The organism is Tomitella gaofuii, assembly GCF_014126825.1.
In the GTDB taxonomy this organism is placed as follows: domain Bacteria; phylum Actinomycetota; class Actinomycetes; order Mycobacteriales; family Mycobacteriaceae; genus Tomitella; species Tomitella gaofuii.
On sequence record NZ_CP059900.1, the window covers coordinates 1,887,782 to 2,349,154 of the forward strand.

The window sequence follows — 461,373 nt, forward strand, 5'->3', positions numbered from 1 at the left end:
GGAGATGCCGGTCCTGTACGCGTCCGGCCGCGAGGGCAAGGCGTCGTCCGTGCGCCCCGCCGACGGCCAGGCGCCGGACGCGGACAACCTCGACGAGCTCTTCGACCTGCTGCTGCACCAGGTGCCGGCGCCCAAGGGCGATCCGGAGGGCACGCTGCAGGCGCACGTGACCAACCTCGACGCGTCGGCCTTCCTGGGCCGGCTCGCCCTCGTGCGCGTCCACGAGGGCACGCTGCACAAGGGCCAGCAGGTGGCCTGGATGCACGACGGCGGCGTGAAGACGGTGAAGATCACCGAGCTGCTGCGCACCGTGGGGGTCGAGCGCGAGCCCGCCGAGTACGTGGAGGCGGGGGACATCTGCGCGGTGGCGGGTATCGCGGACATCATGATCGGCGACACCCTCGCCGACGTGGACGAGCCGGTGGCGCTGCCCCGCATCGAGATCGACGAGCCGGCCATCTCGGTGACGATCGGCACCAACACCTCGCCGCTGGCCGGCCGCGTGCAGGGGCACAAGCTCACCGCGCGGATGGTCAAGTCGCGCCTGGACCAGGAGCTGATCGGCAACGTCTCGCTGCGGGTCCTCGACATCGGACGCCCGGACGCCTGGGAGGTGCAGGGCCGCGGCGAGCTCGCGCTGGCCGTCCTGGTGGAGCAGATGCGCCGTGAGGGCTTCGAGCTCACCGTGGGCAAGCCCCAGGTGGTCACCCGGCAGGTCGACGGCAAGCTGCACGAGCCGTTCGAGGACCTCACCGTGGACAGCCCGGAAGAGCACATGGGCGCCATCACGCAGCTGCTGGCGGCGCGCAAGGGCCGCATGGTGGAGATGAGCAACAACGGCTCCGGATGGATCCGCATCCAGTTCCACGTGCCGTCGCGCGGCCTGATCGGATTCCGCAACGATTTCCTCACCGAGACCCGCGGTGCGGGCATCGCCAACGCGGTGTTCGCCGGCTACGGGCCGTGGGCGGGCGAGATCCGGGCCCGGCACACCGGCTCGCTCGTCTCCGACCGGGCGGGGCAGGTCACCGCCTACGCGATGATCCAGCTGGCGGACCGCGGCACCTTCTTCGTCGAGCCGGGTACCGAGGCGTACGAGGGCATGGTCGTCGGCATCAACCCCCGCGCCGAGGATCTCGACATCAACGTCACCAAGGAGAAGAAGCTCACCAACATGCGCGCCGCCAGCGCGGATTCGACGGAAACCCTTGCGCGTCCGATCACGCTCGACCTGGAGGCGGCGATGGAGTTCTGCGCCGCGGACGAATGCGTCGAGGTCACGCCGGAGATCACCCGGGTGCGTAAGGTCGTGCTGAGCGGCACGGACCGCGCCAGGCAGCGTTCGCGTAACAAGGCGCGGGACAAGGCGGCCGGCTGAACGGTCCCCCGTCGGGCGGCGGGCGGAGCGGACCGAGGGGAGTGGAGTTGTCGGTAGGTGGCGACGCGCGCCGCGGTGGGACGCGGCGCGCGCACCGGGGACGCGCGGCGGACGGTGCACGGGTCCGGCGGCGCGGCCCCTCGGTCGCGGCCGGCGCTGCGGCGCTGGCCGCGTCGGTGACGTTGCTCGCGGGCTGCACCGCGTCGCCGGAGCCCGCGGTGGAGAGCCCCAGCGAGACCGTGCCAGCGCCGATCCAGACCACGGAGCTGTCCGTCACCGTCGCGATGGACGGGATCGGCCACGGGTTCAATCCGCACCTGCTGGCCGACCAGTCTCCCGCCACGGACGCCGTCGCGGACTTGGTGCTGCCGAGCATGTTCCGGCCGGCTCCGGACCCGGCGGACCCGGCCAGGCTGACCTTGCAGCCGGATGCGTCCGTGCTCGATTCGGCCGAGGTGGTGAGCCGGGACCCGTTCACCGTGGAGTACCGGCTGAGTACCGAGGCGCAGTGGTCCGACAGTGCGCCCATCGCCGTCGAAGACTTTCAGTACCTTTGGCAGCAGATGGTCACGGTGCCCGGGGTGGTGGCGCCGGCCGGTTACCGGCAGATCACCGATATCCGTGCCGTCGGGGGCGGCGGCAAGACGGTGCAGGTGGTGTTCGCGCGGCCCTACGACGCGTGGCGCGAACTCTTCCGCTCGCTTGTCCCGGCGCACCTGCTCAAAGACATGCCGGGCGGATTCGAGACCGGGCTGGACGACGGCGTCCCCGTCTCCGGATCGCGTTTCAAGGTGTCCACGGTGGACCGGGGCCGCGGCCAGATCCTGCTGGAGCGCAACGACCGCTTCTGGGGGCAGCCGGCCACGCCCGACCGCGTGGTGATCCGCCGGGCCGGTACCACCGCACAGCTGGCAGAGGCGCTCCGCGGCGGGGACGTGCAGGTGTTCGACGTGCGCGCCGGCGAGGCGGCGCTGAGCCAGCTGTCGGCCGTCGGCGGCGTGCAGGCGCGGCGGGCGGACCGGGCGCGTTCGCTGTCGCTGACGCTCAATGCCCGGGCACCGCATCTACGCGACGTGCGGCTGCGGCGCGCGCTGCTGGACCTGCTCGACCCGCAACGGCTGGCACTGGTCGGCGCGGACAGCGAGGCCGGTGCGCGATGGGTGGGTTCGGCCACCGCGGTGCCCTCGGATCCGGCGTACCGGGTCACGGCCCCACCGCGGATGCCGCGCGAGGCGGCCCAGGACGTCCTCCGGTCCGCGGGCTACGGGCTCGCCGCGCCCGACGGTGAAAGCTCCGGCGAGCCTGTGCTGCAGATCAAGATCGGCGTGCCCCGCGGGGACACCAAGGCGTCGGAGGTGGCCAGCACCGTCGCGGACGTGTGGACCTCGGCCGGAGTGGACGCCTCGGTCGCCGAGATCGACGCGGAGACGCTCTACGGCGATGCTCTGACCACGGGTACCGTCGACGCCGTCGTCGGCTGGGAGGACGTGGACACGGATCTGGCGTCGCGGGTCGCGGCGCGGTACGGGTGCGACGGCGCGGCGGTGTCCGTGCGCGCCCCGGTGCCCCCCGCCCAGGCGCCGGCGGCCCCGAAGACGGTGTCGCCGACCGCCCCGCCTGCGGCGTCCGCCACCGGGACGCCCGACGCTTCGCCCCCGCCCCCCACGGTGACCGACCCCCCGGTGAGCGGCCCCACGGTGAGCGCCGCCCCGGCACCGGACCCGGTGCCGCCGCTGGCGCCGGACGACCCGGCACGCAAGAACTTCGCGCAGCCGCAGACGGCGCCCAGCAACATCGGAGGCGTCTGCGACGAGGAGCTGCAGCCGGTGCTCGCGCAGGCGCTGCAGGGAGAGATCGACGTCGACCGGCTGATCGAGATCGTCGACCCGGTGGCCTGGTCGTTCGCCACAGTCCTGCCGATCCTGCAGGACACGGGCGTGGTGGGTTCGACGAGCGCGATCGAGGGGACCATGCTGGGGGACGGACGGCTGGCGTCGGCGCTCTTCCTCAACGCCGCCGGGTGGCATCGCACACCGGCGCGGGGCGTGCCGCCCACGGCCACGTCGACACCCACGCCCACGTCGACACCCACGCCGATCCCGGACTAGCGCGGCCCGGCAACGGCGGGCCGATGACGAGGAGCTGCTATGACGAGGAGCTGCCATGACGAGGAGCCGCTATGAACGAGGGTGATGTCCCCGCGGCCGTGACGGGTGTGCACACGGGCAAGCGGCTGCTGCTGGTGCACGCGCACCCGGACGACGAGACGATCACCACGGGCGGCACCATCGCCCGGTACGTCGCGGAGGGCGCCGAGGTGACCGTCGTGACGTGCACTCTGGGCGAGCAGGGCGAGGTCATCGGCGACGAGTGGGCGCAGCTCGTGGCGGAGGCGGCCGACCAGTTGGGCGGTTACCGGATCATGGAGCTCTCCTCGGCGCTGGCGGCGCTGGGGGGCCCTGGCCACCGGTTCCTGGGCGGCGCGGGCCGCTGGCGGGATTCGGGGATGGCCGGAACGCCGGCCGCCGAACATCCGCGCGCGTTCGTCCGCGGGGCGGAGGGCGACGCGGTGGGGCAGCTCGCCGCCGTCATCGCCGGAATGCGTCCGCACGTGGTGATCACCTATGGACCCGACGGCGGCTACGGGCACCCCGACCACATCCGTGCCCACACGGTGACGACGGCCGCGGTGGAACAGGCGCGTGCGCGCTGGGACACGCCCAAGTTGTATTGGACGGTGGCGGAGGACGAGGCCGTTGCCGGCGGTCTCGCGGATCTCGGCCCGGTGCCCGATGCGTGGTCGATCCCGGAAGCCGGCGAACTGCCCGCGGTACCGGCGTCGACGGTGACCGCCGAGGTGGACATCTCCGGGTATCTGGACGCCAAGCGGGCGGCGCTCGCCGCCCATGCCACGCAGGTGCGGGTGGCGGACGGCGGACGGGCGTACGCGCTGTCGAACGGGATCGCGCAGCCTGTCGTCGCGCGCGAGTTCTTCGTTCTTGCCCGCGGCGCCGCGGGCCCGACGGGACGCGCAGGGCGCGAGACCGACCTGCTGGCCGGCCTCGGCGCCGGGTGATTCCGTGCGGTCCGGCCGATGTGCCTCGCGCGCGCGCCGGCCGATGCCACTACCATGTGATGCCACGTGGGTCGGGGAGGCGTTTCGGGCCGGTCGGGGCCGGCACGGGGTCGGGGTCCGCACTGAGTCGGGGCCTTCACGGACGATGGGACACAGTCGAGAACCGGAGGTAACCGATGCACACGGCCACATCGCTGGACCTGGTGCCGCCCTGGATGTCGCCCGAGCAGTTGCACGGGTCGTACACGGGCTCCATCCTCAACCTGGCGCAGAGCCAGGCGCATGAGCTGCCGATGCTCGAGCGCGTCATGTCGATCCTCGCGGGGATCGTCGGAGTATGAGCAGTCCGGCCGCAGCGTCGACGCGACCGCAGGACCCCGTCGTTTCGCCGTCGGGCCGGGCGGCGCTGGCGGTCCTGCTGTTCGCCGACGGCCTGGCGGTGGGTCTGATCTCGGTGTTCTTCCTTCCGTTGTGGGTGGGGAGTATCCCGGTGCCGGTGGTGATCCTGGGCGCGGCATTCGCGAACCTGGGCCTGGTGATGCTCGCCGCGCGTTGCACCGGGCAGACCGCGGTCATCGCCGCCCCGCTGATCGGATGGCTGGTGGTGTACCTGCTGGCTGCGGCGGGCGGGCCGGGGGGAGACGGCGTGTTGCCGTCGGATTGGCGTGCGCTGCTCCTCTTGTTCGTCGGGCTCGTCCCCGCGGGGATCCACCTGGCCAACCGCGCTCTGGCACGGTCGTTCGCGAAAGGCGCCGCGCACCGCTGAACCGGCGCTGCCGGCGCGGCGCTGAGCCGCGCCGGACGGGACGGGGGCGCGGAGGGGTCAGAGGTCGGTGAGCGCGCTCTCGCAGCGCGGGCAGGTGCCGGCCGAACGGTCCTCGATGAACAGCCCGCACTCGGGGCACACGCGGTGGAGCCAGCAGGCGGGATCGCCGCCGAGCTCCTCGTCGTCCCCCAGCGGGTCGTCCGCCAGCGGGCCGTGATCCGGGCGCTCGTTCTCGTTGCGCATACCACCATCATGGGCCCCGCGGGCCGGGCGTGCACGGCGCGCGGCGGGGCGCCCTGTCGGCGGGGCGCCCAGAACGCGTGGTGGGAGGGCGTTGGCGGCGGGCGCGGCCGATGGAGCATCATCGGGGAGTGACTTCCACCGGTTCCGGCGATCGCACGAGCACACCCCTTTCCCATCCGACGCCTCCCGCGGCCCCGCCGTCGCCGGCGGCGATGCGGCGGGCGCTGCGGCGCGCCGACGACGGCGTGGCATTGAACGTCGACGAGTCCGCCGTGCTGCTGCAGGCGCGTGGGTCGGACCTCGACCGGCTCTGCGCGGCGGCGGCGCGGGTGCGCGATGCGGGCCTGCGCGCCGAGGGGCGCGTCGACGACGACGGCCGCGGGATCATCACGTACTCCCGCAAGGTGTTCATCCCCCTGACCCGGTTGTGCCGGGACCGCTGCCACTACTGCACGTTCGTCACGGTGCCGGGCAGGTTGCGCGCCGCGGGCCAGGGCGCGTTCCTCGAGCCCGACGAGGTGCTGCGGATCGCGCGTGAAGGCGCCGCTCTCGGCTGCAAGGAAGCACTGTTCACGCTGGGCGACAGGCCGGAGGACCGATGGCCGGAGGCGCGCACATGGCTGGCCGAGCGCGGCTACGAGTCGACGCTGGACTATGTGCGCGCCATGTCGATCCGCGTGCTGGAGGAGACCGGCCTGCTGCCGCACCTCAATCCCGGGGTGATGTCCTGGGCCGAGCTGTCGCGGCTCAAACCGGTCGCACCGTCGATGGGCATGATGCTCGAGACCACCTCCGCACGGCTGTTCACCGACAAGGGCGAGGCGCACTACGGCAGCCCCGACAAGGATCCCGCAGTACGCATCCGGACGCTCACCGACGCGGGGCGGCTGACGATCCCCTTCACCACGGGGATCCTCGTGGGGATCGGCGAGGACGCGCGCGAGCGGGCGGAATCCGTCCACGAACTCCGCCGCCTGCACAAGGCCTTCGGGCACATCCAGGAAGTGATCGTCCAGAACTTCCGCGCCAAGGACGACACCGCGATGCGGCAGGCCGCCGACGCGGACATCGAGACCTACTGTGCCGCCATCGCCGTGGCCCGCCTGGTGCTGGGACCGTCTATGCGGGTGCAGGCGCCGCCGAACCTGGTCTCGCCGCAGGAGTGCGCGATGCTCCTGGAGGCGGGGGTCGACGATTGGGGCGGGGTCTCGCCGCTCACGCCCGACCACGTCAACCCGGAGCGGCCCTGGCCCGAGATCGAGTCGCTCTCCGCCATCACTTCGGCGGCCGGCTTCACGCTGGGGGAGCGGCTCGCCGCGCAGCCCAAGTACATCGCCGCGGGGCAGCCGTGGATCGACCCGCGGATCGCCGCGCACGTCGCCGCCCTGGCCGATCCTGCGACGGCGCTGGCCGGCACGGACGCCGCGCCCCGGGGGCTGCCCTGGCAGGAGCCGGACCCGCAGTGGGAATCGAGCGGGCGGGTGGACCTCGAGACGGCGATCGACTTCGAGGGGCGGCGCAGCGAGACGCGCAGCGACCTCGGCAGCGCGTTCGGCGACTGGGACACGGTGCGCGAACAGGTCCTGGCCCTGGAACACCAGCGCGACGGGGCGCCTGAGCGGTTGGATTCCGACGTGCTCGCCGCGCTGCGGCACGCCGAGACGGACCCGGCCGGCTGCAGCCGCGAGGAGTACACGGCGCTCGCGAGCGCGGACGGCGCCGGCCTGGAAGCCGTCGTGGCGCTGGCTGATTCGCTGCGCCGCGACGCGGTGGGCGACGACGTCACCTACATCGTCAACCGCAACATCAACTTCACCAACATCTGCTACACGGGCTGCCGGTTCTGCGCGTTCGCGCAACGCAAGGGGGACGCGGACGCGTTCGCGCTGTCCGCGGAGGAGGTGGCCGACCGCGCCTGGCAGGCGCACGTCGCCGGCGCCACCGAGGTGTGCATGCAGGGCGGCATCGACCCGGAGCTGCCCGTCACCGGCTACGCGGACCTGGTGCGCGCCGTCAAGGCCCGCGTGCCGTCGATGCACGTGCACGCGTTCAGCCCGATGGAGATCGTCAACGGCGCCTCACGCGGCGGGGAGAGCGTGCGCGAGTGGCTCACCGCGCTCAAGGAGGCGGGGCTCGACACGATTCCGGGCACCGCCGCCGAGATCCTCGACGACGAGGTGCGCTGGGTGCTCACCAAGGGCAAGCTGCCCACTGCGGAGTGGGTGGACGTGATCACCACCGCGCACGAGGTGGGCCTGCCGTCGAGCTCGACGATGATGTACGGCCACGTCGACGCCCCGCACCATTGGGTGGGGCACCTCGAGGTGATCCGCGGGATCCAGGACCGCACCGGCGGGTTCACCGAGTTCGTGCTGCTGCCGTTCGTCCACCAGTCGTCGCCGCTGTACCTGGCGGGGGCGTCGCGGCCGGGGCCCACCATGCGGGAGAACCGGGCGGCGCACGCGCTGGCGCGGATCATGTTGCACGGCCGGATCGACCACATCCAGACCAGCTGGGTCAAGCTGGGCGTCGAGGGCACGCAGGCGATGCTGCAGGGCGGCGCCGACGACCTGGGCGGCACGCTCATGGAGGAGACGATCTCGCGGATGGCGGGCTCCACCAACGGTTCGGAGAAGTCGGTGGCCGAGTTGCACGCGATGGCCGCGGGGATCGACCGGCCGGCGCGGCAGCGGACGACGCTCTACGAGCCTGTCGCCTCGCCGGTGGCCGTGAGTGCACCCTGAGCGGGGGCGCCGGACGCGGCGGCGTCATAATCGACGGTGGCCGCCCACGTTTCTGCGGCGGCCGTTCGATGAAAGGGAGGGCTCACGGCAGTGACCTACGTGATCGCAGAACCATGTGTCGATGTGTTGGATCGTGCGTGCGTCGAGGAATGCCCCGTGGACTGTATCTACGAGGGCAAACGCATGCTGTACATCCAGCCCGACGAGTGTGTCGACTGCGGGGCGTGCGAGCCGGTGTGTCCGGTGGAGGCGATCTTCTACGAGGACGACGTCCCCGACGAGTGGGAGCGCTACACGGCGGCCAATGTCGACTTCTTCGACTCCCTGGGGTCGCCGGGCGGCGCCTCGAAGGTGGGCGTGACCGACCATGACCCGGAGTGGATCATGAAGCTGCCGCCCATGGGCGAGGAATGACCCGATTCCGACGATGACCGGGTGTTGAGCGGACGCGCGCCCCGCCGGCCGGCGGGGCGCGCGTCGTCGGTCGGCACGCATCCGGCACGCATGATGTGAGGACCTTGACTGTGCGTACACCGCTGACGGGCGCCCTGCCCGGATTCCCGTGGGACACGCTCGCGGCCGCCAAGGCGACGGCGAATGCGCATCCGGACGGCATTGCGGACCTGTCCGTGGGCACCCCCGTGGATCCGGTGGCGCCGGCGATCCGCACGGCGCTCGCCTCGGTGGCGGACGTTCCCGGGTACCCCACGACCGCCGGGACACCGGCGCTGCAGGAGGCGGCGGTCGCGGCGCTGGCGCGTCGCTTCGGGATCGGCGCGGGGCCCGGGGCGCCGCGGCTGGGCATGGTCCCCGCCATCGGCACCAAGGAGATGATCGCGTCGCTACCGTCCCACCTGGGGCTGGGCGCGCAGGACACCGTCGTGATCCCCGAGCTGGCCTACCCGACGTATGAGGTGGGGGCGCTGCTCGCCGGGGCGCGGCCCGTGCGCGCGGACGGCACCGCGCAGCTGGGGCCGGCGCCGGTGACCATGCTGTTCCTCAACTCGCCGGCCAATCCCAGCGGCAAGATCCTCGGCGTCGACCACCTGCGCAAGGTGGTCGACTGGGCGCGTCAGCGCGGCACCATCGTCGTCTCCGACGAGTGCTACCTGGGCCTGGCCTGGGATGCGGAGGCGGTGTCGATCCTCGACGGCCGCGTGCACGACGGCGACGTGACGGGGCTCATCGCGGTCCACTCGCTGTCGAAGACGTCGAGCCTGGCGAGCTACCGCGCGGGGTTCGCGGCGGGGGATCCGGCCCTGCTGGGCGAGTTGCTCGAGGTACGCAAGCACGCGGGGCTCATGCTGCCGCTGCCGGTGCAGGCGGCGATGGTCGCCGCGCTCACCGACGACGCGCACGAGGTCGAGCAGCGGGAACGCTACCGCCGCCGGCGCGCAGTCCTGCGTCCCGCGGTGCAACGGGCGGGGTTCCGGGTGGACGACTCCGAGGGCGGCCTGTACCTGTGGGCCACGCGCGACGAGCCGTGCCGGGAGACGGTCGACCGGCTGGCCGCGCTCGGCATCCTCGTCGCCCCCGGGGACTTCTACGGTCCCCGGGGCGGGCGGCACGTGCGGATCGCCCTCACCGCGTCCGACGTCGCCGTCGCCGCCGCCGCCGAGCGCCTCGCGGCCGCCGCATAGGCTGGCGCGTATGGATCTTCAGGAGACCACGCGGCGGGTCCAGGAGGGGCTCGCCGTCGAGACGAAGGTGGTGCGGTTCCGCGACGGGGCCCGCGAGGACGAACCGGACGACGCCGTACCCGCGGAGGTCGCGCTGCTCGTGGCGGACGGCTCCCCGGCCCGCGGTTTCGCCTCCTACTGCACCGTGGACATGGCACGGTTCCCCACCAACGTCGTCGACGGCGCGGGGCGGCGGGTGGCCAGTGAACTGATCACCGTCGGCCGCGCCGGGCAGCGGGAGTTCTCCGACCTCCTCGCCGCGTGCGCCTTCGCGGTGGCGGGCGGCTCGCTGCACGTGACGCCGCTGGCGATGATCCCCGACGCGGTGGAGGCCTCGGCCCCCGGACACGCCACGCGGCATGCACTGCTGGTGCCGCCGTTCATCTGGCCGGAACTGCCGATCGTGGTCGAGGAGGACGCCGACGACGAAGCCGGGCTGCCGGCGCAGGTGACCACGTGGTTGCAGGTCGTGCCGATCTCGGACGGGGAATTCCGGTACGCCACCGACCACGGCGCGCAGTCGCTGTTCGACAGGCTCGAACGCGCCGGGGCGGACGTCTCGGATCTCGACCGCGCGTCGGTGATCTGATCCGGCCGGGTGCCGGTGCGAAGCGATGCGGCATCGACGGCGGGATAGCCTGGTGCGAACGTGTGGCGTGAGAGGAGCTGTGCCGCGGTGGACGCAGTGAGGCAGGGGACGGCGGGCGCAGCCGGGCGGTGGCGCCCGTTGGGGGCGCCCGCGGGCGGCGACGATCCGGACGCCCTCGTCGTCGGGGACGTGGCGATGTCGCGCACGGAGCTCTACGCCGCTGCGACCGCCGTGGCCGAGAGGATCGCCGGCGCCGAGCGGGTGGCGGTGCTCGCCGGGCCCACGGCGCAGACCGCGCTGGCGGTGCTCGGCGGGCTCATCGCCGGGGTCACCGTGGTGCCGGTCCCGCCGGATTCCGGCCCCGGGGAGATCGGGCACATCCTCCGCGATTCCGGCGCGCAGGCGTGGCTCGGCGCCGCGCCGGAACCGGCGGACGGCGTACCGGCGCTGCCCTTCGTGCCGGTGCGGCTGCACGCACGATCGTGGCATGCGTTGCCGGCGCCGGATCCGGCGTCGCCGGCCCTCATCCTGTACACCTCGGGCACCACCGGTGCGCCCAAGGGGGTGGTCCTGAGCCATCGGGCCATCGCGGCCGATCTCGACGGGCTCGCCGAGGCGTGGCAGTGGACCGCCGACGACGTCCTCGTGCACGGGCTGCCGCTGTTCCACTTGCACGGGCTGGTGCTCGGCATCCTCGGCCCGCTGCGCCGGGGCGGCCGCGTCATCCACACCGTGCGCCCCACGCCGGAGCGCTACGCGGAGCACCGCGGCACCATGTACTTCGGGGTGCCCACGGTGTGGAGCCGCATTGCGGCGGCGCCGGAGGCGGCCCGCGCCCTCGCCGGTGCGCGCCTGCTCGTCTCCGGGAGTGCGCCGCTGCCCGTGCCCGTGTTCGACCGGCTGCGCGAGCTCACCGGGCTCGCTCCGATCGAGCGCTACGGGATGTCGGAGACGCTCATCACGCTGTCCACCCGCGCCGACGGCGAACGCCGGCCGGGCTGGGTGGGGAAGCCGGTGGCCGGGGTCGAGACCCGGCTGCGCGACGAGCACGGGGAGCCGGTGCCGCACGACGGCGCGTCGATCGGCGGCCTGCAGGTGCGCGGAGCGACCCTGTTCGACGGCTACCTCAACAAGCCCGACGTCACCGCGGCGGAGCACACCGAGGACGGGTGGTTCCGCACCGGCGACGTCGCCTGCATCGACGGCGGCGGATTCCACCGCATCGTGGGCCGCGCGTCGACCGACCTGATCAAGTCCGGCGGCTATCGTGTCGGCGCGGGCGAGGTGGAGGCGGCCGTGGCGGCGCACCCGGACGTCGCGGAGGTGGCCGTGGTGGGCGTGCCCGACGACGACCTGGGCCAACGGATCGTCGCGTTCGTCGTGGCGCGGGACGGGGAGGGGGCGCGGCGGCTGCGCGCCGATGGCGGCGCGTCGGTGATCGACACGGCGACGGCGTTGCTGTCGGCGCACAAGCGGCCCCGCGCGGTGCGCGTGGTCGACGCGCTGCCCCGCAACGCGATGGGGAAGGTGCAGAAGAAACAGCTGGCCGTGTAGTCGTCGCACTCTTCCTGTGACCGACGGCACACGGGGCTATCCTTGTGGCATGAGTGAGGGAGCCCAGCAGCATCTCGAAGCCTTGTTCTCCGATCACGGCGTGGGGGCGCTCGTCACCCTCAAGGCGGACGGCCGGCCGCAGATCTCCAACGTGATGTACTCCTTCGACCGCGGTCGGCAGATCTTCGAGGTGTCGGTGACCGACACCCGCGCCAAGACCACCAACCTGCGTCGCGATCCGCGGGTGAGCCTGCACGTGAGCGCTCCCGACGGCTGGTCGTACGCGGTGGCGGAGGGGCGCGCCGAGCTGAGCCCGCCGGCGTCGGATCCGCACGACGCGACGGTCACCGGCCTCGCCCTGTTGTATGAGAAGCTGCAGGGCGAGCATCCGGATTGGGACGAGTTCCGCACGGCCATGATCCATGAGCGTCGGCTGCTGCTGACGATCCACGTGGAGCGCGTGTACGGGGTCACCAGGGACTGACCGTCCATGCACGGTGCACAACCGGGAGCCCGCGGGGCCCGCGCTCGTCATGAGCCCGGGCCCCGCGGGTTTCCCGGACCATGGCAGATTCACCGTCCAACGCCCTCCGCGGCCGCGATGGCGGTGCCTGCCGCTCCGACCCTCTCATCACGGGGTCAGGCGACGAGCTTGTCCCTGAGGGTGGCGATGGTGTCGTCGTCGAGTCCGAGGCCCTCGGTCAGGTAGTTGTCGATCGAGCCGTAGTTCTCGTCGACCGCAGCCAGGCCGGCATCGAGGTAGGACTCGTCGACGACGAGCAGCGGCCTGACGGTGTCCGGATCGAGGCCGTAGTTCTCGAGTCCGGCGAGGGTCTTCTGGATCGACGCTGCGGAGTAGTCGTTGGTGGCCAGGTAGTCCTTGAGGATGGTGGCGTCATCGGCACCGGCGATGTGCTGGAGCAGCATCGCGGTCCACCCGGTGCGGTCCTTGCCCGAGGTGCAGTGGAACACCTGCGGGTCGTCGTTCTCGGCGAGGCCGGTCAGCAGGGTGCCGAACTGCGCGCGCGAATCGGCGTTCTCGACGAACTTGACGTACATGGCCTCCATGTAGTTCCGCCCTTCCTCGGGGGTGGTGACCTTCGGCTCGATGCCGAGGTCGGGGTTGCCCGCGATGTCGAGCATGAGGTTGCCGGAATCGATCGGCAGGCGGACGTACCCGGCGCCCTCGGGGACCTCGTCCGCGCCGCCGACCATGGGGAGTGCGATGTCGCCGTCGGTGCGCAGGTCGTAGACCGTGGTGATGCCGAGCGCGTTCAGCTTCGCCATGTCCTCGTCGGATACACCCACGAGCTGGTTGGACCGGTAGAACATCCCCTGCTGCATGCGCTTGCCGCCCGGCAGGGCGTAGCCGTCGCCGCCGTCGCCCGCCACGTCGCGGAAGTTGTCCACCGACGCGAAGCGGCCGGTGGTGGCGGTTTCCGCGGGCTGACTCGAACCCAGCGCGCTGGACGCGGTGGCCAGCGAGCCGGTGAAGGCGTCCATCGGTCCTGCCGCTGCGACGGCGCCACCGCCGAGCAGAAGGGCGCCGGAGGCGGTCAGCGCCGCCGCCGTGCGGACCGGGCGAGGAAACAGGGGGCGTGTCATGGGGATTCTCCTTGATGGTTCTTCTGACGGTGCGCGGCCGAACGCGGTCGTGGGGCTAGGGGGCGACGGCACCGATGTCGTCGAAGCCGTAGCGGGGGTAGGCGCCGATGACGGCCACCTCGAACAGCCCCTCCCCGGTGCTGGTCCGGCCGTCCTCGGTGAGCGTGCAGCGCGCCAGGTTGTCGATCGGGCAGAACATCCGCTTCCAGTCCTCGATGGAACTCGCGGGTTGCCGGAGCTGTTGGACGGCGAGTGCGCCCTGCCACATCCCGTGACGCCAGTCCTGTTCGAGCCCGTATCCGGTGCCCACGCCGATGTAGTTCGCCAGCACCGGTGTGCACTCCACACGCAGTGCCTCCCGCGTCCCGCCCTCGGGCAAGGGGCGGTGGAAGGTGAGCACCGCGCGGGACACTTCGCGCCCGCCCGGGTGGAAGGTCAACGCGTGCTCGGGGCGGCCGAGATGCTCGGGTTCGCGCGCCGGGTCCCGCCACACGCGGGTGGCGTCCTCGACGATCCGGCGCCCGCGGGCGTCCTCCTGCATGATCGTGATGATCACCGCATCGTCGAACTGCAGCACCGCGTAGATCCAGAAGAAGCAGCTCGGCTCCGCGGTCTCGGCGGCGCGGCGCCCGGGCGGCTCGGGTTCGCCGACCGGTCGTACGCCCCAGGAGCGGTCGCGGTTGCCGATCCACATCTCGTCGGTGACGGCGATGGACCCGCCGTCGACAATCAGGTGCCCCCGCCAGGATCCGGCCTGGACGAAGCGCTGCGTGTCGAAGGTGACGCGGCCCAGTGTGCGGTCGAAGTGGCGGGACTCGAGCCGGGCGGGCGCGGCGGCCGTGAAGGTGAGATCGAACGACAGGTCCGGCGTATCCTCCGACGGGGCGAGCACCACCCGCAGCGCGCGCAGTCCCTCGATCACCTCGATGCGGAACGGGCCGACGGAGGTGTCCATGCGGTCGGCGCCCAGGGCCTTCGAGGCGCGGGCCACGAGGTGATCGTCGCCGCGGCGGAGCACGGCGAAAGCGTCGGCCACGCCCAGGTTGGGGTATTGGCCCATGCCGATGATGAGGAACATCGGTCCGGCGGCGCCGTCGAGCCTCGGTGCGCAGTTGAAGTAGTAGCGGTCGTAGAAGTTGCGGTCCGAGGTGCCGACGTGCCGGAGAACCTCGGGGACCTGGTGGATCGGGTAGTCGTCGGACGGGGACAGGTCGGAAGCGTTCACGGCCGGCTCCCTCCGGTGTCGATGCCGGTCCAATACGTGTCCGCGAGCATCTTCTCCAGGCTCGCGCGATGCATGATCATGTCGTCGGGATCGTCCGGCGCCTCGGCCTGGCCGAACGCCACCGTGCGGCACTGGATGCGGAACATGATCACCGCCTGACGCAAGGCGGCATAGGTGACGAACCAGTCCAGGGAGGCGGGAGCGTGCCCGGCGAGGCGGGCGTACTCGTCGGCCACGTCGTCCCGGCGCAGCAGGCCGGGAAGCCCGGAAAGGTCGGCCGCTGCGGCGATGTCCTCGAAGAACCGGTGCAGGAAGATCATCCAGCCGAGGTCCATTTCGCGGGGCCCGAGCGCGGCCATCTCCCAATCGAGTACCGCGGCCGCGCGGAAATCCCGGTAGACGATGTTGCCGATGCGGGCGTCGCCCCAGCACAGCGCCGCCGGCCCGGGGATCTCCGGCAGGGTGTTCGCGAGCTGGTCGAGCGCGCGCTCGATCAGCGGCGAACGGGGACCGTCGGCGCACACCCATTCGTAGTAGGCGCGTTGCGCGGCAAGGTGATCACGCAGGGCGTCGGCGGCTGCGACGGGGCCGGCCCCGTCGGCGAGCCGTGGACAGGCGGACCAGGGCTCGGGGATCGCGTGCAGATCGGCGAGCACCTGAATGGACGAGGTCTGCAGTCGCGCGCGCTGGGGCTCGGTGCCGTCGGCCACCCAGGAGCCGAAATTGTAGGGCATCACGTCCGGGGGGATCTCGCCGTCGATGCGCTCCATCACCAGGAACTCGCGGCCCAGGTGGTCTGCGGAGTCCTCGAACCAGAGCACTTCGGGTACCGGGACCGCGCTCGCCGCGGAGACGGCACGCATGACGTCGGCCTGCAACGCGAGGTCGTAGCGGGGGAAGACGGGCATGGCGTCGTCGTGGGGAGCGAGACGTCCGACGAGGCGGCGGTCGACTGGCCCTTCGGGGCCGTTCCAGTAGGCGGTGAACATGATCGAGTCGCTCGACATGCCCGCCTCCGTGGGCACGCTCAGATCCGTCACGCTCGGTCGGGCCTCGGGTCCGAGGGTGCGTGCCAGCCACTCGCGCAGAGCGACGGTCAGTGTGCCGGTGTCGGTGCGTGATGCGGCGGGCCTGGCGTACTCGCCGAGGTCCGTGTCGCCGGATGTCTGAGGGGGTGTCATGCGGCTCCCGTCTGTGAGTTTCGTCTCGTAGGCTGCATTGCTCCACGTCGCCACCTAGGCAATACAGACCGTAACGGCTACGGCGATGAGAGAATGTAGCCGTTGAAACCGCGATATGCAATGGGTCACAAGGAGGTGTCATGACGCCGGTGGGCCACGAGGTGCCGTCACGATCTGGTGATGGCGTGCATAGACTTGGGCCGCAGCGGAATCCGGAGATCGACGCCTCGGTGCTGAAGGCGACACGTGAACTGCTTGTGGAACGCGGGTACCAGGCGGTGAGTATCGATGCGATCGCCTCGCGTGCGGGCGTAGGTCGCCCGACGGTGTACCGGCGTTGGCGGTCCAAGGCGCACATCGTGCACGACGCGATCTACCCCAGCATCGAGCCGACGCCGCTGGCGGAGGGCACGCTGGAGGATCGCCTGACCGCGCTCGTCACGGGTGCTTTTGCGCTGTTCGGCATGCCGCACGCCCGGGCCGGGGTGCCGGGGCTGATGTCGGAGACCCGCTCGGACCCCGAGCTACGGGCCAAGCTCGTCACCGAGCAGCTCGAGCCGGTGCGGCTGGCAGTGGCGCAGCTGATCGCCGAGGGCGTCGCCGCCGGTCAGGTCCGTGCCGACGCGGACGCGGACACCGTGGTGGACGTGCTCGCCGGAGCCGCCATCTTCGCACTGGGTGTGCGCAACGCCGACGATGCGCCGGTGCTCGCGGCGCGCGTGAGCGAGTTGATCATTCGCGGGATTCGGGTCGACCCGCGCTGATCAGCTCGGGCGGCTGTCAGTGCGATGCCGGCTCCAGCACGAACACGGGGATGCGCCGCGTGGTCTTCTGCTGGTACTCCGCGTACGGGGGGAACGCGGCGACGGCGCGCTCCCACCACACGGCGCGCTCGTCGCCGTGCACCTCGCGGGCGAGGAAGGTGCCCTTGGCCTCGCCGTCGCGCACCTGCACGCGCGGGTTCCTCGTGAGATTCCGGTACCAGACGGGATTCTCGGGGGCGCCGCCCTTCGACGCGACGGCCGCGTACACACCCCCGTGCTCGACGCGCATGACCGGGGTCTTGCGCAGTTTTCCGGACGTGGCGCCGATGTTGTCGACGATGACGACCGGCATCCCGTTCAGCTCCGTGCCGTCGGTGCCGCCGGAACCCTCGTAGAGCGCCACCTGGTCGCGGACCCACTGGGCGGGACTGGGCGCATACTCGGGCGCCCCGTCACCGCCGGCGTGGCCGGCGTCGTCGTGTGCTGTGCCCTCGTGGTTCGTGCCGTGGTCCATGCCCGATCCTCCCTGTCGCGTCGGGCGGCGCTGTGTCGCCCGGGCGTCAGCGCCGCTCCGTGCCGTCCTGGAGCCGGTCCGCCTCACCGGTCCCGGCGTTCCGCACTCCAGAATATGCCTCCCCGGCCCGGTGGTGCGTGCGCCACCACCGCGAGTTCAGCAGCGACAGCACCACCAGCACGACGAAGAACACCCCGGTGGCGATGAGCTGGTTGCGCGCGGCGGTATCGGTGCACATCAGTGCGACCAGGGCGAGGAGTCCGGCGAGGGTGAACCAGGTCAGATAGGGATGCAGCCACATGCGCAGCCGCAGCGTGCCCTCCTGCTCGAAGCGGGGCCGCAGCCGTAGTTGCGAGACTGCGATCATCGCCCACATCACGAGCAGGACGGCGCCGACGGCGTTGAACAGGATCGAGAGCAGCCGGTCCGGCAGCAGCCAGTTGAGCACCACGGTCACGAACGAGAAGAACACCGACAGCAGCACGGCGGCCCGGGGCGCGCCGTTGCCGGCCACGGTGCCGAACACCCGCGGCGCCTCACCGTTGCGCGCGAGCGAGAACACCATGCGTGCGGTGCCGTAGATCTGGGCGTTGAACGACGACAGCAGTGCCACCACCACGACCAGTTCCATGAACCCGGAGGCCAGCGGGATCTTCGCGACGTCGAGCACGGCGACGAAGGGGCTGGAGGCGAGCGCGCCGTCGGTCCACGGCAGCACCAGCACCATGATGGCGATCGAGCCGAGGTAGAACACTCCGATCCGCCAGACGACGTTGCGTACGGCGATGCCGATGGAACGCTCCGGATCCTCCGACTCCGCGGACGCGATGGCCACCAGTTCGATGCCCCCGAAGGCGAACGCCACCACCAGAAGCCCGCTGGCCACGCCGGACCACCCGTTGGGCATGAATCCGCCGTCGCCGAGGAAGTGCGTGAAACCCACCGGGTCGGTGCCCGGCAGCAGACCGAACACCAGCAGCACGCCCAGCACGAGGAAGGCGATGATCACGCCGACCTTGAGCGCGGCGAACCAGAACTCGAACTCGCCGAAGTTGCTCACTTTGCTGAGGTTCACGACCGCGAAGAAGACCACGAACACCAGCGCGATCACCCACTGGGAGACCCCGGGTATCCAGGAGTGCACGATCTCGGAGGCGCCGGTGATCTCGGCGCCGAGCACCATGATGAGCATCGCCCAGTACAGCCAGCCCATGGAGAACCCGGCCCACTGGCCGATGCCGAGGCGGGCGTACTCCGCGAACGATCCGCTGGCGGGCCTGGCGGCGCCCATTTCGCCGAGCATCCGCATGACGAGGACGACGATCACCCCGGCGAACACGTACGACAGCAGCACCGCCGGGCCGGCTGTGGCGATGCCCTCTCCGCTGCCGAGGAACAGGCCGGCGCCGATGGCCGAACCGAGCCCCATCATCGTGATGTGACGGGTCTTCAGCCCGCGGCCCAGGGCGCCGGTGCCGGCGGTGGACGAGGAGTCGGGGGTGCTCATGGTGGGGTGGGACCTCCGCCCGCTCAGTTCTTGTGCAGTGCGCTGTTGAGCGCGATGCCGGAGCCGGTGCGCGAAACCGCCTCGACGCTGCCGGTCTGCGAATTGCGCCGGTACAGCAGGCCGGACGTGCCGGACAGGGCCGCCGCCTTGACGACGGTCGTACCGGAGGAGCCGACGTCCGGGGCGTCGAGGAGGGTCACCTTGGTGCCCGCCGTGAGATAGAGCCCCGCCTCCACCACGCAGTCGTCGCCCAGGGAGATTCCTACCCCGGCGTTGGCGCCCAGCAGGCAGCTGCGGCCGATGGTGATGACCTGTGTGCCGCCGCCGGAGAGCGTGCCCATGATCGACGCGCCGCCCCCCACGTCGCTGCCGTCGCCCACGACCACCCCGGCCGAGATGCGGCCCTCGACCATCGACGCGCCGAGGGTACCCGCGTTGAAGTTGACGAAGCCCTCGTGCATGACGGTCGTGCCCTCGGCGAGGTGGGCTCCCAGGCGGACGCGGTCGGCGTCGGCGATGCGGACCCCGGCGGGCACGACGTAGTCGACCATCCGCGGGAACTTGTCGATCGAATAGACGGTGACGGGGCCGTCCGCGGCGAGCGCGGCCCGGACGGTTTCGAACCCCTGCGGAGCGCACGGGCCGTGGTTGGTCCACACCACGTTGGCGAGCAGGCCGAACAGGCCGTCCAGGTTGAGCCGGTGGGGTGCGACCAGGCGGTGCGACAACAGGTGCAGCCGCAGGTAGGCGTCATGGGCGTCGACGGGAGGGGCGTCCAGCGACGCGATGGTCGTCCGGACGGCGATGCGTTCGGTGCCGCGGCGCCCGTCCTTCCCGGTGAGCCCGGCCAGGTCTGCGGGGACGTCGCCGGCCTCGAGGCGGACGGTGCCCGCCCCGGCGCCGGCCGCGGCCCCCGCTCCGGGCGCATCGGCGCCGGTGTCCAACCGGGGGTCGGGGTACCAGGTGTCCAGTACCGTTCCGTCCCGGGTGATCGTGGCGACTCCGGTGCCGGTGGCGCCGTTTCGGTGCGTCTTCGCTGCAGGGCTCACGGGGGATCAGCCTACAACCGGAGCCCTGCGGTCGCCGGGGCGCGGGGATCGCGCGCGACGACCGTCGATACGCTGGCCGGATGGCGAGCCGAGACGCAACTGACGCTGACGACAGCACCGGGGCCGTCGTGCCGGACCGGCCGCGGCTCGACCTGGCAGGGGACGTCGCGGACCTCGCGGCGGCGCTGGTGGACATCCCCAGCGTCTCGCGCGACGAGGCGCTGATCGCGGACACGGTGGAATCGGCGCTCCGGGGGCAGGCCCCGCACCTGGAGGTGGTGCGCTCGGGCAATGCGGTACTGGCGCGCACCAGTCTCGGGAGGGCGCGCAGGGTGATGCTGGCCGGCCACCTCGACACCGTCCCCATCGCCGGAAACGTGCCGTCGCGCCGTGTGGCAGGGGCCGGCGACGTGGACGGCGTGCGGGGGGAGGCGCGCGGGGCGGACCTGCTCTACGGCTGCGGCACGGTGGACATGAAATCCGGCGACGCGGTCTTCCTGCACCTGGCCGCCACGCTCACCGCGCCGGTGCACGACATCACTCTGGTCCTCTACGACTGCGAGGAGATCGCCGCCGAGTACAACGGCCTCGGCCGGATCGAGCGCGATCTGCCCGGATGGCTGGCGGCCGACGTCGCCGTCCTGGGCGAGCCGTCCGACGGAGTCATCGAGGCGGGCTGTCAGGGCACTCTGCGGGTCCGCCTGACCACCGAGGGCGTGCGGTCGCATTCGGCGCGGTCGTGGCTGGGCGTCAACGCGGTGCACGGGCTCGCCCCCGTGCTGCAGCGGCTGGCCGGTTACGCCCCGCGGCAGGTCGACATCGACGGCTGCGTCTACCGGGAGGGCCTGCAGGCGGTGCGCGTCACCGGGGGCGTCGCGGGCAACGTGGTGCCGGATGCCGCGTCCATCGACGTGAACTTCCGGTTCGCGCCCGACCGCACCGCCGATGAGGCGCTCGAACATGTGCGTGAGGTGTTCGCGGGCATCGACGCGGGCATGGAGGTCACCGACCTGTCGCCGGGGGCGCTGCCCGGACTCGCCGCCCCCGCCGCGGTGGAGCTCGTCGCCGCGGCCGGCGGCAGGTTCCGGGCGAAGTACGGCTGGACCGACGTCGCGCGCTTCGCCGCGCGGGGCATCCCCGCCGTCAACTACGGGCCCGGCGACCCGAACCTCGCGCACACGCGCGGCGAGTTCGTCGACACCGCGCAGATCCACCAGGTTGCGCAAGTGCTGCGCTCCTACCTGACCACCGGCGTTCCGGCGTGACGCGGCGGTGCGGATAGCCTCGACCCCATGAGCGACAGACACCCCGACGGTTCCGCACGTCCGCGCGGCGACTTCGGCCCGCGCGACAGGCGCGCCACCGCGTCGACACCCGAACAGCGCCTGCTGGACCATCGGGGGCCGGGCGACTGGGTGCACACCGACCCGTGGCGGGTGCTGCGGATCCACAGCGAGTTCATCGAGGGCTTCGGGGCGCTCGCGGAGCTCCCCCGGGCGGTGTCGATCTTCGGCTCGGCACGGGTGGGGGAGACGTCGGACGCCTACCGCGACACGCGGCGGCTGGCGGGCAAGTTCGTCGACGCCGGGTACGCGGTGATCACCGGCGGCGGACCGGGGGTGATGGAGGCGGGAAACCGCGGTGCCACGGATGCCGACGGGCTTTCCGTGGGGCTGGGCATCGAACTGCCCCACGAACAGGGCATGAACCGGTGGGTGGAGCTGGGCCTGAACTTCCGGTACTTCTTCACCCGCAAGACCATGTTCGTCAAGTACTCGCAGGCCTTCGTGTGCATGCCGGGAGGTTTCGGCACGCTCGACGAGCTTTCCGAGGCGCTCACGCTGGTGCAGACCGGCAAGATCACCCGGTTCCCCATCGTGCTCGTGGGCACGGCCTTCTGGGACGGGCTGGTGCGCTGGTTGCGTGACGCGCTCGTGGCCGAGGGCATGATCGACGAGTCCGACATGGACCTGATCCACGTCACCGACTCGCTCGACGACGCGGTGCGCTTCGTCGTCGAGGCGCACCGGGAGCTGGATGAGGACGCGCGCCCGACGGTGGACGGGCCCACGGGCCCCGCGGGCGAGGTGGGGCCGCAGTGACGGGGGAGTTCACGGGCGGGCCCGTCGGCACCGGAACACGCGCGGTGTGCGTGTTCTGCGCGTCGGGCCCGGTTCCCGCGCGCTACGAGCGATTGGCGGCGGACGTGGGGGCCGCGCTCGCCGAGCGCGGCTGGACGCTGGTCTCCGGAGGCGGCCGGGTGTCGATGATGGGCGCGGTGGCCAGGGCGGCGCGGGCCGGCGGCGCGCGCACCGTCGGCGTGATCCCCCGTGCGCTCGTCGACATGGAGGTGATGGATTCCGAGTCCGACGAGCTGCTGGTGACCGAGACCATGCGTGAGCGCAAAACGTTGATGGACGCGCACGCGGACGCGTTCCTGGCGCTGCCCGGCGGCCTGGGCACCATCGAGGAGCTCAGCGAGGTGTGGACGGCGTCCACCCTCGGCATGCACGACAAGCCCGTCGTCCTCCTCGACCCGGGCGGGCATTACGGGGGACTGATGGCGTGGCTGCGGGCGATCGCCGGTGAGGGTTTCGTGCGGCACGAGGCGTTGGACCGGCTGCCCGTGGCGACGACGATCGATCAGGCGCTGGACCTGTGCGCGGGGACCGCGCGCACCAGCGGCACCGCGGTCCGTTCGGCCGGACGCGACGGTGCGGCGCCGGCCGGTGCCGCGCGGGACGGGGGACTGGCGTGATCGCCGCGGCGGCCACCGCCGCCGTGCCCGGAACCCTGTGCGGCCGCCCGGTGCGCGCCGACCGCGCACTGATCATGGCGATCGTCAATCGGACGCCCGATTCGTTCTACGACCAGGGCGCGGCATTCGAGGACGGCGACGCGCAGGCTGCGGTGGCGCGCGCGGTGGACGAGGGCGCCGACATCATCGACATCGGCGGTGTCAAGGCGGGCCCGGGCGACGAGGTGGACGAGGCGGAGGAGATCCGGCGCGTGGTGCCGTTCGTCGACTGGGTGCGGCGGCACTTTCCGGACCAGCTGATCAGCATCGACACCTGGCGTGGCACCGTGGCGAGGCATGCGCGCGAGGCAGGCGCCGATCTGATCAACGACACGTGGGCCGGCGCGGATGCGACGCTCGCCGGGGTCGCCGCGGAAACGGGCGCCGGACTGGTCTGCTCGCACACCGGCGGTGCGGTTCCGCGTACCCGCCCGCACCGGGTGCGCTACGACGACGTCGTCGCCGATGTGGTGGCGGAGGTGACGGCGGCGGCGCACCGTGCGGTGGCCGCCGGGGTGCGCCGTGACGGCGTGCTCATCGACCCGACGCACGACTTCGGCAAGAACACCTACCACGGGCTGGCGCTGCTGCGTCACGCAGACGCTCTGGTGGCGACCGGGTTCCCGGTGCTGATGGCGTTGAGCAACAAGGATTTCGTCGGCGAGACGCTCGGCGCCGAGCTGAGCGAGAGGATCGAGGGCACGCTCGCGGCCACGGCCCTGGCCGCGGCCGCGGGCGCCCGGGTCTTCCGGGTGCACGAGGTGGCGGCCACCCGCCGCACCCTGGAGATGGTCGCCTCCATCGCGGGCACCCGCGCGCCCGCCCGCACCGTGCGGGGGCTCGCGTGAGCGCGGACGGCCGGGGGACGGTGCGCACCTGGCACGAACCGGCCTGGACGGTGCCCGAACTCGTCGCGGCGAAGAACGGCCGGACCGTGTCCGTGGTGCTGCCGGCGCTCGACGAGGAGGCCACGGTGGCCGGCGTGGTGGAGTCGATCCTGCCGCTGGTGGGCGGGCTCGTGGACGACCTGGTGGTGCTCGACTCGGGATCCCGGGACCGGACGGCGCAGCGCGCGCGGGAGGCGGGCGCCCGCGTGGTCAGCCGCGAGGAGGCGATCCCGCAGGTGCCGCCGGTGCCGGGCAAGGGCGAGGCGCTGTGGCGCGCGGTGGCGGCGACGAGGGGGGACGTGGTCGTCTTCATCGACTCGGACCTCATCGAACCCGACCCGCGGTACGTGCCGAACCTCGTCGGCCCCCTGCTCACCGCGGAGGGGATCCACCACGTCAAGGGGTTCTACCGGCGGCCGCTGCGGATCAACGAGAGCGAGGACCCGCGCGGCGGCGGGCGCGTGACCGAGCTGGTGGCGCGGCCGATGCTGGCGGCGCTGCGCCCGGACCTCGCCGCAGTCCTGCAGCCGCTGGGCGGGGAGTACGCGGCCACCCGCGAACTTCTCGAAGCCGTCCCGTTCGCCCCCGGGTACGGCGTGGAGATCGGACTGCTTCTGGACACCTACCGCCGCTACGGCGCGGGCGGCCTGGCACAGGTGAACCTGGCCGTACGCAAGCACCGCAACCGCGACCTCATGGAACTGGGAGTGATGAGCCGCCAGATAATCGGAACGATGCTCCGGCGCTGCGGGATCGACGATTCCGGCGTGCCGCTGACGCAGTACTTCGCGCAGGACGGCGCGTTCGTGCCGCGCACGGCGGACCTCGCGCTGGACGACAGGCCGCCGCTGCGAAACCTGACCGCCGCAGGCCGCTCGGGGACCGGCGATGCCGGCGGAGGGGCGGGCGGATGCTGACCGCGATCCTGTACGTGGTGCTCATCGCGCTGGTGGCCGGGCTGCTGTTCGTCGTTGCCGCACTGGTGTTCGGCCGCGGCGAGGAGGCGGCACCACTTCCGCCCGGGGGATCGCCCGCCTGGTTGCCAGACCACGCGATCGACGGCGACGACGTGCGCGCATTGCGGTTCCAGCAGGCGTTCCGGGGATACAAGGCGTCCGAGGTGGATTGGGCATTGCAACGCCTCGCCAACGAGGTCGAGCGGTTGCGGGCCGTCGTCGCTGCGCAGGACGGGGCCCTGGGGGTGCATACGGAGGCCGAGACGGGCACCCGCGGAGGCGGTGCGCAGGCGGTTCCGGCGGTCCCGGCCGACCCGGACGAGGGTCCGGGGCGGTGTGGGGCGGCGGACGGCGATAGGGAAGAATAGTCGCCGTCGGCACTCACCTGCCGCGCAACACACATGCGGTCACGGGCCGGCACATCGGCCCGAGCACATCTGGAGGGAGCACACGATGGCGGCCATGAAGCCCCGGACCGGGGACGGTCCCCTCGAAGCGGCCAAAGAGGGACGCGGAATAGTCATGCGGGTCCCGCTCGAAGGCGGAGGCCGCCTGGTCGTCGAGCTCACCCCGGATGAGGCCGCCGCGCTGGGTGAGGAGCTCCGCGGCGTCACCGGCTGACGGCCGCGTCGTGGCGCGACAGTATTGATCGGTCGTGCGCCATCGATCGATCGTGTTCGTTCCGACAACCCCGCCGGACCCGGTCCGGCGGGGTTGTCTCATGACAGGAGCCGCCGGATGCGCGTGGGCGGCGCGGAGATCCGGACGGCATGAGCGGAGGTGACGGTGCGGATGTCCGAAGCTGATGCGGCGGGGGACGCCGTCGCGGATCCGCTCGCCGGGGTGGCGGACCTGCTCCGGTGCCCGGTGTGCGGCGGCACGGTAGCGGCGGACCGGCTGGCGGTGCGGTGCGGGGCGGCGCACACGTTCGACCGCGCGCGGCAGGGCTACGCGAGTCTGCTCGCCCGCCCCCTCAAGTTCCACGGGGACGACGCGGAGATGGTCGGCGCGCGCGGCGCCGTGCTGGCATCGGGGTTGTACGACCCGCTGCTGCGAGCGGTCGCCGCCGCGGGCGCGGATGTGCTGTCCGCGGTGGCGGCGGCTACGGGTTCGCGCGTCCCCACCGCGGTGGACCTGGGCTGTGGGACGGGGACCTACCTCGCTGGTGTGCTGGAGCAGGCCGGCGCGTCGGTTCGCGCGCGGGGAATCGGAATCGACGCGTCGAAGGCGGCGGTGCGCGCGGCCGCCCGGGCGCATCCGCGCGTCGCGGCGCTCCTCGGTGACGCGTGGGCGGAGCTGCCGATGGCGGATGGCGCCGCCGACCTCATCATGTCGGTGTTCGCCCCGCGCAACGCGGCCGCCTACCGCCGGGTGCTCGCGCCGGGCGGCGCGGTCATGGTGGTGGCGCCCGAGCCCGGTCACCTTGCGGAACTCGTCGACGGCATCGGACTGCTGCGCGTGGACGAACGCAAGAACGAACGACTGGCCGGGGCGTTGAGCGGCTTCGACGAGGTGCGGGCGGACACCGTCCGCTGGGCGATGCGCCCGACGCCCGAACAGATGGCGGCCATCGTCGGAATGGGCCCGTCCGCGCGTCACCTCGACAGTGCCGAGGTGCGATCGCGGATCGCACGGCTGCCCGCGGGGCTGACGGTGTCCGGTGCCGTCGCCGTACGCGTGTTCCGGCGGAGCGCCCCGGGGGCTTGCGTCCCTGCGCCGGGGTAGCGGCGACGGCGCGCCCCGCGCACGGACCCGTCCGGCGCGGGGCCGGCTCACGGAGGCGGGAGCGTCACATGCGGGCGGCGCAGAGCAGGCCGCCGCCCAGCGGCAGCAACGACGGCAGCAGCAGATCGTGCTCCGCCGCGGTGCGCAGCGCCTCGCGGGCGTCGACGGCGGCCGGGCTCCGATTCGCAGTGTCGAGCGCGGCGGGGCTGCCGGCCTCGATGAGACCGTGCATCACGACCACGCCGCCCGGACGCAGGAGGCGGACGGCCTCGGCCAGATACCGGGCGTGGTCTGTGCCGCCGCAGTCGACGAACATCATCTCGTACGCGTCGTCCGCCAGCCGCGGCAACACCTCGAGGCCACGGCCGCCGATCAGCCGCGTGCGCGCGGAGGCGATCCCCGCGGCGGACAGGGCGGTGCGGGCGGTGCGCTGGTGCTCCGGTTCGATGTCGATGGTCGTGAGCACCCCGTCGTGGCGCATGCCGCTGAGCAGCCACTGCGCACTGACACCGGCGCCGGTGCCCACCTCGACCGCGGTGCGGGCGTCGGCCATGCGGGAGAACATCGCCAAGGCCGCGCCGACGGCGTCGGATACCGCGTCCACCCCCAGGTCGGCAGCGCGCTCATGCGCGTCGGCCAGCGCCGCGGGGTCCGGAACCGGTGCGGCGGCGCCGGCGGCGCGGGCGGTCATGCGGTCGCCCGCGAACGCGGCGGCGGAGGAGGATGCGGCGGAGTCCACGGTGCGGTCGTCTTCGGTCACGCCAGTGAGCGTATCGCGGCGCGGGGAGGCGCACGGCGGGGTGCGCATGCCGGGCGCGCCGCGATTCTCAGCAGAACCTCAGGTTGCTCCCAGCGTGGACACACGCCGGGGCGGGAGAGTTGTCTCATACGCGGAGGCATCTCCCGGCGGCCCGGATTCTGGTCGCGGGTGTACGCGTGTCGTTGCTCGGGAACGCCGGAACCGGTGGGACGCCGGAACAAAACGAGGGGCAGGGGTGTTGTGACGGAAGCGAGGACTGCGCTCGACAGTGGTGCGCAACCGCAGGACGCCATGGCGACAGGAGGCGACAGCGTGCAGCGAGCCGCGACGACCGGCACAGTGGAGCCTGCGGCCGTCCCGGACACGGCGGGGACTCCCGCCCCGGAGCCGGAGGCCGATCACGGCACGGCGGTGTTCGACGCGACGGGCGACCCGGCGGCCATGCCGAGCTGGGACGAGCTGGTCCGGCAGCACGCCGACCGGGTCTATCGGCTCGCCTACCGGCTCTCCGGGAATGTGCACGACGCCGAGGATCTCACGCAGGAGACGTTCATTCGCGTCTTCCGTTCGCTGTCGAGCTATCGAGCCGGGACTTTCGAGGGATGGCTGCACCGGATCACGACCAATCTCTTCCTGGACATGGTCCGCCGGCGCAACCGGATCAGGATGGAAGCGCTGCCCGAGGACTACGACCGGGTGCCGTCCGATCGGCCGGATCCGGAGCAGATCTACCACGACTCGCGCCTGGCTCCGGACCTGCAGCGGGCCCTGGCCTCGCTGGCGCCCGAGTTCCGTGCGGCGGTGGTGCTCTGTGATGTGGAGGGGTTGTCCTACGAGGAGATCGCGGCCACGCTCGGCGTCAAATTGGGTACGGTGCGAAGCAGGATCCACCGCGGCCGGCAGGCCATTCGTGAGCACCTCGCCGCGGCCGACGCCGCAGCGCAGCAGGGCGTGGAAGGCGGCGCAGCGCGGTGAGCCGAGGGGCGCATGGAACCGGCACCCGCAGGACCGGTGTCGGCCCCGCGGACGGTGGTGGTCCGGCGGGCGGCGGCGGTATCGACGGCGGAAAGGGACGGCGGATGTTCGACTCGGCATGGCGTGGACGTCCCTCCGGCTCGCAGTTCTCCCTCGGAGCCGGAGCCGGCGACACCGGTCACCTGGCCACGGAGGCGGTGGCGGCCTATGTGGACGGCGAACTGCGGATGAGTGCCCATCTGCGGGCATCGGGGCATATCGCGGAATGTCCGCTGTGCGCGGCGGAAGTGGACGCGCAGGCGCATGCCCGCGCGGCGCTGCAGTCGTCCGCGGTGCCGCGGCTGCCGGAGAATCTCCTGGTGGACCTGCGATCCATCCCGCAGAAGGCCGTACCGTCCTTCGACGATGGGCAGCACGGCCGCCCGCAGCGCGGCGGACCGACGCAGCGCAGGCGTCGCTTCTTCTGAGCCCGCGCCGACGGAGTGGCGGCGGCGGGCCGGGCCGGCTCCCGCTCCGGTGCACGCGCCCGGTGCGGTGCGTCCGCGGGCGATGGCCAATACTGTGGGCTGCAGTCCGCACGGCGGGCGGCGCGCGTCCTGGTAGGGCGTGCCGGCCACTGCCTGCGGCGACGTCGCGGGTGCCGGAAGCGGTACGGACCGGGTTCGAAACGACGGGGACATCGACGGCCGGAGTGCCGGAGGGGACGCAGGTGAACAGCGAATCGGAAGGCGACTCCACGCCGGGGACGGACGATGACGTGCGCACCGGTGAGGGGGTGCAGGCCGGTGGCGCTGCGCGCACAGGGCGATCCGACGGTGCCGCACCGACGGGCTTCGACGTGCCGGCGAACGGCAGGTTGCGACCGTCGCCATTGCGCAAACCCGAGGTGGGACCGGAACAGCAGCAGGCCTTCAGCCGGCCGGACGGCGCCGCCGCGCTGGGGGCGCCGCCGCGCGCCGGAGACGCGCCGCACACGTCCGCACGCCCGGTCGACCCGGTTCTCGCCGAGGCGTACGGCCGTCCGCCCGGCGAGCACGACGGAGTGCAGCGGGATCCCGCCGCCGCAGCGGGGGCGGACGCGCCGGGCGCACCCCCGCGGCGGGCCGACCCGTGGCGCGACCCCGCGTCCGCTGCGCACGCGGAGACGCCGAGCCCCGACGGCCGCGGCACGCCGCAGGCCGCTGCGGACCGGATGGGGGTGCGGGACGTGCTCCTCGGCGGTCGGGTGGCGCCGCGTGCACTGGCCGTCATCGGCGTTATCGCGCTCGCCATCGGGGTGCTCGGCGGGCTCATCGGCCGCTACACGGCCGAAGTGTCGAGTTCGCTCACCAGCTCGTCGGTGCAGCTGGTGCAGCCAGAGGACGAGAACACGGATCCGCCGGCGAACAGGACTGTGGCCATCGCGTCGGCGGTCGTCCCGTCCGTCGTGTCGATCCAGGTGACCTCGCCCCAGGCGGTCGGTTCGGGCTCGGGCGTGGTGATCGACGGCGGCGGCTACATCGTGACCAACAACCACGTGATCTCCAAGGCCGCCACCGAGCCGGAGAACACCGAACTGCAAGTGGTCTTCTCCGACGGGCAGTCCGTTCCGGCCCGCATCGTCGGCCGTGACACGAAGACCGACCTGGCCGTCGTCAAGGTCGACGACGTCGACGATCTGACCGTCGCCCGGCTGGGCGATTCGGACAAGATCCAGGTGGGCGCCGACGTGGTCGCGGTCGGATCGCCGTTGGGGCTCAACAGGACCGTCACCGAAGGCATCGTGAGCGCGTTGGACCGTCCCGTGCCGCTCTCCGGTGACGGCACCGACACCGACGCGGTCATCGACGCCATCCAGACGGATGCGGCGATCAATCCGGGCAACTCCGGCGGTCCCCTGGTGGACGTCGAGGGGAAGGTCATCGGCATCAATACCGCGATCCGCACGCTCGGCGCGGACAGCAGCGGGTCGATCGGGCTCGGGTTCGCGATCCCGGTGAACACGGTGGCGGAGGTGGCGCAGGAGTTGATCCGGAACGGTGTCATGCACCACCCGGAGATCGGCGTCAACGCCCGCACGGTGTCCAACGACCGGGTCACCGGCGCCGAGGTGGCCAACGTGCAGGCCGACAGCCCGGCGCAGAAGGCGGGGATCCTCGAAGGCGATGTGATCGTCAAGGTGGGGGATCGGACCATCGCCGGCTCCGATGAGCTGACGGTGGCCGTGCACGAGCTGACGATCGGCAAGCCGGCCACGGTCACCCTGGTGCGCGACGGTCACTCCGTCACCGTCGATGTCACCCCCCAAAGCGACTGATCGGGCGAAGGGCGGTACCGCCGGCCGCAGAGTCATCGCGGCGGCCAGGGCGCGCCACGGCGGGCCGATCCGGTGTCGACGCGGCGCGCCCGCGCGCGACCACGTACTCTGAGCGTGTGTTCGGCAATATCGGTTGGGCTGAGATGGTGATCATCGTGATCGCCGGTCTCGTCATCCTGGGCCCCGAGCGGCTGCCCGGCGCCATGTCCTGGCTGGCGCGCACGGTCAAGCAGGTCCGCTCGTACGCCACCGGTGCGCAGACCCAGCTCCGTGAAGAGCTGGGGCCGGAGTTCGAGGATCTGCGCAAGCCGCTCTCGGAGCTGCAGCAGCTGCGCGGCATGACGCCGCGCGCCGCCATCACCAAGCACCTGCTCGACGGCGATGACTCGCTGTTCACCGGTGAGTTCAACACCGAGGACGACGGCGCGCGGAGGACACGCAACGGGGCTATGGGCATCAATGGTGCCGCGGGGGCGGATGGCGGTGCTGGGACCGGTGGTGCCGGCGACGGGGCGGCCCCGTCGCACGGCGGGCACGGTGGTGCTGTGCACGGCGGCGGAATCGACGGGGACGGGCATTCCGCACCACGAACGGACTCCCGGGGCGCAACGCCGCCGACGGCGCGGGGCGGGCCCGCCGTCTACGACGTGGACGCCACCTGACCGCACCACGACGGCCGATCAGCCGCAGCTGGCGGCCGCCGAGCGACGACGAGACCCCCACGCGCGGGCGTGGGGGTCTTCGTGTCGCACATCCTGCCGGTCAGCGTCCTGCGGGGTCGATGCTCAACGACATTCCCGCAAGCCCGCGCTTGCGCACGCTCAGTTTCTCCGCGATGGCGTTCAGGGCCGCCCCGGCCGGCGTGTCCGGTCCGGACAGCACGATCGGCGTGCCCTCGTCACCGGCCTCGCGCACCGCAGTATCCAGCGGCACCTGCCCCAGCAGCGGCACGTCGGCGCCCATGGCGCGCGTCAAGTTGGCGGCGACGGCCTTGCCGCCCCCGGCGCCGAAGACCTCCATCCGGGTGCCGTCCGGCAACTCGAGCCACGACATGTTCTCGATGACGCCGGTGATGCGCTGACGCGTCTGCAGGGCGATCGCCCCCGCACGCTCGGCCACCTCGGCGGCAGCCTGCTGCGGCGTGGTCACCACGAGGATCTCCGCACCGGGGATCAGCTGGGCCACCGAGATGGCGATATCGCCGGTGCCCGGGGGGAGGTCCAGCAGGAGCACGTCGAGGTCGCCCCAGAAGACGTCGGCGAGGAACTGCTGCAGCGCACGGTGCAGCATGGGGCCGCGCCAGACCACCGGCGCGTTGTTGTTGGTGAACATCGCGATCGAGATCAGCCGCACATCGTGGGAGATGGGCGGCATGATCATCTTCTCCACCTGGGTGGGGCGGGCGTCGGTGCCCATCATGCGCGGCACGGAATGGCCGTAGATGTCCGCGTCGAGCACGCCGACGGACAGACCGCGGGCGGCCATCGACGCGGCGAGGTTGACGGTGACGCTGGACTTGCCGACGCCGCCCTTGCCGGAGGCGACGGCGTACACGCGCGTCATCGAACCGGGCTGTGCGAACGGGATCACCGGGTCGGCGGAGTCGCCCCGCAGGCTCCGGCGGAGCTCGGTGCGCTGCTCGTCGCTCATCACGTCGAGCTCCACGCGCACCGCGGCCACCCCCGGCACGTCGGCGGCGGCGCGGGTGACGCGGTCGCTGATCTCGCTGCGCATGGGGCATCCGGCAACCGTGAGGTAGATGCCGATGTCGACGGTGCCGTCGTCGGCGATATCGATGTTGCGGACCATCCCCAGTTCGGTGATGGGCTTGCGGATCTCCGGATCGTCGACGCGGGCCAGCGCCGCGCGGACTGCGGATTCGGTGAGCTCGGTCATCGCTTCCGATCATAGGACGAGTGACGCCGCCACGGGCAATCCCGCCGCCCGGTTGCAATCCAGGTCACCTGTCGGGATGCGGCGGAAGGCCCTCGCGCCGTCACTTGAACGAATGTTCCTTTTGCGCGAACATACACCGCGAAAAAGCCGGTGTCGGGCCCCGCGCCGTGTCCGCCGGTGCCGGACTCAGGGAGCCGGCGGGGCGGGGGCGGGCTGCCCTGGCGCGGGTGCGGCGCCGGGCGCCCCCTCGTCGGTGGCCGGAGGTGCAGGCTCCGGGGCGGGGGGAGGCGGCGGGCAGTTGAACAGGCACGGCAGCTCGATCTTGGGCAGTTCGATCTTGGGCAACTGCACCGGAGGCAACCCCGGTACCTCGACCGTCGTGGCGGGGATATCGGTGCCGGGGAGGGTCTCCGGCTCCGGTGCCTCGGCGGGCGCGGGCGGATCCGGGAGAACTTCGGGGGTGGGCGCCGGGTCCGCGCCGTCCGGCGCGTCGATGGCCTTGTCGTCCGGCGAGATCGGCGGCAGTTCGCTGGGCGTGGGGTAGGCGCCGGTGGCGTAGGCATGCGCCCAGGCCTGCACGTTCTTCACGTAGGCCATCGAATGGTTGTAGGTGAGGATGGCGCCCGTCGTCGCTTCGGGGTCGGCGAGGTTCGCCCCGGACGCGCACAGGAGGCGGCCGGCGGCGAAGGTCGCGTCGTAGACGTTGTTGGGGTCCGCGGCGCCGTCGTTGTTCCCGTCGGCGCCGTAGTGGTTCCACGTGCCGGGCATGAACTGCATCGGCCCCACCGCCCGGTCGTAGGAGGCATGGCCGTCGAGTGCCCCGCCGTCCGTGTCCGTGATGACGGCGTTCCCGGCCAGGTGCCCGTCGAGCACCGGCCCGAGGATCTTGGTCGTCGTGTTGCCCCGGGAGTCCGCCGCGCCTCCGGAAGCGTGGCCGGATTCGATCTTGCCGATGCCCGCCAGCAGGTACCACGGCAACCCGCAGGAGGGCTGGACCTGCGCCATGAGATCTGCGGCGTGCTTGTAGGCGTTGAGCATGATGCCGGGGATGCCCAAGGGGCCGGGGGCGTACTGCACCACGTCGCCGACGAGCGCCGCGGGATTGACGGGCGCGTCGCCGCCCGCGGTCGGAACCGACGCGGCCGGCGCGGGGGCGGTGCGGTAGCTCGGAATGGGCCGCAGCGCGGAGTCGACGACCCCCGCGGGCGTGGGCCGGGTGGCCTCTTGCGCGGTGATGCGGACCTGCATCGACCGCTCGGCGGGGGAGGCGTGCGACCCGGGCAGGCCGGTGCCGGGCCCGGCGGCGGCCAGCGCGGCAAGGCCCAGAGGGAGGAGGGCGATGAGCGCGGCTCGTGTCTGCCAGCGATGCGGCATTGCCGACGGTGATGATGCTGTGCGCCGACGGCGTTTCAGTGCCGCCCTCCACGAACCGCTCAACTGCACGACCCCCATCCAGACCGAGACCCGAATGTGACCAAGGCTACAGAACGTCCGGGACGCCCGCAGTGTGAATCGCGAACGCGTGGCGGCGCATCGCGGACGGAGGCGGAGTGCGCGGACGTGTCGATGATCACACTGGTGCCATCGTGCCGTGTACGCGCAGGCGTTACCCGCCCCGTGGACGGTCCAGTGGTGCGTGCTGCACGTGCGATGCGGTGTCCGCACCGGGGTCGTGCGGCCGGCGGGCGGCATCGGACCCGTCGGCCGCGTGCCGGGCGGCGCCGGTCTGCTCGAGGAGCTCACGGATGTCGTCGAGCTCGCGTCGCAGGTAGTCGCGGGTGGCGACCTCGCCGACCGCGATCCGCAGTGCGGCGAGCTCGCGTGCCAGGAACTCGGTGTCCGCCTTCGTCTGCGTCGCGCGGGCCCTGTCCTCCTCCATGGACACGCGGTCGCGGTTCTCCTGCCTGTTCTGCGCCAGCAGGATCAGCGGTGCGGCGTAGGCGGCCTGGGTGGAGAACGCCAGATTGAGCAGGATGAACGGATACGGGTCCCAGCGCAGCTTGACGGCGGCGACGTTGAGGATGATCCACACGACGACCACGATCGTCTGAATGGCCAGATAGCGGACGGTTCCGAAGAACCGCGCGATCTGCTCGCTGACCCTGCCCGCGGCCTCCGGGTCGACGTGCAGGTGGAGCCGCCGCCGGTCTCGCGGCGTGTCGAGGCGCTGCGACCCGGTGGCGCGGCGCGTGCGGGCATCAGGCATCGTCGGCCCCTCCCTCGGGCGGTCGGCCGTCCGGCGCGGCGCCGACGGCGCCACCGCGGAGCCGTGCACGCTCCGGTGCGGGGTCGTCGACCACGATCTCGGCATCGACCAGATCATCGTCGCGTTCACGCCAGTCGTCGGGCAGCAGGTGGTCGAGGAGATCGTCGACGCTGACCGCCCCCAACAGGTGGCCCTCATCGTCCACGACCGGCCCGCAGACGAGATTGTAGGTCGCGAAATAGCGGGTCACCCGGGCGAGGCTGTCGGCGGGATCCAGGCGTGGCAGGTCATTGTCGACGACACCGCCCACCATCGCGGCCGGCGGCTCGCGCAACAACACCTGCATGTGCACGCAGCCCATGTACCTCCCCGTCGGCGTCACCGTGGGCGGGCGGGTGACCAGCACCATGCTGGACAGGGCGGGGGTCAGGTCGGGATGGCGGAGGCGGGCCAGCGCCTCGGCGACGGTGGTGTCCGGCGTCAGCACCACAGGCTTCGGGGTCATGAGCCCGCCCGCGGTGTCCGGCGAATGCTCCAGCAGGCGGCGCACGGGCGCGGAGTCCTCCGGGTCCATCAGCTGCAGGAACGACTCGGCCTCCGGCTCGGCCAGCACGCCCAGCAGGTCCGCCGCATCGTCGGGGTCCATCGCCTCGAGCACGTCCACCGCGCGACTTTCACCCAAGTGGGTGAGCAGATCGGTCTGATCATCGGTGGGCAGCTCCTGGACGACGTCCGCCAGTCGCTCGTCGTCCAGGGCGGCGGCCAGCTCGTGGCGCCGCTTGTCCGGCAGCTCGCGCATCGCGATGGCCAGATCCGCGGGCCGCATGCCCTCGAACTGGGTGAGCAGCTCGGTGGCGCCCTGACCGGGCAGCGTCAGCGCGTACTGGTCGAGGCCGTCGACGTACTTCCAGTCGGTCACCCGGATCGCGGAGCGGCGGCCGAGCCGGGTGCGCCGCTTGCGCACCGCGACGCGGCCCACCACCCAGTCACGCGAGCGGGTGCGCTCCAGCCCCAGATCCACCACCACCGAGTCGCCGTCGGCGAGGTCGTCGAGCTCCGGATCGGTCACGCGCACGCGCGAGTCGAGGACCTCGCCGAAAACGAGCGTCTCGGTGGGGCGTCGGGTGAACCTGCGCAGCGAGACCGTGCCGGTGGTCAAGGTGATCGACGTGGGTTCGACGGCGGTGACGCGGAGCATCGGCACGAAAATGCGGCGCCGGGTGGCGAGCTCGATCACGAGCCCGAGCACACGCGGGGGCTGGCGCCCGAGCCGCAGGGCGATGACGAGGTCGCGCACCCTGCCGATGGACTCGCCGTCCGGGCCCAGGACCAGCAGTCCCGCGAGCCGGGCCGCGTACATCTTGTTCACCGGAGCCATGAGGCAAGGCTAAAGCGTGGGTGCCGGATCCGTCGCTTGCCCACACCGGCCGGGGCTGTAAGGCTTGGAGTATGACCAATTCAATGCCGGGCGGGTCCGTGCCGGGAGGACCGCAGCGCGGCCGCGGGCTGCCGACCCCGCCCACCGGGTGGCCGATCGCCTCCTACACCACTTATGCCGATGCACAACGCGCCGTCGACCACCTCGCCGACAGCCAGTTCCCGGTGGAGAAGGTGACGATCGTCGGCGTCGACCTCATGCAGGTCGAGCGCGTGCTGGGCCGGTTGACGTGGGCGAAGGTGCTCGCCGGCGGCCTGGTCTCCGGGGCGTGGCTGGGCGTGTTCTTCGGGTTGCTGCTCGGGATCGTCACCGGCGGATTCCTGGGCCCGCTGCTGCTCGGCCTCGTCGGCGGCGTCATCTTCGGGCTGATCTCGACGTCGGTGCCGTACGCGGCCTCGCGCGGCCAACGGGACTTCGCCTCCACGATGCAGCTCGTCGCGGGACGGTATGACGTGCTGTGCGATCCCAGCCGCGCCGAGGAGGGACGCGACATCCTGGCACGGCTGGGGCTGTGAGTGCGGCTATGGACTCCGGCGGTGACGATCCGCCTCCGGGACGCGTGATCCGGGTTCTCCCTGAGTACGGACATCCCAGTTCGCTGTGGCCCTCGAAGGAGCTTGTGCTCCGGCAATCGGACCGGCCGTATGTTCTCCCTGGTGACATCGGGATCGACGATGCACTCGGCGACGAGATCCTCGCGTGGACGGACTGCTTTCAGGAGTGCCTGGCCGAGGAGTACGAGGACTTCGAGAGAAGACCACGCTGGGCCCCGGGCATCAGCGCTTTCGATTGGTATGACGAAGGGCGCCGAATCGTCGCGGAGCTTCGTGCGCGTTTTCCCGACGTGCAGGTGCTGGGGCAGTTCGGAAAGTACGTGTTCTCTGCGAACGAAATGCGGGAGAACGTCGGTCGTCTGCCGATCAGCATGCCCGGAGAACGGAGGGCCGGTTACGTGAGCATTCGTGATTTTGTCACTCGGAACCTGTACCGCTGACGGGAATCGCGTTTTCGGGAAACCTCGCATCCGGCGTTGACCAGTAGGTGCTCGCACCTCCGCCCCCGTGTCGCAGTGCGGCGCGGGGGTGTCGCGTATGTGATGGGCGGCGTCGCCGTGCACGGGGTGTGCGGGGAGCGCGCGGCCGGCGTCTCAGCCCCGCCCCAATCTCCGGAGCAGCAGGGCCTCCGCCAGCGCGCACCGTTCGATCTCCCCGGGGTCGACGCTCTCGTCCGGTGCGTGGATGTTGCACAGCGGCTCCTCCACGCCGAACAGCGCGATCTCGGCCTCCGGGTGCTGCTCGGCAAGGGCGGTGCACAGGGGGATCGCGCCGCCCTGCCCGCTGTACTCGGCATCCGCGCCGAAGGCCGCGCGCAGCGCGTCCGCCAGTGCCGCATAGCCGGGGCCGTCGGTGTGCGCGGGGAACGGCCGACCCACAGTCTCGCGTTCGACCCGCACCCGCGCGCCCCAGGGGGCGTGCGCATGCAGGTGCGCCACCAGCGCGTCCTGGGCCGCGCCAGGGTCCATTCCCGGCGGAACCCGCAGATTGATGCGGGCCGACGCGTGCGGCTGCACGGCGGCGGCGGAACCGACGACCGGGGGACAGTCGATCCCGAGCACGGTCGCGGTGGGGCGCGCCCACACCGAATCGGCGATGGCCCCGCTGCCGACGACGGCGACGCCCTCGAGAACGCCGGCATCGCCGCGGAACCGGTCTTCCGGGTAGGCGGCGCCCCGCCAGGTGCCGGAGGTGTCGAGGCCGTCGACGGTCGTGTCGCCGTGCGCGTCGCGGAGGCTCGCGAGCATCGCGATGAGCGCGGCCAGCGCGTCGGGTGCAGGCCCGCCGAACATGCCCGAGTGCACCTCGCCGACGAGCGTCTCCACGTGCACGTCCACGTTGGCATTGCCGCGCAGGCTGGTCGTCAGTGTGGGCCGCCCCGCCGCCACGTTGCCGGAATCGGCGATGATGATCAGGTCGGCCGCGAACAGCTCGGGGCGTTCGACCACGAGCTGCTCCAGGCCACCGGTGCCCATCTCTTCGGAGCCCTCGGCGATCACTCGCACGCCGACGCCCCCGAGGCCGTCGTCGCCGAGCGCCCGCAGCGCCGTGAGGTGCATGACGAGGTTGCCCTTGCAGTCGGCGGCGCCGCGCCCGTACCAGCGGCCGTCGCGCTCGGTCAGGGTGAACGGGTCCGAGCTCCACGCGGCATGATCGCCGGCCGGCTGTATGTCGTAATGGCTGTAGAGGAGCACCGTCGGCATGCCCGGCGCCGGCGGGCGGTGGCCCACGACGGCGACCGAGCCGTCGGCGGTCTCGACGAGGTCGATTTGGGGGATCCCTGCGGCGGCGAACGCGTCCCGTGCCCACTGTGCGCCGCGCAGGCACTCCCGCGGGTCGACCTGGCGGGCGTCGGCCAGGGTGGGTATCGCGACCAGGTCCGCCAGGTCCGTGCGGGCCTGGGGCATGAGCCTGCGCACCCGCGCGCGCAACGCCTCGATGTCTGCGGATGCCGGCTCTGTCATGGTGCGATTCCCCTCGGTGGTGTGCGCGGCTCCCGAACGGAATCAGGCCGCCGTCGACCACTGTGCCATCACCGCCTGCGGTCCGTCCGGTTAGATGGCGGGCGTGGTGGACAACGTGATCGAGCAAGTCGAGGCGCATCTTGTACAGCAGTTCGGCGGGCCGCCCGCGGGGGCCGCGTCGGTGACGTTCCTGGGGCTCGAACCGATCGTCGTGCAGGCCTTCGTGGCGGCCGGTCCCGGACCGGGCAGGCCCGCCGCGGGAGACGGGGACACGCTGCTGCACCTCGTCTCCGTCGGGTGCTCGCGCGCGCCGATGGCGGATCCGACGGAGATGGTTGCAGACCCGCAGCGCGGTCCGCGCGCCGAGATCGTCGTCGCGCTGCGCCCCACGGGCGGCGGCGTTCCCGAAGGACTGCACCGCTCGGTGGCGGTCCTGGCGGCGGCGCCCGCGGTGGAAGGCGTCGTGTTGGCCCCGGACGGGATCATCGACCTGGCCGAGCCGATGTGGCGGGGGTGCGCCTTCAGCGCGGTGCTGCTCGGCGAATCGGATATGCCGGATCTCACTTTGGCGCCGCCGCGCGATCCCGTGCGGTTCCTCGAGGCGGTGCCCATCACCGCCACCGAGGCGGCCTGGGTCCGTGTCCGGGGTGCGGACGAGCTGCGTGCGGCGTGGGCCGAGGCGCAGGTCGATCCGCGCGATCCGGGCCGCCGCGCCGTCGCCCTCTGACCGGGCGTGCGTTCCCGCACGCGGCGCGAGGGCGCCGGCGCTGACAGACTGGACACCGTGCGAATCGACCTGCATGCCCACACCACCGCATCCGACGGCACCACCGCGCCGCGCGCCCTCGTCGACGAGGCCGTGGCCGCCGGGCTGGACGTCGTCGCGATCACCGACCACGACACCACGGCCGGGTGGGCGGACGCGACGGAGGCTGCGCTCTCCGCCCCGCGCCCGCTGTCGCTGGTGCGGGGGATGGAGTGGTCGTGCGAGGCGCGGGCGGAGCCGGCCCGGACCGAAAAGGACGGGCGGGTCTCGGTGCATCTGCTGTGCTACCTGTTCGATCCGGAGGATCCGGCCATCGTCGCGGAAACCGAGCGTCTGCGGGGTGAGCGTGCGCGCCGCCTGCGCGTGATGGCGGAGCGGATGGCGGCGGACGGCCTCCCCGTGGACGTGGACGCACTGTTCGCCGACCCGGGGCGCGTGCCGGGGCGTCCGCACTTGGCGCGGGTTCTGGTCGATCACGGGGCCGCGGAGTCGATGCAGGCGGCGTTCGCCGGCCCGCTGAGCAAGGATTCGCCGTATTACGAGCGCAAGCGTGACACGCCTGTCGAGGACGCGGTGCGTGCGGTGACAGCCGCCGGCGGCGTCACCGTCATCGCCCACCCGCGTGCGCGCAGCCGCGGGGCGCTCATGGACATGGCCCAGATCGTGGAACTCGCGGAGTCCGGCCTGGCAGGCGTCGAGGCCGACCATCTCGACCATGACGCGGATGACCGGGCGTGCCTGCGGGATCTGGCCACGCGCGCGGGTCTGGTGGTGACGGGCTCGTCGGACTTCCACGGCGCGAACAAGACGGTACGGCTGGGCGCGGAGCTCACCGCACCCGATCAGTATGCTGCGCTGGTGCAGCGGGCGAACGGAATCGACGTGGTGGGCACCCGGCGCGCGTCGGCGGACGAGGGGGCGTAGGTGGCGCGGGGGAAGGCGGACTGGGGTACCGGCGGCGCGGTGGAACGCCCCGGTGACGACTACCGGGATCATGGGCTCCGGGAGTGCAGCACTCAGGATCCTGGGGTTCCGGGTAATGGGGCCGACGATCGCGGGTACGCCTACGACGGACGGGCTGATGCCGGATGTGAGGACGGCGCCTATCGCCGGTCGGGCGCGGCGATCGGTGCCACGGTGGAGCCCGGCCGGGCGGTGCGGGCGCTGCGCGCGCTCAGCGGCTCGGTCGTCGCCGGGCTGGTGCTGCTCACCGTCGGGATCATCGTCGTGTCCATCCTGGGCGGCAGGCGCGGCATTCCGGGGCCCGGCGATGAGTCGCTGATCGTGCATCTGGTCTCGAGCGCCGTCGCCCTGTTCGCCCAGCGGTTCGCGGACCGCCGCCGCGGGGTCGCGGCCGCGGCGGGTTCCCTGGTGGTGTTCTGTGTGACGGGTGCCGTCCTGTGGACGCAATGGTGGGGCTGATCCGCGAAAACGGCGGCTGTAGTGTTGTGCGGGTAACAGGCCCGGGTGGGCCGGGTGAACCGGCCTGCAGCGAACACGCAGGAGAGTACGTGTCCACTGAATTCGATGCTGTCCACGCGCACCAGCAGACGCTCTCCGCGTTGACCTCGGAGGAGATCTTCGACGGGCATGTCGGCGGCAAGCTGTCGGTGGAGACCACCACGGCACTCGACAACCAGCGGGCGCTGTCGATCGCCTACACGCCGGGGGTGGCCCAGGTGAGCCGGGCCATCGCGGAAGACGACACGCTGGCGCGGCGGTTCACCTGGACCGAACGCCTGGTGGCGGTGGTCTCGGACGGCACCGCGGTACTGGGGCTGGGGGACATCGGCCCGCGCGCGTCGCTGCCGGTCATGGAGGGCAAGGCCGCGCTGTTCAAGTCATTCGCTGGGCTCGATGCGATCCCGATCGTGCTCGACACGCAGGACCCGGACGAGATCGTCGAGACCCTCGTGCGGATGCGCATGAGCTTCGGCGCAGTCAACCTGGAGGATATTTCGGCGCCGCGCTGCTTCGAGATCGAGCGGCGCGTCATCGAGGCGCTCGATTGCCCTGTGATGCACGACGACCAGCACGGCACCGCCATCGTTGTGCTGGCGGCGCTCACGGCGGCGTCCAAAGCCGTGCAGCGCGACCTGGCCGGTCTGCGCGTGGTCATCTCCGGCGCCGGCGCGGCCGGTGTCGCCTGCGCCAACATCCTGCTCGCCATCGGGGTGCGGGATCTCACCGTGCTCGATTCGCGCGGCATCATCTCCGCGGACCGCACCGACCTGTCCGAGAGCAAGGCGGATCTCGCGGCCCGCACCAATGCCGCGGGGCGCACCGGCGGCGTCGCGGAGGCGCTCGACGGCGCCGACGTCTACCTGGGGGTGTCCACCGGCACCGTTCCCGAGGAGCTTGTCGCCACGATGGCGCCGGAAGCGATCATCTTCGCGCTGTCCAACCCCGACCCGGAGGTGCACCCCGACGTCGCCCACAAGTATGCGGCGGTCGTGGCCACCGGCCGCAGCGACTTCCCCAACCAGATCAACAACGTGCTGGCGTTCCCGGGCGTGTTCCGCGGCGCGCTGGACGTCGGTGCCACCGAGATCACCGAGAACATGAAGGTCGCCGCGGCGCACGCGCTGGTGGACCTCGTCGGCGACGACCTGGCGCCGGAGCACATCGTTCCCTCGGCGTTGGATCCGCGGGTGGCGCCGGCGGTCGCACGCGCCGTGGCGACGGCGGCGGAGGCCGACGGCGTGGCCACCCGGCCGCTGCAGGATCCGGTGGTCGCCGCAGTGCGGAAGGGCGGCGCTGCGGGGTGAGGTATCGCAGGTCCGCTGCGGCCGCCGCGGCGGTGGTGACGGCGGCAGTGGCGTTGACGGGGTGCAGGTCTACCACGGCGTTGGAACAGGAATACTCGTCCACCCAGGTCGTGGTGGGTTCGGGCGTCTCGGCGGAGAGCCGTATCGTCGCCACCATCTATGCGGAGGCCCTGCGCGGCACCGGTATCGGTGTGTCGACCGATCTCGGCGTGGGCGACAGGTTCGACTACGTGCGGGCTCTCGAATCCGGGCGGATCAGCGTCGTCCCGGACGACACCGCCTCGCTGCTCGCGTTCTTCCAGCGCTCGAACATGCAGGACACCCCGGGCACGGCGCCCGACGCGCAGAAGGCCGGCGGCGACACCGCGGCCACGTCGGACGAACCGGGCGCGGTGAGCGCGGTCGAGGAGGCGCTGAGCCGGGCGTTGCCGCAGTACCTCCGCGTATCGGACGCGGCCCTGGCCGAACGCGGTCAGACGTTGATCGTCGACGACGGCACCGCCCGGAAATGGGATCTGCACAACGTGTCCGACCTTGCGGCGCACTGTGCGGACGCGAATGCGAGCTTGGCGGCCGGGCTCGTCTCGGATGCGCAGCTGCGCGCCGCGCTGGCGGAGTCCTACGGGTGCACGTTCGCCGCGGTGGACGTCGTCGGGACCCCCGCCGACGCGGCGGACGCGGTCACGCAGGGGCTGTCGGACGTCGGCGGCGTGACGACGCTGTCGCCGGCGGCGTCGATGGACGGTTTCACCGCCTTGGAGGACGACCGGGACTCGCTGCCCGCCGGGAACATCATTCCGATGTACCGCACGGCGAGCCTGGGCGACCGTCAGGTGGAGGCGCTCAACAATGTCGCCGGCGAGCTGACCACCGACGACCTGGCCGCCATGGTGCGTCGGGTCGAGGTCGACGGACTGTCGGTGGCGGACGTGGTGGGCGAGTGGCGCGCCCAGCACGGCGTGTGAGCGTCCGTCAGACAGGAAGCCGGTCGCGGAGGAACGCGGCGATCGCGTCCACCGATTCGGCGGCCTGACGGACCAGGCCCGACTGCAACTGGGCCACATGCCACAGGACGGGCGAGACGTCGAAGGTGACGTCGACCCCGTTCTCCCGCAGCGACCTGACATACCGCGCGGCATGGTCGTGCAGCATCTCCCGGGCGCCCACCTGCACGTAGGTGGGCGGGAATCCGCGGGTGTCGGCGTGCAGGGGAGCGAACCCCGGGTCGCCCGCCGGTGCCGCGCCGCGGTAGGCGTCGCAGGCGAAACGTATCCAACCGCGTCGCAGCACGGCGTCCTCCGTCATCATCGCCGGGTCGGCCCCGGGGTCCACCGCGGGTGCGATGAGCACGAGCGCGGCGGGGCGATCGCCCCGGTCCAGTAGTCGGCGCGTGAGTGCCGCGGCTATGCCTCCGCCGGCCGAGTCCCCGGCCACCGCGATGGACGCCGTGTCGTCGCCGTACTGCCGTGCCAGGTCGGCGAACGCGGCCTCGGCGTCGTCGACCGCCGCCGGGTACGGGTGCTCCGGTGCCAGGCGGTAGTCGAGGGAGTAAACGGCGGCACCGGTGTCCCGTGCCAGCCGTGCGGTGAGCGGACGGTGCGTCCGCGGTGATCCGGTGACGAAGCCGCCGCCGTGCAGGTAAAGCACGGCGGCGGTGTCGGCCGGGGCTGTGCCGCCGCCGGCCGGAGGGACTGCGGTGAACCGTTCCGCCGGACGGCCTCCGAGGTCCATCGCGTCGCGGCGCACGCCGCGGACCACCGGCTGCACGACGGATGCGAAATCGAGCAGGCGGCGCTGCCCGGCCAGCGGCATGCGGTCGTTGAGGATCGTCCGGTAGACGGGCCGCAGCGCGGTTTCGACCAGGCGCGGCGGCAGCGTGAACGCGGGCACGGTGGTGTCTCGGTCCTTTCCGGTCGGCGTCAGCGGGCCTCGGGCGAGGAGGCGGACCCCTGCGGTTTGGGCATCAGCAGCCCCGTGACCGCGGAGACGACGCGTTGGTAGCCGGGCCCCGTGACCCGGACGAACAGGTCCAGGGCGCGGGCGTCGAGGCCGATGAGGACGCGTCCGCGGTCCGCGTCGACGCCCTTGAGGATGCGGCGCGCGGCGGCTTCGGGGCTGGTGTGGGCCAGGTAGCGGTCGAAGAACTGGGCGAAATCGCGCTGCTGGTAGCCGTCCGCCGTCGTGCTGTTGCGGGCGATCGCGGTCTTGATGCCCCCGGGATGCACGCAGGTGACCCGGACGGGTCTGCCGGCGGAAAGCATTTCCTGGCGCAGTGCTTCGGTGAACCCGCGCACCGCGAACTTGGCCGCGTTGTAGGCGCTCTGGCCGGGGACGGCGAGGAGCCCGAAAAGGCTCGATGTGTTGACGATGTGCCCGTCGCCGGACGCGATGAGATAAGGCAGGAACGCCTTGGTGCCGTTGACGACACCCCAGAAGTCCACGTCCATGACGCGCTCAATGTCTTTGAACTCGGAGATCTCCACCTCGCCGGTGAAGGCGATTCCCGCATTGTTGAACACCAGGTTGACGGTGCCGAAGTGCTCGTCGACCGCCGCGGCGTAGTCGATGACGGCCTCACGCTGGGTGACGTCGAGAGGAGCCGAGTGGACGTCCGCGCCGAGTTGCTCGGCCTGCCGGACGGTTTCGGTCAGGCCCAGGGTGTCCATGTCGGACAGCGCGAGCCGCGCACCGCCCTTCGCCAGCTGGAGTGCGAGTGCCCGCCCGATGCCGGAGCCCGCGCCGGTGACCACTGCCACTTTGCCTGAGATGTCGGTCATGATGCGCTCTCCTCGAGGTTCGCGCCGGCGCGGTCGCGGCCGGTCGGTCGGGTGGTCAGGTGGTAGGCGTCCAGATCGAAGCGCCTGGTGCTGCGGCGGAAATCGAAGGTGAATCCGGGCCACAGGGTGGTGTTGTTGCCGTGGCTGTCCAGGTACCAGCTGGCGCAGCCGCCCGTCATCCACACCGACGGGGCCAGCTGTTCCTGGAGCTTGCGGTTGAAGTGGTCCTGCACGTCGCCGCGCACCTCCACCGTCGCGAGGCCGCGCCGGTGCATCGTGGCCACCGCGTCGACGACGTAGTTGATCTGCGATTCGATCATGTAGACCATCGAGCTGTGGCCGAGGCCGGTATTGGGGCCCACCATGAAGAACATGTTGGGGAAGCCGGCCACCGTGGTGCCCTTGTAGGCCTGCATGCCGATGCGCCGCCACGTCTGCGCCAGCGAGTCGCCGGAACGGCCGCGGATCACCTCGAAGGTGGGCGAGTCGGTGACGTGGAATCCGGTGGCCACGATCAGCGCGTCCACGGGGCGCTCCGTGCCGTCCGCGGTGATGATCGAGTGGGCGGTGACCTCCCTGATGGGATCGGTGACCACGTCGACGTCGTCCCGGTCGAGGGCGGGGTAGTAGTCATTGGAGATGAGCATGCGCTTGCAGCCGATCGTGAAGTCCGGCGTGACCTTCCGGCGCAGCGCGCGGTCCTTGATGCCGCGGCGCAGATGCAGCTGCGCCGCGAGTTGCAGCGGCTTGAGCAGCGCGGGCATGCGTGCGAGGCCCACCACCTGGGTTTCGCGCATGGCGTAGACCCCGGCGCGGGCCAGCCGCTGGAATCCGGGGACGTGCCGGAAGGCGAACCGTTCGGCGGGGGAGTAGCGACGGTCCGCGCGCGGCATGACCCAGGGTGCGGTGCGCTGGTAGACGTCCAGGTGCGCGACGTCGGCGGCGATCGACGGCACGATCTGGATGGCCGATGCGCCGGTGCCGATGATCGCCACGCGCTTGCCGGTGAGGTCCGCGTCGTGGTTCCACTGCGACGAATGGAAGAGCTCTCCCCGGAATCCGGAGATCCCCTTGATGTCCGGGAGTGCGGGTTCGCACAGTGCACCGACCGCTGCGATGACGGCGTCCGCCGTGTAGTCGCCTTCGGTGGTCTGCACACGCCAGCGCGCGGCGTCGCCGTCCCAATCCGCGCCGAGAACTTCGACGCCGAACCGGTGCCGGCCGAGCACGCCGGAGCGCTCCGCGACCGAGCGGATGTAGGCCTGGATCTCTTCCTGGCGCGAGAACGAGCGCGACCAGTCCGGGTTGAGCGCGAACGAGTACGAGTACAGCTGCGACGGCACGTCGCAGGCGGCCCCCGGGTAGGTGTTGTCCCGCCAGGTGCCGCCCACCTCGAGCCCCCGCTCGAGGACGAGGAAGTCCCCCTGTCCCGCCTGGTCGAGCTTGATGGCGGCGCCGAGCCCGGAGAATCCGCTGCCGATGATGAGCGTGCGGACGTGCCGAGGCACGGCGGATCGGTCCGCGCGGCCGTTGGTCGCTGTGGTCATGCCTCGAATGTAGAACGCTATTGAACGTGAGTCAATAGTAGGGGCGCGGCAATTGACTTCGAGTCAGTAGAATGGCTGCCGTGGAAGAGAAGCGCACCAGACTCAGCCCGCAGGCCCGCCGCCGCCAGCTTGTGACCCTCGGCGTCGAGATGCTCAGCGGCCGGTCCATCGACACGGTGTCGGTCGAGGAGCTCGCGGAGAAGGCGGGCGTGTCGCGCGGGCTGATCTTCCACTACTTCGGTTCCAAGCAGGGGTACCTGCTGGCGGTGGTCCGGCACCTGAGCGAGGAGATGATCGCGTTCACCGATCCGGACCCGTCGCTGCCCCCGCTCGAGCAGCTCAGCGCGTCGCTGGCGGCATATCTGGACTACGTCACAGAGAACCGGGACGGGTATGTGTCGCTGCTGCGGGGGAGCACGAGCAACGATCCGGAGATGCGCGCCGTATTCGAGTACACCCGGGGCGTGCTCACACAGCGTGTCCTCGAGCGGGTTCCGCAGATCGGTGTCGAGGTGACGCCGCGTGTGGAGCTGGCGGCGCGCGGGTGGGTGGCGTTCGTCGAGGAGACGGTGATCAGCTGGCTGCGCGAGCCCGGAGTCTCCCGTGAGGAGCTGCTGGGATTGCTCAACTGGGCGCTGCCGGCGGTGGCCATGCGCCCGGAGCAGGCGCTGGCGCTGCTCGCAGCCTCCGATGTGTGAGGCCTCCGATGTTGTGGGGCCTCCGATGTGTGGGACGCGGATGAATGACGGCCCGGGTGCGTGAGGGCCCCGCCCCGGAATCGGTCCGGGGCGGGGCCCTCAGCGTCGTGCACCGTCGGCGGGTGCATGTGGCGGCCGGCTAGGCGAACGCCGCCTCGATCACCTCGTGCTGCTCCACGGCGTGCACCTTGCTGGACCCGGAGGACGGGGCCGACATGGGGCGCCGCGAGATCCGCTGGAGGTTGCCGAGCAGGTCCGGAAGCAGGTCCGGCAGTGCGAGCCCGATCGTCGGCCAGGCGCCCTGGTTGCCGGGCTCCTCCTGCACCCACCGGACCTCGGTGGCATTGGGGTAGGCCTCCAGCGCCTCCCGGATGCGGCGCCGCGGCAGCGGGTACAGCTGCTCGAGCCGGACGATCGCCGTGTCGGTGATGTTCTCCTTGTCACGCTTGGCCGCCAGCTCGTAGTAGAGCTTTCCGCTGACCAGGAGGACCTTGGTCACCGCGTTGCGGTCGCCTCCGCCGGTCGCGAAGTGCGGGTCCTGCATCACCGAACGGAACTTGTTGTCGGTGAAGTCCGAGACCGGGCTGACCGCGGCCTTGTTGCGCAGCATCGACTTGGGCGTGAACACCACCAGGGGCCGGTGGATGCCGTCGTAGGCGTGCCGCCGCAGCAGGTGGAAGTAGTTGGCCGGGGTCGACGGCACGGCCACGGTCATCGAGCCCTCGGCGCACAGCTGCAGGAACCGTTCGATACGCCCGGAGGTGTGGTCGGGCCCCTGGCCCTCGTGCCCGTGCGGCAGCAGCATGATCACGTTGGACCGCTGCCCCCACTTGGCCTCGCCGGACGAGATGAACTCGTCGATGATCGACTGGGCGCCGTTGACGAAGTCGCCGAACTGCGCCTCCCACAGCACCAGCGCATCGGGGTTGCCGACGGAGTACCCGTACTCGAAGCCGAGTCCCGCGAACTCCGTGAGCGCCGAATCGTAGGCGAGGAACTTGCCGCCCTTGTCGCCGCCCAGGTTGGACAGCGGAGTGTATTCGGCTTCGTCCTGACGGTCGATGAGCACGGAATGGCGCTGGCTGAAGGTGCCGCGCCGCGAGTCCTGGCCGGACAGCCGCACCAGGCGGCCCTCGTAGACCAGCGAACCGAAGGCGAGGAGCTCGGCGAAGGCCCAGTCGACGCCGCCCTCACGCGACATCTTGTGCCGGCGCTCGAGCACGGGCTTGACGCGCGGGTGCACGGTGAACGCTTCGGGGAAGCCCAGGTGGGCGTCGCCGATGCGCTGGACGAGCGTCGGGTCGATGGCGGTCACCAGGCTGGTGCGCAGCGTCTGGTCCTCGAGGACCGAGGGGCTGGGCTCGGCGGTGTACTTCTCGAGTTCGCGCACCTCGTTGAAGACCCGCTCCAGCTGGCCCTGGTAGTCGCGCAGCGCGGCCTCGGCCTCGTCCAGCGAGATGTCGCCGCGGCCGATGAGCGCCTCGGTGTAGCTCTTGCGGACGCTGCGCTTGCTGTCGATGACGTCGTACATCTGCGGCTGGGTCATCGACGGGTCGTCGCCCTCGTTGTGCCCGCGGCGCCGGTAGCAGATCATGTCGATGACGACGTCCTTGCCGAACCGCTGCCGGAAGTCGACGGCGAGCTTGGCGACCCGCACGCAGGCCTCCGGATCGTCGCCGTTGACGTGAAAGATCGGCGCATCGATCATCTTCGCGACGTCGGTGCAGTACTCGGACGAGCGCGAGTACTCCGGCGCGGTGGTGAAGCCCACCTGGTTGTTGACGATGATGTGCACGGTGCCGCCGGTGCGGTAGCCGCGCAGCTGGGCGAGGTTGAGCGTCTCCGCGACGACGCCCTGGCCGGCGAAGGCCGCGTCGCCGTGCAGCAGCATGGGCAGCACGGTGAAGCCGTCCTGGCCCTTGTCCAGCAGGTCCTGCTTGGCGCGCACCAGGCCCTCCAGGACCGGGTCGACGGCCTCGAGGTGCGACGGGTTGGCGGTGAGCGACACGGTGATGTCGTTGTCGCCGAACATCTGGATGTACGTGCCGGACGAGCCGAGGTGGTACTTCACGTCACCCGAGCCGTGGGAGGCCTTCGGGTTCATGTTGCCTTCGAACTCGGTGAAGATCTGCTTGTACGGCTTGCCGACGATATTGGCGAGCACGTTGAGGCGGCCGCGGTGCGGCATACCGATGACGACTTCGTCCAACGCGAACTCGGCGGCCTGGTCGATGACGGCGTCCATCATGGGGATCACCGTCTCCGCGCCCTCGAGCGAGAACCTCTTCTGGCCGACGTACTTGGTCTGCAGGAAGGTCTCGAACGCCTCGGCGGCGTTGAGCTTGCTCAGGATGTATTTCTGCTCGGCGACCGCGGGCTTGGTGTGCGGCACCTCTATGCGGTGCTGCAGCCACTCGCGCTGCTCCGGGTCGAGGATGTGGGTGTACTCGATGCCCATGGTGCGGCAGTACGCGTTGCGCAGCACGCCGAGCACGTCGCGCAGCTTCATCCTGTCGTGTCCGGCGAAGCCGCCCACGTTGAACTCGCGGTCGAGGTCCCACAGCGTGAGATGGTGGCTCAGCACGTCGAGGTCGGGGTGGCTGTGGAACCGTGCGGGGTCCAGGCGCAGCGGATCGGTGTCGGCCATGAGGTGGCCGCGGTTGCGGTAGGCCGCGATGAGCTCGAGCACCCGCGTGTTCTTGTCGATCACGCCCTCGGCGATGTCCTGCCGCCAGCGCACCGGCTCGTACGGGACCCGCAGGTCGGTGAACAGCTCGTCCCAGAACTCGTCGGAGAGCAGCAGCGTGTGGATGCGGCGCAGGAAGTCGCCGGACTCCGCGCCCTGGATGATGCGGTGGTCGTAGGTGGAGGTGAGCGTGAGCAGTTTGCCGACGCCCACCTCGGCGAGCCGTTCGTCGCTGGAGCCCTGGAACTCCGCGGGGTACTCCATGGCGCCGACGCCGATGATGGCGCCCTGCCCCTGCATGAGGCGCGGCACCGAGTGCACGGTGCCGATGGTGCCCGGATTGGTCAGCGAGATCGTCACGCCGCTGAAGTCGGCGATCGTGAGCTTGCCGTCGCGGGCGCGGCGGACGATGTCCTCGTAGGCGTTCCAGAAGCGCGAGAAGCTCATCGTCTCGCAATTCTTGATGGCCGCCACCACGAGGGAACGGTTGCCGTCCTTGCCGGGCAGGTCGATGGCCAGGCCAAGGTTGACGTGTTCGGGGGTGACGATGTGGGGCTTGCCGTCGACCTCGGCGAAGTGGCGGTTCATCCCCGGGAAGCTGGCGATGGCGCGGACGAGCGCGTAGCCGAGGATGTGCGTGAACGACACCTTGCCGCCGCGGGTGCGCTGCAGGTGGTTGTTCGCCACCACCCGGTTGTCGATCATCAGCTTGGCGGGGATCGCGCGCACCGACGTCGCCGTGGGGATCGACAGGGAGGAGGTCATGTTCCTGGCGACGGCGGCTGCAGGGCCGCGTAGGACCTTGCTCTCGGTTCCGTCGCCGGAGTCCGCCTTGGCCGGGGCGGCCTTGGCGGCGGGCGCCGACGTGGCGGGCGCGGGCTTCGAGGAGGATGGGCCGGCCTGGGGGGCGGCGGCGTTCTGTCCGGCGGGGGGCTTCTGAGCGGGCGCGGGCTTGGCGGGTGCGGCCTGGGCGGGTTCCTTCCGGGCCGGTGCAGGAGTGGCGGCGGGCTCCGCGGTGCGCTGGCCGGCGGTGGGCGCGGTGGTGGACGTCGTCGCGGCGGGCGCGTGCCCGGGGGAGCGGCCGTTCTCACCGGCACCGGGCTGGTAATCGGCGAGGAAATCATGCCAACTGGCGTCCACGGAGGAGGGGTCCTCCTGGAAGCGCTGGTACATCTCCTCGACCAACCACTGGTTTTGGCCGAACTGCGACGTCGAGCTGCTGGTCACGGCAGAAATTCGCCTCGTTTCGTTCTTCGCTCATCGATCAGCGTGCATGCCTGTACAGGCTATCGTGTCCGCACCGTCGGGGCGCTACGTCATCCTGTTTCGCGCCGCTGCCCGGCGCGGCGGCGGCGGGCAGCGCGCAAAGGCCCCTCGGACGGGGGTGGTTCAGGCACGTGCGGCCTCGGTGCTCGCGGCGGCGGCGAGCAGCCGCGAGTAGTGGCCGCCGGCATGGCGAAGGGCCTGCGGCGCGCCCCGTTCCACGATCCTGCCGCCGTCGACGACCACGATCTCGTCCGCCTGTTCGGCGGTGGCCAGCCGGTGGGCGACGAGGACGGCGGTGCGATCGCGGCGCACCCTGCGCCCCGCCGCGAGTACTGTGAATTCCGTCACGGGGTCCAATGTGGCGGTCGCCTCGTCGAGCAGGAGGATGTCCGGGTCGACGAGCTCCGCGCGCGCCAGGGCGATGAGCTGACGCTGTCCGGCCGACAATCCCTGACCCCGCTCGCCGACGGGATGGAGCATCCCGCCGTCGAGACCGCTGATGGCGGGAAGGGCGCCCACGGACCGGGCCGCGTCCTCGACCTGGCAGCGGGAGGCGTCCGGCCGGCCGAAAGCGATGTTGTCGGCCACGGTCCCGGTGAACAGGTGCGCTTCCTGGGGGACGACGCCCAGCCGTCGGCGGTAGTCGTGCAGGGGATGGCGGCGGATGTCGGTGCTGCCGACCCGCACCTCGCCGGAGGTCGCGTCGTAGAAGCGCGCGATGAGCTTGACGATGGTCGATTTGCCCGCCCCGGTGCGCCCGACCAGTGCCACGGTGGTGCCCGGCGCGATCTCCAGGTCCACTCCGGTCAGGGCGGGCGGGGATTCGGGTGCGTACCGGAAGTCCACGCCGGCCAGGGCGACGGCGCCGTCGAGGCGGCCCACGGGGACGGCGTCGGGAGAACCGGTGGGGTCGACGATGGAGCCGGGGGTCCGCAGCAGCTCGCCGATCCGGCGCAGGCCCACCCGCGCCTGCTGATACCCGTCGAACACTTGCGAGAGTTGCTGGACGGGGCCGAACAGCAGCCCCAGATACAGCACGAAGGCGGCGAGCGTGCCGGCCGAGGTGGTCCCGGCGGCCACCTGCCGCGCGCCGACGAACACGATGGCCGCGAGAACGAGGTCGGAAATCAGCGTGATCAGCGGGAAGTACACCGAGATCGCCACCTGGGCGCGCATGCGTGAGCGCAGGTACGACTCCGCCAGGCCGGTGAACCGGGTCGCGGCAGTCTGCTCGCGCCGGTGGGACTGCGTCGTACGCAGGCCGGTGATGTTCTCCTGGAAGTCCGCGTTGACGGCCGACACCCGCTCGCGTGAGGTCGTGTAGGCGGCCGAGGAGATGCGCCGGAAGACCACGGTGGCGGCGATGAGCGGGGGAAGCGCGCACAGCGCCACCAGCCCCAGGGTCGGGTCCGTTACGAGGAGTGCAGAGAGCACCCCGATGATCGTCAGCACCGCGACGATCGCCGTCGACAGCCCCGTCTGCAGGAAGGACGAGAGGGCGTCGACGTCGGTGGTCATCCGGGTCATGATGCGACCGGACAGCGTTTTCTCGTAGTAGTCGAGGCCCAGGCGCTGCAGGTGGCTGTAGCTGCGCACGCGGAGGCCGTAGAGGAGCCGTTCGCCAGCGCGCGCGGTGAGCACCGTCATCCGGGACACGATGACCCAGTTGACGGCGACGATCGCGGCGGCGCCCGCGGCTGTGAGATAGAGGATATGCGGTCGGTGAGGGAGCACACCGTGGTCGATCGCGTATCGGATGATGATCGGGAAGGACAACCCGACCGCCGTATCGAGGGCCACGAGCAGCGCCACCAGAGCCAGCAAGGGCGCCACCGGTGCGAGCATGCGCCGCAGGCGGAACTCGAGGTCCGGCGCGCGCAGGTCGCGATGGTCCATGTGCGGATCCTCGGCGGCGGGGGGAAGTGCCGCGAGCGCTCTGCGCAGCTCCGGCGTCGCGGCCATCGCGCCCAATGCGCCGTCGTCGTGCTCCTCCGGCGGGGTTTCCCGGGTGGCAGCGGGTTCCCGGGGCCAGAGCCGCGCGGAGTCCGGCTCTCCGCCGGCGACTCCGTCCGCTTCGGCGTCCGTGTCGCCCGCCGACTCGTCGCGGGGGCGGCCGAGCTCGGGGTGGATGAGCTCGCGGAACAAGCCGCTGCGTGCGAGCAGCTCGGTCTCGCTGCCGGAATCGACGATGCGGCCGCGGTCGAGCACGGCGATGCGGTCGGCGAGGGCGAGGGTGGAACGGCGGTGCGCGATGACGATCGTCGTGCGGTCGGCGCGTCCGTCGCGCAGCGCGGCGAAGATCCGCGCCTCGGTCTCCGCGTCCACGGCCGACGTCGCGTCGTCGAGCACGAGCAGGCGTGGGTCCTGCAGGATCGCCCGAGCGAGTGCGATCCGCTGCCGCTGGCCGCCGGACAGGGTGAGTCCGCGTTCGCCCACCTGTGTGGCGTAGCCGGCGGGCAGTGCGGCGATGAACTCGTCGGCGTCCGCGGCCACCGCGGCGGCGCGGATCTCCTCGTCCGAGGCGGACGGCCTGCCCAGTGCGATGTTCGCCGCGATGGAGTCGGAGAACAGGAAGGGCTCGTCGAATACCACGGCCGCCGTTTCGCGCACGCTCTGCAGAGCAAGCTCGCGCAGGTCCACCCGGGCGGCACCGGACGTGAACGCGAGGGTGCCCGCGTCGGGATCGTAGAAGCGGTCCAGGAGCTGGGCCAGTGCCGATTTTCCGGATCCGGTGGGGCCGACGAGCACGAGGGTCTCGCCGGGGACGACGGTGAGGTTCAGGTCGTCGAAGACCGGACGGCCCGGCGTGTATGCGAAGTCGACGTTCCGGACCTGCACGCCCACGGGACCGTCCGGCAGAGTGGACGGGATGTCGGGCTCGCCGATCGTGGGCCGGGTGTCGATCACGCCGAAGACCCGCTCTGCGGCAGCACGGGAGAGCTGCACCATGACGAGCATCCCTGCCATGATCCGGGCGATCGCCGCCAAGCGCGTGATGTAGGTGGCGAAGGCCAGGAACGTGCCGATGGTGAGCGAGCCCTGCAGTGCCAGCCAGCCGCCGAGCGCGATGACGGCGACGAGTCCGAGCTGGGGGAGCGCGGCCAGCGCGGGGGCGAAGCGCGCGTTGACCCGGGCGGCGCGCATCCGGCGGGCGTAGAGGGTGCGGCCCAGCGTCTCGATGCGCGCGATCATGCGCGACTCCTGCCCGAAGCCCTTCACCACACGGACGCCGGTGACCGTCTCCTCGACGTGCTGTGCGAGGTCCGCCGCCCCCTGCTGGGCGGACCACGTGGCGGCGTGCATGGACTTGCGGCTGACATAGGCCACCGCGGTGATGCAGGGCGCCACCGCCAACGCGACGACGGTGAGCAGAGGCGACAAGTACGCCATGATCGCGAGGGCCAGCACGAATTGCAGCGCCGAGCCGACGACCATCGGGAACATCGCCAGCAGGCCCTGCGTCAGCTGCAGGTCGGTGATCGAGCGCGACACCACCTGCCCGGTGCGGATCCGGTCCTGCGCGCGGCCGTCGAGCCGTTGCACGGTGGCCAGCAGATGCAGGCGCAGGTCGTGCTGCACGTCGAGGGAGAGCCGCCCCGCGAGGACCCGGCGCCCGAACATGCACGCCCAGCGGACGCACGCGAGCGCCGCGATGGCCGCCGCGATGCCGGCGATCGTCGCGGTACGGCCGGCGGTGGCATCGTCGAGCGCGCTGCGGGTGAGCAGGGGGAACGTCAGTTCCATGACCGTGGCGCCGGCGGACATCGCCAAGGCGCCGAAGAGCACGCCGCGCCGCGCCATGCACATCGCCCACAACCGGCGCAGCCACCCGGGTGGGGAGGCGGTGCGGGAAGCCGGGTCGGCATCCGTCACCGGGCGGCGCCTGTAGCGGGGCTGCGGCGGCATGCGTGACAGCCGCGCACCGGCCCGTTCGATCCCATGTCAGTGATCGTATGCCCGCCCCGGGACGATGACGACCCGGCTTCCCGCGTCGGTGAATCCCAGGCTGTCCGCGAGGGCCGCGGCGGCGAGGGATTCCACGCGGATCCTCGCCTGGCAGATCAGCCCGCTGTCGAGTGCCTCGCCCACGGCGATGTCGGCGATGGTGCGGGCGTGCCCGCGCCGGCGGAACGTCGCAGCGGTGACCACGCGCAGGTCCGCCAGCAGATGGTGCACAGCGGCGTAGCCCGCGAGTGCCACGCGCGATCCGTCGTCGAGCACGAGCGTGCAGGGCGGCGCAGGGTCCGGCGCCGCCGCTCCCGCCGGGTCGTGTTCTGCTCCCGGGGCGGAGGAGGCGCCCAGGATGCGGACGACGTCCCTCGAGTCGTCGGCCGGCGCGGCGTCGAGTACCCGGGCGGCATCGAGCGGGCTGCGCGAGACCACCGGCACGGCGGCGCCCGGAGGCGCGGCGGGCGCGTAGTGGTCGCGGAACGCGAGTCGCTCACGCGACGCCGTGCGCGTCCCGGCGCCCGGCCGGTCCGCGGCGACGGCGGACACCGCGGTGCCGTCGAGAAAGGCGGAGGACGGCAGCTGCGCCGCCGCGTCGACGAGACGGCCGGGACCTCGGAGCGCCGAGGCGCCGAACAGCTCGACGAACTCGAGCCCGGGGAGCGCGTCATCGCGCACCAGCACGCGCTCACCGGCATGGGAGAAGGCGGCATCATCGTGCAGCGACAGACCGCGCGACCATGCGAGCCCGATGACGGCCGCGGTATGTGCGTCCACGTGCCTCCTCGGGGTCGATCGGGGCCCGCGCGATGATCAGGTGCGGGAATCGCCAGGGCGCATCATGTCATCCGGGCGCGCGGTGCCGGCCGGGCGGGATGCTCATCCCAGAACGCGGGTGAGGTGGTCGTTGCCGAACACGCGGTCGGGGTCGACCTCGTCCCGCACGGCGACGAAGTCGTCGAACCGCGGATAGGCGGGCCGCAGGTCCGCCGCGGTCCGGCCGTGCAGCTTGCCCCAGTGGGGGCGGCCGTCCACCGACCGTGCGATGTCCTCCACCGCGCGGAAATACCGCCGGTGATCCTGCTTCCAGTACATGTGCACGGCCACGTAGGCGGTGTCGCGACCGTGCGCCGTGGACAGCCATACGTCGTCCGCCGCGGCGAAACGCACCTCGACGGGGAATCCGATCCGGTGTCCGCCGTCGGTGAGCAACCGGTCCATCCTTTCGAGTACGCCGGGCAGCTCCGCGACCGGGATCGCGTACTCCATCTCCCGGAACCGCACGCGTCGCGAGGAGGCGAACACGCGGTGCGCGGCGTCGGTGAACTCACGCGGGGACAGCAGGCGTGCCGCCAGCGCGTTGGCGCGCGGGATGATCGCGGGCACGCGGGTGGACACCGCGTTGATCCCGCCGAAGACGGTGTTGGACAACAGCTCGTCGTCGATGTACCCGCGGATGCGGCCGACGGGGCGCAGCGGTGTCGACCCGGGCAGCCGGGTGTTGCGCTTCGTGAGCACGCGGTGCGTGTGCGGCCACCAGTAGAACTCGAAATGGTCGACGGACGTGCGGATGCGGTCCAGGTCGGACAGCACCGCGTCGAGCGGCTCGGGCCTTTCCTCCGCGTGCATGACGTAGGCGTTGCGGCAGTCGATGGTCATCGTGGTGATGACGCCGAGCGCGCCGAGGCCGAGCCTGGCGGCCTCGAAGAGCGTGGGGTTCTGCTCCGCCGAGCACGCCACCACCTCGCCCGCGGCCGTGACGATCTCGAGGCCGACGACCTGGGTGGCCAGGCCGCCGAAGGCCGCGCCGGTGCCGTGGGTGCCGGTGGCGATGGCGCCGGCGAGCGTCTGCACGTCGATGTCGCCCAGGTTGATCATCGACAGTCCCAGCGACCACAGCAACTCGTTGAGGCGTTCCAGGCGGGTGCCGGCGTAGGCGGTGACATGTGCGCCGTCCGCGGTGGGCACGACGGCGGAGATCCCGGTGAGGCGGTCCAGGTGGATCTGCATCCCCGCGGTCACCGCCACCGGTGTGAACGAATGCCCCGCGCCGACCGCCTTGACCGGGGTTCCGGCGGCGGCAGCCTGCTTGATCAGGCCCGCGACCTCCTCCGCGTTCGCGGGGTGCGCGACGACCTGTGGTGCGGCGTGGGCGCAATCCGCCCAGTTACTCCATGTAGTACCGGTCACAATCCCAGTATGGACTGGACGATGGTCCAAGGCAATTCGGGAGAACATGTCGGATTTTAGAGCGGGGAACGGTGCCCGTAAGGTCCGGTGTGGTGAAAAGATCACAGGCAGTGGAATGTGATCCAGTAGAAGTTCGGTCGCGGCGAGCGGCGCGGCACGTGGATCCGGGGCGCCGCCCCCGGTCTGGCAGTCAGGACGGTACACAGGTGACAGGTCGAATGGCGAACACCCGATTGCCCGCGGAAGAGCGTCGTGCGCAGTTGGTGCACGCGGCGTTGACGCTGGCGGAGGCGGAGGGCTTCGGGTCCGTCACGATCCGCCGCGTGGCCGACGAGGCCGGGGTGTCGCTCGGCGTCGTGCACTACTGCTTCGAGAGCAAAGAGGAGCTGATGGCTGCGGCCATCAGCAACATCGTCGCGATGCTCGGTGAGGCGATGGCAGAGGCCTACGCTCCGGACGAGGGCGCGGAGCAGGTTCCACAGGGGCGCGAGGGCCTGCACGAATACCTGCGCCGCGGGGTCGAGAGGATGTGGGGGCTGATCGAGTCCACCCCCAACGTCCAGCTGCTCACCTACGAGATCACCACCTACGCCCTGCGACGGGGGGCGGGGCAGGAAGGGTCCGAGCGGGACGCCGCCGCGCATGCGCTGGCCGCGCGCCAGTACGTGGTCACGGATTCGGTGGCGGTCGAGTTCCTCGAGGAGGCCGCACGCGCGTCCGGTATCGAGTGGGCCAGGCCCGTGGAGTACGTGGCGCGCGTGGCGCTGACGTTCATCGACGGGCTCGTCCTGCGCTGGCTGGTCGACCGCGATACGGAGGCGGTGCACACCCAGCTGGACGATTTCACGGCGTTCGTGGTGGAACTCGCCGTCGAAGCAGGCTGACCACCCGCGACCAGCGGGGCCTCCGCGGGCCGGGTCGGCCCGCGGAGGTGCACTGTCACTTGGAGTACAAGGCCTCGATGTCGTCCGCATAGGTGGACGTGACGACGTTGCGCTTGAGCTTGAGCGTGGGGGTGAGCTCGCCGCCCTCCACCGTGAAATCGGTGGTGAGCACGGAGAACTTCTTGACCTGCTCCGCCCGCGACACGGCCGCGTTGGCCGTCTGCACCGCGGAATCGATCTCCGCCACCAGGTCCGGGTCCTTGGCCAGCGTGGCCATCGACGTGCCGGCGGGCTTTCCGTTGCGCTCGAGCCATCCCGGGGCCGCCTCGGGGTCGAGGGTGATGAGTGCGGCGATGAACGGCTTCGCGTCGCCGACCACCATCGCCTGGCTGATGAGCGGATGCGCCCGCAGGCTGTCCTCGAGGCCGCTCGGCGCCACGTTCTTGCCGGCCGCGGTGACGATGATCTCCTTCTTGCGCCCGGTGATGAACAGATAGCCGTCCTCGTCGAGCTTGCCCAGGTCGCCGGTGTGGAACCACCCGTCGCGTATCGAGTCGTCGGTGGCGGTCGCATTGTTCCAGTAGCCGCCGAACACGACGTTGCCCTTGAGCAGCACCTCCCCGTCGTCGGCGGTCCGGACGGCGCAGCCCTCCACCGGCCTGCCCACCGATCCGATGCGTTGCGCCTGCGGCGTGTTGACGGTGACGGCCGCGGTCGTCTCGGTGAGCCCGTAGCCCTCGTAGATGGTGACGCCGATGCCCCGATAGAAGTGGCCGAGCCGCGCGCCGAGAGGGCCGCCGCCGGACACCGCGGCCTCGCACCTGCCGCCGAGCGCCGCCTTGAGCTTGCTGTAGACGAGCTTGTCGAACAGCGTGTGTTTGAGGTTGAGGAGCAGGCCGGGGCCGCCGGTGTCGAGCGACTTGCTCCATTCGATCGCGGCGGCCTCGGCGGCGGCGAAGATCTTGCCCTTGCCCCCGTCCTCGGCCTTCTGCTTCGCGGTGTTGTACACCTTCTCGAAGACCCGGGGGACGGACAGGACGAAGGTGGGCTGGAACACGGCGAAGTGGTCCACAAGGTTCGCGATGTCGGCGGTGTGGCCCACGGTGATCCTGGACATGAACGCGCCGACCGAGATGGCGCGGGCGAAGATGTGCGCCAGCGGCAGGAACAGCAGCGTGCTCTTGCCCTCGGTCATCATGTCGCCCAGTGCAGCGCTGGCCGCGGCACCCTCGGAGAGCAGGTTGAAGTGGGTGAGCTGCGCGCCCTTGGGGCGGCCGGTGGTTCCGGAGGTGTATACCAGGGTGGCCGCGTCGGCGGCGCGCACGGCCGTGCGGCGAGCCGTGACCTCGTCGTCGGCGACCTGGGCGCCGCGTTCGACGAGCACGTCGATCGCGCCGCGGTCGTCGTCGAGAAGCAGCAGTTCTCCGACGTTGTCGAGACGGTCGACGACGCCCCGTGTGACGGCGGCATGTTCTTTGGACGCGACGATGAGCATGCGGCTGCCCGAGTCCGAGAGGATCCACTCCGCCTGGTCGGCGGAGGAGGTCTCGTAGATCGCGACCGTGCACGCGCCCACCGTCCAGATGGCGAAGTCGAGCGCCACCCACTCGTACCGGGTGGGCGACATCAACGCGACGCGGTCGCCATGCTTGATCCCGGAGGCGATGAGGCCTTTGGCCAATGCCGTCACCTCGTCGGCGAACTGCGTCGCGGTGACGTCCGTCCACGCGCCCGCCACGACCCGCCGGAACGGCACGAAGTGCGGGGCGTCCTGGGCGTATCGGTAGACGGTGGCAGAGAGCGAATCGTCGTCGGCGATCGTGTACGACGCCGGAACCGCCAGTTCGGTCATGGGAACCCCCTTCTGTGGCCGGTGGAACGGTGACCGCCCTCACCTGGTCGCTGTGAGTCAAACCATAGCGGATGGGTTCCGCCGCGGCGAGGGCGGTTACCCGCCGGTAGCCCTCACAGCGCCGCGGTGCCGGACGCGTGGCGCCCCGGCGGTGCGATGATCGCGCAATGCCGTTCTTCGCGGGGGCCGCGGGCCAGGTGTTCTACCGCCGTTGGCGGTGCGTGGACGGGTCCGGCGTGCCGCCCGTGGTGGTGCTGCTGCACGGGCTCGGTCAGCACAGCGGCGATTACGGCGGGTTCGCACGGCTGCTCACCCGGCGCGGAGTGGAAGTGTGGGCGCTGGATCACGTGGGGCACGGGATGACGGAGGGCGCGCCGGGGCGGCTCGGGCCGATGGAGGGGCTCGTCGAGAACGCGCGCCGCTTGACCGCCCTGGCCGGGCAAGGCGGCGGTCCTGGCCCTGTGCTGGTCGGCCACTCGCTCGGCGCAGTCGTGGCCGCCGAACTCGCGATGCACTCGCCGCGGCTTTGTGCCGGATTGGTGCTGTCCGGCGTCCCGTTCGCGGCGCCGGATCGCGGACGGTCCCCGCGGCCGGGGGACGACGCACCCGAGGTGGTGGCACGGCGCGCGGCGATCGACGCGGTGCGCCGACGTTTCGTGCGCGGTGCCGGCACGCCGACTCTGGTCCTGCACGGCGCCGACGACCGGATCGTGCCGGCGGAGGGTGTGGTCCGGGCGCTGCGGGGGCGGTGCGACACCCGTGTCGTCGTGTACGACGGGGCGGGGCACGATCTTCCGCACGAGCACGTCCGCGTCGAGGTGGCGGACGCGATCGCGGGGTTCGCCGTCGGACTCGCGGAACCGCAGGGGTGATCGGAGGCGAACCGTCAGGCGGCGGCGAGCGGTGCGGCGGCCGCGTAGGGGATGGCGGCCGGCGACACGCGGTTGAGCTCCCACCGCCAGACCGCGTGTTCGAGTTCCACCGGCGTGGTGCCGACGGCGTCGGCGGCCGCCGCGACGAGTGCATGGACTTTTCGGGGGCCGGGGACGTCGGACGCATGTGCGATCCCGAGTGCATCCGCGGCGAACGACGTGGTCAGCGAGCCGGGCAGTACGCCGGGCGCACCCGCGAGCATGAGCAGGTAGGCCCAGTTGACCTCGTCGGTGGCGCTGGAGGCGGAAAGCCAGGCACCGCGCAACGCCCGATGGCGTTCCGGGTCGTGCGCGGCGGCCCGCAGGTCTTCCACAGTGTCGACGCCGAAGGCGCGCAGCCTCTCAGCGGCGTCCTGGATCGCCATGGCGCGCACCGCGTTCGCGTCCCCGTAAGGCATCTTGTAGCGGCCGACCTTGCCGCTCCACACCAGCGATCCGCCCACCTGCTCGAAGGTCCGCAGCAGGTCCCTGGCGCCGTCGACGACGTCCTCGACGCCCTGGGCGCGCCGGTACGCCCGGTACCTGTCCACCGTGAGCACCGATTTGTCGTACTGGGCGGCGGTGGACTGCACCGCGTCGATGATGCAGAGCGCCAGGCTGTCGTGGAAGCGGTCGTGGCGCGTCCACGTGCGCGGCTCGCCGAGCCGTACCCGCACCGCTCTGACGAAGGCGTCCGCGGCGTCGGCGGATTCGGCGGTGCTCGTCACGGTCGCCCCTCACATGTCGGCTTCGATGCCCGCCGGTGCCGGGGCCGCGCCGTAGTCGGGCGGGCCCGTGCGCGTGCCGGCGCACCCTCTGCCTGCCACATCGCATGCCGTGATGCGGCTGTTACCTTCCCGTGCGCGGGGCGCGCGTGCCCGTCGAGGCCGTCGGCCGGGTGACGCTGGATCGGCCGGGTGGCGCTGGACACGTCGCTGGGAGGCGGGAGACGCACGGCGCCGCGCCCCGCTTCACGATGGGGACTCGGCGCGGGGGCCGCGGCCCGAATGGTATAAAATCCTGGGCAAATGAATGATGATAACAGCGTCGGCCCCCGCGCGAGCGACCCTCTTCCTGCCGACGAGCCCACTTCCACTGAAGACACCCCCGCAGACGACGTGTCCGCCGGCGACGTGAGTGACGCCGGGCGGCGCCCGGATGCGCGTCCCGCGGGTGACCGGGCCCCGGACGCAGGCGACGCCGAGGGGCCGTCGGCCGCGGGGTCCGCTCCGGCGTCGTCCCCGGACGAGCTGTCCTTCGCTGATCTCGGCATCGCGCCCGAGGTCCTGCGCGCGCTCGGCGACGTGGGCTACGAGACCCCGTCGCCGATCCAGGCCGAGACCATCCCGCTGCTGCTGGCCGGGCGTGACGTGGTGGGGCTGGCGCAGACCGGCACCGGCAAGACCGCCGCCTTCGCGGTGCCCGTGCTGAGCCGGATCGTCCCCGGCGGCAAGAAGCCGCGGGCGCTGGTCCTCGCCCCCACCCGCGAGCTCGCGCTGCAGGTGTCCGAGGCGTTCGGAAGCTACTCGGTCCATCAGTCGGGCGTGCACGTGCTGCCGATCTACGGCGGCCAGAGCTACGGCGTCCAGCTGTCCGGCCTGCGCCGCGGCGTCCAGGTGGTGGTCGGCACGCCCGGTCGCATCATCGACCACCTCGACAAGGGCACGCTGGACCTGAGCGAGCTCGAGTTCCTCGTGCTCGACGAGGCCGACGAAATGCTCAAGATGGGCTTCCAGGAAGACGTCGAGCGGATCCTGGCCGACACGCCGGAGTCCAAGCAGGTCGCGTTGTTCTCGGCCACGATGCCGGCGGGGATCCGGAAACTGTCCAAGCGCTACCTCGACAATCCGGCCGAGGTCACCATCAAGGGCAAGACGGCGACCGCGCGCAACATCACCCAACGGTGGGTGTCCGTGTCCAACCAGCGCAAGCTCGATGCGCTCACGCGCATCCTCGAAGTCGAGGACTTCGACGCGATGATCATCTTCGTGCGCACCAAGCAGGCGACCGAAGACCTCGCGGAGAAGCTGCGCGCACGGGGGCTTGCCGCGGCGGCGATCAACGGCGACATCGTCCAAGCACAGCGTGAGCGCACCATCGGCCAGCTCAAGGACGGCCGCATCGACATCCTGGTGGCGACGGACGTGGCGGCGCGCGGGCTCGACGTCGACCGGATCTCGCATGTCGTCAACTACGACATTCCGCACGACACCGAGGCCTACGTGCACCGCATCGGCCGCACGGGGCGCGCCGGGCGGGCCGGACAGGCGTTGCTTTTCGTCTCCCCGCGGGAGACCCGCCTGCTCAAAGCCATCGAGCGTGCCACACGCCAGCCGCTCGAGGAGATGAGCCTGCCGACAGTCGACGACGTCAACGCCCAGCGGGTGTCGAAGTTCGCCGATTCGATCACCGCGAGCCTCGAGGCGCCGATGGTCGAGCTGTTCCGCCAGCTGATCGAGGAGTACCAGCGCGAGCACGACGTGCCGATGGTCGATATCGCGGCGGCGTTGGCGACGCAGTCGCGGGACGGGGAGTCGTTCCTGCTGGCGCCGGAGCCCGAGCGCCGCGATCACGGCAAGGGCCGCAAGAACGATCGGGATCGCGGCGGGCGCGATCGGCCGCGGGGCCGCAACGGCGCGGGGTTCTCCACGTACAAGATCCAGGTGGGCCGCCGTCACGGCGTGCAGCCGGGCGCGATCGTCGGTGCGCTCGCGAACGAGGGCGGCTTGGGCCGCGCGGATTTCGGCCACATCAGCATCCGCGGCGAGTACTCGCTGGTGGAGCTGCCCGCCGACCTGTCCCGTGAGACGTTCGCGGCCCTGCGTCACACGCGGGTCTGCGGTGAGTTGATCGACCTCAAGCCGGACAGCGGCCCGCCGTCCGGGCGTCCGGGTTCCTTCGCGGGGAAGGGGCGCGGCGGCGGGCACCGCAAAGGCGGCCGGGGCCCGCGTGACGGAGATCACGGTGGCAAGCGCTCGGGCGGCGCGCGGCGGAAGTGGGACGGCCCGCGCGGATAGCGTTCCCACTGGTGGAACTCGTTTCACTTTGAGCGGTGTCCACTGTTCGGACACGCCGTAGAGTTTCTGCGCAGCGCGTCTACCGGCGTGCGGACCGCAGAATGGAACGTGTTCTTGTAGTGCCCTTCACAACTGCTGTCGGACCGTTTATGTTCGAACCACGACGGTGCGCCCTCCCGGGCGTCTCCGAGGTTCGACGAAAGGCCAGACGGGCATGAAGACCAAGGGTGCGATCCTGCGCGGACTCAACCAGCCGTGGAGCGTCGAGGAGATCAAGGTCGGCGAGCCGCATGCCGGCGAGGTGATGGTGGAGCTGCACGCGTCCGGGATGTGCCACTCGGACCATCACATCGTCACCGGGGACACGCCGATGCCGGCGTTCCCGGTGATGGGCGGGCACGAGGGCGCCGGCAAGGTCGTCCAGGTGGGCGAGGGCGTCACGGACGTCAAAGTCGGGGACCACGTGGTCTTCTCGTTCATCCCGTCCTGCGGCAAGTGCGAGCCGTGCGTGACCGGTCATTCGAACCTGTGCGATCTGGGGATGTACCTGCTCACAGGTGAGTCGATCAGCGACGGCACCCGGCGCATCCAGACTGCGGCAGGCGAGGACGTCATCCCGATGTGCCTTCTGGGCACGTTCTCGCCGTACGCCACCGTCCACATGTCCTCGGTGGTGAAGATCGACGAGGAGATCCCCTTCGAGGTGGCCTGTCTCGTCGGGTGCGGAGTGACGACGGGCTGGGGTTCGGCGACGAACGTCGCGGAGGTCGCGCCGGGGGAGACCGTGATCGTGGTCGGGGCCGGCGGCGTCGGCATGAACTCGGTCCAGGGCGCGGCGGTCTCCGGCGCCAAGCGCGTGATCGTCGTCGATCCGTCCGAGTTCCACCGCGAGGAGGCCAAGAAGTTCGGCGCCACCCACGCCTACCCGTCCATGGCCGAGGCCATCGCGCCGGTGATGGAGATGACCTGGGGCAAGATGGCCGACAAGACCATCATCACCGTGGGCAGGATCAACGGCGAGGACATCGACCCCGCGCTCACGCTGACGAAGAAGGGCGGCCGCGTGACGGTGGTCGGCATGGGCGGCATGGCGGACATGGACGTCAAGCTCAATCTGTTCCTGTTCACGATGCTGCAGAAGGAGCTGCGCGGCGCGATCTTCGGCGGCGCGAACCCCAAGGCGGAGATCCCGGACCTGCTGTCGATGTACAAGGCGGGCAAGCTCAACCTGGATGATCTGGTGACCAAGACGTACTCGCTCGAGCAGATCAACGAGGGATACCAGGACATGCTCGACGGGAAGAACATCCGGGGGGTCATCCTCTACACGGACGCGGACCGGTGACGTCCCCCGGCGGGGTCGCGGACCGCACGCGGATCTACGTGGACGGCCGGTGGACGGACTCCACCTCGTCCGGCGTGATCGACGTCGTGGATCCGACCACCGAGCAGGTCATCGCGCAGGTGGCCGACGGCAGCGCGGCGGACGTCGACGCCGCTGTCGCCGCGGCGCGCAGGGCGTTCGACGAGTGGTCCGCGCTCCCGGGTGGGGAGCGGTCGTCCTACCTGCAGAAGGTGGCGGACGGTCTGTCCTCTCGCGCCGATGAGCTCGCCGAGCTCATCGCGCGGGACATGGGTATGCCGGTCCGGTTGGCGGCGCCGATCCAGATCGGCATGCCGACGGCCAACATGGCGACCTTCGCCCAGCTCGCCGGCACGTACGGGTTCGACGCGGAGGAGATCGGCAACTCGCTGATCGTGCGCGAACCCGTCGGTGTGGTCGGGGCGATCACGCCGTGGAACTACCCGCTGCACCAGGTGGTCCTCAAGGTGGGTGCGGCGCTGGCGGCGGGGTGCACCGTCGTGCTCAAGCCGACGGAGGTGGCGCCTCTGGTCAGCTACGCGCTCGCGGAGATCATGGATGCGGCGGGGCTGCCGCCCGGCGTGTTCAACCTGGTCAGCGGCACCGGCCCCGTGGTGGGAGAGGCGATCGCCCGGCATCCTGGCGTCGACATGGTGTCGTTCACCGGATCGACCGGTGCGGGCAAGCGTGTGGCCGCGGTGGCGTCGGAGACGGTCAAGCGTGTCGCGCTCGAGCTCGGCGGCAAGTCGGCCAATGTCCTCCTCGAGGGCGCCGACCTCGCGAAAGCGGTGCCGGACGGCGTGTTCAAGTGCTTCCTGAACTCCGGCCAGACGTGCACCGCGCTCACACGGATGCTCGTGCCGCGGGAGCGCCTGGCCGAAGCGACGGAGCTGGCCGTGGGCGCGGCGCGGCAGTTCGCGCCCGGATCCCCGTTCGACGGGGCGGCACGGCTCGGACCGCTGGTGAACGCGCGTCAGCTCGAGCGGGTGCGGGGGTACATCGAATCCGGCGTGGCCGAGGGCGCCGAGCTGGTGTTGGACGGCAGGGATACAGGACTCGATTCCGGATACTTCGTGGGCCCCACCGTGTTCAGCGGGGTGACCCCCGACATGACGATCGCGCGGGAAGAGATCTTCGGTCCGGTGCTGTCGATCATGGCGTACGAGGACGAAGACGACGCGGTGCGCATCGCGAACGATTCCGAGTACGGTCTCGCCGGCGGCGTGTGGGGTGCCGACACCGATGCGGCCGTCGCGGTGGCCCGCCGGATCCGCACCGGTCAGGTCGAGGTGAACGGCGGGTCGTTCAACACTGCGGCCCCCTTCGGCGGCTACAAGCAGTCGGGGATCGGCCGCGAGGGCGGCGTCTACGGCCTGGAGGAGTTCCTCGAGATCAAGTCGATCCAACGCTGATCGCCGTCCCGCGCCGATGCGGGGAGGCACGGGAACGGGCGCGGCCCGTGGGGTGACACCCACGGGCCGCGCCCGTTCTGCATGCGTGCGCGCACACCGGCGGGGTTTCGGAGTTGACGTCAAGTTCAAGTTATGGTTGTCTTGAGACGTCGCACACATGACTGGGGGCGTCCGGGCCTGCGGCTTTCGGGAACCGTCGAAAGGACATTCATGCAGTTGGCATTGTCGGAGGAGGACCGCGCATTCCAGCAGGAGATGCGCGACTTCTTCACCACGAACATTCCCGCGGAGCTGCGCCTCCGGCCCGATGCGGGCGAGGAGGCGGATCCGGAGGTGATGCGCCGCACCCAACGGATCCTCAACGAGGCCGGACTCGCGGTGCCGGGCTGGCCGGTGGAGTGGGGCGGCCGCGACTGGACGGATGTGCGCAAGCACATCTGGCTCACCGAGATGCAGCTGGCATCGGTGCCGGAGCCGCTCGCGTTCAACTGCGTGATGGTGGGCCCGGTGATCGCCGAGTTCGGTTCGGAAGAGCAGAAAAAGCGTTTCCTGCCCGCCACGGCCAACCTGGACATCTGGTGGTGCCAAGGATTCTCCGAGCCGGAGGCCGGCTCGGACCTCGCCTCACTCAAGACGCGCGCCGTCCGTGACGGCGATTCCTACATCGTCAACGGGCAGAAGACCTGGACGACGCTCGGCCAGCATGCGGACTGGATCTTCTGCCTGGTGCGTACGGACCCGGACGCACCGAAGAAACAGGCGGGCATCTCCTTCCTGCTGATCGACATGAAAACGCCGGGGATCACAGTCCGGCCGATCAAGCTGATCGACGGCGGCCACGAGGTCAATGAAATCTTCTTCGAGGACGTGCGCGTGCCCGCGGAGAACCTCGTGGGGGAAGAGAACGCGGGGTGGAGCTACGCCAAGTTCCTGCTGGGCAACGAGCGCGTGAACGTCACCCGGCTCGGCGCCTCCAAGGTGCGCGTGGCGCTGGCGAAGGAGCATGCCGCTGCCCTGCGCGTGGGCGACGGCACGCTGCTGGACGAGCCGCAGTACGCGGCGCGCTTCGCACGTCTCGAGAACGAGCTCGTCGCGTTGGAGTTGACGCAGATGCGGGTGGCGGCGGATTCGGCGGATGGCCGGCCCAATCCCGCCTCGTCGCTGCTCAAACTGCGCGGTTCCCAGCTGCAGCAGGCTGCGACCGAGCTTCTGATGGACGTGGCGGGATTCGATGCGCTGCCCTTCCGTGCGACGGCGGACGTGCAGACCCCGCAGTGGGCGCAGGCGGCGACGCCGACCTACCTGAACTACCGCAAGGTGTCGATCTACAGCGGATCCAACGAGGTCCAGCGGACGATCATCGCCAAGTCGATCCTGGGATTGTGAGGAACCGCCGTGGATTTTTCCTACACCGATGAGCAGAAGATGCTCGCTGCAGCGGCATCGGACCTGTTCGAGAAGGCCTACGATCCCGAATCCCGCCGCGAGACCGTGGCCACCGGCCTGGGGTGGAGCAAGGACGTGTGGGCGCAGTGCGCCGAGATGGGGTTGCTCGGATTGCCGTTCGCCGAGGAGGACGGCGGTATGGGGGCAGGCCCCATCGAGGTGATGGCGGTGATGACGGAGGTGGGGCGCCGGCTGGTGCCGGAGCCGATCCTCGATGTGGTCGTGGTCGCGGGCGGTGTGATCGCCCGGCAGGGCTCGGCGGAACAGCGGGCGGAGCTGCTGGCCGGGATCACCGCCGGCGAACGGCTGGTGGTGCTGGCACACCACGAGCCGGGAACCCGGTGGCCGGTGCGCGCGGTGACGACGTCGGCCCGGCAGGACGGCGGCCGCTGGACGGTGACGGGCGTGAAGAATCCCGTCCCCCATGGGGATTGCGCCGACTCGGCGATCGTGAGCGCCGCCTTGCCGGACGGTGGTACGGGGCTCTTCCTGGTGCAGGCCGACGCGCAAGGCGTCGAACGCGCCGGGTACGCCACGCACGACGGTCTGCGCGCCGGCCAGTGGATTCTGGACTCGGCGGAGGCGCGGCCGTTGGGCGAACCGGTCGATTGCGACGGCGTGATCCGGGACGCCGAGGTGCGTGCGCAAGCGGGGCTGGCAGCGGAAGCCGTGGGCGCGATGGACGAGGCGCTGCGCTTGACCAGCGACTATCTCAGGACACGGCGCCAGTTCGGTGTGCCGCTGGCGACGTTCCAGACTCTCACGCAGCGGGCCGCGGACATGTACGTGCTCGTGGAGCTGGCACGCAGCATGAGCATGTACGCGTCGATGTCGCTGGCCGACGGCGATGCGGACCCCGTGATCGCCTCACGGGTGCAGCTGCAGATCTGCGAATCTGCGCGGGTCGTCGGGCAGGAGGCTATCCAATTGCACGGCGGGATCGGCGTCACCGACGAGTACCCGGTGGGGCACTACGCCAGCCGGTTGCTGGCGATCGAACACACGCTCGGCGGCCGTGAGGAACACCTGCGCGTGCTCGTCGACGGTGTGCGGGACCACGGGGTGGTCGAGCTGTAGCGGCAGGGGCCGGAGGACCTGCCGCGCCGGTCCGTCAGCGCCCGATGCGGGCTGACGGACCGGCGCGGTGTCCGACGCGTGGCGGCCCGGGCCGTTCCGGCGACGCGGTCGCTGTGCGCCGTTCAGGCGACGAGGTCGTTGTATTGGGGATGCGCCTCGATGAACCCGAGCACGAAGCTGCAGGACGTGACGACGCGCTTGCCTTCCGACCTGGTCGTGTCGAGCGCGTGCTCGATCAGCGCGGATGCGAGACCCTGCCCCTCGAAACGGCCTTTCGTGACGGTGTGGTCGAAGTTGCGGGTTTCACCCACATCGACGTAGTCGGCGTAGGCGCCGACCTCCTCGCCCACATAGATCTCGAAGCGTTCGAGGTCCGTGTTGTGCAATATTCTGTGTGCCACCGGAGCCTGCCCCTCTCGTCCGAGGTTCTGCGTTGTCACGGCTGCTGCTCGCGGATGCTCTGCCCTGTGAGACCGACGCTGTCCTGTGAGACCGGCGCCGTCCTGTGAGACCGACGCTGTACTCGAAGTCCGTCGGGGCCGACAGGCCACTGGCGGTTGCCGCGCGACGACCGTCCCTCCAGGTTAGCGCGATCCGAAGGTCCGCGGGAGGGAACGGACACCGCGGGATCCGTCGCGCATTCGGCGCGGGGCCCGGGGCGCGGCGGCGTGGTCACATCCGCCCGTAGTCGTGCGCGAATCCGAGAACCTTGCCCGCATAGACGGTCGACTGGTTGTAGCGCAGGATCGCGGTCATGACGTCGCCGGGGTTGCGCAGGTCGAGTCCCCCGTCGCACAGGTAGCGGCCGGTCGTCAGGGCGGAGTCGTAGAGGTTCTGCGGGTCTGCGACGCCGTCGCCATTGCCGTCCGCGGCGTATTGCGCCCACGTGGAGGGGATGAACTGCGTCGGCCCCACGGCCCGATCGTAGGCGGCATCGCCGTCGAGACGGCCCCCGTCGGTGTCCGTGATCACCTGATTGCCGCCGAGGCTGCCATCGAGACGCGGTCCGTAGATGGGGTCGATGAGCGTCCCCTGCGCGTCGGTGGCGCCGTGATCCGCGTGCGTCGATTCGACGCGTCCGATGCCCGCGATGAGAGACCAGTCGATGCCGCACCGGGGCATGTCCTCGGCGAGGACCTCTGCGGCATGCGAGTACGCCGCGAAGTTGATGTCGGGCATCCCGCCGTGCGCGACGTCGGTGGACAGGCCGGCCGGACGTGGCAGACCGGGGGGAGCATGCGGAACGGGCGATTCGACGGAACCTGCGGGCGCTGTGGACCCTGCGGCCACGTCAGCGGCGCCGCCCGGTGCCGGCGACGCGACGGCGGGTGCGGCCGTGTCGGGCGCGGGGGCTGCGGGCGAGGTTGCGTGCAGTGGCCCTGCGGACGCGGGGATGACGGCCGTGGTGAACGACATCGCGAGTACCGCGGTGGGGACGAGCGCGCGGGCGGTACGCCGGAACTGGGCGTGGTCTCGGGTGCTGGGCACGTGGCTCCTGGTGCTGTCGGGGGTGGGCCGGGCCCGCAGTGCGTCGCGACGACGGTGGTGTTTCGTGAAGTCGGTCCGCGGTGCGGAGTGGCCCGGCCCCGGGCCGTCGGCGACAGTACCGTCAAATCGTGACTATGTCGTTATCGAAGCGTTATCAAATGGTTCTTATGTGGCATATGTGATGGATGTTGCTGACAGTGAACAAGGGCCCATGCGGCGATTCGGTGCCGTCGCGGCCGAAGGCGGGCCATTTGCAGGGGCGTGACCTGTGTAGACGTCGAACTTCGTGAGGGCGGCTCGGTACTCCGTGTGCGTGGTGCATGAACCTGTGCCGCCATGTCGTGACTCCTGTCACGAAACCGGGCGGAGAGGCTGACGGGTCCGCCCCGGCGCGCGCTAACGTCGCAGGATGATCGACGGGTCCGCAGGCCGCCGCGCAGGAACGCCGGCGTGGCGGGGGCGGGGAACGGGGGAGCGCGGGACGCTGGTGGTGATCCCGCCGTGCGGCGCGGTGCGCGGGTATTCCGACGTGCGGGCGCACGAAGTCGGCACGAGGCAGTTGCACGCGGAGCGTGCGCGGGAGGTCTTCGCCTGGCGAGGGATCCCTTTCGCGGAACCGCCGGTGGGTCCGCTGCGGTTTCGGGCGCCCGTCCCCGCACGCAGGTGGAGCGGGGTGCGCGATTGCGCTGAGTTCGGTCCCGTCTGCCCGCAGGCCGAGGGCATGCCCATCGAGGCCGAGCTGGTCCGTGACGAGGACTGCCTCAACCTCAACGTGTGGGCGCCGCGCCCGGAGCGGACGCTGCGCCCCGTGCTCGTGTGGATCCACGGCGGCGCGTATTTCCTGGGCGCGGGTTCCCAGGGGATCTACCACGGGCGCAGGCTGGTCGCGGAGGGCGACGCGGTGGTGGTGACGTTCAACTACCGCCTCGGCGTCCTGGGGTTCGTGGCCATGGAAGCCATGTCCGGCGGCGCAGGGACGTTCGAATCCAATGTGGGTCTGCGCGACCAGATCGCGGTCCTGGAGTGGGTGCGGGACAACATCAGCGCGTTCGGCGGCGACCCGGACAACGTGACGCTGTTCGGCGAGTCCTCAGGCGGGGGAGCGGTGACGACGCTGATGACGGTGCCGCGCGCGGCGGGGCTGTTCCACCGCGCGATCGCGCAGAGCTCGCCGGCCACTTCCGTGTACGGCATGCAGCGGGCGGCGTCGGTGGCCGGTCGACTGCTGCGCATTCTGGACGTGCCGGCCGATCGTGCGGACGCGCTGCGGACGATGCCCGCCACCGCGCTCGCGGCGGCGAGCGGCCGACTGTCCGCGGAGGTGTCCGGATCGGATCCCGGCACCCTCGCCATGGCCCCTGTCGTGGATGGTGACTTGGTTCCGCGGTATCCGGTGGCCGCGTTTCAGAAGGGCGTGGCGCACAGGGTGCCGTTGATCATCGGGACCAACCGCGACGAGGCGTCGATATTCCGGCTGCTGCGCATGCAGATGATGCCGGTGACGCCGCAGTCGGTGTATCAGATGCTGGCGGGGGTGCTCGCCGCCAATCCGGACGTCGCGCCCGAGCGGGTGGCGGCGATCATGTCCGGATACCGGGAACTGCCCCGGACGCGCGGCGCGGTGGCGGTGTCGCAGGACGCCGCCTTCCGGATGCCCGCCGTGTGGATCGCGGAGGCGCACAGTCGGCACGCGCCGACGTGGCTGTACCGGTTCGACCACGCTTCGCCGATGCTGCGCGCGGCCCGCGTGGGCGCGGGTCATGCCACGGAGGTTCCGTACGTCTTCGGCACGTTCGGGGCGATGCGGCGCGATCCGACCTTCGCATTGGGCGGTCGGCGCACGGCGGAACGCGTGGCGGACAGGATGCGGTCGCGGTGGCTGACGTTCGCGCGCACGGGAAGGCCCGACGGTGAGGACGGTGCCGAACCGTGGGCCGGTTACGACGAGCGCGGGCGCCGGACACTGGTGATCGATCGCCGGGACGAGGTGGTGGTGGATGTGGACAGGAGGGCGCGCTCGCTGTGGGGAAGCAGAGTGCTGGGGTTCCCCTGACGGCCCGGCCCGGTGCCGGTGGGCATGGGGAGGGGGAGGGTTCGGTGCTGGGGTTCCCCTGACGGCCCGGCCCGGTGCCGGTGGGCATGGGGAGGGGGAGGGTTCGGTGCTGGGGTTCCCCTGACGGCCCGGCCCGGTCAGCCGATGCGGGCGGCGATTCTACCGGCGAGCCCGATCGCTCTGTCGGCGAGGCCGGTGACACGGTCGATCAGCGCGCCCGGATCACCTGCGGACTGCGAGATGCCGTCGAGGATCTGCTCGGATGGGGCGCCTTCGGCTCCTGCGGCCTGCTGCGTGACGCCGGCGCTCCGGACGGATGGCGCGGACTGGCCGTGAGCGGACCATTGGCCGTAGTCGCTTGTGCGGATCGTGTTGAGGTCGATCCCGATTCCGTCCACGGTGTCGGAGTCGATGGCGCGTTGGTGCAGATGCGCGGCGTCGTGGATGCGGCCTTCGCTTCCCCAGTCGTGCTGCCAGAAGTATGCGCCCACGCCGGCGGCGAGCGCCCAGTCGATGGTGGGCGCGTTGCAGTAGACGCCGGTGCGGCCATGGCCGAGTACGCTTTCGCAGCCTTGGAGGAACGGCAGCACCTGGGCGTCGAACTGTGCGCGCGTGGGGTTCGAGTCGATGGACATGTAGAGGGGGGCGCCGTCGGGGCCGCCGGCCGCGCGGTGCAGTTCGAGTCCCCGCGTCGCGTGGTGGATGCCCGCTTCGTGCCCGCCGAGCCAGTCGGAGGTGTCGCCTTTTCCGTACTGGTAACAGGAGACGACCTCGAGCCCCGCGTCCTGCAGTGCCTCGGCCTCGCTGCGGGCCATGGGCTTGCCTGCCATCCAATCGGCCCGTGCGTCCGAGCAGTAGCGGATGGCTCCCTTGTAGCCGGCCGCGCGGATGGACCGGGCGGACGGGACGCCCGCGGAATAGTCGATGAGGGTGCCCAGCCCTTCGGCGCGGGCGGCGGGGGCCGCGATGATCGCCAGGCCCGCGGCGGTGGCGCCGGTGGCGAGCGTGCGCAGCGCATCGCGACGAGACAGTTCCACGGTGACCTCCCACGGGACCCGATCCGCGTTTGCGGTGTTACGCGAGTGATGGTTGTTGAGTAGAAGTCAACTATTGATGCCCGCGTGTTGCAAGTGAAATCTGTGAAAAGCGGGAATCCGGCGGGGCGACCTGACGCGCCGGGTCAGTCTCCGGTGCCCGGAACCACGGGGGTCACGTCGAGTTGCGTCACGCGGGGGGACGTCGTCGCGCAGCCGGTGGTCGCGTGCGGGAGGACCACCGAACCGGTGTCCCCCGGCGGGTAGACCCGTAGTCCGGACACAGGAGTCGGCTCGCATTCCTCGACCGGATAGTTCTGCACGTTGGCCGCGCGCACCTGGGAGGAGGCGCTCTGTCCCGGCTTCAGAAGAACGGTCTGCTCCGGGCGTGGCGAGCGCACGGCGGCGGATCCCACCTGCGTCACGCCGTCCGCACCGACATAGGAGACGCCCGGGTAACCGAACAACGTGCACGGCCCGGAGGAGGTGTTGGTGAACACCAGCGTGAGGATGATCGAACCCGCGGCGCCGCCGACGCGCCCGAATCCCACGTCCAGTGCATCGGCCGGGCAGGCCGGGGCCGGCGCCGCGGAGGACGGGCCGGCGGGCGGCGATGCGGGCGGCACTGCAGGCGGAGGCGATGCGGGTGTCGGCGCTGCGGACGGCGTGGTGACGGGGGTGGGGATGGCCTGCGGGGTCCGCTCGGCCCGGCTGGGCGGCGTGGCCCGCGCCTGCAGCGACGGGACCGTCGTCTCCTGCGCGGAAGGATCGGTGATCGCGCTTTCGCAGCCGGTGAGGGTGGCGGCCGCCGCGAGGGCCAGTGCTCCTACGCCGAGCGCCCGGATGCACCCGCGGCGCCGGCGGCCCGGACGGTGCGGGCATACCTGGATGCCGCGCTCGCGCGCGGCACGCCATGCCGTCCGCGGGGCGGTGCCCGCGGGGGCCGAGTGCCGCGCCGGTCTCCTCATGTCCCCGAGGCTACGCGGAACGGGCCCGGACCAGGGGGACGACGCGGTTGTCGAAGGGCGCCGCCGCCGATCGCCGGCGCGCGGCGCGGGGATAGGCTGGCGCCGGCGCAGGGAGCATGGAAGGGGGCCGGCGTGGACGTTCCGGAGTTGCTGCCCCACCCGCTCGCGGGCGGGGCCTTTCCCTCCCCGGTCCCGCCCGGCACCGGGTGGCCGGACGATCCGGCCGATTCGTCGACCCCCGTCGCGGAGACCCCCGGGGAGGTCGGGTCGCTCGCCGCGGGTGCGGCGGACCTCCACACGCTCGACGCGCGGATCTCGGTGTGCCGGGCCTGCCCGCGGCTCGTCTCCTGGCGCGAAGAGGCGGCGGTGATCAAGCGCAAGTCGTTCGCCGATCAGCCCTATTGGGGCCGCCCGGTGCCGGGATTCGGCGACGAGTCCCCGGAGATCCTGGTGGTGGGGCTGGCGCCGGCGGCGAACGGCTCCAACCGCACCTCACGGATGTTCACCGGCGACCGCGCCGGCGACTGGCTCTACGCGGCGCTGTACCGGGCGGGCCTCGCCGCTATACCGACGAGCACGCACGTGGGGGACGGTCAGCGTCTGCACCGCGTGCGGATCATGTCCGCGGTGCGTTGTGCGCCGCCCGGCAACAAACCCACGACCGCCGAGCGCGACGCCTGCGCGCCCTGGATGGCGGCCGAGCTGAGGCAGGTCCTGCCGACGGTGCACGTCGTGGTGGCGCTCGGAGGCTACGGGTGGGACGCCGTGCTGAGACTGCTGCGCGACGCCGGAGTGCGCATATCCAGGCCCAAGCCGCGGTTCGGGCACGGTGCGCGGACCGCGGTGGAGACGTCCGACGGCCGCCGCATCATCGTGCTCGGCTGCTTCCACCCCAGCCAGCAGAACACCTTCACGGGCAGATTGACGGAGAACATGCTCGACGATCTCTTCGCGGAGGCGCGCGCGCTGTGTGCGCCGGAATAGCCGGGCCGGGCCCGGCCGTTCCGGACGTCCGCCCGCAGCTCATCGCGGCGACGGAGCGATCGCGACGACGTCAATCGAGATAACGACGACGTCAATCGAGATAACGCAGTATCGACAGCATCGCCTGTTCGTCCGACGGCTCGTCCGGCAGGATCCGGCACGCATCCAGCGCCGCGACGAGTGCCTGTTCGTCGATGCCCGTGCCGATCGCGACGAGGCGTGTGCGGGGAGCGGACGCGTCGTCGGCGTCGCGGCGGGGTGTTCCCGCGGCCCCGTTGGAGCGCCGTCGGGCGTGGATGTACCGGCCGACGGTCTGAATCTCGAAAGAACCGCAGTCCTGCGGGTCCGCGAGGGCCACTACGCCTTTGGTCCGGTACAGGCCCGCCAGAGCGTCCTCGAGCAGCGCGGCCAGCCGCCGCGGGTGCAGCGGTCCGTCGTGGACGTAGGAGACGGTGTCGTACTCGGAGTGCGGATGCGGGGTGGCGGAGCCGGCTTCCTCGCCCTCGTGTGCCGCGTCGCGCAACAGGTCGTCGAGCGTCAGCTGGCGGGGCCGGTCCGGCGCCGCGACGGCTCCGCGTTCGTCGAACAGCAGCGCCGGATCGAGGCGGCCGTGGGCCGCCTCGATGACGGGGACCGGACCGCACAGCGCCGCGACCGTCCCGCGGACCGTGGCGAGCTCGGCGGGGGAGACCTGATCGGTCTTTCCGATGACGACGAGATCGGCCAGCCGCACATGGGCGTCGAGCTCCGGGTGCCGCCTGCGGGTGTCGGGGAAGGAGGAGGCGTCGACCACCTCGACCAGCCCGCCGTACCGGAAGGCGCGCGACGCGCTGCCGACGACCATGCGGATGAGGCTCCGCGGTTCCGCGAGACCGCTGGCCTCGATCACGATCGCATCGACACCCCGGGGCGTGCGGGCGATGCGGGTGAGGGCGGTTTCGAGTTCCTCTCCGTCCACCGCGCAGCACACGCATCCGTTCCCGAGATCGACCACCCCGTCGACCTGCCCGGCCACGAGCAACGCGTCGATCCCGACGGCGCCGAAATCGTTGACGATGACGCCGAGACGCACCCCGATCTCGTTCGACAGCAGATGATTGAGCAGTGTCGTCTTGCCGGCGCCGAGGAATCCTGCCAACACGACGACCGGTACGGGCGCCGCGATCACGGCTGCTCCTCTCGGCCGGCACCGAGTCCCTCGGCATCACCGCGCAGCCGCGGCGGCGCGATCCACACTGGCCGGTGCGGGATGCCGACACTGCCGAGTCGCGTCGAACAGTCGGCGCACCAGACCCGGATCCCGGGCACGTCGATGCCGTACGGCGGCGCCGCCGCGAAGGGGGCGATCGTGACGGCTGCCCGATCCAGCACCGCCGCGGCCCCGGCCGGATTCCCGCGGGCCGCATGCGTGATCCCGACGGCGAGCTGCGCGAGGCCGCGCCACAGCGGCCTGTCGGGGCCCGTCGATTGTTTCCAATGGTCTTCGAACACATCGTGCGCGTGGAACGGCCGGTGGCGGTCCAGCAGCTCCTGGCCCAGTTCCAATGTCTGGCCCGGAGTGCGGACGATGCCTTCCGGCTGGCGGGGGACGCCGACCGCGCCGTGGGGGAGCGGCCGGCCGAGGGCGTCGCGGGGGCGGTCGTTCTGGGCGCGTCCGCGGTCGTCACGTGCACGTGACCGACGCGGCGTATCGCCGTCGTGCGGGGAACTGCGCTGCTCGGGGTCGTGGCGGGTCACGAGTGCATTGTGCGTGATCGTGCCGCACGGTGGGCGGAGGCCAGCTGGGTGAGCAGTACAGTGCACGTCACAGCCCACACGGCGAGCGCCGCCCACGCTTCCCATCGACCGACGCCGGTGAGCCAGCCGGTGCCGTGGATGGTGCCGAGCTGCCTGCTGGCCTCCCCGTACATGCCGATCGGAAACACCATCGACCACCATGCCGTCCGAAAACGGGGCACGCCGGGGCGCCGCGACAGCTGCCAGACGAACAGCACGATGAGAAGCGGGACAAGCCATGTGGCGAAGGACCACAGGACCATGGAGACGGTCGCGACCACGCCCGGTTCCAGGAGGGACTGCTCCGAACTCAGCCCCAGGATCTGCGCACCGGCGAGCACCGTGATCGCCGCCGAGCCCATGAAGATCCAGTAGGGTGCCACCGTCTCCCGGGGTGCGAGGCGGTGCAGCGTCAGGCGGGAGAACTCGAGCGACGCGATGAGCCCGAACTTCACCACGCCCACCGACCAGCACAGTGCGGCGAACGTCGCCAGGCCGTGGGAGCCGAAATGGGTGGCGTACGCGCCGCAGACCACGGCGACGGACTGCGTCGACACGACCCAGAGGAACCAGGTGCCGTCGACTTGCGCCAGCTCGTCGGCGAAGGAGGCGCGTTTCGCCGTGGCCGCCGCGGCGACGGCGCGTGCGGTGACGGTGTAGCCGAGGACCACCCACGAGGCTATGGAGATCACGACGAACACCAGCGTGGCGATCCGAAGCTCGAGGAAGGCGTAGTGGGCCCCGAGCACACCCGACGCCGCCACGAAGGTCAGCGTCATGAAGCCGCCGTCGCCGGCCGCGCGGTGGTGCTCCCAGCGGAACAGCACCCGCACCGCAAGGGTGAAGTACGTCACATTCGCGATGGCGAACAGCACGGCCGCGGCGATGTGTGCGCCGGAGTTGAGTATCGCCGTGGAGACGATGCCCGTGGCCATCACGAAGGCGAAGGCCCCGCGCCAGAGATCCCGCGGGGCGAGGTCGGGGTCCGGGGAGGCATCTGTCGACGTCGGCACGCGGATCAGCCTATGGGCGCCGCCGTGGATCGGCAGCGGATTGCACCCCCGTCCGCGGGTACCCGGGCGTGCGGATGGGACCGCAACGGGCGCGCCGGCGGGCTGCTGACATAATCGGCGAGCATCGGGTTGATTGCGAAGAACAGTGTTACCCATCAGTTTTTGCGGCAGACCCGCCGCTAGTTATAGTCACCCGATCCCCGGGGCAGATGCGGACACGATCCGCGCTGCGGGTGCGGCCACCCCGCGGGGGACTCTTCAGATCGTGAGCACAAAGCAGGTCGAAAGCACAAAGCAGGTCGAAAGCACAACGCAGAAAGTTTCAGACACTTGGATTCAGCACAGAGCGGTAAGGCTCAGGGTGCCGTGGTGGGCGTGGTTCGGGAGACGAACGACGGCGAGCGCCGCGTGGCTTTGGTGCCGAAGGTAGTGGGCAAACTGGCCGGCAAGGGCGTGAAGGTGATCGTCGAGGCGGGCGCCGGTGAGAGCGCGCTCATCCCGGATGACGCCTATGTCGAGGCCGGAGCGGAGATCGGAGACCCCTGGGCGTCCGAGGTGATCGTCAAGGTCGCCGCACCGAATGCGGGCGAGCTGAGTCGCATGCACTCGGGGCAGACCCTGATCGGATTCCTCAACCCGCGCGGCAACGCCGAGGGCGTCCAGGAGCTCGGCGCGGCGGGTGTCCAGGCGTTCGCGGTGGAGGCGATCCCGCGGATCTCGCGTGCGCAGGCCATGGACGCGCTGTCGTCGCAGGGCAACGTGTCCGGCTACAAGGCTGTGATAGTCGCGGCCACGGAGTCGACCCGGTTCTTCCCGATGCTCACCACTGCGGCGGGCACCGTGAAGCCGGCGACCGTGCTGGTGCTCGGCGTCGGCGTGGCAGGCCTGCAGGCGCTGGCCACCGCCAAGCGGCTCGGCGGCAGGCCCACCGGCTACGACGTGCGCCCGGAGGTGGCCGATCAGGTGCGTTCCGTGGGTGCGCAGTGGCTCGACCTGGGCATCGACGCCGCCGGTGAAGGCGGCTACGCCCGCGAGCTCACCGAGGCCGAACGCGATCAGCAGCAACAGGCGCTCGAGGACGCGATCAAGGGCTTCGACGTGGTGATCACCACGGCGCTGGTGCCCGGGCGTCCCGCTCCGAGGCTGGTGACGGCCGCCGCGGTCGAGGGCATGCGTCCCGGCAGCGTCATCGTGGACCTCGCCGGCGAGACCGGCGGCAACTGCGAGCTCACCGAGCCCGGACAGACCGTCGTCAAGCATGGCGTGACCATCGCGTCGCCGCTCAACCTGCCGGCGACGATGCCCGAGCATGCGAGCGAGCTGTATTCGCGCAACGTCCAGGAGCTGCTCGAGCTGATGCTCGACGACGACGCGCGCCTGGCCCCGGACTTCTCGGACGAGATCCTCGCGGCGGCCTGCGTGACCCGCGCGAAGGAGGACAACTGATGTACACCGGACTTTTGGCGAACATCGCGATCCTGGTGCTGGCCGGGTTCGTCGGCTTCGCCGTGATCTCGAAGGTCCCGAACACCCTGCACACGCCGCTGATGTCGGGTACCAACGCCATCCACGGCATCGTGGTGCTCGGCGCCCTGGTCGTGCTCGGTTCGCTGCCGGCGGACGCGAGTTGGGGCGTGCGGATCATCGCGTTCGTGGCGCTGGTGTTCGGCACGCTCAACGTGGTCGGCGGCTTCGCCGTGACCGACCGCATGCTGGGCATGTTCAAGGGTAAGAAGGAGGCGGCCAAGTGATCCTTGCTGCTGCGCACAACGCCAGCGAGGGACTGCACTACACCGTCCTCGCTCTCTACATCGTCGCATTCGGCATGTTCATCTACGGCCTGATGGGGCTGACCGGTCCGAAGACCGCGGTCCGCGGCAACTGGATCGCCGCGGTGGGCATGCTCCTCGCGGTGGCCGCGACGCTGCTGCAGGTCTACAACGACGGCGCGGTCTCCGACGACGGCCACGGCCGGGTCGACGTCCCCGCGATCAACTGGATCCTCATCGCAGTGGGTCTCGTCCTGGGCGTCGTGCTCGGCATCCCGCCGGCGCTCAAGACCAAGATGACCGCGATGCCGCAGCTCGTCGCCCTGTTCAACGGGGTCGGCGGCGGCACGGTCGCGCTGATCGCCTGGGCCGAGGCCTCGGAGACGAACGGGTTCTTGAACTTCCACGGTGTGGAGCCGGCCTCGCCGATGGTGGTCGGGTCGCTGATCGCGGCGATCATCGGTTCGATCTCGTTCTGGGGTTCGCTGGTGGCGTTCTCCAAGCTGCAGGAGGTCATGCCCAAGGGCCTCGAGAAGTTCGCCACCGGCAACGCGAAGCTGTTCCAGCTGGCCAACATGGTGCTGCTGGTCGTCTCGATCGCCCTCGCCGTGGTGATGGGCGTGCGCGCGGCGACCAATGACGGCTCGTCGATCTGGTGGATGGTGGGCCTGCTCATCGCCGCCGGGATCATGGGCCTGTTCGTGGTGCTGCCGATCGGCGGCGCCGACATGCCGGTGGTGATCTCGCTGCTCAATGCGATGACCGGTCTTTCGGCTGCCGCGGCGGGTATCGCACTCGACAACACGGCGCTCATCGTCGCCGGTATGATCGTCGGCGCCTCCGGCTCGATCCTGACCAACCTCATGGCCAAGGCGATGAACCGGTCGATCCCGGCGATCGTCTTCGGCGCGTTCGGCGGCGGCGACGCGGCCGCGGGCCCCGCCGGTGATGCGGGCGGCACCGTCAAGTCCACCTCGGCGGCGGACGCCGCGATCCAGATGGCCTACGCCAACCAGGTGATCGTGGTGCCCGGTTACGGCCTGGCCGTGGCGCAGGCGCAGCACACGGTCAAGGAGATGGCCAGCCTGCTCGAGGAGAAGGGCGTCGAGGTCAAGTACGCCATCCACCCGGTGGCCGGCCGCATGCCGGGGCACATGAACGTGCTGCTCGCCGAGGCGGACGTGGAGTACGACGCGATGAAGGAGATGGACGACATCAACGGCGAGTTCGGCCGCACCGATGTCGCGATCGTCATCGGCGCCAACGATGTCACCAACCCGGCGGCGCGCAACGATCCGTCGAGCCCGATCCACGGCATGCCGATCCTCAACGTCGATCAGGCGCGCTCGACGATCGTGCTCAAGCGCTCGATGAGCACCGGCTACGCGGGCATCGACAACCCGCTGTTCTACGCGGACGGCACCTCGATGCTCTTCGGTGATGCGAAGAAGTCGGTCGAGACCGTCATCGAGGAGCTCAAGGGGCTCTGACACGACGCGGTCGGCGCGCACAGGACCGGCAGGAAGTACCCTGCACGCCGTTCTGCACCGATGCACCATCGCGGGTCCCGCCCGGCACAGGCCGGCGCGGGGCCCGCGTGCGTCGTGTGCGGGGGAGCCGTGTACTGGTGGGGTGTCCCCGGCGGGTTCCCCGGAAGCAGGCTGATTGACTGGACGCGCGAAAGGCGGGTGCACGATGAGGCGACGAGCGGTGCGAGGCGCCGCCCGCACCCCGATACCGCGGTCGATCTGGGTTCTGGTCAGCGCCGCGTTCGTGATCGCGCTGGGATTCGGCCTGGTGGCGCCGGTACTGCCGCAGTTCGCGAAAAGCTTCGACGTGGGCACCACGGCGGCCACCGTCATCATCAGCGCATTCGCGTTCTTCCGCCTCGTGTTCGCCCCGGCCGGCGGGCGGCTGGTGAATCTCGTCGGTGAGCGGTGGGTGTATCTGACCGGCCTGTTCATCGTCGCGGTCTCCACCGGCGCCTGCGCCTTCGCGGCCGACTACTGGCAGCTGCTGGTCTTCCGCGGACTCGGCGGCATCGGTTCGACCATGTTCACGGTGTCGGCGATGGGTCTGCTGGTGCGCCTGGCCGATCCGGGCGCGCGCGGGCGTGTGACCGGGCTGTATTCGTCGGCTTTCCTGGTGGGGAACATTCTCGGCCCGGTCCTCGGCGGGCTGTTGGCGGGGTTCGGGCTACGTGTGCCCTTCCTGGTGTACGCGGCGGCGCTCATCGTGGCGATGCTCGTGGTGGGGCTGCTGCTCAAGGACGTGCACCCGGCGGACGGCGGTGACGGGCCGGACAAGCCCGCCATGGAACTCCGCGAGGCGCTGGCCCACCGCGCGTATCGGGCGGCGCTGGTGTCCAAATTCGCCAACGGCTGGTCGTCGATGGGGGTGCGGGTGGCGCTCGTGCCGCTGTTCGCGGTCGCCATCGGCGCGGGTGAAAGCATGGCCGGAGTTGCGCTGGCGGTGTTCGCGGTCGGCAACGCCCTCGTGATCATCCCCGCGGGACGGATCGCCGATACACGGGGCCGCAAGCCGATGGTGCTGGCGGGGCTCGTCGTCACCGGAGTCGGCACCGCGGCGCTGGGGCTGTCCGCCGGGTCGGCGATGCTGGTGGTGACCTCCTTCGTCGCCGGTGCCGGAGCGGGCCTGCTCAACGCGCCGCAGCAGGCGGCGGTGGCGGACCTGATCGGTGCCGACCGTCGCGGCGGCAGCGTGCTGGCGGGTTTCCAGATGCTCTCGGACGTCGGTGCGATCATCGGCCCCATCGCCGCGGGCTTCCTGGCGGAACAGGCCTCGTACTCGGTGGCGTTCGCGGTGACGGGCGCGGTGTGTCTGCTTGCCGCCATACCGTGGGCGGGGGCGCCGGAGACGCTGAAAGGAGCACGGCGCGGCGGCTCGGACGTGGTCGTGCGCGGCGAGGACACCGAGCCCGGCCGTTCCTGATCGCGGCCCTGCCCGGGCACGGCGGGCGGTGACCGGACCGCGGCGGCGTCTCCGCGCCGATGGCGGACGGCCGTCATCGGCAGCGGTCGGCGATGCCTGCGAGGACGGTCCGGTCCCCGACGGTGATCGGCAGGGAGTACCGGGCCGCGACGGCGAGGTACTTCGCCGCGTAAAAGCACCGGTAGGCGGCTGCGTCCGGTATCCAGTCCTGCGGCGTGGAGTCGCTCTTGCGCATGTTCGCCGGTCCGTCCACGGCGAGCAGCTCGAAGTCCGTGTCATTGGCGAACCGCTTGCGCTTGGCCGGCGTCCACGCGTGGGCGCCGAGGTCCCATGCGGCGGCGAGCGGGATCACGTGGTCGATCTGCACCTCGCCCGCGTGGGACTTGCGGAATGTGATGCGTCGCCCGGTGTAGGGGTCGTCGAGCAGCCCCGCGACCACGACGCAGCGGTCGGTGCCGGGCCGGAACCGCACGCCGGTCATCGCTCGGGCGAGCACGTCGTTGCGGGTGTCGCAGCCGTTGTGGGACAGCGGGGCGCTGGTCGCGTCCGTCCACGCCGCACCGAACGCGCACCCCTCGCCGGGGCCGCAGCCGCGCTCATACCCGGGGATGTCCGGGCGTTCGGGGATCACCCGCACCCGGTCGAGGAGGGACCGGATCCGTTCTGTCGAGGGGCTGCCCGGCGCCGGCCGGTCGGCCATCGGCGTGAACGCCGCGCAACGGTGCGCCAGGAGCACCGCCGCGATCAATGCGATCAGCCCCGCCGTCCGAGTCAGGACTTCCGCCCACCCCGGGCGGCGCGGCCCGGCGCGTGGTGTTTCGCCGACCTGCTGCCGTGCGTTCCCCCGTGGCATCGTCCCCCCGCGACGTCGTCCCCTCGTACATGATGTCCGAGCCTCGGATCATCCGCTCCCCGGCGACCGATTCTGCCTTCGGGACACTCAGCCCGCCAGGCGCAGCGGATTCTCGAGGGCCCCGGCGACGGTGGCCAGGAACCGTCCGGCCAGCTCCCCGTCGATGATCCGGTGATCGAAGGACAACCCGAGCGTGACGACGTCGCGGACGGCGAGCGCGTCGTCGCACACCCACGGCCTGCGCGCGACGGCGCCGAGCGACAGGATGGCCGACTCGCCGGGGTTGATCACGGCGTTGCCGGCTTCGAGCCCGAACACGCCGATGTTGGTGATCGTGAAAGTCCCTCCGCGCAGGCGGGCCGGAGGGGTGCGCCCGGCCCGTGCCTCGGTGACGAGTTCGTCGAGCGAGGCCGCGAGCCCGGCCAGCCCCAGGGAGTCGGCGGCGGGGATGTGCGGGACGGTCAGGCCGTGCGGTCCGGCGACGGCGATCCCGAGGTTCACGTGGGGATGCTCGACGATCGCCTCGCCGGCCTCGTCCCAGGACGCGTTGACGAGCGGGTGCCGGGCGAGTGCGACGAGTACAGCCTTGGCGACGAGCGTCAGGGGGGTGGGCCGCACGCCGCGGAAGTCGGCGGCATAACCGCCGGTGCCGGTGTCGGGGTCGGTGTCGGTGCTGCCGGCGGTGACGCGCAGCCGTCGCAGCAGGTCCATCGCGGTGGTGACGTCGACCGTGCGGAATCCGGACGCGTGCGGGATCGAGCGTGCGCTCGCGGTGACCGCCTCTGCCGTGGCCCGGCGGAACGCGTCCGCCGGGGTGCGGCGGACGTCTTCGTCCCCGCCGGCGTCCCTCCCGCCGGCGTCCCTCCCGTCAGCGTGAACTGCGACGTCGTCCTCGGTGATGACCCCGTCGTCGCGGGCGGGTCGGACGGCGGTGAGGTCGACGCCGAGCGTACGGGCGGCCTTGCGGGCGGATGGCTTCGCGCGGGGGCCGTCCTCACGGCCGGTCCGGAATGCCGTGGCCGGGGTTGCGTGAGAACGACGGCGCCACCCGGTGCGGCCCGGCCGGTGCGGCAAGGGGCCGGATCCGACGAGCGTGGGTGGCGCAGGCTCGACGGCGGCGGGGGCCTCTGCTGCGCCGGGGCTTTCAGTGGCAGGGGCGTCTTCCTCGCCGGGGCTCGCGGCACCGTGGCCTTCAGTGGCAGGGGGCGCGGTGGTGCCGGTGCCGGTGTCGATCGAGACGAGTGGTTCGCCGACGACGACGGTGGCACCGGGCTCGGCGTGGAGTGCGACGACGGTCCCCGCGATCGGCGCGGGCAGCTCCACCACCGCCTTGGCCGTTTCCACCTCGCACACCTGTTGGTCGAGCTCCACGGTGTCGCCGACGGCCACCGACCACGACAGCAACTCGGCCTCGGTGAGCCCCTCACCGAGGTCCGGCAGGAGGAAATCCATGGGCGCGCTCATTGCGCCAGCACCTGGTCGAGGGCGTCGAGGATGCGGTCGACGCCCGGGACGTAGTGCGATTCCGCGCGGGCCGCAGGATACGGGGTGTGGAATCCGCCGACACGTGTCACAGGCGCCTCCAGCCGGTAGAAGCAACGCTCGGTGATCCGCGCGGCGATCTCCGCCCCGAGCCCCATGAACACGGGCGCCTCGTGCGCCACCACCAGGCGTCCCGTGCGCCGCACCGACGCCTCGATCGTGTCGAAATCTATGGGCGAGAGGGAGCGCAGGTCGATGATCTCCACGCCGCACTCGGGGGCTGCGGTCTCCGCGGCCTCGACGGCCGTGCTCACGAGGGCGCCGTACGTGACTATGGTCGCCGCGGCGTCGCCGTTCCCGAGATCCGTCAGGCGTGCGCCGCCGAGCGGTTCGGGGGGAGGGGTGCTGAAATCCACCGGCGCCTTCTCCCAGTACCGCCGCTTGGGTTCGAAGACGATGACCGGGTCGGGTGCGGCGATCGCCTGGCGGGTCATCCAGTAGCCGTCCGACGGGGTGGCGGGGCTGACGACCCGGATCCCTGCGGTGTGGGCGAAGTAGGCCTCCGGGGACTCCGAGTGGTGTTCCACCGCGCCGATCCCGCCGCCGAACGGGATGCGGATCGTGAGCGGCATCCGCACCAGGCCGCGGGTGCGGTTGTGGATCTTCGCCACCTGCGTGACGATCTGATCGAAGGCGGGGTAGACGAAACCGTCGAATTGGATCTCGCACACCGGCCGCTTGCCGCGCAGCGCCATCCCGAAGGCGGTGCCGATGATGCCGGACTCGGCGAGCGGCGTGTCGATCACCCGCCGTTCGCCGAAGTCCTTCTGCAGGCCGTCGGTGACGCGGAACACGCCGCCGAGCCGGCCCAGGTCCTCGCCCATGATCACGACCCGCTCGTCGTCCTCGAGCGCACGGCGCAGCCCTGCTCCGATGGCGGGCGCCAGGGCCATGCGTGTGACGGCTCCGTCGGCCTCAGATGCGGCGTCGCGAATCTTCGCGGTGGTCATCGCGGGACCTCCTTGCCGGTGGACGGGCCGGCGGGGCCGGCCGGGGTGGCCGCCCCGCCGAGGGACGCGAGGTAGTCGGCGTAGGCGCGGCGCTCCTCGTCGATCAGCGGATGCGGCGCGGCGTAGACGTGCTCGAAGATCCCCGCCGCATCGGGTTCCGGGAGTTCCGCACACGCCGTGCGGTAACGCTGCGCGGCGTCGTCGGCGGCGTTGCGCACCTCGTCCGCATCCGCATCGGTGAGCAGTCCGGAGTCCGCGAGGAACCGGCGCATGCGCTCGACCGGGTCGCGGGCACGCCACGCCTCCAGCTCTGCGGCGGACCGGTACCGCGTGGGGTCGTCGTTGGTGGTGTGCGGGCCGAGCCGGTAGGTGACCGCTTCGACGAAGTACGGCCCGCCGCCCGCACGCACGTGTGCGGTGGCCGTGCGGGTGGCGGCGAGGACGGCGAGCACGTCGTTGCCGTCGACGCGCAGTGAGGGGATGCCGAAACCGTGTGCGCGTTGTGCGGGTTGCACGGCGGTCTGCTGTGCGACGGGGACGCTGATCGCGAACTGGTTGTTGGTGCAGAAGAACACCACCGGCGCCGTGGTCGTGGCGGCGAAGTTGAGTGCCTCGTTCAGGTCGCCCTGGCTCGTCGCGCCGTCGCCGAAGAATGCGATCGCCCGGTCCTGGGAGCCGTCGAGCGCGGCGGCCATCGCGTACCCGGCGGCGTGCAACCCGTGCGCGCCCACGATGATCGCCGGGTTGGTGATCCCGTACTCGTCGGGGTCCCACCCGCCCAGGGCGCTGCCGCGCCACATGGGGAGCACCTGCTCCGGAGGGACGCCCCGCAGTGCGGCCATGAGCGCCTCGCGGTAGCTGATGAAAAGGTGGTCGTGGCGTTCCGCCGCCCGTGCGGCGCCCACGAGCACGGCCTCCTGGCCGGCGATCGGCGCCCACAGCGCGAGCGCGCCTTGGCGGGCCATTGCGAGGCACTGCTCGTCGATGCGGCGCAGCACCGCCAAGTCGCGGTAGAGCCCCAGCAACGCGTGGTGGTCGTCGAGGATGTCGTCGAGCCGGTCCCGCAGGGCGGGGGCGGTGGCGCTCCCGGCGTCCGGTTCCAGCACGCCCGACGTGGGCAAGGGGCCGGAGAGATCGGCGCGTTCGGCGGTCATAGTCGCCTCCTCGTGCCCGTCCGGAGGTCTTCCGGGGCGGGAGACTGCCTCCTGGTGACCCGCGCCGCGTCGGGCCGCGCCCGCCCCTGTCGGGGCCGGCACGCGGTGCCTCCGCAGTCGGCGCCGCCGCCCGGTGGGGCCGGGCACCGTGCGCGCGTCCTCCCTCCAGCATGCCCCGTTTTGCGCTCGGCGCACACCGATTCGCCGATGTGGCCCGATCCCGGTGTTTTCGGGTACGGCCGGACGGGAAGAGTCCTACGATGAGATCCAGCTCACCGATCGTCGGCGATCACTCCGGAGTCCGCAGGCGGTGCGGTCTTCGCCGGACTGCCGCCGAACCGCCGCTGAACCGCCGCTGTTTCGTTCGCTGGAAAGGCGCATCATGAGCATGTTCTGCATTCGTTCTCGCGGAAACGCCGTCCGGTCCGCAGGCGCGGCCGTCGGGCTGTGTGCCGCCGTGGCCCTCACGCTGGCAGGCTGCGGCAGCTCCGGCGGCTCCGGCGCCGCCACCACCGACACCTCGCCGCCCACCGCGGCGGTGCAGCAGACGACGGGCGCGGGGGCCGCGGATGCGAGCGGCCTGACACAGCAGGAGAAGAGCGCCATCACCTCGGCGTATGAGACGTTCTTCTCCGGCAAGTCGGACGCGCAGACCAAGCTGGGAGTGATCGAGGATCCCGACCGCTTCGCGAAGACGATCAACGCCCAGTCCTCTTCGGGGCTGGCCGAATCGACGTCGGTCACCGTGAGCGAGATGAGCCTTGTCAGCCCAGGCCGCGCGTCGGTGGTCTACACGATCCTCATGGACGACAAGCCCGTGCTGCCGGACCAGACCGGGTACGCGGTGAAGGTCGACGGCAAGTGGAAGGTGTCCGCGTCCTCGTTCTGCGGGTTGCTCACCCTGGAGAACGGCGGCACGCCCCCGGCGGAGTGCGCGGCGCAGGGCGGTGCCCCCGCCGCGACGAGCGCCCCGGCCGCTCCGACGAGCTGACCTGAGGGGGCCGGCATTGTCCACGGGCGCCGCGGCGGCCGGCGCGACGCGGCCGCAACGTGTTGCGCTGGGCACGGTGTGCGCTGTCCTGTTCCTGACGTTCATCGACACGACGATCGTCTCCGTGGCACTCGGCGACGTGCAGTCCGATCTGCATGCCGGGGTCATCTCACTGCAGTGGGTGGTCAACGCCTACACGCTGGTGTTCGCCAGCCTCATGCTCACGGCGGGGACATTGGGCGACAGGCTCGGGCGCAAGCGGGTCATGGTCGCGGGGATGGTCGTGTTCTGCATCGGTTCGCTGATCGCCGCGACGGCTCCCACCGTGACGCTGCTCATCGTCGGCCGCGCGGTGATGGGGATCGGCGCGGCCGGGTCCGAGCCGGGGACGCTGTCGGTGATCCGCCATGTGTTCCCCGAGGAGCACGCGCGGGCGAAGGCCATCGGCGTGTGGGCCGCGGTGTCGGGGGTGGCGCTCGCGCTCGGGCCGGTGGTGGGCGGAGTCCTGGTCGGCGCGTTCTCGTGGCGTGCCATCTTCTGGTTCAACGTGATCCTGGGCGTCGCCCTGGTGGTGGCGGCGGTCCTGTGGGTTCCGGACAGCCGGGACCGTCAGCAGGGTCGGGTCGACCTGCCCGGCTTCCTGCTCGGTTCGACGTTCCTCGCGTGCGTCATCTACGCGGGAATCGCGGGCCAGGAGGTCGGCTACTTCGCCGGCAACGTGTTGACGCTCTTCGCCGTGGGCGCGGTGGCGCTGGCAGGGTTCATCGTCGTCGAGCTGCGCGCGGACAACCCGATGTTCGATTTCCGCTACCTGCGGATACCCATCGTGGGCAGTGCGTTGACGGTGGCGTTCACCATCTACTTCGGCATCTTCTCGATCTTCTTTTTCACCGCGCTGTACCTGCAGGAGGTGGTCGGATACTCGGCGTGGCGCACAGCGGCGGTGTTCGCGCCGATGGCGGTCGCGATCGTTCTCGGCTCCCTGCTCGCCGGCGTGTGGGTGTCGCGATCGATGCCGAGCATCCCGATGATCGTCGGCTGTGTTCTGGCCGGCGGAGGGATTCTCCTAACCCGCCCGCTGCTGCACCAGGACGCCGATTTCACGGTGCTGGCGTTGTCGTTGATGGTGGCCGGCGTCGGCTTCGGTATCGCCGTGGTGCCGTTGACCTCCGCGGTGCTCTCGGGCGTCCCGGGCGAGCACTCCGGGATGGCGGCGGCGGCGACCAACACGATGCGTCAAGTGGGCGCGGTGATCGGGGTGGCGGCGCTCGGCGGGCTCGTGAACGCCAACCTCACTAGCGGGCTCAAATCGAGGCTGCGCGAGCTGGGCATCCCACCCACCTTCGACTCGATCATCATCAACGGGATCGAGACCGGCAAGGTGCCGCAGGGGGCCGGCAGCGGCGACTACGAGCAGACCTACGGATCGATCGTGGTCAAGGTGATCCAGGCCACCTACGAAGCCTTCCATGCCGGCCTGGACACCGCGCTGCTCGTGTCCGGTCTGTTGATCTTCCTGGCCGCGCTCGTCGTGCTCGCCGGGATGTTCCGTCAGCGTGCGCGCGGGGGAGCGCGGCTGTGATCGGCCTTTCCGGCCGGCGCCGGGGTGCTACTTGTGACCGAGGTGACGTGCGTCGAACGGCCTGTCGCTAGTATGTTGCCGGGTCGCGGGGCCGCCCGGGACACGACCGACGATGAAGCGAGCACATCGGCGGTCCGGCCGGGTCGGGGCCGGTGCCGTGCGCGGAAGGACGATCAATGGCCGGGGGTCGGCACCAGGCTGCCAACAACTCAGGGGGTGTGCTGCGGTACGCCGCGCTGGCGGTGATCGCCATCGTGGTGGTCGTCGCCGGCATCGTCGTGTTCCAGGTCGTACGCGGCAGTGGCTGCTCTTCGACGACGGCCGTGGCCGTGGACGTCGACCCGGCGCTGGCGCCGGCGGTGCAGCAGGCCGTCGCCGCGGTGCCCGCGGAGGACCGCGGTTGCTCGGACTTCCAGGTGAGGGCGCGCGGTTCCGCCACCACGATGAATGCGCTTCTGCACGGGATCGACGTCCCGCAGCTGTGGATTCCGGAGTCCACCCGCTGGGTCACCAAGGTCAATCAGGCGGCGGATATGCCCGTCGACATCGGCACCCCGTCCGTGGCCACGTCCCCGGTCGTGGTCGCGGCCGCGGCGGGCGCGGTCCCCGCCGCCCGCACCTGGACCGATGTGCTGCGCACCCCGGGGATCAGGCTGGGCAATCCTCAGGCCAGCGCCGTGGCGGAGGCGCCCATCCTCGCGTCCGCGGCCGAGCAACAGGCCGCGGGCACCGATCAGGCGGCGGCCGAGCAGGCCATGGTCGCCGCGGCGCAGGCGCAGAGCATGCAGCTGAGCGCCGACGCGCAGACTGTGTCCGACGGGGCCGCCGAGCCGGAGGACATCCTCGGCTCCGGCGAGGGGCCGGCGGTGGTGACCGAGCAGCAGGTCGTGCAGCTCGGCGGCGGATACCAGGCGACGGTCCCGGACGCCGGCACTGTGATGATGGACTACCCGCTGGTGGTGACGGCGCGCGGTGAAGCGAAGGCCGACGCGGCCGAGCGGGCGGCGGACCTCGCCGCGGTGCTCGCCTCCGACGCCGGCCGGGAGGCGTTCACCGCCACGGGCTTCCGCGTGGACGGTGCGCCGCTGCCGGGCGGTGCGGGCGTCGGCGGCGTGCCGGTGCTCACGATTCCGGATCCCGCCGCGGCGGAAGCCGCGCTGAAGAAGTGGAACGTGCTCGCAGTGCCGGTGCGCAGCCTCGTCCTGTTCGACGTCTCCGGGTCGATGTCCTACGTCGCGGACCAGGAGAACAGCCGCATGCAGCTCACGCAGAAGGCGGCGCGCATCGGTGAGAGCCTCTTCCCGGACAACACGCAGCTCGGGGTGTGGGCGTTCTCGCTCAACCTGGACGGGCCGCAGCGCGACTACAAAGAGCTCGTGCCCATCAAGAGGCTGGATGCGCAGACCGGCGCCGGTACTACTCAGCGCGAGGCGGTGAGCGCGGCGGTGGACGAGCTGGGCGGCCTCGTCGGTGGGGGCACCGGACTCTACGACACGATCAGCGCCGCATACCGCCAGGTCCAGTCCACCTATGATCCCAATGCGGTCAACTCGGTCATCGTGCTCACCGACGGCGAGAACGAGGACCCGGTGAGCCTGACGAAGGAGCAGCTTCTGCAGCAGCTGCACCAGGAGGCGGATCCGGCGCGCCCCGTGCTCATCATCACGATCGGCATCACGGAGGACGCGGACGCGGAGGTGCTCCAGGAGATCTCCGCCGCCACCGGCGGATCGAGCTACCTCGCACGCGACCCGGCGGACATCCCGCAGGTGTTCGCGCAGGCGATCGCACAGCGCGGAAAGTGACGCCCGTACCGCCTGCGGCCGTTCCGCGCGGGCTGCACGCGCGGTGGGAGGAGGGCGCGGGGCTGCTGGTGTGGAGCGCCGAGCAGGGGCGCGTGCGGTTCCTCGCGCGCGCACTGGGGCGCCGATCGCCGCGCCACAGTGTGCGGATGCCGTGGCAGGAGGAGTCTGGGTCCGGCTACGAGGCTCTCGGATTCGCGCCCGCGGCCGCGGCGGACTTCCTCACCGCGCTGGGGACGGATTCCGCTGCGGTGCGCCCCGAGGAGACAGGTGAGGACCTGGCATATCTGGCCGCGGTGGTGGCCGGCATCGACCGGTGGGCGGCCGCGGGCCAGGTGGTCCCGGACCTGCGGCGTGTCGACGAGGAATGGTGGCCCCGATGGGCGCTGGAGTGGAGTGCGGGACAGCGGGCCTGGCGCGCGCAGTGGGCCGCCGCCATGCCGCCGTCCGTGCGCGGCTCTGGCGCCGAACCGGCCTCGGCGTTCGACGACTTCACCGCGGCGATGACGGACGCGGTGGTACGTCGGCGCCTCGAGAGCCGGGGCGGGCGTCCGGCTCCGGCGGCGCACCCGCTGCTGGCGGCTCTCGTGGCGGGCGACCCGGTGGCCGAACACGGGGCCGCCGCGGCCGGCCGGCTCGCAGCTTGGCACGAGGGGGCGCGTTCCGGCGGGTTGCAGCTGGTACTGCGGCTGCTCGAACCCGTGGACGCCGCCGACGTCGCGGGCGACCACGGCACAGAGGGCCCTGCCACCGGCCCGTCGGCATTCGGCGATGGGCAGGGCGCAGCGCCCCAGGCCGACGGAGGCGACCTGTGGCGCCTCCAGGTCTGTGTGCGCAGCGAGGATCGGGCCCCGGTGCCCCTGTCGTTGACGCAGGCGGACCGCGATTCGGTGCGGGTGTGCATCGGCGCATTGGAGGAGGCGATGCGCGTATACCCGTTGCTGCGCGAGCTTCCCCGAGACCGGGATTCGCTGGACATGCTCATGCCGGAGGCCGCCGTCTCGGATCTGGTGCAGCACGGAGCGCAGGCGCTGTCCGCCGCGTCGATCACGGTGCTGCTCCCGCGGGCATGGCGGGTGGTGGAGCCCACGGTGCGTGTGCGGGTGTCGTCGCCGGACGTGCCCGCAGCGCCCGGCGAGGCACGGACCGGCCTGGACCACCTGGTCGAGTTCGACATGGAGGTGGCGCTGGGAGACACGGTGCTGCGGCCCGGCGAGCTCGACGAACTGGCACGCCGGAACTCCGACCTGGTCAAGCTGCGCGGCGAATGGGTGCGCGCGGACGGCGCGGCCCTGCGGGACGCCGCGCGCTACCTTTCCGCCCGGCGGGCGGATCCCGCGACGCTCGCCGCGCTGCTGCGCACGCTGGCGACGGACCCGCCGCCGGTGCCGCTCGGCGCGGTCTCCGCGACCGGGTGGGTCAAGGCTCTCTTCGGCGAGGAGTCCGCGGCGGACCGGGCGGTGCCGGCGCCGGCCGGCCTGGCGGCGCGGCTGCGCGACTATCAGCTGCGCGGACTGTCGTGGATGTCGTACATGGCCGACCTGGGACTGGGGGCGATGCTCGCCGACGACATGGGGCTCGGCAAGACCGTCCAGGTGCTGGCGCTGGAAGTGCGCGCGCGGGAGCGCGGAGCGCGCCGCCCCACCCTGGTGGTCTGCCCGATGTCCGTGGTCGGCAACTGGGAACGCGAGGCGGCGCGATTCGCGCCCGGTCTGCGGGTGCACGTGCACCACGGGACCGCGCGCCCGCGCGGCGACGAGCTTGCCGCCCGCGTCGCCGCGTCGGACCTGGTGCTCACCACCTATGCGCTGCTCGCGCGGGACGTCGAGGAACTGCGCGCGTTGCGGTTCGAGCGGGTGGTGCTCGACGAGGCCCAGCACATCAAGAACGAGCGCACCGCGCAGGCGCGGGCCGCGCGCAAGATCCAGGCCCGCCACCGGCTGGCGTTGACGGGCACGCCCGTCGAGAACCGGCTGTCCGAGCTGCGGGCGATCCTCGACTTCGTCAACCCCGGCATGCTGGGAAGCGCGGCCAAGTTCCGCGCCGCGTTCACGGTGCCGATCGAGACCGAGCGCGACCCGCACGCGCTCGACCGGTTGCGCGCGGTGACGGCGCCGTTCGTGCTCCGACGGGTCAAAACGGACCGGGCCGTCGTCGCCGACCTGCCCGACAAGCAGGAGATGACGGTACGCGTGAACCTGACGGCGGAGCAGGCGACGCTCTACCGGGCGGTGCTCGACGACCTCGAGGAGAAGCTGGACGGCGCGAAGGGGATGGCGCGCCGCGGCGCGGTGCTCACGGCGCTGCTGCACCTCAAACAGGTGTGCAACCACCCCGCGCACTATCTGGGCGACGGATCCGCCCTGATGCGGCGCGGCCGGCATCGCAGCGGCAAGCTGGCCCTCGTGGAGGACGTGGTGGGTGATGTGCTGGCGGACGGCGAGAAGATCCTCCTCTTCACGCAGTTCCGCGAGTTCGCCACGATGGTGGGCCCGTGGCTCGCCGGCCGCTTCGGCCTCGGGGAGGTGCCGGTGCTGCACGGCGGCGTCGCGCGCGGCGCGCGGGAGGCCATGATCGCCGCGTTCCAGTCCGACGGCGGCCCGCAGGTGATGGTGCTCTCGCTCAAGGCGGGCGGCACCGGGCTCAACCTCACGGCGGCCAACCACGTGGTGCATCTGGACAGGTGGTGGAACCCGGCGGTGGAGGACCAGGCCACCGACAGGGCGTTCCGCATCGGGCAGACCCGTGACGTGCAGGTGCGCAAGCTGGTGGCGGTGGGGACGCTGGAGGAGCGGATCGACGAGCTCCTGGCGGGCAAGAGCGAGCTGGCCCAGCTGAGCGTGCGCGGCGGCGAGTCGTGGGTCACCGAGCTCGACGACAAGGCCCTGCACATCCTGGTGGCACTGGGCGAGGAGGCGCAGGGGGAATGAGCCCACGTCGCATACCGCCGCGCGGACCGGGTCTGGTGCTGCGCTCCGCCGGCGGCACGGGGTGGGGCGGACGCCTCGCCCGCACGGTCGAGCGGATCGTCGACGCCGACGTCCTGCGCCGTGGCCGGACGGTGGCGCGCTCAGGCCAGGTGCTTTCGCTGCAGGTCACGCCGGGCGCCGTGCGCGGGGTGGTGCAGGGTTCGCAGCCGGACCCGTTCGAGACGGTGTGCGCCGTACGGGAGCTGGACGGCTACGACCGTGCGGAGATCGTCGCACAAGTGCGTGCGGAGCCGGGAATCCTCACTGCGCTGGCCTCGGGGGAGGTGACGGAGTCGCTGGCGGAGCGGCTGCTGCCGGCGGATTCCGCGGACCTCGACTTCGACTGCAGCTGCCCGGACTACAGCTGGCCGTGCAAACACGGTGCGGCGCTGCTGCTGCTGACCGCGCAAGAGGTGGGGGTGCGTCCGCTGCAGATCCTCGCCTGGCGCGGGCTGACGGTGGACTCGCTGGTGGAAGCCGTCGCCGCGGCGACGGACGAGGAGCCGACCACCGCGGCTGCCGCCGGCGACGACCCGTTCGCGGTGCGCGGAACGCTGCCGCCGATGCCCGGGCCTGACGCGGGCGCGGGGCCGGCCGTCGACCGGCTGGACACGGCGCGCCTGCGTGCCGCTCTGCGTTTGTGGGGGGCGGACACGTCCTGCGCAGAACGGGACCTGCGCGCCCTGTATCAGAGGTTCATGGCCGACTGAGGAGCGGCAGGGAGCTCCGGGGTGCTGTGCGCGTGTCGGGACGGCCGTTCCAGTATGCGGGACCCTGCCTGCCGGTTCGGCGTGCGGCTATGGTCACAATGGCAGGAGCGGATGCGGGCGAAGCGCCCGGATCCCGGCACTCGGCTTCGGGAACCCGGCAGCGTGAGGCCCTTCGACGAGGCCCGGAACGGGACGACGAGGACGCGAGGTGGCATTGATGCAGGCAGGGCAGGATACAAGCGCAGGCGGGAACCCTGTGCGCGAGAACGGCGGTCCGGAGACCGGGCGTGCGGGCGCCGGTGCGGTGGACCTGGGCGACGGAGTGTGGCAGCTCGCTGTCCCGTTCCCCAATCCGCTCAAGGACACGCTGGTCTATGCGATGGAGTCGCCCGGCGGACTGATCCTGGTCGACGCCGGCTGGGACGGCGACCAGTCGTGGGCGGGGCTCACCTCGGCCGTCGAAGCGACCGGCTACGCCATGTCCGACATCGAAGGGGTCGTACTCACCCACTTCCACCCGGATCACACGGGCCTGTGCGGACGGGTGCGAGAGGCCTCGGGTGCGTGGATCGCGATGCACGACAGCGACTTCCACACATTCGATCTGATGACCGGCAGCCGCGACGCGGCCTGGCTGGACGAGCAGACGGCCAACCTGCGCGCGGCGGGCGCATCGGAGGCGGATCTCGATGCGTTCCGGGAGGGATCCGAGACCGCGCCGCCCACCACGCGCGCGTCCCGGCCGGACCGATTGCTGGCGGACGACGAGAAGATCCCGCTGGTGGGCAGGTCGCTGCGCACCGTGTGGACCCCCGGCCACACTCCCGGGCACGTGTGCTTCGCCCTCGACTCCGCCGGCATGGTGTTCACCGGCGACCACGTCCTGCAGAAGACGACGCCGCACGTGGGCAACTTCGTCTTCCCGCTCGAGGAGCGCGACGCGCTGGACGAGTTCATGCGATCGCAGCGCAGGATCGCCGCGATGGGGATCACCCGCGCGTACGGTGCGCACGGGACGCCGATCGCCGACCTGGCCGGCCGTTCCGCGCAGCTCCTCGCACATCACGAGGAACGGCTGGACGACCTGTGCCGCGACCTCGAGGACGGTGCGCTGACGTTGTGGCAGATCGCCGCGCGGATGCAGTGGTACCGGCCCTGGGATGAACTTCCCGTGATGGGCAAGCAGATGGCGCTGTCCGAGGCCGCAGCGCACCTGAGGTACCTGGTCGGCAAGGGCCGCGTCGTGCGGCTGCCGGAATCCGACCCGGCCCGGTTCGGCAACGCCGGCCGCGGGTAGACCGCGTCGCCTAGACCGCTCGGCGGTCCCGGGCGGGAGCCGCCGCGGCGGCGTCCTCGTCGACCGCGGGCATCGCACCTCCGAGGACCTTCGGGGGCGGCGGCCCGCGGCTGCGGTTTCGTCCGGTACGGGCGGGATGGGGCGCGGTGGGCGTGGCGCGACGGCCTCGCCGGGCCCCGCGAGCGCCGGGTGCCGGCGGAGTACGAGGGGGATCGCGGCGTTCCAGATTCCGCAGAACGCCACGATCGCCGCCGACGCGGCGAACACCGCGCCGACCGTGTCGGTGAGGTAGTGGGCGCCCGCGATGACGCGGGCGAACATCACCAGCAGCACCAGCAGCACGCCCGCGGTGGCGATGGTGTCGCGCCGATCGGTGCGCCGGGCCAGGAAGAACGCGGCGAAGACAAGGGACACGGCGAGCGCGGTGTGGCCGCTGGGGTACGAGGGGCCGTCGGCCGCGTCGAACGGCGGACGCGGGCGGTCGAACACGTACTTGAGCACCATCACGCACGCCCACCCGACGCCGACGGTGAGGACGGTGGCCAGCGCCGCGAGCCGTCGGCCTCGCAGGACGAGTGCGGCGGCCCAGACGCAGAGCACCGCCAGGCCCGTCACGGACGAGAATCCGACGGTGACGATCGACACCGCAGCGTGGACCCACCCCGAGTCCAGCGCATGCAACCCGGCCGAGACGGCGTCGTCGCGTGCGGAGAGCGCGTCGGCCGCCGTGACGACCACCCCGAGAACGAGCGAGGCGGCGAGCAGGGCCAGGGAGACCGCCGGCCACGCGCGGATCTTCGGCAGGGAGCAGATGCTGCGGGTATCTACTGGCACACGACGATTCTGCACGTTCCCGCGCGTCGGCGTCGGCGGCGGAGCCCGGGGGCGCACCGCGCACCGGGGCAAGAGTCGAAAAAAGGCCGGGGGACGTGGTCTGTCCCTCCGGCCGATCGCGGTGGCAGGCCTTGTGCACGCTGTGGTGCGCACGACCGTCAGAGTGCCCCCGGCAGGATTCGAACCTGCGCACCCGCCTCCGGAGGGCGGTGCTCTATCCCCTGAGCTACGGGGGCGCGCCCGCGAAAAGTCAGGCGTGCCGTTCGGCAGAAACGACACTAGCGCATTGCCTGCCGGATCCGAAAACCGGCGGGCCGACGGGGCGCCCTGCGGCCCGGCCGCGCCCGGCGCGGGAGGCACTGCGATGCGGAGCGGTGGCGGATGCGGCGCCGCGGCGGCCAGGCAATAGGATGGGCGTCTGTGACTCCCGCCGATCTCGCAGAACTCGTCCGCGCCACCACGCTGAAGGTCCTCGCCGCCGCCGGCCTGGACGTGTCCTTCGTCCCTGCGACCCTGTCGGTGGAGCGTCCCCGCAATCCGGAACACGGCGACTACGCCAGCAACATCGCCATGCAGATCGCCAAGAAGGTCGGCCGCCCGCCGCGTGCGCTGGCCGAGTCGATCGTCGCGGAACTCGCCGCCGCGGACGGGATTGCAGCGGCCGAGATCGCCGGCCCCGGGTTCATCAACATCCGGTTGGGGGCAGCCGCGCAGGGCGCGATCGTGGAGAGAGTGCTCGAGCAGCAGGCCGGCTACGGTACGGGCCGCGCGCTGGCGGGCAGCCGGATCAATCTGGAGTTCGTCTCGGCCAACCCCACCGGTCCGATCCACCTCGGCGGCACCCGATGGGCCGCGGTGGGCGACGCCCTCGGGCGCGTCCTCACAGCCCAGGGGGCCGAGGTCACCCGCGAGTACTACTTCAACGATCACGGTGCGCAGATCGACCGGTTCACCGATTCGCTCGTCGCGGCGGCCACCGGCGCGCCGACGCCCGAGAACGGCTACGCGGGGCAGTACATCTCCCAGATCGCCGGCGACGTGCTCGAGCGCCGCCCCGACGCGCTGTCGTTGCCGGAGGCCGAACGGGCCGAGGTGTTCCGCGCTGTCGGCGTCGAGCTGATGTTCGCGCATATCAAGCGCACCCTGTCGGAGTTCGGCACGGAGTTCGACGTCTACTTCCATGAGAACTCGCTGTTCGATTCGGGCGCCGTGGACCGCTCGGTCGAAGAGCTCAAGGAGTCCGGGAACCTCTACGAGGCGGACGGCGCGTGGTGGCTGCGCAGCAGCGACTACGGGGACGACAAGGACCGCGTCGTCATCAAAAGCGACGGTCATGCGGCCTACATCGCCGGTGACATCGCGTACTTGCAGGACAAGCGGGCCCGCGGGTTCGACCTGTGCATCTACATGCTCGGTGCCGACCATCACGGATACGTCGGCCGGCTCAAGGCGGTGGCCGCGGCGTTCGGCGATGACCCGGCCACGGTGGAGGTGCTGATCGGCCAGATGGTCAACCTCGTCCGTGACGGCGCCGCGGTGAAGATGAGCAAGCGTGCGGGCACGGTGATCACGCTCGACGACCTCGTCGATGCCATCGGCGTCGACGCGGCCCGCTATGCGCTCATCCGCTCGTCCGTCGACCAGTCCATCGACATCGACCTGGAACTGTGGGCGAGCAGCAGCAGCGAGAATCCGGTCTACTACGTGCAGTATGCGCACGCGCGCCTGTGTTCGTTGGCGCGCAATGCGGCCGACCTCGGCGTCACCGCCGACAGTGCGCGGCCGGGCCTGCTCGACCATCCCCGCGAGGGTGACCTCATCCGCACGATCGGCGAGTTCCCGCGCGTCGTCGCCACCGCGGCGGAGCTGCGTGAGCCCCACCGTGTGGCGCGCTACCTCGAGGAGCTGGCCGGCACGTATCACCGCTTCTACGACTCGTGCCGGGTTCTGCCGCGCGGAGACGAGGAGGCCACGGACGTGCACGCGGCCCGGCTGGCGCTGTGCGACGCGGCCCGGCAGGTGGTGGCCAACGGGCTCGGACTGCTCGGCGTGACGGCCCCGGAGAAGATGTGAACGCGCACCCGGCCGGAGAGGGACACGTGGAACCAGCGCATGCGGACGGGTTGCCCGAACGCCCCGCGAGCCCGGAGGAGACCGGGCGGATTCCGGAGAAGGTGTGGCCGCGCGGCTGCGCGCGTGGCGAGGACGGCGAGGTCCGGCTGGCGGGGGCCCCGGTGACGGGGCTCGCGGCCGAGTTCGGCACCCCGCTGTTCGTCGTCGACGAGGACGACTTCCGGGGCCGCTGCCGGGAGATGGCCGCTGCGTTCGGCGGCGCTGCGAACGTGCACTACGCGTCGAAGGCGTTTCTGTCTGCGGAGATCGCGCGATGGGTGGCCGATGAGGGCCTGTCGCTGGACGTCGCTTCCGGCGGCGAGCTGGCCGTGGCCCTGCACGGCGGTTTTCCGGCGGGCCGCATCGCCATGCACGGCAACAACAAGTCCGTGCAGGAGCTCACGGCGGCGGTCGAGGCCGGCGTGGGGCATGTCGTCGTCGATTCGATGCAGGAGATCGCACGGCTCGACGACGTGGCGGCGCAGGCGGGCGTGGTGCAGGACGTCCTGGTGCGCGTGACCGTGGGCGTGGAGGCGCATACCCACGAGTTCATCGCCACCGCCCACGAGGATCAGAAGTTCGGTTTCTCGCTGTCCTCGGGGGACGTGATGGCCGCCGTGCGCGCGGTGTTCGCGTCGGGAAACCTCCGCCTGGTGGGGCTGCACAGCCACATCGGTTCGCAGATCTTCGAGATCGACGGTTTCGAACTCGCCGCGCACCGGGTGATCGGGCTGCTCGGCAGGATCGTCGAGGAGTTCGGTGTGGAGCGCACCCGCGGGCTCGACACCGTCGACCTGGGCGGAGGCCTGGGCATCGCGTACACGCCTGCCGAGGATCCGCCGCCGGTGGCCGAGCTCGCCGCCAAGCTGACGGGGATCGTCGCGTCGGAGGCCGTAGCGGCGGGCGTCCCCGCCCCCCGTCTCACCGTCGAGCCGGGCCGGGCGATCGCGGGGCCGGGTACGGTTACGCTGTACGAGGTCGGCACGGTCAAACCGGTCACGGTTGGATCCGGTGCGCAACGCCGTTACATCAGCGTCGACGGCGGCATGAGCGACAACATCCGCACCGCCCTGTACGACGCCGAGTACGACGTGCGCCTCGTCTCGCGTGCTTCGACGGCCGAGCCCGCCGTCTCCCGCGTCGTGGGCAAGCACTGCGAGTCCGGGGACATCGTGGTGCGCAACGCGTGGCTGCCGGACGACCTCGCACCCGGCGACCTGCTCGGCGTCGCGGCGACGGGCGCTTACTGTTATTCGATGTCCAGCCGGTACAACTTGATCACCCGCCCCGCGGTGGTGGCTGTACGCGGTGGTGCGGCGCGGCTGATCCTGCGCCGGGAAACCGTGGACGACCTGCTCAGCTTGGAGGTGTAACTGATGGCCCACCGGGAAATCGGCGTGGCGGTACTCGGTCTCGGCAATGTCGGCGGCGAGGTCGTGCGCATCCTGCGCTCCGCGTCGGCGGACTTCGAGGCGCGGGTCGGCGCGCCTCTGGTGCTGCGCGGCATCGCCGTGCGCAGCATCGGGTCCGGCCGCGGCGTGCCGGAGGACCTGCTCACCACCGACGCGCAGGCGCTTGTCGAACGCGACGACGTCGACATCGTCGTCGAGGTGATCGGCGGCATCGAACCGGTGCGCACCCTCATCCTCACCGCGTTGCAGTCCGGAAAATCGGTGGTCACCGCGAACAAGGCGCTGCTGGCCGACTACACGGGCGAACTCGCGTCGGCGGCCAAGGACGCGGACGTCGACCTGTACTTCGAGGCGGCCGTCGCCGGCGCGATCCCGGTCGTGCGGCCGTTGATGCAGTCGCTCGCCGGGGACCGCGTCGACCGTGTCGTCGGCATCGTCAACGGCACGACCAACTACATCCTGTCGGCGATGGACGCCACGGGCGCCGACTACTCCGATTCGCTGGCGGACGCGAGCCGCCTGGGATACGCGGAGGCCGACCCCACGGCCGACGTGGAGGGCTACGACGCGGCCGCCAAGGCGGCGATCCTGGCGTCCCTCGCCTTCCACACCCGGGTCACCGCGGCCGACGTGTACCGCGAGGGGATCTCCGCCATCACCGCCGCTGACCTGGCCTCCGCCCGTGCGGTGGGATGCACCGTGAAGCTGCTCGCCATGTGCGAACGGGTCCCCGGGCGCCCCGACGTCGCGGACGGCGAGGACTGGGTGTCCGCCCGGGTGTATCCCGCACTCGTGCCGTTGACGCACCCGCTGGCCAACGTGGACGGGGCGTTCAACGCCGTCGTCGTCGAGGCGGAAGCGGCCGGCAGGCTCATGTTCTACGGGCAAGGGGCCGGCGGCGGGCCCACCGCCTCCTCGGTGCTGGGCGATCTCGTCAGCGCCGCGCGCAACAAGGTGCACGGCGGCAAGGGCCCGGACGAGTCCACGTACGCCGGGCTCCGGATCGGCCCGATGGGGGATACGCCCACCCGCTACCACGTGTTCATGGAGGTCACCGACCGGGTCGGCGTGCTCTCCGCGGTGGCGGCGGAGTTCTCCAAGCACGATGTGAGCATCTCGGTGGTGCGGCAGGAGGACACCGAGGTGGGTGCGTCGCTCGTGGTCGTCACCCACATGGCTCTCGAGTCCGCGCTGCGTGACACCGTGGCCGCGCTGGAGAACCTGGAGTATGTCAACGCTGTCACGAGCGTGCTGAGAATGGAAGGCACCGGAGAATGAGCACCCAGCACACCCCCGTACACCGCGCCTGGCCGGGTCTGATCGCGGCCTACCGGGACCGTCTGGCCATCGGGGAGGAATGGGACCCGGTCACCCTGTTCGAGGGCGGAACGCCGCTCGTGCCCGCACCGCACCTGTCGGAGGCCACCGGATGCCGCGCGTACCTCAAGGTCGAGGGGCTCAATCCCACCGGGTCGTTCAAGGACCGTGGGATGACGATGGCCGTCACCGACGCGCGCGCCCGGGGACAGCGTGCGGTGCTGTGCGCGTCCACCGGCAACACCTCGGCGTCGGCCGCCGCATACGCCACCCGCGCGGGGATGACCTGCGCGGTGCTGGTGCCGTCCGGGAAGATCGCGATGGGCAAGCTTGCGCAGGCGGTCATGCACGGCGCCAAGATCATCCAGGTGGACGGAAACTTCGACGACTGCCTCGAACTGGCACGCAAGACCACCACCGAGTTCCCGAGCATCGGTCTGGTCAACTCGGTGAACCCGGTGCGCATCGAAGGGCAGAAGACCGCCGCCTTCGAGATCTGCGACGTGCTGGGCGACGCGCCGGACATCCACGCGCTGCCGGTGGGCAATGCCGGCAACATCACCGCGTACTGGCGCGGCTACAGCGAATACCATGCCGACGGCGTCACGGGAAAGCGCCCGCGGATGCTGGGAGTGCAGGCCGCCGGTGCCGCGCCGCTGGTGTCGGGTGCGCCGGTGAAGAACCCGGAGACCATCGCCACCGCCATCCGTATCGGTGCACCGGCCTCATGGAACGGCGCGGTGTCGGCCAAGGAAGAGTCCGGCGGGCAGTTCCGTGCGGCCACCGACGAGGAGATCCTGGCCGCGTACCGCTTCATCGCGGGCCGCGAGGGCGTGTTCGTCGAGCCCGCGTCCGCGGCGAGCGTCGCCGGAGTGCTGGCGGCCGCGGAGGACGGTTGGCTCGAACCCGGGCAGACCCTGGTGTGCACGGTGACCGGCAACGGGCTCAAGGATCCCGACACTGCCCTGCTGGGCATGCCCGAGGTCAAGCCGATCGGCGTCGATCCCGTCGCGGTGGCCGCCGCGCTGGACCTGGCCTGATGGTGCGGACCGCGCAGACGATCGAGGGACGTGCGATGACCGAGGTTCTCCCGGAGGGGGTGCGGGCACGGGTGCAGGTGCCCGCGTCCAGCGCCAACCTCGGACCGGGGTTCGATTCGCTGGGACTCGCGCTGGGCATCCACGACCTCATCGACGTCTCCACCACCGGCTCCGGTCTCGATGTGGACGTTGCGGGCGAGGGGGCGGGCGAGGTGTCGCTGAGCTCCTCGCATCTTGTCGTGCGGGCGGTCGAGCGCGGGCTCGACGCGGCCGGCGTCTGGGCGACCGGACTCCGCGTGGCGTGCCGCAACGCGATCCCCCATTCACGGGGCCTGGGTTCGTCGGCCGCCGCGGTCGTCGGCGGGCTCGTGGCCGCCAACGAACTCGTCACGGAATCATTTCCGGAGCACCGGCTGACGGACGATCAGCTTCTGCAATTGGCGTCCGATTTCGAGGGGCATCCGGACAACGCTGCGGCATGCATATTCGGCGGCGCCACGGTGTCGTGGTCGGACCATTGCGGCCCGGACCGCCGGTATTCGACCGCGCCGCTGGCGGTGCACCCCGATATCCGCGCGCACGTGTTCGTACCCACGGCGCGGTCGTCGACGTCCGCGGCGCGGGGCCTGCTTCCGGAACAAGTGCCGCACACGGCTGCGGCCTTCAACGCGGGGCGGTCCGCGCTCATGGTGGTGGCGCTGACGCAGCGTCCGGACCTGCTGTTGGAGGGCACGGAGGATCTCCTGCACCAGCCGTACCGGGCCAAGGCGATGCCCGAATCGGCGCGGCTGGTGTCGGCCCTGCGTGAACGCGGGATCGCCGCGGCGATCTCCGGGGCCGGCCCCACGGTGCTGGCGCTGAGCACTGCGGATCCGGGTGCGGCCGAGCAGGAGACTGCGCGGGCTCTCGGAATGACGATGCGGTCCGTCGGCGTCGCACGGGGGGCCGGCCGCCTCTGACGGCGCCGGATGCCGCTGCGGCCCCGCACCCCGTGGGGGAGTGCGGGGCCGCAGCGGTTCGGCCGCGCCGCGTCAGATGCGTTCCACCTCGAGATCGCCGGCCTGATAGCTCGAACGCAGTCGCTTCTTGTCGAACTTGCCCACCGAGGTCTTGGGCACCTCGGTGATCCGCGCCCAGTTCTCCGGCAGCTGCCACTTCGCGATGCTGCCCGCCATGAAGTCCCGCAGCACCTGCGGAGTGGTGTCCGAACCCTCGCGGAGCACGACCGCGACGAGCGGGCGCTCGTCCCACTTCTCGTCGGGGACGCCGATCACGGCGGCCTCGAGGACATCGGGATGCCCCATGACGAGGTTCTCCAGGTCGACGGAGGAGATCCACTCGCCGCCGGACTTGATGATGTCCTTGGACCTGTCGGTGAGTGTCAGGTACCCATCGGGGGTGATCCGCCCGACGTCGCCCGTCTTCAACCATCCGTCGTCGAACTTGTCCGCGGAATCGACGCCGTAGTAGGCGCCCGCGATCCACGGCCCCCGCACCTCGAGCTCGCCCACCGACTCGCCGTCCTTGGGGACGACGGCGCCGTCGTCGTCGACCAGACGCGCCTCGACGGCGGCGGGGAACCGGCCCTGCGTGTACCGGTAGCGCCAGGCCTCGTCGCCCTCCGCGCCGGCCGGGGGGTTGGCCACGGAGCCGAGTGGGGACGTCTCGGTCATGCCCCACGCGTGGAGCACCCGGATGCCGTACTGCTCTTCGAACGCGTGCATCAACGACGGTGGCACTGCCGAGCCTCCGACGACGACCCACTCCATCGAGGAGACGTCGTCGTCGTGGTCCTCCAGGTGGTGCAGGAGCCCCTGCCAGATCGCCGGCACGGCCGCCGCGAAGTTGGGGCGGGCCTCGGCGATCATCCGCGCCAGGGGGGCCGGCTGGAGGAAACGGTCCGGCATGAGCAGCGACGCGCCGATCATGAACGCCGCGTACGGCATGCCCCACGACATGGCATGGAACTGCGGCACGATCGCGAGCGCGAGGTCGCCCTGCTTGAGGCCCATGCCGTCCGTCATGCAGACCGACATCGAGTGGAGCCAGATGGACCTGTGCGAATACGCGACGCCCTTGGGGTCCCCCGTGGTCCCGGACGTGTAGCACATGGCCGCCGCGGTGCGCTCGTCGAGCTCGGGCCAGTCGAACTCGTCCGCCTCCGCGGCGATGAGCTGCTCCCAGCTGTGCACCGTCATTCCGTCGGGGAGGTCGAACTCCGGCACGTGCGACCCGCTCACGACGATGTGGCGCACGGTCGTGAACTCCGGAATGCGCGGTGCCAGCAGTGGGACGAGGGTGGGATCGACCAGGATGACGTGGTCCTCGGCGTGGTTCACCACGTGCACCAGTTGGTCCGGGAACAAGCGGATGTTCAGGGTGTGCAGTACGGCGCCCATCGCGGGAATGCCCAGGTAGGCCTCGAGGTGTTCCTGGTTGTTCCACATGAAGGTGCCGACCCGCTGGTCGCCGGTGACGCCCAGGCCGCGGAGGGCGTGCGCCAGGCGGGCGCAGCGCCGGCCCACTTCGGCGTAACTCGCGCTGCGGGGCCCCTCGTCCGTCCAGGTGATCACCTGGGCCTCGCTGTGGACGGTGCTTCCGTAGCGCAACAGTTGCGCGATCGAAAGCGGGGCCTCCTGCATCGTGCTGAGCATCGGATCTCCTGCCTATGGTGGATCGCCCCCGCGGGACGTCGGTTGTGACCACGACCATATCGTCCGTCGGGCGGCTGCGGGAGAGTCGGAACGGGAACGCGACGCGCCGGGGGTGTTGTTGCAGGGGTGATCCGGCCGGGCTATCCTGGACGCTGTCCGCACGAAATGTGCTGATTCGCATGCTCCCCAACGCTGTGTCGCGGGGTTCATGCAGAACGGGTCGACGCCCAGTGGGCTGCTGATCCGGATGTCGTTCCGATGCTCCGTCTCGCCTGGACGATGATCTTCCTTCCGAGCGGTCGGCCGAGGGGCGGCACTGTCCGGCCGGTTCTTCTTTGAGGGCATGCTCCTGATTCCTCCAGGGCTTGCTCGGCGGCGGAACCCCGGTGGCGGACCAGGTCAGCCGATTGGCGTCTCCCGTGCACCACTGCATCGTGCATGCAGACGGCCAGTGCTCGGCGCGCAACGAACGCCGTGCAGGGAGCTGTTCGGCGTCGTGCTGTTTGACGGAGCGTCAGGGGCGCACCGCGCGGCCCGGCGCGGGGGCGGCGCTGCAGGTCCGGGCGTATGCGCCGGATCGGTGGCGCCTGGCTGACGTGCGGCGACCGAAGACTCATCACCATCGGCGCAGGCGGATTCCACCCGCCGATGGGTGCCAGCCCGTGAACATCGCGCAATGCGATCTACGGCCAGGCCCGGGAGCGATCCGCGCCCGGGTAAAGAAAGGACCTCCGTGACCGATACGGAACTCATCAACACCGCAGCCGCCGCGCAAGGCGGTGGCCGCGCGCGCGGCGGCGACAAGTCCGCGGTGTCGTCCATGCTTCTTCCCGAGCTGAAGGCGCTGGCCGTGCAGCTCGGGATCAAGGGCACGTCGGGCATGCGCAAGGGGCAGCTGCTCGCGGCGATCCAAGAGCACCAGTCCGGTGGCGGGGGCGCGAAGAGTGCCGCGCCGGCCGCCCGGCGGAAGGCGCCCGCGGCGGCGGAGGCGCCGGCCAAGGACGCCTCCGTCGCGGTGTCACCTGAGCCGAGCGCGCCCGCCCGGAAGGCGCCCGCTCCCGCGGATGCCGCAGAAGGCGGAACGGCGGGCGATGGCGCCCGGCAGAAGCGGGAGGCAGCGCCGGCGGACGTATCGCCGGCGTCACGCGAGGCGCACGGGGACCGGCGCGCCGGCGGTGCCGATCAGCGTCAGGGCGATCAGCGTCAGGCCGATCAGCAACAGGCCGATCAGCGTCAGGGCGACCGGCCCGATGCCGCCGGTGGCGGCAAGGCGGCCCGCGCGCGCGGCGGCGACGGGAACGGTCGCGGCGACGAAGACGGCAACCGCAGGGATCGTGGCGGGCAGTCGCGGCGCGGAAGCCGGGACAACCGCGGTGGCAACGACAACCGCGGTGGCAACGACAACCGCGGTGGTGACAAGAACGCTCACGCCAAGTCGTCCGATCACGGCGGCGAGAAAAGTACCGATGGCCAGGGCGGCAACTCCGGAGGCCAGGGCGGAAACTCCGGAAACCAGGGTGGCCGTGGCCGCGGTCAGGGCGACGGAGACGGGGGTGGCCGGCGCGGACGCCGATTCCGTGAGCGCAGGCGTGGCCGCGACCGTGGCGACCGTGGCGGCGACGTCGAGGTGCGTGACGACGATGTACTGCAGCCCGTGGCCGGGATCATCGACGTACTCGACAACTACGCGTTCGTGCGCACCTCCGGCTACCTTCCGGGGTCCAACGACGTGTACGTGTCGATGAACATGGTCCGCAAGAACGGGCTGCGCCGCGGCGACGCGATCACCGGGGCCGTCCGGGTGCCGCGGGACAACGACCACCAGAATCAGCGTCAGAAGTTCAATCCTCTGGTGCGGTTGGACACCGTCAACGGTGCCGACGTGGACACTGCCAAGGCGCGCTCGGAGTTCTCCAAACTGACGCCGCTCTACCCCAACCAGCGGTTGCGTCTCGAAACCGAGCCGAACCAGCTGACCACAAGGGTCATCGACCTGATCATGCCCATCGGCAAGGGGCAGCGGGCGCTCATCGTCAGTCCGCCCAAGGCGGGCAAGACGACCGTTCTGCAAAGCATCGCCAATGCGATCGCCACGAACAATCCCGAGTGCTACCTGATGGTGGTGCTCGTCGACGAGCGGCCGGAAGAAGTGACCGACATGCAACGGTCGGTGCGCGGCGAGGTCATCGCCTCGACCTTCGACCGTCCGCCGTCGGACCACACCTCGGTGGCGGAGCTCGCCATCGAACGGGCCAAGCGGTTGGTCGAGTCGGGCAAGGACGTCGTGGTGCTGCTGGATTCGATCACGAGGCTCGGTCGTGCCTACAACAACTCGTCCCCGGCGTCGGGCCGCATCCTTTCCGGCGGCGTCGATTCGACCGCGCTGTACCCGCCCAAACGGTTCCTGGGCGCGGCGCGCAACATCGAGCACGGGGGCTCTCTGACGATCATCGCCACGGCGATGGTCGAGACCGGTTCGCAGGGCGACACGGTCATCTTCGAGGAGTTCAAGGGCACCGGCAACGCGGAACTCAAGCTGGACCGGAAGATCGCGGAGCGCCGCGTGTTCCCGGCCGTCGACATCAACCCCTCGGGCACCCGCAGGGACGACCTGCTGCTGGCGCCGGAGGAGGCCGCCGTGGTGCATAAGCTGCGCCGGGTGATGTCCGGGCTCGATGCGCAGCAGGCCATCGACGTCCTGATGGAGCAGCTGAAGAAGACCAGGACGAACTACGAGTTCCTCATGCAGGTCTCCAAGACGGCACTCGGGGCCGCCCCCGAGTGAGCGTCCGGTACCCGATGCGGGTTCCGGGAACAAAACGCGCTCTGACATACTTGTACGGTTGTGTCCGGTACCGGTTCACGTCGTCGGCCTGACTGCCGGCGGCGACCCGGGACCACTACGAGAGGACCCCATGAAGACTGGCATCCACCCCGAGTACGTCGCGACCACCGTCGTGTGCGGCTGCGGGAACACGTTCGAGACCATGAGCACGAAGGAAGACGGGCGTATCAACGTCGAGGTCTGCTCCAAGTGCCACCCGTTCTACACCGGAAAGCAGAAGATCCTCGACACCGGCGGCCGTGTGGCCCGCTTCGAGGCGCGCTACGGCAAGCGCACCAAGGGCTCTTCCGCGAAGTAGCCGTGCCGCCGGCGCCCGTCCTGCAGCCAACGCAGGCCGGGCGCCGGCGTCGTTCCGGCACCGGCCGGTGACGGACCGTCGGGTCCGTCCGCACGGCAGACCCTTCAATCGAGGAGTGAGATGAGCGGGACGCGGCAGCCGTCGGCGATCGACGACATCCTTGCCGAGCATGCGGGTCTGCAACAGCAGATGTCCGATCCGGCGCTGCATGACGATCCGGCGGCGGCCCGCCGCGTGGGGAAGCGCTTCGCGCAACTCTCGCCGGTGATCGCGGTTCACGACCGGTTGGCGGCGGCCCGCGCGGATCTCGAGGCCGCGCGTGAACTGGCGGCGGAGGACGCGGCGTTCGCGCAGGAAGCCCAGGCGCTGGAGGCGCGTGTGGACGAGCTCGACGCCCAGTTGACGGACCTTCTCGCCCCCCGCGACCCCCACGACGGCGACGATGTCGTGCTCGAGGTCAAGAGCGGGGAGGGCGGCGAGGAGTCCGCACTGTTCGCGTCCGACCTGGCGCGGATGTACCTGCGCTATGCCGAGCACTGCGGCTGGAAGGTCGAGATCCTCGGCGCGTCCGTATCCGATCTGGGCGGGTACAAGGAGGCGACGTTGTCGATCAAGTCGCGTGGCGACGGCCCCGACGGCGTGTGGGCGAGGCTGAAATTCGAGGGCGGGGTCCACCGGGTGCAACGGGTGCCGGTGACGGAGTCGCAGGGCCGGGTGCACACATCCGCCGCCGGCGTGCTGGTGTACCCGGAACCGGAGGAGGTCGAGGACATCGCGATCGATGATGCGGACATCCGCGTCGACGTCTACCGATCCTCCGGCAAGGGCGGCCAGGGGGTGAACACCACCGACTCGGCGGTGCGCATCACGCATTTGCCCACCGGCATCGTGGTCACCTGTCAGAACGAGCGTTCGCAGCTGCAGAACAAGGCCCGTGCCCTGCAGGTGCTCGCGGCGCGGCTCAAGGCGGCGGCGGAGGAGGCCGCCGAGGCGGAGGCGGCGGAGGATCGGCACAGCCAGATCCGCACTGTCGACCGTTCCGAGCGCATCCGCACATACAACTTCCCGGAGAACCGGATCGCCGACCACCGCATCGGGTTCAAGGCCCACAACCTCGACGCCGTACTGGACGGCGAGCTCGGGCCGTTGCTCGATGCGCTGGAACAGGCCGACCGCGACGCACGGGTGCAGGCGGAATGACGAGGCCCGCGACGGCGGTGCGGCGATGACCCGCCGGCCGCTCCGGCTCGCGATCATCGACGCCGCAGCGGAACTGGCGTCCGCCGGCGTCCCGGATCCCCGGATCGACGCGGAGATCCTCGCGGCCCATGTCGCGAGGGTCGAACGGTCACGGCTCGGTCTTGTGCCGCTGGTCGACGAGGACGTGCTCGTCCGCTACCGCGAGCTGGTCGCTCTGCGAGCGACACGGGTGCCGCTGCAGCACATTCTGGGCAGCGCCCCCCTCGGCCCGATCGACGTCGCCGTGGGGCCCGGTGTCTTCACCCCCCGGTTCGAGACCGAGCTGCTGTTCGCCTGGGCGGTCGCGGGCCTGCGCCGGTGGGACGAGGCCCGTGAATGCAGCACCGATTCCGCGCGGCGGCCGGGTCCGGAGCGCGCCGGCCCCGTCGTGCTCGATCTGTGCACCGGATCGGGTGCGCTGGCCCTGGCGATCGCGCATGAAAGGCCCGACGCCGAGGTGCACGCCGTGGAACTCGACACCGCCGCGCTCGCGTGGGCCCGCCGGAATGCCGACGCGCGCGCCCGGGCGGGCGACACGCCCATCCACCTGCACCAGGGCGATGTCACCGACCGGGACCTGCTCGCGCGGCTCGAGGGGGGCGTCGACGTGATCGTGGCGAATCCGCCCTACGTGCCGGAGTCGACGCCGGTCGAGGTGGAGGTGCGGGATCATGATCCCGTCCGGGCCGTATTCGCCGGCCCGGACGGCCTGGACGTGATCCGGCCGATGGTCGCCAATATCGCCAGGTGGCTGCGGATCGACGGCATCGTGGGCGTCGAACACGACGCGACCAACGGCGACGCGACGGCCGGGCTGTTCCGTGCTCGGAGGGTCTTCGACGACGTCTCACAGGAGGCGGACCTCGTCGGCAGGCCGCGGTTCGTGGTGGCGAGGCGTGCGGCGACCGCAGCCGAGGCGCAGTGGTGGCGGTGAACCCGGCGCCGGGCGGAGCGCGCACCACCGTGATTCGGACAGATGATTGGATGAGGATGTGAACACTGTTTTCGACTGTGCGGATCCAGCCTCGCGGGCGGCCGGGATCGATGCCGCCGCATCGGCATTGCGCTCCGGGCGGCTGGTGGTGATGCCGACGGACACCGTGTACGGACTCGGGTGCGACGCTTTCGACGGCGATGCGGTGTCGGCTCTCCTGCGAGCGAAGGGCCGCGGGCGCGACATGCCCGTGCCTGTGCTGGTGGGCTCGTGGTCGACCATCGACGGTCTCGTCTACAGCGTCTCCGACCAGGCGCGGAGCCTGATCCGGGCGTTCTGGCCGGGCGGTCTGAGCCTGGTGGTGCGGCAGGCCCCGTCGCTCGGCTGGGACCTGGGCGACGCGCATGGCACCGTGATGCTGCGCATGCCGCTGCACCCCGTGGCCGTCGAACTGCTGCGCACGGTGGGCCCGATGGCCGTGTCCAGCGCCAATATCTCGGGGCGTCCGCCGAGCACGACGATGGCCGACGCCAAGGCGCAGCTCGGCTCCGCTGTGGAGGTCTTCCTCGACGGGGGCCGTTGCGAGCACGGCGTGCCGTCGACGATCGTCGACGTCAGCGGCACCGCACCGCGCATCCTGCGTGAGGGGGCGGTGACCGCGCAATCGGTGGCGGACGTCGTCGGCGTCTCCGTCGAGGACCTGCGGTCCTGAGGGCGGGGCGGACGCCATCAGCGGGGCAATCGTCGACGGCGCAGCGATGTCCGCTGTGCCGGGGTCGCCGGGCACGGCCGTGAGCGTGGTCGCTCAGGCCGCCGGCGGTTTGGGCGTGCCGGTGCGCGAGCTGGGCCTGCTGGTATTGGCGAGTGCGGTGATCACGTTCCTGGTGACAGGCGTGGTCCGAGTGCTCGCGATCCGGTTCGGCGCGATGGCGATCCCGCGGCAACGCGACGTGCACGCGACGCCCGTCCCGCGGCTCGGCGGCGTCGGCATGTATCTCGGCATAGTCATCTCGTTCGGGCTGGCCAGTCAGCTGCCCGCACTCACCCGGGGGTTCGAGTTCGGCACCGATGTCGTCGCCGTCATGGTCGCGGGGGCGGTCATCGTCATCGTCGGCGCCATCGACGACACCTGGGGGCTCGACGCGCTCACCAAATTCGTCGGGCAGGTCACGGCCGCGGGAGTCATGGTCGTTTTCGGCCTGACCTGGTTTCTGCTGTTCCTCCCGTGGGGCGGGGGAGTGACGGTGGTCCTCGACCAGCTCCAGGCCGGCACGCTCACCGTCCTCGTCACGGTGGTCATGATCAACGCGGTCAACTTCATCGACGGGCTCGACGGTCTTGCCGCGGGCGTGGGCCTGATCGCCGCTGCCGCGGTGTGCCTGTTCTCTGTGAGCCTCCTGCGCGACCAGGGCGGAGACGTCAGCGCGTATCCGCCCGCGATGATCGCAGCCGCGCTGGGCGGGGCGTGCCTGGGGTTCCTGCCGCACAATTTCCATCGCGCGCGGATCTTCATGGGCGACTCCGGTTCGATGCTCATCGGCCTCATGCTGGCCGCCGCGTCGACGAGCGCGTCCGGGCGCATCGGTCTGGCCGCATATGGGACCAAAGACCTGCTCGCCCTGCTTTCGCCCGTGCTCGTGGTGGGGGCGATCATGTTCATCCCGTTCCTCGACCTACTGCTGGCGGTGGTCCGTCGTACCCGGGCGGGGCGCAGCCCCTTCAGCCCGGACAAGATGCACCTGCACCACCGGCTGCTGCAGATCGGGCATTCACACCGCCGGGTGGTGCTCCTGCTCTACCTGTGGACCGTGTCGCTGGCGTTCCTGGCGGTGGGGCCGGCGTTGCTGGGGATCGCCGTGGTGATCCCCATCGCCGCCGGGCTGTTCCTGGTGGCGATCGCGGCGACCGTGGTTCCGCGGTTGCGGTCGTGACGCATCGGCCGCACACCGGCGACGACGCGGTGGCGCGCTCAGGCTATGCTCACTGCCTGTGAACCACCCAGGCGCGCAAGACTCCAATCAATTCGCACCGTTGCTGGCGGCGATCCGCTACGGTGCGGTCGGCCTGGCGGCGGTCACCGTCGTCAGCCTCGTGGTGTGGGGACTGGTCGCGGGCGTGCCGGGCGTATGGGGAGCGCTCGTCGGGGCCGCCGTGGGCGGGGCCTTCATCCTCGCGACCATCATCATCATGTATGCCACCAGGAACGTGGCCCCGACGACGACGGGCGCCATCCTGCTGGGCAGCTGGCTGCTCAAGATCATCATCGCCATCGCCGTGATGGTCGTCGTCCGGCGCATGGACTTCTACGACAAGCCGGCGCTGGTGGTCACGATCATCGCCGTCCTCGTGGTGATGCTCGCCGCGGAGTCGACTGCCATCGCGCGCACCAACGCGACGTACGTGACGCCGGAGCCGTCCGTCGGCGACGCGGACGAGGGTGCCTCCGCCACGGCGGCCCGGGACGGGGACGGCACCGAGGAGGAGGGGAGCGGGGGACCCGCGAAGCGCTGAACGCGTGGGCGGATTGCCCGCCGTACTACGGCATGTAGTATATTCACGGAGGGCGACCCCCGCGGGCATGCGGCGGCCGGGATTGATAGGCTGCAGCCCGGCAGGCCTGCGAAGCGGCCCCGAAAGGTGTCCGTGGTCACGCACCGAGACCACGCGTCAGTGCGGGCTGCGGCAGGCCGGGCGGAGTGCCGGTCGGCGGCCGATAGACCAGCGTCAGATCAATATTCGGATCAGATTCACACTGTGGCTTCATCGACGGACCGAGAACGGGAGAGACCGCGAGCGCAATGAGCTTCTTTGACTACGGAGAATTCCATCCGCCGGAGCTGCAGGAAGAGTTCTTCCCCGGGCCACTGTTGTTCGGTGACACCCCGTTCGAGATCGACAGGCTGATCATGGTGCGGCTGATCATGACGGCCGCGCTGCTCCTGTTCTTCTATCTGGGATTGCGGCGCGCCCGCATCGTCCCGCGCGGATTGCAGAACGTCGTCGAGTACCTGATGGACTTCGTCCGGATCTACGTGGGCGAGGAGATCCTCGGCAAGGAACAGGCCAAGCGGTTCATGCCGCTGCTGATGACCATCTTCTTCATGGTCCTGGCGCTGAACCTCTCGTCGATCATACCGTTCCTCAACATCTCCTCGAACGGTCTGATCGGACCACCGCTCGTCCTGGCCGTGGTCGCCTACATCGCGTTCAACTACGCCGGCATCAAGAAGTACGGGTTCTTCCGGTTCTTCAAGTCGACGGTCGTCATCCCCAATGTGCCGTGGCCTCTGCTGATCCTCCTCGTGCCGATCGAGTTCGTCTCGACCTTCATCCTCCGGCCGTTCACGCTGACGATCCGTCTCATGGCCAACATGCTCTCCGGGCACATCCTGCTCGTGCTGTTCTTCGGCGCGACCCAGTTCTTCTTCTTCGGCGAGGCCATGGGCTGGATGCGCCCGTTCGGCATCGCATCGCTGCTGGTGGGCTTCGCGTTCACGGGCTTCGAACTGCTGGTGATCGTCCTGCAGGCGTACATCTTCGTGCTGCTGACGGCCGTGTACATCGACCTCGCCCTGCATGCCGAAGAGCATTGACCGGGGACATCACCGAACTTCCGGACCGACCGACAACCCACAGACCGACTCGGCGACCACACACCGGCGCTGAGCCACACGAAAAAGGAATGGATTGACAATGAGCGTTGCGCAGCAGGCTGTCGAGTTCCTGGCGGCTGATGAAATGAAGTTCAAGGGCCTCGGCGCAGTCGGCTACGGCCTGGCGGCCATCGGCCCGGGCGTCGGCATCGGCATCGTCGTCGGCAAGGCCATCGAAGGCATGGCCCGGCAGCCGGAGATGTCCGGCCAGATCCGCACCACGATGTTCCTCGGCATCGCCTTCACCGAGGCGCTGGCGCTCATCGGCATCGTCACCGGCTTCATCTTCTAGATCATGCTGAGCACCCATCTGGCCGTTCTTGCGGCCGAGGAATCGGACCACAACCCGATCTTCCCGACGGCGTACGACATCGTCTGGTCGATCGTGGTTCTCATCATCATCGGCTTTTTCTTCTGGAAGTTCGCGCTTCCCGCCTACCGCAAGGTGATGGACGAGCGTTCCGAGAAGATCGAGGGCGGCATCGCCCGCGCCGAGGAAGCGCAGGCCAAGGCGCAGTCAGCGCTGGAGCAGTACACCGCCCAGCTCTCCGAGGCGCGCGTCGAGGCGGCCCGCATCCGTGAGGACGCGCAGGATCAGGGCAAGCAGATCATCGCGGAGATGAAGACCAAGGCCCAGGAGGAGAGCGACCGTATCGTCGCCGCCGGCAGCAGCCAGCTCGCCGCGCAGCGTCAGCAGATCGTCGCCGAGCTGCGTGGGGATCTCGGACGCACCGCCGTGGATCTTTCCGAGAAGATCATCGGTGAATCGCTGTCCGACGACGTCAAGCGTGCCAGCACCATCGACCGGTTCCTCAGCGAGCTGGATTCCGTCGATGCGGGGGCCGCGGACAAGGTGGGCCGGTGACGGAGATGTACGCGGCAAGCCGTGAGGCCCTGGGAGCCGCACGGGCATCGCTGCAGGCCGAGCTGTCCGCTACGACGGACGGGACGGGGGCCGGGACGATCGGCGGCGACCTGTTCGTGGTGGTCGACGTGCTGACCTCCGAGCGGAGCCTGCGCGGTCTGCTGTCCGATCCGTCCGCGGAGCAGTCCGCCCGCGAACGTCTCGCCGACACCGTGTTCAGCGAGAAGATCGGCGAGGGCGCGCAGAAGGTGCTGCGCAGCGCCGTCGGCCAGCAGTGGTCGTCCGCCCGCGACCTGGTCGACTCGGTCGAGCTGCTCGGGCGCGAGGCGTACCTGGTCTCAGCGGATCAGCAGGGCCGGCTTGCACTGGTCGAGGACGAGCTCTTCCGGCTCGGGCGGATCGTCGCGGGCAACCCGGAACTGGAGATCGCGTTGACGGACCGCACAGCGGACCCCGAACGCAAACGGCAGCTGATCTCCCGCCTGCTCTACGGCAAGGTCACGCCGGTGACCGAGGCGCTGGCGACGCAGGGCGTCGGCCGACTGAGCGGCCCGCCGGCGGCGCTGTTCGACACCCTGTCGAACATGGCGGCGGAACGCCGCGACCAGGCGGTCGCGCATGTCCGCAGCGCCACCCCCATGACGGAGTTGCAGCAGCAGAAGCTGGTGGACTCCCTGTCGCGCTTGTACAACCGGCGCGTCACGGTCCACGTGGAGGTAGAGCCCGCTCTGCTGTCGGGCGTGGTCGTCCGCGTCGGTGACGAGGTCATCGATGGCAGCGGCGCGGGCAGGCTGGCGGCCGTCCGCAAGTCCATCGGCTGAGCGCGGCGGCGGCCCGAGCGGGTCACACGAGCATCGGCACAGTGAAAACCCACAATCGATACCCGAGAGCAGGAAGAACATGGCGGAGCTGACGATCTCCTCCGACGAGATCCGTAGCGCGATCGAGAATTACACCGCGAGCTACTCCCCGGAGGCCTCCCGCGAGGAGGTCGGCGTGGTCACGGACACCAGCGACGGCATTGCGCACATCAGCGGCCTGCCGTCGGCGATGTCGAACGAGCTGCTGGAGTTCCCCGGCGGCGTGCAGGGCGTGGCCCTCAACCTGGAGGCGCGCGAGGTCGGCGCCGTCATCCTGGGCGAGTTCGACGGTATCGCGGAGGGCCAGGAAGTCCGGCGCACCGGCGAGGTGCTTTCCGTGCCGGTCGGCGACGGCTACCTGGGCCGCGTGGTGAACCCGCTCGGCCAGCCCATCGACGGGCTCGGCGACATCGCCTCCGAGGGAGAGCGTGCGCTGGAGCTGCAGGCGGCCTCCGTGCTCGAGCGCCAGCCGGTGGAAGAGCCGTTGCAGACGGGAATGATGGCCGTCGACGCGATGACGCCGATCGGACGCGGGCAGCGTCAGCTCGTCATCGGTGACCGCAAGACGGGCAAGACGGCGGTCTGCATCGACTCGATCCTGAACCAGAAGGCCAACTGGGATTCGGGGGACCCGGCCAAGCAGGTTCGCTGCATCTATGTCGCCATCGGCCAGAAGGGCTCGACGATCGCCGGCGTCAAATCGGCTCTCGAGGAGAACGGCGCGATGGAGTACACCACCATCGTGGCCGCGCCCGCTTCCGACTCCGCCGGTTTCAAGTGGCTCGCACCGTACACCGGCTCGGCCATCGGCCAGCACTGGATGTACGGCGGCAAGCACGTGCTCATCGTGTTCGACGACCTGACGAAGCAGGCCGAGGCCTACCGCGCCATCTCGTTGCTGCTGCGCCGCCCGCCGGGCCGCGAGGCATACCCGGGTGACGTGTTCTACTTGCACTCGCGGCTGCTGGAGCGCTGCGCGAAGCTCAACGACGAGCTGGGCGGCGGCTCGATGACCGGCCTGCCGATCATCGAGACCAAGGCCGGCGACGTCTCCGCATACGTGCCCACCAACGTGATCTCGATCACCGACGGTCAGGTCTTCCTGGATTCGGACCTGTTCAACCGCGGCGTGCGGCCGGCCATCGACGTCGGCATTTCGGTGTCCCGTGTGGGCGGCGCCGCGCAGACCAAGGGCATGAAGAAGGTGTCGGGCTCGCTGCGTCTGGACCTGGCGCAGTACCGCGAGCTGGAGGCCTTCTCGGCGTTCGCCTCGGACCTCGATGCGGCGTCGAAGGCGCAGCTCGACCGCGGCGCCCGCCTCGTCGAGCTGCTGAAGCAGGACCAGTACCGTCCGGTCACCGTCGAGGACCAGATCGTGACGATTTTCCTCGCGAGTGAAGGCAAGTTCGACTCGGTGCCCGTGGAGGACATCCGCCGGTTCGTCGCCGAACTTCTCGACGATCTGCACCGCAATGCGGGCGGCGCGTTCGGCAGCATCGCGGGCGGCACCGTCCTGGGTGACGACGCGGCCGCGGAGTTCGTGGCGGCCACCGACCGCTTCAAGCAGGGCTTCCTCGCCTCGGACGGCAGCCGGGTCGTCAACGAGGCGGAAGCCGACGCACTCGCCCCCGAGGCAGTCGATCAGGAGACCGTCACGGTCAACCGCAAGACGGTCACCCGGTGAACATCGTGTTGAGTGTTCCGACTATCAGTGAGGGGAGTGTGACCGGCTGATGGCAACCCTGCGCGAGCTCCGTTCGCGGATCAAATCGGTCAACTCGACCAAGAAGATCACCAAAGCCCAGGAGCTCATCGCCACCTCGCGCATCACGAAGGCGCAGGCCCGCGTGGCCGCATCGAAGCCGTACTCGGTGGAGATCACCAAGGTGCTCTCGCAGCTCGCCAGCGCATCCGCGGCTCTCGACCACCCCCTGCTGACGGAGCGCAGCGAGCCGAAGCGTGCTGCGATCCTCGTCGTCACCAGCGACAGCGGCATGTGCGGCGGCTACAACTCCAACGTCATCAAAGAGGCGGAGGAGCTGACTCAGCTGCTGCGCGGCGAGGGCAAGGATGTCGTCGTCTACGTGATGGGCAGCAAGGGCATCGGCTACTACACGTTCCGTGGGCGCGAGTTGGCCGGTTCGTGGGCCGGCTTCTCGCAGCAGCCCAAGTACGCCGACACCGCCTCCGCCGGACGGCACCTCGTGGAGTTGTTCATGGCGGGCTCGGGCGAGCAGGTCGACGCGCCCGGCGGCGAGGGCACCATCGAGGGTGTCGACGAACTGCACATCGTGTACACGCAATTCGTCTCGATGCTCACCCAGACCCCGCAGGTGCGCCGGGTGGCGCCGTTGGAGGTCCAGGTGCACGAGGAGATCGTCGAGCTCGGTGACGACATGCTCAGCGACAGGCAGCAGAGTTCGGACGAGCCCGGTGCGGACTACGACTTCGAGCCGGAGGCGGATGCCCTGCTGTCGGCGCTGCTGCCGAAGTACGTGAACACCCGGATCTACGCCGCTCTGCTCGATGCCGCGGCGTCGGAGTCGGCGGCGCGCCGCACCGCGATGAAGGCGGCGACCGACAACGCAAACGATCTGGTCAATGTCCTCTCGCGGGAGGCGAACCAGGCACGTCAGGCCCAGATCACCCAGGAAATCAGCGAGATCGTCGGTGGCGCCAATGCGCTGGCCGCGAGCGCAGGAAGTGACTAACCAATGACCGCAGCAATGACGCAGGACTCCGCGTCCGGCACCTCTGCCGCAGGGCGGGTCGTGCGGGTCATCGGCCCCGTTGTGGACGTCGAGTTCCCCCGCGGTGCCGTCCCGGCCCTCTACAACGCACTGCACGCCGACATCGCCCTGGAGTCGGTCGCCAAGAAGCTCACGCTCGAGGTGGCGCAGCATCTGGGCGACAGCCTGGTGCGCACGATTTCGATGCAGCCGACCGACGGCCTCGTCCGCGGGACGCCCGTGTCCGACACCGGAAAGCCGATCTCCGTGCCCGTCGGCGACGTCGTCAAGGGCCACGTCTTCAACGCGCTCGGCGACTGCCTCGACGCGCCGGGAACGGGCCGCGACGGCGAGCAGTGGGGCATCCACCGCGAGCCGCCGGCCTTCGACCAGCTCGAGGGCAAGACCGAGATCCTGGAGACGGGCATCAAGGTCATCGACCTGCTGACGCCGTACGTCAAGGGCGGCAAGATCGGCCTGTTCGGCGGCGCCGGCGTGGGCAAGACGGTGCTCATCCAGGAGATGATCACCCGTATCGCCCGCGAGTTCTCCGGTACCTCGGTGTTCGCCGGCGTCGGCGAGCGCACCCGTGAAGGCACCGACCTCATCCTGGAAATGGACGAGATGGGCGTGCTGCCCGACACCGCCCTGGTGTTCGGCCAGATGGACGAGCCGCCGGGCACGCGTATGCGTGTGGCGCTGTCGGCCCTGACGATGGCGGAGTACTTCCGTGACGTGCAGAACCAGGACGTTCTGCTGTTCATCGACAACATCTTCCGCTTCACCCAGGCCGGCTCCGAGGTGTCCACGCTGCTGGGCCGCATGCCGTCGGCGGTGGGCTACCAGCCCACGCTGGCCGACGAGATGGGCCAGCTGCAGGAACGGATCACCTCGACCCGTGGCCGATCGATCACGTCGCTGCAGGCCATCTACGTGCCCGCCGACGACTACACGGACCCCGCGCCCGCGACCACGTTCGCGCACCTCGACGCCACCACGGAGCTCTCGCGTGCCATCACGCAGAAGGGCATCTACCCGGCGGTCGACCCGCTGACGTCGACCTCGCGGATCCTCGAGCCGGCCATCGTCGGTGATGAGCACTACCGGGTGGCCCAGGAGGTCATCCGGATCCTGCAGAAGTACAAGGAGCTGCAGGACATCATCGCGATTCTCGGCATGGACGAGCTTTCCGAAGAGGACAAGGTGCTCGTCGGCCGTGCGCGGCGTCTCGAGAAGTTCCTCGGCCAGAACTTCCTCGTCGCGGAGAAGTTCACCGGTCAGGTCGGCTCCGTGGTTCCGCTCACCGATACGATCGAGGCCTTCGACAAGGTCACCAAGGGCGAGTACGACCACCTGCCCGAGCAGGCCTTCAACAGCTGCGGCGGACTCGACGACGTCGAGGCGAACGCGGCGAAGATCGCCGGGAAGTGACGGTGGCCCGTGGCTGAGATGACCGTGGAAGTGGTCGCGGTGGAGGAGCGGATGTGGTCCGGGTCGGCCACACTCGTCTCCGCGCAGACCACCGAGGGTGAGATCGGGATCATGCCCGGTCACGCTCCGGTTCTCGGACAGCTCGTGGAGGGCGGGATCATCGCGATCACGACCTCCGAGGGCGAGCGCCGCGTGGCGGCGGTGCACGGCGGGTTCCTCGCCGTCACCGGGCAGAAGGTGAGCATTCTCGCCGAAACCGCGGACTGGTCCGATGAGATCGACGTCGAGGAGGCCCGCCGGGTGCTGGACGACGCCGGCGCCGACGAGGTGGAGATCTCGCGCGCACGCGGACGGCTCAAGGCGGTCGAGCGCGCCTGACGTGACGCAGTAGAATCGAGCACGTCTCACGGCCGCGACAAGTCAGGGGTCCCCACCAGTGCCTACCACGATGGCAATCGTCATCACTGTGGTGTGTGTGCTGGTAGGGGCGATAGCCCTCTGGCTCGTCGCGGCCTTCTGCTATCGGTACTACGTCGTGCGACGCGGGTCGACCTCCGTGATCCTGCGCCGATTGCCGGCCGCAGACGGGGCGGGCTGGCGGCATGGGGTGATCGTCTATGGGGACAGTGGCGTGCGCTACTTCCGATTGTCGAGCCTGCGCATGTTCGCGGACCTCCACTTCCGCCGCAGCCGGCTCGAGTTGGGCGGCAAGCGCACGCCGGTGGGCACGGAGTTGGAGATCATGAGCCGGTCCATGCCCATCGTGGCGGTCGACGGCGACGGACTCCACGTGGAGATCGCGTTGGAGCGCGAGTCGATGACGGCCTTCCAGTCCTGGGTGGAGTCCCGCCCGCCGGAGCGTTCACTGCGGCGCGCGCCCCGCCGGCATCGTTAGCCGACGGGGGCGCGCGGCCCGTCGAGTCAGGCGCCGTCAGCGGCGCCTCCGCCGGGCTGCCACAGGACGTCGCCGCCGGGATTGGCCGCCCGACTGAGGATGAACAACAGGTCGGAGAGCCTGTTGAGGTACTTGGCGGGCAGCACGTTGGTCGCTTCCGGCCGGCGTTCCACCTGCGCCCACGCAGAACGTTCGGCGCGCCGCGCGACAGTGCGGGCCGAGTGCAGGAGTGCTGCGAGGGGCGTGCCCCCCGGCAGGATGAATGAGTCGAGCTTCGGAAGATCCGCGTTGAACTCGTCGCACCAGGACTCCAGCCGGTCGATGTATCCGGTGGTGATGCGCAGGGGCGGGTACTTCGGGTTGTCGGCGACGGGCGTCGCAAGGTCTGCGCCGGCGTCGAACAGATCGTTCTGGATCTGTCGAAGGACGCCCAGCACAGGCTCGGACGGCTGCCCCAGGGCGACGGCGAGACCGATCGCCGCATTCGCTTCGTCGCAGTCCGCGTAGGCGACCAGCCGGGGATCGGTCTTGTGCACTCGCGAGAAATCGCTCAAGCCCGTTGTGCCATCGTCGCCGGTCCGGGTGTATACGCGTGTGATATGTACGGCCATGTGCTCACGGTACCGTCCTGCTGGCCTAGGCTGTGACCCTGTGACTGAGAGATTCCTGGTGACCGGCGGCGTGAGCCTCGCCGGGGAGGTGCGTGTCACCGGCGCGAAGAACAGCGTGCTCAAGCTCATGGCTGCAGCGTTGCTGGCCGAAGGCACGACGCGCATCACGAACTGCCCGGAGATCCTCGACGTGCCGCTGATGGCCGATGTGCTCGAGGGGCTCGGCTGCGATGTGCGGCTCGACGGCGACGTCGTCGAGATCAGCGTGCCGGCGATGCCGCGGTATCGCGCAGACTTCGAAGCGGTCGAGAAGTTCCGCGCGTCGGTGTGCGTACTCGGCCCGCTGCTGGCGCGGTGCCGTCGCGCGGTGGTGGCTCTCCCCGGCGGGCGATGCGATCGGTTCCAGGCCCTTGGACATGCATCAGGCCGGTCTGCGCGCGCTCGGCGCGGTGTCGCGGATCGAACACGGCTGCGTCGTCGCCGAGGCCGATATACTCTCCGGCGCCGAGATGACTCTGGAGTTCCCTTCCGTCGGCGCCACGGAGAACATTCTCATGGCGGCGGTGCTGGCGGAAGGGGAGACGACGATCGTCAACGCCGCCCGGGAACCGGACATCGTCGATCTGTGCGAGATGCTCAACCAGATGGGGGCCAGGATCACCGGTGCGGGATCCCCGGTGCTGAGGGTGGTGGGCGTACAACGGCTGCACCCTACGACTCACCGTGTGATCGGCGACAGGATCGTCGCGGCCACGTGGGGCATCGCCGCCGCGGTCACCTGCGGCGACGTTGCGGTACGCGGGATCGACCCCGGACATCTGACGCTGGTCCTGGACAAGCTTCGTGCAGCCGGCGCGGAGATCACCGAATTCGGCGACGGGTTCCGTGTGCACCAGCAGGAGCGCCCCCTTGCGGTCAATTTCTCGACTCTCCCGTATCCGGGATTCCCGACGGATCTGCAACCGATGGCGATCGTTCTCGACTCGATCGCTCTCGGAAGTTCGATGATCACCGAGAACATCTTCGAGGCCCGCTTCCGGTTCGTCGAGGAGATGGTGCGCCTCGGGGCTCAGGCGCGGGTGGACGGCCATCACGTGGGCCTGCAGGGCATCGAGCGATTGTCGAGCGCGCCCGTGTGGTCTTCCGATATCCGCGCGGGGGCGGGCCTGGTTCTGGCGGGACTCGTGGCCGACGGAACCACCGAGATTCACGATGTGCATCACATCGATCGCGGCTACCCCGACTTCGTCGAGGATCTCGCCAGGCTCGGCGCCAAGATCGAACGCGTGCACTGAGGCGTCGGCACGCCGGCCGTTACCGTGCCACCGTGATGCGGGACCGCGTCGTGCACCGAGTTTGACCTGGGGATTTGTGTTTGGGTGGGGGTGGGCGTAACTTTGGTCGGGCCGGAGCGGCGAGAGCAGCTCCCAAGCCCGGAAGGGGCTGGGGGCGGTGCGCTTGCGAGTGTGCTACGGTGTTTCCAGCAGGTGCGGCCGCAGTTCGCCGGGGAGTGTTCCGGGTGGTGGTGGTTGTGCGTGTTCTTTGAGAACTCAACAGTGTGTCGATGAATGCCAGTGCCAAAATTTTTTGGCATGTCATGCCTTGTCTTTGTGGCAGGGTGTGGCTGTTTGCGGGTCGTGTCTTCCATTCCCTGTCGGGAGGTGCGGCTCGATGTTTTTTGAAGCTAGGTTTGTTTTGCTAGTGGATTTCTCGATGTGATTTGACTGATTCGTCGTGGTGTCGGTGCTGCTGCTGTGTGTGGTGGTGTCGGCGGGCGGCGGGTTGTTGATCTTTCAACGGAGAGTTTGATCCTGGCTCAGGACGAACGCTGGCGGCGTGCTTAACACATGCAAGTCGAACGGAAAGGCCCCTTCGGGGGTACTCGAGTGGCGAACGGGTGAGTAACACGTGGGTGATCTGCCTTGCACTCTGGGATAAGCCTGGGAAACCGGGTCTAATACCGGATAGGACCACATGCCGCATGGGGTGTGGTGGAAAGCGTTATGTAGCGGTGTGAGATGGGCCCGCGGCCTATCAGCTTGTTGGTGGGGTAATGGCCTACCAAGGCGACGACGGGTAGCCGGCCTGAGAGGGCGACCGGCCACACTGGGACTGAGACACGGCCCAGACTCCTACGGGAGGCAGCAGTGGGGAATATTGCACAATGGGCGCAAGCCTGATGCAGCGACGCCGCGTGAGGGATGACGGCCTTCGGGTTGTAAACCTCTTTCAGTGCCGACGAAGCGGAAGTGACGGTAGGTACAGAAGAAGCACCGGCCAACTACGTGCCAGCAGCCGCGGTAATACGTAGGGTGCGAGCGTTGTCCGGAATTACTGGGCGTAAAGAGCTCGTAGGCGGTTTGTCGCGTCGTCCGTGAAAACTCGCAGCTTAACTGTGGGCGTGCGGGCGATACGGGCAGACTTGAGTACTGCAGGGGAGACTGGAATTCCTGGTGTAGCGGTGAAATGCGCAGATATCAGGAGGAACACCGGTGGCGAAGGCGGGTCTCTGGGCAGTAACTGACGCTGAGGAGCGAAAGCGTGGGGAGCGAACAGGATTAGATACCCTGGTAGTCCACGCCGTAAACGGTGGGTACTAGGTGTGGGGCCCTTCCACGGGTTCTGTGCCGTAGCTAACGCATTAAGTACCCCGCCTGGGGAGTACGGCCGCAAGGCTAAAACTCAAAGGAATTGACGGGGGCCCGCACAAGCGGCGGAGCATGTGGATTAATTCGATGCAACGCGAAGAACCTTACCTGGGTTTGACATACACCGGATCGCCGTGGAGACACGGTTTCCCTTGTGGCTGGTGTACAGGTGGTGCATGGCTGTCGTCAGCTCGTGTCGTGAGATGTTGGGTTAAGTCCCGCAACGAGCGCAACCCTTGTCCTGTGTTGCCAGCACGTAATGGTGGGGACTCGCAGGAGACTGCCGGGGTCAACTCGGAGGAAGGTGGGGACGACGTCAAGTCATCATGCCCCTTATGTCCAGGGCTTCACACATGCTACAATGGTCGGTACAGAGGGCTGCGAGACCGTGAGGTTCAGCGAATCCCTTAAAGCCGGCCTCAGTTCGGATTGGGGTCTGCAACTCGACCCCATGAAGTCGGAGTCGCTAGTAATCGCAGATCAGCAACGCTGCGGTGAATACGTTCCCGGGCCTTGTACACACCGCCCGTCACGTCATGAAAGTTGGTAACACCCGAAGCCGGTGGCCCAACCCCTTGTGGGAGGGAGCCGTCGAAGGTGGGATCGGCGATTGGGACGAAGTCGTAACAAGGTAGCCGTACCGGAAGGTGCGGCTGGATCACCTCCTTTCTAAGGAGCATTACAGTGCCTCAGTGACCGCCGTGTGTGTGGTCTGGGGTTGCTCATGGGTGGACACTGGCCGCTTTGATTGCAGGAGCCTCGTTCGGGCCCGCCGTGGGTGGTGGGTGTCGTGTGGGGTGGGGGCGCTAGTCGGCATGCTGTTGGGCTTTGAGGGAACACGCTGCGCGTTTGTGTGTGGTGGGTTGTCTTGATGTGATGCGCCGGCGGGCCCGTCGGTGGTGTCGTGTGGCTGGTTCCGGGTGTTGTGCGGGGTTGGTTGTGCGGTGTGGCGGGCTGGTGGGTGTGTGTGTTGTTTGAGAACTGGACAGTGGACGCGAGCATCTTTGATCTTTGTGTTGTAAGTGTGTAAGAGCACACGGTGGATGCCTTGGCACCAGGAGCCGATGAAGGACGTGGGAGGCTGCGTTAAGCCTCGGGGAGCTGTCAACCGAGCTGTGATCCGAGGATGTCCGAATGGGGAAACCCAGCAGCGGTGATGCGCTGTTACCCGCGCCTGAATGTATAGGGCGTGTGGAGGGAACGCGGGGAAGTGAAACATCTCAGTACCCGTAGGAAGAGAAAACAATATGTGATTCTGTGAGTAGTGGCGAGCGAAAGCGGATGAGGCTAAACCATGCGCATGTGATACCCGGCAGGGGTTGTGTGTGTGGGGTTGTGGGGCTGCGATGTGCCGGTGCTGCCGTGCCGGCGGGTAGTTGGAGAAAACACATGGTTAGCGGAAGTGGTCTGGGATGGCCTGCCGTAGTGGGTGAGAGTCCCGTACGTGAAAGCTGTGTGTCTGCCTTGTCGTGGTGCCCGAGTAGCAGCGGGCCCGTGGAATCTGCTGTGAATCTGCCGGGACCACCCGGTAAGCCTGAATACTCCCTGGTGACCGATAGCGGATAGTACCGTGAGGGAATGGTGAAAAGTACCCCGGGAGGGGAGTGAAAGAGTACCTGAAACCGTGTGCTTACAATCCGTCAAAGCCTGCGCGTAGTTTGGTCTGCGGTGGGTGATGGCGTGCCTTTTGAAGAATGAGCCTGCGAGTTAGTGGCATGTCGCGAGGTTAACCCGTGTGGGGTAGTCGTAGCGAAAGCGAGTCCGAAGAGGGCGCCAGAGTGGCATGTTCTAGACCCGAAGCGGAGTGATCTACCCATGGCCAGGGTGAAGCGACGGTAAGACGTCGTGGAGGCCCGAACCCACTTAGGTTGAAAACTGAGGGGATGAGTTGTGGGTAGGGGTGAAAGGCCAATCAAACTCCGTGATAGCTGGTTCTCCCCGAAATGCATTTAGGTGCAGCGTCGCGTGTTTCACCATGGAGGTAGAGCTACTGGTTGGCTGATGGGCCTTACCGGGTTACTGACGTCAGCCAAACTCCGAATGCTGTGGTGTGAGAGCGTGGCAGTGAGACTGCGGGGGAAAAGCTTCGTAGTCGAGAGGGAAACAGCCCAGATCGCCGGCTAAGGCCCCTAAGCGTGTACTAAGTGGGAAAGGATGTGGGATTGCGAAGACAGCCAGGAGGTTGGCTCAGAAGCAGCCATCCTTGAAAGAGTGCGTAATAGCTCACTGGTCGAGTGGTCCTGCGCCGATAATGTAGCGGGGCTCAAGTACACCGCCGAAGCCGCGGCACTCACATGTTGGTTCGCATCTGCCTGCGGGTGGGTGTGCAGCCGTGTGGGTGGGTAGGGGAGCGTCGTGTAGCCGGGGAAGCGGCAGAGTGATCTAGTCGTGGAGGCTGCGCGAGTGAGAATGCAGGCATGAGTAGCGAAAGACGAGTGGGAAACTCGTCCGCCGAATGACCAAGGGTTCCTGGGCCAGGTTAATCCGCCCAGGGTGAGTCGGGACCTAAGGCGAGGCCGTCAGGCGTAGTCGATGGACAACGGGTTGATATTCCCGTACCCGTGATATCGCGCCCGTGGTGAATCAGTGAGACTAACCATCCTGAAGCCCGTGTCGTGCACTTTCGGGTGCAGGGCGTGTGGTGGATGCGTGGGACCTGATCTGGTAGTAGCCAAGCGATGGGGTGACGCAGGAAGGTAGCAGGGCCAGTCAGTGGTGATACTGGTGTAAGCCTGTAGGGCGAGGTGCAGGGAAATCCGTGCCTCATGGTGCCTGAGAGGTGATGCGACCCCGGTGTGGGGGATTCTGTGATCCTATGCTGTCGAGAAAAGCCTCTAGCGAGTGGTGTCATGGCCCGTACCCCAAACCGACACAGGTGGTCTGGTAGAGAATACCGAGGCGATCGAGAGAACTGTGGTTAAGGAACTCGGCAAATTGCCCCCGTAACTTCGGGAGAAGGGGGGCCATGTCTGGTGAACACCCGTGCGGTGGGAGCTGGGTGTGGTCGCAGAGACCAGAGAGAAGCGACTGTTTACTAAAAACACAGGTCCGTGCGAAGTCGTAAGACGATGTATACGGACTGACGCCTGCCCGGTGCTGGAAGGTTAAGAGGACCGGTTAGTGGCTTTCGGGCCGCGAAGCTGAGAATTTAAGCCCCAGTAAACGGCGGTGGTAACTATAACCATCCTAAGGTAGCGAAATTCCTTGTCGGGTAAGTTCCGACCTGCACGAATGGCGTAACGACTTCTCTGCTGTCTCAACCACAGGCTCGGCGAAATTGCATTACGAGTAAAGATGCTCGTTACGCGCGGCAGGACGAAAAGACCCCGGGACCTTTACTATAGCTTGGTATTGGTGTGTGATTCGGTTTGTGTAGGATAGGTGGGAGACTGTGATGCGCCGGCGCCAGCCGGTGTGGAGTCGTTGTTGAAATACCACTCTGATCGTATCGGACTTCTAACCTCGGACCATGATCTGGTTCAGGGACAGTGCCTGGTGGGTAGTTTAACTGGGGCGGTTGCCTCCTAAAGAGTAACGGAGGCGCCCAAAGGTTCCCTCAGCCTGGTTGGCAATCAGGTGTTGAGTGCAAGTGCACAAGGGGGCTTGACTGTGAGACTGACGGGTCGAGCAGGGACGAAAGTCGGGACTAGTGATCCGGCACTGGCTTGTGGAAGCGGTGTCGCTCAACGGATAAAAGGTACCCCGGGGATAACAGGCTGATCTTCCCCAAGAGTCCATATCGACGGGATGGTTTGGCACCTCGATGTCGGCTCGTCGCATCCTGGGGCTGGAGTAGGTCCCAAGGGTTGGGCTGTTCGCCCATTAAAGCGGCACGCGAGCTGGGTTTAGAACGTCGTGAGACAGTTCGGTCTCTATCCGCCGCGCGCGTGAGAAACTTGAGGAAGGCTGTCCCTAGTACGAGAGGACCGGGACGGACGAACCTCTGGTGTGCCAGTTGTTCCGCCAGGGGCATTGCTGGTTGGCTACGTTCGGGAGGGATAACCGCTGAAAGCATCTAAGCGGGAAGCCTGTTCCAAGATGAGGTTTCTTTCCCCCTGTGTGGGGTAAGGCCCCCTAGAGATGATGGGGTTGATAGGCCGGAGCTGGAAGCCCTGTGAGGGGTGGAGGTGACCGGTACTAATAGGCCGTAGGCTTACCCACAATTATGTTCTTGTGTTTCGCGTCCACTGTCCGGTGTCTGAGGCAACACCCGCACCGTGTGTGTTGGTGTGTGTCGCATGGTGTTGCGGTGGTTATAGCGTGAGGGTCACGCCCGGTCCCATTCCGAACCCGGTAGCTAAGCCTTACTGCGCCGATGGTACTGCACCCGTGGGGTGTGGGAGAGTAGGTCACTGCCGCACAAATATCGCCGGTGGAGGGAACCCCGATAGTATGGGGTTCCCTCCACTGCTGTTTCCGCTGTTCTCCGAACGGTGGACGAGACCGACCACAAGGATGATGCATGAACGCGCAGGAACCCCGGGACGCATCCGGCGACCGACGCCGAGGCGCAGACAACGGTTCCCGCGGTCGGCACGCCCAGCCTCGCGACCGGGCCGGCGAAGGTGCCGGCCGCGAGCGCACGCAACGCGGCGATCGCGGCCGCGACGCCGATCGCCGCGCCGGAGATCGCGAAGGCCGGACGCGGGGCTACCCCGACGGCGGCAGAAGTGGCTTCCGGTCCGGTGGCAGAGCCGTCGGCGACGGGTCCCGCGGCGATTCCATGCGCTCGGGCGGGCGTGCCCACGGACGGGACGGCGGAAGACCCGACGAGCGCGGGGGCGGCGGGCGCGGCGCGCAGTACCGGGCCGGCGGTAACGAGAGGTCCGGCCGGCCGCGGCACGGCAACGACAACGCGGCCCAGCGTCAACGTAGGGATCCCGAACCCGCACTGCCCGACGACGCGACGCCCGAGGAACTGGACAAGTCCGTCCAGCGTGATCTGCACACGCTGGACCGCGCCAACGCGGAGACGGTAGCCCGGCACCTCGTCATGGCGGGGCGGCTCGTCGACACGGATCCGACGGCCGCGCTGGAGCACGCGCGCGCCGCGCGTGGCCGCGCCGGACGCGTCGCGGCGGTGCGTGAAGCGGCCGGGATCTCCGCGTACCACGCGGGCGAATGGGCGGAGGCGCTCTCGGAACTGCGGGCGGCGCGTCGGATGGCAGGCGGACCGGGGATGCTGGCGGTGATGGCGGACTGTGAGCGTGGACTCGGACGGCCGGAACGCGCGCTCGAGCTCGCACGCAGCGAAGAGGCCCGGCGCCTCACCGGCGAGGCGGCCATCGAACTCAACATCGTCGTGGCGGGCGCGCGCATGGACATGGGCAAATACGATGCAGCGGTCGTCACCCTGCAGGGAAAGGACCTGGACCCGGCGAAGACGGGTTCGGCGTATGCCCGGTTGTTCTATGTGTACGCGGAGGCTCTTCGTGCCGCGGGCCGCGGACGCGAGGCGCTCGAGTGGTTCCTCAACTGTGCCGCAGCGGACGACGAGGGAGAGACCGATGCGGAGCAGCGGGTCGCCGACCTCAGTGCGGGCGGGTCCGGCTCGGAAACGGCGGCCGGCGCGGCCGGCGGCGAGTAGGCCTCGGTGCCCGGCGATCACGTACGCGACGGCGACGGGGCGGAAGAGCCCTCGACGCATCCGGACACTCCGGATGCCGTGCGGCCGGGGACGGCCGCCTTGTCGGACGCCTACGATCTGCTGCTGCTCGATCTCGACGGCACCGTGTACCGGGGCGCGGAGCCGATCGACGGAGTCGACGCCGCCCTGGCGGCCTCCCCTGCGCGGCGCATGTTCGTCACCAACAATGCGAGCCGGAGCCCCGCGGACGTGGCGGCACACCTCAACGCGCTGGGAATCCGGGCGCAGGATCAGGACGTGGTGACGAGCGCACAGGCCGGGGCGCGTCTCGTGGCATCCCGGATGGAGCCCGGCGCGCAGGTGCTCGTCGTCGGCGCGGAGGCGCTGGCAGACGAAGTGCGGGGGCAGGGGCTGCTTCCGGTCCGCGCCTATTCGGAGTCGGTGGCGGCGGTGGTCCAGGGGTTCGCGCGTACGGTCGCGTGGGCGGATCTTGCGGAGGCCGCGCTCGCCGTCCGCAACGGGGCTTGGTGGGTGGCGACGAACGTCGATTCGACCCTCCCCGACGAGCGGGGGCTGCTCCCCGGAAACGGGGCACTGGTGGCGGCGCTGGCGACGGCGACCGGCGTCGCGCCGACGGTGGCGGGCAAGCCCGGCCGGCCGATCATGGACGACGCGGTGCGTCAGGGCGGTGCACGACGGCCGCTGGTGGTGGGCGACCGCCTGGACACCGACATCGCCGGAGCGTGCGCCGCAGGACTGGACAGCCTGCTCGTGCTCACCGGGGTGTCGACCGCCGCCGAGACGATCCGGGCGGAAGCGGGCATGCGGCCCACGTATGTGGCCGGTTCGCTCGGCGCGTTGGCGTCGCCCGCGGTCGCCTGCGCTGTCGGCCCGCAGCCTGGTTGGCGCGTCGAGGTCGACGGAGGCACCATGCGGATCGGCGTCGATCGTGCTGCGCTCGCGGCGTCCGACGGTACTACGGATCAGCCGTATGCCGAATCGGCAGGGCAGGCGATGCGCGGCCTGCGCGCAGTGGCGGCCGCCGCCTGGCGTCACGATTTCCGGGGGCGGATCATCGGGAGCGACCCGTTGACAAGCGCATTGGCTCGCGACTGGAACGCAGAGTGACCCGCGCTCCCGTATGCCGGGTACGGAGCACTCCGTTGGGGCGCCCGCGCCGCATCGGCTAGCGTTGGCACCGATGGACGACTCCGGACCCCACCACGGCGCACGGGCGCGGGGCCACGTGCCGACGCCCGCGGAGGCGGCCGCGCCCGTGGCGGATCCCGACGCGGTGCGCGAGCAGGTGCACGCGTTGCTCGAGAGGGCGGACGGCTACGTCGGCGATGATCGGGCGCCGTTGTACGAACAGGCGCATGAGGTGTTGCTCGAGGCGCTCAGCACGCTGGACAGGAACTGATATGGCTCGCCGTGCACGCGCGGATGCGGAACTTGTGCGCCGTGGCCTGGCGCGGTCGCGGGAACACGCGGCGCGGCTGATCGCGGACGGTCGGGTGCGCTCGGGCCCGTTGCCGGTGGCGAAGCCCGCCACCGGCGTCAGCGCCGGTGACCCGTTGCACGTGACGGAGGTCCCGGACGAGGTGGATTGGGCCTCGCGCGGGGCGCACAAGCTGCTCGGCGCGCTGGACGGATTCGGGCCGGACGGTCTCACGGTCGAGGGACGACGATGCCTCGACGCGGGGGCGTCCACCGGCGGATTCACCGACGTGCTGCTGCAGCGCGGCGCGAGTGAGGTGGTGGCCGCGGACGTCGGATACGGCCAGCTCATCTGGCGGTTGCAGAACGATCCGCGCGTGCACGTGCACGACCGCACGAACGTCCGCTCGCTGGACCCGGACACGATCGGCGGCCCGGTGGACCTGGTCGTTTCCGACCTCTCCTTCATCTCGCTCGCGTTGGTTCTGCCCGCGTTGCGGGACTGCAGCCGCCCTGGGGCGGACTTGCTGCCGATGGTGAAGCCGCAGTTCGAGGTGGGCAAGGAGCGCGTCGGCCACGGCGGCGTCGTGCGCGACGCCGGGCTGCGGGCCGAGGCCGTCTGCGGTGTGGCACGCACGGCCGCGGGGCTGGGCCTGGCGACGCTCGGTGCCGTGGCCAGCCCGTTGCCCGGGCCTTCCGGGAACGTCGAGTATTTCCTTTGGCTGCGACGCTCGAGCGCGGCCGACGGCGCGGCGGGGGCGCCCGCGCGCGCAGCGGCCGCAGCAATGGACGGGATCGAGGAGATCGTGCGCCAGGCGGTGGAGGAGGGGCCGCGATGATCGGTCGATCCGGTCCGGCGGCCGGCCCCGCCCCCGCACGCCGTGCCCCCGGAGAACCCACCGCGGAACGCGAGATCCTGCTGGTGGCGCATACCGGCCGCGCGTCGATAGCGGACACGGCCCGGCGGGTCTCGCGCATTCTCGCGGACGGCGGCATCGGCTTGCGTGTCCTCGACGACGAGGCCGACCGCACGGGACTGCGCGGCGCCGGGTCGAACCGGGACGCGCACGGTGCGCCGGCCCGTGTCGTTCCGCATGACCACCGCGCGGCCGCCGGGTGCGAGATGGTGATCGTGCTGGGCGGCGACGGGACGTTCCTCCGGGCCGCGGAGCTCGCCTGGTACGCGGGCGCGCCGGTGCTGGGCATCAACCTCGGCCGCATCGGATTCCTGGCCGAGGCGGAGGCGGACCACTTGGACGAGGCGCTGGGGAGCGTCATCCGCGGCCACTACCGGATCGAGCACCGGATGACGCTCGACGTACGCCTGTGCTCCGGCGAGACCACGGAGTCGGCCGGGTGGGCGCTCAACGAGGTGAGCATCGAGCGGGGGCGGCACGTCGGCGTGCTGGAGCTTCTGCTGGAGATCGACGGGCGTCCGGTGTCGTCGTTCGGCTGCGATGGTCTGCTGGTGTCCACCCCCACCGGGTCGACGGCCTACGCGTTCTCCGCCGGCGGGCCGGTGGTGTGGCCGGAGTTGGAAGCGATCCTCGTGGTGCCCAACAATGCGCATGCGCTGTTCTCCCGGCCCATGGTGACGAGCCCGTCGTCGGTGATCGCCGTGGAGGTGGAGCCGTCGGGCAGCGGCGCGGTGATGTACTGCGACGGGCGGCGCGCGGTGCACGTGCCCGCGGGGGCGCGGCTGGAAGTCGTGCGCGGCCGCCACCCGGTGCGGTGGGTGCGGTTGGACTCGGTGCCCTTCGCCGACCGGATGGTGCACAAGTTCGCGCTGCCCGTCCGCGGCTGGCGCGGCCGCGGAGCCTGACCGGACCCTGCGCGAGGTGAGCCGCGTGAGGCGCACCGCCGCATCCGGCGCGGCGGGCCCATCATGGCGCATGGTTAGGATTCGAGTGTGCTTGCGGAGATTCGAATCGACGGACTGGGGGTGATCTCGGCCGCGTCGGCGCGTTTCCACCCCGGGTTCACCGCGCTGACCGGCGAGACCGGCGCCGGCAAGACGATGGTGGTGACCAGCCTGCACCTGCTGGGCGGCGCGCGTTCGGACGCCGGGCGCGTGCGCACGGGAGCGGAACGCGCCGCGGTGGAGGGACGGTTCATCCTCGACGGCCTTCCCGCAGACACCCGCGCGTCCGTCGCCGAGATCGTCGATGCCGGTGCGTCCGAGGTGGACGAGGACGGCAGCATCATCGCCGTGCGCACCGTCGGCAGGGACGGCCGTTCCCGTGCGCATCTCGGCGGCCGCAGCGTGCCCATCGGGCTGCTGGGCCGGTTGACGGGCCACCTGCTGGCGGTGCACGGCCAGAACGACCAGCTCCGGCTGCTGCGGCCGGAACGCCGCCGCCACGCGTTGGACACGTTCGCCGCCGACGAGATCGGCCCGCTGCTCGAGCACTACCGGGAGGCGCGCCGCAGTTACGGCGCGGCGCGCGACGAGTACGCCGAGCGCACCGAGCGGGCCCGGGAGCTGGCGCAGGAATCCGACCGGCTGCGGCTGGGCGCGGAGGAGATCGCCGCCGTGGATCCGCAGCCGGGTGAAGACGACGCGATCGCGGCGGAGGTGCGCCGCCTGGGGGAGCTCGATTCGCTCCGCGAGGCCGCCGAATACGTGCATGCGGCGCTGTCCGGGGCGTCGTCGTTCGCCGGCGAGGCGGAGGGGATCGCCGACCTGGCCTCCGGTGCACGCGGGCGGCTCGGCAACGTCGACGACCCGGCGCTGCGCGCGTTCGTCCCCCGTCTCGACGAGCTCGCCGTACTGTCGTCGGACCTGGCGGGCGACGTCGCGGGGTATCTCGCGGACCTGCCGTCGGACGGCCGGGCGCTGGACGACCTGCTGCAGCGGCAGTCTGAGCTCAAAGGGCTGACCCGCAAGTACGCGGCGGACATCGACGGCGTCCTCGATTGGGCCCGGGATGCCGAGGAGCGGTTGTCGGGGCTCGACCTGTCCGAGGGGGCGCTGGCGGAACTCGCACACCGCGTCGAGAGCCTCCGCGGTGAACTGGCCGACGCCGCGTCCGTGCTGCACCGGGCCCGCGCGTCCGCCGCGGCGAAGCTCGGCGAGGCGGTCACCGAGGAGCTCGCGGGCCTCGCGATGGGCACGTCGCGCCTGGCGGCGCAGGTGGACCTGATCGCGGCGGCCGACGACGACCCCTGGCGGATCACCGTCGACGGAGCGCAGGTGCATGCGGCGGCGGACGGGGCGGACGCGGTGGATCTGCTGCTGGGCTCGCACCCCTCCGCCGATCCGCTTCCGATCGGCAAGACCGCCTCGGGAGGTGAGCTGTCGCGCGTCATGTTGGCCATCGAGGTGGTGCTCGCCGGACGGGGCGGCGGCGGCACCCTCGTGTTCGACGAGGTCGATGCGGGGGTCGGCGGCCGGGCGGCGGTGGAGATCGGCCGCCGCCTCGCGCGGCTCGCCCGCACGCATCAGGTGATCGTCGTGACGCATCTGCCGCAGGTCGCGGCGTTCGCGGACGCGCACCTTGTCATCGGGAAGGAAGTCGGGGAGGAGGGCGCCCGCAGCGCGGTCCGCGACCTCGACGACGAGGAGCGGGTCGGCGAGCTCGCCCGGATGCTCGCCGGGCTCGATGACACCGAAACCGGCCGTGCGCATGCCGAGGAACTGCTGGCGACGGCGAGCGAGGATCGGGCCGGTCGACCGACCGCGCGGCCGTGATCGCCGCATAATCCCCGCTGTCCCCGGCGCGCCTCCACGGGGTGGGGCCGCGGACGGTCCATCATTTCAGGCATGAAGATGCCTGCGTTGCTCTCGCGAAGCACAGATGCGCTCCCGGGCACTGTCGGCCTGGCCCGGGTCGGCCGCGACACGACGAAGCTGCTCGGCCGGGTAGGGGAGGGCGACGTCGTCGTGCTCGACGAGGTCGATCTCGACCGGGTCACCGCCGACGCGTTGGTGGAGGCCAAGGTCGCCGCGGTCGTCAACGTCTCGGAGTCGATCTCGGGGCGGTACCCCAACCTGGGGCCCGAGGTGCTCGTGTCGGCGGGCGTCACCCTCATCGACAAAGCGGGCGAGGAGGCGCTGCGCAAGGTCAAGGACGGCGCGCGCGTCCGGGTGCACGAGGGCGCGGTGTACTCGGGGGAGCGGCGGCTGGCCGGCGGCGCCGAGATGTCCCGGGTGGAGATCGAAGACCTCATGATCGAGGCGAAGACCGGCCTGGTCAACCATCTCGAGGCCTTCTCCGGCAACGCGATCGAGTTCATCCGGAGTGAAAGTCCGCTGCTGATCGACGGCGTGGGCGTGCCGGACATCGACATCGACCTCGACGGCCGCCACGTCGTCGTCGTCGCGGACGGTCCCGAGCATGCGGAGGACCTCAAGCGGCTCAAGCCGTTCGTCAAGGAGTACTCGCCGGTCCTGGTGGGCGTGGGCAAGGGCGCCGACGTGCTCGTCAAGGGCGGCTACCGGCCGGACCTCATCGTGGCCGATCCCGCCGACGTGACTTCGGAGACGCTGCGGTGCGGGGCGCAGGTCGTGCTCCCCGCCGACCAGGACGGGCACGCCCCCGGCCTGGAGCGGATCCAGGATCTGGGCATCGGGGCCATGACGTTCCCCGCCGCCGGCTCGCCCACGGACCTGGCGCTGTTGCTGGCGGACCATCACGGCGCGGCGCTCATCGTCACCGTCGGCGCCAGCGCGTCCCTCGACGACTTCTTCGACCGGAGCCGGGGCGATTCCCACCCGTCCGCGTTCCTGACCCGGCTGAAGGTAGGCCAGAAGCTGGTCGACGGCAAGGCCGTGGCCACGCTGTACCGGAGCCGCGTGTCGGGGCTCGCCATCACGATGCTCATCCTGGCGGCGCTGCTCGCGGTGGTGGCCGCGGTGGCCGTCACGGGCACGGGCCAGGAGATTCTCGACTGGGCCGTCGACACCTGGAATTCCCTCGCCCTGAAGTTCCAGGAGCTTTTCACGTGATCTCGCTTCGCCAGCATGCCATCTCGATTGCGGCGATCTTCCTGGCACTCGCCATCGGGGTGGTGTTGGGCTCGTCCGTGCTCTCGGACAACCTGCTGTCCGGACTGACCGACGACAAGCAGGATCTGCAATCGCAAGTCCACGACCTGCAGTCGCAGGTGAACGCGCAGAACCTGCAGTTGCAGGCCGCCGACGGGTTCGATTCCGCCGTGGCGGGCCGGGTCGTCGGCGGGACGCTCACCGACCGCACCGTGGTGGTCTTCACGACGCCCAGCGCAGCTCCGGAAAGCGTCGACGCGGCGGTGGGCCTCGTCGCCGCCGCGGGCGGCACGGTCACCGGACAGGTGGGGCTGACCGAGGCGTTCGTCACCGCGCAGGGCGCCGATCAACTGCGCGCGACGGTGACCAACGTCGTGCCTGCGGGCGTGCAGCTGAGCACCGGGGCCGTCGACCCGGGCAGCATGGGCGGCGACCTCCTGGGCGCCGTGCTGATGCTCGACCCGGAGACCGCCCAGCCACAGTCGACCCCCGCCGAGCGGGATCTCGCGATGCAGACGCTGCGGTCCGGCGGGTTCATCTCCTACCAGGACGGGACCGTCGAGCCCGGCCAGCTCGCGCTGGTCGTGACGGGCACCTCCGACGACGGCAACAAGGGCCCGATCGTCGCCCGGTTCGCGGCGGCGATGGACACGCGAGGCGCGGGGACCGTGCTCGCCGGCGATGCGGGGTCCGCGGAGGGCAACGGTGCCGTGGCGGTGGCGCGTTCGGACGCGGCGATCTCCCACCACCTGAGCACCGTCGACAACGTCGAGCGCAGCGCGGGGCAGATCAGCACCGTGCTGGCGCTGCGCGAGGAACTCGAAGGGCGCTCGGGACAGTTCGGCGTGGGTCCGGGGGCCGGGGCGCTCACGGTCTCGTAGCCGCCGCCCGGCCCGGCCCGGCCCGGCGCGGTGCGGTGCGGTGCGGTCCCGCGGTGCCGACTCGTCACGCCCGGGCGGGCGCCGCCCGTCAGGGCGTGCCCGCGCCCACGGACTCGGAGCGTCCGCGCGCGCGGCGCCGGGCGAGGTGTTACCGTGAGGTCCCGTGGGTCGGCGGGCCCAATCCATCCACCTGCAAGGTCACACGGGAGCTTCGTTGCAACTGCCACGCCGTTCAGCGCGTATTTCGACCAAGTACCTCTTCGTCACCGGCGGCGTCGCCTCGTCGCTGGGCAAGGGACTCACCGCATCCAGCCTGGGCCAGCTGCTGATCTCCCGGGGGCTCCGGGTGACGATGCAGAAGCTGGACCCGTATCTCAACGTGGACCCGGGCACCATGAACCCGTTCCAGCACGGTGAGGTCTTCGTCACCGAGGACGGCGCGGAGACGGACCTCGACATCGGCCACTACGAGCGCTTCCTGGACAGGGACTTGTCCGGCTTCGCCAACGTCACCACCGGCCAGGTGTACTCGGAGGTGATCGCCAAGGAACGCCGCGGCGAGTACCTCGGCGACACGGTCCAGGTGATCCCGCACATCACCGACGAGATCAAGCGGCGCATCGTCGCCATGGCGGGCGAAGACGACGAGGGCAATGTCCCCGACGTCGTCATCACCGAGATCGGCGGCACGGTCGGCGATATCGAGTCGCAGCCGTTCCTCGAAGCCGCGCGCCAGATTCGGCACGACGTGGGCCGGGACAACGTGTTCTTCATGCACGTCTCGCTGATCCCCTACCTCGCCCCGTCCGGGGAGCTGAAAACCAAGCCCACCCAGCACTCGGTGGCGGCACTGCGGAACATCGGCATCCAGCCCGATGCGCTGATCCTGCGCGCCGACCGGGACGTGCCGGATCCGTTGCGGGCCAAGATCGCGCTGATGTGCGACGTCGATATCGACGGCGTCATCTCCACCCCGGACGCCCCGTCCATCTACGACATCCCCAAGGTGCTGCACCGCGCCCAGTTGGACGCGTACGTGGTGCGCAAGCTCGGGTTGCCCTTCCGTGACGTCGACTGGACCGTCTGGGGCGACCTGCTGCGCCGGGTGCACGAGCCCACGGAGACCGTGCGCCTCGCGCTCGTCGGCAAGTACGTCGACCTGCCGGACGCGTACCTGTCGGTGACCGAGGCGCTGCGCGCCGGGGGGTTCGCCCACCGGGCGCGCGTCGAGATCGTGTGGGTGCCCTCGGACGACTGCGAAACCGAGGCGGGCGCGCACACGGCGCTGGGCGACGTGGACGGCGTGCTCATCCCGGGCGGGTTCGGCATCCGCGGCATCGAGGGCAAGCTGGGGGCGATCCGGTTCGCTCGCACACGCGGCATCCCGCTGCTGGGCCTGTGCCTGGGGCTGCAGTGCGTGGTCATCGAGGCGGCGCGGTCGGCGGGCATCACGCAGGCCGGGTCGACGGAGTTCGACCCGGACACACCCGATCCGGTGATCTCGACGATGGCCGACCAGGAGGCCGCGGTCGCGGGCGAGGCGGACCTCGGCGGCACGATGCGTCTGGGCGCCTACCCGGCGCAGCTGCTGCCCGGCTCGGTCGTGGCGCAGGCCTACGGCGCGGAGACCATCAGTGAACGGCATCGCCACCGCTATGAGGTGAACAACTCCTACCGCGAGCGGCTCGCGTCCACGGGCCTGGTGTTCAGCGGGACGTCGCCGGACGGCCGGCTCGTCGAGTTCGTCGAACTGCCGCGGGAGGCCCACCCGTTCTTCGTAGCGACGCAAGCGCACCCGGAGCTCAAGAGCCGGCCCACCCGCCCGCATCCCCTGTTCGACGCGTTCGTCGCCGCGGCGCTCGCCTACAAGGCGGAGGAGCGGCTGCCGGTGGACATCCCCGGCCGTGACGACGCGCAGGGGCCGGCGGGGCACGAACCGGCCGAGGACGGCGACGTGGACACCGCGCGGGTGCCCGCGGGCGCAGAGGACTGAACACCCCATGGCGGAGGACTGAGCGCCCCATGAGCGACGACGGTGCTGCGGGCGGCGACCGCCACGACTTCGCCGTGGCGGGATCCGAGACGGTCTACGACGGCGCGATCGTGGCCCTGCGAGTGGACGAGGTGGCGATGCCGGGCGGCGCCACTGCGCGCCGCGAGGTGGTGGAGCACCATGCGGCGGTGGTCATCGCCGCCGTCGACGAGGACGACAGGATCACGCTCATCCGGCAGTACCGGCACCCGCTGGGGCGGCGGATCTGGGAGCTTCCCGCCGGGCTGATGGACGTCACCGGCGAGGAGGCGCTGGCGGGCGCGCAACGCGAGCTGCACGAGGAAGCGGGGCTCGCGGCGTCCCGCTGGTCGGTGCTCGTGGACCTGGCCGCGTCGCCCGGATTCACCGACGAGACCCTGCGCGTGTATCTGGCGGAGGGGATCACGCACGTGGGCCGCCCCGAGGCGCACGATGAGGAGGCCGACCTCGAGGTGCGGTCCGTCCCGCTGGGCGAGGCGATGGCGATGGTGTTCGCCGGTGAGATCGTCAACGCGGCGGCCGTCGCAGGCATCCTGGCGGTGTCCGCGGTGCGCACAGGTCACGGGCGGACCCGCACGCCGGATACCCCGCCGCCGGTGACCGCCGCGGCGTTCGCCGCGCGAGCACGGTCACGGGGCGGCCGCTGAGATGGATCCCGCGGACAAGCTCGAGGCGGCGTCGGCGCGGGCCGACGCGCTGAGTACGCAGATCCGCGGGTACCTGGACCATCTTGCGGTGGAGCGCGGTGCGGCCCGCAACACGCTCGCCTCCTACGCGCGCGACCTGCACCGGTATGGGCGCTACCTGCGCGCGCTGGGCGTGCACGACCTCGCCGATGCAACGGAGGCGACGGTGGCGGGATTCCTCGCGGACCTCCGCCGCGGCGACCCCGTCGAGGGGGTGCCGCCGTTGGCGGCGAGTTCCGCGGCGCGCGCCCTGGTCGCGGCTCGCGGGCTGCACAAGTTCGCGGCGGCCGAGCGGCTCATCCCCGCGGACGTGGCACGCGAGGTGCACCCGCCGCGCGCCGGCCGCCGGCTGCCGAAGGCGCTGACGGTCGACGAGGTGCTCCGGCTGCTCGACGCCGCAGGAGGTGCCGGGGAGGGGGCCGAGGCCGGCGCTTCCGGGGCGACGGCGGTACCGCGTGGACTGCGGGACAGGGCGCTGCTGGAGACGCTCTACTCGACGGGGGCGCGGATCTCCGAGGCGATCGCACTCGACATCGACGACATCGACGCGGAGACGCGCTCGGTGATCCTGTCGGGCAAGGGCGGCAAGGAGCGCATCGTCCCGGTCGGACGGCCGGCGGTCGCGGCGATCGACGCGTACCTGGTGCGCGGCCGGCCCGCCCTGGCCAAGCGGGGGGGAGCGGCGATGTTCCTCAATGCCCGCGGCGGACGGCTGTCGCGACAGAGCGCATGGCAGGTGCTGCAGGATGCAGCGTCGCGCGCGGGGATCACGGCGGGCGTGTCCCCGCACACCTTGCGGCACTCGTTCGCCACGCACCTGCTCGACGGGGGTGCGGATGTGCGGGTGGTGCAGGAACTGCTGGGGCACGCGTCGGTGTCGACCACGCAGGTGTACACCATGGTGACGGTCACCGCGCTGCGGGAGGTCTGGGCCGGTGCGCACCCGCGGGCGCGGTGACGTTCCGCCGGAGTCCGCGGGCGTGCAGCCGGGCGGGGACGGTGCCGTGCGGCCCGGGCCCTCGGGCGGATAGGCTCCGCATGGAGGCGTCGGACAATAGACTGGCCGCGACGGAACGGGCCCGCGTCGAGCGGAGGGGAGTACCGATTGTGACTGCAGCGCAACCGCCGGCATCCGATCGCGGCATCGCGGAGGCCGGGGACGGCGGGCTGTTCGGGTCACCGGAGCGCAGGTCGGACGACGCGGCGTCCCCGGAGGCCGTGGAACTGGGCCCCACCGGGCGTCCGGTGCGCGAGATCCCCGAGCCGGGGCCGGCGCCCCGCGGCGGCACAGCCCGGGTGATCGCGATGTGCAATCAGAAGGGCGGGGTGGGCAAGACCACCTCCACGATCAACCTCGGCGCCGCGATCGCGGAGTGCGGGCGCCGGGTGCTCATGGTGGATCTGGACCCGCAGGGGGCCCTCTCCGCGGGGCTCGGTGTGGCGCACCACGATCTCGAACGCACCGTCTACAACCTCCTCGTCGAACGAGGAGCGGACATCGACGACGTCGTGATGCGCACACGCGTCGAGGGGCTGGACCTGCTGCCCAGCAACATCGACCTGTCGGCGGCGGAGATCCAGCTGGTCAGCGAGGTCGGGCGGGAACAGGCCTTGGCGCGCGTGCTGCACCCCGTGCTCGACCGTTACGACTACGTGCTGATCGACTGCCAGCCGTCGCTGGGCCTGCTCACGGTGAACGCGCTGGCGTGTGCGGACAGCGTGCTGATCCCCATGGAGTGCGAGTTCTTCAGCCTGCGCGGGCTCGCCCTGCTCAACGACACCATCGACAAGGTCCGCGATCGCCTCAACCCGCGTCTGACGCTCGAGGGCATCCTCGTCACGATGTTCGACGCGCGCACTCTGCACTCGCGGGAGGTCATGTCCCGGGTGGTCGAGGTCTTCGGCGACGCGGTGTTCGACTCCGTGATCTCGCGGACGGTCCGATTCCCGGAGACCTCCGTGGCGGGTGAACCGATCACCACCTGGGCCCCGAAATCCACGGGCGCGCAGTCCTACCGGACGCTGGCACGCGAAGTCATCCACCGCACGGGCCGGTGACCGCGGCAGGCCCGGCACCGGACCCGGCCGGGCGGGCTGACGCCGCCGTGGCAGACGCCGCGGCCGGTGAAGGCGCAGCCGACGGCGGCGGCTTCACCGTCCGGCTGCAGAACTTCGAGGGGCCCTTCGACCTGCTGCTGCAGCTGATCGGCCAGCACCGCCTGGACGTCACCGAGGTGGCCCTGCACGTGGTGACCGACGACTTCATCGCCTACACCAAACAGCTCGGCGCGCAGATGGGCCTCGACCAGACGACGGAGTTCCTCGTCGTCGCCTCCACACTGCTGGACCTCAAGGCGGCGCGGCTGCTGCCGTCGGGAGAAGTGGAGGACGAGGCGGACCTGGAACTGCTCGAGATCCGCGACCTGCTGTTCGCGCGGATCCTGCAGTACCGCGCGTACAAGCAGGTGGCCGAGCTCTTCCGGGAGCTCGAGGCGGCGGCGCTGCAGCGGTATCCGGCGGCGGTGCCGCTGGAGGAGCGGTTCACGGACCTGTTGCCGGAGGTGCGGATCGGCGCCGCGCCCGAGCGGCTCGCGGAGATCGCCGCCTACGCCATGCGCCCCAGGGAGGTCCCGTCGGTGGGCCTGGACCACCTGCATGCGCCGCGCGTGTCGGTGCAGGAGCACGCGCAGCGCATCGTCGCACTGCTGCGGAAGCGCGGCGCCGACGCGCGGGCGACATTCACCGAACTGGTGGACGAATGCGGCACCCGGTTGGAGATCGTCGCCCGTTTCCTGGGCCTGCTGGAGCTGTACCGGCAGCGCGCCGTCACCTTCGACCAACCCGAACCGCTCGGCGATCTGCTGGTGGAATGGACCGGCGAGGGCGGCGCCGACGACATCGACGATGAGGAGTACGCATGACGACGTCCGGTGGTGCCGGTGGCGACAGTGCGGGTGTCGACGCCGGCATGGAGCGGGAGGCTGCGCCCCCGGAGGATGAGCGCGTGGACGCCATCATCGAGTCGCTGCTCCTTGTGGCCGACGCGCCGGTGCCCGTCGCAGTGTGCGCGGGGGTGATCGGAATCCCGGAGGCGCGTGCGCAGGCGCGGCTGGCGGCGCTGTCCCGACGTTACGACGACTCCGGCAGCGGTATGGACTTGCGCTTCACCGGCGACGGGTGGCGCCTGTTCACCCGCACCGAGTATGCGCCGTACGTGGAGCGGCTGCTGCTGGACGGGACGCGCGCCACACTGACGAGGGCCGCGCTGGAGACGCTGGCGGTGATCGCATACCGTCAACCGGTGACCCGTACCCGCGTCGCGGCGGTGCGCGGGGTCAACGCGGACGGCGTGATGCGTACTCTTGTGGCGCGGGGACTGATCACCGAGGCCGGACCGGACCCCGAGACCCGCGGGACGCTCTACGCCACCACCGGACTGTTCCTCGAACGGCTCGGGCTGGACTCGCTCGAGGACCTTCCGCCGCTGGCGCCACTGCTGCCGGACGAGGACGTCATCGAGTACATCGGCGACAACCTCGACGACGATCCCCGGGTCATGAAGATGCACGCGCGCTCCTCCGCGGCCGAGGAGAACACAACCGAAATAGATGTGGACGATCACTGATGAGACCCGCTCGCCGAGATGGCACACCGGATCGAGACCGACACCCCCGCGCCGGGGGAGACGACCGTGCAAGGGCCGGCAGGCCGCACGGACGCAAGCCCGCACGTGACGCGCAGCCCGGCAGGCCCGCGCGCGGTGAACACGGCGGCAACGGCGGCGAGGGCCGGCAGCGCGGCAGGACGGGCGGCTCCCCGCAGCAGGGCGGACACCCCGCGCGGAAACCTGCACGGGCCGGCAGGCCCGGAGCGCCCGGCAAGAGCGGTGCAGGGCGCGGCGGTGCGCACAAAGGCGGTACCGCCAAGGGCAACGCGTCGAAGGGCGCCGCGTCGAAGGGCGCCGCGGGCAGAAGCGCTGCCGGCAAGGCCGGGGCGCAGCGCAAGCCGAAGCCCACGCGGACCAAGCGCGAACCGGCGATGCTGAGCTTCGCGCGCCCGGCGCGCAACCAGTCCGACGGGCCCGCCGCCACCTCGTTCTCGGGAAGCTCCGGCGGCTCCGGCGAGGGCGTGCGGCTGCAGAAGGTGTTGGCGCAGGCCGGCGTGGCGTCCCGCAGGGCCGCGGAGATCCTCATCGACCGCGGACGCGTGGAGGTGGACGGCCAGATCGTCACGCGGCAGGGGATGCGCATCGACCCCACCGAGTCGGTGGTGCGGGTCGACGGGGCCCGGATCGTGATCGACCAGGACATGGTGTACCTGGCGCTGAACAAGCCGCGCGGATGGCAGTCGACGATGTCCGACGACCTGGGCCGCCCGTGCATCGGCGACATCGTCGCCGAGCGGGTCATGGCGGGCCAGCGGATCTTCCACGTCGGCCGGCTCGACGCGGAGACCGAGGGTCTGATCCTGCTCACCAACGACGGCGAGTTGGCCCACCGTCTCATGCATCCGTCGTACGAGATCCTCAAGACCTACCTGGCGACGCTCGACGGCCGGATCCCCCGCAACCTGGGCCGGATTCTGTCGGACGGGGTGGAGCTCGAGGACGGTCCGGTGCACGTCGACAAGTTCTCCGTGGTGGACCTCGGCGAGACGCGCACCATGGTCCGCGTGGTGCTGCACGAGGGACGCAAGCACATCGTGCGCCGGCTGTTCGCCGAGGTCGGCCACCCGGTGCTGGAGCTGGTGCGCACCGACGTCGGCCCCATCTCCCTCGGCGACCAGCGCCCGGGCACGCTGCGCGTGCTCCGTGGCGCCGAGGTGGCCGAGCTCTACGCCAAGGTGGGGATGTGAGCGCGGCGGCACCGTCGGGGGCGCACCGCTTCACGATGGCCATCGACGGTCCCTCGGGCACCGGCAAGTCCAGCGTGTCCCGTCAGGTGGCGCACCGGATAGGCGCCGGATACCTCGACACCGGCGCGATGTACCGGGTGGCGACGCTGCACGTGCTCCGCGGCGCGGTGGACACCACCGACCCGGTGGCCGTCGCCCACGCGGTGCGCGGGCTGCCCGTGTCGGTCGGATCAGACGCGCTCGTCGAGGAGATCCTGCTGAACGGGGAGGACGTGTCCGCGGAGATCCGCGGCGACGCCGTGACGGCGGCGGTGTCGGCGGTGTCGGCGGTTCCGGAGGTGCGTGCGGCGCTGGTCGAAGTGCAGCGTGCCCTCGGTAGGGCGCGGGAGAGGATGGTGGTCGAGGGGCGCGATATCGGCACCGTGGTGTTGCCCGACGCCGACGTGAAGGTCTTCCTCACCGCCACGGCCGAGGCCCGCGCGCACCGGCGCAACCGGCAGAACGTCTCGGCCGGCGGCGCGGACGACTATGCCGCGGTGCTGGAATCGGTCCGCCGGCGCGATCACCTGGATTCCACGCGCGTCGCGTCGCCGCTACGGCCGGCCGACGACGCGCGCGTGGTTGACACCAGCGACCTGGGATTCGATGACGTCGTGCAGCTCCTCACCGAGCTTGCGCGCGAGAACATGGGAGCAGCCCTATGAGTGACGACGCGGGCCGCGGCGCCGACGCCGGCGGCACCACCGAAACAGGCGACATCTACGCGCAGGGCATCGGTCGTCCGGGATCCGTGGACGGCGGGGCGGCCGTGGACGGCATCTGGAGCGACGAGTCCGACTGGACGGCGCTCGACGCCGAGCTGGCCGAGGAGGCGGAGGCCGACGCCGTTCCGCTCCCGGTGCTGGCGATCGTGGGCCGGCCCAACGTGGGCAAGTCCACGCTGGTCAACCGGCTGATCGGCCGGCGCGAGGCGGTCGTGGAGGACGTGCCCGGCGTGACGCGCGACAGGGTCGCCTACACCGCGGAATGGGCGGGTCGTCGGTTCATGGTGCAGGACACCGGCGGCTGGGAGCCGGACGCCGTGGGGCTGCAGAAGGCCGTCGCCCGGCAGGCCGAGACGGCCATGGCGGAGGCCGACGCGATCCTGCTCGTCGTGGACGCGACCGTGGGCGCCACCGCCACCGACGAGGCCTTCGCCCGGATTCTGCGGCGTTCCGCAACCCCGGTGCTGTTGGTGGCGAACAAGGTGGACTCGAGCCGCGTCGAGGCGGACGCGGCCGCCCTGTGGTCGCTGGGGCTGGGCGAGCCGCACACTGTCAGCGCCATCCACGGCCGACGTACGGGCGACCTGCTCGACCTGATCCTCGAGTCGCTGCCGGAGACCCCGCGCGACACCGCCGCGCCCGTCGGCGGGCCGCGGCGCGTCGCGCTCGTCGGCAAGCCCAACGTCGGCAAGTCGAGCCTGCTCAACAAGCTCTCCGGCGGCGAGATCGCAGTGGTGCACGACGTCGCGGGCACCACCGTCGATCCCGTGGACACGCTCGTGGAGCTCGGCGGCAGCGTCTGGCGTTTCGTCGACACGGCGGGGCTGCGGCGCAAGGTGCGGCAGGCGAGCGGCACCGAGTTCTACGCGTCGCTGCGGACCCGCTCCGCCATCGACGCGGCCGAGCTGGCGATCCTGCTCATCGACGCCTCGCAGCCGATCACCGAGCAGGACCTGCGTGTGCTGTCGATGGTGGTGGACGCGGGGCGCGCGCTCGTCGTCGTCTACAACAAGTGGGACCTGGTGGACGAGGACCGGCGCTATGAGCTCGAGCGCGAGATCGACCGCGAGATGCACCGGGTGCCGTGGGCGCAGCGGGTGAACGTCTCGGCGCTCACCGGGCGGGCCGTGCGGAAGCTGGTGCCCGCCATGGAGACCGCACTGGAATCCTGGGACACGCGCGTGCCGACGGGCCGGCTGAACAACTGGCTCAAGGAGGTCGTCGCCGCGACTCCGCCTCCGATGCGCGGGGGTAGGCTGCCCCGCATCATGTTCGCCACCCAGGCGGGCACGCGGCCGCCGACGTTCGTGCTGTTCACCACCGGCTTCCTCGAGGCCGGGTACCGGCGGTTCCTGGAGCGACGGCTGCGCGAGGAGTTCGGCTTCGCCGGCAGCCCTGTGCGCATCTCGGTGCGTGTGCGCGAGAAGCGCGACCGGCGCAAGAAGTAGCGGACGCGCCGATCGGAATCACCTATCGGGATCGCCGCAGGTAGGGGGCCGATTAGCAGGTTGGACCCCGCCTGCGGTACTGTTCTTCCTGGTGCTGCGGGAGGGCTCGTTCCCCGCGGCGTCACGGGCTGTGGCGCAGCTTGGTAGCGCACCTGACTGGGGGTCAGGGGGTCGTGGGTTCGAATCCCGCCAGCCCGACGTTGGGAAGCCCCGGGACATCGCAGTTGCGGTGTCCCGGGGCTTTTCTGCATTCACGTCCCGGGCGTGGATCGGTTGCGCCATTCCGAGCGTCGGGTATGCACCACGCGCACGAGATCCCCGCGAAACACGTATAGAAGGTGCTCGAACCGGCGGTGGGCGAGTCGGTCCGACGCGGGAACCGGGATACCCTCGGGAAATGGACATGCGCGACGCGGGCCGGGGCGATACGAGCGGGGGGAGCATGGACGGGCACGATTTCGTCCCCGCGCCGACGCGTTCTGCTGCCGCTGCCGCAGCGCGGCTCGGTCCCGGCTCGGTCACCGAGGACGACGTCCGGCGCGCGGTATCCGCGTTCACGCGTCAGGACACGGGCGATGCCGGCGAGCAGAGTTCCGTCGGATCGGCTGTGGCACTGGCGGTGTCGACGCGCGCCGGCGTTCCCGGCATCTGGTTGACGCGCCGGTCGCTCACGCTGCGCAAGCATCCCGGCCAGTTCGCGCTGCCCGGCGGCAGGATGGACCCGGGGGAGGACGCGCCCACCGCCGCGCGGCGCGAACTCGCCGAGGAGCTCGGCGTGGCGTTGCCCGACGGTGCCGTGCTGGGGCTGCTCGACGACTACACGACCCGATCGGGCTACACGATGACCCCCGTCGTGCTCTGGGCCGGGGCGGACCGTGGCACCACGGCGAACCCGGGCGAGGTGGCGGAGGTGTTCTTCGTCCCGTTCGACGAGCTCGATGTGGAACCTCTGTTCGATCGGATTCCGCAGTCGCAGCGCCCGGTGATAAAGTTGCCGTGGCGCGGTGGATATCTTCACGCACCCACCGCGGCCGTGATCTACCAGTTCCGCGAGGTCGTACTGCACGGTGAGCACACCCGTGTGGCGGACTTCGAGCAGCCGGTCTTCGCCTGGCGCTGAAGGTCCGCCCGGCCCCGGCCGGGCGTGCTGCCTTCGGCGTCGGTTTCCGGCGACGGCCTCGTCCAGGATAGATTGACCGCTTGGTGCTTTCCGGAGCAATCCGAGTACGGATCGATAAGTGTGCTGAAAGAAGGTGACGTGTGACCGGTAATGGTCAGGTGAGCAGGATCTATGACGAGGTGGTCAAGCGGAACGCGGGCGAGCCGCTGTTCCACCAGGCCGTCGCGGAGGTCTTCGAATCACTGTCGGTGGTCCTCGAGCGCTACCCGCACTACGCGGATGCGGGCCTGATCGAACGGCTGTGTGAACCCGAGCGCCAGATCATCTTCCGGGTGCCCTGGCAGGACGACGAGGGCAACGTCATCGTCAACCGCGGTTTCCGCGTCCAGTACAACAGCGTCCTCGGGCCTTACAAGGGCGGCCTGCGCTTCCATCCCAGCGTCAACCTGGGCATGGTCAAGTTCCTCGGCTTCGAGCAGATCTTCAAGAATTCGCTGAGCGGCCTGCCCATCGGCGGCGGCAAGGGCGGCTCCGACTTCGACCCCAAGGGTCGCAGCAACTCGGAGATCATGCGCTTCTGCCAGTCGTTCATGACCGAGCTGCACCGGCACCTGGGCGAGTACACCGACGTGCCGGCGGGCGACATCGGCGTGGGCGGCCGTGAGATCGGCTACCTGTTCGGCCAGTACAAGCGGATGACCAACTCGTACGAGTCCGGCGTGCTCACCGGCAAGGGCCTGACGTGGGGCGGCTCGCAGGTGCGCAGGGAGGCCACCGGGTACGGTGCCACCTACTTCGTCGCCAGCATGCTCGAGGCCAAAGGCACCGACCTCGCGGGCAAGAAGGTGGTCATCTCCGGCTCCGGCAACGTGGCCATCTACGCCATCGAAAAGGTGCACCAGCTCGGCGGCACGGCGATCGCCTGCTCGGACTCCTCGGGCTACATCGTCGACGAGCAGGGCGTCGACCTGGAGCTGCTCAAGGAGATCAAGGAGATCAAGCGCGGGCGCATCAGCGAGTACGCGGAGCAGCGTTCCAGTGCGCGCTTCATCGAGGGCGGCTCCATCTGGGACGTCCCCTGCGATGTGGCGCTGCCGTGCGCGACGCAGAACGAGCTCAGCGGCGACGACGCCGCCTCGCTGATCAAGAACGGCGTCCTGGCGGTCGCCGAGGGCGCCAACATGCCCACCACGCCGGAGGCGCTCAAGGCCTTCCGCGAGGCCGGCGTGGCGTTCGCCCCCGGCAAGGCCGCGAACGCGGGCGGCGTGGCCACCTCGGCGCTGGAGATGCAGCAGAACGCCTCGCGCGATTCCTGGCACTTCGAGTACACCGACGAGCGGCTCGCCGCGATCATGCGTGACGTGCACGAGCGCTGCAGCGAGACCGCGCGCGAGTACGGCAAGCCCGGCGACTACGTGCTGGGCGCCAACATCGCCGGCTTCGTCAAGGTGGCCGATGCGATGTTCGCACTCGGCGTCATCTGACCGGTACGGTGACACCGCCCGGAGACGAGGCGGTGGGGGTGGACATGTCGACGACGCAGGACGGTCGGAGGGCGGACAGCGGCCCTCTGACCGTCCCGAACCTCATCAGCGGACTCCGCATCCTGGGAGTGCCGCTGTTCCTGTATCTGGTGCTGGGGCCGCAGGCCGACGGGTGGGCTTTGGCGGTGCTGCTGATCAGCGGCGCCTCGGACTGGGTGGACGGCAAGCTGGCGCGGCTGCTGGACCAGTACAGCCGGCTCGGCGAGCTCCTGGACCCGGTGGCCGACCGCCTGTACATGGCGGCCGTGCCCATCGCGTTCGCCGTCCGCGGCATCCTCCCCTGGTGGGTGGTGGGCGTCCTCATCGCGCGCGAACTCGTACTGGCCGCCACGCTGGCGCTCTACCGCAGCCGCGGCCTGGGACCGCCGGAGGTGCACTACCTCGGCAAGGCGGCAACGTTCACGCTCATGATCGCCATGCCGGTGCTGCTGGCGGGGTACGGCGATTCGGCGGTGGCGACGACGCTGCACCCGTGGGGCTGGGCGCTGCTCATCTGGGGTGTCGGACTCTACGTGTGGACGGGGCTGATGTACGTGGCGCAAGCGTGGCTGACCGCGCGCACGCTTCCGCGCGTGCGCCGCGGGATCGAAGACCCGCCGGCGGCCCGCGGGGCGGAGTGACCCGCGATGACCCTGCGCCGCAATCCGGAGCCGTCGCTGCTGCGCTCGCTGCTGCATGACCATCTGGACCCCGGCTACGCAGAATCGGCGGCTGCCGGGCGCAACCGTCGGCGCGGCGGCGGGGTCTGGCTTGCGGGCGGCTGCCTCGTGATGGGGCTGGTGCTGGGAACAGCAGGTGCCCGACAGCTGGACGAGGGCCGAGGCGCGTCGTCCGACGGGCAGGCGGCGATCGTGGAGCAGGTGCGCGAACAGCAAGCTTCGGTGGACCGGCTGGTGCGCGAGCGCGACGTGGCGGCCGACAGTGCGGATGCGGAGCGACAACGTGTGCTCGCCGGCGACTCGGCCGGCAAGGAGGTGCTCGATTCCCTCGCACGCCTCAGCACCGGCGCGGCGGCCGTGGCGGTGCACGGCCCCGGGATAGCGGTGCGCATCACCGAACCGGACGCCGAGGGCGACCTGAGCGATTCCGAGCGTCCGCAGCCCCGGCGCGGGCAGGTGGTGTTCGACCGTGATCTGCGCGCCGTCGTCAACGCGCTGTGGGCGGCGGGCGCGGAGGCGGTGGGCATCGACGGGGTGCGCATCGGGCCGGATACGGCGATACGGCAGGCCGGGGGCGCGATCCTCGTCGACAATCAGCCGGTGTCCCCGCCATATGAGATCGACGCGATCGGGGACCCTGACGCGCTCAGCGTGCGCTTCGTGGACTCGGCCGCGTATCTGCGCATGCAGTCGCTGACCCAGCTCTACGGCGTGGAGGTCGCATTCGAATCCCGGTCGGACCTGCGTCTGCCGCGCGCTCCGGCAGTGGAACTACGGTATGCACGAGGCGACGAGGAAGGACCCCGATGATCGGCTTCATCGCACTGGTCGTGGGCATCGTGCTGGGCATAGTTTTCAGCCCGCAGGTGCCCGAGGCGTTGCAGCCCTACCTTCCTATCGCCATCGTCGCCGCCATGGACGCCGTGTTCGGGGGGCTGCGGGCCTACCTGGACAGGATCTTCGATCCCAAGGTCTTCGTGATCTCCTTCGTGTTCAACGTGCTGGTGGCGGCGTTGCTGGTGCTGCTGGGCGACCATCTCGGCGTGGGCACGCAGCTGTCGACGGCGGTGATAGTGGTCCTCGGCATCCGGATCTTCGGAAATGCCGCAGCATTGCGCAGGAGGCTTTTCGGTGCCTGAGCAATCCGACCGGCCCGCGGAGCCCGGGGGGGACGCGGAGCACGTGGGCGACGTGGAGGACGCGAGGGACGACAGGGACGGGGCCGCCCCGGTCGGCCGTCACGAGGCGCCCGAGCCGCGGCGGCGGGGCATGTGGGGGTGGCCGGGCCGGTCGTCGCGAGTGTCCGCCGTGCTCGTCGCCCTGCTGTGCATGCTGCTCGGTGTGGCCATCGCCACCCAGGTGCGCGATACGGGTTCGGGAGACTGGCTCGATGCGGCGCGCCCCGCCGATCTGCTCGTAGTGCTCGACAACCTGCACGGCAAGGAGGCGTCGCTGCGTCAGGAGATCGCGACGCTCGAGCAGTCATTGCAGTCGATGCGGTCGGCGGGCACGGATTCCCGCGAAGCGCTGGCGCAGTCCCGGCAGCGGCTCGACGCGCTGCGGGTGCTCGTCGGTGTCGCCCCTGCAGAAGGGCCGGGGCTGGTCGTCGAGGTGACGGATCCGCGTGGCGGTGTCGACCCGGCGGTGCTGCTGGACCTGCTCCAGGAGTTGCGCGCCGCGGGTGCGGAGGTCATCGCTTTTTCCGGGGCCGGCGAGGGCGACGACGTGCGGGTGGGTGTCGATACGGCGGTGACGGGCACTGCGGGCAGTATCCTGGTGGACGGTGTGCCGCTCGCGGCCCCGTACACGGTGACGGCCATCGGCGACGGTCCTACGATGGCGGCGGCTCTCAACATCCCCGGCGGGGTGCAGGACACCGTTCGGCGGGCCTCGGGGGAGGTGACGGTGACCACGGAGGACCTCGTGCGGGTGACCGCGGTCCGTCAGCCCGAACAGCCGCAGTACGCGCAGCCCGGCGATTAGGGTCGAAGTGACGCGGGTCCGGCCCGCGGGGGATCGATGTGGAAGGGGCAGGCGCATGGTTTCGGGCGACCAAGACGGTTCACCGGGGGACGGCGGTGCGGGGGACTCGGCCCTGCGGTTCACCGCCGACCACGAGTGGGTGCGCCCGCTGGGGGAGGACATCGTCCGGGTCGGGGTCACCGGCTATGCGGCCGAGCAGTTGGGCGACGTCGTCTTCGCCGACCTGCCGGCGGCGGGGGATGAGGTCGCTGAGGGACGGCCGATGGCGGAGGTCGAGTCCACCAAGAGCGTGTCGGAGGTGTTCGCCCCGGTGTCGGGCCGGATCGCGGCGATCAACGACGCGTTGGACGCGGAGCCGGAGCGCGTGAACGCCGACCCGTACGGCGGGGGTTGGCTGGTGGAGATCCGCGTGTCCGATTCGGCGGTTCTCCGCGCGGCCCTGGCGGGCATGATGGAGACCGATGCCTACGAGGCGTCGACGCGGAAGTGAGTGTGACTGTTTCGTTTCGCCTGCGACGCATCGGTCCGCGCGGCCACGATGTACCGTCGACACAGACGAGACCGATCGTGCGAGAGCGACTGCCGAGCAGGTGCGAGGTCCGGAGACGGACGAAGGAGATGCGGTGAGCGAGAACGACAAGAACGCGGCCTATGAGGCTCCGGCCGAGACCACTTCGGTGTTCCGTTCGGACTTCCTCAGCGAAGTCGACGGGTCGGGGCAGGCCGCGGAGGCCCCGGTCAGCGGCGTCGAGGGGCTGCCGCAGGGGGCGGCACTTCTGGTGGTCAAGCGCGGTCCCAACGCCGGCTCGCGGTTTCTGCTGGACCAGGACGCCACCTCGGCGGGCAGGCACCCGTCGAGCGACATCTTCCTCGACGACGTCACCGTGAGCCGGCGGCACGCTGAGTTCCGCAAGCACGGCGACGGGTACCAGGTGGTGGACGTGGGCAGCCTCAACGGCACGTACGTCAATCGGGAACCGGTGGACAGCGCCGCCCTGGCCAACGGCGACGAGGTGCAGATCGGCAAGTTCCGCCTGGTGTACCTGACCGGGCCGCGGGGTGGCGGCGCGCAGGTCGAGGGTGCCGCCGGCGCGGAGGGCCGGTGACGGCAGCCGGCCGATCCACGGCACCGTCCGGGATGTCGATCGGCGCCGTGCTCGAGCAGTTGCGCGGTGACTTCCCCGATGTGACGATCTCGAAGATCCGGTTCCTCGAATCGGAGGGGCTGGTGACCCCGGCGCGGACCGCGTCGGGGTACCGGCGCTTCTCGGTGGCGGACTGCGAGCGATTGCGCTTCGTGCTCACCGCGCAACGCGACCACTACCTGCCGCTCAAGGTGATCAAGGAGCAGCTGGAAAGCATCGACTCGGGAGGGGCCGCGGTGGCGACGCTGCACCCGCCGCGCGCATTGTCCATCGCGCCGGGGCTGGTGTCGCCGGAGGCGTTCCGGTCCGGCAGGGAGGTCAGGGTCACGCGGGCGGACCTGTGCGAGCGCGTCGGCGTGGAGGACGCCTTCGTCACCCAGCTCATCCGTGCGGGACTCATCGCCCCCGGCGCCTCCGGGTTCTTCGATGAGGACGCGGTCACCGTGGCCACCACCGTGCGCGACATGGCCGGGTTCGGCCTGGAGGTGCGGCACCTGCGCGCGTTCAAGGCCGCGGCCGACCGCGAGGCGGGGCTGGTGGCGCAGATCGCGTCGCCGGTGGCCCGTGGGCGCGATGCCGGCGCACGGGATCGGGCCGAGGAGATCGTCCGCGAGCTCGCGGCGCTGTCGGTGACCCTGCACAGCTGTCTCGTCAAGGGTGCCGTCCGGGACAGCCTCGACGGCTGATCCCCTCCGCCGCGGGTGCTGCTGATCGGCCTCCGGGTGGCCTAGACTTCTACTGCGGGCGCCGATCGCAGGAACCTTCCGTGGACGGCGATCACCCGCGGGTCGCGGGCACCGGCGGCTTCCTCTGTGAGGGGGCCCGGCTCTGCGGGCGTCAGTGGCTCCGGACCGGTTTCGAGCAGCGAGAAAGGCGGGCGTGATGAGCGAGATGCAGCTTGTGGGCATTCGTGTGGAACAGCCCCAGAACCAGCCCGTGCTCCTGCTGCGCGAATCGGAGGGGGAACGGTTCCTGCCGATCTGGATCGGACAGAACGAGGCGGCGGCGATCGCGCTGGAACAGCAGGGGATCGCCCCCGCGCGGCCGCTCACCCATGATCTGATCAAGGACGTCATCGACGCGCTCGGCCGCACGCTGCTGGAGGTACGCATCGTGGACTTGCGCGAGGGGACGTTCTACGCGGAGTTGGTCTTCGACGGGGACGTCTCGGTGTCGGCGCGGCCGTCGGACGCGGTGGCCCTGGCGATCCGGGTGGGCGTGCCGATCCTCTCGGACGAGGCGGTCCTGGAGGAGGCGGGTCTGGTGATCCCGGATGAGCGCGAGGACGAAGTGGAGAAGTTCAAGGAGTTCCTCGACTCCGTGTCGCCCGAGGATTTCAACCCCGGCGAGTCCGACGGGTCGGAGGGCTGAGCACGCCGTCCGCACGCCCGAACATCACGATTCGGCCACAGGCTCAATCTCAAGTAGAGGTTTAGGGTGTGTCGCGTTGAATCGGCCCCGCGATCCCCATAGCGTTCACTACGTCGAACCACAGCGGAGTGGTTCCGGTCAGGCGTAAGCTGTACGCGCCTGAGGTATCGGCGCGAGCGCGTTGCCGCAGGCGGTGGCGAGAGGGAGTGTCCAGTGGGCCAGAATCCTGAGAACCCTGCAGAGCAGAACCTCCAGCGGGGCCTCCCCGGTGCGGACGCAGTCCCGCAGGAGACGACTTCGCAGGAGGCGGCGCCGACGGTGTCGCCCGGCCCGGAGACGGCTCTGCCGCAACCGGAGATCGCAGACGAGTTGGTCGGCTACCGCGGGCCCACCGCGTGCCAGATCGCCGGCATCACCTACCGGCAGATCGACTACTGGGCGCGTACCTCGCTCGTCGTCCCGTCGATCCGCAGTGCGGCAGGGTCCGGGAGTCAGCGCCTGTATTCGTTCAAGGACATCCTCGTCCTCAAGATCGTCAAGCGGCTGCTCGACACCGGGATCTCACTGCAGAACATCCGCGTGGCCGTCGACCACCTGCGTGGTCGCGGGGTCGACGACCTCGCGGAGATCACGCTGTTCTCGGACGGCGTGTCGGTGTATGAATGCACGTCCGCGGAAGAGGTCGTCGACTTGCTCCAGGGCGGCCAGGGCGTGTTCGGCATCGCCGTCAGCGGCGCGATGAAGGAACTCTCCGGGTCCATCGCGGACTTCCCCGCGGAGACGGCCGTCGACGGCCACGCGATCGACACCCCGGAGGACGAGCTGGCAGGACGCCGGAAGGCCCGGGCGAAACGGCGCATCGGATAGCCTGCCCGCCCTACGATGCGGGTATGGAGCAGAGGTTCACCGGACAGAACGCCGCCGACGGCTTCGCGGATCTTCCGTGGGACTTCGCCGGGCGGCACATCGGCGCAGATTCCGGGGAGACGGCGCACATGCTCGCCCGCATCGGTGCCGGCGACGCCGATGCGTTGATCGCGAAGGCACTGCCCCGCGCGGTGCGGGACGATCCGGATGACGACGGCGCCTCGCGGTTGCCCGCGGGGTGCGGCGAAGGCGAGATGCTCGACGAGTTGCGGGGGATCGCCGCCCAGAACAGCGCGCACACCTCGATGATCGGGTTGGGATACTACGGCACCGTCACCCCGGCGGTGCTGCGCCGCGGGATCCTGGAGAACCCGGCCTGGTATACCGCGTACACCCCCTACCAGCCCGAGATCAGCCAAGGTCGGCTCGAGGCGCTGCTGAACTTCCAGACGATGGTCGCGGAGCTGACCGGCATGGACATCGCGGGGGCGTCCATGCTCGACGAGGCGACGGCCGCCGCCGAGGCGATGACGCTCATGGTCCGCGCGCGCCGCGGCGGCCCCGGCACGGTGATCGTCGCCGATACGGACCTGTTCCCCCAGACCGCGGCGGTGCTCGCTACGCGCGCGGCGCCGCTGGGCATCCACATCGTGCGGGCGGACCTGCGCCGCGACGGCGTCCCCGACTGCGCGCCGGCGGGCGTGATCGTGCAGACTCCGGGCGCCTCCGGCGTGCTCACGGACCTGGCGCCGCTCGTCGACGCGGCGCACGCGCGCGGCGCGCTCGTGGCGGTGGGGGCGGACCTGCTGGCCATGACGCTGGTGCGGCCGCCGGGCGAGGACGGTGCGGACGTGTGCTTCGGCACCACCCAGCGCTTCGGTGTGCCGATGGGTTTCGGCGGCCCGCACGCCGGGTACATCGCCGTGCGCGAGGAGCACGTGCGCCGGCTGCCCGGCCGCCTGGTGGGCGTCTCGCACGACGTGGACGGTGCGCCCGCCTACCGGCTGGCATTGCAGACGCGCGAGCAGCACATCCGCCGCGAGAAGGCCACGAGCAACATCTGCACGGCCCAGGTGCTGCCGGCGGTGCTGGCGTCGATGTATGCCTGCTACCACGGGGCCGAGGGGCTCACCGCGATCGCGAAGCGTGTCGCAGAGCGGGCGGAGGTGCTCTCAACGGTGTGGGCATGATCGATGTGGAGGTGGTGCACCGGCGGTTCTTCGACACGGTGCTCGCCCGTGTGCCGGGTGATGCCGCTCGCGTGGTCGAGAGGGCGCGGGACGACGCGGGCATCAACCTGCGCCTGGTCGACGCCGACCACGTGGCTGTGAGCTGCGACGAGACCACCACCGACGCACAGGTGAACGCAGTGATCGACGCTTTCGCCGGCGAAGAGGTGCCCTGGTACTGCCCGCTCAGCGACTATCGACTGGCAGGGGTGCCGCCCCGCACGTCGCAGTTCCTGCGGCACGAGGCGTTCACCCGGTACCGCACGGAGACCGCGATGATGCGGTATCTGCGGCAGCTCGCGGACAAGGACATCGCCCTGGACCGGAGCATGATCCCGCTCGGGTCGTGCACGATGAAGCTCAACGCCGCCGCCGAGATGGAGCCGATCACCTGGCCGCAGTTCGCCGGCACCCACCCGTTCGCCCCGCCGGACCAGGCCCGCGGGACGCTCCGGCTGATCGCGGACCTGGAGACGTGGCTCGCCGCGATCACCGGTTACGCCGCGGTGAGCGTGCAACCGAACGCCGGCAGCCAGGGGGAGCTTGCGGGCCTGCTCGCCATCGCCGCCTACCACCGCGGCAATGGGCAGGCGCAGAGGACGGTGTGCCTCATCCCGTCCAGCGCGCACGGCACCAATGCGGCGTCCGCGGTGCTGGCCGGGCTGCGGGTGGTCGTAGTGGCGTGCGACGATGCCGGCAACATCGACGTGGCCGACCTGCAGAGCCTGCTCGCCGAGCACGGCGACACCGTGGCCGCGCTGATGCTCACCTATCCGTCCACCCACGGCGTCTACGAGCAGTCGGTGGGCGAGGTGTGCGCCGCGGTGCACGACGCCGGCGGGCAGGTGTACATCGACGGGGCCAACCTCAACGCGCTGGTGGGGCTGGCCCGGCCCGGGCGGTTCGGCGGCGACGTCAGCCACGTCAACCTGCACAAGACGTTCTGCATTCCGCACGGCGGGGGCGGTCCCGGGGTGGGGCCGATCGGTGTCCGCGAGCACCTGGTGGAGCACCTTCCCGGGCATCCGATGGCGCCACAGGCGCCGGGGTCGCGTGGCGGCTCGGCGGTGTCCGCCGCGCCCTACGGGTCCGCGTCGATCCTGCCGATCAGCTGGGCGTACATCCGGATGCTCGGCGCAGAGGGCCTCCGCCGGGCCACGGCGGCGGCGGTGGTCGCAGCCAATTACATCGCTGTGCGGCTGCGCGAGCACTATCCGGTGCTGTACACGGGGGCGGGCGGACTCGTCGCGCACGAGTGCGTGCTGGATCTGCGTGCGATCACCCGGGACGCGGGCGTGACCGTCGAGGACGTGGCCAAACGGCTGGCCGACTACGGCCTGCACGCGCCCACCATGAGTTTTCCGGTGGCCGGCACGCTCATGGTGGAGCCCACGGAAAGCGAGAACCTCGAGGCGCTCGACGAGTTCTGCGATGCGATGATCGCGATCCGGCGCGAGGTGGGCCGCGTCGCGGCGGGGGAGTGGCCGGCGGACGACAATCCGCTGCGCGGTGCCCCGCATACGGCGGAATGCCTGGTGGGCGAGTGGGCGCACCCGTACACCCGGGCCGAGGCGGTGTTCCCGTGGGGGACGGCGTCGCGGCGGCCCAAGATCTGGCCGGCCGTCCGCCGCATCGACTCCGCCTACGGCGACCGCAACCTCGCCTGCGCATGCCCGCCGATGGAGGACATCGCGGAGTCGCGCGACGGGGCCTGAACCGACCGCACCGGCCACGTCCGGGCGATCAGCGCAGCAGAGCTATCAGCGCAGCAGGGTGTCGACGGCGCCGCCGAAGTCGGGCCCGGCGGACGACTGCACTTCGGTGACGGTGCCGCCGGTGGCCGCCGCGACCGACCGCAGCGAATCGATGTCCTCGTTGGGTCCGATGACGATGACGTCGATGCGCACCGGCCGGGCCGGGTCGCCCGCCCGCGCGATCGCGTCGAGCAGCGCCTGCGTGCTCTTGAACGACTGGTCGTCGTTGGGTCCGTCGGTGATGAGCAGCACCGAGTTGACCGTGCCGTCGACGTAACCCTGCACCGCCGACGCATAGGCCGCCTGCAGGGAACGGTAGGTGTGTGTCGCGGCGCGCGGCCTGGCAGCATCGAGCCCGGTGATGAGCGCCTGGCGCCGCGGCGCGCCGCCGACCTCGTCGCTCAGCGTCCCCGTCGGCACGATCACCCGATAGGGGCCGGAATCGCCGAGGCCCGAACTGTACGCCCACAGGCCCACGCGGTCGGAGTCCGGGAGCGCGCCCAGGCGCCGGTCGAGGGCGGCGGTGACGTTGGCCAGGCGGGGTGCGCCGCCCTCGGCCACACCCATCGAGCCCGAGACGTCCAACAGGATGGTGGTCGCGCCGCCGGAAGAGGTTGCGGGGGCGGCGGGTTCGGCGGGGGCGCCGACAGCGGCGCCGAGCGCCGCCAACGCGTCGTCCGCGGGGCCAGGGAGCACCTGGGCCGGCGGGGCGCCGGTGAGGACGCCGGCGCTGTCGGCGGGGGCGGCGGCATCCGGGGCTCCGATGACGAGGAAGCCGTTCTGGGTGAAGCGCGAGGCCTGCTCGGGCCCGGCGAGGTAATTGAGGAAGTCCGATGCCGCGGCGGAGACGGCCCGCTCGTCGACCGCTTTCCCTTCCACGGCCGGTGCGTCCGTGTCTGCGGCGGTGGCCCCTCCGGTATCGGGGGCGGGGCGCAGCAGCACTGCCGGGTAATCGACGACGGGGGTGGGTCCGGCGGGACGCACGGCGGCCATGGGAGCCCCGGCCGAGTCCGCATTGAACCGGTAGAGCTGCTCGGCAGTGGTGGGCACCGCCCGCACGCCCTGCGGCGCGTCGCCCTGCTGGAGCGCGGCGAGCACATCGGCCGCCGTGGCGGCACGCTCACCCGGGGCGTCGCCGACGAGAGCGGCGACCGCGGCCCGCCCTTGCGACCCGGTGACCGCCTGCCCGGTGAGCGCGGTGCCGGTGGGATCGGGGCCGGCGTCGGCGATGGCCGCGGCGAGGGCGAGGCCGGTGACGGCTGCGGAATCGGAGCCGGCGGGCATCGCAAGGCCGAGCGTCCCTGCCGACTGGCGCGCAGGCAGGTCTTTCCAGGCCAGTCCCTGCAGCGTCGCCGCGGCGGCCTGCGGTGCCGCGAGCACGACGGGCGAAGCGGCCAGGGAGACCGGATTGCCGTCGATCCGTTCCGGCGACGCGGAGCGCAGCGCGGCGACGTCGGCCGCGGACTGCGGCACCCACAGCGCCGGACCGCCGCCGCCGGCGGCGATCTCCTGGCGCGCCGCGGCCCCGTCCGACTTGTGGACCTTCACCGACACGCAGTGGTCGCGGACGACGGGGTGCGCCGAGGAGTACGACTGCGCGAGATCCGTGAGAACCGGGGCGATCGACGGTGCCGCGGCGACCGACACCGTGACGTCCCCGTTCACGCACGAGGCGGCGGCACGGTCGTCGACATCGCCGGCATGGTCGCGCAGTGCCAGCCAGCCGATCACGATCGCGACGACGACGAGGACCGCGACGACGGCGAGGGTCAGTCCACGGCTGATGCGGCGGTTGCCGGAAGCGCTGCGATGTCGGCCCACGTGACTCCTGATCGTTCCTCGTGCCCCCCGCTCGGATCTCCCCGCACGCCGAGTCTAAGGCGCGGGACCCGCCGGGGCGTGGCGGCGCACCGGTACGGGCCGGGCCGGTGCGCACCGGCCCGGCCCCGCGCCGGCGTGGTGCGTTACGCCGGATTCTCGGGCAGCGGAGGCTCATACCGGTGCGTGGCGTCGCGGACGGTGCCGACGAACTCCTCGGCGAGGTCCTCCATCGCGACGATCCCCACCATCCGCACCGGGCCGGAGTCGCCGACCCGGCGTGTCACCGCGCCCAGGTGGCTGTGCGTGCGTCGCAGCAGCGTCAGCGCCTGATCGAGCGGCAGATCATGCGGAACCCGCGGGAGCGGGCGCACCTCGGAGACCGGGATGTGCGTCGACGGCGTGGTCGACTGATCCAGCATCAAGTCCAGGATGTCCTTGACGTGCAGGTATCCGGCGAGCCTGCCGCCCTCGGCCCGCACGGGATAGCGCGAGAACCCCGTCGCGGTGACCGCGTCCTCCACCGACCCGAGCGTGGGTCCCCCCGGCGCCATCGGCACCGTGCGCACCTGCGCGGCGGGGATCATCACCTGGCCGACGGTCTTGTCGATGGTCGTCAGCGCGCGGGTCAGCCGACGGTGCTCCTCGGCGTCGAGGAGGCCCTCCAGGCGGGACTCGCCGATGATCTCCGAGAGCTCCATCATCGACACGGTCGCGTCGAGCTCGTCCTTGGGGTGCACCCCGAACATGCGGAGCACCAGGTTGGCCGCGAGGTTGTAGAACCTGATCAGCGGGCTCATCACCTTCATGAACGCGAGGTGCGTGGGCACGAGGATCATGGCCATCCGTTCGGGGCCCGCGATGGCGATGTTCTTGGGGACCATCTCGCCGAACAGGATGTGCAGGAACGCGACGATGAGCAGGGCGATCACGAAGGCGATCGGATGCTGGATGTCGGCGGGGATCCCCATCGAATCCATGGGGCGTTCGAGGATGTGGGCGACGGCGGGCTCCGCGATCCGGCCGAGCAGGATCGAGCAGATCGTGATGCCCAACTGCGCGCCGGCCAACATCATCGACAGGTGCTCGCTCGCGTGGATGACGGTCTTCGCGCGCCGGCGCCCCTGGGAGGCCAGCGATTCGAGCCGGTCGCGCCGGGCCGAGATGATGGAGAACTCGGCGCCGACGAAGAACGCGTTGCCGGCCAACAGCACGAGCATCAGCAGCAGTGACCACAGATCGGTCATCGGTCGCCCCTCCCGCCGCGTGCCGCGCCGTCCCCGGTGCCGGCCGGGCCGCCGGCGTCGACCGTGCCGTCGGACTCGTCGGCCGGCAGCTCGGTGCTCAGCGCGACCCTGTCGATACGGCGTCCGTCCATGCGGACCACCCGTGCGCGCCATACTTCGTGGTGGGCGCCCAGCTGGTCGCCCAGCGTCGGCTGCTCGTCGTCGAGTGTGGTGGCGATGGGCACCGTGATCTCCTCGCCCTCGGCCGGGATGTGTCCGAATTCGGTGAGCAGCAGGCCGGCCAGGGTTTCGTAGTCGCCCTCCGGCAGGGGCAGCCCGATGGCCGCGGACACTTCGTCGATGCGCAGCAGCCCGGAGCACAGCCAGCCGTCCGCGGTGGGCTGCACGTCGGCGAGCGTCGCGTCATGCTCGTCGCGGACGTCGCCCAGGATCTCCTCGACGAGGTCCTCCATCGAGATCATCCCGGCGGTGCCGCCGTACTCGTCGACCACCAAGGCCACCTGCATCCCGTGGGCGCGGACCCGCTCCATGACGGCGTCGCCGTCGAGGCTGGCGGGCACGCTCGGCACGGTGCGTGCGATATCGCCCACGCTCCTGCTCGCGCGCGATTCCGCCGTCATGCCGAAGGCCTGCTTGATGTGGACGACGCCGATGGTCGCGTCCAGGTCGCCGTCAGTCACAGGGAAGCGGGAGTAGCCCGTGCGCGCGGCGAGTTCGACCAAGTCGGTGACGGTGTCGGTGCGGTCGAGCGACTCGATCCGCACGCGCGGCGTCATGAGCTCGTCCGCGGTGCGTTCGCCGAAGTTCAAAGACCTGTCGACGAGCAATGCCGTGCCCGGGGCGAGGGAACCCTGCTTGGCGGAGTTGCGCACCAGCGAGCCGAGTTCGTCGGGGGAGCGGGCCGAGCGGAGTTCGTCGGCGGGCTCGATCCCCAGCCGGCGGACAATGGCGTTCGCCGTCCCGTTGAGGGCGTTGAGCGCCCACTTGCCGGCCAGCGAGAACCCCGCCTGCAGTGGAGCCGTGGCACGCGCGACCGACAGGGGATGCGCGATGGCGAGGTTCTTCGGCACCAGCTCGCCGAGGATCATCGACAGGGACGTGGCGATGATCAGTGCGAGCGCGAGGGCGATCCAGTCGGCCGTCGAATCGGACAGGCCGGCCGATACGAGGGGGCCGTGGAACAGCGACGAGAACACGGGTTCGGCGATGAAGCCGGTGAGCAGCGTGGTGATGGTGATGCCCAGCTGGGCGCCGGACAACTGGAACGAGAGTGTGCGGTGCGCGTGCTGGACGATCCGCGCGCGGCGGTCACCGTCGCGGGCGTGGGAATCGACTGTGCTCTTCTCGAGCGCCGTCAAGGAGAACTCGGCGGCGACGAACACGGCGGTGCCGAGCGTCAGCGCGAAGAAGCCGACGAGGCTGAGGATGGTGATGGCGATGTTCATCAGGCGCGCCGCCCCGGCATCTCACCCGGTGCGGGCCGGTGCCGTCCCGCACTGCGCTGCGGCGCGGCGGTGGCCCTGCCCCGTAGGTGATGGTGGCGCCGAGGCGGCCACGGAGAAGGCGGATGGTCGTAGGGTCTGTGCGGGGGTGCCGTGGGCACCGGTACCTCGCTTTCGGCAGTGGACCGGGGACCGCAAGGCGGATCCGGACGGTCCCGTGATGGTGGGCGCCGCCGGCAACTGTGCTGCTCGGCGGCGGCGGACGGGCGTCCGGCCCGTTCCGTGCCCTGCAGTTTACCGGCTGAGGGCGGCGTGCGTCGTGAGTGTCGTCACCGGTCCGCGGCGCCGGCGCGCGTCACCAGCCGGAATCGAGCGGCCGGCCCTCGGCGAAGCCGGCCGCGGACTGGATGCCGAGCACGGCCTTGTCGTGCAACTCGGCCGTCGACCGGGCGCCGGAGTAGGTGCACGTGCTCCGCACGCCGGCGCAGATGTGGTCGACCAGGTCCTCCACACCGGGGCGCTGCGGGTCCAGCCGCATGCGTGAGGTGGAGATGCCCTCCTCGAACTGGGCCTTGAGTGCACGGTCGAATGCGTCGCGGCTGCGCGTGCGGGCCTCGACGGCCCGCTTGGACGCCATGCCGAAGCTCTCCTTGTAGGGCGTACCGTCGGCGTCGTAGCGCAGGTCGCCCGGGGATTCGTGGGTGCCCGCGAACCAGGAGCCGATCATCACGTTCGACGCGCCCGCGGCGAGCGCCAGCGCCACGTCGCGGGGATGGCGGATGCCGCCGTCCGCCCACACGCGCCCGCCCGCACTGCGCGCGGCCGCCGCGCATTCGAGCACGGCGGAGAACTGCGGCCGGCCCACGCCGGTCATCATCCGCGTCGTGCACATCGCACCCGGGCCGACGCCCACCTTGACGATGTCGGCCCCCGCGGCGAGCAGGTCGCGGGTGGCCTCTGCGCTCACCACGTTTCCGGCCACCACCGGCAGGTCCGGAGCGGCGGCACGGACCGCGCGGACGGCGCCGATCATCTTGTCCTGGTGCCCGTGCGCCGTGTCGACCACGAGGACGTCGACCTCCGCGTCGGCCAGGGCCCGCGCCGTGGCTTCCGCGTCGCCGTTGATGCCGATGGCCGCGGCGACGCGCAGGCGCCCGCGATCGTCGAGCGCGGGCGTGTAGAGCTCCGAGCGCACCGCGCCGGCGCGGGTGAGCACACCGGCGAGGAGCCCCTCGCCGTCGACGAGCACGGCGAGCTCCTCCCGGGCGGTGGTGAGCCTGTCGAAAACCTCCCGCGGCGGCGTTCCCGCGGGCACGGTGACGAAATCCGCGGACGTCACGGCGCCGACCCGGCTGAAGCGGTCGACGTCCGCGCAGTCGGCGGGGGTGACGGTGCCGATGGGCCGACCCTGGTCGACCACGACCGCGGCGCCGTGCGAACGCTTGGGGATGAGCACCACCGCGTCGGCGACCGAGTCGTCGGGGGAGAGCGTCACCGGCGTCTCATGCACGGGGTGGCGGGACTTGACGTCCAGGACGGTGGCGCGGAGGGCATCCAACGGCAGGTCCTGGGGCAGTACGACCAGCCCGCCGCGGCGCGCGAGCGTCTCCGCCATCCGCCGCCCGGACACGGCCGTCATGTTCGCGGCGACGAGCGGGATGGTCGTGCCGGACCCGTCGTCGCCGGCCAGATCGACGTCGAAACGCGAGGCGACTCCGGACCGGGCGGGCACCAGGAACACGTCGTCGTAGGTGAGTTCATACGGCGGCATCACGTCGGGTAGGCGCACGTGGCTCACCCTACGCACGGCGGCGGCCCCGCGCCGAGGAGCGTTCCTCGGCGCGGGGCCGGCCGGAGATGTCCGGGCGGGGGCCGTCAGGCCTCCACCTCGGCGCCGCCCTCGCTCCACAGGATGTGGAACTTCTTGCCCTCCGGCGCGTCGACGCGCTCGTAGGTGTGGGCGCCGAAGTAGTCGCGCTGCCCCTGGGTGAGGGCGGCGGGAAGGCGCTCGGCGCGCAGCCCGTCGTAGTACGCGAGCGAGGAGGAGAACCCCGGCGTGGGCACGCCCAGCCGCACGGCGGTCGCTACGACGCGCCGCCAGCTGTCGAGCCCCTCCTCGATGGCGCTGCGGAAGAACGGGTCCAGGACCAGGCTGGGCAGGTCCGGATCGGAGGTGTAGGCCTCGCGGATGCGGTCGAGGAACCGGGCGCGGATGATGCACCCACCGCGCCAGATGGTGGCCAGGTCGACGGGCTTGACTCCCCAGCCGTGCTCGTCGCTGCCGGCCTTGATCTCGTCGAAGCCCTGCGCGTAGGCGATCACCTTGGACGCGTACAGCGCGCGGCGGATGTCCTCGATGAACTCCGCCTCGCCGCGGCCCGCCAGGGCGTCCGCCACAGTGGGCAGGGTGCCGCCGGCGAGCCCCTTGGTGGCGGCGCGCTGGGCGCGGGCTCCGGAGAGTGCGCGGGCGAACACGGCCTCGGCGATGCCCGTGACGGGCACCCCCAGATCGAGTGCGGCCTTGACCGTCCAGCGGCCGGTGCCCTTCTGCTCGGCGGCGTCGACGATGACGTCCACCAGCGGTGCACCCGTCCGGGGGTCGGCCTTGTCGAGCACCTCGGCGGTGATCTCCACCAGGTAGCTCTCCAGCTCGGTGCCGTTCCAATCGCGGAACACCTGCGCGATGCGGCCTGCGTCGAATCCGAGCACGCGGCGCATGAGGTCGTAGGCCTCGCCGATGAGCTGCATGTCCGAGTACTCAATCCCGTTGTGCACCATCTTGACGAAGTGGCCCGAGCCGTCAGGGCCGATATGGGTGCAGCACGGGGTCCCGTCGACCTGCGCCGCGATCGACTCGAGAAGCGGGCCCAGCGACTTGTACGACTCGACCGAGCCGCCGGGCATGATCGACGGTCCCTCGAGCGCGCCCACCTCGCCGCCGGACACGCCCGCCCCCACGAAGTGCAGTCCGCGCTCGCGTAGCGCGTGCTCGCGGCGGATCGTGTCGGTGAACAGTGCGTTGCCGCCGTCGATGATGATGTCGCCCGGCTCCATCGCCGCAGCCAGCTGCTCGATCACCTGGTCGGTGGGCTCGCCGGCCTTCACCATGATCAGCGCGCGGCGCGGCTTCTGCAGCGCGGCGACGAACTCTTCGATCGACTCGGTGCGGACGAAGTCGCCCTCGGCGCCGTGCTCGGCGATGAGGCGGTCGGTCTTGTCCGCGTGCCGGTTGTGCAATGCGACGGTGTGTCCGTGCCGCGCCAGGTTGCGGGCCAGGTTGGAGCCCATCACCGCGAGGCCGGTCACGCCGATCTGGGCGCGGCCGACGCCGGACTGGTCGGAGGAGTCTGCCGGAGAGTTCGCCGTAGAAGAGGTCATGGATGCCAGTTTTCCTTGTTGCCGTCGGGAGTCCAAACACGATCCCGGAGATCCGACGCGAACGCGCCGGCGAATGCAATGGACCGGGATCGTGACGCGGGGGCAACGCTACTCCGCCGGGGCCCGTCGGCAGGGGAACCCGGTGCGGGAGTCCTCAGTGGAGAGGCGACAGGGGGCCCATGAGCTTGTGCAGCTCGGTGAGCCAGGGGATCGCCACGGCGAGTGTGGGTACCACCAGCACCGCTGCGGCGGTGAAGTAGACCAGTGCGGCGAGACGACGATCGTTGTCGCGGTGCAGCCGGGTGACCCGGACCAGCGTGCCGGGCCCGCCGAGCGCCAGCGCGCCGGCCGGCGCCTCCGCGCCTGCGCAGGCGACCAGTGCGCGCGCGAGCGGCGTGGGGCCGGCGGTGCGGCGCGCGGAATCGTCGGCGAGCATCTCGACGAGCAACTGGACGGAATCGAGGGCGGAGCCGCTGCGCACGAAGCGGGGGAACGCCGCGTAGACAGCGGTGAACGCCTCCAACACCAGGTCGTGCCGGGCGCGCAGGTGTGCGCGCTCGTGGGTGAGGACCGCGCGGATCTCGGCGTCGTCCAGTGTGTCGAGCACGCCTTCCGACATGACGATGCGTCGCCGCAGGCCGGGGAGGCAGTACGCCAAAGGCCGGGGGCTGCTGAGCACGCGCAGCGCCGCCGACGAGGGCCGGTGCGCCAAGTCCGGCGAGCAGTCGAGAAGGTCGACGAGCATCCGGTGGCGCGCGCGGCGCCGCCGGGTGTGGAAGCCCACGCGGGTGACGGCGAAGATCAGCCGGGCGCCGATGATGAGCGTCGCGGCGAGGACGGCGACGTACAACGCCCACAGCGGCCAGCCGAGGACGTCGATCTCGTCGAGCGGGGCGGTGGTGGGGCGGCCGTCGGGGCCCGGCACCAGCAGGCGGCTGGCGATGGCGATGCCCGCGCTGAAGGCGGACAGGACGGCCGCGAGCGCCACCGCCTGCCACAGCACCAGCGCCGCGCGCGGTGCGCGGTGCGTCCATGCGGCCCTGCTCAGCAAGGCGGGGATCGGGCCGGCCAGAGCGAGGGCCAGGATCCCGAAAATCAGCGCGGACACGGGGTTCATAGTGCCTCAGCAGGCAGCCGGGCTCAAGGGCGCGTCCGGTTGCGGTCCTCCGCGTTCTCGAGCGCGTCGAGGGCCTCGCGCAGCGCATGCGCCTCGTCGGGCGTCACCTGCTGGACGAAATGCACCAGTGCGCCCACCCGCTCGCCGGATTCGGTGCCGTTGGACAGGGCGTCGACCATGAGCCCGGCGACCAGTTCATCCCGGCTGTGCACCGGCGCGTACCGGTGCGCGCGGTCGCTACGGTGCTGGGTGACCAGTCCCTTCTTGGCCAGGCGCTGCAGCACGGTCATCACAGTGGTGTAGGCGAGGTCGCGGTGGGAGGCGAGGTCGGCGTGCACCTGACGGACGGTCTGCGGCGCGTCCGCAGCCCACAGGTGATCCATCACTGCCTTTTCAAGCTCTCCGAGTCCGGCCATGGTGAGAGTCTAACCGGGTATCCGACGTGGCGTGGTACTACCTGGAGTCGTACGAGACGGGGCCTGCGCCTCGTGGGGAACCGGCGGCTCCCCGCGAGGCCGTGTGGAAGGATTGGGCGCGGCCGGAAACCCGGCCGCGCCGGGGTGCGGGCACGGGCCCGCGCAATCGATCACGAGCGGATGGAGCGGCTGTGTCCCAAGGAACGACGACGGCGGCGGACGCGTCTACCGCAGCGGAACACCGCGGGCCGACCCTCGAAGAAGTGCAGGCCATGGCGGGCGTCGGGTTCCACAAGGCGTTCGGGCTGCGCTTTCTGGAGGCCTCGGGCGACCGCATCCGCGTGGAGTGGGACGCCGCACCGGAACTGCACCAGCCGTACGGAATCGTCCACGGCGGAGTCTACTGTTCCGTGATCGAGTCGATCGCCAGCCTCGGCGCCGCGCTGTGGCTGGGGGAGCGCGGCAACGTGGTCGGTGTGAACAACAACACGAACTTTCTGCGCGCGGTGCGCACAGGCCGACTCGAGGCGGTGGCCGAGCCGCAGCACCGGGGGCGGCTGCAGCAACTCTGGCGCGTGGCGATCACCGACGAGGACGGCCGGCTGGTGGCCGAGGGGCAGGTACGGCTGCAGAACGTCGAGAACGCCGAGCGCCTGGGCAACTGAGCGCCTGGGAAGCCGAGCGCCCTCCGGGCGGGGGGCCTCCGGCCGAGCCCGGCCCGCTCAGCCGGCGGCCTCGGTGGGGTTCGCGTCGGGTGCGTCGGCAGAGCGTTCGGCGGCGGAGTTCGTATCGACAGTGTCCTTCTCGGCAGAGCCGCGGGTGCCGTTGCGTGCGCGTTCGAGCGCGAGCACCCGCTCCGCCTCCTCCTGCGCGAGCTTCTTCGCCGCGTCCACGTCGAGGACCGCGTACTTGCCGTTGCCCAGCTGTCCCAGGGCGGAGCGGGCGAGCACCTGCTGCACGGTGATGGTCATCTGTCCTCGGCCGCGGCCGAAGAACGTGGTGGCCCACGACAGCAGCGTCGTCAACCGGCTCTTGAAGCCCACCAGGTACATCAGGTGGATGACGAGCCAGATTATCCACGCGATGAACCCGGTGAGCTCGAGCCGTCCCACCTTGGCGACGGCGCTGAACCGCGAGATCGTCGCCATGCTGCCCTTGTCCCAGTATTTGAACGGCTTGCGCTCGTGGTGCGGGCGGCCACCGGCCTCCGCCGCGATGTTCTTGGCCACGTAGGTGCCGCCCTGCATGGCCACCTGTGCGAGCCCGGGCAGGTTGTCGAGCGCCATCATGTCGCCGATGACGAACACGTTCGGGTGCCCTGGAAGGCTCAGATCCGGGTTGACGTGCACGCGGCCCGCCCGGTCGAGCTCGGCATGCGACTGCTCGGCGAGGATGCCGCCGAGCTTGCTCGCCTGCACGCCCGCCGACCACACCTTGCACTGGCAGCGGATGAGTTTCTCGCTGCCGTCCTTCTTTTTGATGGTGATGCCGTCCCGGTCGACGTCGGTGACCATGGCGCCGGTGTGGATTTCGACGCCCATCGTGGTCAGCCGCTTGGCCGTGCTGGCGCTGAGCTTGCCGCCGTACACCGGAAGCACGTCGTCCGCCCCGTCGAGGAGGATGATGCGGGCATCGCGCGAATCGATGTTGCGGAAGCTGCCGTGGAGTGTGCGGTGCGCGAGCTCGGCGATCTGGCCCACCAGCTCGACGCCCGTGGGGCCCGCGCCGACGACGACGAACGTCATGAGCCGCTCGCGCTCGTAGTCGTCCGTGCAGATCTCCGCCTGCTCGAACGAGCCGAGGATCCGGCCGCGCAGCTCCAGGGCGTCGTCGATGGTCTTCATACCCGGCGCGTACTCGGCGAAGTGGTCGTTGCCGAAGTACGACTGCTTGGCGCCCGCAGCGACGATGAGGCTGTCGAACGGCGTGACCCGCGTGATCGCCATGGCTTCCGAGGTGACCGTTCTGGCGTCGAGGTCGATGTCCGTCACCGAGCCCAGCAGGATCTCGGCGTTGTCCTGCTTGCGCAGCACCAGGCGGGTGGACGGGGCGATCTCGCCCTCGGACAGGATCCCGGTGGCCACCTGGTAGAGCAGCGGCTGGAACAGGTGGTGGGTGGTCTTGGCGATCAGGGTGACGTCGACGTCGGCGCGTTTGAGCGCCTGCGTGCTGAACAGCCCGCCGAAGCCGGATCCGATGACGACCACCCGGTGGCGCTGGGGCGTTCCCGTCTCGCTGGTCATGACGCACTCCTCAAGCGGATCCGAAGTTCCGTGGACGGCAGGTCACCGTCAACCCTAGTGATCCGGCCTGCGTCCGTCGCGGCGAGCAGCAAATCCGGCCGGAAACCGCGCGCCGCCGCGGCCGCGAGTCGCCGGCGTGCCGCAAAGGAGGATGCCGTTGCGAGGAGATGATCGGCGGCTCAGGCGAACTCGCGGCCGGTGTCGCGCGGCCGAGGGGGCGTGGCGGCGTACGTCGCGCACACGAACCGGACCGCCGCGGACACGTCCAGTCCGAGGCCGGTGAGCTCGTCGGCGAGCGCGTGCGGCGCGGTGAGCGCGATGAGCAGGTGGCCGGTGCCCACAGCGCGATGCCGGCGGCGCGCCGCGTCGGAGCGGGCCTCGGCGAGGACCACGTCGATGGCGGTCAGGGGCCCGTCCGCGCGCTCGACGCGGTCCGGGGGCGGCAGCGTGAGTGCGGCCACGCGCATGCGTGCACGGCCGAGTCGGAGCCCTTGGTCGGTGAAGGCCCGGGTGGCTGTGGAACCGGTCTCCGCGAGGATGGCGAGCATCAGGTGCGCCGCGGTGACGGAGGCATGGCGATCGGATTCCGGGCCCGCTTGTTGCGCGGACGGGCGGGACACCGCCTGGGCGGCGACGAGGGCGTCGTGGGTGCCCTGTGTGTACGGCATCGCGGGGCCCGAGTCCGCCGGGCGGGCGGCGGACCTGTCGATCAGCGGCGGCCGATTGTCGGTCACGGCTTCAGCCTATCCGGGTCGCCGCGTCCGTGCCCGGATGAGCGCGGCCCGTGTCACGGTCAGCGGTAGCCGTGGCGCATGTCCTCGACCACGCGGGGATGGGCCAGCGTCGACGGCTCGAGGTTGCGCGGTCCCATGTCGTCGGGGAAGACCACCGCGGCGTCGAGCACCTGCTGGTCGAGGAACCGGAGTTCCGGGAGCCGCGGGGGCAGCGTCGCGGCGGGGGGAGCGTCGCCGTGGGCGGCGAGTGTGAAGCCCCAGCCGCCGAAGGTGGGGACGTAGACGTGGAACGGGGTGACCGCGAGCCCGGCCGCACGCACGGAGGAGACCGTGCGCCAGTAGGCGTCGGTGGTGAAGTACGGGCTTCCCGATTGCACCACCATGCGGCCGTCCGGGGCCAGCACGCGGGCGGCGAGGCCGTAGAACTCCGTCGAGTAGAGCCGTCCCAACTGCGGCGTGTCGGGGTCGGGCAGGTCGATGAGCACCGCATCGAAACCGCCGTCGGGGATCTCCGGATGATCCTGGCGCAGCCATGACATCGCGTCGTCGACGATCACGTGCACCCGGGGGTCGTCGAGGGAATCGTCATTGATGCCGCTGAGGGTGGTGCGGGCGAGCTCCAGCACCTCGGGGTCCAGCTCCACCTGCACGATGTGCTCCACCGTGGGCACGCGCAACAGTTCGCGCGCAGCCAGCCCGTCGCCGCCGCCGAGGATCAGCACGGAGCGTGTGTCGGCCTGCAGCGCCGGGTACACCAGGCTCTCGGTGTAGCGGTACTCGTCGCGCGTGGAGAATTGCAGCCCGCCGTCCAGGTAGAGGCGGGTGTCGTTACCCCGCTGCGTCACCACGATCTCCTGGTAGTCGGAGCGCTCGTAGGCGATGATCGGATCGGCGTAGAGGGCCTGGCGTGCGGTGGTCTCGATGTGGCGGGAGCCCACCAGCAGCGTGACGAGTGCGGCGGCGGCCGCGGCGAGCAGCAGCAACGACAACATGAGCGCGCGCCGCGACAGCAGGTGCCGCAGCAGGAACAGCGCCAGTATCGCCGCCGCGACGAGGTTGACCATGCCGGTGACGGCGGCGCCGCGGATCATGCCGAGCGCCGGCAGCAGGATGAACGGCCAGGCGAGGCCGCCGAGCAGCGCCCCGAGGTAGTCCGCCGCGTTGAGGTTGGCGAGGATCCGGCCGGAGTCGGTGGCCTCGGCCGTGCGCCCCTGCTGGAGCAGCGTCATGAGCAGCGGCACCTCGGCGCCGACGAGCGACCCGATGAGCGCGGTCGCCAGCACCAGCACCCACACCGACGAGCCGTAGTAGGCGAAGGTCAGGTACAACGCCGTCGCGGAGAGCCCGCCGACCAGCGCCAGCACGGTCTCCACCGTGACGAAGGTGATGGCTGCACGGTGCAGGAGCGGCTTGACCAGCAGTGCCCCGGCACCGAGTGCGGCAACGTACCCGGCGACGATCAGCGAGGTGGCGACGATGCCGCCGCCGGCGAGGCTGGTCGACAGCGTGAGCAGGGCGAGCTCGTAGATCAGTCCGCAGGCCGCGCACGCCGCGACGGAGGCGAGCAGCAGCGCCCGCCACCGGCGCCGGAGCACGAACGGCGGCGCGCCGCCGTCGTCCCCGTCGTCGACGGGGCGCCCGGGTGCGGGGGTGTCGCCGGCGGCCGAATCGGTGGTCGTGCTCACGCGGTGCCGGTGCGATTCATGCGCTGATCCCGCAGCATGCGATGGCGCTGTGTCACGAGATGGTGCTGTGTCACGAGATGGCGGCGGCGTTCACGATGCCCACCGCGAACAGGGTCACCGCGACGGCGATGGCCGACGGGTGCAGGGTGGGGGACTTGATGAGGTCGCGGGCGCGGCCCGGGGCGGCGACCTCCAACACGATCAGTGTGGCCACCTGCAGCAGGACGCCGATCACGCCGTAGACGATGGTGTCGACGAGTCCCTGGGCGAGTCCCAGTGAACTGGCGAAGATGCTCGAGGCGACGACGATGGCGAGCGCGAGGTGCATGCCTACGGCGACCGCGACGGCATTGGGCCGGTGCTCCTGGAATACCTGCTTGCGCAGGTTGCCGGGGGTCAGCACGTCGACCAGGACGAAGCCGAGTCCCATTATCGCGACGCCGACGGCGAAGTACAGCACGATCGCCACGGCGTTCTGCCCGAGGCTGCTGCTGTGGAGCGTTCCGAATTCGACGGCCAGATTCATGAGGTGCTCCTCGCAGTGGTCGTGGCGTTGGTCGTGTCAGTCCGGTGCGGCGATGTGCGGTGCGACAGGGTTGTCCGGGTCATTTGGTTCCCCCCGGGCCGCCGCCGCTGCCCCCGGCGCCGCCGGACGGCGCGCCGGGGTAGAAGCCGGGGCCGAGGAAGATGAACGCGCCGCCGCGATAGCCGGAGTTGAGTCCCTCGACGTGGACCACGCACGGCTCCCCGCCGAGGGGGCCGACGGTGACGATGTCGTCGTCGTATCGCAGGTACTCGGTGCCGCGGTCCGCCTGGCGTGCCTGCGGGGCCTTGTATGCGGCGAGGTCGTCCGCCACCCTGGCGGGGTCGCCGGTGCAGCGGTAGTTCTTGCCGCCCGCGGCGATCTGCGCCCGCTGGTAGGTCTCGTCGATGTGCGATTCGATGTTCTTGGCGACGGCGACGGCCAGCAGCAGGCACACGACACCGCCGAAAGCGAGCAGGCCCGCGATGAGGTAGTGACGCCGGGGGCTCATGGCGTCCACCGGCTTTCGGTGCGGACCACGGTTCCGCGGCGGGGGCCGGGGTAGAGGTGCCAGGTGCGCCAGCTCCAACCGTCAGGCTCCGGAAGCGCCGAGAGGCTGGTCAGCGCGGAGTCGTCACCGGGGAAGCGGCCGGTGATCCAGCGATCGTCGGTCTCCGACCGGGCCTGCAGCAGGCCGGCCAGGCGCGCGATGGCCGCGCTGCTCAGCTCCCGCGTCCGCGCCTCGAGTCGATAGCCCCGGTCTTCGAAGCTGCGGGGGAGAGGAGTGCGTTGCGGGGTGGTGTTGCAGGAGATCTGTTCGGTGAAGCGCTGTGCATCCGAGTCGATCGTGACGACGTGCGAGGCGCCGAGTACGCCGAGGGTCAGTGTGCCCCCACGGGGGTGGGACAGCGTGAGCTCGGCGAGAGCCGGAGGAGCGGGGCGGCCCAGGATCAGGTTGAGCTCGCCCGCGTCCACATCGGTGGCCGGAACGGTGAGTACGTGGAAAGTCACCGGCTATGCTCAGGATCCCGCCGGCGGCGCCGGGTACACGGTGAGTTCGCCGGGCAGCAGCGCTCTGCCGACGGAGACCTCCCAGACCTGGCCGGGAGCCCAGCGCTCGAAGCCCACGAGGCTGTTGCCGTCGGCGGAGACGAAGTCGACGTAGTCCATCTCGCCGCCGGAGGGCAGGCCGGTGTTGCCCTCGGTGGTGTAGGAGGCGCGGCCGCGTTCGTCCTCGGTGTAATCGATGCCCTCGATCTGGACCGAGCCCTGGGGGGCGGACGACGGGCCGGGGCGCTTGTGCCACAGGGCCAATTCCAGTGTGCCGTCGTCCTCTTCGACGCTGAGCCACTTCGGCTCGCCCTCGCTGGCCAGCAGGTGCTCCCACCAGACGAAGGGGCCCTCGCGCAGCGTGAGCGTGCCACGGACGACGTAGTCCACGCCGAAGTAGGAGACGATGGCGCCGGGGCCGAGGGAACGCGGGCCGAAGGTCGAGGTGGGCGACGTCGCCGAACCCAACGGGTCGGTGCGCTGCGCCGGGGGCCGGTTTGCGGCCTCGGCCTGGCGTTTGGCGCGGAATCCCAGGTATGCGATGACGCCCGCTGCGATGATCAGGACGATCGCGATGAAGATGAGGAAGGAGGACAAGTGGTGCCTCTCGTCGCCAGGACAGGGAGCCGGTGCGACGACTGTAGCAAGGCGGTCTGGCGTGCCGCAGCGCTGGTGCGGTTGCGTGCGCAGAGACGGTAGCTGACGCAAAATGACATAATGTAGATTATCGGCGTTATGGTGACCTGGGCGGATAGAGGTGACTGGATCCGCCGCACGGCTATTCGTGGCGCCCGTGCGGCGCCAATCCCATCGCCTATGCGACGTGTGTTCCGGCTCGCGTCGTCGACGCAGGTTCCGCACGAGCTGACGTCGGCGCGTCCTCCGTCGGACCGATGCGCTGATGCGGCGGGTGCCTAACGCAAAAAGCTGATCTCATCCGTGTCGCCACAGTCCGCTGATTCGGCGCGTGGCGGGTGCGATATCCCTGACTGTCCACTCGCCACTCGTCGGCCAGCGCCGAAGCGCCTCGGCGTCCTGCCTTCAAAGCGTCACAGTGACGAAAATTGCTGTATTGGGCCCCCCGGCCCCCGCCCTGCCAGCTGTGCGCGTTGCTGCTCGTCGCTCCCGGACCGCGGGTGGCATCAGCGCAGCGTACTTGCGCGGGCTGCGATCAAGGTGAGCAGTCGATCGCGATTCCGTCTGTCGTCGTCCGAGTAGATCCTCGATCGCAGGAGCTCCTTCTGAGATCGGAACTCGTCGTCCTTCACTGCGTGGAAGCTGTGAGGTTCGACGGCGCACAGCATGTCGGAGTCTCCAGACCAGTCGAGGGTTCCTCGAAGCCCGGCCCGGATCGCCGGCGGGTGCCACGTCACATCGACCAGCAGCGGCCCGGACCAGTCGGTTTCCACAGTCAAGCACTCGTGCACTTCCAGCAACTCGCGGCCGGACGCCAGGAGGTCCGGCCACACTGATGGCGCCAGCGGCCCGACGACCATGATTCGGCTGACTCTGAATCCTTCCCGTGTGAGCACCTCGCGCAGCAGTGCGTGCTTCCCGGCGCATGTTCCCACCCCTCGCCGGCGGACGTCGTCGGCCGTCGGGGCTCCGGGCCACGCGTAAGGGATGGATTGAATGCGCTGAACCGCGTCGCGTAGGAAATTGCGTCGCCGAGCCCCGGAAAGTTCAGATCGTGTCAAGCGCATGCTGCTTCCTGCCGCTTTCGGAGTTCGACGTCGATTATCGCAACCAGTCCTCCATGGCGCGCAGGCTCCGCCACTGCCGCGGAGACACTCCGAACCGGGTCTTGAACCACCTCGAGAAGTTGCTCGACGCCGAGAATCCCAGCATCGCCGAGACGTCGGTCATCGAGTTGCGCGGGTTCGTCACGAGGTGTGCGGCGAGGTCCGCCCGTACGTCGTCGAGCACGGACGAGAATGTGCTGCCCTCGGCGGCCAGCCACCGGTGCACCGTGCGTCTGTCCACCCCGAGGCTGCGCGCCACCTGGTCCGTCGAGCAGCGCCCCGTCGGCAACAGCATCTCGATCAGATCGCGGACGCGTCCGGTCGGCGACGTCTCGTGGTTCGAGGCCGCGTCGTCGAGGAACCGGTGCGCGTACGGGCGCATCAGCGGGTCCGACTGCGGGTTCGCCGCGTCCAGTTCGCTCGAATAGAGCACGACGCCGTTGAACTCCTGGCCGAACTTGACGACGGTGCGGAAGGTCGAGATGTATGTGCTGATGTCCGCCGGCTCCGGATGCGTGAAGGACACGCTGACGGGACGCCAACCAGGTCCGGCGAACTCGGCGAGCACACCGTGGACCACGCCGACGGCGAGGTCGACCGACTGCGGGCAGGCCGCCTCCGCGGTCCCTCCTACGTCGATGCGGATGCGGATCGTGGCGATGCCGTTCGACTCGACCATCCGTGTATGGAGGGCCTCGTTGTACATGCGCTCATAGCGGATGAGCATCTGCAGCGCGCGACGGACGTCAGGTTCTTCCCGCATCGCCAGGCTCAGCGGCCCCAGGTTGGACAATGTGCGCAAGGCCGCCAGACGCAGCCCGAAGTCGGCTTTGCGGGTCGCCGCGGCGGCGTGTTCCAGCAGCTGCGCGACGGACTCCGCCGGCACCCAGCGGTCCTGCTGGCTCAGGCTCGCGACATCGAGTCCTGCGGCGCGGATCAACGGAACCGGGTCGGTCGCCAGTGACCGGCACAGGTCCACGAACTTGTTGAGCGACGCATACCGCGCGAGCGGCTTCATCCGGCCCGGCGCCTCCTCTCACCTGTTCCGGGGCCTCCCCCTCGTCGCTGCGTCGCATGCGCAGCGACGAGGGATTGGTGTCCCGATTCGCATAGAAGTATATCCCAGCAAGATAAGAGTCACTGTCGATTCGCGCATAGTGTCATGAACATCACATCAACGACCGGGCAGGTCACGGGTCACTTGAACTCTCAAACGACCAGGCCCGAAGGTGTGAACGGCGAGTCTCCGTGGCGTACGCAACGCGGTCTCGGCGACACGATCGCACCTTTTCAAGGAGGACACTATGGCGAAGGCCATTCGATTCTACGAGACCGGCGGACCCGAGGTCCTGCAGTGGGAATCGGTCGAGGTGGGTGAGCCCGGGACGGGTGAGGTCCGCATCCGTCACGAGGCGGTGGGCCTCAACTTCGCGGACACCTACTTTCGCACCGGCGTCTACCCGGTCCCCCTGCCCAACGGCATGGGAGTCGAGGCCTCCGGCGTCATCGAGGCGGTCGGTCCGGGCGTCGAGGGCTTCAGCGAGGGCGACCGCGTCACCTACACCGGCAGCCCCCTCGGCGCCTACAGCACCTCCCGGGTCATGCCGGCCTCGCACCTGATCGCCATCCCCGATGCGATCAGTTGTGAGACGGCGGCCGCGATGACGATGCGCGGGCTCACGGCCTCCTACCTGCTGCGACGGATCCACCCGCTCGAGGCGGGCGACACGGTGCTCCTCACGGCGGCGGCCGGCGGGGTCGGCCTCATCTTCACCCAGTGGGCGGCGAAGCTCGGCATCAACGTCATCGGCACCGTGTCGACCGAGGAAAAGGCCGCGGTGGCCCGCGCCAACGGATGCGCCGAGGTGATCGTGCACACGCAGGTCGACGACGTCGCCGCAAGGGTCCGCGCATTGACCGACGGGCAGGGCGTGCCGGTGGTGTTCGACAGCATCGGGAAGGCCACGTTCCACAACTCGCTCGACGCGCTGTTGCGGCGCGGACTGCTGGTGTGCTTCGGCACGGCCTCCGGGCCCATCCCCCCGATCGACGCCATGCAGTTGGCGGTCAAGGGGTCGCTTTTCGTCACGCGTCCGGCCCTGGCGGACTACATCGCAGATCCGGCCGAACGCGCCGCACTCGCCGGCGAGCTTTTCTCGCATGTCGCCGCCGGCGACATCGACGTCAATGTCAATCAGCGCTACGCGCTCGAGGAGGCCGTGCTCGCGCACAAGGAGCTCGAAACCGGTCGCAGCATCGGGTCTTCCGTCCTCCTCCCCTGACGCCGATCGCGCCATCCACCCGCGCGAAGAACAACCGGCGCGCGCACAGCGCGGGATCCATCGATCGTTCCGACATTACGAAAAGGAGCAAAGCCATGGCCACACTCACCAGTCCTGTACCGTCGGTCCCGCACGCGGACACGGCACAGGCCGGAGCACGGGGCCGCACACCGTTGACCGTGGAGAAACTGTCTTGCGCGCTCGGCGCCGAGGTGAGCGGCATCGATCTCGGTGACGCGGCGCACGACGACGCCCTGTTCACCCGGCTGCGCGCTCTGCTGCTCGAACACAAGGTGCTGTTCTTCCGTGACCAGGACCTGGCCCGTGCGGACCACGTGACGCTCGCCGAGCGTTTCGGCCCCCTGGAGGACCATCCCGTCCTGGGGTCCGACCCGGACCACCCGGGGCTGGTCCGCATCTACAAGGACGCCGACACGCCGATCGAACGCTTCGAGAACGCGTTCCACTGCGATGCGACCTGGCGGCAGAACCCCCCGATGGGATCCGTCCTGCGCTGCGTCTCCGCGCCGCCCGTCGGCGGCGACACCATCTGGGTGAACATGGCGCTGGCCTACGAGCGTCTGCCCGAAGAGGTCAAGGAGCGCATCGCCGGGCTGCGGGCACGGCACAGCATCGAGGCCACGTTCGGTGCGCGAATGCCGCTCGAGCAGCGGCTCGCGCTCAAGGAGCGTTACCCCGACCCGGAGCACCCCGTGGTGCGCACGCACCCCGAGACCGGCGAGCAGGTGCTGTTCGTCAACAGCTTCACGACGCACCTGACCAACTTCCACACCGACGCGAACGTCCGCTATGGCATCGACTACGCGCCCGGCGCCGGCGAGCTGCTCCGCTATCTGCAGAGCCAGGCATCGATCCCCGAATACCAGGTGCGCTGGCGTTGGACGCCCGACAGCATCGCCATCTGGGACAACCGGTCCACCCAGCACTACGCGGTGCAGGACTACTGGCCGGCGGTCCGGCAGATGGAGCGCGCGGGCATCGCTGGCGATCGTCCTTTCTGACCCTTCTTCTCCAGGCGAAGACAACCGAAACCCATCCAGAACGGAGTATCACCATGCATTTCCACGACGACGCCCTCTTCCCGGAGTGCCAGGACAAGCTGGTCATCACCAGCGCCCCCTACGGCCCGGAGTGGGAACTCAACGATTTTCGTGAGGACCTGCCGCTGACGATCGAGGAGCACGTGCAGCAGGCGGTGGACTGCTACGAGGCGGGCGCGACCGTCCTGCACATCCACGTGCGCGAACTCGATGGCAAGGGCTCCAAGCGGCTGTCGAAGTTCAACGAGCTGCTGGCGGGTCTGCGCGAAGCTGTGCCGGACATGATCCTGCAGGTGGGCGGGTCCATTTCGTTCGCCCCGGAGGGTGAGGGAGCCGACGCCAAGTGGCTCTCCGACGACACCCGGCACATGCTCGCCGAGCTCGACCCGAAGCCGGATCAGGTCACCATCGCCATCAATACCAGCCAGATGAACATCATGGAACTGATGACCGCCGACGACATCGCGGGCACCTCGATGGAGCGCCCCGAGCTGTCGGACGCTTACCGCGAGATGACGGTTCCCGCCGGTCCCGAGTGGGTCGAGGAGCACCTGCGCCGCCTGCAGGCCGCCGGCATCCAGCCGCACTTCCAGCTCTCGAGCATCCCCCAGCTCGAGACCGTCGAGCGGCTGATCCGCCGCGGCGTCTACACCGGTCCGCTCAATGTGACCTGGGTGGGCATCGGTGGCGGATTCGACGGTCCGAACCCGTACAACATCATGAACTTCATCAACCGGGTTCCCGACGGCGCCATCCTGACCCTCGAGACGCTGATGCGCAGCGTGCTTCCCGTCAACGCCATGGCCATCGCGATGGGGCTGCACAGCCGGTGCGGCAACGAGGACACGATCTGGGGTCGCAAGGGCGAGAAGATGACCTCGGTCCAACAGATCCAGCAGCTCGTGCGTATCGCCGGCGAGCTCGGCCGCGAGGTCGCCACTGGCAAGGAGGCCCGCGATATCTACCGGATCGGCGAAACCTACGTGGATGCGGACGAGACGCTGGCCAAGCTCGGCTACGCGCCCAACCGCCGCCCCGGCCAGGTCGGCTTCACCCAGCACGCCTGACCCGCTTTCCTGGCCGGCCGCGGCGCCACACCCCTGCATCGCGGCCCGCCAGGGCCCCTCCTTCTGCACGTCTCTCCGCGCTCACTCCCCCTGTCCCGGCTCCCGCAGAACCCCGCACGGACCCTGCGGACCTCCCCCCCCATCTTCCGCACGCGCACCTCCAGCTCCCCGCGCAGCTCTACGCTTGATTCCAGGAGCATGTCATGGCACTGCAAGCCGACTCCCTCGATCTGCCCGATGTTCGGGTCGACTCCCCCGGCAATCCGACCGACAGCCACCGACCACAGCCGAAGACGCCGATGAAGTCGAAGAGACGACGGATCTATCCGTGGCTCGTCTTCGCGATCGCGTTCGGGCTGCTGCTGTCCGACTACATGTCCCGTCAGGTGCTCAGCGCGGTGTTCCCGCTGCTGAAGTCCGAGTGGTCGTTGTCCGACTCGCACCTGGCCTCGCTGACGAGCATCGTCGCACTGTCGGTGGGCATCCTGACGCTCCCACTGTCGCTGATCGCCGACCGGTTCGGCCGGGTGCGCAGTCTGGTCGTCATGGCGACCTTGTGGAGCATCGCTACGGTGTTCTGCGCGATCGCGCAGAACTACGAGCAGATGCTGGGCGCCCGCTTCCTCGTCGGCGTCGGCGAGGCAGCCTACGGCAGTGTCGGGATCGCACTGGTCCTGGGCATCTTCCGCTCCAAGCTCCACGCCACGCTCAGCGGCACGTTCATGGCCGGCGGGTCGTTCGGCTCGGTGGTCGGCGTCGCGCTCGGCGGCGTCATCGCCGTCCAGTTCGGCTGGCGCTGGGCGTTCGTCGCCATGGCCGTCCTCGGGCTGATCCTCGTCGTCGCCTTCCGCCTCATCGTCAACGAGTCGAGGCTCGAAGAGCACGCGGTGCGTGAGGACACCGCCGACAGCGGCGCCGGATCCGCACGTCTGCGGCCACCGATCTCGAGCCTGTTCACCAATCCTGCCGTGCTCTGCGCGTACGTCGGCGGCGGGCTGCAGATGTTCACCGCGGCGGTGCTGCTGGCGTGGACGCCGAGCTTCTTCACCCGGTTCTACGACATGGAACTCGACGACGCGGCACTGGCGGCCTCGGGCATCGTCCTGCTCATCGGCTCCGGAATGGTCGTGTGCGGCATCATCACCGACCGGCTGGGCCGACTGGACGTGATGCGCAAGTGGTACACCGCAGTCGCGTACTGCGCCATCTCGCTGGTGTGCCTGGGCGTCGGATTCTCGTTGGGCACCGGGCTTATCCAGATACTTCTGCTGTGCATCGGCGCGTTCTTCTCCGCCGGGTCCTCCGGCCCCACCGCCGCCATGGTCGCCAACCTGACGCACGAGAGCATCCGTGCCTCGGCGATGGGCAGCCTGACGGTGGCGAACAACCTGCTCGGCCTCGCGCTCGGCCCGTTCGTCGTCGGAATCCTCGCCGACCACCTGGGCCTGGTCCAGGCGTTGAGCCTGGCGCCCCTCGTCTACATCCCCGCGATCATCGCGCTCATCATCGGCCGGCGGCTGCATCCCGCAGGACTGCGCCGCCTCGCGGCCACCGTCGAGAAGACCGTGGCGAACCATGAACGGAGCTCCCTGTGAACACGTCGCACGACCCTGCCGTCGTCATCGTCCCGGGCCTGCGCGGGCACGTCGACGACCATTGGCAGACCCATCTCGCCGCAAGCCTCGGCCGGACGGTCCGCACCGTCCAGCCGCTCGACACGGCGCCGCTGAGCCGCGCGGCCCGTGTCGCCGCACTCGACGCCGTCCTCGACGAGGTGGAGGGGCCGGTGGTCCTGGTGGCGCACAGCGCCGGCGTGCTGACCACGGTGCACTGGGCGCAGAATCCCACCCGCGAGATACAGGGCGCGCTGCTGATGACGCCGGCCGACATGGAAGAGCCGCTGCCCGCGCCGCATCCGACGTACGACGAGGTCGACGAGGGCGGATGGCTGCCGATCCCGCGGCGCGTGCTGCCGTTCCCGAGCCTGCTGGGGATCAGCACCGACGACCCGCTGGCACGCTACAGGCGCGTGACCGGGATGGCCGAGGTATGGGGCAGCCGGCTCGTCGATCTCGGCGCAGTCGGGCACTTGAACCCGGCGTCGGGCTTCGGCCCCTGGCCCCGTGCCGAGGAACTGCTCGCCGAGCTGATCGAGTCCACTGTTGAGCGGCACGCGACGACCTCCGCGGCATCGCGATGATCGGTCCCGCCTCCGCGGCCTTGTCCGATCCTTTGGCTGCCCCTGCCTCGTACACGACGGAACGGAAGTGAATCGATGTTGAATCTCAGTGTAGTCCTGGAGGATTCGGCCAGGCGCTACCCCGAACGGACCGCCCTGGTATGCGCAGGACGGCGGCTGTCCTACCGTCAGGTGGACGAGTGGTCCAACGCGATCGCGAACCTGCTGGCCGCGCGCGGGGTGACGCCCGGAGCACGCGTGGCGCTCTCCTGCCCCAACATCCCCGAGTTCGTCGCGATGTACCACGGGATCCTCAAGACGGGGGCCGTGGTGGTCCCGCTGAACATCATGCTCAAGCCCCAGGAGATCGCCTACCACCTGAAAGACTCCGGCGCCCTGGTCTACCTGTGCTTCGAGGGGGACGAGGGACTGCCGACGGGCGATTACGGCCGTGCGGGGTTCGACGATTCCCCCGGGTGCAGGGAGCTGCTGACCTTCACCAGCATGATCGGCGCCGGGGACGATGCGGGCGCTGCCGGTGCGGATACTGGCGCGTGGGCGCCGCTGAAGGACATGCCGCGCACCTTCCCGACTGTCGTGCGCTCGCCCGAGGACACCGCGGTGATCCTCTACACCTCCGGCACCACCGGCCGGCCCAAAGGTGCTGAGCTGACGCACGCCAACATGACGCTCAACGCGCTCACTGCCAACCGACTGTTCGACAGCAACTCGATACGCCACGACACCTATCTGCTCACCTTGCCGCTGTTCCACTCGTTCGGTCAGACGGTGATGATGAACGCCGGGCTCGCCACGGGCGCGACGCTGGTGTTGTTGCCGCGGTTCGAGGCGCGGGCAGCGCTGGATCTCATGCTGGCCGAGGAGATTTCGGTGTTTGCCGGAGTGCCGACGATGTACTGGAGCCTGCTGGGCGCCCTCGACGATTCGGTCGATGTCGCGCGCATCGCGGACAACCTACGGGTGGCCATCTCCGGAGGTGCCGCGCTGCCGGAGGAGATCCTGTCGGACTTCGCGGGCCGCTTCGGCATCCCCATCCTGGAGGGGTACGGGCTGTCGGAGAGCTCCCCTCTTGCGCTGTTCGTGGATCCGCAGCGGGGTCCCAGGCCGGGGTCGATCGGTGTACCGGTGTGGGGCATCGAGGCGCGCCTGGTCGACGCGGACTGGAACGACGTGGCCGACGGCAGGGTCGGCGAGCTGGCGATACGCGGGCACAACGTGATGAAGGGCTACCTGCACCGTCCTGAGGCGACGGCGGAGGTGCTGCGCGACGGCTGGTTCCGGACCGGGGACCTGGCGCGTCGCGACGAGGATGGCTACTACTTCATCGTCGACCGCGCCAAGGATCTCATCGTGCGCGGCGGGTACAACGTATATCCGCGGGAGATCGAGGAGCTTCTGCTGATGCATCCCGCTGTGTCTCTCGCGGCGGTCATCGGGGTCCCGCATGACCGGCACGGCGAGGAGATCGCCGCGTTCGTCATCATGGAGCGGGGCGGCCAGGTCGACGCCGACGAGCTGTCCGCGTGGTGCAAGGAGCGGCTCGCCGCGTACAAGTACCCGCGGTCGATCGAGTTCGTCACCACCCTGCCCATGACGGCCACCGGCAAGATCCTCAAGCGCGAGCTCGCGGCCGCACGACAGGCCGTCGCGTCGTGAGCGCGGATCGGGTGGGCGACTGGTCGCAGCAGCAGGAGCCCACCGTGGGGCGATTGCGGCGCACGGGCGGCTGGAACCCGTTGTGGGACGGAATGGATGAACTTGACCCGTCGTGGGCGGAGGACTACATGTCCGCCGTCAGCGAGCCGTACGAGGGCGGGGTCCTGTCGCCGGAAACCGTGCAGCTGCTGTGCATCGCGGTGGACGCGTCCTGCACCCACATGTTCGCCCCTGGCGTGCGTCGGCACATCCGGACCGCGCTCGACATGGGCGTGACCCAGGAGGAGATCTTCGAGGTCCTCAAGCTGTGCACCACGGTGGGCATCCACTCGATGAACCTCGCGCTGCCGATCCTCCGCGAGGAGTCCGGCAAGCCTGCAACGGCACGCTGACCGTGGCCCGGGCCTGACACCGCGTGTTCATGCGGCCCGAACCGGCGTCGGATTTCGAGGGCCAGACGGGCCCGGCCCAGTATGCCGGGTGATGAACCAGGAGATCTCACTGAGCGCGCGTTCCCCCTCCGGGGTGAGTGTGGTGGTTGCCGGAAAGTCGTGCATCTGGCCGTCCCACACGTGCAGTTCGCAGGGCCGGCCCGCCTGGCCGATGAGATCGGCCATCACTTCGCCATCGGTGCGTAACAGGTCGCGCCCGCCCACGTGGATGCTCACCGGCGGTAGTGCGCTGAGGTCCTCACGCAGAGGCGACACCAGGTCGACGCGTTTGCCATCCACGGCGATGCGCCGGTGGCAGTGACGCAGGTAGCGCACCATCGCCCGCAGTGCCGAGCGCGGAAGCATGGGGCAGCCGTCGCCGTCCGGCCGGTGCAGCGTGGGCGATGCGTCGGTGAGCGGCGACACAGTGGCGATCGCGGCAGGGGTGGGAAGGCCCGCTTTTGCGAGTGAAAGGACCGAGGTGAAGGCGAGGTAACCGCCGGCCGAGTCGCCCACCACCGCGATCTCACCAGCCTGATATCCGGCGTCGAGCAACCAGCGATAGCCGTCCACGGTGTCTTCGACCGCGCTCGTAACGGCACTGTCCGGCAACATGCGGTAATCGACATTGAGCACGGCTGCGTCCGACCTGTCGGCCAGCTCGGAGGCCATGGCACGGTGGGTGTTGAGACCGCACATGACGAATCCGCCACCGTGCAGGTACAGCACGGCACGCTTGCGACAATCCTGCCGTTCCGTCGTGCGCAACCATTCGGCGCCGCAATGCGGCAAGCGCACGGGCTGGGCGTCGGTATGGGAGGGCGATGGCAGCAACCTGGCGGCCTTGTCGACCAACCCCGTCGGCCATCCGAGAGCCGGGTTGATCGCCCATCCGCGCATGATCTGCTTGACTGTCAGCCGCGTCGCATCATTGACCAGGCGGGAGCGCAAGCTGGGACCGCCATGCCGGAACCGAGCGACCGGTCGCGGGCGTGCCTTGGAACGGGGTGCCGACGTCATCACGCTCACCTCCGGGCTCTGCGATGGAGCATCGTGGATTCATATACCCGTTGCGCCGCAGTTGAAACCGTGCTCACGTGACGACGGAGCCGGGCCGGTGCCGTTAGACCGGCCGCTCTACGGGTAGCCGGACGTATGAATACGACGCATTCCGCCGATGATGACCCCGTTGCGGCAGCCGCGGCTTCTCCTGAGTACGCCGTGGAGAGCCTCGAGGCGTCGGCCTTCACCATCCCGACCGATGCGCCCGAATCCGACGGCACGCTTGCGTGGGACTCGACCACCGTCGTCATCGTCAGCGCACGCTGCGGCCCGCACACCGGCATCGGTTACACCTATGCGGGCCCGGCTGCCGCCGCGGTGATCGTGGGTAAACTCTCCGGCATCATCGAGGGCGCCGACGCGATGATGCCGCAGCGCTCGTGGATGCAGATGCAGCACGCGGTGCGCAACCTCGGCAAACCCGGGCTTGCGGCTGAGGCCATCTCGGCCGTCGACATCGCCCTGTGGGACCTGTACGCGCGGCTTCTGGGGCAGTCGCTCACGGTGGTCCTGGGCGCCGTGCACCAGGCGACTCCGGTCTACGGCAGCGGCGGTTTCACCTCCTACGATGACGCGCAGCTTACGGCGCAGCTCTCAGGGTGGGCGCAGGACGGCATCGGCCGGGTGAAGATGAAGGTGGGGCGCGATCCCGACCGCGACGCACACCGCCTCACGGTTGCGCGCCAGGCTGTAGGCCCGGATGTGCAGCTGTTCGTCGATGCCAACGGCGCATACCAGCGTAAGGAGGCGCTGCTGTGGGCCGGCCGGTTCGCGGAACACGACGTGCGTTGGCTTGAGGAGCCTGTCAGCTCGGACGACCTTGACGGCCTGCGCTTGGTACGCGATCGCGCCCCCGCAGGGATGGAGATCGCGGCAGGCGAGTACGGCTACCACCTCCCCTACTTCCAGCACATGCTCGACGCGGGTGCGGTGGACTGTCTGCAGGCCGACGTGACGCGCGCGTTGGGGATCAGCGGTACATTGCGCGCGGCCGCGCTGTGCGACGCCCGGTGCATGGACCTGTCGCTGCATTGCGCGCCCCAGGTCAGCGCACATGTGGGTACCGCGGTGTGGCATTTGCGTCATCTCGAGTACTTCCACGACCACATCCGGATCGAAGCCATGGCATTCGACGGCGCGCTCACTCCGCAGCCGCCCGGCGAGCTGCGGCCGGACAGGTCCCGCCCGGGTTTGGGCGTGGAGGTCCGGTGGGCGGATATCGAGAAGTACAGCGTGCGGTGAGCCTGCGAGACAGAGCTGGACTCCCGGCGGGAGGCGACGCGCTCCCCTACCTCGGCGCGGATGCGATTAGCCGGGCGAATCGGCGGGTATCCGCACCACTACCGAACGCCGATCACACAGCAGGAGGCACGCGATGGAGCGGTCCGGGGACCGGGGAGCGCATCTGCAGCACGCGAACCCGAGCGCGCAGGGCGCTGCCACCGAGGAGGAGCTCCGGAACAAACAGAATGCGAGCAGCCTCGCCGAGCAGGCCCGCGCCGACGCATCCGGGGACGGCGACGCCGCATCCGGGGACGGCGACGCCGCGTCCGGGGGCGTGTCGGCCCGCGATCCGAACCGGCCCACATCAGAGGTGCTTGGCGAAATGTCGCACCAGATCACGCGCCTGGTCCGTGATGAGGTTCAGCTGGCACTGGCCGAGTCCCGCACGAAGGGCAAGCGCCTGGGGCTGGCAGCGGGCATGGGCGGCATCGCGGCGGTACTGGGTCTGTTGGGGGCGATGGCACTGACCGCGACGGTCATCGCCGCGATCGCCCTGGTGCTGCCGACGTGGCTGTCGGCGCTGATCGTGGGAGCCGCACTCGTTCTGGCGGCGCTCGTCGCGGCGGGTGGTCTGGCCGTCGAGGTGCGTCGTGCGCGGCCGCCGTTGCCGGAGGAGACCATCGACAACGTGCAGGAAGACATCGCTATCGTGAAAGGACACCGGAACACATGAGCGCGTCGGAACACAGCGCATCACCCAGGGATTCGGACGCTGCTGCGCCGGATCTGCGAGACGAGATCGTGGCGGACATCCATAGAACGCGTGAGGAACTGGGTTCCACGGTCGACGAGCTCGCCGGAAAGCTGGATGTGCGCGCGCAGGCCGAGCACGCAGCCGACGCCGCGCGTGCACGCGCCGTGCAGACCGTACGGTCCGCGGCTGCCACCCTCGAGGAGCCGACGTTGCGAAACCTCGGCCCGCCCGTCGCAGGTCTCGCGCTGCTCATCGGGTTCCTGCTCACCGTGCGCCGGCGTGCGCGTCGCCGGGCGGCGCGCACACCACCGGCACCGATCCCGAGCTGATCGCAGCACTGTCCGGAATCGACGGATCTGGAGGTCCGACCATGGCAGTCACCGAGGCCGTTGATGCCGCGCGCAGGCACGCCGACGAATACAGGGGCGATGCGGAGAGGCCGCTGGGCGGGTACCTGACGGTGATGGCCGTCTATGGGTTGTTGGTCGCCACCGCTGCGATCAGCGTGACGCTGTCTGGACGCAGCCTGCCGGAACGTTGGACGGTGCAGGATCTGGCCACCGTCGCGATCGGCGGCCACAAACTCGCACGCCTGCTTTCCAAGGACGCGGTGACGAGTCCGCTGCGTGCACCGGTGGCCCGGTTTGAGGAGCCGGGCGCCCCCGCGGAGGTCAACGAGTCGCCACGGAAATCCTCGGGTGTCCGGCACAGCCTCGGCGAGCTCATCACCTGCCCGTTCTGCCTGGACATGTGGGTGGTCACCGGATTCGTCATCGGCCTCGTCTGCGCGCCGAGTGTCACGCGCTTGGTGGCTGGCACGTTCACAGCGCTCGGATGTGCTGACTTCCTGCAGTTCGCCTACGCGCGTGCGCAGCAGTGCATCCAGTGAACATCCAGTGACGACGACGGCACGTCGTCCCGTGAAGCCGAGGGCCCGGTCGCATCCGGGCACAGGAGAGGAGGGAGCCTCATGAAGGCCATTGTGTGGCACGCCCCGGGCGACATCCGGCTCGACGACGTCGCCGAGCCGGCCATCGAAGAGCCTACGGACGCGATAGTGAAGATCACCCGGACGGCGATCTGCGGCACCGACCTGCACGCCGTCCGCGGTTCGCTGCCGGGCATGCGCGAAGGGACGGTACTCGGTCATGAGGCGGTGGGCACCGTAGAAGAGCTCGGCTCGGCAGTACGCGGTTTCCGGCGCGGGGACCGTGTGGTGATCTGCTCCACCGTCTCCTGCGGCAGCTGCTCGTACTGCCGCGCCGGCCATACGGCCCAATGCGACAATGCGAACCCCCACGGACCCGGAGCAGGGACGTGCTTCTTCGGTGGGCCCGAACCGACAGGCCCGGTCAACGGCCTGCAAGCCGAGTACGCGCGGATCCCCTGGGCTTCATCGACGATGGTGCGAGTGCCCGACGCGCTTGGCGACGATGCCGCGCTGATGGTGTCCGACGTGCTTCCCACCGGGTGGTTCGGTGCGCGCATCGCACAGGTGTCGGCCGGCGACACTGTGGCTGTGCTCGGTGCGGGCATCGTCGGCCAATGCGCGATCGCCTCCGCAAAGCGTCAAGGCGCGCGCCGCGTGATCGCCGTGGACTCGGTGCGGTCGCGGCTCGACGTAGCGCAGTCTCAGAACGCTGAGATCGTAGATTTCACGCAGGAGGACCCCGTCACCGCGGTCCATCAGCTGACGCTGGGTATCGGTGTCGACCGGGTCATCGACGCGGTCGGCGTCGATGCGTTCCGTCCCCGGTCGGGCCCGGCGGCAGACGCGCTGCCGGCGTCGCCGGAGACCTTCGACGCAGAGCAGGCCGTGTCCGCACCCGACGCGTCGCCCGACGGCGGTCAGTGGCAGCCGGGGGACGCCCCGAGCCTAGCCCTGCGGTGGGCGGCGAAGATGACGGCGAAGGCAGGCAGCATCGGCATCGCAGGCGTCTATCCGCAGGGCTTCGACCGTTGCCCGGTGGGCGTGATCCAGCAGCGGAACCTCACCGTGCAGGGCGGCAACTGCAACCACAGTCGTCACGTGCCCCACTTGCTGGAGATGGTGACGCGGGGAACGATCGATCCTACGGCGTTCATCACGCGTCGGACACAGCCGGCGGATGCGATCGAGGCGTACCGCGCTTTTGACCTGCGCGAGGACGGCTGGCTCAAAACCACTGTGCCGATGGGCTGAACCTGCCGAAGCTGAGGCTGGATCGGCGCGGCATCGGAGCGGCTTCGCTCTGATCGGTCAGATGCTCATCGTCCGGGCAGTGTGTAGCGGTCAAGGGGGACCGAGCAGATGTCGCCGTCGTGGGCGAATGATGCGTCAGGAAGATCGTCGCCGTTCGGCCATGCATCATTGACCGCGAGGGCGAGGGCGGGCGACTCCCATGCGGCCGCAGCGCGCTGCATCACGCGGAACGCCGTGTCCGGCGGCGAGCCCACGTCCCCGCCGCGCAGAAACGTCGCGATCCGGGTATCGACGCCTTTCTCCCCGAGCAGCGTGGCGTGCAGTCCGGGCAGAACAGAGATGGGGATGTGGGACGCGGTATCCGGCGGGACCACTGCCCCCGCCACGTTGGGCATGAAGATGATCGAGCGGACGCCGGGCGCCGGGCACAGCATCGTGTTCCGGAAAAACGGCCCGTGGTCGACGATCGACCGCACGAACGGCTCGTCGGCGTGGCTGATGATGTCGTTTCCCGCCCAGCGCGCCACGGTGAGCATCCCGCGCAGCGCCCACCCCGCGGCGATCCCCCACCCGGCGTGGGCGCCGGCAGGGGGAAAGTACACGCGGCCGGGCCGCACCAACGGGCTCAGCAGGACCACGTCGGACACGTGCCGGTGCGGATAGAGGGCCAGATAGGTGTGCGCGATGACCGTGCCTTCGCTCTGCGCGACGAGCGCGACGGGCTTGCCCGTGCGGCGGGCGGTGTCCTGCACTTGGATGTGGAGTAGCGCGGCGGCTGTCGCCACCGACTGATGCGTCGCGATTCGCTGGTATCCCAGGGGTTCCCCGTCCTGCGCCACGCCCCGGTATGAGAACCGCACCGGCCCCGGTGGCGTGGGCTCCGCCGTGCCCGGCGGCCGGTAGGCGGAGCCGTATCCGGCGACGAACATGATCGTCTTGTCCGGCACATCGGCCTGGACGCGCGCGATGGCCTGCTGCTGTCCCCCGCCGAGTTGAATGCCGCCATTGCCGGCACTTGCGGCATGCGTCAGGTACAGCAGCGCCACTGCGCCCGTCAGGAATGCGGCCGGCACGGACGGGAACCACCGCCACCGCACCGGGGCGGAGACGACGCTGCGCACCAGTCCTTTCCACAGCCACGCGTTCATCGCACCCGCGCTTCCGGCGACGGGGATGGTCCACGGGCCGGGAACCGAGGCGATCGCCAGCGCACCCGCGGTCATCACGAGGAAGCCGAGGAACGACCAGAGCAGTGCCCCCGGGGTGGGAAGTCCCCGCCACCATTGCCGCACGATGCCACCGCGGCTGAGAACCAGTATGAGGAACAGGACGGGAACGACCTCTCCGAGGGCGAACCACGACAGCGACATCGCCGAGGCGGCCATCGCGACGATCACCCACGGGGTCAGCACGGCCATCGTGGCCACGGTGAAGGTGACCGTATGCCGGAACGTGTCACGCAGCGGGGTCCGCTCGGTGCCGTCCGGCCACATCACCCGGGCCACCGCCACGACGAACGCGGAGCGCAGCAGCACCACGGCGAGTGCCTCGAACGCGAACGTCCACCAGGAGTCGTGATACACGAACAGCCATCGCAAATCGTGGAACACGCCCAGCACCGGTGTGGCGCTCGCTGCCGGGGCGAGGCCGACGGCCGAGGTGAAGCCGAACGCCTGTACCGCCGATTCCTCGATGGTCGGCGGCACCACGCACAGCAGCACCAGCTGTGTGCCGCCATCCGGGCGGTCCGATCGCCGAGCCTCCCCCGACGGCGTTGCGGCAACGATCGACGTCGACCGGCGAAACAGGTTCGCAAGGCGCGACGACGCCATGGATGGCCGCATCACGCCCGCTTCCCTCCGCCCTGCCGGTTTCCACTCGTGCACCGCGGAGGTTCCCCGGCGCGCGGGGGTGCAAACCGATCGGCGCGGACACGCACTGTCCGCCGTGCGGCGCACGGTCCGGCCGCTGCGGTCGTGATTGAACCGGTCGGCGTGGGGTAATGCGCCGACAGAGGGCTCGGCCCGGCCGGTGCCGCAAGGAATGCGTCGGGGCGGAGGATCCCCGGTGAGGACGGTGCTCGTGACACGACCTGGTTCACTGCGCCGACGCCCTGCGCTCGCTGCAGCTGCCGCGGTACTGGTCATCACGGTGACCGCTGTGCTCGGCGGGTGCTCCGGCTCGGGGCAGTCGACGTCGGCGTCCGGTTCAGTGACGATGCTGCGCACCTCGACGCCGCTTCGCGAGCCGATCTGGTCGAGTCACGTCGGCAGGCTTCTGGGCGTGACCCCCGACGGACGTGTCGCCTCGGTAGCAGTCACCGGCGACCACCCGGGCGACACGATGCTGTCCGAGCCGCTGGGCGAGGCCGACGAGGTCGCTGCCGGCGGCAAGACCGCAGGCGAGAACCTCGCGATCAACCCGCTCGACGACAGCACCGTGTTCATCGCCATGCCGGCGCAGGGCCGCATCGCGGAACTGCGCATCGGCGGACTCCGGCCGGTGGGCTCGCTGCCGGGCGGCCCGGCTCCCGACACGCTGGCAGTCGAGGCGGGCGCCGGAATCCTACTGGCCATGCCGGCGGACGGGTCGAGCGTGGCCGTCATCGACCTTCACCTGCGCAAGCTCGAGGGTGTACAGCCGGTCGATGCCGGCCCGGGCGGGGGCCTCTCAGGCGCTGGACGAGGCCGCACCATCGACTTCCACGTGACCGGCCGCGGCGGGGTCAGCCACTACAAGAGTCACACGATGCCCGCCGAAGAATCCGGCACCGTGCCCGTCGCGGCGCAGGCCATCGCCGGCGACCGGACGAAGTCCAGCCGCGTCTACGTGGCCGAGCGCGACACGGAGCGCCTGCTGGCGCTGGATACGAAACGGACGCTCACGGGGCTCGAAGAAGTGGGGCATGCCGAGCTGGGCGCGCCCGGCCGGTACATCGGCACCGACAACACGCGCGTATACGCGGCTACGGAGACGGCGCTGGTGGTGCTGGAGGCCAACTCGTTCGAAGGCTTTCCGCGGGACGGAGCCATTCCGCATGTGCGCACCATCGACTTCCGCCAGTCTCTCGACGGCGCCGCCCGCACCGCCCCGCTCAGCGGCCTCGCCGTGGGCCCGGACCGGATCTATCTGACGCTCGAGGGGGTGTCCGGTGTCGTCTCGATCGCCAAACCGCAACTCTGACGCACGGTCCGGGCGGGTTCCGCCAGGGCACGCACCCGACGCCGGTGTGCCGGAGACCGATGCCGCCGTCGCGGCGGCCCCCGGCGTCGACGTCGACCTCGGCATGCTCGAGACCGCGGTCGACGGCCTACGGGAGATGGCGGACGCGCGCGCCGGCGGAAAGAGCCGCGGCAAGCAGCAGTCCGAGGGCGACTCCGGAGACGAAGGTGCCGTCTACGCGTTCTCCATCCGGTGGGGCACGCTGATCTTCGGCCGGCTCGAGAGACTTGAGCACTACAGTCGCGCCGGGCGGCTCGGGCAGGACGGTCAGCGACGGTTCGCGTCGCTGCGGCGTGCGTTGCATGAGCTGGAACCCGCGATGCGCACCTTCGGCGTTGCCGTACCCGCCATCACGCTCGACGAGGGTCGGCCAGGCGGCGGGCACCGGCGGTGACAGTCGTCAGCGCCTCCGATCGTGCGGGCCGTGCGCCTCGCTCAGGAACTCCCCCGCATGCAGCGGGATTCCGGTGCGCGGGCGCGGGCACCCCGGGTTGGCGCAGGTCAGTCCCACCATGTATTCGTCCTGCTCCGCATGGAGGAAAAGGAACCCCAGGTACAAGGCATCGCCCACCGTGAAGCCGCGGCCGCCGCACGCGTCGCATGCCGCCTCACGCCGTCGCAGTTGCTCGAGCACGCGACTGCGCTCCTCGTCGTCGAGAGGGGTGAGTTCCGGTCGTGTCTCCGGCATCTGCGCGCGCGACCGCTTACCGGTCAGCGCGTCCGACGCCGGCTTCACCTCCGCCATGACGTCCGGGTCCTTCCTTCGAGGGCCGTTGCTCGCATCCGGGCTCGTACGTTCATATCTCGACGTCCTTGTCGAAGAAGACGTTGTCCTCACGCCAGCCGCCCATCCCCTTCCCGATCCGGTCGTATGCGGAGACGAACTCGATGTGCTCGACCCATTTGGCCATCTTGAAGCCCACCTGGGTCTCCACCCGCACGCGCAGCGGCGCGCCGTGCTTGATCGGAAGCGGGCCGCCGTTCATCCCGTAGGCCAGCAGCGTCTGCGGGTCCGTCGCGAGCTCGAGGTCGAGGACCTCGTAGAACTGGCCCTCGCCCTCTGCGCTCGGCTCGTCGCGGCCGGAGTCCTGAGCTGTCAGGAAGCAGATGTACTTGGCCTCTGGCAGGGGGCGGACGGCTGCCACCAGATCACGCAGTGGAAGACCGCTCCATTCCGCGATGCCGGACCAGCCCTGGATGCAGTTGTGCAGCGTCCGCTGATCCTGCGTTTCGGCCATCGCTCGGATGTCTGCCATTCCGAGCGTCATCGGATTCTCCACCAGCCCGCCCACGTGGACCTTCCAGTCGACGAACCCGTGCACCGCCATCACTTGGTACTCACGGCTATTGGGTGGTTTGCCGTTGACCCGGTGCTCAGGGGAAATCTCGCGCGCCGAGTAATCCTGCCGCGAGCGCATCGGCCGCAGCAGCCCCAGCCGCGCGTGCCGGATGACCCAGCCGAGCACCTTCTGCACCGATCGCGGGCTCTTCAGGCTCCACACGGTTGCTGCCCAGTGCAGTACCAGGATCCCCGCGATGATCCCCATCGAGGCGCCGATCGCCCAGGAGGTGTTGCGCACGTCCCCGAAGATCATCAGTGCGTTCAGCTGGTCCCACCCCCACAGTGACACCATCAGCAGATGCACCGCGATGAACGCGACGAACGCGGCCAGCCCCAGCAGGTGCAGCGAGCGCGCCGCCTGCCTGCCGCCCCACATCTTGACGTACCACGGGAAGCGGGCTTCGACGGCAGGTGATTGCGCGGCGCCGGTGAGGATTTGAAACGGCGCGAGAAGGAATATCACGCCGAAGTAGGCCAGCTTCTGCACGGCGTCCAACGGCTGGCCGGGCAGCGGTGGCGGTAGGCGGAAGCTCATGTAGGTGACGATGTCGTCCCATGCGTGCGGGAAGATTTCCCACGAGTAGGGCACGTACCGGTGATACTGGCCGGTGGCGAACAGCAGCGCCCAGTAGCTGGCACCCACCAGGACCCAGCAGATGACACTCACGAAGTGCCAGTGGCGGCCGAGGCCGAGATTCCTACGGCCTGGCAGCGCGATGAGCGAAGAGTAGGAGACTTCCTCGTCGAGCGTGTCGTGCAACTTGTCGGCCGGGTGCTTGCGCCGGGTGAACCGGGCCCATTCTGTGCCCGGAATGGAATGGTTGCGCCAATACATCTTCGGAAACCCGGCGAGGATCTCGATGCCGCTGCGGATGAGGAACGTCAGGAACAGGACGTTGAGCCAATGCTCGATGCGCAGCCACGCGGGGTAGTCGAGCTGTGTCACGGTGCGCCTCCTCGCCGCGTGCCGGTGCTGTCACTGTCTTCTCCGGAAGCCGTGGCGCGGTTCCGGCGCCTGTGCCGCCCGTACTGTCCTGCCGGCTCAGTCCTCCCACTGCCGCAGCTGCGGCCGCGCGATGAAGACGCCGAGGGCGATCAGACCGTGCACGCCGAGGAACCCGGCGGTGAACGCCATGCCGAAGGTGCCGGCGGCGAAGTCCCACCAGCCGTCCACATAGGACAAGCCTGGCAGCCCGACGGACCGGCCCACCAGGTAAGTCACGAGGAAGATCACGCAGAACACGTCGCCGAGCACCCACGCCGCCTGTGCGCTGGTCACGCGCTTGCCGGTGAACATCCCGAAGCAGGCGAGCGCCCATCCCACGCACAACACCGCGTAGTAAGCGAGCCAGCCTGGCGGCCACGAGTACTGGCCGAACAGCAGATACAGGTGCACCGCGATCGCCCCGGTGAGCAGCCCGATGCCGATCCCCGTGGTGGTGCGCGGAAGGTTGAACTGGACCCATCCGCCGACGCGCAGCACCCGTGCCGCGCCGGTGTCGGCGAGGACGACGCTCATATGCACTCCCCTGCGTCAGCGATCCGGGCATGGACTGCCTCCGAGCCTCGGCTACCCCGCCCTCCGCACGCCAAACCGCCCTGGAGGTTGCGGCTTGTCCGGGGCGGCGCCCGTCGGTCCGATGCCGGGACGGCGCCGGCAACCCCGGAGCAGGTCCCGGCATTTCGGCGCCGGTGTTTCGCCCGGGGGTTTCCGGGCTACGCCGTATTCGGTGACCGACTCACGTGAGGAGATGGGGACTGCCATGCAGACGACTGCGGAATTCATTATCGGACGACTCCGCGAGTGGGGCATCCACCGCATATTCGGCTACCCGGGCGATGGCATCCTGGCAATGCTCGATGCGCTCAACAAGGCCGACGGCGACCCGGAACTGATCCAGACCCGTCACGAAGAGATGGCCGCCTTCATGGCCACCGGCCACACGAAGTTCACCGGAGAGATCGGCTGCTGCCTCGCCACGTCCGGCGGCGGCGCCATCCACCTGCTCAACGGGCTCTACGACGCCAAGCTCGACCACCAACCCGTGGTGGCGCTCGTGGGGCAGCAGAAGCGCATGTCGCTGGGTGCGGCGTTCCAGCAGGAGATCGATCCCAACACCCTGTATAAGGACGTCTCGTCCGACTTCGTGCAGACATGCATGGCGCCTGCGCAGGCACGTCACCTCGTCGACCGTGCATGCAAGGTGGCGCTGACCAACCGCACGGTCGCCACGATCATTCTTCCGGAGGACGTCGGCGAGTCGGAGGCCGTGCCTTCTCCACCGCGTATGCACGGCGCCGTCTTCAGCGGTGTCGGATGGACGAGGCCGCGGATGATTCCACCGGTCTCCGAGCTGGACAAGGCGGCCGAGATCCTCAACTCCGGCAACAAGGTCGCCATGCTCGTCGGCCACGGCGCGGCAGAGGCCGCGGACCAGGTGGTGGAGGCGGCCGAACTGCTCGGCGCCGGCGTGGCCAAGACGTCGCTGGGGCGTGCCACGTTGCCGGACGACCTCCCCTACGTCACCGGCCCCATCGGGCTGCTCGGCTCCACCGCCAGTGATGCCATGATGCGCGGCGCGGACACCCTCTTCATGGTCGGCACCGCCTTCCCCTACACCGAGTGGCTGCCGGAGGAGGGCCAGTGCCGTGGGGTGGAGATCAACGCGGACGGCCGCATGATCGGCACGCGTTACCCCATGGAGGCCAATCTGGTGGGCGATTCGGTGAGCACCCTCGACGAGCTGCTGCCGAAGCTCAAGCGCAAAAAGGATCGCTCCTGGCGCGAGCATATCGAGTCGCAGGTGGACGAGTGGTGGAAGGTCCTCGACGACCGCGCCCACGACAAGGCCGAACCGCTCAATCCGGAGCTGGTCGCCCACGAGCTGTCCAAGCGGTTGCCGGACGAGGCCGTGATCACCGCGGATGCGGGCTCGGTGGCCAACTGGTGGGCCCGGCATCTGCGGATGCGGCCGGGCATGGGGGCCTCGCTGGCCGGCAACCTCGCGACGATGGGGCCGGGAACGCCGTACGCGATCGCCACGAAGCTCGCCTATCCGACGCGGCCCGTGATCGCGATGATCGGCGACGGGGTCTTCCAGATGAACGGCATGGCCGAGATGATCACGATCAAGCGCTACCTGGACCGATTCACCAAGGGCGGGCCTCTGGTGTTCTGCGTGTTCAACAATCAGGACCTCAACCAAGTGACGTTCGAGCAGCGCGCCCAGGGCGCCGACCCGAAATTCGAAGGCTCCCAGAACATCCCTGACGTCCCGTACGCGGAGTTCGCCAGCATGCTGGGGCTCACCGGGATCCGCTGCGACAGCCCCGACGACATCGGCGCCGCGTGGGACCGCGCGCTGGCGACGGACGGGCCGGTGGTTCTCGAAGTGGTCGTGGACCCGGAGATCCCGCCGGTGCCGCCGCACATGAAGAAGGAGATGGTGAAGAAGACCGCGAAGGCCATGGTCGACGATCCGCAGAAGGTCGGCGTGGCCGCCAAGGGCGCCAAGCAGAAGCTGCACGAGTTCACCGAGTCCGCCAAACAGTACTTGCCGGGCGAGACGGAGAAGCCGGAGTCGGACTAGTGGGCACAGCGCAGAGAACACGGACCATACCTGCACATGGAGATTCCCGGTTCGCGTCCGGGATGGGCTCCGAGGAGAAGATCAACGTCCTCGGACTCGAACGGCACCTTGAACGCCATGTCGAGGGCGAGGTGCGCTTCGATGACGGCAGCCTGGCCATGTACGCCAACGACGGATCGAACTACCGGCAGGTGCCCATCGGCGTGGTGATCCCCAAGACGCTCGACGACGTCGTGGAGACCATGCGCGCGTGTCATGCGTACCGCGCGCCGGTGGTGTGCCGGGGCGGGGGGACGAGCCTGTCTGGCGAGACGGTCAACGTCGCGGTGGTCATCGACTTCTCCAAGTACCTCACTGGAGTGGGTGACGTGGACACCGACCGACGCACCGTCGTCGCGGAAGCCGGCGTGATCAACGAGGAGCTCAACAAGACGATCGGCCACACCGGCTACATCTTCGGACCCGACCCGTCGTCACATTCGCGGTGCACGATCGGCGGGAACATCGGCAACAACTCGTGCGGGATCCACTCGGTGCAATCGCACCTGTACGGTCCCGGTCCGCGCACCTCCGACAACACGGAGCGCCTTGAAGTGGTCACCTATGAGGGCGAGCGCTTCTGGGTGGGGGTCAACGAGGAGGACCGGCTGGAGCAGATCATCGCCGCCGGCGGCGCAAAAGGCCGGATCTATGCCCAGCTCCGCGATCTGCGTGACCGCTACGCCGATGAGATCCGCGCCGGCTACCCGGGGGTGGATGAGATGCCGCGCCGCGTGTCCGGCTACAACCTGGACGAGCTGCTTCCGGAGAACGGTTTCAACGTGGCGCGAGCCTTGGTGGGCACCGAGAGCACCTGTGCGGTGGCGCTGCAGGCCGAGCTCAAGCTCACCCCCGCGATGCTGCACCGCACTTTGGTGGTGGTGCAGTATCCCACCATCGCCGCCGCCGGCGAGCACGTCATGCAGATCCTGGAGTGGAAGCCGATCGGTTTGGAGGCCGTCGACGAAATGCTGGTGAACGACCAGCAGGTGGTCGGCAAGAACGTCGAAGCGCTCCACGAGCTTCCACGCCGGATGGAAGGGGGCGCATGGCTGCTCATCCAGTTCGGCGCCGACGACCCCGCCGATTCCTACGGGACAGCACGCCGGTTCATCGACTGGATGGAGAAGGAGAAGCACTATGACGCTGACCGCATGGTGCTCTCGCGCAGCGTGCAGGACGGCGGCAACAGCGAGGAACTCTGGGCGATCCGCGAGGCCGGCCTGGGCTCCACCGCGTTCCCGCCGGACGGCCGCGACCACTGGCCGGGTTGGGAGGACTCTGCAGTACCGCCCGCGCGCGTCGGTGACTACGTCCGCGACCTGCAGGAGCTTTACGCGAAGCACGGGCTGCGAGGCGCGATGTACGGGCACTTCGCGGAAGGATGCATCCACTCGCGGATCAGCTTCGACCTGCGGCATGCCGACGGGCTGCGCAACTACCGCGTCTTCATGGAGGAGGCAGGTGATCTGGTGGCCTCCTACGGCGGATCGATGTCCGGCGAGCACGGTGATGGCCAGCAGCGTGCGGAGCTGCTGGACAAGCAGTATGGCCCGCGGCTGATGCAGGCGATGCGCGAGTTCAAGGCCATCTGGGACCCGCAGTGGAAGCTCAACCCCGGCAAGGTCGTCGACCCGTACCGGCTCGACGAGAACCTCAAGCTGGGCACCGACTACAACCCGACGCGGCCCGATGTGGTCTTCGCCTACCCGGACGACGACGGGGATTTCGTGCACGCCAACCTGCGGTGCGTGGGTATCGGCGAATGCCGCGTGCCCGAGGCGAGCTCCACGATGTGCCCGAGCTACCAGGTCACCCGCGAGGAGAAGCACTCGACGCGGGGGCGCGCCCGCCTGCTGTTCGAGATGCTGCGGGGCGAGACCATCACGGACGGATGGCAATCGCGCGAGGTGGCGGATGCTCTGGACCTGTGCCTGTCGTGCAAGGGATGCACCAGCGACTGCCCGGTTTCCGTGGACATGCCCACGTACAAGGCCGAGTTCCGCTATCACCACTTCAAGTCGATGCGGCGGTGGCGGCCGCGGTCCGCCTACGCGTTCGGCTTCATCGACCAGGCGGCCCGCGTGGCGGTGCGGGTTCCCGAACTGGCGAACTTCGCCACACAGACGCCTGGCCTGCGTCGGCTGACCAAATGGATCGGCGGCATCGATCAGCAGCGCGATCTACCGACCTTCGCGCCGATGACGTTGCAGCAGTGGTTCTCCCGCCGTGGCGGCACGGCCAACCCGAACGGTACCCGCGTGCTGCTCTTCCCGGACACCTTCACGAACCACCTGCACACCGACGTCGGCCGGGCGTGTGTCGAGGCCATCGAGGCGGCCGGCTATCAGGTGGTGATTCCCGACGGGCACCTGTGCTGCGGTCGACCGCTGTACGATTTCGGTTTCCTCGACGCGGCGAAACGGTATCTGCACCACGTGATCGACGAGATCCGCGACGACGTGCGGGCGGGCACTCCGATCATCGGGATGGAGCCCAGCTGCGTCGCGGTGTTCAAAGAGGAGCTGCCCAACATCCTCCCGCATGATGACGACGCGGAACGGTTGCGCCGCAGCGTCTACCACTTCCCCGAATTCTTCGCCGAGTTCGATGTGGAACCGCCGCGGATGGACGGACCGGTGCAGCTGTGGACGCACTGCCATCAGCGCGCCACAGGCGGCCAGACTCCCGAACAGCACGTGCTCGCGAAGATGGGCGCGCAAGTGGAGCCGCTCTCCGGCGGCTGCTGCGGACTCGCCGGGTCTTGGGGATTCGAAGACGGCAAGTACGGGATCTCGATGGAGTGCGGCGAACAGGCCCTGCTGCCCGCGCTGCGCGGCGCCGACGAGGGCACCCGCCTGGTGGCCGACGGGTTCTCCTGCCGCACACAGGTGGGCGAGGCCGGAGTGGGACGGGATCCGCTGCACCTCGCGCAATTGATGGCGATCGCACGCGGGCGGTCCGACGGCACCGGCGCATCGCCGGTGCCGGGGCCGCCGGAACGGCCCCGGCCGCCGGCCGCGATCCGCCTGTCTCGCACCGCTGGACCCGTCGCCGTCGCGGGAGCCGTTGTCGCAGCACTCGGACGAGCCGCCTGGGTGACGCTCCGTCGGTGAATTCGGGTGCGCCCCGCGGGAGTCGGTCACGACTCCCGCTCCCGACCTTCAGCCGCCAGAACGACGACGTATGGCGTGGGCGATGCGCAGTGGGAACATCCCGAGCAGCGGCGCACGTCGGCCGAGATCGGCCGAGTCCTCCCGATCGAACGCGGTGGCGTAGACCAGTGCGCTCTGCTCCGAGTCGTACATCTTCGTCCCGCCCGGCCGTCCGCAACGCTGGCAGTCCCACGCCATGACCCGGCCCTGCGCTGAGAATCGGTAGCGGTGGCCGAAAACGTGGCAAGCGATCATGTCGATAGTCTTCCCCTTTCGGTCGCCGTCCAACCGCACCGCGCCATAGCATTAACGGCATTGAATCGGGTACCCGCGACTCATGAGCTCCACGATCCAGACCGGAACCATCGAAACCGCCGTGCCCGGCCGACTCGACCGGCTTCCCTGGTCCCGCTTCCACTATCGGGTGCTGCTCGGTCTGGGAACGGTGTGGATCCTCGACGGGCTCGAGGTGACGATGGTCGGTTCGGTGGCGTCGAGGCTGACCGAACCGGACAGTGGGCTCCACCTGAATGCCGGCCAGATCGGTCTCGCCGCGGCGATCTACGTGGTGGGCGCGTGCGTGGGCGCGTTGTTCTTCGGCCACCTCACCGACCGGTTCGGGCGCAAGAAGCTTTTCATGATCACCCTGGCCGTCTACATCGTCGCCACTGTGCTCACCGCGATCTCCTTCGCGCCGTGGTGGTTCTACCTCGCACGCTTCTTCACCGGATCGGGGATCGGCGGCGAGTACGCGGCCATCAACTCCGCCATCGACGAGCTCATCCCGGCGCGGGTGCGCGGACGGGTGGACCTGCTCATCAACGGAACGTACTGGCTGGGGGCCGCGGGCGGGGCGGCGCTGGCGATCGTGTTCCTCAACAAGGACCTGTTGCCGGCGGATGTCGGTTGGCGGCTGGCATTCGCGGTGGGCGCCGTGCTGGGGCTGACGATCATGCTGGTGCGCCGGCATGTGCCGGAGAGTCCGCGCTGGCTGTTCATCCACGGCGATCAAGACGAGGCCGAACGGATCGTCGGCGACATCGAGAGCGACGTCATCGAGCAGACCGGCGAGGAACTCGACGAGGTGCACGAGACGATCACCGTGCGTCAGCGCAAGGCGATACCGTTCCGCACGATCGCGCACACCGCGTTCTCGCTCTACCCGCGCCGTGCGGTGCTGGGCACCGCGCTGTTCGTGGGGCAGGCGTTCATCTACAACGGCATCACGTTCAACCTCGGCACGCTGTTCACGACGTTCTTCGATGTCACGTCCAGCTTTGTTCCGGTGTTCATCATCATCTACGCTGTTGGCAATTTCTTTGGCCCCGTGCTTCTGGGGCGGCTGTTCGACACTATCGGCCGAAAACAGATGATCACGGCCACCTATCTGGGCTCCGCACTGATGACGGTGCCGCTGGCCGTCCTCTTCCTTACCGACGCCGTCGGCCCGTGGGGATTCCTCGCCCTGGTCGTCGCCACCTTCTTCCTCGCTTCGGCGGGAGCGAGTGCGGCATACCTGACGGTGAGTGAAGTGTTCCCGATGGAGACGCGCGCGATGGCGATCGCGTTCTTCTATGCGCTCGGCACCGCAATCGGCGGCATTACGGGTCCGTTGCTGTTCGGCTCCCTGATAGGTACCGGCGAGCGCAGCATGGTGACTGTCGCATTTCTGATAGGCGGCGGCGTGATGGCGCTCGGCGGGATCGCGGAGATCTTCCTCGGCGTGCGCGCGGAACGGGCGTCACTGGAGAATATCGCCCGCCCGTTGACCGCGCAGGACACCGGCGGCGAAGAAGAGGCGGAAGGAGGCGAAGACGCGGGCGTGGCAGGGTCGGAGGCAAGGCGCCGACCGGAGGCAGGCGGCGGAGAGCGCGACGCGCAGCGACACGGCCGTCCGCAACGCATCAGTCAACGACTCCGTCTCGGTCCCGGCACACTGCTGTCGCAGGCCAGGATGTCCGGCTTGGACGTCTCCGAGCTGTCCACCGACGACGACCTGCTCGACCAGGAGGTCGCCGCCATCGTGGCGGCCCTGACAGACCACGGCCCCCTGTCCCGAGATGAACTCGCACGCCGGATCAATGCGCGCTTCTGGGGGCCGGGGAGGTTCGCCGCCGCGCTGCGGGCCGCGGTGCAGCGCGGCGCGGTGCGCAGGACTGGCTCCCGCCGGTTCGCCGCACGATGAACTCCCCCGCGCCCCGGGGACGGCCGTTTCATCGTCCGCCGCACGGGTAGCCGTGTTGTGGCAGCTCCCTGTCCCGCCCGCCCGCAGCAGAATCAGGAGGGCATCGGATGCACCGAACGGACCGCCCGCACTCGGCTCCCCCGCCGCACGTCCTGCGCGACTATGCGCTGCTGGCGGACGGAGAACGCGGGATCCTGGTGGGGCCGCACGGGGACGTCGCGTGGATGTGCTTTCCTTCGTGGCACAGCGATGCCGTCTTCGCGTCGTTGATCGGCGGCGATACCCATTACACGGTGCAGCCGTCCGGCCGGCACGTATGGGGCGGGTACTACGAGGACGTGGGGCTGATCTGGCGTGCGCGCTGGATCACGGACGAGGGCATCACCGAATGCCGCGAGGCGCTGGCATTCCCCGGGGATCAGCACCGGGCGGTGGTGTTGCGGCGGGTGATCGCGGTCGAGGGCACCTCGCATGTGGATCTCACGCTCGCGCCGGGCGCACGGTTCGACAGGGAGCGGATGACCGAACCGCACCGGCACGCGTCGTCCGGAGACTGGCATGCCGGGGCGGGCGGTATCCGGCTGCGCCTCCGGGGAGCGCCGGAGGCCGTGGTGGCACAGGGTCGCACCGGCACCGAGCTGCACATGGCGTTGACCGTGCCGCCGGGCTCGCACCACGACCTGGTGTTCGAGCTGTCGGACGCGCCGCTGGACCCGCCGTCAGCGGATCTGCCCGACGAGGCGGACGCGATGTGGGCCGCCACCGAGAGTGCCTGGTTGTCTGCAGTGCCGCGGTTCGAATCGACCCTGGCCCCCCGTGACAGCAGGCAGGCGTATGCGGTGCTGCGCGGTGTGACTTCATCGAGTGGCGGGATGGTGGCCGCCTCCACCACCGGCCTTCCGGAGCGGGCGGACAAGGGCCGCAACTTCGACTACCGCTACGTGTGGGTGCGTGACCAGTGCTACGCGGGCCAGGCGGTGGCGGCTGCGGGCGCGTACCCGCTACTCGACGACGCCGCGGACTTCATCTCCGCGCGATTGCTCGAGGACGGGCGCAACCTGATGCCCGCGTACACCGTCGGAGGTGGGGCGGTGCCCCCCGAACGCACCCTCGCACTCCCCGGGTACCCCGGCGGCAACGGGATCGTCGGCAACCACGTGCGCTCGCAGTTCCAGTTGGATGCGTTCGGTGAGTCGCTCTTGCTGCTGGCGGCGGCGGCCCGTCACGGCCACATCGACAAGGACCGGTACCGTGCCGCCGCGATCGCTGCCGAGTCCATCGCGCAGTGCTGGCAGAAGCCCGACGCCGGCGTGTGGGAGCTCGGCGAGCGACGATGGACGCAATCGAGGCTGGTGTGCGCCGCCGGGCTGCGTGCCATGGCCGGCACCGCCGCGAGCAAGGGCGACGCCGCCGAATGGAGCGCATTGGCCGATGTGATCGTCGCGGATGCGGCGCGGGACAGCCTGCATTCCACGGGACGTTGGCAGCGCGCGCCCGAGGACGGTCGCGCGGACGCGGCGCTGTTGCTCGCGTCTCTGCGTGGCGCGGTCCCTGCACACGATCCGAGAAGCCGGGCCACGGTGGACTCGGTGCGGGGCGAGCTTGCGCAGGAGAGCTTCGTGTACCGCTTCCGCCACGACGAGCGCCCGCTCGGCACCACCGAAGGAGCGTTCCTGCTGTGCGGATTCTGGATGGCGCTGGCTGAACACCAACAAGGCCACGAGGAGGCCGCGCTGCGCTGGTTCGAGCGCAACCGCGCCGCCGCCGGAACCACCGGGCTGTTCTCCGAGGAGTACGACGTGGGGCAGCATCAACTCCGGGGCAACCTTCCGCAGTCGTTCGTGCATGCGCTGCTTCTCGAAGCGGCGGTCACGCTCCACGGATAGTCCTGGCCCCTGGCGGCTGGTAGGTGTGCGGTGCTCCGACGGTCGGTGAATCGCTTGTCAACGCACGCCGGGGATCCTTCGGCGCGCAACGGCGGCGGCGCCGGCTGCCGCGGCCACACCTGCAGCACCGAGGAGCACGCGACGACGCATCGACAGCCACAGCTGCGGATCGCGTGCGTGTGCCATCGAATCGAACGGTCCGTGAGCGCCGCGATCGACATCGTCGTCGCGGGGATCGTCGGTGTTGGCGCCCCAGCGGGGAAGCTGTTCATCGGTCTGCTGACCGGATACCCCGGTTCGGGCGAGATGGCGGTCCACGGTTGCGGGCGCGAACCGCTCGCCGAGGATCGTGTAGACGGTCGAGAGACCCACCCACACGTTGCGACGTGGATGCTCGGCGAGGAAAACGATGGCGCGGGCGGGCAACTCGGGTTGGAAAACCGGCGCGACCGGCTGCGGATGACCGGGCATGGCGGATGCGTTCCAGTTGAACTGGGGCGTGTTCAAACCCGGGAGCTGCACCATCCGTACGGAAACTCCGCTGCCGGTGGCAAGCAGCTCCGTGCGGACCGATTCGCTGAAGCCTTTGACTGCGTGCTTGGCACCGCAGTACGCGGCCTGCAGGGGAATCGACCGGTAGGCCATGGCCGAGCCGACGTTGATGATGACGCCCGCATCGCGCGGACGCATCACGGACAGTGCAGCGAGGGTTCCATAGACCTGCCCGTAGTAGGTGACCTCGGTGATCCGCCGGAACAGATCCGTCCCCGTATCCCAACTGAACGCGAGTGATCCGGTGAACGCGGCATTCACCCACACGTCGACCGCGCCGAGCTGTCCTTCGATCCGCGTGACGGCGTCGCGGACTCCGTTTTCGTCCGCGACATCGACGTGCAGCGGGAGCGCCCTGCGTCCATACCGGCGCACATCCGCGGCGGCGCCGTCCAACCCTGCTCTGCCGCGCGCGAGGATCGCCACATCGTAGCCGTCGTGTGCGAAGCGGCGGACCGTCGCTCTGCCGACTCCCGCACTGCCGCCCGTCACCACCGCGACACCGCGACGCTGCTCGGCGTTGTCTTCGCTGCTCATGGGCATGCTCTCCGTGTGAATGTCGCGGTGTCAGTGGTTGCGCAGCATGTCGATCAGCTCGGATTTGCGTTTGCCGGAGTAGCCGCCGATCCCGAGTTCCTTGGCGCGCTTCTGCAGCTCGTCGACGGTCCAATCGTCGTACGATGGCGACTTTCCGCCGCGCTCCCCCACCTCGGATCGGCCGCTGTTCGCGGCGGCGTTCGAGATGCGGGCGGCCTTTTCCTTGGACTGGCCCTTGCCTCGCAGGTCCTCGTACAGATCGGGATCCTTGAGACCCCGCGACTGCGCCTGCGAGTTTCCCTTCGACGGCATCTCCGCTCCCTCCGCGCGTATTGCCGGGTGCCCCCGCTGCATACCCGTCGCTGATCATCGCCAAACCGCGTGCGGCCGGCTCCGGTTGACGATCGCCGTGCCGGGTAATCGTTCCCCCGACGGACATCGAAACGGCGGAGGAGGCGTGATGAAGGCGGTGACCTGGCAAGGGCGGCGAAATGTGCGCGTGGAGGAAGTCCCCGACCCGACGCTGCAGCACCCCACCGACGCGGTGATCGAGGTCAGCACCACGAACATCTGCGGTTCGGACTTGCACCTGTATGAGGTGCTCGGGGCGTTCATGGACGCCGGGGACATCCTGGGGCACGAACCGATGGGCCGGGTCGTCGAGGTCGGCGACGCGGTGGACGGGCTGAAGGTGGGCGACAGGGTGGTGATCCCGTTCCAGATCTCCTGTGGTCACTGCTACATGTGCGGCCAGGGCCTGCAGACGCAGTGTGAGACCACCCAGGTGCGCGAGCAGGGCATGGGCGCGGCACTGTTCGGATACTCGAAGCTCTATGGCCAGGCCCCGGGCGGGCAGGCCGAGTATCTGCGTGTCCCTCAGGCTCAGTACACACATATCAAGGTTCCGGAGGGGCCGACGGACGACAGGTTCGTGTACCTGTCCGACGTGCTGCCCACCGCCTGGCAGGCGGTGGAGTACGCGGGTGTTCCGGTTGCCGGCAGTGTGGTGGTCTTGGGCCTCGGGCCGATCGGCGACATGTGCGCGCGCATCGCCGCGTTTCGCGGCTACCGCGTGATCGCGATCGATCGTGTTCCGGAGCGGTTGGCACGGGCCCGTGTGCGCGGTATAGACACGATAGATCTGCGCGCGAACACCGACGTCGCCGGTGTCGTCCGCGACCTCACAGACGGGCGCGGGGCGGACTCGGTGATCGACGCCGTGGGTATGGAGGCGCACGGTTCTCCTGTCGCCCAGTTCGGCCAGAAGGCGCTGTCCTTCCTGCCGGATGCGGTGGCCGGGCCGGTGATGAGCACGTTCGGAACCGATCGGCTGGCCGCACTGCACTTGGCGATCGACGTCGTGCGTCGTGGTGGGACCGTCTCGCTCATCGGCGTTTACGGCGGTGCCGCGGACCCGTTGCCGATGCTGACCTTGTTCGACAAGCAGATCCAGCTGCGCATGGGGCAGGCCAACGTCAAGCATTGGGTCGACGCGATCATGCCTCTGCTCACCGATGAGGATCCGCTCGGGGTCGATGACTTCGCCACGCATAGGATGCCGCTGGCCGAAGCGCCGCACGCCTACGACATCTTCCAACGCAAAGAGGACGGTGCCGTCAAGGTGCTGCTCACACCGTGAGATCCGGGGGGTTCTCGAGTGCAGTGCGCACACGCACCGCTTGCCGTATTGCGGTCAGAGCCGTCATCGAAAGCTCCTCACCGTCTCCGGACCAGTACGTATCGCCCGGCGTTTCCGGCCGGCCGTGGGCGTCCGCGGACGCGTCGCCGCGCAGCCTTTCCACCACGCCGATGCAGTCGTCGAGGACACGTGCAAGCTGCTCGCGGTCGTTCGCAGTGATCCCGTCCGTGCGCGACACGGCGAGCAACGGTTCGTCATTGTCAGAGTGCTCGGGAAGCGATTCGACAAATTCGCGCAGTCGTGGCAGCGCGCGGTACAGGGAGGCCGAGACGGTCCGGGCATCGGCGATCACGGCGGACGAGCGGCTGGCCGAGGGACGAAAGTTGAGCAAGGCGCTCTCGCGTGCTGCGCCCGCTTGCCGGCGCAGTTCGCCCAGGTCTTCGAACAGTCGGTCCAGTTGTGACTGCCACGATCCGTCAGCGGCCTCGTCGCCGGGCTCGCGGACGTGGTCGGCGATGTCCTCGAGGAGCTCGCGAAGGCGCGCGAGAACGCTCTGGGTCTGCTGCCGCGCCGATGCGATATAGGTGGGCGGGAACAGCAAAGCGTTCACGGCGAGACCCACACCCGCACCGAGGAGGATGAGGAGAACGCGGGAGAGTAACGCACCCGGGTTCTGGGCGGTTCCATAGGTGACCATCAGCAGCGCGGTCACGCCGACCCAGTACCCGCTGGCGCCGAATGCGCGGTGCCTGCCGATCGTGAAACCCACCAACACCACGACGCCTATAGTGGCGACCATCCCCCCGAAAAGTGATGAACCCGCCATTGCGAGGAGTACGCCGATCGTGACGGCGAGAATCTGCTGTAATGCTTCGCGCAACGACCGGAACACGGTCGCGTCGACCATGAACACCGCCGTATACGGAGCCAGGAACGCGGAGTTGAACTGCAGGAGCCGATCGGCGACCAGCCATGCGAGCATCGCAGCGATCGCGGTCTTCACCGATTGCAATGCCACAGTGCGTTCGCGTCCGCGCACTTGGAGTAAGCGCTGCACCCAATGCACGCCTTCCTTGCCGCGGAGCGCGGCCCACTGCTGAACTGCTCCGGGACACTCCCGAAGCACGCGGAAGAAGCCCGCTCTCAGCGAGGTGCGTTCATCTACTGGCATTGCTGAAGGGCCTACCCGGATTCGGCTCCTTCACACCGCCCGGGCTGGCGATGGCATATCACCCGTGCCCGGACGTGCACTCCTCCGCCGGGTTTGCCCGCGCATCTGCCCGGCAACTCACACAGCGACGGTGTGCCGCCCGGCCGCGAGGCACACCACTGACCGTGAGGAGAGATGGCGATGGCGTCCGAAACGAAGACGACGACGGACCACGACAAGATTCGGCGCTGGGTCGAAGCCCACGGTGGACGTCCGGCGACAGCACACGGCACCGGCGGCGACAACGCCGGGGTGCTCAGCATCGAGTTCTCCGGGGTTTCGGGCGGCGCCCGACAGAAGGGACTCGAGATCATCGGATGGGACGACTGGTTCGACAAGTTCGACGAAGCGGATCTGGCGTTCCTCTACCAGGAGCACCAGTCCGACGGGAGCGACAGCCGGTTCTGCCGGATCATCAGACGTTGACAACAGAGCGGGCGGCCCCGGACGTGTGCCGGGGCCGCCCGCAGTCGTCATCGACGTTCATTCACCGGCCGAGTCGCTGCGCCAGGAGCTTCTTGCCCTCTTCAGCCCCCTTGGTGCTGGCTTCCTGTGCACGGCGGAAGAAGTCGACCAGTTCGCGATCGCCGGCGCGTTCTGCGTCGTTGATGTAGTTGTCGAGGCGGAGGCTGTTGCTCAGGCACGCCTCGGTGAACCAGATGATGTTGAAATCCTTGTCCCTCGTCCCGGTCACCACACCGGTCTCGCCATACGTCATCAGGACTCCTTCCCGATCGAGTCGAGGCAGTGCAAGCAGGGCTACTGATTGCGCCGCTGGCGCTGCTCGTCGGCTTCGGCCTCGGCGCGCGCCTTCTCGGCCTTGGCTTCCTTCTCGGCGACGGCGCGCTGATCTTCGGCCTTATCCTGTTGCGCGCGGCCCTCCCTCGTCATCGTGTCTTGGCCGGTCAGTGCGCCGGCCGCTTCCTTGATTTTGCCCTTGACCCCTTCGACGGCGCCCTTGACGCCCTCGCTGGGGCCGGTCGAACCTTCTGCCATGAGTCCTCCTCGTCGGATCAATGGTGCACGGAGCGGTTACCACGGGCGCGGCATGCGAAACGTGCGCGGCATCATCGGAGCGCCGCTGCAGGGCCGCGTGTGCGCGCACTCTGGACGTGCAGTCACATTGTGTTGGTTATCCGACCGGGCGCGCGACTGAAGGTCGCGCCGACCCCGTCACGGAGACCGCTGCGCCGGACCGTCACATCGACTTCCGCCCCCGAAGCCACTGCTGCGCACGGCAGCGCCTCGTCGGCGCGGCAGCTGATCGGAGAATTGATCGTCGGCTGCAGATCGTCGCGCTCGGCCGCGACGTCGGTGGGGGCGTCGCCGACCCACACGACGGCATCGGTCGGCTCGGCGATCACGACGGTCTCCGCAGTGCCGTTCCGCAGCGCGCGTGCGACGTCGTTGACGCCTTACACGGCAGCCCCGGGCCGGCCGGCGGCCTCGTGGAAGCGCGCCGCGACGGCATCGGACGCCGCGACTCGCCACCGAAGAAGGTGCCGAATGCGCTGTTGACGCGCTGCCTCGCGCGGCCTCACGCCGTGCCAGGCTCGTGGCCGGCGGGCGGGGTCACGATGATGCTCACCGCATCGTCGTCGTCCAGCACGACGATGTGCCCGTCCTCGTGTTCGGCATGGCACAGCAGCGGTAGCAAATACGGCAACGGCGAGAATCTGACCGAAGGGCAGTCGACGGGGATGGGCAGCGGCCGGTCGATGTGCACCGTCCCGCGCGATGCGATCAGCGCCCTCGACTCATGGTCGCCCGAGTGCACGGGTTCGCGCAGTGACTTCGCTATGAGTGCCGTGTCCGCGGGGGCGGCCCCCCGACGCTCCAGTTCGTGGATGACCTTACGGGCGTTGCATGCGCGCGTCGCGGCATCGCCGTCATGGCCGTGAGGATCGGCGATGTAGACGGATATGAACGGGCCCTGAGCAGCTGCGGCAATGCCGACTGCTGAACTGCGCACTGCTGCTCCTTCTCGTCAAGCACCGGAACATGAATCCCTCAGGTGACCCTGGAATCCGGTGCCGAACGCGTACCCGAGGCGGCATGCGGCAAACGCGGTCTCCGGTGCGGTGGCGTTTGGCTTGCTGTGCGCCGGGTATGCGCCGACAGACCGGGGAGGACGGTCCCGCCATTGCCGGGTCCTGTGCTTCGCCCGGACGCGCCAGCGATGCAGAAAGGTCGGTGCGATCATGGTCGATCAGCAGGGTCGGAGAACTTCACGAGAGCGTGACGCAAAAGACGTGCAGCTGGAGCCGCATAGGCGGCGGCGTGACCAGTCGCCCTTGACCACCGACCAGGGCGTCAGGGTGGGCGACACCGACAATGCGCTGCGCGTCGGCGACCGCGGTCCGACGTTGCTCGAGGATTTTCATACCCGGGAGAAGATCACCCATTTCGACCACGAGCGGATTCCCGAGCGCGTCGTGCACGCACGCGGCGCCGGTGCGTACGGGCGCTTCCGTCCCTACGACGACTGGCTGCGGGAGTATACGGTGGCGGAACACCTGGTGGATCCGGAGGTGGAGACGCCGGTGTTCGTCCGCTTCTCCACCGTCGCGGGCTCGCGCGGCTCAGCGGACACGGTGCGCGACGTACGCGGATTCGCCACCAAGTTCTACACACAGCAGGGCAACCACGATCTGGTGGGAAACAACTTTCCGGTGTTCTTCATCCAGGACGGCATCAAGTTCCCAGACCTCGTGCACGCGGTGAAGCCGGAGCCGCACAACGAGATCCCACAGGCCCAGTCCGCGCATGACACGCTGTGGGATTTCGTCGCACAGCAACCGGAGACGCTGCACACCATCATGTGGCTGATGTCCGACCGTGCACTCCCCCGCAGCTACCGGATGATGCAAGGGTTCGGCGTCCACACCTTCCGCCTCGTCAATGCGGACGGGCGCGGAACGTTCGTCAAGTTCCACTGGACGCCCGCGCTCGGCACGCATTCGCTCATCTGGGATGAATGCCAGAAGGTCGCCGGCAAGGACCCCGACTTCAACCGCCGCGACCTGTGGGACGCGATCGACTCCGGGCAGTTTCCGGAATGGGAACTCGGCGTGCAGATCGTTCCGGAAGAGGACGAGCACGCGTTCGACTTCGACCTGCTCGATGCCACGAAGATCATCCCCGAGGAGCAGGTGCCGGTGCGTCCGGTAGGCAGAATGGTGCTGGACCGCAACCCGGACAACTTCTTCGCCGAAACAGAGCAGGTCGCGTTTCACACCGCGAACGTCGTCCCGGGCATCGACTTCACCAACGATCCGCTCCTGCAGGCACGGAACTTCTCTTACCTCGACACCCAGCTGATCCGTCTCGGCGGCCCCAACTTCGCGCAGCTTCCGGTCAACCACCCGGTGGCCCCGGTGACGCACAACCAACGTGACGGCTACGGGCAGCATCGCGTCGACGTCGGCGGCACCAGCTACTACGAGAACTCGCTCGGCGGCGGCTGTCCGGCCCTCGCGGACGAGGGGGTGTTCCGGCATTACACCGAACGGGTCGAGGGCGACAAGATCCGCCGACGCAGTCCGAGCTTCGACGACCATTACACCCAGTGCGCATTGTTCTGGAACAGCATGACGAAAGCGGAATCCGCGCACATCGTGGCTGCGTTCCGCTTCGAACTGGGCAAAGTCGTCCACCGCGAGATCCGCGCGCAGGTGGTGGGACACCTCGTCCACATCGACCCGCAGCTGGCGGCGCGGGTGGGGGCAGGACTGGGGATCGATGTCTCCGAGGGGCAGGATCGTGCTCCCGCGACGACGGGGAACTCCCCCGCGCTCTCCCAAGTGGGGACGGGCGACGGTCGGCTCGACGGCCGCAAGGTGGCTTTCCTGGTGGCAGACGGCGTCGACGCACGGCCTGTCGAACAGTTGAAGGCTGCGTTGCAGGATCGGGGTGCTGTGCCCGAGGTCCTCGCAGCCGCCGACGCACCCGTGAGCACGTCGGACGGCGGAACGATGGACGTGGACCGAGCCGTCAGCACGATGGCGTCGGTGCTCTACGACGCTGTGGCTATACCAGGAGGGCCGGACGCAGCCGGTGCGCTGTCGCGGGACGGCTACGTGATGCACTTCATCGCCGAGGCGTACAAGCACCTCAAGCCCATCGCGGCCCTGGACACGGGCATCGGCCTGCTGAACTCGGCGGTCGGCGTCGATGTCGCGGACGGCACCGACAGTGGAGAGGCGGTGACGATCGACGGCATCGTCACGCAAAGCGCGCACGGCGGGGAGCTTCCCATCGGGTTCCTCGCGGCCTTCACCGATGCGCTGGCCATGCACCGCGCGTGGGATCGCGCGGTGGACCATATTCCTGCGTGATCACACCCGGAAGCGGACAGACCGCCACTGCATGAGGGCCCTGGATACCGGTGTCCAGGGCCCGCATGCAGTGGTTTGAATCATACTGCGCACCGAGCGATCCGGATGTGGATGCCCGGCGCCGGCTCACAGGCCGAGAAGGTCGCTGAGATCGTCGGCGTGCTCCTCTTCCTCCTCGAGGATGGACTCCATGACGCGCCGAGTCGTGGGGTCGGCATCGCCGATCCACCGCACAATCTCCTGGTAGGTGGTGATCACGATGCGTTCAGCCACCAGATTCTCCCGCAGCATCTGCTCGAGGTCGGTCGGATCGGTCGCCACGTAATCAGTGTGGCTGCGCTCGGCGAGCGTCGCGGGGTTCATGTCCGGTGTGCCGCCGAGCTGGTTGATCCGCTCGGCGGCGCGTTGGCCGTGCTGCAGCTCTTCGGTGGCATGCTCAGCGAACTCCGATGCGACCTGCGCGCGGTCGATTCCCGAGGCGACGATCGCATTCTGGCTGTACCGCAGATGGCAGACGATCTCCGTGGCGACCACCTGGTTGAGGAGGTCGATGAGGCGATCGATGTCCAGTTCGTTGCCGCTGGTGACGGCGCCCGCGTCGATCCTCTTGCGGGCCTCATCGCGGATGCGGGAAATGTCGAGCTCGAAGGTGTCGGTCATTGCGGTTCCTCCCATGCGCGGCGTCGGGTCCGGCACGCGGGTACCCCTGCGCGGTGCGCTGGAAACGGTCGCGGCCGCATGCGCCCCGACGTGCTCGCAGTTTGCCCGCGCGGTGCCCGGGTACTCCCCGGGCGCGTTCCGACGACAGCGAGGAGGAGGCCGATGAATGCGTTGGAGATGCTGCGGGAGGACCATGACGCTGTGATCGGCATGCTCGACAAACTGCGGGACGGTGCCGGCGGCGCGGAAGGTTCCTTGACGGAACGCAAGCGGCTCGCCACGGCTCTTGTGATCGCGGAATCCCGGCACGAGGCGGCGGCGGAACGCGTGGTCCGGCCTGTCGTGCGCCGCATGGTCGAAGGCGGTGACGCATTGGCGGACGCCGCGATCAAGCAGGAGTCGGACGGCAAGGCGCTGCTCCGGGATATCGACGCAGGAGACGCCGGCAGCGAAGCCGTTTCCACGTGTGAGGCGGGCAGACGTGATGCTCGTGCGTGGTGGCGGGTGGTGAAGGAGCAACACGATGACAGACGAGCATGCCCCCCATACGATCCCCTATCCAGGACACACTTCCGAGATGGCGGAGGAGCCGGCCGACGAGATGCGGGGTTACGAGGGCAGAGGACTGCTTGAGGGCCGACGTGCCCTCATCACGGGCGGCGACTCGGGCATCGGCCGCGCGGTGGCCGTCGCCTTCGCAAAAGAAGGCGCCGACGTGGCCATCGCATACTTGGAGGAGTCGGACGACGCACGCCGCACCTGCCGGCTCGTCGAGGAACAGCACCGGCGATGCGTGCCACTGGTGGGCGACCTCGCCGACCCTGCGCACTGCAGGTCGGTAGTCCAGCGGACAGTCGAGCTGCTCGGCGGCGTGAACATCGTCGTCAACAACGCCGCATACCAGTCGCCTGCAGCGGACCTGACGGAGATCGGCGACGACCAGTGGCGGCACACCTTCGAGGTGAACATCGACAGCTTCTTCCACATCACCAAAGCCGCATTGAGCCACATGCGTTCCGGCGACGCGGTGATCAACACCGGCTCGATCAACGGGTTGCGGGAAAACAAGACATTGATCGACTATTCGGCGACGAAAGGCGCCGTGCTGGCTTGGACGTACTCGATGGCGCAGTCGCTGACGCCCCGGGGAATCCGAGTGAACTGTGTGGCGCCGGGACCGGTGTGGACGCCATTGATCCCCGCGACGCTTCCGGCCGGCAAGGTCGACGACTTCGGGCACGACGTGCCGATGGGGCGCGCAGCCCAGCCCGATGAGATCGCGCCGTCCTATGTGTTCTTCGCGTCCCCGACGTTCTCGTCGTACTACACCGGCGAGGTGCTGGCGCCGATCGGCGGCGAGACGCTGCCAGGCTGACGCCGTGCACTGTCCCGCGACGCGCTCACTCCGGCCAGACCCGATATACAGATAGCAATCAGAGGAAATGCAGGTGAACGAGATGTCTGATGCCACTTCGGTCGACGACGATCCGCAGGCGGACATGTATCCCACACGCTCCGAGGCCGGAGAGGCCGAGCCGTTCGTACGCCGTGACCCCGTGGTGCACTCGCTCAACCAGGAACGCTGGGACGGTCCGCTCGGCGAGGACATGCTCTCACTCTACGAGCGGGACGGCTTCCTCTGGTTCGAGGGATTCTTCTCCCAGGAGCGCGTGCAACCGTTCTTCGACGAGCTGAGCTCGATGGCCGCCGATGCGGAGATCATGGAATCCGACGGCATCATCGCCGACCCCGATACGGGCGAACTGAGGTCGGTGTTCGGCATGCACCGGATCTCGGAGTATTTCAGTGAACTTACCCGCGATCCACGCATCCTCGGCATGGTGCGGCAGTTGCTCGGCGGTGACGTCTACATCCACCAGTCGAGGATCAACGACAAATACGGGTTCAAGGGCAGCGGCTTCGAGTGGCACTCAGATTTCGAAACATGGCATTCTGAGGACGGCATGCCGAGGATGCGAGCGCTGTCCGCCTCCCTCCTGCTCACCGACAACAATGAGTTCAACGGTCCGCTCATGCTCATCCCAGGATCGCACCAGTACTTCGTCCCCTCTGCGGGCGAGACGCCCGAAGGTAACTGGAGGGACTCGCTCAAGGACCAGCGATCGGGTGTGCCGGACCAGCACACGTTGCGCAAACTTGCGACGAAAGGCGGTATCCAGGCACCGAAGGGCGGCCCGGGCTCGCTTCTTCTTTTTGAATGCAACACGCTGCACGCATCGAACAAGAATATGTCGCCGTGGCCGCGATCGAACCTGTTCTTCGTGTACAACAGCGTCGACAACACGCCGGTCGATCCGTACTGCGGCAACAATCCGCGACCCGGCTTCCTGGCCGAGCGTACGACTTTCGACCCGTTGACTATGGCGCCGAACAGCCACTTGCCCTGGGCGGCGAAGCTCTGAGAGCTTATCCGAAAAGGCCGGTTCCCTTTCGGCGGAACAAGCAATTGTGTGGCCAGAGCTCGGTGTGGCACAGAACCCCAGCGGCTTGGGGGCCCCGACTGCTTCCCGTTAGGCCCGTGACCGCACTGTGCGGGTGATGGGACCCGTGGTCGCACATTGCGGGAGTGTCGGACGCGGGCCCGAACGACCCGCGATTGCCGGGTCAGCGGCACGCCCGTCGACCTACCCGGACGCGCGTGACACAGCGCACTTGCGCTGGCATGCTGAGCAGCAGCTGCCCCTGACCCCGGTGGCCGACAACAATCGGCGCCTATGCAGGAGGCACGTCGCATGACTTCGATCACCCGCATTGCCCACCATCCTGCGCAAACTCGGACTGGCCGCGATACGTACCCATGGAACCGCGTAGCGCCTGGACACGGCGCGTCCCGGCGTGGTCCGGGCGCGTCCGCCCCGATCGCTGCGGAGGTTTCGCCGAGTCCTCTGGCGTTCGTCGGCTCTGGCGACCCCTGCATCGTCGCGCTCCGGGGGGACGTCGACGCCGCCAACGATGCGGTATTGCGCAGTCAACTGGGTCGGCTGATTCTCCGCGATACCGTCGTCGATCTCACCCGGCTCGGATTCTGTGGCGCCGGCGCGCTCGACGCGCTTTTCGAGCACAGCGGCCGCCTTGCCCGCTCCGGTGCCGCGCTGCATCTGGCCTGCTGTCCGTCGTCGTTGCGCGGCATCATCGAACGGCTCGGACTCCACGCCGCGCTGCCGATCTCCGACACCATCGCCGGCGCCACGTCCGCCCTCCTGCTACGCGACGAGCCCTGATTCGATCGGCATAGAGCGCTGCATACAAGGGTATTCCCGTGCAACAGTGAGTTCTTTGAGGAGCACCCGATGGAGCAGACTTGCACGCGCCGACCATCACTGTCCGACTTCCTCGTCGTAGCGAATCGGCTTCCCGTCACCCGCGGGGGCGCGGGGCAGGAAGAAACGGCTTGGCGGCGCAGCCCCGGTGGCCTCGTCAGCGCACTGGAGCCGGTGCTGCGCCGTGCTCGGGGCGCGTGGGTCGGGTGGGCCGGGTGCAGCGACCAGCAGGTCGCCCCGTTCACGCTTGACGGGATGCGAATGCATCCCGTGTCGCTGAGTGCCCGCGATGTGGCCGGCTACTACGAGGGTTTCGCCAATGCGACGGTCTGGCCGCTGTTTCATGACGCGATCGTCTCTCCCACCCTCATCCGCGACTGGTGGCAGCGCTACGTTGAGGTGAACACACGATTCGCGGAGGCCACCGCGCTGGCCGCTGCGCCGGGGGCCACGGTGTGGGTGCACGACTACCAGCTGTTGCTGGTGCCGGCGATGTTGCGGACGCTGCGCCCCGATGTGTCGATCGGATTCTTCCTTCACATACCGTTTCCTCCAACGGAGCTCTTCATGCAGCTTCCGTGGTGGCCGGATCTGCTGCGGGGAATGCTGGGCGCCGACCTGGTCGGCTTCCAGCTGGCACGTGACGCCGACAACTTCCGGCGCACGGCGGACATGCGCGGGCTCGCCACGGCTCCCCCCGGCTCCGGCGGCGGGGGGCATGTGCACATGGGCGGGCGTGCCGTACGCGTCGACGCGTTCCCCGTGGCCGCCGATGGGGCCGTCCTGGCGTCGCTCGCGCGCAGCGATGCCGTTCGCCGGCGGGCACGGCAGATGCGCGCCGAACTCGGCGACCCTCGGACCGTCATACTCAGCGTCGACCGGCTCGATTACACCAAGGGGGTGCCGCAACGGCTCGACGCGCTCGACAAGCTCTACGCGCAGCGGCGGTTGGACGTCGACCGCCACGTCACTGTGCAGATCGTCACCCCGAGCCGTGAGCGGATCCCTCAGTACCGGGAATTGCGGAAACAGGTGGAGACGCGCGTGGGCCGTATCAACGGTGCGCACGGACGGTTAGGGCAGCCGGCGGTGCGTTACCTGCACCGCTCTGTGGACCGCGACGAGATGGCGGCGTTTCTGGTCGCCGCGGACCTCATGCTGGTCACACCGCTCCGCGACGGCATGAACCTCGTGGCCAAGGAGTACGCGGCCTGCCATCCGGACGGAGACGGGGCCCTTGTTCTCAGCGAGTTCGCGGGCGCCGCGGCCGAACTCGACGCCGCGTACCTGGTCAACCCTTACGACACCGACCAGCTCGCCCGAATGATCAGCACCGCGCTGGACGACGCCCCCGACGATCGGCGCCGCCGCATGAGCACGCTGCACGAGCAGGTTCTCCGGCGCGACGTGCACACATGGGCACGCGAGTACCTGTCGGCCCTCGGCGCGACGCGTACGGACGCTCACCGCCGCACCGTGGTCGGAGGGGATCGTCCACGGCCACGTGCGGCAGCCGGCGCACCGACTGCCGGTGACCTGTGGAGGGAGCAGTGAGCGGACGGCGTAGAAAGCGGCGGTTCACGCTCTAGGCCCGGGGCTGAGCGACGGCGTCCAGGACCGTTGCAGGATCCAGTACGCCAGTGACGACCTGCCGGGCGATGTCGGTCAGCCGCGTCTGCCGGGCACGCCCGTAGTCGCGCAGCACGGCGAAAGTCGCATCGATGGGCACGCCGCCGGCGTGGGCGAGCACCCCTTTCGCCTGCTCGATGATCACCCGGCTGTTGAGCGCGGTCTGAAGCTGCTCGGTGAGCACCTCCCCGTGCCGGATGGCCCGCTCGGACAAGATCCCGATCGTCGCGGTTTCCGCCAACGCCCGGGCCACATGCTTGTCCGCCTCGGACAACGTGCCGGGGGCCGTGCCGAAGAGGTTCAACGCCCCGATGATCTGGTCGCGCAGCCGCAGCGGCACGGTGTGCACGCTGATGTATCCGACTCTGAGCGCCTCGGGGGTGAACGTCGGCCACCGGCCGCGCGTCGCCGCCAGGTCCTCGACCGCCACCGAGCGTCCGGTGCGGAAGCAGTCCACACACGGCCCCTCGTTGACCTGCAGCTGGAACAGCTCGAGCAGTTCGGTGCGCTCATCCGACGAGGCCAGCACCTGCAGGCTGCCGCGTTGGTCGGCGAGCAGCATCCCGGCCTCGGCGACGCCGAGCAGTTCGACGCAGTATTCGGTGAGCCGGTGCAACAGTTCGGCGGTGTCGAAGTCGGCGACGAGGGTGTCGGCCATGTCGACGAACGCGTCGACGAGGCGGGGCTCCCGCTGCTGCGGCGAAGGGGTGTCCATGGCTTTTCCTGACGTTGTCGTGACGATGGGGCCCGGCGCGCCCGCAGGGCGCGCGGTCATGGCATGACGGCCTCCGGCGGCAGGCGGCCGGTGGTGATCTCGGCAGCGAGGTCGGTGATGTCGATGCCGGAGGCGAAGGCGTACCCCCGCATGCGCGCCATCGCCTCGTCGACACCGATGCGGTGCGCGGACACGAGCATGCCGACGGCCTGGTGCACCACCGCCCGCGGCAACGACAGGCCTTCAAGGGCCCCATCACCCGATGTTATGGCCAGCACGGCCGCCGTGGCCAGATCCACCAGGCGCAAAGTGGTGGCGAGATCGGCCGGGGCCAACCAGCCGGGGCTGCGCCGGTACAGGCTCATCGTGCCCGCTATCGCGGCGCCGCTGTGCAGCGGGAAAACGAACACGGCGCCCACACGGCACCGGGCGATCTCGGCGGCGAACACCGGCCAGCCGCGTGCGGCGTCGGCGGACAGGTCCGCCACCAGCACCGGGCGGCGCTCGGTGAGCGCTTCGATAGCGGGCCCTTCGCCGAGCGTATCGTGCTCGGACTCTATTGCCGCCGCAGTCTCATCGCTGGACAGCACTTCGCGCACGCCGCCGCCCACTCCGCGACCAGCGGAAAGCGAGGCGCCGTCGACGGGCAGCAACTGCGCGCAGGCATCGCATACCACCGCGAGCGGCCCGGCGCCCCCGCGCTGCCACCGCTGCGCAGCTCGGCGGCCATCGCCGCGCGCACCCGCGCCACGCCCGCGTCATCACCCAGCGAGGCGCCGTCCTCGCTTGACGACGTCACCATGAACGCTCCCGTCCCGTTCCCGACACCCACGACACCGCCAACGCCCAATCAGATATCTACTGCCCACTGTGCCCGGCGGTGGCGGCTGTCTCAGCCCTGATCCACCGGTGGTGATGGTCGGCTCGGGCGTGTCATGAGGACGAGGTGCCCTTCTGTGCTGGGAAGATGTTGATTGCGACATCCACACCCACCAACACGGAGAGGGCACCTCGTAGGTGAAAGCTTCTCACACGATCCACCCGGTTTTCGACGACTGCAATCTCGTGTCGGCCGCCGGGCTGGTCCCGGTCCTGCAGTTGGCCGAGTCGGCGGGCCTTTCCGAGGTGCTCGGCCGGCTGACCGTCGAGAGCCCGAACGCGGCGGCCAAGACCACCTGCTTGCTGTCGGGGATGCTCGCCGGCGCCGACAGCATCGACGACATGGACCTGCTGCGTCACGGCGGCATGCCCGCCCTGTTCACCGGTGTCCGCGCCCCGTCGACCCTCGGCACGTTCCTGCGCCTGTTCACCCATGGACACGTCCGCCAACTCGACGCGGCCGGCACGCGCCTGCTCGCCCGGCTCGCCGACCGGGTGCCGGGCCTGATCGGCGGGCATGACGATCCCGACGCGCTCGCGTTCATCGACGTCGACGATTCCGTGCACCAGGTCCACGGCTACGCCAAGCAGGCCGCCGGATTCGGCTCCACCGGGGTACGCGGATTGAACATGCAGATCGCGGTCACCTCGACGCCGGTGTCCGCGCCCGTGATCACCGCAGCCCGGCTACGCAAAGGCAACACCGCCTCGGCCTCCGGGTCGGCCGGGATGCTCGCCGACGCGATCAGCGCCTCGAAGCGGGACGGGGCCATCGGGCAGATCCTGGTGCGCGCCGACTCGGCCTACTACCGCCGCGACTTCACCGCGTTCACCTCACGGCGTAAGGCCGAGCATGTCGACTGCCGGCTGGTGGTGCGCCGCGTCAAACGCCTCCAGTCACGGGCTGCGGACCACGCCGGGCAGGGCGAGTTGTTCGCCGCCTACCGGCACCACGCGTTCATCACCAACGGCACGCTGCCGGTGGTCGAGGCCGACCAGCGTCACCGCGGCCACGCGATCATCGAGCAGGTGCACGCCGAGTTGAAGAACGGTCCCCTCGCGCACTTGCCTTCCGGGGTCTATACCGCTAATGCGGCGTGGGTGGCGATCGCGGTGATCGGGTTCAACCTGGCCCGGGCCGCGTCCGTCGCCGCCGGCATGGCCACCGCCCGGTGGGCGACGCTCCAGGCCCGCATCATCGGTGTCTCCGCCCGCATCGCCCGCACCGGGCGCCGGTTGATGCTGCATCTGCCGACGTACTGGCCGTGGATGTCGGGGTGGAACCTGTTGTGGCATAGCACTACCGGACCACCGGGGCCCCACAGAGTCTGACCACCTGCCGCGCCAGCGGCCCGATACGAGGATCCACAGTGGACATTCCGGCACCGGCCGGTAGCTCACGCATGCCCACACCCGAAACACCGCACAGAAACCACGAAATCAATACACCGTCAATCACGCCGGTGGACCAGGGCTCAGCGGCACCGAGTGTGATCCTCCCACGCCGGGTCTCGCGCCATAGCGGTTGTGTCCCGCTTGGTTGTGGTTGCTGCGCAACATTATCCGGATCCATGGACATCACACGCCGAAAGGGGCAGACTGGTGGACAGCTGCCCCAGAACCCCGGTGGCCGATTTATTCGGCACTTTCGACCGGGAAGGCACATCATGTCACTGCGTACCCAGGTTCATCCCCGCCACGCGCCCACCGACGCAAGTCTCGACGCCGCATTGGGGCCGATCACCCACGCCGCTGTCGCGGCGGTTCCGACCGCGGCCCAGGCGGGCATCACCTGCCCGGACTGTTCCGGCTCGGTCCGCAGTATCGGGGCGACCGACCCGGCGATCGACACGCTCACCCGGTCACAAGATGCGCGTCGCCGCGGCCCGTGGCTGCCTACCGCGCGCCGCCTCCGCACCATCACCATCGTCGACACGGCTGCGGACCGGCGCTGGCCCGAGTTCGCCTTCGCCGCCCGCCAGTCCGGGTTTGCCAGCATTCTCGCGGTAGGTCTTTCGGCCGACGACCCCACACTCGGCACACTGACCCTCTACGCCACCGAAGTGGACGCGTTCGACGGCGATGACGAAACGATCGCCGCCGTGTTCGCCGGCCATGCGGCCACCCTGCTGCGCAGCCACACCGGCGACACTAGCGACCGTGCGGCAAGCCCGGCGGCCGGTGCTCACGCGATCATCGAGCACGCCGAGGGCGTATTGATGGGTATGCACCACGTCAACGCCGGCGAGGCCCGCGCCATGCTCAATCGCACCGCATACCAAGACAACCTCACCATCACCGATGCCGCGTGCTGGCTGATCACCGACGCCGCCGACACGAGCCGCAGCCGAAATGCCCCCACCCGGCGCCGTACCCGCCAGGCCGCCGCGGACGACGCGTCGCGCCGGCCGGGCACAGGTGACAATGAACCGGTCATCGTCGAGGTCCGCGGCGACATCGACGCCGCCACCGCACCGGCGCTCGCGGCCCGGCTCGCCCGGCTGCCCGTCCGCGACACCGTTGCCGATATGACCGGGGTCGGCTTCTGCAGCGCCCGCGGCCTCGAGCTGCTGGTTGAGCACAGCAGACGGCTCGGCGACAGCGGCGCCGTGCTGAGTCTTGCCGGCTGCCCACCGGCGCTGCGCGCCGTCATCGACCGCCTCGGACTCGACGACGCCCTCCCGACCGCGAACACGACCACGAACAGCACTGGACCCGGCGCCCCCGATACGCCCGCGACCGCCCCGCAGCGGGTGCTGCGAGAGCGCCGCGTTGACGGCGGCGCTCGCACCGGCGGTGTCGCCGCGCCCGGTATGTAAGGAGGACCGATGACAACACGCGATGACCTGCGCGCGGCCAAGGCGCTGCAGGGTTTGCGCTTTCCCGCCGATCGTGCGCGTGCACTGGATTACGCCCGCGTCCGCGGTGCCGACCGCAAAACCCTTGAGGCCTTGGAAGCGCTGCCCGATCGCACATTCGCTACGCATGACGACCTCGTGGACGCCGTGCCGCAGCAGCCTGAAGGCACCGACCAGCCCGGCGGCACCGCACGCTGACCGCTCGGCCTGGCCCGCATATCGATGGAAACGATGGCAGCAGCAAGCGCGGCTGCCGCACGCGCGGGTTGATCCCCCACCATCGGGCGGGCTCGCGTCGGCTGTGCCCCGCACAACCGATTCATTTGTCGGCCGGGCGTAGGCACCGCGGTGTGCGAGTAGTCCGTAGTGCGTCCGGCGCGAGCATCCGGCTGCGGCCGGCGGCGACGTTTTCCGGCACGCCGACCGGGCACACCAGTCAACCGCCCCGCACCTAACCCGCTGGCCGTAGAGGCCAGCTTGAGGAGGAACTATGCGCCGTGACCGCGGCACCCAGGTACAAGACGACACCGCCTCCAGTCGCGACACCGGGTCACCGGAGGCGGCGAGATCCGGCAACTCCCGCGACAACGAGCAAAACGAGGCGTTGGTCGCGCAGCTTCGGTTGTTGCATGCGTTGACCGGCAGAGAATTGCAGGTGGCCGAGGCGCGGCAGACGCAGGCCCGCACCAAGGCTTTGCGGGACCAGTTCGTCAAGACCGCCGCCGATGCCCGCCGGCAGTCCGAGCGTCTCGCATCGGCACTGCGCGGACTCGATGCGGTCCCCGATGTCGTCACGCCCGCAATCGGCCGGATCGTCGCAGCCGGGCAGGCCCTCGTCGAGCAGGGCGAACCGGTCCGTGAAGCACTCTTCGACGACCTCACGCTCGCACACCAACTGCACGACCGGGCCCGGTACACCGCCGTGCTGGCCGACGAGGGGGGGCGTCGACAGATCGCCGCCCTCGCCCGGGACCTCGCCGACGCCCATACGCGCACTGCCGAGTGGACGCGCGAAGCGCTCGAGAAACAAGCTGCAGGCGGGCCGCCGGTGATCGTCCCCTCTGCTGTGCAGCGGTCGGTGGTGTGGGTGACGCGCATCGCCGGCTACCCGGCCCGCGTGACCGCGCAGCAGGTCAATACCGTCGCCGACCGGCTGCGCAGTGTGCAGCGCCGCATCGGCGGAGCGGCCACGGCCGTGGACGAGACGTTGACGGCCGGCCGGGACGCGAGCCTGACGACGGCCCAAACGATCGCCGAGCGCGACGATGCCACCGGCACGGCATCCGCGCTGCGCACGGTACGCACGGCCGCCGGCGGCCTCACCGAAGACGAACTACCGATCAGCGACTACGACGACCTGACCGTCGGCCAGGTCGGTGACGCCGCGGCGCGGTTGACCCGGCCGGAAGATATCGCGGCAATACTGCGCTACGAACAGAACCACAAGGACCGCACCGGGGCCGTCGACGCGTTGAAGGCCCGTCTCGATGCGGTCAGCGGTTCGTCGCAGTAACACGTAGAAAAAGACCGGCCGGCCGCGGGGGCCGGCCGGGTTCCTTCGCGGCGCCCGGGGCGCCGGCGGCGATGGCGGCTCGCCATTCCTTGACGTGCGAGTCGTAGAGCCGTTCCCGGCGTAGCACCGCACCCCTCGAGCTGGCCGCAGCCGCGTCGTTTTCGGCAACGATCTGCCGTTTGAACTCGGTGGTGAACGATCGGCGTTTCGCGCGACCGGGCCGCGGCGCCTCGGCGTCTGTCGCCGGAGCGACGACTTGGGGGCCGGTGGCCTCGGGTGCCGTCGTGGCCTCGGACTGCGCGTTGATCGGGGTGTTCATGCCAGGAACCGCTGTCATCGCACCAGCCTCAATTCGCGCTGACCGGGTGTCTCACCTCAGTCTGGCGGATAGGGTATCGCCACTACGATCCCAGGGGGAGGCAAGTGCGGGCTGGTGTGTTTCGCGGCGGCGCGAACGGGGAATAGTCACCACGCTGGGTGTCCCGCACTGCGCAGTGCACGCGCTGCAGACTCGACTGTGACCGGCCCGGGAGGAGTGGATGATCGTGGCTCGAATGTTCCGCGGCCGATCGGTGGCTGCTGGTGGTTGCGGCAGCGTTGACGTCGGCAGGGGTCCTGGCCGCGTGCAACACCGAAGCGCAACCCGCCCCGGACAGCGCCACGTACTCGATGCCGGCGGTGTTCACCGGCAACCCGGTCCCGCCATCGATCAACGCCGAGATACCCGAGGAGATCGATTCCGCGGTACCCGTGAACGGGGCGACGGTCCCGCTGACCGACCGCCTCGATACGCCTCTCGGCGTTGCCCAGCTCAAAGACCTGTCCGGCGACGTTTCCGTCGAGATTCACATTTCGGGCGGCCACCTCGACCCGGGCCTGTACAAGGTCGGGTTCACCGAGTATGGCCGGTGCGATGCGGCAGGTGGTTTCCGCTCTGCCGGCGCTGTTCGCAGCCTCCTCGGAGGAGCGACTCCGCTTGACTTGACGTTGCCGGTGTCCAGCGCTGGTGTCGGAGCCCTGGAGTCCTTGATCCCGAATACCAATGTGGCAGCCCTGACCGGACAGGGCGGCAGCGCCATCGTCCTCACATCGGCGTCAGGCGAGCGAGTCGCCTGCGGCGTGGTCGACACCTCCTGAACTCCACAAGCGGTGTGCGCCGCGCGCACCCGACCGGCCGATCGGCCGCCGGCGGGACGCGGATTCCCTTCCGAGAAAGACCAAGGCCCAGGCCGATACGAAGGCGTCGGCGGCATTCACCCGTCCTGCCGTGGGGTGCCGGGGAAGCATCAGCTGGCTTACTGCGACGGGCGTCCCCGTCCGCCGACGGTGAGGGGCACGGACGTCGGCAGACGGGCAGGCAGGCGAATACCCTCAAGTCGTGTTGTCGAGAATCAGTCGGGTCGCGTCATCCGGTGCGTCCCACTGCGGGAAGTGACCGCACCTGTCGAACCAGTGCAGCACCGCGTCGGGGAAGAGCTCCGCGGCACGTGCGGCCTGCCTCGGCACGGTCACCAGGTCGCGACGACCCCAGCCGATCGTGATTCGGCCGGGCGCTGTGCCGGCCGGCGCGCCCTGTTGCTTGGGCCCCTTGGTCAGTGCGTCCATGGCAGCGCGGGTCGCCGGGGACTCGGCCAGCCCGCGCACATCGGGCAGCACGGTCTCGCGCGAAAGCGCCCAGGGACGCGCCGACAACTGCGCCAGCAGCAGTGTTCGTCCGACAGAACTGCCGAGCAGCACTGGCAGCGTTCCGCGCAACGCCCGGACCAATGCGATCGACGGCCGCAATGTGGCGCCGAAGACGACGAGCTCGCGGTCGCTCCAGAAGCCACCCGGGTCCAGCGCCACAGTGTCGCCGCCGATGCCCCGCCGTGCGAGTTCGAGCACCATTCGTCCGCCCATCGACTGGCCGACGGTCGAGACCCCGTCCAGTCCCTGGTCGCGGATGAAGTCCGCGACGGAGTCGGTCAAGGTGGCGATCGAAACCTCGCCGGTCAATGGCGGCGTCGCGCCGAACCCCGGAAGATCGACGGCGATGACCTCACGATGCTCGGCCAGCCCGTCGAGGATCGGGGACCAGGACCGCCACCCTGCCCCCAACCCGTGCACAAGCAACAGCGGATTGCCGCTCCCCCGCCTCACGTGATTCAATCCGTGATCGGTCGTCATGAGTATGCCCTTTCATCCGCGAGGCGAATCGATGTCGACGTCATCGCGTCACGTGGTGTCGCATCTGAGGGGTCTACCCCGCGTCTGCGATGGATATGCGCCGTGGCTGCGCACGAACTCCGAACGCAACCGGAGATCTCGCTGCCTCGCCGTCGGCCGGGGCCGACCGCGGGCTGAACCTGCGGTATCGCCTGCCCCGTGTGGCGCGGTCGAAGAATAGGCGTCGCCTGCCGCGGGTATCCCGTGTCCGTCACCGATTGAGACAACCCAGCGAGGAAAGAGACGGCACATGGCCGAAGAAACGAACGTTCTCGAGTTGCTCGCCCACGAACACCGGGGCGTCGACGAACTGTTCCAGCGGATCGACTTGATCGATGCCGGCGCACGTGAGCTAAGGCGGGACCTCGCCGACCAGGTCACGAGCATGCTCATCCGGCACACCGTCGCCGAAGAAGCCATCGTGTACCCGGCTCTCGCCGAACACGACGAGCGCGAGGCGGCCCGCGCACGTGACGACCACGCCGAGGTAGAAGCGGCGCTCAAAAAGCTCGAACAACTCTCAGCCGACAGCGATGAGTTCACCGATGTGCTGCGGACGGTCATCGATAACGTGCGTGAACACATCGCAGAAGAAGAAGGTCCCATGTTCGACGAGCTGCGCACGTCCTACTCCGAATAGGATCTGCTGGAGATGGGCGCCAAGGTACAACACCTCGAAAGCGTTGCGCCGACCCGCCCGCACCCGTCCGCACCGGACTCGCCCGCCGCCCACTTGATGATCGGGCCGGTGGCCAGATTGTTCGACCGTCTCCGCGACGCCGCCAGTGGGCGCACCACTGGATAGCACGCCGGACATCCCGGCCGACGTTCAACGGCATCGGCCGCCGTGCACGCACCAGCCGTGCAGCCCCGGCACGTCGGGCCCCGACGGACGCACAGTCGTGCAGAGATGAACCACATTCGGGAGGAAAAGCATATGCGGATCGGAGACCAGATCGGCGCCAAAGCAGCAGAACTGAAAAAGCGCGTCAACGCCACCACCGTCGACACCGACACGGATCAGGCCACTGATGACGATACATCGGACGACACCGCACGCGGCGGGCTACGAGCCACGACAGCGGCGATGATCGACAAGATCGTTCGTCATGACGACGGGCCGTGGTAGCGCCAGGACCGACCGGCACACACGATCCCGCGGACACGCGGCACTGAACGCTGAATCGTGCCGACGTGCCGAGGGCGCGAGCCGTGAGGTCGGCGACGGTGCCGGACGCATCGAGCGCCATGCCGGTTATCCGGCTCTTCAACTTTTAGAGTGCGTTGATGCGTTCTGCGAGTTGGCCGGAGTGCAGCAGTGACCGCAAGATGTAGTGGTCGAGGTTGCGGAAGCCCTGGGCGATGCCGCGGAGATGTTCCAGGCGGCCGTTGACGGCCTCGACGGGCCCGTTGGAGACGCCGGTGTCGAAATACGCCAGGATCTCCTTGCGGCGGGCCCACAGGCTGCGGCCGAGCTGGGCGAGCTCGTCCAGACCCGGGGGCAGGCCCTTGTGGATGCGTTTGAGGACCTTGAACATCAGTATCTTGCCGTCGCGGCGTTGCGGATGCTCGTAGGCGGCGATCATCTGCTGATACACCTGGTGGGTGATCTCGACCGCGACATGGTCGTCATGGCTGGTCAGCGACTCGGCCAGCAGGTCCTTCTGCGTGTCGGTGAGCAGCTCGACGCGGGTGTGCAGGATCCGGCGGATCTTATAGAGAGGATCGTCTTTGCGGCCGCGGTGCCCGCACGTGGCCTGCTGGATGCGGGTACGGCATCGATCGAGTTTCTCGCCGGCCAACTGCACGACGTGGAACGGGTCCATCACGATCCGCGCCCGCGGCAGTTCCTCGCCGGTGGCGGTGCGGTAGCCGGCGAACCCGTCCATCGCCACCACCGTGATCCTGTCACGAAACGCCTGGCCGCGGCTGATCATCCAGTCTTGAAGTACTTTCTTGGACCGGCCGGCGATCATGTCCAGCAGCCGTGCCGGTCCGGTGCCGTCCACGGCCGGAGTCAGATCGATCAGGACCGTCACCCAACTCGAATCACCCTGCCCGCGCACATGTTTCCATTTGTGCTCGTCGACGCCGAGGTGCCGTACGCCGTCGAGATGGCCGCCGTCGTAGACCATGGTCCGGGCGGCGTCGACGGCGATCTGGTTGACGGTCTTCCAGGCGATGCCCAGGTTGGCGGCGACCGCGGCGACGCTCATCTTGTCGATCGCGATGCGCTGCAGGATCCACCGCTCGGTCCGGGTCGTGACCACCGACCGCGGCGACGCGATACCGGTGATGTCCGCACGGAAGATCGACCGCGGGCACCCCGCCGTCAGGCACACGAAGCGCGGCACGGCGACGTGCAGCTCGACCGGATGCCCGGCAGCCGGGGTGTCGGTGAGGACCCTTTCAGCGTGATCGCGTAGTTGACCTGGGATTCGGCACTCGGGGCACCGCGGGTCGGGGCCGATGACGCTGCACCAGATGCGCGTGCGGTCCTCGCTGTCGGCGGCCGCTCCGGTGATCGTGACGCCGAGTTCGACGGTTCGGCAGATCGTGTCGGCGACGGTGTCAGTACAGTGCAAGGCGGGTCCTGTGGTGGTCGATGGGGAGCTTCGCAACTCTCATCTTCACACCGCAGGACCCGCCTACATGTTGTGGTCCCCACTCACCTCACTGGACACCCGTCCACGCACTCTGCATTCCGTAGAGCCGGTTATCCAGGGCCAAAGGCCGACGTCACGCGTCCGGCTCGAATCCGTTCGGGATACCCGGGCGGCCATTGCCGGTACGCACATACTTGAACCCCGCGCCACGCAGAGTCTTTCCGTCGAGAAGTCCTCGCGTGTCCACACATCGGCTTTCACGCATGGCCTCTGCGATCCGGTTCCAATCGAGCGCCTGGAACTGGGGCCATTCAGTGAGGACGACGACGGCGTGCGCCCCCGCCGTGGCGGCGTAGGGGTCGTCGCACAAATCGATCAGCGCGTCGACGGTGGACTCGATCGGTTCGACAACAGACGGATCGCACGCGATGACGTTGGCGCCCTGGGCGGCGAGGCGGTGGGCTACGTCGAGCGCCGGCGAGTCACGTGTGTCCTCGGTACCGGCCTTGAACGTGATTCCGAGGAGCGCTATCCGGGCGCCGACGAGCCGATCGGGCCCGATCGCGCGGCGCACCGCGCCCACCACCCTGTGACGCTGGAGGGAGTTCGAGCGGATCGTGGCGGCGAGAACAGGCATGTTCGCAGGGTGCTTCTTTGCGATCGCAGCCAGGACTCTCGTATCTTTGGGCAGACAAGAGCCGCCCCACCCGGGGGCGGCGCGCAGGTTGCCCTGCGTCATCGCGGCAACCGTTCAAGCGCGTTCGGCCCGCCTGTCGTGCGTGATGATGACGGCGGTGGCGCGCGTATCGCGGAGTGACCGCCTCAGCGTGGGGCCGGTGATCGTGCATTGTGCGCACGCATTCGTTCCATGCTTCACAGTCATGGGTTCTTCGCCTCCGTGAGGTGCGGGCGTTCGAACGCGGCCGCCATCGCTTCGACGGACGCGGGGAGTCGTCGGCGCAGCCGGTATGCGGCGGGCGCGCGCCGGAGGAATCCTGCGAGCGCGCTGCGCGCGACGGGGTCCGACGGCGCCGCGCGCGCGAGCCGCGCCATGCGGCGGAGCAGAGACATCGGCGGCCTGCGCATCAGGCAGATCAGCAGCTCGTTGCGCTGCTCGATGGCGCGCCGCCATCGCGGGGGCGGGCGCCGGGTGGAAGACATATGGTGCGCGAGTGCGTCGGCGATATAGCAGATCGCCCAGCCGGCGGCGGTGAGGTCCATCGACAGGAGTTTCTCCTCCGCCCCGAACCACAGCAGTTCGCTGAAGCCGCCGACAGCGTGAAAGGCATCCACACGCACAACCGCCGAACATGCGAGGAAGCCAAGCTGGCGGGGGCCGGGCAACCCCGCACTATCAAAGGGACTCGCCTCGAGTGTTGCGGTGATGGGGTCCGGCGTCCCGTGCGGCTCCACGATGGTCCGGGCGACGACGACCCCGATATACGGGTTCGCGTCGAGGATCTCTTCAGCGCGCGAGAGAGGCCGGATCCCACCACGAATCGTCGTCGGCGAAGGCGACGTAGCGGGTCCCCGCGGCCTGCACGCCGAAGTTCCGGCCGGCGGCGGCATTGTCCACAACGAAGATCGGCCACGGTTCGCCGTGCTCGGTAAGCCGTGTGAGGGTGTGCTCCAGCGAGTCGGCCCGATTGCGGGTCGTGATGACGATGGTGGTGTCTGTGGCGTTCACGATGGGAGGGCCTCGAGGAGAGCATCGACCGGCCCCTGTTCCGGCTCTCGGGCGCCGGAACCCATTTCGCCGGCACAGGCGAGGGCGGCACGTCGAGCCTGGGGAGACAGGCACCATCTCCACCACGACGGGAACGCTTCGTGCACGGCAGCGGCGGGGATGACTGCGGGCCACCGCAGCCCGCGCGCCTGCGCGGTCATCTTCGCGGTGCCTGACACCGGATCCACTGCGAGAACGGGCGCACCCGCTTTCAGTCCCAGGACCAGGCCGTGCAGGCGTGTCGAGACGAGGACGTCCATCCGCCGGAGGACCGAGAAGAACTGCTCGGGCTCGGCGAACATCGCCGCATCGTCGATCCCCATCCGGGTGTCGACGGCCGGGTCGGAGAGGTCGGTCACCGACACTCCCACGGCGATCCGGGTGCATCGGGCGAACAGGTGATGCAGCCACGCCACCTGCCACCCGTGGGCCGGCCCGCAGACGAACACGAGGTGGGTGTACCGGGAGGGGTCTGCGTCGTCCAGCGCCAAACCGGCCGGACGGTAGTGCGGGCTCCGGCAGGTGTCGTACCGGATTGCGGCCGAGTCCAATCGGTGGGCTACACGCCGCATCGCGAGGACATCGCCGGCGGTGGCCTCGCCGTGGACGAAGCTCGCCCAGCTCGTCAGGAGAATCTGCATGCCTGTGTACTTCCCGCTCCGTACCGGCCCATGCCTCGTCTTGGAGAGCCTCCGCCCCGGATTCAGCTCATGAGTGCTCCGCCGGCGGACGCGACGAACACGAGCATGACGGCGAACAGAAACCACCCCACCCCCAGCCAGACCATCCACGGCCCTCGCCGGCGCCATACCATCAGCGTGCGGACGAAGGCCGTGATCGCGCCCAGCACGATGATCGCCGGCGGGACGTAGACCATCACATACTGGGTGACGGACAGACAACCACTGGTTCCATCGTCGCAGTGCAGCGGCCTGCCCCACGACATCGTTGCCGTCACCGCGAGGACGATCAGTGCACCGACCACGACCGCGGCCGCGTAGACCACCGCGGAGCGCAGTACTCCGGAGGGCACCGGCGTGCGTTCGACACCCCAGCCCATGTCTGCATCACCTTCGCTTCCGTTGCGGGTGCGACGACCCGTCACGCACATCACTACCACCCCGCAGGGTGGCCCGCAGGTTCCATTGTCGACCGTATGTACTGTTTGCGGACCGGGGAGAACGGGTAGTCACTGTCGTCCACCCGTCTCGACGTTCCGGAAGGTGTGATGATGGCTGAGGAAGCGCGTGACGATGAGAAGGACACCCGGCATCGCGATGAACGGCTTCGCGACCTCGTCGACCGGATGGAGCAAGACGTGGCTGAGGAGCGCCGTGACGATGATGTGCGCGGGAACGTGGAGGAGCGCCAGCGCACCACACCCGTCGAGCCTGACGACCAGGCGCCCGATTGATGCTGTACCGATTCGCCGGGGTGAACCGTCGGACGGGCTCCGCGGCGTCACATCCACGCATTGCGTGCCGACCATGCGCTTCCGGTGGATGCACAGCCAGGGCACTGCACCGTGGCGCCCACAGACCAGCCGTTGAGCCGGCCGGCCTCGCGCGCGGCCTCCATGCCGTCCGCGTGAGTCTCGAAAGCGCGGTCGCACTTTTCACAACGCAGCTGCATCGACAACACTCCTTGCGGCTCCGGTCCGCAATCACGCGGACAGGTGCGGATACCCCGAGCGGTGCCCGGCAAACCGGCCGGGCCGTTCCGTGCGTGCGGACGTTGAAACCTTCAGTCGGCCGATTGATATCGGCCGACGGCGACGGTAGCGTCGGAAGTCCGGCGGCTGAGAACGCAGCCGCTGCCGCAGAAGAACACGAACGTACTGGACGCTTCTGCGGGCGATGCCGATCCAGTCCGCGAACAACGCGGGCGAGTGCGGCGAACTCAGACGCGTGAGCCGATGCGCCCGATCCATTGTGAATCTCGCGGGCCACTGCTCTTCGGCGACGACGGCATCCGAATCCGAGAGTCAGGAATCGGAGTTGTATGACATACGTGAACGTGTCGGAAGAGGCGCTGACGGAGAACGGCGTCGTCGGCGATGGAGGCGTTGGCGCCGCCGTTGAAAGCCACCAGGCGGAAGGTTTCCACGTTGCGGCCCCAAAGAATTCCAGCATCCTGAGGCAGGGCGGCCGCATCGTGACCGTCGTCGGCGAGGTCGACGCGGAGTCGGCGGCGGTGTTCGGCGAGATGCTGCAGTCCCTTGCCGATGCCGGCGTCGACGGCCTCGTCCTCGATCTGTCGGGCGTCGGGTTCATCGGCAGCAGCGGTCTCGCGTCCCTTATCGACTTCGCCCGTGTGATGCGCGATCGCGAACTGACGTGGTCGTTGTGTGCACTGCGCTCTGTATCGCGCCCACTGCAAATGCTGGACGCGGACACCCTTTGGCACGTCAGTGCGAACATCGGCGAGGCGCAACGGGCCGTGAGCAACGGGGCCGCGCGGCTCTGAGCCGGTACGGCGTGGCACCGGCACACCGCCGGTGCCACCGGGGGTGAACCGTCCGACTGACGGCTCGGGGTGGGAAAGCCCGGTCGCGCTGGTGGAGCGACGAGAGTTCATGGTTGCACGCTGCGGTCGTCAGACCGGGCGGCCGAGCTGATCCCGCAGTTCAGCGAGCGTGCGCGCGAGGATGCGGGAGACGTGCATTTGCGACAGTCCCACGCGCTCCGCGATCTGACTCTGCGTCATCTCCCCGAAGAAGCGGAGGATGAGGATCCGCCTTTCGCGCTCCGGCAACGCATCAAGATGCGGTTTGACCGCGACATAACCCTCGACGTTCTCCAGGTCGGGGTCTTCGCCGCCCACCACATCGCCCAGGCTGAGCCCTTCGGAGCCGGCGGACGGCGGCGCGTCCATGGAGTCGGGCTGGTAGGCGCTACGCGCAATGAGGCCCTCGGTCACCTCGTGGATCGACAGTCCGAGCTCGTCCGCGACCTCCGCTGCGGAGGGTGAGCGGCCGAGAGACTGCGCAAGCCGTTCGGAGGCGGTAGAGATGGCCAAGTGCAACTCCTTCGCCCGCCGGGGCACGTGCATCGCCCAGCCGACGTCGCGGAAGTGCCGCCGTACCTCCCCCATGATCGTCGGCACCGCGAAGGCGACGAAGTTGTCGCCCTTGTCCGCATCGAACCTGTCGATGGCATTCACCAGGCCCAACCGTGCCACCTGCAGCAGGTCGTCGAACGGCTCGCCGCGACCGTGGAAGCGCCGCGCGATGTGCTCGGCGAGCGGCAGGCAGCGCGTGATCACCGCGTCGCGGCGGCGGTCATAGCCGTCACCTGGCGGAACGCTGTGCAACGCCCGGAGCGCAGCCGGCACGTCGGCGTAGTCATCACCGGCGCGGCGCGGGCGACGGTGAACGGTCACGCCGCTACGCTCGAGCTCTTCGTGAAGGTGATCGACCAGCTGCGCCCCGCGCCTACGGGGCCGGTCTTGCCAGCAGTGACCCGGGCTTCATCGGTGAGGGTGTGCAGGACGTGCCAACCGAAGCCGGCCTCGTGCACCTCGGCCCCGGCGGGCAGTTCCGCGGACACGGAGACGGACATGACGTGGCGGCGCACCTCGATCGTCATCGTGATCGCCGGGTTGTCGGCCACGGATCGCTCCATCTGAGCGCACGCCTCGTCCACCGCCAGTTTGACATCCGCCACCTCGTCCAGTCCGAAGCCGTACAGGATGGCCAGAGTCTCGGCCACGGACCTCGCCACCGGGGCCTGGGACGAGGCGGCATCGAGCGTCAGGGTGACGGGTCCGCGGTGGTCGACTACCTCCGGTTCGGTGGCCAGATACATCCGGGATCCTTACTGAAGAGTTCGCAGAAGCAATGCCAGGTTACCCGAGCGGCGTTGGACGAAACGGGACCTCGGCACACCGATGCCCGTATTCCCCGGCCCGGGTAATCCCGATTGCACTGGCGTTTTCCGGTGCTGCGGGCCACAATAAGGGTGGACCTGGGCGGACCGGTCCTCATCTGGCATCCACGTGGTGGCCGCGATGAGGAATCGATCGCACACCGCCGCGATCGGAAGGACGCCGAGAGAACCGCCTCCCCGGGGCCGGCTGTTCGCATTGTGCGCAATGCCGAGTCGAAAGGGGCGCGATCATGGGCAGCAACTACGAGGGCCTCCTCGGATACTTCTTCTTCCTCGCGGGCCTCGCCGTCGGCGGGCTCACCATCGTGGCGCTGGCGATGGAGAACTTCCCGTACTTCATCACCGGCGCGATCATCGCGGTGGTGTGCCTGGCGGCGGGAATGGTGCTGTGGCTCAACGTCTCGCACCGTGAACACCATGACCCGCTCGAACCTGGCATGACCAGGGCGGGAATCCGCCGCTACGAGATGCGCCGCAAGACCGGCACCTGCATGTGACCTCGCATCCCGCCCGCGCACTGGTCCGCCTGCCGCACGGGCGGGGTGAGGTGCGCGGAGTGGGAGCACGACCGCCGGCGTCACGACGGCACGGTGCGCACCAGCTTGCGATTGACGAACTCGTACATCCCCATTCGTGACAGCTCACGGCCGAAGCCCGAGCGTTTGATACCGCCGAAGGGCAGATCGGCCTGGGTGAGCGTGGGCGCGTTGATCCAGACCATGCCGGACTCGACGCGGCGTGCGACCTGCTGCGCGACTTCCGCATCGGAGCCGACGATCGTCGCGCCGAGCCCGTAGGGCGAGTCGTTGGCCATGCGGACGGCCTCGTCGGCGTCGGCGACCTGATGCACCACCGCCACCGGCCCGAAGAGCTCTTCGGAAAACGCGCGCATCTCCGGAGTGACCCCGGTGAGCACCGTCGGCTGGACGAACGCCCTCGACCCGGCGGGCCCGCGCTCCGGCCCCGGCGGGCGACCGCCGCCGACGACGACGCGGGCGCCCTTGTCCACCGCGTCCTGCACCTGCTCGAGCAGTCCGTCCGCGGCTTCCTCCGACGACAACGGGCCCAGTGTGGTCTCGGGGTCCATCGGGTCCCCGGGGGCGTAATCGCTGAACCGCGCCGCCAGGGCGTCGACGAAACGGTCATGCATGTCCTCGGGGACGAAGAACCGCTTCGATGCCACGCAGCTTTGCCCGGTATTGAACATGCGCCCCTGCACCGCCATGTCCACGGTCGATTCCAGATCCGCGCTGTCGAGCACGATGAACGGGTCGTTGCCGCCGAGTTCGAGCATGCACTTAGTGACGTGGCGGCCGGCCTGCTCGGCAACGGCAGCGCCGGCCGCGTCGCTGCCCGTCAACGCGACGCCCTGCACGGACGGGTGTGCGATGACCCGTTCGACGTCCCGCGTGCGCAGGAACACGTTGGTGTAGACGCCCTCACCGGTGCCGGCGTCGGCGAAGATCCGCTCGATCTTGAGCGCGGTCATCGGGCACGTGGACGTGTGCTTGAGCAGGATCGTGTTGCCTGCGACGAGGTTCGGCGCGGCCAGGCGCACCACTTGATAGAGCGGGAAGTTCCACGGTTCGATGCCGAGGAGGACGCCGAGCGGCTCGTAGACGACGCGGGCGTCGCCGCCCTCCGCGATGTCGAGATGCTCCGGCTCGAGGAACCGGGGCCCGTTGTCGCCGTAATAGCGCAGGATGTCGGCGGACACTTCGATCTCCCAGCGGGCCTCGCCGACGAGCTTGCCCATCTCCGCGCTGATGGTGCGGGCAAGGTCGTCCGCCCGCTCACGGACCAACTCCGCGGCGCGGGAGACGATGTCGGCGCGTTCCTGTGCGCTGCGTTCCCGCCACTGCTCGAAGCCGGCGTGTGCGCGGTCGATGATCGCGTCGAGCTGTGCGATCTCCAGATACGGGAACTCGCCGAGCGTCTCGCCGGAGTACGGGTTGATGGAGCGGAACGGTTCCGCATCCGGTCCGCTGGCGCTCATCGGCTGGATACTGGTCGAAGTCACGGCGTCTCCTCCTCACTGCGGCCGCGCGTCGTGGGGACGACGGCTTTACGCTGCAGGGGTTTCTGCGGCACAGCGATCATGCTGCGGGGCGGATACCCATGACCGCACGGGCGCAAACGCGCCGTCACCGTTGCACTGGGGCGCTATGCGGGGTGGCCAGGATCGAGGCCGAGAACGTCATGCATCGTCAACAGTGGGGCGATGCGGTCCGCCCCGGCGGCCGAGTCGGGGGTGACGACGAATCCGGTGTGGTCGCCGAACCCGGTGACGGCGGTGATCGGACCCGCGAACCACGCCGGAACGCCGGCGAGGATCGGCACGCCGTGGGCGTCGGGTCGCCAGGAGCATGCGCCGAACTTGTCGACCTCGTCTCCGGTGCACGAACCGAAGAGGCGCGCGAGCCGATACTGGTCGGTCCCGAGAAGATGCACCGCCAGCCGGGATGCGTGGCGGGCCAGCCGGAAGGTGCGGTTCTTGTCGGACAGGCACACCAAGAACCGCGCCGGTGCGATGGAGGCCTGGCATCCGAAGCCGACGAGACATCCGGCACGTTCCTCGTCGTGGCAGGTGGTGACGATGAACATCGGCGAGTCCGACGCTGCGGCGATCCGTGCGAACTCGTCCGTGGGCTGCACGTCGGGATCCATGGGGCCTCCCGGGTCGGGTAGGGCGTCAACTGCGCGGCGGCATGCGCGTCAGTCGGGGATCGTCGACGCCGTGCCTGCGCGTGTACGCCTTGGCGTCGGCGCGGGCGCGCGTGAACTCACCGGCGGCCGCAGCGCCGTCGCCGCGCGCGGCCGGCCCGGCGCGGTCGAGGGCGTCGAGCGCCAGGCTGTAGCGGTCCATGCCGTTGAGCATGAGCATATCGAACGGCGTGGTTGTGGTCCCTTCTTCGCGGTAGCCGTGCACGTGCAGTTGCGGGTGGCAGGAGCGGCGGTACGTGAGCCGATGGACTGCGCCGGGATAGCCGTGGAAGGCGAAGATCACCGGGCTGTCCGGGGTGAAGACCGCATCGAACTGCGCGTCGTCGAGGCCCCGCGGCTCCTGCGCAGGGTCCTGCAGCCGCAGCAGGTCCACGACGTTGACCACGCGCACACGCACACGCGGCGCATGCGCTGCGAGCAGCCGCGCGGCCGCCACGGTCTCCCTCGTCGGGGTCTCTCCGGCGCACGCCAACACCACGTCGGGGTGCTGGTCGGTGCTTTCGTCCTGCCACACGCTCACACCGCGTGTGCAGTGCTCTCGCGCTGCGTCGAACGTGAGATAGCTCGGCGAGGGGTGCTTGCCGGCGACGAGAACATTGATGCGGCCCGTACTCGTGAGGGCGTCGTCCGCAGCCGCGAGCAGCGTGTTGGCGTCCGGCGGAAACAACACCCGCACCAGATCGTTCTTCTTGTTCATCACCATGTCGATGAAGCCCGGATCCTGGTGCGAGAAGCCGTTGTGATCCTGGCGCCAGGCATGCGAGGTGAGCAACAGGTTGAGCGACGCGGGCGGCCGGCGCCAGGACACGGCGCGGGCGCTTTCCAGCCACTTGGCGTATTGGCCGACCATGCTCGCGGCGACCTGCGCGAAGGCCTCGTACGTGGCCAGCAATCCGTGCCGGCCGGTGAGCAGGTACCCCTCCAGCCAACCCTCGCACAGATGCTCGGAGAGCACCTCCATCACACGGCCGTGCGGGCCCAGATTCTCGTCCCGCACCCCGGGCTCCATCGGGTCCTGCGCGCCGGACCGCCACACGCGGTCGGTGGTCTCGAACACCGCCGAGAGCCTGTTGGAATCGGCTTCGTCCGGCGAGAAGAGCCGGAAGTCGTGCGGATTGCGTGCGATCACGTCACGCAGGTGCCGGCCCAACGCCTCGGTCGGAGAGTGTTCCGGGAACCTCGGGGGCGCGGCCCCGGCACTCCCCTGTTCCGATGCGCCGACCGCGGCGGTCCGCGGGTCGGGCAGCTCGAGGTCGCGGCGAACGAGGCCGGCGTCGGCCCGGGGGTTGGCGCCCATCCGCCGGTCGCCGTCCGGCACGTACCGGAGCACTTCGGGCGTGGGACGCCCGGCTGCGTCGAACAGCTCCTGCGGCCGGTAACTGCGTAACCAGTGCTCCAGGTCCGGCAGGCGGTCGGGGTCGTCGCGGGACACCGCCAGCGGCACTTGGTGCGCCCGGAAGGTCCCCTCGACGGGCGTGCCGTCGACGACGGACGGGCCGGTCCATCCCTTGGGGGTGCGCAGCACGATCATCGGCCACCGGATCCGCCCGTCCGAGGATGCACCCGCGCGTGCGGAGTCCTGGACCGCGTCGATCCTGTCGACGCACCCGTCGAGGGCGGCGGCCAGGTCGGCGTGCACCTCCTCGGGCCGGTCGCCCGCGACTTCCACCGGCTCGTACCCGTACCCGCGCAACAACGCGTGCAGATCTTCCGGAGTCATCCGGGACAGGACTGTGGGTCCCGCGATCTTGTACCCGTTCAGGTGCAGGACGGGCAGCACCGCGCCGTCCGCCACGGGGTCCAGGAAGGAGGTGCCGTGCCACGACGCCGCCATCGGACCGGTCTCCGCCTCGCCGTCCCCCACCACGCACACCGCCAGTGCCTCGGGCGCGTCGAACACCGCGCCGAAGGCGTGCGCGAGGCTGTAGCCCAGCTCGCCGCCCTCGTTGATCGAGCCCGGCACGTTCGGCGCGGCGTGGCTCGGGATGCCGCCGGGCGTGGAGAACGCGCGGAACAGGCTCAGCACGCCGGCCTCGTCGCGCGGCATCGTCGTGTCGCGTTCGCTCAGCGACCCCTCCAGGAACGTGTGTGCCAGCAGCGCCGGGCCGCCGTGTCCCGGACCGGCGACGAAGAGCACGTCGCGATCGCGCTCGCAGATGAGGCGGTTGACGTGGCTGTAGACCAGAGTCAGTCCGGGGACGGTCCCCCAATGGCCCACGACGCGCGGCTTGAGGTCCTCCTGCCGCAGCGGCCGCCGCAGCAGCGGGTCATCGTCCAGATACAGCTGCCCCGCGGCGAGGTAGTTCGCGGCGCGCCATTGGGCGTCGACGGCCGACAGGTCCCCCCGACCGCCGGGGGGATGCTCTGCCTGCACCGCTCAGCCCGTGCCCGCGGCTGCGAAGATCCGCACCATCGCGGAGCAGAAGGCGGGCAGGTCGTCGGGTTTGCGGCTGGACACGAGGACGTTGGGCCCGTGGTCGCAGACGACGACCTCCTGATCCGCCCACTCCGCCCCGGCGTTGCGCAGGTCGGTGCGCAGGCTGGGCCACGAGGTGATCGCCCGGCCGCGCACGGCGTCGGCCTCGATCAGAGTCCACGGCCCGTGGCAGATCACCGCCACGGGCTTGCCCGCGTCGAAGAACGCGCGGACGAATGCCACCGCGTCGGCGTCGGTCCGCAGCATATCGGGGTTCGCGACGCCGCCGGGCAGCACGAGGGCGTCGTAATCGTCGGCGGCGGCCGCGTTCGCGACGGCCTCCGCCTCGAATGTTCCGCCGCGGTCGAGGTGGTTGAACGCCTGCACCGTGCCCGCATGGGTCGACACAAGCGTCGGTCTGCCGCCCGTCTGCTGCACCGCCCGCCAGGGGTCCGTCAATTCGATCTGCTCGACGCCCTCCGGCGCCACCAGCATCGCGATCGCGCGCCCGCCCAATCCGGTTGCGTCGCCTGCTGCGTTCATCGGTACTCCTCACCAGGGTCGTCGCGGTCTTCGATGCGTACCGACGCCGTGGGGACGTCGGCCTCGGCCGGCCGCGCGTCCGCATCGGCGGGCTCGGCCGCGTCCGCATCCGCGGGGCCGGTCGTGCGGTCGTTCCTGCCGGGTTCGCCGGTCGAGGCGCCTGTGCCCAGCGGCGCGGGCGCATCCGCTGCGGCGATCGGGCTGTCGGCGACCTCGGGGCCTGTCGGCTCTTCGCGGTCGCGCTCGCCGGGCGCCGGCTCGTCGGCGTCGGGGCGCTCGGACCACAGGCGATGCTCCAGGCTTTCGCCCTCGGCCTGCTCGCGCGCGGTCACGCCCTCGCGGTCCGCCGCGGACCACTCTTCGGGCGGCTCGACGCCCTCCTCGAGCGGGTCCGTCCCGAGGCGATCCTCATCGAGGTCTTCGGCACCGACCGCCGAGGTGAGATCCGTGTTGACCGCAGACTCCGGATCGGCCTGCGTTTCCGGGACGACCGGAGCCGCCCCGAGGCCGGGTCCGGCCTGATTCTCCGTCGCGTGGTCCATCACGTACTGCTCCTTTCCGTCCGCGCCGGTCGCGTCTGGTGCGACCTGTGCGCTTACGGACGGGCTTGCGGCTTCTGTCGGCAGGGTTCCCACGCAGCGGGCAATCAATCATGTGCGAGCGGGATCGCTGGTGCCGCCCGGAAGTGTGACGGGGCGGCAAACGGGTAACCGGGGCTCGCGAGACCATCGGGCAGCCGATGGCGACCTCCACAGGAGGCGACCTCCACAGGAAGGGAGGCGGAGACGATGCGTCAGAATTTTCCCGGCCTCATCGCCTGGACGTTGTTCCTCGTCGGGCTCGGCGCCGCCGGGGTGTGGCTGGTGATCCTCGGCAGGGGCGGCGGCGACGGTGCCGTCATCTCCGGCGTCATCGCGTTGGTGTGCCTGGTCGCCGCAGGCATGACGTGGATTGCGATCCGTCTACTGCTGCACAACGATCCGATGAATCCCGAGGTGCTCCAAGATGAGGAGCAGGTCTACCTCAAGCGTCGCCGTGACAAGCGCCGGCGCAGGGCGCAGGGCAAGGAGGGCGCCGCCGACGGTGAGCCGGTCTGACGGCGCCTGCCCGCCGCCGTCAGCGCAGGCGCTCCCCTTGGCGGGCGAGCGCGACGAGGTCCGCGCACATCCGCGCCAGTTCGTCACGCGGAGCGCCCTCATCGACGGCGGTAGCGACGTCCTCGCACGCGCACCGGAGCTGGAACGCCCTGTCGGATACGGCAGTCGCGTCGGCGGCGCTCAGGATGACGGCGTCGCCCGGAATGGAGGTGCCTGCGAGCGTCCGCCGTTGCTCGTAGGCGCGTTGCCGACACGATTGCCTGCAGTAACGGCGGCGCCGGCCGGCGGATACCTCGGCGACAGGCCTGCCGCACCAGGCGCACGGCGACGGCTTGTTCTGCACGCCCGGGAGCCTACCGCGCACCGGCGGCGCCCTCGCCGGTAGTCTTGACAGGCGAATCGCCGCCGCTTCGGGGCCGCCACGCGGCGGGAACGTTTGCGTGTCGTCATGCGTTGACCATGGTGAGTGGCTGCATCATGGGGGCGCATTGCGGTCACCCATCGCCGTCCACGGGCGGTACACCGGATAGTCGACTGAATTGAGGAGCGATCATGGCAGATCGAGTTCTGCGGGGAAGCCGTCTCGGCTCCGTCAGCTACGAGACCGATCGCGACCACGACCTGGCACCGCGCCGCACTGCGCGGTACCGCTGCGAGAACGGCGAGGAGTTCGAGGTGCCGTTCTCGGACGACGCCGAGTTCCCCGCCACGTGGGTGGGGCGCAACGGGCTCGAAGGCAAGCTCATCGAGGGCACTCCGCAGGAGGAGAAGAAGGCCAAGCCGCCGCGTACGCACTGGGACATGCTGCGTGAGCGCAGGTCGCTCGAAGAGCTCGAGGTGCTGCTCAAAGAGCGTCTGGACCTGCACAAGACGCGTCGGCGCAGCTCCGCCGGCTGAGTCCGGCGTGCACGGATTCCGCGCGGCCACTGCACAGCGCTTCTGACTCGGGCCCCGCACCACCAGGTGCGGGGCCCGAATCGTGTGCAGTCGGCATCCTATGGGCGAGGGCAGGCCTGGTTTGGCGCACGACAGCGCCGGGTAGTCGGTGCGGGGTGCCTGTTCTGCCGCATCAGGCCGGCCCCCGCACGCAGTGCACCGACGTTAGGACGGAGCCCGTCAGCATGATGCAGCCGAGCACTCCCCTACTGGACCGCCCGGATTCCGCTCCACCGCTGCCGGGCGCGCGTGGTGAACTGTCCGACTGGGTGCTGGCAAAGCTCGGGGGCCGTCCCGCCGGCCGCGCGATCCCCGACCCGGCCGGTGCCGACCCTCTGGGCGCAGACCTGCAGACGGCACTGCTCGTCTGCTATGAACTGCACTATCGCGGGTTCCGCGGTGTCGATGACGGATGGGAATGGGATCCGGCACTGCTGGAGTTCCGATCCGGTCTCGAGCGTGCGTTCCTCGCGCGGTTGCGCGGGCCGGCCACGGGTGGAGCCGCGGATGCAACGGGGCCCGCCGAGACCGTTCAGGACGCCGAAACCGTTCTGGACCAGATCACTGCTCCGCGCCCGGATGCCCGTGGGCCCGTCGATCACCTGGCGGCCGGCGGCTCGTGGGAGCAGATGCGCGAGTACTTCATCCACCGGTCCGTCTACCAACTCAAAGAGGCCGACCCCTACGTCTGGGCGATCCCGCGGCTCCGAGGGCAAGCGAAGGCGTCTCTCGCGGCGGTCGAGTTCGACGAGTTCGGTGCGGGCCGCGGCACACAGGTGCACTCGCGGTTGTTCGCCGATCTCCTGGACGCCGCCGGACTCGATTCCACGTATCTGGCGTACGCGGATCGGGCGCCCGCGCCGACACTCGCGGTGTCCAACCTGGCGACGACCTTCGGCCTCCATCGTGCGCTGCGCGGTGCGCTGGTCGGGCACTTCGCGGTCACCGAGGGTTCCACAGGGCCCGCGGCGAAGACGCTCGAACGGGCTCTGACGGCCATGGCGGCACCGGATCCGTGCGTGCGCTTCTACACCGAGCACATCGAGGCGGACGCGGTTCATGAACAGGTGGTCCGGCACGACATTCTGCGCCCGTCGCTCGAAGCCGAGCCGTGGCTGACCGCGGACGTCGTTTTCGGAATGCGCGCAGTGGCGATGCTGGAGGCGGACCTGGCCGCCATGCTTCTCGACAGGTGGGACCACGGCCGAAGTTCCCTCGTGTGACCGCCCCACGCCCGCCCGCGCGGAGAGGGCCTCGTGACATTCACTGCGGGCGTGCCGCTCCCTTCGCCGACCCCCGGCCGCGGATGCGTCCGCGCTGCGCTTTATGGCTCGCGTCGCACAACGGGTACATCGCGCTGCGATGGCACATGCAGATGGCCACCATGAACCGTGTCGAGCGCACAACCTCGCCCGACGGCAACGTCAGCTCAAGGGGGCCTTCGACCAGCAGCGGCCCGCCTGCCACCATGCGTGCGCGCCGGAACGGCGCCTCAGGCCGCGACGGCGCCGATGCGTCATGCAACGGGAGTCTCCTTTCGGTGGGAGGGGCCGTCAGTAATGCCCCGGACGGCGACCATGCAAACAGTGTTTGTCCTGCGACGCCGGTGGTATTCGCCGATGGCGCCCGGCCATTGCCCTTCGGCACGGACGCGGACGGAACGCATGGAGGACGGAGCTGAGGATGAACGGCGTCGGGGACGGTTCCACGGGTCTTCCGTGGACTGTGCGGTTGCCGGGTGTCTATCGCCCGCAAGAGGACACGGCGCTGCTGATCGAAGCGCTCCGCGCCCGGCCGATGACCGCGGCAACGTCGGTGCTGGACGTGTGCACCGGCAGCGGTGCGGTCGCCGTGGCGGCGGCGGCCGCAGGGTCGCGGCACGTGATCGCGGTCGACGTCTGCCGGCGTGCTGTCTGGACGGCGCGATGCAACGCGCTCCTGCACGGACACCGATGCGTCGATGTGCGCCGCGCCGATATGACCGACCCCCGTGCCGCGGGGCGCTTCGACCTCATCGTCTGCAACCCGCCGTACGTTCCCACTCCGCCGGCGTCACGCACGCGCGGCGCCGAGCAGGCATGGAACGCCGGTGCGAGGGGACGCGCATTGCTCGATCCGCTGTGTACGAGGCTTCCGTCGATGCTCACCGACGAAGGACGACTGTTGATCGTGCAGTCGGAGTGCGCGGACATCGACAGGACCGTCGCGTTGTTGGCAAGGCGATGCGCCGACGCGCGCGTAGTCGCACGTCGGCGGATCCCGTTCGGTCCCGTCATGTCTGCGAGGTCCGGATACCTCGAACGAGCGGGACTCCTCCCCGACCCGGCCGCACGTCCGGGGGTGGAAACCGAGGAGATCGTCGTGGTCGAGGCGGTCAAGACCGCGCGGTGGCCGTCTCACTCGGCGGCGGTGCGGTACAGGGCGCCAGCCCGTTTGACGACCGCACTGCAGCCGAGGGCCGTGCGGGGCTGACGCCGACGGCTGCCGAGGCCCGCTACCGGATCATTGTGCGTCGTCGTCGCTGTTTCCCGGATGGAACGGACGCACATCAGGATCGTCGTCCGCGGGCGGCTCAGGCTGACGCCACTCTTCTGCGTGCGCCGGACGCGACGACCTGATCATCGGCTCCACCTCCTCCTGGAGTTCGTCGTCTGCGCGGGCACCGTGCTTGTCGCTGCCACGTTCCATCGCTCCCATCTCCTTCCGTCGAATGGTCCCGGGACTGTGCCGCGGCGCTGCGTGCGCCGGTGATCACCGGGCGGATCGGATCTCGATTCCGCCGTCGACGATCCGGGCGTCGAAGACCGGCTGCGGTGCGCTCGCAGGTCCGCGCACCACCGTCCCGTCGTCCAGGCGGAATATACTGCCGTGCCACGGACAGGTGACGCATCCGGCCGTCTGCTCGCCCTCCCCCAGCGGGCCGCCCATGTGGCTGCAGGTGGCGGCGATCGCGCCGACCCGATCGCCGCTCCGCGACAGGAGGATCTCCTGACCTCGGCAGTCGGCGGTCAGCGTGCCGTCGTCCGGCAGTTCCGACTCCGATGCCACGCGCGTCCAGTCGGACGGGATGTCCAGCCACGCCGTGTGATTGACGTTCATCGCCCGCGCATATGTGAGGTGCCCACCGAGGTATCCGCCTGCGCCCACCAGCGCGATCCCCGCCCATGACAGTGCCTTGCCCACGGCGGTCCGGCCCGTGAAGCGCGAGGCGAGGGACGCGAGGAACAATGCCGATGCGCTCGTGTTGGCGGCGGCGTGGACAGCGCCGACGCGCGACTCGGGCGCCTTGGAGTCCGACCAGTCGTTGAGCCCGGTCGCCGCCGTGGGCACGGCGGCGACCAGCCCGGCCGCGATGAGTGTGCTCGCCGCGCGATTGCCCTGTTTCCCGCCGACGATGTCGAACAGCGGCGACATGCCCCACGCGCCGATGGGCACCGCGACGAGCATGGGATGGACAGGGTGCCCCAGCCAGGTGCCGCTGAGCGCGTTGCGCACGAGTTTCGGCCGCACCGCGCGCTGTACGGCATCGGACACGGGGCTCACGACGGTATCGAGAGCGGCCAGGTGTTCGATCTGTTCGGTCGCGTCGTGGAGTGCGGTCATCGGTGCGAACCTTTCTGTGCGTGTTCGTGATTGCGGAGACGGGCTCCGCGCCGGGCGCTCACTCCGCCGCAGCGGGCGCCGGCCCCCCTTCTCCGGACATCGCCCTGATCGGCCCGGCCAGTTCATCGGCGACGAAACCGAAGAACCCCTCCGTGTCCGGCCCCGCATTCATGAGCGTGATGCGATCGAACCCTGCGTCGACGAACTGCCCGACCGCACGCAGATGCGCGCCGGCGTCCGGCCCGCACGGCATGGCCGCGCGGACGTCGTCTGTGCGTATGCAGGCAGTGGCGGCTTCGAAATTCACGGGGTTGGGAAGCTCGGCCTGCACCTTCCACCCGGTCAGACCGAAACGGAAGCGGTCATGCGCGGCGCGTGCGCCTTCGTCCGGGTCGGACGCCCAGGCCAGCGGGACCTCCGCGTACCGGGGGCCCGCGCCGCCGTGTGCGCGGTAGGCGTCGACGACGGTGTGGTCGGGTGCGGTGGCGAACAGCGCGTCGCCCAACTCGCCGGCGAGCGCGCCGGACTCCGCGCCGGAAGCGGCGATGGCCACCGGAGGCGGCACCTCGGGAAGGTCGAAGACCCTGGCGTCGTCGAGTTCGAGGTGGCGTCCCCGGTAGGAGTGGTACCCGCCGGACCACAACTGGCGGATGATCTCCACGGACTCGCGCAGCATCTCGTGCCGCACCGACACGGAGGGCCAGCCCCCGCCGACGACATGCTCATTGAGGCTCTCCCCCGCCCCGATCCCCAAGGTGAAACGTCCGTTCGAGAGCAACGCCATCGTCGCGGCGGCCTGCGCGATGATCGCCGGGTGATAGCGGCCGAACGGGCATGTGACGCCCGTGGCCAGGTCGATGCGGTCTGTGGCCTGGGCGGCGGCGCCGAGCATCGACCAGGCGAATCCGGAATGGCCGTGGCTGAACAGCCATGGGTGGAAGTGGTCGCTGACCTCGACGAAGTCGAAGCCCGCCTGTTCGGCCGCCTGCGCCTGGCGCACGATCTCCGTCGGCGCGAACGTTTCCGCCATCAGCTTGTAGCCGATTTCGATCATCGCGTCTCGCTCCTTGGACAGATCGTGTTCCGGCGTGCGCATCCCGCCGGGGCTCGTGGGCGGTACCGCCACGGGGTTGCCCGCACTGCCGGAGGCTAAACGCAGAACGGGCCGGTGGTCCGCGGCACCGGGCGCCGAGGAGAGCAGCCGGGTTTTCCGATTACTTGCAAAGCTGATGCGTACATCCGACGCGGCCGATACGGTCGTGCCAGATCGAGGCCACGGTCACATTCCAGGGGAGGAACCGCAATGGGCCAGACCATCCGTGACGTCACGTTTCAGCTGATGCGAGAGCTGAACCTGACGACCATCTTCGGCAATCCCGGGTCGACGGAGGAGACCTTTCTCAAGAACTACCCTGCGGACTTCCGCTATATCCAGGCGCTGCAGGAGGCCTCGGCGGTGGCGATCGCCGACGGCTACGCCCAGGCGACCCGCCGGCCCGCTGTGGTCAACGTCCACACGGCTGCAGGCGTGGCGAACGCGATGAGCAACATCATGACCGCGTCGATGAACCAGACTCCGCTGATCATCACCGCGGGCAATCAGACCCGCGAGATGCTGCTCATGGAACCGTGGCTGATGAACGTCCAGCCGGAAGACCTGCCCAAGCCCTGGGTGAAGTGGAGCTACGAGCCGGTGCGTGCCGCAGACGTCCCGGCGGCGTTCATGCGTGCCTACGCCGCCGCGCTGCAACCGCCCGCAGGTCCGGTGTTCCTGTCGATCCCGCTGGACGACTGGGATCAGCCCGCCGCCGGGTCGAACCCGGTCGTCCGCACGGTCGCGACCCGCGTGGGACCGGACCCGGTCCGCATCGCAGAGTTCGCACGGGCGCTGTCGGACGCGAAGGACCCGGCACTGATCTTCGGCGCCTCGATCGCCAGGGGCGACGGTTGGGGCCAGGCGGTCACCCTGGCGGAGAAGCTGGGTGTGCACGTCTACGCGGCGCCCGCCTCTGAGCGCCCGCCGTTCCCCGAGGACCATCCGCTGTATGTCGGCGGCCTGCCGTTCGCGATCGGCCCGCTGTCGAAAAAGCTCGCCGGCCACGACGTCGCCATCGTCATCGGGGCGCCGGTCTTCCGCTACTACCCCTTCGTGGCGGGCGACTACCTGCCTGACGGGCTCCGGCTGCTGCACGTGACCGAGGATCCGGCGCAGGCGGCGCGGGCCCCCGTCGGCGACAGCCTCGTCAGTGACGCGGTCCTGGCGACGGAGGCGCTCACCGGGCTGATTCCGGGCCGCCCCCACCGGACTGTGGAGAAGCAGCCGCACCGCATGGCGCCGCACGGCGCCGGCGTGTCCGTCCGCGAGGACTCCCGCATGGGCGCCGATGAACTGTTCGCCACGCTGTACGACGCGATGCCCGAGGATGCGGTGGTGGTCGAGGAATCGCCGTCGAACCTGGGCGATTTCCACGCCGCATGGCCCATCGTCAAGCCCGACTCCTTCTACACCTTCGCCTCGGGGAGCCTGGGATGGAACCTGCCGGCCGCGGTGGGACTGGCACTGGCAGAGCGGGATTCGGGGCGCAACCGCCCCGTCATTGCTATGATCGGCGACGGGTCCATGCAATATGCGGTGCAGGGCCTCCACTCCGCGGCGCAGGAACAGCTGCCCATCCTCTACGTGATCCCGCGCAACGGCGAATACGCCATCCTCAAATCGTTCGCGGACCTCGAGGACTCCCCCGGCGTGCCCGGCCTCGACATTCCCGGGCTGGACGTCGTGGCGCTGGCGAAGGGCTACGGCTGCACCGGGGAACGCGCCGAGACCGCCGAGGAAGTGCGTGCCGCTGTGGCACGGGCGCTCGGCAGGCCCGGGCCCACAGTGCTGGAAGTGCCGATCGAGGCCAAGGTGCCGCCGCTGTTGTGACTCCGCAACCTGCGCCGCGGCCTTTCGCGGTGTAACGGTGGCGGAGGGGCGATCACGCACACAGTTTTCACGGAATAGGAGTAGACGATGTTTCGATGGTTGGCGGTGGCAGCGCTGTGGGTGATAGGCGGCCTGTCGTTCATTCTGGTGTTCCTGGTTTCGCTCTGGTGGCTGTTCCTCACGGTGCCGTTCCTGCTGCTGGCAATGGTGGGCACGTGGGACCTTCTGCAGGCCCGCCACAGTGTTCTGCGCAACTATCCGGTCCTGGGACACGCACGGTTCCTGCTCGAATCCATCCGACCGGAGATCCAGCAGTACTTCATCGAGCGCAACACCGACGGCACGCCCTATGACAGGGACACCCGGTCCACGATCTACCAGCGGGCCAAGGACATCAAGGACGTCGAGCCCTTCGGCACCGAGCGCAACGTGAACGAGATCGGATACGAGTTCGTCCGCCACTCGATCACCGCGCAGCCGGCTCCCGCGGAGACGCCGCGCGTGCGCATCGGCGGCCCTGATTGCACGCAGCCCTACGACATGGCGCTCTACAACGTCTCCGCGATGAGCTTCGGCGCGCTGTCCGCCAACGCGATCCTGGCCCTCAACGGCGGTGCGGCGAAGGGCGGCTTCGCCCACGACACCGGCGAGGGCGGACTGAGCCCGTACCACCTCGAGCCGGGCGGCGACCTGATCTGGGAACTGGGCACCGCCTACTTCGGCACGCGCACCAAGGACGGGCATTTCGACCCGGACATCTTCCGGGAGAAGTCGCAGCATTCACAGATCAAATGCATCTCGATCAAACTCTCGCAGGGGGCGAAGCCCGGGCTCGGGGGCGTGCTGCCCGGCCCCAAGGTCACCCAGGAGATCGCCGACACCCGCGGGGTTCCCGTGGGCAAGACCGTCGTCTCCCCTCCCTCGCACAACGCCTTCCACACGCCGGCCGAGCTGTGCCAGTTCATCGGCAGGCTGCGTGAGCTGTCCGGCGGCAAACCGATCGGCTTCAAACTGTGCGTCGGGTCGCGCAGCGAGTTCCTCGGCATCTGCAAGGCGATCCGTGAGACCGGCATCGCACCCGACTTCATCATTGTGGACGGGTCCGAAGGCGGCACCGGCGCCGCGCCGCTGGAGTTCGAGGACCACGTGGGCATGCCGCTCACCCTCGGCCTGATGACGGTGCACAACGCCCTGGTGGGTACCGGGCTGCGCGACCAGATCCGGGTCGGCGCCTCCGGGAAGGTGGCCAACGGTATAGACATCGTCAAGCGGGTCATCCAGGGCGCCGATTTCACGCTGGCAGCGCGGGCCATGATGTTCGCCGTCGGCTGCATCCAGGCACAGAAGTGCCACACGAACACCTGCCCGGTGGGCGTCACGACGCAGGACCCCAAGCGGTTCCGGGCGCTCGACGTGCCGGACAAGACCACCCGCGTCTACAACCTGCAGCGCAATGTGGTGGACAACGCCAAGCAGGTGGTCGCGTCGATGGGGTTGACCAGCTTCGACGATCTGCATCCGTCGATGCTCATGCGCACGGTGAACTTCAACGATCAGCGCACGTATGCGGAGCTGTACGAGTGGCTGCGGCCGGGTCAGCTGCTGGAGGATCCGCCGCTGTCGTGGGTGGAGGACTGGGAATGCGCCCGCGCGGATACTTTCGTTCTCACCTCCGCGCAGCTCCCGGACCCGTCCCGCCGCGCCCCGGTGTACACCGAAGAAGTCCCGTTGGCGGTGTGAGCCGAGCCGGCCGGCTTCCACCGCGGCGGCCGGCCGGGGAGCCAGGCGAAGCCGCTGCGACGTGCTCCGAGGGGCGGCTGGCGACAGAAATGAACACTGCGCGGACCGGTAGGCGGGGACATGACACAAGGCCGTGAGGGCAGAGGCAACGGCGCCGGCGACGGCGCTCCTGGCCGAGGGCGGGACTCCGCGGAGCTCGAAGACGAGTTCCACAGTGTGGCCCTGCTGCGGGAGGAGGGCGTGCATCCGCGCATGTCCCTCACCCGCATCCACGTGCGCATCGGCCGCCGGTTCGTCTCGGTGTGGTGGGCGCTGCCGGCGGTGCTCATCGGCGGCATCGCGGTGGTGATCGTCGCCAAGGTGCTCATGAGCACCGACGCGGTCGGCGGCGCCGGCGGATTCACCGCGGCCCACCCGTGCGAGCCGTCGATGGCGGAATTGCAGTCCGAGGGCCGCCGGTTCGGCATTCCCGCGTGGAGCATCGCCACCCACGCGCTGAACTTCTTCATCATGGTCATGGTGGTGCGGGCCGGCTGGCAGATCCTCGCCGACCACCCGCGGCTGTACCTCAAGATGCACTGCACTCCGGACGAGGAATGGCTGCGTTTCCGGGGAGCGATGCCGAAGAACCGCGTGTGGACGGCCAAGGACGACGCCATCACGCTCAGCCCGATGGTGGGGATGCCCGGCGGGCGGCACACCATCGGTGTGGCGCGCCACTGGCACTTCCTCTTCGACATCTTGTTCGTACTCAACGGGATCGTCTTCATCGTCCTCACCTTCGCGTCCGGACACTGGCGCAAGCTGGTGCCGACCGAGTGGTCGATCTTCCCGAACGCGGTCTCCTGCCTGGTGCAGTACTCGTCGCTGAGCCTGCCCCACGAGCTCGGCGGCTACTACACCTACGACGCGCTCCAGCAGCTCAGCTACTTCGCGATCGTCTTCGTCTTCGCCCCGCTGGCGATCCTCACCGGCATCGCGATGTCGCCGGCGATGGACAACCATTTCACCTGGTACCAGAAGATCTTCGGCAACAGGCAGATCGCCCGCTCGCTGCACTTTCTGGTCATGGTCGTGTTCGTCGTGTTCTACGGCGTGCACATGCTCATGGTGGCCGCGACCGGGTTCGCGGAGAACCTCAACGCGATCACGCTCGACGTCGCCCCCGCCGACGGATTCAACCTCAACGGCATCGCCCTGTGGGGGCTGGCGATCCTCGTGGTGATCCTGTTCAACGTGTGGGCTGTCCGCTTCTCGTGGACGCATACCCGGGTGCTGCAACGCATCTCCAACGCCACCGTCGGCAAGGTGATGGACCTGCTCTTCGACAAGTACGCGCCCAAGGCCGAGTACGCCGAAGAGGACATCAGCCCGTTCTTCTGGCCCAACGGCCTGGTGCCGGTATCCGACGAGTGGCACACGCTGCACAGTGGCGGCTTCGACGACTACCGGCTGAAGGTGACCGGGCTGGTGGACAACCCGGTGGAACTCTCGCTCGATGACATCAAGGCGCTCGCCTACCGCGACCAGATCACGATGCACAACTGCATCCAGGGTTGGTCGGCGATCGGCAAGTGGTCCGGGCTGCCCTTCAGCGTTCTCATCGACCTGGTGCGGCCGTCGCCGGAGGCCCGCTGGGTGATCTTCCGCTCGTTCGGCGAGGGCGGCGAGGGCGGCCAGTACTACGACTCGCACTCGATGGTGGACTTGGAGCATCCGCAGAGTCTGCTCGCCTATGGGATGAACGACGAACCCCTGCCGGTGGTGCACGGCGCCCCGCTACGCCTGCGGGTGGAGAACCAGCTGGGCTTCAAGCAGGTCAAGTGGATCAAGGAGATCGAGTTCGTCCACGACTTCCGCGATTACGGTGCGGGCCTGGGCGGGTACAACGAAGACCACGAGTTCTACGGCTACCGCGACGAGATCTGACTGTGGCGTGGGGCGCGGCGGACCGGCCGTACCCCACGCCACAGTGCCGGGCGAGGTCAGAGCCGGTGCTGTAAGAACTCGTCCGGCGGCGTCTGCTCGGCACGGTCCGCGGCCTGCCCCAGCAGCCCCGCGACCTCGCGCGCGTCCTCGGGGGTGAGCGTCACCGCGGAACCGGAGACCTCCAGTACCGCCTTGTCCAGCCGGTTGTACACCGAGATCCTGGCGCGTTCCGAGTCGTGGTGCTTCAACGACATGTCCGTTCCTCCCCTTGCGCATCGGGTCAGCGCGTGCGCGTCCCTGTGCGGCCCGCGCCGGCAGGCCCGTCTCCCGCAGGGTAGACGCCCTTCGGCGCGGGCGGCGCCGGTTCCGCCGGATTCCGTCGCGTGGAACTCAGCGTGCGGAGCGTCGTCGAAGGCCCGTGCCGGCGGAGGCGGCCACCGCGACGGCGCCGAGCGCGCTGAGGACGTACTCGGGCCATGGTCCGGCGACGGTCGCCGGGGTCACTTCGGTGCGCAACGGGATGGCGGAGACGAGAGCGGCGGGAACGTCCACACCGGTCCGCTGTGTGACGGTGCCGTCGGGCGCGATGATCGCGCTGACACCCGTCGTCGCCGCGACGACCGCCGCCCGGCCGTGCTCGGCGGCGCGCACGCGGGTCATCGCAAGCTGCTGGTAGGTCATCTCGCTGGGGCTGAACGTGGCGTTGTTGGTGGGTGCCGCCAGGAACTGTCCGCCCGCGCGCACGGCCGTCGTATAGGCGCGGTCGAACGCGATCTCGTAGCACGTGGCGACGGCGATGGGCACGTTGTCGGCGGTGACCACCCCGTCGCCGTGGCCGGGCACGAAGTGCCCGGCCTGATCCACGTACGACGAGAAGTGCCGGAAGAAGTCGCGGAAGGGCATGTACTCGCCGAACGGCTGGAGGATGGCCTTGTCGTGCCGGTCCGCGGGGCCGGTCCCGGGATTCCAGACGATCACCGAGTTGGTGGTGGTGCCGTCCCCGTTGTTCAGCACCGCGCCGACGAGGATCGGTGCGCCGATCCGGTCGGCGGCGTAGGAGATCTCCCGGGCGGCATCCGGGTTGCGCAGCGGATCGATGTCGGAGGAGTTCTCCGGCCACAGGACGATGTCCGGACGCGGCTCCCGGCCGGCGTCCACGTCGTCCGCCAGCTGCAGAGTGCGCCGCACGTGCATGTCCAACACGGCACGGCGCTGGTCGTTGAATCCGAGCCCCAGCCGCGGCACGTTGCCCTGCACCGCGGCGACGGTGAGCTGCCGTTCGCCCGAGTCCATGCCGGGGAGGAACGGCGCGCGCGCGGCCCCGGCGACCAGCGGCAGGGCGATGGCCGTCAGCGCGCCCGCGGCGGCGACGATCCGGGTCCTGCGCACCGGGCGCGCAGGCCGCCCCCGGCCGCGCACGGCGGTCCGCAGCGATGCCCGCCGTGATGACGACGGCGGCCGCAACACCGGCGCCGACGAGCGCCACGGCGAAGCTGAGCAACGGTGCACCGCCCAGCGAGGCCAGCGACAGCAGTATGCCGTCGGGCTGCCCGAACGCGAGCCGTCCCCACGGAAACCCCCCGAACGGCACCGACGACCGTAGCCATTCGGTGCCCGACCAGCACGCGGCCACGGCGAACGGACGCAGCCACGCCGGTGTCGCCGGCCACCGGTGCAGCACCGCGACGGCGAGGCCGAACACGCCGACGAAAAGCGACTCGGCGGCCACGAGGGCCAGCCACGGCACCGGGCCCACGTACAGGCCCACCCAGGGCAGCAGGGGAAGGAGGAAGCCCGCCCCGGCGAGGAAACCGTAGCCGAAGCCGCCCCACAGCGAGGGCCGGCCGCCGGCGTCGCGAAGCGGGGTGCGTCGCGGCCACGTGACCGCGAGGACGGCCAGCGCGATGCCCACCGGGGCGAGGTACCACGCCGTGCGCGGCGGGTAGGACGCGAAGATCAGCAGTCCCCCGCCGACGGCGAGCACCTGCCGTGGGAGGGCCTTGGTCCAGGCGAGGGTGAAGTGCCGCAGGCGCGCGGGTGCCGACATCCGTCAGTCTGCCTCGTAGAGGGTCCGGCCCGAGCGGACGGTCGCAAGGCAGCGGGGCGCGGGCGCATCGGCCGACATGTCCGGCAACGCGGGCACCCGCGAGCGCGGATCCGTGGACCAGCGTGCGATCGACTGGGAGGAGGCGGCCACCACGAGCTGCCCGGCCTCCCAGATGGCGTAGGAGGCGTCGGCTCCGGGCTGCAGAGTGCCGGCCATCCCGTCCCGGAGGCCGGCGGCCCGCCAGGCGCGCGGGTGGCGGCGGTGAACGCGGCGCGCGGCGACAGCGCGTGGTCGTCGACGCTGTGGTTCACGGCCGCGCGGATGGCCGCCCACGGGTCCATCGCGGTCACCGGCGCATCGGAACCGATGGCCAGCGTGACGCCCTCGGCGGCGAGGACGGCGAACGGGTTGGTCTGCGCGGCGCGCGGCGCGCCGAGTCGTTCGGCGTACATGCCGTCGGGGCCGCCCCAGAGGGCATCGAACGCGGGCTGCACCGAGGCCACCGCGCCGAATCGGCCCAGGATGGCGGCTTCCGCGCGGCTGACGAGTTCGGCGTGCTCGATGCGGTGGGCGCGCCCGGCGACCGCGGGCCCGCCGAGCTCCTCGGCCGTGGCGGTGAAGGCGGCGGTGGCGGCGTGCACGGCCGCGTCGCCGATGGCGTGGAAGCCGGCCTGGATGCCGGCTTCGGTGCAGGCACGCAGGTGCGCCGCGGCGGCCGCGGCGTCGAGGTGCGCGGTGCCGCGGCCGGCGTGGTCGGCGTACGGCTCGTGCAGCAGGGCGGTGCGTGAGCCCAGCGCGCCGTCGAGGAACAGGTCGCCGCCCAGCGCGTGGGCGCCGTGCTCGGCGAGCAGGCCGCGGGCCTGCTCGGCGGTGGCGACGGCCTCGCCCCAGTAGCCGCGGACCGCCACGGAACCCTCGTTCGCGCCCAGCGCCAGGACGGCGCGGAAGTCGTCGGCCCCGGCGATGTCCGGCCCGCCGCATTCGTGCACGGCGACGATGCCGTGGGCGGCGGCACTGTCGAGCGCGGCGCGGCGGGCGCGGTCGAGCTGCGCCGCGTCGAGCAGCTGCCGGGCACGGGCGCGCACCGCGTGGTGCGCGTCACCGTGCAACGGCCGCGCCGGGGCGCCCTCTGCGGGAACGTCCGCCCCCGCGGGGGCGAGGAGCCCCCGTGACGCGACGGCGGAATGCTCGTCGATGCGGGACAGGTAGACATCGCGGCCGGGGGCGGAGTGCTCGAGGTCGTCCGCCGACGGTGCGCGGCGCTCCGGCCAGGCGGAATCGTCCCAACCGTGGCCCCAGATGATCCGCGCCTCCGGGTGCCGGCGCGCGTAGGCGCCGAGGAGCCCGAGGCACTCGGCGAGGCTCGCCGCGGCGGAGAGGTCCAATCCGGTCAACGCGAGGCCGGTGTCGGTGACGTGCACATGCGGGTCGACGAAGGCGGGCGCCACGAACGCCCCCTGCAGGTCGACCACCTCCGCGTCGGGGTGCAGGGTGCGCGCCGGTCCGTCGTCGCCGAGCCAGGCCACCGTGCCGTCGACGACGGCCATCGCCGTCGCGTACGGATGGGAGGGGCTGTGGATGCGTCCGCCGATCAACAGTGTGGTGCTCACAGCCCACCAGTGTGCCCTTCCGGGGCGGTGTGCGCCGCGGCGGCTCCGGCAGGCGGCCCCGAGGTGTGCTCGGCCCGCTACCGGGCCCGGCCACGCGACGAGGGCGGGAGGACCGGAGGAAAGACGGTCTCGTAGCCCGACGCGCCGGAGCCGTGGTCGTACACCGGGCCGTCGGCGCCGCCATCGACCACCTCACCGTCGATCACGTCGCCCTCCGCACCTGACGCGCCGCCGTTGCGCGCGGCCCGCGCGGCGACCACGCCGATCACGGGGAACCTCCGCAGGCCCAGCGCCACGACGACGGGGCTGAGCAGCCGCCGCGTCGGGGGGAATAGCAAGAGCAGCCCCGCGGCACTGGTCACCAAGCCGGGCACCATCAGCAGGCCGACGCCCGTGGCGGACAGGGAGCCGTCCGCCAGCGCCTGCATCGGCCCCCGGGCGCCGGCCGCACGGGGACGGCCCTGGGCGGCACGCGCCTGCGAGACGGACTCGGCCCATCGACGGGTCTTGACGCCGAGGGCGATCACCCCCGCCGCCGTGCCCGCCATCACCAGCAGGATCGCCCAACCGAAGCCGATCCACGCCGCGACCGCCCAAAGAGCGGCGATCTCGACGACGAGATATACGAGGAACAGCAGGCGGAACACGGGCAGCCCCTTTCATCCGGGCGGACCGACCGCAGCAGCGCTGCCCGGCCCTCTATCGGTTCAACGCGCGGGGGCGGCTGTGCGTTCCCGGATTCGGGGCGCCTGCCGACGGGCCGCGGGAACCGGACGGGGCCGTCACAGGCCAGGGCCGTCACGGTGCGGCGGTCAGAACATGATGAGCTTGGCGATCTCGAAGTAGATCACCAGGCCCGTGCCGTCGACGATGGTCGCGATCATCGGTGCGGACACGACGGCGGGGTCGAGCCCCACACGCCGCAGCAGCAGCGGCAGCACGGACCCGATGAACGACGACCACAGCACGATCGCCGCGACCGTGAGCGTGACGGTGAGCGCCACTTCCACGCCCACCCCCAGGGTCCACGCGCGGATGATCGCGGCCACGGCCATGGTGATCGCGATGAACGACCCCGCGCTGAGCTCCTTGATGATGACCCGGCCCATGTCGCGGAGACGTACGTCGCCCAGCGCCATCGCGCGCACCAGTGTCGACGTGATCTGGGTGCCGGTGTTGCCGCCGGTGCCGATGAGCAGCGGGATGAAGAACGACAGCGCCACCACCTCGTCCAGCTCGGCCTCGAAGTGGCGCAGGACGGTGCCGGTGTAGGCCTCGGCGATGAACAGCACGAGTAGCCAGACGATGCGCTTGCGCCACAGCAGCAACGGGGACGCGCGCAGGTAGGGCGTCTCCAACGGGTTCGAACCACCCTGGCGTTCGGCGTCCTCGGTGAACTCCTCATCGAGGATGTCGGCCACGTCGTCGGAGGTGATGATGCCGATGAGGCGGCCCCCGTCCACGACCGGAAGCGCGAACAGGTGGTTGCCGATGAGCATGCGCGCCGCCTGCTCCTGGTCGCAGTCGGCGTCCACCGACAGCAGGTCGGTGTCCATCACCTCGCGCACCAGCGCGTCGCCCGGCGCCAGCACCAGGTCGCGGAACGACATCACGCCCACGAGCGCGTCGTCCTCGTCGGTGACGTAGACGTAGGCGAGGGTCTCGGTGTCGGGGGCCTGGGCCCGCGCCGCTCTGTTGGCCTCCTTGATGGTGAGGCCCTCCGAGATGGCGGTGACGTGCGGCGTCATGCGGGCGCCCACCGAGTTCTCGGGGCGGCTGAGCAGGCCCGAGACCACCCGCTGCTGGTCTTCGGGCAGCATGCGCTGCGCGCGGTCGCGGTCGTCGTCGGGAAGCAGTCGCAGGATCTCCGCGGTCACGTCCGGCGCGGCATTGGTGAGCGCGAGCGCACGGGTCGGTGCGTCCAAGTCGGCGAGCACGTCGGCGCCGTCGTGGGGGCTGGCGTGGTCGAGGAGCTCCGCCAGGTCCTCCCGCTCCAGGACACGTAGCACGCGTGCACGCTGCGGAGGGTCGAGCGACGCGATCTGCCGGGCGCGCCGGCCTGCGTCGGGGACGGCGTCGAGCCACGACGGCAGGTGCTCCGCGAGCCGGTCCGTTTCCGGTGCGGACGCGCCGGCCAGCGTGGCGAGATCGGAATAGTCGACCGTGGACACGTCGTACCTCCTCTGCACGCGCTCCTGCGCCCGGCGGCGGGATCGGCTCAACCGTTCCCCAGCGGCGGCCGAACAGCAAACGGGGCCGCTATCCTTGCGGCGTGACTGTATCGTCCCCGTCCCGCAGCGCAGCCTCCGGACGCCGCGGGATCCGGTTCCGGCCGTCCGCGGGGCTGATGACGCCGGACGATGTCGCGGAGCTCGCCGCATACGCGGAAGCCGAGCGGGCCGCGGTGCGGATCGATCCGCGGGCGGCCATCACGGTGGTGCACCCGCACGGCGGCCCGGGCCGGTCCCCCGACGCCGCCCCGCTGCGCCTGTCCGTGCCGGAATGGGACGGCGCGCGCAGCTCCTGGCACGTGCTGTGCTCCGCGCTGACGGGACGTGCCGGAGGGGTGCGCGACGTGCGTGCACCCGCCGAGGCGCTCGCGCGCCTTCTCGCGCAGCGGGATCCGCCCGTGTCGACGCGTGATCCGCTCGTGACCGTCGACGACGGACGCGGCGATGTCGCCGGCGGGCATGCGCCGCTCAGCGTGATCGCGTCGGACATCGGCGGCTACCTGCTTGAGGTGTCCGGTACGCCTGTGGGGGTGCGGATTCCGGACCGGGAGCTCACGCGCGCCGTCGACGCTGTGGTGGAGCTCCTGGAAGCGGAGCCCCGGGCGGCCGCGCCGCGGGCGGCGGAGACTGCGGCTGACGGGCGGGGAACCGCGGCCGGCGCCGGTGCGCTTGCGCCCGCAGTCCACGGTTGCTCCGGGACGTTCCGGAGGTGGCGGAACTTCCGGGGCAGACGGGGACGGTCCCGTCCGGGGCGGACGGCGCGGCCGCAGCGGACATCGGCTGGTTCGACCACGACGCGGGCGGCGGAGTGACGCTGGGCGCGGCGATCGACGGGGCGGTGCTCGACGCGCGGCGGCTGCAGTTCCTCGCCGCGATCGGCTGCGCCGTCATCGTCGGACCCCGGCGGACCCTGCTGCTGTGCGACTTGGGCGAAGGAGCTGCGGAGCAGGTGGTGCGGGTGCTCGCGCCCATGGGCTTCGTCTTCGACGCCGCATCGCCCACGGTGCGCGAGCTGCACCTCAGCTGTGCACCACCATCACCGGGCAGTGCGCCGAACGCAGCACCTTGATGCTCGTCGAGCCCAGCATGAGCCCGGCGAACCCGCCCCGTCCCCTGCTGCCCACGACGACGAGCTGCGCGCCTTCGGCGTGATCGAGGATGGCGGTGTCCGGCCGGTCGAGCACGACGACATGCTCGATGTTGAGATCCGGATAGTCGTCGTTGTATCCGGCGAGCTGTTCGGAGAGCACGGCGTCCGCCACCGCCGCCTCGTCGAACAGGCCGCGCACCTGGGCGATGGGATCCATGGTGCTCAGCGGCACGTCGCTCCACGCGTGGACGGCCACCAGCGTCGCGCCGCGCGCCGATGCCTCGCGCACCGCGACGGCCACGGCCTTCGCGGAATTCTCCGAACCGTCCACGCCCACCACCACCGGGCCGCTCAGCGGCGCCGGGGACTGGTCGTCCGCGCTGCGCACCACCACTACGGGGCAGGCGGCGTGCCGGGCGACCAGCGCGCTGATCGACCCCATGAAGGCGCTCGCGAGCCCGCTGAGCCCCCGCGTGCCCACGACGATCATCCGCGCCCGCTCGGACAGCGCGAGCAGCGCCGGGCCCGTCGCCTCGAGCTTGACGACCGACTCGATCTCCAGCGTGGAGGACACGTCGCGGGCCTCGGCGGTCGCCTCGCGCAGGATTCGCGCGCCGTCTTCCTCGAGGGCGGTGAAGAACTCCTGGGGCAGGTTGCCGCCCATCCCGTAGGCGACGGGCGCGCTGACGGCGGTGACGATGAGCAGCGGGACGCCGTGCAGGTGCGCGTGGTGGGCCGCCCACCGCACGGCGAGCCTGGCGTGGTCGGATCCGTCGGTGCCGACGATGACGGGCTTGACTGCGGTCATGGATTCTCCTCACCCCGGGGCCGTGCGGCTGATGCGCACGGTGATGCCTCCGACCGCGCCGGCGACGGCGAGCGCTGCCGCCGCGGTGTCGGCCTTCGCCCCGATTCAATCAGCCGGGGACGTTCGCGGCCACCGGGATTCCGAGAAACAGCCTGTGATGTCGCAGACCCGGTGCGGGCGGGTCAGGCGGCCACGCCGCGGCTGCGGCCGACTCCGCGTGCATTGAGCGGCGCGAGGAGCTCGAGCGTGCGCAGCCACGCCGTCCGGTCCGCGGCCTGCGAGACGACGATGAGCTCGTCGGCGTCCGCGTCCACTGCGAACCGGTCGAGGTAGTCGGCCACCTGGTCCGCGGTGCCCACCGCCGAGTACTTCGTCATCCCCGCGACCTGTGCGCCCGCCGGCGACTCGAGCAGGGCGTCGAGCTCGTCGTCGGTGAACCGTCGTCCCCGGGCACGGCCGCGCCCGACGAGCGCGGCGACGCGGCGGCGCCGCGCGTCGTGGAAGATCCGCTCGGCCTCCGCGGCGGTGTCGGCGGCGACGACGTTGACCCCGGCGATCACGCGGGGCTCGTCGAGCTGCGCGGACGGCGTGAACTCCTCCCGGTACACCCGCACGGCGTCGTGCAGGGCGGCGGGCGCGAAGTGCGAGGCGAACGAATACGGCAGCCCGAGCGCCGCGGCGAGGTGGGCCCCGAACAGCGAGGAACCGAGGATGTACAACGGCACACCGGTGCCCTTGCCGGGGGTGGCCGCGACGCCGTCGACGCGGCTCTGGCCGGACAGATACCCCTGCAGCTCGAGGACATCCTGCGGAAAGCGGTCGGCCGAGGTGTGGTCGCGCCGCATCGCCAGCATCGTCTGCTGATCGGTGCCGGGGGCGCGTCCCAGGCCGAGCTCGATGCGGCCGGGGTGGAAGGACGCGAGGGTGCCGAACTGCTCGGCGATGGTCAGCGGCGCGTGATTGGGCAGCATGACTCCGCCGGAGCCCAGTGCGATCGTCGACGTGGCGGCGGCCACTTGCCCGATGAGCACGGCCGTCGCGGACGAGGCGATCGTCGGCATGTTGTGGTGCTCGGCGTACCAGATCCGGCGGTATCCCCACGACTCCGCACGCTGCGCCATGTCCACGCTGGCGCGGAGGCTGTCTGCAGTGGTTTCGCCGCGCACGACCTGCGCGAGATCGAGGATGGACAGCGGATACGCCATGACCGGACCTTTCGACGGGCGTGCTCGGGCACCGACAGGGCAGGCCATGGCGCGCTCGTCCGCACGCCGGCCTGCCCTCTTCTCGGATCAACACGGACGCCGGCGTTCCTGTTCCCGCGCAGGCCGCGTGCCGTGCGTCACCGCGGCAGGCGGCGCCACACGAATCCCGGTACGAGCCTGGCGACGGCGAACACCGCGCGCAGGCGTCCTGGGATCCACACGACGCGGCGTCTGCGGGCCAGTGCGTCGACGACGGCATCGGCCACCTCGCCGGGGGTGCTGGACATCGGTGCCGGCTTGACGCCGTCCGCCATCAGCCCGGCCGTCATCGCGCCGACCACGAAGCCGGGGCGGGCCAGCAGCAGATCGATCCCGCTGCCGGTGAGCGCGTCGGAAAGCCCGCAGGCGTAGCCGTCGAGCCCGGCCTTGGCGGAGCCGTACACGTAGTTGGCGCGGCGCACCCGCACGCCGGCGACGGAGGAGAACACCACGATCGCGCCACGGCGTCCTCCCCGCGGGGGCGCGACGCGCAGCAGCGTGGTGAGCTCGGTGAGCACGGAGACCTGGGCGACGAAGTCGGTGTGCAGGATGGCGGCGGCGTGCGCGGAGTCGGTCTCGGCGCGGGCCTGGTCGCCGAGGATCCCGAATGCCAGCACGGTGACTCCCGGCGTGCCGAACTCGCGTGCCACCGCCGCGAGGAAGCCGCGGTGGGACGGCAGATCGTCCGCGTCGAACTCCCGGACGGCCACCGCGCCGGCGCCCGCCGCCCGGAGCTGCTCCGCGTGGGCGTCGAGGACGCGCCGCCGTTCCGGCGCGTGCGTGCGGCGGGCGGCGAGCACGACGGTGCGGGCGTCGTCCGCGGTGGCGGCGGCGATCCGGCGCGCCACCTGGATGCCGATGTCGCTGCATCCGCCCAGCAACAGCACCGGTCCCGGTGCGAACCCGCCGGATGCCGGGCGGGGTGCTGCGGGACGGGAACGGGGTGCTGCGGAGGCGGATCTGGGCACGCGCCCAGTGTGCACGACGGCCGCGGGCGCCGCCGCGTACGGGGCGCGGCGATGAGTTGGCGTGCAGGCGGTGGTCTATACCCGACATCACCGCACGACGACAACGGCACACCGTGCAGCACAGCCGAGGAGTACCCATGCGCACGCTCATCGCCACGGCTTTCGTTTCCCTCGACGGGGTCGTCGAGGCGCCCGGAGGAGAACCGGGATACCGCAACTCCGGCTGGACTGTCCACGGCGTCGAGTTCGACCCCGACGCCTACCGGATCAAGGGCGAGGAGCAGGACGAGGCCACCGCCCTGCTCCTCGGGCGGGTCAGCTATCAGGCCTTCTCCCCCGTGTGGCCGGGCATGGACGACGAGTTCGGCTCCTACAACGCCATGCCCAAGATGGTCGTCTCCACCACCTTGCGGCCCGAGGACCTGGTGCAGAACTGGGGGGCGACGACGATCCTGCGCGTCATCGACGACGTCGCTGCGGCCAAGCAGGGCGACGGCGGCCCCATCATCATCCACGGCAGTGCCACGCTGGTGCGCAGCCTCACGGACGCGGGGTTGATCGACCGGTTCCACCTGTTGGTCTTCCCGCTGCTGCTCGGCGCGGGCACACGGCTGTTCGGGGCGACGGACAAGGACATGCAGCGCCTCGACCTGATCGACGGCGAACGGTACGCGAACGGCGTCCAGAAGCTCGTCTACACCGTCCGGCGCTGAGCGCGGGCGCGGCGGGACGGTCGGCTACGGTCCTTGCATGCCCATCGGACCCGAGCAAATCCACCGGATCGCACTGGACTTCCTCACCGACCGCCACCTGGCCACCCTGGCGACGCAGCGCGCCGACGGCAGCCCGCACGTGGTGGCGGTCGGCTTCACCTGGGATGCGCAGGCGGGACTGGCCCGGGTGATCACCAATGCCGGCTCGCAGAAGGCGCGCAACGCGCAGCGCGGCGGCCGGGCCGCGTTGACGCAGATCGACGGGGGCGCGATGGATCACGCTCGAGGGCGCCGTGCGGCTCAGCGACGACTCGGGCGCCGTGGCCCGGGCGGTCGAACTCTACGCCGGCCGATACCGCCGGCCCCGGCCCAATCCCACGCGGGTGGTCGTCGAGGTGGCGGTGGACCGGGTGCTCGGCATGCAGACGCTGCGGGCGCCCGCGTAGCGGCGGGCGCCCGTCCGGTCAGCCCGCCGGCAGGATGCCGAGCGCGCGGGGCCGGGTGTTGAGCGGCTCGCAGCCGTCGTCGGTGACCACGACGATGTCCTCGATGCGTGCGCCCCACTCGCCCGGAAAGTAAATGCCCGGTTCGATGCTGAACGCCATCCCCGGGGCGCAGCGGCTCGTCGTTGCCGGCGACGATGTACGGCTCCTCGTGCACCGAGAGCCCGATCCCGTGACCTGTGCGGTGCACGAACGCGTCGGCGAAGCCGTGCCGGGCGAGCGCGTCGCGCGCGGCCGCATCGACGGACTCCGCGGTGACGCCGGGGCGCACGTGCCGGCGGGCGGCCTCCTGCGCCGCCTCCAGCAGGGCGTAGCGGCGGGCGGTCTCGGGATCCGGCTCGCCGATGCAGTAGGTGCGGGTGGAGTCCGAGTTGTAGCCGGGCTCGACGGGACCGCCGATGTCGATCACCACCATGTCGCCCTCCGCGAGCACCCGGTCCGACACCTCGTGGTGCGGGTCGGCGCCGTGCGGCCCGGAGCCGACGATGATGAATTCCGGCGCGGTGTGCCCCTCCTCGACGATCGCCGCGGCGATGTCGTCGGCCGCCTGCCGTTCGGTGCGCCCCGCCTGGAGCCACTCCCCCATCCGCGCGTGCACGCGGTCGATGGCCGCTCCGGCCCTCCGCAGGGCGTCGACCTCCTCGGCGTCCTTGATCATCCGCAGCTCGCGCAGGACCGGCGTGGCCAGCCGGGCGGGGGCCCCGGTCCGGTCGGCCAGCGGTACGACGTGCAGTGCGGGCAGCGCCGGGTCCACGGCGACGGCGGGCGCCGCGCCGCCCGCTGCCCCGCCGCCCTTCCCGGCCCCGGAGACGACGTCCGCGACGAGCGCGTGCGGGTCCACGCCGTCGACCCAGTCGAGCACCGGCAGGCCCAGCTCGGCGATCGCCGAATCGCGTAACGACGCCAGCTCGAGCCGCGGCACCACCACCGTGGCCGGCGCGCCGGAGGCGGGGATGACGATGGCGGTGAGCCGCTCGAACGAGTGCGCGCGCGAGCCCGTGAGGTACTGCAGGTCCGGACCGGTGCCGACCACGAGTGCGTCCAGGCCGGCGTCCGCGGTGAGGCGGGCGGCGCGGGCGAGTCGGTCCGCGTACGTGGCGGCGGTGAAACGGGTGGCGGGCTGCGGTGCGCTGTCGGTCATGGTGCTCAGCGTATCGCCGCGGCGCCTGGCAGGATCGCACCCATGACCGAGCCGCTGATGCTGATCGATGGCGCGAGCCTGTGGTACCGCGCCTTCCACGCCCTCCCGGAGAAGATCACGGCCCCGGACGGCTCGCCGGTGAACGCGGTGCGCGGCTTCACCGACATGGTGTCGGCGCTGATCCGGCGGGAGCGGCCCGCCCGGCTGGTGGTGTGCCTGGACCGGGCGTGGCGCCCGCAGTTCCGCGTGGACGCCGTGCCGTCCTACAAGGCGCACCGTGCCGTGGCGGGGGAACCCGCACGCGAGGACGCGCCGGAGGCGCTGCCCCCGCAGGTGCCGTCGATCCTCGCGCTGCTGCGCGCGGCGGGGGTCGCGGTCGCCGGTGCAGACGGCTGTGAGGCCGACGACGTGATCGGCACGCTGGCGCATCGGGAGGCGACGGACCCCGTGGTGGTGGTCAGCGGCGATCGGGACCTGCTGCAGGTGGTGCGTGACGCGCCGACGCCGGTGCGGGTGCTGTACGTCGGCCGCGGCATCGCCAAGGCCGAGGACTTCGGCCCGCGGGAGGTGGCCGCCCGGTACGGGGTGCCCGCCCACCGCGCGGGCGCGGCCTACGCCGAACTGGCGCTGCTGCGGGGCGACCCGTCCGACGGGCTGCCCGGGGTGGCGGGCATCGGGGAGAAGACGGCGGGGCGGCTGCTCACCGAGTACGGGGATGTCGGCGCGCTGCGTGCCGCCGCCGCCGACCCCGGTTCGACGCTGACGCCGCGCGTGCGACGCAACCTCGCCGGGGCCGCCGAGTATCTCGATGCGGCGCTGCCGGTGGTGCGCGTGCTCACCGACGCCCCGGTGGAGTTCGACGGCGGCCCCGGCGACGTGCTCCCCCGCACGCCGGTGGACGCGACCGCGCTGGAGGAGCTGGCCGGCCGACTCGGAGTGGGAAGCGTCGTCGAGCGCCTGGTTTCGGCGCTGGCCGACCGCTGACCCCGGAGCGTCAGTTGGTCGGGGCGGACACCACATAGGCGCCGTCGTCGCCGTGGAAGGTCGCGCTGACGGTGGTCACGCGCCCGTTCACCACGGCCTGGCAAGTGAAGCTGCCGCCGTCTTCGACCGCGATGCCCGACGGGCACTCGACGGCGTCCACCCCGTCGATGCCGAGGTCGTCCCGGAGCACGTCCGCGATCGACGCCTCCGCCGCCTGCTTGTCGAGGACGGTGGTGACGAAGAACCCGGGCCACAGGAAGCCGAGCACGAGCACCGCCACGACGGCCGCCGTGGCGAGGGCGGACAGCGCGGCGATCAGCCATTCCCGACCGGTCGGCCGGCGCCGTGCCGTGCGCGGCGCCGACTCCGTCTGCATCATGCCCGGCTGCCGGTGGTCGGGCTGGTCGTAGCCGGAATAGGGGTATCCGGCCGGCGGCGCCCACGGCGAACCGGGCGGGGGCTGCTGTCCGGCGTAGTGCGGATACGGGGCGAAGCCAGGCTGCGGATAGGGCCCGGCATGAGGGTACGGGGAGCCGGCCTGGGGGTAGTCCGAGTACGCCTGGTTCCCCGTACCCTCGCCCGCCGGAGGGTACGGTCCCGCCGGCGGGTACTGCGTGAACTGTTGCGTCTGTTCTGAGGGGGCGCGCTCGAAGGGCGCCCACTCCTGCCCCTCGGGGGCTCGGTCCGGCTGGTCCTGCGGGTCCGTCATCGGCTGTCCTCGTAGTCTGCGGCGGGCGTGGCTCGGGGTCTGCGGCGTGGCGATCCGTGCGGCGTGGCCGGGACCGTCGCATCCAATCTAAAGGGTATGGGGCGGATCGCCGGGGCACCCGGCGTCAGGGCGCCTCGACCGCGACGACGCCGCGGCGGATCGACCCCACCGCCGAGCGGGCCGTGCGTACCAGCGCGGTCTCGTCGGACACCATGCCGATCTGGTCGAGCAGGTCCACCACCTGCCGGCACCACCGGACGAAATCCCCGGCCGCCAGCGGTGCGCCGTTCGCGTCGCCGGCGGTGAACAGGACCTCGTCGAGCGGGGCGCCCTGCACCCAACGGTGCACGGCCTGCGCGAACCCCGCGTCCGGCCGCCGCGTCTCCGGCAGGCGGTGCCGCGATTCGACGTCCCGGATCTCCGCCCACAGCGCGTCGGTGCCGTCGAGCGCGCGGCGCATGTCGTCGGGGCCCGCGAGCACCACGCCGCCCTCGCCGCGACGCGATTCGTACACGAGCGCCGACACCACGGCCGCGAGTTCCGCGGGACCGAGGTCGGCCCACAGGCCCCGTCGCAGCGATTCGGTGACCAGCAGTGCGCTCTCCGCGTAGACGCCGGCCAGCAGCCGGCCGGCGTCGGTGACCGTCGCACCCTGCGCCTTCGCCGCGGCCAGATATCCGAGCTCGGTGAGGAGCCGCACCATCCTGTCGAACTCGCGTGCCAGCGAATGCGTGGCCGCGTTGTGCCGTGCGACGAGCGTGTCGGTGGAGCGTTCGAGTGCGAAGTACCGCTCGGCCCACCGGCTGTGCGTGTCGATCTCGGGGCAATCGTGGCAGGGGTGCCGGCGTAGCCGGCGGCGCAGTTCCGCCAGCTCGCGGTCGTCGGCGGCCGCCGACTTGCGGCCGTGCGGCCGCTTGCGCGGCGGCGTGAACCCGGATTGACGCAGCGCCGAGGCCAGGTCCCGCCGCACCCGCGGCGACTGGTGGGCGACGTGCTTGGGCAGTCGCATCGTGCCCAGCGACTGGACGCTGCCACGGAAATCCGGGGCCGCCACCCGCCCTGCCCACCGGTCCTCGTTGAGGACCAACGGCCGCGGGTCGGTCTCCGATCGATCCGGTTCGAGCACGACCGCGATACCCGAACGCCGACCGGAGGTGATCGCGATGACCTCGCCGCGGCGCAGCGACGCCAGCTGCGCGACCACGTCGTTGCGCCGGGCGTCCCTCGTCTGCCGCTCGAGCTCCTTCTCCCGCCGCCCGATCCGCTCGCGCAGCGCCGCGTACTCGCGGAAGTCGCCCAGATGGCATTCCAGGTGCTGCGCATACCCGTCGAGCGCCTCGCGGTTGCGGTCGATCGAACGGGCCAGGCCCACCACCGAACGGTCCGCCTGGAACTGTGCGAACGACCTCTCCACCAGGAGTCGCCCCTCCCGGCTGCCCAGGCGCTGCACCAGGTTGACGGTCATGTTGTATCCCGGCTGGAACGAGCTGGTGAGGGGGTAGGTGCGCGCCCCGGCCAGCCCGGCGACCGCGCCCAGGTCCATGCCCGGGCGCCAGACGATCACGGCGTGCCCCTCGACGTCGATCCCGCGGCGCCCCGCCCGCCCGGTGAGCTGCGTGTACTCCCCCGGCGTCAGATCGGCGTGCGTCTCGCCGTTGTACTTGACCAGCCGTTCGAGCAGCACCGTGCGGGCGGGCATGTTGATGCCCAGCGCCAGCGTTTCGGTGGCGAACACGATCCGGATCAGGCCGCGGGTGAACAGCTCCTCGACGGCGTGCCGGAACACGGGCAGCATCCCCGCGTGATGGGCGGCGAACCCGCGGGTGAGAGCCTCCGCCCAGCCGGGGAACCCCAGGATGTCCAGGTCCTCCGGTGGCAGATCGGCGGTATGCCGGTCGATCACCGCACGGATCTCCCGCGCCTCGTCCTCGCTGGTGAGCCGCAACGGTGAGCGTCGGCACTGGTCCACGGCGCCATCGCATCCGGCGCGGCTGAAAATGAATCCGATCGCGGGAAGCAGCCCTTCGCGGTCGAGCCGCGCGACCACGTGCGGGCGCGGCGGCAGCCGGAATCCCCCGTTGTCCGCGGGCCGGCCGCGGGAGCCCCGCCCCCGCGCGTGCGGCGCGCCGCCGCGGCCGCGCCGGTTTCCGTGCGCCCCGCGTCCGCCTCCGCGGGGCCCGCCGCGACCGCCGTCGGACCGCCCCCCGAGCACGCGCTGAACCGTGCGCTTGAGGACGTTGCTCACCAGGACCCCGCGTCCGGAACGGTCGGGGTCGTCCTCGAACAACGGCAGGATGTCGCCGTCGACCATGACGTGCTGCCACAGGGGCACGGGCCGGTGCTCGTCGACGATCACCGCCGTGTCGCCGCGGACCTCCTGCATCCAGGCCCCGAACTCCTCGGCATTGCTCACGGTGGCGGACAGGCTCACCACCCGGACCTCGGCCGGCAGGCCCAGGATCACCTCTTCCCACACCGCCCCGCGGAAACGGTCGGCCAGGAAGTGCACCTCGTCCATCACGACGTGCGAGAGTCCGTCGAGCGCGGGCGACTGCGCATAGAGCATGTTGCGCAGCACTTCGGTGGTCATGACGACGATCGGTGCCCGCGCGTTGACGGATTGGTCGCCGGTGAGCAGTCCGACGGCGGCGTCGCCGTGACGCGCGCGCAAGTCCGCGAACTTCTGGTTGCTCAACGCCTTGATCGGCGTGGTGTAGAAACACTTGCCGCCGGTGGCCAGCGCCAGGTGCACGGCGAACTCGCCGACCACCGTCTTCCCGGCGCCCGTCGGCGCGCACACCAGTACGCCGCTGCCGTTCTCCAGCGCGCGGCAGGAGCGCTGCTGGAAACCGTCGAGCGCGAAGTCGAGTCCGACGGCGAAATCGTCGAAGTGCGTCGACGGATCACCCAGGGACGAGTCGGACATCGGCGTCAGAGCGTGTCGTCGTAGTCGGTGCCGCGGTCGTGGACCATCGTGGTCGCGCCGTCCGCAGCGGTCGCAGAGCGGGGCTCATCGACCCCGGAGGGCGCGTCCACTCCGGTCGGGGTGCCGATCGGCGCGGCCGCATCGTCCGGGATCTCCTCGGGGGCACTGCGTGCCGCACGCTTGTCGTGCAGGCGGCACACCTGGATGGCCAGTTCGATGAGGATCGTCAGCGCCACGGCGAGCGCGAGCATGGAGAAAGGATCCTGACCCGGAGTGAAGACCGCGGCGAACACGACCATGCCGAAGATCAGACCGCGCCGCCAGCGCTTGAGCTTCTCGTACGGCAGGACGCCGACGAGGTTCAGGGCGATCACGAGCAGCGGAATCTCGAAGCTGACGCCGAAGATGATGAGCAGGTGGATGATGAAACCGAAGTACTCGGAGCCGCTCAACGCCGTCACCTGGACGTTGTCGCCCACCGTCAACAGGAAGTGCAGGGCCTTGGCCACCACCAGGTAGGCCAGGACCGCGCCGCCGAGGAACAGGACGGTGGCCGCGGTGACGAACGACAGCGCGAATCGCCGTTCGTTCTTGTGCAGCCCCGGCGTGATGAAACCCCACACCTGGTACAGCCACACAGGCGAGGCGAGCACGATGCCCGCGGTCAGGGCCACCTTGAGCCGCAGCATGAACTGCTCGAACACGCCGGTGGCGAGGAGTCGGCACGCTTCGCTGTCGCCCGCGGACAGGTCGGCCCGGGCGCTGCTGGGCAGTGCACAGTACGGGCCGCGGAGCAATTCGCCGAGGCTCTCGATGCCGAGGATGGAGTACGAATACCACAAGAACCCGAAAAGGGTGGTCACCAGGACGGCGGCGACGGCGATCAACAGGCGCCGACGCAGCTCATAGAGGTGCTCGACGAGCGACATGGTGCCGTCGGGATTGATGCGGCTCCGGCGTTGCCGCGGATCCAGTGGTATGCGCACAGTCAGTCTCTAGCTGAACACAGCGACAGCCCCGGCCATGCGGAAGGCGTGGCCGGAAGAAGTCGCCTCGTCAGGCGCCGGCGCCTGGGGCGGGCGGCGTCTGCTGCGGGGAACCTGCCGACTGCGGCGTGTCCGCCACGGACGGGGCAGGACCGGCCTGCGGCGTCGCGTTCGTGGACTGCGCGGGCAGTGCCTGCGGAGTCGAGGACTGCGGAGCGGACTCCGTGGTTTCGGAGTCGTTGCCGGTCATCTCCTTCATCTCGCTCTTGAAGATGCGAAGTGAACGGCCCAGCCCCCGTGCCGCGCCGGGAAGGCGCGTCGAACCGAAGAGCAGGACGAGAACGATCAAGACGATCGCCCAGTGCCACGGGCTCATTGCGCCCATACCAACCTCCAATGATCGAACGGTCTCGATGTTACCTGAACGGCCGATGTTTTCGGGTGCCGGCCGCAGTGCGACACCGCCGCCCCGGGAGCGTCATGGCGGCCCGGTCATGGTCATCCGCCGATGATCGCGTCGACCGGGAAACCCGCGGACCTGGCGTAGGCGTCGAGCGCCTCCACGGCGCTCGTGTGCACCCGCTGGGACTCGGCCGGCCGGTCGAGGATCCTGATCCGCCCGCCGAAGCCGAGCAGGAAACGACGCAGCCACTCCTCCGAGGCGTACCGCAGCGACGCCTCTTTGCCGCCGTCGGGGTGGTCGGCCAGGTCGACCATGGGGAAGTAGTCGAGCGCCCACAGGCAGTCGGGCGCCACGGCCAGACGCACCTGAGGCAGTCCGGCGGCGGCGTCGTAGAAGTCCGCGAGCGCGTCCACCGGCTCCGCGGACCGGGGCTCCGACGGCGCATCGAGCACCTCGGCGCTGTCGATCCGGTCCAGGCGGAACTTCCGATCGTCCTCGGCCGATCGGCACCACGCCAACAGGTAGCTGTTGCCCGCGGCCAGGTGGATGCGGATCGGATCGACCACCCGGTCCGTCCACGTGTCGCGCGTGGCCGAGTAGTAGCGGATGCGCAGCGCGCGCCCGCGCTTCACCGCCTCGCGTACCGCGTCCGCCGAAGCGGGGTCGGCCGCGGCCGGGTCGGGTGCCTCCGCGGGTCCGTCGTCCGGCGCCGGCACGGCGGTGTCGGACGACGACTCGCGCGCGGCCTCCTCGATTTTGTCCATGGCGCTGCGGACGGCGGCCGGCAGGACGCTCGACGGTTGTTCCACCAGGAAACCGAGTGCGAGGAGCAGCGCGGACGCCTCGGGCGTCGTCAGCCGCAGCGGGCGGTCGATGCCCTGTGAATCGGTGACTTCGACCGTGTCGCCGGTGAACGCGACGTCGATCAGGTCGCCGCCGGCGAGCCCGGGTTGCCCGCACATCCACAGGATGTTCAGGTCCTTCTCCAACGCTTTGACGGAGATCCCCAAGTCCTTGGCGATGTCGGACTTCAGGCGGCCCTGGTTGGCGCGGACCAGCGGGACGAGCGCCAGCAGCCGGGCGACGCGATCCATGTGGACTCCGCTCATCGGCGTTCCTCCTGGTCTTCGCGCGTGCCGGCGGTGCCGAGCGAATGCGCGGCGGCCGCCCCGCGCAGCGTGTCGATGACGGCCTCGCGGATGTCCTCCGGTTCCAGCGCCACGGCGTCGGCGCCGTGCGCCGCGATCGCGCGGATCGTGGCGGTGCGGGAACCGACGGGAATGCGCACAACCGTGCCGGGGACCCCGTCGAGGGTGTGGGGGGCGACCTCGGTGCCGCTTCTGCGCAGATCGTGGGCGTGGCCATCGCTCAGCCACACCGTCACCGAACCCTCCGAGACGGGTTCGGCGGCGGCCGAGCGGATGATGGCCGCCGGATCGACGTCATCGGGAATCCGCACCTGACCGGGCTGTCCGACCGGGGTGATGCCGCCGACGATCCGCGAGAGCCGGAACGTGCGCTGCTCCTGCCTGTCCCGGTCGAAACCCACGACGTACCAGTTGCCTTTGGCGCTGGCCACGCCCCACGGTTCGAGGATGCGCGGGCTGGTCACCCCGCTGGCCGCGGCGAGATGCTCGAAGGTGACGGCCTGCTTGCCGTCCACGGCGGCGACGAGTCCGGCGAGCGCGGGCTCCGCCTCCAGTGCCGTGCCCATGCCGCCGACGACGGTCGCCATCTCGGCATCGTCGACGGCGATCCCCGCCGCCCGGAGCTTGACGATCGCACTGGAATACGTGGAGGCCATCTCCGGCGAATGCCACAGCCGGCCGGCCACCGCCACCGCGGCGCCCTCCTCCGGGGTGAGCGTGATCGGCGGCAGTTCGTACTCGGTGCGCGCGATGCGGTAGCCCTGATCCTCCGCCGAGCCGGAGGGCCCGCCGAATGTCAGCGGAATGCCGAGGTCGCGCAACGCGGCCTTATCGCGCTCGAACATGCGGCCGAAAGCCTCTTCGGAGGCGCACTCGTTGTAACCGGCGAAATCGCGACGGATGCGCTCGATAGGGACGAACTGCGTGGTCGACAGGAGGCCGATCACGAGATTCGTCAGTCTCTCGACCTTGGAAGTGCTCACCCCAGCACCCTAACGCCGTACTGTTCACCCGCGGAAATCAGCGGGGGAATGGCGCGTCGCCTGCGCTGTGCAATCCCGCCGACGCTGTCCGGGAACATGCGGGGCGGCGGGCAATGTCGCGGGCGCCGGGCGAGCCGAACCATTACATTGCGGCGATGAGGCGGTCGACCCGCTCGTCGACCGCGAGGAACGGGTCCTTGCACAGCACGGTGCGCTGCGCCTGGTCGTTGATCTTGAGATGCACCCAGTCGACGGTGAAGTCCCGGTCTGCGTCCTGGGCGGCGGCGATGAACCGGCCGCGCAGCCGCGCGCGGGTGGTCTGCGGTGGGGTCTCCACCGCCGCGTCGACGTCCTCCGGCTCGGTGATCCGGGCGGCCAGCCCCTTGCCCTCCAGCAGGTTGAACACGCCGCGGCCGCGTTTGATGTCGTGGTAGGCGAGGTCGAGCTGCGCGATCTTGGGGTCTGCGAGCGAAATGCCGTACCGATTCTGATATCGCTCGAACAGTTTGCGTTTGACGACCCAGTCGACCTCGGTGTCCACCTTTCTGAAATCGTCCGATTCGACCGCGTCGAGCATGCGTCCCCACAGGTCCACGACCGCGTCCAGCTCTGCGTCGGGTGCGCGGTCGGCAAGATAAGCGACGGCACGCTCGTGGTAATGGCGTTGCACGTCGAGTGCGCTGGCATGCCTGCCCCCTGCCAACCGCACCGGGTGCGTGCCGGTGAGGTCGTGGCTGATCTCGCGGATGGCACGGATGGGGTTGTCCAACGCGAAGTCGCGGAATGCGACTCCCGCCTCGATCATCTCGAGGACCAGGTTGACGGTCCCGACCTTGAGTCGCGTCGTCGTCTCGGACATGTTGGAATCGCCGACGATGACGTGCAGCCGGCGGTACCGGTCGGCGTCGGCGTGCGGCTCGTCGCGGGTGTTGATGATCGGCCGCGACCGGGTGGTGGCGGAGGAGACCCCCTCCCAGATGTGCTCGGCGCGCTGGCTCAGGCACAGTGAAGCCGACTTGGGGGTCTGCAGCACCTTGCCCGCCCCGCAGATGAGCTGACGGGTGACGAGGAAGGGCAGCAGCACGTCGGAGATCCGGGAGAACTCCCCCGCCCGGGCGATGAGGTAGTTCTCGTGGCAGCCGTAGGAATTGCCGGCGGAGTCGGTGTTGTTCTTGAACAGGTAGATGTCGCCGCCGATGCCCTCGTCCTGCAGGCGCGACTCCGCGTCGTCGAGGAGCTGCCCGAGGATGACCTCCCCGGAACGGTCGTGGGTGACGAGCTGATCGAGTCCGTCGCACTCCGCCGTCGCATACTCCGGGTGCGAGCCCACGTCCAGATACAGCCGGGCTCCGTTGCGGAGGAACACGTTGGAACTGCGTCCCCACGACACGACGCGGCGGAAAAGGTACCGCGCCACCTCATCGGGGCTGAGCCGCCGGTGCCCGTGGAAGGTACAGGTGACCCCGTACTCGGTCTCGATGCCCATGATCCTTCGCTGCACACCCCGACACTACCGCGCGGCCGTCACTTGAAGGCGAGATCGTGTGCGAGCGCGGCTATCCGGCCCCACCGGAGTCGCCATCGCCATCACCGCCGGCAGCGTCACCACTATCGCCGGCGGCGCCGTCGCCGCTCGCCGGGGCGGTGCCGTTCCCTGCCGTGCTCCCCCGATCCCCGGCGGCACGCGCCGGCAGAAGCCGCGCGATCTCCTCCGCCCCTACGCGGCGGAATGCGCGGCGCGGGCGGTGGTGCTCGAGCACACCCACCTCGATCACGCCGGCCGTGAGGCTGCGCGCCTGAGCGGCGCCCGCCTCCCCCGTCCCCCGTTCCAGTGCCCCCACCGCGGTGTCCAGGGCGGTGGCGAGGTCCATCCCCTCGGCGAACGCGGACGACAGCTCGCGGGTGACAGGCTCGGCCGCGCCGCCCATGACGACGAACGTCGAGTGGTCGACGATCGACCCGTCGTAGGTGATCCGGTAGAGCTGCGGCGCGTCGCCGGATCCGGCGGGCGCGACCTCGGCCACACAGATCTCCACCTCGTAGGGCTTGGGATGGTCGGTGAAGATGGAACCGAGCGTCTGCGCGTAGGCGTTGGCCAGCGAGCGGCCCGTCACGTCGCGGCGGTCGTACGAATATCCGCGCATGTCCGCGTGCATGATCCCGGCGCGGCGCAGGTTCTCGAACTCGTTGTACTTGCCCACCGCGGCGAAGGCGAGCCTGTCGTAGAGCTCGCTCACCTTGTGCAGGGCCTTCGAGGGGTTCTCCGCCACCAGCACCACGCCGTCCGCGTAAGTCATCGCGACCACGCTCCGGCCCCGCGCGATCCCTTTGCGCGCCAGGTCGGAGCGGTCGCGCATGATCTGCTCGGCCGACGCGTAATAGGGCATGGTCATGTGGGCGGCTCCGTCCTGGCGTTCTTCGTCGCTGTGCTGTCCCGGGGGCCCCGGGGCCAAGGCTCGTTCAGGCCCGTCCGGCCCGGCGGGTGCGGTCGTCGATCACGGCGGCGGCGGCGGCCTCGATCCGGTCCGCGGATACGGCCTGGGCGCCGTCGCCGGTCACGGCGATCGCCGTGGGATACACGCCCCGGGTGGCGTCGGGTCCGCCGGTGGCCGAATCATCGTCCGCGGCGTCGTAGAGTGCCTCGACCGCTTTGCGCAGAGCGGCCTCGGGCGCATCGTCGGGCGAGTACATGCGCTTGAGCGCCGACTTGGCGAACAGCGACCCCGATCCGACGGCATGGTAGCCGGCGTGCTCTTCGTAGCGCCCCCCGGCGACGTCGTAGGAGACGATGCGCCCGGCGCGGGCGGGATCGTCCACCGCAGTGTCATATCCGACGAACAGCGGAACGACGGCCAAACCCTGCATCGCGGCGCCGAGATTGCCGCGCACCATCGTGGCCAGGCGATTCGCCTTGCCATCGAACGTCAGCGGCATGCCCTCGATCTTGTCGTAGTGCTCGAGCTCCACCGCGAACAGCCGTACCAGCTCGACCGCGACGCCCGCCGTGCCCGCGATCCCCACCGCCGAATAGGCGTCGGTGACGAAGACCTTCTCGATGTCGCGGCTGGCGATGAGGTTGCCCATCGTGGCGCGTCGGTCGCCGGCGATCACCACGCCCTCGGCGTGGGTGAGCGCCACGATCGTGGTGCCATGCGGCACCGACGGTGCCGCCCCTGCCCGCGCCGCCCCGGCCTGAGGACCGTGACCGGGCAGCAGTTCCGGATTGCACCGGCGCAGGTGCTCGCTGAACGAGGACATGTCCGAGGACGGCGGCACCGATCGCACGGCCCCCCGCGGATGGCCGGTGCCGACGGCGCCGAATCCGGGCAGCCCCGGGCCGTCCCACGCGCCCGGGATCACTGGCCGCCCTTCTGCACGTATGCACGGACGAAGTCTTCGGCGTTCTCCTCCAGCACGTCGTCGATCTCGTCGAGGAGGTCGTCCGTGTCGTCCACGGACGCAGTGCTCTGCTGCTGCCCCGCGCCGCCGGCGACGGCCTCGTCGTCGTCCTCGCCGCCGCCACGCTTGATCTGCTCCTGTGCCATCGCGCCCCTCCTGGAGTGTCGCGCCGTATCGGCCGCCATGCCGGGCCGTGTGCCCGGGGGCCGGCGCCCGCCTCACCTGTCACCCTACCGATGGCGGGCGTCGTAGGTGCGCAACAGCTCTCACATCGCTCGCGCGCCGGTCCGACCGCGCGTGTACTACGACGTCAGCGAGTCGACCAGCTCGCGCGCCGTCGTCGCCGTGTCGAGCAGCGCCCCCACGTGCGCACGCGTGCCGCGCAGCGGCTCCATCGTGGGAATGCGCACGAGCGACTCCCCTCCCACGTCGAAGATCAGCGAGTCCCAGCTTGCCGCGGTGATGTCCGCACCGAACCGTCGCAGGCACTCGCCCCGGAAGTACGCGCGGGTGTCCGTGGGCGGGTTGCCGACCGCGTGCAGGACCTGCTCTTCGGTGACGAGGCGCCGCATCGACCCGCGCGCGACGAGCCGGTTGTACAGGCCCTTGTCCAGGCGGACGTCGGAGTACTGCAGGTCCACAAGGTGCAGCCGCGGCGCCGACCAGCCGAGACCCTCCCGCTGCCGGAAACCGTCGAGCAGGCGCAGCTTCGCGGGCCAATCGAGGCGGTCCGCGCACAGCATCGGATCCTCGTCGAGGAGGTCGAGCACCTGCGCCCACTGCTCGAGGACATCGGTGGCACGCGCGTCGTCCGGCGAGTGGCGGGCGCAGAAGTCGGCCGCCCGCCGGTGGTATTCGCGTTGGAGTTCGATTCCGGTGAGCCGCCGGCCGTCCACGAGGTCGACGCGCGTGCGCAGCGTGGGGTCGTGGCTGATGGCATGGATGGCCTGCACCGGGGACGCCAGCTGCAGGTCGGCCAGGCCCACGCCGGACTCGATGAGGTCCAGCACCAGGGCCGTGGTGCCCACCTTGAGGTAGGTGGCGGTCTCGGCGAGGTTCGCATCGCCGACGATCACGTGCAGGCGGCGGTACTTCTCGGAATCGGCGTGGGGCTCGTCGCGCGTGTTGATGATGCCGCGCTTGAGCGTGGTCTCCAGCCCGACCTCCACTTCGATGTAGTCGGCGCGCTGGGAGAGCTGGAATCCCGGCTCGTCGCCCGACTGGCCCAGGCCCACCCGGCCGGAGCCGCAGATCACCTGGCGCGAGACGAAGAACGGGATCAGGCCCGACGCGATGTCGGCGAACTCGGTGGCGCGGCGCATCAGGTAGTTCTCGTGCGTGCCGTAGGACGCGCCCTTGCCGTCGACGTTGTTCTTGTACAACTGCAGGCGCGGCGTGCCGGGCACACTCGCCGCGTACCGGGCGGCTGCCTCCATGACCCGTTCGCCCGCCTTGTCCCAGATGACGGCGTCCAGCGGGTCGAGCACCTCGGGCGCGGAATACTCCGGGTGCGCGTGGTCCACGTACAGCCGTGCGCCGTTGGTGAGGATGAGGTTGGCCGCGCCCACCTCGTCCGAGTCGATGACCGGTGCCGGGCCGCGGCTGCGCCCCAGATCGAACCCGCGGGCGTCGCGCAGCGGCGACTCCACCTCGTAGTCCCACCGGGTGCCGCGCGCCCGCGGCATGCCCGTGGCGGCCCCGTAGGCGAGCACCGCCTGTGTGGACGTGACGATGGGGTTGGCGGAGTGGTCGCCCGGAGCGGAGATGCCGTACTCGACCTCGGTCCCGATGATGCGCTGCATGGCGTCGAGCCTATCGCCGCACCGTCACAGGTACTGCCCCGTGCTGGTCTCGGTGTCGATGGCCCGGCTGGCGCTGGACGACTTGCCCGTCACCAGCGTGCGGATGTACACGATCCGCTCGCCCTTCTTCCCGGAGATGCGAGCCCAGTCGTCCGGGTTCGTCGTGTTCGGCAGGTCCTCGTTCTCACTGAACTCGTCCACGATCGAGTCCAGCAGATGCTGGACGCGCAGTCCCGGGGCGCCGGTGTCGAGCACCTCCTTGATGGCGTACTTCTTGGCGCGGTCGACGATGTTCTGGATCATGGCACCCGAGTTGAAATCCTTGAAGTACAGGACCTCCTTGTCGCCGTTGGCGTAGGTGACCTCGAGGAAGCGATTGTCCTCGCTCTCCGCGTACATGCGGTCCACGACCCGGGTGATCATGGTGTGCACGCAGGCGGTGCGGTCGCCGCCGAACTCGGCCAGGTCGTCGGCGTGGATGGGCAGTTCGTCGGTGAGGTACTTGGAGAAGATGTCCTGCGCGGCCTCGGCGTCGGGCCGTTCGATCTTGATCTTCATGTCCAGGCGGCCCGGCCGCAGGATGGCGGGGTCGATCATGTCCTCGCGGTTGGACGCGCCGATGACGATGACGTTCTCCAGCCCCTCGACGCCGTCGATCTCGCTGAGCAGCTGCGGCACCACCGTCGTCTCCACGTCGGAGGACACGCCGGAGCCGCGGGTGCGGAAGATCGAATCCATCTCGTCGAAGAACACGATCACCGGCGTCCCTTCGGACGCTTTCTCCCGTGCGCGCTGGAAGATCAGCCGGATGTGCCGCTCGGTCTCGCCGACGAACTTGTTGAGCAGCTCGGGGCCCTTGATGTTGAGGAAGTAGGACTTGACCTCGCGCGAGTCCTTGCCGCGCGACTCCGCGATCTTGCGGGCCAGCGAGTGCGCCACCGCCTTGGCGATGAGGGTCTTCCCGCAGCCCGGAGGGCCGTAGAGCAGCACGCCCTTGGGCGGGCGCAGTGCGTACTCGCGGAACAGGTCGCCGTGCAGGAACGGCAGCTCCACGGCGTCGCGGATCTGCTCGATCTGCCGCCCCAGCCCGCCGATCGCGGTGTAGTCGACGTCCGGAACCTCCTCAAGCAGGAGGTCCTCGACCTCCGCCTTGGGAACGCGGGCAAAGGCGTAGCCGGCTTTGGTGTCGACGATGAGCGAGTCGCCGGCACGCAGCGGTTTGCGTTCGCCGTACTCGCCCTGCGGGGTCCCCAGCAGCGGATCCGCCAGCCACACGATGCGTTCCTCGTCCGCGTGGCCCACGACCAGCGCGCGGTGGCCGTCGTCGAGCACCTCGCGCAGGGCGCAGATCTCGCCGACCTGCTCGAAGTCGCACGCTTCCACCACGGTGAGAGCCTCGTTGAGCCGGAGGCTCTGGCCGCGGCGCAGCGTCGAAGCATCCAGGTTGGGTGACAGCGTGAGCCTCATCCGCCGTCCGGAGGTGAAGACGTCGGCGGTCTCGTCGTCGACGGACCCTACGAGCACGCCGAACCCGCTGGGCGGCTGCCCGAGCCGGTCCACCTCCTCGCGCAGGGCGACGAGCTGGGTGCGCGCCTCCTTGAGCAGCTCGGCGAGCTTGGTGTTGCGCGTGGTGAGCGCGGCGATGCGGCGTTCGAAATCCTGATCGGTTCCGTCGCCGTGCGGCGTGTTCGCCGCCGCGCCGTTCCCTGGTGCTGTCATGACGTCCTCCCTCTGCGGACGGCCGCGGACCCGTAGGGGCGCCGCCGTCGACGATCGGACCGCCCCGCAGCACCGGCTGCCCGGCCACCGGGCCGCCACCCGCGGGAGAACCCGCGGCGGAAGCGCGCCCCGGCGCCGACGGAGGCGGCGCTGCGGCACCGAACCCGTTGTGCCTCCAACGCTACCGGGATCGCGGCGTCGGCGGCGGTTACCGGCGCAAAGCGTGTCCCGGGGCCTCGTCGCCGGCCGGCAGTGAGATGCGCCCGGCCGCCGTGTGCTCAGCCTTTGCTGGGGCGGCGCTCGGGCCGGGGGGCGACGGTGCCGTCGGCCAGCCGACGGGTGCTGATGAGGAAAGCAGTGTGCCCCTGCATGCGGTGCTCGGGGCGTACGGCCAGGCCCACCGCGTGCCAGTCGCGCACGATCGTCTCCCAGGCTCGGGGCTCGGTCCAGCACGCCTGCTCGCGCAGCGCCTCGACGACGCGGGACAGCTGGGTGACGGTGGCCACGTAAGCGATGAGCACACCGCCCGGCACGAGGGTGCGCGCCACGGCCGGCAGCACGTCCCACGGTGCGAGCATGTCGAGGATGACCCGGTCGACGGGGCCGCCGACAGTCTCCGGGGACGCCTCGGCGAGATCTCCGACGGTGAGATCCCAGTGCTCGGGGTGGCCGCCGAAGAACGTCTCCACATTGCGGACGGCATGCACCGCATGGTCCTCGCGCACCTCGTAGGAGATGACGCGGCCCTGCGGGCCCACGGCCCGCAGCAGCGAGCAGGTCAGCGCGCCGGAACCCGCGCCCGCCTCGAGCACCCGCGCGCCGGGGAACACGTCGCCCTCGTGCACGATCTGCGCGGCGTCTTTGGGATAGATCACCTGCGCGCCGCGCGGCATCGAGAGCACATAGTCGGTGAGCAGCGGCCGCAGCGCCAGGTACGGCGTGCCGTTGGACGACTCGACCACCGTGCCCTCGGCCGCCCCGATGAGCGAGTCGTTCTCGATGGCGCCGCGGTGGGTGTGGAACTGGCCGCCGGGGGTGAGGATCACGGTGTACTTGCGACCCTTGCCGTCGGTGAGCTGGACCCGCTCGCCCACGCGGAACGGCCCGGTCGGCGCGCCGCCCGCACCGGGCAGTGCCCCGGACGCACCGGGCAGTGCCCCGGACGCTGAAGCCTCGGCGTCGATCGCCATCAGTCGGTTGCCTTCCTGTCGGTATCGGGCATTACCCTGCCAGCCATGGACACGCCCGCCCCCGGAGACCCCGTGCAGAAGACTGCCCCGTCACAGCAAGCTGCCCCGACGGGGCAGGCGCGCCCCGGTGGGCGGCGGCACATCGCACTGTCGCCGTCGCGGGCGTCGGACTTCAAGCAGTGCCCGCTGCTGTACCGGTTCCGGGCGGTGGACCGCATCCCGGAGACACCGTCGACGGCCCAGGCGCGCGGCACGCTGGTGCACACGGCACTGGAACGGCTCTACGGGCTTCCTGCGGCCGAGCGGGTCCAGGAACGCGCGGCCGGGCTCCTGGAGCCGGCCTGGAGCGAGATGGTCGCCGGCCAGCCGGAACTGGCCGAGCTGGTGGGGCCGCAGGACCGCGCGCAGTTCCTGGACGAGGCACGCGCACTCATCGCCGGCTACTACACGATGGAGGATCCCACGCGGTTCGAGCCGGACGCGTGCGAGCAGCGCGTGGAGACCCGGCTCGCCGACGGCACCCCCCTGCGCGGGTTCATCGACCGGATCGACGTCGCGCCCACGGGCCAGGTGCGGGTGGTCGACTACAAGACGGGACGGCTGCCGTGGGGGCCGGGCAAGGCCACCGCGCTGTTCCAGATGAAGTTCTACGCGCTGGCGCTGCTGCGTGACCGTGGTGTGCTGCCGACCCAGCTGCGGCTGATGTACCTGAAGAGCGGCGAGGACCTCGTCTACGAGCCCACGGAGCCGGAGCTCGAGCGGTTCGAGCGCACCGTGTCCGCGCTCTGGCAGGCCATCCGCACCGCGGGGAGCACCGGCGATTTCCGCCCGACACCGTCGAAGCTCTGCGGCTGGTGCGATCACAAGGCGCTGTGCCCGGCCTTCGACGGCACGCCGCCGCCCTACCCCGGCTGGCCCGGCGAGTAGCCGCGGCCGGTGGCGGGCCGGTCGCGGTCCGGCGTGCCGGATCGGCCACACTGGTGCGCATGACCGATTCCGCCGCGGACGCCGCCTTCTACCACCTTCTCGGCGTCGCGGACGACGGCGCCGAACGCTTCGCCGCCACCGACTACACGCGCAGCGTGTGGAGTACCGATATGCAGCACGGTTCGCCGCCCGCCGCGCTGCTGGTGCGCGCCATGGAGCGCGGCCATCCGCGGGACGGCGCCCGCCTGGCCCGCGTCACCGTGGAGCTGCTGGGCCCGGTGCCGGTCACGGAATGCCGGGTGTACAGCCGCGTGCTGCGGCCCGGGCGCTCCATCGAACTGCTTGAGGCGTGGATGGACGCGCCGATGCCGGACGGGTCGGCGCGCACGGTGGCGAGCGCGCGGGCCTGGCGCATGGCCACCGAGGACACCGCGATGGTGCAGCGGGCGACGGACGCCCGCTACCCCGAGGGGCCCGGGTCGTCCGTGTCCGGGTTCGGCTTCTTCGGCGCCCACGAGGTGGTCACGTTCCTCGACGCGCTCGATTGGCAGTGGACCTCGCTCGCCGGCGATGAGGGGCCGGGCCGCGTGCGGGTGCGCGAGAAGACGGCGCTGGTCGCAGGCGAGGAGCCCACGCCCGTCGAGCGGATGTTCTGCGTGGTCGACGCGGCCAACGGCGTCGGCGCCACCCTCGATCCGCGGGAATGGACGTTCCTCAACACCGAGATGTCGGTGCATATCCACCGCGTGCCGGGCAGGGGCCTGGGGATCGCCGCGGAGTCCAGCATCGGCCCCGACGGGGTGGGCATGTGCACCGCCGTCATCCACGACGAGGCGGGACCGGTGGCACGCACCGCGCAGTCGCTGCTGGTACGCCGCCGCAGCTGACCACCGGCGCGGAGGTTCACATGCGGCAGGACCGGATGTCGGTGGCGAGCACCGCCCGCGCGCCGACGGCCTTGAGCTGGTCCATCACCCCGTTCATGCCCTTGCGGGGGACCATGGCGCGCACGGCGAGCCAACCGGGCTCGGCCAAGTCGGACACGGTGGGAGACTCGACGCCGGGGGTGACCCGCGAAGCCTCGTCGAGCAGCTCGCGCGGGCAGTTGTAGTCCAGCAACACGTACTGCTGCCCGTACACCACTCCCTGCACCCTGGCCGTAAGCTGGGCGCGCGCGGCTGCCCCCGCCTCGGTCGCGTCGTCGCGCCCGATGAGCACCGCCTCCGACTTGCACAGGACCTCGCCGAACGGAGCCAGGTTGTGCTGACGCAGCGTGCGCCCGGACCCCACGACGTCGGCGATGAGATCGGCCACGCCGAGCTGGATGGAGATCTCCACGGCCCCGTCGAGCGGGATCACGGTGGCGGACAGGCCGCGCGCGGCCAGGTCGGAACGCACGAGATTCGGATACGCGGTGGCGATGCGGGCGCCGTCGAGGTCGCCGACGGTCCACTCGCGGCCTCGGGGGGCCGCGTAGCGGAAGGTGGAGCGGCCGAAGCCCAGGGCGAGCCGCTCGGCCACCGGGGCGCCGGACTCCAAGGCCAGGTCGCGGCCGGTGATCCCCAGGTCCAGCTCGCCCGAACCCACGTAGGTGGCGATGTCCTTGGGGCGCAGGAAGAAGAACTCGACCTCGTGCTCGTCGTCGAGCACGGTGAGGTCCTTGCTGTCGCTGCGGCGGCGGTAGCCGGCCTCGGCGAGCATGGCGGCGGCCGATTCCGACAGCGCCCCCTTGTTGGGTACGGCGACCCTGAGCATGTGCGGTTCCTTTGCGGTCGGGTGGATGGTCGACGGTCCGGACTGCGGGCGGGCCCGCTGATCACAGATGCCGGTAGACGTCCTCCGGGCTCAGCCCGCGCGCGACCATCATCACCTGCACCCAGTACAGCAACTGCGAGATTTCGCCGGCGAGCTCGTCGTCCGTCTCATGCTCGGCGGCGATCCACACCTCGCCGGCCTCCTCGATCACCTTCTTGCCGATGTGATGGACGCCCGCGTCGAGGGCGGCGACGGTGCCGCTGCCCTCGGGTCGTTCCGCGGCGCGCAGGGACAGCTCGGCGAACAGGGAGTCGAAGGTCTTCACGGGAAGTCATCTTCCCACACCCCCGGGCGACGCCGACGGGGCGTCACCCGGGCACCGGCCGCGGCGGCGGGCCCGCCGCTGCGGCCGGTGCCGGATCAGGTGTTGAAGTACTTGGCCTCGGGGTGGTGCAGGACGAACGCGTCGGTGGACTGCTCCGGGTGCAGCTGCAGCTCCTCGGAGAGTTCCACCCCGATGCGCTCGGGTTCCAGGAGCTCGACCAGCTTGCGCCGGTCCTCGAGGTTCGGGCAGGCGCCGTAGCCGAACGCGTACCGGGCACCGCGGTACCCGAGCTTGAAGAACTCCTCGATGGCCTCCGGGTCGTCGTCGGCCACCGACCAGGTGCCGTCGACGGTGAGCTCGGAGCGGATGCGGCTGTGCCAGTACTCGGCCAGCGCCTCGGTGAGCTGCACGCCCAGCCCGTGCACTTCCATGTAGTCACGGTAGTGGTTCTCCGCGAACAGCCGGTTGGCGAAGTCGGCGATCGGCTGGCCCATCGTGACCAGCTGGAAGGGCAGCACGTCGACCTGTCCGGTGTCGCGGGCCTGCTCGCGTGACCGGATGAAGTCCGCCACGCACAGGAAACGCCCGCGCTCCTGGCGTGGGTAGGTGAACGAGTAGCTCACGGGGGCGTCCGGGTCCGCGGACTCGAGCACGTGCACGGTGTCCTTCTCGGAGACGGCCGGGAAGTACCCGTAGACCACCGCCGAGTGGGCCAGGATGCCCTCGGCGGTGAGGCGGTCGAGCCAGTAGCGCAGGCGCGGGCGCCCCTCGGTCTCGACGAGCTCCTCGTAGGTGGGCCCCTCCCCCTTGCGCGCGCCGCGCAGGCCCCACTGCCCCAGGAACGTCGCGCGCTCGTCGAGCATGCCCGCGAAGTCCTTGACCGCCAGGCCTTTGACCACCCTGGTGCCCCAGAACGGCGGGGTGGGGACGGGGTTGTCGGCCGCGACATCGGAGCGTTCGGGGATCTCCACGGGCGTCTCCGCCGCCTTGCGCTGCGCGGCGATGCGCTTGGACCGGCGACGGCGCTCCTTGCGCTCCTCCTTCTTGCGGGCGGCCTCGAGCGCCTCGGGACTGTCGGGGTCCGGCCCCTCGCCACGCTTGACGGCCATGATCTCGTCCATCAGGCGCAGGCCCTCGAACGCGTCACGCGCGTAGCTGACGTCGCCCTCGTAGATCTCGGCCAGGTCGTCCTCGACGTAGGTGCGGGTGAGCGCGGCGCCGCCGAGCAGCACCGGGAAATCGCCCGCCACGCCCTTGGAATTGAGTTCCACCAGGTTGTCCTTCATCACCACGGTGGACTTGACCAGCAGTCCGGACATGCCGATGGCATCGGCCTTCTTCTCGACCGCGGCGTCGTAGATCGTGGTGATGGGCTGCTTGATGCCCAGGTTCACGACCTCGTAGCCGTTGTTGCTGAGGATGATGTCGACGAGGTTCTTGCCGATGTCGTGGACGTCGCCCTTGACGGTGGCGAGGACGATGCGCCCCTTGCCGGAGTCGTCGGTGGCCTCCATGTGCGGTTCGAGGTGCGCCACCGCGGATTTCATGGTTTCGGCCGACTGGAGGACGAAGGGCAGCTGCATCTGGCCGGAGCCGAACAGCTCGCCCACGGTCTTCATCCCGGACAGCAGCGTCCCGTTGATGATCTCGAGGGGCGGCACCGTCCCCATCGCCTCGTCGAGGTCGGTCTCGATGCCGTTCTTCTCACCGTCGACGATCCGCCGCTCGAGCCGATCGAACAAGGGCAGCGCGGCGAGCTCCTGGGCGCGGGTCTCGCGGGCCGAAGCGGCGGAGACGCCCTCGAACAGCTCCATGAGCTTCTGCAGCGGGTCGTAGTCGTCGGTGCGGCGGTTGTAGACCAGGTCCAGGGCCGTGTCGCGCTGCTCGTCGGGGATCCGCGCCATCGGCAGGATCTTGGAGGCGTGCACGATGGCGGTGTCCAGGCCGGCCTGGACGCACTCGTGCAGGAACACCGAGTTGAGCACCTGGCGGGCCGCCGGGTTGAGCCCGAAGGAGATGTTCGACAACCCGAGGGTGGTGTGCACCTGCGGGTGGCGCCGTTTGATCTCGCGGATGGCCTCGATGGTTTCGATGCCGTCGCGCTGCACCTCCACCTGCCCGGTCGAGATCGGGAACGTCAGGCAGTCGATGACGATGTCGGACACCTCGAGCCCCCACGTGCCGGTGAGGTCCGTGATGAGCCGCTCGGCGATGGCGACCTTGTGCTCGGCCGTGCGCGCCTGGCCCTGCTCGTCGATCGTGAGCGCCACGACCGCGGCGCCGTGTTCCTTCACGTGGCGCATGATCAGCTGGTAGCGGGAATCCGGGGCGTCGCCGTCCTCGAAGTTCACCGAGTTGACGATGCAGCGTCCGCCCAGGTGCTCGAGACCCGCGCGCAGCACCTCGGGTTCGGTGGAGTCGAGCATGATCGGCAGTGTGGACGCGGTGGCCAGCCGGGACGCGAGCGCGCTCATGTCGCCGGCGCCGTCGCGGCCCACATAGTCGATGCACAGGTCCAGCAGGTGCGCGCCGTCGCGGATCTGGCCCTTGGCGATGTCGATGCACTTGTCGTAGTCGCCGCCGAGCATCGCCTCGCGGAATGCCTTGGACCCGTTGGCGTTGGTGCGCTCGCCGATGACGAGGAACGACGCGTCCTGGTCGAACGGCACCGCGGAGTACATCGACGAGACGCCCGGCTCGTGCACCGGATCGCGGTGTGCGGGCTGGATGCCGCGCACCGCCTCGACGACGCGACGCAGGTGTTCGGGCGTCGTGCCGCAGCAGCCGCCCACCATGGACAGGCCGAACTGCGCCACGAACCCGGCGAGCGCCTCCGCCAGCTCGTCGGGCGTCAGCGGGTATTCCGCCCCGTTCTTGCCGAGCACCGGCAACCCGGCGTTGGGCATGACGGAGACGGGGATGCGCGCGTGCTGTGAGAGGAACCGGAGATGCTCGCTCATCTCCTCGGGCCCGGTGGCGCAGTTGAGCCCGATCATGTCGATGCCCAGTGGCTCGAGGGCGTTGAGCGCCGCCCCGATCTCCGAACCGACGAGCATCGTGCCCGTCGTCTCCACCGTCACATGGGTGATGATCGGGATGCGGTGGCCGGCCCGGTCCATCGCGCGTTGGCTGCCGATGATGGCGGCCTTGGCCTGCAGCAGATCCTGGCAGGTCTCGACCAGGATGGCGTCGGCGCCGCCGTCGAGCATCCCCAGTGCGGATTCCGTATAGGCGTCGCGGAGGTCGGCGAAAGGCGCGTGTCCCAGCGTGGGCAGCTTGGTTCCGGGGCCCATCGAGCCGAAGACGAGCCGGCCGAGCCCGTCGGCGCCGGGACCGGCCTCGTCGGCGGCGGCGCGGGCCAGTGCCACTCCGCGCTGCGAAAGGTCGCGGATGCGGTCCGCGATGCCGTAGTCGGCCAGGTTGGGAAGGTTGCAGCCGAAGGTGTTCGACTCGATCGCATCGACCCCGACCTCGAGGAACCGGTGGTGGATGTCCCGGAGCACGTCCGGCCGGGTCTCGTTGAGGATCTCGTTGCACCCCTCGAGGCCGCGGAAGTCGTCGAGCGGAAGATCGGCCGCCTGCAGCATCGTCCCCATCGCCCCGTCACCGATCACGACGCGACGGTCGAGGGCGCGGGCGAGGGCGGAGTCAGTGTGTGCAGGCATGAGGACAGCGTAGTGGTCCGGTAATTTCCGGCGGACCGTAGGCTGGGGGTGTGAGCAGTACGGACCCATCCCGCAGCGCCGGTGCGCCCGATCCCGATGCCTACGGCCCCGATGCACGGCGCCGTGACGGCGAGGACCCCGCCGACGAGGGGCCCATCGTTGTCGCGGCCTTCGAAGGCTGGAACGATGCGGCGGACGCCGCGACCGGGCTGGTCGAGCATCTCGCGCTGATCGGCGGGGCCACCCCGCTGGCCGAGCTGGATTCGGAGGGCTACTACGACTACCAGGTCAACCGGCCGACGATCTCCCAGGTGTCGGGCGTCACCCGCCGGATCGTCTGGCCGGCCACCCGGCTCACCCGGTGCCGCCTCTCCCCCGGCGGCCGCGAGCTGATCCTGGTGCACGGCATCGAGCCCAACCTGCGGTGGCGCGCGTTCTGCACCGAGTTGCTGGATCTTTTCACCCAGGCGGGCGTCGCGGCCGTCGTCACCGTGGGCGCGCTGCTGGCGGACACCCCGCACACCCGGCCGGTGCCCATCACCGGCAGCACCCACAGCGCCGCTGCGGCGAAGCTGTACGGGCTGACCGGCAGCGATTACGAGGGGCCGACCGGCATCACCGGGGTGCTGCAGGACGCGTGCGTACGCGCCGGCATCCCCGCCACCACACTGTGGGCCGCAGTGCCGCACTATCTTTCGCAGCCGCCCAATCCCAAGGTGATGGTCGCATTGCTGCGCCGTCTCGAGCAGGTGCTCGGTTTCGAGGTCCCGGCGGGCGACCTGCCGCGGCAGGCCGAGGAGTGGCAGGACACTGCACGCGCGCTCACCGAAGAGGACGAGGACATCGCGGAGTACGTGCAGGCGCTCGAAGAGCGGGGGGACGAACAGTCCGACATCTCCGAGATGCTGCGCGCCGTCGACGGCGACGAGATCGCCGCGGAGTTCGAGCGCTACCTGCGCCGCCACGGTCCGGGGCATGGCCCCGACTCCGGTGGCCACGGCGGGTAGTCGCCAGGCCGCTCTCCGGAGCGCGGGTCGCGCGCTGCCGGCCGGGGGCGCGCTATCGCGTCAGCCGCACGCCGAGCAGGGCGTCGACCGCGTCGGCGATGAGCGCGGGCGCCTGGGCGTCGCTCCCCAGGCCGGCCTCGACATCCGCGGCCCACGCGTCCACCGCCGTCAGCGCCTTCGGCGTGTCGAGGTCGTCGGCCAGGTGCTGACGCAGCCGCGCCACGGTCTCCTCCGCGGCCGGTCCCGCCTGGGCGCTCGCCGCGGCGCGCCACCGCCGCAGCCGTGCACGCGCGGTGTCGAGCAGGCCCTCGGTCCAGAACCGGTCGGTGCGGTAGTGCGCGTCGAGCAGCGCCAGACGCAGCGCCATCGGATCCTCCCCCGCCTCGCGCAGTCGGGAGACGAGCACGAGGTTGCCGAGGCTCTTCGACATCTTCTCGCCGTCCAGCCCCATCATCCCGGTGTGCACATAGTGCCGGGCGAAGCGGCGTTCGCCCGTCGCGGCTTCGGCGTGTGCCGCGGAGAACTCGTGGTGCGGGAAGATGAGGTCGCTGCCGCCGCCCTGGATGTCGACACCGCCGCCGATCCTGTTGAGCGCGATGGCGGAGCATTCGATGTGCCAGCCGGGCCGCCCGTCGCCGAACGGGGACGGCCACGACGGCTCGCCCTCGCGGCGCGCGCGCCACAGCAGCGCGTCCAGGCTGTGCCGCTTGCCGGGGCGGTCGGGGTCGCCGCCGCGCTCGGCGAAGAACCTGTCCATCGTGGCGCGGTCGTACCCCGACTCGTACCCGAACTGCTCGGTGGCGTCGATGCTGAAGTACACGTCGGGGTACTGCGGGTCGTCCACCACGTAGGCGGCGCCGGAGGCCAGGAGCTTCTCCACCATGGTGATGACCTCGTCGATCGACTCCACGGCGCCGATGTAGTCGCGCGGCGGCAGCACGCGCAACGCCGCCATGTCGGTGCGGAACAGCTCGGTCTCGCGTTCGCCCAACGCGCGCCAGTCGATGCCGTCGCGCGCGGCACGCTCGAACAGCGGATCGTCCACGTCGGTGACGTTCTGGACGTAGTGGACTTCGTGACCGTTGTCGCGCAGGACCCGGGCGATCACGTCGAACGTCAGATAGGTCGCCGCGTGGCCCATGTGCGTCGCGTCGTAGGGGGTGATCCCGCAGACGTACATGCCGGCCACCCGCCCGGGGGCGACGGGGCGCACGGCGCGGTCGGCGGTGTCGTAGAGACGGAGCGGCGGGCCGGAGCCGGGGACAGCGGGCACGGCGACATCGGACCAGGACTGCATATGCACCAGCCTAAGCGGTCCCGCGCCGGCCGACGTCGGCGGCCGGGCCGACCGCGTGCGCCGCTGCGCCGTGCCGGCACGCGCCGAGCGCATGCGGGGCCAGGTGCTCAGAACGGCGGCCAGGGGATGGCGCGGGCGGCGGTGGGTCCCGGGTGCACGCCCGATTCCACCAGCAGTGCGATGCGCCGCGCCAGCGCATCGACCTCCGTCGTGGTGAGCAGCGCGTCGAGGGCGTCGGCCAACGGGGAGGTGCGGCTCCGGAGATCGTCGCCGAGCGCGGCGACATCTGCGAGCAGAGCGTCCGGTACCGGCCGGTGCGCCCAGCCCCAGAGCACGGTGCGGAGCTTGGGTTCGCTGTGCAGGCAGATGCCGTGATCGACGCCGCGCAGGCCGCCACCGGGTGCGCACAGGATGTGGCCGGCCTTGCGGTCCGGGTTGTTGAGCACCACGTCGAGAACAGCGATCCGCTGCAACCGCTCGTCGTCCGCGTGTGCGAGCACCACCTGGCGGCCGGTCATGTCCTCCGCCGCGAACACGGCCAGGTGGCCGGCGGGGACGGCGTCCGCCGGGAACAGGTCCACCAGGTCGGTGGCGGAGTCCTCGATGACGGAAGCCCCGACGGCGGGGTTCTCGGCGAGGGAGTCCTCCGAGTCGCGGCCGCCGTCCGCCCGCCCCGTCGGTGCTTCACACCCCGCTGTCGCCTCGACCCACTCCTGCACCATCCCCCAGCCGTGCGGGCCGCCGCGCAGCACCGTCCGCGGAACGATCCCCCAGCCCAGCGCAGCGCTGATCAGGTACGACGCGTACTCCCTCTCGGCGAGCGTGCCGTCGGGGAAGTCCCAGAGCGGCCGCTCCCCCAGCACCGGCTTGTAGACGCAGCGGGCCTCCCGTCCCGGCCCGCCCAGGCGGCACAGGAACGTGGCGTTGCTGGCGGTGGTGAGCCGGCCGATGATCTCGATCGGTGCGCTCTCGAGAGGGGCCGGATCGACGTCGGCGGACGCGGCGTCCCGGGGTGCGGGCGCCGTCATTGTCCGTCGTCCGGCTTCTGCAGGTCGTTGAGGTCGATGCCGCGGTGGTAGCCGTTGGTGCGGGCGCAGATGTGGCCGGCGGGGTCGAGCGGCCTGCCGCACAGCGGGCACGGGGGCCTGCCGGCATCGACGATGAGCTCGGTGCGCGCGGAGAACTGCCGCGCCTCCGTCGGCGCCAGGAACACCCGCACCGTGTCGGGGCCCTCGTCGGTGTCGTCGAGCACCACCGACTCGTCCAGCGGCGTCTCCGTCACCGCGAGCAGCTCGACGACCACCGCACCGGCGTCCGCCTCCCAGCCCAGGCCCATCGTGCCCACGCGGAACTCCACGTCCACCGGCATCTGCAGCGGCTCCAGGTCGTCCACGGCGACATCCGTCGGCGGCAGCTCCGCGCCGAACCGCCGGTGGACCTCGCCGAGCAGCGCGCCGATGCGTTCGGCCAGGATCTGCACCTGCTGCTTCTCCAGCAGGACGCTGACCAACCGGTTGTCCTGGCTCACTTGGAGATAGAACGCGCGGTCACCGGGCTCGCCCACCGTCCCCGCGACGAAACGGTCCGGGCTGCGGAAGATGTGAATGGCACGTGACATGGCACCTCCAATCTATGGCCTGCGATCGCGATCGGTCATGGCAGCCCCGCTCAGATCTCGCCGCCGGGGACGCCGTCGGCCGGCGAGGGCGTCGCGGGCGCCCCGTCCGGGGAACGGCGGCCGTCGTCCGGGCATTCCGGCGCGCCCTCCTGCGGGTCCCGCGGGCGTCGCGCGAGCCCGTCGAGCGCGGATCCGGTGTCGTTCAGATGCTGCACTATCGGGCGGGCGTCGGTGTAGCGGATCACGCTGATCGCCGCCGGCACCGTCGCGATGCGCTGGAATCCGTCGAGGTGCATCCCGAGGGCGTCCGCCAGGATCGACTTGATCACGTCCCCGTGGGTGCAGGCCACCCACAGCACATCGTCGCCGTGCTCGGCGCGCAGGCGTGCATCGTGCGACCGGATCGCCGCCACGCTGCGCGCCTGCACGGCCGCCAGGCATTCCCCGCCGGGGAACGTGGCCGCGGACGGCTGCTGCTGCACGACCCGCCACAGTGGTTCTTTGACGAGCTCGGCCAGTGCGCGACCGGTCCATTCGCCGTAGTCGACCTCAGCCAGTGCGTCCTCGGTGCGTGGCTGTACGCCGACCGCCTCGGACAGTGGGAGGACGGTGTCCCTGCAACGCTGCTGGGGCGAGGAGACGATGGCCGCGATGGGCAGGCCGCCGAGGCGCCGCGCGGCCTCGGCGGCCTGCGCGCGGCCCGTCTCGTCGAGCCCGACCCCGGGGGTGCGGCCCGCCAGGGTGGCCGCGGTGTTGGCGCTGGAGCGTCCGTGGCGCAGCAGGATCACCGTCATGACCGCCACCCTATGCGCTCGGCGCGGCGCGGGTCGTGCGCCCGCGAGCCCGGGTTAGGGTGCTCTGGTCCGCGCCGCACCGACCGTGCCGTACCGCGCGGACGGTGACGACGGAGCCGAGGGGAGTGCAGTGGACCGACGAGCGGCCGCGCCGGACAGGCGTGCGGCGTGAAGGAGACGAATCTGGGCCGCAGCGGCCTGCGGGTGTCGGGCCTCGGACTGGGCACGCTCGCCTGGGGGCGGGAGACCGCCGGGGACGAGGCGGCCGGACAGCTGCGCGCGTTCGCCGAAGCGGGCGGCACGCTGGTCGACACCTCCCCCGCCTACGGGGACGGTGCCGCCGAGGCCGTGCTCGCAGAGCTTCTCGAGGACGTGGTGCCCCGCCGCGACCTGGTCCTGAGCAGCGCAGCCGGCATCGTGCCGTCCGCCCCGGTGGGCGAGCGCGTCGACTGCTCGCGCCGCACCCTGCTCCACCAGCTCGATGCGACCCTCCTCGCCCTGGGCACCGACCACCTGGACCTGTGGCAGGTCGCGGCGTGGGACCGTCGCACCCCGGTGGGCGAGATCGTCGACACCTGTGACTACGCGGTGCGCACCGGCCGGGTGCGCTACACCGGCGTGCGCGGGCACTTCGGCTGGCAGCTTGCGACGGTGGCGGGCCGCGCCCGTGCCTCGCACATGGTGGCGGCGCAGGCAGAGTATTCGCTCCTGGCCCGCGGCGTGGAGGAGGAGCTGGTCCCCGCCGCGCTGCACCACGGCATGGGGCTGCTCGCCGCAGTGCCCCTGGCCGGCGGGGTGCTCACAGGGAAGTACCGGGACGGCGTGCCCAGCGACTCGCGCGGCGCCGATGCGTCACGGGCGGAGATCGTCCAGGCCTACCTGCATGAGGACGCGGTGAGCGTCATCGACGCCGTGGTCACCGCGGCGGACGGACTGGGCACGTCGCCGCTGGCGGTGGCTCTCGCATGGATCCGCGACCGACCGGGCGTGGGCAGCGCCATCGTCGGAGCCCGGGACATCGCACAGCTCACGGGCGTGCTGGTGGCGGCGGATCTCACGCTGCCGCCCGCGATCACCGCCGCGCTCGACGACGTGAGCGGATAGAACTGCCTGAGCGGATGGCCCCGGCCGGCAGTGTCGCGCGGCCGGGGCTCCGGCCGTCAGGAGCCCTGCTGCCCGCGCCGGCGGACGGCGACGGCGATGCCGCCGATCACGAGGAGCGCGACGACGACTCCGCCGACGGTCCACCAGACGACCGCCGACGAGCTGTCGGAGCCCGTTGCCGAAGCCTGGTCGTCCGCACTCTGGGCCCCCGCGTCCTCTGCGGCCTGTCCCCCGGTGCTGTGCCCGCTGGCGTGCGCCTCCGTTCCCACCGCGCCCGCCGCGGCGGCTGCGGTGAACGTGACCGGAACGTCGGCGACGGTGCCGAAGCCGTTGCGGTGGTCGTAGAACAGGGTGATCGAGCAGTCCGACTCGGTGCAGTCGACGGGGGCGCCGCTCATGGACGTGCCGGCGGCGACGGCGTTGAGCTCCGCGGTGAAGGTCCCGTCGGGGGCGATCGGCGTCGTCGCGCCCCGCCCATTGGACACCCACAGCTGCGATCCGGGCACTGCGCGGTCGCCGGAGCATTCCGGTCCCGCGGGCCCCGTCGTGCCGGTCACGCAGGTGGCCACGTAGTAGCCGGCCTGGGGGTCGAGCCCGCTGCCCTGCACGGTGACGCTCTCCCCGGCCGCCAACCCGTCGGTCTGGCTGACGGTCAGCTGCGGACCGGACACCGCCGGGTCGGCGGCCGCGGCCGTGCTCACGGCCAAGAGCGATCCGGCGGCGACGGCGGCGACGGCGGTCGCTGCGGCGGCGCGGCGCAGGAGAGTCTGGGAACGGTGCATGGGAATCCTCGCTTCGTCGGATACTGAAGGCTAGGCTAACCTAGTTGCAGTTGGACGACCGTGACAGGGGAGAGAACGACATGACCATTGACGACACCGCGCGCGCGGACGGCCTCGCGGCGCTGGTCAAGAGCCGCACGGACGAGGCGCACCGCGCCGCCGAGTCCTCCTCGTTCATGGCCGATCTCCTCGACGGCGCGCTGCCGGAGGCGGCCTACGTCGAACTCGAGGCGCAGAGCTGGTTCATCTACCGCGCGCTGGAGGCGGGCGGACGGACGCTGGCCGGCAACGCTCTGGTGGATCCCTTCCTCGACGACGCGCTTCTGCGGCTCGAGGGGCTTGAGCAGGACCTGGAGCATCACCGCGGCGCGCATTGGCGGTCGTCGATCGCGATGCTGCCGGCCACGGAGCGGTACGTGGAGCGCATCGCCGAGGTCGTCGCCACCTGGCCCGCGGGTTTCGTCGCCCACCACTACCTGCGCTACCTCGGGGACCTCTCCGGCGGCCAGATCATCCGCACCAAGATGTCGCGCACCTACGGATACGACACCGACGGCGTGCGCTTCTACATCTTCGACGCGATCGCCAAGCCCAAGCCGTACAAGGACGGCTACCGCGCCAAGATGGACGCTCTGCCGATCGACGATGCGGAATCCGAACGGTTCATCGCCGAGGTGGCCGACGCGTTCCGGCTGAACCGAGACCTGTTCGCCGACCTCGGCGGCCGGTTCGCGCGGAACGGAGCCGCAGTGTGAGATCGAGGACCGGCCCCGGCCGCCGGCGCGCGGACCGCTCCCCTGTCGGTCCGCAGGCGGGCCGTATGACGACGAGGGGGTTCGCCCTGCTCGTCGCCGTGCTCGCCGTGCTGGCGGCAGGATGCGGCGCATCCGGCGGCGCGGACACCGGTGGCGCGGGTGCGGTCACCGCCTCCATCGGCGAACTCGACCCGGAGCCGATCGGCCCGCCCCCGTCGCCGCAACTGCCCGTCACCGTGACCTCGGAGGACGGCGCGGAGGTGACGGTCACGAGCGCCGACCGCATCGTCGCGGTGGACCAGTACGGGACTCTCGGCGAGACGGTCTTCGCTCTGGGCCTGGGCGGCAACCTGGTCGGCCGCGACACCGCCACCGATTTCCCGGCCGCCGCCGACATCCCCAACGTGACCCCCGGCGGCCACTCGCTCAACGCCGAGGCCATCCTGGCGTTGCGCCCCACGGTGGTGCTGACCGACTCGAGCATCGGCCCCCATGCCGTGCAGGAGCAGATCCGTGCCGCGGGCATCCCGGTGGTCTTCTTCGACGGCGAGCGCACCCTGGACACGACCGCCGACATGATCCGCGACGTCGGCCGCACGCTCGGCGTGCCCGAGGCCGGCGACGCGCTCGCCGAGCGCACGCAGCAGCAGATCGACCAGGCGCTCGCCGCGGTGCCGGAGACGCAGGATCCGCCCACCATCGCGTTCCTGTACCAGCGGGGGGCGGCGATCTCGATGCTGGGCGGCCCCGGCAGCGGCGCGGACGACATCATCCGCGCGGTGGGCGGGGTCGACGCGGGCACAGCGTCGGGGCTCACCGCCGCCTACACGCCGGTCACCGCCGAAGCGCTCATCGTCGCCGCCCCCGACGTGATCCTCATGATGTCCGGCGGGCTCCAGTCGGTCGGCGGCGTCGACGGGCTCGTGCAGATGCCGGGCATCAAGCAGACCCCGGCGGGCGAGAACCGGCGGGTGATCGATATGGACGATGCGGTGCTCCTCAGCTACGGGCCGTCCACCGGCAAGGTGATCCGCGCCCTCACCGAGGCGCTCTACGGCGAGCAGGCCCGGTGACGGCGACCGCGGACCGCACCGCGCCCCCGGTGCCGGGGGCGCCGGGGACGCGCAATCCGCGCCGCCGGCGCACCGTGATCGTGCTCGCGACCACGGGCGTCGCGCTGGTGGTGCTGGCCGTGCTCGCGGCCTGCCTGGGCCAGGTGCCCGTGGACCCCGGCGAGGTGGTGGGGTCGATCCTGCACCGGGTCGGCATCGACTGGTTCGCCATGCCGGCCCACCCCAACGGCGACGCGGCACTGTGGGAGGTCCGCTTCCCCCGCGTCGTCCTGGCGATGCTCGTGGGCGCCAGCCTCGGGTGCGCGGGCGCCGTCCTGCAAGGCGTGTTCGCCAACCCGCTCGCCGAGCCCGGCGTCATCGGAGTCTCCGCCGGCGCGGCCGTGGGGGCGAGCTCGGTCATCCTCATCGGCGGCACTTTCTCGTCCAGCTGGGCGATCGCCGCGGCCGCGTTCGCCGGGGGCCTCGGCACCACCTTGCTGGTGTACGGGCTGGCGCGGGCCGACGGGCGCACCGAAGTGGTCACCGTGATCCTCACCGGCGTCGCGGTCAACGCCGTCGCCGGCGGTCTCATCGCGTACTTCACCTTCGTCGCCTCCCCCGCCGCCCGCGAGCAGATCGTCTTCTGGCAGCTCGGCACCCTCGGTGGCGCCGACTGGGACGCCGTCGGCGTGGTGGCGCCGCTCGCCGTCGCCGGAGTGGTCGGCTCGATGCTCCTGGCCCGCAAGCTCGACTTGCTGGCGCTCGGCGAGGGGCCGGCGCGGCACCTGGGCGTGGACGTCGAAAGGGTGCGCCGGTGGGCCATCGTCATCGTCGGCGTGCTCGTGGCCGCCGGCGTGGCCTTCACCGGGATCATCGCCTTCGTGGGCCTCGTGGTGCCGCACGCCTTCCGCATGCTCATCGGCCCGTCGCACCGCATGCTCATCCCGGCAAGCACCATCGGCGGCGCCGTGGTCCTGCTCGCCGCCGACATCGGCGCCCGTACCTTGGTGAGCAATGCCGACCTTCCGCTCGGCATGCTCACGTCGCTGGTGGGCGGCCCGTTCTTCTTCTGGTTGCTCCACCGCACCCGCAGGTCGCAAGGAGGGTGGTCATGAGGATCGCGGACGTCCTGCATCCCCGCCGCGCGCGGGCGGCCGCCAGCGAGGACGCGGCGCAGCTGCAGGCCGGCGGGCGGGTGCTGCTGCAGGCCCGCGGTCTGGGCGTGGCCCGCGGCGAGCGCGCGATTCTGGCCGACGTGGACGTGGACGTCACGGCCGGCGAGGTGCTGGCGCTGGTAGGGCCCAACGGCGCCGGCAAGTCCACCCTGCTCGCGGCGCTGTCGGGGGATCTTCCGCTCTCGGCGGGCAGCGCGGTCATCGACGGCAAGCCGGTACGGGACTGGTCCGCCCGCGAGCTGTCTCGGCGGCGAGCGGTGCTGCCGCAGCAGCATCGCGTGGGATTCGGCTTCACGGTGGACGAGATCGTCCGCATGGGGCGCGCCCCCTGGGCCCGCACCGACAGGTCGGTGGACGACGACGCGGTGGTCGCCGAGGCGCTGGACATCTGTGATGTGGCCGCTTTCCGCGACCGTTCTTTCGTGACGCTGTCGGGCGGCGAGCAGGCGCGCGTGGCGCTGGCCCGCGTACTGGCGCAGGAATGCCCCACGATCATGCTCGACGAGCCGACGGCGGCGCTGGACCTGCGCCACCAGGAGACGGTGATGCGGATCGCCGCGGAACGTGCGCAGGCGGGCGCGGCCGTGGTCGTGGTGCTGCACGACCTGGGCCTGGCCGCCGCCTACGCGGATCGCGTGATAGTGCTCGCCGGCGGCCGGACCGCGGCCGACGGCCCCCCGGACGAGGTGCTCACCGAGGCGCTGCTCAGCGCGGTGTATCGGCACCCGGTGGACGTGTTGCCGCACCCGCACGGCGGGCGCCCGCTCATCGTGCCCCGCCGCCCGGGCCACGGGCCGTCCCCGGAGGTCGGTCAGCCGGCGGTCGAACCGGCGAACTGGGCCGAGTACAGCCGCGCATAGGCGCCGTCGGCGGCGGCCAGCTCGTCGTGTGTTCCGGACTCGACGATCGCGCCGTGCTCCATCACCAGGATCAGGTCCGCGTCGCGGATCGTCGAGAGGCGGTGGGCGATGATGAAGCTCGTGCGGTCGCTGCGCAGCGCGCTCATCGCCTCCTGCAGCAGCACCTCGGTGCGGGTGTCCACCGAACTGGTGGCCTCGTCGAGGATGAGGATGGACGGCGACGCCAGGAACGCGCGGGCGATGGTGATGAGCTGCTTCTGGCCGGCGCTCACGTTGCCGGCGTCCTCGGTGATGAGGGTGTCGTAGCCGTCGGGCAGGTGCGCGACGAAGCTGTCGACGAAGGTGGCGCGTGCCGCCTCGAGTATCTGTTCCTCGGTGGCGTTCAGGTCGCCGTAGAGGATGTTGTCGCGGATCGACCCCTCGAACAGCCACGTGTCCTGCAGCACCATGCCGATGCGCGCCCGCAACGCGTCGCGCGGAATGTCGGTGATGTCGACCCCGTCGATGCTGATGGAGCCGGAGCGCAGTTCGTAGAAGCGCATGATGAGATTGACCAGGGTGGTCTTGCCGGCCCCGGTGGGGCCCACGATGGCGACGGTGCGCCCGGGCTCGACGTCCAAGGACAGGTCCTCGATCAGCGGGGTGTCCTCGTTGTAGCGGAAGGCGACGTCGTCGAAGCGCACGTGCCCGCGCACCGGGGCGCCGCCGAGGAACCGGGCGGCGGCCGAGTGGCGTCCGCCCTCCTCGATGGCCGTCTCGGGGGACATCTCCTCCGCGTCGAGGATTCCGTACACGCGCTCGGCGGACGCCAGGCCGGACTGCATCCGGTTGGCCATCGACGCGATTTGGTTGATCGGCTGGCTGAACTGGCGCGAGTACTGGATGAACGCCTGGACGCTGCCCAGGCTGATGGTGCCGTTCGCGATGCGCAGGCCGCCCACGACGGCCAGGACCACGTACATCAGATTGGACACCAGCGACATGATCGGCGAGATCATGCCGGAGAGGAACTGCGCGCCGAAACTGCTCTTCACCAAGGCGCTGTTGACCTCGGTGAACTGGCCCTCCATCTCCTTCTGGTGTCCGTACACGCGCACCAGGGCGTGACCGCTGTAGGTCTCCTCGATGTGGGCGTTGAGACGCCCGGTCTCCGCCCACTGCTGCCGGAACAACGGCTGCGCCTTCTTCGCGACGATGGTGACCAGCAGCAGCGACACGGGGATCGAGGCCAGCGCGATGAGCGTGAGCAGGGGCGAGAGGAAGAACATCAGGGCCAGCACGCTGACCACCGTGAGCGCCGAGGTGATCAACTGATTGATCGTCTGCCCCAGAACCGTCTGCATGTTGTCGACGTCGTTGGTGACCCGGCTGAGCACCTCGCCGCGCGGGGTGGAATCGAAATAGTGCAGCGGCATGCGGTGCAGCTTCTCCGAGACCTTCCGGCGCAGCCGGTACACGGTCTTCTGCACGACGGTGTTGAGCAGGTACGCCTGCGCCCACGACAGCGTCGCCGCCACCACATACAACGCCAGGATCAGCAGGATGATGCGGGTGAGCGCGTCGAAATCGATGCCGGCGCCGGGCGTGATGTCCATGTTCGCGACCATGTCGGCCTTGGTCATGTCGCCCTGGCTGCGCAGGATCTCCACGGCCTGTTCCTTGGTGGTGCCCGGCGCCAGGGTGCGGCTGATGGCGCCGGAGAACAGCACGTCGGTGGCGCGGCCCATGATCAGCGGGGCCACCGCGCTCATGCCGATCCCGATGACGGAGATCAGCAGCACGGTGAAGAACCGCAGCTTCTCCGGGCCCAGCTCGCCGATGAGCCGCCGGAAGGTCTGCCGGAAATGCTGGGGCTTCTGCGCCGCGCCGGCGGCGGCCCCGGGCGCCCCGGGCATGGCTGCTGGTGCGCTCACGGCTCCACCTCCGTCGGCTGCTGCGATTGGACGATCTCCCAGTACGTGGGGCATTCCACGACCAGGTCCTGGTGGCTGCCCACCCCCACGGCGCGGCCGTCCTCGAGCACCACGATCTGGTCGGACTGGGCGATACGGGCGACGCGCTGGCTGATGGTGATGACGGTCGCGTCGCCGCGGGCCTCACCCAGCGCCCGGTACAGCGCCGCCTCGGTGCTCAGGTCGAGCGCGGAGAAGGAGTCGTCGAACAGGTAGATGCGGGGGCGCCGCACCACGGCACGCGCGATGGTGAGCCGCTGGCGCTGGCCGCCGGAGAAGTTGGTGCCTCCCTGCGAGACCGGCGCCTCCAGGCCCTCCGACAGTGCGCGGACGAACTCATCGGCCTGACTGATCCGCAGGGCCTCCCACATCTCTTCCTCGGTGGCGTCGGGCTTGCCGAAGCGCAGGTTGGACGCGATGGTGCCGGAGAACAGGTACGCGCGCTGCGGCACCAGCCCGATGTGCTTGCACATGGCGTCCTGGTCCTGGAGGCGCACGTCGACGCCGTCGACGAGCACCGAGCCCGAGGTGACGTCGAACAGGCGCGGCACGAGCGACAGCAGCGTGGTCTTGCCGCTGCCGGTGCTGCCGACCACGGCCGTCGTGGTGCCGGGGATGCAGCGGAAATTCAGGCCCGAGAGCACCGGCTCCTCCGCGCCGGGATAGCCGAATCCGGCGTCCTCGAACGCGACGACGCCCCTGGGCGAGGACGGCGTCTGTGGTTCGTGCGGGTCGCGGACGGAGGACTCGGTGCGCAGCACCTCGCTGATCCGTTCGGCGCTCACCGCGGCGCGCGGCACGAGTACGGCCATGACCACCGCCATCATCACTGAGGAGAGGATCTGCATGACGTACGCGATGAACGCCGTCATCTGGCCGACCTGCATCTGGCCGTCGTCGATCAGGTGCGCGGCGAACCAGAGCACGGCGACGCTCGTGAGGTTGGAGATGATCATGATGGCGGGCATCATCAGGGCGAACAGCCTGCCCGCGGACAGTGCCACCGACGTGAGGTCGTTGTTGGCGGTGTCGAACTTGTCGCGTTCGAGCTGCTCGCGGACGAACGCGCGGACCACGCGCATGCCGGAGAGCTGCTCGCGCATCACCCGGTTGACCCCGTCGATCCGCGCCTGCATCCGGCGGTAGAGCGGCACCATCAGCGCCATGATCGCGGTGACCACGCCGAGCAGCAGCGGCACGGAGATCACGAGCAGCCAGGACAGCCGCGCGTTCTCGCGCAGCGCCATCACCACGCCGCCGATCGACATGATGGGGGCCGTGGTCAAGATGGTGGCGCTGATCATGACCAGCATCTGGATCTGCTGGACGTCGTTGGTGTTGCGCGTGATGAGCGAGGGCGTGCCGAACTGGGCGAACTCGCGGTCCGAGAACGTCGACACCTGGTGGTAGAGGCCGGAGCGCAGATCGCGCCCCACGCTGGTGGCGGCCTTCGCCGCGCAGTACACCACGCCGACGGCGCCGAGGGCCTGGGCGACGGTCACCAGCAGCATCAGCCCGCCGGCGCGGAGGATGAAATCCGTGTCGCCGCGGGCGATGCCGTCATCGATGATCCGTGCGTTGAGCGTGGGCAGGAACAGCGCCATCGCCGCGGCGAATATCTCGAGGACGACCACCCCGATCAGCAGCGGCGTGTACGGGCGCAAGTGCGTGCGCAGCAGTCGGAGCAGGCTCGCCCGTTCGCGGCGGCCCTTGCCGCGCGTCGCCTCGCCCTCGGCGGCGGGCCGGGCCGCGCTGGGGGCCGGGCTTTCAGATGCCATCGATGACAGACCCCAGCTTTCCGAGCAGCGTGCGGACGACGGTGGGATGCTGCCCCTCCGGTTGCTCGGTGCGTTCCGCCTCCGCGAGCGCATCGCGGACCAGTGCGGTGACGCTGCGGGCGTCGTCCAGGTCGACGTCGGTCACAGGGAGCTCGGCGACCGCGACGACGTCGTCGGGACCGGGGACCGGCTCCGTGCGCCCCGCCCGGTAGAGCTCCAGCCGCAGGGCGGTGCGTCGCACCTGGAAAGCGAAGTCGCGGCCGCCGTACGAGCCGAACCCGTGCGCGGCCGGGCCCGAGGAGAGGTCCTCGATGACGAACGACGATTCCGCCGCAGCGTCGTCGTCCGGCGGGGGGCCCGCCGCTGGATCGCCCGTGCTCATTCGTCTCCCAGCGTGCTCGTGTGCGGGGCGGAGTCGTCTGCGGCAGGCGCGCCCGTATCCTCGTGTGCGGGATCCGCGCGTCCTGCCCCGTGCAGCGCCTACTCCGTTTCGGTCACAGGCAGACTCTATGTGATCGCCGGCCGCCCCGGTGCACCGTCACCCCGGTCGGGACGGCCCGCGGCCCACCCGGAGCGCCGCGGCCGGTGCGGGCGGAGCGCCCCGGCGACGGCGGATTGTTCCAGCACACGGATTGTTCCAGCACACGGATGCAGGCGGTGACGACGATAGTGACCGGACACAGGTCCACTGACTCAGCGGGCGTGATGCGCGGCGGATTCCTCCCCCTGCGGGGCCGCCGCGCACCCGGAGCGGGACGCGTGGCCGCGGCCACCGCACTGGCCGCGGCGACGCTGCTCGCGCTCACCGCGTGCGGCTCGTCGGGCGGACGGCCGGACGTGCCCACGCGCGTGCCCGCCACGCCGGTGGCAGGCCCCGGCTCCGCGCAGGCGCCGGCAGGCGACGTCATCGTCGGTACCGCCGACGTGCAGGCGCTCGCCGTCGCCGGCGGCGACGGCGACGGTGACGGGCTGCTCGCGGTGCAGTCCGCCGCACCGTCGTCCATCGCCGTGTACGCGGTGGACGCGCCGGCCGACCCGCGGCGCGTCATCGAAGTCCCGGACGACGCGGCCCCGATGACGCGCGTCGCCGACGCGGACGGGCGGCCGGCGCCGCCGGTCGTCCTCGTGCCGGCGCCCGGCGCGCTGCTCCGGGTGGATCTCGCCACGGGCGCGACGGACACGGCGCACATCGACGGGGACGCGATCTCCGCCACGGGCCTGCCGGGCGGCGGTTACGCCGTCGGCACCGCGGACGGCACCGTGTACATCCTCGGCGACGACCTGTCGGTCGACAGGACCGTCACCGGCTTCGTCTCCGCGGACTCGCTGGCGGCGTCGGGTGACGCGCTGCTGGTGCTGGACGCGCACCAGACCTCGCTGACCGAGGTGGATCCGGCCACCGGGGAGCACGGCGCGGCGCTGCGCGTCGGCAAGGGGGCCACGCGGATCGTCTCGGACGGGTACGGGCGCGTCATCGCCCTGGACACGGACGGCGGGCAGATGCTCGTCTACGGGCTCGACCCGTTGATCAACCGGCAGCTCGCGCCCATCGGCGCGTCGCCGGCGGCGCTGGCGGCGGACCCGGCGCGCGGCCTGGTGTGGGTGACCTTCACCGGCACCGACGAGGTGGCGGCCTTCGATCTGTCCACCGGCGAGCCGGTGGAGAAGCACCGCTACCCCACCGTCGCATTCCCCACCTCGGTGGCGGTGGGCGCGGACGGCGCCGTGTACGTCGGCTCGGGCCGCGACGGCGGCGTGGCACGCATCAGCCCGGAGCAGATCCGATGAGCGGGCGGCTGTACGCGCTGGTGCTGCGCGCGCTGTTCCTCATCGACCCCGAGCGCATCCATCACCTGAGCTTCCGTGCCATCCGCGTGGCGACGGCGCTGCCGCTCGTCGGCCCGCTCATCGCGCGGGTGCTGTCCTCCCGCGACCCGGTGCTGCGCACGCGGGTGTTCGGCGTCGACTTCCCCGCTCCGCTGGGTCTGGCCGCGGGCTTCGACAAGAACGCCGAGGGGGTCGCCGCCTGGGGGCCGATGGGCTTCGGATTCGCCGAGGTCGGCACGGTCACCGGCCGTGCCCAGCCCGGCAACCCCGCGCCCCGGCTGTTCCGTCTCCCCGCCGACCGGGCACTGGTCAACCGCATGGGCTTCAACAATGAGGGCGCCGACGCGGCGGCGGTGCGGCTGCGGGCGCGCCGCGGCGGTGTGCCCATCGGCATCAACATCGGCAAGACCAAGGCGGTGCCGGTGGACGAGGCCGCCGACGACTACCGCTACAGCGCCGCGCTACTTGCGCCGTTGGCCGACTTCCTCATCGTCAACGTCAGCTCGCCGAACACGCCGGGGCTGCGGGACCTCCAGGCGGTGGACTCGCTGCGGCCGCTGTTGCAGACCGTGCTCGACGTCGCCCAGACGCCGGTCCTGGTCAAGATCGCCCCCGACCTGGCCGACGCGGACGTGGACGCGGTCGCCGACCTGGCCGTGGAACTGGGGCTGGCGGGGATCGTGGCGACGAACACGACCGTCTCGCGGGCGGGGCTCGCGACCCCGGCGGCCGAGGTGGAACGGATCGGCGCGGGCGGGCTTTCCGGCGCGCCGGTCGCGGACCGGTCGCTGGAGGTGCTCCGGCGGCTGCACGCGCGGGTGGGCGACCGCCTGGTGATCGTGTCGGTCGGCGGCATCTTCAGCGCGGAGCAGGCCTGGCAGCGGATCACCGCCGGCGCGTCGCTGCTCCAGGGGTACACGGGCTTCATCTACGGCGGCCCCTTCTGGATGCGGCGGATCCACCGCGGCCTCGCCACGCGGGTGCGAACGGCCGGGTTCACGTCGATCGCGGACGCCGTGGGCACCGATGCCGTGGACAGCGACAGCGCCTCGGCCCGCAGGGCCGATGATGCGGCGGAGACGGAAACGGAGGCAGGCCGATGACCGGAGGCACGGAACCCGCGGCCGGCAGCGGCGACGCGACGACCGAACAGCGGATCGCGGCCGCGCGGGCCTACATCGATGCGCTGGTGTCGCATGACGCGTCGGACGTGCGGCTCGCACCCGGCGCGGTGCGCTACGAGGTGGGCGTGAAGACGGGGCGCAGCGGTGCGCACATCGTCCGGAGCCTCGAGCGCGGTCCGCAGTTCCGGGTGATCTCCGGGGTCCGGGACGTCACCGCGTGGCGTGAGGGCGACACCGTGCGGACACGCTACGTCGTCGACACCTCCTTGCTCGGGCTGAACCTCGTGATCGCGCACATCACCGAGGAGTTCGAGGTGCGCGGCGACGGCGCGATCCACCGGATCGACGCGCACATCCGCCCCCGTCCGGGGCCGGTGTTCCGACGCCCGGGACGAGGGCGGATGAGCTGAGCGGGCGGATGGGCTGAGCGGGCGGAGGGGTTGAGCCCCGGAAGGCCCCTGCGTCAGTTCTGCTCGTAGGTGCCGACGATGTAGGTGCGGGCGATGGCATGGGAGAACAGGTTGAATCCCAGCACGGTCGGCGTGGCGTCGGCATCGAGGCCCAGGCTCTCCACGTCCACCGCGTGCACGGCGACGTAGTAGTGGTGCGGCCCGTGGCCGGCGGGCGGGGCGGCGCCGATGTATCGGGCGGCACCCGCGTCGCTGCGCAACTGGATCGCGCCGTCCGGCAGGCCGGAGCCGGAGTCGTCGCCCGCGCCGGAGGCGAGTGACGTGGTGGCGGCCGGAATGTCCGCCACCGCCCAGTGCCAGAATCCGGCGGCGGTGGGTGCGTCGGGGTCGTAGACCGTCACGGCGAAGCTCTTGGTTTCGGCGGGGAAACCCGACCATGCCAACTGCGGCGAGACGTCGTCGCCCCCGGCCCCCATGATCCCGCTGACTTGGGCGCGGGCCAGCGGTCCGCCGTCGGCCACATCCTCGGAGGTCAGGGTGAAGCCGGGCAGCTTCGGCAGGTCGTCATAGGGATTGCGGCTCATAGCGGTTCCTTCCATGCGGTAGGGGTCGTTCACGGTGGCGGGGTGCCTGCGGGACAGGTCTCGGGCGCTAGCTGTGCCGCAGGAAATGGTCCAGCACCCGGGTGCCGAAACGCAGCGCATCCACGGGGACGCGCTCGTCGACACCATGGAACAGCGCGGCGAAGTCGAGCTCCGGCGGCAGCTGCAGCGGGGCGAACCCGAAACACCGGATCCCCAGCGTGGCCAGGGCCTTCGCGTCCGTGCCGCCGGAGAGCATGTAGGGCACCGTCCGGCCCTGCGGGTCGTGCGCGAGGATCGCCGCGTTCATGGCGTCGACCAGGTCCCCGTCGAAGGTGGTCTCGTATGAATCGAGGCTGGTAATCCATTCGCGCTCGATGTCGGGGCCGAGGATCTCGTCGAGCTCGGCCTCGAACGCGGCGCGCCGCCCCGGCAGGATCCGGCAGTCCACCACTGCCTGCGCGGTCTGCGGGATCACGTTCGCCTTGTACCCGGCGGCGAGCATCGTGGGGTTGGCGGTGTCACGCAGGGTGGCGCCGACGATCCGGGCGATGCTGCCGAGCTTGTCGAGCCGCCCGGTGATGTCGTCGGCACCAGGGTCCAGGTCGTATCCGGTCTCGGACGAGACGGCGGCAAGGAACTCGGCGACCGACTCCGTCACCACCAGCGGGAACTCGTGCGCGCCGAGCCGGGCCACGGCAGCGGCCAGCGCGGTCACCGCGTTGTCCGCGTGCAGGAACGAACCGTGGCCGGGACGGGCACGCGCCGTCAGGCGCATCCAGCACAAGCCCTTCTCCGCCGTCTCCACCAGGTACAGCCGCCTGTCGCCGCCCGCACGCGACGGGACGGTCAGCGAAAAGCCGCCGACCTCGCCCACGGCTTCCGTGACGCCGTCGAACAAGTCCGGCCGGTGCTCCACGAGCCACTGTGCGCCGAACGTGCTGCCGGCCTCCTCGTCCGCCAGGAAGGCGAACACGATGTCGCGGGGAGGGACGACGCCGGCCCGCTTGTACTGGCGCGCCAGCGCCAGCATCATCCCGACCATGTCCTTCATGTCCACCGCGCCGCGGCCCCAGACGTAGCCGTCCTGCACCGCGCCGGAAAACGGGTGCACCTGCCAGTCGGCGGCCTCGGCAGGGACCACGTCGAGATGCCCGTGCAGCAGCAGGGCGCCCCGCTCCGGGTCCGCGCCCTCGAGACGGGCGAAAACGTTGCCGCGGCCGGGGGCGCCGGATTCGACGTAGGTGGTGGCGAAACCCGCGTCCTCGAGCTGCGCAGCCACCCACTCGGCCGCCTCGCGCTCCCCCATCGTCGTCTCGGGCTCGCCGGTGTTGGTGGTGTCGAACCGGATGAGCCGGCTCACCAGGTCGACGACCTCCGCCGCCGCGGCAGACGCCGCGGCCTCGGTGCCGTTGCCGGAAGGTTGTTCCAGTCCAGGATTGTCCGCGTCCACGCCCCCTTTCCTACCACCCGGGGCCGAGAGCGGCGCCCGCGCTCCGTAGTCGGCCACGCCCTGCCGCCGGCGACCACCGGATTTGGGATTCGCCTCGGGCATCGGTTACTCTGATCCGGCAGCAAGCGCAATCCCCGGCAACGGGGATCGGGCACAGCCGTCGCCGGTGCACAGTCGGCAACGATGGCAGGTGCCCGTTTTGTCTGCTGCGGTCGTCCACTGCTCGTGCAGGTGCGGGTCGGTCCAGGAAGGTCCATCTGGTACGTTGTGTGAGCACGGATGAGTGCGCAAGCGCGAGTGGCGGAATGGCAGACGCGCTAGCTTGAGGTGCTAGTGTCCTATTAATGGACGTGGGGGTTCAAGTCCCCCCTCGCGCACTCTGAGTTGAGACAGACGCAAACGGCCCCGGATCCCTGATCCGGGGCCGTTTGCGTTGTGCCGTAGGCGGGGAGCTGTGGCCCACGGTGGGAACCTCGTCGGTCTGCGAGCCGGGCTGCAACCCGCACACCGCTCCGCCACCCGCGGGCCGGTCTGCGCGCCGCACGCCGATTCACCTGGTTGTCCGCGGAGACGCGCTCGCGGGATGCGGAAGGACTCGCGTACTCCGCATCGCGCCGCTCGCAGCCTGCTGAACGGTGCGCACGCTCGGCACGGAATCGCCCGCGGGGCGCAGAACCGCTCGCGTCGGAAACAGCACCGCCCGCGGACGGTCGTGGTGCCGTCCGCGGGCGGTGCCGTCGCCGGAGTACCGGGCTTACCGGCCGTCGAACGCGTCGAGGATCGCCTGCGACGCCAGCGCCGCGGTGAGTGTGCCCGCCCGCACGCGCTCTTCGACGTCGCCGCGCGCGGCACGGACCCCGGGGTTGTGCAGCAGCCGGTCCAGAAGCTGCTCGTGCACCATCGACCACGTCCAGTCCACCTGCTGGCGTGCGCGTTTGGCCTCGAACTCGCCGGCGTCCCTGAGCACCTGGGCGTGCTGCTCGACGGTGTTCCAGAACTCGTCGATGCCCGTGCCCTCGCGTCCGCTCATGGTGATCACCGGCGGCTGCCACAGTGCGTCGTGCGGGTGCACCAGCGACAGCGCGCCGGCGAGCTCGCGCGCTGTGCGTTTGGCCTCGATGACGAACTTGCCGTCGGCCTTGTTGACCGCCACCAGGTCCGCCAGCTCCAGCACGCCCTTCTTGATGCCCTGCAGCTGGTCGCCGGTGCGCGAGAGTGTGAGGAAGCAGAAGATGTCGGTCATGTTCGCCACCGTCACCTCGGACTGGCCCACGCCGACCGTCTCCACCAGCACCACGTCGTATCCCGCCGCCTCCAGCAGGACGATGGTCTCCCGGGTGGCCTTGGCGACCCCGCCGAGCGTTCCGGCGGTGGGCGACGGACGGATGTAGGCCTCGGGGCTGGCGGACAGCCGCCCCATCCGGGTCTTGTCGCCCAGGATCGAGCCGCCGGTGCGGGTCGATGACGGGTCCACGGCCAGCACGGCCACCTTGTGCCCCTGCTCGATCAGGTGGCTTCCCAACGCGTCGATGAAGGTGGACTTGCCCACCCCCGGAACGCCGGTGATGCCGACGCGGTGCGCGCCGCCCGACTCGGGCAGGAGCTCCATCAGAAGCTCCTGTGCGAGGGCCCGGTGGTCCACCCGGGCCGACTCGACGAGGGTGATCGCGCGGGACAGGTCGGCCCGGCGGCCGTTCCGGATGCCTTCCGCCAGGGCGCCGACGTCGATGGCCGGGCGCGATGGTGCTGCAGACATCGGCCGGATCACTCGCCCCCGGCCGCAGCGTCGGTGAGTTCGTGGCCGAGCCGCGTGCCGAGCTTGGTCAGCAGCTCCGCCGCGGCGTCGGCGATGACCGTGCCGGGCGGGAAGATCGCCTCGGCGCCGGAGGCGTAGAGCTCATCGAAGTCGCCGGGCGGGATGACGCCGCCGACGATGACCATGATGTCCGGCCGGCCCACCTTCTCCAGCGCGGCGCGCAACGCGGGCACCAGCGTAAGGTGCCCGGCGGCGAGCGACGACGCGCCGATGGCGTGCACGTCGTTGTCCGCCGCCTGCTGGGCGACCTCTTCCGGCGTCTGGAACAGCGGGCCCACGTCGACGTCGAAGCCCAGGTCGGCGAATGCGGTGGCGATCACCTTCTGGCCGCGGTCATGCCCGTCCTGGCCCATCTTGGCGATGAGGATGCGGGGGCGCCGGCCCTCCGCCTCGGCGAACCGGTCGACCACCGCGATGGCGTCGGAGATGTTACCCACGGAACCCGCCTCGTCTCGGTACACGCCGGAGATCGTCTTGATCTCCGCCTGGTGCCGACCGTAGACCTTCTCGAGCGCGTCGGAGATCTCACCGCCGGTGGCCTTGGCCCGCGCCGCCTTGATGGCGAGGGCGAGCAGGTTGTTGCCCAGACCGTCGTCGCCCGCGCGCTCGGATTCGGCGGCGGCGCGGGTGAGGTCGGCCAGCGCCGCGTCCACCTCGTCCTGGTCGCGGTCGGCGCGCAGCCGGGCGAGCTTGTCCAGCTGCTCGCGGCGCACCTGCGAGTTCTCGACCTTGAGCACCTCGATCTGCTCGTCCGCGTCCACGCGGTACTTGTTGACGCCGATCAGCGGCTGCCGGCCCGAGTCGATGCGGGCCTGGGTGCGGGCGGCGGCCTCCTCGATGCGGAGCTTGGGGATGCCCTCGCTGATGGCCTGCGCCATGCCGCCGGCCTCCTCGACCTCACGGATGTGCGCACGCGCCCGCTCGGCCAGCTGGTGGGTGAGCCATTCGACGTAGTCGGAGCCCGCCCACGGGTCGATGGGCCGCACCGTGTTGGACTCCTGCTGGATCAGCAACTGGGTGTTGCGGGCGATGCGCGCCGAGAAGTCGGTGGGCAGCGCCAGCGCCTCGTCGAGCGCGTTGGTGTGCAGCGACTGGGTGTGCCCCTGGGTGGCGGCCATGGCCTCCACGCAGGTGCGGGCCACGTTGTTGTAGACATCCTGGGCGGTGAGCGACCAGCCGGACGTCTGCGAGTGGGTGCGCAGCGAAAGCGACTTGGGGTTCTTGGGCTCGAACTGCGCGACGAGCTCGCTCCACAGCAGCCGCGCCGCGCGCAGCTTGGCGACCTCCATGAAGAAGTTCATGCCGATGCCCCAGAAGAACGACAGGCGCGGCGCGAACGCGTCGATGTCCAGCCCGGCGTCGAGCCCGGCGCGGATGTATTCGACGCCGTCGGCGAGGGTGTAGGCCAGTTCCAGGTCGGCCGTGGCGCCGGCCTCCTGGATGTGGTAGCCGGAGATGGAGATCGAGTTGTACTTGGGCATCTTCGTCGACGTGTACGCGAAGATGTCCGAGATGATCCGCATCGACGGCTTGGGCGGATAGATGTAGGTGTTGCGGACCATGAACTCTTTGAGGATGTCGTTCTGGATGGTCCCGGCCAGCTTCTCCGGCGGCACGCCCTGCTCCTCGGCCGTCGCCACGTACAGGGCGAGGATCGGCAGCACCGCGCCGTTCATCGTCATCGACACCGACACCTTGGACAGGTCGATGCCCTCGAACAGCTCGCGCATGTCCAGGATCGAGTCGATGGCCACTCCGGCCATGCCCACGTCGCCCTGCACGCGCGGGTGGTCGGAGTCGTAGCCGCGGTGGGTGGCCAGGTCGAAGGCCACCGACAGGCCCTTCTGGCCGGCCTTGAGGTTGCGCCGGTAGAAGGCGTTGGACTCCGCCGCGGTCGAGAACCCCGCGTACTGGCGGATGGTCCACGGCTGGTTGACGTACATCGTCGGGTACGGGCCGCGCAGGTACGGCGCGGCGCCCGGGTACGAGTCGAGGGGGTATCCCGCGGCGACGGCCTCGTCGCGGTCCGCGCGGGTGTACACCGGCTTGACGTCGATGCCCTCGGGCGTCGACCAGGTGACCTGCTCCGCGGAGTAGCCGTGCGCCTCGGCGCCCGCCCGGATCATGCCGGCGGCGTCGCCGGCGCCGGGCGTCTCAGCGGCGCCGGGCGCCTCGAGTGGGACGTCCGCGAACGAAGGAACCTGTTGCGTGTCGGTCATGCTCACTTCACTCCCAGCGCGTCGAGGAGGCCGGCGAGGGTCTCGACGGCGTCGATCTTCATGGTCAGGAAGCCGTCCGGGCGCTCCCCCGCCTCGTGCGGCCATGCCTTCTCCGGCCCGGCCAGCAGGACCTTGCCGGCCCCGGCCGCACGCAGGGCGGCCGCGGTGGCCGGCGCCTCGTCGGCGTAGCGGGCGTCGGTGCCGCAGATCACGGCGACGGCGGGCGCCGTGTCGCCGAGCGATGCGAGCGCGTCGCTGAGCGAGTCCGCCGTGACGGTGCCGGTGCTCTCGGCGGCGATGCCGCCGGAGGCCAGCAGGTTCGAGGCGAAGCTGGTGCGCACGTTGTGCTCGGACAGCGGCCCGAGCGCCACGAGCACGGCCCGCGGCCGGGCGCCCTGCGCGGCGAGGTGCGCGTCCGAGCGGTCGCGCAGCGCCTCGAACGGGGCGGCGTAGCGGCGGACCCCGGCCAGCCGCGGCTCTCCCGGCGCCGGCACCGGCTCGTCGAGGTTCGGGAACTCGTTGACCCCGGTCACGGCGGTGGCCCGGTGGGCGATGTCCGCCTCGCGGCGCGTGGCCAGGGCGTCGATGCGTCCGCCGAGGGACCCCGACGCGACGCCCGCGCGGAAGCCGCCGTCGGCCTCGATCCGCTGGAAGTCCGACCATGCGATGCGCGCGAGGTCGGCGGTGAGCGACTCGACGTACCAGGACCCTCCCGCAGGGTCGAGCACCTGGCCCAGGTGCGACTCTTCGAGCAGCAACAGCTGCGTGTTGCGCGCGATGCGGCCGGCGAACGACTCGGAGGTGCCGAGCGCGCCGGCGGGCAGTGCGGCGTCGAAGGGCAGCACGGTGACCTTGTCCGCCCCGCCGACGCCGGCGCCGAACGTGGCGAGCGTCGTGCGCAGCATGTTCACCCACGGATCCCGGCGGCTGAGCATCGCGGCCGAGGTCACCGCGTGCTGCGGCGCCGCGCCGGCCTCCGGCGCCCCGAGCACCTGGGCCACCCGCGCCCACAGGCGGCGCGCGGCGCGGAACTTGGCGATGGACGCGAACTGGTCGTCGGTCGCCGCCAGCCGGAAACTCGATCTGGCCGAGGGCGGCAGCGGTCGTGAGCCCGCGCGCGGTCAGGTCGCGCATGTGCTCGACGCCGGCGGCGATCGCCGCGCCGAGCTCCTGCGCGTCGGAGGCGCCGCGGTGGTGGAAGGCGGTGCCGTCGACGGTGACGGAGCGGATGGCGCCGGGCGCGCGTGCGCGTCCGCGGCGAGCACGGCCAGCGCGTCGGCGCCGGTGCTCTCGCTTCCGGAGGTGAACAGGTCGCTCAGCGGCGCCGCCCCCAGGCTCGCGCGGACGGCGTCGGGACGCTCCGCGGGCGCGTCGTCGAGCAGGGCGAACAGTGCGCGGGCCGCGTCGGCGGTCGCGACTCCCGCATCGAGGGCCACCGGGGCCAGATCGAGGTGCACGCCGCGCAGCACTGCCGGGAGGTCGCCCGGAGCGATCTCCCCGGGGCCCATCGCCAGCGTGACCGCGCTGACGCCGTTCGCCAGTGCGTCGAGAATCCGTTCGTTCAGTGCCGCAGCACCGGCCGCGTCGTCGCTGCCGCCGCCGAAGCGTGCGTCGACCAGCCAGCCGACGGTGACGTCGCGGGTGGCGTCGCCGCCGCGCACGTAGGGGAAGCCGCCCGGCAGGGGCTGCTCGGGCCGCTCATCGGCCGCGGTGTAGAGCGGCGCCACCTCCGCGCCGTCGTACGTCGTGGCCCGGAGAAGCTCTTCCGGGCCCGCGGGCAGGTCCGCGGGGTCGATTCTGCGCCCCTTCGCGAGCACCGCCGCGGCCGCTGTGCGCCACGCGGAGTAGCCGGGGTCGTCGGGTGCGCTCACCGTCGCGCCGGTCGTCGAATCCGTCATTTCGCCGATGTTAGTCGGAGTACCTACTGTCGCCCTCCCCCGGTCTCGCTTCCGGTGGAGGGCGCGTACGCACGAGTTTTGTTACCGGCGGGTAGATGATCCGGGCGGGCGATGCCGCGTATTCTTGTCGATCGTGGATTCCCCCGGGCTCGAGCGGCGTTGCGCGCGTGCCGCCCCGTCGCCGGCGGCGCGGGTCCGTGCCGGGCTGTCGCCGCGGACGCCGGCCGGCCGCCGCCGCATCGCCGCGCTGGCGTTCTTCGCGACCGTCGTCGTCGCGCGGCGGTGCTGGGGCCCGGGTTGTCGCCGGATTCGCTGGCCGGGTGGTCCGCGGGGCGGGCTGGTGGTTTCCGGTCGTGTTCGTGGCGGTGCACGCTGTGGTGTGCACCGCTCCGGTGCCGCGCACCGCGTTCACCGTCGCGGCGGGCGTGCTGTTCGCGCCGCTGTGGGGCGTGGTCCTGGCGCTGACGGGCAGCGTGCTCGCCGCGCTGATGACGCTGCTGGCGGGGCGGTCGCTCGGCCGGGACGCCGTCCACGCCCGGCTCACGCATCCGGCCGTGCGGCGGGTCGACGAGCGGCTGCGCCGGCGCGGCTGGCTCGCCGTCGGATCGCTGCGCCTGATCCCGGTGGTGCCGTTCTCGGTGCTCAACTACTGCTGCTCGGTGTCCGGGGTGCGGGTGCTGCCCTTCCTGGCGGCCACGGTGGTGGGCAGTCTGCCGGGGACGGTGGCGGTCGTGTACTTCGGCCACGCGGTGAGCACCGGCGGCGACTGGACCTCGCTCGCCCTCACCGCGGCGGCGGTCGGTGTCGGGGTGCTGGGTCTGATCGTCGACGCGCGGCTGGACGCGGGGGCGGTCCGGTCCGGCCGGGAGGGACGCGATCCGGCGTCAAGCGGCGTGGCTTGATCCCAGTCAGTCAAGGCATCTGTCTTTACCGCACAGAGTTAAGGATGTAGGGTTGACTCAGGCGGCAATGGTATGGCCGCCTTCGCCCGCGTCCGCCGGGTGGGCCGACACGTTCCGGGAGGACCTCGACGATGTTCGTTCTCACCGTAGACCAGCGGCGCAGCCGGCGTGACAAGGATCGCGTCGAGGCCCTGCTGCCGGAGGTCAACAGAGCCCCCCTGCTGCGGCGGTTCGAACGCACCGCCGGCGACGAGGTGCAGGCGGTCACGGACAACCCCCGCCTGGTGGTGACGCTGGCCCTCGACCTGCTCCGCCGCAAGCACTGGAGCGTCGGCATCGGTATCGGCGCAGTGGACCTGCCGCTGCCGGAGAGCACGCGCGCGGGCCGGGGCAGGGCGTTCGAGGCGGCGCGGACCGCGGTCGAGGCAGCGAAATCGGCCCAGGTCCCCGTCGCCGTCGCCGGCCCGGACGCCGCCAGGGCCGAATCGGCGCAGACGGCGATGGTGCTCACCGGCCTGGTGATCGTACGGCGTTCCGCGCAGGGCCACACGGCAGTGGGACTGATGGATCGCGGACTCACCCAGTCCGAGGCGGCGGAGATTCTCGGCATCACCAAACAGGCGGTGTCCCAGCGCCTGGCCACCGCCGCATGGCAGCCGGAGGTCGCCGGCCGGGTCCTCGCCGAGCGCATGCTGCGGGAGGCGGACCGGTGATCGCGGCGGCGCTCTCCCTGCTCGGCGCGATCGTCGTGGCGGCCGTCATCGCGCGCATCCCCGGTCTGCGGCGGCCCGGGGCGACGGCCGCCCTGGGCGCATTGACGGTGGCGCTGCTGGTGGCCGCGGCGCTGTGCGCGCGGGCGGCCGGGTCGGTGACAGGCGCCGCGCAGGTGGCGGCGTACGTGCTCACGGTCGCCGCGGCCGCGCTGTCCGCGGACGTGATCGTGCGGACGGTGTTCGACGTGGGGATGGTCCGGCGCTGGGCGAGCGCCCCGCCCCCGGCGGACCGGGAGGCGAGCGATGCGGCCAGTACCGATGATGCCGTCCGTGTCGATGATGCCGCCGGGGCGACCGGCACCGACGACTCCGCCGACGCAGGCCGCCCCGGCCCTTTGCGCGGCGGCCTGGCCATCGGGGTGCTCGAGCGCACCGCAGTGACGGTGGCGGTGCTCGCCGGCTGGCCGGGCGGGATCGCCGTCGTGCTGGCCGTCAAGGGCCTGGCGCGCTATCCGGAGCTGCGCGAACCCGACGCCTCCGAGCAGTTCATCATCGGCACCTTCACCAGCGTGCTGTTCTCACTCGCCGTCGCGGGAGTCGGGATCATGCTGGTCCGGTAGTTCCCGCGCACCGCCGGCCGACGCAGAACCGGACGATGCAGAACCGGAGGACGGCGGGCCGGGGACGGAGGGCCGGGGACGCGGCCGGGGCGCGATCTGCGCCGCCGCCCCCTCCACGGGGTCCACCGGGGTCCGGGCCACGGCCTCCGCGGCGGCCACCGCCTCCGCGACCGCGGGATCGCTGGCCGTCTCGAACCAGTGCGCCACGTCCTCCCAGTCCTCGTCGACCCCGGGCTGTTCGCCTTCCGGCGCGGTCGGCTCGAACCGGAACGTCCCCTGCGCGTCGGGGGCGCCGAGCTGCTGCGCGAACCCCTTGAGCGCGGCGCCGTAGTCGCTGGGCACCACCCACACCTTGTTGGCGTCGCCGCGGGCCATCTCCGGCAGCGTCTCCATGTACTGATAGGCCAGGAGCTCCGGCGTGGGGCGCCCGCGCTTGATCGCCGCGAAGCGCTTCTCGATGGCCTTCGCCTGGCCCTGGGCCTTGAGGTAGGAGGCGGCCCGTTCGCCCTCCGCGTAGAGGATCTGCGACTGGCGCTCCGCCTCCGCCTCGAGGATCGCCGCCTGTTTCGCGCCCTCGGCGGCCAGAATCTGGCTCTGCTTGTTGCCCTCGGCCGTCTTGATGGCGGACTCCCGCTGGCCCTCCGCGGTGAGGATCATCGCGCGCTTCTCGCGGTCGGCCTTCATCTGCTTCTCCATCGACTCCTGGATCGACGGCGGCGGGTCGATGCTCTTGAGCTCCACACGCGCCACGCGCAGCCCCCAGCGGCCGGTGGCCTCGTCGAGCACCCCGCGCAGCTGCCCGTTGATGGAGTCGCGGGAGGTGAACGTCTCCTCGAGCGTCATCCCGCCGACGACGTTGCGCAGCGTCGTCGTGGCCAGCTGCTCCACGCCCTCGATGTAGTCGTTGATCTCATAGACCGCGGCCTGCGGGTTGGTCACCTGGAAGTAGACGACCGTGTCGATGGACAGGGTCAGGTTGTCCTCCGTGATCACCGGCTGCGGCGGGAACGACACCACGCGTTCACGAAGGTCCACGCGGGCGCGGACCCGGTCGACGAACGGCACGAGGAACGTCAGCTGGCCGGAGATGGTGCGCGAATAGCGGCCCAGTCGCTCGATCACCGCGGCCTGCGCTTGCGGCACCAGCGTCACGGACTGGACGACGAGCACCACCACCAGCACGACGACGATGATGAGCACGATCACTGCTGCGGGCATCAAAGCTCCTTGAAGACGATGGCGGTGGCGCCGTCGATGCGGAAGACGGTCACTTTCTCTCCCTCGGGGTAGCTGGTCTGGGGGTCGAGCGGCCGGGCCGTCCAATCCTCGCCGCCGAGCCGGATCAGCCCGTCGTCGGTGCCCACCGCGCGGAGCACGGTGGCGTGCCTGCCCGGCAGGGCGGCGGTGTTCGTGGGGTGCTCGGGCGGGCGGCCGAACCGGCGCAGCAGGAACGGCCGCAGCCCCAGCACGAGTATCAGCGACACCGCGGCGAAGATCAGCGCGTCGCCCCACACCGGCAGGTCGACGAGGGCGGTGACGCCGGCCGTGCCGAGAGCACCGCCCGCGATCATCAACAAGAAGAGGTCGCCGGTGAGCGCCTCGGCGCCCGCCAGCAGCACAGCGGCCGCGAACCAGATCAACGCAGTCACACCACCATCTAACCAAAAACCGGCCGGTCGACGGGGGCCGCGGCGTCCGGGCGCACGGGCCCGCGGCGGATCAGTCCGGTTCGGTGACGAAGTCGATGAGCCGTTCGACGGCTCCGATCAGCGGCGTTTCCAGGTCGCGGTAGGTGGACACGGCCGCGTTGACCCGTCGCCACCCGTCGGATGGTGTGCCCCAGCCGAGTTCGCTGCACACGCCCGTCTTCCAGTCCGTTCCGCGCGGGATCGTCGGCCACGCGCGGATTCCGACCGCGGATGGTTTCACGGCCTCCCACACGTCGATGTACGGGTGCCCGGTCACCAGGACGTGCGGCCCGAGGTTCTGTGTCATCCGCGTCTCCTTGGAGCCGTCCACCAGATGATCGGCCAGCACGCCCACACGCCGGCCGCGCGCGGGAACGAAATCGGCGAGCCGCTCGCCCAGGTTGTCCAGGCCCTCGATGAACTCGACCACCACGCCCTCGACGCGGAGGTCGTGCCCCCAGACCCGTTCCACCAGTGCGGCGTCGTGCACGCCCTCCACCCAGATCCGGGCGGCGCGGGCGGTGCGTGCACGCAGCCCCTCCACGCGCACGGATCCCGACGCGGACGTGGCGCCCTGCGGACGTGACGGGCGCGCCGCGGGCATGACCAGGGTCACCGGCCGCCCGTCGATGAGGAAGGCGGACGGGCGCATGGCGAACAGCCGGGTGTTGCCGCGCGCGTCCTCGAGGCGGACGAACCGGCCGTCGTAGGTCTTCTCGAAACCGACCACGGCGCCGCAGTACCCCGACGCCGCGTCCTCGGCCACCAGGCCGCGTTCCGCCGCCACCTCCGGTGCCGTGCGGGACTTCTTCCTGGCGTGCCCGGCGAAGATGTCGCCGCCATACATGTCGCTCACGGCATCCGAGGGTAGAGCGGCCGACGCGGCGGCGCGCCGCGACACGCGGAACAGCCGTTATCCTGGTGTGATCATGAGCGATTCACCACGTCGTAGCGGCAAGCCCCGGCGCCCGGGCCCACCGTCCACCCCGCCGCCGGAAGGCCATCCGTCCGTGACCCTGGCGCTGTGGGCGGCGCCCTGGTTGCGGGGGGCCGCGGCACCGGACCACGTGATCGAGGCGCTGGCGCAGTGGGCGCCGATGCACCTGGCGGTGGCGGCGACGGAATCCGTCGCGGCGACGACGGGCCTCGCCTGGCCGCAGGACACCGTGGGCGCGGGGCCGGTCGCGCTGCTCGGCATGCTGCGCCGGCTCGGCGACGGCCTCCGACTCGAGGTCGTACTGCCCGTCGCCGGCGACAGGGGCGCCGTGGCCCGCGGCACCGACTTCGCGGCGACGGCCACCGAGGCCGGCGAGGGGCTCGTGCTCCACCGCGGCATCGAAGGGACGGGCGCATGCACGGGGTGCATCGGGCTGGTGCCGTTCCGCGATTCCGGGGACGTGCTGCGCTGGGTGGCCTACGACGCGGGGTGCCGCGGAGTCCCCTCGGCGCCGCCGGCGGTCGGTGAGTCGCGCCATGCGCTGCGTGAGGCGGTGCGCCGCGCGACCGACCTGCTCGGCGGCCAGGATCGCGTCGGCGCGGCGGGAGCACAGGCCCAGCGCGCCGTCGCCGCGCACATCGCACGCGCCGGACTGCACGTATTGCCCCCGGCCACCCCGCAGCGCGACGCGGAGACCTTCCATTCGGCCACGACCGTCGCCGCGATCCTGCGCACGGCGGAGGCGGTCGCGGCCGGATCGCCGCACTCCGCGACGGCAACGAGTGCGCGGGATGCGAGCCTGCGGGAGCTGGCGGGGGCGGTGCGCTCCGCGCGCCTGGCCGCCACGGCGCACGCCGTCGCCGCGTTGCAGGGCAGTGGTCCGCCGCCGGGCACCGCGGGCGAGGCGGCCAGGGCCCGCGCATCGCGGACTGAACGCCGCCACTGACCGTCGTTTTCGACGGCCCTTCCCCTGGCGCCGGCCCGCCGCAGAGGTGGACCGGCCGGCCCGGCCTGACTAACCCGCGCCGCGCGGCGGCGGCGCGGTGGCCCCGCAGCAACCGACTGCGCAGGCGGCCCCGTTGCGGGTACACCCGTACTGGGGCACGCTCCCCGACCGGCGCGGCGCGGCGCCGTCCAGGTGCTCGCGGACGAGTTCGACGATCATCTGCGCCATCCGCGGATCGGTGCCGGGGGTGGCGGCCCGGCCGAAAGCCAGGCCCAACCGTGCGGCGTGGTCGCGGGCCTCGGTGTCCAGGTCCCAGATCACCTCGAGGTGATCGGACACGAACCCGACGGGGCACACCAGCACGCCGTCGTGCCCGCGTGCCGCCACGTCGTCGAGGTGGTCGCAGATGTCGGGGCCGAGCCACGGGATGTGCGGCGGGCCGGACCGCGACTGCCACACCACGTCGTGCTCGTCGACGCCCGCGGCCCGCGCCACCAGGCGTGCCGATTCGGCGACCTGACGGCTGTACAGGCGGCCGCCGTCGGCGGGCGGGCCCGCAGCCTGGTCCGCCGCATCAGGCACCGAGTGGGCGGTGAACACCAGGCGGGGACGCTCGGCACCCAGCCTGCCGAGGGCCGCGAGCACAGCATCGGCGAACGCGGCGATGAACAGAGGGTGGTCGTGGAACTGCCGCAGGCGCACCAGCTCCGGTGCGCGGTCCCCCGCGGCGGCGCGGGCGCGGGCGATGTCCTCCTGATACTGGCGGCATCCGGAGTAGCCGCCCCACGCGGAGGTGGCGAACACGAGCGCCCTGTCGACGCCGTCGGCGGCGAGGCCTGCCACGGCGTCCTCGAGCATCGGATGCCAGTTGCGGTTGCCGAAATGGACCGGCAGGTCGATTCCTTCCGCACGCAGGCGGTCTCGGACGGCGTCGATGAGCGCCCGATTGAGCGCGTTGATCGGTGAGACGCCGCCGAAGTGCAGGTAGTGTTCCGCGACGGCGTCGAGGCGTTCGGGCGGTATGTTCCGCCCGCGCGTGACGTTCTCCAGGAACGGACGTACGTCCTGCGGCCCCTCGGGGCCCCCGAACGATGCGACGAGCAGGGCGCGCGCGCCGGGCTCGCGCACCGACGACTCCCCCGATGCGCTGGCCATGCCGGTCAGCCGATGGTGGCGTGGAAGCCGCCGTCGACGTAGACCACGGAGGCGGTGGTGCCGGGCAACCAGTCGGAGAGCACGGCGGCGACCGTCTTGGCGACCTTCGACGGATCGTCGACGTCCCAGCCGAGCGGCGCCGCACGGTCCCACATCTCGTTGAGCCGGGCGAGTTCCGCGCCGGGCCCGGTCGCGTCGCCCGCGATCGCCTTGGCCGCGAGGGTCTTGACCGGGCCGGCCGCCACCAGGTTGGAGCGGATGCCGCGGCCGCCGACCTCCTTGGCCACGTACCTGTTCACCGATTCGAGCGTGGCCTTGGAAACGCCCATCCAGTTGTAGAACGGCATCGACCGGGTGGGGTCGAAGTCCATGCCCACCAGCGACGCGCCGTCGTTGAGCACCGGCAGCAGCGCTTTGGCCAGCGCCGCATACGAGTACGCCGAGACCTCGAGCGCCTGGGAGACGTCCTCCCAGGGCGCGTCGAAGAACCCCGCGCCCAGGCAGCTGCGCGGCGCGAAGGCGATCGAGTGGACGACGCCGTCGACACCCTCGGGGGCGATCTCGCGGACCCGGTCCGCGAGCGATGCCAGGTGCTCGGGGTTCTGCACGTCGAGCTCGACGGCCAGCGGGACGTCCTCCGGCAGCCTCTGGGCGATCCTGTCGATCAGCCGCAGCCGGTTGAAGCCGGTGATGATGACGCGGGCGCCCTGTTCCTGGGCGGTCTTCGCCACGTGGAATGCGATAGACGCATCGGTGATGATCCCGGTGACCAGGATGGTCTTGCCGGCGAGCAGTCCTGCCATGCGGTGTGCGCCTCCTGCGCTGCGGTGTGTGCGGGGCGGGCCGCGTCGCGGCCCGCCGGTGCCGTGCGGGGTTCCGGTCCCCCGGTCAGTGTCCCATGCCGAGTCCGCCGTCGACCGGGATCACCGCGCCCGAGACGTACGCGGCGTCGTCGGAGGCGAGCCAGCTCACTGCGGCGGCCACCTCGTCGGTGCGTCCGGCACGGCCGAGCGGCACGGCCTCGACGATGGCTTTCTTGTGCGCGTCTCCGAGCACCGCGGTCATGTCGCTGTCGATGAAGCCGGGGGCCACGACGTTGGCGGTGATGGAGCGCGAACCGAGTTCGCGGGTGAGCGACCGTGCCAGGCCCACCACGCCGGCCTTGGACGACGCGTAGTTGATCTGGCCGGGGCCGCCTGATTGCCCGACGACGGAGCCGAGGAAGATGAATCGGCCGAAGCGCTTGCGGAGCATGGGGCGCGAGGCGCGTTTGGCCACGCGGAACGCGCCGGTGAGGTTGGTGTCGACGACGCGCTGGAACTGCTCCTCCGACATACGCATGAGCAGCGTGTCGTCGGTGATGCCCGCGTTGGCGACGACCACCTCGACGGGGCCCTGATGCTCTTCGACCTCGGTGAACGCGCGGTCCACCGAGTCGGAATCGTCGACATTGCACACGACGCCGAACAGGTCTTCCGGCACGCCCGACCCGCGGTGGGTCACCGCCACCCGGTGTCCGTCGGCCACGAGCCGGCGGGCGATCGCCAGGCCGATGCCGCGATTGCCGCCGGTGACCAGGACGGAACGGCCCTGCGCGTCAGTAGGACTCTCATCGGTCTTCGCCATGGTGACTCACCCTACCCATCGGTATCGGCGCGGCGAAACCGTGGGCGGCGCCGTGCACAGCCGTCACTATCCGGGTCGTCACGGGAGCCGCCGGCCCACGACGAGCGAACCGGCCGCCGCGGCCAGCACGAGCGCCGAGCCCAGCAGCAGCCAGGGCCGCGAAGCGTCGCCGCGTTCGATCTCGTAGCCCAACTGCGTCTGCAGCGTGTCGTAGACGCTCTCCAGCTCGCCGAGGCTCGAGGCCCGGAAGAAGGTGCCCCCGGACAGCTCCGCGATCTGCTTGAGCGAATCGTCGTCCACGGGGACGTTGATGCGCTGTCCCTCGATGTCGACGTACCCGTAGGAGGTGCCGAACGAGATCGTCGACACCGGCACGCCCACCTTCTTGGCCTGGCGGGCCGCGGTGAACGCGCCGCGCGGGTCGTCGAGGCCCTGCGGAACGGTCTGGGTGCCGTCGGATTCGAGGACGATCCGCGCGGGCGGAACGTTGTCGCCGCCGCCCAGGCCGGCGGCGAAGTTCTCGATCGCCTGCAGGGAGGTGAAGATCGCCTCGCCGGTGGCGGTGCGCTCGGCCAGCTGCAGGTTGTCGATGGCGGCGACCACCGACTGCCGGTTGGTGGTGGGTGAGACGAGGACCGACGCCGTGCCCGCGAACGACACCAGGCCGAGGTTGATGCCGTCGGGCAGCTCGTCGACGAAAGACTTGGCGGCCTCCTGCGCCGCCTCGAGCCGGCTGGGCTGCACGTCGGTCGCCTCCATCGACAACGACACGTCGATGGCCAGCATCACGGTGGCCCTGTTGCGGGGCACCTTGTGGTCGGCGGTGGGCCCGGCAGCGGCGATGGTGAGGCCGGTGAGGCCGAGCACCAGCAACGCCGCCGGCAGGTGGATGTACCACTTGCGACGCTGCGGGGTCACCGCGTCGAGCATCTCGAAGCTCGCGAAGCGCAGCGCTTTGCGCCGGCGCCGCAGCTGCACCGCGATGTACGCGGCCGCCACCATCGCCACCGCGATCAACCAGAGGAGCCACCACGGGTGGACGAAACCGGACAGGCTCACAGCGCGCCCCCCGCCCCCGGCGCAGCGGTGGCCATCGCCCCGGCGTCGAGACGCCGCCGTGTCGCGACGAACCGGGCCGTGTCCGCCATCCAGTCGCGGTCGGTGCGCAGCCGCAGCAGCGGGGCGCCGTTGCTGCGGAAGACCCGGGCGACGAGGTCGCGGTGGGCTGCGGACGCCGCGGCGAAGTCCGACCGCACTTTCGCAGTGGTGGTGAACTCGCGCGTGCGGCCGGATTCCGGATCGCGCAGGACCACGGTGCCCACGTCGGGCAAGGCGATGTCACGGGGGTCCAGGACCTCGACGCCGAGCACGTCGTTCGCGGCGGCGATGCCCCGCAGCGGCCTTTCCCAGTCGGTGTCGCCGAGGAAGTCGCTCACCACGACGACGAGGCCGCGCCGGGAGCGCCGCCGCCGGAGGGACTCGACGGCCCCCGCCAGGTCTCCCCGCACCCCGTCTGCGGGACGTTTCGTGGTGGCGATCGTGCGCAGCAGTGTCCGTGCGTGCACCCGGCCGCTGCGTGCCGGGATGCGGATCCGCTGGGAACCGGTGTCGATGACGGCGCCGATCCTGTTGCCGCCGCGCAGGGTCAGGTAGGTGATCGCGGCGCATGCGGCGACCGCCAGGTCGCGCTTCTCGCAGTGCGCTGTACCGAAGTCGAGGCTGGCGGACAGGTCCACCACCAGCGAGGTTTCGAGCTCGCGGTCGGCGATGGGCATGCGCATGTGCGGCACCGTGGTGCGCGCGGTGACCGACCAGTCCATCAGGCGCACGTCGTCGCCCGGTTGGTATTCGCGCGCGTCCCCGGGCTCGGTCCCCGGGCCCGGGATGAGCCCGTGGTAATCGCCGTGCAGCAGCCCGTCGAGGCGCCGCCGTACCGTGAGCTCCAGCGTGTGCAGGGCCGCGCTGAGCGCCGGGTCTTCGAGTTCACCGCGCGCGAAGGACGGCGGACCGCCCCGTGCGGCCGCGCGGGGGTCCCGCCCCGTCAACGCCGGGGACCGGCGTCGGCGGCGGGCGGCGCCGCGGGCGCGCCCTGCCCGTACTGCGCGGGCGCCGGCTGGGCGGGCGGCGTCTGCGCGGCCGTCACCTGCGGCAGGGGTACCGCGCTCATGACCTTGCGCACGATGTCCTCGGCCGAGACCTCGTCCGCGAGCGCGTCATAGGTCAGCACCAGCCGGTGCCGCAGCACATCGGGGACCACCTCGACCACGTCCTGCGGCACCACGTAGTCGCGCCCGCGGACCAGCGCGAGCGCGCGCGCCGCGGCGATGATGCCGAGGGTGGCGCGCGGCGAGGCGCCGTAGGCGATCCATTGCCCCACCTCGTCGAGCCCGTGGTCCTGCGGGCTGCGGGTGGCGGTGATCAGTCGCACCACGTAGTCCACCAGCGCGTGGTGGACGAACACCGTCCCCACGGCCTCCTGCAGGCGCACCAGGTCTTCCGGGGCGAGCACGCGTTCCGGGACCGGCGCGACGCCGCCCATGCGGTAGACGATCTCGCGCTCCTCCTCCGGCGTCGGATAGCCCACGAGCACCTTGAACAGGAAGCGGTCCCGCTGCGCCTCCGGCAGAGGGTAGACGCCCTCGCTCTCGATCGGGTTCTGCGTGGCCATCACGAGGAACGGCAGCGGCATGGGATAGGTGGTGCCGCCGATGGACACGTGCCCCTCCGCCATCACCTCCAGCAGAGCGGACTGCACCTTGGCGGGGGCGCGGTTGATCTCGTCGGCCAGGACGAAGTTGGCGACGACGGGCCCCAGCTCGGTGTCGAACTCCTCGCGGCCCTGCCGGTAGATGCGGGTGCCGAGCAGGTCGGTGGGCACGAGGTCGGGCGTGAACTGGATGCGGGAGAAATCGCCGCCCATGACCGTGGCGAACGTCTCCACTGCCAGCGTCTTCGCGATGCCGGGCACGCCCTCGAGCAGCACGTGGCCGCGGGCGAGGACGGCGACGAGCATCCGCTCCACCAGGTGGTCCTGGCCGACGATCACGCGCTTGATCTCGTACACCGCGCGCTCGAGCATCGCCGTGTCCGCGGGCAGCCCGGCGGCGCGGCCGCCCGCGGCGCCCCCCGCCTGCGCCTGATCCGCAGTTCCCTGCCCGGTCATGTCATGGCTCGCCACCGGTGTCCCGCCCTCCTGATTCGCTGCGCGCGCGGGGATTCCGCACGCCTGAACGCCGGCCGTGCGCGGCGGCGAGGGGCGGCGCGGCCGCCGTCCGTCACCTGATGGTCCGTCACCCGATCATGCGCACCGCGTACGGCTGTATCCCGGACCACCGTACCGGTGCCACCCGGACCACGCCGCCGGAGAACGGCGCCTCGAGCATCTGCCCGTCCCCGAGGTACAGCGCCACATGCTGGCTGCCGCCGGGCCCCCAGAAGAGCATGTCGCCGCGTCGGGCCTGGTCGACGGGCACCTGCTTGCCGGCCGTGTACTGGTAGCCGGAGTACTTGGGCAGCGAGATCCCCACGCCCGCAAAGGCGTAGACCATCAGGCCGGAGCAGTCGTAGCCGACGTTCTTGTAGTCGCCGTAGGTGTCCGCCACGCCGCCGTCCCGCACGCCCAGCGTGGGCCCGTTGGCGTTGCCGCCGCCCCAGGAGTACCGCACCCCCAGCTGCGACATGCCGCGGTCGATGACGATCTCGATCTTCTGCGCGGCGGACTTGCTCGCCACCGCCGTGTCCACGGTCCCGGTGAGGTTCCCGTTCTTCTGGCTGGCGGCCACCGCGTCGGCGGCGGCCTGGGCCGCGGAGTCGGCCGCGGCGCGCGCCGCGGCCTCGGCGGCGGCCTTGCGCGCCGCCTCCTGGGCGGCACGGGCCGCAGCCTCCTCGGCCTGGCGGCGGCGGTCCCATTCCTCGTAGACCGCGCGCTGCGACTGCAGCCCCTCGACGTTGTTGCGGGCGGCCGCGAGCTCCTCCTCCGCCTGCTGTTTGTTCGCCTCGATGCGCGCGCGCTCGGCGGCCTGCTGCTGCGCTGCGTCCTCGGCCTCGGCGATGGCCTGCTTGGCCGCCTGCTCCTTCCGGCGGGCGTCGTCGGCCGCGGCGTCCGCGCGCTGCTTGGCCGCCTTGTTGGACGAGACCTGGTTGGCCTCCTGGGCGCGGGCGCGCTGCAGGTCCACCATCGCGTTCTCGAACGCCTGGCGGACCACCTCCATCAGGCGTGCGCGTGTCAGAACGTCGTCGGGGCCGTCCGATCCCAGGAACATCGTCAGGGAGCCCACGGGCGCGCCCTGTTGGTAGCCGGTCGACACGTACTGCTCGAACTGCTCCTGGGCGCGCTGGATCGCCGCCCCGGCGTCGGACAGTTGCCGCTGCGCGGTCTGCACTGCGGCGGCCGCCTCTGCGGCGATGGAGCGTGCGCGTTGCAGGTCGACGAGCGCCTTGTTGGCCGCCTCGCGTTTGATCTGCACGCGCCCGATGAGGTTCTGCAGGTCCTGGTCCGCTTGCGCGATCCTGTTGATGAGTTCGCTGACGTGCCCCACGCCCTGCGTCACCGCGCCCGCGGCGTCGCGCAACTGCGCGTCCGACGGGTTGGGCGGCGGGGGCGGCACGGCCATCGACATCCCAGGGGAGCTCAGCAGCATCGCGCCGGCGACGAGCAGGCCCGCCCCCACGCGTGCGTGAGTCCGGAACGGACGAGGATGGTCATCAGATCGCGCAGCGCTCGATCCCTTACGTCCCACGAAGTTCTCCCTCGGTTTCGCCGCGCCGCGCACCGGGCGGCCCGGGTACGCGGCGGCGGCAGCGAGCGCGGGGCGCTTCCCTTCGCTCCGCACATCCCGGATGCGGTGGTGGCCCGGGCCGGCGCGTCGCGGGCCCACCAGCGGACGCACTGTTTCCGCTGACGGTCTTTCCGACGCGCCGACAGGACTCCCATACGCAACATCCGTGCCAGTAGCACCGTACGACAGATCGCGTCCCATAGTGAACTTCTGTCACAAATATCAGCGATGTAATACGCGAAACCTCAGGTGGTGGCGGGTGGACGGACGCTGCGAGGCGGCCGGCGGCTCAGCCGCGGGCGCGGCGCACGTTGAGGACTGTGCCGCCCGCCACCACGAGCACGACGAGCGCGAGCAGGACGGCGGAGACGGCCGTCCAGGGGAAGGGGTCCTGCCCCACCTCGTCGACGAACCGCTGCGCGGAGACCGTCAGCTCCGGTGACCGCGGATGCTGCACGGCGTTCTCCGCGGACTCGAGGGTGAACCTGCTCAGCGAGTCGCTGTAGGTGCCGATCTGCGCGGGGCTCAGGGTGAGCACGGTGCCGCCTTCGGATTCGCCGACGGCGGTCGACAGGTCGCGCAGGCGCTCGGGATAGGCGATGGGGCTGCCGAGCTTCATCCCCCACTGGTCGTGCGGGACCACGACGACGGACAGGTCCAGCCCGTCGTGCTGGGCGTCCGAGACCACGGCGCGCAGCCCGGGCGCGACGTCCGCGTACTCGGGCGGCACGGAAACGCCGTCGTCGGCGACGTCCCGGATCACCTGCTGCACCGTCATCCCCGCGAGGGTGTCCGAGGTGTAGTCGGCAGAACTCATCGGCGACCCTTCTCCGTGATCCTTCTCCGGCGTCAGCGGAGCATGACACGGTGAGTCTAGGGTCCGGGGTCCGATGCCCCGTCAACCGACACGCTCCGGGGCGGCGGAACGCGCGGTTCCGCCGCCGCCCGACACCCGGTCCTTCCGGCTGCCAGCACGTAGTACGCCCGTACTGTTAGACTGGCGGCGAGCCGAGGCGCGCCCCGCCGTGCGGCCGCGGAGCCGGCGCACAGGGCGGACTGGCAAGCCCGTTCCGGTCCAGGAGACGCCACCCGCGTCGGCGACGCCCGCCGCCGCGAGACGCCTCCGCATCACGGACGCACATCACGGACGGGCGGCGCACGCGACTCGCGAAACCGCCGGTGAGACCCGCAGGCGGTGAGCATCGATGACGAGTGGAGCGCACGTGAGCACAAGTAACGATACGTTAGGCGCCCGCGGCACGCTCGAGGTCGGAGACAACTCCTACGAGGTCTTCCGGCTCTCGGCGCTGCCCGGCACCGCCAAACTCCCCTACTCGCTGAAGGTCCTGGCCGAGAACCTTCTGCGCAACGAGGACGGCAAGAACATCACCGCCGACCAGATCCGCGCCATCGCCGCGTGGGATCCGACGGCCGAGCCGAGCGTCGAGATCCAGTACACGCCGGCGCGCGTGATCATGCAGGACTTCACCGGCGTGCCCTGCATCGTCGACCTGGCCACCATGCGCGAGGCGGTCGTCGCGCTGGGCGGGGACCCGGACAAGGTCAACCCCCTCGCCCCGTCGGAGATGGTCATCGACCACTCGGTGATCCTCGACGTGTTCGGCCGCGCCGACGCCTTCGAGCGCAACGTGGAGCTGGAGTACCAGCGCAACGGCGAGCGCTACCAGTTCCTGCGCTGGGGCCAGGGCGCCTTCGACGACTTCAAGGTGGTCCCCCCGGGCACCGGCATCGTGCACCAGGTCAACATCGAGCACCTCGCGCGCACGGTGATGACACGCGGCGGCCAGGCGTACCCGGACACGTGCGTCGGCACCGACTCGCACACCACGATGGTCAACGGCCTGGGCGTGCTCGGCTGGGGCGTCGGCGGCATCGAGGCCGAGGCCGCCATGCTGGGCCAGCCGGTGTCGATGCTGATCCCGCGGGTGGTCGGCTTCAAGCTGACCGGCGAGATCCAGCCGGGCGTCACCGCGACGGACGTGGTGCTCACGGTCACCGAGATGCTGCGTGAGCACGGCGTCGTCGGCAAGTTCGTCGAGTTCTACGGCAACGGCGTCGCGGAGGTGCCGTTGGCCAACCGCGCGACGCTGGGCAACATGAGCCCCGAGTTCGGCTCCACCGCCGCGATCTTCCCGATCGACGCCGAGACCATCGACTACATGCGGCTCACCGGGCGCAGCGAGGAGCACCTGGCGCTCGTCGAGGCCTACGCCAAGGACCAGGGCATGTGGCACGACCCGGAGAACGAGCCCGTGTTCTCCGAGTACATGGAGCTGGACCTGGGCACCGTGGTGCCCTCGATCGCCGGCCCCAAGCGCCCGCAGGACCGCATCCTGCTCAGCGAGGCCAAGCAGCAATACCGCAAGGACATCACCAATTACGTCGCCGAGGGCACCCCGGTGGTCGACGGCGTGCCGTCCACCCCCATCGAGGTGGCCTCCGCCGAGCGCGGCACCTTCACGCTCGACCACGGCGCCGTCGCCGTCGCGGGCATCACCTCGTGCACCAACACGTCGAACCCGTCGGTGATGATCGGTGCGGCACTGCTGGCCCGCAACGCGGTGGACAAGGGCCTCACCAGCAAGCCCTGGGTGAAGACCAACATGGCGCCCGGCTCGCAGGTGGTCACCGACTACTTCGAAAAGGCCGGCCTGTGGCCGTACCTGGAGAAGCTCGGCTTCTACCTGGGCGGATACGGCTGCACCACGTGCATCGGCAACACCGGCCCGCTGCCGGAGGAGATCTCGAAGGCGGTCAACGACAACGACCTGGCCGCGACGGCGGTCCTGTCGGGCAACCGCAACTTCGAGGGTCGCATCTCCCCCGACGTCAAGATGAACTACCTGGCCTCCCCGCCGCTGGTCATCGCCTACGCGATCGCCGGCACCATGGACTTCGACTTCGAGTCCGACGCCCTGGGGCAGGACAACGAGGGCAACGACGTGTTCCTCAAGGACATCTGGCCGTCCACCCAGGAGATCAACGACACCATCAAGTCGGCGATCAACAGCGAGATGTTCACCAAGTCGTACGCCGACGTGTTCAAGGGCGACGACCGCTGGCGGAGCCTGCCCACGCCGGAGGGCAGGATCTTCGACTGGAACGACGAGTCCACCTACGTGCGCAAGGCGCCGTACTTCGACGGCATGACGGCGCAGCCGCAGCCCGTCGGCGACATCGCCGGCGCGCGCGTGCTGGCGACGCTGGGCGACTCGGTCACCACCGACCACATCTCCCCCGCCGGCGCCATCAAGTCCGGCACCCCGGCCGCGCAGTACCTCGAGTCGCACGGCATCGCCCGCAAGGACTTCAACTCGCTGGGGTCGCGGCGCGGCAACCACGAGGTCATGGTCCGCGGGACGTTCGCCAACATCCGTCTGCGCAACCACCTGCTCGACGCCATCGTCGACGGCGGCGTCAGCGGCGGCTACACGCGCGACTTCACCCAGGACGGCGGCCCGCAGGCGTTCATCTACGACGCCTCGGTCAACTACCAGAAGGCGGGCACGCCGCTGGTGGTGCTCGGCGGCAAGGAGTACGGCTCCGGCTCCTCGCGCGACTGGGCGGCCAAGGGCACCGTCCTGCTGGGGGTCAAGGCGGTCATCGCCGAGTCGTTCGAGCGCATCCACCGCTCCAACCTCATCGGCATGGGCGTGATCCCGCTGCAGTTCCCGGCGGGCGAGTCCTACACGTCGCTGGGCATCGACGGCACCGAGACCTTCGACATCGCGGGCATCACGGAGCTCAACGAGGGCACCACGCCGGCCACGCTCAAGGTCACCGCGACCAAGGCCGACGGGTCCACGGTCGAGTTCGACGCCATCGTGCGCATCGACACGCCCGGCGAGGCGGACTACTACCGCCACGGCGGCATCCTGCAGTACGTGCTGCGGAACATGGCCGGCGCGGAGGCGTGATCGCACCGCGTTGACCACCGCAGACGCGGCCCCGCCCGGCACCGGGCGGGGCCGCGTCGCGTTCCACGGGATCGCCTGAAGGCGATCCCGTGACGCACGTACTGTTTGATTGCCTATGATCGGGGGGTGCCCCGAGTCAGCGAAGACCACCGCGCCGCACGGCGCAGCCAGATACTCGACGGCGCCCGGAAGTGCTTCGCCGAGTACGGATACGAAGGCGCCACCGTGCGCCGGCTCGAGGACGCCACCGGCCTGTCGCGCGGCGCGATCTTCCACCACTTCCGCGACAAGGAGGCGCTGTTCCTGGCGCTGGCCGAAGACGACGCCCAGCGGATGGCGGACACCGCGGCAGAACAGGGGCTCGTGCAGGTCATGCGGGACGTGCTCACGCACCCCGAGCGTTTCGACTGGCTGGCAACACGCCTGGAGATCACCCGGCGCCTGCGCACCGACGCGGACTTCCGCCGGCGGTGGTCCGAGCGCTCCGGCGAGCTGAGCGCCGCCACCGGCGAACGACTGCGCCGCCAGAAGGCGGCGGGCAGGTTGCGCGACGACGTCACCGGCGAGGTGCTGCAGGACTACCTGGAGCTCGTCCTCGACGGCCTCATCACCCGGGTCGCCGGCGGGCACGACGCGGGCAACCTGGCGCGCGTGCTCGACCTGGTGGAGGAGTCGGTGCGCAAGCGCGACTGACACGCCGTGCGGGCGCCGGTCACGCCAGCGAGATGAGCTCCGCGTACTCCTCGGACCAGTGGTCCTCGGTGCCGTCCGGCAGCAGGATGACCCGCTCGGGGTCGAGCGCCTCGGCGGCGCCCGGGTCGTGCGTCACCAGCACCACGGCGCCCTCGTAGGTGCGCAGCGCCGCCAGCACCTGCTCACGCGAGGTCGGATCGAGGTTGTTCGTCGGCTCGTCCAGCAGCAGCAGGTTGGCGGCCGAGGACACGAGGCCGGCCAGCGCCAGGCGGGTCTTCTCGCCGCCGGAGAGCGTGCCCGCCGGCTGCTCGAGCTGCGGGCCGGAGAACATGAACGCCCCCAGCAGGCCGCGCAGGTCCTGCTCACCCGCGTCCGGCGCGGCGTGGCGGATATTTTCCCACACCGACGCGTCGTTGTCGATGGTGTCGTGCTCCTGGGCGAAGTAGCCGATCTTGAGGCCGCGCCCGGGGTCGATGCTGCCGGTGTCCGCCTGCGCCGCCCCTGCGAGGATCCGCAGCAGGGTGGTCTTGCCCGCGCCGTTGAGGCCGAGCACCACCACGCGGCTGCCGCGGTCGATGGCCAGGTCGACGCCGGTGAAGATCTCCAGCGAGCCGTAGCTCTTGCCCAGCCCCGCGGCCATCAGCGGCGTCTTCCCGCAGGGGGCCGGCGCCGGGAACTTGATGTGCGCGGTCTTGTCGGCCACGCGCACCTCGTCGAGCGACTCCATCATCTGCTCGGCCCGCCGGACCATGTTCTTGGCGGCGACGGCCTTGGTGGCCTTGGCGCCGAGCTTCGCGGCCTGGGCTTTGAGCGCGCCGGCCTTCTTCTCCGCGTTGGCGCGTTCGCGGCGGCGACGCTGCTCGTCGGTGGCGCGCGCGTCGAGGTACTTCTGCCAGCCCATGTTGTACACGTCCGCCTCGCCGCGCACGGCGTCGAGGAACCAGACGCGGTTCACCACCGCCTCGAGGAGGTCCACGTCGTGGCTGATGACGATGAGACCGCCGTCGTGGTTCTGCAGGAAGGTGCGCAGCCACGCGATCGAGTCGGCGTCGAGGTGGTTGGTGGGCTCGTCCAGAAGGAGCGTCGTGCCGGACTTGCCGCCGCTGCCGTCGGAGGCGGCGAACAGGATGCGGGCCAGCTCCACGCGCCGCCGCTGGCCGCCGGACAGGGTGCGCAGCGGCTGGTCCAGGATGCGGTCGGGCAGGCCCAGGCTGTGGCAGATGCGCGCGGCCTCCGACTCCGCCTGGTATCCGCCGAGCGAGGAGAAGCGGTCTTCGAGCTGACCGAACTTGCGGATGGCGCGATCGCGAGCGGCATCGTCCACCAGCTCGGCCATGAGCACCTGCTGCTTCTCCATCGACCGCATGATCTCGTCGAGCCCGCGGGCGGAGAGAACGCGGTTCTTCGCGATGGTGTCGAGGTTGCCCTCACGCGGGTCCTGGGGCAGGTACCCCACCTCGCCGCCGGCGGCGACCGCGCCGGCGTAGGGCTCGCCCTCGCCGGCGAGGATGCGCAGCGTCGTGGTCTTGCCCGCGCCATTGCGGCCGACCAGCCCGATGCGGTCGCCCGCCTGCACGCGGAGCTGGTCCCCGGGGGCCGTCAACAGGGTACGTACGCCCGCGCGTACCTCGAGGTCGGTGGCGGTGATCACGTACTGAATGCTCCCTACTGCGTTGCCGGGCGGGACTGCCTGTCCGAGCGGGGCCGCGCTACCGGATGCACCGGTGGCATCGTGTGGAACGGGGCCACCGGGCGGAACGGGATGTGCACCGTGCACTGCACGCTGCACGCTGCACGCTGCTGACTGCACGCCACACACTGCTGACTGCACACTGCACACTGCACACTGCACACTGTGCGACGCCCTGCGCTCGGCCGATGGTCCATGCTACCGGTCCATCCCGCTGCCGGAGCGTCCGCACCGTGTGACCTGCGCCCCAGCGGGCGGCGAGCCACGGCCGGGAACTAGGGTCGGAGCATGGCCCTCGACGAGAACCCTGCACCCCCCTCCCGCTCCGCCGGCCGCGCCGACCTCACCGGGCGGACCGCCCTGGTCACCGGCGGGAGCCGGGGCATCGGGCGGGCGATCGCCGCGGAGTTCCTGGCCCGCGGCGCGTCCGTAGTGGTGACCGCCCGCAAGTCCGGGCCCTTGGACGAGGCTGCGGCGGGGCTGCGCGCGCAGTACTGCGGCGGCGCGACCGCCGGCTCGCCCCAGGACAGGGTCCTCGCCGTCGCCGGCAACACCGGGCACGACGAAGACCGTGCCGCGACGGTCGCCGCGGCGCTCGAGCGCTTCGGCAGCCTCGACATCCTCGTCAACAACACCGGCATCAACCCCGTGTTCGGTGCGCTCATGGACGCGGACCTGGGCGGGGTGCGCAAGATCTTCGACACCAACGTCGTCGCCGCGCTCGGGTACGTGCAGGAGGCCTACCGGGCCTGGATGGGCGAGCACGGCGGTGCCGTGGTGAACATCGCCAGCGTCGCCGGCCTGCGGTCGTCGGGCGTGATCTCCGCCTACGGCGCGTCCAAGGCGGCCCTCATCCGGCTCACCGAGGAGCTCGCCTGGCAGCTGGCCCCGGCGATCCGCGTGAACGCGGTGGCGCCCGGCGTGATCGACACGTCGTTCGCGAGCGTTCTCGTGGGCGACGATGAGCAGCAGGCGGCGCGCAAGTACCCGATGGGCAGGATCGGCACCCCCGAGGATGTCGCCCGGGCCGTCGCGTTCCTGGCGTCCGACGACGCGGCGTGGCTGACCGGCGACACGGTGCGCGTGGACGGCGGGCTGCTCGCCACCGGCGGCATGTGACGACGGTGCCGACCGCCGGGAGCGCCGTCGACCTTGCCGTCGTGGGGCTCGGTCCGGCCGGCCGGGCGCTCGCGCATCGCGCCGCGGCGCGCGGCCTCGACGTGGTCGGCATCGATCCACACCCCCACCGCGGGTGGCGTGCGACATACGCGGCGTGGGTGGACGAGGTGCCCGGCTGGGTCGGCGACGACGTCTGGCGGGCTCGTGTTCGGCGGCCTCGCGTGCACGGCGTCGGGGAACGCGTGCTGGACCGCGCCTACGGCGTGTTCGACAACTCCGCGTTGCGCCGGCGCCTCGACCTGTCCGGCGTCCGGGTGATCGCCGGGTCGGCCGAGCTCCCGGCACCATCGGCGGCGACCGTGCGATCGGTGGCCCTGCGCGACGGCGCCCGCATCGACGCCCGCCGGGTGATCGACGCCCGCGGGGTGCGGCCGAGTCCGGCGCTGGCCGAGCAGACGGCGTTCGGGGTCGTGGTGTCGGCCGACGTCGCCGCACCGGCGCTCGGAGACGGTGATGCGTGGTTCATGGATTGGCGGCCCGACAATGCCGCAGAACACGGTGCTCCCCCGTCGTTCCTGTACGCCATGCCGCTCGGCGACGGCACCGTCCTGCTCGAGGAGACCTGCCTGGTGGGCCGCCCCGGCCTGCCGCTGGGCGAGTTGCGCCGGCGTCTCGTCGCACGACTTGCCGCCCGCGGAGTGAGGATCCCCGCGGGCGGCACGGTCGAGCGGGTCCGCTTCCCCGTCCAGGCGCCGAACCGGGCCGGGGCGGTGCCGGCGTTCGGGGCGCGGGCGGGGCTCATGCACCCCGGCACCGGGTACAGCGTCGCGGCGTCGCTGTCGGCCACGGATGTCGTGGTGGACGCGCTCGTCGACGATCGCGATCCGTCCAGGGCGCTGTGGCCACGGTCCGCGCGTGCGGTGCGGGCACTCCGGGAGATGGGGCTGTCGGCGCTGCTGAGCCTGGAACCGACGGCGACGGCCGGGTTCTTCGACGCCTTTTTCGCACTGCCGGCCGACCGCCAACGCGCCTACTTGTCCGGCCGCACCGACGTCGCCGGAACAGCGGCCGCGATGTGGTCGCTGTTCCGGACGGTCGATCCGTCGGCTCGTCGGACTCTGGCGCGCGCCGGTGTCCGACGGGCGTGAGTCAGCCGCCGAGTGAGCCGGTGGAAATCCACGCCGGCGGCCGCCCCAGCGATCCGGTCGCAGCCGGGGCACCGCCCGGGATCGGCGTGCCGTCGAGGTCCGCCGGCTGATCGAGGCCCAGGTTGTCGAGCACGGTGGGCGTGACGTCCGCGATCGTGAGCGTGTCGTCCACCGAGCCGGCCTTGTAGCCGGCACCGCGTGCGATCACGAACGTGGCGCCCTCGGCGTCGCTTTGACCGCCGTGGCCTCCCTCGGGCCTGTGCCCGTGGTCGGACGTGACGATGATGGCCCACTGTTCGCCGGTGGCCTCGCTGCGGGCGTCGACGGCGTCGACGATCGTGCCGACCTGGGCGTCGACGCGTTCGAGTGCGGGCTCGTACTCGGAGCCCGCGGTACCGGAGGAGTGACCGGCGCCGTCGACCTGGTCGAGCTGGGTGAAGACGAACTCCGGCCCGTTCGCGGTGATCTCGTCCGCCACGGCCTCCGCGGTGGCGGCGTCGGTGGCCGCACCGTCGCCTGCGGACGGCGTGGTGACGACGACGTCTGCTGCGGGATCGCCGGATCCGGCGATGGTGGCGATCCCGCCCCACGTGGAGATGGCGACGGTGCGCATCTGCGGGTTCCCGGTCTCGATGCGGGTGAAGACGCTCGGATACTCGGCGTAGTTCGCACCCTCGAACGAGTTGTCCACGACGCCGTGCTTGGTGTGCCATACACCCGTGAGGATCGTCGACCAGGACGGTCCCGAGATCGTCGGGTGCCCGAGGATCGACGACCGGCCGCTGGTGCCCTCGGCGATCAGTCGGTGCAGAGTGGGCGTGTCCGCGGCCTTCACCTGATCGAGCATCGTGCCGTCGAGGCCGATGACGACGGTGTTGGTCACCTGCGGGACGGCCGCGGACGAGCCGGGTGCAGCGCCGCCGACTCCGGCGGACGCGGTGGTGAGACCGGCGGCGAGTGTGGCCGAGGCCAGCAGGAGGGGCAGGGTTCTGAGCATGCGGTTTCTGGTCACGGCGGTCATCATCGACCGGATCGGGCCGATCGGACCCGCTCGGCCGTCAGGATCCCCCGATGTTCGTGGGGCGTTCTCTTCGTGTACCCCGAGTTTCATTGCCGGACACCGGATCCCGCTGGAATCAGTGCGGAATGGATGTGAGCGTCAGCGGCGCATCGCCCGCAGGTACCGCACCGTCCATCGCCGTTGGACCGCACGCGCGGCGGGGCCACCGATGCGCGTGAACCAGCGACCGGGCCTGGAGAATGCGGTGACCACGGCGTGGACGGATCCGTCGGGGCGGTGCTCGACGCAGAAGCGCTCCTCCCCCGACTCCGGGTGTCCCGCCAGGGTGCCGTAGGCGAAACCGCGCCGGGCGGGTTCATCGATCGTGTAGACGACGCGGCACGGGATCCGGAATCCGTACCAGCGCAGAAGGATGCACATGCCCTGCGCTGGCGGGCCGGGCGCCTCCACGCGCAGACCTGCCCGCCGATGGACCTTCCACCGCGTAAGCGCATCGGACGCGGCGAGGAACGTGTCCTCGCCGCGCCCGATGCACAGCGACTCCCGGATGTGCCGGTATCCGGCGGGCAGCTCGCCCGCAGTGGCCCCGACCTCCGGGTACGTCAGGGCTTCAGATCGTGAAGCCGAGCGCACGCAATTGCTCGCGGCCGTCGTCGCTGATCTTGTCGGGGCCCCACGGCGGCATCCACACCCAGTTGACCTCGACGTCCGGCGCCAGGCCGCTGCGCACCAGCGCCGTGACGGTCTGGTCCTCGATGATGTCGCTGAGCGGGCACGCGGCGGAGGTCAGCGTCATGTCGAGCTTGACGATGCCCGTCTCCTCGATGGCGATGTCGTAGACGAGGCCGAGATCGAAGACGTTGACTCCCAGCTCCGGGTCCACAACGTCACGCATGGCCTCCTCGACGTCGTCGAGCGACGGAGCCGATCCGGCAACCTGGCTTTCGGTCATTGTCCTGCCCTCCGGTGGGTGCTGGTTTCTCGCGATTCTAGGTCTTTCACGGAATGGCGTCCGTGCGGTGTCGTCATGCCGGGGTCATCGCGTCGGGGTCATCGCGCCGGCACGCCGTCGGAGGCCGCGCCCGCACCGCTTTGGACGACGGCGTCCTTGAACGCCATCCAGCCGAGCAGCGCGCACTTGACGCGCGCCGGGTACCGGGACACCCCGGCGAACGCGACGCCGTCGCCGAGCACGTCCTCGTCCCCTTCGACTTTACCCCGGCTCGAGACCATCTCCTGGAAGCTCTCGACCACGCTCAGGGCGTCGCCGAGCGGCATGCCGACGATCTGGTCGCACAGTACGGACGTGGCCGCTTGGCTGATGGAGCAGCCCTGGCCGTCGTAGGAGATGTCGCGGACCACGGCCTGCTCCGGCGAGTCGCCGGCGGGCTCCAGGTGGACGCGCAGGGTCAGCTCGTCACCGCAGGTGGGGTTGACGTGGTGCACTTCGGCGTCATAGGGCTCACGCAGGCCCCGCCCGTGCGGATGCTTGTAGTGGTCCAGGATCACCTCCTGGTACATCTGCTCCAGTCTCATCGGCCCGCTCCTTCCCGTCCGCCCTGGCCGCGTCCGGCCGGCGCCGGCGCGGACTGTGCTCGTCCAGCTCTGTTCATGCGTTCCCGGCCTCAGGCCACGCCGAAGAACTCGCGCGCGTGTCGCACCGACGCGACGAGCGCGTCGACCTCGTCGGCCGTGTTGTACACGGCGAAGGAGGCCCGCGCCGTCGCGGCGATGCCGAACCGCCGGTGCAGCGGCCACGCGCAGTGGTGCCCCACGCGGATGGCCACGCCGTCGTCGTCGAGCACCTGCCCCAGATCGTGGGCGTGCACGCCGTCGACGACGAACGACACGGCGCCGCCGCGGTCCTGCGCCGTGGCCGGTCCGACGATGCGCAGACCGTCGATGGCGCCCAGGCCGGCCAGGGCGCGTTCCACCAGTGCGTGCTCGTGCGCGGACACGGCGTCCATGCCGATGGCCGCAAGGTAGTCGACGGCGGCGCCGAGCCCCACCACCTGCGACGTCATGGGCACGCCCGCCTCGAACCGCTGCGGCGGGGCGGCGAAGGTGGTGCGCTCCATCGTGACCGTCTCGATCATCGAGCCGCCGGTGAGGAACGGGGGCAGTGCGTCGAGCAGCTCCGGCTTGCCGTAGAGCACGCCCACCCCGGACGGCCCCAGCATCTTGTGCCCGGAGAACGCGGCGAAGTCGACGTCGAGCGCGTGCAGGTCCACAGCCATGTGCGGTACCGACTGGCACGCGTCCAGCACCACGAGCGCGCCCACCGCACGGGCCCGCCGCACCAGTTCCTCGACCGGTGCCACCGCGCCGGTCACGTTGGACTGGTGGGTGAAGGCCAGCACGCGCGTGCGCTCGGTGAGCTCGAGCGAGTCCACGTCGATGCGGCCGTCATCGGTCACCCCGAACCAGCGCAGTGTCGCGCCCGTGCGCCGGCACAGCTCCTGCCACGGCACCAGGTTGGCGTGGTGCTCGAGCTCGGTGACGACGATCTCGTCGCCGGGCCCCACCGTCAGCGCGCCCGCCGCCGGGTCGCCGAGCGTGTAGGCGACGAGGTTGAGCGATTCGGTGGCGTTCTTGGTGAACACCAGCTCGTCCCCGCCGCCCGCGCCCACGAACCGGGCGATGGCCGCGCGGGCGTCCTCGTAGGCGTCGGTGGCCTCCTCCGCCAACTGGTGCGCGCCCCGGTGCACCGCGGCGTTGTGCCGCAGCAGGAACTCGCGCTCGGCGTCGAGCACCTGCAGCGGCCGCTGCGAGGTGGCACCCGAGTCCAGGTACACCAGCGGGCTCCCGCCGCGGACGGTGCGCGACAGGATCGGGAAGTCCGCGCGGATGCGCGTGACGTCCAGGGTGTCGACGGTGGCGGTCATGGCCTCAGGCCCCGGCGCCGGCGCGGGTGAACCGCTCGTAGCCGTGCTCCTCGAGCTCGTCGGCCAGCTCGGGGCCGCCGGACTCGGCCACACGGCCGTTGCTGAACACGTGCACGAAATCCGGCTTGATGTACCGCAGGATGCGCGTGTAGTGCGTGATCAGCATGAGCCCGCCCTGCTCGGACTCCCGGTAGCGGTTGACGCCGTCGCTGACGATGCGCAGCGCGTCCACGTCGAGGCCCGAGTCCGTCTCGTCCAGGATGGCGATCCGCGGCTTGAGGAGCTCGAGCTGCAGCACCTCGTGGCGCTTCTTCTCGCCACCGGAGAAGCCCTCGTTCACGCTGCGCTCGGCGAAGGCCGGGTCGATGTCCAGGTCGGACATCGCCTGCTTGACCTCCTTGACCCAGTGCCGCAGCTTGGGCGCCTCGCCGCGCACAGCGGTGGCCGCGGTGCGCAGGAAGTTCGACATCGACACGCCCGGCACCTCCACCGGGTACTGCATGGCGAGGAAGATGCCGGCGCGGGCGCGCTCGTCGACGGACATAGACAGCACGTCCTCGCCGCCGAGCGTCACGCTGCCCGAGACGACCTCGTAGCGCGGGTGGCCGGCGATCGCGTACGACAGGGTCGACTTGCCGGAGCCGTTGGGCCCCATGATCGCGTGGGTGTCCCCCGACGTGATGGTCAGGTCGACGCCCTTGAGGATCTCGATCGGCGCAGCAGACTCGTTCTCCTGCGCGACGTTGACGTGCAGGTCCTTGATCTCCAGCGTGGTCTTGGCGTTGCTCATCTTGGTGATTCGGCTCTTTCGTGTGTGCTCGTGTGGGGTGGGCCGTGCGCCGGCCGGATCAGGATCCGGCGGCCGCGAGTTCGGCCTCGATGGCGTCGGACAGGCGCGCGCGGACGACCTCGACGGGGATGCGGTCGATGATCTCGTGGAAGAACCCCCGGACCACCAGCTGCCGCGCCTCCCGCTCGGGGATCCCGCGCGAACGCAGGTAGAACAGCTGCTCGTCGTCGAAGCGTCCCGTGGTGCTGGCGTGGCCGGCGCGCCGGATCTCGCCGGTCTCGATCTCCAGGTTGGGGACGGAGTCGGCCCGGGCGCCGTCGGTGAGCACCAGGTTGCGGTTGAGCTCGTAGGTGTCGGTGCCCTCCGCCTCGGCGCGGATGAGGACATCGCCGATCCAGACGGTGCGTGCGTCCGGCTTCTTCGAGCTCGGGTCGCCCTGCAGCGCGCCCTTGTAGACCACGTTGGACCGGCAATGCGGCTGGGCGTGGTCCACCAGCAGGTGCTGCTCGAAGTGCTGGCCGTCGTCGGCGAAGTACACGCCCCACAAGTCTGCGGACCCTCCCGGCCCGGAGTACTTGAGGGTGGGCGCGATGCGGACCAGCTCGCCGCCGAGGGTGACCACCACGTGGGTGAGCTTCGCGTCGCGGCCCACGTCCAGGTGGTGCGCGCCCACATGGACGGCGTCGTCGGACCAGTCCTGGATGGCGACGACGGTGAGGTCCGCGCCGTCGCCGAGCAGGATCTCGACGTTCTCCGCGTACGTGCCGGCGCCCCGCTGGTCCAGGATGACGACCGCCTTGGAGTGCCGCAGCGCCTCCAGCTGCACGTGGCCGAAGGCCGTCGTGCCCGTTCCCGGCCCAGTCACCGTCACGACGACGGGGTCCGCGGGCGCGGCCTCCGCGCCGATCGTCACCACCGTCGCCGTCTCGAACGACGAGTACGCCTGCGCGGAGACGCGGTCGGCCGGCGCCCCGGCGCGGCCCAGGCGTGCGTCGTGCCGGTCCACCGTCTCGACGGAGACCGCGGGGGCGTCCGGTCCGGTGACGGACACCGACGCCGTCCCGTCGGCCTTCGCCGTGCCGTCGTGCAATCCGCGCAGCCGGCGCATCGGTGTGAACCGCCATGCCTCGTCGCGGCCGGACGGAACCTCGAACGCCTCGACGTCGAACGAGGTGAACACCTCGCCCTTGTTCACGGCGGGGATCGTGACGGGGTTCTCGCCCTGCACGGCGCCGCGCACTCCCGTGGCGGCGCCGGCGGCGTCCCCCTGCGACCGATTCGTCGTTGCCACTATCCCACTGCCCCTTCCATCTGCAGTTCGATGAGTCGATTGAGTTCGAGCGCGTACTCCATGGGGAGTTCCTTGGCGATGGGCTCGACGAAGCCGCGCACCACCATCGCCATGGCCTCCTCCTCGGTCATGCCGCGGCTCATGAGGTAGAAGAGTTGGTCGTCGCTGACCTTCGAGACCGTCGCCTCGTGGCCCATCGTGACCTCGTCCTCGCGGATGTCGTTGTACGGGTAGGTGTCCGAGCGGCTGATCTGGTCCACCAGCAGCGCGTCGCATTCCACGTTGGAACGCGAGCCGTAGGCGCCCTTGTTCACCTGCACCAGCCCGCGGTACGACGAGCGCCCGCCGCCGCGCGCCACCGACTTGCTCACGATGTTCGACGAGGTGTGCGGGGCCAGGTGCAGCATCTTGGCGCCGGTGTCCTGGTGCTGGTCGGCGCCGGCGAAGGCCACCGAGAGCACCGAGCCGTGCGCGTGCTCGCCGGTCATCCACACGGCCGGGTACTTCATCGTCACCTTGGAGCCGATGTTGCCGTCGACCCACTCCATGGTGGCGCCCTCCTCGGCGCGGGTGCGCTTGGTGACGAGGTTGTAGACGTTGTTGGACCAGTTCTGGATGGTCGTGTAGCGGCAGCGGCCGCCCTTCTTCACGACGATCTCGACCACGGCCGAGTGCAGCGAGTCGGAGCTGTATACCGGGGCGGTGCAGCCCTCGACGTAGTGCACGTAGGCGTCCTCGTCGACGATGATGAGGGTCCGCTCGAACTGGCCCATGTTCTCGGTGTTGATGCGGAAGTACGCCTGCAGCGGGATGTCCACGTGCACGCCCGGCGGCACGTAGACGAACGACCCGCCGGACCACACCGCGGTGTTGAGCGCGGAGAACTTGTTGTCGCCCGCGGGGATGACCGTGCCGAAGTACTGCTGGAACAGCTCCGGGTATTCGCGCAGGCCGGTGTCGGTGTCGGTGAAGATGACGCCCTTCTCCTCCAGATCCGTGCGGATCTGGTGGTAGACCACCTCGGACTCGTACTGCGCGGTGACGCCGCCGATCATCGCCTGCTTCTCGGCCTCGGGGATGCCGAGCCGATCGTAGGTGTTGCGGATGTCCTCGGGCAGGTCGTCCCAGGAGGTCGCCTGCTCCTCGGTGGACCGCACGAAGTACTTGATGTTGTCGAAGTCGATGCCGCTGAGGTCGGCGCCCCAGCCGGGCAGCGGCTTGCGGTCGAAGATGCGCAGCGCCTTGAGCCGGTTCTCCAGCATCCAGGCGGGCTCGTCCTTCTTCTCCGAGATGTCGCGGACCACGTCCTCGTTCAGGCCGCGGCGGGCCGCCTGGCCGGCCTCGTCGGAGTCCGACCAGCCGAAGGCGTAGTTGCCCAGCGACTCGATGGTCTGCTCCTGCGTGAGCGGTTCGGGTGCGGCCGTCGCCGACGCGCTGCCCGACGTTCCTGCCTGGTCCGACGTGATGGTCATGCCGGCTCCTTCCGGAGTCTGGTGCTTCCCGCGACGCGCTCCGTGCGGGTGGTGATCGTGCGGTGGGTTGCTGGTGGCGGCGGACGTGCCCGCCGGGTCATGTCACCCCGGGCGCGGCCGGGACGGGGGGCGGGGACTGCCGCCCGCGCCCTGCGGAAGCCCCAGGGGGACGTGCGTCGTGCACACCGCGTCGCCGTTGGCGATGGTGGCGAGTTGCTGGATGTGCGTGCCGAGGAGCTCGCGGAACGCCTCCTGCTCAGCCTCGCAGAACTCGGGGAACTCCGCCGCCACGTGGGCGACCGGGCAGTGGTGCTGGCAGATCTGCACGCCGTTGCCGACCCGCCGCGTGTTCGCGACATAGCCGGCGCCGGACATGGCCTCGGCGATGTCCTCGGCGGTGTCGGCGAGTCGTGCGTCGGCGTCCCGCGGCCCGTCCTCCGCCGCGGCGGTCACGCCCCGGACGATCGCGCGGACGCGCCTGCGTGCGAACTCCGCCACCGCGTCCTCGCCGCCGAGCTCGCGCAGGGCGCGGATCGCTTCGCCGGCGAGATCGTCGTAGGCGTGCCCCAGGCCGGCGCGGCCGGCGGCCGTGAGCTGGAACTGCTTGGCCGGGCGGCCGGGGCCGCGCCTGCGCGCACCGGCACCGCTGGCCACCATCGCCTGGCCCTGCTCCACGAGGGCCTCGATGTGCCGGCGCGCGCCCGCGGCGCTGAGCCCCAGCCGGGAGCCGATCGCGGTGGCGGACAGGGGCCCCTCCTCCAGGAGCAGCCGCACCACCTCGGCGCGCGTGCCCGCCTCCCCCGCGACGGGCGTGTCCGGATGGGCGGAGCCGGCCGACGCAGGGTGCGATGCCGCCTGCGTCATCGGCGGGCGTGCCTCCGGGCCACGGTCATCCGGGCCGGACGCACAGCCCGACGCGCCGGTCGCGGCGCCTCGTGTGCGTACTGGATCGGATTTCACAACACCAGTGTGACGGAATTGCCGGTCCAGATCCACCAAGGGTGCCCTATATTCCCGGGGCGAGTGGCGAGGGTCACGACGGCGGCCGCGACGGGGACCCTGCACGCGGTTCCCATTACGCTCACTCATTGTGACACCGACCGGCACCGATCAGCGTGCGCGCCCGCTCGTGCGGCGGCTGCGGCGCATCGCCGGTCTGCCCAGCGGTGACGCGCCCGGTGAGGCCGGGGCACGCGTCTCGCACCTGCATCGGGTGGAGCAGGAGGCCGCGGGGCTCGATCAGGACGAGACCCGCCAGCTGCGCTCGGTGCGCCGCTTCGGCGCGTGCGGCACGGTGCTCATGGCGGTCGGCGCCCTGGGCGCCGGGGCGCAGCCGGTGCTGCAGAACCCGGTGTACGGGCACCGGGTGATCGGGCTGCTGTCCCGCATGCCCACGGTGGCGCTGACGGTGGCGATGACGGGCACGGCGATGCTCGTCATCGCGTGGCTGCTGCTGGGCAGGCTCGCCGTCGGCCGGCTGCGCGAGGGCAATACGCCGCGCCGGCTCAGCCGCTCGCAGATGGACCGCACGATGCTGCTGTGGATGCTGCCGCTGCTGGTGGCTCCCCCGATGTTCAGCAAGGACGTCTACTCGTACCTGGCGCAGAGCGAGATCACCGCGCGCGGACTGGACCCCTACTCGCTGGGCCCGGCCCAGGCGCTCGGCGTCGACAACGTGCTCACCCGTAGCGTGCCGACGATCTGGCGCGACACCCCCGCGCCCTACGAACCGCTGTTCTTGTGGCTGGGCAAAGTGATCGGCGCGGTGAGCGGCGACAACGTGGTGGCCGGGGTGCTGCTGCACCGGCTGCTCGAGGTGGGCGGTGTCTGCCTGATCATCTGGGCGCTCCCCCGACTCGCCAAACGCTGCGGCATCGCGCCGGTGACCTCGCTGTGGCTGGGCGCGGCGAACCCGCTCGTGTTCCTCCACCTGATCGCCGGCATCCACAACGAGGCGCTCATGATCGGCCTGATGGTGGCGGGGCTCGAGATCTGCCTGCGCGCCGTCTACGACACCGATCCGTTCGGGATGCGCGGATGGTTGCTGCTCCTGGCAGGCGCGGGGGTGATAGTCGCGTCGTCGGCCATCAAGATCCCCTCGATCATGGCTCTGGGCTTCGTCGGCGTGGCCTTCGCGCGGCGGCGCGGGCCCGGACTGCGGAACGTGGTGTGGGTGGCGGTGTTGCTGGGCGCCATCGCCGTGGCGGGCCAGGCGTTGTTCGCCTGGGCGACGGGTTTGGGCTTCGGCTGGGTCGCCACACTGGGCACGGCCAGCGAGGTGCGCAGCTGGATGTCGATCACCACGCTGCTGGGGATGGGCACCGGCGGCACCGGCATGCTGCTGGGGCTGGGCAACCACACGACGGCCGTGCTGGCCATCATGAAGCCGATCGCCTTCGTTCTGGTGGCGCTGGGCGTGCTGCGCATGCTCATCGCCACCCATTCCGGCCGCATCCATCCGGTGGGCGGGCTCGGGGTGTCGCTGGCGATTCTCGTGATCCTGTTTCCCGTGGTGCACCCGTGGTACCTGCTGTGGGCCCTCGTGCCGCTGGCGGCCTGGGCCACCACGCCGGCGTTCCGCGTCCCCGCGGTCGCGGTGTCGGCCATCGTCTGCCTGGTGGGCCCGACGCCCAACGGCGGCGAGTACCCGCCGTTCGTCATCGTCGAGGCCGCTCTCGCGGCACTGCTCACCATCGTCGTGATCCGGCAGGCGACCCGTCGGCGCATCGAATGGACGCGAAGGCAGCCCGGGCGCACGGCGGCACCACCGGCCACATACGCTGGTAAGTCGTGAAGCCAGGTACTCCCACGGCTGCGACCGCTCCGATGCGGACCCGTGATTCCGCGCCGCGCCCCCAGGCGCCGGCCCCCGCCGTGGAACTCGCCGGCGTCGTCCGCGAATTCGGCCCGGTCACCGCGGTCGACGGCCTGAACCTGACGATGGAACCCGGAACGGTGCTGGCACTGCTGGGCCCCAACGGTGCCGGCAAGACCACCACGGTGGAGATGTGCGAGGGTTTCGCGGGCCCGGACGCCGGGACGGTGCGGGTGCTCGGGCTCGACCCGGTGCGCGACGCCGCCCGGCTCAAGCCGCGGATCGGTGTGATGCTCCAGGGCGGCGGCGCGTACCCGGGCGCGCGCGCCGGGGAGATGCTCCACCTCGTCGCCTCGTACTCCGCTCACCCGCTGGACCCGCGGTGGCTCGTCTCGGTGCTCGGGCTGGAGAACTCGCTGCGCACCCCCTATCGGCGGCTGTCCGGCGGGCAGCAGCAGCGCCTGGCGCTGGCGTGCGCGATCGTCGGACGCCCGGAGCTGGTCTTCCTCGACGAGCCCACGGCCGGGCTCGACGCGCAGGCGCGCAACGTGGTCTGGGAGCTGGTCGACGCGCTCCGCCGCGACGGGGTCTCGATCCTGCTCACCACGCACCTCATGGACGAGGCGGAGCAGCTCGCGGACCACGTCGTCATCGTCGACCACGGACGGGCGGTGGCGAGCGGTTCGCCGACCGAGCTCACCACGGGCGCGGGGCGGCGGCGGATCACGTTCACCGCTCCCCCGCGCCTGGACGCCGCGGCCATCGGGGCGTGCCTGCCCGGCGGCGCCCAGGTCGCCGAGGCAGCCCCGGGCCGCTACACCGTCTCCGGCGAGGCGACCCCCCAGGTCGTGGCGGCACTCACGGGCTGGTGCGTGGACAACGACGTGCTGCTGGCGGGCCTGTCCACGGCCAAGCGCAGCCTGGAGGACGTGTTCCTCGAACTCACCGGACGGGAGCTGCGAGCATGAACGACGGTACGGCGGCCGGCGCACCGACGACCGGACTCTTCCCCGCAGGCACCTTCAGCCCCGCTCCCGCGGCGGCGCGCCCCGCCGCGATGCTGCGTTCGCAGGTGCGGATGGAGCTGACGCTGCTGCTGCGCCACGGCGAACAGCTCATGCTCACGCTGCTCATCCCCATCGCGATCCTCGTCGCGGTGACGCTGTTGCCGTTCGGCGACTTCGCCGACCCCCGCGTCGACCACATCCTGCCGATGGTGCTGGCGGTGGCGGTGATGTCCACCGCGTTCACCGGCCAGGCGATCGCCGTGGGATTCGACCGCCGCTACGGCGCGCTGAAACGGATCGGCGCCACCGCCCTGCCCAAGTGGGGCATCGTCGCGGGCAAGAGCGGCGCGGTCGTCATCGTCATCCTCGGCCAGCTGGTGATCCTCGGCGCGATCGCCGCGGCCCTCGGATGGCGGCCGGGCGCGGCCACCATCGGGCTGGTGCTGCTGTCGGTGGCCGTGGGCACCGTCGCCTTCGCCACGCTGGGACTGCTCGTCGGCGGCCGGCTCAAGGCGGAGATCGTGCTGGCGCTGGCCAATATCATCTGGTTCGCGCTGCTCGCCGTGGCGGGCCTGGTGCTCATCCGCGACGACGTCTCCGGCGCCGTCTACACCCTGGCCACGCTGCTGCCCTCCGGGGCGCTCACCGAAGCGCTGCTGCAGGCGCAGGCGGGTGCGGTCGACTGGGCCGCGCTGGGCGTCCTGGCGGTGTGGGGCCTGCTGGGCGGGGCGGCCGCCGTGCGCACGTTCCGGTTCGAATAGCGCGGACGACACCGGCCGACGGCGTCCGCGGAAGCGTGCGCCGGGCCTCAGAGTCCGCGGCCGGACCAGCCCGCCATCCTGTGCGCGTGCCCCGGCGCGGGGGTGGCGGCCGCGACCAGATCGCGGTCCCAGTCGGAGGCCGTCAGCTCCGGGACCGCCTCCACGACGGCCTGCGCGGCGGCCATGGAGTCGACCATCTCATCGCCCATGACGCCGTCCGCCCCCACCAGGGTGATGCGGACGCCGCGCAGCCCCACAGGCTGCAGGACGGCCTTGGCCGCACCACCGTGCGCGGCGATGAAGCTCCGGATCGATGCGGTGGCCTTGTCGCTCATGCACACGACCTTACCGGCCCGTCCGCCGGCGCCCGGAGCCGGAGTTCCGGGCGCCGACCGCCCGCCGCCTCCCGGGCGGCCGGCACGCGGTGTAGAACGGCATCATGCGCGCAATCCAGATCCTCGAGTACGGCGGGCCGGAGGTCCTGCGCCCCGCCGAGCTCCCCCGCCCGCAGCCCGGGCCGGCCGACCTCGCGGTGTCGGTCGACGCGGTGGGCGTCAACTACATCGACACGTACTTCCGCACGGGGACGTATCCGCGACCGCTGCCGTTCGTCCCGGGCATCGAGGGGGCCGGCCGCGTCACCGAGGTGGGCGCGGAGGTGCAGGGCTTCGCCGTGGGCGACCGGGTCGCATGGGCCAGCGGCAACGACTCCTACGCCCAGCACGCCGTGGTGCCCGCGGAGGTGGCCGTCCACGTGCCGTCGGGCGTCGACGACGCGGTGGCGGCCTCGGCGCTGCTGCAGGGCATGACGGCCCACTACCTGATCACCTCCACGTATCCGGCCCGCCGCGGCGACACCGTGCTCGTGCATGCGGGCGCCGGCGGCGTCGGGCTGCTGCTCACGCAGATGGCGGCCGCGCGCGGCATCCGGGTCATCACCACGGTGTCCACGCACGAGAAGGAGGAGCTCTCCCGCGCCGCCGGGGCGGTCCACGTGCTCCGATACGGCTCTGAGCTGGTGGATCGGGTGCGCGACCTCACCGACGGCGCCGGGGTGGACGCCGTCTACGACGGGGTGGGCCGGTCCACGTTCGACCAGAGCCTCCGGTGCGTGCGCACACGGGGCACGCTTGCGCTGTTCGGCGCGGCGAGCGGGCCGGTGCCGCCGTTCGACCCGCAGCGGCTCAACGAAGCCGGGTCGGTATACCTCACCCGGCCGACGCTGGCGCACTATGTGGCCGGGCGCGCCGAACTCGACTGGCGGGCGGGCGCGGTGTTCGCGGCGATCGCCGACGGCGCGCTGGACGTGCGGGTGGCGGCGCGGTACCCCCTGGCCGATGCCGTGCGGGCGCACACGGACCTGGAGGCGCGCCGCACCACCGGGTCGATCGTGCTGCTGCCCGGCTGACGGGCGGCCCCGTCCCGGACGGGCGGGTCAGCTCACGAGCGAGGCGACGGTGGGCAGGTCCAGAATGGAATCCACCGCGAGCACGAGGAAGACCGCCGCCAGGTAGTTGTTCGACAGGATGAACAGCTTGAGCGGCTGGACTTCGGCGCCGTTCTTGACGCCCTTGTGCAGCCGGATCGCCATGCCCAGGAACCAGGCCCCGATGACCGCGGCGCCGATGGCGTAAAGCAACCCGGCGGCGGGGATGAGCGCGAAGGTGGTGAGCACGGTGGCGGCGGTGTAGAGCACGATGCGCCACGTGACCACCTGCGGCTCCGCGACGACCGGCAGCATCGGCACGCCGGCGGCCTCGTAGTCCTCGCGGTAGCGCATGCCCAGCGCCCAGGTGTGCGGCGGGGTCCAGAAGAAGATGATCAGGAACATCACCACGGCCTGCCAGCCGATGGTGCCGGTGACCGCGGCCCAGCCGATCATCACCGGCATGCACCCGGCCGCGCCGCCCCACACCACGTTCTGCGGCGTCCGGCGCTTGAGCACCTTGGTGTAGACGAGCACGTAGAAGGCGATAGTGGCGACGATGAGCAGGCCGGAGAGCAGGTTGGTCATCAGCCACAGCCACACGAACGAGGCCGCGCCCAGCACCAGGCCGAACACGAGGGCCTGCCGCGTGGTGACGGTGTCCGCGGCCAGCGGGCGCTTCTTGGTGCGCTTCATGACCTTGTCGATGTCCGCGTCCACCACGCAGTTGAGCGTGTTCGCGCTGGCCGCGCCCAGGAAGCCGCCGACCAACGTGGTGAGGATCAGCAGGACGTCGTGCAGATCCAGCCCGCCGCGGTCCGCCAGCAGCATCGCGGGGATGGTGGCGACGAGCAGCAACTCGATGATGCGCGGCTTGGTGAGGGCGATGTACGCGCCGACCACCTCGCGGACGCGTGTCAGCCGTCCACGCAGGGTCTTCGGCGCGGAGTCCAGTGCCCCGCGGGGACCCGTGGGAGCGGCCTGGCCGCTTCGGACGCCGCTGTTGTCGCGTCCATGGGCCTGATCCACTGTCCGCACACGTTCTCCTAGTGCTCTCGCCCGGCCTGGATGCGGCGTCGACGCTCGGCCGGCCGCCACGGAGCGCCGACGACGGCGGACCGCTTCTGCCCGTCGCGACCGATCCTCCTCCGTCGACATCGCCCGCGCTGCGGAACGCCCGCTTGCGTGGCGTGCTCATCGACGTCGATCGACGAGGGAAGGGTTTCGACGCGGCTCCGTGAGCGGCCGTACCGGCACCGGCGCACATCTACTACAGAGCATGGTAGTGCCTGGCCTGTGCAACGGAAACTCGCGGGCACGGACGAGCCGTGGATCACAGCCCGACGCGGCCCGCCCGGGCCGACCGGCGGCGGTGGCCGGAACTCGGAATCGACCGGCGCCTGTGCGCGCACTACTGTGGCAGACGGGGCCGCGTTGCCGGTCCCCGGTCGCGCCAGGCCGCGCGCCGGGTTCGGGGTCCGAGGCCCGGAGTCCGGCACCGTTCCGCAGAGGTCCGCTCCGCGAACCCACCCAACCGCGAACCCAGGAGTCATCCGCACGTGTCGGTTACAGATGAGATCCGCGCCCTGACCGTCCCCGTCCTGCCGGAGGACTGGTCCGAACTCGACGAGAAGGCCGTGGACACCGCGCGTGTGCTGGCCGTCGACGCCGTCCAGAAGACCGGCAACGGCCACCCCGGCACCGCGATGAGCCTCGCGCCGCTCGCCTTCGCCCTCTACCAGCGGATCATGCGCCACGATCCGGCGGATCCCGCCTGGGCCGGCCGCGACCGGTTCGTGCTGTCCTGCGGCCACAGCAGCCTCACCCAGTACATCCAGCTGTTCTACTCCGGGTACGGACTCGAGCTGGCCGACATCGAAGCGCTGCGCACCTGGGGCAGCCTCACCCCGGGGCACCCGGAGCACGGGCACACCGCGGGCGTCGAGATCACGACCGGGCCGCTGGGCCAGGGGCTCGCCTCGGCGGTGGGCATGGCGATGGCCGCGCGCCGCGAGCGCGGGCTGTTCGATCCCGACGCGGCCGAGGGCGAAAGCCCCTTCGACCATCACGTCTGGGTGATCGCCTCGGACGGCGACCTGCAGGAGGGCGTCACCTCGGAGGCCTCCTCGCTCGCGGGCACGCAGCAGCTGGGCAAACTCGTCGTCTTCTACGACGACAACGAGATCTCCATCGAGGACGACACGGCCATCGCCTTCGGCGAGGACGTGGCCGCGCGGTACGAGGCCTACGGCTGGCACGTGCAGCGGGTCGAGGGCGGCGAGAACGTCGCCGGGATCCTCGCCGCCGCCGAGGAGGCGAAGGCCGTCACCGACCGGCCGTCGATCATCGTGCTGCGCACGATCATCGGCTACCCGGCGCCGAACAAGATGAACACCGGCGCCATCCACGGCGCGGCCATCGGCGCGGACGAGGTCGCCGCCGTGAAGGAGGCGCTGGGCTTCGACCCGGCCACGAGCTTCGCGGTGGCTGACGAGGTGCTCAAGCACGCCCGCGAGGTGGTGGGCCGCGGCGCCGCCGCGCACGCCGAGTGGCAGCGGGGCTTCGACTCCTGGGCGTCCCGTGAGCCCGCGCGCAAGGCGCTGTTCGACCGGCTGCGGGCCGGCGCGCTCCCCGAGGGCTGGGCCGACGGCCTGCCCGCGTGGGAGGCCGACGCGTCCGGCGTCGCCACCCGCAAGGCCTCCGAGAAGTCGCTCGCCGCACTGGCCGACGTGCTGCCCGAGCTGTGGGGCGGCTCCGCCGACCTGGCCGGCAGCAACAACACGACGATGCCGGGCGCGGACTCGTTCGGCCCCGAGGCCATCAGCACCGCCACCTACACCGCCCACCCGTACGGCCGCACCCTGCACTTCGGCATCCGTGAACACGCGATGGGGTCGATCCTCAACGGCATCGCGCTGCACGGGCCCACCCGTCCTTACGGCGGCACTTTCCTGGTGTTCAGCGACTACATGCGCCCGGCCGTGCGCCTGGCCGCGCTGATGGGCCTGCCCGTCACCTACGTGTGGACGCACGATTCGATCGGCCTCGGCGAGGACGGGCCCACGCACCAGCCGGTGGAGCACCTGGCCGCGCTGCGCGCCATCCCCGGCCTGGCCGTCATGCGCCCGGGCGACGCCAACGAGACGTCCGCGGCCTGGCGTGCCGCGATCGAGCACCGCGACGGCCCCGTCGCGCTGGCGCTGACCCGCCAGAACATCCCCGTGTTCCCGGGCACCGCGGACGCTGCGCGGGAGGGCGTCGCCAAGGGCGGCTACGTGCTGGTCCCGGGCTCGGCGGAGACCCCCGAGGTGGTCCTGGTGGCCACCGGCTCGGAGCTGCAGCTCGCCGTCGCCGCCGCGGAGGCGCTCGAAGCCGACGGCCACGCGGCCCGCGTGGTGTCGATGCCCTGCCTCGACTGGTTCCTCGCCCAGCCCGCCGAGTACCGCGACGCGGTGATCCCGCCCGCGGTGCGCGCACGGGTGAGCGTGGAGGCCGGCATCGCGATGCCATGGCACGCCGTCCTCGGCGACGCGGGCGAGGCGGTGTCGCTGGAGCACTTCGGCGCCTCGGCGGACTACAAGACCCTGTTCCGCGAGTTCGGTTTCACCACCGACGCGGTGGTGGCGGCGGCCCGGCGGTCGATCACCGCCGCGGCCGGCGGCAACGTCAACGGCGAGGCCTGAGGAGGACCTATCATGCCGACCAACGAACGTCTCGACAACCTCAGCAAGGCGGGCGTGTCCGTCTGGCTCGACGACCTGTCGCGCGACCGACTCGACAGCGGCAATCTCGCGCAGCTCGCGTTGACCCGCAGCGTCGTGGGGGTCACGACCAACCCGACGATCTTCGCCGGCGCACTGTCGAAGGGCACCGCCTACGACGCCCAGATCGCGCAGATCGCCGCCCGCGGCGGCGACACCGCGGACGCGATCCGCGAGCTCACCACGGACGACGTCCGCCGCGCCTGCGACGTGCTGCGCGAGCAGTACGAGGCCTCCGGGCACGTCGACGGCCGGGTGTCCATCGAGGTGGATCCCACGCTGGCCGCAGACACCGACGGCACGGTGGCCCAGGCGCTGGACCTGTGGAAGACGGTGGACCGGCCGAATCTGCTCATCAAGATCCCCGCCACCCCCGCCGGCGTGCCCGCCATCACCCGGGTCATCGCGGAGGGCGTGTCGGTGAACGTCACGCTGATCTTCTCGGTGGAGCGTTACCGGGAGGTCATGGACGCCTACCTGTCCGGGCTCGAGGCCGCCGCGGAGGCGGGCCATCCTCTGGCAGAGATCCACTCGGTGGCGTCGTTCTTCGTCTCCCGCGTGGACAGCGAGATCGACAAGCGCCTCGACGCCGTGGGCACCGCGGAGGCGAAGGCGCTGCAGGGCAAGGCCGGCCTGGCCAACGCCCGGCTCGCGTACGCCGCGTTCGAGGAGGTCTTCACCGACACGAACGAGCGGTGGAACGCGCTGGTCGGCCAGGGCGCCACCGTGCAGCGTCCGCTGTGGGCGTCCACCGGGGTGAAGAATCCGGATTACCCCGACACGCTCTACATCACCGGGCTCGTCGCGGCGGACACCGTGAACACGATCCCGGAAAAGACGCTCGAAGCGTTCGCCGACCACGGCGAGGTCGAGGGCGACACCGTCAGCGGGCGGGGCGCCGAAGCGCAGGAGGTCTTCGACGCGCTCGCCGGGGCGGGCATCGACCTGGCCGACGTCTTCGGCCTGCTCGAGCGCGAGGGCGTGCAGAAGTTCGACGTGTCCTGGTCGGAGCTCATGGACTCGGTGCGCGGCCAACTCGAATCCGCCCGCTGACGGGTGCGCTCCCCTCTCACGGGCGCCGCGCCCGTCACCGCGCACAACCCACTGCGCGACCCCCGCGACCGGCGTCTGCCCCGGATCGCGGGGCCGTGCAGCCTGGTCATCTTCGGCGTCACCGGCGACCTCGCGCGCAAGAAGCTGTTGCCCTCCGTCTACGACCTGGCCGCGGCCGGTCTGCTGCCGCCCGGGTTCGGGCTCGTGGGGTTCGGGCGCCGCGAATGGTCCGACGACGAGTTCCGGCAGTTCGTGCTCGACTCCATCGAAGGCCGCACGCGCGCCCCGTTCAAGAGGGCGGTGTGGGAGCGGCTGGCCGAGGGGATCCGGTTCGTCGGCGGCGCGTTCGACGAGGACGCCGCCTACGGTCGCCTGGCGGAATCGCTCGCCGGTCTCGACGCGGAACGCGGCACCGCCGGAAACTACGCGTTCTACCTGGCCATCCCCCCGGCCGCGTTCCCGCCGGTGTGCGCCCATCTGGACGCGCACGGCCTCGCGCAGGAGCGGGTCCTCCGCCCCGCAGAGCAGGGCGGCGACGGGAGCGAGCGCGACGGGGCCCCCGGCGGGGCGGGGCTGCTCGCCGGCGGTCGCCCCGACGGCACCTCGCCCGGCGAACGGGACCACTGGCGCCGGGTGGTGATCGAGAAGCCGTTCGGCCACGACCTCGAGAGCGCTCGGGCCCTCAACGGCGCCATCACCGAGGTGTTCGACGAGCGCAACGTCTTCCGCATCGACCACTACCTGGGCAAGGAGACCGTCCAGAACATCCTGGCGCTGCGCTTCGCCAACCAGCTGTTCGATCCGTTGTGGAACTCGCACTACGTCGACCACGTGCAGATCACGATGGCCGAGGACATCGGGCTGGGCGGCCGAGCGGGCTACTACGACGGCATCGGCGCGGCACGCGACGTCATCCAGAACCATCTGCTGCAGCTTCTTGCGCTCACTGCGATGGAAGAGCCCGTCAGCTTCGAACCCCGCGCCATCCAGGCGGAGAAGATCAAGGTGCTCTCGGCCACCCGGCTGGCCGCGCCGCTGTCCGAGACCACGGCCCGCGGGCAGTACGCCCGCGGGTGGCAGGGCTCGGAACAGGTGTGCGGGCTGCAGGAGGAGAAGGGGTTCGCCGAAGGCTCCACGACGGAGACCTTCGCGGCGATCACCCTCGAGGTGGATTCGCGGCGCTGGGCCGGGGTGCCGTTCTATCTGCGCACGGGCAAGCGGCTGGGGCGCCGGGTCACCGAGATCGCCGTGGTCTTCACCCGCGCGCCGCACCTGCCGTTCGACACCACGATGACCGAGGAGCTGGGGCAGAACGCCCTGGTGATCCGGGTGCAGCCCGACGAGGGCATCACCGTGCGCTTCGGCTCCAAGGTGCCCGGCTCGTCCATGGAGGTCCGCGACGTCAACATGGACTTCAGCTACGGGCAGGCGTTCACCGTCTCCTCCCCCGAGGCTTACGAGCGGCTCATCCTCGACGTGCTGCTCGGCGAGCCGTCGCTGTTCCCCGTGGGCGAGGAAGTGGAACTGTCCTGGGCGATCCTCGAGCCCGTCCTGGAGGCGTGGGCGGCCGGAGGGGCGCCCGAGCCCTACGAGTCCGGCGGGTGGGGGCCCTCGTCGGCGGATGCAATGCTCCGCAGGTCCGGAAGGGAGTGGCGGCGACCATGATCGTGGACTTGCCCGACACCACCACGAAGAACGTCATCCAGCGCCTCTACGAGGTCCGGGAAGCCGGCGGCGCGGTGACGTTGGGGCGCGTGCTCACGCTCGTGGTGGGAATCGGCGACGAGGCGGACACTGAGCGTTCCATCGAGGCCGCCAACGAGGCGAGCCGCGAGCATCCGTGCCGCATCATCGTCGTCGTCCACCACTCCCGCTCGGAGCGCACCGTGCTCGACGCGCAGATCCGCGTCGGCGCCGACGCGGGCGCCTCCGAGGTGGTGGTGCTGCGGCTGCACGGCGCCCTGTCGTCCCACAGCGACAGCGTGGTGACCCCGTTCCTGCTGCCGGACACGCCCATCGTCACCTGGTGGCCCGGCGACGGCCCCGACGTGCCGCGGGAGGATCCGCTGGGGCGCATCGCGTTGCGCCGGATCACCGGGCCGTCCACGGCGGAGCCCCGCGGGCTGTTGCAACGGCGGTGGGAGGGCTACGCGAGCGGCGACACCGACCTGGCCTGGCCCGCCATCACCGCGTGGCGCGCTCTGCTGGCGACGGCCATCGAGCATCCCGAGTTCTCGCCCATCGACCGCGCCGAGGTCACGGGCCCGGCGGACGATCCCTCCGCCGACCTGCTGGCCGGGTGGCTGGCGACCGCGCTCGACGTGCCGGTGACCCGTCGCGACGGCGCCGAGGGAGCCGTCCTGAGCTCCGGCGACGACACCGTGTCGCTGGTGCGCGTGTCGGACACCGTCGCCGTCCTGAGCCGGCCCGGCGAGCGGGACAGCCGGGTGGCGCTGTCGCACCGCCACGAGTGGGACTGCCTCGCCGAGGAGCTCCGGCGGCTCGACCCGGACGAGATCTACGAGGACGCGCTGGCAGGCGCAGCGCGCGTCGCCTACGAGTCCTGACTGCCGCGCGCCCTCCCGCGGGCGGCCGACCGCACATCGGATCCGCGCCCGCCCGGCGGGCGGGAAGGAGCTGGAATGACCACCGAGATCGTACGCGAAGCCGACCAGGACGGCATCGTCACCGCCGCGGCCGCCCGCCTCACCGTGCTCATCGCCGAGGCCATCGCGCAACGGGGACGCGCCCGCGTGGTGCTCACCGGCGGCGGCGCCGGCATCGGATTGCTGGCCGCGCTGCGCGAAGCGAGGATCGAGTGGCCCAAGGTGGAGCTGTACTGGGGCGACGAGCGATTCGTCGCCGGCGACGACGGCGACCGCAACGAACTGCAGGCGCGCGAGGCGCTGCTGGCGCACGTCCCCGTCGTCGAGGACCAGGTTCATGCGATGCCGGCCGACGACGGCGTGTTCGCCGGCGACGTCGACGGGGCGGCACGCCGATACGCGGAGCTCGTCGAGCAGGTCGACGCGTTCGACGTGCACCTGCTGGGGATGGGCGGCGAGGGCCACATCAACTCGATCTTCCCGCACTCCCCGGCCGTGGCGGAGCAGGCGGCCACCGCGGTGCCGGTGCGGGACTGCCCCAAACCGCCGCCGACCCGCATCACCCTGACCCTCCCGATGGTGCGGCGCGCACGGCAGGTGTGGCTGCTGGTGGCGGGCGGCGCCAAGGCGGAGGCGGCGGCCGCCGCAGTGGGCGGGGCGGACGCGGCCGACGTGCCCGCGGCGGGCGCCGTGGGCACCGAGAAGACCGTATGGTTCCTCGACGACGCGGCGGCGGGTTCGATGTAAGGCGCTCTACTGCCGCAGGATGAGCGCGGCCCGCATCGTCCGGGCTCCGCAACGTCAACGCCCACCGAACGGTTCGCGACACGAGTGGCCCCGTGCGCGTTCCACGGCGAAATCGTGGCCTGCTCGGACCGCACGACATCTGTTCGCTGATCAACCGCGCCGACCGATTCCCCGATCCTGTTCCTGACGTTCGCGGAGCGCGTCGAGCTTGCGTTCTTCACCCTCGTGCTCGGCCTCGTCGAGAACGCGCGCCTCGTCCTCCGGGTCCGCGGCCAGCCAGCTGCCGCGCGTCGACCGGCCGGCCACGCCGAGTTTGTTGAGCTTCTTCGGCAACTGCGCGCCCTGGTATTCCAGAGGGATCGGGTGGCCATGCTCGTCGACCGGTCCGAGCGGTTGGTGCACCTCGATGTACTCGCCGTGCGGCAGCCGCTTGACATGGCCGGTCTCGATGCCGTGCTCGAGCACCTCACGATCGCTACGCTGCAGTGCGAGGCAGAATCGGTACGTCACGAAATAGGCGAGGGGCGGTACCACCACCGCGCCGATACGGCCGATCCACGTCGTCGCGTTCAGCGAAATGTGGAAGACCAGCGCGAGGATGTCGTTCATGCCGGACAACATGAGTATTACGTAGAACGACAAGGCCATGACGCCCAGTGACGTGCGCACGGGGGTATCCCGCGGGCGTTGCAGCAGGTTGTGGTGCCGGGTGTCTTTCGTCAACTTCTGCTCGATCCACGGGTAGACGAACAACAGCACGAAAATCGCGCCCAGCATCACGACCACCCAGACGATGGCCGGAACGGTGTATGGACCGAGGTAGAGCTCCCAGTCCGGGAAGATGCGGGCCGCACCCTCGGTGAACAGCATGTACATGTCCGGCTGGGATCCGGCCGACACCTGGGACGGGTTATAGGGTCCCAGGTTCCAGATCGCGTTGATCTGGAAGACACCGCCCATGAGTGCGAGGATTCCGAATGTCATGGCGAAGAATCCGCCGGAATGCAGGGCGAATACCGGAAGGATGCGGACGCCGACCACGTTGTTCTCCGTGCGCGCCGCGTCCGGATACTGGGTGTGCTTCTGGTACCACACGAGCGCCAGGTGCGCGCCGATGAGCGCGAGCAGGATGCCAGGGATGAGCAGGATGTGCAGCACGTACATGCGCGGCACGATGATGGTACCGGGCCAGTCGCCGCCGAATATCGCCCAATGCAGCCAGGTGCCGATGACCGGCAGACCCAGGATCATGCCGGACATGATCCGGAGGCCGGTGCCGGAGAGCAGGTCGTCCGGCAGTCCGTAGCCGAAGAAACCCTCGGCGATCGACAGCAGCAGCATGACGCAGCCGATCACCCAGTTGGCCTCACGCGGCTTGCGGAATGCGCCGGTGAAGAAGACACGGCTCAGATGCACGATGATCGCCGCGACGAACATCAGCGCGGCCCAGTGGTGGATCTGGCGGGCGAACAGGCCGCCGCGCACCTCGAACGAGATGTTCAGGGCCGACTCGTACGCCTTGGACATCTCGATGCCGCGCAGCGGCTGGTAGACGCCGTTGTAGGTGGTCTCGGCCATTGACGGGTCGAAGAACAGCGAGAGGTAGATGCCCGAGATGATGAGGACGATGAAGCTGTAGAGGGCGATCTCGCCGAGCAGGAACGACCAGTGGGTGGGGAAGACCTTGTTGATCTGGCGACGCATGCCGGCCGAGAGCCGGTAGCGCTCGTCCATGTTGTTCGCGGCCTTCGCGACCCGCTCAGACGTGCGGGCCTGTTCGCTGCTCACTTGCATTCACCTCGCCGCTGATGCTGGCTACCTGATGAAAGTGTGTGAGAAAACCCTAGCACCCGAGCGGCGCGGCGAAAATGAGAAACTACAATGCGTTGAGCGGCATGATGTGGCGCAGAGCGGAGGACGCCCGGCATTGCGGCGTGAAATCGACGACGACAGCGCCTCGATCGGGGGCCTGGATCCGACGGCCCCCACCGCGGTACAACCGGATACGCGTCCGCAGTCCTCCCCGCACCAGCGTTGGGACTCTCCGGGTGCGAGCGGAACATCCCCTGGGACAACCTACTGGTACTTGACCACCAGGCCGATGCCGATGATCGCGACGAACCAGATCAGCGCGGTGATCACCGTGAAGCGGTTCAGGTTCTTCTCCGCCACCGTCGACCCCGACAGGTTGGAGGCCATGCCGCCGCCGAAAAGGGTGGACAGACCGCCGCCCTTGGCCCGGTGCAGCAAAATCAGCACGCACAGCAGAATGCTGGTCGCGATGACGAGGATTTGCAGGAACAGTTCCATGTGCGGATCAGTGCTGCCCTTCTGGCTTCTGGGTCGTCGGAGTCAGGGTCGAGGAGGGTCGGATCGCAGGCGGCCGCTGCGGGCGCGCACACCGGGGCCGATGCTACCCGCCGCGTGCCCACCGGCAGCGCACCGGCCCGGGGAGCACGTCGCCGCTCCCCCGGCCGGTGCGCGTCGGGATCACGGCAGGGGCCCGCCCGCGGCGATCGCGCACAGTGTGGCGAACTCGTCGGCCTTGAGCGAGGCGCCGCCGACGAGTGCACCGTCGACGTCGTCCTTGGCGACGATGTCCCCCACGTTCTTCGCGTTCACAGAACCGCCGTAGAGGATCCGGAGACCGCCGGCCACCGCGTCGGAGGCGAGGCCGAATACCGCCTCACGCACGGCCGAGCACACCTCCTGGGCATCCTCGGGCGTGGCCACACGGCCGGTGCCGATCGCCCAGACCGGCTCGTAGGCGATCACGCACTGTGCGATCTGCTCGGCGGACAGGCCGGCGAGCGACCCGCGGACCTGCTCGACGCAGTGGTCCACATGAGCACCGGCCTCGCGGACCTCGAGACCCTCGCCCACGCAGACGATGGGCGTCACGCCGTGCGCCAGCGCTGCGGCGGCCTTCTGCGCCACCGTCGCGTCGTCCTCGCCGTGCAGGGAACGCCGCTCGGAATGCCCGACGACCACGTAAGTGCACCCGAGCTTGGCCAGCATGGCACCGCTGACCTCGCCGGTGTAGGCGCCCGACTCGTGCACCGAGACGTCCTGCGCCCCGTAGGTGAGGAGCAGCTTGTCGCCCTCCACCAGCGTCTGCACGCTGCGGATGTCGGTGAACGGCGGGATGACCGCGACGTCGACCTTGTCGAAGTACTTCGCCGGCAGTGAGAAGGAGATCTTCTGCACCAGTGCGATGGCCTCGAGGTGGTTGAGGTTCATCTTCCAGTTGCCGGCGATGAGCGGTGTGCGGGGCATGACGGTCCTACCCTTCGGTGGTCGGTGCGGACGGTGCGGTCGACGATGGTGCGTCGTCGAGGACGGCCAGGCCGGGAAGCTCCTTGCCCTCCAGGTACTCCAGCGACGCGCCGCCGCCCGTCGAGATATGGCTGAATCCGTCCTCGGCCAGGCCGAGGGTGCGCACCGCGGCCGCGGAGTCGCCGCCGCCGACCACGCTGAACGCGCCGTCCGCGGTGGCCTCGATGATCGCCTCGGCGACACCGCGGGTGCCCGCGGAGAACCGTTCGAACTCGAACACGCCCATGGGCCCGTTCCAGAACACGGTGCGGGCCGCGCGCAGCACCGCCGCGAAGCGGGAGACCGATTCGGCGCCGATGTCCAGACCCATCCACCCGTCGGGGATCTCGCCGGCGGGCACGGTCCTGGCCTCCGCGTCGGCGGCGAACCCGTCGGCGACGACGATGTCGCACGGCAGGTGGATCACGTCCGCGTAGCGGTCCAGCAGGTCCTTGCAGGTGTCGACCATCTCCTCCTGCAGCAGCGAGGAGCCGACGGGCAGTCCCCGCGCGGCGAGGAAGGTGAAGCACATCCCGCCGCCGATCACCAGCGTGTCGACCTTGGGTGCGAGCGCCTCGATCACCGCAAGCTTGTCCGACACCTTGGAGCCGCCGAGCACCACAGCATTGGGCCTCTCGGCACCGCCGGTCACGGCGCGCAGCACGTCGACCTCGGCCGCCACGAGCGTGCCCGCGTAGTGCGGAAGCAGCTTCGCGACGTCGTAGACGGAGGCCTGCTCGCGGTGCACCACGCCGAACCCGTCGGACACGAACGCGCCGTCGCCGCCGGTGAGCGCGGCGAGCTCACCGGCGAGCGCCGCACGCTCCGCCGCGTCCTTGCTCGTCTCGCGCGGGTCGAACCGGATGTTCTCCAGCAGCATCACGTCGCCGTCGGTGAGGCCCTCGGCGCGCGCCTGCGCGTCGATGCCCACCACGTCGGCGGCCAGCTGGACGTACCTGCCGAGGGCGTCGCCGAGCCGGGCGGCCACCGGTGCCAGCGACAGCGCCGGGTCGACGGCCCCCTTCGGCCGGCCCAGGTGCGCCATCACGATCACCTTGGCCCCGGCGTCCGCCAGCGCGGACAGCGTGGGCACCGAGGCGTCGATGCGCCCGGCGTCGGTGATGGTGGTGCCGTCGAGCGGCACGTTGAGGTCGGACCGCACCAGCACGGTGCGCCCCTCGACCCCCGCCGCAAGCAGGTCCTGCAGTGTCTTGACAGTCATCGCCGCGGTGTCCTCCCGGATCAGAGCGACTTGCCGACGAGGTCGACGAGGTCCACGAGCCGGTTGGAGTAGCCCCACTCGTTGTCGTACCAGCTCACAACCTTGATCTGGTCGTCGATGACCTTGGTCAGCGGCGCGTCGTAGACGCTCGAGTGCGGGTCGGTGACGATGTCCGACGAGACGATGGGGTCGGTGCTGTACTTGAGCACGCCCGCCATGGGGCCCTCGGCGGCGGCCTTCATCGCAGCGTTCACCTCGTCGACGGTCGCCTTGGTGCGCACGTTGACGGTGAGGTCGGTGACCGAGCCGGTGGGGATCGGGACACGCAGCGCGTAGCCGTCCAGCTTGCCCTGCAGCTGCGGCAGGACCAGGCCGATGGCCTTGGCGGCGCCGGTGCCGGTGGGCACCACGTTGACGGCGGCGGCGCGGGCTCGGCGCAGGTCCTTGTGCGGGCCGTCCTGCAGGTTCTGGTCCTGCGTGTAGGCGTGCACGGTGGTCATCAGGCCCTTTTCGATGCCGAACGAGTCGTCGAGGACCTTCGCGATGGGGCCGAGGCAGTTGGTGGTGCACGAGGCGTTCGAGATGATCGTCTGCGAGCCGTCGTACTTGTCGTCGTTCACGCCCATGACGACGGTGAGGTCCTCGCCCTTGGCCGGGGCGGAGATGATGACCTTCTTGGGGCCGCTCTGCAGGTGGCCGCGGGCCTTGTCGCCGTCGGTGAAGATGCCGGTGGACTCGACCACCACGTCGACGTCGAGGTCGCCCCACGGGATGGCCGCCGGGCCCTCCTTGATGGCGAAGGCCTTGATGCGCCGGGTGCCCACGACGATCTCGTCGCCCTCGAGCGCGACAGGCTCGGGGAAGCGGCCCAGGATCGAGTCGTACTTGAGCAGGTGGGTGAGAACGGCGGGATCGGTGAGGTCGTTGACCGCGACCACCTCGATGCTGGTGTCGCCCTTGGCGCGCTGTGCCTCGACGGCGCGGAAGAAGTTGCGGCCGATGCGGCCGAATCCGTTGATGCCTACCCGGACAGTCACTGTTCGCTCCTTACATGGCCGTATCGGTGCCGCGGACAGGCAGGCTGTGCCGGTGCCGTCGGCGGCCCCTGGGCCGTGTTCTTCTTCGGTCGGTATTGCTGCGGTACACCCCGGGCGCGGCGCGCCCCGCCGGGGAAGCTCAGTGCGCTCGCGTCGATCCTAGTCGGTCGCCCGCGGCGCCCGGACCGAGCACCGGCGCGACGCGCACCGCTTCCGGCCGCGGGCCCATTCAAGCCTCATCGAGCAGCTCGGGGGTGACCGCGGACTCGGTGTCCGGGATGCCGAGCTGTGCGGCCTTGCGGTCCGCCATCGACAGCAGCCGGCGGATCCGGCCCGCGACGGCGTCCTTGGTCATCTCCGGGTCCGCCAGCTGCCCGAGCTCCTCGAGAGAGGCCTGCCGGTGCTGGATGCGCAGCTCGCCGGCCTCGGCCAGGTGCGCGGGCACCTCGTCGCCGAGGATCTCGAGCGCCCGTCCCACCCGTACCGCAGCGGCCACCGCGGCGCGGGCCGAGCGGCGCAGGTTCGCGTCGTCGAAGTTGGCGAGCCGATTGGCGGTGGCGCGCACCTCGCGCCGCATGCGGCGCTCCTCCCACACCATGCGCACCTCGTTGACGCCCATCCGGGTGAGCAGCACGCCGATGGCCTCGCCGTCGCGCACCACCACCCGGTCGGCGCCGCGCACCTCGCGGGCCTTGGCGGACACGCCGAGGCGCCGGGCCGCGCCGACGAGCGCCAGTGCGGCCTCGGGCCCCGGCGCGCCGACCTCCAGCGCCGACGACCGGCCCGGTTCGGTGAGCGAGCCGTGCGCGAGGAAGGCGCCCCGCCAGGCGGCCTCCGAATCGAGCACGCTCCCCCCGACCACCTGCGGCGGCAGCCCGCGCACCGGCCGGCCGCGTTGGTCGAGGAGCCCGGTCTGCCGGGCCAGGCCCTCGCCGTCGCGGGCGACCCGGACCACGTACCGGCCCGACTTGTGCAGACCGCCGGGGCTGAGGACGTGCACCTCGCAGGAATAGCCGTACAGGTCGTGGATGTCCTTGCGCAGCCGCCGGGCGGTGGCGCCCAGGTCCACCTCGGCCTCCACCACCACCTGGCCGCCGACGATGTGCAGCCCGCCGGCGAAGCGCAGCAGCGACGCGACCTCGGCGCGCCGTGCGCTGGTGTGGGTCACCACCACCCGGGCGAGTTCGTCTTTGACATCGGCTGTCATCGCCACGATGCGTCAGTCCCCTTCCGTTCCGGCCGCGGGCCGCTGCGGACCGGCGGTGTGCAGCGTGTGTTCCGAGGTGGTGGTGTGCTCCGCAGTGCTGCGGTGATCCGTCCAGGTGGTGGCAGGGAGCGGCGGGTCGATGCCGGCGAGCGCGGCGAGCGCGTCGGCGAGCCGCCCCGGCTCGTGGGTGAACGTGCCGGGCACGGCGAGTTCGCGGTAGTGCACTGCGGCGCCGAACCTGTCCGCGGCGCGCCCGACGTTGTCGCGTTCGCCCTGCGCGCGCACGGCGGCCGCGTCCGCCAGCACCGCGTCCACCCGAAAGTCCGGCGCGTGCTGGGCGAGCACCTGCAGGTGGCGTTCGGTGGAGAACCCCGCCGTCTCGCCAGGCTCCGCGGCCAGGTTGAGCACGACCACCTTGCGGGCGGCCGACTCCTGCAACGCCGAGTACAGCTCCGGAACGAGCAGGTGCGGGATCACGCTGGTGAACCAGGAACCGGGCCCCAGCACGACGACGTCCGCCGCGCCGATCGCGCGGACCGCCGCGGGGACCGCCGGCGGGTCCGCGGGGAGCAGCCGCACCCGACGCACCCGTCCGGGAGTGGTGGCCACGGCGACCTGGCCGCGGAGCGTGCGCACCACCCGCGGGTCGTCTTCGAGCCCCGTCACCTCGGCCGCGATCTCCAGGGGCACCCGCGCCATGGGCAGCACGGCGCCCTGGACGCCGAGCACCCCCGCCAGCTCGGCCAGCGCGGCCACCGGGTCGTCGAGCAGCTCGGTGAGCCCGGCGAGAACGAGGTTGCCCACGGAGTGCCCGGCGAGCGCGCCGTTGCCGCGGAAACGGTGCTGGAGCAGATCCGTCCACAGGCCGCCGCGCTCGTCCGGCGCGGCGAGCGCCGCCAGCGCCATGCGCAGATCCCCCGGCGGGATGATGTCGAGTTCGGAGCGGATCCGACCGGATGAGCCGCCGTCGTCGGCGACGGTGACCACCGCTGTCACGTCGTCGCTGAAACGGCGCACCGCGCTGAGGGTGGCGAACAGGCCGTGCCCGCCGCCGAGGGCCACCACCGACGGGCCGCGCGGGTCGCGGGTCATTCGCGCCCCAGATCGCGGTGCACCACGCCCACTCCCAACGCCGGGTTCTCCGCCAGCAGCGCGCCCAGCGCCTCCGACATCGCCACGCTGCGGTGCTTGCCGCCGGTGCATCCGATGGCGGTGGTGACGTAGAACTTGCCCTCGCGCTGGTACCCGTCGATGGTCAGCTGCACCAGCCGGCTGTAGGTGCGCAGGAACTCCCCCGCGCCCGTCTCGGACAGCACATACTCGCTTACCGCGGGGTCGCGCCCGGTCAGCCCGCGCAACTCGTCCACCCAGTAGGGGTTGGAAAGGAACCGCACGTCCGCCACCATGTCGGCGTCGGTGGGCAGGCCGTACTTGAAGCCGAACGACTGCACGGTCACGCGGACGGTGCGCGGCTCGCTCCCGCCGAACAGGGTCTCCATCTTCTCCCGGAACCGCTGCACCGACGACGACGAGGTGTCGATGACGACGTCCGCGGACATGCGCAAGGTGGCCAGCATGGCCCGTTCCGCCGCGATCGCCTCCGCCAGGGTGCCCGAGCGCTGCAGCGGGTGTCCGCGCCGCACCTGTTCGAAGCGGCGCACCAGCACGTGGTCCGACGCGTCGAGGAACAGGATCCGCGGCGCTCCACCGCGGCGGACCACCTCGTCGCCCACCGCCGCCAGGTCGCCCGAGAACGTCTTGCTGCGCACGTCGACGACGACGGCGAGCCGCTCGATGCGCGTGCCCTCGCTGAGGCCGTAGTCGACCAGGGTGGGGACCAGCTGCGGCGGCACGTTGTCCGCCACGTACCAGCCGAGATCCTCGAGGAGTTTGGCGGCCGTGCTGCGTCCCGCGCCGGACAGGCCGGTGACGAGCAGCACGTCCATCGCGGTGGTGGAAGAGCCATCGGCGGGACCTGAGGCGGCGGGATCTGCGGCGGGCGTCGCGTCACTCACTGGGCGGTCTCACCTGTCCGTTCCGTAGTGTCGGCGGCGACGTTCCCGGCCTCCCCGGCCACGGTGCCGCTGTTTTCAGTCACGTCGGTCGCACGGCCGTCGGTTGCACGGGCCTCGGTATCGGGGCCGCGGGTTCCGGCGTCGCCGTGCAGGTGTTCGGCGATGGTCCGGGCCGTCGCCGAACCGATACCCGGCACCTGCGTCATCTCGTCAACGGTAGCCTCTCGCAACCGCGCGAGCGACCCGAAATGGCGCACCAGTGCGGTACGCCGCACCTCGCCGAGCCCCGGGACGGCGTCGAGCGCCGAAGCGGTCATCCTGCGGGACCGTTTGCTGCGGTGGAAGCTGATCGCGAACCGGTGCGCCTCGTCGCGCACGCGCTGCAGCAGGTACAGCGCCTCGCTGCCGCGGGGCAGGATCACCGGCTCGTCGTCGCCCGGCAGCCACACCTCCTCGAGCCGCTTGGCCAGGCCGGCCAGGGCGACGTCGGTGACTCCGAGTTCGTCGAGCACCTCGGCCGCCGCCGCCACCTGGGGGGCGCCGCCGTCGACCAGGTAGAGGTTGGGCGGATAGGCGAAACGGCGGGGCCGGCCGGTGGCCGGGTCGAGGGACGCCTCCGGCGCCAGATCACCGCCGTCGGCGTCGCCGTTGTGCGCGCCGGCGCCGTCCGGTCCGCCGGTGCCCGCGTCCGTCTGCGCGTCCGCCCGGTGTCGTTTGAACCTCCTGCGCGTCACCTCGGCGATGCTCGCGACGTCGTCGGAGTGCCCTTCGCCGGCGGCCTCCTTGATCGCGTAGTGACGGTAGTCGGACTTCTTGGCGAGCCCGTCCTCGAACACCACCAGCGAGGCGACGACGTCGGTACCCTGCACGTGGCTGATGTCGACGCATTCGATTCGCAGCGGGGCATCGTCCAGGTCGAGGGCGTCCTGGATGCCTTGCAGCGGCGCTGCGCGTGGTCAGGTCGCCGGCGCGCTTGAGCTTGTGCAGGGCGAGGGCCTGCTCGGCGTTGCGCCGGACCGTTTCGGCCAGATCCTTCTTGTCGCCGCGCCGGGGTACGCGGATGCGGACGGCCGTGCCGCGGATGCCGCCGAGCCAGGCGGACAGCCTGGTCGGCGTCCGCGGGCATCTCCGGGACGAGGATCTGGCGCGGCACCACGCCGCGTGCGTCCGCCTCGTCCAAACCGGAACGGCGGGCCTGGTCGGACTCGCCGCCGTAGAACTGCGTGAGGAACTGCTCGACAAGCTCGGGAGCCTCGGCGCTCTCGACCCGTTCGACCACCCAGCCGCGTTGCCCGCGCACGCGGCCGTCGCGCACGTGGAACACCTGCACGGCCACCTCGAGGTCGTCGTAGGCGAAGGCGACGACGTCGGCGTCGGTGCCGTCGCCGAGCACCACCGACTGCTTCTCCAGCGCCTTGTGCAGTGCGCCCAGGTCGTCGCGCAGGCGGGCGGCGCGTTCGAAGTCGAGATCCTCCGAGGCCTCGAGCATCTTGCGTTCGACCTGTGTGAGCAGCCGCGTGGTGCGGCCGGCGAGGAAGTCGCAGAAGTCGTCGACGATCGCGCGGTGCTCGTCCACCGACACCCTGCCCACGCAGGGCGCCGAGCATTTGCCGATGTACCCGAGCAGGCAGGGGCGGCCCAGCTGCTGGTGCCGCTTGAGCACGCCCGCCGAGCAGGTACGGGCGGGGAACACCCGCAGCAGCTGGTCGAGGGTCTCGCGGATGGCCCAGGCGTGCGAGTACGGGCCGAAGTAGCGGACCCCCTTGCGGCGGGGGCCGCGGTAGACGAACAGGCGGGGGATCTCCTCCCCCACGCTCACCGCGAGCATCGGGTAGGTCTTGTCGTCGCGGTACCGCACGTTGAAGCGCGGGTCGAACTGCTTGATCCAGTTGTATTCGAGCTGCAGCGCCTCGACCTCGGTGCCCACCACGGTCCACTCGACCGATCCGGCCGTGGTGACCATGCGTCGCGTCCGCGGGTGCAAGGTGGTGAGGTCGGCGAAATAGTTGCTCAGCCTGTTGCGCAGGTTCTTGGCTTTGCCGACGTAGATGACGCGGCGGTCGGGATCGCGGAACTTGTAGACGCCGGGCTCGGTGGGGATGGTGCCCGGGGCGGGGCGGTAGGTGGTGGGATCCGGCACGGCTCCAGGCTATCGCGTCCCCCGCCGCGGACTGCTACTCCTGGCCGGCCGCCGGGCGCCCAGCCCCGTCCGCGTACAGCCGTTGCAGGGCGCGGAAGCGTTGGACGGCCTCCACCGACCGGCCCCGGTCGTTGATCTGCACGGCGAGCACGGGCACGTACTCGTCGTCGGGCAGGTCGATGCGCGCCCACGACGCGCCCTCCGGGAATGCGATCCGCTGGACCAGGTCCCAGGGGATGAACTTGTCGCTGAACAGGTTCCGCACGGAGACCCCGGCGGGGCCCACGCGCATCCGCGGGCGGGTGAACAGGAGTACCCCGCACCCCATCAGCACTCCGATCAGTGCGATGGAGATCTGGTCCCACACGCGGAAATGCACGCCCGTGTCGGCCACCCGCAGCAGCGAACCGAGCACGGTGAACACCGCGACGAGAAACACCGCGACGCCGATCGCGTAGAGGCTGCTGCGCCGGGACCGTGCCACCAGGTCCCACTGGAGCCGGTCCGGGTCGACCGTGTCGGCCGCCTGCGCCCGTCCGCCGCCCGTCGTCCCGTCGTCCACCATCGCTCCGCCCTCCGCGGTCATGCCACTCCGTCCCGCAGCCGCCGCAACGTGGTCGCCACGTCCAGCGCCGCCATCGTCGCCTCGCCGCCCTTGTCCTCGATCGAGCCGGGCAGGCCGGCGCGATCCAGCGCCTGCTGTTCGGTGTCCGTGGTGAGGACGCCGTTGCCGACGGGGGTCGACGCGTCGAGGGCGACCCGCGTGAGCCCCGCCGTCACCGCGTCGCACACGTACTCGAAGTGGGGTGTGCCCCCGCGGATCACCACGCCCAACGCCACCACCGCGTCGTGCGTGCGCGCCAGTTCCTGTGCCACCACGGGCAGTTCCACCGCGCCGGCGACGCGGACCACGGTGGGGCCCGCCACCCCGGCCCCGTCGGCCGCGCGCAGCGCCCCGGCCAGCAGTGCCTCGTTGATCTCCCGGTGCCACTGGCCCGCGACAATCCCCAGCCGCAGCCCCGCCGCGACCGAGCCGTACTCGCCGGGCCTGCCCTCGGCGCTCATGCGGGCCCCCCGTCGCCGGCGGTGACGACGCTCTCCGCACCGGACGCCGTGGGATCGAAATCGTCCAGCCCGATCAGGTCATGGCCCATGCGGTCGCGCTTGGTACGCAGGTAGCGCAGGTTCTCGGCCGTCGCGCGGACCGGCATCGGCACCCGCTCGGTGATGGCGAGCCCGTAGCCGCCCAGACCGACCCGCTTCGCGGGGTTGTTGGTGAGCAGGCGCATCGACTGCACGCCCAGGTCCACCAGAATCTGCGCGCCCAGGCCGTAGTCGCGGGCGTCCGCCGGCAACCCCAGCTCCAGATTCGCGTCCACGGTGTCGCGCCCCGCGTCCTGCAGCTGGTAGGCCTGCAACTTGTGCATCAGGCCGATGCCGCGCCCCTCATGCCCCCGCATGTACAGCACGACGCCGCGGCCCTCGGCGGCGACCATCTGCATGGCCGCGTCCAGCTGGGGGCCGCAATCGCAGCGCAGCGAACCGAACACGTCGCCGGTGAGGCACTCCGAGTGCACGCGCACGAGCACGTCGGCCCCGTCGCCGATGTCGCCGCACACCAGTGCGACGTGTTCGACGTCGTCGTGCACGCTCTCGTAACCGACGGCCCGGAACGGCCCGTGCGCGGTGGGGATGCGGGCGTCGGCCACCCGCTTGACGTGCTTCTCGTGTTTGCGCCGCCAGCTGATGAGGTCGGCGATCGAGATCATGGCCAGTTCGTGCTCGTCGGCGAAGACGCGCAACTCGTCCGCGCGGGCCATCTCGCCGTCGTCCTTCTGGCTGACGATCTCGCAGATCGCCCCGGCCGGACGCAGCCCCGCGAGCGCGGCCAGGTCCACCGCCGCCTCGGTGTGCCCGGGGCGGCGCAACACCCCGCCCTCCTTCGCCCGCAGCGGCACCACGTGGCCGGGGCGGGTGAAGTCCTCGGCGCCGGCGTCGCCGTCGGCGAGCATCCGCATGGTGCGGGCGCGGTCGGCGGCCGAGATCCCGGTGGTCACGCCCTCCCGCGCGTCGACGGTGACGGTGTAGGCGGTGCCGTGCTTGTCCTGATTCACCGTATACATCGGCGGCAGCGCGAGGCGCTCGCAGTCGGCCCCTGTCAGCGGCACGCACAGGTACCCGGAGGTGTAGCGGACCATGAACGCGACGAGCTCGGGGGTGGCCTTCTCCGCGGCGAAGATGAGATCGCCCTCGTTCTCGCGGTCCTCGTCGTCGACCACGACGACCGCCTTGCCCGCGGCGATGTCGGACACCGCCCGCTCAATGCTGTCGAACCTCACGCAACGCTCCCATGGCAGCTCGTGGTCTCGCCCCGCGTACGCGCTCACGGCTTGACACCCGTGGACACCGGTGGGTGCCCCGATTCCCGACTATGAGGGTAGGCCCTGCGGGCCGGGCGCGGCCGCACCGGCTCCCAGAAGCCGCTCGACGTATTTGGCGATGACGTCCACCTCCAGGTTCACCCGGGTGCCGGCGGCGGCATCGCCCAGCACGGTCGAGGCGAGGGTGGTGGGGATCAGCGACACCTCGAACCAGTCCTGACCTGCTTCGTCGGCGCCCAGCGCGCTCACCGTGAGCGACACGCCGTCGACGGTGATCGAGCCCTTCTCCACCACGTACCGCGCCGACGACGCGGGCACCGCCACCCGCACGACCTCCCAGTGCTCGTGCGGAGTGCGGGAGATCACAGTCCCCACTGCGTCGACGTGGCCCTGCACGATGTGGCCGCCCAGCCTGCTCGAGACGGCGGCGGCGCGTTCGAGGTTGACCGGGCTGCCCACGCGCAGGTCACCCAGCGACGAGCGGGAGAGCGTCTCGTGCATCACGTCGGCGGTGAACGAGTCGGCCCCCGCCGCACCTTGTGCCCCGACAGTGTCTCCCCCGCCGGGCCCCGTCAGGTCGACGACGGTGAGGCACACCCCGTTGACGGCGATCGAATCGCCGTGGCCGGCGTCCGAGGTGACGAGCGGTCCGCGCACGGTGAACCGCGACGAGTCGCCCATGGCGGCGACCGCGGTGATCGCACCGACTTCTTCGACGATTCCCGTGAACAATCGCGTGGTCCTCTCGTCCGCCGGCGGTCGGCACGACCGCCGGCACGGCTACTGTCCGGTCACCCGATCGTAGGTCAGCAGCAGGTCGTCGCCGAGCGCCCGCACCGGCCCGCGCAACCGGAACCGGCGGAGATCGGCGATGGTGCGGGCGCCGACGCCCTCGACCGCGGCGCGACCGTCGCCGAGCACGGCCGGCGCCAGATAGTGCTCGATCCGGTCGACGAGCCCGGCTCCCAAGAAGGCCCCCGCGAGCCGCGGCCCGCCCTCGACCTGCACGTCGCAACAGGTGTCGGCGAGCCGCGCGAGCACCGCGGCCGGGTCGTGGCCGGGCACGATCAGCGTGCGCGCGGCGGTGTCGAGGATCCTGCTCCCGGCGGGCACTGGGCGGTCGCCCACCACCACCCGCAGCGGCTGGTGGCCGCGCAGCGAGCCGTCGGGGTGGCGGGCCGTCAGCGCCGGGTCGTCCGCGAGGACGGTGCCGGTGCCGACGAGAATGGCGTCGACCCGGGCGCGCCGCTCGTGCACCTCGGCGCGCGCCGCCTCGCCCGTGATCCAGCGACTGGTGCCGTCGGGCGCGGCGACCCGCCCGTCGATGGTGGCGGCCGTCTTGAGCGTCACCTGCGGCCGGCCGGTGCGCTGCCGGTGCAGCCACGGCCGCAGCGGCCCGGCCTCCACGTCGGCGGCCGACACGCCGCCGACCACCTCGACCCCTGCCCGGCGCAGCGTCTCCGCGCCCCCGGAGGCCTGCGCAGTGGGATCGGCGACCGCGAAGACCACACGCGCGACGCCGGCCTCGATCAGGGCGCGGCTGCACGGGCCGGTGCGCCCGGTGTGGTCGCACGGCTCGAGCGTGACGACGGCGGTGCCGCCGCGCGCCCGCTCCCGCCTGCGCCAGCGCGGCCGCCTCGGCGTGCGGACCGCCGGGCGGGGCCGTGGTCCCGGCCCCGCACACGCGCCCGTCGGCGTCGAACACCAGCGCCCCCACCGCGGGGTTGGGGCTCGTGCGGCCGCCGCCGTCCACGAGAGCTCGATGGCCGCGCGCATCGCCTCGTCGCCGTCCGGCCGCACGTCCGACGGCCACGGCGTGGCCGGTTCCGGCCGGGTCACGGGTGCAGGTGCAGGTGCGGCGATGCGGCCGCCGCCTGCTCGCGCAGTCCGCGGACGGCGGCGGCGGGGTCGTGTGCGCCGTAGACCGCCGAGCCGGCCACGAAGCAGTCCACCCCGGCCTCCGCGGCCTGCTCGATGGTGTCCGCGTTGATGCCGCCGTCGATCTCCACGAGCAGCCGCAGCTCGCCCGCGTCGACCAGCCGGCGGACCGCCCGCGCCTTGTCCAGCACGTCGGGGATGAACGACTGGCCGCCGAAGCCGGGTTCGACGCTCATGACGAGCAGCGTGTCGAACTCGCGCAGCACCTCCAGGTAGGGGTCGATGGGCGTGCCCGGTTTCACTGCGAGGCCCGCCACCGCGCCTGCGGCGCGGATGTCGCGGGCCACGGCCGCCGGGTCGTCCGTCGCCTCCGCGTGGAAGGTGACGTTGTGCGCGCCCGCCTCGGCGTAGGGCGGCGCCCAGCGCGCCGGGTCCTCGATCATCAGGTGGCAGTCCAGGGGGATCTCGGTGGCCTGCAGCAGGCTCTGCACCACGGGCAGCCCGAGCGTGAGGTTGGGCACGAAGTGCGCGTCCATCACGTCCACGTGAAGCCACTCGGCGCCGGAGTCGCCCGCCGCCGGATCGCCCGCGACGATCGCCGCCTCCTCCGCCAGCCGCGCGAAGTCCGCGGACAGGATCGACGGTGCGATCATCGGCTGCCGCACCCGCCGCGACGCCGTACCCTGCCGTGCTGTCTCCGGGCTCTGCCGTGCTGTCTCCGGGCCCGCCGGAACCTGGTTCGCCATGCGGCACATTCTATGGCCGTCGCGTGCTCACTTGCGCAGGGCCGCGACGAACATGCCGTCGGTGCCATGCCGGTGCGGCCACAACTGCACGAACGGGCCGTCGCCGAGCCCCGGCATGGCGCCGGGCACCAGGGTGCGGGCGTCGAGCGCGGTGAGCCCGTGGCGGCGCTGCGCGTCGAGCACGATGCCCGCCGTCTCGGCCAGGTGCGGCGAGCACGTCGAATACACGATGACGCCGCCCGGGCGCACCAGCGCGGCCGCCGCGCCCAGCAGCTCCCGCTGCAGCCGGGTCAGGTCGGTCACGTCCCCGGGACTCTTGCGCCAGCGCGCCTCCGGCCGCCGCCGCAGCGCGCCCAGGCCGGTGCACGGGGCGTCGACGAGGACCCTGTCGTAACCGGGGTCGAGTCCGCTGTCGCGGCCGTCGACGGCGTGCACGGTCACGGGCAGCCCGTCGACGGCCGACCGCACCAGCGCGGCGCGATGCTCGGCCGGTTCGACGGCGTCGACGTGCGCGCCGTCGATGTCCGCGATAGCGCCCAGCAGGGCGGCCTTGCCGCCCGGCCCGGCGCACAGGTCCAGCCACCGCCCGCCGTCGGGACCGTCGAGCGCGGCCAGCGTGGCGGCGCGGGCCACCAGCTGGCTGCCCTCGTCCTGCACGGCCGCGAGCCCGTCACGCACCGGGTCCAGCTCGCCGGGATCCCCGCCGTCGAGGTACACCGCGTACGGCGAGTACAGCCCCTCCTCGCCACCGGTGACGAGCGCGAGCTCCTCGGCGCTGATCGCGCCCGGCCGGGCCACCAGGTGCACGCGGGGGCTGACATTGTCGGCCTCGAGCGCCGCATCGAGCTCCCCGGCGGCCGGCCCCAGGGCGTCCGCGAAGGCCTGTGCGATCCACGCCGGATGGGTGTGCCGGAACGCGGACGCGGCCACGGGTGCGGTCTCCGGAGACGGCGTGAGCTGCGTGATCCACTGCTGGTCGGTCTTCTCCGCGGCCTTGCGCAGCACCGCGTTGGCGAAGCCGCCCGCGCCCCGGCCGCTGTCCGCCACCACCATGTCCACCGTCGTCGAGACGGCCGCATGCGGGGCGACCCGCGTGCGCAGCAGCTGGTAGACGCCGAGGCGCAGCGCGTCGACGACGGGCGGGTCGACGCGGTCGAGCGGCCGGCCCGCGCACGCCTCGATCACCGCGTCGAGCAGACCCAGCGCGCGGCACGCACCGTAGGCGAGTTCGGTGGCGAAGGCCGCGTCGCGCCCGGTGATCCTGCGTTCGCGTAGCAGACGCGGCAGCACCAGGTTGGCGTAGGCGTCGCGCTCCCGCACCGCGCGGAGCGTGTCGCGCGCGGCCACGCGCGGCGGGTCGAGGGCCGGCTGTTCGCGGCGGCGGGTCTCGCGCGCGTCCCTGCCCGCGGGGCCCCGCCCGGCGCGGCGACCCCTGTCATCGCGAGGCCTGCCCCTGCCGCCGCGGGAGCGCCCGTCCCCGGAGCGCCCCCTGTCGTGGCGCCCGCTCCCGCCCTGCGGGTGGCCGTCGGGGCCGTCGGGCCGTACGCTCATGCGAAGGTCTCCTCACCGGTGAGTCGTGCGCCCCGCGCCCAATCGGCGGCGCGCATCCGTTTCTTGCCGGGCGGCTGCACCCAGCTCAGTTCGACGGCGTCGGTGCCGGTCCCGGCGAACACCGACTTCTTGGTGGTCTCGACGCGCCCCGGGGCCAGCCCCCGGCCGCCGGCGGGTCGCACCGGCCCGAGCTTGAGCCGCACCTCGCCCAGCATCGTCCAGGCCCCCGGGTCCGGAGTCACCGAGCGGACGCCGCGGTCCACCGTGTGCGCCGGGTGCCGCCACTGCACGCGCGCACCGTCGACGGAGATCTTCTCCGCGTAGGACACGCCGTCCCCGGACTGGGGCACCGCGGTGAGCGTGCCGTCCTCGATACCGTCCATCGTCGCGGCGAGCAGCCGCGCGCCGGACTCCGCAAGGCGCCCCAGCAGATCGCCGGCCGTGTCCTCGTCCCCGATCGCCTCGGTGACCACCCCGTACACGGGCCCCGTGTCGAGCGCCGGCTCGATGAGGAACGTCGCCGCGCCGGTCATCGTGTCGCCGGCCGCGATCGCTGCCTGCACCGGAGCGGCCCCGCGCCACGCGGGCAACAGTGAGAAGTGCAGGTTGACCCAGCCGTGCACGGGCACGGCCAGCACGTCCGCGGGCAGCAGGTTGCCGTAGGCGACGACCGGGCAGCAGTCCGGTGCCAGCGCGCGCAGGCGCGCGAGGAAGTCCGGGTCGGAGGCGCGGGCCGGGGTGAGCACCTCGATGCCCGCCTCGTCGGCGACACGGCCGACCGGCGACCGGCCGGTCTTCCGGCCGCGGCCGGCGGCCGCGTCGGGCCGGGTGACGACGGCGATCACCTCATGCCGCGGGGAGTCGATGAGCTCCCTCAGCGACGGCACCGCCGCCTCGGGGGTTCCCGCGAAGATCACTCGCACGTCGAAAAGTCCTTCCCTCGTCCCTGCCGCGCCTGTTCAGCCCACCATGTCCCGGTCAGCTTAGTTTCCGGGGCCGGCACGCCGCCCGCTGCGGCTATCGTCGACTCGTCCGCGCCGCTCCCCCGCGGCCCCGCCACGCCCCGGAGGCCCCGTGTTCAAAGCCGTAGCACTGCTCACCCGCCGCGCCGACCTGTCACGCGCCGCGTTCATCGACTACTACGAGACCCGGCACGTCCCCCTGATCACGAGCCTGCTGCCACCGTTCCGCGAATACCGCCGCAACTTCCTCGACCACGACGACAGGGTCGCGGGACCCGACGCGCCGGCCGCCGACTTCGACGTGATCAGCGAGTTCGTGTTCGACGACCGCGCCGCATACGAGGACATGCTCGCCGCGTACGCGGTCCCGGAGACCGCACGCAGGATCGCCGCCGACGAGGAGAACTTCCTCGACCGCTCACGCACGCGGATGTACGTGGTAGACGCCCGCGGCACCGGGGCGGAAATCTGACCGGGCGCCTCACCCGACCCTCACCGGAGCGGTGTTCACGCGGCCAGGGCTGCGGTTGGGTTCCCCCGGACGCGTCACCCGACCCTCACCGGATCGGTGTTCACGCGGCCACGGCCGTGGTCGCGCGCCGATGCGCGCCTCACCCGACCCTCACCGGATCGATTTGCACCCGCACAGTGCCCGCCACCCGATGCGAACTGAATGCGGCCTGGCCCACGGCCAGCGCGCGGGACAGGGCGGCGCCGTCGCGCCGGGCCACCCGCAGCAACATCCGTTCCGCATCGGCCGGCGGCTCGTCGGCCGCCGCGGCCTCACGGCCGCCCCCGCCGGGGAGCCGCACGCCGGGCGGCAGCGGCACCGGCCCCAGCGTCTCGGTGCTCTCGGGCAGTGCCGCCAGGTCCAGGAAAGCCGCGAGCGTCGCCGGGGCGCCGTCCACCGCAGCGATCCGCACCGCCGGCGGAAAACGCACCTCGCGGCGCCCGGCGAGCTCCAGGCGCGCCTGCCCCACCGGGTCCCAGCGGATGAGCGCCTGCACCACCTCGGCCCCGGCATCCGCCACCACGACCACTTTCCCGCCCGTTTCAGCGCTGCGCACCAGCGCCGAAGCGGCCATCCAGCGCCGCAGGGCCTCCTCGCCGGCGCGCAGGTCGGCCCGGGTGAGCAGCGACCAGCCGTCCAGCAGCAGAGCGGCGCCGTAGCCGCCGGGGGCCACCGGCTCGGCGCCCACCGTGGCCACGACGACGGAGGCGCGCGCCGGCACCTCGTCGCGGACGTCGGCGCCGGACGATCCGATCACCGGCACCCCGCGGAACGCGCGGCCGAACTCCTCCGCCGTGCGCTGGGCGCCCGTCACCTGCGCGCGCAGGGCGCGGGACCCGCACTTGGTGCACGAGTGTGCGCGCGCCGCGCTGCCGCACCACCGACACGTCGGCGGGGCGGCCGCCTCCTCACCGGCTCCGCCCGCGGCGCCGTCGGGGCGCGGCGGCGGGAGGCCCAGGGGCCCGGCGCACCGCCGGCACCGGGCCGGTTCCCGGCACTGCGCGCAGGCCACCACGGGGATGTATCCGGCGCGGGGCACCTGGACCAGGACGGGTTGGTCGGCGGAGAGCGCGTCGCGGGCCGCCTGGAATCCGATCGCCGGCAGCCGTGCCCGGCGCGCGGCGGGGTCGCGGGCGAGGGCCTGCTCGCTGTCGGCCAGCGCCCGGATGAGCGGTGACGCCCGCCGCACCGCGTTGCGCGGAGCGAGCAGATCCTGCGCCCACCCGTGCTCGACCAGCGACTGTGCCTCCGCCGTGCGCGCGTGCCCGCCCAGCAGGAATCCCGCACCGGCGGCGTCGGCGCGCAGCAGCGCCACCTCGCGCGCGTGCGGGTAGGGCGAACGCGGCTCGGACAGCAGGTCGTCGCCGTCGTCCCATAGCGCCACGAGGCCCAGACGCGAGACCGGGGTGAACACGGCGCTGCGGTTGCCGACGACGATGCAGGGCGGGCCGGCGAGGGCCGTCACCCAGCGCCGGTACCGTGCCTGCGGGCCCAGCCCGCCGGCCAACTCCACCACCGGGCTCCCGGCAGCCGTTGTCGAAGACGCGGCGCCGCCGGCCCCGGAGCACAGCCTGCGCAGCGCGGCCGCGACGCGGTCCAGGTCGCGGCGGTCGGCCACCACGACGACCGCGGATCGTCCGCCGGCGAACGTGGCATGGGCGGCCTCGGCGATGCGCAGCGCCCAGTCCTCGCCGGGCACGGCCTGCCACACGGCGCGCGGCGCGCGTCCTGCGTGGGCGGCGTCGAGGAACGCGGCGCCGTGGACGTAGCGGGCCCAGCCTTCGTCTCCGCATTCCGGTGTCGGTGGCCCGGGGCCAGGCTCGGCCGGGGGTTCCCGCTGTTCCGCCGGGACCGCGCCGCGTTTCGCGAGGGCGTCCAGCGCGGCGGTCTCGGCGCGCGCATGCCGGGGCGGGACCGCGAGCCGCAGCACATCGGCGCGCGTGCCCGCATAGCGCCGCGCCACCGCCGCGCACAGCTCCGCGAGCGGCGGGGGCAGCACCGGCAGCGGTGAGACGACCCGTTCGATGGTGCCGAGCCGGCCCTCGTGTGCGGTGTCGGCGACACGTTCGAGCACGTACCCGTCGATCAGGCGCCCCGCGAACCGTACGCGCACCCGCACGCCGGGCTGCGCCGCGTCGTCGAGCGACTCCGGCACCCGGTAGTCGAAGGTCCGGTCCAGGTGCGCCGGTTGCACCATCGGCAGCACCCGCGCCACCGGCAGCACGACCCCCGCGCCGGCCTCCCCCGTCGCGTCCGTCACCACACCCCCTCGACATGCGACCGACCAAGCATCCCGTGCACGTTCACGCGTCGGAACGCGCACGGGATGCTTGGTCGGTGCGGGTATTCGGCTGCGACTACAGCCCCGCCAGCGCGCGCAGCTCGGCGGCCTTGTCGGTGCGCTCCCAGGGCAGGTCGACATCGGTGCGCCCGAAGTGGCCGTAGGCGGCGGTCTGCCCGTAGATCGGCCGCAGCAGGTTCAAATCGCGCACGATGGCGCCCGGCCGCAAGTCGAACGCCTCGGAGATGAGCGACTGGATCTTCGACGGGTCGATCTGCTCGGTGCCGAAGGTCTCCACGAACAGGCCCACCGGGGCGGCCTTGCCGATCGCGTACGCCACCTGCACCTCGATGCGCTCGGCCAGCCCGGCGGCCACGGCGTTCTTCGCCACCCAGCGCATGGCGTATGCGGCCGAGCGGTCCACCTTGGACGGGTCCTTGCCGGAGAATGCGCCGCCGCCGTGGCGGGCCATGCCGCCGTAGGTGTCGACGATGATCTTGCGGCCGGTCAGCCCGGCGTCGCCCATCGGCCCGCCGAGCGCGAACTTGCCGGTGGGGTTGACCAGAAGGCGGACGTCGGAGGTGTCCAATGCGGCCCCGGACTCGGCGATGTCGGCGAGCACGGGCGCCAGCACCTTGTCGCGGATGTCGGGCAGCAGCATGTTGTCCAGGTCGATGTCCGCGGCGTGCTGCGTGGACACGACGATCGTGTCCAGGCGCACCGGGCGGTCGCCCGCGTACTCGATGGTGGCCTGCGTTTTGCCGTCGGGCCGCAGATACGGCAGCACCCCGTCCTTGCGCACGGCGGTGAGCCGGCGCGACAGCCGGTGCGCCAGCGCGATGGGCATGGGCATGAGTTCGGGGGTGTCACGGCAGGCGTACCCGAACATCAGGCCCTGGTCGCCGGCCCCCTGCCGGTCGATCGCGTCGTCGGAGTCGTCCACCCGTGATTCGTAGGCGGTGTCCACGCCCTGCGCGATGTCGGGCGACTGGGCGCCGATGGCGATGTTGACGCCGCACGAATTGCCGTCGAACCCCTTCGACGACGAGTCGTAGCCGATCTCGAGGACCTTGTCGCGGACGATGTGCGGGATGTCGACGTAGGCGCCGGTGGTCACCTCGCCCACCACGTGCACCTGCCCGGTGGTGACCAGCGTCTCCACGGCGACGCGGCTGGCCGGGTCGGCGGCGAGCATCGCGTCGAGGATCGAATCGCTGATGGCGTCGCAGATCTTGTCCGGGTGGCCCTCTGTCACCGACTCGCTGGTGAACAGCCGATGTCCCGGGTGGTTCACTGACATTTCTCTCCCAAGGCTCTCGTCACGGATCGCTTCTCGTGTGTCGCACGGCCCGCGCGGGGCGCGGCCTGCACGCCGTTGAGGCTGGTATGAGGGCTCTCGTCATCAGCCAGGATGAAACGGGTACCCACCGACCTTATGCCTCCCGGCCGTGCCGGGGCCGCAAGGGGTCCGCCGTGCGGGGGCGGCCGGGCCGGTGCCGGGCGCCCGGCGTGCGGGGGTCAGCGACGACAGTGGCCGTCGCCGAGCAGGGCGGTCACCGCGTCGAGGATGCGGCTGGACATCAGCGATTTGGACCCGTGCTCGATGGCGCGTTCCGCCCCGTCCGCGGCCAGCAGCCATCCGTCGTTGGAGTCGAGGCCGAAGGTCCTGTCGTCCCCCACCGTGTTGACGACCAGCAGGTCGCAGCCCTTGCGCGCCAGCTTGACGCGGCCGTGGTGCAGGGCGTCGCCGTCGGCGTCACCGGTCTCCGCGGCGAAGCCCACGATCACCCGCGGCGCGGGCAGTCCCCCGTCGCCGCGGCGCGCGACGAGGCCCCGGAGGATGTCGGGGTTGCGGGTCAGTGGCACCGCGTCGGGCTCGCTGTCCGCACCCTTCTTCATCTTCGCGTCGGCGCGGGCGGCCGGCCGGAAATCAGCGACGGCGGCGGCCATGATCACGACCTCGGCCTCCGCGGCGGCCGCGTCGACGGCGGACTCGAGCTCGGCGGCGGTGCCGATGCGCTCCACACGGACGGCCGGCGGGTCGGGAAGGCCCGTCGACGCCGCGGCGATGAGCGTCACCTGCGCGCCGCGCTGCGCGGCCAGCCGGGCCAGCGCGTAGCCCTGCTTGCCGGAGCTGCGGTTGCCCAGGAAGCGCACCGGGTCCAGCGGTTCACGGGTGCCCCCCGCGGTGACCACCATGCGCACCCCCTCGAGGTCGCGGGGCATCGCGTCGGGGCGTTCGAGGAGGAGATCAGCGAGCATGCAGATCTCGCCGGGGTCCGGGAGGCGTCCCGCCCCGGAATCCGCGCCGGTGAGCCGTCCCGAGGCCGGTTCGACGACGACGGCGCCGCGGGAACGCAGCGTCGCCGCGTTCTCGACGGTGGCCGGGTGCTCCCACATCTCGGTGTGCATGGCCGGCACGAACATGACGGGGCAGCGCGCGGTGAGCAGGGTGGCGGTGAGCAGGTCGTCCGCACGGCCGTGCGCGGCCCGGGCCATCAGGTCGGCCGTCGCCGGCGCGATCACGACCAGGTCGGCCTCCTGGCCCAGGCGCACGTGCGGCACCGCCGGCACGTCGGCGAAGACTCCGGTGTGCACCGGATTGCCCGACAGCGCCTCGAAGGTGGCGGAGCCGACGAACGCCAGCGCCGCCTCGGTGGGCACCACGTGCACGGTGTGCCCGGCCTCGGTGAAGTGCCGGATCACCGAGCACGACTTGTAGGCGGCGATGCCGCCGCCCACCCCGACGACGATGCGCCGGGGTGCCGCGGACGGGCCGCTCACTCGCCTTCGGTGTGCTCGAGGAGATCCGCGTGGATCTCCCGCATGGCGATCGACAGCGGCTTCTCCTGCAGGCCCGGCTCGACGAGCGGGCCGACGTACTCGAGGATGCCCTCGCTGAGCTGGTTGTAGTAATCGTTGATCTGGCGCGCCCGCTTGGCGGCGTAGATCACCAGCGCGTACTTCGACGACACGCGCTCGAGAAGCTCGTCGATGGGCGGATTGGTGATGCCCAGCGGGGTGTCGTACGGCCGCACGGCCTCGGCCACCGCGGATTCGCCTGCATCGACCTTGCTGCTCACTCGCATTTCTCCTGACATCACTGCCTGACAACCCTGTTGCGGCGGTGGTTGTGATTGTGAAGGGGGATCATCCCTGCCCGGGACCGATCATCAATGATACCAACTCGTCCACGGCGTGGTCGACGCTGTCGTTGACGACGACGTGGTCGAACTCGTCCTGCGCCGCCAGCTCGGTCCGGGCGGTCTCCAGCCGACGGGCCACCACGGACGGATCCTCCGTGCCGCGCCCCGTGAGGCGGGTCACCAGGTCATCCCAGCTCGGCGGCGCGAGGAACACGAAGCAGGCGTCCGGCCGGGCGGCGCGCACCTGTCGCACGCCGGCGAGGTCGACCTCGAGCAGCACCGGGTGTCCCTGGGCGAGAGCGTCGCCGATAGGAGCGGCCGGAGTCCCGGACCGTTGGAGGCCGCCGTGGATCTCCGCCCATTCGAGCAGCTCGCCCCCGTCGACCATGCGCTGGAAACCCTCGTCGCCGACGAAGTGGTAGTCGACGCCGTCGACCTCCCCCGGCCGGGGCGCGCGCGTGGTGGCCGAGACACTGAAGACCAGGTCCGGGACGCGCCGGCGGAGCTCCCGGACCACGGTGGACTTGCCCACGGCCGAGGGGCCGGCCAGTACCACCAGCCGGCCCCTCGGTCCGTCGTTCGGGCGCATCGGCACCGGATCGGTGCGTGCGTCCATGGGGATCACTCGAAGTCGAACTTGGCCAGCAGGGCCTTGCGCTGACGGTCGCCGAGGCCGCGCAGGCGGCGGGTGGGGGCGATCTCGAGCTCGGTCATGATCTCCTGCGCCTTGACCTTGCCCACCTTCGGCAGGGCCTCGAGCAGCGCGGAGACCTTCATCTTGCCGAGGATCTCGTCGGTCTCGGCGTCCTTGAGCACCTGCTTGAGGTCGGTGCCGCCGCGCTTGAGGCGCTCCTTGAGCTCAGCCCTGGCCTTGCGAGCGGCTGCCGCCTTCTCCAGAGCAGCAGCCCGCTGCTCGTCGGTCAACTGGGGAAGGGCCACGGTTCCTCCGTCTCATCGTGTACGTGGATCATCGGTCTGCATCGTCCACCGCGCGTCCCGGTCGCGCAAGTGTCGCGATCACCGCAGGTGGACAGCAGCGATAGCGACCGTACTCAGCCCCCGGGGCATTTGCGAACCCGCCCCCGCCCTGGTCGGCCCGCATCGTCGCCGCGGCTCGCCCGGACGTGCAGCTCCGGAACGGCGCCCTGCGGCGGGCCATCGCCGCCCGCCCCGCCACGACGCCGCCGGGAGCGAAGACTGTTTCCGCAGGTCACATGATGTGCGGAAGGATCTGGCGCTGTGCGATGACGCAGGTGGCACCGCGTGGTGCAACGCCCCGTCCGCGGGATCGCCGGCCCCGTGCGGAGCCCGCGAAAAAATTGTTCCGCCGCGCGCATCCCGCGCGTGTCGCGCGGGATCGGCGCACGTCGACGGCGGTACGGAAGCGCGCCGGGCTCACCGGGCGTGCGGTCGTCCGTCGCGGACCTCCCGTGCACGGGCACGCCACTCCCCCGCGTCACTTTTCCGGGGTCCTCCCGGGGCCGCCAACCCGATCATCGCGGCGGCCGCGGCGATCATGATCGCCTCGGTGCCGAGGCGGTCGAGCACGGCGACACCTGTCCCCCCCGCGGCCACCAGCGGCGCGGTGCGGGCGAAAGCGGCGATGGTCACCGCCGCGGCGAGCACGCGCGCGGCCCGCGCTGCGGTACTCCCACCCGACTCCACGGACCGGGGCGGAGACCACAGCAGGCCCACGGCGGGCACCAGCCACACGTAATGGTGGGTCCAGGCCACGGGCAGCATCATCTCGACCCCCAGTGCGACGACGACGAGCGCGGCCACCGCCCCTCGGGAACGCGCGGCGCGCAGTGCGCCCCACACCGTCAGCGGTACGAGGAGCAGGCAGGCCGCAGCCCAGGAGGCGAGGACGGTCCGATCGGTCGCGTCCGCGGGCAGCGTGCGCAGGAGCATGCCGCGGAGGGACTGGTTGCCCGCCACGGCGGGGTCGCCCACCCCGACCCGGTCGGCCAGGCCCGGCACCACGTCGACGACGTACGCGCGCGTGGGGCCCGGCAGGACGGCGAGGGCCAGCAGCGTGCAGGCGATGGCGGCTGCGGCGCCGACGGCGACCGTGCGCCACCGGCGCCGCAGCAGCGGCACGGCCAGATAGGCCGCGGGGATGAGCTTCACCGCCGCCGCGCAGCCGGTGAGGGCGCCGCGCGGCAGCCACGCGGGCAGCCGCACGGCGCGGTCCGCGTCCACCAGGCACACCGCCATCAGCAGCAGGCCCACCTGCCCGTAGCCGAGGTGATCGGCCACCGGCCCCGAGGCCGCCCAGAACCCGGTCAGCCCCAGCAGCCACCAGGTGCGGCGGCGCCGTCCCGCCAGGAACGCGCGGTATCCCACCGCCACCGCCACCGACAGCGCGCACACGTTGACGATGGCCCAGAGCCACTGCGCCGCACTCCACCCCGTGGCGGCGAGGGGCACGGCGGCCAGCGCGGCGAACGGCGGATAGGTGAACGGCACCCGCGCGGCGCCCTGCGGCCCGCCGTAGAGGCCGTTGCCGGCGAGCACGGAGCGGCCGGCCTCGAAATACACCCGCAGGTCGATGCCGTGCACGGTGTCGCACAGCCGGAACAGCGCGGTGATCGCCGCCGCGCAGGCGGCGACGGCGAGCCACCGGCCGCGCCAGGTCACCGCAGCGCGGCCTCGACCCGTCGCGGGTCCGCTCGGCGCTCGCGCGCACCCGGTCCGGGTCGGGGCCCGCCCGCAAGATCGCGCGCGACGAGTTCGGGATGAGCAGCCCGGTGGCACCCGCGAAGATGCCGGGCAGGTCGTCCGCCGACGCGCCCTGGGCGCCGAGGCCGGGCGCGAGGATCGGCCCGGTGAACCCGTCCAGGCGGAGCCCGTGCGCGCGCGTGGCGCCACGACCAGACCCACGGTGCCCGTGTCGTCCTCCGCGGCGCCGTCGACGATCGACTGCGCGACGCTGACGCCGCCCGTCGCCGGGCCGTCGCCGGGGCCGGCATCCGGGTTCCCCGCCAGCCGTGCCGTCTGCACCCGCACGGCCCTCCGGGTTGGAGGTGCGCGCGAGCACGAACACCCCGCGGCCGGTTCCGGCCGCCTGGTCGACGGCCGGGGCGAGCGCACCGAGGCCCAGATACGGGACCGCGGTCATGGCGTCGACCGACAGCGGCGCGCCGTCGGCCAGCCAGGCACGGGCGTAGGCGGCCATCGTCGACCCGATGTCGCCGCGTTTGGCGTCGGCGAGCGTCAGCGCGCCGGCCTCGCGGAGCCGCGCCACGGCGCTCTCGAGCACCGCGAGCCCGGCCGCGCCGTACTCCTCGAACATCGCGACCTGCGGCTTGACCACCGCGACGGACGGGCCCAGGGCCCGTACGCACACGTCCGTGAACGCCGCCAGTCCGTCGGCGCTGCGCGGCAGGCCCCAGGCCTCGAGCAGCTCCGGGTGGGGGTCGATGCCCGCGCACAGCCGGCCCCGCTCCGCGACCGCCGCGCGCAGGCGGCCGGCGAATCCGGCGGCCCCCGGGCCGGACGCGGTCACGCGCCCGCGCCGGCGCGCAGGTGCGCGTGCAGATCCTGCAGCGAGCGCACGCCGATCTCGCCGCGGATCATCGCCTCGACGCCCTGCACGGCGGCCGCCGCGCCCTGCACCGTGGTGATGCACGGCGTGGAGGTGGCGATGGCGGCGCTGCGGATCTCGTAGCCGTCCACGCGGGGGCCCGAGGTGCCGAACGGCGTGTTGATCACCAGGTCCACCTTGCGGTCGCGCAGCAGCTCCACGATCGAGTCCTGCCCGTCGCGCTCGTCGGAGAACTTGGCGATCTCGGTGGCCTTGATCCCGTTGCGCCGCAGCATCTCCGCGGTACCCACCGTGGCCAGGACGGTGAAGCCGAGGTCGGCCAGCCGCTTGACCGGGAACACCATGGCGCGCTTGTCCCGGTTGGCCACGGACACGAACACCGTGCCGCTGGTGGGCAGCGCGGACGACGCACCGATCTGGCTCTTCGCGAAAGCGGTGCCGAAGTCCTTGTCGATGCCCATGACCTCGCCCGTGGACTTCATCTCGGGGCTGAGCAGCGTGTCGATGCCGGTGCCGTCCGCCTTGCGGAACCGGTTGAACGGCAGCACGGCCTCCTTGACGGCCACCGGCGCCTCCTCGGCCACCGTGCCCCCGTCGCCGGTGGCGGGCAGCACGCCCGCGGCGCGCAGCTGGGCGATCGACTCGCCCAGCATGATCCTCGCGGCCGCCTTGGCGAGCGGTACACCCGTCGCCTTGGACACGAACGGCACCGTGCGGCTGGCGCGCGGGTTGGCCTCGAGCACGTAGAGCACGTCGTCCTTGAGGGCGTACTGCACGTTCATCAGGCCGTGCACGCCGATGCCCTTCGCCAGGGCCTCGGTGGACCGACGCACCGCCTCGACGTCCTGGCGGCCCAGGGTGATCGGCGGCAGCGCGCACGCCGAGTCGCCGGAGTGGATCCCGGCCTCCTCGATGTGCTCCATCACCCCGCCCAGGTACACCTCGTCGCCGTCGCAGAGGGCGTCCACGTCGATCTCGATGGCGTCCTCGAGGAAGCGGTCGACGAGCACCGGGTGGTCGGAAGACAGCTCGGTGGCGCGGGAGATGTAGCCCTCGAGCGAGGCTTCGTCGTAGACGATCTCCATGCCCCGCCCGCCCAGCACGTAGGAGGGGCGCACGAGCACCGGGTAACCGATGTCGGAGGCGATGGCGCGGGCCTGCTCGTAGGTGGTGGCGGTGCCGAACCGCGGCGCCGGCAGCTCCGCCCCGGTGAGCACCTTGCCGAACTCGGCGCGATCCTCCGCCAGGTTGATGGCGCCGGGGGTGGTGCCGACGATCGGCAGCCCGGCCGCCTCGAGACGTTCGGCCAGACCCAGCGGCGTCTGCCCGCCGAGCTGCACGATGACCCCGGCGACCGTGCCGGAGGCGCTCTCCGCCTGGTAGACCTCCAGGACGTCCTCGAACGTGAGAGGCTCGAAGTAGAGCCTGTCGGCGGTGTCGTAGTCGGTGGAGACGGTCTCCGGGTTGCAGTTGACCATCACCGTCTCGTAGCCCACCTCGGACAGCGTGGTGGCCGCGTGCACGCACGAGTAGTCGAACTCGATGCCCTGGCCGATCCGGTTGGGGCCGGAACCCAGGATGAGCACCTTCGGCTTGACGCGCTGCTCGGCCACCTCGGACTGGCCGTCGGCGTGCAGCTCGTAGGTCGAATAGTGGTACGGGGTCCTCGCCTCGAACTCGGCGGCGCAGGTGTCGACGGTCTTGAACACGGGCCGCACGCCCAGCCGGTGGCGCAGGTCGCGCACGCCGTCCTCGCCGGCGAGCTCGGGCCGCAGCACCGCGATCTGGCGGTCGGACAGACCCTCGTTCTTCGCGACCCGGAGCAGGGCCTCGTCCACCACCGGGGCGTCGATGATCCGGGACCGGAGCTCCACCAGCCCCTCGACCTCGGCGATGAACCACGGGTCGAGCGCCGAGGCCTCGTGGACCTGGTCGATGGTGGCGCCGTACCGCAGCGCGCGCTCGATGTCGTACATGCGCCCCTCGCGCGGGGTGCGCAGGCGCTCGAGGACCGCGTCCACCGTGTCGCCTTCGGGGTCGGGCACCGTCCAGAACCCGGTGCCGCCGTGCTCGAGCGAGCGCAGCACCTTGCCGAGGGCCTCGGAATAGCTGCGGCCGATGGCCATGGCCTCGCCCACCGACTTCATCGTGGTGGTGAGCGTGCCGTCCGCACCGGGGAACTTCTCGAACGCGAAGCGCGGGGCCTTGACGACGACGTAGTCGAGCGTCGGCTCGAACGACGCGGGCGTCTCGCCGGTGATGTCGTTGACGATCTCGTCGAGCGTGTAGCCGATGGCCAGCCGCGCCGCGATCTTGGCGATGGGGAATCCGGTGGCCTTGGAGGCCAGCGCGCTCGAGCGGGACACGCGCGGGTTCATCTCGATGACGGTCATGCGGCCGTCGGCGGGGTTGACGGCGAACTGGATGTTGCAGCCGCCGGTCTCCACCCCGACCGCCCGCAGGATCTCGATGCCCAGCGTGCGCATCTTCTGGTACTCGCGGTCGGTGAGCGTCATCGACGGGGCGACGGTCACCGAGTCGCCGGTGTGCACGCCGATGGCGTCGACGTTCTCGATGGAGCAGACGATGACGACGTTGTCCTTGTTGTCGCGCATCAGCTCCAGCTCGTACTCCTTCCAGCCGAGGATCGACTCCTCGATGAGCACGTTCGCGGTGGGCGAGGCGTCCAGGCCGCCGCCGGCGATCCGGTCGAGATCCTCGTAGGTGAACGCCAGGCCGGAGCCCAGCCCGCCCATGGTGAAGCTCGGACGCACCACCACCGGCAGGCCGAGCTCCTCGACGGCCTCATACACCTCGTCCATGGTGTCGCAGGCGCGGGAGCGGGCGCTCTCGCCGCCGACGGACTCGACGATGTCCTTGAACATCTGCCGATCCTCGCCGCGCTGGATGGCGGGGATGTCGGCGCCGATGAGCTCCACTCCGTGCTTGGCGAGCAGCCCCTGCGCGTCCAGCTGCACGGCCGCATTGAGGGCGGTCTGGCCGCCGAGGGTCGCCAGGACGGCGTCGATCGGGTGGCCCTGCTCCCGCTCGCGGAGGAAGATCTTCTCGATCACCTCGGGCGTGATGGGCTCGACGTAGGTGGCGTCCGCGTACTCCGGGTCGGTCATGATGGTGGCCGGGTTGGAGTTGACGAGCGTGACGCGCATGCCTTCGGCCTTGAGCACGCGGCAGGCCTGGGTGCCCGAATAGTCGAACTCGCAGGCCTGGCCGATGACGATGGGGCCGGAGCCGATCACCAGGATGTGTGCGATGTCGTTGCGGCGTGGCATTACTTCAGGCCTGCCTTCCTGTGGAGGTCTGTGCGGCGGGGGGTGCGGCGGGGGGTGCGGCGGGGCGGCGTGGGTGCCGCGATCGGCGGGGCGTTCACTTGCCGCCCGACTTCCCGGCGCGGGCCATGAGTGCGTCGTACCGGTCGAACAGGTAGCGGGCGTCGTGCGGGCCGGCGGCCGCCTCCGGGTGGTACTGGACGGAGAACGCGGTGCCGTCGAGCAGTTCGACGCCTTCGACGGTGCCGTCGTTGGCGCACACGTGGCTCACCCTTGCGCGGCCGAAGGGCGTGTCGAACTCCTCGCCCCGCTCGCCTTCCAGGGCGAAGCCGTGGTTCTGCGAGGTGATCGAGACGCGGCCGGAGGCCTCGTCGATCACCGGGATGTTCATGCCGCGGTGGCCGAAGCGCATCTTGTACGTGCGCCGGCCCAGCGCGCGGCCCAGGATCTGGTTGCCGAAGCAGATGCCGAACATCGGGATGCCCTTGCCGATGACGCCCCGCGTGAGCTGCACCGCGGCGTCGGCGGTGGCGGGGTCGCCGGGGCCGTTGGACAGGAAGAACCCGTCGGGCCGGATGGCCTCCACCTGGTCGAGGGTGGCGGTGGACGGCAGCACGTGCACGCGGCACCCGCGCAGCGCGAGCTGCTCCGGGATGGACGCCTTCATGCCCAGGTCCACCGCGGCCACCTCGAAGCGGGGTGCGCCCGCGGGCTCGATGACGTAGCCCGAGTCGGTGCTCACCTCGCGGGCCAGGTCGGCGCCGAGCATCTCCGGCTGGGCCTGCACGATGCGCTGCAGGCCGTCCACGGGCCCCAGCGACGCGCCGGAGAAGATCCCCGCCCGCATCGCGCCCTTGTCGCGCAGGTGGCGGACGACGGCGCGGGTGTCGATGCCGGAGATGCCCACGATCCCCTGACGCACCAGCTCGTCCTCGAGCGAGCCGCGGTCGGCCCGCCAGTTCGACACCATCCGCGAAGGTTCGCGGATGGCGTAACCTGCGACCCAGATCGTGTCGGCGGGCGTGCCGTCGTCTGCGCGCGATTCGCTGTCGTGCGAATTCCACCCGGTGTTGCCGATCTGGGGGGCCGTGGCCACCACGATCTGCCGGTGATAGCTGGGATCGGTGAGGGTCTCTTGGTATCCGGTCATGCCGGTGCAGAACACGGCCTCACCGAGGGTCTGCCCCTGCGCCCCGTACCCGGAGCCCCGGAACACCTTCCCGTCTTCGAGTACGAGAACCGCGTCGCTCACTTCTGTTCCTTCCTCTCGGTTTCCCGGCCGGCCTGCTCCGGGTCTGTCGTCTTGTCGCCGCCGAACTCGGCCAGCCAGCGCGGATACACCGACTTGTCGTCGCCGCGGAAACCGGTGTCGATCTCCACCGCACCGTCGACGCCGGCCGGGCGCCAGCGGATCACCAGCAGCCCGTCCCTGGTCATCACCTTCCCGGCGAGCCTGCGGTCGGTGCGCACGGACACGATGGCGGTGCGCGGGATCCACAAGGCCTCCGCGTCCTGCCGCTCCACCAGCACTCCCTCGCGGTAGCCGGTGAGCGCGGCCAGCGCGCGCACGCCCAGCCCGTGCACGGTGACGCGGGCCTGCCAGTTCCCTGCCAGCGACGAACCCACGTACAGCCCGCTGGTTTCGTCGACGGTGGGGCGCGTCAGCTTGCGCGGGACCGGGTGCAGATCGCCCACCGCGCCCTGCTGGAATCGGCCGCGGCGCCGCCAGCCTTTCCACATCAGGTAGACGCACAGTGCCCAGATGGCCACCGCCGCAAGCACCGTGATCGTGTTCAGCCACAACATCTAGTGGGCCCTGACCTTTCCGTCGACGCAGGTCACGCGGCCTCGGAGCAGGGTCGCGCGGACCCGCGCGGGCAGTGTGAGTTCTTCGTACGGGGTGTTGTCCGCGATGCTGGCGAGCTCGGCTCCCCGCACCGTCCAGGCGGAGTCCGGGTCGACCACCGTCAGGTTGGCCGTCTCCCCCACCCCGATGGGCCGCCCGTGGTCGGGCAGGCCGGTGATCCGGGCGGGCCGCTCGCTCATCACCGCGGCCACACCGCGCCAGTCGAGCAGCCCGGGCCCGACCATCGTCTGTGCGACGACGCCCAGCGCGGTCTCGAGGCCCAGCATGCCGGGGCGCGCCTGCGAGAACTCGCAGCACTTGTCCTGTGCGGCGTGCGGGGCGTGGTCGGTGGCCACGCAGTCCACCACGCCCTCGGCGAGCGCCGCCCGCAGCGCCTCGGCGTCGGACGCTTCGCGCAGCGGCGGGTTGACCCGGAAGATGCCGTCGTAGGTTTCGAGGCGCGCATCGTCGAGCATCAGGTGGTGCGGGGTCACCTCCGCGGTGATGTCGATCCCCTGGCCCTTGGCCCAGCGGATCAGCTCCACCGTCCCCGCGGTGGACGCGTGGCAGATGTGCACGCGCGCGCCCGCGTCGCGGGCCAGCAGCGCGTCGCGGATGACGATCGACTCCTCCGCCGCGCGCGGCCATCCGGCGAGGCCCAGCCGGGCGGCGGTGGGCCCCTCGTGGGCCACCGCGCCCTCGGTGAGCCGCGGCTCCTCGGCGTGCTGGGCGATGAGCACGTCCAGCCCCCGGGCGTACTCCAGGGCCCGGCGCATGATCAGCGGATCGGCGACGCAGTGTCCGTCGTCGGAGAACAGGCGCACCGACGCCGTCGAGGCCGCCATGACGCCCATCTCGGCGAGCTCGGCCCCGGCAAGCCCCTTGGTGACCGCGCCCACGGGGTGCACGTCGACCAGGCCCACCGTCCGGCCCTGCGCGTAGACGTGGTCGGTGACCACCGCGGTGTCGGCGACGGGGTCGGTATTGGCCATCGCGAACACGGCCGTGTAACCGCCGCGGGCCGCGGCGGCCGAGCCGGAGCGCACCGTCTCGGCGTCTTCGCGTCCCGGCTCGCGCAGGTGGGTGTGCATGTCGACGAAGCCGGGCAGCAGCACGGTGCCGGCCGCCTCGATGACCTCGGCGCCCGGCCCGTCCCCCGCCGCGTCGGGCGTTGCCTCCAGCGTGCCCGCCGGGACGATGCGCGTGATCACGCCATCCTCGATGAGCACGTCCACGGGGTCGCCCTCGCCGTAGGGGCGTGTGCCCGTGATCAGTACCGTCGTCACGCCGCCGTCCTCGCTTCCATGTGTGCCCCCGGTCCTCCGGAACTGTGCGCCCCGAGGGCCCGGGGCCGTGTGTCCTGCACTGCCTGGGGAGCCCGGCCACCCATCTACGCGTCGGCCTGTTCGCCCACGAGCAGCCGGAACAGCACCGCCATCCGCACGTGCACGCCGTTGGCCACCTGCTGGAGCGGGGCGGCCTGCGGCGAGTCTGCGACGGAATAGCCGATCTCCATTCCCCGGAGCATCGGGCCCGGGTGCAGGATCACCGCCTGCTCCGGCAGCATCCGCCGGCGCGTCTCGTTGAGGCCGTAGCGGATCGCGTACTCGCGGGCGCTCGGAAAGAATCCGCCGCGCATCCGTTCGGCCTGCACGCGCAGCATCATCACCGCGTCCAGGCCCGGCAGCTCGGAGTCCAGATCGTGCGCGACGGTGACCCCCCAACCGTCCGCTCCCAGCGGCATCAGCGTGGGCGGGGCGATGAGGACGACCTCCGCGCCCAGCATGGTCAGCAGCAGCGCGTTCGAGCGCGCCACCCTGCTGTGCACGATGTCGCCGACGATCCCTACGCGCCGGCCCTCGAATCCGCCGAGCCTGTCGCGCAGGGTCAGGGCGTCGAGCAGCGCCTGCGTAGGGTGCTCGTGCGTGCCGTCGCCCGCGTTGATCACCGCGGGTGCCACGCCGTCGGGGGCCATCTCGGCGGTCCAGCGGGCCACCTGCCGGGGGGCGCCGGAGGAGGGGTGGCGCACGATGAGGGCATCCGCGCCGATGGCGTGCAGCGTCGCCGCGGTATCGCGCAGCGACTCGCCCTTGCGCACCGACGACGTGCTCGCGCTGACGTTGATGACGTCCGCGCTCATCCACTTGCCCGCCACCTCGAACGACGCGCGTGTGCGGGTGGAGTTCTCGAAGAACACCGTCATGACGGTGCGCCCGCGCAGCGTCGGCAGTTTGCGCACCTCGCGGCCGAGCAGTGCCGCCTTGAAGCGGTCGGCCTCGTCGAGCAGGTCGAGGGCGGAGTCTCGCGTGAGGTCGCCGATGGAAAGCAGGTGCTTCATCGCCTGGCCTCCCCGTCGCCGTCCAGAGCGGCGCCGTCCGGTGCTTGCGCGCCCTGCGCCGGACCTTCCTGCGCGCCGAGCATGACCGCGTCGGCGCCGTCGTACTCGCTCAGGCGCACCGACACGGTCTCGCTGCGCGCGGTGGGGATGTTCTTGCCCACGTAGTCGGCGCGCAGCGGCAGTTCGCGATGCCCTCGGTCGACGAGGACGGCGAGCTGTACGCTGCGGGGCCGGCCCAGGTCGCGCAGCGCGTCGAGCGCGGCGCGGACGGTGCGGCCGGAGTAGAGGACGTCGTCGACGAGGATCACGGTGGAGCCGTCCACCCCGCCGATGGGGATCGAAGTCCGCTCGAGCGGACGGTGCGGTTTGCCGCGGAGATCGTCGCGGTACAGCGTGATGTCCAGCGCGCCGACGGGGACGCGTACCCCGCTGAACTCGGTGATGCGCTCCGCCAGCCGGGCGGCGAGCGGGGCACCGCGGGTGGGGATGCCGATGAGGATCACGGGATGCTCGGACGATGCGGTGTCCAGAGCCGTCTTCTCGATGATCTGGTGCGCCATGCGCGCGACGGTGCGGGCGACGTCGGATTCCGACATCAGCTCACGCTCACCCGCCGGGCGGGGTGCGGGGTTGTGGGGACCGTTTGCGGGCACGGGAAGCCGCGACCTCCTTCTCCGCCTCACTGGACGGACCGTTAAAGGATGTCTTGCGGGGACCACAATAGCAGCATGAATGCAGGCGGCCCCGCCGAAACCCCCGCGGACCGGCTGTGAAACCGGCCACGAGGGCTCGACGGGGCGCTTGCGTACTGGAGGGTGCCGGCCACGCGTCGCGCCGACGGGGCGGCTACTGGACGGCTACTGCCGGCCGGGCGCCGCGTCGTCCGGCTCGGAAGCCGCGCTGTCCTGACCGGGGGCCGCGTCGTCGGCGGCCTCCGGCCGCTCTGTGACGGGCACGGCCGCCGCGGCGGCCCGCACCTGCGGTGCCACGACGACGATGCGGCCGAGGACGCCGTTGATGAACGCGGGCGACTCGTCGGTGGAGAGTTGCTTGGCCAGCTCCACCGCCTCGTCGACGGCGACCACCGGTGGCACGTCGGTGTAGAAGAGTTCCCACACGGCCAGCCGCAGGATCGCGCGGTCCACCGCCGGCAGCCGCTCCAGCCGCCAGCCCTCGAGGTAGGACGCGATGGTGTCGTCGATGCGTTCGCCGTGGGTTCCGACGCCCTCGAGCAGCGACATCGTGAACTCGTTCACGGTCTTGATGGTGTCGTCCTCGGCGGCGTAGCTGCGCCGTTCACGCGCCAGCTCGGCCGGCCCCACCCCGCGCGCCTCCGCCTCGAAGAGCAGGTCGACGCTGCGGCGGCGGGCCTTGTGGCGGGTGCCGTGCCTTCTGATCCGATCGCCCACGTCAGTCGTTCACGCGGCTCAGGTAGCTGCCGTCACGCGTGTCCACCTTGAGCTTGTCGCCGGTGTTGATGAACAGCGGGACCTGGATCTCCGCGCCGGTCTCCATGGTGGCGGGCTTGGTGCCGCCGGTGGAACGGTCGCCCTGCAGGCCGGGGTCGGTGTGGCTGACGACGAGGTCCACCGACACCGGCAGCTCCACGTACAGGGGAGCGTCCTCGTGGAACGCGATCTGCACCGTCATGTTCTCCAGCAGGAAGCGGGCGCCGTCGCCCATCAGCTCCGCGCCGATCTGAACCTGATCGAAGGTCTCGGCGTCCATGAACACGAAGTCCGCGCCGTCCTGGTACAGGTACGTCATATCGCGGCGGTCGACGGTCGCCGTCTCCACCTTCACCCCGGCGTTGAAGGTCTTGTCGACGGTCTTGCCCGACGTGACGTTCTTGAGCTTCGTCCGCACGAAGGCGGGGCCCTTGCCGGGTTTGACGTGCTGGAACTCGACGATCTGCTGGAGCTGGCCTTCGATCTTCAGCACGAGCCCGTTCTTGAAGTCACTGGTCGATGCCACTGTCTGCCTTTCTCGTTCTGGTGCCGCACCCGCGTGCGCAGGCCGGTCCTGAGCGCCGGTGGTGGTCCGTCGTGCAGGGCGCTCGCCTGCCGACCCGGCGTGCCGAGACGCCCCGGGCCGGCCGAGGCGCGACGCTGCGGGCGCCGGCTACACGACCCGCAGCTCCTTGCCGGTGCGGGTGAGGATCTCGGCACCGCCGTCGCGGACCACGAGGGTGTCTTCGATGCGGACGCCGCCGCGGCCCGCGTGGTACACGCCGGGCTCGACGGTGACCACCGCGCCCGCAGGAAGTGTACCGGTGGCCCCGGACGACACCGGCGGCGCTTCGTGCACCCGCATTCCCACCCCGTGTCCCAGCCCGTGGGTGAACAGGTCCCCTGCCCCGGCCTCGTCGATCACCGCACGCGCCGCGCGGTCCACGTCGGCGCCGGTGACCCCGGCGCGGACGGCCGCGACACCCGCCTCCTGCGCCCGGCGCACCAGTGCGTAGACGTCCCGCTGGAACGCGTCCGCCTCCCCGAGGACCACCGTGCGGGTCATGTCCGAGTTGTAGCCGCCGACCACCGCGCCGAAGTCCATCTTGATCAGGTCGCCGCGGCGCAGGACGTCGTCGGTGGGGCGGTGGTGCGGAATCGCCGAGTTCGCCCCGCAGGCGATGATGGTCTCGAAGGCGATCGCCTCGGCGCCGTGCTCGAACATGAGCCACTCGAGCCGCCGGGCCACCTGCCGCTCGGTGCGGCCCGGCGCCAGCGCCCCCTCGTCGAGCAGGTCGCGCAGCGCCGCATCGCCGATGGCGCAGGCCCGGGCGATGAGTGCGATCTCGCCGTCGTCCTTGACCATCCGGACGTCCTCCACCACGCCCGTCAGCGGGACCAGGTCGGCCGCGGCGGGCGCCGACGCGAGGCGCTCGGCGAGCGCAGCATGGGCCGCCACGCTCATCGCGGCGGCCTCGAAGCCGACGCGGACGGCGTCGGCACCCGCGCCGGGGTGCCGGGCGAGCCGCTCGGACAGCACTGCGTGCGCGCAGTCGCGGTCGATGAGCACGCGAAGGCCCGGGGCCTGCTGCGCCGCCTGCGCGGTGTACCGGCCGTCCGTGGCCAGCACCGTGCCGTCGTCCGGTCCGCCCGCCGGATCCGTGCCGGCAGACTCTTCGCCGGAGGGGTCGACGAGGAGCAGGGCCGCGTTGGAGCCGGTGAACCCGGTCAGGTAGCGCACGTTGACCAGGTCGGTGACCACCAGCATCGCCACGCCGTGCGCACGGAGCGCGGAGCGCACGGCGGCGCGCCTGCGGGCATGCACGCACTGCGCCGGCAGGTCCGCATGGTCGGGAAGGGGCACGTGGGGATCGGTCACGCCGCACACGCTACCGACCGTCGACCTGTGGGTCAGGCCACAGGCAACTTACCGGCCCGTTAGTATCGGTGCATGTTCAGTTGGGTACTGCGATCGATCGTGATGACAGTGGTGCACGTCGTAGGGCGCGTCATCCTCGGCGTGGCCGTCACCACGGCCCCCCTGCACGGCACGGTGTCGCGCTATACGGCATTGGCGATCGTGGTGCTCATCGCGCTCGTGTGGGCCGGGATCGACGGCGTGATCGACGCGCGCCGTCACCCGCTGGTGGAGGACCGGGACGACCTGATCATGCGGTGGATCGGCACGGGCCTGGTCACCGGCCTGGCCGCAGGCTTCCTCTGCCACCTGCTCGAGGCCGCGGGGCTGGAGGGCATCGGGTCGCGCACCTGGTTCTTCGACCTCACCTCCGGCGCCGCCGGCACCGCGCTGATGATCATCCTGCCCGCGGCCATCGGCATCGGGCTCGGCCGGTGGATCGGCAAGTCCGGGGCCGACCCGGACGAGGAGGCGGAGGAGCGTCGGCAGCGCCGGCACGACATCGCGCTCAGTGGCGTCGGCGGCGAGGAGTAGCGGGACGGGGCGCCGCCTGCGAGGCCCGTCGGGCTCCGCAGGCTCGGTCAGCTTGCGAGGAAGCGGATCGCCGCGTCGTAGCCGGCCACGCCGAGGCCCACGATCACGCCGGTGGCGACGGGGCTCAGGAAGGAATGGTGCCGGAACTCCTCGCGCGCGTGCACGTTGGAGATGTGCACCTCGACCAGCCGGTCCAGCTCCGCGCAGGCGTCGCGCAGCACCACCGAGGTGTGGGTGAGACCGCCCGCGTTGAGCACCACCGGGTCGCCGTCGTCGGCGGCCTGGTGGATCCACTCGAGCAGCTGCCCCTCGTGGTCGGACTGCCGCACCAGCACGTCGACGCCCAAGGCCGCGCCCAGCTCCGTGCACCTGCGCGTCAGGTCGGCGTGCGTGGTGGCGCCGTACACCTCCGGTTGCCGGGTGCCCAGCCGCCCCAGGTTGGGGCCGTTGATCACCTGGATCCGGGCGGCGCTCACAGGAACACTCCGCGGCTGCCCGGCGCATTGTTGCGCGAGACCTCGGAGTACGCACCGGCGATGAGCGTCGGATCGGGCGCCTCGAGCCGGCCGGGCTTGGCGAGACCGTCGAGCACGACGAACCGGAGCATGCCGGAGCGGTTCTTCTTGTCGGACTGCATGCGCTCGAGCAGCGCGGGCAGCGCGTCCGGGTCGTACGTGGTGGGCAACCCCAGCGCGGACAGCACCGTGCGGTGCCGGTCGGCGGTGGCGTCGTCGAGACGCCCGGCCAGCCGGGCGAGCTCCGCGACGAAGACCATACCCACCGCGACCGCGGCGCCGTGCCGCCACTTGTAGTGCTCGAGCCGTTCGATGGCGTGGCCCAGTGTGTGCCCGTAGTTGAGGATCTCCCGCAGGCTCGACTCGCGCAGGTCCTGCGAGACCACGTCGGCCTTGACCTGGATGGCGCGGCGCACCAGCTCGGGAAGCACCGCGCCCGCCGGGTCCAGCGCCGCCTCCGGGTCGGCCTCCACCAGGTCGAGGATTTCCGGGTCGGCGATGAACCCTGCCTTCACCACCTCGGCCATTCCGGAGATGATCTCGTTGCGCGGCACCGTCTCCAGGGTGGCGAGGTCGACGAACACCGCGGCGGGTTCGTGGAACGAGCCGACGAGGTTCTTGCCGGCGTCGGTGTTGATGCCGGTCTTGCCGCCCACCGCCGCATCCACCATGGCCAGCAGCGTGGTGGGGATGTGGACGACGCGCACGCCGCGCATCCACGTGGCGGCCACGAAGCCGGCGAGGTCGGTGGCCGCTCCCCCGCCGAGGCTGATCACCGCGTCCTGGCGGCCCAGCCCGATGCGCCCGAGCACCTCCCAGCAGAACCCCGCGACGGGCAGTTCCTTGCCTTCCTCGGCATCGGGGATCTCGATGCGGTGCGCGTCGATCCCGGCGTCCGCGAGCTGTTCACGGACCACCTCCGCCGTCTCGGTGAGCGTGGGCTGGTGGAAGATCGCCACGGTGCGCGTGCCGCGCAGTTCGTCCACGATGTCGCCCAGCAGCCCGCGCCCGATCACCACCGGGTACGGGCACTCCCCTGCCACCTGCACGCGGACCGGCTCGGCCGGCGTCGTATCGCTCACCTGCGACCTCCTGGGATCTCGTGGTGCTGTTCATCGTGGGTGACGCCTCCCCCGCCGGGGCCGCCGGAGGCGTCGGTTGCGGACGATCCGAGCAGCGCGGCGATCTCGCGGACCACCTTGCCGGGGCTGCGTCTGTCCGTGTGGACCACGAGCGTGGCCACTTCTTCATACAGCGGGCGCCGCTCGCCGATGAGCGCGCGGTACCGCCCCGCGGGGTCGTCGCCCCGCAGCAGCGGCCGCGTCTCGTCGTCCTTGCCGGGCTGTCCGCGCAGCTGGCCGGCGATCCCGGTACGCAGCAGCCCCTCGTGGGCGCTGATGTCGAGGAACACCACGGTGTGCCCGCGCAGCAGCGCACGGGTGCGCGCGGAGAGCACCGCGCCGCCGCCGAGCGAGACCACGCCGTCGGAGCTTTGCAGCGACTCGCGGACGACGTCCTCTTCGATGCCGCGGAACGCTTCCTCCCCGTCGGCGGCGAAGATCTCGCGGATCGGTCGGCCCTCACGGCGCTCCACCTCGGCGTCGGTGTCGACGATGCCGACGCCGAGCGCTGCGGCGAGCCGCCGGCCGATGGTGGACTTCCCGGCGCCGGGCGGCCCCACCATCACTGCGCGCGGGGCCATCAGTGCTCGAGCCGTTCCCGGACCGCACTGAGGTAGCCCTGCACGTTGCGCCGGGTCTCGGCGAGCGCGTCGCCGCCGAACTTCTCCAGCGCCGCCTGCGCCACCACCAGCGCCACCATCGACTCGGCGACCACCCCGGCCGCCGGCACCGCGCACACGTCCGAGCGCTGGTGGATGGCCACGGCCTCGCCCCCGGAGGCCATGTCCACGGTCTTCAGTGCGCGCGGCACCGTGGAGATGGGTTTCATCGCCGCGCGGACGCGCAGCGGTTCGCCGTTGGTCATGCCGCCTTCGAGGCCGCCGGCCCGGTTGGTGGAGCGGACGATGCCGTCCGGTCCCGGCACCATCTCGTCGTGCGCCAGGCTGCCGCGGCGGCGGGCGGTCTCGAACCCGTCGCCGATCTCGACGCCCTTGATGGCCTGGATACCCATGAGCGCACCGGCCAGGCGCGAGTCGAGCCGGTCGGCGCCGGAAGTGAACGAGCCGATACCCACGGGCAGGCCGCCGACCACCACCTCCACGACCCCGCCGAGCGTGTCGCCCTGCTTCTTGGCGGCGTCGATCTCGGCGATCATCGCCTCCTCCCCCGCCTTGTCGAGTGCGCGCACGGGGCTCGCGTCGATGCGGTCCCTGTCGTCGTAGGCGGGCACGCCGGGATCGTCCGCGCCGGCGCCGCCGATCTGGACCACGTGCGAGACCACCTCCACGCCCAGCGCCTGCCGCAAGAATGCGCGGGCGACCGTGCCGGCGGCGACGCGGGCCGCCGTCTCGCGGGCGCTGGCACGCTCCAGCACCGGGCGTGCGTCGTCGAAGCCGTACTTGAGCATGCCCGAATAGTCGGCGTGGCCGGGCCTCGGCCGGGTGAGTGGGGCGTTGCGCGCCTGATCGGTGAGCTCGGCGGGGTCGATGGGGTCGGCCGACATGACCTGTTCCCACTTGGGCCATTCGGTGTTGCCGATCTGGATGGCGACGGGACCGCCGAGCGTCGTCCCGTGGCGTACGCCGCCGAGGATGGTGACCTGATCCGCCTCGAACTTCATCCGGGCGCCGCGGCCGTAGCCGAGGCGGCGGCGGGCCAGCTCGCCCGCGATATCGTCGGTGGTCACCTCGACCCCGGCCACCATGCCCTCGAGCATGGCGACGAGGGCGGGACCGTGGGATTCTCCGGCAGTCGTCCAACGCAGCACGGACCCAATCCTGCCATGCGCCCGGCGACTTCCCCTCATCCGGCCACAAGCAGGGCCGCCAGCGATGCGGCGCACATCGACGGCCCGTGCGGCCACGCCGCCGCGCGGGACCGGCCGGGCGCGGCGAGCCCGCACAGCGCGGTGAACACCAGCGCACCGGCCGCGGCGCCGAGCCAGGCCCCGCCGCCGCCGAGCGCGCTGGCCGCCCCGAGTCCCGCGGCGAGCTTCACGTCGCCCGCGCCCATCGCCGCGGGCCGCAGCAGGTGCAGGAAGAGGTATGCCCCGGACAGCAGCGCCGCGCCCCACAGCGCGGCCGCCGCGTGCCCCGCGGCGGCCGCGACCGCGAGGATCGCCGCCGCACCCGGGAGGGTGAGAACGTCGGGCAGGCGCATGCTCCGCAGATCGATGACGCCGAGGAGCGTGCACCACGCGGTGAGCGCGAGCGCCCCGAGCGCCGCGGGCACCCCGCCCGCACCGGCGCAGCGGCAGGTCAGCACAGCCCCGATCAGGCATACCGCCGCCGCATACACGCCTGCTCCCCGCCCATCCGGGCGCCGGGCCCGCGGTCTGCCGTCCCAGTGCTGTTCGCAAGGCCCCATGGGCCGCCCGCATCCCCCCATGGCCGCCAGCGTGCCCGATGCGTGCGCCGCCCGCCCGCGCCGGCGCCCGGGCGACCAGGGGCGATGCAGAAACCTGTGGACAGTCGGGACGTGTCCACAGCCCGCCGCACGCCCGGGCGGCCGAGGATCTGATTCAGGCCAGCGCGGCGGCCATCGCCGCGCGTGGCGCGGGCCGGCCGGTGAACTGCTCCACCTGGCCGTAAGCCTGCCCGAGCAGCATCGTCAGCCCGCCCACCACGGCGCCCCCGCGGTCGAGGACGGCGCGGGCGGCCGACGTCGGCCACGGGTGGTAGGCGACGTCGAGGAACCGCCGGGCGGCGGCCAGCGCGTCCCCGTGCGCGGCGGCCGCGTCGCCGGGCAGGGTGCTGATCACGGCGGGGGCCTGCGCGCACGCCTCGGCGAAGCGCACCGTCCCGAGCGCCACCACGTGCGGGACGAGCCCGGCGCGGCGCGCGCACGCGGCCGCACCGGTCGCCCGCGCCGTGTCCCGCACCGCGAGGATCACTGCGCCGGCGCCGCGGTCGGCGAGGGCGACGAGGGCGGGCCGCGCGGTGCCGCCCGCGCCGAGGATCACCGCCGGGGCGGAGCCCGCCAGTGTGTCGCCGCGCGGGACGTCGAGCGCGTCGAGCGCCGCGGCCACGCCGTCGATGTCGGTGCAGTCCGCCCGCCACCCGGCCGGCACCCGGACGAGCGTGTTGGCGGCGCCCACGAGCTCCGCCCGCGCGGTGCGCTCGGCGGCGACGGCGAGCGCGGCGAACTTGCCCGGCATGGTCACCGAGAGCCCCACCCATTCCGGGCCGAGCGCGCCCACCAGGCCGGGCAGCGCCTCCGCATCGCACTCGACGCGGTCGTAGGTCCAACCGTCCAGGCCGAGCGCGCGGTACGCCGCCAGGTGCAGCTGCGGGGAGCGCGAATGGGCGATGGGGCTGCCCAGCACGCCCGCCTTGCGCGGCAGGTCACCGTCCACTGTCGAGCACCCCCGCGGCCTGGGCCTTCTCGATGTTGGCCAGGTGCTCGTCGTAGCTTTCGGTGAACAGCGTGGTGCCGTCCTTGCTGACCGTCGCGAAGTACAGCCAGTCGCCCGGGGCGGGGTTCTCCGCCGCGTGCAGCGCCTTCTCGCCCGGTGCGGAGATGGGTGTCGCCGGCAGCCCCTCCATCGCATAGGTGTTCCACGGCGTCCTGCGCGCGCGGTCGGCATCGGTGGTCGCCACCTCCTGCCTGTCCAGCGCATAGTTGACCGTGGAGTCGAACTGCAGCATCTGCCCCTTGGCCAGGCGGTTGAGGATCACCCGCGCCACCTTGGGGTAGTCGTCCGGCGGCGCCTCGCGTTCGATGAGCGAGGCCGCGACGAGCGTGTCGTAGGGGCTCAGCCCGGTGCGGGTGCCGGCGTCGGAGATCCCGCCCGCCTCGAACGCGGCGGCCGACTCGGTGAACATCGTGCGCAGCACCGCGGCGGCGTCGTCGGTCGGGTTGAAGTTCCAGCTGCCCGCCATGATCAGCCCCTCGTAGCGGCGCCGCGGATCCTGCACCTCCCGCACCCGGTCGATGGCCCACGACGGGACGCCCATCTGCGCCGGGTCGGAGGCCGCGAGCGCCTGGGAGAGCTGGTCGACGGTGATGCAGTCGCGGGAACCGTGGTCGTCCATGCAGCTGGCGTTGGAGATGAGGCGGAGGATGCCGGGCGTGGTGTTGCCCTGCACGGTGGTGATGTCGGCCAACTGCCGACCCTCGGGGATGATCACCGAGCCCACGCGCGCCCACGGCGTGGTCATCAGATCGACGGCGGAAGCGGCGGACATCTCGGTCTTCACCTGGTAATAGCCGGGGTGGATGGTGCTCATCTCGGCGTTGCCCTCCGCCGCGTCGAGGAACGCCTGCGCGCTCTTGACCACGCCCCGGTTGTAGAGGGTGTTGGCGATCGCGGTGGTGCTGTCCCCGGACGCGACCTCGACGACGACGCCCTCATCGCCGGTGCCGGTGTAGTCCGGCGGGCCGCCGAAGAACGAGTCCCACAGCGCTTTGCCCCCGATGACCGCGACGACGAGCAGTGCCGCGAGCCCCAACAACGCGAACACGGTGCTCCGCCTCCTGCGCCGTTGCGCAGCCTGCCCGGCGCGGCGCTGCGCGTGCCGGCGGGGAGTCCGGTCGCTGCGCCGGCGCGGAGGCCTGCCCCCGCTTCCGCTCCGGCCGTCGGCGGCTCCCCCGCCGTCGGCCTCTCCGCCGCCGTCCGGTGCGCCGCCGATGTACCGGGGCGCCACTCGGTGGCGAGGCCACACGTACTCACCCCGGTGCCGGTGGTGCGATCCGGGCGCCCCCGCGTCGCCGTCCGTGCGCGGGTCGTCCGCCCCGTTGGGGTGGTGGTCCGTCACAGGCCGTCCTCCACATCGTCCGTTTCGTCGCCGTCCGATCGCGCGGCCCGACGTTGCTCCGCAGGATGACCTTCCGTCGCGGCCTTGGCCCGCTCGAGCCAATCCTGCAGGATCGCGACGGCCGCGGCCTGGTCGATCACCGACCGGCCGCGCCGCGTGTCCACGCCGCTGCTGTGCAGGGCCTGCTGCGCGGTGACGGTGCTGAACCTCTCGTCGGCGAACAGTACCGGCACCGGGGCGACGGCGGCCTCGAGGACACGCGTGAACGCGCGCACCGTCGCGGTGGCCTTGCCCTCGGTGCCGCGGAGCGTGCGGGGAAGCCCCACGATCACCTCGACGGCCTCGTACTCGTCCACCAGTGCGGCGATGCGGCGGACGTCGGGCGACTGCGCGTGGCTCTTCTTGGCGCGCGGCACCGTTTCGACGGGCGTGGCGAGGATCCCGTCGGGGTCGCAGGACGCCACGCCGATGCGCACCGCGCCGACGTCCACGGCGAGCCGCCTGCCGCGCCGCCAGGCCGCGGCGGGCACCGGGTCAGCGATCGGTCAGCTCCCCGCGCAGCGCGGCCACCGCCGCGTCGATGCCGCCGGGGTCGGTGCCCGCCCCCTGCGCCAGGTCGGGCTTGCCGCCGCCGCGACCGCCGATCGCCGGGGCGAAGGTCTTCACCAGGTCGCCGGCCTTGATCCCGGCGTCGCGTGCCGCACCCGAGGTGGCGACGACGAACGGGACCTTGCCGTCGCCGCCGTCGCCGAAGAGCACCACCACCGAGGCGGCGTCGCCGAGCCGCCCGCGCACGTCGCCCGCGAGCGCGCGCAGCTCGCCCCCGGCCACTCCGGCGGGCGCCTTCGTCGCCACCAGGAGCACCGGGCCCACCCGCACGGCCGTGTCCGCAAGCGGGCCGGCGGACGCGGCCAGCGAGGCGCTCTTGGACTTCTCCACCTCGCGTTCGGCGGTCTTGAGCCGGTCGATGAGGTTCTCCACCCGGCCGGGCACGTCCTCGGACGGCACCTTGAGCAGCGTGGCCACGCCCTGCAGCAGGGCGCGCTCGCGCGCCAGGTGCTTCATCGACTCGGTGCCCACGAACGCTTCGATGCGCCGCACGCCCGAACCGACCGACGACTCGCCGAGCACCGTGATGGGGCCGATCTGTGAGGAATGCGCCACGTGGGTGCCGCCGCACAGCTCCATCGAGAACGGGCCGCCGATCTCCACCACCCGGACCGCGTCGCCGTAGTTCTCGCCGAACAGGGCCATCGCCCCCATCTCCTTCGCCTTGTCCAGCGAGGTCTCGATGGTGTTGACGGTGTGGTCGGCGCCGACGGCCGCGTTGGAGACGTCCTCGATCTCCTGGCGGGTCTGCTCGCTGAGCCCGCCCTGCCAGTGGAAGTCGAAGCGCAGGTAGCCGGGCTTGTTGAGCGAGCCGGCCTGGACGGCGTTGGGGCCGAGCACCTGCCGCAGCGCACCGTGCACCATGTGGGTGCCGGAGTGCCCCTGGGTGGCACCGTGGCGCCAGGACGCGTCCACCTGTGCCAGCACGGCGTCGCCCTCGGTGACCTGGCCGCGGTCGACGGTCACCTTGTGCACCCAGAGCGTCTTGGCGATCTTCTGCACGTCGTCGACGAGGAGCCGGGTGCCGTCGGCGGTGATCACGCCGGCGTCGGCGATCTGGCCGCCGGACTCCGCATACAGCGGGCTGCGGTCGAGGATCACCTCGACCTTCTCGCCCGCCGCGGCCGTGGGCACGCGCACGCCGTCGCGGACGAGGGCGAGCACGGTCGCCTCGGTGTTGAGTTCGTCGAACCCGGTGAACTCGGTGGGATGCCCGTCCACCAGCTCGCGGTACACCGTCAGGTCCGCGTGCGCGTGCTTGCGCGCCTGGGCGTCGGCCTTGGCGCGCGCCCGCTGCTCGGCCATGAGCTCGGCGAACCCGTCGCGGTCCACCGCCAGCCCGGCCTCGGCCGCCATCTCCAGGGTCAGGTCGATGGGGAAGCCGTAGGTGTCGTGCAGGGTGAACGCGTCGGCCCCGCCGATGCGCGACGAGCCCTGCGCCTTGGTCTGCCGGGCCACGTCCTCGAAGAGCTTGGAGCCGGATGCGAGCGTGCCCAGGAACGCCGTCTCCTCGCCCACCGCGACGTTGCGCACGCGCTCGTAGTCGGTGTCGAGCTGCGGGTAGGACGGCGCCATGGCCACGCGCACCGTGTCGATGAACGCGCGCATGGTCGGCTGCTGCGCGCCGAGCAGCCGCGCCGCACGCACGATGCGGCGCAGCAGGCGACGCAGCACGTAGCCGCGGCCGTCGTTGCCCGGGTTGACCCCGTCGAGGATGAGCATCGCCGCGGTGCGGGCGTGGTCGGCGATCACGCGGAACCGCACGTCCGACGCGTCGTCCGAGCCGTACTCGCGGCCGGTGAGCTCCTGGGCCTTGTCGATGACGGGGCGCAGCAGGTCCGTCTCGTAGACGTTCTCGACGCCCTGCAGCAGGAAGGCGACGCGCTCGACGCCCATGCCGGTGTCGATGTTCTTGCGCGGCAGCGGGCCCAGGATCTCGTAGTCGTCCTTGCTGGTGCCCTCGCCGCGCTCGTTCTGCATGAACACGAGGTTCCAGATCTCGATGTAGCGGTCCTCGTCCGCCTCGGGCCCGCCCTCGCGGCCGTAGGCGGGGCCGCGGTCGTAGAAGATCTCCGAGCACGGCCCGCACGGGCCGGGGATGCCCATCGACCAGTAGTTGTCCGTCATACCGCGGCGCTGGATCCGCTCGGCGGGCAGGCCCACCTCGTCGCGCCAGATGCCGAACGCCTCGTCGTCGTCCAGATAGACGGTGGCCCACAGCCGCTCGGGGTCGAAGCCGAAGCCGCCCTCCTCGCGCGGCCCCGTGAGCAGCGTCCACGCGAAGGTGATCGCCTCGCGCTTGAAGTAGTCGCCGAACGAGAAGTTGCCGGCCATCTGGAAGAAGGTGTTGTGCCGGGTGGTGATGCCCACCTCCTCGATGTCGAGGGTGCGCACGCACTTCTGGATGGACGTGGCCCGGCCGTACGGGGCGGTCTGCTGGCCCAGGAAGTACGGGACGAACGGCACCATGCCCGCGTTGACGAACAGCAGGTTCGGATCATCGAGGATCAGCGACGCGCTGGCGACCTCGGTGTGACCGTTCTTCACATAGTGGTCGAGGAAGCGCTTGCGAATCTCGTGGGTCTGCACCTGGAATCCTTCGAATCTGCCGGTTGTCTCGTGCTGCTGCCGCCGTGCGCCCGCGTCGGCCGACAGGGCGGCCGCGGGCCGGATCCAGCTTACCGCCCGGTCTTCCGGCGCCACGCCGGTGCACGCGGCGGTCCGCGGCGGCCGCCGTCGCCGCCGGTCAGCGGCCCCGCACGATCCGGCGGAGCTTGGGCAGCCGGTCGCGGAGCTCCCGCTCGGCGCCGTGCGCGGTCGGTTCGTAGTAGTCGACGTCCACCAGTTCGTCCGGCGGGTACTGCTGCGCCACCACCGCCGACGGCGCGTCGTGCGGGTACCGGTAGCCGACGGCGTTGCCGAGGCCCTGGGCCCCCTTGTAGTGGCCGTCGCGCAGGTGCGGCGGCACCATGCCGGCCTTGCCGCGCGTGACGTCCGCCATCGCCTGGGAGATGGCGGCGTTGACGGCGCCGGACTTGGGGGCGGACGCCAGGTGGATGGTCGCCTGCGCCAGCGCCAGGCGCGCCTCGGGGAGCCCCACCAGTTGGACCACCTGCGCGGCCGCCGTCGCCGCCTGCAGGGCCGTCGGGTCCGCCATCCCCACGTCCTCGCTGGCGTGGATCATGAGGCGGCGGGCGATGAAGCGCGGGTCCTCCCCCGCGACGATCATCCGCGCCAGGTAGTGCAGCGCGGCGTCCACGTCGGAGCCGCGGATGGACTTGATGAACGCGCTGATGACGTCGTAGTGCTGATCCCCGTCGCGGTCGTAGCGCACGGCCGCGCGGTCCACCGCCGATTCGACGGTCGCCAGGTCCACGGGGACGGGCCCGTCGGCCGCGCCCGCGCGGGTCACGGCGACGTCGGCCGCCGCCTCCAGGGTGGTGAGCGCGCGGCGCGCGTCCCCGCCCGCCAGTGCGACGAGATGCTCGACGGCGTCTTCGTCGAGGGAGAGGGCGCCCGCATAACCGCGCTCGTCGTCGACCGCGCGCCGCACCAGGGCGGCCACATCCGCTGCGGTCAGCGGCTGCAACTGCAGCACCAGCGAACGGGACAGCAGCGGGGAGACCACGGAGAACGAGGGGTTCTCCGTGGTGGCGGCCACGAGCAGCACGATGCGGTTCTCCACTGCCGACAGCAGGGCGTCCTGTTGGGTTTTGGAGAACCGGTGGACCTCGTCGATGAACAGCACCGTCTGGGTGCCGTGCACCGCGCGCCGCCGCGCGGCGTCGATGATCGCGCGGACCTCCTTGACCCCGGCCGACAGCGCCGAGAGCGACTCGAACCGGCGCCCGGTGCTCGACGAGATCAGCGAGGCCAGCGTGGTCTTGCCGGTGCCGGGCGGCCCGTAGAGGATCACCGAGCTCGCGCCGGCGCCCTCGACCAGGCGGCGCAGCGGCGCCCCGGTGTCCAGCAGGTGCTGCTGCCCCAGCACCTCGTCGAGGGTGCGCGGCCGCATCCGCACGGCGAGCGGCGCGCTGTGATCCGGCTCCGGCGGGCGCGGTCCGGAGTCGTCGCCCGCCGCCGGCCGGCCCATGGATCGGTCGTCGTCGTCGAAAAGCGCGGGGGCCTCGCCGCCGTGGTCGTCGTCCCCGCGCCGCCCGCTGCGGCCGGTCACTCTTCGAGAGCCCCCAGCACCGCCCGGGCATGGTCGCCGACGGCGTTGTCGCCGAGCTTGTCGGCGAACGCCGCCAGGACCGACCAGCGCCGGCGCAGCGCGGTCCGCCGGCCCACCGCGAGCTCGTGCTGACGCAGCCACACCTCGGCGTCCTCGTCGACGTGCACGTCCGCGCCGGTGTCGTCCAAGAACAGCCACGTGCTCAGCCACAGCCACACGAGCATCGCCGCCAGCAGCCGCGAATACAGCACCGAATCGTCCCGCAGCTGCGGGAAGACGGAGACCACCTCCGCGCGCCAGGCCTCCACCATCTCCTCGACCTGGTCCTGGCTGAGCTCCAGCGCGCACAGGCACGTGGGGAACGATGCGAGGGCGTAGCTGATGTCGAGGGTGGCGTCGCGGAAGCCGCCCCACTCGTAGTCGAGGAACTTCACCCCGCCCTCGTTGACGAGGATGTTGTCGGGGCACAGGTCCGCGGTGCTGAACGCCCGGAACCGGCCGCCGTCGAACAGCTCGCGGCCGCGGGCGGCCGTGGCCCGCACGTCCTCGGGCACGGCGACGGCGAGGATGTCCTGCAGCATCGACGGGACCTCGTCCACGGCGCGGGCCGCCTGCGCGTTGAGCGGGTGCGCCTCGTCGACGCCCGGGGTGCGGTGCAGCAGCGTGGTGTAGTCGTCCTCGCGGCCGTAGGTGTTCGAGTGCATGCGTCCCAGAGACTGCGCCAGCGCCATCAGTGAATGCGTGACCTCCGCAGCGTCGCGCCGCGCGAGCAGCTCGCCCATCGCGGGGGCATCGCCGAGGTCCGAGAGCACCAGCAGACGCGCGTCGAGGTCGTAGGCGACGAGTTCCGGGCCCGGCCGGTGCGCGCCGGACAGCGAGTTGCAGAACTGGTAGGACACGGCCTCGCGCCGGAAGGACTCGTCTATCTGGCCGTCGGCCAGCTGTCGGTTTCCGCCGAGCACCTGTTTGAGCACGAGCGTGCGCGGCAGTGAGAACGGATTCTCCGCCACCCGCACGCGCAGCACGACGGTGTCCCCGCCGCCGCCGAGGTCCGTCGCGTCCACCAGCCGTACTGCGGCGCCGGTGCGCCGCTTGAGCAGCTCCTGGGCCGCCTCCACCACCTCGTCCACGGGGTCAGGCCATCCATCCCGAATGCGGTCTACGATTGTCGCGGTCATCACATCCCAAACTACCCGGCCGCAGCGGCCGGGCACCTATCAAATCTAGTCGGCGCGGGTCACGAATCGGTACCGAACGCGTTCCGTCGTCGTCGCGCCTGCGACGCTACCCCGGAATCGGGTCCTGCGCGCCCTTCCGCCGCCGCGGAGGGGCGCGCCCCTCCGCGGCACAGGGTCATGCTCCGGCGCCCGCCTCCGCGTCGGCCTCGCTGTCCGAATCAGTGGCCGTATCCGAGCCGCGGGCCGCGTCGTCGTCCGACTCCGGCTCGTGGTCGATGCCGGACTCGGCACGCTGCTCGGGCGTGATTGGCGCGGGGGCGTCCGTGAGCGGATCCACCCCGCCGCCGGACTTGGGGAACGCGATGACCTCGCGGATCGAGTCGACGCCGGCGAGCAGCGCCGTGATCCGGTCCCAGCCGAAGGCGATGCCGCCGTGCGGCGGGGCGCCGTAGGAGAAGGCGTCGAGCAGGAAGCCGAACTTCTCGCGGGCCTCCTCCTCGCCGATGCCCATCACCGCGAACACCCGCTCCTGGACGTCCTTGCGGTGGATGCGGATGGACCCGCCGCCGATCTCGTTGCCGTTGCACACGATGTCGTAGGCGTAGGCCAGCGCCGAGCCCGGATCGGTGTCGAAGGTGTCGAGGAACTCGGGCTTGGGCGAGGTGAACGCGTGGTGCACCGCGGTCCAGGAGCTGTGGCCCAGCGCCACATCGCCCTCGGCTGCCGCGTCGGAGGCGGGCTCGAACAGCGGGGCGTCGACCACCCACACGAACGCCCACGCGTCCGGATCGATGAGGTCGAGCTTGCGGGCGATCTCGCCGCGGGCGGCGCCCAGCAGTGCGCGCATCGGCTTGGTGGCGCCGGCGGCGAAGAAGATGCAGTCGCCCGGCTTCGCCCCCACATGCGCGGCCAGCCCGGCGCGTTCGTCCTCGGTGATGTTCTTGGCCACGGGGCCGCCCAGCGTCCCGTCCTCCTGCACGAGCACGTAGGCCAGGCCTTTGGCGCCGCGCTGCTTGGCCCACTCCTGCCAGGCGTCGAGCTGGCGTCGCGGCTGCGACGCGCCGCCCGGCATCACGACGGCGCCCACGTACTCCGACTGGAACACCCGGAAGGTGGTGTCCTTGAAGTAGTCGGCGCACTCGACGAGCTCGATGTCGAAGCGCAGGTCCGGCTTGTCCGACCCGTACCGACGCATGGACTCGGCGTAGGTGAGGCGCGGGAACGGGGCGTCGAGCGCGATTCCCTGGACCGACCACAGCGCGGTGAGGATCTGCTCGGCCAGCGAGATCACGTCCTCCTGGTCGACGAAGCTCATCTCGACGTCGAGCTGGGTGAACTCGGGCTGGCGGTCGGCGCGGAAGTCCTCGTCGCGGTAGCACCGGGCGATCTGGTAGTACCGCTCCATGCCCGCCACCATGAGAAGCTGCTTGAACAGCTGCGGGCTCTGCGGCAGCGCGTAGAAGGTGCCGGGGCGCAGCCGGGCGGGCACCAGGAAGTCGCGGGCGCCCTCCGGAGTGGAGCGCGTCATGGTGGGCGTTTCGATCTCGACGAAGTCGTGGACTTCAAGCACCCGGCGGGCCGCGGCGTTGACCTTGGAGCGCAGGCGCAGCGCCGCCCCCGGGCCCTCGCGGCGCAGGTCCAGGTACCGGTAGCGCAGCCGCGCCTCCTCGCCCGGGTTGTCGTCGAGCTGGAACGGCAGTGCGGCCGACTCGGAGAGCACTTCGAGCTCCGTCGCGTTGACCTCGATGGCCCCGGTGGGGAGCTCCGGATTCTCGTTGCCCTCGGGGCGGATCTCCACCGCGCCGGTGACCTTCACGCAGAACTCCGAGCGCAGCCGGTGCGCCGCGTCCGCCACCGCGCTCTCGCGGAACACCACCTGGGCCACGCCCGAGGCGTCGCGCAGGTCGATGAAGATCACGCCGCCGTGGTCACGGCGACGCGCCACCCAGCCGGTGAGCGTGACGGTCGAATCGGCGTGCTCGGCTCGCAGGGAACCGGCCTCGTGGGTGCGCAGCACTGCTGTCCTCTCCATGGTGATTCCACTCCGCGGGTGGCGCCGGGTCACGCCACGCGGTGCCGATCCTACGGAGCCCCCCGCCGCCGGGCGTGCGCGGGCCGAGCACGCCCGGCGCCCCCGCGACGGCGGTGAGATCCGGAACACGCCGGCGCCCCGCGGGTGGATACGGTGCGCGCAGCGGGCACAGGCGATGCCGACGCACGGTCAGGACGGAGATCAGCACACATGGGTTCGACGGCGGAGCATATGCGGGTCAGCGGGATCTGGCGGTATCCGGTGAAATCGCTCGGCGGCGAGCCGCTCACCCGGGCCCGGGTGGGCACGGACGGGCTCGCCGGCGACCACCAGTGGGCCGTCGTCGACGAGTCCACCGGCACCGTCGCCAGCGCCAAGCGCACCCGGGTGTGGGGCTCGCTGCTGCAGTGCACCGCCCGCCTGGATCCGGACGCCGCGGACGCGGCCGACCACGCCGATCCGGCGGCGCTGATCATCACCACGCCCGACGGCGTCGCCTCGGCCGGCGACGATCCTGCCACCCTCGCCCGGCTTTCCGCGCTGTGCGGCCGCCCGCTCCGGCTCCAGTCCGCCTCGACCGCCGACGCGGACAGCATGACCATGGAGATGGAATGGGCGCCCGAGACGCAGGCGGGCATGGAGGAGGCCATCGCATACTCCTCGGCCCGCGCCGTGCAGGACGCCGGGTCCGCCGTCCCCGTCGGCGCGGTCCCCACCGGCGGCGGCCGCGGCCGCTCTTACGACCTCGCCCCCGTGCACCTGCTCACCACGTCGAGCGTGCGCAGGCTGATCGACGACGACACGCCGATCCGGGCGGCCGTACGACGGTTCCGGCCCAACATCGTCGTCGGCGGGGACGACTGGGACGACGGCTACGTGGAGGACGCGTGGCTCGCCGGGGCGCTCGAAGTCGGCGCGGCGGGGCTCGCCCCGACGATCCCGGTCGGCCGGTGCGTGATGGTGACCCTGCAGCACGGGGCCGTCGCCCGCGACAGGACGACGCTCCGGCGGATCGCCGCGCGGCACCGGATGGACGTCGGCTACGGCACCGCCGCCGCCCCCGCGTTGGGGATCTACGCCGATGTGGACCGGCCGGCCGCAGTGCGCGTGGGCGATGTCGTGCGCGTCCAGGGATGAGGGCCGGGCCGCGGTGGTGACCGCAGTGCGCAGGTGACCACTCGCGCGCCGTGCGGCGCGAAGATCCACCGGCGCGCCACAGAATGTCCCCTGAAATCCATAGGCCGTACCGGTGGGTGGGACCCGCCTGGCACGGATCACCTTCGGCGCGCATCGTGGCGCCTGCCGCTTGTGCGGCCGCCCCCGTCCCCCGCCCGTCGGCGCCGCCTCCGCCGCACCCTCCCGACCGGCTGGCCGCGGCAGTGCCGGCCAGGCGTCAGGGCCGGCGAGGTGTCCGACGATCCCCGCAAGGAGTCCCACGATGACGACCGCTCCGCCGACGCCCGCCCCGGACGCCCCGGACGGCGGCTGGACTCCGCGCCTGGGGTTCTCGCTGCTGTCGATGGTGCTCATCCTCGAGCTGCTCAGCGCCAGCTACCTCATGATCTCGATGGCGCTGCCGACCATCTCCCAGCACTATGAGACCGATCAGACCGCCTGGATGATGACCGGGTTCCTGCTGGTGGGAGCGGTGAGCGCCCCGCTGCTGGGCAAGGCCGCGGACATGGTGGGCAAGCGGAAGGTGCTGCTGGCGTGCGTCGCGGTGGCGACGGTCGGCTTCCTCGTCTCGGCGGTGGCGCCCACCTACGGGATCATGATCGTGGGCCGCGCCCTAGGCGGCTTCCTCATCCCGCCGCTGTTCCTCACCTATTCGCTGATCCGCGACGTCTTCCCGCAGCGGACCGTCGCGCTGGCGGTGAGCATCTCCACGGCCGGAATGGGCCTGGTCGCCATCCCCACCCCGTTCCTCGCCGGCTGGCTCATCGACGACTTCGGCTGGCGCAGCATGTTCTGGTTCTGCACGATCATCCTCGCGGTGATGGGCGTGCTCGTCCGGATCAGCACCCCGGAGACCCCCGTGCGCATCCGGTCGCACATCGACATCACCGGCGCGGTGCTCATCGGCGGCGGGCTCGCCGGCATCCTTCTGGGCGTGAGCTTCGGGCCCACCTGGGGCTGGTCCGCGCCGGGCACGCTCGTCGCGCTCGTCGGCGGAGTGGTGCTGCTGGCCGCGTGGCTGGTCTCCGCGTCGAAGATCCCCGAGCCGCTGGTCCGCCTGTCGCTGCTGCGGCGCCGGTCCGTGTTGCTCATCGTCGTCTCGGCCGGCTGCATCTACGGCGTGAGCACGCTGTTCAGCACCATCCTGCCGTACGTCGTGATGATGTCGGACAAGCTGGGCCTGGGCTACGGGTTCGGCGTCGACCACGAGGGGTTCGCCGTCTTCCAGGTGCCCACCGGCGGTATGACGATGGTCGGCGGACTCATCGTCGGCTTCCTCGTCGGCCGCGGCACCCGGCCCCGCCTGACGATGGCGGCCGGCATGCTCGTCGCCGGGGTGGGCGCCGCGCTGTCCGGCATCAACCTCGCGAGCGAGCCGTACCTGCTGGTGTGCGCGGGCCTGGTGGGCCTGGGCATGGGCCTCGCCTACGCGTCGATCCCCAACCTGCTCATCGAGGCCGTCGCCCCGCAGCTGCAGGCCTCCACCGCGAGCATCGTCGCGGCCGTGCAGAGCGTGTTCCCCGGCATCCTGTCGGTGATCATGTTCACCGTCCTCAACGGCTCGTTCAAGGCGGATCTGCCGGCGGAGATCACCCAGGGCGCCGCGTTCTACACCTCGCAGGGCTGGACGGTCGCGTTCCTGATGACGGCGGCGGTGGCCCTGGCAGGCCTGGTCGCGGCCGTGCTGCTGCCGAAGAGGTTCGCCCAGGCGACGGCGGAGGGCCCTGCCGAGGCGGGTGCGCCGGCTCCCGCCGAGGAGGCCGTGGCCGCGGGGGCCTGACCACGGGGCGCCCTCAGCCGAAACCACCACGGCGCGGCGGGCGTTCCGGTTAGCGTGGCGGCATCACCCGCCGCCCCACGCAAGGATCCGCCATGGCCAGGACGGTCGCAGACCAGCTCGTCAAGTCCCTCGTCGACGCCGGCGTCCGCCGCATCTACGGAATCGTCGGCGACAGCCTCAACCCCGTCGTCGACGCGGTGCGGCGCACCGGCGGCGCCGCGCAGGGCGGCATCGACTGGGTGCACGTGCGCCACGAGGAGGCGGCGGCCTTCGCCGCCTCGGCCGAGGCGCAGACGACGGGCCGGCTGGCGGTGTGCGCCGGGTCGTGCGGGCCGGGCAACCTGCACCTGATCAACGGGCTCTACGACGCGCACCGGTCCGGCGCCCCCGTGCTGGCGATCGCCTCGCACATCCCCAGCACCGAGATCGGGCGCGGGTACTTCCAGGAGACCCACCCGGACCGGCTCTTCGTCGAGTGCTCGCTGTACTGCGAGCTGGTGTCCACCACGGACCAGGCGCCGCACCTGTTCCGTGCGGCCATCCAGGCGGCGTCGGCCGACGACGGCGTCGCGGTGGTGACGCTGCCCGGCGACATCGCCTCGCAGCCCGCCACCGCGCCGCTCCCGCCGGTCGCCCTGCCGGCCCCGTCCACCCTGGTGCCGGACGACGACGCCGTGCGGATGCTCGCCGACGCGGCCAACGCGGCGGAGAAGGTCGCGATCTTCGCCGGCTACGGCGCCCGCGATGCGCACGACGACGTGGTGGCGCTCGCCGACGCCCTCGGCGCGCCGGTGGGCCACTCTTTGCGAGGCAAGGACTTCATCCAGTACGACAACCCGTTCGACGTGGGCATGACGGGTCTGCTGGGTTACGGCGCCGCGCACGCCGGCATCCACGACGCCGATCTGCTGGTCCTGCTCGGCACCGACTTCCCGTATTCGCAGTTCCTGCCCGACGACGTGGCCACCGCCCAGGTGGACACGTGCGCGTCGGTGATCGGGCGGCGCACCCCGGTGCAGTTCCCGGTGCACGGCGATGTGGGGGCCACCGTGCGGGCGCTGCTGCCGCGGATCCGCCGCAAGACAGACCGCGGCTACCTGGAGCGCTGGCGCAAGCGGCACGACGCGATCATGACGAAGTCCGTCGGCGCCTACACGCAGGACGTCGAGCACCTCGTACCAATCCACCCCGAGTACGTGGCGTCGATCCTCGACGAGGTGGCCGCGGACGACGCGGTGTTCTCCGCGGACACGGGCATGTGCAACGTGTGGGCCGCGCGCTACCTCACCCCCAACGGTCGGCGCCGGTTCCTCGCGTCCTCGCTGCACGGTTCGATGGCCAATGCGCTGCCGCACTGCATCGGCGCGCAACTGGCGCATCCCGGACGGCAGGTGGTGTCGATCTCCGGTGACGGCGGTCTGTCGATGCTGCTGTCCGAGCTCATCACCGTCGGCTCGTACCGGATCCCCGTCAAGATCGTCGTGTTCGACAATTCCACGCTGGGCATGGTCAAGGCGGAGATGCTGGTGGACGGGCTGCCGGACTTCGGTGTGGATGTGCCGCAGGTGGATTACCGCGGTATCGCCGCGGCGGCCGGCATCGACGCGCAGCGCGTGGACGAGCCGGAGCAGGTGCGCGGCGCGCTCGAGCGGGCGATGGCCGTGGACGGTCCGGCGTTGGTGCAGGTGATCACCGACCCGCGGGCGCTGTCGATGCCGCCCACCGTCACCGGCGCGCAGATCAAGGGGTTCGCGCTGGCGATGTCCAAGGTGGTCGTGGGCGGGGGCATGGGCGAGGCCGTGAGTCTGGCAAAGTCCAACCTGCGCAACATCCCCCGGCCGTGACGGTCGGACCGGCTCCGATGGTCACGCCGCCCGTGACGCCTCCTCGAACAGCCACGCCATGACCAGGGCACCCGGGTCGATGACGCCGCGGGCGGCTTCGCCGATGTAGCTGGCGCGGCCGCGGCGGGCGGTGATCCCTTCGGTGGACTCGGCCCCCTGCGCCGCCGCTTCCGCCGCCGAGGACAGCACCGCGGCCGGGGAGGCCTCGTTCCCCACCCCCGCTTCGAGGGCCCGCACCGCCGGGTCGAGCGCGTCGATCATCGTCTTGTCGCCGACGCGCGCGCCGCCGAGCGCCGTGATGGCGTCGAGCCCGGAGCGCGCGCCGCGGGCGAGGTCCGCGACGGACAGGTCCTCGGTACCAGACTTGGCAGCGGCGCCCCCGAGTCGGCGGAACCAGACACCGAACAGGGCGCCCGACGTGCCGCCCGCATGGCCGAGGTACGCGTCCGAGACTGCGGCGAAGGCCTGCGACGGCGAGGACGCGGTGCGCAGCGCGTCGAGGTCGAGGCGGCCGAGCGCCGCGACCATGTTGGTGCCGAAGTCGCCGTCGCCGGCCTGCCGGTCCAGCCTGGTGAGCGCCGGTTCCTCGTCGATGACCCGGCGCGCCCAGGCGCCGAGCCACTCCCCCACGGCATTGCGGCCCGCGGGCCGCCCGTCCGGACGACCGGGCCCGGTCGCGTCGCCGGGCATTATCCCACCGTCCGACGACGGCCCGGTTGCGCCGGGGGCGAGCGCGCGGCGCGACGGGGCGTTGGGCCAGGCGGGCGCATCGGTGGGCGCGTCCCACAGCTCCAGGATCTCGTCATCGCAACGGATCAGGGTGATCGACGCGCCCGCCATGTCGAGCGCCGTGGTGAACGACCCGACCAGCGACCGCTCGACGATCAGCCCCCGGTGCGTGAGGTGGTCGTGCAGCTCACCGAACAGCAGGTGCAACTCCAGCGGATGGGTGGCGCCCAGTCCGTTGACCACGACGATGAGCCTGTCGCCGTCCGCGGGCCGCAGCGCGTCCAGGACGCGGTCGGCCAGCAACCGCACCAGCTCGCGCGCCGGCATCGCGTCACGGCGTTCGGTGCCCCGCTCGCCGTGGATGCCGATGCCGATCTCGATCTGCCCCTCCGGCAAGTCGAACGACGGCTCGCCTGCGCCCGGCAGTGTGCACGGCCGCAGCGCCACCGCCATGCTGCGCGCGCCGTCCGCCACCCGCCGACCCAGTGCCGCCACGGTGGCCAGGTCGTCGCCCCGCTCGGCCGATGCCCCGCAGATCTTCTCCACGGCGATGGTCGCCGCGGTGCCCCGCATGCCCGGTCCGACGGCCTCCCCCGCCTCGTCGGTCCCCTTGTCGCTGGCCACGTCGTCGGCCACCAGCACGTGTTCCACGGCGATGTCCCGCTCGCCGGCCAGGTCGGCGGCGATGCGGAAGTTCAGTACGTCGCCGGTGTAATTCTTCACCACATGCACCACGCCGGCGCCCGCGTCCACCGCGCGCGTCGCCACGTCGATCTGCAGCGCGTTGGGCGAGGTGAACACCAGGCCCGGGCACGCGCCGGCGAGCATGCCGCGCCCGATGAAGCCCGCGTGCATCGGCTCATGTCCGGAACCGCCGCCGGAGAGCACCGCCACGGTGCCCGGCTCCGGCGGCGTACGGCGCGTGAGATATCCGGGATCGGCGTGCCACGCGAGGTCGTCGGTGCAGGCCGTGAGCCCGCGGATCGCGTCGGCCACGAAAGACTTCGGTTCGTTGACGAACTGCGTATGGGCCATGAGTTCTCGCGCACCTTTCCGCTTGCACCGGATCCGTGTCCGAGCCTATCGGCCGGAACCGGGATCGCGTGACGGCTCGACACTCGCGGGATGCGCAGCACAATGGGCCGCATGGACATACTCAGTGGAAGGATCCTGCTGCGGCCGTCGGACCTGTCCGCGTCGCAGTCGTTCTACCGGGACACGCTCGGTCTGGCCGTCGCCCGCGAGTTCGGGGCGCCGGACCACCCGGGAATCGTGTTCTTCCTCGGCGGCGCGCTGCTCGAGGTGTCGGGTTCCGGGCCCGCGGGCGGACGGGACGGGATGGAGCTGTGGATGCAGGTCCGCGACGTCCGCGCCGAGCACACGCGCCTCGCCGCGGCCGGTGTCACGGTGCTGCGCGCGCCGCGGACCGAGCCGTGGGGGCTGATCGAGATGTGGATCGCCGACCCGGACGGGGTGCGGATCGCGGTGGTGCAGATCCCCGACGACCACCCGCTGCGGCGCGACGTCCGGAACCTGTGAACCGCCCGGGGCGCTCCGGGCGGCCGCGTATGTGACCGCCGCCCCACCTCCGCATGGCCGCCGGGCGGCGAGGACCGAAGAGTACGCGTATCCGACACCGTCCGGCATCCGGCAGTTTGCCGTTCGTTCACTTGGCACTGCCAGCATCACGGGTGAACCGACTGGAACACCGACTACGACACAGGAGTCGTCGATGCTGGAAGCCGGCCGCCGCGCGGGAGGAACCGTCCTCTCCGAGACCACGGCGGATGAGATCCCGACCGGGCAGGGCCCCACGCCCCGCCCGTCGGCCGCTCCCCGCCCCGCCCCCTCCGCGCCCCAGGTGCCCGGTCGCCGCGCCACCATCACCCGATGGCTGGGCGTGGCCGCGATGCTGTACCTGCTCATCTGCGCGATCGGCGTCATCGGCGACGGATTCAACGGCCTCGGCGCGGGCACGGCCGAGAACCTGTTCGACTTCGCCACGAACCCGATCATCGGCCTGTTCGTCGGCATCCTCGTCACCGCGATCATCCAGTCGTCCTCCACCACCACGACGCTCGTCGTCACCGCGGTGGGCACCGGGATGATGCCGGTGTCGGTGGCGGTGCCGATGATCATGGGCGCCAACATCGGCACCTCGGTGACGAACACCCTGGCCTCGCTGGGGCATGTGGGGAACAAGGCCGAGTTCCGCCGGGCGTTCGCCGCGTCGACGGTGCACGACTTCTTCAACCTCACGGCGGTGGCCATCCTGCTGCCGCTGGAGCTGCTCTTCCACCCGCTCGAACGGCTTTCCGGCATGCTCGCCGGCTTCGCCTACGGCACCGTGCTGCCCGACCCGGACAACGCCGACATCATCGGCACCGTCTCCAGCCCGGTGGTCGACGCCCTGGGCATGCAGGGTGCGCTGGGCGTGCTCGGCGGCGGCACCGTGAGCGCCGTGGCGACGATCGTGCTGGGCGTCGCGCTGATCTTCCTCGCGGTCCGCTACATGGGCAAGCTGCTGCAGGTGCTCATGGTCGGCAAGGCCAAGGCGGTCCTCGAGCGCACCGTCGGCGGCAACCCGATCGTCGCGATGGGCGCGGGCGCGGGGGTCACCGCGGTCATCCAGTCGTCGTCCGTCACCACGTCGATGCTCGTGCCGTTCGCCGGCTCCGGCGCGCTCACCACCAAGCAGATCTATCCGCTCACGCTCGGCGCGAACGTGGGCACCACCATCACGGCGCTGCTGGCGGCGTTCGCGATCACCGGCGGCGACGCGCAGCTGGCGCTGCAGGCCGCGTTCGTACACGTGCTGTTCAACGTGATCGGCATCCTCATCATCTACGGGCTGCCGTTCCTGCGGTGGGTGCCGGTGCGCTGCGCCGAGATCCTCGCCGCGGTGGCCAGCGAGCACAAGTCCATCGCCGCCGCATGGGTCATCACGGTGTTCCTCGCGATCCCCGCACTCGGCGTGTTCATCTACACCCTCCTCTAGGATCTCCGCACTGATCGGGCCGGACTCCGCAGGGGTCCGGCCCGATGCGCATCCCGCGTCCGGCACCCGGTCGACGCCTCGTGTTCACCTTCTGTTAACCTAGGTGCACAAAGACGACGAGCAGCCGACGAAACGGGGCTGCGGAGGTGATGACATGGTGCAGCGACGAGGCGACGCGATGACCGCCGAGGGGCGACTGGCGCTGGCGCACGCCCAGATCGCGCTGCTCCCGGACGACCTGTCCCGCACCCGCGGTCACTGGGGCGATTTGCGACAGTTCCTCCACGCCCTCGCCGCCTGATCGCGCGCGTCTGCTCTACGGGACGCGGCGCGTCCACTCCCTGCTGGAGAACTTGCTGTCCACCAGTTCCCGCGCCCGGGCCAGCTCGGCCTCGGTGTAGTCGGCATCCCGGGTGGCGTAGTGCGCCCGGAAGTGCGCGGCGAACGCGTCGATGATGTCGGCGCGCGCCATGCCGGTCTGCGAGCGCATAGGGTCCACACGCTTGGCCGCGCTGCGGATGCCCTTGTCGGAGAGCTTCTCCTTGCCCACCCGCAGGACCTGGCCCATCTTCTCCGCGTCGATGTCGTACGCCATCGTCACGTGGTGCAGCACGGCGCCGGAGGCGAATCGCTTCTGCGCCGCGCCGGCGATCTTGCCCTTGTCGGAGGCGATGTCGTTGAGCGGCACGTAGCGGGCGGTGATGCCGACGTCGGCGAGCGCGCCCATCACCCACTGGTCGAGGAACTCGTAGGAGCGCTCGAAGCTGAGCCCCTCCACCAGCGAGGCGGGCACCGCCAACGAATACGTGATGCAATTGCCCGGCTCCATGAACATGGCGCCGCCGCCGGAGATGCGCCGCACGATACCGATACCGTGACGCTCCGCGGCCGCCTCGTCCACCTCGTTGCGCACCGATTGGAACGAGCCGATCACCACCAGCGGCGAGTCCCAGTCCCAGAACCGCAGCGTGGGCGGGCGCTCGCCCAGTGCCACTTCCCGGCTGATGACCTCGTCGAGCGCCACGTGCATCGCCGGGTCCAGCACGGCCGGGTCGATGACGTCGAAGGTGTGGTCCTGCCAGCCGGTCGCCCGCCCCAGCGCACGCCGGATCGCGATGCCCACCGACTCCGGGGTGAAGCCGATCATCGACACGTCCGGACTCAGCGCCCCGCTGATCGCCTGCCCCAGCTGGGCCGCGTCGGCGGTGACGGGCATCCCGGTGACCGCCGCGTTGAGATCCTCCAGGGCGTCGTCGGGTTCCAGGAAGAAATCGCCGGACACGTGCACCCGCGACAGCCGCCCGTCGTCCACGTCCACCTCGGCCGCGACCAGCTTGCCGCCGGGCACCTTGTACTCACCGCGCATGGCCCCAACCTATCCCGCCGCCCGGGCCAGGTGCTCCGCCAGGCGCCGGCACTCGCCGACCAGCTCCGGTGGCGACACCACCCGGAACTCGATGCCGTGCAGCGCGAGCCGCATCAGCAGCGCGTGCCGGTGCGTGCCGCGGATGCGGACCGTGAAGTCGCCGGTGCCCAGCACGTCCACCTCGGCTTCCTGATGGCGGATCGCCTCTTCCACTTCCCGCAGCGGCGCGCGGATCCGCAACTCGGCATCGTGCCACTCGTGGTACACGTGCGGAAACAGGTCGTCCCGCCGCCCCGGCGGCAGCGGACGGGGGTCGAAGCGACGGCGGGAGGGGCCCACAGCGTGCACCTCGTCGAGCCGTTGCAGCGTCCAGGCATGGTGGCGACGGTCGAATCCCACCACGTACCAGTGCGGGTGCCGGAACAGCAGCCGGTGCGGCTCGAAGAATGCGGCGCGAACCAGCCCCTCGCGGGTCTTCGTCGTCCATCGCAGCAGGAAGCGGGCGGCGATGGCCTGCGTGACGGTGAACAGCATGGCCGCGTCGACGGGCGGGGCCAGGCTGAGCAGGGGTTGGATCCGTCCGCATTCGACCGCGGTGCGCCGGTGCAGCCGTTCCGGCAGGAAGCTCTCCAGCTTGGCCAGGGCTCTCGCGGCGGCCGCGTCGAATGCGCCGCCGGCGATCGGTGAGGCCGGGTCCGCGGTGCCCGCGACCACCGCCAGCCCGACGGCGGCCGCCACCGCCTCGTCGTCGTCGAGCGACAGCGGCGGCATGTTCCGACCGCGGGTCAGCCGGTACTCGCCGCGCGGCCCAGGCGTGGAAGCGATCGCGAATCCGAGCGCGCGCAGCCGCGCCACGTCGCTGCGGATCGTCCGCGTACTGGTGCCGAGCTTGTCCGCCAACTCCTCCCCCGGGCGGCTGCCACCCTCCTGTAGCGCTCCGACCAGCATGAACATCCTCTGTGCGACATCCCCCATGTCCTTCATTCTGTCCTAGGGATCGCGGATGCAAACGCGTTGCGCGACACGCTGTGGACAACAGGCAGGTTTCCCACAGGCGGCGAAGTCCGCATCAGTGAACAGCAGGTTTCGTGCTATGCGGCGCGGGCAAACCGCACGCGATCTCTTCCGCGATCCGCAGCCTGCAGAGAGACACATCGCCTCCCCCGACCGGCCAGAGAACGCGCGGTTCCGACTACCAGATCGCACCGCCGACTGCATGTCGAGAGCATCGTCCGCAGCCGTCCGCGCGCAAGATCACACCGCCCCATGCCTCACCCCGCACGCGGCGCCCGATACCTCTATCCTCGGCTTCGGCCGATCCTCGGCTGCCACCCCAGGAGCTCCGATCGAAAGGCGACGATGGACCAGGCGGACGCACCGGCCGAGACCCCCAGGCCGTTCGCTCACCTGCAACAGCCGGGAGCCCCGCTGTATCGCGCGATCATGGGCACGTTCGTGCAGGCCAAGCGCAGGTTCATCGTGCACCTGCGGCCGGAGGACATCCGCGCGATGCTCCCGGACCACGGCCGCACGCCCGCCGAAAGCCCGTCTCTCGACGGCGCCCTCGCCTCGCTGGAGCACTGGGGGAACCTGCGTTCGGACCCGGACACCAGCCGGGTGACCAGCGTCGAGGAGTTCCGGCGGGCCCGCTACCTGTACCAGATGACCGACCACGGCCAGGCCGCCGAGGACGCGCTGCAGACGTACGAGGCGGCGCTGGGCCGGCGCGGGTCCCTGCAGTCGGTGGCGCTCGACGATATCGCCGGACGCCTGCGCGAGCTGCACACGCTCGCGTCGTCCGGCACCCCGGAGCCGGGCGCCACCCACCTGGCGCTGCGCACGCTCGTCGATCGCTTCGAGGATCTGGCCGCCAACGCGCAGGCCTTCATGTCCGCCCTGGCCCGGACCATCGACGTGCAGGACGCCGAGGCCGACGCCTTCGTCGCCTACAAGGAACGCCTCATCGAATACCTCGAACGCTTCATCAAGGACTTGGTGGGCACCGGCGCGGAGATCGCGCGGCTCGTCGAACAGATCGAGGACCTGGGTGTGGACCGGCTGCTGCGGATGGCCGCCGAGCGCGACACGCGCGACACCGCCCCGGGCCCCGCCGACGCCGGCGACACCGCCGACGCGGTCCTGGCGCGCAGCCTCGCGCTCTGGCGCGACCGATGGCAGGGGTTCCGCGCCTGGTTCATCGGCAGCGCGCACCACCCCAGCCAGGCGATGGTGCTGCGCGGCCAGGCGCGTTCGGCGATCCCCCGTCTGCTGCAGGTGGTCTCGGCCCTGCACGACCGGCGTTCGAGGCGCTCCGATCGCGCCGCAGACTTCCGCGCCCTCGCGCAGTGGTTCGCCGAGGCGCCGGACGAGGACGCGATGCACACGCTCTGGCGGTCCGCATTCGGCTTGCAGCCGTCCCGGCACCTCGGCGTGGACGCCGACACCCTCGAGGCGCGCGCCTACGACCCGGTCCCCCCGGAGACGCCGTGGGCCGACGCGCCGCCGCTGCTCATCAGCCCACGCCTGCGCCGCACCGGCAGCTACGAACGCCGCGGGCGGCCCGCCCAGGTGCTCGACCGTTCCCTCGCGCGTCGGCATCTGGCCGAGCGCGCGGCCCAGGAGGTGCGGGAGACGGCGCGCGCACGGGCACGGCTCGCCACCGGCGGGCCCGTGCGGCTGTCGGACGTGGGCACGCTGGAGCCGGCCGAGTTCCGGTTGTTCCTGGGGCTGCTCGGCGATGCGCTCGCCGCCAAGCCGCTCGGCGCGCGCACGGTGGAGGTGAGCACCGGCGACGGCGCCATGGCGATCCGGCTGAGCGAATGCGATGCCGCCGGGCCCGAGGCAGGCGAGTCCGGCGCTGCGATGGCCGAGATCCGCACCCCCGACGGGATCCTGCGCGGGCCGGACCACATCGTCGAAATCCGCGACCTCACCGCCGCGCCCACCGGCGTTGCCGGCCCTGTGGGAGACGAAGCCCCGCTCCCCGAGTTCGCCCGCCGGGGCGCCTGACATGGCAGGTTCACTGACCGATGCGCTGGCGCAGTCGCGCGACGACGAGCGCCGCCGGGCCGCGCGCGCGATCCTGCGGCGCCCGCTGCTGCGCGCCGACGGGCCGGACGCGGAATCGTTCGCGCTGGTGCAGCGCCACTCGGCGCACCTGCGCGCCTGGTTCCACACGCACGCCGGGTGGTCACTGCTCGTCACCCCGGAACTCGCACGGTTGACTAAGACGATGGACGCGGACGGCCCCGGCGCGCACACCCACCCCGCCGTCACCGCGCGCCCCCGCCGGCCGTTCACCCGCCGCCGGTACGTGCTCGCGTGCCTGCTGCTCGCGGTGCTCTCCCGCGCCGACGCCCAGATCACGCTCGGCGGACTCGCCGACGACGTGCTGCTGGCGGCCGCCGACCCGGATCTGGCGGCCACCGGCCTGGAGTTCACGTTGGACAGCCGGGCGCAACGCGGCGACCTGGCGGCGGCGGTGCGTCTGCTCATCGAGTACGGCGTGCTCAGCCGGGTGGCGGGCGACGAGGACCTGTTCGTCGAGGACACCGGCGACGTGCTCTACGACGTGCACCGGCGCGCACTGGCGGGGATGCTCGCGTCGGCGCGCGGGCCCTCGACGATCGCCACCGCTGCATCATCCGGCCCCGCCGAGCGCTTCGCCGAACGCCTGGCGCGGCTCACGTTCGAGCCGCCCGCGGGCTCGGAGCAGCTGGGCGACGAGCGCATCCGCCGGTGGCTGACGCGGCGACTGCTCGACGACCCGGTCGTCTACTACGACGACCTTTCCCCGCGGGCGCGCGCACTGCTGGACGGCCGGCGGGCCGCGTTGACCGGGGCTGTCGCCGACCTGACGGGGCTCGTCCCCGAGGTGCGGGCGGAGGGCATCGCGATGGTCGACCCGGACGGGACGCTCACCGACGTCCGCATGCCGGAGGGCGGCACCGACGGGCACGCGGCGCTGCTGCTGGCCACCCACCTCGCCACCGTCGACGTGCCCGTGCAGGTCGCGGAGCTCGAGTCGCTGATCCGGTCGCGCGCGCACGGATTCGCCGCACAAGGCTTTTGGCGCCGCGGCGCGGCGGAGCCGGGTGCGGACCGGATCATCGTGCGCACCGCGCTGGACCGCCTCGAGGCGCTGGGGCTGATCCGGCGCGGGCGCGGGGCCGACGGGGAGCCGACGGTGCAGCCGCGGCCCGCCATCGCCCGGTACGCCGTGACCGCGCCCGCCGCCGACGGCGTCATGGAGCTCCCCGGCCCTGAGGATCCCGACACCGCGAATCCTGAGGTCGAGCATTCCGACGCAGGGCACCCCGGCACTGCGCTCGCCGTCGAAGACCAGCCCGCAGAGCACTCGAGCAGACACACGGAGGAACACGCCCGGTGAGCACGCACACGAGCACGACCGCCGCCGACGCGCTGCCCGTGCCCGCCCGGGGCCGCTGGCAACCGCTGCGCGCCGGCCTGGTGGACCTGTTCTACTACGACCGCGAGGAGTTCTGGTTCCGCGACGGGCGCCTGCTGCTGCGCGGCAACAACGGCACCGGCAAGTCCAAGGTGCTGGCGCTCATGCTCCCGTTCCTGCTGGACGCCGACCTGTCGGCGCACCGCGTGGAGCCGGACGCCGATCCGAAGAAGCGCATGGAGTGGAACCTGTTGCTGGGCGGCGCCTACGACCATTCCGAGCGCCTGGGCTACACCTGGCTGGAGTTCGGCCGGGTCGACGACGACGGCACCGCGCACTACTGCACCATCGGCGCCGGGCTCAAGGCGGTGGAGGGACGCGGCATGCTGCCGCCGTGGTTCTTCGTCACCCCGCAGCGCATCGGGGCGGGCCTCGAGCTGGTCGACCACTCGCGCACCGTGCTCACCAAGGACCGGCTGTCGGCCGCGCTGGACGGGCACGGCACCCGCTTCGACCGCGCGGGCGAGTACCGGCGTGCCGTCGACGAGGCGCTGTTCGGCCTGGGCGCCCAGCGCTACGGCGCCCTCGTCGACCTGCTGGTGCAACTGCGCCAGCCGCAGCTGTCCAAGCGGCCCAGCGAGAAGGCACTGTCCGCGGCGCTGACCGAGGCGCTGCCGCCCCTGGATCCGGCGCTGCTGTCGGTGGCGGCCGAGTCGTTCCGCAGCCTGCAGGAGGACCGCGAGGAGCTCGACGGCCTGCGCGAATCGCAGAGCGCCACCGCGCGTTTCGTCGGCGTCTACGGTGCGTACGCACGGGTGGCGGCGCGCCGCCAGGCCGCCGGACCGCTCGCCGCGCAGGGCAGGTCCCGGCAGCTCGAGCAGCAGCTCCTCGACGCACAGACCCAATACACCGACGCGGAGGGGCAGGCCGAGGGGGCGCGCGACCGCATCGCCGAGGCGGGCGACCGGATCGCGACGCTGCGCACGCAGGACGCGGCGCTGCGCGACAGCACTGCCATGGACGCCGCGCGCGAGCTCGATGCGGCCCGTGCGGCGGCGCGCGAACGGGAGGCCGACGCCGACCGCATCGCCGGCGAAGCCCGGCAGTCGGAGGCGACGCGCGACCGGCTGGCCGACCGCGCCGCCGCGGCCAACGACGCGCTGGCCGAGGCGCAGCAGCGCCTGCACGGTGCGCGGGCGCGCGCCTCGGAACGGGCGGGGGCCGCCGGCCTGGCCGACGGCGCGCACGAGGCGGACGAGGCGCAGCGGCGGGTCGACGCCCAGCTGCGCGCCCTGGACCGGGTGCGCGCGCTCGCCGACGACGCCGCCCTGGGCGAACGGGCGTTGGCCGACGCGCGGCGGCGGCTCGACGACGTCGCCTCGCGCGCCGACGCGGCCGAGTCGCGGATCGCCTCCGCGCGCCGCGCCGTCGAGGAAGAGGCCGAGTCGTTCACCGACTCGGTGCGCACCCACCTTTCCACGACACGCGAACTGCAGGTGGCGGACCCGGCGGCGCTGTTCGCCGAGCTGGCCGACTGGTGCGGCTCCCCCTCGGGGCGCGGGCCCGTCGCCCCCCACCTCGACGCCGCGGAGTCTCGCGCCCGTGAGCAGCTCACCGCCCGCCGCGCCGGGCTGTCGGCGGAACTGTCGGGGCGGCGCACCCGCCGGGCGGCGTGGGAGGACGAGCTCGTCTCCGCCGAGTCCGGCGAGGACGCGGTGCCGCCGGTGCCGTACACCCGCCACCGGTCCCCCGGCGCCGGAGCGGACACGGGGGCCCCGTTGTGGCGGGTGACGGACTTCGCCCCGCACGTCACCGACGCCGAGCGGGCGGGCATCGAGGCCGCGCTCGAGGCGTCGGGGATCCTCGACGCCCGCATCGACTCCGACGGCGGCGTCACACACCCGTCGGCCGGTGAGCTGATCCTCGCTCCCGAGGCCGCGCCCGAGGCCGGCCCCTCTGCGCCGGGGGCGCACACCCTCGCGGCGGTGCTCGTCCCTGCGGCGGACCCCGAGGACACGGCCGCGGCCGCGCTGCCGACGGACGCGATCACGGTGGTGCTCGGCAGCATCGGCCTGGGTCCCGACAGCGGCCGCGCGTGCTGGGTGGCGCCCGACGGCCGGTTCCGCATGGGTGTACTCGCCGGCGCCTGGTCCAAGCCCGGCGCCCAGTACATCGGGCGCGGAGCCCGCGAGCAGGCGCGTCGGGCCCGGCTGCAGCGGTTGACCGGGGAGATCGCGGAGATCGACGCGCAGTCGGCCACCCTGGGCGAGCAGGATTCCGTTCTCGCCCAGCGCCTCACAACCCTCTCGGCGGAGCGCGCGGGTGCGCCGTCGGACGACGCGGTGCGCAGCGCCCGCCACGCGGTGGTGGCGTTGCAGAACGAGCTGCGCCGCCTGCACGAGGAGCGCGACACCGCCGCCGACGCCGTCGAGGAGGCCGCGGCGGAGCACCGGACCGCGGCGGAGTCGCTCCACGAGGACGCGGCCGACACCGGGCTGCCCGCGGCGCCGGCGGATCTCGACCGTATCCGCGACGCGCTCGGCGACTACCGCGTCGCGCTGGCCGATTTGTGGCCCGCGGCCGCGGCGGCGACCGCGGCGAAGGAGGCGTACGCCCAGGCCCGGGACGACCTGGGCCGCAGCGAGGAGGCGCGCGCCGCCGCCACCGAGCGGATGGACGACGCCCACGCGGCCGCCGAGCGGGCCCGGGTGCGGTATCAGACGCTGCGCGAGTCGGTCAGCTCGGACGTGGACGAACTGCACGAGCAGCTCGAATCCGTCCAGCGCCTCATCGCCGCGGCGGAGGCGGAGCAGCACGATGCGCGGCGCGATGAACGCGCGGCGCTGGAGGCCCGCGGCAAGGCGGACGGCCGCCGCCAGGAGCTCGCCGTCGAGGACGAGGCGGCGCGGGCCGCGCTCGCGGCGGCGGCGGACGGGTTCCGCCGGTTCGCCGCCTCGGGGCTGCTGGACCTGGCCCTGGCCGCCGGCTCCGGGGACCACGGCACGGCCGGCGATGCGCAGTCCGGTGCTCCCACTGCGCCGACGGATCACTCCACGGACGGGGTCGTCGCGTTCGCCCGCGCCGTCGACCGCGCGCTGGCCGGCGTCGACGCCGGCGACGCCGCGTGGCGGCGCACGCGTCAGCGGGTGACCGACGAGCACAAGGCCCTCGAAGACGTGCTGGGCCGGCGGGGCGACTCGTCGTCGATGCGGATGGTCGACGATGCGGCCGTCGTCGTCGATGTGACGTTCCGGGGACGCCCCGCGCCCGTCGCCGATCTCGACGTCATGCTCGCCGCCGAGGTCGCCGAACACGAGCGGCTCCTCACTGCGCGCGAACGCGAGATCCTGGAGAACCATCTGCTGGGCGAGATCTCGACCACCATGCAGGAGCTCATCTCCGGCGCCGAGGCGCAGGTGGCGCGGATGAACGACGAGCTGGCGTCGCGACCCACGAGCACCGGCATGCGTCTGCGCCTGGACTGGCAGCCGCGCGAGGACGGCCCGGCGGGGCTCGCCGAGGCGCGGCGGATGCTGCGCCGGAGCATCGACGGCTGGTCCGAGGAGGACCGCGAGGCGGTCGGCGGATTCCTGCAGCGGCGGATCCACGAGGTGCGGGCCCGCGACGCGGGCGGCACGTGGCTGGAGAACCTCGGCGAGGCGCTCGACTACCGCACGTGGTTCCGGTTCGTCATCGAACGGCACCAGAACGGCAAATGGCGCCCGGCCACCGGGCCCGCCTCGGGCGGCGAGTCGGCGCTGGTGGTGAGCGTGCCGTTGTTCGCGGCCGCGTCCGCCCACTACAGCTCGGCGGGCAATCCGCACGCGCCCCGGCTGGTGATGCTCGACGAGGCGTTCGCCGGCGTCGACGACAACGCGCGGGCGAAGTACCTGGGCCTGCTGGCGTCGTTCGACATGGACGTGGTGATGACGAGCGAGCGCGAGTGGGGCTGCTACGCGGAGGTGCCCGGCATCGCCATCGCCCAGCTGGCGCGCACGGACGGCGTGGAGGCGGTGCTCGTGACCCGGTGGGAGTGGGACGGCGCGCGCAAACTGCATGCGCCCGTGCCGGTCCGCGCCGACGCCGCCGCACCCCCGCCCCCGGGTCAGGACGGGCTCTGGGAGTAGGCGGGCCCGTCGCCTGCGGTGTCCGGGCATCCGGGGCTCACGCCAGGCCCACGGCCACCCCGTCGCCCGCCGCGATCGTCCCCGCGTGGACGTGGACGGTGCCGCGGCCGCCGGGGCCCGGGGCGAACGTCCACGTTCCGGGGCCGGCGGGACCGCGGTGGGCGAATCCCGCCGCACCCGCGCCCAGGTCGTCACCGGACGACGCCACGCGGGAGACCACGGCACCACCCACCGTGACGGCTCGCGGCTCCGGCACTCCCTCGACGCGCACATGCACCGCGCGGTGCGTCGCCACGCCGCCCGCGGCACCGGTGCGCGGCCCCATCGCGAGGATACGGTGACCGTCGGACCAGACGAGGTCGGCCCGCGCCCCGCCCGCCGCGGCGGACTCCGGCGTCGAATCGTCCTCGTAGAGCGACGCGCGCCCGTCGGCCCCCGCGAAGGCGCGCAGCAGCAGGGGCCCGCCCGCCACGGGTGCCTCGCCCGCCGGATGCAGCGGGAGCACCGCCCCGGCGCGGGCGAACACAGGCATGCGGTCCAGCGGGACCACGAGATCCTTCTCTACGGGTCCGGTGTGCCGTGCGCCGGTGAACACGTCGTGCCACTCGCCGGGCGGGAACCACACGCGCGTGACCGCAGGATCGCCGGGGACGCCGACGGGGGCCACGAGCAGGTCGTCGCCCAGCATGAACTGGCGGTCGTAGGAGTAGGCCTGCTCGAATCCGGGCCACGCCAGGTACATTCCGCGCGCCAGCGGCATGCCGGTGTCGGCGCTGCGGCGGCCCAGCGTGTAGAGGTACGGCACGAGGGCCGCGCGGGCGCGCATGTACTCGGCCGCGATTCCGCGCACGGGTTGCGGGAACTCCCAGGGCAGCCGGCGCGGATCGCCCCGGTCCGCCGTCCCCGAGTGCAGTCGCATCACCGGGGAGAAGGCGCCCGCCTGCACCCACCGGGCGTAAAGGACGTCGTCGAGCGGCCCCTGGAAGCCGCCGACGTCGTGGGAGACGTAGGGCATCCCCGCGTTGCCCTCCGCCACGGTGAACCGCGTCTGGAAGTCGAGCATCTCCCACGAGGAGACGGCGTCGCCGGTGAAGTGGATCGTGTTGCGGTGCTCGCCCCACGGGCCGGGCCGGGCGCCGGCCCAGTCCTGCCACGATCCGCCCGCGCGGGACAGCACCGGCCAGCGGCTGCCGCGGGCCCGCGAGCGCGCGCCGTAGCGGGAGTTGATCCAGGCGTCGCCGGAGGACGTGCCGTCGGGCGGTCCGGCCGTCGACCCGTCGCAGCACCAGTCGAGCCACCAGAAGTCCGCGCCGTCGTCCTCGAACGGCGCGTGCAGCGCCAGGTAGGCGTCGAGCTGCGCGGGCACCGACCAGTCGAAGCCGAAGTGCTGGTCGACCACCGCCTGCGGGTCGGAGGTGAGCGAGATGAGATTCGGCATGGCGATCGGCGTCAGCGGCCCCGCGTGCCGCACCGTCGGCCCGTACTGCGGATCGGCGGCGGCGATGCTCGGGTGCACGTTGAGCCCCACCTGCAAGCCCTGCTCGTGCGCCCAGGCGAGGAACCCGGGCGGGTCCGGGAACAGCTCGGGCCGCCAGTTCCAGCCGTTCCACTTGTGGGGCGCCTTGTAGTCGGTGTCCACCATGAGCACGCTCAGCGGCACGCGCTCGTCGTCGAAGGCGGGCAGCAACCGCGAGCGGTAGTCGTCGTCGGAGTACGGGTGGTAGCGGGAGAACCAGAGCCCGAAGGCCGCCCGGGGCGGGAAGGCGGGCGGGCCGGAGACGCGGCGGTAGTCGGCGAAGACGTCCGGGTACTCGTTGCCGTAGCCGAACAGGTAGCCGTCCTGACGGCCCCCGGGCTGCCTGCGCACCCGGTGCCCGTCGACGAGGAGCTGGGACGTCGAGTCGTCCAGGAACACCCACCCGTCGCGGCTGAGCAGACCGTCGTGCAGCAGTACGGGGCCGAACTGCGTGTCGAGCGCGCGCAGCCAGCCGCCCAGGTTCCCCTGCGTCGCGGGGGCGCCGTCGGTCTTGGGCACGCCGCCGCCGAGATAGCCGGCCATGCCCAGCCCCGAGAGGGGCGCGGTGTACCCCGGCCGCCCCCAGCGCGGATGCACGTCCGCCCACGCGTCGCCGCGCAGCACCTGCGCGCGCAGAGTGGCATCGTCGAGCGTCTTCGCGGCGGGGTCGATGTGCAGGCGGATGCGCCCGGTGTCGAGGGTGACCCGGCCCGGCGCGTCGGCCCGCTCGTATGCGGCGCCGTCGTGCACGCGGTGCGCGCCGAGCATGGTGGCGCGGTCCTCGAACCGGCCGTCGGGCGCACACTCGAGCCGCACGCAGGTGGGTGAGACCACCTGCACCCGGACGGACCTTCCGATCCGCTCGCCCGCACCGGTGCCGTCAGGGACTCCGCCCGCGGCCGCCGAACCCGCGCCGACGCCGGAGAGCGCGCCCGCTCCCCCGGCTGCACCGGCCGCGGCCAGCGCGTATCCCAGGAATCCGCGACGGCCGATCGGTTCCACAGCGCCCACCCTTCGACGCTGTGATGGTAAGCACACTGAGTGCCGGTACGCGTCAATTCGCGGCCTCGGCGCGCCGGGGAAAGTGCCGGTGCGGTCCCCACGCCGCAGAGTCCAGTCGGCCGGTTCCGGCGCCGCTGGACAATGCGGTTAGTGCGTTATGATGGACCGTACAGAACGCACTCCGTGGGAAGTGCTCGAGGCGGCGGTCAGTGAGGAAGGTGGGCAATGGCGGGCGACGGCTCAGCGGCACTCGAGAATGCCGCGCCGCAGAAGTCTGCGGCGGACGACCCGGTGGTGGCCACTGCGGCGGATCTCGCGCAGACACGCCGCAACGTGGCCGCGCTCGGCTCCGCGATCCACTCCGCGCATCTCACCGCGGCCTCGCCGGCGCTCGCCCGCGCGGTCCAGGCGCAACAGAATCTGTACGACGCGCTCGACGCCGAGTTCGGGCTGCTCACCTCGGCGCAGGTGGCGGACCGGCTGGGGTCGCTGGCCAGCGTGCGCCGCAACGCCGCCGCCGCGGCACGGGCCGCGGGGAGACTGCTCGCATTGCGACGCGGCAACCGGCTGCTGTACCCGGGGTTCCAGTTCACCGCCGCCGGGATCCGGCCCGTCATCGCCGAGCTGCGGTCGCTCGGCGAACGGCACGGATGGCACGAGGCCGGGCTCATCGAATGGCTCCTGGGGCCCACCACCAAGCTCGACGGCGCACGGCCGGTGGACGTGGTCGACGACGCCTCCCGGCTTCTCGCCGCGGCGGAGGCGTCGTTCGGCGTGTCCTGGTGAGCACACTCCCGCCCGACGGCTTCGCGACGCCGATGCCGCCGGAGCCGTTCGCGCCGCTCTCCGAGAGCCTGCCCCGGGGACACCGGCTCCACCGTGTACACAGCAGCGTGCGCACCGTCGCCGAGTTCAACTGCGGTTTCGGCAGCCGCACCCGTTTCGGGTTCTTCGGCGATCCCGTGGTGCCGGTGCTCTACGCCGCGGACACGGCGGAGGCCGCGCTCGCTGAATCTTTGCTGCACGACATCCCCGCGGCCGGTGGACTGCTCCCCTACTCGGCGTACCGCGACAAGGTGATGGGGCTCGTGGAGGTGCGGCGGCGCCTTCGGCTGGCGAGCCTGCGCGGGCTGGGGCTGCGCCGGCTCGGGGTGGAGGCCCGGCAGGTGACCGACACCGCCGCGACCGAGTACCCGCGGACCGTCGCCTGGGCACAGGCGGCGCACGCGGCGGGTTTCGACGGCGTCGCGTGGACGTCCCGCAAGTGCAACGACGCGCGCGCGGTCGTGCTCTTCGGCGACCGGTGCGCGGGCGCGCTGCGCCAGGACCCGTCCTTCGGGCGGATGTTCCAGAGCGGACCCGGCCTGGACTGGCTCATCGAGGTGTGCGGCCCGCTGCGCGTCGACGTGCTGCCGCCGTCGGGGCAGTGATCCGGGCCGGGGTGCAAGCCTCGGCTGTGATCCTCCGTCGGAGGGGTCCGCTACCGTGAATCACGACGCGTCGTCGACCGCTGACGCGAACGAACCGGACTACACGTACCGTGCAGAGGGGCGGCGCGAACCGAACTCCAGGGGGCACTCATGCACATCGCCCGATCGCCCGTTTCCACCGGCAGCATCGCATGACCACCGCAGCGAATATAGCGCCCGAGGCGCGGCTGCCGCACTTCTTGTCCGCAGCAACGGAACTCGACGCAGCTCCGCTGCACATCGACGAGATCAGCGCTGAGGCCACGCGGAGTCTCAAGGACGCGCGCAGCTGTCTCCGCGGTGAGATCCGCTCGATCTCGGAGGATTCCTACAAGAACCTCTATGCGGAACTGATGCCAATCGGGACGTCGCGTTCCGAGCCGCTGTCCATTCGCATCGCACGCCGCAATCGGGACCAGCTCGAGACGGTACTGAGTGGTTCGAACATGCCCGACCTCGAGGAACTGCTGGTATGCGGCCGTTGCGTCACCGTCGCCGGCGTTCTCGCCGTCAACACCCGGCACAACGCGTATTTCGACGTCCACGGCATCTCTTCGCATTCGGCGTATCCTGGGCCGGCTCTCCGCGCCCTGAAGGGACACATCGAGTTCCTCCGGGAGCACGGGGTGGACGAGCGCAGATTGAGCACCCGCTTCGAGTACGACAAGCAGATGCCCGGCGACACCCCCATCCGCAACGTCACAATTCTGGCGGCCAGGGATTCGCACGCGTACGACGACTTCGCCCACTCAATCGCCCACCTTCTCCGCACAAGGAGGGTTGTGCTTACGCGCCGCACGGTGCGGATGGAAGGAGACGGCGCCGCCGAAGAGATCAGCGCGGCACTCGCTGCAATCACTGCCGATGACGCCGACGCGGTGGTGGTCGTCCGCGGAGGCGGCGGCACTAACGCGTTTCGCCCATTCGACGATCCGATCCTGGTCGAAGAGGTTATCCACCATCCGCTGCCGGTGGTCACAGGTCTCGGACATGCCCGCAACGTCACTTCCACCGACAGGGCCGCCTTCGCCGCATTCAGCACCCCGACCGCCGTCGGCGAAGCCCTGCGACGCGCCGTCTACGGGGCGGAGAAGCGCGAACGCGTCGTCCGGTATGGACCGCCCCGCGCGGCGCGCGACGACGCGCGTCCGAAGAGTTTCCGAAGCGGACCCGCAGAACAGGAAGCAGCGCGGGTACGGCAGTTGAATAGCGATATGATGGCCCAGAACGACCGCCTGCGCCTGGAGAAGAGAACGGCGGAAAATGACGTCGCGTCAGTCCAGGCCCGCTACCGCCACGTACTCCACACGATGGGATTGCGCCGGATCCGTACTCTCTCGCGGATCCGCGGCTGGGCGTGGGCAGCCCCAGCGCTGGTGGCCACAGGCATCGCGCTCGGCGTACCGGAGGCTGCGGGCGCCGCAGCGATCACCGCGGTGTGCTGCGCACTCGTCGCGGTCTTTCTCTGGCGCGGTCCGTTGCGGGCCGTGCGTCCCGCCCGAAGACCCGAGACGTTCGCTTCTCATGAGCAATGGGAAGCGGCCGCGATGGAGGTGTCGACTCCACGTCGCTTCCGACGCGTGTGGTCCGTACTCACGGACTGACGCCGTTCGGTGGACCGCCGGACCCGCCGGACCCGCCTGCCCCTTTGCCGAATCACGCGCGCATCCGGGTCCCGTACTCGTAAGGTTGCGGTGTGAGCGGCCCGCCTCCAGCGGGTCGCTGCATGCGGCGCGTCGCGTGACGGCGGTGCCGGGCGTGACGCGGAAGCTTCCAGGGGCTACCTGGCACAGGGAAAGAGGGTAGGACATGTCGGAGAAGATCCAGGGCCCGCAGAAGCTGGGGCCGCTGACTCCGCTCGTCGGTGAATGGGAGGGCGATGGCGGCGTCGACCTCTCGTACCACAACAACGAGGACGAGACCTCCAAGACCAGTTACTTCGAACACGCGTGGTTCAAGCCGATCCCGATCCAGGAGAACGGCCGGCAGACCCTGTGGGGCCTCAAGTACGCGATGACGGCGTGGCGGCACGGTGAGGAGGCGATGGACCCGTTCCACGATGAGATCGGGTTCCTGCTGTGGGACGCCGAGCACAAGCAGGTCATGCGCGATGTCGTGTTCGGCCGCGGCATCGCCATCCTCGCCGGCAGCACGGCGGAGGCACGCGACACCGAGATGCGGTTCGACGCCAAACCCGGAGACCCCTGTTACGGCATCCTGCAGAACCACTATCTGCTCGAACGCGCGGAGATCCTCGACTTCAAGAGCGCCTTCACCATCGACGACGAGGAGACCTTCAGCTACACCTCGGATCTGCACATGAAGCTCGCCGCCATCGGCGGGGAGATGCACCACACCGACAACAACACGCTCAAGCGGGTCAAGCGGTATCACCCTGGCAGCGAGTTCAACTGAACCGTTTCCGCACATCACCCTCCCAGGGGCGGGCCGCCTAGGCGGCCCGCCCCTGGGACGTGTGCAGGGTGTCCGACACCCGCCCCGTCGGCCGGTCGATTCTTGTCGGTGCCCGCCGCTACCGTGTCCCCGTCAGTCACGTTGACCGGTGTCGATAGGCAGGACTTGCACAGCAGGGTCTACAAAGGGGACCGCATGAATCAGGGTGAGATGGCCGGGCACGGCGAGCGCAGTAATCGCGCTCGAGGTGCGTTGGTGGGGACCGCCGCCGGGGACGCGCTCGGAGCCGGATACGAGTTCAGTTTTCCGGGCCCCGAGGTGCCGATCGTCATGCAGGGCGGCGGGCCGTTCGGCTTCGCGCCCGGCGAGTGGACGGACGACACGGCGATGACGGCGGGGATCGCCCGGGCCGCCACTCTGCATCGCCTGGACACCGCGGAGGGCCTCGACGCGGTGGCCGCGGAGTTCCTGCGCTGGCAGGAGTCCGGCCCCAAGGACATGGGCAATCAGACGCGGCGCGTCCTGTCCCGCCGCTCGTCCACGGCGGCGGCCATGCAGGCGGCCGCCACAGCCACCGGCCCCGGCAACGCCGGCAACGGTTCGCTCATGCGCACCGCGGCGATCGCTGTCGCGTTCGCGCACGACCCGACGCCGACGGCGATGCTCTCCACTGCTGCCGAGGTCTCCCGCCTCACCCACACCGGCGTCGATACGCACCTGGCGTGCCGAGTGTGGTCGCATGCCGTCTGGTCGGCGATCCGCACCGGTGGGCTTCCGGACCTGCACGCCACGGTCGCTGCGGTGGTGCCTGACGATGCCCGGGGCCGGTGGCGACAGTGGGTGGCGGCGGCGGAAACGCAGGACCGGCCCGAGTTCGAGCACAACAACGGCTGGGTCGTCTCCGCGCTCCAGACGGCACGGTGGGGCATCCACCGCACGCGCCCGGCGGACGACGCCACCGGAGCGCCGGACGGTGCCGACGCGCACATCCGCAACGGTCTGGCGGCGACGGTGCGGGCGGGCCACGACACCGACACGACCGCCGCCATCGCCGGGGGCTTGCTCGGCGCGGTGTACGGCGCCGCCGCATTGCCGGCCGAGTGGACGCAGAAGTTGCACGGGTGGCCGGGACTCGATGCCGCGGGGCTGGCGAGCCTCGCGGACGCGGCAGTGCGCTGATAAGAACGGGAGGCAGCCCCCTGATCCCCTCCCACTTTCATTTTATACACGATTTCCGCAGCTCATGAGGCGTTGGATTCTCCTGCATACTCGCCGGCGTACTGCCGGAACGAGGGGATGGAGAGCGCGCAATGGTCTATGTTCTGGGCTTCGATGAGGCTGGCTCGGGCGAGGTGGACCTGGTCGGCGGCAAGGGCGCGAATCTTGCGGCGTTGTCGCGGATCGACGGCATCCGGGTGCCGGACGGATTCTGCGTGACCACCACCGCTTTCGCGCGGGTGATTGCGGGTGCGGCCGATGTTTCCGACGGCCTCGCACGGCTCGCGCGGGCCGCGGCCGACGACGGGGCCCGGATCGTCGACGCCGGCGCGAACCTGCGCTCCGCGATCCTGCGGTGCCCGGTGCCCGACGACGTCGACTCCGCCATCACGGAAGCGGTGCGCACCCGCGGCGACGAGGGCCCATGGGCCGTCCGCTCCAGCGCCACGGCGGAGGATCTGCCCTCCGCGTCGTTCGCCGGCCAGCACGATTCGTATCTCGATGTGGGCGGCGGGCGGACAGGAGCGGACGGGGCCGGCGAGGTCCTCGCACACGTCCGGCGCTGCTGGGCGTCGCTGTTCACCGACAGGGCCGTCGCCTACCGGCTGCGCAACGGCATCGAACACGACGGCGTGCGCATGGCGGTGGTCGTCCAGCGGATGGTCTTCCCCCGCGCGTCCGGAGTCCTGTTCACCGCCGACCCCGTCTCCTCCGACCGGACACTCATATCGATCGACGCGGTCCCCGGGCTCGGCGACGCGCTCGTCTCCGGCCGCGCCACTCCCGATACCGTCACGGTGCGCGACGGTGCTGTCGTCACCCGTACACCTGCACCGCATCGCAGCTCCGCGAAGGTCGTGCTCACCGACGAGCAGGCCGTCGCCTTGAGCGCGGTGGGACGGCGGGTCGAGGCGCACTTCGGTCACCCGCAGGACATCGAATGGTGTGGCGACGCCGCCGGATTCCACATCGTGCAGAGCAGGCCGATCACAACGCTGTTCCCGATCCCGGAGCCGGCTCACGACGACGGGCCCGGCGACAAACGCGTCTACGCCTCGGTCGGGCACCAGCAGGGTATGACCGACGCGTTCGCCCCGCTGGGCATCTCCCTGTGGCAGATGACGAGTCCCGCGCCGATGCGCCACGCGGGCGGGCGGCTGTTCGTCGACGTCACCGGGATGCTCGCCGACCCCGCCCGGCGCGACGGCGTCATCGCGTCCCTGGGCGCCTCCGACCCGCGCACCGGCGACGCGCTGCGGGAGATCGTCGGCCGCGACGGGTTCCTGCCCCGGCCGGCTTCCGCCCCGGACTCGCCACCCGACGCGACATCGGGTCCCGAGACCGGGTCGGATACGGCGGCGGACGGAACGGGCACCGCCGTCGTCGCCGAGCTCGTCTCCGACACCGACGCCTCGCTGGCGGCGCTGCGGCGGGACATCCGGGGCACGGCGGGCACGGAGCTCCTCGACTTCATCGCCGGCGACATCCCGGAACTCCAGCGGATGCTCTTCTCCCCGCGTACCGCGCAGGTGGTCGGCGCCGCAATGGACTCGCTGACCTTGTCCGACAACCTCCGCGAATGGCTGGGCGACGACACGGCCGGGGAGATCCTCTCGCAGTCCGGTCCGCAGAACATCACCGTCGCGATGGCGCACGCGCTCCTCGACGTCGCCGACGCCGTCCGTCCCCACCCGGCCGTGGTGAAGCTTCTCGGCGCGGCCGACGACCATGACGGCAGTGACCTTCTGGCGCAACTCGACTCCGTGGCGGGCGGCGCCGAGGCGCGCGACGCGCTTGCCGGGTTCCTCGAGCGTTTCGGCATGCGGTGCGCCGGGGAGATCGACATCACCACCCCCCGGTGGGTGGAGGACCCCGCCGTGCTGGCGCCGATGATCCTCGCGAACGTCCGGCGCTTCGCGCCCGGCGAAGCCGCACGCCGGTCGGCGCAGATGCTCCGCGAGGTCACGGAGAAGCAAGACGAGGTGCTCGACCGGCTCCGTGCACTGCCCGATGGTGAGGACAAGGCCGAGCGGACGCGGCGGATGATCTCCCGGGTCCGCACGTTCTCCCGCTACCGCGAGTACCTGAAGTACGCGATGGTGCGCCGATACTTCATCTACAAACGGGCGCTGCTCGAGGAGGCCGATCGGCTGGTGCGCGAGGACGTCCTCGAGGCCGCGGAGGACATCTTCTTCCTCCACTACGGCGAACTCCGCGCGCTGGTGCGCACGCGGGCACCCATGACGGAGCTGATAGCACGGCGGAGGGCGGAGTCCCGCTCGTTCCAGCGGCTGACGACGCCGCGGGTGCTCACCTCGGACGGCGAGATCGTCACCGGCGCAGCGACGCGTGCGGGCGTACCGGACGGTGCGCTCACCGGGGTTCCGGTGTCCGCGGGCATCATCGAGGGCCGGGCGCGGGTGGTGCTGAGCATCGCCGACGCGGACCTGAGCGCAGGAGACATCCTCGTCACCGCCTACACCGACCCCAGCTGGACCCCGGTGTTCGTCGGCATCGCAGGCCTGGTCACCGAGGTGGGCGGCGTGATGACACACGGCGCAGTGATCGCGCGCGAGTACGGGCTGCCGGCCGTCGTCGGGGTGGACGGGGCGACCCGGCGCATCCACGACGGCGACCGGATCCGGGTGCACGGCGCCGGCGGATACGTCGAGATCCTGGGCGCGGGCTGACGGGCGAGGACGACGCGCTGCGGCAGCCTCCCGTTCGCTCCCCCGGTGCCGCCGCATGCTCCAGGCTCCCCTGGAGTATGTTGCATGGATCACTGTTTAACGGCTGAGTAAGGTGGTGGTCTGGATTGGGATTCCGGCGACGGGCACGGCTACTGTGCGTAGCCCTGGCCAGTACGGTGGCGGTCACGCTCGTGGGACTCCCCGCCGTGGCGCAGGCCGCCGACTCGTTCTACCGGTACCACGGCGCCGCTCCGCTCTCGTCCTACGAGCCGGGCGCGGTACTGAACACGCGCACACTGCCATACCACGTGCTCAACATTCCGACGCCCGTCACCGCGGTGCAGATCCTGTACCGGTCGACCGACGCCATGGGCGATCCGACCGCCAACGTCACGACCGTGCTGTTGCCGCCCGCACCGACGAGCCCGGTGAAGGTGATCTCGTTCCAGTCGTTCTATGACTCGCTGAACCCGGAGGACAGCCCGTCGCGCGTGATCGCAGGAGATGCCCAGTTGCTCGGGTTCACCCCGCTCACCGAGAAGATCCAGGACAGTCACCTGCTTGACCATGTCCGGACCGGCGGCGTCGTCGGCAGTTCCGAGAACGCATTCTTCGGCCCGCTGCTGCTCGCCGGGTACACAGTGGTTCTGCCCGATACGGAAGGGCAGAACGCCCACTTCGCGGCCGGGCCGGAGTACGGGATGCTCACCCTCGATTCTTTGCGGGCGGCGCGCAACGTCGCGTCGACGGGTATCAGCGACACCACGCAGATCGGGCTGATGGGGTATTCGGGGGGATCGATCGCCTCGAACTGGGCCGCGATCAAGGCGCCGGCCTACGCCCCGGACATCAACAAGAACCTCGTGGGCGTCGCCGAGGGCGGAGTGCTGGTCGACCCCATCCACAATCTGACCTACGCCAACGGAAGCATCGGCTGGGCCGGCATCGTGGGGATGGCGATCGTCGGCATCGCCCGTTCCTACGACATCGACTTCGACAAGTATCTCAGCGACTTCGGCAAACAGACCGTGGCTCGGCTGCGGGACGCCTCCATCTCGAACGCGTTCCTGCAGTACCCCGGCCTGACGTTCCAGCAGATGGTCAAGCCGCAATACGCCGATCCCGCTTCGATCCCGGAGCTCGTCGAGTACGCGAACAAGCTCAACATGGGCACCGCGCCGATACCGACGGTTCCGTTCTTCATCGCCCAGGGCGCCAACGGCGTCCTCGAAGGCACCCGGCCCGGCCCGCCGGGGATCGGTCGGGGTGACGGGATCATGGTCACGGGGGACGTCCGCGCTCTCGCCGCGCGCTACTGCGCCGCAGGGCTGAACGTCCAGTACGACGAGTACGAGGCGCTCAGCCATGTTCCCAGCGCCCTCGTGTGGTACCCGGGCGCGGTCCAGTGGCTGCTGGACCGGTTCGCAGGCCGCCCGGCACCATCGGACTGCGGGCACATCCCCGCAGGCAATTCGCTCGCCCCGCAACAGCTCGTGGCGAACTGAACCGGCCGCCCCTCGGCGGGGGTCGACAAGGCGATCCCCGCCGTATCCACCACGGCGGTCGAATCTTCTATTCCACGACGACTCTCTCCGAATGACACCGATGCGATTCCGCAGTTCTTGCGGGGTTTTCTCCGGCGCTATCAAAAACTGTCGGTGGCGTCTGATTACCTACGGGACATCAGCAAGTTCGGCACATTGAAGGAGAGTTACCGATGACCACCCCACCACCGCACATGCCCCCGGCTCCCCCGGCCGGCGGTTTTCCCGGAGCCCCCGCGACGGCGGAAAAGCAGAAGAACATCGTGGGCCGCATCGCGGTGATCACTGCGGTGGTCGGGTTCATCTTCGCGTGCATTCCGGGCGCCCTCATCGTCGGGTGGATTCTGCTGCCGATCGCCTTCATCCTCGGCATCGTGGGGCTGTTCCAGGCGGGCAAGCGCAAGGGCACCAGCATCGCAGCCGTCATCGTCGCGATCGTCGGCATCGTCGTCGGGTTCGTCGTCTTCGCCACGGTCGTGAGCAATGCCGTCGACGATGCGTTCGGCGGCAGCGGCGACGTGTCCGTCTCCACTCCCGGTGGCAGCGCAGACGCCGCGGCGGCCGGCGCTGGCGCGGCCGGTGCCGCCTCCGATTCCGGGTCGTCGTCCGCGGATCAGGGCACGCGGAACAACCCGTACCCGCTCGGTTCCACCGTCTCCGACGGCGATTGGCAGGTGACGGTCAACAGCGTCACCCTCGACGCGGACGACGTGGTGTCCGCCGAGAACCCGTTCAACGATGCCGCGCCGGCCGGGTCGCAGTACCTGCTGGCCAACGTCACCGTCACCTACACCGGCACCGACCCGCAGGGCAAGATGCCGTTCACGACCATCGCCTACGTGACAGCCGAGGGCAACACGGTGAACTCCTACGACAGCATGGTGCTTGCCCCCGACACGCTCGACACCTTGAGCCCGCTGTTCGAAGGCGCCTCCACCACCGGCAACGTGGCGTTCACGGTGCCGTCGGCGTCGGCCGGCGACGGCACACTGGCGGTGCGAGCCACGCCATTCGGCGACAAGGTCTTCGTCGCCGTGCGCTGACCCATGCCCGACCCACCGGCGGCCCGCGCACTTACCCATCCGGGTCGTGCGCGGGCCGCCACGTGTCCGGGGGCGGCGCCGGACTCTGGTCCGCCCACCCGCGGCCGCGGGCCGGATTCAGCGCACTGCCATCTCCCCCAGCTCATCCCACTCGTCGCGGTCCATGACGACGTTGCGCACGCGCGGCGTCTCCTGGAGCAGCGGCGGCAGGTCCTGCTGCGCCTGGCGGAAGTGCGCGCTGGTCACGTGGGCCTCGGCGGCATCATCCTGGAACGCCTCGACCAGCACGTACTCGTTAGGGTCGTCGACGCTGCGCGACCAGTCGAACCACAGGTTCCCCGGCTCCGCCCGCGTGGCGGCGGTGAAGTCACGGACGTGGTCCAGCCACGAATCCGCGTGCTCGGGCTTGACCTTGAACTTGGCGACGATGAAGATCATGGCGCCATTGTGGCACCCGCGGCGGCGCGGTTTCACCCGCCACTGACGCCCTCGCTCTTCGAGCCGCGCACCGCCTGCGCAGTCCGCGCGCGCATTCCCCGCAGGAATCCGGGAACGGGCCCTCGGACCGGGAGGCGGCGCCGGGGTCGGGGCGCGTCAGAACACTTCGCGGTACCGGTACCACCCGTCGCCGAGCGGCTGGTAGCCCCGCACACCCTCGCGGTCGGTGAAGCCCCGGCGGGGCGACTCATCGGGCAGGTAGGCGATGCCCACCGTGTTCAGGAATCCGCCGGTCAGCCGGAAGTGGCAGGACCCCGTCGTCCCGTGCACGCTCTCCACCGAGTACACGCCGATCCACTGTCGCTCATACGTGTTCACGCACTCCTGCGCGTGGGCGGTCATCGTGCCCTGCATCGCCCACCACCCGAGGTGGAACGGCACCCGGAACACCAGCAGGCCGGCTGTCACCACGACCATGGCCGGTGCGATGAGCACGCGCCGGTCCCACCGGTACAGCACCAGTTGCACCACCGTGAACGCCACCCAGACGGCCCCGAGCAGGACGAACACCCAGCCCGCGAGTATCACGGCGGGCAGTAGCGGGAACGGCGAGAGGAAGACCGCGAGCGCCGCCGCGCAGGCCAGCGCCACCAGTGTCGGGATGACGATGCCCATCGCGATCCGCCACCAGCGCGGCGTCGCCGCCCGGCCCGCACCGCGGCCGGACTGACGGATCGTGGTGTCGCCCTCCGATGCGGACTCTCCCGGGTTCACTGTGTCCCTCCCGTCACTCCCGACTCGTCCCCCGGTGCGCGGTGCGCCCGGCGTGCGCAGAACCCGCACGCCGGCGCACCGGCCCGGTTACCATCTGGCCCATCATGCCCGGGCGCGCACAGTCCCGCCCCGCCACCGTCGCAGTCGCAGTCGAGGAGGAGTCAGGGTGGGCGAAGCCGGAATCGCACGGTCGACGCCGAACGGCCGGCCGCACCTCCCAGCGCCGTGTCGCGCCGCGCGGTGTTGCGTTCTGCCGTCGGCATCGGCGCGGGCATCGTCGTCGCCGGCCTCACGTCGACGGCCGCCCCGCCCGCGGCCCGCGCCGGTGTCCCCTTCCTGCGCTATGCCCCGCCCCCGGTCCTGCCCGTCGGGCGTCTCACCGTCGCACCGGGCGCCGTCGGCACCGTCGACGCGGGCGCCTTCCGCGTCGTCCTCGCGCCCGCGTCCGTCGGCATCGCCACCGGCGGACGCACGGTGTTCGCCTCCCCTGCGGGCGCCTTCCTCGCCGCTGCGAATGGGCGGCTGCACTGGCAGGAGAACACCGGGCATTTCTCGTCCACCCCGGTGCTCACCTCGCTGCAGCTGAACCAGGAGATCCAGCACGTGCAGGTGGAAAACGGCGCGGTGCTCCTCAGCGGGATCCTCGCGCCGCCGGTGGATCTGGGCCCGCTGTCCAGCGAGCTCGCACCCGGGGCCCCGTTCGATCTCGCCACCACACGCGCGTTCACCGTGCGCATCGGCCCCGGTGCCCACGGCCTGGAGATCCGCGTGGACGTGCCCGGCGCCGACGTCGTCTTGCTCCGCCCCGCCCGCACCCCCGGCGAGGGCGTGCACGGCGCGGGCGAGCAGTTCACGCGCTTCGATCTGTCGGGCGACGAGGTGCCGATCGTCACCCGCGAGCAGGGCGTCGGCCGCGGGCGCGAACCCCTCACGGCCGCCGCCGAGGCCACGCAGGGCGCCGGAGGCTCCCCCACCACCACCTATGCCCCGCTGCCGTTCCTCGCCACCGACGCGATGCGGGCCTTCGCCCTCGATACCGACGTGGTGGCCACGTTCGACTGCCGGCCCCCGGACCGCATCGACATCGCCGCCTGGGCCGCCGGATACACCGCCACCGTGTACTCGGGCGCGAACCCGACCGACCTGTTCACTGCGCACACCGCCGATACGGGGCGGATGCGCGCACTGCCGCAGTGGTCCGGCGCCGGCGCGATCCTGGGGCTCCAGGGCGGCACTGAGGCCGTCACCGCCAAACTCGCCGCTCTCGAGGCCGCGGGCGCGGCGGTCACCGGCGCGTGGCTGCAGGACTGGTCGGGGCAACGCACCACCGACTTCGGCGAGCGGCTCTGGTGGAATTGGGTGCTCGACCGGGAGCGCTACCCGGGGTGGTACACGTTCGTGTCCGCGCTCCACGCTCGCGGCATCCGCGTCCTCACCTACGTCAACGCTTTCCTCGCCGACCCGTCGGGCAAGCCCGGCGGCGTGGACCGCGACCTGTTCGCCGAGGCGAACGCGCGCGGCTACCTCGTCCGACACCCGGCGGGCGGTCCGTATCTGCTGGATCAGGGCGGCTTCGGCGCCGCACTCGTAGACCTGACGAACCCGGCCGCGTTCGATTGGTTCCGGGACGTCATCGCCACCGAGGTGGCCGGCGCCGGGGCGGACGGGTGGATGGCCGACTTCGGCGAGGGACTCCCCTTCGACGCCGTGCTGCACTCGGGCACGCCTGCCGAATGGCACAACCGCTGGCCGGTGGCGTGGGCCGAACTCAACAACGCGGCGCGCAGGCAGGCCGGCAAACCCGATGCGCTCGTGTTCCTCCGCGCGGCAGGCCGCGGATCCGCCGCGCACGCCCCGCTGTTCTGGGCCGGCGACCAACTGGTGACGTGGGACACGCACGACGGCCTGGCCAGCGCGCTGCTCGGGATGCTCGCGGGCGGCGTGTCCGGGATGACCCTCACGCACAGCGACACCGGCGGGTACACGGGGCTGTCGCAGCCGGTGGTGGGCGTGCAGCGTGGGCGGGAGCTGCTGCTGCGCTGGGCAGAGTTCAGCGCGTGGGGCACGGTGATGCGCACCCACGAGGGCAACCAGCCCGGACGCAACGCGCAGGCGTACGACCCGGATTCCGCCGCCGCCTTCGCCGAACAGACGCGGGTGTTCGCGGCCCTGGCCGACTATCGCCGCGGCGTCGTCGCCGAGGCGGCGCGCACTGGGGTCCCCGCGCTGCGGCATCCATGGATCGGCGCTCCGGGCTCCGCGGCGGCCGGGCGCGACGACCAGTTCCTTTTCGGCAGCGGAATCTTCGTGGCGCCCGCGATGACGCCGGGCCAGTCGCGCACCACGGCCACGCTGCCGCCCGGGGACTGGGTGCACGTGTGGAGCGGGAAGCGTTTCACCGGTGACGCCGCGGTGACGGTGGACAGCCCCCTGGGACGGCCCGCGGCGTTCTACCGGGCCGGCGATCCGGCGGCGGAGGACGCGGCGCGGAGGGTGCGCGCGGCGGTGGGGTGACCGAGCGTGGTGATCCAGTCGTCGACACCGCCGTCCATGTATGGTCGCTGGGCCATTACACGACCACTGAAAAGAGCTTCGCGTGACGAATCCCGGGACGACCGGCGGCCCTGGCGATGGCAGCCCGACGTACGGCCGAGGGCAATACGAAAGGTACGCAGGCGATGCGACGCCTCCGGGGCAGGCCTACCCGCAGGGGCCCGGGCACCCGCTGCCGCACGCCGCTCCCGGGTACCCGCATCCGGGTCCGGGAGCCGCACCGTGGCCGGGCGGTGTCCCTGCTCAGCCCGCGGCCGGTGTGCCGCTGGGCGGCCCGCACCCGGCGCCCTTCGGCTATGACCCCCTGACCGGGATCCCGTACTCGGACAAGACGAAAGTCGTGGCGGGGATTCTGTCGATCTTTCTGGGCTTCTTCGGGGCCGGACGGTTCTACGCGGGTCACACAGGCCTGGGGATCGCCCAACTGGTCGTGAACATCGTGCTCAGCTTGGTCACGCTCGGAATCTGGCTGCTGTTCGCGTGGATCTGGCCGCTGGCCGACGGAATCGTCCTGATGACGGGACACCCGAAGGACGGGAACGGCCGCCCACTGCGCTAGCAGTCGTCCGCACTGCTCACTCCCGCAGCGACACCGCCTCGAGTGCCTTGGCGATGCGTTCGAGCGCGTCGAGCATGACGGGCCGCGGCATGGCGAAGATGAACCGCACGTGCCCGGCCCCGGCCGCGCCGCAGTCGGTGCCCTCGGTGCACGCGACCCCGGCGTGCTCCAGCAGGAACTCCGCGGGCGCCCCTTCGATCCGGTACGCGGACAGGTCCAGCCACGCCACATAGGTGCCCTCGGGCGGCCGGAACCCCACGTGCGGCAGGCGCTCCGCCAGGAACTCCGCCAGCGCCTGCACATTCCGCTGGAGGTATGCGCGCACATCGAGGAGCCACGGGGCGCCCGAGTCGAACGCGGCCGTCGTCGCGGCGAGCCCCAGGTTGGCGGCGCCGTGCATCGGCATGAAACCCACCCGCCGCCACAGCGCCTCGTCCGCGTCGTTGGTGGTGATGAGCTGGGCGCACTTGAGGCCGGGGATGTTGAAAGCCTTCGACGCGGCCGTCGCCGTCACGGAGTGCCCCGCGGCGGCAGAACCGGTCGAGGCGTAGGGGATGTGGCGGTGGTCGCCGAACACCAGCGGCATCCAGATCTCGTCGGAGAACACGCGTCCGCCCTTGCGCTCCACCAGTTCCTCGATCGCCTGCAGCTCGTCGCGGGTGAACACGCGACCGGTGGGATTGTGCGGGTTGCACAGCACGAGCAGCCCGCCGCCGTCGTCGAAGGCGCGCTCGAGGGCGGCCAGGTCGTCAGCGAAGTGCCGGCCGCCGCCGTCACGCAGCATCGGCACCTCGATCACCTCGCGGCCCTCGTCGGGCGGCACGCTGAGGAACGGCATGTATGCGGGCGTGGGGACGATGACCTTGGAGCCGGGACGGCTGAAGTAGCGGATGGCGGCCCGGTAGGCGGCGACCACGTCGGGCATCTGGTGCACTCGTGCGGGGTCGACGTCCCAGCCGCACGCCCCGTGGAGGTAGCGGGCGACGGAGGACTGCATCCCGGTGACGTACCGCTGGGGCAGGTACGCGAAGGCGCCCCTGTCGACCTCCCGATGCAGCGCGGCCGTGATGGCCGGGGCCACGCCGAAGTCCATCTCGGCGACGAAGGCCCCGATGGCTCCGTCTTCGCGCACCCACTTGGTGGTGCCGTCAGAGCGGAGGTCGTCGAGGGTGATGGCGTCGAGTTCGGCGAAGGTGGGCATGCGCGGTCTCCTTGTCCGGGGCGTGGGAGCGCCCCGTCCCATCCTGCCCCCGGCTACCCGTACACCTCCGGCGGGGCGGTCCCGTCCGACTTGGGCCACGTCTCTCCGGCCACCTCGATCCGGTCGACGGCAAGGGACCGGATGTGCACGTCGCCCGCCTCGAGCTTGCGGACGACCGCCCTGCCGACGGCGATACGGCCGATGGCGACGGCGCCCACGGCGAGCGCGCCCACCGCGCACGCCGCCAGTGCCAACGGGGCCGCCGCGGTGGGCCCCAGCGCCCGCGGACCGGCCGCCCGCGGTCCGATCACGTGCGGCCTGCGCAGTTCGCCATCCGTGCATGCAGTGCAGCCCATGGTCACTCCCCTTTCCGCGCCTGCCCTCGCGATGGTAGGCGCGTCAGCCGGCGGGCGGAGCGGATTCCGCGGCGCCGCGTGAATCCGCTGACGGGAGCGGGTCGATGTCCTTCTCGGGAGGCCAAGGAATGCGGAAGCATTCGCGTCGCCCCGCCGCACGGCGCCCACCAGTACGGAAGCGGACGAATGCAGCACCGACCTGCGGATGCCGTGGCCGACCGGGCACACCCGATCACTTCCGCAATGCAGAGGCTTGCACACCGACCCCAGCCTGCACCTTCACCGCATGAGATCCGGGGCGAACAGCAACGCCGTCACCGCCCCCGCGGCGCTCAGCCCGCACAGCACCCAGAACACGCCGGCCACGTCGTCGCCGATGCCCAGCCCGATCACGAACACGAGCAGCGCCCCCACACCGTTGGCGAACCCCAGCGCGATTCCCGAGCCCATCGACCGGTTCTCCGGGAAGATGTCCTGGCCTATCAGCACCGTTACCGGCGCCGTCATGAACAGCGCGATGCCCAGTGCGCCGGCCACGATCCACGCCCACGGCCCGTCCAGGTAGGCCATCGGGGCGACGAGCACGGCCGCGCCCAGCGCCGATGCGATGAGCACCGGCCGCCGTCCCACCCTGTCGCTGAGGTGCCCGCCCGCGAAGTTGCCCACCACCCCCACCACCGTCATCGTGGTGATCACCGACGCGCCGCTCACCAGGCTTTCGCCGCGGGAGTCCCACAGAATCGGCAGGAAGGTGACGAACGAGAAGACGGTGACTGTCCGGATCCCCTGGTAGCCGATGAGCACGGCGAGGGGCCGCGCGTGCGTGCGCCATCGGATCGCCCTGCCCTGTCCGCGCCGGTCCGGCAACGACGGCGCCCACCGCAGGATCCATGGCACCGTCACGAGGCCGGGCACGGCGAGGATCCACAGACCGCCGAGCCCCAGGTGGGCGACGATGAGGCTGGCGAGCGTGGGCCACAGGCCGCGACCCAGCTCGCCTCCGACGAGGAACGCCGAGGTGACGAGGCCCTGACGGCCGGCCATCATCGCGCGGATGCCGGCGAGCGCCTGCGGATGGAAGAACGCGTTGCCGACGCCGATGAGCACCAGCAGTGCGATCATCGACCACAGGCTGTGCGCCACGCCCAGCAGCCCGCCGCCGACGGAGCTCGTGGTGAGGCCGATCATGATGAGGCTACGTCCGCCGATCCTGTCGGCCAGGCGCCCGGTGAACGGTTGGAGCGCCTGCCCGATGGTGAGCGCCGTGACGAGCACGCCGGCCATCTTCGCGGGCTGGTCGAGGGTGGCGAGCACCGCCGGCAGCACGCCGGGCAAATAGTTCGATGCGCCGTCGTTGAGCAGGTGCGCCCAGGTGAGGCCGCCCAGCCGGGTGCGAAACCGGTCGATGCCGCCGTCCCGCGCCGCCTGCCCCGTCGTCACCGCCACCATCACGACGCTCGGCCCCGGCGGCGCCGCTGTCAAGGCCGCGCGATCGAGACCAGCTGCCCGCCGTTCCGAGCACCTCCTACCCGATCCGAGCTCCGGATCCCGGTCCTGCAGCGAGAAACGGTGCGCGGGCTGCCCGATGAGTAGCAGCGGCTGCTCGGGCTCGGGTTGTACGACGCAATCGAGAACGGCGGCGGCCGCATGGGCGCCGCCGACCTGCAGGATCCCGTCAAGCTGATGGCGGCCGGAAATCTGTAGCGGCCTGCGGCGGCCCGTCGGCCTCGCGCCGCCGTGCCGCCGCTTCGGCGATCAACTCGGCCTTCACCAGCACGGCGGCGGACGGCATCACGGTCCCCCGCAGGTAGGTGGACATACGTGACGGCGACGTTCCGACCGCACGGGCGAATGCGGCCGCTGTGCCCCCGAACCGGGCTGTGTTCTCGTTGAGGCGGTCCGTGACGAGCGACCGCGCCGCCCGATCCTGCGCGGCCGCCAGTCGGCGACGCAGGACGGCGACGACGCCGACGTCCTCTGCCAGTTCGAGAGCAGTATCGAGCTGTTCTGCCAGTGCACCGTAGGGCTCCAGATCGACTGCAGCGCCGATGCGCCGCCAATCCCTGAGCGAGCCGCGGTCGATCGCAGTCAGCAGGCCCTCGACACCCCACTGCTCAACTGGGTCCTCGGGTGTGACGTCGAGATTCCGGAATCGCAACACCATCTCATGCCTCCAGAATCGCATCGGCGACTGCGCGGCAGACGGCTACGACGCGCTGCCACGAATGCCACCGGGGGTCGAGTTGCTTGTACCGGTCAAGCGTGCGCGTGGTGTCGGCATCAGACGGACGGGGTGCGCCCAATTGCCGCAGAAGTTGGGACGCCACTGAGTCCGTGCCGGACGGCGACGCGTAGTACGCGTCTATGCCGGCGAAGGCCCGTCCCGCCCACTCGATGCCGAACCGGTCGGACAAGGCGGCCACGTCGAGGAAGTCGCGCGTCTGGTTCCGCTTGACCACGAGATACGCCTTGATGCGGAGCGTTTCCTCCCGAGTCGGCACGATGAGCCGGGCCTCACCGACGTGCGCGACTTCAGTCTCCAACGGCTGTTCGCGGATCAACTGCCGCACTCCGGCTTCGATCTCGCCGAGCTCGCCGAGGATGACCTTCCCGGGCACCGCACGGTTGAGCACCCACTCCGGATCCGATTCCAGCGCCTCCAGTACCGCGTCGAAACGGTCACGAAGATCGCGCAGAACATGATCATGATCGGTGGAAAGCCGATGCCTTGAGTGATATGCCGCCGCACTGCCGCCGACGAGCACAGCATCCGGAACCAGCTGCTGCAGGCGCGCTGCCGAACGCAATACTTCATCGAGATCAACCACGAACCAATATTATCAGAATTGATAACTGACGGATCCCGTAGCGCCCAGCGGTTCGGCCCGGAAGTCGTTACCCTCCGGTGGTAGATCTTGTCGTGGCCGACCCACCTCACCCGCCGGAAGGACCGCACATGACTCCGCCCCGCGCCTACGGCACGCTCACCACGGACGATGGCCGCCCGACGCTCCGGTTCGAGCTGGACGTGCCCTATCCGGTGGAGCGCGTGTGGCGGGCGGTGAGCGTTCCGGCCGAGCTTGAGCAGTTCTTCCCCGCCGCCGCACCGTGGACGCCCGTCACCGGCGAAGAGGTCGACCTGGGCGGTCCGGTACTCACGGTCACGGAGGCGAGCCCGCCACACCGGCTGGAGTGGACGTTCGCCGGCCAGCCGCAGAGCTTCGCGCTGTCGGAGCAGGGCGACGGCTGCACGCTGGTGTTCACGCACGTCATCGGCGACCTGCCCGCGGCGCAGACGGCCGCGGGGTGGGAGTGCTACCTCTCGCGGCTCGAACCGCATCTGGCGGGCGGGCACCGCACCGAAGCGGAGGCGCACGAGCACTGGCTGCAGATCCACGACCTGTATGCGGAGAAGTTCGGCGTCGACCCAGAGCCGGGCCGCGCCTGGGCCGCGGCGAATCTGGGCGGCGGCGCCGGCTGACGCGGCCGCGTCCGTCTGTTACTGCGGTTTCCTTGCGACGAGCCGCTCCACCACGCCGAGCTTGAACCGGTCCGCCCTTTCCACAACGAATCCCGCGGCGACCACGTTGTCGTGAGGCCTGCGGCGGAAGTGCTCGCCGCCCAGCGGGATCGAGAACGCTTCCAGCCCTCGCTGCACCCCGCGCGCGATCCGGGACGTGCTGGCGACGTGGTCGACGAGAATGAGCTTCCCGCCCAGGCGCAACACCCTGTGCATCTCGGCCACGGCCCTGTCGATGTCCGGGATGGCGCACAACCCGAACGTGCACACCGCCGTGTCGAATGCCCCGTCGTCGAAGGGCAGCGCGTGCGCATCGGCCTGGCGCAGCGTCACCTTGCGGCCCAGCGACGCAGCCCTGTCGCGGGCCTGCGCCAGCATCTCCTCGCTGAGGTCGATGCCGGTCAGTGCGGCGTCCTCCGGGTAGAGGGGCAGGTTGAGCCCCGTGCCCACGGCCACCTCGAGGACCTCGCCGGACGCCTGCCCGCAGGCCCATTGCCGCGAGTCGCCGAACACCCAGCGGTCCATCTGCTGCATCGACTGGTCGTAGTGGCCGGAGTGCTTATCCCAGTACCTGTGCCACCGTTCCGCGCGGGGGTCGGCGGGCGACGGACCGGGCGAAGGCGCTGGCGAGCTCGTCATGGTGCCAGCCAACCATGCCGACGTTCCGGAGTCATCGGGATTCGCCCGGAGAAACCCGCTGCGGTTCCTGCCACCGCGCCACGCGTGCCGACGCTCGCACCGCCACGCCCGCCGGCATCGCCCGCATCAGCACGTCCCGCGCGGCCACCACGGCCGGATGCGACGCCTGCGTCACGCTCCCCGCCAGACGCGAACCGCGCCAGAGAGCCCGCGCCCGCCGTCGTCGCAGCCGGTCGTACTCGTCCAACGCCGCGTCGAGCGCCCCCGCACTGCGCAGCAGCAGCACCAGGGTGACGGCGTCCTCGATGGCCTGCCCGGCGCCCTGGCCCAGGTCCGGGGTCATCGCGTGGGCGGCGTCGCCGAGCAGCACTCCCCGTCCCGCGACGAACCGCGGTGGCAACGCTGCGAGGTCGTGGATGTCGTGCCGCAACAGCGCGGATCTCGGAGTCGCGTCGAGCAGCGCGGGGATCGGCGCATGCCAACCGCCGAACCGCGCGCGCAGCAGCGCGGGCTCGTCGCCGAAGTCCGTGCCCTCCTCGGCGGTGAGCACGGCGAACCAGTAGACGCGGTCGTCGGGCAGGGGCACGATTCCGAACCGCGCGCCCGCGCCCCACGTCTCCCCCGCCTCGTCCGCGAGGTGCCCGCGCGACGCCGTAACGCCGCGCCAGGCGGTGTATCCGGCGTAGCGGACGCCGCAGTCGAGTCCCCACGCCGTGCGGGCGGTGCTGCGCACCCCGTCCGCGGCAATGACCAGGTCGAACGACTCCTCGCTGCCGTCCACCGTGACGACGGGCGCGCCGCCGGGGGCCGCCCGGGCAGTGCGACCCGCGCGCACCGTTCCCTCGGCGAGCGGCGCGAGGAGCGCGGAATGCAGCTCCGCGCGGTGCAGGCTGCGCACCGCCGGACCGGATCCGGGCGACACGGAGACGAGCCATCGTCCCGACGGGCGTCGCTGCCCGGACCGCATCCGGCCCAGCGCGTCGCCGCTGACGGCCCGGACGGTGTCGCCCAGCCCGATCGCGTCGAGCGCAGCGAACGCGTTGGCGAACAGGGTCAGCCCGGCGCCGACCGCACCGGGGGTGCCGCTCCGTTCGAAGACGACGACGTCGTGGCCGTCGGCCTGCAGTCCGGCCGCGGCGACGAGCCCGCCGATGCCGGCGCCGATGATTCCGATACGCATGGGTGCCAGTGTGGCCGACGGGGCCCGCCGGGCGGTCGGATAGCGGCCGGTCGGTGAATCTCGTGATGCGCGGCGCAATCCGCCCTTCGCCGCATCCGTCTTCGAATCCGCGGTCGACGTCTATGCGGCGGATCCACAAGCCGCCTGACCAGGCCTTTCGTAAGGCTCTGGATAGCGGAAGGAATCGCGTCGCCGCACTACCTGGGATTTCGTTGTGGCTGAGCCGACGACCGGCGGCGATGTCGCGTGGAACGCAAGCAGAATCTTTTCCGCAATCCCTAGCCTGCCGAAGAGCACCGCCGCCTGCCGGAAAGCGCCCGCCCAGAGCGTCACCCCGCCGTGAGCAGCACCGCGCCCGGTCGGCCGAATCGCACGGCGTATCCCCCGGCGTCAGCCGACACGGGCGACGATCCCGGCGCGAACGCCCCGTCGGCCGCGACTGTCGTGCCCGCGTACGTCGCCGCGCCGACGGTGTCGACGGACTCCCCGTCGAGTCGCTGCATCGCGGCCGTGCCGCCCGGTCCGCCGTCGATGACCACGCGGACGGTGCCGTCGAAACCGCGGTCCATGTCGTCGACGATCACCCGCACCGCCCCCTCCGGCATGCGCACCGCGAAGGCGGACACGTGCGCGGCGCCGTCCACCGTCACCGGCAGCACGGCTCCGCCGGCCATCCGGCCCACCATGTACGCCCCGTAATAGTTGGGGTTGACGCGCGCGGTGCCGGCGTCGGAGGCGGCCGGGTCGGCGAAGCAGATCATCGAATAGCTCGTGCAGTCGTCGATGTGGTCGTGCAGGTTGATCCCGGCGACGCCCTCGCGGGCGGCGGTCATCGCGTAGTCGACGGTCCACAGCGCGGCGCCGAAGGTGTCCGTCACCCCGGGCCGGCCCTCCATGGCCACCGAGTTGGTCTCGGAGATGCGCGGCACCATCCCCGCGCCCGCCGCCTTGGCGACGAAGTACCGCAGGAACGCCTCCTGCTTGTCGGAGGACTCGCGGGAGAGCAGCTTGTCCACCGTCGGCAGGCCGCCCACCGCGTCCGACAACGCCTGCGGAAAGCCCATCCGTTCGGTGTTGACGAACGGGTAGTAGTGCTGGGTGAGCGCGGCGCCGGGTGCCCCGAACGCGGCGATGTACGCGTCGAGCCACGGATCGAGCGCGGCCGGCAGAAGCGGGTCGATCGCCGGGTTGCCCACCGCTCCCCCGGCCGTGTCCGGACCGCTGACGGGAGTGCCGGGCGCCGCGGCCGCGATGGCGTCGCGGTAGGCCCGCGAGTCGGGGATGTACTGCTGCGGCACCAGGTACTGCGGCCGCTCCCCGCCGCCGAAGAGGCCGACCACCGGGTACACGTTGGGTTCGTTGCCGATCTGGATGGACCGCAGTCGGGGGCCGATCCGCTCGCGCGCCTGCGCCGCCTCCTGTGCGGCGGCGGCCGGGTCGGGGCGAGCCAGGTTGACGCCGAGATCGACGGTGGTGTCGGTGGCCTCGGCGAGCGCGCCGAGTCGGCTCAGGTCGTCCGGGGAGACGGCGGCCTCGGCCCAGGCGGGCGGCGGCGCCGACGGGTCGGGCTGCCAGGCCGTGTTGTCCACGGCGTTGGCGGAGAAGCGCAGGTTCCCGGCGCCGAGGTGTCCGATGAGCTCGTCGACGTTGCTGCGCGCGGGGTCGGTCCACGTGCGGTGCAACTGGTCGGCCTCGAAGGACAGCCCCAGGAAGTCCTCGGGGATGACGCGGCCGGGGGCGGTGGCGTCGACGCGCACGGTGACCATGTCCGGCGCATCGGCTGCCGCCGGCCCCGCCAACCCGGCCAGCGCCGTCAGCGTCATCGTTCCGACCGCCGCGATCGCCGCGCCCCGGATTCCCATACCTCGGATTCCCGCACCCATGTCCCACTCCCCTCTCCGCTTCCCGCACGGTACGAGGAGGACGGCTGCCGCGCGGGGTTTTCGCTGGGTTGGGCTCCGGAGGTGCGATGCCGTGGTGCCGTGCGCTCGGGCAACACCCGCATCCACCGCCCCGGCGGCGCCTATCCTGAGGTCATGGCCGAATCGGGCACGATCAGGATCGACGGCGCCACCCTCGCCTATACCGATCACGGTGGCGAGGGCCCGGTGGTCTTCCACGCGCACGGACTGTCCTCGTGCAGCGCCAATGAACAGGCGGCGGGACTCATCGACGCCGATGCGATACGCGGCGCGGGACTGCGCCTGATCGCCTACGACGCCCGCGGACACGGCGGCTCCTCCGGACGACCCGACCCGGCCGACTACACGTGGGACAACCTGGCCGACGACCTGCTCGCGCTCGCCGACGTGTTCTCGCCCGGCGCCCCCGTGCATGCCATCGGCGTGTCGATGGGCACCGCGACCATCCTGCACGCGCTCACCCGGCGCCCGGAGCGGTTCCGTTCCGTCGTGCTCGGCGCCCCGCCCACCGCGTGGGCCACACGCGCAGCGCAGGCGGCCGTCTACGGCGAACTCGCCGCAGCAATAGAGGACGACGCAGCCGCCGCGGCGTCGATGATGGAGAGCATGCCGGTGCCGGAGATCTTCGCCGACACCGACCGGCGGGACCCCGCCCCCGCGGTCGATCCACACCTGCTGCCCGCCGTGCTGCGCGGTGCCGGAGTCAGCGACCTGCCCGAACCCCGCGCGCTTGCCGCCGTCGCACTGCCGGTGCTGCTCCTCGCGTGGGATACGGACCCGGGCCACCCGGTCTCCACCACGGAGCGACTGGCGTTGTTGCTGCCGGACGCCGACGCGCACATCTCGCTCACCGCTGCCGACGTCGGCACCTGGCCGGGACGCGCCGCCGAGTTCTTCGCCACCCGCGGATAGTCGCCGGCGCCGACAATAGGGGCCCTCGGGTTCAGCCCGCGGCGAGTTGGTGCGCCCGCTAATAGGAGTTGGCCGATGCCACGCCGCCGCGTTCGGTGGACATTGGGTTGCAATCACCGGTCCGAAGCAACCAAAAGTCCACCCAGTGCCGGGTCTCACCAGAGTCAGAGAGCGCCGACCGCACGGGCCCCTACGGCATCCGCGCAGACACCCCGGCCCCGATCTCGAGGGTCTCCCCGGTGACGTGCCGCGCGGCCGGCGACGCCAGGTACGCGACGGCGGCGGTGACGTCGGCCGGGTCGGTCCACGGCTCGCCGAGCGGATTGAGTCGGGCGTACCGGCCGCGGACCTGCTCGCGGGTGGGCTCGTCCATGTCGGGCGCGAACAGCGAGTACATCGCCGGGTTGTGCACCATGTCGGTGGACACGGTGCCGGGGCAGACGATGTTGGCGGTGACCCCCGTACCGGCGAGCTCCAGGGCGAGGGTCTTCGTCAACCCGATCACCCCCCACTTGGCCGCCGAATAGTGGCCCAGGTTGGGGGTGCCGGAACGTCCCCCCATGGAGGCGACGGTGATGATCCGGCCCCAGCCGCGCGCGGTCATCGCCGGAGCCACTGCGCGCAGCGTGTAAAAGACGCCGGTGAGGTCGACGTCGAGCATCGTCGCCCACTGGGCATCGGTCAGCTCCACCACGGGCCCGAAGCTGACGACGCCCGCGTTCGCGATGCACACGTCGATGCCGCCGAACGCGTCCACCGCCTCCTCGACGGCCCCGCGCATCCGGGCGCCGTCTCGCACGTCGGCCTGCACCGCGAGGCACCGCCCACCTGCCTCCTCGATGAGGGCGCGGGTCTGGTCGAGGTCGTCGGCTGTCGCGAGCGGGTACGGGATGGTGTCGACGTCGGCGCAGATGTCGGTGGCCACGATGGACGCGCCGCGGCGGGCGAACTCCACCGCGTGGCTGCGCCCCTGCCCGCGGGCGGCACCGGTGATGAGGACGGTCATGCCCGCGAAGTCGCGGACCGGTTCATGGGCGGGAGCAGTGGAAGTCATCGGATCCTGTACGTCGTCGCGGCGGTGTCGGTGTAGAAGTGGCGGAGCTCAGTGTCGGACGCCTCGGAGAGCAGGGTGCGGAGCGCGCCGATCCACTGGCCGTAGGTCCCTGCCATGGTCTCGATAGGCATGTTGGACCCGAACATCACCCTGTCCCAGCCGAACTCGGCGATCGCCGTCTCCACCCACGGCCTCAGCACGTCCGTGGAGAGATCGGCGGTGGCCATGCCGAGTCCGGTGACCTTGCAGGCGATGCCCGGGCGGTCGGCGCACGCTCGGATCGCGGCGTGCCACGCGTCGAACCCCTCTGCGTCGGTGGCGCCGGGCCAGCCGGTGTGTTCGAGCGCGACGGTCAGCTGCGGGTGACGCGCGAGCACGTCGAGCCACCGCTGCATCGCCTCCGGCTGTGTGACCAAATCGAAGACGTACCCCCCGCGCTCGAGCCAGTCGAGGATGGTGGCGGCGGCCGGCGAGTCCGGTGCGAGCCCGGTGAGCACCCGGATCCCGCGGAACCGCGGGCTGCGTGCCTGCCCCTCAAGGTCGGCGACGATCTCCGCCGCGTCCAAGTCGGGGTCGACGCTGCCGACGATGACGAGGTCGAGTTCTTCGCGGTCGGCGAGCAAGTCGACCCACCGCGTCTCGTCGAGGTATGCACGCGGCGCGGTGGTGGCCGAGACGTGCACGAACTTGTCGACATCCAGGTCGCCGGCGGCGGCGCGGTAGTCGTCGGGCAGGAAGTCCGCATACAGCAACGGGGTCCCCACCTGTTCGGCGAACGGCTGCAGGGCGGTGTACCAGTCGTTGTCGGTGACGCTCCACTGATGCACGTGGGCGTCGATCACTCCGCCTGTCATCAAAGGACCTCCTCGTTTCACTTGAGTCAATCCTGGGCCTCGGGTGCGGCGATCCGCCAATACCGGAGCAGCATCCATCTAGCATGTCGACATGATGGATGTTGTCAGCCTGCGCGATCTCGAATATGTGGCCGCGGTGGAACGCGAACGCAACGTCACCCGCGCGGCCGCCTCCATACCGATGGCGCAGCCGGCGCTCAGCCAGGCGATCGCACGGATCGAGCGGCGCCTCGGCGTCACGCTGTTCCGCAGGACCAGCCGCACTGTCGTGCCCACAGAGGCAGGGGCGCTGCTGGCTGAGCGCGGACGCCACCTTCTCGCGGATGTGGCCCGCACGATCGACGACACACGTGCCGCCGGCGGCCACCGCCAGGTGCGCATCCAGGTGACCGAGCCGTCGCTCACGGTGCCGCGACAGGTGTTCTCGGCGGTACGTCATGCACTGCCGGGCGCCGCCGTGCACCAGATGACGGTGCCGCGCTCGCAGGTGGCCGACATGCTCGTCAGTGGCGAGTTGACGGCCTCGGTCGGGCCCCGCGAGCACGGGCCCGGGCTGGCCACGGAAGCGCTGTGCCACGAGGCGGTGATGGCGGTCATGGCACCCGGCCATCCTCTGGCGCAGCGGGATACAGTGACGGTAGCCGACGTCGCCGGTTATCCGACCGTGTCGATAGATTCCGGGATGAGCGACTGGAATGCGACCGTGGCGCGCTACTTCACACGATTCGGTGCCGTACCGCAGTGGACGGAGTCGTCCGCGTTCGGCGCGGTCGCCGCGGCCGACCTGGTGCACGGGTCGGGGGCGGTGTTCCTTGCGCTCGAATCGATCGCCCACGGCCTTACCGGACCGAGCGAGCACCGCCCTTTCGATCCGGCATGGTCCATCACGTGGTTCGTGAATTGGCGCTCACGCCCTGCGCCGATGGCGTGGACGTCCGAGGTGGTGGACGCCATGCGGGGATCCGCGTGAACCCCGCGTCCCCGCGCTCACAACCAGACTTGCTCGAGTACGGACACGACTTCGTGCTCGTGCCGACGCCGGTATGCGCTAAGGATCCGCCGCGGCCGATCCTCACCGGGTTGTCCGACGGCCGCGGCCAAGGCCTCGATGGCATCCGCGTCGCTGGACACGGGGTTGTGGCCGATCAGCGACACGGCCGTGTGCAGCGGAGTGCCGCCACGGACCACCGGCGCGACCGGTCGATACTCGAAGCGGCCGTCGTCCGTGAACACAAGGAGCACCCGGTCGCCCTCGCGCCCACCGTGATGCTCGATGAGCCGGCGGATGGTCCCCACCGACGGCTGCGATTGCCGGAACCGTACGCCTGCTCGCCGACGGCGCTCGGCAGCAGCTTCTCTTCGCCCCAGGACAATCCGGTGTCGGCGACGACTCCGCTCGGAACGACGAACCCGGAGCCGCGCAGGTGATCGTGGGCCAACTCGACCAGCAGCCCCCACCCGTCTGCGAGCCGGTACAGCCGTGGCGATTCCTCCGGCGGCCGCACCGGCGCGCCGGGAGTGTCCCCTGGATGACCACCCGAGGCGCCGCTTGGATGGCCACGCCGGATGTCGGTGCCCACCGCTAGCGTTGCCAA

Annotated in this window: 404 protein-coding genes, 3 tRNA genes, 3 rRNA genes and 14 pseudogenes (1 of these 424 running past the window's edge); 208 read left to right on the plus strand and 216 right to left on the minus strand. The window is 70.9% G+C overall.

All coding sequences use genetic code 11. The features are described from left to right. The 5 genes from typA to H4F70_RS08890 form a co-directional block, all read left to right on the plus strand. A protein-coding gene (typA, locus tag H4F70_RS08870) for a translational GTPase TypA (protein ID WP_182359870.1) crosses the window boundary here: on the plus strand, positions 1 to 1,378 show its 3' portion. Its footprint begins 524 nt before the window's first position; 1,378 of the gene's 1,902 nt are visible here — the last part of the coding sequence; its start codon lies off the left edge, out of view; it ends in the stop codon at positions 1,376 to 1,378. A 41-nt stretch (positions 1,379 to 1,419) separates the two neighbouring features. After that, the gene (locus tag H4F70_RS20825) at positions 1,420 to 3,486 is read left to right on the plus strand and encodes an ABC transporter family substrate-binding protein (protein WP_182359871.1); all 2,067 of its coding nucleotides are present in this window, start codon (positions 1,420 to 1,422) and stop codon (positions 3,484 to 3,486) included. Positions 3,487 to 3,557: 71 nt separating this feature from the next. Next, on the plus strand, positions 3,558 to 4,454 hold the full coding sequence (gene mshB / locus H4F70_RS08880) for an N-acetyl-1-D-myo-inositol-2-amino-2-deoxy-alpha-D-glucopyranoside deacetylase (RefSeq protein ID WP_182359872.1): 897 nt from the start codon (positions 3,558 to 3,560) through the stop codon (positions 4,452 to 4,454). A 176-nt stretch (positions 4,455 to 4,630) separates the two neighbouring features. Then, a complete protein-coding gene (locus tag H4F70_RS08885; protein WP_182348177.1) occupies positions 4,631 to 4,795 on the plus strand; it encodes a hypothetical protein in 165 nt (54 codons plus the stop codon). After that, positions 4,792 to 5,220, plus strand: coding sequence for a hypothetical protein (locus H4F70_RS08890; protein ID WP_182359873.1), 429 nt, complete (start codon positions 4,792 to 4,794; stop codon positions 5,218 to 5,220). Before H4F70_RS08885 ends, H4F70_RS08890 begins: the two co-directional genes overlap by 4 nt. Before the next feature lie 57 nt (positions 5,221 to 5,277). On the opposite strand, the gene H4F70_RS08895 is transcribed toward H4F70_RS08890, so the two are convergent. After that, the gene (locus H4F70_RS08895) at positions 5,278 to 5,463 is read right to left on the minus strand and encodes a hypothetical protein (protein WP_182359874.1); all 186 of its coding nucleotides are present in this window, start codon (positions 5,461 to 5,463) and stop codon (positions 5,278 to 5,280) included. A gap of 110 nt (positions 5,464 to 5,573) precedes the next feature. On the opposite strand from H4F70_RS08895, the gene H4F70_RS08900 reads away from it, so the two are divergent. The 6 genes from H4F70_RS08900 (at position 5,574) to H4F70_RS08925 (ending at position 12,513) form a co-directional block, all read left to right on the plus strand. Continuing rightward, the gene (locus H4F70_RS08900) at positions 5,574 to 8,207 is read left to right on the plus strand and encodes a bifunctional FO biosynthesis protein CofGH (RefSeq protein ID WP_182359875.1); all 2,634 of its coding nucleotides are present in this window, start codon (positions 5,574 to 5,576) and stop codon (positions 8,205 to 8,207) included. A gap of 90 nt (positions 8,208 to 8,297) precedes the next feature. After that, positions 8,298 to 8,621 (plus strand): ferredoxin, encoded by a 324-nt coding sequence (gene fdxA / locus H4F70_RS08905; protein WP_158726729.1) that lies wholly within the window; start codon positions 8,298 to 8,300, stop codon positions 8,619 to 8,621. 110 nt (positions 8,622 to 8,731) lie between these two features. Beyond that, positions 8,732 to 9,847: a succinyldiaminopimelate transaminase gene (gene dapC, locus H4F70_RS08910; protein ID WP_235681428.1), complete on the plus strand. Its 1,116-nt coding sequence runs from the start codon at positions 8,732 to 8,734 to the stop codon at positions 9,845 to 9,847. Between the two features lie 10 nt (positions 9,848 to 9,857). Continuing rightward, positions 9,858 to 10,475, plus strand: coding sequence for a suppressor of fused domain protein (locus H4F70_RS08915; protein WP_182359876.1), 618 nt, complete (start codon positions 9,858 to 9,860; stop codon positions 10,473 to 10,475). Positions 10,476 to 10,670: 195 nt separating this feature from the next. Further along, entirely contained in the window at positions 10,671 to 12,029 is a 1,359-nt protein-coding gene (locus tag H4F70_RS08920) for an acyl-CoA synthetase (protein WP_182360287.1), read from the plus strand. A 49-nt stretch (positions 12,030 to 12,078) separates the two neighbouring features. Next, positions 12,079 to 12,513, plus strand: a complete 435-nt coding sequence (locus H4F70_RS08925) for a PPOX class F420-dependent oxidoreductase (RefSeq protein WP_182359877.1) — start codon at positions 12,079 to 12,081, stop codon at positions 12,511 to 12,513. Between the two features lie 155 nt (positions 12,514 to 12,668). Here H4F70_RS08925 and H4F70_RS08930 read toward each other — a convergent pair whose 3' ends face one another. Genes H4F70_RS08930 through H4F70_RS08940 form a run of 3 tightly spaced genes read right to left on the minus strand, consistent with a single transcriptional unit; the run spans position 12,669 to position 16,040 of the window. Beyond that, on the minus strand, positions 12,669 to 13,634 hold the full coding sequence (locus tag H4F70_RS08930; protein WP_182359878.1) for a tyrosine-protein phosphatase: 966 nt from the start codon (positions 13,632 to 13,634) through the stop codon (positions 12,669 to 12,671). A 55-nt stretch (positions 13,635 to 13,689) separates the two neighbouring features. Continuing rightward, the gene (locus H4F70_RS08935; RefSeq protein ID WP_182359879.1) at positions 13,690 to 14,859 is read right to left on the minus strand and encodes an Rv3169 family protein; all 1,170 of its coding nucleotides are present in this window, start codon (positions 14,857 to 14,859) and stop codon (positions 13,690 to 13,692) included. Next, a complete protein-coding gene (locus tag H4F70_RS08940) occupies positions 14,856 to 16,040 on the minus strand; it encodes a phosphotransferase family protein (RefSeq protein ID WP_182359880.1) in 1,185 nt (394 codons plus the stop codon). Before H4F70_RS08940 ends, H4F70_RS08935 begins: the two co-directional genes overlap by 4 nt. 140 nt (positions 16,041 to 16,180) lie before the next feature. Between H4F70_RS08940 and H4F70_RS08945 the strand changes: the two genes are divergently transcribed. Continuing rightward, positions 16,181 to 16,804 carry a TetR/AcrR family transcriptional regulator gene (locus H4F70_RS08945; RefSeq protein WP_182359881.1) on the plus strand — a complete coding sequence of 208 codons (624 nt, stop codon included), beginning with the start codon at positions 16,181 to 16,183 and terminating at the stop codon, positions 16,802 to 16,804. A 16-nt stretch (positions 16,805 to 16,820) separates the two neighbouring features. Here H4F70_RS08945 and H4F70_RS08950 read toward each other — a convergent pair whose 3' ends face one another. The 3 genes from H4F70_RS08950 to dapD are packed head-to-tail and all read right to left on the minus strand — an operon-like array spanning position 16,821 to position 19,874. After that, entirely contained in the window at positions 16,821 to 17,318 is a 498-nt protein-coding gene (locus H4F70_RS08950) for a nitroreductase family deazaflavin-dependent oxidoreductase (protein WP_182359882.1), read from the minus strand. A 46-nt stretch (positions 17,319 to 17,364) separates the two neighbouring features. Further along, positions 17,365 to 18,825 (minus strand): amino acid permease, encoded by a 1,461-nt coding sequence (locus H4F70_RS08955; protein WP_182359883.1) that lies wholly within the window; start codon positions 18,823 to 18,825, stop codon positions 17,365 to 17,367. A gap of 23 nt (positions 18,826 to 18,848) precedes the next feature. Continuing rightward, a complete protein-coding gene (gene dapD / locus H4F70_RS08960) occupies positions 18,849 to 19,874 on the minus strand; it encodes a 2,3,4,5-tetrahydropyridine-2,6-dicarboxylate N-succinyltransferase (RefSeq protein WP_182359884.1) in 1,026 nt (341 codons plus the stop codon). Positions 19,875 to 19,954: 80 nt separating this feature from the next. Here dapD and dapE point away from each other — a divergent pair, with 80 nt between their 5' ends. The 8 genes from dapE to H4F70_RS09000 all read left to right on the plus strand — a co-directional run bounded on the left by dapE (position 19,955) and on the right by H4F70_RS09000 (position 26,239). Further along, the gene (dapE, locus tag H4F70_RS08965) at positions 19,955 to 21,139 is read left to right on the plus strand and encodes a succinyl-diaminopimelate desuccinylase (protein WP_182359885.1); all 1,185 of its coding nucleotides are present in this window, start codon (positions 19,955 to 19,957) and stop codon (positions 21,137 to 21,139) included. 27 nt (positions 21,140 to 21,166) lie between these two features. Next, positions 21,167 to 21,976, plus strand: a complete 810-nt coding sequence (locus H4F70_RS08970; protein ID WP_182359886.1) for an LOG family protein — start codon at positions 21,167 to 21,169, stop codon at positions 21,974 to 21,976. Then, a complete protein-coding gene (locus tag H4F70_RS08975) occupies positions 21,973 to 22,632 on the plus strand; it encodes an LOG family protein (RefSeq protein WP_182359887.1) in 660 nt (219 codons plus the stop codon). The genes H4F70_RS08970 and H4F70_RS08975 overlap by 4 nt, the downstream gene beginning before the upstream one ends. Positions 22,633 to 22,706: 74 nt before the next feature. Further along, a complete protein-coding gene (gene folP / locus H4F70_RS08980) occupies positions 22,707 to 23,519 on the plus strand; it encodes a dihydropteroate synthase (RefSeq protein WP_182360288.1) in 813 nt (270 codons plus the stop codon). After that, the gene (locus tag H4F70_RS08985; protein WP_182359888.1) at positions 23,516 to 24,475 is read left to right on the plus strand and encodes a glucosyl-3-phosphoglycerate synthase; all 960 of its coding nucleotides are present in this window, start codon (positions 23,516 to 23,518) and stop codon (positions 24,473 to 24,475) included. The genes folP and H4F70_RS08985 overlap by 4 nt, the downstream gene beginning before the upstream one ends. Continuing rightward, the gene (locus tag H4F70_RS08990; RefSeq protein ID WP_182348159.1) at positions 24,469 to 24,882 is read left to right on the plus strand and encodes a DivIVA domain-containing protein; all 414 of its coding nucleotides are present in this window, start codon (positions 24,469 to 24,471) and stop codon (positions 24,880 to 24,882) included. The genes H4F70_RS08985 and H4F70_RS08990 overlap by 7 nt, the downstream gene beginning before the upstream one ends. 85 nt (positions 24,883 to 24,967) lie before the next feature. Next, positions 24,968 to 25,135: a DUF3117 domain-containing protein gene (locus tag H4F70_RS08995; RefSeq protein WP_143907731.1), complete on the plus strand. Its 168-nt coding sequence runs from the start codon at positions 24,968 to 24,970 to the stop codon at positions 25,133 to 25,135. Positions 25,136 to 25,306: 171 nt separating this feature from the next. After that, on the plus strand, positions 25,307 to 26,239 hold the full coding sequence (locus H4F70_RS09000) for a methyltransferase domain-containing protein (protein ID WP_182359889.1): 933 nt from the start codon (positions 25,307 to 25,309) through the stop codon (positions 26,237 to 26,239). 64 nt (positions 26,240 to 26,303) lie between these two features. Here the strand turns inward: H4F70_RS09000 and H4F70_RS09005 are convergent, their stop codons facing one another. After that, complete coding sequence (locus tag H4F70_RS09005; RefSeq protein WP_372497575.1) at positions 26,304 to 27,047, minus strand: O-methyltransferase; 744 nt, start codon at positions 27,045 to 27,047, stop codon at positions 26,304 to 26,306. A 243-nt stretch (positions 27,048 to 27,290) separates the two neighbouring features. Between H4F70_RS09005 and sigE the strand changes: the two genes are divergently transcribed. The 4 genes and pseudogenes from sigE to tatB all read left to right on the plus strand — a co-directional run. Then, a complete protein-coding gene (gene sigE / locus H4F70_RS09010; RefSeq protein ID WP_182359890.1) occupies positions 27,291 to 27,974 on the plus strand; it encodes an RNA polymerase sigma factor SigE in 684 nt (227 codons plus the stop codon). Between the two features lie 104 nt (positions 27,975 to 28,078). After that, complete coding sequence (locus H4F70_RS20910; protein ID WP_182348156.1) at positions 28,079 to 28,441, plus strand: anti-sigma factor; 363 nt, start codon at positions 28,079 to 28,081, stop codon at positions 28,439 to 28,441. A gap of 242 nt (positions 28,442 to 28,683) precedes the next feature. Further along, complete coding sequence (locus H4F70_RS09015) at positions 28,684 to 30,270, plus strand: trypsin-like peptidase domain-containing protein (RefSeq protein ID WP_372497576.1); 1,587 nt, start codon at positions 28,684 to 28,686, stop codon at positions 30,268 to 30,270. A 116-nt stretch (positions 30,271 to 30,386) separates the two neighbouring features. Continuing rightward, positions 30,387 to 30,764, plus strand: a pseudogene (gene tatB, locus H4F70_RS20535) (Sec-independent protein translocase protein TatB); the annotation flags it as partial. Positions 30,765 to 31,032: 268 nt separating this feature from the next. Here the strand turns inward: tatB and H4F70_RS09025 are convergent. The 4 genes from H4F70_RS09025 to H4F70_RS09040 form a co-directional block, all read right to left on the minus strand. Further along, positions 31,033 to 32,166, minus strand: a complete 1,134-nt coding sequence (locus tag H4F70_RS09025; protein ID WP_182359893.1) for an Mrp/NBP35 family ATP-binding protein — start codon at positions 32,164 to 32,166, stop codon at positions 31,033 to 31,035. Positions 32,167 to 32,352: 186 nt separating this feature from the next. Further along, on the minus strand, positions 32,353 to 33,540 hold the full coding sequence (locus H4F70_RS09030; RefSeq protein WP_182359894.1) for a lytic transglycosylase domain-containing protein: 1,188 nt from the start codon (positions 33,538 to 33,540) through the stop codon (positions 32,353 to 32,355). Positions 33,541 to 33,772: 232 nt separating this feature from the next. Further along, positions 33,773 to 34,372 carry a DUF1003 domain-containing protein gene (locus tag H4F70_RS09035; protein WP_182359895.1) on the minus strand — a complete coding sequence of 200 codons (600 nt, stop codon included), beginning with the start codon at positions 34,370 to 34,372 and terminating at the stop codon, positions 33,773 to 33,775. Further along, positions 34,365 to 35,750, minus strand: coding sequence for a magnesium transporter MgtE N-terminal domain-containing protein (locus tag H4F70_RS09040; RefSeq protein ID WP_182348152.1), 1,386 nt, complete (start codon positions 35,748 to 35,750; stop codon positions 34,365 to 34,367). The genes H4F70_RS09035 and H4F70_RS09040 overlap by 8 nt, the downstream gene beginning before the upstream one ends. 71 nt (positions 35,751 to 35,821) lie before the next feature. Here H4F70_RS09040 and H4F70_RS09045 point away from each other — a divergent pair, with 71 nt between their 5' ends. Then, positions 35,822 to 36,325: a YflT domain-containing protein gene (locus H4F70_RS09045; protein WP_158726749.1), complete on the plus strand. Its 504-nt coding sequence runs from the start codon at positions 35,822 to 35,824 to the stop codon at positions 36,323 to 36,325. A 104-nt stretch (positions 36,326 to 36,429) separates the two neighbouring features. After that, entirely contained in the window at positions 36,430 to 36,804 is a 375-nt protein-coding gene (locus H4F70_RS09050; protein ID WP_235681429.1) for a hypothetical protein, read from the plus strand. Between the two features lie 153 nt (positions 36,805 to 36,957). Here the strand turns inward: H4F70_RS09050 and H4F70_RS09055 are convergent, their stop codons facing one another. Continuing rightward, positions 36,958 to 38,328 carry a dipeptidase gene (locus H4F70_RS09055; RefSeq protein ID WP_182359896.1) on the minus strand — a complete coding sequence of 457 codons (1,371 nt, stop codon included), beginning with the start codon at positions 38,326 to 38,328 and terminating at the stop codon, positions 36,958 to 36,960. A 94-nt stretch (positions 38,329 to 38,422) separates the two neighbouring features. Here H4F70_RS09055 and H4F70_RS09060 point away from each other — a divergent pair, with 94 nt between their 5' ends. The 5 genes from H4F70_RS09060 to H4F70_RS09080 all read left to right on the plus strand — a co-directional run bounded on the left by H4F70_RS09060 (position 38,423) and on the right by H4F70_RS09080 (position 42,827). Then, positions 38,423 to 39,055: a suppressor of fused domain protein gene (locus H4F70_RS09060; RefSeq protein WP_182359897.1), complete on the plus strand. Its 633-nt coding sequence runs from the start codon at positions 38,423 to 38,425 to the stop codon at positions 39,053 to 39,055. A 57-nt stretch (positions 39,056 to 39,112) separates the two neighbouring features. Then, the gene (locus H4F70_RS09065; protein WP_182359898.1) at positions 39,113 to 40,018 is read left to right on the plus strand and encodes a PHP domain-containing protein; all 906 of its coding nucleotides are present in this window, start codon (positions 39,113 to 39,115) and stop codon (positions 40,016 to 40,018) included. Then, entirely contained in the window at positions 40,019 to 40,516 is a 498-nt protein-coding gene (locus H4F70_RS20540; RefSeq protein WP_235681430.1) for a hypothetical protein, read from the plus strand. 89 nt (positions 40,517 to 40,605) lie between these two features. Continuing rightward, positions 40,606 to 41,862, plus strand: a complete 1,257-nt coding sequence (locus tag H4F70_RS09075) for an NAD(P)-dependent malic enzyme (RefSeq protein WP_235681431.1) — start codon at positions 40,606 to 40,608, stop codon at positions 41,860 to 41,862. Further along, on the plus strand, positions 41,859 to 42,827 hold the full coding sequence (locus tag H4F70_RS09080) for a glycine betaine ABC transporter substrate-binding protein (RefSeq protein WP_182359899.1): 969 nt from the start codon (positions 41,859 to 41,861) through the stop codon (positions 42,825 to 42,827). Before H4F70_RS09075 ends, H4F70_RS09080 begins: the two co-directional genes overlap by 4 nt. 7 nt (positions 42,828 to 42,834) lie before the next feature. On the opposite strand, the gene H4F70_RS09085 is transcribed toward H4F70_RS09080, so the two are convergent. From H4F70_RS09085 to H4F70_RS09095, 3 genes are read right to left on the minus strand one after another with little or no spacing between them, the layout of a single operon-like run. Continuing rightward, positions 42,835 to 43,752: an alpha/beta hydrolase gene (locus H4F70_RS09085; protein ID WP_235681432.1), complete on the minus strand. Its 918-nt coding sequence runs from the start codon at positions 43,750 to 43,752 to the stop codon at positions 42,835 to 42,837. Between the two features lie 29 nt (positions 43,753 to 43,781). Continuing rightward, positions 43,782 to 44,639 carry an SDR family NAD(P)-dependent oxidoreductase gene (locus H4F70_RS09090; RefSeq protein WP_182359900.1) on the minus strand — a complete coding sequence of 286 codons (858 nt, stop codon included), beginning with the start codon at positions 44,637 to 44,639 and terminating at the stop codon, positions 43,782 to 43,784. Further along, on the minus strand, positions 44,636 to 46,186 hold the full coding sequence (locus H4F70_RS09095; protein WP_182359901.1) for a flavin-containing monooxygenase: 1,551 nt from the start codon (positions 46,184 to 46,186) through the stop codon (positions 44,636 to 44,638). The genes H4F70_RS09090 and H4F70_RS09095 overlap by 4 nt, the downstream gene beginning before the upstream one ends. A gap of 71 nt (positions 46,187 to 46,257) precedes the next feature. Here H4F70_RS09095 and H4F70_RS09100 point away from each other — a divergent pair, with 71 nt between their 5' ends. Further along, entirely contained in the window at positions 46,258 to 46,884 is a 627-nt protein-coding gene (locus H4F70_RS09100; protein WP_182359902.1) for a TetR/AcrR family transcriptional regulator, read from the plus strand. Positions 46,885 to 47,023: 139 nt separating this feature from the next. Here the strand turns inward: H4F70_RS09100 and H4F70_RS09105 are convergent, their stop codons facing one another. The 4 genes from H4F70_RS09105 to H4F70_RS09120 all read right to left on the minus strand — a co-directional run bounded on the left by H4F70_RS09105 (position 47,024) and on the right by H4F70_RS09120 (position 56,974). Further along, complete coding sequence (locus H4F70_RS09105) at positions 47,024 to 50,797, minus strand: multifunctional oxoglutarate decarboxylase/oxoglutarate dehydrogenase thiamine pyrophosphate-binding subunit/dihydrolipoyllysine-residue succinyltransferase subunit (protein WP_182359903.1); 3,774 nt, start codon at positions 50,795 to 50,797, stop codon at positions 47,024 to 47,026. 162 nt (positions 50,798 to 50,959) lie between these two features. Then, the gene (locus H4F70_RS09110; protein WP_235681521.1) at positions 50,960 to 54,643 is read right to left on the minus strand and encodes an ABC transporter ATP-binding protein; all 3,684 of its coding nucleotides are present in this window, start codon (positions 54,641 to 54,643) and stop codon (positions 50,960 to 50,962) included. Between the two features lie 135 nt (positions 54,644 to 54,778). Continuing rightward, entirely contained in the window at positions 54,779 to 55,561 is a 783-nt protein-coding gene (locus tag H4F70_RS09115; protein ID WP_182359905.1) for a hypothetical protein, read from the minus strand. A 102-nt stretch (positions 55,562 to 55,663) separates the two neighbouring features. Further along, positions 55,664 to 56,974 carry a D-arabinono-1,4-lactone oxidase gene (locus H4F70_RS09120; RefSeq protein WP_235681433.1) on the minus strand — a complete coding sequence of 437 codons (1,311 nt, stop codon included), beginning with the start codon at positions 56,972 to 56,974 and terminating at the stop codon, positions 55,664 to 55,666. Between the two features lie 218 nt (positions 56,975 to 57,192). Between H4F70_RS09120 and H4F70_RS09125 the strand changes: the two genes are divergently transcribed. Then, positions 57,193 to 57,858 (plus strand): TetR/AcrR family transcriptional regulator, encoded by a 666-nt coding sequence (locus tag H4F70_RS09125; RefSeq protein ID WP_182359907.1) that lies wholly within the window; start codon positions 57,193 to 57,195, stop codon positions 57,856 to 57,858. Positions 57,859 to 57,913: 55 nt separating this feature from the next. Here the strand turns inward: H4F70_RS09125 and H4F70_RS09130 are convergent, their stop codons facing one another. After that, positions 57,914 to 59,710, minus strand: a complete 1,797-nt coding sequence (locus H4F70_RS09130; protein WP_182359908.1) for an AMP-dependent synthetase/ligase — start codon at positions 59,708 to 59,710, stop codon at positions 57,914 to 57,916. A 167-nt stretch (positions 59,711 to 59,877) separates the two neighbouring features. Here H4F70_RS09130 and H4F70_RS09135 point away from each other — a divergent pair, with 167 nt between their 5' ends. Continuing rightward, the gene (locus tag H4F70_RS09135; RefSeq protein ID WP_182359909.1) at positions 59,878 to 60,582 is read left to right on the plus strand and encodes an alpha/beta hydrolase; all 705 of its coding nucleotides are present in this window, start codon (positions 59,878 to 59,880) and stop codon (positions 60,580 to 60,582) included. A 14-nt stretch (positions 60,583 to 60,596) separates the two neighbouring features. Here the strand turns inward: H4F70_RS09135 and H4F70_RS09140 are convergent, their stop codons facing one another. Then, a complete protein-coding gene (locus H4F70_RS09140) occupies positions 60,597 to 61,349 on the minus strand; it encodes a heme peroxidase (protein ID WP_182359910.1) in 753 nt (250 codons plus the stop codon). A 300-nt stretch (positions 61,350 to 61,649) separates the two neighbouring features. On the opposite strand from H4F70_RS09140, the gene H4F70_RS09145 reads away from it, so the two are divergent. The 5 genes from H4F70_RS09145 (at position 61,650) to H4F70_RS09165 (ending at position 68,936) form a co-directional block, all read left to right on the plus strand. Further along, positions 61,650 to 63,638: a DEAD/DEAH box helicase gene (locus tag H4F70_RS09145; RefSeq protein ID WP_182359911.1), complete on the plus strand. Its 1,989-nt coding sequence runs from the start codon at positions 61,650 to 61,652 to the stop codon at positions 63,636 to 63,638. Positions 63,639 to 63,852: 214 nt separating this feature from the next. After that, positions 63,853 to 64,983 (plus strand): NDMA-dependent alcohol dehydrogenase, encoded by a 1,131-nt coding sequence (locus tag H4F70_RS09150; RefSeq protein WP_182359912.1) that lies wholly within the window; start codon positions 63,853 to 63,855, stop codon positions 64,981 to 64,983. Continuing rightward, positions 64,980 to 66,413, plus strand: coding sequence for an aldehyde dehydrogenase family protein (locus H4F70_RS09155; RefSeq protein ID WP_182348132.1), 1,434 nt, complete (start codon positions 64,980 to 64,982; stop codon positions 66,411 to 66,413). The genes H4F70_RS09150 and H4F70_RS09155 overlap by 4 nt, the downstream gene beginning before the upstream one ends. A 210-nt stretch (positions 66,414 to 66,623) precedes the next feature. After that, on the plus strand, positions 66,624 to 67,799 hold the full coding sequence (locus H4F70_RS09160; protein WP_182359913.1) for an acyl-CoA dehydrogenase family protein: 1,176 nt from the start codon (positions 66,624 to 66,626) through the stop codon (positions 67,797 to 67,799). Positions 67,800 to 67,808: 9 nt separating this feature from the next. Continuing rightward, a complete protein-coding gene (locus H4F70_RS09165) occupies positions 67,809 to 68,936 on the plus strand; it encodes an acyl-CoA dehydrogenase family protein (protein ID WP_182359914.1) in 1,128 nt (375 codons plus the stop codon). Positions 68,937 to 69,058: 122 nt separating this feature from the next. On the opposite strand, the gene H4F70_RS09170 is transcribed toward H4F70_RS09165, so the two are convergent. Both H4F70_RS09170 and H4F70_RS09175 read right to left on the minus strand, forming a co-directional pair. Further along, entirely contained in the window at positions 69,059 to 69,337 is a 279-nt protein-coding gene (locus H4F70_RS09170) for a GNAT family N-acetyltransferase (RefSeq protein WP_182348190.1), read from the minus strand. A gap of 271 nt (positions 69,338 to 69,608) precedes the next feature. Continuing rightward, on the minus strand, positions 69,609 to 70,424 hold the full coding sequence (locus H4F70_RS09175; protein ID WP_235681434.1) for a lytic transglycosylase domain-containing protein: 816 nt from the start codon (positions 70,422 to 70,424) through the stop codon (positions 69,609 to 69,611). Positions 70,425 to 70,833: 409 nt separating this feature from the next. Here H4F70_RS09175 and H4F70_RS09180 point away from each other — a divergent pair, with 409 nt between their 5' ends. Beyond that, positions 70,834 to 72,477 carry a carboxylesterase/lipase family protein gene (locus H4F70_RS09180; RefSeq protein WP_182359915.1) on the plus strand — a complete coding sequence of 548 codons (1,644 nt, stop codon included), beginning with the start codon at positions 70,834 to 70,836 and terminating at the stop codon, positions 72,475 to 72,477. A gap of 137 nt (positions 72,478 to 72,614) precedes the next feature. On the opposite strand, the gene H4F70_RS09185 is transcribed toward H4F70_RS09180, so the two are convergent. Both H4F70_RS09185 and H4F70_RS09190 read right to left on the minus strand, forming a co-directional pair. Continuing rightward, positions 72,615 to 73,514 (minus strand): DUF1906 domain-containing protein, encoded by a 900-nt coding sequence (locus tag H4F70_RS09185; protein WP_182359916.1) that lies wholly within the window; start codon positions 73,512 to 73,514, stop codon positions 72,615 to 72,617. A gap of 143 nt (positions 73,515 to 73,657) precedes the next feature. Beyond that, the gene (locus tag H4F70_RS09190; protein ID WP_182359917.1) at positions 73,658 to 74,479 is read right to left on the minus strand and encodes a DUF4232 domain-containing protein; all 822 of its coding nucleotides are present in this window, start codon (positions 74,477 to 74,479) and stop codon (positions 73,658 to 73,660) included. Between the two features lie 132 nt (positions 74,480 to 74,611). Between H4F70_RS09190 and H4F70_RS09195 the strand changes: the two genes are divergently transcribed. Beyond that, the gene (locus H4F70_RS09195; RefSeq protein WP_182359918.1) at positions 74,612 to 75,463 is read left to right on the plus strand and encodes a uracil-DNA glycosylase; all 852 of its coding nucleotides are present in this window, start codon (positions 74,612 to 74,614) and stop codon (positions 75,461 to 75,463) included. Between the two features lie 91 nt (positions 75,464 to 75,554). Here the strand turns inward: H4F70_RS09195 and H4F70_RS09200 are convergent, their stop codons facing one another. From H4F70_RS09200 to H4F70_RS09210, 3 genes are read right to left on the minus strand one after another with little or no spacing between them, the layout of a single operon-like run. Next, on the minus strand, positions 75,555 to 76,631 hold the full coding sequence (locus H4F70_RS09200; RefSeq protein WP_235681435.1) for a CobW family GTP-binding protein: 1,077 nt from the start codon (positions 76,629 to 76,631) through the stop codon (positions 75,555 to 75,557). Continuing rightward, entirely contained in the window at positions 76,628 to 77,200 is a 573-nt protein-coding gene (locus H4F70_RS09205) for a DUF309 domain-containing protein (RefSeq protein ID WP_235681436.1), read from the minus strand. Before H4F70_RS09205 ends, H4F70_RS09200 begins: the two co-directional genes overlap by 4 nt. Continuing rightward, the gene (locus H4F70_RS09210; RefSeq protein WP_182359920.1) at positions 77,197 to 78,252 is read right to left on the minus strand and encodes a tellurite resistance/C4-dicarboxylate transporter family protein; all 1,056 of its coding nucleotides are present in this window, start codon (positions 78,250 to 78,252) and stop codon (positions 77,197 to 77,199) included. Before H4F70_RS09210 ends, H4F70_RS09205 begins: the two co-directional genes overlap by 4 nt. A 366-nt stretch (positions 78,253 to 78,618) precedes the next feature. Between H4F70_RS09210 and H4F70_RS09215 the strand changes: the two genes are divergently transcribed. The 4 genes from H4F70_RS09215 to H4F70_RS09230 all read left to right on the plus strand — a co-directional run bounded on the left by H4F70_RS09215 (position 78,619) and on the right by H4F70_RS09230 (position 82,973). Then, the gene (locus H4F70_RS09215) at positions 78,619 to 79,698 is read left to right on the plus strand and encodes a Re/Si-specific NAD(P)(+) transhydrogenase subunit alpha (protein ID WP_372497579.1); all 1,080 of its coding nucleotides are present in this window, start codon (positions 78,619 to 78,621) and stop codon (positions 79,696 to 79,698) included. Beyond that, on the plus strand, positions 79,698 to 80,003 hold the full coding sequence (locus H4F70_RS09220) for an NAD(P) transhydrogenase subunit alpha part 2 (RefSeq protein ID WP_182348122.1): 306 nt from the start codon (positions 79,698 to 79,700) through the stop codon (positions 80,001 to 80,003). The genes H4F70_RS09215 and H4F70_RS09220 overlap by 1 nt, the downstream gene beginning before the upstream one ends. Beyond that, positions 80,000 to 81,511 carry an NAD(P)(+) transhydrogenase (Re/Si-specific) subunit beta gene (locus H4F70_RS09225; RefSeq protein ID WP_182359921.1) on the plus strand — a complete coding sequence of 504 codons (1,512 nt, stop codon included), beginning with the start codon at positions 80,000 to 80,002 and terminating at the stop codon, positions 81,509 to 81,511. Before H4F70_RS09220 ends, H4F70_RS09225 begins: the two co-directional genes overlap by 4 nt. A 205-nt stretch (positions 81,512 to 81,716) precedes the next feature. Then, positions 81,717 to 82,973 (plus strand): MFS transporter, encoded by a 1,257-nt coding sequence (locus H4F70_RS09230; RefSeq protein WP_182359922.1) that lies wholly within the window; start codon positions 81,717 to 81,719, stop codon positions 82,971 to 82,973. A gap of 73 nt (positions 82,974 to 83,046) precedes the next feature. On the opposite strand, the gene H4F70_RS09235 is transcribed toward H4F70_RS09230, so the two are convergent. From H4F70_RS09235 to H4F70_RS09250, 4 genes are all read right to left on the minus strand, one after another. Continuing rightward, positions 83,047 to 83,826, minus strand: a complete 780-nt coding sequence (locus H4F70_RS09235) for an HNH endonuclease family protein (protein ID WP_235681437.1) — start codon at positions 83,824 to 83,826, stop codon at positions 83,047 to 83,049. 87 nt (positions 83,827 to 83,913) lie between these two features. Further along, positions 83,914 to 85,290: a dihydrolipoamide acetyltransferase family protein gene (locus H4F70_RS09240; RefSeq protein WP_182359923.1), complete on the minus strand. Its 1,377-nt coding sequence runs from the start codon at positions 85,288 to 85,290 to the stop codon at positions 83,914 to 83,916. Then, the gene (locus H4F70_RS09245) at positions 85,287 to 86,261 is read right to left on the minus strand and encodes an alpha-ketoacid dehydrogenase subunit beta (RefSeq protein ID WP_220471818.1); all 975 of its coding nucleotides are present in this window, start codon (positions 86,259 to 86,261) and stop codon (positions 85,287 to 85,289) included. The genes H4F70_RS09240 and H4F70_RS09245 overlap by 4 nt, the downstream gene beginning before the upstream one ends. 53 nt (positions 86,262 to 86,314) lie before the next feature. Further along, positions 86,315 to 87,439 carry a thiamine pyrophosphate-dependent enzyme gene (locus H4F70_RS09250; protein ID WP_372497581.1) on the minus strand — a complete coding sequence of 375 codons (1,125 nt, stop codon included), beginning with the start codon at positions 87,437 to 87,439 and terminating at the stop codon, positions 86,315 to 86,317. 490 nt (positions 87,440 to 87,929) lie between these two features. Here H4F70_RS09250 and H4F70_RS09255 point away from each other — a divergent pair, with 490 nt between their 5' ends. From H4F70_RS09255 to H4F70_RS09280, 6 genes are all read left to right on the plus strand, one after another. Further along, entirely contained in the window at positions 87,930 to 88,463 is a 534-nt protein-coding gene (locus tag H4F70_RS09255; protein WP_182359926.1) for an MTB12 C-terminal domain-containing protein, read from the plus strand. Positions 88,464 to 88,479: 16 nt separating this feature from the next. Beyond that, the gene (locus tag H4F70_RS09260; RefSeq protein ID WP_235681438.1) at positions 88,480 to 90,045 is read left to right on the plus strand and encodes an MFS transporter; all 1,566 of its coding nucleotides are present in this window, start codon (positions 88,480 to 88,482) and stop codon (positions 90,043 to 90,045) included. Between the two features lie 176 nt (positions 90,046 to 90,221). Continuing rightward, on the plus strand, positions 90,222 to 91,850 hold the full coding sequence (locus tag H4F70_RS09265) for a substrate-binding domain-containing protein (RefSeq protein WP_182359927.1): 1,629 nt from the start codon (positions 90,222 to 90,224) through the stop codon (positions 91,848 to 91,850). Next, positions 91,847 to 94,777 (plus strand): DEAD/DEAH box helicase, encoded by a 2,931-nt coding sequence (locus tag H4F70_RS09270; protein ID WP_182359928.1) that lies wholly within the window; start codon positions 91,847 to 91,849, stop codon positions 94,775 to 94,777. The genes H4F70_RS09265 and H4F70_RS09270 overlap by 4 nt, the downstream gene beginning before the upstream one ends. Then, complete coding sequence (locus H4F70_RS09275; protein ID WP_182359929.1) at positions 94,774 to 95,526, plus strand: SWIM zinc finger family protein; 753 nt, start codon at positions 94,774 to 94,776, stop codon at positions 95,524 to 95,526. The genes H4F70_RS09270 and H4F70_RS09275 overlap by 4 nt, the downstream gene beginning before the upstream one ends. Before the next feature lie 208 nt (positions 95,527 to 95,734). Continuing rightward, positions 95,735 to 96,823 carry an MBL fold metallo-hydrolase gene (locus H4F70_RS09280; RefSeq protein ID WP_235681439.1) on the plus strand — a complete coding sequence of 363 codons (1,089 nt, stop codon included), beginning with the start codon at positions 95,735 to 95,737 and terminating at the stop codon, positions 96,821 to 96,823. A 246-nt stretch (positions 96,824 to 97,069) separates the two neighbouring features. Here H4F70_RS09280 and H4F70_RS21145 read toward each other — a convergent pair. Next, positions 97,070 to 97,810 (minus strand): annotated as a pseudogene (locus H4F70_RS21145) (phosphatase PAP2 family protein); the annotation flags it as partial. Positions 97,811 to 97,821: 11 nt separating this feature from the next. Then, positions 97,822 to 97,893: transfer RNA gene (locus H4F70_RS09290), tRNA-Arg, on the minus strand. 184 nt (positions 97,894 to 98,077) lie between these two features. Between H4F70_RS09290 and argS the strand changes: the two genes are divergently transcribed. Genes argS through thrB form a run of 5 tightly spaced genes read left to right on the plus strand, consistent with a single transcriptional unit; the run spans position 98,078 to position 104,497 of the window. Continuing rightward, a complete protein-coding gene (gene argS / locus H4F70_RS09295; RefSeq protein ID WP_182359930.1) occupies positions 98,078 to 99,730 on the plus strand; it encodes an arginine--tRNA ligase in 1,653 nt (550 codons plus the stop codon). Continuing rightward, a complete protein-coding gene (lysA, locus tag H4F70_RS09300) occupies positions 99,727 to 101,142 on the plus strand; it encodes a diaminopimelate decarboxylase (RefSeq protein WP_182359931.1) in 1,416 nt (471 codons plus the stop codon). Before argS ends, lysA begins: the two co-directional genes overlap by 4 nt. Before the next feature lie 3 nt (positions 101,143 to 101,145). Continuing rightward, positions 101,146 to 102,459, plus strand: a complete 1,314-nt coding sequence (locus H4F70_RS09305) for a homoserine dehydrogenase (RefSeq protein WP_182348109.1) — start codon at positions 101,146 to 101,148, stop codon at positions 102,457 to 102,459. Further along, a complete protein-coding gene (thrC, locus tag H4F70_RS09310) occupies positions 102,456 to 103,538 on the plus strand; it encodes a threonine synthase (protein WP_182359932.1) in 1,083 nt (360 codons plus the stop codon). The genes H4F70_RS09305 and thrC overlap by 4 nt, the downstream gene beginning before the upstream one ends. Before the next feature lie 35 nt (positions 103,539 to 103,573). Beyond that, complete coding sequence (thrB, locus tag H4F70_RS09315; RefSeq protein ID WP_182359933.1) at positions 103,574 to 104,497, plus strand: homoserine kinase; 924 nt, start codon at positions 103,574 to 103,576, stop codon at positions 104,495 to 104,497. Positions 104,498 to 104,569: 72 nt separating this feature from the next. Here thrB and H4F70_RS09320 read toward each other — a convergent pair whose 3' ends face one another. Beyond that, positions 104,570 to 106,192 carry a long-chain fatty acid--CoA ligase gene (locus tag H4F70_RS09320; RefSeq protein WP_182359934.1) on the minus strand — a complete coding sequence of 541 codons (1,623 nt, stop codon included), beginning with the start codon at positions 106,190 to 106,192 and terminating at the stop codon, positions 104,570 to 104,572. Positions 106,193 to 106,925: 733 nt separating this feature from the next. Between H4F70_RS09320 and rho the strand changes: the two genes are divergently transcribed. From rho to H4F70_RS09400, 16 genes are all read left to right on the plus strand, one after another. Further along, complete coding sequence (rho, locus tag H4F70_RS09325) at positions 106,926 to 108,977, plus strand: transcription termination factor Rho (RefSeq protein ID WP_372497580.1); 2,052 nt, start codon at positions 106,926 to 106,928, stop codon at positions 108,975 to 108,977. Positions 108,978 to 109,107: 130 nt separating this feature from the next. Next, on the plus strand, positions 109,108 to 109,335 hold the full coding sequence (rpmE, locus tag H4F70_RS09330; RefSeq protein ID WP_143907827.1) for a 50S ribosomal protein L31: 228 nt from the start codon (positions 109,108 to 109,110) through the stop codon (positions 109,333 to 109,335). Between the two features lie 120 nt (positions 109,336 to 109,455). After that, complete coding sequence (gene prfA / locus H4F70_RS09335) at positions 109,456 to 110,535, plus strand: peptide chain release factor 1 (RefSeq protein ID WP_182359936.1); 1,080 nt, start codon at positions 109,456 to 109,458, stop codon at positions 110,533 to 110,535. Between the two features lie 25 nt (positions 110,536 to 110,560). After that, complete coding sequence (gene prmC / locus H4F70_RS09340) at positions 110,561 to 111,508, plus strand: peptide chain release factor N(5)-glutamine methyltransferase (RefSeq protein WP_182359937.1); 948 nt, start codon at positions 110,561 to 110,563, stop codon at positions 111,506 to 111,508. 58 nt (positions 111,509 to 111,566) lie between these two features. Further along, entirely contained in the window at positions 111,567 to 112,220 is a 654-nt protein-coding gene (locus H4F70_RS09345; RefSeq protein ID WP_182348102.1) for an L-threonylcarbamoyladenylate synthase, read from the plus strand. A 46-nt stretch (positions 112,221 to 112,266) separates the two neighbouring features. Next, positions 112,267 to 113,439 (plus strand): glycosyltransferase family 4 protein, encoded by a 1,173-nt coding sequence (locus H4F70_RS09350; protein ID WP_182359938.1) that lies wholly within the window; start codon positions 112,267 to 112,269, stop codon positions 113,437 to 113,439. Positions 113,440 to 113,497: 58 nt separating this feature from the next. Further along, positions 113,498 to 114,019: a Cg1360 family ATP-synthase-associated protein gene (locus tag H4F70_RS09355; protein WP_182359939.1), complete on the plus strand. Its 522-nt coding sequence runs from the start codon at positions 113,498 to 113,500 to the stop codon at positions 114,017 to 114,019. Between the two features lie 287 nt (positions 114,020 to 114,306). Next, entirely contained in the window at positions 114,307 to 115,101 is a 795-nt protein-coding gene (gene atpB / locus H4F70_RS09360) for a F0F1 ATP synthase subunit A (protein WP_182359940.1), read from the plus strand. 100 nt (positions 115,102 to 115,201) lie between these two features. Continuing rightward, positions 115,202 to 115,453 carry an ATP synthase F0 subunit C gene (locus H4F70_RS09365; RefSeq protein WP_276520827.1) on the plus strand — a complete coding sequence of 84 codons (252 nt, stop codon included), beginning with the start codon at positions 115,202 to 115,204 and terminating at the stop codon, positions 115,451 to 115,453. Between the two features lie 6 nt (positions 115,454 to 115,459). Then, positions 115,460 to 116,026, plus strand: a complete 567-nt coding sequence (locus H4F70_RS09370; RefSeq protein WP_182360298.1) for a F0F1 ATP synthase subunit B — start codon at positions 115,460 to 115,462, stop codon at positions 116,024 to 116,026. Positions 116,027 to 116,031: 5 nt separating this feature from the next. Continuing rightward, complete coding sequence (locus H4F70_RS09375; RefSeq protein ID WP_182360299.1) at positions 116,032 to 116,847, plus strand: F0F1 ATP synthase subunit delta; 816 nt, start codon at positions 116,032 to 116,034, stop codon at positions 116,845 to 116,847. A 79-nt stretch (positions 116,848 to 116,926) separates the two neighbouring features. Continuing rightward, on the plus strand, positions 116,927 to 118,570 hold the full coding sequence (gene atpA / locus H4F70_RS09380; RefSeq protein WP_182348097.1) for a F0F1 ATP synthase subunit alpha: 1,644 nt from the start codon (positions 116,927 to 116,929) through the stop codon (positions 118,568 to 118,570). A 49-nt stretch (positions 118,571 to 118,619) separates the two neighbouring features. Beyond that, positions 118,620 to 119,597, plus strand: a complete 978-nt coding sequence (locus H4F70_RS09385) for a F0F1 ATP synthase subunit gamma (protein ID WP_182359941.1) — start codon at positions 118,620 to 118,622, stop codon at positions 119,595 to 119,597. A gap of 3 nt (positions 119,598 to 119,600) precedes the next feature. Then, on the plus strand, positions 119,601 to 121,046 hold the full coding sequence (gene atpD, locus H4F70_RS09390) for a F0F1 ATP synthase subunit beta (protein WP_182348095.1): 1,446 nt from the start codon (positions 119,601 to 119,603) through the stop codon (positions 121,044 to 121,046). A gap of 9 nt (positions 121,047 to 121,055) precedes the next feature. Next, positions 121,056 to 121,424, plus strand: coding sequence for a F0F1 ATP synthase subunit epsilon (locus H4F70_RS09395; protein ID WP_182359942.1), 369 nt, complete (start codon positions 121,056 to 121,058; stop codon positions 121,422 to 121,424). A 70-nt stretch (positions 121,425 to 121,494) separates the two neighbouring features. Beyond that, positions 121,495 to 121,941, plus strand: a complete 447-nt coding sequence (locus H4F70_RS09400) for a DUF2550 domain-containing protein (RefSeq protein WP_182348093.1) — start codon at positions 121,495 to 121,497, stop codon at positions 121,939 to 121,941. A gap of 26 nt (positions 121,942 to 121,967) precedes the next feature. Here the strand turns inward: H4F70_RS09400 and H4F70_RS09405 are convergent, their stop codons facing one another. After that, positions 121,968 to 122,552, minus strand: coding sequence for a cob(I)yrinic acid a,c-diamide adenosyltransferase (locus H4F70_RS09405; RefSeq protein WP_182359943.1), 585 nt, complete (start codon positions 122,550 to 122,552; stop codon positions 121,968 to 121,970). Positions 122,553 to 122,592: 40 nt separating this feature from the next. Between H4F70_RS09405 and murA the strand changes: the two are divergent. The 34 genes and pseudogenes from murA (at position 122,593) to gcvP (ending at position 159,509) form a co-directional block, all read left to right on the plus strand. Continuing rightward, a pseudogene (murA, locus tag H4F70_RS09410) lies at positions 122,593 to 123,847 on the plus strand (UDP-N-acetylglucosamine 1-carboxyvinyltransferase). A 498-nt stretch (positions 123,848 to 124,345) separates the two neighbouring features. After that, positions 124,346 to 125,869: ribosomal RNA gene (locus tag H4F70_RS09415) — 16S ribosomal RNA — on the plus strand. A gap of 347 nt (positions 125,870 to 126,216) precedes the next feature. Continuing rightward, positions 126,217 to 129,361: ribosomal RNA gene (locus H4F70_RS09420) — 23S ribosomal RNA — on the plus strand. Between the two features lie 84 nt (positions 129,362 to 129,445). Beyond that, a 5S ribosomal RNA gene (gene rrf, locus H4F70_RS09425) occupies positions 129,446 to 129,561 on the plus strand. The 16S, 23S and 5S rRNA genes sit together here, the layout of an rRNA operon. 362 nt (positions 129,562 to 129,923) lie before the next feature. Further along, positions 129,924 to 130,787 (plus strand): tetratricopeptide repeat protein, encoded by an 864-nt coding sequence (locus H4F70_RS09430; protein WP_235681440.1) that lies wholly within the window; start codon positions 129,924 to 129,926, stop codon positions 130,785 to 130,787. A gap of 78 nt (positions 130,788 to 130,865) precedes the next feature. Beyond that, entirely contained in the window at positions 130,866 to 131,915 is a 1,050-nt protein-coding gene (locus H4F70_RS09435; RefSeq protein ID WP_182360300.1) for an HAD-IIA family hydrolase, read from the plus strand. Positions 131,916 to 131,988: 73 nt separating this feature from the next. Further along, a complete protein-coding gene (locus H4F70_RS09440; RefSeq protein WP_182360574.1) occupies positions 131,989 to 132,207 on the plus strand; it encodes a hypothetical protein in 219 nt (72 codons plus the stop codon). A gap of 1 nt (position 132,208) precedes the next feature. Beyond that, positions 132,209 to 133,063: a TlyA family RNA methyltransferase gene (locus H4F70_RS09445; protein ID WP_182359944.1), complete on the plus strand. Its 855-nt coding sequence runs from the start codon at positions 132,209 to 132,211 to the stop codon at positions 133,061 to 133,063. After that, positions 133,060 to 134,046 carry an NAD kinase gene (locus H4F70_RS09450; RefSeq protein ID WP_182359945.1) on the plus strand — a complete coding sequence of 329 codons (987 nt, stop codon included), beginning with the start codon at positions 133,060 to 133,062 and terminating at the stop codon, positions 134,044 to 134,046. The genes H4F70_RS09445 and H4F70_RS09450 overlap by 4 nt, the downstream gene beginning before the upstream one ends. An 87-nt stretch (positions 134,047 to 134,133) precedes the next feature. Further along, positions 134,134 to 135,915, plus strand: coding sequence for a DNA repair protein RecN (gene recN, locus H4F70_RS09455; RefSeq protein WP_182359946.1), 1,782 nt, complete (start codon positions 134,134 to 134,136; stop codon positions 135,913 to 135,915). A gap of 72 nt (positions 135,916 to 135,987) precedes the next feature. Further along, positions 135,988 to 137,172: a putative cytokinetic ring protein SteA gene (gene steA / locus H4F70_RS09460; protein WP_182359947.1), complete on the plus strand. Its 1,185-nt coding sequence runs from the start codon at positions 135,988 to 135,990 to the stop codon at positions 137,170 to 137,172. Then, a complete protein-coding gene (locus H4F70_RS09465; RefSeq protein WP_182359948.1) occupies positions 137,169 to 138,092 on the plus strand; it encodes a copper transporter in 924 nt (307 codons plus the stop codon). The genes steA and H4F70_RS09465 overlap by 4 nt, the downstream gene beginning before the upstream one ends. A 220-nt stretch (positions 138,093 to 138,312) precedes the next feature. Then, positions 138,313 to 140,085, plus strand: coding sequence for a CTP synthase (locus tag H4F70_RS09470; RefSeq protein ID WP_182360301.1), 1,773 nt, complete (start codon positions 138,313 to 138,315; stop codon positions 140,083 to 140,085). Between the two features lie 29 nt (positions 140,086 to 140,114). Next, on the plus strand, positions 140,115 to 140,771 hold the full coding sequence (locus tag H4F70_RS09475; RefSeq protein WP_182359949.1) for an NUDIX domain-containing protein: 657 nt from the start codon (positions 140,115 to 140,117) through the stop codon (positions 140,769 to 140,771). Position 140,772: 1 nt separating this feature from the next. After that, entirely contained in the window at positions 140,773 to 141,768 is a 996-nt protein-coding gene (gene xerD / locus H4F70_RS09480) for a site-specific tyrosine recombinase XerD (protein ID WP_182359950.1), read from the plus strand. A 209-nt stretch (positions 141,769 to 141,977) separates the two neighbouring features. Next, entirely contained in the window at positions 141,978 to 142,868 is an 891-nt protein-coding gene (locus H4F70_RS09485; RefSeq protein ID WP_235681524.1) for a ParA family protein, read from the plus strand. Then, the gene (locus H4F70_RS09490; RefSeq protein ID WP_182359952.1) at positions 142,865 to 143,731 is read left to right on the plus strand and encodes a segregation and condensation protein A; all 867 of its coding nucleotides are present in this window, start codon (positions 142,865 to 142,867) and stop codon (positions 143,729 to 143,731) included. The genes H4F70_RS09485 and H4F70_RS09490 overlap by 4 nt, the downstream gene beginning before the upstream one ends. Continuing rightward, complete coding sequence (scpB, locus tag H4F70_RS09495) at positions 143,728 to 144,435, plus strand: SMC-Scp complex subunit ScpB (RefSeq protein WP_182349478.1); 708 nt, start codon at positions 143,728 to 143,730, stop codon at positions 144,433 to 144,435. The genes H4F70_RS09490 and scpB overlap by 4 nt, the downstream gene beginning before the upstream one ends. After that, positions 144,435 to 145,664 carry a pseudouridine synthase gene (locus tag H4F70_RS09500; protein WP_182359953.1) on the plus strand — a complete coding sequence of 410 codons (1,230 nt, stop codon included), beginning with the start codon at positions 144,435 to 144,437 and terminating at the stop codon, positions 145,662 to 145,664. Before scpB ends, H4F70_RS09500 begins: the two co-directional genes overlap by 1 nt. Before the next feature lie 35 nt (positions 145,665 to 145,699). Beyond that, the gene (cmk, locus tag H4F70_RS09505) at positions 145,700 to 146,368 is read left to right on the plus strand and encodes a (d)CMP kinase (RefSeq protein ID WP_182349484.1); all 669 of its coding nucleotides are present in this window, start codon (positions 145,700 to 145,702) and stop codon (positions 146,366 to 146,368) included. Next, positions 146,365 to 147,876, plus strand: coding sequence for a ribosome biogenesis GTPase Der (gene der / locus H4F70_RS09510; RefSeq protein WP_182359954.1), 1,512 nt, complete (start codon positions 146,365 to 146,367; stop codon positions 147,874 to 147,876). Before cmk ends, der begins: the two co-directional genes overlap by 4 nt. A gap of 124 nt (positions 147,877 to 148,000) precedes the next feature. After that, positions 148,001 to 148,074: transfer RNA gene (locus H4F70_RS09515), tRNA-Pro, on the plus strand. Between the two features lie 199 nt (positions 148,075 to 148,273). Then, a complete protein-coding gene (locus tag H4F70_RS09520) occupies positions 148,274 to 148,996 on the plus strand; it encodes an NUDIX hydrolase (RefSeq protein ID WP_182359955.1) in 723 nt (240 codons plus the stop codon). Positions 148,997 to 149,136: 140 nt separating this feature from the next. Further along, positions 149,137 to 150,480 (plus strand): NADP-specific glutamate dehydrogenase, encoded by a 1,344-nt coding sequence (gene gdhA / locus H4F70_RS09525; RefSeq protein WP_182347401.1) that lies wholly within the window; start codon positions 149,137 to 149,139, stop codon positions 150,478 to 150,480. A gap of 44 nt (positions 150,481 to 150,524) precedes the next feature. Continuing rightward, positions 150,525 to 151,160 carry a CDP-alcohol phosphatidyltransferase family protein gene (locus H4F70_RS09530; RefSeq protein WP_182360302.1) on the plus strand — a complete coding sequence of 212 codons (636 nt, stop codon included), beginning with the start codon at positions 150,525 to 150,527 and terminating at the stop codon, positions 151,158 to 151,160. Positions 151,161 to 151,166: 6 nt separating this feature from the next. Further along, positions 151,167 to 152,009, plus strand: a complete 843-nt coding sequence (locus H4F70_RS09535; RefSeq protein ID WP_235681443.1) for a DUF881 domain-containing protein — start codon at positions 151,167 to 151,169, stop codon at positions 152,007 to 152,009. Beyond that, a complete protein-coding gene (locus H4F70_RS09540) occupies positions 152,006 to 152,338 on the plus strand; it encodes a small basic family protein (protein ID WP_182347402.1) in 333 nt (110 codons plus the stop codon). The genes H4F70_RS09535 and H4F70_RS09540 overlap by 4 nt, the downstream gene beginning before the upstream one ends. Before the next feature lie 130 nt (positions 152,339 to 152,468). Beyond that, the gene (locus tag H4F70_RS09545; protein WP_182360303.1) at positions 152,469 to 153,182 is read left to right on the plus strand and encodes a DUF881 domain-containing protein; all 714 of its coding nucleotides are present in this window, start codon (positions 152,469 to 152,471) and stop codon (positions 153,180 to 153,182) included. A 55-nt stretch (positions 153,183 to 153,237) separates the two neighbouring features. Further along, on the plus strand, positions 153,238 to 153,672 hold the full coding sequence (gene gcvH, locus H4F70_RS09550; RefSeq protein WP_182359956.1) for a glycine cleavage system protein GcvH: 435 nt from the start codon (positions 153,238 to 153,240) through the stop codon (positions 153,670 to 153,672). Positions 153,673 to 153,805: 133 nt separating this feature from the next. Beyond that, positions 153,806 to 154,288 carry an oxoglutarate dehydrogenase inhibitor Odhl gene (odhI, locus tag H4F70_RS09555; RefSeq protein ID WP_182347404.1) on the plus strand — a complete coding sequence of 161 codons (483 nt, stop codon included), beginning with the start codon at positions 153,806 to 153,808 and terminating at the stop codon, positions 154,286 to 154,288. A gap of 32 nt (positions 154,289 to 154,320) precedes the next feature. Next, positions 154,321 to 155,013, plus strand: coding sequence for a transcriptional regulator FtsR (gene ftsR / locus H4F70_RS09560; protein WP_182360304.1), 693 nt, complete (start codon positions 154,321 to 154,323; stop codon positions 155,011 to 155,013). A gap of 196 nt (positions 155,014 to 155,209) precedes the next feature. Further along, the gene (locus H4F70_RS09565) at positions 155,210 to 155,698 is read left to right on the plus strand and encodes a bifunctional nuclease family protein (protein ID WP_182347405.1); all 489 of its coding nucleotides are present in this window, start codon (positions 155,210 to 155,212) and stop codon (positions 155,696 to 155,698) included. A 318-nt stretch (positions 155,699 to 156,016) separates the two neighbouring features. Beyond that, positions 156,017 to 156,565 (plus strand): MerR family transcriptional regulator, encoded by a 549-nt coding sequence (locus tag H4F70_RS09570; RefSeq protein ID WP_235681527.1) that lies wholly within the window; start codon positions 156,017 to 156,019, stop codon positions 156,563 to 156,565. A 23-nt stretch (positions 156,566 to 156,588) separates the two neighbouring features. After that, a pseudogene (gene gcvP / locus H4F70_RS09575) lies at positions 156,589 to 159,509 on the plus strand (aminomethyl-transferring glycine dehydrogenase). A gap of 45 nt (positions 159,510 to 159,554) precedes the next feature. Here the strand turns inward: gcvP and H4F70_RS09580 are convergent. From H4F70_RS09580 to H4F70_RS09610, 7 genes are all read right to left on the minus strand, one after another. After that, the gene (locus H4F70_RS09580) at positions 159,555 to 161,369 is read right to left on the minus strand and encodes a substrate-binding domain-containing protein (protein WP_182359957.1); all 1,815 of its coding nucleotides are present in this window, start codon (positions 161,367 to 161,369) and stop codon (positions 159,555 to 159,557) included. A 143-nt stretch (positions 161,370 to 161,512) separates the two neighbouring features. Further along, positions 161,513 to 162,613, minus strand: coding sequence for a hemolysin family protein (locus H4F70_RS09585; protein WP_182347409.1), 1,101 nt, complete (start codon positions 162,611 to 162,613; stop codon positions 161,513 to 161,515). Beyond that, positions 162,610 to 164,058: a hemolysin family protein gene (locus tag H4F70_RS09590; RefSeq protein WP_182359958.1), complete on the minus strand. Its 1,449-nt coding sequence runs from the start codon at positions 164,056 to 164,058 to the stop codon at positions 162,610 to 162,612. The genes H4F70_RS09585 and H4F70_RS09590 overlap by 4 nt, the downstream gene beginning before the upstream one ends. 352 nt (positions 164,059 to 164,410) lie before the next feature. Next, on the minus strand, positions 164,411 to 165,826 hold the full coding sequence (locus tag H4F70_RS09595) for a GuaB1 family IMP dehydrogenase-related protein (RefSeq protein ID WP_182360305.1): 1,416 nt from the start codon (positions 165,824 to 165,826) through the stop codon (positions 164,411 to 164,413). A 104-nt stretch (positions 165,827 to 165,930) separates the two neighbouring features. Then, the gene (gene gndA / locus H4F70_RS09600; protein WP_182359959.1) at positions 165,931 to 167,433 is read right to left on the minus strand and encodes an NADP-dependent phosphogluconate dehydrogenase; all 1,503 of its coding nucleotides are present in this window, start codon (positions 167,431 to 167,433) and stop codon (positions 165,931 to 165,933) included. 154 nt (positions 167,434 to 167,587) lie between these two features. Beyond that, positions 167,588 to 168,550 (minus strand): M56 family metallopeptidase, encoded by a 963-nt coding sequence (locus tag H4F70_RS09605; protein ID WP_182347412.1) that lies wholly within the window; start codon positions 168,548 to 168,550, stop codon positions 167,588 to 167,590. A gap of 23 nt (positions 168,551 to 168,573) precedes the next feature. Next, on the minus strand, positions 168,574 to 168,966 hold the full coding sequence (locus H4F70_RS09610) for a BlaI/MecI/CopY family transcriptional regulator (protein WP_182347413.1): 393 nt from the start codon (positions 168,964 to 168,966) through the stop codon (positions 168,574 to 168,576). Positions 168,967 to 169,238: 272 nt separating this feature from the next. Between H4F70_RS09610 and H4F70_RS09615 the strand changes: the two genes are divergently transcribed. Continuing rightward, the gene (locus tag H4F70_RS09615; protein ID WP_182347551.1) at positions 169,239 to 169,631 is read left to right on the plus strand and encodes a PaaI family thioesterase; all 393 of its coding nucleotides are present in this window, start codon (positions 169,239 to 169,241) and stop codon (positions 169,629 to 169,631) included. Positions 169,632 to 169,688: 57 nt separating this feature from the next. On the opposite strand, the gene H4F70_RS09620 is transcribed toward H4F70_RS09615, so the two are convergent. The 9 genes from H4F70_RS09620 to H4F70_RS09660 form a co-directional block, all read right to left on the minus strand. Continuing rightward, entirely contained in the window at positions 169,689 to 171,209 is a 1,521-nt protein-coding gene (locus tag H4F70_RS09620) for an NAD(P)/FAD-dependent oxidoreductase (RefSeq protein ID WP_182359960.1), read from the minus strand. A 179-nt stretch (positions 171,210 to 171,388) separates the two neighbouring features. Next, positions 171,389 to 171,943: a Clp protease N-terminal domain-containing protein gene (locus tag H4F70_RS09625; protein ID WP_182359961.1), complete on the minus strand. Its 555-nt coding sequence runs from the start codon at positions 171,941 to 171,943 to the stop codon at positions 171,389 to 171,391. Between the two features lie 59 nt (positions 171,944 to 172,002). Further along, positions 172,003 to 173,538 (minus strand): polyamine aminopropyltransferase, encoded by a 1,536-nt coding sequence (locus H4F70_RS09630; protein ID WP_182360306.1) that lies wholly within the window; start codon positions 173,536 to 173,538, stop codon positions 172,003 to 172,005. A gap of 160 nt (positions 173,539 to 173,698) precedes the next feature. Continuing rightward, positions 173,699 to 174,154: a DUF350 domain-containing protein gene (locus H4F70_RS09635; RefSeq protein ID WP_182359962.1), complete on the minus strand. Its 456-nt coding sequence runs from the start codon at positions 174,152 to 174,154 to the stop codon at positions 173,699 to 173,701. A gap of 79 nt (positions 174,155 to 174,233) precedes the next feature. Then, positions 174,234 to 174,662, minus strand: a complete 429-nt coding sequence (locus H4F70_RS09640; protein ID WP_182359963.1) for a DUF4247 domain-containing protein — start codon at positions 174,660 to 174,662, stop codon at positions 174,234 to 174,236. Further along, positions 174,659 to 175,162, minus strand: a complete 504-nt coding sequence (locus tag H4F70_RS09645) for a DUF2617 family protein (protein WP_182359964.1) — start codon at positions 175,160 to 175,162, stop codon at positions 174,659 to 174,661. The genes H4F70_RS09640 and H4F70_RS09645 overlap by 4 nt, the downstream gene beginning before the upstream one ends. A 9-nt stretch (positions 175,163 to 175,171) precedes the next feature. Then, positions 175,172 to 175,798: a DUF4178 domain-containing protein gene (locus tag H4F70_RS09650; RefSeq protein ID WP_182347419.1), complete on the minus strand. Its 627-nt coding sequence runs from the start codon at positions 175,796 to 175,798 to the stop codon at positions 175,172 to 175,174. A gap of 545 nt (positions 175,799 to 176,343) precedes the next feature. Further along, entirely contained in the window at positions 176,344 to 176,616 is a 273-nt protein-coding gene (locus H4F70_RS09655; RefSeq protein ID WP_182359965.1) for a hypothetical protein, read from the minus strand. A 322-nt stretch (positions 176,617 to 176,938) separates the two neighbouring features. Next, a complete protein-coding gene (locus H4F70_RS09660; protein WP_182359966.1) occupies positions 176,939 to 177,961 on the minus strand; it encodes an AraC family transcriptional regulator in 1,023 nt (340 codons plus the stop codon). Between the two features lie 286 nt (positions 177,962 to 178,247). Here H4F70_RS09660 and H4F70_RS09665 point away from each other — a divergent pair, with 286 nt between their 5' ends. From H4F70_RS09665 to H4F70_RS09695, 7 genes are all read left to right on the plus strand, one after another. Further along, positions 178,248 to 179,225, plus strand: coding sequence for a quinone oxidoreductase family protein (locus tag H4F70_RS09665; RefSeq protein WP_182359967.1), 978 nt, complete (start codon positions 178,248 to 178,250; stop codon positions 179,223 to 179,225). 95 nt (positions 179,226 to 179,320) lie between these two features. Further along, positions 179,321 to 180,247: a TauD/TfdA dioxygenase family protein gene (locus H4F70_RS09670; RefSeq protein WP_182359968.1), complete on the plus strand. Its 927-nt coding sequence runs from the start codon at positions 179,321 to 179,323 to the stop codon at positions 180,245 to 180,247. 53 nt (positions 180,248 to 180,300) lie between these two features. Next, complete coding sequence (locus H4F70_RS09675; protein ID WP_182359969.1) at positions 180,301 to 181,353, plus strand: beta-keto acid cleavage family enzyme; 1,053 nt, start codon at positions 180,301 to 180,303, stop codon at positions 181,351 to 181,353. 203 nt (positions 181,354 to 181,556) lie between these two features. Next, positions 181,557 to 182,948: an MFS transporter gene (locus H4F70_RS09680; RefSeq protein ID WP_372497625.1), complete on the plus strand. Its 1,392-nt coding sequence runs from the start codon at positions 181,557 to 181,559 to the stop codon at positions 182,946 to 182,948. Next, on the plus strand, positions 182,945 to 183,553 hold the full coding sequence (locus tag H4F70_RS09685) for an RBBP9/YdeN family alpha/beta hydrolase (protein ID WP_182359970.1): 609 nt from the start codon (positions 182,945 to 182,947) through the stop codon (positions 183,551 to 183,553). Before H4F70_RS09680 ends, H4F70_RS09685 begins: the two co-directional genes overlap by 4 nt. A gap of 75 nt (positions 183,554 to 183,628) precedes the next feature. Next, the gene (locus H4F70_RS09690) at positions 183,629 to 185,209 is read left to right on the plus strand and encodes a long-chain-fatty-acid--CoA ligase (RefSeq protein ID WP_182359971.1); all 1,581 of its coding nucleotides are present in this window, start codon (positions 183,629 to 183,631) and stop codon (positions 185,207 to 185,209) included. Positions 185,210 to 185,220: 11 nt separating this feature from the next. Further along, positions 185,221 to 185,601, plus strand: coding sequence for a carboxymuconolactone decarboxylase family protein (locus H4F70_RS09695; protein WP_372497626.1), 381 nt, complete (start codon positions 185,221 to 185,223; stop codon positions 185,599 to 185,601). A 27-nt stretch (positions 185,602 to 185,628) separates the two neighbouring features. Here H4F70_RS09695 and H4F70_RS09700 read toward each other — a convergent pair whose 3' ends face one another. After that, complete coding sequence (locus H4F70_RS09700; RefSeq protein ID WP_235681528.1) at positions 185,629 to 186,660, minus strand: alpha/beta hydrolase; 1,032 nt, start codon at positions 186,658 to 186,660, stop codon at positions 185,629 to 185,631. Positions 186,661 to 186,795: 135 nt separating this feature from the next. Between H4F70_RS09700 and H4F70_RS09705 the strand changes: the two genes are divergently transcribed. The 5 genes from H4F70_RS09705 to H4F70_RS09725 all read left to right on the plus strand — a co-directional run bounded on the left by H4F70_RS09705 (position 186,796) and on the right by H4F70_RS09725 (position 190,862). Next, positions 186,796 to 187,944, plus strand: a complete 1,149-nt coding sequence (locus H4F70_RS09705; RefSeq protein ID WP_182359973.1) for an enolase C-terminal domain-like protein — start codon at positions 186,796 to 186,798, stop codon at positions 187,942 to 187,944. 133 nt (positions 187,945 to 188,077) lie between these two features. Then, positions 188,078 to 188,659 (plus strand): phage holin family protein, encoded by a 582-nt coding sequence (locus tag H4F70_RS20195; protein ID WP_220471792.1) that lies wholly within the window; start codon positions 188,078 to 188,080, stop codon positions 188,657 to 188,659. Continuing rightward, positions 188,656 to 189,009 carry a DUF3618 domain-containing protein gene (locus H4F70_RS09715; RefSeq protein WP_182359974.1) on the plus strand — a complete coding sequence of 118 codons (354 nt, stop codon included), beginning with the start codon at positions 188,656 to 188,658 and terminating at the stop codon, positions 189,007 to 189,009. Before H4F70_RS20195 ends, H4F70_RS09715 begins: the two co-directional genes overlap by 4 nt. Before the next feature lie 41 nt (positions 189,010 to 189,050). Next, on the plus strand, positions 189,051 to 189,569 hold the full coding sequence (locus tag H4F70_RS09720; RefSeq protein WP_182359975.1) for a DUF1360 domain-containing protein: 519 nt from the start codon (positions 189,051 to 189,053) through the stop codon (positions 189,567 to 189,569). Between the two features lie 81 nt (positions 189,570 to 189,650). Continuing rightward, a complete protein-coding gene (locus tag H4F70_RS09725; protein WP_182359976.1) occupies positions 189,651 to 190,862 on the plus strand; it encodes an alcohol dehydrogenase catalytic domain-containing protein in 1,212 nt (403 codons plus the stop codon). Positions 190,863 to 190,927: 65 nt separating this feature from the next. Here the strand turns inward: H4F70_RS09725 and H4F70_RS09730 are convergent, their stop codons facing one another. Further along, positions 190,928 to 192,709: an alpha/beta fold hydrolase domain-containing protein gene (locus H4F70_RS09730; RefSeq protein WP_182359977.1), complete on the minus strand. Its 1,782-nt coding sequence runs from the start codon at positions 192,707 to 192,709 to the stop codon at positions 190,928 to 190,930. A gap of 304 nt (positions 192,710 to 193,013) precedes the next feature. Between H4F70_RS09730 and H4F70_RS09735 the strand changes: the two genes are divergently transcribed. Both H4F70_RS09735 and H4F70_RS09740 read left to right on the plus strand, forming a co-directional pair. After that, complete coding sequence (locus tag H4F70_RS09735) at positions 193,014 to 194,045, plus strand: YncE family protein (RefSeq protein WP_182359978.1); 1,032 nt, start codon at positions 193,014 to 193,016, stop codon at positions 194,043 to 194,045. 46 nt (positions 194,046 to 194,091) lie between these two features. Next, positions 194,092 to 194,478 carry a hypothetical protein gene (locus H4F70_RS09740; protein WP_182347427.1) on the plus strand — a complete coding sequence of 129 codons (387 nt, stop codon included), beginning with the start codon at positions 194,092 to 194,094 and terminating at the stop codon, positions 194,476 to 194,478. A 6-nt stretch (positions 194,479 to 194,484) separates the two neighbouring features. Here the strand turns inward: H4F70_RS09740 and H4F70_RS09745 are convergent, their stop codons facing one another. The 3 genes from H4F70_RS09745 to H4F70_RS09755 form a co-directional block, all read right to left on the minus strand. Beyond that, positions 194,485 to 194,829, minus strand: coding sequence for a hypothetical protein (locus H4F70_RS09745; RefSeq protein ID WP_235681446.1), 345 nt, complete (start codon positions 194,827 to 194,829; stop codon positions 194,485 to 194,487). 52 nt (positions 194,830 to 194,881) lie between these two features. Further along, positions 194,882 to 196,372, minus strand: a complete 1,491-nt coding sequence (locus tag H4F70_RS09750) for a molybdopterin-dependent oxidoreductase (RefSeq protein WP_182359979.1) — start codon at positions 196,370 to 196,372, stop codon at positions 194,882 to 194,884. 96 nt (positions 196,373 to 196,468) lie between these two features. Next, positions 196,469 to 196,945: an oxidoreductase gene (locus H4F70_RS09755; protein ID WP_182359980.1), complete on the minus strand. Its 477-nt coding sequence runs from the start codon at positions 196,943 to 196,945 to the stop codon at positions 196,469 to 196,471. A gap of 244 nt (positions 196,946 to 197,189) precedes the next feature. On the opposite strand from H4F70_RS09755, the gene H4F70_RS09760 reads away from it, so the two are divergent. Both H4F70_RS09760 and H4F70_RS09765 read left to right on the plus strand, forming a co-directional pair. Beyond that, entirely contained in the window at positions 197,190 to 199,016 is a 1,827-nt protein-coding gene (locus tag H4F70_RS09760) for a thiamine pyrophosphate-requiring protein (RefSeq protein ID WP_182360310.1), read from the plus strand. 62 nt (positions 199,017 to 199,078) lie between these two features. Further along, positions 199,079 to 202,171 (plus strand): FAD-binding and (Fe-S)-binding domain-containing protein, encoded by a 3,093-nt coding sequence (locus tag H4F70_RS09765; protein ID WP_182359981.1) that lies wholly within the window; start codon positions 199,079 to 199,081, stop codon positions 202,169 to 202,171. Between the two features lie 48 nt (positions 202,172 to 202,219). On the opposite strand, the gene H4F70_RS09770 is transcribed toward H4F70_RS09765, so the two are convergent. After that, positions 202,220 to 202,465: a hypothetical protein gene (locus tag H4F70_RS09770; protein ID WP_182359982.1), complete on the minus strand. Its 246-nt coding sequence runs from the start codon at positions 202,463 to 202,465 to the stop codon at positions 202,220 to 202,222. Positions 202,466 to 202,547: 82 nt separating this feature from the next. On the opposite strand from H4F70_RS09770, the pseudogene H4F70_RS09775 reads away from it, so the two are divergent. Next, positions 202,548 to 204,038: pseudogene (locus H4F70_RS09775) on the plus strand (MFS transporter); the annotation flags it as partial. Positions 204,039 to 204,502: 464 nt separating this feature from the next. Next, entirely contained in the window at positions 204,503 to 206,281 is a 1,779-nt protein-coding gene (locus H4F70_RS09780) for a glycoside hydrolase family 15 protein (RefSeq protein ID WP_182359984.1), read from the plus strand. A gap of 57 nt (positions 206,282 to 206,338) precedes the next feature. Here H4F70_RS09780 and H4F70_RS09785 read toward each other — a convergent pair whose 3' ends face one another. After that, positions 206,339 to 207,370 carry an SDR family oxidoreductase gene (locus H4F70_RS09785; protein WP_182359985.1) on the minus strand — a complete coding sequence of 344 codons (1,032 nt, stop codon included), beginning with the start codon at positions 207,368 to 207,370 and terminating at the stop codon, positions 206,339 to 206,341. Between the two features lie 30 nt (positions 207,371 to 207,400). Then, positions 207,401 to 207,682, minus strand: coding sequence for a DUF7218 family protein (locus H4F70_RS09790; RefSeq protein WP_182347434.1), 282 nt, complete (start codon positions 207,680 to 207,682; stop codon positions 207,401 to 207,403). Positions 207,683 to 207,830: 148 nt separating this feature from the next. Here H4F70_RS09790 and H4F70_RS09795 point away from each other — a divergent pair, with 148 nt between their 5' ends. Next, complete coding sequence (locus tag H4F70_RS09795) at positions 207,831 to 209,009, plus strand: alcohol dehydrogenase catalytic domain-containing protein (protein ID WP_182359986.1); 1,179 nt, start codon at positions 207,831 to 207,833, stop codon at positions 209,007 to 209,009. Here H4F70_RS09795 and H4F70_RS09800 read toward each other — a convergent pair. Then, positions 208,999 to 210,012, minus strand: a complete 1,014-nt coding sequence (locus tag H4F70_RS09800; protein ID WP_182359987.1) for an FUSC family protein — start codon at positions 210,010 to 210,012, stop codon at positions 208,999 to 209,001. The two genes, H4F70_RS09795 and H4F70_RS09800, sit on opposite strands and share 11 nt — an antisense overlap. Positions 210,013 to 210,360: 348 nt before the next feature. Here H4F70_RS09800 and H4F70_RS09805 point away from each other — a divergent pair, with 348 nt between their 5' ends. Beyond that, positions 210,361 to 210,645, plus strand: a complete 285-nt coding sequence (locus H4F70_RS09805; RefSeq protein ID WP_182359988.1) for a hypothetical protein — start codon at positions 210,361 to 210,363, stop codon at positions 210,643 to 210,645. 61 nt (positions 210,646 to 210,706) lie between these two features. On the opposite strand, the gene H4F70_RS09810 is transcribed toward H4F70_RS09805, so the two are convergent. From H4F70_RS09810 to H4F70_RS09825, 4 genes are all read right to left on the minus strand, one after another. Continuing rightward, complete coding sequence (locus H4F70_RS09810) at positions 210,707 to 210,937, minus strand: hypothetical protein (protein ID WP_182359989.1); 231 nt, start codon at positions 210,935 to 210,937, stop codon at positions 210,707 to 210,709. 41 nt (positions 210,938 to 210,978) lie between these two features. Then, the gene (mbp1, locus tag H4F70_RS09815) at positions 210,979 to 211,215 is read right to left on the minus strand and encodes a microaggregate-binding protein 1 (protein ID WP_182347439.1); all 237 of its coding nucleotides are present in this window, start codon (positions 211,213 to 211,215) and stop codon (positions 210,979 to 210,981) included. A gap of 122 nt (positions 211,216 to 211,337) precedes the next feature. Next, positions 211,338 to 211,583, minus strand: coding sequence for a hypothetical protein (locus tag H4F70_RS09820; protein WP_182359990.1), 246 nt, complete (start codon positions 211,581 to 211,583; stop codon positions 211,338 to 211,340). A gap of 173 nt (positions 211,584 to 211,756) precedes the next feature. After that, on the minus strand, positions 211,757 to 212,191 hold the full coding sequence (locus H4F70_RS09825) for a hypothetical protein (RefSeq protein ID WP_182359991.1): 435 nt from the start codon (positions 212,189 to 212,191) through the stop codon (positions 211,757 to 211,759). Positions 212,192 to 212,420: 229 nt separating this feature from the next. Here H4F70_RS09825 and H4F70_RS09830 point away from each other — a divergent pair, with 229 nt between their 5' ends. Further along, positions 212,421 to 214,556, plus strand: a complete 2,136-nt coding sequence (locus H4F70_RS09830) for a catalase (RefSeq protein WP_182359992.1) — start codon at positions 212,421 to 212,423, stop codon at positions 214,554 to 214,556. Between the two features lie 126 nt (positions 214,557 to 214,682). Here H4F70_RS09830 and H4F70_RS20545 read toward each other — a convergent pair whose 3' ends face one another. Then, positions 214,683 to 215,411: a ferritin-like fold-containing protein gene (locus tag H4F70_RS20545; protein ID WP_420883139.1), complete on the minus strand. Its 729-nt coding sequence runs from the start codon at positions 215,409 to 215,411 to the stop codon at positions 214,683 to 214,685. Positions 215,412 to 215,426: 15 nt separating this feature from the next. Here H4F70_RS20545 and H4F70_RS21150 point away from each other — a divergent pair, with 15 nt between their 5' ends. From H4F70_RS21150 to H4F70_RS09860, 5 genes are all read left to right on the plus strand, one after another. Further along, on the plus strand, positions 215,427 to 215,849 hold the full coding sequence (locus tag H4F70_RS21150; protein WP_420883143.1) for a hypothetical protein: 423 nt from the start codon (positions 215,427 to 215,429) through the stop codon (positions 215,847 to 215,849). After that, complete coding sequence (locus H4F70_RS09845) at positions 215,740 to 216,591, plus strand: SDR family oxidoreductase (protein WP_182359995.1); 852 nt, start codon at positions 215,740 to 215,742, stop codon at positions 216,589 to 216,591. The genes H4F70_RS21150 and H4F70_RS09845 overlap by 110 nt, the downstream gene beginning before the upstream one ends. A gap of 82 nt (positions 216,592 to 216,673) precedes the next feature. Next, on the plus strand, positions 216,674 to 217,639 hold the full coding sequence (gene thpD, locus H4F70_RS09850) for an ectoine hydroxylase (protein ID WP_182360311.1): 966 nt from the start codon (positions 216,674 to 216,676) through the stop codon (positions 217,637 to 217,639). A gap of 330 nt (positions 217,640 to 217,969) precedes the next feature. Beyond that, positions 217,970 to 218,458: an STAS domain-containing protein gene (locus tag H4F70_RS09855; RefSeq protein ID WP_182359996.1), complete on the plus strand. Its 489-nt coding sequence runs from the start codon at positions 217,970 to 217,972 to the stop codon at positions 218,456 to 218,458. A gap of 69 nt (positions 218,459 to 218,527) precedes the next feature. Then, positions 218,528 to 220,051 (plus strand): alpha,alpha-trehalose-phosphate synthase (UDP-forming), encoded by a 1,524-nt coding sequence (locus H4F70_RS09860; RefSeq protein WP_182359997.1) that lies wholly within the window; start codon positions 218,528 to 218,530, stop codon positions 220,049 to 220,051. Positions 220,052 to 220,082: 31 nt separating this feature from the next. Here H4F70_RS09860 and H4F70_RS09865 read toward each other — a convergent pair whose 3' ends face one another. Further along, positions 220,083 to 220,841 (minus strand): GAF and ANTAR domain-containing protein, encoded by a 759-nt coding sequence (locus tag H4F70_RS09865; RefSeq protein ID WP_182359998.1) that lies wholly within the window; start codon positions 220,839 to 220,841, stop codon positions 220,083 to 220,085. A gap of 56 nt (positions 220,842 to 220,897) precedes the next feature. Next, positions 220,898 to 221,518 (minus strand): GAF and ANTAR domain-containing protein, encoded by a 621-nt coding sequence (locus H4F70_RS09870; protein ID WP_235681450.1) that lies wholly within the window; start codon positions 221,516 to 221,518, stop codon positions 220,898 to 220,900. A 340-nt stretch (positions 221,519 to 221,858) separates the two neighbouring features. Between H4F70_RS09870 and H4F70_RS09875 the strand changes: the two genes are divergently transcribed. The 4 genes from H4F70_RS09875 (at position 221,859) to H4F70_RS09890 (ending at position 226,091) form a co-directional block, all read left to right on the plus strand. After that, entirely contained in the window at positions 221,859 to 223,052 is a 1,194-nt protein-coding gene (locus H4F70_RS09875; protein ID WP_372497623.1) for a transposase, read from the plus strand. 239 nt (positions 223,053 to 223,291) lie between these two features. Next, positions 223,292 to 224,539 (plus strand): STAS domain-containing protein, encoded by a 1,248-nt coding sequence (locus tag H4F70_RS09880; RefSeq protein ID WP_182360000.1) that lies wholly within the window; start codon positions 223,292 to 223,294, stop codon positions 224,537 to 224,539. A gap of 9 nt (positions 224,540 to 224,548) precedes the next feature. Next, complete coding sequence (locus tag H4F70_RS09885) at positions 224,549 to 224,776, plus strand: DUF2795 domain-containing protein (RefSeq protein ID WP_182348770.1); 228 nt, start codon at positions 224,549 to 224,551, stop codon at positions 224,774 to 224,776. A 292-nt stretch (positions 224,777 to 225,068) separates the two neighbouring features. After that, positions 225,069 to 226,091 (plus strand): DUF892 family protein, encoded by a 1,023-nt coding sequence (locus H4F70_RS09890; protein WP_182360001.1) that lies wholly within the window; start codon positions 225,069 to 225,071, stop codon positions 226,089 to 226,091. Here the strand turns inward: H4F70_RS09890 and H4F70_RS09895 are convergent. Further along, positions 226,072 to 226,428: a hypothetical protein gene (locus tag H4F70_RS09895; protein WP_182360002.1), complete on the minus strand. Its 357-nt coding sequence runs from the start codon at positions 226,426 to 226,428 to the stop codon at positions 226,072 to 226,074. The two genes, H4F70_RS09890 and H4F70_RS09895, sit on opposite strands and share 20 nt — an antisense overlap. Positions 226,429 to 226,673: 245 nt before the next feature. Here H4F70_RS09895 and H4F70_RS09900 point away from each other — a divergent pair, with 245 nt between their 5' ends. After that, the gene (locus H4F70_RS09900; protein ID WP_182360003.1) at positions 226,674 to 227,228 is read left to right on the plus strand and encodes a hypothetical protein; all 555 of its coding nucleotides are present in this window, start codon (positions 226,674 to 226,676) and stop codon (positions 227,226 to 227,228) included. A gap of 234 nt (positions 227,229 to 227,462) precedes the next feature. Here the strand turns inward: H4F70_RS09900 and H4F70_RS09905 are convergent, their stop codons facing one another. Continuing rightward, on the minus strand, positions 227,463 to 228,230 hold the full coding sequence (locus H4F70_RS09905) for an alpha/beta fold hydrolase (protein ID WP_235681451.1): 768 nt from the start codon (positions 228,228 to 228,230) through the stop codon (positions 227,463 to 227,465). Between the two features lie 316 nt (positions 228,231 to 228,546). Here H4F70_RS09905 and H4F70_RS09910 point away from each other — a divergent pair, with 316 nt between their 5' ends. Both H4F70_RS09910 and H4F70_RS09915 read left to right on the plus strand, forming a co-directional pair. Further along, the gene (locus tag H4F70_RS09910; protein ID WP_182360005.1) at positions 228,547 to 228,936 is read left to right on the plus strand and encodes a hemerythrin domain-containing protein; all 390 of its coding nucleotides are present in this window, start codon (positions 228,547 to 228,549) and stop codon (positions 228,934 to 228,936) included. 297 nt (positions 228,937 to 229,233) lie between these two features. Beyond that, a complete protein-coding gene (locus H4F70_RS09915) occupies positions 229,234 to 229,425 on the plus strand; it encodes a hypothetical protein (protein WP_182360006.1) in 192 nt (63 codons plus the stop codon). Between the two features lie 145 nt (positions 229,426 to 229,570). Here H4F70_RS09915 and H4F70_RS09920 read toward each other — a convergent pair whose 3' ends face one another. From H4F70_RS09920 to H4F70_RS09940, 6 genes are all read right to left on the minus strand, one after another. Beyond that, positions 229,571 to 230,881 (minus strand): ISL3 family transposase, encoded by a 1,311-nt coding sequence (locus H4F70_RS09920; protein WP_182360007.1) that lies wholly within the window; start codon positions 230,879 to 230,881, stop codon positions 229,571 to 229,573. A gap of 154 nt (positions 230,882 to 231,035) precedes the next feature. Beyond that, positions 231,036 to 231,641 (minus strand): UDP-glucose/GDP-mannose dehydrogenase family protein, encoded by a 606-nt coding sequence (locus H4F70_RS09925; protein WP_182360008.1) that lies wholly within the window; start codon positions 231,639 to 231,641, stop codon positions 231,036 to 231,038. Between the two features lie 140 nt (positions 231,642 to 231,781). Next, positions 231,782 to 232,195, minus strand: a complete 414-nt coding sequence (locus H4F70_RS20200) for a glycosyltransferase family 2 protein (protein WP_220471793.1) — start codon at positions 232,193 to 232,195, stop codon at positions 231,782 to 231,784. Between the two features lie 172 nt (positions 232,196 to 232,367). Next, positions 232,368 to 232,589: a glycosyltransferase family 2 protein gene (locus H4F70_RS20205; RefSeq protein ID WP_220471794.1), complete on the minus strand. Its 222-nt coding sequence runs from the start codon at positions 232,587 to 232,589 to the stop codon at positions 232,368 to 232,370. After that, positions 232,586 to 233,269: a polysaccharide pyruvyl transferase family protein gene (locus H4F70_RS09935; protein WP_182360009.1), complete on the minus strand. Its 684-nt coding sequence runs from the start codon at positions 233,267 to 233,269 to the stop codon at positions 232,586 to 232,588. Before H4F70_RS09935 ends, H4F70_RS20205 begins: the two co-directional genes overlap by 4 nt. Positions 233,270 to 233,331: 62 nt before the next feature. After that, entirely contained in the window at positions 233,332 to 233,688 is a 357-nt protein-coding gene (locus tag H4F70_RS09940) for a hypothetical protein (protein WP_182360010.1), read from the minus strand. Positions 233,689 to 233,856: 168 nt separating this feature from the next. Here H4F70_RS09940 and H4F70_RS09945 point away from each other — a divergent pair, with 168 nt between their 5' ends. Continuing rightward, positions 233,857 to 234,042 carry a hypothetical protein gene (locus tag H4F70_RS09945; protein ID WP_182360011.1) on the plus strand — a complete coding sequence of 62 codons (186 nt, stop codon included), beginning with the start codon at positions 233,857 to 233,859 and terminating at the stop codon, positions 234,040 to 234,042. A 596-nt stretch (positions 234,043 to 234,638) separates the two neighbouring features. Further along, a complete protein-coding gene (locus tag H4F70_RS09950) occupies positions 234,639 to 235,094 on the plus strand; it encodes an STAS domain-containing protein (protein ID WP_182360012.1) in 456 nt (151 codons plus the stop codon). A 129-nt stretch (positions 235,095 to 235,223) separates the two neighbouring features. Here H4F70_RS09950 and H4F70_RS09955 read toward each other — a convergent pair whose 3' ends face one another. Both H4F70_RS09955 and H4F70_RS09960 read right to left on the minus strand, forming a co-directional pair. Next, entirely contained in the window at positions 235,224 to 236,009 is a 786-nt protein-coding gene (locus H4F70_RS09955) for a SigB/SigF/SigG family RNA polymerase sigma factor (protein WP_182360013.1), read from the minus strand. Beyond that, positions 236,006 to 236,434, minus strand: coding sequence for an ATP-binding protein (locus tag H4F70_RS09960; protein WP_182360014.1), 429 nt, complete (start codon positions 236,432 to 236,434; stop codon positions 236,006 to 236,008). The genes H4F70_RS09955 and H4F70_RS09960 overlap by 4 nt, the downstream gene beginning before the upstream one ends. A gap of 311 nt (positions 236,435 to 236,745) precedes the next feature. Here H4F70_RS09960 and H4F70_RS09965 point away from each other — a divergent pair, with 311 nt between their 5' ends. Beyond that, positions 236,746 to 237,012, plus strand: a complete 267-nt coding sequence (locus tag H4F70_RS09965; RefSeq protein WP_182360015.1) for a hypothetical protein — start codon at positions 236,746 to 236,748, stop codon at positions 237,010 to 237,012. An 80-nt stretch (positions 237,013 to 237,092) separates the two neighbouring features. Here H4F70_RS09965 and H4F70_RS09970 read toward each other — a convergent pair whose 3' ends face one another. The 5 genes from H4F70_RS09970 to H4F70_RS20550 form a co-directional block, all read right to left on the minus strand. Beyond that, the gene (locus tag H4F70_RS09970; RefSeq protein WP_182360313.1) at positions 237,093 to 238,511 is read right to left on the minus strand and encodes an NAD-dependent succinate-semialdehyde dehydrogenase; all 1,419 of its coding nucleotides are present in this window, start codon (positions 238,509 to 238,511) and stop codon (positions 237,093 to 237,095) included. 167 nt (positions 238,512 to 238,678) lie between these two features. After that, on the minus strand, positions 238,679 to 239,182 hold the full coding sequence (locus H4F70_RS09975; RefSeq protein WP_182360016.1) for a flavin reductase family protein: 504 nt from the start codon (positions 239,180 to 239,182) through the stop codon (positions 238,679 to 238,681). Positions 239,183 to 239,207: 25 nt separating this feature from the next. Next, entirely contained in the window at positions 239,208 to 241,613 is a 2,406-nt protein-coding gene (locus H4F70_RS09980; RefSeq protein WP_182360017.1) for a phosphoketolase family protein, read from the minus strand. Positions 241,614 to 241,616: 3 nt separating this feature from the next. Beyond that, positions 241,617 to 242,198 (minus strand): type 1 glutamine amidotransferase domain-containing protein, encoded by a 582-nt coding sequence (locus H4F70_RS09985; RefSeq protein ID WP_182360018.1) that lies wholly within the window; start codon positions 242,196 to 242,198, stop codon positions 241,617 to 241,619. Next, positions 242,195 to 242,740 (minus strand): hypothetical protein, encoded by a 546-nt coding sequence (locus tag H4F70_RS20550; protein ID WP_235681452.1) that lies wholly within the window; start codon positions 242,738 to 242,740, stop codon positions 242,195 to 242,197. The genes H4F70_RS09985 and H4F70_RS20550 overlap by 4 nt, the downstream gene beginning before the upstream one ends. Before the next feature lie 246 nt (positions 242,741 to 242,986). On the opposite strand from H4F70_RS20550, the gene H4F70_RS09995 reads away from it, so the two are divergent. After that, positions 242,987 to 243,295, plus strand: coding sequence for a hypothetical protein (locus tag H4F70_RS09995; RefSeq protein WP_182360019.1), 309 nt, complete (start codon positions 242,987 to 242,989; stop codon positions 243,293 to 243,295). A 19-nt stretch (positions 243,296 to 243,314) separates the two neighbouring features. Here the strand turns inward: H4F70_RS09995 and H4F70_RS10000 are convergent, their stop codons facing one another. Beyond that, complete coding sequence (locus tag H4F70_RS10000; protein WP_182347479.1) at positions 243,315 to 243,638, minus strand: hypothetical protein; 324 nt, start codon at positions 243,636 to 243,638, stop codon at positions 243,315 to 243,317. A gap of 209 nt (positions 243,639 to 243,847) precedes the next feature. On the opposite strand from H4F70_RS10000, the gene H4F70_RS10005 reads away from it, so the two are divergent. Both H4F70_RS10005 and H4F70_RS10010 read left to right on the plus strand, forming a co-directional pair. Continuing rightward, a complete protein-coding gene (locus H4F70_RS10005; RefSeq protein WP_182360020.1) occupies positions 243,848 to 244,192 on the plus strand; it encodes an RNA polymerase-binding protein RbpA in 345 nt (114 codons plus the stop codon). Between the two features lie 224 nt (positions 244,193 to 244,416). Continuing rightward, positions 244,417 to 245,454, plus strand: coding sequence for an iron-containing redox enzyme family protein (locus H4F70_RS10010; protein ID WP_235681453.1), 1,038 nt, complete (start codon positions 244,417 to 244,419; stop codon positions 245,452 to 245,454). A gap of 40 nt (positions 245,455 to 245,494) precedes the next feature. On the opposite strand, the gene H4F70_RS10015 is transcribed toward H4F70_RS10010, so the two are convergent. Further along, entirely contained in the window at positions 245,495 to 245,701 is a 207-nt protein-coding gene (locus H4F70_RS10015; protein WP_182360315.1) for a CDGSH iron-sulfur domain-containing protein, read from the minus strand. A 213-nt stretch (positions 245,702 to 245,914) separates the two neighbouring features. On the opposite strand from H4F70_RS10015, the gene H4F70_RS10020 reads away from it, so the two are divergent. Continuing rightward, positions 245,915 to 246,703, plus strand: a complete 789-nt coding sequence (locus H4F70_RS10020; RefSeq protein WP_182360021.1) for a HemK2/MTQ2 family protein methyltransferase — start codon at positions 245,915 to 245,917, stop codon at positions 246,701 to 246,703. 30 nt (positions 246,704 to 246,733) lie between these two features. On the opposite strand, the gene H4F70_RS10025 is transcribed toward H4F70_RS10020, so the two are convergent. The 3 genes from H4F70_RS10025 to H4F70_RS10035 all read right to left on the minus strand — a co-directional run bounded on the left by H4F70_RS10025 (position 246,734) and on the right by H4F70_RS10035 (position 248,885). Then, complete coding sequence (locus H4F70_RS10025; RefSeq protein WP_182347482.1) at positions 246,734 to 246,919, minus strand: hypothetical protein; 186 nt, start codon at positions 246,917 to 246,919, stop codon at positions 246,734 to 246,736. A 63-nt stretch (positions 246,920 to 246,982) separates the two neighbouring features. Then, positions 246,983 to 247,834 carry a Rieske (2Fe-2S) protein gene (locus tag H4F70_RS10030; protein ID WP_182360022.1) on the minus strand — a complete coding sequence of 284 codons (852 nt, stop codon included), beginning with the start codon at positions 247,832 to 247,834 and terminating at the stop codon, positions 246,983 to 246,985. Positions 247,835 to 247,892: 58 nt separating this feature from the next. Further along, positions 247,893 to 248,885, minus strand: coding sequence for a TIGR03557 family F420-dependent LLM class oxidoreductase (locus H4F70_RS10035; protein WP_182360316.1), 993 nt, complete (start codon positions 248,883 to 248,885; stop codon positions 247,893 to 247,895). 252 nt (positions 248,886 to 249,137) lie between these two features. Between H4F70_RS10035 and mdlC the strand changes: the two genes are divergently transcribed. From mdlC to H4F70_RS10050, 3 genes are all read left to right on the plus strand, one after another. Next, complete coding sequence (gene mdlC / locus H4F70_RS10040) at positions 249,138 to 250,760, plus strand: benzoylformate decarboxylase (RefSeq protein ID WP_182360023.1); 1,623 nt, start codon at positions 249,138 to 249,140, stop codon at positions 250,758 to 250,760. 87 nt (positions 250,761 to 250,847) lie between these two features. Next, positions 250,848 to 252,500 carry an FMN-binding glutamate synthase family protein gene (locus H4F70_RS10045; RefSeq protein WP_182360024.1) on the plus strand — a complete coding sequence of 551 codons (1,653 nt, stop codon included), beginning with the start codon at positions 250,848 to 250,850 and terminating at the stop codon, positions 252,498 to 252,500. Positions 252,501 to 252,620: 120 nt separating this feature from the next. Next, positions 252,621 to 254,429: a molybdopterin-dependent oxidoreductase gene (locus tag H4F70_RS10050; RefSeq protein WP_182360025.1), complete on the plus strand. Its 1,809-nt coding sequence runs from the start codon at positions 252,621 to 252,623 to the stop codon at positions 254,427 to 254,429. Between the two features lie 56 nt (positions 254,430 to 254,485). Here the strand turns inward: H4F70_RS10050 and H4F70_RS10055 are convergent, their stop codons facing one another. The 6 genes and pseudogenes from H4F70_RS10055 to mgtE form a co-directional block, all read right to left on the minus strand. Further along, positions 254,486 to 254,683, minus strand: coding sequence for a hypothetical protein (locus H4F70_RS10055; RefSeq protein WP_182360026.1), 198 nt, complete (start codon positions 254,681 to 254,683; stop codon positions 254,486 to 254,488). Between the two features lie 136 nt (positions 254,684 to 254,819). Next, a complete protein-coding gene (gene lnt / locus H4F70_RS21155; protein WP_420883140.1) occupies positions 254,820 to 255,818 on the minus strand; it encodes an apolipoprotein N-acyltransferase in 999 nt (332 codons plus the stop codon). Positions 255,819 to 255,957: 139 nt separating this feature from the next. Further along, a pseudogene (locus tag H4F70_RS21160) lies at positions 255,958 to 256,476 on the minus strand (apolipoprotein N-acyltransferase); the annotation flags it as partial. 3 nt (positions 256,477 to 256,479) lie between these two features. After that, positions 256,480 to 258,086, minus strand: a pseudogene (locus H4F70_RS10065) (amidohydrolase). A 77-nt stretch (positions 258,087 to 258,163) separates the two neighbouring features. Further along, positions 258,164 to 258,733 (minus strand): FxsA family protein, encoded by a 570-nt coding sequence (locus tag H4F70_RS10070; protein WP_182360027.1) that lies wholly within the window; start codon positions 258,731 to 258,733, stop codon positions 258,164 to 258,166. Positions 258,734 to 258,898: 165 nt separating this feature from the next. Next, positions 258,899 to 260,257 carry a magnesium transporter gene (gene mgtE / locus H4F70_RS10075; protein WP_235681454.1) on the minus strand — a complete coding sequence of 453 codons (1,359 nt, stop codon included), beginning with the start codon at positions 260,255 to 260,257 and terminating at the stop codon, positions 258,899 to 258,901. A gap of 101 nt (positions 260,258 to 260,358) precedes the next feature. Between mgtE and H4F70_RS10080 the strand changes: the two genes are divergently transcribed. Both H4F70_RS10080 and H4F70_RS10085 read left to right on the plus strand, forming a co-directional pair. Next, entirely contained in the window at positions 260,359 to 261,129 is a 771-nt protein-coding gene (locus H4F70_RS10080) for a hypothetical protein (protein ID WP_182360575.1), read from the plus strand. Continuing rightward, entirely contained in the window at positions 261,126 to 261,386 is a 261-nt protein-coding gene (locus H4F70_RS10085) for a hypothetical protein (RefSeq protein WP_182360029.1), read from the plus strand. The genes H4F70_RS10080 and H4F70_RS10085 overlap by 4 nt, the downstream gene beginning before the upstream one ends. Here the strand turns inward: H4F70_RS10085 and H4F70_RS10090 are convergent. From H4F70_RS10090 to H4F70_RS10100, 3 genes are all read right to left on the minus strand, one after another. Continuing rightward, positions 261,337 to 262,215, minus strand: coding sequence for a universal stress protein (locus H4F70_RS10090; protein WP_182360030.1), 879 nt, complete (start codon positions 262,213 to 262,215; stop codon positions 261,337 to 261,339). The genes H4F70_RS10085 and H4F70_RS10090 overlap by 50 nt on opposite strands. 182 nt (positions 262,216 to 262,397) lie before the next feature. Continuing rightward, the gene (locus H4F70_RS10095; protein WP_182360031.1) at positions 262,398 to 263,420 is read right to left on the minus strand and encodes an LLM class flavin-dependent oxidoreductase; all 1,023 of its coding nucleotides are present in this window, start codon (positions 263,418 to 263,420) and stop codon (positions 262,398 to 262,400) included. A gap of 137 nt (positions 263,421 to 263,557) precedes the next feature. Further along, entirely contained in the window at positions 263,558 to 264,346 is a 789-nt protein-coding gene (locus H4F70_RS10100; protein WP_182360317.1) for an SDR family NAD(P)-dependent oxidoreductase, read from the minus strand. 218 nt (positions 264,347 to 264,564) lie between these two features. On the opposite strand from H4F70_RS10100, the gene H4F70_RS10105 reads away from it, so the two are divergent. Further along, entirely contained in the window at positions 264,565 to 265,140 is a 576-nt protein-coding gene (locus H4F70_RS10105) for a dihydrofolate reductase family protein (RefSeq protein WP_182360032.1), read from the plus strand. A 37-nt stretch (positions 265,141 to 265,177) separates the two neighbouring features. Further along, positions 265,178 to 265,586 (plus strand): annotated as a pseudogene (locus H4F70_RS10110) (TIGR03618 family F420-dependent PPOX class oxidoreductase). An 18-nt stretch (positions 265,587 to 265,604) separates the two neighbouring features. Here the strand turns inward: H4F70_RS10110 and H4F70_RS10115 are convergent. Beyond that, positions 265,605 to 266,784: pseudogene (locus H4F70_RS10115) on the minus strand (M24 family metallopeptidase). Positions 266,785 to 266,826: 42 nt separating this feature from the next. Between H4F70_RS10115 and H4F70_RS10120 the strand changes: the two are divergent. Next, positions 266,827 to 267,768 carry a 5'-3' exonuclease gene (locus tag H4F70_RS10120; protein WP_182360033.1) on the plus strand — a complete coding sequence of 314 codons (942 nt, stop codon included), beginning with the start codon at positions 266,827 to 266,829 and terminating at the stop codon, positions 267,766 to 267,768. Between the two features lie 10 nt (positions 267,769 to 267,778). Here the strand turns inward: H4F70_RS10120 and H4F70_RS10125 are convergent, their stop codons facing one another. The 13 genes from H4F70_RS10125 to H4F70_RS10185 form a co-directional block, all read right to left on the minus strand. Then, a complete protein-coding gene (locus tag H4F70_RS10125; RefSeq protein WP_182360034.1) occupies positions 267,779 to 268,477 on the minus strand; it encodes a DUF4333 domain-containing protein in 699 nt (232 codons plus the stop codon). Between the two features lie 124 nt (positions 268,478 to 268,601). After that, positions 268,602 to 271,403, minus strand: coding sequence for a DEAD/DEAH box helicase (locus tag H4F70_RS10130; RefSeq protein WP_182360035.1), 2,802 nt, complete (start codon positions 271,401 to 271,403; stop codon positions 268,602 to 268,604). Positions 271,404 to 271,408: 5 nt separating this feature from the next. Then, positions 271,409 to 272,389, minus strand: a complete 981-nt coding sequence (tatC, locus tag H4F70_RS10135) for a twin-arginine translocase subunit TatC (RefSeq protein ID WP_182360036.1) — start codon at positions 272,387 to 272,389, stop codon at positions 271,409 to 271,411. 70 nt (positions 272,390 to 272,459) lie between these two features. Next, the gene (tatA, locus tag H4F70_RS10140) at positions 272,460 to 272,774 is read right to left on the minus strand and encodes a Sec-independent protein translocase subunit TatA (RefSeq protein ID WP_182347500.1); all 315 of its coding nucleotides are present in this window, start codon (positions 272,772 to 272,774) and stop codon (positions 272,460 to 272,462) included. Positions 272,775 to 272,887: 113 nt separating this feature from the next. Further along, positions 272,888 to 273,901, minus strand: coding sequence for a helix-turn-helix transcriptional regulator (locus H4F70_RS10145; RefSeq protein ID WP_182360037.1), 1,014 nt, complete (start codon positions 273,899 to 273,901; stop codon positions 272,888 to 272,890). After that, a complete protein-coding gene (locus H4F70_RS10150) occupies positions 273,898 to 274,923 on the minus strand; it encodes a helix-turn-helix transcriptional regulator (RefSeq protein ID WP_182360038.1) in 1,026 nt (341 codons plus the stop codon). Before H4F70_RS10150 ends, H4F70_RS10145 begins: the two co-directional genes overlap by 4 nt. 142 nt (positions 274,924 to 275,065) lie before the next feature. Further along, positions 275,066 to 276,424 (minus strand): Pup--protein ligase, encoded by a 1,359-nt coding sequence (gene pafA / locus H4F70_RS10155; protein ID WP_182347503.1) that lies wholly within the window; start codon positions 276,422 to 276,424, stop codon positions 275,066 to 275,068. Positions 276,425 to 276,479: 55 nt separating this feature from the next. Continuing rightward, complete coding sequence (prcA, locus tag H4F70_RS10160; RefSeq protein ID WP_182360039.1) at positions 276,480 to 277,316, minus strand: proteasome subunit alpha; 837 nt, start codon at positions 277,314 to 277,316, stop codon at positions 276,480 to 276,482. A gap of 67 nt (positions 277,317 to 277,383) precedes the next feature. Next, positions 277,384 to 278,181, minus strand: coding sequence for a proteasome subunit beta (gene prcB / locus H4F70_RS10165; protein WP_182360318.1), 798 nt, complete (start codon positions 278,179 to 278,181; stop codon positions 277,384 to 277,386). Positions 278,182 to 278,279: 98 nt separating this feature from the next. Beyond that, positions 278,280 to 278,468 (minus strand): ubiquitin-like protein Pup, encoded by a 189-nt coding sequence (locus H4F70_RS10170; RefSeq protein ID WP_182347505.1) that lies wholly within the window; start codon positions 278,466 to 278,468, stop codon positions 278,280 to 278,282. 156 nt (positions 278,469 to 278,624) lie between these two features. Next, the gene (gene dop / locus H4F70_RS10175) at positions 278,625 to 280,124 is read right to left on the minus strand and encodes a depupylase/deamidase Dop (protein ID WP_182360040.1); all 1,500 of its coding nucleotides are present in this window, start codon (positions 280,122 to 280,124) and stop codon (positions 278,625 to 278,627) included. Positions 280,125 to 280,148: 24 nt separating this feature from the next. Next, entirely contained in the window at positions 280,149 to 281,843 is a 1,695-nt protein-coding gene (gene arc, locus H4F70_RS10180) for a proteasome ATPase (RefSeq protein WP_182360041.1), read from the minus strand. Positions 281,844 to 282,121: 278 nt separating this feature from the next. Then, positions 282,122 to 283,033 (minus strand): tRNA (adenine-N1)-methyltransferase, encoded by a 912-nt coding sequence (locus H4F70_RS10185; RefSeq protein WP_182360042.1) that lies wholly within the window; start codon positions 283,031 to 283,033, stop codon positions 282,122 to 282,124. A gap of 45 nt (positions 283,034 to 283,078) precedes the next feature. On the opposite strand from H4F70_RS10185, the gene H4F70_RS10190 reads away from it, so the two are divergent. Beyond that, positions 283,079 to 283,960 carry a RecB family exonuclease gene (locus H4F70_RS10190; RefSeq protein ID WP_182360043.1) on the plus strand — a complete coding sequence of 294 codons (882 nt, stop codon included), beginning with the start codon at positions 283,079 to 283,081 and terminating at the stop codon, positions 283,958 to 283,960. A 59-nt stretch (positions 283,961 to 284,019) separates the two neighbouring features. Further along, positions 284,020 to 284,847: a thioesterase family protein gene (locus H4F70_RS10195; RefSeq protein WP_182360044.1), complete on the plus strand. Its 828-nt coding sequence runs from the start codon at positions 284,020 to 284,022 to the stop codon at positions 284,845 to 284,847. 16 nt (positions 284,848 to 284,863) lie between these two features. Here H4F70_RS10195 and hisG read toward each other — a convergent pair whose 3' ends face one another. The 3 genes from hisG to metH all read right to left on the minus strand — a co-directional run bounded on the left by hisG (position 284,864) and on the right by metH (position 289,705). Further along, positions 284,864 to 285,715, minus strand: a complete 852-nt coding sequence (gene hisG / locus H4F70_RS10200) for an ATP phosphoribosyltransferase (protein ID WP_182360045.1) — start codon at positions 285,713 to 285,715, stop codon at positions 284,864 to 284,866. 61 nt (positions 285,716 to 285,776) lie between these two features. Beyond that, positions 285,777 to 286,040, minus strand: a complete 264-nt coding sequence (locus tag H4F70_RS10205) for a phosphoribosyl-ATP diphosphatase (RefSeq protein WP_182360046.1) — start codon at positions 286,038 to 286,040, stop codon at positions 285,777 to 285,779. A gap of 95 nt (positions 286,041 to 286,135) precedes the next feature. After that, a complete protein-coding gene (metH, locus tag H4F70_RS10210) occupies positions 286,136 to 289,705 on the minus strand; it encodes a methionine synthase (protein ID WP_182360047.1) in 3,570 nt (1,189 codons plus the stop codon). A gap of 50 nt (positions 289,706 to 289,755) precedes the next feature. On the opposite strand from metH, the gene H4F70_RS10215 reads away from it, so the two are divergent. After that, positions 289,756 to 290,712: a PAC2 family protein gene (locus tag H4F70_RS10215; protein WP_182357110.1), complete on the plus strand. Its 957-nt coding sequence runs from the start codon at positions 289,756 to 289,758 to the stop codon at positions 290,710 to 290,712. Positions 290,713 to 290,764: 52 nt separating this feature from the next. On the opposite strand, the gene mshC is transcribed toward H4F70_RS10215, so the two are convergent. The 4 genes from mshC to H4F70_RS10235 form a co-directional block, all read right to left on the minus strand. After that, a complete protein-coding gene (mshC, locus tag H4F70_RS10220) occupies positions 290,765 to 292,009 on the minus strand; it encodes a cysteine--1-D-myo-inosityl 2-amino-2-deoxy-alpha-D-glucopyranoside ligase (protein ID WP_182357111.1) in 1,245 nt (414 codons plus the stop codon). Positions 292,010 to 292,116: 107 nt separating this feature from the next. Next, a complete protein-coding gene (locus H4F70_RS10225; RefSeq protein WP_182357112.1) occupies positions 292,117 to 293,037 on the minus strand; it encodes an SCO1664 family protein in 921 nt (306 codons plus the stop codon). Further along, a complete protein-coding gene (locus H4F70_RS10230; protein ID WP_182357113.1) occupies positions 293,034 to 293,627 on the minus strand; it encodes a DUF3090 domain-containing protein in 594 nt (197 codons plus the stop codon). Before H4F70_RS10230 ends, H4F70_RS10225 begins: the two co-directional genes overlap by 4 nt. Before the next feature lie 50 nt (positions 293,628 to 293,677). Then, positions 293,678 to 294,421: a histidine phosphatase family protein gene (locus H4F70_RS10235; RefSeq protein WP_182357114.1), complete on the minus strand. Its 744-nt coding sequence runs from the start codon at positions 294,419 to 294,421 to the stop codon at positions 293,678 to 293,680. A 168-nt stretch (positions 294,422 to 294,589) separates the two neighbouring features. Here H4F70_RS10235 and H4F70_RS10240 point away from each other — a divergent pair, with 168 nt between their 5' ends. After that, positions 294,590 to 295,525: an aldo/keto reductase gene (locus H4F70_RS10240; RefSeq protein ID WP_182357115.1), complete on the plus strand. Its 936-nt coding sequence runs from the start codon at positions 294,590 to 294,592 to the stop codon at positions 295,523 to 295,525. 56 nt (positions 295,526 to 295,581) lie between these two features. Here the strand turns inward: H4F70_RS10240 and H4F70_RS10245 are convergent, their stop codons facing one another. Next, the gene (locus H4F70_RS10245) at positions 295,582 to 296,307 is read right to left on the minus strand and encodes a neocarzinostatin apoprotein domain-containing protein (protein ID WP_182357116.1); all 726 of its coding nucleotides are present in this window, start codon (positions 296,305 to 296,307) and stop codon (positions 295,582 to 295,584) included. Positions 296,308 to 296,387: 80 nt separating this feature from the next. Here H4F70_RS10245 and H4F70_RS10250 point away from each other — a divergent pair, with 80 nt between their 5' ends. From H4F70_RS10250 to H4F70_RS10265, 4 genes are all read left to right on the plus strand, one after another. Continuing rightward, positions 296,388 to 297,062, plus strand: a complete 675-nt coding sequence (locus H4F70_RS10250) for a biliverdin-producing heme oxygenase (RefSeq protein ID WP_182357117.1) — start codon at positions 296,388 to 296,390, stop codon at positions 297,060 to 297,062. A 65-nt stretch (positions 297,063 to 297,127) separates the two neighbouring features. After that, positions 297,128 to 298,135 carry a heme/hemin ABC transporter substrate-binding protein gene (locus H4F70_RS10255; RefSeq protein ID WP_182357118.1) on the plus strand — a complete coding sequence of 336 codons (1,008 nt, stop codon included), beginning with the start codon at positions 297,128 to 297,130 and terminating at the stop codon, positions 298,133 to 298,135. After that, complete coding sequence (locus tag H4F70_RS10260; protein WP_372497542.1) at positions 298,132 to 299,229, plus strand: FecCD family ABC transporter permease; 1,098 nt, start codon at positions 298,132 to 298,134, stop codon at positions 299,227 to 299,229. Before H4F70_RS10255 ends, H4F70_RS10260 begins: the two co-directional genes overlap by 4 nt. A gap of 2 nt (positions 299,230 to 299,231) precedes the next feature. Next, complete coding sequence (locus H4F70_RS10265) at positions 299,232 to 300,149, plus strand: heme ABC transporter ATP-binding protein (protein ID WP_372497545.1); 918 nt, start codon at positions 299,232 to 299,234, stop codon at positions 300,147 to 300,149. On the opposite strand, the gene H4F70_RS10270 is transcribed toward H4F70_RS10265, so the two are convergent. The 3 genes from H4F70_RS10270 to H4F70_RS10280 are packed head-to-tail and all read right to left on the minus strand — an operon-like array spanning position 300,101 to position 304,261. Further along, positions 300,101 to 302,044 carry an ABC transporter ATP-binding protein gene (locus H4F70_RS10270; RefSeq protein WP_220471821.1) on the minus strand — a complete coding sequence of 648 codons (1,944 nt, stop codon included), beginning with the start codon at positions 302,042 to 302,044 and terminating at the stop codon, positions 300,101 to 300,103. The two genes, H4F70_RS10265 and H4F70_RS10270, sit on opposite strands and share 49 nt — an antisense overlap. A 14-nt stretch (positions 302,045 to 302,058) precedes the next feature. Next, entirely contained in the window at positions 302,059 to 303,879 is a 1,821-nt protein-coding gene (locus H4F70_RS10275) for an ABC transporter ATP-binding protein (protein WP_182357121.1), read from the minus strand. Beyond that, positions 303,869 to 304,261, minus strand: a complete 393-nt coding sequence (locus H4F70_RS10280) for a hypothetical protein (RefSeq protein ID WP_182357122.1) — start codon at positions 304,259 to 304,261, stop codon at positions 303,869 to 303,871. The genes H4F70_RS10275 and H4F70_RS10280 overlap by 11 nt, the downstream gene beginning before the upstream one ends. 377 nt (positions 304,262 to 304,638) lie before the next feature. Between H4F70_RS10280 and H4F70_RS10285 the strand changes: the two genes are divergently transcribed. The 3 genes from H4F70_RS10285 to H4F70_RS10295 are packed head-to-tail and all read left to right on the plus strand — an operon-like array spanning position 304,639 to position 307,240. Beyond that, positions 304,639 to 305,667 carry an NHL repeat-containing protein gene (locus tag H4F70_RS10285; RefSeq protein ID WP_182357123.1) on the plus strand — a complete coding sequence of 343 codons (1,029 nt, stop codon included), beginning with the start codon at positions 304,639 to 304,641 and terminating at the stop codon, positions 305,665 to 305,667. Between the two features lie 8 nt (positions 305,668 to 305,675). After that, positions 305,676 to 306,809, plus strand: coding sequence for a quinone-dependent dihydroorotate dehydrogenase (locus H4F70_RS10290; protein ID WP_182360320.1), 1,134 nt, complete (start codon positions 305,676 to 305,678; stop codon positions 306,807 to 306,809). Continuing rightward, a complete protein-coding gene (locus tag H4F70_RS10295) occupies positions 306,806 to 307,240 on the plus strand; it encodes a DUF8021 domain-containing protein (protein ID WP_182357124.1) in 435 nt (144 codons plus the stop codon). The genes H4F70_RS10290 and H4F70_RS10295 overlap by 4 nt, the downstream gene beginning before the upstream one ends. Before the next feature lie 53 nt (positions 307,241 to 307,293). On the opposite strand, the gene H4F70_RS10300 is transcribed toward H4F70_RS10295, so the two are convergent. Both H4F70_RS10300 and H4F70_RS10305 read right to left on the minus strand, forming a co-directional pair. After that, positions 307,294 to 307,824 carry a YbhB/YbcL family Raf kinase inhibitor-like protein gene (locus tag H4F70_RS10300; protein WP_182357125.1) on the minus strand — a complete coding sequence of 177 codons (531 nt, stop codon included), beginning with the start codon at positions 307,822 to 307,824 and terminating at the stop codon, positions 307,294 to 307,296. A gap of 67 nt (positions 307,825 to 307,891) precedes the next feature. After that, positions 307,892 to 309,253 carry a M20/M25/M40 family metallo-hydrolase gene (locus H4F70_RS10305; protein WP_235681532.1) on the minus strand — a complete coding sequence of 454 codons (1,362 nt, stop codon included), beginning with the start codon at positions 309,251 to 309,253 and terminating at the stop codon, positions 307,892 to 307,894. A 312-nt stretch (positions 309,254 to 309,565) separates the two neighbouring features. Between H4F70_RS10305 and H4F70_RS10310 the strand changes: the two genes are divergently transcribed. Beyond that, positions 309,566 to 309,651, plus strand: a tRNA-Leu gene (locus H4F70_RS10310). Between the two features lie 377 nt (positions 309,652 to 310,028). Here the strand turns inward: H4F70_RS10310 and meaB are convergent. From meaB to H4F70_RS10325, 3 genes and pseudogenes are all read right to left on the minus strand, one after another. Then, positions 310,029 to 311,030 carry a methylmalonyl Co-A mutase-associated GTPase MeaB gene (meaB, locus tag H4F70_RS10315; protein WP_182357127.1) on the minus strand — a complete coding sequence of 334 codons (1,002 nt, stop codon included), beginning with the start codon at positions 311,028 to 311,030 and terminating at the stop codon, positions 310,029 to 310,031. An 8-nt stretch (positions 311,031 to 311,038) separates the two neighbouring features. After that, the gene (scpA, locus tag H4F70_RS10320; protein WP_182357128.1) at positions 311,039 to 313,309 is read right to left on the minus strand and encodes a methylmalonyl-CoA mutase; all 2,271 of its coding nucleotides are present in this window, start codon (positions 313,307 to 313,309) and stop codon (positions 311,039 to 311,041) included. Between the two features lie 2 nt (positions 313,310 to 313,311). Next, positions 313,312 to 315,207 (minus strand): annotated as a pseudogene (locus H4F70_RS10325) (methylmalonyl-CoA mutase family protein). Between the two features lie 359 nt (positions 315,208 to 315,566). Between H4F70_RS10325 and H4F70_RS10330 the strand changes: the two are divergent. From H4F70_RS10330 to H4F70_RS10340, 3 genes are all read left to right on the plus strand, one after another. Beyond that, positions 315,567 to 316,109: a TVP38/TMEM64 family protein gene (locus tag H4F70_RS10330; RefSeq protein ID WP_182357129.1), complete on the plus strand. Its 543-nt coding sequence runs from the start codon at positions 315,567 to 315,569 to the stop codon at positions 316,107 to 316,109. Positions 316,110 to 316,240: 131 nt separating this feature from the next. Further along, positions 316,241 to 316,822 carry a hypothetical protein gene (locus H4F70_RS10335; protein WP_182347534.1) on the plus strand — a complete coding sequence of 194 codons (582 nt, stop codon included), beginning with the start codon at positions 316,241 to 316,243 and terminating at the stop codon, positions 316,820 to 316,822. After that, a complete protein-coding gene (locus H4F70_RS10340) occupies positions 316,819 to 317,442 on the plus strand; it encodes a hypothetical protein (protein ID WP_372497541.1) in 624 nt (207 codons plus the stop codon). The genes H4F70_RS10335 and H4F70_RS10340 overlap by 4 nt, the downstream gene beginning before the upstream one ends. Here H4F70_RS10340 and H4F70_RS10345 read toward each other — a convergent pair. The 3 genes from H4F70_RS10345 to H4F70_RS10355 all read right to left on the minus strand — a co-directional run bounded on the left by H4F70_RS10345 (position 317,401) and on the right by H4F70_RS10355 (position 319,977). Then, the gene (locus H4F70_RS10345) at positions 317,401 to 318,660 is read right to left on the minus strand and encodes an SPFH domain-containing protein (protein WP_182357130.1); all 1,260 of its coding nucleotides are present in this window, start codon (positions 318,658 to 318,660) and stop codon (positions 317,401 to 317,403) included. The genes H4F70_RS10340 and H4F70_RS10345 overlap by 42 nt on opposite strands. Then, positions 318,660 to 319,091: an NfeD family protein gene (locus tag H4F70_RS10350; protein ID WP_182357131.1), complete on the minus strand. Its 432-nt coding sequence runs from the start codon at positions 319,089 to 319,091 to the stop codon at positions 318,660 to 318,662. Before H4F70_RS10350 ends, H4F70_RS10345 begins: the two co-directional genes overlap by 1 nt. 70 nt (positions 319,092 to 319,161) lie before the next feature. Further along, entirely contained in the window at positions 319,162 to 319,977 is an 816-nt protein-coding gene (locus H4F70_RS10355) for a DUF3097 domain-containing protein (protein ID WP_182360322.1), read from the minus strand. An 82-nt stretch (positions 319,978 to 320,059) separates the two neighbouring features. Here H4F70_RS10355 and H4F70_RS10360 point away from each other — a divergent pair, with 82 nt between their 5' ends. Further along, the gene (locus tag H4F70_RS10360) at positions 320,060 to 321,013 is read left to right on the plus strand and encodes a hypothetical protein (RefSeq protein ID WP_182357132.1); all 954 of its coding nucleotides are present in this window, start codon (positions 320,060 to 320,062) and stop codon (positions 321,011 to 321,013) included. Between the two features lie 69 nt (positions 321,014 to 321,082). Here the strand turns inward: H4F70_RS10360 and H4F70_RS10365 are convergent, their stop codons facing one another. From H4F70_RS10365 to H4F70_RS10400, 8 genes are all read right to left on the minus strand, one after another. Further along, entirely contained in the window at positions 321,083 to 322,168 is a 1,086-nt protein-coding gene (locus tag H4F70_RS10365) for a ferrochelatase (protein WP_182357133.1), read from the minus strand. A 5-nt stretch (positions 322,169 to 322,173) separates the two neighbouring features. Then, complete coding sequence (inhA, locus tag H4F70_RS10370) at positions 322,174 to 322,971, minus strand: NADH-dependent enoyl-ACP reductase InhA (protein WP_182357134.1); 798 nt, start codon at positions 322,969 to 322,971, stop codon at positions 322,174 to 322,176. 85 nt (positions 322,972 to 323,056) lie between these two features. After that, positions 323,057 to 323,794 carry a 3-oxoacyl-ACP reductase FabG1 gene (fabG1, locus tag H4F70_RS10375; protein ID WP_182357135.1) on the minus strand — a complete coding sequence of 246 codons (738 nt, stop codon included), beginning with the start codon at positions 323,792 to 323,794 and terminating at the stop codon, positions 323,057 to 323,059. Between the two features lie 78 nt (positions 323,795 to 323,872). Continuing rightward, the gene (locus tag H4F70_RS10380; protein ID WP_182347541.1) at positions 323,873 to 324,853 is read right to left on the minus strand and encodes a VWA domain-containing protein; all 981 of its coding nucleotides are present in this window, start codon (positions 324,851 to 324,853) and stop codon (positions 323,873 to 323,875) included. Continuing rightward, the gene (locus H4F70_RS10385; RefSeq protein WP_182357136.1) at positions 324,850 to 325,839 is read right to left on the minus strand and encodes a DUF58 domain-containing protein; all 990 of its coding nucleotides are present in this window, start codon (positions 325,837 to 325,839) and stop codon (positions 324,850 to 324,852) included. The genes H4F70_RS10380 and H4F70_RS10385 overlap by 4 nt, the downstream gene beginning before the upstream one ends. Next, positions 325,836 to 326,957, minus strand: coding sequence for an AAA family ATPase (locus tag H4F70_RS10390; RefSeq protein ID WP_182360323.1), 1,122 nt, complete (start codon positions 326,955 to 326,957; stop codon positions 325,836 to 325,838). Before H4F70_RS10390 ends, H4F70_RS10385 begins: the two co-directional genes overlap by 4 nt. A 127-nt stretch (positions 326,958 to 327,084) precedes the next feature. Beyond that, positions 327,085 to 328,434, minus strand: coding sequence for a C40 family peptidase (locus H4F70_RS10395; RefSeq protein ID WP_182360324.1), 1,350 nt, complete (start codon positions 328,432 to 328,434; stop codon positions 327,085 to 327,087). A 427-nt stretch (positions 328,435 to 328,861) separates the two neighbouring features. Beyond that, on the minus strand, positions 328,862 to 329,389 hold the full coding sequence (locus H4F70_RS10400) for an Rv1476 family membrane protein (protein WP_182357137.1): 528 nt from the start codon (positions 329,387 to 329,389) through the stop codon (positions 328,862 to 328,864). Between the two features lie 406 nt (positions 329,390 to 329,795). Here H4F70_RS10400 and acnA point away from each other — a divergent pair, with 406 nt between their 5' ends. Together acnA and H4F70_RS10410 are read left to right on the plus strand one after the other, a co-directional pair. Further along, a complete protein-coding gene (gene acnA, locus H4F70_RS10405) occupies positions 329,796 to 332,510 on the plus strand; it encodes an aconitate hydratase AcnA (RefSeq protein ID WP_276529686.1) in 2,715 nt (904 codons plus the stop codon). 126 nt (positions 332,511 to 332,636) lie between these two features. Next, positions 332,637 to 333,203 (plus strand): TetR/AcrR family transcriptional regulator, encoded by a 567-nt coding sequence (locus tag H4F70_RS10410; protein WP_182348709.1) that lies wholly within the window; start codon positions 332,637 to 332,639, stop codon positions 333,201 to 333,203. A gap of 19 nt (positions 333,204 to 333,222) precedes the next feature. Here H4F70_RS10410 and H4F70_RS10415 read toward each other — a convergent pair whose 3' ends face one another. Continuing rightward, positions 333,223 to 334,854, minus strand: a complete 1,632-nt coding sequence (locus H4F70_RS10415) for an ABC-F family ATP-binding cassette domain-containing protein (RefSeq protein WP_182357139.1) — start codon at positions 334,852 to 334,854, stop codon at positions 333,223 to 333,225. 327 nt (positions 334,855 to 335,181) lie between these two features. Here H4F70_RS10415 and H4F70_RS10420 point away from each other — a divergent pair, with 327 nt between their 5' ends. Then, positions 335,182 to 336,012 (plus strand): SDR family oxidoreductase, encoded by an 831-nt coding sequence (locus tag H4F70_RS10420; protein WP_182357140.1) that lies wholly within the window; start codon positions 335,182 to 335,184, stop codon positions 336,010 to 336,012. Between the two features lie 5 nt (positions 336,013 to 336,017). After that, positions 336,018 to 337,160, plus strand: a complete 1,143-nt coding sequence (locus H4F70_RS10425) for a lycopene cyclase family protein (RefSeq protein ID WP_182360325.1) — start codon at positions 336,018 to 336,020, stop codon at positions 337,158 to 337,160. Position 337,161: 1 nt separating this feature from the next. On the opposite strand, the gene H4F70_RS10430 is transcribed toward H4F70_RS10425, so the two are convergent. The 9 genes from H4F70_RS10430 to H4F70_RS10470 all read right to left on the minus strand — a co-directional run bounded on the left by H4F70_RS10430 (position 337,162) and on the right by H4F70_RS10470 (position 345,615). Then, positions 337,162 to 338,181 carry an alkaline phosphatase family protein gene (locus tag H4F70_RS10430; protein WP_235681534.1) on the minus strand — a complete coding sequence of 340 codons (1,020 nt, stop codon included), beginning with the start codon at positions 338,179 to 338,181 and terminating at the stop codon, positions 337,162 to 337,164. A 138-nt stretch (positions 338,182 to 338,319) separates the two neighbouring features. Then, complete coding sequence (locus H4F70_RS10435; protein ID WP_182357142.1) at positions 338,320 to 338,814, minus strand: DUF1990 family protein; 495 nt, start codon at positions 338,812 to 338,814, stop codon at positions 338,320 to 338,322. After that, entirely contained in the window at positions 338,792 to 339,133 is a 342-nt protein-coding gene (locus tag H4F70_RS10440) for a metal-sulfur cluster assembly factor (protein ID WP_143908102.1), read from the minus strand. The genes H4F70_RS10435 and H4F70_RS10440 overlap by 23 nt, the downstream gene beginning before the upstream one ends. Before the next feature lie 98 nt (positions 339,134 to 339,231). Continuing rightward, positions 339,232 to 339,717 (minus strand): Fe-S cluster assembly sulfur transfer protein SufU, encoded by a 486-nt coding sequence (gene sufU / locus H4F70_RS10445; protein ID WP_182357143.1) that lies wholly within the window; start codon positions 339,715 to 339,717, stop codon positions 339,232 to 339,234. Between the two features lie 89 nt (positions 339,718 to 339,806). Beyond that, on the minus strand, positions 339,807 to 341,066 hold the full coding sequence (locus H4F70_RS10450; RefSeq protein WP_182357144.1) for a cysteine desulfurase: 1,260 nt from the start codon (positions 341,064 to 341,066) through the stop codon (positions 339,807 to 339,809). A gap of 4 nt (positions 341,067 to 341,070) precedes the next feature. After that, positions 341,071 to 341,856: a Fe-S cluster assembly ATPase SufC gene (sufC, locus tag H4F70_RS10455; RefSeq protein WP_182357145.1), complete on the minus strand. Its 786-nt coding sequence runs from the start codon at positions 341,854 to 341,856 to the stop codon at positions 341,071 to 341,073. Positions 341,857 to 341,914: 58 nt separating this feature from the next. Further along, positions 341,915 to 343,147, minus strand: coding sequence for a Fe-S cluster assembly protein SufD (gene sufD / locus H4F70_RS10460; RefSeq protein WP_372497540.1), 1,233 nt, complete (start codon positions 343,145 to 343,147; stop codon positions 341,915 to 341,917). After that, the gene (gene sufB / locus H4F70_RS10465) at positions 343,147 to 344,619 is read right to left on the minus strand and encodes a Fe-S cluster assembly protein SufB (protein ID WP_182357146.1); all 1,473 of its coding nucleotides are present in this window, start codon (positions 344,617 to 344,619) and stop codon (positions 343,147 to 343,149) included. The genes sufD and sufB overlap by 1 nt, the downstream gene beginning before the upstream one ends. 102 nt (positions 344,620 to 344,721) lie before the next feature. Further along, positions 344,722 to 345,615, minus strand: a complete 894-nt coding sequence (locus H4F70_RS10470) for a helix-turn-helix transcriptional regulator (RefSeq protein WP_182360327.1) — start codon at positions 345,613 to 345,615, stop codon at positions 344,722 to 344,724. A 94-nt stretch (positions 345,616 to 345,709) separates the two neighbouring features. Here H4F70_RS10470 and mptB point away from each other — a divergent pair, with 94 nt between their 5' ends. The 3 genes from mptB to H4F70_RS10485 are packed head-to-tail and all read left to right on the plus strand — an operon-like array spanning position 345,710 to position 349,202. After that, positions 345,710 to 347,413 carry a polyprenol phosphomannose-dependent alpha 1,6 mannosyltransferase MptB gene (gene mptB, locus H4F70_RS10475; protein ID WP_182357147.1) on the plus strand — a complete coding sequence of 568 codons (1,704 nt, stop codon included), beginning with the start codon at positions 345,710 to 345,712 and terminating at the stop codon, positions 347,411 to 347,413. A gap of 32 nt (positions 347,414 to 347,445) precedes the next feature. Then, positions 347,446 to 348,402 (plus strand): ABC transporter ATP-binding protein, encoded by a 957-nt coding sequence (locus H4F70_RS10480; RefSeq protein WP_182357148.1) that lies wholly within the window; start codon positions 347,446 to 347,448, stop codon positions 348,400 to 348,402. Further along, the gene (locus tag H4F70_RS10485) at positions 348,399 to 349,202 is read left to right on the plus strand and encodes an ABC transporter permease (RefSeq protein ID WP_182357149.1); all 804 of its coding nucleotides are present in this window, start codon (positions 348,399 to 348,401) and stop codon (positions 349,200 to 349,202) included. Before H4F70_RS10480 ends, H4F70_RS10485 begins: the two co-directional genes overlap by 4 nt. A gap of 47 nt (positions 349,203 to 349,249) precedes the next feature. Here the strand turns inward: H4F70_RS10485 and H4F70_RS10490 are convergent, their stop codons facing one another. Next, a complete protein-coding gene (locus tag H4F70_RS10490) occupies positions 349,250 to 349,537 on the minus strand; it encodes a hypothetical protein (RefSeq protein WP_182348698.1) in 288 nt (95 codons plus the stop codon). Positions 349,538 to 349,641: 104 nt separating this feature from the next. On the opposite strand from H4F70_RS10490, the gene H4F70_RS10495 reads away from it, so the two are divergent. After that, the gene (locus tag H4F70_RS10495; protein WP_182357150.1) at positions 349,642 to 350,610 is read left to right on the plus strand and encodes a quinone oxidoreductase family protein; all 969 of its coding nucleotides are present in this window, start codon (positions 349,642 to 349,644) and stop codon (positions 350,608 to 350,610) included. A gap of 27 nt (positions 350,611 to 350,637) precedes the next feature. On the opposite strand, the gene H4F70_RS10500 is transcribed toward H4F70_RS10495, so the two are convergent. After that, complete coding sequence (locus H4F70_RS10500) at positions 350,638 to 351,666, minus strand: heme o synthase (RefSeq protein WP_372497539.1); 1,029 nt, start codon at positions 351,664 to 351,666, stop codon at positions 350,638 to 350,640. A gap of 521 nt (positions 351,667 to 352,187) precedes the next feature. On the opposite strand from H4F70_RS10500, the gene tkt reads away from it, so the two are divergent. From tkt to pgl, 5 genes are all read left to right on the plus strand, one after another. Next, positions 352,188 to 354,311 carry a transketolase gene (gene tkt, locus H4F70_RS10505; protein ID WP_182357151.1) on the plus strand — a complete coding sequence of 708 codons (2,124 nt, stop codon included), beginning with the start codon at positions 352,188 to 352,190 and terminating at the stop codon, positions 354,309 to 354,311. A gap of 12 nt (positions 354,312 to 354,323) precedes the next feature. After that, a complete protein-coding gene (tal, locus tag H4F70_RS10510) occupies positions 354,324 to 355,442 on the plus strand; it encodes a transaldolase (RefSeq protein WP_182357152.1) in 1,119 nt (372 codons plus the stop codon). Positions 355,443 to 355,445: 3 nt separating this feature from the next. Then, a complete protein-coding gene (gene zwf, locus H4F70_RS10515) occupies positions 355,446 to 357,107 on the plus strand; it encodes a glucose-6-phosphate dehydrogenase (protein ID WP_235681040.1) in 1,662 nt (553 codons plus the stop codon). Next, positions 357,104 to 358,009: a glucose-6-phosphate dehydrogenase assembly protein OpcA gene (locus H4F70_RS10520; RefSeq protein WP_182357153.1), complete on the plus strand. Its 906-nt coding sequence runs from the start codon at positions 357,104 to 357,106 to the stop codon at positions 358,007 to 358,009. The genes zwf and H4F70_RS10520 overlap by 4 nt, the downstream gene beginning before the upstream one ends. A 75-nt stretch (positions 358,010 to 358,084) precedes the next feature. Continuing rightward, positions 358,085 to 358,795, plus strand: coding sequence for a 6-phosphogluconolactonase (gene pgl / locus H4F70_RS10525; protein WP_182357154.1), 711 nt, complete (start codon positions 358,085 to 358,087; stop codon positions 358,793 to 358,795). Positions 358,796 to 358,945: 150 nt separating this feature from the next. Here the strand turns inward: pgl and qcrB are convergent, their stop codons facing one another. From qcrB to fmt, 19 genes and pseudogenes are all read right to left on the minus strand, one after another. Then, positions 358,946 to 360,529 (minus strand): cytochrome bc1 complex cytochrome b subunit, encoded by a 1,584-nt coding sequence (gene qcrB, locus H4F70_RS10530; protein ID WP_235681538.1) that lies wholly within the window; start codon positions 360,527 to 360,529, stop codon positions 358,946 to 358,948. A 342-nt stretch (positions 360,530 to 360,871) separates the two neighbouring features. After that, on the minus strand, positions 360,872 to 361,105 hold the full coding sequence (secG, locus tag H4F70_RS10535; protein ID WP_182348687.1) for a preprotein translocase subunit SecG: 234 nt from the start codon (positions 361,103 to 361,105) through the stop codon (positions 360,872 to 360,874). Between the two features lie 180 nt (positions 361,106 to 361,285). Beyond that, on the minus strand, positions 361,286 to 362,071 hold the full coding sequence (gene tpiA, locus H4F70_RS10540; protein ID WP_182357156.1) for a triose-phosphate isomerase: 786 nt from the start codon (positions 362,069 to 362,071) through the stop codon (positions 361,286 to 361,288). 7 nt (positions 362,072 to 362,078) lie between these two features. Further along, on the minus strand, positions 362,079 to 363,332 hold the full coding sequence (locus H4F70_RS10545; RefSeq protein ID WP_182357157.1) for a phosphoglycerate kinase: 1,254 nt from the start codon (positions 363,330 to 363,332) through the stop codon (positions 362,079 to 362,081). Between the two features lie 20 nt (positions 363,333 to 363,352). Beyond that, positions 363,353 to 364,369: a type I glyceraldehyde-3-phosphate dehydrogenase gene (gene gap / locus H4F70_RS10550; protein ID WP_182348684.1), complete on the minus strand. Its 1,017-nt coding sequence runs from the start codon at positions 364,367 to 364,369 to the stop codon at positions 363,353 to 363,355. A gap of 229 nt (positions 364,370 to 364,598) precedes the next feature. Further along, the gene (whiA, locus tag H4F70_RS10555) at positions 364,599 to 365,576 is read right to left on the minus strand and encodes a DNA-binding protein WhiA (protein ID WP_182348719.1); all 978 of its coding nucleotides are present in this window, start codon (positions 365,574 to 365,576) and stop codon (positions 364,599 to 364,601) included. Between the two features lie 12 nt (positions 365,577 to 365,588). Beyond that, entirely contained in the window at positions 365,589 to 366,668 is a 1,080-nt protein-coding gene (locus H4F70_RS10560; RefSeq protein ID WP_182357158.1) for a gluconeogenesis factor YvcK family protein, read from the minus strand. Next, positions 366,665 to 367,522 carry an RNase adapter RapZ gene (rapZ, locus tag H4F70_RS10565; protein ID WP_182360329.1) on the minus strand — a complete coding sequence of 286 codons (858 nt, stop codon included), beginning with the start codon at positions 367,520 to 367,522 and terminating at the stop codon, positions 366,665 to 366,667. Before rapZ ends, H4F70_RS10560 begins: the two co-directional genes overlap by 4 nt. A 65-nt stretch (positions 367,523 to 367,587) precedes the next feature. Next, complete coding sequence (locus H4F70_RS21165; protein ID WP_420883129.1) at positions 367,588 to 368,460, minus strand: helix-hairpin-helix domain-containing protein; 873 nt, start codon at positions 368,458 to 368,460, stop codon at positions 367,588 to 367,590. Between the two features lie 169 nt (positions 368,461 to 368,629). Next, positions 368,630 to 368,695 (minus strand): annotated as a pseudogene (locus H4F70_RS21170) (hypothetical protein); the annotation flags it as partial. Further along, positions 368,691 to 369,731: pseudogene (uvrC, locus tag H4F70_RS21175) on the minus strand (excinuclease ABC subunit UvrC); the annotation flags it as partial. The pseudogenes uvrC and H4F70_RS21170, both read right to left, overlap by 5 nt. Positions 369,732 to 369,765: 34 nt before the next feature. Beyond that, positions 369,766 to 370,296, minus strand: coding sequence for a PH domain-containing protein (locus H4F70_RS10575; RefSeq protein ID WP_182348717.1), 531 nt, complete (start codon positions 370,294 to 370,296; stop codon positions 369,766 to 369,768). Between the two features lie 17 nt (positions 370,297 to 370,313). Further along, positions 370,314 to 370,796, minus strand: a complete 483-nt coding sequence (gene ribH / locus H4F70_RS10580) for a 6,7-dimethyl-8-ribityllumazine synthase (protein ID WP_182357159.1) — start codon at positions 370,794 to 370,796, stop codon at positions 370,314 to 370,316. Beyond that, positions 370,793 to 372,070, minus strand: coding sequence for a bifunctional 3,4-dihydroxy-2-butanone-4-phosphate synthase/GTP cyclohydrolase II (locus tag H4F70_RS10585; RefSeq protein ID WP_182357160.1), 1,278 nt, complete (start codon positions 372,068 to 372,070; stop codon positions 370,793 to 370,795). The genes ribH and H4F70_RS10585 overlap by 4 nt, the downstream gene beginning before the upstream one ends. Positions 372,071 to 372,160: 90 nt before the next feature. After that, positions 372,161 to 372,844 carry a riboflavin synthase gene (locus tag H4F70_RS10590; protein ID WP_182357161.1) on the minus strand — a complete coding sequence of 228 codons (684 nt, stop codon included), beginning with the start codon at positions 372,842 to 372,844 and terminating at the stop codon, positions 372,161 to 372,163. Positions 372,845 to 372,892: 48 nt separating this feature from the next. Then, a pseudogene (gene ribD, locus H4F70_RS10595) lies at positions 372,893 to 373,865 on the minus strand (bifunctional diaminohydroxyphosphoribosylaminopyrimidine deaminase/5-amino-6-(5-phosphoribosylamino)uracil reductase RibD). 82 nt (positions 373,866 to 373,947) lie between these two features. Continuing rightward, complete coding sequence (rpe, locus tag H4F70_RS10600; RefSeq protein ID WP_182360330.1) at positions 373,948 to 374,655, minus strand: ribulose-phosphate 3-epimerase; 708 nt, start codon at positions 374,653 to 374,655, stop codon at positions 373,948 to 373,950. Positions 374,656 to 374,763: 108 nt separating this feature from the next. Beyond that, positions 374,764 to 376,287, minus strand: coding sequence for an RsmB/NOP family class I SAM-dependent RNA methyltransferase (locus H4F70_RS10605; RefSeq protein ID WP_182357162.1), 1,524 nt, complete (start codon positions 376,285 to 376,287; stop codon positions 374,764 to 374,766). Continuing rightward, entirely contained in the window at positions 376,284 to 377,210 is a 927-nt protein-coding gene (fmt, locus tag H4F70_RS10610; RefSeq protein ID WP_182357163.1) for a methionyl-tRNA formyltransferase, read from the minus strand. Before fmt ends, H4F70_RS10605 begins: the two co-directional genes overlap by 4 nt. Before the next feature lie 151 nt (positions 377,211 to 377,361). On the opposite strand from fmt, the gene H4F70_RS10615 reads away from it, so the two are divergent. Continuing rightward, positions 377,362 to 377,721, plus strand: a complete 360-nt coding sequence (locus H4F70_RS10615; protein WP_182357164.1) for an EthD domain-containing protein — start codon at positions 377,362 to 377,364, stop codon at positions 377,719 to 377,721. Positions 377,722 to 377,860: 139 nt separating this feature from the next. On the opposite strand, the gene H4F70_RS10620 is transcribed toward H4F70_RS10615, so the two are convergent. The 17 genes and pseudogenes from H4F70_RS10620 to H4F70_RS10700 all read right to left on the minus strand — a co-directional run bounded on the left by H4F70_RS10620 (position 377,861) and on the right by H4F70_RS10700 (position 397,532). Then, positions 377,861 to 379,957, minus strand: a complete 2,097-nt coding sequence (locus H4F70_RS10620) for a primosomal protein N' (protein WP_182360331.1) — start codon at positions 379,955 to 379,957, stop codon at positions 377,861 to 377,863. Between the two features lie 160 nt (positions 379,958 to 380,117). Continuing rightward, positions 380,118 to 381,341, minus strand: a complete 1,224-nt coding sequence (gene metK / locus H4F70_RS10625; protein WP_182357165.1) for a methionine adenosyltransferase — start codon at positions 381,339 to 381,341, stop codon at positions 380,118 to 380,120. Positions 381,342 to 381,559: 218 nt separating this feature from the next. Next, positions 381,560 to 382,825 carry a bifunctional phosphopantothenoylcysteine decarboxylase/phosphopantothenate--cysteine ligase CoaBC gene (coaBC, locus tag H4F70_RS10630; protein ID WP_182357166.1) on the minus strand — a complete coding sequence of 422 codons (1,266 nt, stop codon included), beginning with the start codon at positions 382,823 to 382,825 and terminating at the stop codon, positions 381,560 to 381,562. Next, positions 382,822 to 383,124: a DNA-directed RNA polymerase subunit omega gene (rpoZ, locus tag H4F70_RS10635; protein WP_372435320.1), complete on the minus strand. Its 303-nt coding sequence runs from the start codon at positions 383,122 to 383,124 to the stop codon at positions 382,822 to 382,824. The genes coaBC and rpoZ overlap by 4 nt, the downstream gene beginning before the upstream one ends. Positions 383,125 to 383,191: 67 nt before the next feature. Continuing rightward, positions 383,192 to 383,803 carry a guanylate kinase gene (gmk, locus tag H4F70_RS10640; RefSeq protein ID WP_235681041.1) on the minus strand — a complete coding sequence of 204 codons (612 nt, stop codon included), beginning with the start codon at positions 383,801 to 383,803 and terminating at the stop codon, positions 383,192 to 383,194. A gap of 5 nt (positions 383,804 to 383,808) precedes the next feature. After that, positions 383,809 to 384,126: an integration host factor, actinobacterial type gene (gene mihF, locus H4F70_RS10645; protein WP_143908163.1), complete on the minus strand. Its 318-nt coding sequence runs from the start codon at positions 384,124 to 384,126 to the stop codon at positions 383,809 to 383,811. A 456-nt stretch (positions 384,127 to 384,582) separates the two neighbouring features. After that, positions 384,583 to 385,827, minus strand: coding sequence for a glycosyltransferase 87 family protein (locus H4F70_RS10650; RefSeq protein WP_182357167.1), 1,245 nt, complete (start codon positions 385,825 to 385,827; stop codon positions 384,583 to 384,585). A 103-nt stretch (positions 385,828 to 385,930) separates the two neighbouring features. Then, positions 385,931 to 386,695: pseudogene (gene pyrF, locus H4F70_RS10655) on the minus strand (orotidine-5'-phosphate decarboxylase); the annotation flags it as partial. Continuing rightward, positions 386,692 to 390,024 carry a carbamoyl-phosphate synthase large subunit gene (gene carB, locus H4F70_RS10660; protein WP_182357168.1) on the minus strand — a complete coding sequence of 1,111 codons (3,333 nt, stop codon included), beginning with the start codon at positions 390,022 to 390,024 and terminating at the stop codon, positions 386,692 to 386,694. The pseudogene pyrF and the gene carB, both read right to left, overlap by 4 nt. Positions 390,025 to 390,118: 94 nt before the next feature. After that, positions 390,119 to 391,273 (minus strand): glutamine-hydrolyzing carbamoyl-phosphate synthase small subunit, encoded by a 1,155-nt coding sequence (carA, locus tag H4F70_RS10665; protein ID WP_182348669.1) that lies wholly within the window; start codon positions 391,271 to 391,273, stop codon positions 390,119 to 390,121. Further along, the gene (locus tag H4F70_RS10670) at positions 391,270 to 391,827 is read right to left on the minus strand and encodes a PH-like domain-containing protein (protein WP_235681042.1); all 558 of its coding nucleotides are present in this window, start codon (positions 391,825 to 391,827) and stop codon (positions 391,270 to 391,272) included. Before H4F70_RS10670 ends, carA begins: the two co-directional genes overlap by 4 nt. Then, entirely contained in the window at positions 391,828 to 393,153 is a 1,326-nt protein-coding gene (locus tag H4F70_RS10675) for a dihydroorotase (protein ID WP_182357169.1), read from the minus strand. Positions 393,154 to 393,257: 104 nt separating this feature from the next. Continuing rightward, positions 393,258 to 394,205, minus strand: a complete 948-nt coding sequence (locus tag H4F70_RS10680) for an aspartate carbamoyltransferase catalytic subunit (protein WP_182357170.1) — start codon at positions 394,203 to 394,205, stop codon at positions 393,258 to 393,260. Next, positions 394,202 to 394,858: a bifunctional pyr operon transcriptional regulator/uracil phosphoribosyltransferase PyrR gene (gene pyrR, locus H4F70_RS10685; protein ID WP_220471692.1), complete on the minus strand. Its 657-nt coding sequence runs from the start codon at positions 394,856 to 394,858 to the stop codon at positions 394,202 to 394,204. Before pyrR ends, H4F70_RS10680 begins: the two co-directional genes overlap by 4 nt. A gap of 204 nt (positions 394,859 to 395,062) precedes the next feature. Continuing rightward, positions 395,063 to 395,614 (minus strand): transcription antitermination factor NusB, encoded by a 552-nt coding sequence (gene nusB / locus H4F70_RS10690; protein WP_182357172.1) that lies wholly within the window; start codon positions 395,612 to 395,614, stop codon positions 395,063 to 395,065. Between the two features lies 1 nt (position 395,615). Then, positions 395,616 to 396,179 (minus strand): elongation factor P, encoded by a 564-nt coding sequence (efp, locus tag H4F70_RS10695; RefSeq protein ID WP_182348665.1) that lies wholly within the window; start codon positions 396,177 to 396,179, stop codon positions 395,616 to 395,618. Positions 396,180 to 396,326: 147 nt separating this feature from the next. Further along, positions 396,327 to 397,532, minus strand: a complete 1,206-nt coding sequence (locus H4F70_RS10700) for a M24 family metallopeptidase (protein WP_235681043.1) — start codon at positions 397,530 to 397,532, stop codon at positions 396,327 to 396,329. 72 nt (positions 397,533 to 397,604) lie between these two features. Between H4F70_RS10700 and H4F70_RS10705 the strand changes: the two genes are divergently transcribed. Continuing rightward, complete coding sequence (locus H4F70_RS10705) at positions 397,605 to 398,105, plus strand: B-4DMT family transporter (protein WP_182357173.1); 501 nt, start codon at positions 397,605 to 397,607, stop codon at positions 398,103 to 398,105. Between the two features lie 47 nt (positions 398,106 to 398,152). Here the strand turns inward: H4F70_RS10705 and aroQ are convergent, their stop codons facing one another. From aroQ to aspS, 12 genes are all read right to left on the minus strand, one after another. Next, complete coding sequence (gene aroQ, locus H4F70_RS10710; protein ID WP_182357174.1) at positions 398,153 to 398,581, minus strand: type II 3-dehydroquinate dehydratase; 429 nt, start codon at positions 398,579 to 398,581, stop codon at positions 398,153 to 398,155. Further along, positions 398,578 to 399,702: a 3-dehydroquinate synthase gene (gene aroB / locus H4F70_RS10715; protein WP_182357175.1), complete on the minus strand. Its 1,125-nt coding sequence runs from the start codon at positions 399,700 to 399,702 to the stop codon at positions 398,578 to 398,580. Before aroB ends, aroQ begins: the two co-directional genes overlap by 4 nt. Continuing rightward, positions 399,699 to 400,322: a shikimate kinase gene (locus H4F70_RS10720; protein WP_182357176.1), complete on the minus strand. Its 624-nt coding sequence runs from the start codon at positions 400,320 to 400,322 to the stop codon at positions 399,699 to 399,701. The genes aroB and H4F70_RS10720 overlap by 4 nt, the downstream gene beginning before the upstream one ends. Next, entirely contained in the window at positions 400,322 to 401,509 is a 1,188-nt protein-coding gene (aroC, locus tag H4F70_RS10725) for a chorismate synthase (RefSeq protein ID WP_182357177.1), read from the minus strand. Before aroC ends, H4F70_RS10720 begins: the two co-directional genes overlap by 1 nt. Positions 401,510 to 401,544: 35 nt before the next feature. Further along, entirely contained in the window at positions 401,545 to 402,006 is a 462-nt protein-coding gene (locus H4F70_RS10730) for an A24 family peptidase (RefSeq protein WP_235681044.1), read from the minus strand. Between the two features lie 256 nt (positions 402,007 to 402,262). Next, on the minus strand, positions 402,263 to 403,096 hold the full coding sequence (locus tag H4F70_RS10735; RefSeq protein WP_235681045.1) for a shikimate dehydrogenase: 834 nt from the start codon (positions 403,094 to 403,096) through the stop codon (positions 402,263 to 402,265). Next, entirely contained in the window at positions 403,086 to 404,498 is a 1,413-nt protein-coding gene (gene mltG, locus H4F70_RS20555) for an endolytic transglycosylase MltG (RefSeq protein ID WP_235681046.1), read from the minus strand. The genes H4F70_RS10735 and mltG overlap by 11 nt, the downstream gene beginning before the upstream one ends. Then, a complete protein-coding gene (ruvX, locus tag H4F70_RS10740; RefSeq protein ID WP_235681047.1) occupies positions 404,495 to 405,028 on the minus strand; it encodes a Holliday junction resolvase RuvX in 534 nt (177 codons plus the stop codon). The genes mltG and ruvX overlap by 4 nt, the downstream gene beginning before the upstream one ends. A 4-nt stretch (positions 405,029 to 405,032) precedes the next feature. Beyond that, a complete protein-coding gene (gene alaS / locus H4F70_RS10745) occupies positions 405,033 to 407,696 on the minus strand; it encodes an alanine--tRNA ligase (protein ID WP_182357180.1) in 2,664 nt (887 codons plus the stop codon). Between the two features lie 157 nt (positions 407,697 to 407,853). Further along, positions 407,854 to 409,200: a replication-associated recombination protein A gene (locus tag H4F70_RS10750; RefSeq protein WP_182360335.1), complete on the minus strand. Its 1,347-nt coding sequence runs from the start codon at positions 409,198 to 409,200 to the stop codon at positions 407,854 to 407,856. 77 nt (positions 409,201 to 409,277) lie between these two features. Beyond that, positions 409,278 to 410,411 carry a protein kinase family protein gene (locus H4F70_RS10755; protein WP_235681048.1) on the minus strand — a complete coding sequence of 378 codons (1,134 nt, stop codon included), beginning with the start codon at positions 410,409 to 410,411 and terminating at the stop codon, positions 409,278 to 409,280. A gap of 223 nt (positions 410,412 to 410,634) precedes the next feature. Then, positions 410,635 to 412,476, minus strand: coding sequence for an aspartate--tRNA ligase (gene aspS, locus H4F70_RS10760; RefSeq protein WP_182360336.1), 1,842 nt, complete (start codon positions 412,474 to 412,476; stop codon positions 410,635 to 410,637). Between the two features lie 225 nt (positions 412,477 to 412,701). On the opposite strand from aspS, the gene H4F70_RS10765 reads away from it, so the two are divergent. The 3 genes from H4F70_RS10765 (at position 412,702) to H4F70_RS10775 (ending at position 417,291) form a co-directional block, all read left to right on the plus strand. Then, positions 412,702 to 413,628: an MOSC domain-containing protein gene (locus H4F70_RS10765; RefSeq protein WP_182357182.1), complete on the plus strand. Its 927-nt coding sequence runs from the start codon at positions 412,702 to 412,704 to the stop codon at positions 413,626 to 413,628. Between the two features lie 301 nt (positions 413,629 to 413,929). Further along, the gene (locus H4F70_RS10770) at positions 413,930 to 415,447 is read left to right on the plus strand and encodes an MFS transporter (RefSeq protein WP_182357183.1); all 1,518 of its coding nucleotides are present in this window, start codon (positions 413,930 to 413,932) and stop codon (positions 415,445 to 415,447) included. Positions 415,448 to 415,539: 92 nt separating this feature from the next. Further along, positions 415,540 to 417,291: a pyruvate dehydrogenase gene (locus tag H4F70_RS10775; RefSeq protein WP_182357184.1), complete on the plus strand. Its 1,752-nt coding sequence runs from the start codon at positions 415,540 to 415,542 to the stop codon at positions 417,289 to 417,291. 21 nt (positions 417,292 to 417,312) lie between these two features. On the opposite strand, the gene dhaL is transcribed toward H4F70_RS10775, so the two are convergent. Beyond that, on the minus strand, positions 417,313 to 419,055 hold the full coding sequence (dhaL, locus tag H4F70_RS10780; RefSeq protein WP_182357185.1) for a dihydroxyacetone kinase subunit DhaL: 1,743 nt from the start codon (positions 419,053 to 419,055) through the stop codon (positions 417,313 to 417,315). Positions 419,056 to 419,166: 111 nt separating this feature from the next. On the opposite strand from dhaL, the gene H4F70_RS10785 reads away from it, so the two are divergent. The 3 genes from H4F70_RS10785 to H4F70_RS10795 all read left to right on the plus strand — a co-directional run bounded on the left by H4F70_RS10785 (position 419,167) and on the right by H4F70_RS10795 (position 421,319). Next, positions 419,167 to 419,559: a VOC family protein gene (locus H4F70_RS10785; RefSeq protein WP_182357186.1), complete on the plus strand. Its 393-nt coding sequence runs from the start codon at positions 419,167 to 419,169 to the stop codon at positions 419,557 to 419,559. Positions 419,560 to 419,752: 193 nt separating this feature from the next. Then, entirely contained in the window at positions 419,753 to 421,018 is a 1,266-nt protein-coding gene (locus H4F70_RS10790) for a Na/Pi symporter (RefSeq protein WP_182357187.1), read from the plus strand. A gap of 154 nt (positions 421,019 to 421,172) precedes the next feature. Beyond that, positions 421,173 to 421,319 (plus strand): hypothetical protein, encoded by a 147-nt coding sequence (locus H4F70_RS10795; RefSeq protein ID WP_182357188.1) that lies wholly within the window; start codon positions 421,173 to 421,175, stop codon positions 421,317 to 421,319. Positions 421,320 to 421,334: 15 nt separating this feature from the next. Here the strand turns inward: H4F70_RS10795 and H4F70_RS10800 are convergent, their stop codons facing one another. Both H4F70_RS10800 and H4F70_RS10805 read right to left on the minus strand, forming a co-directional pair. Next, complete coding sequence (locus H4F70_RS10800) at positions 421,335 to 422,384, minus strand: lipoate-protein ligase LplAB (RefSeq protein WP_182357189.1); 1,050 nt, start codon at positions 422,382 to 422,384, stop codon at positions 421,335 to 421,337. A gap of 9 nt (positions 422,385 to 422,393) precedes the next feature. Beyond that, positions 422,394 to 423,359 carry a helix-turn-helix transcriptional regulator gene (locus tag H4F70_RS10805; protein WP_182357190.1) on the minus strand — a complete coding sequence of 322 codons (966 nt, stop codon included), beginning with the start codon at positions 423,357 to 423,359 and terminating at the stop codon, positions 422,394 to 422,396. A 384-nt stretch (positions 423,360 to 423,743) separates the two neighbouring features. On the opposite strand from H4F70_RS10805, the gene H4F70_RS10810 reads away from it, so the two are divergent. Genes H4F70_RS10810 through H4F70_RS10820 form a run of 3 tightly spaced genes read left to right on the plus strand, consistent with a single transcriptional unit; the run spans position 423,744 to position 430,919 of the window. After that, positions 423,744 to 425,393, plus strand: a complete 1,650-nt coding sequence (locus tag H4F70_RS10810; protein ID WP_182357191.1) for a TIGR02677 family protein — start codon at positions 423,744 to 423,746, stop codon at positions 425,391 to 425,393. Between the two features lies 1 nt (position 425,394). After that, the gene (locus H4F70_RS10815) at positions 425,395 to 426,774 is read left to right on the plus strand and encodes a TIGR02678 family protein (RefSeq protein ID WP_182357192.1); all 1,380 of its coding nucleotides are present in this window, start codon (positions 425,395 to 425,397) and stop codon (positions 426,772 to 426,774) included. Further along, a complete protein-coding gene (locus H4F70_RS10820) occupies positions 426,771 to 430,919 on the plus strand; it encodes a TIGR02680 family protein (protein WP_220471693.1) in 4,149 nt (1,382 codons plus the stop codon). Before H4F70_RS10815 ends, H4F70_RS10820 begins: the two co-directional genes overlap by 4 nt. Before the next feature lie 37 nt (positions 430,920 to 430,956). Here the strand turns inward: H4F70_RS10820 and H4F70_RS10825 are convergent, their stop codons facing one another. Next, positions 430,957 to 433,437, minus strand: coding sequence for a glycoside hydrolase family 31 protein (locus H4F70_RS10825; protein ID WP_182357193.1), 2,481 nt, complete (start codon positions 433,435 to 433,437; stop codon positions 430,957 to 430,959). Positions 433,438 to 433,662: 225 nt separating this feature from the next. Here H4F70_RS10825 and H4F70_RS10830 point away from each other — a divergent pair, with 225 nt between their 5' ends. The 8 genes from H4F70_RS10830 (at position 433,663) to H4F70_RS10865 (ending at position 443,816) form a co-directional block, all read left to right on the plus strand. Next, on the plus strand, positions 433,663 to 434,223 hold the full coding sequence (locus H4F70_RS10830; RefSeq protein ID WP_182347758.1) for a hypothetical protein: 561 nt from the start codon (positions 433,663 to 433,665) through the stop codon (positions 434,221 to 434,223). Then, complete coding sequence (locus H4F70_RS10835) at positions 434,220 to 434,867, plus strand: RES domain-containing protein (protein WP_182357194.1); 648 nt, start codon at positions 434,220 to 434,222, stop codon at positions 434,865 to 434,867. The genes H4F70_RS10830 and H4F70_RS10835 overlap by 4 nt, the downstream gene beginning before the upstream one ends. 191 nt (positions 434,868 to 435,058) lie before the next feature. Further along, positions 435,059 to 436,510, plus strand: coding sequence for an exodeoxyribonuclease VII large subunit (locus H4F70_RS10840; RefSeq protein WP_182357195.1), 1,452 nt, complete (start codon positions 435,059 to 435,061; stop codon positions 436,508 to 436,510). A 205-nt stretch (positions 436,511 to 436,715) separates the two neighbouring features. After that, positions 436,716 to 437,321, plus strand: a complete 606-nt coding sequence (locus H4F70_RS10845) for a heme-binding beta-barrel domain-containing protein (protein WP_182357196.1) — start codon at positions 436,716 to 436,718, stop codon at positions 437,319 to 437,321. Between the two features lie 195 nt (positions 437,322 to 437,516). Further along, on the plus strand, positions 437,517 to 438,500 hold the full coding sequence (locus H4F70_RS10850) for an ADP-ribosylglycohydrolase family protein (RefSeq protein WP_235681050.1): 984 nt from the start codon (positions 437,517 to 437,519) through the stop codon (positions 438,498 to 438,500). Positions 438,501 to 438,631: 131 nt separating this feature from the next. Beyond that, positions 438,632 to 441,229, plus strand: a complete 2,598-nt coding sequence (gene rph, locus H4F70_RS10855) for a rifamycin-inactivating phosphotransferase (protein WP_182357197.1) — start codon at positions 438,632 to 438,634, stop codon at positions 441,227 to 441,229. Positions 441,230 to 441,420: 191 nt separating this feature from the next. Continuing rightward, positions 441,421 to 442,734 carry a lipase family protein gene (locus H4F70_RS10860; RefSeq protein ID WP_235681051.1) on the plus strand — a complete coding sequence of 438 codons (1,314 nt, stop codon included), beginning with the start codon at positions 441,421 to 441,423 and terminating at the stop codon, positions 442,732 to 442,734. A gap of 212 nt (positions 442,735 to 442,946) precedes the next feature. Then, positions 442,947 to 443,816 carry a DUF4352 domain-containing protein gene (locus H4F70_RS10865; protein WP_182357199.1) on the plus strand — a complete coding sequence of 290 codons (870 nt, stop codon included), beginning with the start codon at positions 442,947 to 442,949 and terminating at the stop codon, positions 443,814 to 443,816. A gap of 117 nt (positions 443,817 to 443,933) precedes the next feature. On the opposite strand, the gene H4F70_RS10870 is transcribed toward H4F70_RS10865, so the two are convergent. Both H4F70_RS10870 and H4F70_RS10875 read right to left on the minus strand, forming a co-directional pair. Then, on the minus strand, positions 443,934 to 444,254 hold the full coding sequence (locus H4F70_RS10870) for a putative quinol monooxygenase (RefSeq protein WP_182357200.1): 321 nt from the start codon (positions 444,252 to 444,254) through the stop codon (positions 443,934 to 443,936). Positions 444,255 to 444,410: 156 nt separating this feature from the next. Beyond that, the gene (locus H4F70_RS10875; RefSeq protein ID WP_182357201.1) at positions 444,411 to 445,028 is read right to left on the minus strand and encodes a hypothetical protein; all 618 of its coding nucleotides are present in this window, start codon (positions 445,026 to 445,028) and stop codon (positions 444,411 to 444,413) included. Positions 445,029 to 445,268: 240 nt separating this feature from the next. On the opposite strand from H4F70_RS10875, the gene H4F70_RS10880 reads away from it, so the two are divergent. Both H4F70_RS10880 and H4F70_RS20560 read left to right on the plus strand, forming a co-directional pair. Then, positions 445,269 to 447,542 (plus strand): alpha-glucosidase, encoded by a 2,274-nt coding sequence (locus tag H4F70_RS10880; RefSeq protein WP_182357202.1) that lies wholly within the window; start codon positions 445,269 to 445,271, stop codon positions 447,540 to 447,542. A 298-nt stretch (positions 447,543 to 447,840) separates the two neighbouring features. After that, positions 447,841 to 448,140: a TM2 domain-containing protein gene (locus H4F70_RS20560; RefSeq protein ID WP_268968321.1), complete on the plus strand. Its 300-nt coding sequence runs from the start codon at positions 447,841 to 447,843 to the stop codon at positions 448,138 to 448,140. A 16-nt stretch (positions 448,141 to 448,156) separates the two neighbouring features. On the opposite strand, the gene H4F70_RS10890 is transcribed toward H4F70_RS20560, so the two are convergent. From H4F70_RS10890 to H4F70_RS10910, 5 genes are all read right to left on the minus strand, one after another. Continuing rightward, entirely contained in the window at positions 448,157 to 449,341 is a 1,185-nt protein-coding gene (locus H4F70_RS10890; protein WP_182357204.1) for a MalY/PatB family protein, read from the minus strand. A gap of 53 nt (positions 449,342 to 449,394) precedes the next feature. After that, complete coding sequence (locus H4F70_RS10895) at positions 449,395 to 449,697, minus strand: hypothetical protein (RefSeq protein ID WP_182357205.1); 303 nt, start codon at positions 449,695 to 449,697, stop codon at positions 449,395 to 449,397. A gap of 279 nt (positions 449,698 to 449,976) precedes the next feature. Further along, complete coding sequence (locus tag H4F70_RS10900; protein ID WP_220471694.1) at positions 449,977 to 451,179, minus strand: MFS transporter; 1,203 nt, start codon at positions 451,177 to 451,179, stop codon at positions 449,977 to 449,979. A 193-nt stretch (positions 451,180 to 451,372) separates the two neighbouring features. Further along, positions 451,373 to 451,861, minus strand: coding sequence for a helix-turn-helix domain-containing protein (locus H4F70_RS10905; protein WP_182357206.1), 489 nt, complete (start codon positions 451,859 to 451,861; stop codon positions 451,373 to 451,375). Between the two features lies 1 nt (position 451,862). Continuing rightward, a complete protein-coding gene (locus H4F70_RS10910) occupies positions 451,863 to 452,525 on the minus strand; it encodes a hypothetical protein (RefSeq protein WP_182357207.1) in 663 nt (220 codons plus the stop codon). Between the two features lie 128 nt (positions 452,526 to 452,653). On the opposite strand from H4F70_RS10910, the gene H4F70_RS10915 reads away from it, so the two are divergent. Continuing rightward, entirely contained in the window at positions 452,654 to 453,178 is a 525-nt protein-coding gene (locus H4F70_RS10915) for an SRPBCC domain-containing protein (protein ID WP_182357208.1), read from the plus strand. Positions 453,179 to 453,196: 18 nt separating this feature from the next. On the opposite strand, the gene H4F70_RS10920 is transcribed toward H4F70_RS10915, so the two are convergent. The 3 genes from H4F70_RS10920 to H4F70_RS10930 all read right to left on the minus strand — a co-directional run bounded on the left by H4F70_RS10920 (position 453,197) and on the right by H4F70_RS10930 (position 456,898). After that, complete coding sequence (locus H4F70_RS10920; protein ID WP_235681053.1) at positions 453,197 to 453,751, minus strand: class I SAM-dependent methyltransferase; 555 nt, start codon at positions 453,749 to 453,751, stop codon at positions 453,197 to 453,199. Positions 453,752 to 453,887: 136 nt separating this feature from the next. Beyond that, entirely contained in the window at positions 453,888 to 455,036 is a 1,149-nt protein-coding gene (locus tag H4F70_RS10925) for an FAD-dependent monooxygenase (RefSeq protein ID WP_182357210.1), read from the minus strand. Between the two features lie 329 nt (positions 455,037 to 455,365). Continuing rightward, on the minus strand, positions 455,366 to 456,898 hold the full coding sequence (locus H4F70_RS10930; RefSeq protein WP_182357211.1) for a hypothetical protein: 1,533 nt from the start codon (positions 456,896 to 456,898) through the stop codon (positions 455,366 to 455,368). A gap of 174 nt (positions 456,899 to 457,072) precedes the next feature. On the opposite strand from H4F70_RS10930, the gene H4F70_RS10935 reads away from it, so the two are divergent. Then, the gene (locus H4F70_RS10935; RefSeq protein ID WP_182357212.1) at positions 457,073 to 457,870 is read left to right on the plus strand and encodes an alpha/beta fold hydrolase; all 798 of its coding nucleotides are present in this window, start codon (positions 457,073 to 457,075) and stop codon (positions 457,868 to 457,870) included. A gap of 190 nt (positions 457,871 to 458,060) precedes the next feature. Here H4F70_RS10935 and H4F70_RS10940 read toward each other — a convergent pair whose 3' ends face one another. Next, positions 458,061 to 458,924, minus strand: a complete 864-nt coding sequence (locus H4F70_RS10940; RefSeq protein WP_235681054.1) for a mycofactocin-coupled SDR family oxidoreductase — start codon at positions 458,922 to 458,924, stop codon at positions 458,061 to 458,063. Beyond that, positions 458,921 to 459,778: an amidohydrolase family protein gene (locus H4F70_RS10945; protein ID WP_182357213.1), complete on the minus strand. Its 858-nt coding sequence runs from the start codon at positions 459,776 to 459,778 to the stop codon at positions 458,921 to 458,923. Before H4F70_RS10945 ends, H4F70_RS10940 begins: the two co-directional genes overlap by 4 nt. A 91-nt stretch (positions 459,779 to 459,869) precedes the next feature. Here H4F70_RS10945 and H4F70_RS20830 point away from each other — a divergent pair, with 91 nt between their 5' ends. Continuing rightward, the gene (locus H4F70_RS20830) at positions 459,870 to 460,748 is read left to right on the plus strand and encodes a LysR family transcriptional regulator (RefSeq protein WP_182357214.1); all 879 of its coding nucleotides are present in this window, start codon (positions 459,870 to 459,872) and stop codon (positions 460,746 to 460,748) included. A gap of 17 nt (positions 460,749 to 460,765) precedes the next feature. Here the strand turns inward: H4F70_RS20830 and H4F70_RS10955 are convergent, their stop codons facing one another. Further along, positions 460,766 to 461,074 carry a hypothetical protein gene (locus tag H4F70_RS10955; RefSeq protein ID WP_182357215.1) on the minus strand — a complete coding sequence of 103 codons (309 nt, stop codon included), beginning with the start codon at positions 461,072 to 461,074 and terminating at the stop codon, positions 460,766 to 460,768. Positions 461,075 to 461,373 lie beyond the last annotated feature (299 nt).

Coding starts and splice junctions, on each gene's coding strand:
- H4F70_RS08940 (WP_182359880.1), bottom strand. CDS start 16,040: ATGACACCCCCTCAGACATCCGGCGACACGGACCTCGGCGAGTACGCC.
- H4F70_RS10790 (WP_182357187.1), top strand. CDS start 419,753: ATGCTGGAAGCCGGCCGCCGCGCGGGAGGAACCGTCCTCTCCGAGACC.
- sufB (WP_182357146.1), bottom strand. CDS start 344,619: ATGACCATCACGTCGGACCAGGCAGGAACGTCGGGCAGCGCGTCGGCG.
- H4F70_RS10365 (WP_182357133.1), bottom strand. CDS start 322,168: ATGGCCAGCGCATCGGGGGAGTCGTCGGTGCGCGAGCCCGGCGCGCGC.
- steA (WP_182359947.1), top strand. CDS start 135,988: ATGAAGATGCCTGCGTTGCTCTCGCGAAGCACAGATGCGCTCCCGGGC.
- H4F70_RS10935 (WP_182357212.1), top strand. CDS start 457,073: ATGGCCGAATCGGGCACGATCAGGATCGACGGCGCCACCCTCGCCTAT.
- rpmE (WP_143907827.1), top strand. CDS start 109,108: ATGAAGACTGGCATCCACCCCGAGTACGTCGCGACCACCGTCGTGTGC.
- H4F70_RS10520 (WP_182357153.1), top strand. CDS start 357,104: ATGATCGTGGACTTGCCCGACACCACCACGAAGAACGTCATCCAGCGC.
- H4F70_RS09795 (WP_182359986.1), top strand. CDS start 207,831: ATGAAGGCGGTGACCTGGCAAGGGCGGCGAAATGTGCGCGTGGAGGAA.
- H4F70_RS09935 (WP_182360009.1), bottom strand. CDS start 233,269: ATGCAGATTCTCCTGACGAGCTGGGCGAGCTTCGTCCACGGCGAGGCC.
- H4F70_RS10845 (WP_182357196.1), top strand. CDS start 436,716: ATGTCGGAGAAGATCCAGGGCCCGCAGAAGCTGGGGCCGCTGACTCCG.
- H4F70_RS09945 (WP_182360011.1), top strand. CDS start 233,857: ATGATGGCTGAGGAAGCGCGTGACGATGAGAAGGACACCCGGCATCGC.
- ribH (WP_182357159.1), bottom strand. CDS start 370,796: ATGAGCGCCGAGGGCAGGCCCGGCGAGTACGGCTCGGTCGCGGCGGGG.
- H4F70_RS10335 (WP_182347534.1), top strand. CDS start 316,241: ATGTTCGTTCTCACCGTAGACCAGCGGCGCAGCCGGCGTGACAAGGAT.
- H4F70_RS10785 (WP_182357186.1), top strand. CDS start 419,167: ATGGACATACTCAGTGGAAGGATCCTGCTGCGGCCGTCGGACCTGTCC.
- H4F70_RS09305 (WP_182348109.1), top strand. CDS start 101,146: ATGGCCCACCGGGAAATCGGCGTGGCGGTACTCGGTCTCGGCAATGTC.
- mbp1 (WP_182347439.1), bottom strand. CDS start 211,215: ATGGCAGAAGGTTCGACCGGCCCCAGCGAGGGCGTCAAGGGCGCCGTC.
- H4F70_RS10295 (WP_182357124.1), top strand. CDS start 306,806: ATGACCGGAGGCACGGAACCCGCGGCCGGCAGCGGCGACGCGACGACC.
- H4F70_RS09770 (WP_182359982.1), bottom strand. CDS start 202,465: ATGATCGCTTGCCACGTTTTCGGCCACCGCTACCGATTCTCAGCGCAG.
- H4F70_RS10230 (WP_182357113.1), bottom strand. CDS start 293,627: ATGTCACGTGCCATTCACATCTTCCGCAGCCCGGACCGTTTCGTCGCG.
- H4F70_RS10795 (WP_182357188.1), top strand. CDS start 421,173: ATGGTGCAGCGACGAGGCGACGCGATGACCGCCGAGGGGCGACTGGCG.
- H4F70_RS09780 (WP_182359984.1), top strand. CDS start 204,503: ATGCACCGAACGGACCGCCCGCACTCGGCTCCCCCGCCGCACGTCCTG.
- H4F70_RS09110 (WP_235681521.1), bottom strand. CDS start 54,643: ATGTGCATGGCGCGGCGCGGCGTGCTCTTCGGCGCCTTGGCGATGTCC.
- H4F70_RS09745 (WP_235681446.1), bottom strand. CDS start 194,829: ATGGCGGAGGTGAAGCCGGCGTCGGACGCGCTGACCGGTAAGCGGTCG.
- H4F70_RS09055 (WP_182359896.1), bottom strand. CDS start 38,328: ATGACAGAGCCGGCATCCGCAGACATCGAGGCGTTGCGCGCGCGGGTG.
- H4F70_RS10255 (WP_182357118.1), top strand. CDS start 297,128: ATGACGACGAGGGGGTTCGCCCTGCTCGTCGCCGTGCTCGCCGTGCTG.
- secG (WP_182348687.1), bottom strand. CDS start 361,105: ATGGAACTGTTCCTGCAAATCCTCGTCATCGCGACCAGCATTCTGCTG.
- prfA (WP_182359936.1), top strand. CDS start 109,456: ATGAGCGGGACGCGGCAGCCGTCGGCGATCGACGACATCCTTGCCGAG.
- qcrB (WP_235681538.1), bottom strand. CDS start 360,529: ATGGACGAGCGCTACCGGCTCTCGGCCGGCATGCGTCGCCAGATCAAC.
- prcB (WP_182360318.1), bottom strand. CDS start 278,181: ATGTCCTCGTTCAGCGAGCACCTGCGCCGGTGCAATCCGGAACTGCTG.
- H4F70_RS08895 (WP_182359874.1), bottom strand. CDS start 5,463: ATGCGCAACGAGAACGAGCGCCCGGATCACGGCCCGCTGGCGGACGAC.
- sufC (WP_182357145.1), bottom strand. CDS start 341,856: ATGAGCAACGCCAAGACCACGCTGGAGATCAAGGACCTGCACGTCAAC.
- H4F70_RS10300 (WP_182357125.1), bottom strand. CDS start 307,824: ATGAGCCGCAATCCCTATGACGACCTGCCGAAGCTGCCCGGCTTCACC.
- H4F70_RS10195 (WP_182360044.1), top strand. CDS start 284,020: ATGACCGATTCCGCCGCGGACGCCGCCTTCTACCACCTTCTCGGCGTC.
- H4F70_RS09830 (WP_182359992.1), top strand. CDS start 212,421: ATGGTCGATCAGCAGGGTCGGAGAACTTCACGAGAGCGTGACGCAAAA.
- carB (WP_182357168.1), bottom strand. CDS start 390,024: ATGCCACGCCGCAACGACATCGCACACATCCTGGTGATCGGCTCCGGC.
- H4F70_RS09755 (WP_182359980.1), bottom strand. CDS start 196,945: ATGAGCGTCGTCCTCGCCGACACCGGCGCGGCACGGGTGCTGCGCGTC.
- H4F70_RS09700 (WP_235681528.1), bottom strand. CDS start 186,660: ATGACGTCGGCACCCCGTTCCAAGGCACGCCCGCGACCGGTCGCTCGG.
- tal (WP_182357152.1), top strand. CDS start 354,324: ATGCCGACCAACGAACGTCTCGACAACCTCAGCAAGGCGGGCGTGTCC.
- H4F70_RS09265 (WP_182359927.1), top strand. CDS start 90,222: ATGGCCGGGGGTCGGCACCAGGCTGCCAACAACTCAGGGGGTGTGCTG.
- H4F70_RS10945 (WP_182357213.1), bottom strand. CDS start 459,778: ATGACAGGCGGAGTGATCGACGCCCACGTGCATCAGTGGAGCGTCACC.
- H4F70_RS09375 (WP_182360299.1), top strand. CDS start 116,032: ATGTACGCGGCAAGCCGTGAGGCCCTGGGAGCCGCACGGGCATCGCTG.
- H4F70_RS10775 (WP_182357184.1), top strand. CDS start 415,540: ATGGCCAGGACGGTCGCAGACCAGCTCGTCAAGTCCCTCGTCGACGCC.
- H4F70_RS09365 (WP_276520827.1), top strand. CDS start 115,202: ATGAGCGTTGCGCAGCAGGCTGTCGAGTTCCTGGCGGCTGATGAAATG.
- H4F70_RS09960 (WP_182360014.1), bottom strand. CDS start 236,434: ATGTATCTGGCCACCGAACCGGAGGTAGTCGACCACCGCGGACCCGTC.
- scpA (WP_182357128.1), bottom strand. CDS start 313,309: ATGACCGACACGCAACAGGTTCCTTCGTTCGCGGACGTCCCACTCGAG.
- tpiA (WP_182357156.1), bottom strand. CDS start 362,071: ATGCCCCGCACACCGCTCATCGCCGGCAACTGGAAGATGAACCTCAAC.
- mshB (WP_182359872.1), top strand. CDS start 3,558: ATGAACGAGGGTGATGTCCCCGCGGCCGTGACGGGTGTGCACACGGGC.
- H4F70_RS10015 (WP_182360315.1), bottom strand. CDS start 245,701: ATGGTGGCAGGCGGGCCGCTGCTGGTCGAAGGCCCCCTTGAGCTGACG.
- H4F70_RS10390 (WP_182360323.1), bottom strand. CDS start 326,957: ATGACCGGGCAGGGAACTGCGGATCAGGCGCAGGCGGGGGGCGCCGCG.
- metH (WP_182360047.1), bottom strand. CDS start 289,705: ATGCCTGCACACACTGACTCCGCCCTCGCCCGCGCCCTCGACCGTCGC.
- cmk (WP_182349484.1), top strand. CDS start 145,700: ATGGCCATCGACGGTCCCTCGGGCACCGGCAAGTCCAGCGTGTCCCGT.
- H4F70_RS09430 (WP_235681440.1), top strand. CDS start 129,924: ATGCGCTCGGGCGGGCGTGCCCACGGACGGGACGGCGGAAGACCCGAC.
- dapE (WP_182359885.1), top strand. CDS start 19,955: ATGGCGAGCCGAGACGCAACTGACGCTGACGACAGCACCGGGGCCGTC.
- H4F70_RS10225 (WP_182357112.1), bottom strand. CDS start 293,037: ATGACGGCGCCCGCACCCCGGGACGCCGCGTCCGCCGACGTCGATCCG.
- sigE (WP_182359890.1), top strand. CDS start 27,291: ATGGCGACAGGAGGCGACAGCGTGCAGCGAGCCGCGACGACCGGCACA.
- H4F70_RS09725 (WP_182359976.1), top strand. CDS start 189,651: ATGAAGGCCATTGTGTGGCACGCCCCGGGCGACATCCGGCTCGACGAC.
- H4F70_RS10575 (WP_182348717.1), bottom strand. CDS start 370,296: ATGGTGGACGACGGGACGACGGGCGGCGGACGGGCGCAGGCGGCCGAC.
- prcA (WP_182360039.1), bottom strand. CDS start 277,316: ATGACCATGCCCTATTACGCGTCGGCCGAGCAGATCATGCGCGACCGC.
- H4F70_RS10280 (WP_182357122.1), bottom strand. CDS start 304,261: ATGAGCACGGGCGATCCAGCGGCGGGCCCCCCGCCGGACGACGACGCT.
- H4F70_RS09660 (WP_182359966.1), bottom strand. CDS start 177,961: ATGAAGCCGCTCGCGCGGTATGCGTCGCTCAACAAGTTCGTGGACCTG.
- rph (WP_182357197.1), top strand. CDS start 438,632: ATGGTCTATGTTCTGGGCTTCGATGAGGCTGGCTCGGGCGAGGTGGAC.
- H4F70_RS09135 (WP_182359909.1), top strand. CDS start 59,878: ATGCCGTTCTTCGCGGGGGCCGCGGGCCAGGTGTTCTACCGCCGTTGG.
- H4F70_RS09385 (WP_182359941.1), top strand. CDS start 118,620: ATGGCAACCCTGCGCGAGCTCCGTTCGCGGATCAAATCGGTCAACTCG.
- H4F70_RS10050 (WP_182360025.1), top strand. CDS start 252,621: ATGACACAAGGCCGTGAGGGCAGAGGCAACGGCGCCGGCGACGGCGCT.
- H4F70_RS08885 (WP_182348177.1), top strand. CDS start 4,631: ATGCACACGGCCACATCGCTGGACCTGGTGCCGCCCTGGATGTCGCCC.
- H4F70_RS09620 (WP_182359960.1), bottom strand. CDS start 171,209: ATGACCAGCGAGACGGGAACGCCCCAGCGCCACCGGGTGGTCGTCATC.
- H4F70_RS09240 (WP_182359923.1), bottom strand. CDS start 85,290: ATGAGCGCGCCCATGGATTTCCTCCTGCCGGACCTCGGTGAGGGGCTC.
- tatA (WP_182347500.1), bottom strand. CDS start 272,774: ATGGGCGCAATGAGCCCGTGGCACTGGGCGATCGTCTTGATCGTTCTC.
- H4F70_RS10620 (WP_182360331.1), bottom strand. CDS start 379,957: ATGGTGCAACCGGCGCACCTGGACCGGACCTTCGACTACCGGGTGCCG.
- H4F70_RS09965 (WP_182360015.1), top strand. CDS start 236,746: ATGGGCAGCAACTACGAGGGCCTCCTCGGATACTTCTTCTTCCTCGCG.
- H4F70_RS09565 (WP_182347405.1), top strand. CDS start 155,210: ATGAGCGAGATGCAGCTTGTGGGCATTCGTGTGGAACAGCCCCAGAAC.
- H4F70_RS09125 (WP_182359907.1), top strand. CDS start 57,193: ATGGCGAACACCCGATTGCCCGCGGAAGAGCGTCGTGCGCAGTTGGTG.
- H4F70_RS09720 (WP_182359975.1), top strand. CDS start 189,051: ATGGCAGTCACCGAGGCCGTTGATGCCGCGCGCAGGCACGCCGACGAA.
- H4F70_RS09715 (WP_182359974.1), top strand. CDS start 188,656: ATGAGCGCGTCGGAACACAGCGCATCACCCAGGGATTCGGACGCTGCT.
- prmC (WP_182359937.1), top strand. CDS start 110,561: ATGACCCGCCGGCCGCTCCGGCTCGCGATCATCGACGCCGCAGCGGAA.
- H4F70_RS09235 (WP_235681437.1), bottom strand. CDS start 83,826: ATGCCACGGGGGAACGCACGGCAGCAGGTCGGCGAAACACCACGCGCC.
- H4F70_RS09915 (WP_182360006.1), top strand. CDS start 229,234: ATGCGGATCGGAGACCAGATCGGCGCCAAAGCAGCAGAACTGAAAAAG.
- folP (WP_182360288.1), top strand. CDS start 22,707: ATGGCGATCGTCAATCGGACGCCCGATTCGTTCTACGACCAGGGCGCG.
- H4F70_RS10120 (WP_182360033.1), top strand. CDS start 266,827: ATGACCGAGCCGCTGATGCTGATCGATGGCGCGAGCCTGTGGTACCGC.
- H4F70_RS09540 (WP_182347402.1), top strand. CDS start 152,006: ATGATCGGCTTCATCGCACTGGTCGTGGGCATCGTGCTGGGCATAGTT.
- H4F70_RS09925 (WP_182360008.1), bottom strand. CDS start 231,641: ATGACGCAGGGCAACCTGCGCGCCGCCCCCGGGTGGGGCGGCTCTTGT.
- H4F70_RS09690 (WP_182359971.1), top strand. CDS start 183,629: ATGTTGAATCTCAGTGTAGTCCTGGAGGATTCGGCCAGGCGCTACCCC.
- scpB (WP_182349478.1), top strand. CDS start 143,728: ATGACGACGTCCGGTGGTGCCGGTGGCGACAGTGCGGGTGTCGACGCC.
- H4F70_RS10605 (WP_182357162.1), bottom strand. CDS start 376,287: ATGAGCGTACGGCCCGACGGCCCCGACGGCCACCCGCAGGGCGGGAGC.
- H4F70_RS09895 (WP_182360002.1), bottom strand. CDS start 226,428: ATGACAGCGGTTCCTGGCATGAACACCCCGATCAACGCGCAGTCCGAG.
- gndA (WP_182359959.1), bottom strand. CDS start 167,433: ATGACCTCTTCTACGGCGAACTCTCCGGCAGACTCCTCCGACCAGTCC.
- rapZ (WP_182360329.1), bottom strand. CDS start 367,522: ATGGACGTGCTGCTCGTCACCGGCCTGTCCGGCGCGGGACGCAGCACG.
- H4F70_RS09180 (WP_182359915.1), top strand. CDS start 70,834: ATGATCGACGGGTCCGCAGGCCGCCGCGCAGGAACGCCGGCGTGGCGG.
- H4F70_RS09060 (WP_182359897.1), top strand. CDS start 38,423: ATGGCGGGCGTGGTGGACAACGTGATCGAGCAAGTCGAGGCGCATCTT.
- H4F70_RS10680 (WP_182357170.1), bottom strand. CDS start 394,205: ATGAAGCACCTGCTTTCCATCGGCGACCTCACGCGAGACTCCGCCCTC.
- H4F70_RS10870 (WP_182357200.1), bottom strand. CDS start 444,254: ATGATCTTCATCGTCGCCAAGTTCAAGGTCAAGCCCGAGCACGCGGAT.
- H4F70_RS10545 (WP_182357157.1), bottom strand. CDS start 363,332: ATGACTGTCAAGACACTGCAGGACCTGCTTGCGGCGGGGGTCGAGGGG.
- H4F70_RS10030 (WP_182360022.1), bottom strand. CDS start 247,834: ATGACCGCACTCCACGACGCGACCGAACAGATCGAACACCTGGCCGCT.
- H4F70_RS10930 (WP_182357211.1), bottom strand. CDS start 456,898: ATGGGAATCCGGGGCGCGGCGATCGCGGCGGTCGGAACGATGACGCTG.
- H4F70_RS10045 (WP_182360024.1), top strand. CDS start 250,848: ATGTTTCGATGGTTGGCGGTGGCAGCGCTGTGGGTGATAGGCGGCCTG.
- H4F70_RS20910 (WP_182348156.1), top strand. CDS start 28,079: ATGTTCGACTCGGCATGGCGTGGACGTCCCTCCGGCTCGCAGTTCTCC.
- H4F70_RS09275 (WP_182359929.1), top strand. CDS start 94,774: ATGAGCCCACGTCGCATACCGCCGCGCGGACCGGGTCTGGTGCTGCGC.
- H4F70_RS09880 (WP_182360000.1), top strand. CDS start 223,292: ATGGACATCACACGCCGAAAGGGGCAGACTGGTGGACAGCTGCCCCAG.
- H4F70_RS09005 (WP_372497575.1), bottom strand. CDS start 27,047: ATGCGCACCCCGCCGTGCGCCTCCCCGCGCCGCGATACGCTCACTGGC.
- H4F70_RS20195 (WP_220471792.1), top strand. CDS start 188,078: ATGGAGCGGTCCGGGGACCGGGGAGCGCATCTGCAGCACGCGAACCCG.
- H4F70_RS08915 (WP_182359876.1), top strand. CDS start 9,858: ATGGATCTTCAGGAGACCACGCGGCGGGTCCAGGAGGGGCTCGCCGTC.
- H4F70_RS10490 (WP_182348698.1), bottom strand. CDS start 349,537: ATGAGCGACAAGGCCACCGCATCGATCCGGAGCTTCATCGCCGCGCAC.
- H4F70_RS10395 (WP_182360324.1), bottom strand. CDS start 328,434: ATGCTGCTGAGCTCCCCTGGGATGTCGATGGCCGTGCCGCCCCCGCCG.
- H4F70_RS10275 (WP_182357121.1), bottom strand. CDS start 303,879: ATGGCATCTGAAAGCCCGGCCCCCAGCGCGGCCCGGCCCGCCGCCGAG.
- H4F70_RS10830 (WP_182347758.1), top strand. CDS start 433,663: ATGGCGGGCGACGGCTCAGCGGCACTCGAGAATGCCGCGCCGCAGAAG.
- thrC (WP_182359932.1), top strand. CDS start 102,456: ATGAGCACCCAGCACACCCCCGTACACCGCGCCTGGCCGGGTCTGATC.
- H4F70_RS08930 (WP_182359878.1), bottom strand. CDS start 13,634: ATGACACGCCCCCTGTTTCCTCGCCCGGTCCGCACGGCGGCGGCGCTG.
- H4F70_RS10705 (WP_182357173.1), top strand. CDS start 397,605: ATGTTCAGTTGGGTACTGCGATCGATCGTGATGACAGTGGTGCACGTC.
- H4F70_RS09845 (WP_182359995.1), top strand. CDS start 215,740: ATGACAGACGAGCATGCCCCCCATACGATCCCCTATCCAGGACACACT.
- H4F70_RS09785 (WP_182359985.1), bottom strand. CDS start 207,370: ATGAGCAGCGAAGACAACGCCGAGCAGCGTCGCGGTGTCGCGGTGGTG.
- H4F70_RS10840 (WP_182357195.1), top strand. CDS start 435,059: ATGACCACCGCAGCGAATATAGCGCCCGAGGCGCGGCTGCCGCACTTC.
- H4F70_RS10915 (WP_182357208.1), top strand. CDS start 452,654: ATGACTCCGCCCCGCGCCTACGGCACGCTCACCACGGACGATGGCCGC.
- H4F70_RS10560 (WP_182357158.1), bottom strand. CDS start 366,668: ATGACCCGCGACCCGCGCGGCCCGTCGGTGGTGGCCCTCGGCGGCGGG.
- H4F70_RS09810 (WP_182359989.1), bottom strand. CDS start 210,937: ATGACGTATGGCGAGACCGGTGTGGTGACCGGGACGAGGGACAAGGAT.
- H4F70_RS10920 (WP_235681053.1), bottom strand. CDS start 453,751: ATGCAGCAGATGGACCGCTGGGTGTTCGGCGACTCGCGGCAATGGGCC.
- H4F70_RS09545 (WP_182360303.1), top strand. CDS start 152,469: ATGTGGGGGTGGCCGGGCCGGTCGTCGCGAGTGTCCGCCGTGCTCGTC.
- dhaL (WP_182357185.1), bottom strand. CDS start 419,055: ATGGCCCATACGCAGTTCGTCAACGAACCGAAGTCTTTCGTGGCCGAC.
- H4F70_RS09760 (WP_182360310.1), top strand. CDS start 197,190: ATGCAGACGACTGCGGAATTCATTATCGGACGACTCCGCGAGTGGGGC.
- H4F70_RS09440 (WP_182360574.1), top strand. CDS start 131,989: ATGGACGACTCCGGACCCCACCACGGCGCACGGGCGCGGGGCCACGTG.
- H4F70_RS09475 (WP_182359949.1), top strand. CDS start 140,115: ATGAGCGACGACGGTGCTGCGGGCGGCGACCGCCACGACTTCGCCGTG.
- H4F70_RS08890 (WP_182359873.1), top strand. CDS start 4,792: ATGAGCAGTCCGGCCGCAGCGTCGACGCGACCGCAGGACCCCGTCGTT.
- H4F70_RS08995 (WP_143907731.1), top strand. CDS start 24,968: ATGGCGGCCATGAAGCCCCGGACCGGGGACGGTCCCCTCGAAGCGGCC.
- H4F70_RS09595 (WP_182360305.1), bottom strand. CDS start 165,826: ATGCCGCCGTATGAACTCACCTACGACGACGTGTTCCTGGTGCCCGCC.
- H4F70_RS09040 (WP_182348152.1), bottom strand. CDS start 35,750: ATGGCTCCGGTGAACAAGATGTACGCGGCCCGGCTCGCGGGACTGCTG.
- H4F70_RS10235 (WP_182357114.1), bottom strand. CDS start 294,421: ATGACGGTGATCCTGCTGCGCCACGGACGCTCCAGCGCCAACACCGCG.
- H4F70_RS10905 (WP_182357206.1), bottom strand. CDS start 451,861: ATGGTGTTGCGATTCCGGAATCTCGACGTCACACCCGAGGACCCAGTT.
- der (WP_182359954.1), top strand. CDS start 146,365: ATGAGTGACGACGCGGGCCGCGGCGCCGACGCCGGCGGCACCACCGAA.
- pgl (WP_182357154.1), top strand. CDS start 358,085: ATGACCACCGAGATCGTACGCGAAGCCGACCAGGACGGCATCGTCACC.
- H4F70_RS10355 (WP_182360322.1), bottom strand. CDS start 319,977: ATGTATGGCGGCGACATCTTCGCCGGGCACGCCAGGAAGAAGTCCCGC.
- H4F70_RS10890 (WP_182357204.1), bottom strand. CDS start 449,341: ATGCCCACCTTCGCCGAACTCGACGCCATCACCCTCGACGACCTCCGC.
- H4F70_RS09790 (WP_182347434.1), bottom strand. CDS start 207,682: ATGCCGTCGAAGGGAAACTCGCAGGCGCAGTCGCGGGGTCTCAAGGAT.
- H4F70_RS09045 (WP_158726749.1), top strand. CDS start 35,822: ATGACCAATTCAATGCCGGGCGGGTCCGTGCCGGGAGGACCGCAGCGC.
- H4F70_RS10270 (WP_220471821.1), bottom strand. CDS start 302,044: ATGCCCGGGGCGCCCGGGGCCGCCGCCGGCGCGGCGCAGAAGCCCCAG.
- atpA (WP_182348097.1), top strand. CDS start 116,927: ATGGCGGAGCTGACGATCTCCTCCGACGAGATCCGTAGCGCGATCGAG.
- H4F70_RS10765 (WP_182357182.1), top strand. CDS start 412,702: ATGGGTTCGACGGCGGAGCATATGCGGGTCAGCGGGATCTGGCGGTAT.
- H4F70_RS09890 (WP_182360001.1), top strand. CDS start 225,069: ATGCGCCGTGACCGCGGCACCCAGGTACAAGACGACACCGCCTCCAGT.
- H4F70_RS10815 (WP_182357192.1), top strand. CDS start 425,395: ATGGCAGGTTCACTGACCGATGCGCTGGCGCAGTCGCGCGACGACGAG.
- H4F70_RS20830 (WP_182357214.1), top strand. CDS start 459,870: ATGATGGATGTTGTCAGCCTGCGCGATCTCGAATATGTGGCCGCGGTG.
- H4F70_RS09635 (WP_182359962.1), bottom strand. CDS start 174,154: ATGAATCTGGCCGTCGAATTCGGAACGCTCCACAGCAGCAGCCTCGGG.
- H4F70_RS09585 (WP_182347409.1), bottom strand. CDS start 162,613: ATGACCGATCTGTGGTCACTGCTGCTGATGCTCGTGCTGTTGGCCGGC.
- H4F70_RS20545 (WP_420883139.1), bottom strand. CDS start 215,411: ATGGTCCTCCCGCAGCATCTCCAACGCATTCATCGGCCTCCTCCTCGC.
- H4F70_RS09610 (WP_182347413.1), bottom strand. CDS start 168,966: ATGGCCGGACTCGGAGAGCTTGAAAAGGCAGTGATGGATCACCTGTGG.
- H4F70_RS10670 (WP_235681042.1), bottom strand. CDS start 391,827: ATGTTGTGGCTGAACACGATCACGGTGCTTGCGGCGGTGGCCATCTGG.
- H4F70_RS09220 (WP_182348122.1), top strand. CDS start 79,698: ATGTACACCGGACTTTTGGCGAACATCGCGATCCTGGTGCTGGCCGGG.
- H4F70_RS10245 (WP_182357116.1), bottom strand. CDS start 296,307: ATGCACCGTTCCCAGACTCTCCTGCGCCGCGCCGCCGCAGCGACCGCC.
- H4F70_RS09245 (WP_220471818.1), bottom strand. CDS start 86,261: ATGGCCCTGGCGCCCGCCATCGGAGCAGGGCTGCGCCGTGCGCTCGAG.
- H4F70_RS09995 (WP_182360019.1), top strand. CDS start 242,987: ATGCGTCAGAATTTTCCCGGCCTCATCGCCTGGACGTTGTTCCTCGTC.
- H4F70_RS08970 (WP_182359886.1), top strand. CDS start 21,167: ATGAGCGACAGACACCCCGACGGTTCCGCACGTCCGCGCGGCGACTTC.
- H4F70_RS10020 (WP_182360021.1), top strand. CDS start 245,915: ATGAACGGCGTCGGGGACGGTTCCACGGGTCTTCCGTGGACTGTGCGG.
- H4F70_RS09605 (WP_182347412.1), bottom strand. CDS start 168,550: ATGAACCCCGTGTCCGCGCTGATTTTCGGGATCCTGGCCCTCGCTCTG.
- H4F70_RS09130 (WP_182359908.1), bottom strand. CDS start 59,710: ATGACCGAACTGGCGGTTCCGGCGTCGTACACGATCGCCGACGACGAT.
- H4F70_RS10420 (WP_182357140.1), top strand. CDS start 335,182: ATGGCCCTCGACGAGAACCCTGCACCCCCCTCCCGCTCCGCCGGCCGC.
- H4F70_RS10940 (WP_235681054.1), bottom strand. CDS start 458,924: ATGACTTCCACTGCTCCCGCCCATGAACCGGTCCGCGACTTCGCGGGC.
- H4F70_RS08950 (WP_182359882.1), bottom strand. CDS start 17,318: ATGGACCACGGCACGAACCACGAGGGCACAGCACACGACGACGCCGGC.
- H4F70_RS08925 (WP_182359877.1), top strand. CDS start 12,079: ATGAGTGAGGGAGCCCAGCAGCATCTCGAAGCCTTGTTCTCCGATCAC.
- H4F70_RS09450 (WP_182359945.1), top strand. CDS start 133,060: ATGATCGGTCGATCCGGTCCGGCGGCCGGCCCCGCCCCCGCACGCCGT.
- H4F70_RS10895 (WP_182357205.1), bottom strand. CDS start 449,697: ATGGGCTGCACTGCATGCACGGATGGCGAACTGCGCAGGCCGCACGTG.
- metK (WP_182357165.1), bottom strand. CDS start 381,341: ATGTCAGTGAACCACCCGGGACATCGGCTGTTCACCAGCGAGTCGGTG.
- H4F70_RS09500 (WP_182359953.1), top strand. CDS start 144,435: ATGAGACCCGCTCGCCGAGATGGCACACCGGATCGAGACCGACACCCC.
- sufU (WP_182357143.1), bottom strand. CDS start 339,717: ATGAGACTGGAGCAGATGTACCAGGAGGTGATCCTGGACCACTACAAG.
- H4F70_RS10450 (WP_182357144.1), bottom strand. CDS start 341,066: ATGACCGCCACCGTCGACACCCTGGACGTCACGCGCATCCGCGCGGAC.
- H4F70_RS09145 (WP_182359911.1), top strand. CDS start 61,650: ATGAATGATGATAACAGCGTCGGCCCCCGCGCGAGCGACCCTCTTCCT.
- H4F70_RS09025 (WP_182359893.1), bottom strand. CDS start 32,166: ATGACCGAGCTCACCGAATCCGCAGTCCGCGCGGCGCTGGCCCGCGTC.
- H4F70_RS09805 (WP_182359988.1), top strand. CDS start 210,361: ATGGCGTCCGAAACGAAGACGACGACGGACCACGACAAGATTCGGCGC.
- H4F70_RS09640 (WP_182359963.1), bottom strand. CDS start 174,662: ATGAGCCCCCGGCGTCACTACCTCATCGCGGGCCTGCTCGCTTTCGGC.
- H4F70_RS09150 (WP_182359912.1), top strand. CDS start 63,853: ATGAAGACCAAGGGTGCGATCCTGCGCGGACTCAACCAGCCGTGGAGC.
- H4F70_RS08900 (WP_182359875.1), top strand. CDS start 5,574: ATGGAGCATCATCGGGGAGTGACTTCCACCGGTTCCGGCGATCGCACG.
- H4F70_RS09670 (WP_182359968.1), top strand. CDS start 179,321: ATGGCCACACTCACCAGTCCTGTACCGTCGGTCCCGCACGCGGACACG.
- atpD (WP_182348095.1), top strand. CDS start 119,601: ATGACCGCAGCAATGACGCAGGACTCCGCGTCCGGCACCTCTGCCGCA.
- xerD (WP_182359950.1), top strand. CDS start 140,773: ATGGATCCCGCGGACAAGCTCGAGGCGGCGTCGGCGCGGGCCGACGCG.
- H4F70_RS10440 (WP_143908102.1), bottom strand. CDS start 339,133: ATGACCGAAAGCCAGGTTGCCGGATCGGCTCCGTCGCTCGACGACGTC.
- H4F70_RS09865 (WP_182359998.1), bottom strand. CDS start 220,841: ATGGACACCCCTTCGCCGCAGCAGCGGGAGCCCCGCCTCGTCGACGCG.
- arc (WP_182360041.1), bottom strand. CDS start 281,843: ATGACAGCACCAGGGAACGGCGCGGCGGCGAACACGCCGCACGGCGAC.
- H4F70_RS09400 (WP_182348093.1), top strand. CDS start 121,495: ATGGCAATCGTCATCACTGTGGTGTGTGTGCTGGTAGGGGCGATAGCC.
- H4F70_RS10430 (WP_235681534.1), bottom strand. CDS start 338,181: ATGACCGCCGTGACCAGAAACCGCATGCTCAGAACCCTGCCCCTCCTG.
- H4F70_RS10170 (WP_182347505.1), bottom strand. CDS start 278,468: ATGGCACAGGAGCAGATCAAGCGTGGCGGCGGCGAGGACGACGACGAG.
- H4F70_RS09100 (WP_182359902.1), top strand. CDS start 46,258: ATGGCTGCCGTGGAAGAGAAGCGCACCAGACTCAGCCCGCAGGCCCGC.
- H4F70_RS10925 (WP_182357210.1), bottom strand. CDS start 455,036: ATGCGTATCGGAATCATCGGCGCCGGCATCGGCGGGCTCGTCGCCGCG.
- H4F70_RS10805 (WP_182357190.1), bottom strand. CDS start 423,359: ATGGGGGATGTCGCACAGAGGATGTTCATGCTGGTCGGAGCGCTACAG.
- H4F70_RS10095 (WP_182360031.1), bottom strand. CDS start 263,420: ATGGCGTATCCGCTGTCCATCCTCGATCTCGCGCAGGTCGTGCGCGGC.
- H4F70_RS09855 (WP_182359996.1), top strand. CDS start 217,970: ATGACTTCGATCACCCGCATTGCCCACCATCCTGCGCAAACTCGGACT.
- H4F70_RS09705 (WP_182359973.1), top strand. CDS start 186,796: ATGAATACGACGCATTCCGCCGATGATGACCCCGTTGCGGCAGCCGCG.
- H4F70_RS10850 (WP_235681050.1), top strand. CDS start 437,517: ATGAATCAGGGTGAGATGGCCGGGCACGGCGAGCGCAGTAATCGCGCT.
- H4F70_RS08955 (WP_182359883.1), bottom strand. CDS start 18,825: ATGAGCACCCCCGACTCCTCGTCCACCGCCGGCACCGGCGCCCTGGGC.
- H4F70_RS09445 (WP_182359944.1), top strand. CDS start 132,209: ATGGCTCGCCGTGCACGCGCGGATGCGGAACTTGTGCGCCGTGGCCTG.
- H4F70_RS09535 (WP_235681443.1), top strand. CDS start 151,167: ATGACCCTGCGCCGCAATCCGGAGCCGTCGCTGCTGCGCTCGCTGCTG.
- H4F70_RS08945 (WP_182359881.1), top strand. CDS start 16,181: ATGACGCCGGTGGGCCACGAGGTGCCGTCACGATCTGGTGATGGCGTG.
- H4F70_RS09190 (WP_182359917.1), bottom strand. CDS start 74,479: ATGAGGAGACCGGCGCGGCACTCGGCCCCCGCGGGCACCGCCCCGCGG.
- H4F70_RS10190 (WP_182360043.1), top strand. CDS start 283,079: ATGGACACGCCCGCCCCCGGAGACCCCGTGCAGAAGACTGCCCCGTCA.
- gcvH (WP_182359956.1), top strand. CDS start 153,238: ATGGTTTCGGGCGACCAAGACGGTTCACCGGGGGACGGCGGTGCGGGG.
- H4F70_RS10720 (WP_182357176.1), bottom strand. CDS start 400,322: ATGGCCCCGCGCGCAGTGATGGTGGGGCCGCCCGGCGCCGGGAAGTCC.
- H4F70_RS09590 (WP_182359958.1), bottom strand. CDS start 164,058: ATGAACATCGCCATCACCATCCTCAGCCTCGTCGGCTTCTTCGCGCTG.
- H4F70_RS10865 (WP_182357199.1), top strand. CDS start 442,947: ATGACCACCCCACCACCGCACATGCCCCCGGCTCCCCCGGCCGGCGGT.
- H4F70_RS10025 (WP_182347482.1), bottom strand. CDS start 246,919: ATGGAACGTGGCAGCGACAAGCACGGTGCCCGCGCAGACGACGAACTC.
- hisG (WP_182360045.1), bottom strand. CDS start 285,715: ATGCTCAGGGTCGCCGTACCCAACAAGGGGGCGCTGTCGGAATCGGCC.
- mshC (WP_182357111.1), bottom strand. CDS start 292,009: ATGCAGTCCTGGTCCGATGTCGCCGTGCCCGCTGTCCCCGGCTCCGGC.
- H4F70_RS20550 (WP_235681452.1), bottom strand. CDS start 242,740: ATGGACCACGCGACGGAGAATCAGGCCGGACCCGGCCTCGGGGCGGCT.
- H4F70_RS10145 (WP_182360037.1), bottom strand. CDS start 273,901: ATGAGCGGAGTCCACATGGATCGCGTCGCCCGGCTGCTGGCGCTCGTC.
- H4F70_RS10105 (WP_182360032.1), top strand. CDS start 264,565: ATGCGCACGCTCATCGCCACGGCTTTCGTTTCCCTCGACGGGGTCGTC.
- H4F70_RS10010 (WP_235681453.1), top strand. CDS start 244,417: ATGATGCAGCCGAGCACTCCCCTACTGGACCGCCCGGATTCCGCTCCA.
- H4F70_RS09000 (WP_182359889.1), top strand. CDS start 25,307: ATGTCCGAAGCTGATGCGGCGGGGGACGCCGTCGCGGATCCGCTCGCC.
- gmk (WP_235681041.1), bottom strand. CDS start 383,803: ATGGACGCACGCACCGATCCGGTGCCGATGCGCCCGAACGACGGACCG.
- H4F70_RS10400 (WP_182357137.1), bottom strand. CDS start 329,389: ATGAGTTCTGCCGACTACACCTCGGACACCCTCGCGGGGATGACGGTG.
- H4F70_RS08920 (WP_182360287.1), top strand. CDS start 10,671: ATGTCGCGCACGGAGCTCTACGCCGCTGCGACCGCCGTGGCCGAGAGG.
- H4F70_RS10185 (WP_182360042.1), bottom strand. CDS start 283,033: ATGGCGATCGACGCCGAGGCTTCAGCGTCCGGGGCACTGCCCGGTGCG.
- H4F70_RS10480 (WP_182357148.1), top strand. CDS start 347,446: ATGCGGACCCGTGATTCCGCGCCGCGCCCCCAGGCGCCGGCCCCCGCC.
- H4F70_RS10090 (WP_182360030.1), bottom strand. CDS start 262,215: ATGACCGCAGTCAAGCCCGTCATCGTCGGCACCGACGGATCCGACCAC.
- H4F70_RS10005 (WP_182360020.1), top strand. CDS start 243,848: ATGGCAGATCGAGTTCTGCGGGGAAGCCGTCTCGGCTCCGTCAGCTAC.
- H4F70_RS09615 (WP_182347551.1), top strand. CDS start 169,239: ATGGCGGGCGTCGGGTTCCACAAGGCGTTCGGGCTGCGCTTTCTGGAG.
- H4F70_RS10055 (WP_182360026.1), bottom strand. CDS start 254,683: ATGTCGTTGAAGCACCACGACTCGGAACGCGCCAGGATCTCGGTGTAC.
- H4F70_RS09160 (WP_182359913.1), top strand. CDS start 66,624: ATGCAGTTGGCATTGTCGGAGGAGGACCGCGCATTCCAGCAGGAGATG.
- H4F70_RS09765 (WP_182359981.1), top strand. CDS start 199,079: ATGGGCTCCGAGGAGAAGATCAACGTCCTCGGACTCGAACGGCACCTT.
- H4F70_RS10495 (WP_182357150.1), top strand. CDS start 349,642: ATGCGCGCAATCCAGATCCTCGAGTACGGCGGGCCGGAGGTCCTGCGC.
- thpD (WP_182360311.1), top strand. CDS start 216,674: ATGTCTGATGCCACTTCGGTCGACGACGATCCGCAGGCGGACATGTAT.
- H4F70_RS09530 (WP_182360302.1), top strand. CDS start 150,525: ATGTCGACGACGCAGGACGGTCGGAGGGCGGACAGCGGCCCTCTGACC.
- H4F70_RS09405 (WP_182359943.1), bottom strand. CDS start 122,552: ATGGCCGTACATATCACACGCGTATACACCCGGACCGGCGACGATGGC.
- H4F70_RS10770 (WP_182357183.1), top strand. CDS start 413,930: ATGACGACCGCTCCGCCGACGCCCGCCCCGGACGCCCCGGACGGCGGC.
- H4F70_RS10800 (WP_182357189.1), bottom strand. CDS start 422,384: ATGCGCGGTGAGTACAAGGTGCCCGGCGGCAAGCTGGTCGCGGCCGAG.
- H4F70_RS08990 (WP_182348159.1), top strand. CDS start 24,469: ATGCTGACCGCGATCCTGTACGTGGTGCTCATCGCGCTGGTGGCCGGG.
- H4F70_RS10810 (WP_182357191.1), top strand. CDS start 423,744: ATGGACCAGGCGGACGCACCGGCCGAGACCCCCAGGCCGTTCGCTCAC.
- H4F70_RS09680 (WP_372497625.1), top strand. CDS start 181,557: ATGGCACTGCAAGCCGACTCCCTCGATCTGCCCGATGTTCGGGTCGAC.
- H4F70_RS10130 (WP_182360035.1), bottom strand. CDS start 271,403: ATGTCCGACTCGTCCCTGGGTGATCCGTCGACGCACTTCGACGATTTC.
- H4F70_RS09975 (WP_182360016.1), bottom strand. CDS start 239,182: ATGGATCCCGACGTGCAGCCCACGGACGAGTTCGCACGGATCGCCGCA.
- H4F70_RS10360 (WP_182357132.1), top strand. CDS start 320,060: ATGAGCGATTCACCACGTCGTAGCGGCAAGCCCCGGCGCCCGGGCCCA.
- H4F70_RS10125 (WP_182360034.1), bottom strand. CDS start 268,477: ATGACGGACCCGCAGGACCAGCCGGACCGAGCCCCCGAGGGGCAGGAG.
- H4F70_RS09035 (WP_182359895.1), bottom strand. CDS start 34,372: ATGCCTGATGCCCGCACGCGCCGCGCCACCGGGTCGCAGCGCCTCGAC.
- thrB (WP_182359933.1), top strand. CDS start 103,574: ATGACCGAGGTTCTCCCGGAGGGGGTGCGGGCACGGGTGCAGGTGCCC.
- H4F70_RS09095 (WP_182359901.1), bottom strand. CDS start 46,186: ATGACCACAGCGACCAACGGCCGCGCGGACCGATCCGCCGTGCCTCGG.
- H4F70_RS09320 (WP_182359934.1), bottom strand. CDS start 106,192: ATGCTCAGCACGATGCAGGAGGCCCCGCTTTCGATCGCGCAACTGTTG.
- meaB (WP_182357127.1), bottom strand. CDS start 311,030: ATGTCTGCAGCACCATCGCGCCCGGCCATCGACGTCGGCGCCCTGGCG.
- H4F70_RS09970 (WP_182360313.1), bottom strand. CDS start 238,511: ATGAGCGCCAGCGGACCGGATGCGGAACCGTTCCGCTCCATCAACCCG.
- whiA (WP_182348719.1), bottom strand. CDS start 365,576: ATGACAGCCGATGTCAAAGACGAACTCGCCCGGGTGGTGGTGACCCAC.
- H4F70_RS09985 (WP_182360018.1), bottom strand. CDS start 242,198: ATGAACGCAGCAGGCGACGCAACCGGATTGGGCGGGCGCGCGATCGCG.
- H4F70_RS09090 (WP_182359900.1), bottom strand. CDS start 44,639: ATGACCGACATCTCAGGCAAAGTGGCAGTGGTCACCGGCGCGGGCTCC.
- H4F70_RS10345 (WP_182357130.1), bottom strand. CDS start 318,660: ATGCCCGCAGCAGTGATCGTGCTCATCATCGTCGTCGTGCTGGTGGTG.
- H4F70_RS10750 (WP_182360335.1), bottom strand. CDS start 409,200: ATGGGCCGGCCGGCGGCGGGCGACGACTCCGGACCGCGCCCGCCGGAG.
- H4F70_RS09675 (WP_182359969.1), top strand. CDS start 180,301: ATGCATTTCCACGACGACGCCCTCTTCCCGGAGTGCCAGGACAAGCTG.
- H4F70_RS09885 (WP_182348770.1), top strand. CDS start 224,549: ATGACAACACGCGATGACCTGCGCGCGGCCAAGGCGCTGCAGGGTTTG.
- H4F70_RS21150 (WP_420883143.1), top strand. CDS start 215,427: ATGCTCGACAAACTGCGGGACGGTGCCGGCGGCGCGGAAGGTTCCTTG.
- H4F70_RS09520 (WP_182359955.1), top strand. CDS start 148,274: ATGGACATGCGCGACGCGGGCCGGGGCGATACGAGCGGGGGGAGCATG.
- H4F70_RS09350 (WP_182359938.1), top strand. CDS start 112,267: ATGTCCGCTGTGCCGGGGTCGCCGGGCACGGCCGTGAGCGTGGTCGCT.
- fabG1 (WP_182357135.1), bottom strand. CDS start 323,794: ATGGCGAAGACCGATGAGAGTCCTACTGACGCGCAGGGCCGTTCCGTC.
- H4F70_RS09230 (WP_182359922.1), top strand. CDS start 81,717: ATGAGGCGACGAGCGGTGCGAGGCGCCGCCCGCACCCCGATACCGCGG.
- H4F70_RS09910 (WP_182360005.1), top strand. CDS start 228,547: ATGGCCGAAGAAACGAACGTTCTCGAGTTGCTCGCCCACGAACACCGG.
- H4F70_RS09940 (WP_182360010.1), bottom strand. CDS start 233,688: ATGGGCTGGGGTGTCGAACGCACGCCGGTGCCCTCCGGAGTACTGCGC.
- H4F70_RS10485 (WP_182357149.1), top strand. CDS start 348,399: ATGAACGACGGTACGGCGGCCGGCGCACCGACGACCGGACTCTTCCCC.
- atpB (WP_182359940.1), top strand. CDS start 114,307: ATGAGCTTCTTTGACTACGGAGAATTCCATCCGCCGGAGCTGCAGGAA.
- H4F70_RS09665 (WP_182359967.1), top strand. CDS start 178,248: ATGGCGAAGGCCATTCGATTCTACGAGACCGGCGGACCCGAGGTCCTG.
- H4F70_RS09030 (WP_182359894.1), bottom strand. CDS start 33,540: ATGCCGCATCGCTGGCAGACACGAGCCGCGCTCATCGCCCTCCTCCCT.
- H4F70_RS09860 (WP_182359997.1), top strand. CDS start 218,528: ATGGAGCAGACTTGCACGCGCCGACCATCACTGTCCGACTTCCTCGTC.
- dop (WP_182360040.1), bottom strand. CDS start 280,124: ATGCAGCGCATCATCGGGACCGAGGTCGAGTACGGCATCTCCGCTCCG.
- mdlC (WP_182360023.1), top strand. CDS start 249,138: ATGGGCCAGACCATCCGTGACGTCACGTTTCAGCTGATGCGAGAGCTG.
- inhA (WP_182357134.1), bottom strand. CDS start 322,971: ATGGCAGGACTGCTCGCCGGCAAGACCATCCTGGTCACCGGGATCATC.
- H4F70_RS10250 (WP_182357117.1), top strand. CDS start 296,388: ATGACCATTGACGACACCGCGCGCGCGGACGGCCTCGCGGCGCTGGTC.
- ftsR (WP_182360304.1), top strand. CDS start 154,321: ATGTCGATCGGCGCCGTGCTCGAGCAGTTGCGCGGTGACTTCCCCGAT.